Below are 461,373 nucleotides of genomic sequence, written 5' to 3'. Positions count from 1 at the left end.
AAGCATCATCTGAACGAACATTACCAAACGGCCATAAACTGTAAGGAGAATCGTAATGATCATTGCCTAACTGTGCATAAGCCGCATTCATAAATCCTTCAACCGACTGCGGTGTTACAATATCTTCTTCAGACAACACACCACGCGGATCATTTTCTAAAAAATCGGAACAGGAAGCGAATAAACCCATCACTGCAAATCCTGCTATATATAATATTTTTTTCATTTTTAAATCTTTTATTATAAAGTAAAATTAAGACCTGCCGTAAAAGTTGTTGGCTGTGGATATCCAAAACCTGCATTTTCAGGATCAACTCCTGTGAAGCTTTTCGCATCAAAAATCAATAAATTTTGACCGCTGATATAAAACCTGAAACTTTCCATGCTTAGTTTTTTCAATAAATCTTTTGGCAGACTGTAGCCAAACTGTAAAACTCTAAGTTTAAGATAACTTCCGTTTTCTACATAATATATTGAAAATCTAGATTCCGCATTTCTGTCAACTGTTGTCAGTGCCGGAATAGTTGAATTTGGATTATCCAAAGACCAGGCATTCAGTAAACGAGTTCCTTTATTTGATCCTACGTCATCAACACTCCAAAAATCAGTCTGATATTTTGTGTTGTTAATCACATCAACGTCAGTTGCACCTTCCCAAAAAGTAGTAAAATCAAAGTTTTTATAAGACAAGTTTAAATTGATTCCGTACAACAATCCCGGATTTGGATTTCCGATCCACGTGCGGTCTTTATCTGTAATTGTTCCGTCGCCATTTAAGTCTTTGTAACGAATTCTTCCAAGGCCTTTTCCTTCCTGAATTGCAGAGTTGTCTACCTGATCCTGACTTGTAAACAATCCGTCAGTAACATAACCGTACATCGAATTAATTGGACGTCCTAAAATATTATCATCCAATCCGTCGCCTCCGTAGTTGTTTTTTACTTCATCCGGTAATTGTGTAATCTTATTTTTGTTTGCCGAAATGTTTCCGGAAATATCATATTTCAATCCAAATGAAGTTTCATCATGATAGCCTAAAGAAAACTCCCAACCTTTGTTTTCCATAGAAGCACCGTTTACCCAACGGTTTCCTCCTTCGCCAATAACTCCTAAATAAGGTGGTAATACCAAAATATCATCTGTTTTCTTGATATAATAATCTATAGAGCCGCTTAATTTTTGTTTGAATAAACCAAAGTCCAAACCAATGTTGGTCTGCGTCGTAGTTTCCCATTTCAAATCATCATTTCCGGATTGCGTTGCAATAAAACCAGAAGGAAGCAATCCGTTCCCGTTTCCTGCAATATCGTAAGCTGTTCCAAAAGACGTTGCCCAAGTTGGACTTCCGCCTGCATAACTTGCCAGATAAAGCGAATAAACAGCCGTATTACTGATTTCCTGATTTCCGGTTTGTCCCCATCCTGCCCTTAATTTCAAGTCTGAAAAAACAGGAGCATTATTTTTAATGAAATTTTCGTTGCTGATTCTCCATCCCGCTGAAACTGCCGGGAATGTTCCGAATTGATTGTTTTTTCCAAAACGAGAAGAACCATCACGACGAATTGTAGCCGAAACCAAATAGCGATTATCAAACTCGTAATCTGCTTTTCCAAAATAAGAAAGCAAAGAATATACGGTCGAAGTTCCGCTTGTAAAAGATTCTCCCGTTCCTGCATCCGGATACATATAATCTGGCGTTTCGATCAAAAAGTCATTTTTACGTAATGTATTTGTATCGTAAGTATCTTTATACATCTCCGTTCCCGCCATTAAATTCAGATTGCTTTTTCCAAAGTTTAAGCTGTAAATTGCTGTATTCGTCCAAGTCCATTTATCGCTGATCGATTGGTCGATTGTAACAGACGTTTGATCATTTTGCAGATAACCTGATTTATAGCTTCTTTGTAACGTGCGTTTTTTGTAAAAACCATAATCCATTCCGAAACTGGTTTTGATATGCAGATTTTTAATGATTTCCAAATCCGCGTAAGCGTTACCAAAAAGGCGCAAATAATCGTATTTGTTGTCTTTATTATATTCTAAGAGACGAACTGGATTTTGTCTGTCGTTCATTCCTCCAACCGGTCCTCCCCAACCAATTCCGTCAACAGTATGAACCGGAATAATTGGTAAAGCTCTAAGAGCAGGATCTAACACGCCCGGATCTGTTACTTCGTTCGTACGGTTTAAACTGAAGTTTTCTCCGATAACTAATTTGCCATCAAAATATTTATAAGAACTGTTCATTCTCGCAGAAATTCTTTCGAAATCTGTTGTTTTTACAACACCTTCATTTCCATAATAACCTAACGAGAAAACATAATTTCCTTTATCAGAAGCATTCGATACAGACAAATCATAAGAATTGGCAACTCCAGTTTGAGAAATTGCATCATACCAATCTGTATTTGAAGCTTTAATGGTTTGTTGCGCATCAAGATATTCCGGAACCAAAACTTTGTTCAATTGCGGTTTGTTGTTATTAACCGACCAGTCAAATTGATAACGCAAATTGTTATTATTCGGATTTAAACCGTCGTTAATATTTGCCTGCCAAAGTGCCTGCCCAAACTGGTTTGCATTTAACACATCTAACTTTCTTGAATAATCAGAAAAGGAAGCATAGGTACTGAAATTGATTCTCATTTTACCTTCTTTTCCTTTTTTGGTTGTAATGATAATGACACCGTTTGAAGCTCGGGAACCGTAAATACTTGCCGAAGAAGCATCTTTCAAAACCTGAATGGTTTCAATATCATTAGGGTTTAATTCATGCATTCCGGATTTTGTCGGCATTCCGTCAATTACATAAAGCGGATCTGTATTGTTCAGCGTCCCCACGCCACGAATCACCACTTTTGTATTTCCTCCACTTGGCGAACCATCCGACGATACTTTTACTCCTGCAATTCTTCCTTGTAAAGCTTTGATCGGGTTTGGCTCTGGCTGTTTCATGACTTCCTTCATGTTTACAACGGCAACCGCTCCCGTAATATCCGTTTTCTTTTGTTTTGAATATCCTGTTACAACAACTTCATTCAATTGATTGTTGTCGACTTTTAGCGTTATATTGATTGTTTTTTGCCCTTTAACAGAAATCGATTGCGGGGCATATCCTATAAAAGAAACTACAATTACAGCATCTGAAGCGACATTTGGAAAGGAAAAATTCCCGTCAAAATCGGTTACCGAACTGGTATTTGTTCCTGAAATAATTACTGTCGCTCCAGGAAGCGGCATTCCGTCATCAGACGAAATTACCGTTCCTTTAATTCCGTTTTCCTGCGCCGTCATCATCAGCATTGGAAAAAAGAAAAATAGAAAATAAAAAATCTTATTTCTCATAAATTTTGGTTTGATTAAGGTTATTTTAATAGTTAGTTATCTTTTACTGCCATTCCCTAGCAGTTTTTTATTTTGCAAATAGATGCAACTAGACTGAAAGAGATTATCCTTCTTACGGTTGTACGATATGTTTTTGGATTGAATTAGAAAAATTCTATTCGATTTTCTTATTGCTTTTTATTGATGTCCAATACTTGAATAATCCCATTTTTTATTTCTATTTTCTGCTTTGAAGAAATAGTAAGGGCTGAAAATGGTTTGTTTAGGAAAAAGATTTCCGTCATTACTTTTTCGCCATTATTGTAGAATATTTCGATTGACGTTTTATCCAGAATAATTTTAAAAGCGGCACTTTTTTGGCTTCCTTCCAAAAATGCTTTGCTTACTGGTAAAGCAAACTTATCTGAGAAATCAGTTATACCAGCTTTAGAACGATCAATAAATAAGTAATTTTCTTTATTGTTTAAACCAAAACTTAAAGATTCTCCATTTGCATTAGAAAGTGTAAAAGTGTAATCTTCCTGCTTTAAGTTTTTTAAGTCTAAACTAACAATTGCCTGAGTAAGGTCAATTTTACCATTTTCTATTAAACTTAAAGTTCCCTTACCGTTTGCACTTTTTGTTTTAATTGTTTTAGAAACATAATTATTGATTTCATTTACGGGTGTGCTAACCAAATTATAATGGTTTCCTTTTTTAACCAGCTTCAACTCACGCGGAATCGTCGTACTGCTTCTCCATGTCGTTGTCGGAACCTGTTGTGCATATTCCCAGTTTGACATCCATCCGATGAACAATCTTCTTCCGTCTGAAGTTGGAACATTATTCCACGTCACTCCGGCATAATTATCTTTTCCATAATCTGCCCAGACTGCTTTTTCATTATTTACTCTTTCAGCAAAAGTAGTGTCCATTGTAAATGTTTTTCCGTCAAAATCTCCAACAAAATATTGAACTCCGGAACCTCCGTTTGGCCCACCTGGATTAAGGTTTACAATTAAAACCCATTTTGTTTCTTTTGTTCCTTCTACTTTTATTTCGAAGAAATCAGGACATTCCCAAACACCACCATGAGCACCAATATTTTTTCCAAATTCAGATGCAAATTCCCAGTCTTTCAGATTCGATGATTTGTAAAAATGAATTCGATCCTGTGCTGCCAAAGCCATAATCCATTGCTTATGAGTTTCATCCCAAGATACTTTTGGATCTCTAAAATCTCTAATTCCAGGGTTTTTCACGACAGGATTTCCTTCCTCAAATTTCTGCCATGTAAAACCGTTATCATTAGAAAAAGCAATATCCTGCTGTTCCACATCAATTTTGCCTGCTTTTTCCTTTGTCATATCATGCAACGTGTAAATTGCAACAATTGGTGCGGTTTTTCCAGTTCCTAAACCAGATGTATTGTGTGTGTCGACAACAGCACTTCCTGAAAAAATATATTTGTCTTTATCTGGGTAAAGCGCAATAGGCAGTTCTTCCCATTTAATTAAATCTTTAGAGATGGCATGTCCCCAATGCATTGGTCCCCATGTATTTCCATCAGGATAATGCTGATAAAACAAATGATAATAGCCATTGGCGAAGAACATTCCGTTAGGATCGTTCATCCAGCCTTTTTTTGGCGTAAAATGAAAATGTGGGCGATACATTTGTTCTTCCACTGTGTTCGATACAGTTACGGCAGCAGTTTGTGCAGTTGCAGAAGACGGTTTTAATCCTACTATCGACAGTAAGGCAGCACTATAAAGAGCTAACGGCAGATGTTTCTTTGATTTCATTTTTGTGGTTATTTTTTTTAGTTAGTGTTTCGCTTAAAGCTTCTAAAGAGATTCCTTTTGTTTCCGGCATCAGAAAAATCACAAACAACAGTTGCAACACCATCATCAATGTAAAAATAAGGAATACAACTTCGGGTCCGATTTCTGAAAATAACATTGGAATTAAAGACGGAATAATTGCCGCTAGAACCCAATGTACTGAACTTCCAAATGCCTGTCCGGATGCTCGAATATGATTTGGGAATATTTCTGAAATAAAAACCCAAATGACCGCGCCCTGACCAATTGCATGAGAAGCAATAAAAAGGAAAAGGAAAATAGGAACCGACAAACCTCCCCAATTGTAATAAAAAGAAGCCGATACTAGTCCGAGTGAAATAATATATCCAACAGAACCAATGTACATTAACAACTTTCTTCCTAATTTGTCAATTAATGCCACACCAATTAAGGTGAAAATAAGATTTGTAACTCCAATTCCGATACTGCTTAACAATGCTGTATTTTGTCCTAAGCCAGCTTCTTCAAAAATTCTTGGCGCATAATAAAGAAATGCATTGATTCCCGAAAACTGATTAAAAAAGGCAATTAAAAAAGCCAAAATCAATGGGAAACGATATTTCTTCATGAAAATATTCTCGTGTTTAGTAACACCGTTTTCACGCGAATCGTCGAATAAATCAGAAATATTTGCAGACGGATCAATTGTATACAAAACTTTACGGGCTTCTTCGTCACGATTTTTAGACAAAAGCCATCTTGGACTTTCAGGAATTGTCAAAATAAAAAGAATGTAAATCAGAGAAGGAATTGCCTGAACACCAATCATCCATCTCCAGGCATTTTCGCCAATGTCTTTTAAAAAGTAATTAGAGATAAAAGCAATTAAAATTCCTAATACAATATTGAACTGATACAAAGCTACCAATCTTCCTCTTTTGTCTGCCGGAGCAATTTCTGATACATAGGCCGGAGCAGCAATAGTAGAAGCGCCAACCCCTAAACCACCAACAAATCTGAAGGCAGCAAAAACAAACGGATCATTTGCAAAAGCGGCACCAATTGCCGAAACAAAGTATAAAATACCAATCCAGAACAACGTTTTTTTACGTCCTATTTTATTAGTTGGAATTCCTCCAAAGATTGCACCAACTACAGTTCCCCATAATGCCATTGCCATAACAACTGAACCATGAAAGGCATCTGACGAGTGCCACAGAAGCTGTAATTGTTTATCAGCTCCAGAAATAACTACGGTATCAAAACCGAAAAGAAAACCTGCCAGTGCAGCAGTAACAGACCAAATCAATATCTTATTCATTGTACATGTATTAAAAACTTGTTGCTAAGATATCTGCAAAAAAAACAACTTATTTTTAATGATGTTACAATTTATTTCTATAAATATTGACAGTTTAGCATTTTAAACTCAAAACCTTTATTTACAAGGTTTTACGCAAATTAAAAAACTTTTACGAAAACCTTGTAGTTTCGATTTTGTTACATAACCTTCAAAATTGATACTTTAAAAGAAACAATTTTAAAGACAAATTAGCTGGACGTTTTATATTCTTTAGGAGAAATTCCAAATTTATTCTTAAAAGCTGTAGAAAAATAGTTTGGAGAAGAGAAACCTAACGAGTAGGCAATTTCAGAAATATTCATTTCATTTGACTTCAAAAGCTCTGCTGCTTTCTCTAATTTGACATTATTAATATGATCGCTAATATTAATTCCGATAATTGCTTTCACTTTTCTATACAGCTGAACTCTCGAAACGCCCAATTTATCCGCCAAATCTTCAACTGAAAACTTTGGATTCTCGACATTCTTTTTAATAATATCATTCATTTTAGTAATAAAACTCTGTTCCTGATTTCCAAATTTAGATTCAGGTTCAACTCTGTAAATATTGTTGGTGTAATAATAGCGTAGTTTTTCTCTGTTGAAAAGCAAACTCGATAAAGATTGTTTTAGAATTGAAAGGCTAAAAGGTTTTGTCAAATACTGGTCTACTCCACTCTGAAGCCCTTTTAAAACAGATTCTTTATTACTTTGCGCCGTTAGAATTATAATTGGAATGTGTGAAGAACGAAGGTCTTTCTTTAGTTCTTTGCTGATTTCGTAACCATCTTTGTCTACCAAATTAATATCGCAGATAATAACATCCGGAATAATTTCCAACGCTTTTTCAATAGCATCGCTTCCGTCAGAATTATAAACTACATATTCATTAGAAAGTTTTGCTTTTAGAAAATTAACTAAATCTACATTGTCTTCTATAATTAGCAACGAATGTTTTTCAGCATCTGAAATCGTATTGGATTCTTTTAAATCGGGTTCTATGTTTAAATTATCTGTAATTAAATTCGGAATACTGGTTAGGCTTTCTACTTTCTGAATAATTTCACCAGGCTGCAAATGACTATTTCCTTTTAATAAAGTAATCACAAATTCGCTGCCTTGTTTAGATTTTAACTCGATAGTTCCCTGATGCAAAAGCACAAACTCTTTGGATAAATGCAAACCAATTCCGGAGCTGTTTTTATTATTATTTGAAGCCCTGAAAAATGGATCAAAAACATTTGAAAGCTCATCGTCAGGAATTCCTATTCCGGAATCTTTAAAATGAATCTTTACCGTATTGTCCTGATTTTCGACAATTGAAATACTAATTTTACCATTATCCGGCGTAAATTTAAAAGCATTTGATAATAGATTGAAATACACTTTGTCCATTAATCCGCGGTCAATAAACAATTCCAGATTTTTGTTTTTACAGCTTAACTGAAAATCAATATTTCTTCGAGCGGCTTCACCTTTAAAGTTTGCCATGACTTCATTTGTGAAATCGTAAATTTTTGTATTCGAAGTTCTCAGCGTAAATTTTTGCTCTTCAATTTTCCTGAAATCCAATAATTGATTGATCAAACGAAGTAATCTGTTTGAGTTTTTATGAATCAATTTTACTTCATCTATTAATGCAGTTCCTTTAATTTTATCATTTTCGATTAAAGACTCCACGTAACTCATTATTAGAGTAATAGGCGTTTTAAACTCGTGCGAAAGTCCGGTGAAGAAATTCAGTTTTGCTTCATTGCTTTTAGCTGCAATCTGAGCCATTTCCTGAATTTCATTATTCTGGTCAATTACCGTTTGATTGATTCTTTCCAGTTGTTTTTTCTTTCTTGAAATAGAAATAGTCGAATAAATACTGTAAATCGTTAAGCTCAAAATAATTACAAGAAAAAAACTAAGCAATCTTACCAAATTATTCTGCGAAGCATATTCTCTTTCCTGAACTTTAATAGCCCCTTGCTGCGACTCGATTACCAACTGCTGCTGATCGACTTTATCCATTTGGTTTTCGATAATTTCAGCATTGTTTTTATCAATAACAATCGTATTTAGGATGTTGTTTCTGGAAATCGATTCTTTGTTGTACATTTTTAATGCCAGTTTTAAAGCTTCGTTTCCTCCGGTTGGATATAAAATTGTTCCATCAAGCACACCACTTTTTACCAGCTCAATTCCCCCATTTACTGAGTTTAAAGCATCAACACCAATAAACTTTATTTTCTTTTCAAGCCCCAGGGTTTTAGCAGTTTCCCAAGCACTTAAAGCCATTCTGTCGTTATGAGCGAAAATATATTCAACATTCGGATTTTGCAGAAGAATTGCTTTCAAAGGCGCTTTAACGGATTCTTTTTCCCAGTCACCCTGAATGGTGTTGACAATCTTAAAACGCTTATTCTCGTTGATAATCTGATTGAAACCAAGTGTTCTTTCGTAAGCCGGAGATGATCCGCTGGCACCTGTAATTTCTATAACATTACCAGAACCTTTACTGTGCGAGATAATGTAACGGCCGGCGATTCGTCCAATTTCAATATTATCAGCTCCGAGATAAGCTGTGTAGCTTTCTCCTTCAATTTTTCGATCAACAACAAGAACGGGAATTCCAGCTTTAATGGATTTTTCGACAACTGCCGTTAAAGGTTTTGATTGAATTGGCGATACAATAATAACATCTACTCTATTAGAAATAAAACGCTCGATATCTTCGATTTGTTTATCGACATTATTATTGGCGTCTTTGATTGTCAAATCGACTTCAGGTCGCAAAGAAGCTTCAATTTTTATTGAACTGTTCATTTGCTTGCGCCAATCGTCGGTCGTCATCGCCTGTGAGAAACCAACTCTAATTTTGTCTCCCTGTTTTTGTTTACAGGATATTAAACTTAAAGATGCCAAAATGAGCATCAAAATATATTTTACAAATTGATACATGAAATTTTGAGTTATGTAAATAAAAAATAAGCATTTAAAATGCATTCTTTAATCGCGTTTGTCTAAATAATTAGGAAGGATTATTTTTTAAATGACAAACAGGAAAAGGTGTATAGTTTAAAAAGTAAAATTAAACTTTTATTTCACGTACACAAATGAGCAAACAATATATCTGATGCGAAATAATAAAAATACTAATATTCATTTAATCAATTTAGAAATCAAATAGATTTTCCCATGAATCCCGACGGAACATCTAAACCAAATTTACAAAGCCAATGGAAGACAGACATTACATATAGTACGCCAATTTCTTCAAATCATCCAAAAAAGATGTTGTAATTTGTTCTGTCCTTGTCACTACTAAAAAACGCTAAAACTGAAGTTTGTTAGGAATTTTTATTTGTAATCTTTTATTATACATTTACGCAACTGTCACAAAGTGCAAACCGTTAGTTAGAATCCAATAAAAAATCAAAAAAATATGAAATCCATTCAATCAATCACTTTTATTTTATTATTTATAACACAATTAGGCTTTGCACAAAGTAAGAAAGAAAAATTAGAACAACTTTTTGAATTTTACAATCAACAGAATCTATTTAACGGTTCTGTTTTTATTTCTGAAAAAGGAGAAACTTTATTAAGTAAAGGTTATGGATTATCAAATGTAGATTTAAAAAAGGAAAATAACGCTAACAGCATTTTTCAAATATATTCCATTACAAAAACTTTTACAGCAACGGTAATTTTAAAATTAGTAGAAGAAAACAAACTTTCATTACAGGATAAACTTTCAAAGTTCTATCCAGATTATCCCGATGCAAGTACTATTTCAATTGAAAGTTTATTAACCCATACCTCTGGAGTTTATGACTATACCAGAGGAAATGACATGAAAGACCAAACGGAAAAATCATTTATTGAATTTCAAAAAACAAAACCTTTGGATTTTCCAGCTGGAACTGATTGGAGTTATTCTAACTCGGGATATTATTTTCTAGGCTATGTAATTCAAAAAGTTACTGGAATAAGTTACGAAAAAGCAGTTGAAAAATACATATTTAAACCATTGAAAATGAAGCAAAGTGGTTTTGCTTTTAAAAATCTAAAAAGTGAAAATAAAACCATTGGCTATGAGATTTTTTCTGAAAAAGAACAAAAACCATCGATTGTTTATGATCCACCTATGCCTTTTGCAGCTGGTGGAATATACTCAACTGTTGAAGATTTAAACAAATATTATAATGGACTAAAAAATTACAAAATTATCTCCAAACAAAGTTTAGAAAAAGCATACACACCTTTCAAAAAAAATTATGGTTATGGTTGGATTACAATGCCAATGTTTAAAAAAATGACAGTTGGTCATAGTGGTTATGGAGCCGGTTTTTGTAGCAATTTTGTTCAAATTCCCGAAGATGATATCTGCATTATACTGCTTACAAATACAGAAAGAGGTTTAAACACTGCCACTTATGCTATTATGAAAACTTTGTATAATTTATATGATAAAGATTACAAAATTCCAGTTGTAGCCAACGTAAGCTCAGAAACTTTAAAGCAATATGTGGGAGCTTATCAAGTAGAAGACAATTTTGTAGTTTACCTTACAGTTGAAAACAATAAATTAAAATTGCAAAGTGGAAACGGGCCCACAACTATTCTATATCCTGTAAAAGAAAATTTATTTTTTGCTGAAGAATTAATGGGCGATGTAATTTTTGAAAGAAACGAGGCTTCACAAATAGAGTCATTAAGTTTTCATGCAGGAAATCAACTAAAAAAAGCAACAAAAATATTTCCTTCTTGGGGAATTGTAGGAACTGCCACAGAAAAAGGCTGGGATGGTCCTGATACAAAACTTTTTGAAACTGAAACAAAAGGAATTTGGACAATTAAAAATGTGACTTTAAAAACAGGAGAGCTTAAATTTCGTTTTAATGACGATTGGACTTTAAATTTTGGAAAAGATATGAGCGACGGAATAATGCCAAAAGGAGATAGTATGGAAATTTTAACAGGCGTTTATGATATTATTTTGGACATAACTGATTACGAAAAACCAAAATACAAAATTTTAAGGAAAAGTTAAAAAACAGCCTACAACAACTAAGAATAATTATCTTATAAATTCACTTAAAAACAAGCCAATTTCTTTAAATTTTGCATAAAATGATTTGGCTTTTGTAACGTAGACGTCACAAAATTTAAAATCCCATATCTATCGAAATGGGATTTTTTTATGTCTTTTTTTATACTATTAACGTACGTAAAGCTCCTAAAACTCCAACTTCGTCTGGTGTTCCTGCTCTTCCGACAGGTGAAATCTCCAGCATTTTGCGATAGCTTTCACCTCTTGGCCCATTTAATTCATCATTAGCAAGAGGCGTCATAATAATACCCGGACTTATAGTATTTATTCTAGCTCCTCTTTTCCCCCAGCGTACTGCCTCCGCTTTTACTCGCAGTGAATTTCCTCTTTTTGATAATTGATAAGCATACAACGAACCATCTACAGCATCGGACTGTAAAAAAGGAAGAGCTAATAATTCCTCTGTAGGCGTAATTGCCAATGCTTTATCTTGCTCGGGCGTTAAAGACGGAAGACGATGCCCAGATTGTGATGCGATTACTGGAGGCGTTGCAATTGGTCTTTTAATAGGATGGCTTTTTATGAAGGCACATAAATATTTACCCACAAATGCCAATGTTGATATTGTCTTATCGCTTCTTACGCCTTACATCATATACATTGCAGCTGAAGAAGTACATAGTTCTGGTGTTTTAGCGGTGGTAAAGCGGTGGTTTGCTTTTATCCAATAACAGACATCGATTTTTGAGCAGCAGATCCCGAATTCAAGGAGTAAATGTATGGGAAAGTCTTTGCTTTATTTTAAACGGATTGGTCTTTATGCTCATTGGATTAGATTTACCTCAAATTACTTCAGGACTAGAAGGTATCAGTATCACAGCAGCAGTTGGATATGGCGTTTTAATTACTTTTGTTTTAATAATAAGCAGGTTATTATCTGCCTACGGCGCTGTCGTCGTCACATTAATTGCCCGTAATTTTATCACGGTTGCTGATACAAGAAATCCCGGATATAAAACTCCTTTTATCCTTGGATGGACTGGCATGAGAGGTGTTGTTTCTCTGGCCGCAGCTTTGTCTATTCCAGTATATTTAGACAATGGGAATGGTTTTCCGCAGCGAAATCTCATCTTGTTTATCACTTTTATAGTGATCCTTTTGACTTTACTGATTCAAGGGTTAACTCTTCCATATTTTATAAAAAAAATAAATCTGCCTGCAATCTACGATCCTCTTTCTCGTGAAGAAGCTAGCATTATTTTGCGAAAAGACCTTTCTGAATATGCCTTGAATTATTTAAGAACCACTTATCAGGATCAGCTAGAAAGTAATATTTCATTGCAGCAGCTCATTCAAAAATGGGAACACCACAGCAAAGGAATTGATGATGAATCGATTGGAAATGAACTCAAAAGCATTTATCTTGATTTAATAAATCTGCAGAGACAATGGCTTATTGATAAAAACAAAGAAGATCAAAGTATAGATGAATCTATCATTAGAAAACAAATGTATTATTTAGATCTTGAAGAAGAAAAAGTAATTCATTTTTAAGATCATATTACACGCGAATATCATACATTAGATCAATAAGCTTTTCTTTAACATATAGCCTATCCGTAAAGATTTTTTATCTCCGACATAACAAAGGTACTTTGGGTACTCCCTATGCTTTCAACTGATCCCAATTTATTAAACACAAAATCTTGATAATGCTTCATGTCTTTGGCGGAAACTTTCATTAAAAAATCATAATCTCCAGAGATATTATAGCATTCCACAACTTCTTCTATTTTCATAATATCACTTACAAACTGATTCCCAATATTACGATCGTGCTGTTTTAGTTTGATATTACAGAAAACGATAAAACCTCTGTTTAGTTTTTCTGCATCCAACAGTGCTATATATTTCTTAATATAACCGCTGTTTTCTAATCTTTTAATACGCTCAAAAACAGGTGATGCCGAAAGATTTACCATCTTTGCCAGTTCTTTCACAGTATATTTAGAATTATCGTGAAGTATATTTAGTAACTGAAGATCAATATCGTCTATTTGTTCCATAGAATATTTTGGTTTAATTTATTTCTAATACAGAATAAAATTCTTCAAATATAACCAAAAACAATACAAAAATCTTATTTTACACAAGTTAAAAACATTACATACTGCAACGTTTATCTTCACAGTTATAAAAATCTAAAAAAATTATTTTATAGCAGGGGCTTTATTTTATTGCCCTTTATCAAAATAAATAAAGGGCAAAGTCATAAAAAAATTACACTTCTTTTCGTCGAGCCATACCCTGAGCGATGATACTAGCGGCAATTAATTGCAAGGCATGGTAAAGCATGAGCGGCAGCAATACGATGCCAGTGATGGTACTGTGCTGAAAAAGTACTTTTGACATTACGGTGCCGTGTACCAATGACTTTTTAGACCCGCAGAACAAGACAGTAATACGGTCTTCATCTGAAAAGCCAAGCAGACGGCTGAGTAGTCCGACACAAAAGAATACCGCAAAAAACAACGCCATCATCCCTGCAGCGAGTCCAGCAAGTTCAAGGGCGGTGAAGCCTTCAAAAAGATGTTCGGAAAATGACTTACAAAACGACGTGTAAATAATCGTTAGAATAACTGCCTGATCGAAATATTTGAGCTGCTTTTTGTATTTTTCGGCAATGGCTCCTAAACGGGAATTGAGGCTTATACCAATGATGACAGGCAGCAAGACTTGAAGAATCAACTTTATGACGATTTGAGTAACATCAAAATCGCCTGTTGCAGAAGCTATAAACAGCCCAACCCAGAGCGGCGTAACCACTACTCCGATCAAACTGGAAATACTCGCATTGAAAATGGCTGCGGGAATGTTTCCCTTAGCGATGGAAACCATGACCACCGAAGAGGAAACTGTGGACGGCAATGCTGCCAGAAAAAATACACCCAGCCAAAGCAATTCGTAGCCGTTATTGACAAACAACGGACGAAATGCCAAAACAATGAGCGGAAAAAATAAAAAGGTGGTCAACTGAACGACAATGTGCATTTTCCAGTTGGAAAGTCCGGCTTTTAGTTTCTCAACACTTAGCCGTAAGCCATAAAACAAAAAAATCAAGGAAACCCCTGCATTGGCAATCTCCTCAAGCGAAACAGGTTCTTTGACCATTCCTGGCTTTGGCAAAAAATAAGCCATCAGAATCATGGCGGCTATCATTAACAGGAAACCGTCGAAACCTGCTTTTTTTAATACTTCTAATAATTTCTTCAATGTGTTTTAAATATTATTTCTCCGTAGAGGCACGGACTCCATTATTAATATATTGAGACTAAATCCCAAGTTCTTTACGTATAATTTCTGCTCCTGCGCTTAAGGCACTTAACTTACCTCTGGCTACGTTTCGAGATAGCGGGGCCATACCGCAGTTTGTAGAAGGGTAAAGATTTTCAGCATCTACAAACTCAAGAGCTTTACGCAGGGTATCAGCGACTTCTTCTGGTGTTTCGATAGTGTTTTTTGCAACATCAATAGCACCAACCATTACTTTTTTACCGCGAACAAGTTCCATTAAATTTAAAGGCACATTGGAGTTGTGACATTCTAAAGACACCACATCAATTTTAGATTTTTGAATTTTCGGAAAAATTTCTTCGTATTGTCGCCACTCAGAACCTAATGTCTTTTTCCAATCAGTATTGGCCTGTATTCCATAACCATAGCAAATATGAACCGCAGTTTGACAGTGTAAACCTTCAATGGCTCTTTCTAATGCTGCCATTCCCCAATCGTTTACTTCATCAAAGAACACATTAAATGCAGGTTCATCAAACTGGATAATATCTACCCCTGCTTCTTGAAGTTCTCTTGCTTCTTCATTGAGTGCTATCGCAAATTCCCACGCCAATTTTTCCCGGCTTTTATAATGGTCGTCGTACAAGGTATCTACCATTGTCAGCGGGCCTGGCAATGCCCATTTTATAGGCTTATTAGTCTGTTTACGTAAAAATTTAGCATCTTCAACAAAAACTGCTTTTTGACGTGCAACCTCTCCTACAACCACTGGAACACTCGCGTCATAACGGTTACGGATTTTTACTGTTTTACGATTTTCAAAATCTACACCGCTTAAATGCTCGATAAAAGTCGTTACAAAATGCTGGCGTGTCTGCTCGCCATCACAAATGATATCGAGATCTGCCAATTGCTGTTCCTGTAGCGAAATACGCAAAGCATCCTGTTTCCCTTCAATTAACTGATCTCCTTCTAATTTCCATGGTGACCAAAGTTTTTCGGGTGGTGCAAGCCAGGCAGGTTTGGGTAAACTTCCAACAATAGAGGTAGGTAATAATAATTTCTTCATAATAGTATAATTTTAAGGCGTTGTAATCAATTAAAGGGTAAAATTAGCAGACCATTGTTCCAAGAGACTTTTGTAAGGCTTAATGAAATGCTCTTCTGCATATTTACCCTGTTCAACAGCCAAACGGCTGCGCTCTTCGCGGTCATAATCCACGCGGGTAAGTGAATAATCTTCGTGTTTAAGACTAGGTTGATAGATTTTCCCAGCCACTGAATTTGCATTGTAAATTTCAGGGCGATAAATCTTCTGAAAAGTCTCCATCGTGCTGATTGAGCTGATTAATCCAAGATCAGTATAATCAGCAAGTAGATCTCCGGAATGATAAAAAGCCATCGGTGCCACACTATTTGCAGGCATGAAAAAACGAACTTTTAAGCCCATTTTAGAGAAATATTCATCAGTGATAGAATACTGATCCTGCAGATACTCAAAACCCAGAACCGGATGCTGATACTCAGTGCGAGTATAAGTTTTGTTGCTCGATACACTCAGGCAAATGATCGGTGACATCTTAAAGTGCTCTTTATAAGTGGCTGAATTGACAAAGCATTTATAAAGTTTTCCGTGCAAATCACCAAAATTTTCAGGAATACAAAAATTAGATTTATTTTTATTGTGCTCGATCAATAAAATACTGAAATCATAATCACGAACATACGAGGAATAATTATTTCCGGCAACTCCTTCGATTTGCTGGCCAGTCTTACGGTCAATAATATTTGTTTTTAAAACTTCAATCATCGGTAGATCGTTACTACCATTCTTATCATCAATATTCATTGTTACTGTAAGGATTTCAAGTTCCACATGGTAACGATCCGCTTTTGGATTATCCAAATGAGCCAATGCATTGAATCGATTGTTAATCATATTTAAGGCATTGCGTAAGTTTTGCTGGCGATTAGCTCCTCTGGCCAAGTTGGCAAAATTGGTTGTCAAACGCGTTTTACTTGAGGGGTGATAATTTTCATCTAAACACGTGCTTTTTAGCGTGAACACAAAATCATTTTGGATTGTATTCTCGTTATTTTCAATATCCTGCTTTTCGCTTATTCTTAAATCTTCTTTTATGTTCGCTTTCATCTGATGACAAGGTTTAGTTTTTTTACCCTGCAAATTTTAAAACAAAAGATTTAATATCCTATTAAACAAAAAAATACAGTTAATTATTCTTTTTTGATACATTTTTAAAGATTATTAATCTTTTTATAAATAAAATATTGAAAGAAAACAGATAATTATTCTTTAGAGAACTAGGATATGACTGATTTGAAGTTTCCCATAGCAATTCAAGCCTCGAAAAACAAAACAAATAAATTTATATTTGCCAAAAATTAAGATAGACATAGCAATGAATTTGATAGAAAATTTAAAATGGCGCTACGCCACAAAAGCTTACAATAACATTAAAGTAACAGAAGAGAAGATCGATCAGATCTTAGAGGCTATAAATCTTTCAGCATCTTCTTGTGGTCTGCAATCTTACCGTGTTTTTGTTGTAAGCAACCCAGAAATCCAAAAAAAATTAGGTGCTGATTCGTATAATAAACAGATTAGCTCTTGCTCTCATTTGTTGGTTTTTGCTGCATTCAATGACATGACTCCGACTTACATTGACAATTACATGGAAATGACAGAAAAGCAAAGAGGTCTTGATGCTGGTGCCTTATCAGGATTTAGAAATGGATTACATTCCTATTTTAGCTCTATTAACGCAGAGCAAAAAGCACTTTGGGCGGCCAAACAGGCTTATATTGCACTAGGAACAGCACTTATTGCCGCGGCAGAATTGAAAGTGGATGCCACTCCTATCGAAGGATTTAATGCTTCTATTATCGATGAGGTTTTGGGTTTGAAAGAGAAAGGGCTACATTCCGCAGTTATCCTTGCTTTAGGATACCGTGATTCGGAAAAAGACTATATGGTAGCTACGAAAAAAGTTCGTTTGCCTATAGATGAAATGATAACGAAAGTCTATTAATATTATTTAGTTTGCTGCCCATAATTTAATTTTTCATTTCATATAATTTATAATTAAATATCTTCCAAATATCAAAAATTAAACTATCCGATTTTTAGAAGATATTTAATGATTTCTTACTGGCTCAATTGTAAAATGTTAAGCGAATGATAATTCTTAAATAAAGAAAACCACTACTAGGTCTCTACGCCAAAAAAGCTTATTTCAACAATATTCTTTCAGTAATAGCTTTATTTGATGAAGCATCAATTCCGGTAACTTCGGCATACTTTACATTTGGCAACCAAAATGAACCTCCTTCAATGCGCACAAATATTTTTTCTACCTGTATTTTTTTCTGATTTACATTTACAAAAACATGATATTTTTGATCTGAATCTATCTTTTTCAAGATTAAGGGCAATTTTTTATACGATACAAATTGAAGTTCAAACTCCTCATTATTCAGGGTTTTACTTTCTATTCCGTATGCAAATTTGCGTTGTATATAATTAAAATCTTTCTTCTCTCCTTTCTCAGCATATCGAATCCAATATGCTTTTATAGGATTGCTTTTGTCTATCCTTCCATTTTCCTGGTAGTTTATGGCATAAATAGCAGTTTGTATTTGGGTCTCGCTGAATGTAAAACAGCATATTATCTATGTTTTTAGGTGTTGGAAAATTTAATGGCGATGGATTTTTGGATTGTGCCGATAGATTTTCAGAAACTATATTTACTAAGATCGTTATAACGATTAGTGATTTTGTAAAATGTTTAAATGATAAGTTATTCATGACGAAATATTTATGCACCCGTTGGGTACAATTATTTTAACACACTTCGACTCCGCTCAGTGCAGGCTAGAAACATAGATTTAGAATGCTTAAAAAAGGCGTTTCACTTGTTTAAATAAACATAGCTATGTGTTAAGGAAACTAGTTTCTTTTTTATATTCTTTTTACGCAACTAAAAACTATCCCGAGGCTTCGGGACTATGTGGTAAAAAAATTATATCAACAAGTTTATTTATATTCTAATTTGATTCGATTGCTTTCTGTTCTTTCTTTATTTTAAAAACCCAATATTTTATCAATGGGTAATTAAATCCATAAGAAACAAAACTATCCGTGATTAATCTTCCGATTCTGTAATCGATTTGAAATACCTTTTGCAAAATAAGTGTACCAAATGATTTTAAGGAAATGCTTCCCAACACGACCAACGCAAATTTAAAAAGCTGACTATTGATGCGGCTGCTATATCCCGATTGATTTTTAAATACCCAAAATCTATTGATGCTAAAATTGATAATGGCGCCAATGGTTCCTGAGATGAGAATAGAGAAACTAAAATGCAGTTTAAATATTTCTGTGAATAAAATCATTAAACCATAATCGGTTAAGCCTCCTACAAATGCCGCAACTTGTGCTCTTAGAAAAGTAAAAATAGCTTTTTTCTTGAACATTTCAGCCTTGGTTTTTATCTTTTAGATCGCCCAGCTTTAAAAGTTTCAAGCTGTCTATGGTATTGATTATAAGTAACACAATCGTGATTAAGCCAGTCAAATAGGCAATTGATCCGTGAAATAAAACTTCTAGAATTAAAATTAAAGCAATAATAAATCGAAGCTCTGTTGGACCAACAAAGCCAGAATCTATACTGTATTCATTAGTGATTTTGTAGCGCAACTGACTGATAATAATAGACCAGCCATACAATGCGACAAAAGCAAAGGCTACTATTTGTGTGCCATTTTTAGCATAAATGTAGTAGCCAAAGCCTATAAATACAATACCGATCCAATCGGCAATAATATCGAGTGCAAAACCATACCAGCGGCGCGGAATATTTCTATAATAAGCCAATCTTCCGTCTAAAGAATCACCTAACCAATTTATACCTAACCCGATAATACCCAAAAGTAAATACCAAGTTTCTACATAAGTTCCTAAAACAAAAGCTAAAAAAACGAATCCCGAACCAAGCGTGCCAATTAAAGTCAGTAAGTTTGGTGAAATGAATTTAGGCACTTTTGGAAGCAAAAATACAATCGTTAACTGTTCTGCTCTTTTTAAAATATTAGTTCGCTTACGGTCAGAAAATGTTCTTTGCGCAATTGCACTATAATCTTCGACCTGTGATTCTTTTCCCATTAGTCCAATATTTGTAAGCCTGATAGTATAGCCAATTCTAGTTTTGCGATTTTTAGTTTGATTTTTCTTTGCTTATTTTTAAAAAAATCTGTGGTACTTTTTAGCTTACCTGATCTAACCAGATAACTAAATGCAATAACAATTAGCATAATTATTTAACAATACCCGCAAAACGTTGATAGAAAACCGTTGGACTGTTTTCATTTTTAGGTGCATATTTTCCTGCTATGATTGGAATATAAATAACCCTTCTTCTGCTTTCTTCGCCACGAACAGATGATTGTGCAACTCTGTGCCACAAACGTCCATCGTGAATGGTTAAATCTCCAGCTTCTGGAATGATAGAAACTTCCTCTGGATCAGCTTGATGATCTAAAAAGTATTTTTTACGGAAAAGCATTTGATAAATACTTTGCTTGTGAGTACCTGGAATAATTTTAAGACCTCCGTTTTCTGGTTTTAAAGTACTTAAGTGAATACCAACATTTAACATTGGGTTTAATTTTCCACCATAAAAAATATCTCTCAAACCATCTGTATGCCAGCCCATTTTAGTAAACTTACTTTCTGGTCCATTGATATAATGATTGAAAACCATTCCGTCTTTTTCTTCAGTTCCTAATCTTGCGCCATCGCCTGCCAATGGCAATAAACCATTAAATCTTGGATCAAGTAAAAGTCCGCTTAAGGCTTGATGATGCTGATTGATAAAAGCAAAACGCTGTACAATAGGAGAACCATCTAAATCTTTTCCGAATTTAATAGGAACACCATTTACTTTTTGAAGATTGTTTTCAATCCAATTTTGCTCCACTTGTTTCGAGGCATCAATGATGGATGAAACTGTTTCTGGATTTATAAATTTTTTGAAATGAATGAAGCCATGTTCGTTAAAAAATGCAATTTGCTCATTAGTTAATTGCTCAGTAAGGGTAAAGGTTTTATAAGAAGATCCCATGATAATATAGATTTAATAAATGAAATAATAGTGTTCGTAATTTTATCTAAAAGACTGCAACAACAGCAACAACAATACATTAGCATGTTTTTGTGCATTCGACCTTTAGGAAAATTAAACATATTTTTTCTTTTATCTGACATACTCTATAGAATTAGTAGAATTTAATACAAACATAATATATATTTTCTCTTTTGCAAAAAATATTTTTTATTTTTTTCGAAAAAAAATTAAATTTTGTAAATCCCAGCTGCGGTTTTTTCGATAAAAGCCTTTGGTAGTATACGATTGGCGTACACCGAAATGATATTTGTAAAACCCGGAATAACTTCCGATTTTTTGCTGAACATGGCTTTTACTGCCATTTTTGCCACTTCATCTGGCTGCATATTAAACTTTTCAGCCATTTTGTTTAAAGCACTTAAACCAGCTCTTGCAGCAAAACCAGTATCAACTGGACCTGGACTAAAACAAGTTACTGAAATAGAAGTTTGGGCAAGTTCGAAACGCAACGCACGGGTAAACGATAAAACAAAAGCCTTTGTAGCCGAATAAACAGCTAGCGTAGGTACAGCTTGGTAAGCAGCAGTACTCGATATATTTAAAATGTAAGCTTGTTTTTCTTGTGAAAGTATAGGCGCCAATAAATGGGAAAGTTCTACCACTACATTCATGTTAAGCTGCATCATGCCAAGCTGATCGTTTAGAGCAGACTTACTAAAATCGCCCCATATACCATAACCCGCATTATTAACTAGAATTCCAACTGGATAGTTATTGATTTTTACCCAATCGGTTACTTTTTGCGATGCGCCATTTGTCGAAAGATCAATCGATAAAATAAAAGCATTGATGCCGTATTTATCTTGAAGATCATTAGATAATGCTTTTAATTCCTCCTCACTTCTTGCAACAAGCAATAATGAATAGCCTTGTTTAGCCAATTCATAAGTAATAGATTTTCCAATGCCTTTGCTAGCGCCAGTTATTAACGCATACGGTTTCGTTTTTTCGCTCATTTTATCCATTTAAATTACCCAAATATAAAAATTAATTGTAAACTGTTGGATAGACAATGTACATAATGGCTACCCCTAACCCTATCCGCTCGGACTTATTGCACCAAGTATGCCAACAAGATATACAAACCGATTTCGAATAAATTCAAAAAATCAATCGTACTTAAATCATTGAAAACATTATAGTTAAAAAATATACTATTTTTATAGTAACATATAATTGAAGTTTATGAAATTGGAAGAAGAAAAAAATCAAGAAAAAAATACACTCCAGAAAGCTCAAATAAAGCCTTTTCTCACAGTGAATAACGGATTAAAAGCGGTTAAATTTTACACTGACGCTTTTGGTGCTGTTGAATCTAAAAGATTTGAAGTTGATAATAACAAAATATCTTCTGTATTGCAAATTGAAGGCGCTGAATTTTATCTTAGTGACGAAACACCTTGTGATGGCAGTGAAAATCGAGCTTTTAGCAACCTAATCAGAATAATTTTGGAAACTAAAAATGCAGACAAAATATTTGAAAATGCACTTAAATTTGGTGCAATCCAGATTTGCCCCATGGTAACCGAAGAAGACTGGAGAATTGGAAAGCTAAAAGATCCATTTGGACATATCTGGGAGATTGGCTATGAATTATGAGAAAATAATAGCAATTGAAAAAACTACCGAAAATGAGTTAAAGAAAAGTTATAATTCAAACAACTGCATTTAAATGAATGTTTTTTCATTTAACTTTACTATATGAGACCTTTAGACCCAGATAAAAGAGAGAAAATTTTGAATTCTGCATATGTGCTTACAGGCAGACAGGGATTAGCAAGCGTGACTATCTCTGGCATAAGCAAAACGGCCGGAGTTGCTGCAGGAACCCTATATATCTACTTTAAAAACAAAGAAGAGGTGGTACAATTGGCCTATGCCGCTGTAGAGGATAAAATGACACAGGCCATGTATCGTGACTTTGACATTAATTTACCTGTAAGGCAATCACTTAAGCAGATTTACATTAATATGCTTAACTACAGGCTAAACCATTATGATGAAACCGTATTTATCGACCAGTATCAACAGTCTGGCTACATACAGCTCAATTTCTCCAAACAACTGGCCGAGTATGAAAAACAGAACAAACCTCTTTATGATCTTTTAGAAAAAGGACAGCGGGAAGGAATTATAAAAGCACTAGATGCAATTATACTTATCAGCTTTTTTGATGGCGCGGTACGCTCCTGCTCTACAGGCATCATACAAAAGTTATTTCCATTAAGCCAGCAGCTTATCGATGACTGCTTTGATTTGGTATGGAGAGGCATAAGCTAATAATTTTAAATGAATAATTTTTCAATTAACCTATTTTAATAATATATATCATGAGCATTTTTAAAGACAAAACGATTATCATTACTGGAGCAGCTATGGGGCTCGGACTAGCAGCAAGTAAAGCAGTAGCATTAAAAGGAGCCAATCTATCAATTGTAGATTACAATGCCGAAGCACTAGAAAAAGCAAAAGCAGAAATCCATTCTGTTGCTCCAACTGCAAAAATTATAACTATAGTCGCTGACGTTTCAGACGAACAGGCTGTCAAAAATTATGTAGACAAAACAGTTGAAGAGTTTGGCCGTATCGATGGATTCTACAATAATGCCGGTATCGAAGGAAAACAGGCATCAATAGTGGATTATGACATCAATATATTTAAAAAAGTAATTGACATCAATCTTATGGGGGTCTATTACGGACTAAAATACGTGATCCCGGTAATGCAGAAACACGGCGGAGGAAAAATTGTAAACGTAGCTTCTGTAGGAGGAATCAGAGGGGTTATTAATCAGATGCCTTATGTAGCAAGTAAACATGCCGTTTCAGGTATGACCAAAAATGCAGCAATAGAATATGGTAAAGATGGAATTTACACCAATGCAATCGCGCCTGGCGCTATCCTTACCCCAATGGTGGCAGAAGCTTTCAAACAGGTAAACCCATCCGACCCTAAAGCTGCTGAAACAACATACGCACAAAGAAACCCTACAAGGAGGTTGGGCAAACCTGAAGATGTAGGTAACCTTGTTGCATTTCTCCTTAGCGATGAATGCCAATATGTAAATGGACAGACCATTGCTATTGATGGAGGGGAATCAAACCTGTATGGTAATTCTTAAATCAAGACATTTTTATTTAGAAACGGATTACGGCATAGCCTGTAATCCGTTTTACACCATTCTTATTTAACTCCATTCTGGGAACTGGGTTTTATTTAAATCCAATTTTTCAATCGCTTTCATGTCGGCATCATCAAGCTTGAAATCAAATATATTAAGGTTTTCTACAATATGTGCTTTTTGCGAAGATCTCGGAATACTAACAATACCGCGCTGATAATGCCATCTCAAACTTACTTGTGCTGTAGTCTTGCCGTGCTTCTTGGCAATCTGGGTTAATACTTCATTTGTAAAAAGACCATTACGGCCTTCCGCAAAAGGCGCCCACGCCTCCATCTGGATATTATGCTGTTTTAACACATTATAATCATTGGACTGTTGAAAATAGGCATGAGTTTCAATCTGATTCACTGCAGGTTTTACCTCAGCATAAGATAAAAGATCTTTCAGTTGCTCTGGGCTAAAGTTACTTATGCCAATAGCTTTGATTTTTCCAGCTTTGTAAAGCTCTTCCATTGCTTTCCACGATCCTTTTACATCACCTCTTGGACGGTGTATTAAGTAAAGATCAAGATATTCAAGCCCTAGTTTTGTTAGCGTTTCTTCAAATCCTTTTTTAGCATTTTCATAACCAGCATCATCAACCCAAAGTTTTGAAGTAACAAAAAGCTGCTTTCTATCAATTCCGCTTTGTTTTATTGCTTTCCCTACTTCTACTTCATTTCCGTATACTTTTGCGGTGTCAATAAGGCGGTAACCTGCAGCTATTGCCTCAACTACAGATTTCTGGCATACATCACCGCTGAGTCCGTAGGTTCCAAATCCGAGTATGGGCATTTTTAAACCGTTATTCAGCTTAACATCTGGAATGCCTTTAGCAACTTTATCTGTCAAGACATTTCCAAATAGATCAGGCATGCCAAACATACCAAGATAAATTCCTGCTGCGGCAAGTTTTACGCTACTTTGCAAAAATCTGCGTCGGTTTATTTCATTTTTCTGGTTTTGAGAATTCATGCTTTTTGGTCAAATTAATTAGTAATAGTATATTGTTTTTTGATTATTCTAATTTTACAAATGCTTCATTATCAAATTTTAATGTTAACATTCTAAAAATCCAAGAATAATTTTGGCTGTTAAATATACTAAATTATCAATATCAAATTGCTTTCACTTTATTCGGTTAAAGAATCAACCAGAATCTTTTTCTTGATTTTCTCCACTCCCCTTTCTCTTATTAATTCTACTGCATCGAGCATTTTGGTTAAATGAATATAAGGCGTCATCAAGTCAGGATCTGGATCTGCGGCATGAGGCGACAATGAAAACTCTAGAACTTGATATAGAAATAATTCAAATTCTTGGAGCGTTTTTTCATTAAATGCGTTTTGAAATACTATACAAGGATTATCGTATTCTTCTTTAGTTAGAGAAGAAAGTTGAAAAGCCTTTTCTTGTGGCAAAGATTCTTTTACTTTCCATTTTTTACTTTTCTCTTTTAAACAGTAACAAACTCTAAGGAATGATTTGAGAACCGAATACAAAATAAAAACATCTGAAGGATTCTCCTGTTTGTAGACTTTTGTTTTATAGCAGTAAATTACGGCTTCGCTTAAAATTTGTTTGTAATAATCGAGATGTGCATAGGCAAAAAAGGCATTAATTACCTTAAATGGATTTCCTTCAATATTTCCTGCCCAAAAGCTGGTTTCGAAGGACATTTTATTCTTTTTCATAGTCCAGTAGATTTAATTCATGTAGCGAAATTCTTCCATTTAAAAAGAATAAACTATTCCAAATACAGATATAATATTCTGACAAAAAAGACTCTTTTTTGCAATGTTTTTTTATCTTTGAAACTCATGATTTTTAGCCAAATGGCTTTATCTTTGATCTTTTAGAAAACCAATATTCATTATGGAAAAGAAAATACATCAGGGAAGAAACGTAAAACGTTTTAGAGAAATGCTTAACATAAAGCAGGAAGCTTTAGCTTATGATCTGGGAGAAGACTGGAACCAAAAGAAAATTTCTATGCTGGAGCAGAAAGATGTAATTGAAGACAGTTTGCTAAAACAAATCTCAGCTGTATTGAAAATTCCTGTTGAAGCTTTTCAGAATTTTGATGAAGAGCAAGCGATAAATATTATTTCTAATACTTTTCATGATACTCAAGGCTTAATAAATTATAGCCCAACTTTCAATAATAATCCTATTGATAAATTGATTCAACTTCATGAAGAAAAAATTGCTTTGTATGAAAGGATGCTGAAGGAGAAAGATGAAATGATGGTGAGGTTGGAGAAGTTGATTAATAAGTAAATCATTTAAATATATTTTACAAAAAAAGAGACTTTAAAGTCTCTTTTTTTGTAAAATATTATGAGTACGAAGTCTAGAGATATTTATATTGCTTACCAAAAAAATCTTTGTAAATCACAATACAATATATTAAAATGACTGTTGAGAATTGTTTCTAAACGTTAGAGTACATTCTATTAAATCTATCTCTACTTTCATAATTTTCTTTAAGTTCTACTAGGAAATTATCAAAATCTACTATAATATCTTCTAGCATTTTTTTTGGATTAATTTTAATATCCATTGTACCTTCAAAGTTTATGCTTTCTGGATAAGTATAATTTATAATAATTTTTCCTTGAACCATTCCATTATGAAATAACCCACATCTAGCTTCCGAGTATAAACTTCCTAAATTAATATCTGAAAATTGATTAGGATAAATTCTGTTAAGTGCTGATATAAAAAAAACTCTGCTTTGATGATTACTACTTTCACCTCTTCTGTACTGCTCAACACCTTCTAAGTAAGACATACAAATCATAAGAACTATAAATCCATTGTTTTCCTGAGATATTAAATTTTCAGCACGATTTAAGAACCAATCTTTTACTTGACGTTCATAGATTAATATTTTATCAAATACATCATTTGCGTCTAAATCATTATTTAATCTTTCATCTTTAACAATAGGATTGTATTTTTCATCTAACCATCCCACAATGTCTGGTGCAATTTTAATTGGATCCAGATATCTTAATTTTTTTGACATATGTTCTTCTAATGTTATGTTTTCTGAAATAGTAAATAATACTTTGGTTTACTATGGGTTTGCAACTAAATTAGAATTATTTTCTGATTTGACAAAAAACATCTTTTCATTATTCCGATTGCCCTAATTCATTGTAATAGGTTTTATAGTAAGTTATTTTTTAATCTCTAAGCTTGGAAATTCAAAAAATACATTTCCTTTTTCCTTTTCATATATTTCGATTGTCATTTCACCAATCCTTAATTTTAAATTAGCTAATTTATTATCAAAAAAAACATTTTCTTTTTTTATGGTATCTTGTATACTAGTAATCCAATTCAGAATATCAATACTTTGTTTAACAACCATAATATTATAACCACTTGTGACTTTCCCAAATCCTGGACATAAATATGTTTTCCCATTAATATTCATAAAACCAGATGATAGACCACTTTCCCACATTTTCTCTCTATCCGAAGTCGAGAAATTTTCTTCCACTGGTGGCAAGTCTGGTGCTAAAAATTTTTTCATTATGTGAGAATAATTTTTCTCTAAAATTTCAAGCCACTTTATATCGCTGAATGAATCTTTATGTTTATCAAGTCCAAGAAATACAATATCATTTTCATCAACATAAGCAAATAATAAAAGATTACCTCTTTTTACAAATTTAGTCTTCTTGTCAGGCTCCAATGATAGATGAAAATGAAAAATATTCCACTCATTACTTAAATGATCAATTTGCTTAGATTGAATAATCCTATTTGTTTGGAAACAATTTAGATTTCCTCCATCTTGAGCCAATTGAATAATTGTTTGGATTTCTAATTTCTTGTGGTGTAAACTAATTTGCTTTTCAAAGTCAGGAACTATAAAAACATTTCTCTTTTTTGGTTCTAAAATCTTTGAACTTAAATTAAAAAAATCAATTAATATTTTATTAATATTCTGATCTAAAGAAATCTTTAATCCAGAATCATTCAATATCTTGAAAATTTCGTTTTTTAAATCATTGTAAAAGTCAAAGTCTATCATTTTCTTTGTAATTAGATGGAGAAAAGTCAGAGACATTTGCGCTGCTTTTCAGTTTAACATTTTTGAGAGCTGGGCACACAGAAAGAATTTCCACGCTATCAACAAGCATATCAAAGCTATCACATAAAAGAAAATATTATCACAATATAAACTCTCTTCCAAAATCGGTGAATTCTGCTATTTGACCATCATATTTATTTTGTGTACTTCCTCCTTTTACTATTTCTTCTGTATGAACTACAGATCCAACGCTAATATAAATTGAAAATCCTATATCAGGCATTTCCATGTAATCTTTTTTATTCTCTTGATTAAGTATATAATTATTATAAAAAAGACCTGGATCTTTGTTAATAACAGCTTTACTATACACAGTTATAGACTGACCTTGGCTTTGGGTATTGAAAATGAAATTTTCCAAATAATTGATTGTATAGTCTAGTTCGCCTATAAATTGATTAATGTAAAAGCCCATAAAAATCGGTTTTTCAATTTTATCGTAATATCTGATTTTAAATGCCTTTTCTAATATGTCTAAAAAAACAGGATCAAAATCTTTAGTTACATCACTATTAAGTTTCTCCAGCAAATTTTTAAGCTTCTCGAATTTGTCAAAATGATAATTATACCATTCTTTTTCCTGAAGATTAAAAACAATTACAGCTTTCAAATATTTCTCTACAGCTGTACTTGCAAGAGTTATCCCTTGCACTATGAAATGGTTATTCAGTAAAAATCGCGCTGCAATATAATCTCGATATCCAAGGTCAGCAAATGAATATCCAGTAGTTAGTTTTTCCATGTAATTAATAGCTCTTCCCATAATATTATGTTTTTAAAATTTATAAAATCAATTATGCTTATTAATACCCCAAAACTATTTAAGTAGTACGCAGTGATTCTGCGTAGTTTAAAAATAAATAGTATCATATAATAAAGGCATTGAAAATCAACTACAAGTTGACAATCAATGCCTAAATAATAATATAAAAAGTTATCTATTCTTTCTTTTTAAAAACCTTATAAAACACAAAAAGAATCCCCAACCAAATCGGAATTAATTCTACAGATATTTTCATATTCGTCATCCACATGATGGATAAAATACCCAATAAAAATATGAAACAAATGTAATTGCTTACGGGATAAAATATAGAAGCAAACTTCGTTTTTGTGTTTTCTCTGTCTTTGGCAAGTCTAAATTGTAGATGCGTGTACGAAATCATAACCCAGTTAATCACTAAGCAAGACACTACTAAAGACATTAAAATACTAAAAGCTTCTTCTGGAATTACTTTATTGATTAAAATACAGATCGCAGCAAAACAGGAAGAAATTAAAATGGCATTAACTGGCACTGATTGTTTGTTTAGCTTCTTTAAAAATTGAGGAGCACTTCCTTGATCTGCTAAACCAAATAACATTCGCGAGTTGCTGTAAACACTACTGTTGTATACTGATAAAGCGGCAGTTAATACAATTAAATTAAGTACATTAGCGATAAGGCTTGTAAAAAATATTTTGCGTCCAAAAAGCTCAAATTCCATTCCGTTCAAGTTCTGAAAAACCATCACAAACGGACTGCTGTCTGTCGTAATTTGTCTCCAAGGCGACAAAGCAAATAAAATGACCAATGCGCCAACATAAAATATAAGGATTCTATAAATAACCTGATTGGTTGCTTTTGGAATGTTTTTTTCTGGATTTTCTGCTTCAGCAGCGGTAATTCCAATTAGTTCCAAACCGCCAAAAGAGAACATAATCAAAGCCATTGCAGATAATAAACCTTGAAAATCTCCAGTTGCCGTTTTTTCGAAGAAACCTTTTGGAAAGAAACCTCCATCGTTATACAAATTATGAATTGTAGCGTGCTCTCCTCCTGTTCCGCTTATTAGCAAATAAGCACCAAAAAGAATCATGGCAATAATAGCCACAACTTTTATAATTGAAAACCAAAATTCGGTTTCTCCGTACACTTTTACAGAGGCAAAATTCAAGGCATTAATAACCAGAAAGAAAAATAAACTGGATGCCCAAAGCGGAATTTCGGGCCACCAAAACTGCACATAAACCCCAATGGCTGTAAGTTCGGCCATACTAACGAGAATATACAAAATCCAATAATTCCAGCCTGATGCAAAACCTGCAAATGAACCGCAATATTTATAAGCAAAATAGCTGAAGCTTCCTGAAACAGGTTCTTCAACAACCATTTCGCCAAGTTGCCTCATAATAAAAAAAGCGATAATTCCGGCAATAGCATATCCTAAAATAACAGATGGCCCTGCTAATACGGCCGCTGGACCAATGCCAAGGAAAAGACCTGTTCCTATAGATCCGCCTAAGGCAATTAACTGAATGTGTCGGTTAGTTAGTCCACGTTTAAGCTGATTCTCTTCTACAGCATCATGATTATTTTTCACAGATTATGTTTTAAGGTATTTAAATGTATTCAGAAATGTATAAAAAGCGAAGATAAGTTAAAAAAGGAATCGTACAAAGCTTCTTTCTGTAGCATCTTTCAGAATTAGCTATAAATAGTTAAGTTTTGCCCATTTGCAGCACAATTTTAAAACAGAAAAGTCCATCCGCATGCGAATGAACTTTCCAATAATTTATTAAAACAATAATCTATTTATTATCTCCCTGGGCCTGTACTGCCTCCTATTTTTGTTACCATAGAAGTCAAGGTAAAACTTGAGGATAATGTAGGATTGCTAAAAGTTCCTCCTAAATATAATCCATTAAACTCCGTTGCATTACTAACGCTAGAAACCGTTACCAATTTATAAGTTTTGCCCGAACTGAATGCGCTGCCAGACAATAGTAAAGTCGTAAAACTAGCAGGTGATTTAAATGTCATTACCTCTGCATTATCACTATTGAGTACGCTATATATAGTACCAGAATTTCCACCGTCTAGTATAGCAGAAGCCTGTGTAGATACGCTTGCCGTTGGCGAGCTGGTTGCTCCTCCGGCACCAATTAGCAATCCGCCTGTAATTTTAAATGTATTACTATCGCAATCAAAACCTTCTTCAGGGCTTTTAGCTCCTATTGCAAAGATTTTTCCGCCCGTTACAGTAAGTGTACCATTAGAATCAATTCCGTCATTTGTTGTACTGTATGCAACAATAGTTCCTCCATTAATGTAAATTGCATCTCCAGCATTGATTGCGTCATCAACCGCTTTGATATAGATTTCTCCGTCATTGATTGTCAAGGTACTTTTACTTTCTATTCCTTCTCCTCCTTCACCTGTTGTGGTAACATTAATAGTACCTCCATTAATTACAACATAAGGATCAATTGTATCATCGGTATCGTATGAAGCAACTATTCCGTCATCAGCAACAGTAGCAGTGATTGTTCCAGCATTGATGATAATATGTCCTTCTTCTGCTTCGATACCATCGCTAGACGCATTAATATTCAAAGTACCTCCGTCAATATAAACCGCATCGTTTGCATGAATACCATCTGAAGAAGTTTTTGTTATATTAATCGTACCGCTTTGCACACGTATGTAGTCATCTGATGCAATAGCGTGTTTATTGTTCCCTGCAATATTCAGAGTTCCGCTTCCTGAAAAAATAAGCTGGCCTTCGCTAAAAAAAGTTCCCTTTTGGTCTTCTGTAGAGGTAGCATAAGTTGTTCCATCTTCTAATGTATTTGTTCCGCTAACAACAATAAAAGCGCGTTTACCAGACTGAATATTTATTGCTGGTCCGTCATTATTCTTGATAGAAACGTCACTTAGCGTAAGCTTATATTTTTTATCGCTGTAGATTTTAAGCATTCCATCTGTAGTGCTTCCAATTACTTCATAAGCTACTTCAGCAACTGTAGAAGTAACGGTAACATCTGCACCAGAAATGGCAATTGTAACTCCAGCAACTTCATTTTCTGCCGTTGCACTTGTACCATTAAATATTATTTTTACTGTAGATGAAAACGTAGAATTAGCAAGTATATCGTCCTCGTTTGCTCCAGTTTCTGACGAGCCTTCGGCAGTTCCCTTTGCAGCAGTTGCACTTATTGTAATTGGATCATCTGTTGCAACAGTATCATCATCTGAATCGTTATCTTTTGAACAGGATATAGTAAAAACTCCTAAAAATAGACAGAAATAGAAATAGGTTTTGGCTTTCATGTTATTGGGTATTTATAAAATTAATAATTGTGAAATGAAAATCTAAACAAGAATTATGGTAAAAATTTCCAATGCAGTTTAAGAATCGACAACAATAATAAAGTCTAATATGCTTATTTAGTTATCAGTAACAAAAATCTAAATTAGATTAAATTGGAAATAGGGCGAAATAAAATATATCAATGGAAGTATTCTCTAGACAGATTTAGCAACTATGTCGACTTTAGCTTTATATTCTTTTTAAAAAACAGCAAGACACGTCACTAAATAAAGGCTTTAGAGAAATCTAGAGCTTTTTTCTTTTATAATTTTCTTGGTTTTAAAAGACTAAAAACAAACAACAACTATTTAAAAACCAGTATTTTAACTAGATAAAAAAGGGGAAAATCACCCTTTTCTGGTACCCTTACATTTATCTAATTTAGTCAAATCTTAAAGCCTTGTTTTAAGCATCAGTTTAAAGCACAGTCAGAAGCCCTATTTCAAATTACAATCTTCGCCCTACACCTTATTCCTTTCCATAAAATTTCATTTAGTATTTATAATAAATTTTGTCAAAAGATGATTTTTGAAGTAATACAAATAATTTCAGAACAAGTAAATAACTATCTCGAGGAAGTTGGGTTAGAAAAATCTGTTGTACCAGAAAATATCGCTTTTCTAGAGTCTCGCAATGAAGATTCAGATTCAACCTCTATAAAAGATTCTGTTGTACTTACACTAATCAATTTAGCCGAAGAAGCTACTTTAAAAAACTTCCCAAACCATACTATTGATAATGCAAAAACAATTTATAAAAACGGCATTATCAATTTAAATCTGTATATCCTTTTTAGTGCCAATAGAGATATATACGTAAACTCCCTTATGGACATTTCAAAAATTATTGAATTTTTTCAGGGAAAAAAACTTTTTACCCAAGCTAATACTATTTATAACCGAAACAGCAGTGCTATGAGCAATGTAGACAACTTTAGATTTACAGTTGAACTCTACACGCCCACTTTTGAAGAATTAAATTATATCTGGGGAACACTCGGCGGAAAACAGCTTCCATCGGCTTTATACAAATTAAGCATGATCCAAATTGAACGCAATATTACACAGGCAGAAGGACAGCTTATTGGCGAATTTACAGGAGTAACTAAACGAAAAGAACAGTCATGAGTTATTCTTCTACATACGGATTGTTGTTTCAAGTAACGCTTCTTCATAATTATTTTTTGAATAACGGAGAAGAAACTTTTGCAAGTATGCCAGATGATAAAAAAGAAAAAATGCTGCAACAATTCAGTACAGATGCATTTATAGCCGTAACACCAACTTTAGAAACCAACACTGTACTTAAAAACTACAAAATGGTATTCAAAAAGACCAAAACAGGTTTCGGCGTATATATTAAATTAAAAGATGAATCAGATCCTTTTATAAAAGTCCCTGCCGATTTAAACCTAACGTTTTTAATTAAAATTAATGATTATCAATTTGAAAATTATACTAATCTTGATTTTGCTCTTACTCGAGTATATCTTTTCAGTAATGTAAAACCATTAACTGAACCCGTTTCATTCAAATATCTTCCAAAAATAAACGACAACAAACTTATTTCAAACGCTTATTTAGTATCTGAAAAAACTACTGCCGATTTAATTTCAACGCTGCAGCCGTCGGAACAGCAAAATGTTTTTGGAGTTATTTCGCTTACCGTTAAAGGTGACAACAGCTCAGAAAATATTATAGACGATTCGGATAAAATGTTAAGTCCAAATTTTAAAATTCATTTTGATAATCGAAAAACACTTTGGAAATACATCAACCGTAAAGCAGGAACCGAAATTAAAACCAAAACCGCAAAACCATTAACCCGATCTGGTTTTATAGAGATTGACCCTGTTAACGATTTGGACCCTTCTCAACCTGCAGAAAGTCAATATCCAAATCCATCTGTAAAATCAATAACAAAAATCAATAGTGATTACTATTCAGAAATATTTATTTAATAATTAAAAAACAAATCAATTATGGCAACAACTTACAAAACGCCTGGAGTATATGTTGAGGAAATCGTAAAGTTCCCTCCTTCTGTTGCCCAGGTAGAAACAGCGATTCCAGCTTTTATTGGCTATACTGAAAAAGCCACGAATAAGATTAATGGTGATTTGAAATTGAAACCGACAAGAATAACATCTCTTTTGGAATATGAGCGTTTTTTTGGCTTTGCAAAACCAGAAACAACAATTAGTGTTACCATTAATGATGTAGTTGATAATGGTACGACAACAAGATCTCTTATTGTAAACCAACCGTCTAGCAGACAGCCTTTCTTGATGTATTATTCAATGCAATTGTTCTTTGCAAATGGTGGCGGACCCTGTTACATTATATCCGTAGGCCGTTATGGCGATGATTTAGATGATGCTGATACAAAAGTAACCTCTATAAATGATAGTGGCGAATTAAAAAAAGGTTTGCTAGAATTAGAGAAAGTAGATGAACCTACACTTATTCTTTTTCCAGATGCTACTCAAGTAACTGGCATTAATGCAACTGATTTTTATGGTTTGTATAATGATGCCTTGAACCAATGTAGAAAACTGCAAGATCGATTTACACTCATTGACACACTTAGCTACGATGCTTCTAGCCCAACAGATACAAACATTGATGATTTGAGAGGAGTTATTAGTTCAGAGAAAGATACTTTAAAGTATGGAGCTGCTTATTATCCACATTTAGAGACTATTCTAGATTACAGATACAATGCAAGTGAAATCATGATTAAGCATTTTACCTCACCTACGCCTAATGCAATGTCAACTGTATTGAGCGATTTAGCAGGTTCAAAAAATGCAATTGTGCCATTAATCAACAAATTAAAAACAGTTCCGGGAACAAATGATAATCTAACAGGAAGTATAGCTGAAGTTTTGAAATTTATTGAATCAGCAGCCGGCTTTAATAATGCCGCAGCAACTGCCGCAGCAGAAGCAGTCATTACTGGAGGAGGAACACAAGCAGATGCAGATGCCGCAGCTGCAGCTGCAGGAACTTTTACGGTGGCAAAAAACAATGAGTTTATACTCTTATTCGAAACTTTGAATAAAGATCTCGCCAATCTTATAGGAGAAAAAGAAAAAATTAAAAAAGCAGCATTAGCCGCAATAGCTTCTGATGAAGAAGACCAACCAACCAGAGACGCTATTACGGCAGCTTTAAAAACTCTCACTGATCCTTTTGAATTGGACGATAAAATTGAAAGCGTCAAAACCAATTTGGCTGATTTATTAGCGAAAGCAAAAACAGCAAATAACAAAGTAAAAATAACCGCAAATATTAAAGGAGCGCCAGGTGTTCCGACGGTACTATCTGAAATTTCAAAAATTTTGAATTTCACATCGCCAGCTTCTATTCTTGATTTGCCGGCAGCTATCACTTTTGATGTTGATCTTTTTGCATCTATTGTAGCTAATATTGATACAATTACTGCTGCTGTAACAACCGCAAAACCAAATGATACAAATAACGGTGCCATGAATGGTCGCTTTTTAGCAGATATTACAGAGCTTGATAATGTTACTTACAATAAAATACTTTCCGAAATCTCTAATCTATCCATAACGCTGCCACCAAGTTCTGCCATAGCAGGAATTTATGCAAGAGTTGATAGTGATCGCGGTGTATGGAAAGCACCAGCAAATGTTAGTTTAAACTATGTTATTGCTCCTACGGTAAAAATCACTAATAATATACAAGACGGATTGAATATTGATACAGTTGCAGGTAAATCTATCAACGCTATCAGAACATTTACCGGCAAAGGTACTTTGGTTTGGGGATCAAGAACCTTAGCCGGTAATGATAGCGAATGGCGTTATGTGCCGGTTCGCCGCTTCTTTAACATGGCCGAAGAATCTATCAAAAAAGCAACCGAGCAGTTTGTTTTTGAACCTAACGATGCCAATACTTGGATAAGAGTAAGAGCTATGATTGAGAATTTCTTAATTCTTCAATGGAGAGCTGGAGCTTTGGCAGGAGCCAAACCAGAACAAGCATTCTACGTAAGAATTGGATTGGGACAAACCATGTCTGCTATGGATATTTTAGACGGTAAAATGATAATCGAAATCGGTATGGCAGTAGTTCGTCCAGCTGAGTTTATCATCCTACGTTTCTCTCACAAAATGCAGGAATCTTAATTAAATCATCATTAAAAAATATAGATCATGAGTTATCCGTTACCAAAGTTTCATTTCTCAGTTGACTGGGGAGGAACAAAAATAGGTTTTACAGAAGTTTCCGGATTAGATGTAGAAACCGAAGTTATTGAGTACCGTCAGGGTGCAAGTCCGGAATACAGCAAAATCAAGATGCCCGGTATGCAGAAGTTCTCTAACATTACCATGAAAAGAGGCACTTTTAAAAGCGATAATGAATATTATGCATGGTGGAATACAGTAAAACTAAACACCATCGAAAGAAGGGATATTACCATCAAATTGCTTAACGAGGAACACGAACCCGTGATTACCTGGAAAGTAAAAAATGCATGGCCGACAAAAGTGCAATCAACTGATTTAAAAGCCGATGGAAACGAAGTAGCTATCGAGTCAATAGAATTGGTTCATGAAGGTTTATCTATTCAAAATGATTAGTCATGTCTAACTATTATCCACCCGTAGGCTTTCATTTTCTGGTTGAATTTAATAAACTGGGCACAAAAGAAAAAGACCATCAATTTCAATCCGTATCAGGACTTTCAGTAGATCTTGAAACGGAAGAAATTGTTGAGGGTGGAGAAAACAGATTCAAACACAAACTTCCTGTAAAAACCAAGTATCCAAATTTGGTTTTAAAAAGAGGGATATTGATTGATTCTGATGTAATTGAATGGTGCCGAAAAGCATTAGAAAATTTCGAATTTAAGCCCGTTGATTTAACTGTAAAACTCTTGAATCAAGATCGCCAACCCTTAATGCACTGGAAAGTTATACATGCCTATCCCGTAAAATGGGCAGTGGAAGATTTTAGTGCTTTAGAAAGCAAAATTGTTGTTGAAAGCTTTGAGCTCGCTTATAATTATTTCACGCTTCATAAAAAATAATTTTATCATGCCAATTGAAATCAAAGAGCTTCACATTAAAATAAACGTGAACGAAAGCTCAAATTCGGGTGAGAAACCAGCTTCTTCATCATCTGCTACTGAAAAAGATACTGTGGCTGAATGTGTCGAGCAAGTAATGAAGATTATTGAACGAAAAAAAGAACGTTAATATGGCAGCAATTAAAGGTGAATTAAAAAAACTGAAGATCATTGCCTATAGCGATCCTCAATTCAACAATCCCATTTCGGGTATTGAAAAGTTTATTATTTTGATGAATCCTGAAAAATATACTTTTCATTACAAAATAGAGCAAGATACAACCCATGCCGCTGGAACAAGCAGTCCTGCGCCGAGATTTTCAGCAATTGCTCCAGAAGAATTAGAACTGGATTTTGTTTTTGACCGAACTGGGGTTATTGCGGGCAAAGAAAGTACCGAAAATGGTGTTATTGACGACATTGAACATTTTAGAAAAGTAATTTTAGAATATAACGGTACACAGCATAAACCAAACTATTTAAAAATTGCTTGGGGAAGTCTTTTATTTAAAGGATCTCTCACCGAAATGACCATTGAGTATAAACTTTTCAGGCCAGATGGAACGCCCATTAGAGCCATTGCAAAAGGAAAATTCAAGGGAGTTGTTGAAGATGAATTGAGAGCAAAACAGCAAAACAATCAATCTCCAGATTTAACGCATACCAGAATTGTAAAAGCTGGCGATACGCTTCCTTTAATGTCTTTTAGAATCTATGGCGATTCAAAATATTATCTCGAAGTGGCAAAAGCTAACAAGCTTATCAATTTCAGAAAATTAAAAATTGGTCAAAAAATATTCTTCCCTCCTCTACAAAAACAACAATAGATGAACAATAGCGATGTCATACAAACCAGTAAAAGTGCCGATTTAGTAACGCACAAATTGCTTATTGAGGGAACTGAGCTTTCTGGTGTTTACCAAGTAATGAGCATTGTAGTTCATAACGAGGTGAACAGAATACCTATGGCACAGATTATTTTGACCGATGGAGATGCTGCAGCACGAGATTTTAAATTAAGTAACGAAGATTTGCTTGTTCCGGGCAAAAAGATAGAAATTAAAGCTGGTTATCACAGTGACGAAGAAACTATTTACAAAGGAATAGTGGTAAAACATTCCATAAAAATAAAAGACAAATCGTCCCTGCTGATTGTAGAATGCAAAGACGAAGCTGTAAAACTGACTATTGGCAGAAAAAGCAAATATTTTTATGACGTAAAAGATAGTAATGCTTTTGAAGACATTATTGGCACTTACGGATTACAGAAAGATGTAGAAAGCACTAATTATAGCCACAAAGAGTTAGTACAATACAATACTTCCGATTGGGATTTTATTGTCTCTCGTGCACAAGCCAACGGAAAATTATGTTTTGTTGAAAATGGCAAAATCTCGATAAAAAAACCAGACTTAGCTTCTGAATCAGTTGAAACGGTTGCTTTTGGTGCGACTATGCTAGATTTTGATGCCGAAATTGATGCTCGAAATCAGTTTGCCAAAGTTTCATCCTACAGCTGGAATGCATCGAATCAGGAATTATTAGAAATTGAAGCCAAAGATCCCAGCGTAAGCTTAAACGGAAATTTATCCGCTTCTGATTTATCTGATATTGTAAAACTGGAAAATCTAGAATTGCGTCACGGCGGTAATGTAACCGATACCGAATTGCAAGATTGGGCCGATGCAAAATTATTATTTCAACAGCTGTCAAAAGTCCGCGGAAGAGTAAAATTTCAAGGTATTCCTGCCGTAAAACCCAATACCATTATTACACTTGAAGGTGTTGGAGATCGTTTTAACGGCAAAGCATACATTACGGGAGTTTTCCATGAAATTGCAAATGGTAACTGGACTGTAAACGTGCAGTTTGGATTAAATCCTGAATGGTTTTCTGAAACGTATGATGTCAATACGCCATCAGCTTCAGGAATAATTCCATCCATAAAAGGATTGCATATTGGTATTGTAACCCAGCTTCAAGACGATCCCGACGGTGAAGACAGAATTTTGGTAAAAATCCCAATCATCAATAATGAAGAACAAGGTATTTGGTGCAGAGTAGCAGCATTAGATGCGGGTGACAACAGAGGTACTTTTTTTATGCCCGAAATTGAAGACGAAGTAATTATCGGCTTTATCAACGAAGATCCTAATGATGCCATTGTTTTAGGAATGCTCCACAGCAGCGCAAAACCCGCTCCTCTAAAAGCATCGGACGATAATCATCAAAAAGGAATTTTTACAAGAAGCGAAATGAAAGTGCTCTTTGATGATGATAAAAAATCAATAGCCATCGAAACTCCAGCAGGAAAAAAAATAACACTCGACGAAGACAAAGGATCTATCGTTGTTGAAGATGAAAATTCGAATGTGATTACGATTGACAGCGCAGGAATAAAAATGGAAAGTGCAGGCGATATTTCAATAAAAGCAACAGGCGATGTAAAAATTGAAGGTACAAATGTAAATCTAAAAGCAACTGCTCAATTTAAAGCCGAAGGAAGTGCTGGCGCAGAAATGTCATCGGCAGCGGTGGCGATTGTAAAAGGTAGCATAGTACAGATAAACTAACTCATCCTCTGATTTCTATCCTTCAACACTTAAATAAAAAAGTTAACTATAAAAATAAGTAATTATGGGAGCACCAGCCGCAAGAATTAACGATATGCATGTTTGCCCAATGGTAACAGGAACTGTCCCTCATGTTGGCGGACCAATATTACCGCCAGGTTCGCCTACAGTATTAATAGGCGGCCAGCCTGCTGCCTGTTTAGGAGACATGATTGTTTGTACAGGTCCACCGGATAGCATTATTGCGGGATCAGCTACTGTGCTGATTGGAGGAAAACCAGCCGCAAGAATGGGAGATTCAACTGCGCATGGCGGCACCATAATATTAGGATGCCCAACGGTTTTAATAGGTTAATTATGGAAAATAAAGAAGCTTTTTTAGGTACTGGATGGAGTTTTCCGCCCGAGTTCAAAAAGAACAGTAAAGCAGTCGTAATGACGTCTGATGAGGCAGATATTAAAAGCAGTCTGGAGATATTGCTTTCTACCAAAATCGGCGAACGCATTATGCTGCCGAAATATGGTTGTAATATGGACGAATTGCTTTTTGAATCATTAGACAGAACACTAAAAACGTATGTTACTGAACTCATAAAAACAGCGATTTTATATTACGAACCCCGAATTGATGTTGAAAAAATTGACATAACACAAGGCGATGATTTAGAAGGGGAATTATTGGTCATAATCGATTACAGAATAAGAAGTACAAACTCAAGAAGCAATCTTGTTTATCCTTTTTACAAAGAAGAAGGCACTAATGTTTAAAAGTTTATAAGCTATGAGCACCAACGGCAGCCAAATAGACAATGTTATTTTTAAAAGAAATGGAGTTAATCAGGAAGAACGCTTTAGTGACGCATTAGAGCCTAGCAACCTGAAACTTCATGATTTTACTATTGAAGACTGGCTGTTATTTGCTTATAATTTTGCCAAAGAAGTCAACTTTTTCGACACGAATAATGATAAAAAACCAGAAGGTAACTGGCAGGAATTTTTCAACTATTTTGGCTTTACAAAAGATAGTATTCCAAAAAGAACAGAGCAAGAATATGCCACTTCAAAAGAAGACATCGCCAGAACATTATTGGCCGCCAATATCAATCAAGACCTTACTCCTCACCTAACTTTGTTTGTTTGTTTCTTGAAATTATTGGAATTATCTCAAAACAAACTGAATCTCATTACCAAAAAGCATTTAGATTTTTTCTATAAAGACATACTTCAAATCGAAAAACTGCCTGCAAAAGCAGATAAAGTCAATATCATTTTTGAATTGGCAAAAAAAATAGCCGAAGAAAAAATCGATGCCAATACAGAACTTGACGCAGGAAAAGATCCCGATGGCAAAAAGTTAATTTACAAAACTACAGAAGAATTTATTGCCAATAAAGCCAATATAGCGTACCTAAAAAGTGTGTATAATGACGTTGATTTGGGTGAAATTAAATGCAGCGAAATCGCCAATTCTCTAGATGGAAAAGGCGAACCGCTAAAAGAAGACGCTCCCTATTGGTTTCCTTTTGGATATAATTCAGATGAAAAAAAGTACCCAAAATTAAGCGATGCAAAATTAGGTTTTGCCATAGCATCTGAATTATTTAATCTTAAAGAAGGTGACAGAAGTATTGACATCACAATAACTTTTAATGAGCCTTTAGCTTTTCTTCATCTAATCAATACAGATGATCTTTTGGAAAATATCAGCATCCTTTATAGTGGAAAAAAAGGATGGATTGGAAATTTTAAACTGGACACAGCGATTGCTTTTAAAAATGTAAATCAATCTTCAAGCATTGACAGCAATCAATTAAGATTGGTTTTTCAGATACCAAAAGATAATCCGGCAATTGTTAACTACGATCAGAAAGTTTTAGGCGAATTTTTCTCAACAGAACTTCCTGTAATTCGATTCTTAATTAATACGCAAGATAAAAAAGGACATACTCTTTTTAGAAGTCTAGTTACAAAACCAATAAAAAACATTAAAGCAAAAGTTGAGGTTAAGGACGTAAAATCTTTAATATTAGAAAGTGACACTGGCTTGCTCAATGCTACGAAACCCTTTTATCCTTTTACAACTCAACCTGAAAAAAACAGCGCATTTATCATAAATTATCCTGAAATTTTTTCTAAAAATTGGACAGATGCAGCTATTAACATAAAATGGAAAAATACTCCCTCATCATTTGTAACTCATTATGCCGCTTATAAAAAAAGTTTTCTTGAGACCATAAGTCAAAATATTTTTGACAGCGCAATATTCCACGATATTAGTCGTGAAGCCAAAATGAAGGCCAATCAGCCTGAAGATGAAAAAGTCGTTCCAGAAATAAAGGCTGTTTCAGAAACTAAAAATTTAAGAGTTTTAAATAAAAAAAATGCCATTGTTACAAAGGACTATTTTAAAGCAACATTATCTGTTTTAAACAAAGAAGTTTGGGATGAACAAAATAACGCTGTCAATTTATTTGATGATCCGGATAATGATAAAGTATTTGAAACTAATGTCAATGTAAAAGGCACTTATGAGCTTGGCAAAAGCGGCCCAATTCGATTGACTTTAAATCAATCCTTTTTGCATTCGTTATTTCCAAAAATATATACTTTGGCTATAATGAATGTGGCGAAAGATGTATTAACACCCATTCCAAATGAGCCTTACACTCCAATTGTAGAAAGTATAAGTCTGAATTATTCTGCTGAAGAAACTACTGAATTTGATGCTTCAACCTACGAATCTAACCGAATAAAATTGTTTCATGAAGCTCCTTTTGGTCAGCAGGAAGAGCATTCTTATTTGAAACAGCAAGCTATTGATAAAGAAATTTTGGATCCTTCTACTCCAATTACTAATTGTTTGGTTCCAGATTATTGCAATGGAGGCGAATTTTATGTAGGCCTTCAAAATGCCGAAATATCTCAGCAAATTTCATTATTATTTCAAATATTGGAAGGGAGCGAAAATATTAACGTTCCCACTTTTACAGCAAAGCAAAAAGTAGAATGGTATATACTATGCGATAATTACTGGAAAAATCTTGATAAGGATATTTTGGCAAATGGCATCGATAACTTTTTAAAATCGGGCATTGTAAAATTTAGCATTCCAAAGCAGGCAACTAATGACAATACGCTGTTTCCAGCCAATACCATTTGGATAAAAGCAAAAATGCACAAAAAATACGATGCCGTTTGCAAAGTGATCGATGTGAAAACTCAGGTTGTTACAGCCCAATTTTTTGATAACAACAATAATTTAGCGCATTTAGACAGCACATTACCTGCGAAAACAATATCTAAATTAATTACCAGAGTTCCGCAGATTAAAAGCATTGAACAGCCATTTAATTCGTTTGATGGAAAACCATTAGAATCTGACCCCTCCTATTATCTGCGTGTAAGCGAACGCTTGCGCCACAAAAACAGAGCTATAACGCTTTGGGATTATGAGCATCTTATTTTACAGGAATTTCCATCTGTTTTTAGAGTAAAATGCCTTAACCATACTTTTATATCGGGTACAAACACCTCGTTTTTAGCTCCGGGAAAAGTAACGCTGGTCGTAATTCCAGATATCGTAGACAAAAATGTATTTGATATTTATGAGCCAAGAGTGAGCACAGCTACATTAAATAGCATTGAGAGTTTTATTAATTCTAAAAACTCCATGCTAGTGTCTGCAAAAGTGATCAATCCTGATTATGAAAAAGTTATAATAAAACTGAATGTAAAGTTTTATGCAGAATATGATGAGAATTTTTATAAAAAACAGCTCAACGAAGATCTTATAAAATTTTTATCTCCTTGGGCATTTGACACCTCAAAGCAAATCATATTCGGAGTGGAATTACAACGCAGTATTGTTATCGAATATATCGAAAATTTATATTACGTAGATTTTCTATCTACGCTAGAAATGGCAATCTATATCAATAAAAAAACAGATAAAGAACATCCTGAAACATTAAAAGATACAGAAAAGAATGATGCCAATATACCTCTTTTAGATTTTCAAACCACGTTGTCACCATCAAGTCCAAAAAACATTTTAGTCTCTGTTAAAAACCATATTATCAGTACCAAAATAGACACTTGCAAAGAAATAACCCCACAAGAACCTGAAAAATGTCGCTACTAAACCCACATATCACCATTCCTAAAAAATCAGCATCAGAAGACGATTTGGATTTCTTTTATTTAAGAAAAAAAGGAATCGAGTATATCGAGTCTTTTGGCAGTAAATTTTGGACAGATTTTAACGAGCATGATCCAGGTATAACCATGCTAGAAATGATTTCCTATGCCATTTCAGATCTTGGTATGAGACTCAATCTTCCAATAGAAAATATATTAGCGTCTAATGACATTAACAAAGACATTCCAAAACAGTTTTTTAAAGCTTCAGAAGTATTGTCTTCTAGTCCTGTCACACAAAATGATTACCGAAAACTTTTTATAGACATAGAAGGAGTTCGAAACTGCTGGCTCGCCAAACACGAGAAAAAAGCGTATGTGGACTGCAAGAAAAATCAGCTTTCTTATGATTTTAAGGATTATAAAGATCTACCAGAAAACTTAAGAAAATCGTTTGATCTCAACGGTTTATATGATCTTTATGTAGATTTTGATAGCTCAAAACCTTCAGATATAGAGATGGTTAAAGAAAAGATAAGAAAGCAGTATCATGCAAACAGAAATCTTTGCGAAGATCTTGTCGATATCAAAAAAGTGGTAGACTATCCTATCAAAATATGCGCAGATATTGAAGTAAATACGGAAGCCGATGAAGAACTGGTTCATGCCAATGTCATGGATGCTCTAGAAAGTTACTTATCTACAACAGTCAATTTTTATTCGCTAAAACAAATGATTGGCAAAGGATATTCAACTCTTGAAATTTTTGATGGCCCTTCTTTAAAGAACGGTTTTATTGACACAAAAGAATTACTTAAAGCCGATTTGAGAAATGAAGTGCGTCTTTCAGACATCATGAGAATAATAATGTCGGTGCCAGATGTTGTGCTAATTAAAGATATTTCTTTAGGGAATTGCGGTGGTGACGACTTGGAAAACAAATGGCTTATCTGCCTTAAACCTTACCAAAAACCAGTTATTTGTGCCAAAAGTGTTTTCAATTACAACAAAGGATTACTGCCTCTGAATATCAATCAAGCCCTGGTAAAAAAATATTCAGATGCTATAAAACTTGAAAAAGATAAAGCTACAACCAACGCCAGTCAGGATAAGGAATTAGAAATACCAAATGGCGAATATCTTAACACTGATTTTTATACCACCATACAAAATGATTTTCCTGAAACCTATGGTATTGGTGAAGTTGGTCTTCCTACCCTAGCGTCTGTTGAACGTAAATCTAAAGCAAAACAATTAAAAGGATATCTTTTGTTTTTTGATCAGATATTAGGAAGTTATTTTAAACAATTAGGTCAGGTGAGCGAATTACTTTCAGTAAGCGGTAATTTAACCAGAACCCTTTTTACTCAAGTCGTTAAAGATATTGATGGCGCTAATGACATTGTAGATGGATATGAAAATTACACTGATGATAGTATTACAGAACTTCTTTTTGACCAGCAGGACAATAATATTGAACGCAGAAATAAAATTTTAGACCACCTATTGTCTCGTTTTGCCGAGAATTTCTCTGAATATGTTTTTGTCAATAAAACCATTTACGGCAATACAACTGACCAAGTCGTATTGCGCGATAAAGAAAACTTTCTGAAAGATTATAAAGTCGTAAGTAAAGAACGTGGCAATGCTTTTGATTACTACAAACAGCCTATTGCCAATTTATGGAATACGAATAATGTTTCGGGAGCCGAAAAGAGAATTTCCAGACTTATTGGTATTAAAGATTATAGCCGTAGAAACCTTTCTAATTCGTTTGTCCAGATGTACAATTTTATTGACACAGACAATCAATCGGTGTATAGATGGCGCATTGTCGACACGAATAATGAGATTGTGCTTTCTTCAACAGCAGAATACTTTGACACTTCTGCTGCAAATAAAGAGCTTTATTTTGCTGTATTACAGATTATTCAGACTCGAGAATATAAAATAAAAGAGGCTTTTAAAAACGGCACAGTAAAAGACTTAGCTATTATAGACAATATTCTGATTCAGCAGTCAGATGCTGGAAAATATTCTTATGATATTATCAATCCAGCCATCCCAGACAAGAAAAATTCAGACCGCATTATTGCCCGAAGATTTGAATATTATACTAATCTGCAAGATTTAGAAAAATCGATTCTGGATTTAATTCAATTCATGAAAGAAGATTTTACCGAAGAAGGAATGTTTTTGGTAGAACACATGATGTTGCGCCCAGATGTAAACCAGACAACAGTAAATCCAGATACTTTCATGCCAATCTGCGCCGAAGAGTGCGGTGATTGCGAACCAATAGATCCTTACTCCTATCGCGTGAGCGTAGTGTTGCCAGGATATACATTGCGATTTGCCAATACCGATTTTAGAAATTATATAGAAAAAATAATCAAAGAAGAATTGCCTGCTCACGTTCTAGCAAAAGTATGTTGGATTGGATATCGAGAAAAAGATGTAAAAGACCCCGCAGAAAACCAGCTTGTTCAATTTGAAAAAACATACAAAGAATACTTAATCGCCAAAACCGATTTAAATCAAGAACAGCTAGAACCACAATTAATCAGCTTTATTAAGGCTTTAACCACTCTAGACAATGTTTACCCAACAGGACGACTATTTGACTGCAGTGATGAAAACGAGCGATTGTCAGATAAAATTATACTAGGAAAAACGAATTTAGGATCACTATAAAAACTATTGCCATGTCAGCAAAACTTTCAACAATAACAACACAATACCGACGATTTACAAAGAATCAGGTACTTACAGAAGGAAACCTTAATGAGGTTGTAGATTTTTTTGACGACCAGGATCGCCTATCGCGCATTTACCTGAGTGGCGTTGGTATAGTTTGTGGACTTTATCCAAGTTATGATGAGTCTCAAAAAACCATTTCAATAACTCAGGGAACTGGTGTAACTACAGATGGTGATCTTTTTAAGTTATATCAGGCAGATGTATTGGGAAACAAAAAAATCGATTTTGATTCCAAAACCTATACGCACTGCAAAGTTTATGATAATACAAAAGCGGCTTATAAACCTTTTTTCTATGATGGATCAAATAAGCAATTACCACTTTTTGAACTCTTGACAGAAGAACAGCAAAAAAAAGAAAAAGATCTTAATTTTCCTTTAACTCAATTTACAGCAAATACAGAATTTGATTTCAAAGATGCTGTAATTCTTTTGTATCTGGAGTCTTATGAAAAAGAATCTGACCTTTGCGTAAGCCTTTCGTGTGACAATCAGGGATTAGAAATTGTCGGCAATTATAAAGTTTTAATTGTCAGCAAAGCCGTTGCCATACAAATAATGAATTATGACAGCATGATTGGTAAAATCAATTTTGTCAATTTATACCATACATTACCAGATCTAAAATCAAACAGAATTGTACTAAAAAAAGAAGATTTCGCTCATCTTGAGGCAATAAAACAAACTTTCACGAAAGGAATTTTCAAAAACAATGCTGTTAAAAATTTGCAGGAAGGCTACAGCCAGCTTCTAACAGGCTTAAATATGCCAATTGTTTTAGATGCTATTCAAAAAAAGATAACCGAACTATTTAATTTTGAAGGAGATCCTGTACTTCCGTCAGATTTTCAATATCGATATGATCTGCTTAACGATCTTGTGGATACTTACAACGAAATCAGAGCGCTTTTACTCGATATAGAGGATAGTTATTGTTATCCTGATATTAATGCATTTCCCAAACATTTAATGCTGGGCGAATTAATAAAAACAGAACCTTGTTTTGAATTTCGTCATGCCTTTTACAAATCGCCTTTACTTACGGGAGAAAGTCTTAACACTTGTAATGATTGCCTTGTAGATGATACAGATTCTGAAGAAAAAGACTTAACATCAAATGAACTAAAAATATGCTATGGCGAAGACAGAGCCAAACAAAGAATCTACAGTCTTATTCTGAGAAGTGCAGAATTATTAGAAAATTACAATGCATTATATGATGTTATAAAAATCACACCCTCTTTACAAATGGGCAAATTAGGCAAAAAAGCCATTCCTTTTTACAACAACATAAACGATTCGCTTATTAAGTCTTGGGATTTTGATAAAACCATTTTAGGGTTAGAAAAAAACAATGTGAGTTACCATGATGACTTATTAAATACTAAAAATCCGCTCGAAATACATCTGGATAGTGATTTTTATAGAATTGAAGGACATCAGGGACGCAATTACAAAGAAGCACTTAAAGCTATACAGCAAATTAGGTTAGAAAATGGCTTAGGATTCAATATAATGATTCTAGCTGTAAACGCTAATGAACTGGATAAAACCATCCAGTATTTCACCAAATATTACCTTAACAAAAATCATGGCTACGAGCATAAAGCAGGTGTAATTCCCGGAGGAACTTTTATAATGATCTATCTGGAAGAAAAGGTGCCTTATTATAAAAACCGCAGATTATCTTTAACCGGTGACTTTGAAAAATTTACTGAAGGCATACCCATTTTAAACCCAATTGTTGCTGATTTTTCGATACCATATTTATGTTGTGACGAAAACAATATAGGGCTTAGTTTACCTGTAGATAAAATTTGTTTTGACAGCAAAACACCTCCTCTACCGTTTAAAGTCTCTCCTGCGGGAGGATTTGTAAAAGCCAATGTTAGATCTGATCAAAACGGAGGAATAAAAGTAAATGAATTTGGCGCTCTTGTTTTTGATCCAAACGCAGTCAGTAAAGAGCTGATTGGTCAGCCTATAACCTTTACAGTCAATAATTTTGATACTGATTGTAAGATAACCATTTTTGAAAAACCAAAATTTGATTTTGTTGCAGTTCCTTCAAAACCTTCTGGAGTTGACGAAACTGAAGTTACTTTTACCATAACTGGAGAAAATATCGAAGGCAATAAATATACTTGGGACTTTGGAGACAAAACCGATTTGGTTACAGATGATAAAACTGAAATAAAACATATCTACAAGTATAATAGTGAATCGCAAAAGAAATTCACGTTTGAAGTTATACTTTATGCAGACAATGGCAATTGCGACTTTAAAGTCACTCATCCTGTTAGTTTTGAAATTGAAGATCCAAAAGTACTGGTAGATGGCAAATTAGTAAACGAAATATCCTTTTGCCGAAACGATAAACCTGTGTCACTTACTCTGCAACCCGATGTAAAAGGGGCCGAAATTTCCGGAGAAGGAGTTCAAGTAACATTCGGAGAAAAATATATGTTTGCTCCAGGCGAGGTATCTAAAGATGTCAAAAACGTAACCATTTTTATAGACGACAAACCATCCAATCTTACCATTACACTTTTAGAGCTTCCTACTGCTAGTTTTAGCTTTAATATAGATGGAGCGGGAATTCTGACCTTAACCAACGATTCTTTAAATGCCAAAACATATACTTGGAAAATTGATAAGGAAATAATAGTAACAGATAAAAAAGATCCAATAACAAGACAAACTTCGATGTATAATGAATCTTCTATTTCTGTTTTATTAACTGCTGAAGGAAACTGCGGTTCAGTAAACGATGGTCCAAGATTTATTGAGATTAGAAAACCCGTTGAAGTCAATACATGTCTTGACAATGCTGATTTATTTGTAAAAAACTCACTTGAAACGATTTCCAAATTAAAAGAAATTTCGATTTCTAATAAATTCAATAGAGAAACTAATCGCTTAATTTCTGAAACAGAAAACAGATTGGTCGAAGTTCAAAAAGACATTGAGAGTTACATCAATGGTAAGTCAAATGCTAAATTATCTGAATTATTCACACAGGAAAATTTCAATTTAATATCTGAAGTTGTTGCCGCCGCCATCAAACTGGAAAATCCAGATCTGATTGCTGCAGTACAAACACTTATATCGCTAAATACCACATTGTTTTATACCATTTTAAGATGTCAGGATACAGAAATACTTAAAGCATCAGAAAAACAAATTATCCCAATAGAATTACTTTTCACTAATTTATTTAAAAGTTTTGTTGAAATAAAATTCAACACAGATACTGACGGATCCTTGAAAAAATTCTTATCCAGCATGCTAAAAATATTTCAAAAAATCGATTTTATACTGTCCAATTTAAACACACAAATAGAAGCCCTTACAGCCAGTGCAAAACTTAAATAGACATATTGTCAATAAAGTTTTCCTTGAGATAAATACCAATTCTAAAGAAAAAGGATATTATCTCAAGGACAATATTGATGCGTTTTTGCAAAAGGAAGTATTCGCAATTTTAGAAAATTATTTTAATGAAGTAGATTCAAAAAATCCTTTACACAGCATACAACTGGACAAACTCAACCTTGACATTTCTATAAATCAAAATTTAGATTTCGAAAATTTCAAAGAGCAGATCCTAAAAAAAATCACTAAACAAGTTGAAGAAGTTTTTGAAATGGAAGATGCAAATGTCGAAGGTTACAAACTTGTCAAACCGCAAGAAAAGGAAATAGAACGTTTTTTTCATTTTCTGGAAACAGGTACAAATACTTGGTGGACAACTTTAGATAATGACTTTAAAATAATTGATAATAAAATATTTATAAAAATAATAAATGATAAAACTTTTTCTCTTAAATGGATCAATGCTGTCCAAAAACCAATTGTAAGAACACGATTTATCAAACAATTTAGTGACAGCCAAATTGTAACCATTATCAAAAAAGGAATATTGCTTAAAAAAAATAGTACCGACAGCAGTGCTAAAATAATAGGTATCGAAGCCATAAAAAAACACATTAAAGCTAGTATTGCCAAAAATCAATTGATTCCGAATCAAAGATTTTTAATGTGGGAAATAGTCATTTTAAATCTTTTGGAGACAAGCGATTCAATTTTGAAACAAAAGCTTTTCAGATTGATTTGCAATGTATTTGAATTTCGTAAAAAGAACGTCTTTTTAGAACACAAAGAACTTTTTCTAAAGGAAATTGAAAATCAGATAGAAAGCCAAAATCAACTGGAATTACTAGCTAATCTTAATGCAATTATTTCAATTATCGAAAAAAAAATAAATTATGTTATTTCAAAAGAAAAAGAAATAAAAACTGTTCCAAACAATCAGGTGACGATAAAAACTGAAACAGAGACAAAAAATACACCAGAAGTAGAAAATGCGGCGAAAGTAGAAAATGAAACAGGGATAGAAAATGCAAAAGAATTAGAAAATCTGACAGAAGCAAAAAACGAAGCGAAAATAGAAACAGAAAGAATTCAAGAAAACAATGAAAATCCATTGCCCGACTCGAATTTAATTTTGTTTAAAAACAAAAATGCGACTATTAGCAACGATGATAAAAATACCGAAACCCTATCAAACCACTCAAAAGAAGAAACTCCAAATAATAACGAAGAAGTAATCGATAAAAAAGAGCCTTCTTTTAAAATAAAAGAAAAAGAGATATTAGGTACAGTTATTAGCGAATCTTATGTTGACAATGCGGGTTTAGTATTGATTCATCCCTTTTTGAAATCTCTTTTTGAGAATTGCAAACTGCTCAATAAAGACAATACTATACATAACCCTGAAGTTGCTGCGCACCTCTTGCATTATATAGCCACAGGAAAAGAACAGGATTATGAAAACGCTATGCTCTTAGAAAAATTTTTGTGCAATATTCCGATAGCAGAACCCATTGAAAGAAACATTACACTTTCTGAAGAAATGAAAAAAGAAGCGTCCGCAATGTTGCAGGCAGTATTGAGCAATTGGGATATAATGAAAACATCATCGACAGAATTGCTTCAAAATGAATTCTTGCAGCGGCCTGGAAAACTGAACATTAATGGAGACGAAAGTCCTGTAATTACAATGGAGCGAAAAACACAAGATGTTTTATTAGATAAACTAAGCTGGAATTTGAGCATCGTAAAATTGGCGTGGAAAAAACGAATCATATATGTTAACTGGTAAAATTAAAAGTATGAATGCTGATAACACTTCTTTTTTAGAATACGATAAAAAAAATATTCTTATAGAACAGCAAAAAGCACTTGGATTTGTATTCGATAATCTTGATTTGTCGAAAATCGCCTTTTGCGGAGGAGTCGCAGATTATTTGAACCTTCGTCAATACTATCAAATGCGGGTAAATGATTTGGATATATTGTATGAAAACGAAGAAGATTTAAATCCAATTAAGAATAAAGTTGACATAAAGAGATATACCTCTAAATTTTACAAAACCAGAAACGGAGAAACATTGGTTTATAAATTCAAAATTAATGGCAAGGAAATAAATGTAGATAATTTTCCAAATGATTTTTCGAGACTAACTCTTACCCAATCACCTCTTTTAGGTAAAATGGTATGGCATTCCTCATTTAATGAAATGAAAAAATATCACAACAGTGAGATACATCTAAAAACCTCAGAAATAGCAGGAGTAAATTACGAATGGAAACGATTATACAAGCACAGCCGAAAAGCTTCTTTGTACAACAATGTGACTTTCTTAGAAGAGAAAAACTTAATTCATACCATTAAAAAGAACATTTTATGAGGGAAGAGCCTAGAATAATTTACAGTTTAGATGCATTTCCTGTTAGTAATAATCGGTGGAATCAAGGTAATAAATTTAAAGAAACAATTTATTCGACTGCATTAAGCATACTATACAGCCATTTATGGTATCAGGATATCGAGCTTTATGCTGATGACACTGCCTATAAGTTTCTTTATATGCTTCCTATCAGAGTTACTGAAATTAGCAGCAATAAAGACACAGTTATTTGGATGAAATCGAAAATTGATGTTATCGAAAAACAAACTAAACCTTTTGTGCATCTTGACAATGATGTCTTTATAAAGAAAAAAATATTTTTTGATTTTGAGAAGGTAATTGTTGAGCAAAATGATTACGAATTGTACGGTATGTACCAATATCGTTTAGATTTTTTTAATCAATACACTCAAAATTTAGACTATTGGAAACCAGATTTGGGATATGCATATAATTGTGGAGTATTAGGTTTTAGAGACTTTCAACTTCGAAATCAGTTTTTAAAAGCTTTTTATGATTTAGAAGAAATCTTTATAAAAAATCATAATCCCAAAATAGCAAAAGTAGAACCTTGCATTGTTTTAGAACAATATAATCTTGCGGCATTATTGCATCATCATAATATTAAACCAACATTATTACTGTGGAAAAAAAACTTATTCGAAAATTTCCAACTAGCAGATAGAATTGGTTATTCACACATTGTAGGTCAAAAAAAATACAGAATTGACATAGTTGAAGAAATAGAAAACAGGCTTTCTAAACTCTTTCCGTATTGGTACAAAGAAGTAAAGAATGCCTTAGATAAAGAAGGCATCGCTTAAAACAAAACGATATGAAACAACAACACAAGATGATTTACAGCCTTGATGTGCTTCCCATAATACATAACAGATGGAATATGGGAGACAAACTAAAGGAAACGATCTACATGACCGCTCTAAGTGTATTATATAGTCATATGTGGTATAATGACATTGAGCTTTATGTAGACGAAATAGGCTTTAAATTCCTGAATATGCTTCCTTGTGCCGTTACCAAAGTGCAAAATGACAATAGAATTGACCTTTGGATGAAATCGAAAATTAATGCTATGGAACTTCAAACAGAACCTTTTGTTCACATAGATACCGACATATTCATTAAGAAAAAAATAGATTTTCTTTTTGATGATGTTATAGTAGAACGCAAAGAAGATACTTATGAAATCCATTATAAAAAACAAGTAGAGTTTTTTAATAAATACACCAAGAATCTGCCTTACTGGCATACCAATTTGGGCTATTCTTATAACTGTGGCATATTTGGTTTTAACGATCTCAAGCTCCGCGATGAATTCATAAAAAGCTATTATGACTTGGAGAATATATATATCGAAAACCAAGAAAACTTTACTGAATTAAAACAAGAAGGTTATGAAACCTGCATTTTAATCGAACAATATACTCTTGCATCGCTGTTGAATTATAAAAACAATAATCCGACAGTGCTTTTGAAAGGAGACAACATTACAGAGCATGGAAAATATGCCGATGCGATTGGGTATTCTCATTTTTTTGGAATGAAAAAATATGACAAATATGTTGTTGATGAAATTGAACTTCGGCTCTCTAAAATATTTCCGTATTGGTACAAGCAAATAAAAAATGCATTAGAGAAAGAAGGTGTTATCGCAAATAATCTGCAGTTTGTTTAGTGAAACAAATTAGTATTTCAAAATGGTAAAATACATAGATCATGAGAGAATTTGAACAAAAGAAAATAGCTAATCACTCCCCTTCTACTTTTTTTGGACCAAAAGTCCAAAAGAAACTAACTACGGGCGCTGTAGGAGATAAATATGAAGTAGAAGCCGATAATGTTGCTGATAAAGTAGTAAACAAACGTAAAACTGGAGGTTTACTGCAATCCAGAAGCGAAGAAGCTGTACAGCAAAAACCTATTGCAGAAACCGTTTCAACAGTTCAAAAACAAGACTTGGCACAAGAACAGCCTCTGCAAAAAAAGGGAGAAAAAGAAGAAGACAAAAAAGTTCAAAAGAAATCGGATAAGGAAGAGGACAAAAAAGTACAGAAAAAAGGAGAAAAAGAAGAAGACAAGAAAGTGCAAAAGAAATCGGATAAGGAAGAAGATAAAAAAGTACAGAAAAAGGGAGAAAAAGAAGAAGACAAAAAGGTACAAAAGAAATCAGATAAGGAAGAAGACAAAAAAGTACAGAAAAAATGTGCCAATTGCGAGAACGAAGACAAAAAGACTCAGAAAAAAGAAGAAAAATCAGTTCAAGCAAAACTAAAGGAATCGAACTCGGTAGATGAAAACGTCGAAAGTAATCTCAACAGCTCTAAAGGCGGTGGCAATGCCATGGATAAAAACACAAAGCGTGAAATGGAATCAGGTTTTGGAGCCGATTTTAGCAGTGTAAACATCCATACAGACAGTAAAGCTGTTAAAATGAGCGAAGAGCTAGGCGCACAAGCTTTTACGCATGGCAATGATGTCTATTTTAATAAAGGAAAATACAATCCAGACTCCAAAGAAGGCAAACATTTGCTGGCACATGAGCTCACGCATACGATTCAGCAGACTGGAGCCAAACAAAAGTCAGGAACAATACAAAAATCATCTGTAGAAAACCATTCTGAAGATTTACAAGCTGGAAACAATTTGAATAAAACTGATAGTAAAGTCAGACCAGAAACTACGGCAGCTCTGAACAACAAGTTACAAAAACAAAAGCAAAAAGAAAAAGAAAAAGGAAAAGGCGGTCGCGATTGTTGTTCAGGTGAATATGGATTACCTAAAGAGAATTTCCCTTTTAACATAGATGATTCTGTTATGACTGGGGCAACTTTTTGTGCAAAGGGCAATTTTAAAATATCCTCAACTGCAAAATGGGCTAAAAAGCATACTGAAAAACATTACCATATACGATTAACAGCTATACAGTTCGGAGAAATAAAAAAAACTACAAGAAGATATAATGTTGGCGAAACAGAAACACAATCATTTGAAGTAACAACCAAAGACTGTATCTACTTTAAAGTAGTGGTCGAAGTAATTAATCCTAAGAATAGCCCAAATTTGAAAGGAAGTTTTAGCGTAACTTATTAGAGAGAGATGCCGGCATTAAAGCAAATATCAAAATCAAATTCTCCGCACTCCGCGTCACATCATGACAAGGGGAAGGAATCTTTTTTTGGTGTTCAGGCAAAATTGAATATAGGAAAATCTAACGATAAATTTGAAGTAGAAGCCGATAGAGTCGCAGACCAAGTAGTAGCGAATAAACAAACGGCAAAAACAGACTCTTTCTTTTCGCCATCGCCAGTAATGCAAAAGAAACTGGCTCGCGATGTTCAAAAACAAGAAGAGAAAAATAAAGAAGTACAGCGAAAAACTGCTGCCCAAACCATAACACCTGTTGTACAGCTTAAAGAAGAATTAATCCAAAACAAACTCGATTCTAGAATACCAGAAAAACGAGAAATCAATCCAGCTTTTTCTTCAAAAACCTTAATTCAGCATAAGCTGGAAGAGAAAACTCAGAAAAAAGAAGAGACAGTTCCGAATAAAAAAGAAATCAAAAAACCTGAAACTGTTTCAAAAAGTACCCTATCAATCAAACCTTTAATTCAAAATAAAGGAGAAGAAGAAAACGTACAGCAGAAAAAAGAGGAAGAGAAACAAAACTCAGACGAAGAAAAAGCACTGCAAAAAAGTGCTGCTAGCGATGCCAATCCTAGCGATAACTCTAATATCGAGTCCAAGTTAAACAGCAGTAAAGGCGGTGGTTCTCCTCTATCTGGAAAAGTAAAAACCGAAATGGAATCTGGTATTGGAGCCGATTTCAGTAATGTGCGCATACATAATGACTCTAATGCTGTTCAAATGAATAAGCAATTGGGCGCGCAGGCTTTTGCTACTGGAAACAATATTTATTTTAACGAAGGAAAATACAATCCGAATTCCAAAGATGGCAAACATTTACTCGCCCACGAATTAACACATACTGTACAACAAGGAGCGGCGATTAGAAAAAAACCAGAACCAATCTCCCCTGCTCCCGAAATGATTCAGGGTTCATTACTATCCAGCCTGATTCCTGGTTATATCAAAAATAATGTCAGACATATTCCCGGTTATACACTGCTTACGGTCGTAGCAGGTTACGACCCTCTAAATGATGTAAATGTTGAGAGAAATGCTATCAATCTTATAGAAGGATTTATGGGACTAGTTCCTTTTGGGACCGCAATATTCGATAAATTACAAGAATATGGCATCATAGACCGTGTATTTAATTGGGTCAAAGGACGATTGAGCGAATTGGGCTTAACGTTGGATTCATTGCTTAAATTAGTAAAAGATGCCTGGGATGAATCCTCACTTACCACTTTTATCGATGTAGTTACTTCCAAATTTAATACAGTTGTTGCTAATGTCCGTACGTTTGCCACTTCTCTTGTCGATCAGGTTATTACCTGGATAAAAGAAGCCTTGATTGGTGTTGCTGAACCTCTATTGGCAGAAAACAAAGCATGGTCATTAATCAAAAAAATAATCAAATTCGATCCGTTACGCAATGTAGCTGTGAATTCAACAACGGTCGAAATATTAGAAGATTTCTTAATACTGATAGACAAGCAGACAGAGCTTGAACAAATGCGTGAAAAAGGCACGCTCAAAAAAACTGCCGACTGGCTTGATACTCAGGTTGGAACTTTCAATTCGTTGTTGGGCCTACTTCGCGGACTTATAACTGCAGCCTGGAATGCTATTCAACCTGCAAATCTGGCAAACATTGCTGATAATCTCTCTGCACTTGCCTCTCAGGCGGGAACATTCCTGCAAAAGGTTTGGGATTTTGCCTCAGGAGTAGCAAGAAAAGTATTAGAACTTGTTAAAGATTCACTTTTAGGATGGCTATCTTCTCAGGCCGCTACGGTAAGAGGTTATTCGCTTGTGAAAGTAATTATCGGAAAAGATCCTTTTACAAAAGAAGTTGTACCTCGCACAATTCCAAATCTAATACGAGGTTTTATGAGCCTCATGGATGGCGGAGAAGAACAATATAAACAAATGGTTGAATCTGGTGCAATAGCCAGAATCGCAGGCGAAGTTGAAGCTGCAGTAACAGCGCTCAACATGACGCCACAGTCTATAATTCAGCTCTTTACTGATATTTGGGATTCTATGACGATCAATGATCTTATTCATCCTTTAGATGCTTTCACGAGAATCATTGCTAAGTTTGGAGAACCTATTGGCCGACTAATCGCTTTTGTGGCAGAAATTGTCAGAATTGTAATTATTGCCATTCTCGAAATCATGAATTTCCCATTCGATCTCATCGGAAATATTATTACAAGAGCATTAGAAGCGATTGAAGACATCAAGAAAGATCCAATTGGCTTCTTAAAAAATATACTAAAAGCGCTTAAACAAGGATTCATACAGTTTTTTGACAATATTGTAACCCATTTAATAAACGGTGTAACCGGCTGGCTGATGAGCGAGCTCAAAGATGCCAATATTCCGGTACTTACTGATTTCTCTTTACGCGGAGTTATTACTTGGGTATTACAAGTGCTGAATATCTCGATGGAAAAAATCTGGGAAAAACTTGCCGCACATCCTAGAATTGGACCTGCAAGAGTTGCCAGAATCCGTAGTGTGATAAATACGCTTGAAGGGATCTGGACATTTATTAAAGACGTTCAAGAACGTGGTATGGCTGCTATTTGGGACAAAATACAAGAACAGCTTAGCAATTTATGGAATACCGTTCTCGATGCCGTGAAAAACTTTGTCATGGAACGTATTGTCAATAGAATTACAGCCAAACTTCTAAGTATGTTAGACCCGACTGGAATCATGGCAGTAATAAACGGTGCTATGGCATTTTTTAATGCGATACAAAGTTTTATCAAATACTTGCGAGAAATGCTCGAAGTTGTCAATTCATTTGTCAATGGTGTAGCAGATCTTGCTCGAGGCAATGTCGCCACAGCAGCCAATTATCTAGAAAGAACTATGGGACAAGCAATGCCTGTCGTGATTGGTTTCTTAGCAAATCAAGTTGGTTTAACTGGTATTGGCGCAAGAATTGGCGAAATGATTATTTCCGTACAACAAATGGTTGATGAGGCGCTGACTTGGTTAGTGAATAAAGCTGTTGACACGGGAATGAATATGCTGGACAGACTTATGGGAAGAAGTCAACCAGAAGCAGCAACACCTTCTGGAGCTGTGGCAGGAGCATTAGCAGAAATTGATACTGAAAGTGAAAAAGAAATCGACGAAGGAGAAATAACCCTAGAAGAAGCAGAAGGAATTAAAAATAAAGTTAATACAGATCATTCTTCTGTAATTAATATTTCCTCCGTTACCGATGGAGGAGAAAATTGGGATTTCAACTATATTCAAATGAATAAAAAAAGTGAACCAAAGAAACCTGCTCCAAAAACGGAGATTAAGCCTACCGTTATGGATCAAGGAAGACCAAAAAAAGTTGTTGCAAATCCATTAACAAAAAAACAACCTGATGGTGGAGCTGGAGAAAGTAGAGTAGATAGAACTGTTATGACAGGAAATAACTTTATAGATGCCTTTGTAGATAAAAATTCAGGTAATCAATCTGAAACAAAAGGCGTTCATATTTTATCTGCTGCTTTGTTTGGAAAAGCAACTAACGAAAATTTAGCTTTTGGTACACAATCTTTAAACACAAAAATGGCTAATGGCCCAGAGCAATTTGCAAAGAATAATAAATCAAAAACTTTAAAATATTCTATGACTGTTAATTATTATCAAAGTTCTAAAAATGATTCAACTTTTGCGTTACCATCCCCTAGTAATGCACAGTTAACTTTAGCACTTGGTTTTTATATAGCGCAATCTATAACTGCCAAAATTGATGAGATAGACGGAACTAAAACTAAATCAGTCTATTCGCAAATTTTAACAGGTAATTTTCCAAATATTGTAGGAACAGCGGCTACTCCACCAGAGCAATTAATAACAGATTTATTAAAAAGTAATAAAGTTTCAGGACAGTTTAGAGAAAATGGAAAAGTTTATAAAAAAACACGCTTTACAGGATATAGAGAAATAGCTAGAGAGCTTTCCAGAACAGATAGAGTAATAAGAGATGCAATCAATAATTTAACAGATGATGTAATTATTAAACCAGATAATAACTATTATGTAAGATGAAAAAGAAATATTCAGAAGAAGTAGAAAAATTATTCAAATTTGGAAAAACTAATTTGTCTAAGGATTGGCCAGATTATGCTCAAGTATTGAACATTGGAAAAAAAAATGCAGACGAGCTAATCGACATTGTAAAAACTCATAATTTAAGTCATGCAGTTTCAGGATTTAAAATAGAAGATTTTGCTCCGAGGCATGCATGGAGAGCTTTAGGTCAATTAAAAATTACAGAATCAGTCCCTGTTTTATTGGATGCATTACTTGACGAAAAAAATGAAGAGGCTTTTGAATTTCATTCTGAATTGCCAAAAGTTCTTGTACTGATGGGATTCGAAATAATTCCAGATTTAGAAAAATTTATTAAAAACCCAAAAATTGATTGGGATTTCAAAGTTATTATATTTAAGGTATTGGTTCAATTTGCTTTACAGAGTTCGAAATATAGAGATTACGTTGTAATCATTTTTAACGAATTATTTATTAAATATCACAAGGAACCCATTTTTATTTCAAGACTTTTAAATGAGTTATTTAAACTTGATCCCATTGAGTATGAAGTAATAAAAGAAATAATTAAAAAAGACCAATATGATTATGGCAGTATTGATAAGGAAAGTCTAATACATTTTATAAAACTATCTAAATTATATTAAAGAGAGTATCATTTTTTTCTTTTCACTAATGCTAATTTATAACTCAAAAAACATCTAAAACACTAAAGTCATGCAAAAAACATTCTACCAAAAAGAGCTGCTTATTAAAGCAACACAACAAAGAAATGGAGCAAATAACAACAAGAAAGACGTCGAAAAAATTCAATCTTGGCTTAATTTATTTGCTATGCAGAATCCTGGTTCGGGAACGGCAACAGGTATTGATGGAGATTTTGGTCCTGCAACTGAAAAGGCTGTTTTGAATTATCAAAAATTCAATGGTTTGCCTCAAAACGGAAATGTAGATCAAAGCTTGTTTGATAAACTTGTATCGCCGCTCAAAAAAGCTTTTGAAAGTCCAATATCGGGAAGTAATCTGAGAGAATTAATTCTGAATGCAGCCAAAAATCATCTTAAAAATCAACCTCTGGAGCTTGTCATAAATAACCAAAGCAATACTGGTCCGTGGGTTCGAAGCTATATGGATGCACACGAAGGAACCGAATGGTTTTGGTGTATGGGGTTTGTTCAGGCTATTATTGATCAGGCGGCTTCTATTCAGGGAAAAAACTTTAAAACCCTAATGCCACTTACTTACAGCTGTGATACTGTGGGTACAACTGGTCTTCAGAAAAATATATTGACACGTTATCAAAAAGCCAGAACTAATTCAGATTTGATAAAACCAGGCGATATATTTCTTCTTCAAAAAACACCAAACGACTGGATTCATACTGGAATTGTAACTGCTGTTCATGCCGATACCATAGAAACGATTGAAGGCAACACTAATTCTGGCGGTTCTAATAACGGAAACGCTGTGATGGACAAAATCAGAAATTATAAACAGTCTAAACTTGATTTTTTCTCAATCGAATCTTTAGTATAGAAAATGGAAAATGTATTTACATATCTCAAAAACCAATTCGCATTTCAGCTTGATACTCTTTTTCAGGTCGAAAATCCAACGGAAAAACCTGTCTTGAATCAGCTTGATGCGAATGGTTTTATTGATGAATTTATTATCGAAAATAATCTCTCAGAAATTGATATTCTTATTTTGGTACTCGCTCTTGTCCCTCATGTGAAACCAGATTTTTTGAGTTCGATTATTGCGGAATATTTACCCAATGGCGGTGAACTGCCAGAATTTGGCGGAATGAAAACAAAAAATCATCGCGGAATTCTACCAACGGGCGAAACAGCTCAGTTTTTAATTGCGGGAAATGATCTCGAAAACCGAATTTCATTCTATAATTATCTGCACAATCAATCTTTTTTATATAAAAAGGGAATTGTCAAAGTAGAATCTGTTCCAAATGGCGAACCTAAATTGAGTGGTTTATTAATTTTAGAAGATGAATACATCGAAAAATTTATAACTGGAAAAATTCTAAAACCACAGCTGAGCAGTATTTTCCCTGCGCAATTAATAGAAACGGAATTAGATTGGGACGATTTGGTATTGAATTCCAATACTTTAAATCAGATAAAAGAAATAGAAACTTGGCTTAAATTCAACGATATTTTACTTCATGAATGGAATATGAAAGCCAAAATAAAACCCGGTTTTAGAGTTATGTTTTACGGCGCGCCAGGAACAGGAAAAACGCTTACGGCTTCACTTTTAGGAAAATATACTCAAAGAGATGTTTATAGAATTGACTTATCTATGGTGATTTCGAAATACATTGGCGAAACCGAAAAAAACCTTTCTTCTCTTTTTGACAAAGCAACAGACAAAGACTGGATTCTATTTTTTGATGAAGCTGATGCTGTTTTCGGAAAAAGAACCAATGTTAGAGATGCACACGATAAATATGCCAATCAGGAAGTTTCGTATTTGCTGCAGCGCATAGAAAATCATACTGGATTAGTGATTCTGGCCTCCAATTTTAAAACCAATATTGATGCTGCTTTTACCCGCAGATTTCAATCTATAATTGAGTTTGAAGTACCTTCTTATGGTGAACGTTTAAGATTGTGGCAAAATAATCTGCCAAAAGGAATCAAAATTGCTGAAGACGTAAACCTTCAAGAACTTTCAAAAAAATACGACATTACGGGCGCTAATATTGTCAATATCATTCAATATGCTTGCTTGAGAACCTTAGAAGATCAAAATAAAAGCATCAACCTAAATCATTTGCTTCAGGGAATTAAAAAAGAATATGCAAAAGAAGGAAAAATGATGTAGTTGTCATTCCATAGTAGTGTACTCTTTAGCCATAACTACTTTGCCATTGACTACTTTTTCATAATTATTCTTATAATGTGAAGTCGAATCGTCTTCGCTAAGGTCGATTCTGGTTATGATTTCAGAGTATTTTAAGGTGCCGTTTTTATTAAAATAATGCTTTTTTCTAATCTCATTATCAATAGTAAATGAACTTGTAGAGAGTATTCTATTAATGCTATCCTTTTCTTCTATCGCATTGTCTGACAGCTCTTCTGAAAATTCAAATGATTTTGTCTTTTTATTAAACACGAATATATTTATCATATCAGTCATTGCAGAACTTCCGCTGCTTGTGATCAGAAAATCTTTAAAACCATCAAAATTTAAGTCCTGAAAATGTTCATTAAAATAATCTTGTTCATTAAAATCATTTTCAGATTTAAAATAATCTGAATGCGTTAATAAAATTCGCTGTGTTTTATAATCTCTTAATTCTAATGTTGTTGCACCCGAAATAGAATCAATTTGTTTCCAGATACATTTTATATCATTGAGAAGAAAAGGCTGACTTATTTTTACAGGGATAATTATCTTAGTTTGAGAAACTTCTTTTCCAGAAACCCTATCTTTAAGGTCTTTTTTTACAGAAACATTATCTGTTGCATTTCTACAATTCGTTAAAAGTAGAATAATAAATATCGAAATAAGATTTTTCATTTATCTATCAAAACCAATTGTTCCCCTTTTTGGGACATATAACAATTTTAAATCTGAATAATATTGATCAAATTCATCTTTTGAAATTACTTCCACATTTAGCAACCATCTCAAATCATTTACCTGAGTTGCATAATCTAAATTTGGATCTAAACTTAAATATCGTTCACGCAAATAATTATCTCTCTCTAAAAACAAAGTTGTTATGAATTCGTCTACTAAATTTTTATTAGGGTGCTTTTTAAATAAAAGAAGCTGTCCGTTATTATAAGTTCTAATTTTCCATGAATTTTCATTCATAAAAAAATAAATAGTAAATAAAACAATAGCTATAAATGCAAAAGCAATCCAGGCATCGGGATCAGAATCTTTATCATTACGGAAATAAAAAGAAATTCCTGTTATTCCAAAAATAAAAAGTGAAAGTAGTAATATAATATTATTAGAAGTTTTATACGTCGTTTTCTCTTTTGACAAATTTTCAAAGGCAATCATTCCTTCACTTTCACCTCCTACATAAGATGTTTTATAATTCACTTTATTATCAAGAATATTATATTCTCTTTTTGTAAATAATCTTCTCTGCTTTATCGTCTGCATTTATTTTCTTTAAAAAATTAGGCCTTAAGCGTGCTAGATCGAGAATGCGAAAGACTTGAAATCAATTCTAAAGGTTCTACATAATGTGGATTTTTGCTGATCTTTCCATCCTTGATCACATAAGGATGTGTAAGCAATATATCTGTAAGTGTATTTTGGCTGAAACTGCTAATATCATACATACAAATTAGTGAAACGGAATGTTGTGGAGTAAGAAGATTCAGTCTAGCTTCATACTCTAAAAGTTCATCAGTTCCTGGCAGGTTCTTAAGAGCCCAAACCATATCTCCGCAAGCTCTGACACTTTCATAACCAGCTCTTGAAGCCGATAATAAAGTCTGTTCGAGCATTTTGTACATTTTTTCGGCAGCAAACTCGCCATCCTTGATATAAGTGTTTTCAGAAGCTAGCACTTCCAATTGACCACTCGAAAGTTTTTCGGTAATAGAGATTCCATTATCAGCCAGACAGCGACAATGTTCACCATGACGACTTCCTTCAAGAATGTTGATTACTTTATCATTGGCTTCCAAACCCTCTAAAATATAGGGAATAATTACCTCATATTGCTGTTCTCTCGAATCGAAAAAACCGCAAATGTGCATTGGAGCCGATAATGATTCTCCGCATACCGAAAATGGAGTTTGTTTATTCATACATCAAATATACGCATTTAGTTTCTTCACACACTTGCTGTATAAAAAAATCAGGTTTCATCAACTTTTCTTTAAATAAACAATTTTGGTTTTTCCTATTTTTCCATTAAATGAAAATGGAGCTTGATCAAAATAGTCTAAAGAAACGGGAGAATTTAAATCAGTTATCAAAAACAAAAACTCCTTCTGCTTAGGAGTTTTTGTTTTTCATGAAAGGTTTTAAGAATCATATTTTTAATTCACAATTCACCATTTACAATTAATAATTATTTTAAGTCAATCTCGACCTTATCAATAATTCCAGTAAACTTAAATGGAGCTTTATAGGATTTTGCAACAGGAGATCCTGAATCTTCACCAATTCCGAAAGTATCGATTCCGAAACGAGCAGCGACGGTTTTATCAATTCGTCCTTCGCCAACTAATTTATCATTGATATAAAGTTTTCCTGTTCCGCCTTTTCCAGTTCCTCCTCCATCATAAGCAAAATCAAATCGTACGGTACTTTTTCCAATCGGAAGTGATTCTTTTGAAGTAATGACGTAACGAGCATCATCAAAATAATTATAATGATAAACCGGTTTTCCATTCTGTACATACAGTGCAAATCCAGCCGAACTTCCTCCAGAAGCTACAATAATACCGCTGTCTGATTTTGATTTCAGCTCAATTTCGGCTGTAATACTGTGTGATTTATTTTTAGTATTTGGGGAAGCTGTTTCTGCCAGTCTTGTTGCTCCTGCATAAAAAGTAAAGTGTTTGCGTTTAGGATCTGATGGAGTTGGTTTTGGCGAAATTAAACGACCTGTACCTCTGTCATCTAATGGATAAACATTATACTTTTTCGCTTCTTCATCAAAAATCGCTTGCAGTTCCTTAAGCTTTTCAGGATATTTTTTAGCCAAATCAACCGATTCGCTATAATCTTCATCAATATTATAAAGCTCCCATTTGTCTTTATCCCAGTTTCCTGGTGCAAAATCCTGTCTCCACGGGAAAGTATGCTGTGTCGCGGCAACCCAGCCATTATCATAAATTGCACGATTACTAAAAATTTCAAAATATTGTCTTGTTCTTACAGGTTTTGCATTTTTATCTGTAAAAGTGGACAAGAATGAAACTCCATCCATAGGTTTCTGTTCAACACCATCAACCGTTTTTGGCGCTGGCAAATGAGATGCATCTAAAACTGTTGGAAGCACATCGATCAAATGCACAAATTGGCTGCGCATACCGCCTTTATCTTTTATTACTTTTGGCCAGCTAACCACCATAGGATTTCGGCTTCCGCCAAAGTGAGAAGCGACTTGTTTCACCCATTGGAAAGGAGCATTTCCAGCCCAAGCCCAACCAACAGGATAATGCGGTTCTGTATTAGGACCTCCAATTTCATCAAGATGTTTTAAATTATCAGCCAAGGGAGTCGAAATTCCGCTTAATGCTTTTATTTCATTTACTGTTCCTTCCATTCCTCCTTCAGAACTTGCTCCATTATCTCCAACAATATAAAATATCAAAGTATTATCTGCATCTGGCAATTTACTGATGGCTTCTAAAAGTCGTCCTGTTTCATGATCGGCAAACGAAAGATATCCAGCATAGTTTTCCATCAAACGAGCAAAAAGCTTTTTCTGATCTGCTGAAAGCTTATCCCAAGGTGTAACCCAATCAGGTCGTGGAGTTAGTTTTGTTCCTTTTGGAATAATTCCCATTTTCAGCTGACGCTCGTAGGTTTCTTGTCTTACTACATCCCAGCCTTTATCAAACTGTCCTTTAAATTTATCACGCCATTCTTTTGGTGCATGATGGGGTGCGTGCGCTGCTCCAGGAGCAAAATACATCATTACTGGTTTTTGAGGCGCTACCGATTTACTATATTCCAACCAATTGATTGCTCTATCAGTCATATCAGTCATAAAATGGTAGCCTTGTTCTGGAGATTTGTCTGGCTCTACGGCTTTTGTATTTTCAAAAAGAACTGGATAATATTGATGAGTTTCTCCAGCATTAAATCCATAAAAGTAATCAAACCCTAAACCCGTAGGCCAGCGATCAAAAGGACCAGTAACAGACGTTTCCCAGTCTGGCGTATTATGATTTTTCCAAACCAACTTGTACTGTATCCGTTTCCTTTTAAAATCCTACCTGATGTTGCGGTAGTTTTTGGAATCATACAGTTGTAACTCGGATATCCTGTTGCCCATTCGGCCAAAAAGCCAGAACCTGCATTGTGATGATTTCTTCCTGTTAACAAAGCAGCACGCGAAGGCCCGCAGATTGCCGTCGTATGAAATCGGTTATATTTTAAGCCGTTTGCAGCAAGTTTATCTAACTCTGGTGTAGGTACAGGTCCTCCGAAAGTGCTAACCTGCCCAAAACCAACATCATCTAAAAGAATAATAATTACGTTTGGCGCTCCTTGTGGAGGCGTAACCAGTTTGGGCCATTCTTCTTTTGAATCTTTGTATGTTTTTCCAATTTTTCCGCCAAATGGAGGTTCTGGAATTGGAAGTGTGGTTCGGTCTAGTTCTCCAGAATCTGTTTTTTCGGTTACAGTATTAGTTTTCTGAGATTGATTGCAGCTAAATAGAAATACAGCTAAAAATAAGAGCAGTTTTGGGCTAATAAACGGTTTCATATTACGAGATTTTGTTATTTGTAATAAATTTACAAACATGGGTTTTACAAAATCTTTTAATGATGTTGCAGATTATAATTTGCAACAAACTTTTAGTAAAATCTATAACTGTTTAATTGAAAAATCGTCAATATAAATTCACGTGAAATATTTTCTTCTCGTTTTTTAGAATATCTACTTCATTACCCTAACAAATTAGCAATAACCGATATTCTCCTTCATTTTCTACAGGTGCTCTATGAATACAAGGCAATACTTCTTGTTTTGGATGATCTACAGCCAATCGCCAAAGATGTCCTAAACCTAAATTAACAGGTTCTGCATCTGCATGTAGCTGATAGTGCAAATCAAAATAATTTTCCTTTAAAAAGTTTTCAAACTCCTCTTCTGCTCCATCGTGAAGCTCGTTTAGTTTTGCTCGGATTTCTGGAATTAGAATTTTTTGCTCTGCTTGCGAATTAGAAACAATATCACTTGCCGCTCCGTGATAGGTACATAAAAATGTATCGGTTGCAATGGGCGAACGATCAACATGAAACGAATACACATCAGTCGATATGAAATCAAATTCGTCATCACGTTCGTAACACTTCAATAAATTTAGAGATGGCGAAGCTCCAAAATCGGTTAATAATTGTAAATCATTTAAGATTATTTCTCTTGCTATATTTCCTTTTTCTGAGAGTTGGAGTGCGATTAAATCTTTAGAAGAGACTTCTGTTATATTTTCTTTTAGAGATAGCTTTTCTACGATTTCCTTAAAATCTCCATCCAAACTTCTGTGCCAGCATAGCGCATTTGTTTCTCCTTGGAAATTGGTATTAACAAGCTCGAAGAAAGTAGATACTACACCAATTTGGTTGTTGGCAGAAAATGTATTATTCATATAATATTTTAGAAGCTAGTTACTTCTTGCTTTACAAAATTATATAATAGTAGCCAGTTGGAATAAATTTATTACTATAAACTTTTGGAGCTACCAACTGTAAATAATTACAAATATCTACTTCTATCTTATTAAAAAAATAATTAACTAAGTAAAAATTTTTATATAATTCCTAATAAGTCTTTTACTTTTTTCTTGTAAGTTTCACCAATTGGCAGTCTTTGCTTGCCAATAACAATTTTACCTTTTTCAAGATAATCAATACAATTAAAGTTTACAATAAACGACCTATGAATACGTAAAAAATGCTCTTCAGGTAATAATATTTCCATATTTTTCATTCTCTCAAGCGTTATAACTTTTCCAGATGTAGAAAAAAAGATTAAATAATCACCTAAAGCTTCAATATACAGTATAGAAGAAAGATCCATTTTATGAAGTCTGTGTTCTGTTTTTAACATTAGATGACCTGAACAAATATTTGAATCAGTACGAATTCTTTCTTTAGCCTTGTCTACCGCTATAAGAAAACGGTCAAAAGTAATTGGTTTAAGCAAATAATCAATTACATCATGATTAAAACCGTCTAAAGCATACTCTGAATAAGCAGAAGTTATAATTATCTTTGTTGGCAACTGCTTTTCTTTTATGAATTCCATTATTTCTATTCCTTTAATTTCCGGCATTTGAATATCAAGAAAAAGAAGATAAGCATTTCCATCCGAAATAATTTTTATTACTTCAGCTGGTGTTGTGGTCTTTAAAACAAGTATAAGATTTGAATTACCAGCTATATAAGATGCTAGCAAACGTATTGCAGGGTGTTCATCATCAAGAACAATGCATTTTATAAGTCTACTATTTATCATTTTTAATCATCATTTTTACAACAAACCATTCATCTTTTCTTTCAGTTATTAATGTATGCTTATTTGGATAAATCAAATCAAGCCTTTTTTTTACATTTTCTATTCCAATTCCTCCTGTTTCATCTTTATTTTTTATTGCTATCAGGTTTGAACATTCAAAAGACAATTGTTTACTATCGCTTTGCAACATTATTTTTAACCATACCTCTGTTGATTTCACCATTCCATGTTTAAATGCATTTTCAATAAAAGGGACCAATATTAAAGGAGGCAGTAAAAATTGTTCATTCTTCATGTCTATTTTAAAATCAACAGCAAAAGGGTCTTCAAATCGCAGCTGCTGTAAGTAAATAAACTTGTTTAAATATTCAACTTCTTTCTCCAATGCAATTTCTTCTTCTGCACTATACAACATATATCGCAACAAGTCTGCAAGATTTGCAATTGCAGGAAGCGCATGGCTATTGTTTTCATGAACAAGTGAATAGATATTGTTCAGGTTATTAAACAAAAAATGAGGATTGATCTGCGAACGTAAGAATGATAATTCCGTTTGTCTGCTCTGTAACTGTAATCTCATGTTCTGTATATCGCGAAACTGTGAATATTGTATGAAATAAAATACGGCCCCGAATGCAATATTAATAACTGCAGTAAACGAAATAAGGTGAAAATGGTTGCGAATTCTTAAAACTGAATTTTCTGCAAACGATGTCCAAAAGAAGCTAAGGAAAAAAAAAGAAACAGAAAGTAATAGTAAGAAGAAAAAAATAGCCCATATTTTCTTTAGAGGATAGAATTGGTACAAAATTAAGTATGAACCATACGATAAAGCATAATACAGCAGCATATCAACCAAAAAACGAATCCAGGTTTTTAAAGATTGGCTTCCAACTGGAAAGCTAAAATGACCATGAACAAGATCTGGTAACTGACGCATTCCAAACGACAGCATATAAAAAGCAAAAAATGCAAGGATAAATAAAAAAAATCTTATTTTCATAACACAAATTTATACTATTATGAGCTCCATTTTTTGATTTTATAAACCTGTCTATCGATGTTTTTTCCGTGTTCAACGAAAAATAAAAAACAATGCTGCTTTAAAATGTTTCTTTGATACTTAATCAATTAAACAAAAATATGAAAACTATTATTATTTATTTCATGGTTGCCTTAGCTTCTCTTATTATGAATTGTTATGGGCAAAGTAAAACTGATAATTTCAAAAACTATTTTGATTTAATATCAAGTCAGCACAACGGAAACATTCTTGTTTCGCAAAACGGAAAAACTATTGCGCAACTTTCTTCTGGATATTCCAATATTCCCAAAAAGCAAACCTGCAATATAAATTCTAGTTTTAATTTAGCATCAATTTCAAAAGTAATTACATCAACCGCAGTTTTACAACTTAGAGACAAAGGAAAATTCAAGCTCGATGATCCTTTAACGAACTATCTTAAAGAATTTCCTTTTAAAGATGTTACAATCAGACATCTCTTAACCCATACATCTGGTTTACCTGACTTAGAGTTGTTTGAAGAATTGGTTAAACATTTTCCAGACACAATTATAACTAATCGGAATATAATCCCTGAACTTCAAAAATGGAAACATGGACTATACTTCAAGCCTGGTGATGAATTCAGGTATTGTAATACAGAATACAACTTATTGGCGCTTCTTATTGAAAAAACTAGTGGTCTCAAATTCAATACTTATCTAGAGAAAAATATATTCCGTAAAGCTGGAATGCATCATACTTATTTAAGTATTTATCCTGATTTTGATTCAAAAGACAAACTAGCAGTAATACCGCATGGCAAGGAGCATCCAGGTTATGATAGCACTTATACTGCAGCAGATTCTATACCAAGATATAAATATCTAAATTACAATAACAAAGGTACTGTTGGACAAGGCGGTGTAATGTCAACAACTACAGATCTTTTACTATTCGATCGTGCATTTTTTAATGGCAAATTATTAAAAATGACCTCTTTACAAGAAGCATTGACGCCGTTAACACTCAACAACGGAAGCACTTATTATCAAGATAGAATGGACACTCTTGACGGTGAAGGAAAAATGACATACGGATTGGGTTGGGAAATTTTTGAACAACCCGATTATGGAAAATCAGTAGGACATGGAGGCTATAAAATTGGTCTCGCTACATTTTATTGGCACAATATTGCTAAAGATCAGGTTCTCATTGGTTTTGATAATACTGCTAGCAGTGAATTTGGTCGGTTTCTAACATCTTCTATAGCAATTCTAAACGATAAATCACCATTAGCCATACGCACCTCAAAATCACTTGTCACATTATATGGAACTGCTTTAGTTAATAGGGGAATCGATTATGCTGCTTCAGTTTTAAATTCAAATAATAGCAAAGAAACATACTATTTAAGTGAATGGGAAATGAATGAATTGGGATATAACCTTTATTATATGTCAAAATTTAAAGGTCATGAAGAACTAGCACTTGAAACTTTTAAGCTTGCAACTTTATTATTTCAAGACAGTTTTAATACGTACGACAGTTATGCACAATTGCTTATGGAGTCAGGTAAAAATGAAGAAGCTGTCATGATGTACTCAAAATCGATTATTATGAATCCAGACAATGAGCAAGGAAAACAAAAACTTGCACAATTGCTTAATGAAAAATAAATTATACATTTCGTTGAATCATAAAATTAAAAACTCTAAATCATTGATTTAGAGTTTTTTTTCATTCTTTAATCAGGCGAAAAAGGTTTTCCTTTTTAGGTCCTATTGCATTAAACAATCCTATCAATAGCATTCGAACAAATCAAGTTTCAATAGAGCGCAAAATCATTGGCAAAAGTCTAACAATAAATTGTTATATTTAATCACTTTAATTATTTCGGTACATGAAATTAATACAGTGTATTTTAAAAAGTAGTTTAAAAATAACTCATTTTGCACTTTTAATGAGTTTTATCAATTTTGTATTCTTTCATTATCCTTTCTTCAAATTTGTAGTTAATAACCTTGATTATAGTAGCTTTAACGGAATAATCATTATCATCAGTTTAGTTATTGCTATGCTTGTAGCAAACTTTTTTGCTTTTTACTTGATCTTGTTTTTATCACGCTATTTTGGAAAATTTCTGCTAGTACTCTTTTTCAATATTAATGCATTGGCTATTTACTTTATTAATACGTACAGCATTATAATTGACGAAAGTATGGTGGGTAATATTCTCAATACTAATTATGGTGAGTCCAGCAGTTTTTTCTCTTTTAGATTAATCGTTTATATCATTTTTCTAGGCATTTTGCCTAGTATTTATATTATCAAAACTAAAATTATAAGTGTATCGCTAAAGAAGTTTTTAACGACTTTTTCGCTTACGCTTTTGTTTCTTATTGTTTTAATATTTGTAAATGCTGGAAACTGGCTGTGGATTGATAAAAATTCAAAAACTTTAGGAGGACTTGCAATGCCTTGGTCCTATTCCGTAAATACTTCGCTTTTTTATATTCACAAATACAAAAAAAACGAGAAAGAAATTCTGCTTCCCAAAGCTGTCATTAAAGACAACAAAAAGTCTGTTGTTGTTTTGGTAATTGGCGAATCAGCAAGAAGCCAAAATTTCTCTTTGTATGGCTACAAAAAAAATACAAATCCCTATCTTTCAAAAACAGACAACCTTTACCATTTCAACGCTATAGCCTCCGCAACTTATACTACAGGAGGAGTAAAATCGATTTTAGATTATAAAAAAACAGATGCTTTGTATGAAATTCTGCCCAATTATTTGTATCGAAATCATGTAGAAGTTATCTGGAGAACGTCCAACTGGGGAGAGCCTCCTGTTCATATCAAAAATTATCAAAAAAAAGATGCTTTGCTGCCATATTGCAAAGGTGAACAATGCAATTATGACGAAATTCTTTTGACCAGATTAAAAGAACAGATATTGTCTAGCAAGAAAAATAAAATATTGATAATCTTGCACACGAGCACCAGTCACGGACCGACATATAGCAAAAAATATCCTCCAAAATTTGAAGTGTTCAAACCGGTTTGCAATAGTGTTGAATTAGGAAATTGTTCTCAAACTGAATTAATAAATGCCTACGACAATACAATCGTATATACAGATTACATTTTACACAATATTATTGAAGACTTAAAGCAATTAAAAAACTACAACAGTGCAATGATATTTGTCTCAGATCACGGAGAATCCTTGGGTGAGAAAAACCTCTATATGCATGGTTTACCATTAAGTATTGCTCCCAAAGAGCAGTATGAAATTCCTTTTATTGTCTGGGTATCTGACCCAAAAAAACAAATTAAACCAAATAACATAGTATCTCAGAATTATGTATTTCATAGTGTTTTAAAATTTTTAAATATTGAAAGTCCGATCTATAATGAAGATCTGAATATTTTTAAATAAATATATGTTTTTTTCTTTTGAAAAGTTTTTATCTAATTGATTTACCTTCTAGTTTTAGCTTTCTTTAAAACTATAAATCAACTACTTATAATTTATTCTTCATACTCCTTTTACGTTTTGCTAAAATTTTCAGCTAAAAACAGACAATTTAACGTAAGCTGGATTTTTGTGTACGTAAAAACGCACTTTATTACCCCTCGTACAGTTTAATATTAATCAATTTTACATTGTTTTTATTTTCTGATCAATTGATTTTTGATTGAGAGAAAAATTCTCAGTTTCAATATCAAATGATATAACCACTATCAATTATTTACTAACTATTTATTCACTAACCTTAACACTTTAAAAAATGAAGAAAATCTTAAAATTAACTAGTTTACTGTTTGTTACAGTATTAGTATTTAATTCCTGTGAAAAAGAGCAAGACTTAAATACGCAGCAGGAATCTACAACAAAAGATGAGTTGAAAATCGTTGATAACGACATCTCGGCTAAAACCTTGGCTACAGAAGGAATTGCCGCATTAGCTGCTGGTAGTGCTGGCGCAAGAACTATCACATTACAAACCAATACATTATCGTGTCCTGGAGGTCTTTGTACATCGTATGGTGTTTGGTCAACTGGACTTTACACTGTTTGGTTTACAATGAAATTTAATTCAGGGTTTTATTGGAGCCGAGGTGGCAAATGCGGATATGGTATCCTAATTGGCGACCAGAATACGGGTGGCGATCCAGGTTGGGACGGAAATGGCGGTAGTGCCAGATTTATGTGGTATTGCCCAAATGGGTCAAATACTGCCAAAGGAAGCGGAGCTTATCTTCAGCCTTATGTTTATTATAAAGATCAGCCTGGACAATATGGTAATGACTTTGGAAAAAAATATTATATCCAAGAGGGAGTAACATACAACTGTCAAATATCTGTTAAGCTTAATACCGGATCAAATACCGACGGATATGTAAAATATTATGTAAATGGCACAGAGATATTGAATCAAAAAATACGTTGGGTAACAAACGATTCTAAGCGAAATGTAAATGCAGTAAGTCTTCACACTTTCCGCGGTGGCAGCCAAGATTATTGGACAGCTCCAGTAACAAGTTCTATTTATTATCCAAGTGCATCTTGGGATGCTTTATAATTTATAAACTTTAAATAAAATTGATCAAAAAAATAAAAACCAAAACTTCGATGCTGTTTATTAAAAAAACAGCATTGAAGTTAATAGTGAATTAAAGTTTCGCGGATATTAATTTTTATGGTTTTCCAATTCCTTTTTAAAACAAATGCTACTTTCTATTCCTGCATATTGTCCATAGTTTTCAATAATGATGTAATCACTTTTAGCATACAATGCTACTGCTTCTACCTGCACATTACTGGTTTCTAAAACAGTCGATACATAATCTAATTCCGAAGCCCACTTTTCAAGCTCCTTCAAAATTTTATGTGCGATTCCTCTTCCCCTATACTCTTCCAATACAAACATGCGTTTTACTTCTGCAGATTCGCTATCAAATTGTTTTATCGCACCACAACCCACTGCTGTACCATTAATATAAGCAATAACAACATGCTTAATCGCATCGACCTTATTAAATTGATTGAAGTATTCTTGCATGTCACCATTTCGGCTTGCTAAGTTCTCGTCTAGTTTTACAATTAAATTTGAAAAATCTGCATTTTGAGAAGTTGTTCTTACGAGTTCAAGATTTTCGGTATATCCGTATATTTTCATATCAATTAAGTCTTGTTCTCTCTTTCTATAATCTTTCTTCAAAAGTCCTTCATATACAAATCCAGAACGTTCGGCGACTTTAATACTGGCGGTGTTTTCTTCAGCGATTTTCATAAAAAGTCTATTAAACTTCTTATTTGCAAAACACCAATTTTTGAATGCAGATAATGCTTCAGAGGCGTAATTATTACCGTTATGTTTCTTGAAAATAAAATAGGCAAGTTCGCCTTTAGGAATTCTCCAATCAATTTCTCTAACAGATATATGCCCAATAAACTCATTATTTTCTTTTGAAAATATACCGCAAGCATAGCTTTTATTTTCCTGCCATTCTAGATCTTTCTGCTCCAGATATTTTTTTGTTGACTCCACGCTATCATTGATTTTTATCATGTTAGCAAAGTAATCATACAAATATTCACGATTGTCAGTTATACCCTTAGAAAAGCATTCTGAGTCTTCGAGTTTATAAGGTCTTATTACAAGGTTCTTGGTCGTTATCATTTTGCAGTAGTTTGTAGTTGTGTTTTTCAAGAGATAAAACTATATAAAAAACTTATGCGTAAAAATGCTATTTTTTTATTAGTTAATGCGTTTTTTGCATTATGATTCTTTTTGGGTTATCTGCTTAAATTTATTGAAAAATAAATACAAAAAATTAACTACATTCGCGAATCTGTTTTACGAAATGCCACTAAACAACCATATTCACGAGATAAAACAAAAGAATTAACATAAATTGACAAAATATTAAAATCAACCAATGACCAGTAACTGTTTAAATTGTAATGAAGAAATAGCAGGGAAATTTTGCAGCAATTGTAGCCAAGCAGCATCAACACATAGATTCTCTTTATCTCACGTAATAAAACACGATTTTATTCATGGAATATTTCACTTTGACAAAGGCTTTTTCTATACTATAAAAGAACTATTTTCAAGGCCTGGACACAGTATTAGAGAATATGTTCAAGGCAAAAGAACAAAACATTTCAATTATTTTGCAACCATAATTCTTTTACTTACAATAAGTTATTTTCTACAGAAATGGGGAAAAATTGAAGTAGCATCTTTGTTTAATCAGACAGCATCTTCTGGCCTTTTTAAAATATTAAAGAACTACTCAAAATTTACGGTCTTCTTACACATTCCCATTATCGCTTTTGCTAGTTATTTATTCTTTAGAAAAAGCAAACAAAATTATACAGAGAATCTAGTTCTAAATTTGTATTTGCAATGCGGAGTCTTAACAATAAGTCTTATTTTTCCAATATTCATGCTTTTTACTGAAAACAAAGAGTTTCTTCTTGCTGTAAACGTTTTTCTAAGTGTATTGACTTTTTTCTATTTAATAATTTTCAATTATCAATACTTTTCAGTTTTTGATATAAAAAAGTATAAATTAATTATTCGAGTTGTTGTTATTGCTATCTTATTTTTAGTGACAAAACAACTGATAAACAATTTTTTAAATTTTGTTGGACTTAAATACTTACATTAATTACAAACAATATTTTGTAAAAGCGTCTCGCCATATAAAGCTCATTTTCGAAGAAATGGGCTTTTTTTTATATCTATCATTTAGAAAACAAAGCCAAATCTCCCATAATCATTGAACTGTGTGTTAAGAAAACTATTTTTTTTTCATAAAAATAATAATCCTAAAAAACAGTTATAACTACTAATAAACAAGCCTTTACATATTTTAATCAAAATATGCAACATTAAATATTCCTCAACAAATGTTAAATATCAGGAAATTCAGTGTTTACTTGAATTAATTTTGTTAAATTTGTTAAGACACTACAGGAAATAGACTTCTGAATATTTTTAATTGTTAAAATTATCCAAGTCGATTCTCGAAGATCAAAATCAGCTGTTTTGAATAATTCTTCGTTCCAAAGGTGTCAAAAAATGTATAATAATTTAATAGCCCCCAAGACTATGAAAAAAATTACTCTACTAATTTGTTTACTGCTGACAGCTGCCGGCGTAAACGCGCAACAAGAAAAAGGAATTATTGGATACACTAACTGGTTAGACAACTGGACAGAATTCAAACCTCAAAAAGCTGATTCGAAAGAACCGAATCAAATTTTAGCTGGAAACATCAAAGAAAATACTAAACTTTTGAAAAGAAATGTATACGTTCTTCAAGGAAATGTATATGTAACTAATAATGCTGTTCTAACTATTGAACCTGGTACAGTAATTATTGGAGATGCTGAATCAAAAGGAACACTAGTTATTACAAAAGGAGCTCAGATTATAGCACAAGGTCTAGAAACTGATCCTATTGTATTTACTTCAAATCGCAGCATGAAAAAAGCTGGTGACTGGGGAGGTGTAGTAGTTCTTGGAGATGCTCCTATCAATAAATTTGGAAGCGTTGGTTCTTACAACATGGATCTTGATCCTGCTCTTACTGTATACGGAGGAAACAATGCGGCAGGAAATTCAGGAATTTTAAAGTTCGTTAGAATTGAATTTGCTGGTAAAAAAGTAAAAGGTGCAGATACTTTTAATGGATTAACTATTGCAGGAGTTGGAAACAAAACAATTTTAGAGAATGTAATGGTAAGCTACTCTGGAGGTGATTCATTTGCTTTCTACGGTGGAGACGTGAATGCTTCTCAATTGGTTTCATACAAATCAATTAACGATGACTTTAAATTCACTCAAGGCGTACAATGTCGTTTATATAACTCTTTAGCTGTTAGATCTTCTTACTTATCAAGTAATAAAGATGGTTCTAGATGTTTAGAGGTTAAATCATTCGAAAAGAAAAGTGATACTGACTTTACTAAAAAATCTACTTTAGTTGCAGCTACAAATATTACTATGCTAAATGATAGTGAAAATATTAAAGCTGACATGCAAGCTGGTTTAGTAAAAGAAGCTATCTATGTTGCAGAAAGTGCTTCTTTAGAATTAAAAAGAAGTGTAGTTTCAGGTTTTAATCCTGCTGTATTAATAGACAGTCAAACTGAAATCAATTCAGAAAATTTAAAGAAAATTAAATTTGAAGAAATGTTTTTCAACCAATGCAGCGGTAACATTTTTACAGAAAATATAACCGACAATTCAGATTTAGAAAACTGGTATGGAAACAGCGTTTTCTTCAACGTTTATTCAAATACTGATAACAAAGAAACTTTTGTTGACGTTTACAATCAAAGAAGACCTGACTTCAGACTTCAATTAGGAAAAATCACTGCTTCTAGCGGTAAATAGATAAAAGTCTTTTTATAAAAGACAATGAAAAAAGGAAACAGATATCAACTGTTTCCTTTTTTTATTTCCAAATTTCAGATTTAAGAAGATAAAAAACTATAACGTTTAAACTTCTGTAATTTAAATACAACCTTCCGTAATCTGCAAACTTACAACCATCCCCTTTCTTTCGAAATTTGTATTTCAAATAAAACTATTAAAAATGAAACAAATTAAATTAGGAAATCAAGGGTTAATCATTCCTCCAATTGGCTTGGGATGTATGGGAATGACAGGTTTTGAAGAAGCAAATATGTATGGAGAAGCAGATGAAAAGGAAGCAATCTATACAATTCATCGCTCGCTTGAAATGGGAGGCAATTTTCTGGACACAGCAGATTTATATGGTCCTTTAAAAAACGAACAGCTAATAGCTAAAGCTATTGGAAATGAACGCGACAAATATATTTTAGCTACAAAATTTGGCTGGGAAATCGACGACAGCGGAAAAGTAACTTGGGCTATCAATGGAAGCAAAAAGTATATCAAAAAAGCAGTTGAACGTTCTCTTAAAAATTTGAATACGGATTATATTGATCTTTATTATATGCATCGTCTGGATAAAAATACTCCGATAGAAGAAACAGTTGATGCTATGAGCGATCTTGTTAAGGAAGGAAAAGTGAAATATATTGGATTATCTGAAGTATCTTCTGAAACTATAAAAAAAGCCCACAATATTCATCCTATAACGGCTATTCAAAGTGAGTATTCTTTGTTTGAAAGAAGTGTGGAAGAAAGAGGCATATTAAAAACGCTGAAAGAACTTGAAATCGGTTTTGTTGCTTATTCTCCTTTAGGTCGCGGTTTTTTATCAGGTCAAATCCGTTCAATTGATGATCTTCCCGAAAATGATTTCCGCAGAGGTATTCCACGCTTTCAAGAAAATTATTTCCATAAAAATATTGAGCTTGTAAAAGCGGTTGAAAAAATGGCTGAAGAGAAAAACGCAACCTCATCTCAGCTGGCTCTCGCGTGGATTATGAGTAAAGGAATTATTCCTATTCCAGGAACTAAACGCAGAAAATATCTTGAACAAAATATAGCTTCTGCGAATATCGAATTGAGTTCGAATGATATTCTAAAACTAGAAAGTATTGTACCTTTGGGAACAGATACTGGCGCTCCGTATGATGAATTTAGCATGGGACTTCTGGACTAAACTTTAAAAAACACTGTTATGAACACTATAGCATCTGTATCAGCTTTTCATCGTTTACTTTCTCTACCAGAACCTAAACATCCAATGGTAAGCGTTATAAATCTATCTGAAAGTATTTTTTTGGAAGATGAAATCTGGAAAGGATTCGTTAATAAATTTTACTGCGTTGCTTTAAAAAGAGATGTTAAAGGAAAAATTAGATACGGTCAAGGCCATTATGATTATGACAAAGGCGTTTTAAGTTTTACTGCACCTAATCAGGTGCAGTATTTGGATTTTCATCAAATGGAATGCGGAGCAGGTTATTTGCTAATATTTCACGAAGATTTTATCTTAAAACATCCTCTAGCGCAAAGAATATTTGATTTTGGTTTTTTCTCGTACGCTGCAAATGAAGCACTCCATTTATCATCACAGGAAGAAAAATATCTAATTGAGATAATGGAGCGAATTGACAAAGAATGCCAGCATATCGATAGACATACGCAGGAAATCATATTATCACAGATTGATTTGTTATTAAACTATTCAAGCCGTTTCTATGAAAGACAGTTTATAACACGTAAAAACAATAGCCATACACTACTTGCAAAATTCGAAAAGTTTATCAATGATTATTATGCTGATAGTGCTGCAGAAAAAGGTCTTTTAACTGTTGGCCTAATTGCCGAAGCTATGAATCTTTCACCAAATTACCTCAGTGATTTTCTGAAAATACATACGGGTAGAAACACCAAACAGCATATCTATGAAAAACTAATCAATAAAGCCAAAGAAAAACTATCAGCAACTGAACTTTCTGTAAGCGAAATTGCTTATGATCTTGGTTTTGAACATCCTCAATCATTTAGTACATTGTTTAAAAAAAGAACCCAAATGGCTCCTTTAGAATTTCGTGAAAAAATCAGAAATAATTGAGATTTAACTGCTAAATATATCATTCTTTAAATCAACAGCTTAATACTTCCTTTTATAAATTTCAGTTAAAATTTGGTCTAAAACTTATTTTTTGTTTATTTTTGTACCAATCATTACAAAATTAAAAATGCGAGGAAGACCAACCATCTACGAAGATTCTAATATTATAAAAAAAGCTCAGGAAGTTTTTTGGCAGAAAGGTTACAGCGCAACCTCATTAAGCGATTTACAAAAAGCAACTGGCGCAGGCGCTGGAAGTTTTTACAACACTTTTAAAGGTGGTAAAAAAGAAGTTTTCCAGAAAGCGGTTCAAGAACGCAGACTGGCATTTGATGAATTTAAAAATGAACTTAATAAAAGTAATTCACCTTTAGAATTAATCAAAGATTTTTTTAGAAGTATTGCAGAAGCAAATTCAAACGAGCATTTAAAAGGTTGCATCATTGCCAATACTGTCGTTGAAATGACTTTTATTGATGAAGATCTTGAAAATAGTGCTGTCCAAATTTTGAAGGAAGTGGAGCAAATGTTCACAGAAGTTATAAAAAAGGAACAGCAAAAAGGAAATATAAAAACACAGACTTCTCCCGAAATTTTAGGTAAATACCTCATCACATTTTGGTGCGGACTCAATACATTACGAAGAATGTATCCTGATAAAAATGTCTTAAAAGATCAAATTGAAATGCAATTAGCTGTTATCAGCTAATTTTTTTGATTATTTATGTATCGATCATTACAAAAATAAATATAATAAAAAATGGATTTAAAATTAGAAGGAAAAAAAGCTTTTATAAGCGGTTCAACACAGGGAATTGGTTTTGCAATTGCACAACAATTATTGGCTGAAAAAGCAGAAGTTGTTATTAATGGAAGAAATGAAGAAAAAACAAAAACAGCAGTTCAAAAATTACAAGCTGAATTTCCTAACGCCAAAGTTTCCGGAATTAATGCTGATTTTGGAAAGAAAGATGAAATAGATGCGTTCCTAAATAAATTAACTAACATTGATATTTTGATCAATAATGTTGGCGTTTTTGATTTGAAAAACTTTGAAGATCTGGCTGATGAAGATTGGTACAAAATTTTTGAAATCAATGTCATGAGTGCGATCCGACTTTCGAAGAAACTTTTGCCACAAATGCTAGAGAAAAAAACAGGGCGAATCATTTTTATAAGCAGTGAATCAGGAGTAAACATTCCAGGAAATATGATTCATTACGGAATGACTAAAGCTGCGATGACAGCTGTAAGCAATGGTTTATCTAAACTAACAATTGGAACTGAAGTTACGGTAAATACAATCTTAGGCGGGCCAACGTATTCTGATGGTGTCGCATCTGCAATCGAACAGATTGCTACAATGCAAAATTTAGAAGTTGAACAAATGAAAAGCATAATTGTACAACAAACAAATCCGCATTCTTTGCTGCAGCGCTTTATCGAACCATCTGAGATTGCTTCATTGGCAACTTATCTTTCAAGCCCTCTTTCTATAGCTACAAATGGAGCTTCACTAAGAGCAGACGGAGGTGTTTTAAAAACTATTTAATACAATTTAAAAAGCCAGAAATTATTTCTGGCTTTTTAAAACTTTTGAAGTCGCTCAAAACTTATTCTTTTTGATCCACAAAAACATATAGTTTCTGTACTTTTCCATTTTCAATTACAAACAAATCCATTCCGCTTACTACAGAAGGTTTTTCTTTTGAACCAAACTGCCAGTACAATCGAACTATATTATGATTGGTTTCAACTGATTTTGGAGTAAACTTAAAATCAGGGTTTTTAGTCTGTAATTCTACAATAAACTTACTAATATCTTCAATTCCTTCAGCAATAAAATGACGATCGACCATTTCAACATTAGACGCATAAACTTGATTTAATAAAACTTTACGTTTTGTTTCGTCTTTTTCATTCCAAATTTTAAGATGATTTTCAACTATTAAAGTATTCTTTTTAGCATCGAAATCATCAGCAGAAACTTTTTTCACTTCTGTATTTTTTGGAGACCATAATATTGTTTTGGGATGTGATTTTTCATATCCTTTCCCGTTTGGATAAGAAACCAATTCCATTTTAGAACCCCAAGGTGTTTCAAAATAAACCCATGATTCACCCGCTGTATCTCCAGAAGGCATTGTAAAAGGTTCTCCTATTATTTTGACATCTTTACTTTTTAAATATTTTACCGCTGCATGAATATCATTCACATAAAAAGCAATATGTGATGCTCCAATATCATCGGTATTTGGATGTGTTTTACTTCCTTTATTGTCTGCATATTCAAATACTTCTATACTTGCTCCGTTTCCTGCGTTTATCATTTTGATAGTAACGGCTCCTGTTTCAGGATTAATATGATTCAATTTTTTCCATTCGACGTCAAGCGGAATTGGCCCTAATTGTGTTACTGGCGTAAAACCGAGTACATCATTAAAAAATGTAACTGCTTTTTTTAGATCTGGAACATTAATTCCAACATGATCGATTCCAACAATTCCCGCACTAGTTTGTGCGACTGTTTTTTCTGAAGCAGAAAAAAGTATTAATACGTTAAGCATTGCTGCTGCTGAAGTCTGTAATTTTTTGTTTGATTTTTTATGAGTTGTTTTCATGATTATATAAATGTTTAATAGATTCTTTAACACATAGAAACATAGATTTTGTAAACTTAAAAAAGGCGTTTTACTAGTTTAAATGCACATAGCACACTATGTGGGAGAAAAATTTTTCTCTTTGCCTTCTTTTTTTAGATAAAGTACCTATGTTTCTATGTATTAAAACTTAAATTTTGTTCAATTACGAATGTGTTTAAAAAAGAAAATTAATTTGTGTAAGCAGCTACCCATTTTGCTTTAATATTAGCACGCGCTTCTATAAATTCCTTATCAGTTCCTTGAGCAATGGCGTCAAGCGGAAAACGAAGCGGTCTCTCCCCTTTCTTCATACTTACCAATTCCAAAATACCATCAGCAATAGTTTGCGGATTCATATCAAACTGAGCCATTTTCCCGAATAATGCTGTTCCTAATGCATTGAATTTTTCTGTTGCTGATTCTCCATATTCCTCTATAATTTCTGTTTTATCAGCATGAATACCAGCTTTAGATCCGTTGTTCATTTCTGTTGGATAAACTCCCGGCTGAATACTTACGTTTTCAATTCCGTAATCTGCAAGTTCATCTTGCAATCCTTCTGTAAAACTTTCAACTACTAATTTTGATGCTATATATGGAACCATAAAAGGAAGTGTATGTCCGCTTGCTCCTGTTGTAATGTTAATAACAAGTCCGTTTCTTTCTTTTCTCATAGAAGGAAGTACTGCCTGATACATACGTAATACACTGTATACGTTTACATCGAACATTTTGCGAACCTGATCGATAGAATAACCTTCAAGAAGACCAAAACCGCTTACAGCTGCATTGTTAATCAATACATCAATTTTTCCGTATTTAGTGATTACTTTTTCGATTGCTTTATTAACTGATGCATCATCTGTAACATCGATATCTACTACTTCAATGTTTTCTATTGCTTCTAGTTCTTTCGCTGCTGCGGCATTTTTATCATTTGTGTTGCGCATTCCTGCGATTACTGAATGACCTGCGTTAGCTAATGTTACAGCTGTTAGTTTTCCAAAGCCTGTACTTGTTCCTGTAATAAAAATTGTTTTTGACATGATTTCTAAATTTTAAATGTTTATAATGTTTGTTTCTTTTGAACATTACAAAGTTGCGACGAATGCAAAACCTGTACATTGATTAGAAATAAGTAAAAACTTGATATAGATCAAGAGTTTGAAGAAGGCATAAAAAAAGGAGCTTTAAAAGCTCCTAGTATATTTATTTCTTTGCCGTTTGTTTTCGAATACGGCTTAGTGTTTCTGGTGTCATGCCTAAATATGAGGCAATCATAGCCTGAGGAATTCGAGAAGCAAATCCTGGATATTTATTTACAAAGTTCAAATACTTTTCTTCTGCGGTTAAAGTTAATGAAGCTTGAATTCTATTTTGCGCAGCTATAAAGCTTCTTTGCAAAATAGTATTAACCATATTATTGAAAGCTGGAATTTCTTTGCAAAGCAATTCAAAATTTTCATGGGTAAAAAGTACAAGCTCTGTATCTTCAATAGCATCGATATTAAAACGCGACGGCTGTTGCATCATCAAGCTTTCGCGATCTCCCGTCCACCAATTTTCAATACTGAAACTGTTTACATGCTCACTTCCCTTTTCATCGACAGTATAGGTGCGAACACAGCCTTGTGTGATAAAAGCATCGTATTTCCAAACATCTCCTTCTTGAAGAAGATATTGTCTTTTACGAAGCTTTTTAATAATAGCAAATGATTGTATACGTTCTGATTCTGCTTGGGTCAGTTCCGTTTTTTCTTCTAGATACTTTTGGAATATTTCATACATAGAATGTAAAATTATATAAAAGGTATTTGATCGACAAATAAATATTAAGCAGTCGTTCGTTAAAGAATATTATAAGAGTTTGTCTTTTATTTCCTTGTATTTACTTCGGCCAATTGGTAGTAACTCTCCGCTTTTTAGTTGTATGCTATATTTTCCTCCTGCTTCCACAACAATTTTATCTGCGCGATCCCAACAAAGAATATATGATTTATGTATTCTTTCAAATGTTTCTGGAAGCAGTTTTTCTAATGCTTCAAGTGATTTATCATGCAATTCTATTTTACCATTTGACAAATGCAATTCTGTATAAATTCCTGCTCCTTTTATATATATAATTTCATTAATTGGCACGAGTCTGAAAGTCTTTGCTTTCCTTACTGCTAAAAACCGTAAATTATTTCCAGATTGTTTTCCAGATGTGGCATAACGTGTAAAAGCCTGCGCCAATCTGTTTTGATCGAAAGGCTTTGGCACAAAATCCAGAACGCCATAATTAAACGCTGTAATAGCTTTATCTGTATAAGCAGAAATAATAATGGTCTGGAATGGGCCAGCTACAAAAGTTTGCAGAATCTCAAAACCATCTTCTCCGTTTAGATTTAGATCTAAGAGCAGGAGATCAATTGAATTCTGTTCGATAGCCAAAAGTCCATTTTCAAGTGAATCACAAAGCAGAATCTGAACCTCTTTATCAAAGAAATCACGAGTCATTCTTTCAATTCTTTTGGCAATACGCGCTTCGTCTTCAATTATTAGTATCTTCATCAATCAAAAATTTTAATGGTTGTCTCCCACCCTTTTTCTACAGAATGAGAATCGAAAGACCAATTTGTTCCATAACTTTCGGTTAATCTGGCTTCAATATATTTAAAACCTGTTCCTATTCGCTTTTCTTTTTTGGCTTGTCTGTTTTTGGCAAAAGTCAGTAAGGTATATTCCTTAAACTGTTTTTCTTTGGTAAATTTTAAATAGAAAATAATACAACCCTCATTTGGAGGAAAACTGTGCGTAATTCCATTTTCTATAATTGTATGAAAAATTGCTGGCGGAATTGTTTCATTTTCATCAATCCCTTCTTCTTGCCATTCATAACAAATCTCTTTACGAAAAGACATCACTTCCAAATGTCTTCGGCATAAATCAATTTCTTGTCTGATTGGGATAAGCGTATCTTCTGCAATATCATTCATTATATCAAATTCTTCGGCAAGAGCCCGAATAAAAACAACGCCTTCTTTTGGGGATTCTTCAATCCAATCTATTAATGAAGTTAAAGTATTTCGAAGAAAATGCGGTTGAATATTTTTTTTGATTAATTCCAATTGCAACCTTGAAGAAAGCAGCAATGATGCATTATGAGCTTCTTCCATTGCTTTTGCTCGAATGGTATGAAGATAAAGCATACAAAGCACTAAAATGGTAAAAGCAATAAACAATCCGAAATCATAAAACATAAAATAATTAACAACCACGCCTGCCAGCAAACCCGCTGCGACAATAAGTCCGCCTTTTGTTTTCCTGATTGCGGCATCAATAGCAATTACGATAGAAAAAAAACGGGCTGTAATAGTGAAATAAGCTGCAGAAATATCAAAATGCCCATAATACCCAATATAAACTGCTAAAAGAACAATAAACAAAAGAGCTAGAAACAGTTTCTTTCTTTTAAATTCAAACTGCAGCATAAAATACCACGGCACAAGCATTGAAATAGCAAAAGTGAGCCAGCCAATAATCTTTAAACGGGTATAAAACTGATTATAAGGAATATCTAAATAATACTTGACATATTCGATAATTAGCAGAAAGAAGAAAAGAAGACAAATGATTCCGAAAAGGAAAACTGCTAGTTCTTTTCGAGCACTATTTATATACAAAAAGAAATAATAAATAGCTGCGATCAAGAAAGCGCCAGCCATAAGATTCATAAAAGATACTACGATAAGTGGCGAACGATGAAGCTGAAGATAACTTTTAAGTTTTACATCAATACCGCGTTTTGCTTCTTTGTTGTAAGTCTGTGTACCAATTAAAGTAACATTATGTTTTCCGAGATTAGATAATTTCTTTGGTATTTGGTAGTATGATGTTTCTGTTCCAGGTATTTCAGACTGACCCGATTTTGCCATTTGACCATTCTTTCCAACTAAAACTCCGTCCCAATACACATCAAAAGCACCAAAAGCATTAATCTGAAGCCCTAAAGATTCAGAATGATTTTTACGTTTCTGTATCACAACTTCTGTTTGAAATTTAAAACTGGAACTATCGGGCATATGCCAATCATTCAGTTCATGATCATAGTCAACATCGTAGGTCACATCAGTTGTAACGTATTCTTTGTAATACTTACACGAGGTAAACATTAGAAGAAACAAAACTGCAAAAAAGTAGGATTTATACATGAGATAAAGATAAAATAAATATCTAATCGAAAAATGCATTTGAGAAGCTTATAGAGCCGTTTGAATGTTTTCAAGAATGGCATTTTGTTTTATCTGTTAATCTTGTACTACAAAATCAATCAACATGAAACGCTTAATAATCAGTTTTTTACTTTTATTTATTCCTTTTCTAGGAATTGCTCAGCAAACCATAATTTCAGGCAAGGTTCAGGATAATATAACAAAAGAAGCATTGCAATATGTAACCGTCGCAATACAAGATAGTACCTCAAAAATAGTAATGACAGGTGTGACCAATGAGCATGGTGTTTTTACTTTGGAAGGCGTTTTAACAGGGAAACTGAATATTTCATTTAGTTATATTGGCTATCAAAATTATACACATGCATTAGAAATTATATCTGGAAAACCTAGAATTGAATTAGGAACAATTGGTTTAAATGCCGATGCTGTTCAATTAAAATCGGTTGAAATAAATGGGCAAAAATCCAATATTAGTTTAAAGCTCGATAAAAAGGTTTTTGAAGTTGGGAAAGATGTCTTGTCGCAAAATGGCTCTGCTCATGATGTACTTAATGGCGTTCCATCAGTCGCTGTCGATCCATCTGGAACAATAAGCCTTAGAGGAAATAGCAATGTTTTGATACTAATTAATGGGAGACAATCTGGTCTTACCCAAAGTAATGCACTTGACCAAATTGCAGCCGATCAAATTGAAAGAATAGAAGTTATTACCAATCCTTCGTCAAGATATGATGCTGCGGGTTCTGCGGGAATTATTAATATCATATTAAAAAAGAATAAAAAAAGCGGTTTTAGCGGTCAAGTCCGATTGGTAGGTGGTTCGCCAAATGATAGTCGTCTTAATCCGAGCATTAATTATAAATCAAATAAAATCAATGTTTTTTCCAATTTTAGCATACGTTCTAGCGATTATGAAGGTTTATACACTACAAATCAGTTAACTAATAGTACAACTTCTCCAAATTACATGAATCGTGTACAAAATGAAGACCGTCACGACGATGGAAAATTGCTTTATATAGGCGCTGATTATTTTATTAATGAACATCAGACTATAACAACTGCTTTTTTAAAGAATGCAACACATGATAATGATAAAACCAATTTGCAATACAATTATGATAACGATTTAGGAAATACAACGCCTGACAGCCTTTTGACAAGACATGGAAAATCATTGGAAAAACGTGATTATAGTCAGTTTGAATTTAATTATACTCGGACATTCAAACAGAAAGCAAAAAAATGGACGATTGATATACAATACGATTGGTGGAACAGTGATAAAAAATGGGATCTTTCGACACAAAAGCTGCTTCCTGAAGCAATGGCTCTTCCTGGCATTAGAACAAGCTCAGTAGGAAACAGCAAAGATTTCCTTGCTAAAACTGATTTTATACAGCCTATTGACAGTATTTCGGTTTTAGAATTCGGAATAAAAACTGAAATTCGGACTGTTTCTAGTGATTATCTTGCAGAAGAACAAAAGGACAATAATTGGGTCATTTATCAGAATATTGATAATGACTTAAATTATGATGAAACCATAACAGGCGCTTACACGCAATTTAGCAGCAAAATCAAGAAATTTAGCTATATGCTTGGACTGAGAACAGAGTTTACAGCTATTTCGATTAAAGATTTCGAAAACACTTATAACGATAAAAAAAACTATAATAAACTCTTTCCGACTGTCAATCTAAATTATAAGTTTGATGCTTCGACTTTACAATTAAACTACAGCAAACGCATTAGACGTCCGTCTTTATATGCTTTATATCCATTCAATGAAGTCACAGATTTAAATGCACAATATATTGGAAATCCTGACTTAAACCCTTCTTATACAGATGCATTTGAAATGGCGTTTCTTAAAACATGGAAAACATTCACTTTAAATCCTTCAATTTATTATCAATATGAAAAAGGTTATATTCAGGATTTTACTTATCGCCAAGATGATATTTTTATAACAACGCCCATAAATATTGATTACGAAATAAGGAGCGGAATTGAATTATCGATATTATATAATCCTTTAAAATGGCTTCAGATTAATGCTGAAATGAATTACTATCACTTCAAGCAAAAAGGAAATTATATGCAGGAGAATCTTGATTACGACAGTGATAACTTTACTGCACGTTTAAGTACACAAATCAAACTTCCATCTAAATTTAGTTTTCAAGGACGTTATAATTTTCGTAGCGAAAAGCGCAATGCACAAACTACAAACGAAGCATTACAATCCATTGATTTCGGATTAAGTAAATTACTGCTGAAAGATAAAGCTACTATTGTTTTTGATGTAACAAATGCTTTTAATCTTCGCCAGAACAAAAGCGTCACAACTGGAACTGATTATATTGTTAAAGAAAATAGTATTCCAAATGCCGCAAGATATCGCTTGAGTTTTGTCTATCGTTTTAATTTAACCGACCCAAAAGTAATTAGACAGGCAAATGATGCTAATAGAAATTGAGATGTTAATTCTCTTATTATGAAAAAGCATTGCATTAATACATTTTATTGATTTCCTTTTTTGGTTTTTGCAGTTAAATACTTTATTGTATTTTTGACAATAAGCTACTTATCAATCTATTGCAGATTTAAAAAGTAAAATTCCATAATTAATCAACAAAGTATCATATTATGAATTATACGCTTTTTCAACCATTTACAATAGGCCGAAAATTACTTTTCCTCTTACTATTTTGTAGCTTAAACTTCTACGCACAGTATAATAAAAGTGGTTACACTGATATTGCAAAACAAAGGCTATTAGTTCATATTACTTCAGATTATCTCCATACAATTAGCCAAGGACAAATTGACAAAGACAGCGCTGTTAGAGCTTCATGCCGACTTTATAATTTGAGTATTTTAATTCCCAATAATGAAAGTTATAGCAATGGCACAAGTATTCCTGCAATTAAACTTCTTGAAGAAGATAAAGTAAATCAAGCCAAAAATTTACTTCCAAAACTAAAAGGAGAAAACCGTTTTTTAATGCTTCTTGAACTGAGCAATTATTTCATTTTTAAATCTGGTGCGCAAAAAACAGATCTTGACAAAGCCGAAAAATATCTAGAAGAAATTTTACAGCAGAAAAAATGGGATAAATGGAAAATTGGAGCCTTGATGTTAAAAGCCAATTTGCTTAATCAAAGAGGAAATACAGATGCAAGTCAAAAATTATATGCAGAAATTGAAAAACACTGCAAACAATCTGAAAATAATCTGGATCTAGCCAGAGCACTTTTAGAAGCTGGAAAAACTTTACAATATGGCAATCCAAAGAGACTGGTTTATTTTCAAAAAGCACTTTCTATATTTCAGAATCTGAAGGAAAAAGAAAAGGAAATCGAAACCTTGTCTCAAATAAACATCGAATATTTTATTGCCAGACGTTATGATGACTCGCAGAAACTGATTTATAAAATATTACAACTTCAAAAAGAAATAAAATACTATCACAATCAATATGCTTTTGATGTACTCTCCTATTTATCTTATCGAAAAGGAGATTTGGTTAAGGCCTTGTATTATTCCAACAAAAGCATTGAAAGCATGCATTCCAAAGAAGATTCTATTTTCAAAGGTCTGTTTTTCTTGAGAAGAGGACAACTATATCAGCACAACGGAAAGAGCCAGGAAGCGCTCTTTTGGTACACTAAAGCTTCGGAAAATAAAACCCGAGAAACCAAACTTTATTGGTACAAAGCATTTCTTTCTAAAGCTTGGGTCTTCAATAAACTGCATCGAAGTAATGAGGCCTTGACTCTACTTAAAAAAACAGAAAGCGAATTCCCTCCTGTTACTGATTTTGAGAAAATGCACTTTGCCTTCATATTAGGAGAAACCTATGCAAGTTTAAAAAAGATGGACTTAGCAGAAAAAAACTATTCTATCTTTCAAAATATAGCCAAGAATTATCCACTTCAATATGTTCATGATGAATTTCCTGCCGCCTTTTTTCAAATCGCTTCTTTTTACCAAAATATAGGAAAAACCTATAAAGCCAGACAACTTTTAAAAAATGGAATTTCGCATACTTTTGAAATAGGTGTTGCAGAAAAAAGCGAGTATTACTACAACCTTTTTAAAATTGATTCTGTTGAAAAAAAATACAATGATGCCATTAAAAATCTGCTTTTAAGCCAGAAATATAAAGACTCCTCTTTTAATGAAGAACAGAAAAAAAAGTTTGCCGAATTATTAATTAAATATGAAACTGATAAGAAAGACAAAAACATTAAATTATTAAATACCCAAAATCAGTTGCAGCTTGTTCAATCTCGGGAAACTGAAAGAGAAAAGAACATTCTTTTAGTTGGCGCCTTATTATTAATTGTGATTGTCTGTCTTCTCCTTTACAGCTATATCATCAAACAAAAAAACAATCGCAAGCTCAAAGCTAATCAACTTGAATTAGATCAAAAAAATAGCTTTTTAGAAAACCTAAATGATGAACAGCAAAAGTTATTAAAAGAAAAAGAATGGCTTATTAAAGAAGTGCATCATCGAGTTAAAAATAACCTGCAAATGGTTACAAGTCTGCTGAATTCACAATCTGCTTATCTGAAAGACAGCGATGCTAAAATGGCCGTTAAAGATAGTCTTCGAAGAATGCAAGCCGTGTCCATGATTCATCAGAAATTGTATCATGACGATAATATTTCGACTATTGCCATGCCTCAGTACATTGACGAACTCGTTCATTATTTACATGAAAGTTTTGACAATGAAAATCAGATCACTTTTAAAAAGAACATCCAAGCAATCAATCTTCACGTTTCACAAGCGATTCCACTGGGATTGATCATTACCGAAAGTGTCGTAAATGCTATAAAATATGCCTTTTTAGAAAAGCAAAATGGAATTATAGAAATCAGTTTGTTTCAAGAAGATAATGATTCTATTGTCCTTAAAATATCAGACAACGGAATAGGTCTGCCTGCTTTTACGAATAAAAATGACACTAATTCTCTGGGAATTAACCTTATAAAAGGTCTTACCAAACAATTAAAAGGCAGTTTTAGCATCGAAAATAATAACGGCGTACATATAATAATTAAATTTATATATCTAAATACTTGATTTACAATGGGCAGCAAAGTTTTAATTGTAGAAGATGAATTTATAGTCGCAAATGACTTGCAGCTTATATTAAAACAAGCGGGTTATATTGTGACTGGAATTGCTGTTTCGGCTGAGGAAGCTAATGAACATATTGCAAAAAACAAACCTGATCTTGTGTTATTAGATATTTATTTGGAAGGAAAACAATCAGGAATTGATCTAGCAAAAAAATTAAAAGCCGAAAACATTGCTTTTGTTTATCTTTCTGCCAACTCCAATCAAACCATACTTGAAGAAGCAAAACGAACAGATCCTTATGGTTTTCTTGTAAAACCATTCAGAGAAAAAGATTTACTTATTACTTTAGAAATTGCTTCTTACAGACATAAAAACAGTATAGAATCTCGTTTGAGACAAGAAGAGCTTTTGCAAAAGAAGTTAAATTCGATAAGTCTTCAAACGCTTCAATTTGAAGAGTATCTTCAAGAAACTGCTCGTATTTTACAAGCATTTATTCCATACGATTTGATTGTATTCGAAATAAAAAAAACAGATCTAAACAAACGCAAAAGCGCTGCTTATATGCGTATAGGTTTTGACGAGTATCAATACATTGGTGAAAAAGAATTGAGAAACATTATCAATTCAAAAAGTAATTCTTCTTTTACTGAAATCAATTATTTAGAAAATGAAACTGTTATTTATGAAAATAACACTGAACATTTTAATCCAAATTTATCATTTATAAAAGATCATTTTAGAGCAGAATCTTTTCTTGTATTTCCTTTTTCATTAGATAATGAATTAACCATTCAATATATATTCTGCAGTCAAAAGAAAAACAATTATTCGCAACATCACATTGATTTATTGACGAGTGCAAAAAAGGATTTTACAAATCTTATGAATGGAGTTACAAATCAGCAAAAGTTGGTTGACTCAAAAAAGAATGAAAACTTTAAAGAAACTATTTCTCCTCAATTTATTGATATTATTGGAAAACATCCTCTTTTATTAAATACTCTTGATCTTATTGTACAAGTTGCGCCTTACAATACATCGGTTCTTATACTTGGAGAAAGTGGAACTGGAAAAGAAAAAGCAGCTCAGTCTATTCATAATTTATCCATGCGAAAAAATGGTCCTTTTGTAAAAGTGAACTGCGCTGCCATATCGCCAACTTTAATAGAATCTGAATTATTTGGTTATGAAAAAGGCGCATTTACGGGCGCTATAGAAAGTAGAAAAGGAAAATTTGAACTGGCCGATGGAGGAACTATTTTTCTGGATGAAATTGGCGAATTATCGAATGAAATGCAGATTCGATTACTACGCGTTTTACAAGAAAAAGAAATTGATTCCGTCGGCGGAAATACAGCACGAAAAGTTGATATACGAATTGTAGCGGCAACAAACCGAAATCTCGAAAAAGAAGTTGCTCTAGGGAATTTCAGAATGGATCTTTACTACCGTCTAAATGTGTTTCCTATAACTATGCCTACCTTGCGAGAACGCAAATCCGATATTCCAGAATTAGCCAATTATTTCGCAGAAAAATTCTGTAAGGAAGTCAACAAAAATTTTAATGGCATAAATCCAAAAATGTTGCAACAAATGAATGAATACTACTGGCCGGGAAATATTCGTGAATTAGAAAATTTTATCGAAAGGTCGGTTATATTAAATAACGGAAAATCTGAATTAGATTTTAAGCTGAGTTCTTCTCATTCGGAATCATTTAGTACAGAAAATGTTCAGACTTTAGAAGATGTAAAAAATGCGCAGCAGCAAATTGAACGCGATTACATCATTTCAATTTTAAAAAAAGCAAATGGCAGAATACGCGGAACAGCTGGTGCCGCTTCTATATTAAATATCAAGCCTACAACATTAGAATCTAAAATGAACAAACTTGCCATTAAAAAAGACGATTACGCAAAGTCGTAATCTATTTTAGATTACTCCATTTTTTTCGTAACTATTTTTCTTTTCTCCGAAATTTTAGTAGAAATATAAAGTTTTGATTTTCTGATATTTAAAAAACTAAAACTAAAAACAACAGTAATAACAGTAGTTAAGATTCTATTTCTGCACATTTTTCTGTTTCATAAAATTATTGGCATGTTCTTAGTCTTTTTTCACAGCATATTGATATCTAAATACTTATTCACAAAAATGATGTATTATCTATGGATCAGCTGCGAAATCATATTGAAGAAATCACTCCTGTAAGCGATGAAGAATTTGCTTATATCAAAACTTTCTTTACCAAAAAGAAAATAAAAAAGCATCAGTATTTAATTCAAAGCGGAGACAAAGTTCAATGCGAATATTGGATTTTAAAAGGTACTCTCAGAGCGTTTTACATTAATAAAGACGGCAAAGAACATATTCTTCAGTTTGCCATAAAAAATTGGTGGATTTCAGATTATAACGCCTATTTCAATCAAACAGAATCTACTATAAATATTGTCTGCATGGAAGATGCCGAAATATTATGTCTGACACTTTACGCAAGAGAAAAACTAGCTTCTGAACTTCATAAAATGGAGCATTTTTTTAGAATGAAATTAACCCTGCTCTATTCTTCCCAACAAAAAAGAATTATTTCTTTACTATCAGACAATCCAAAAGAGCGTTATGAAAAATTTGCAAGTTATTACCCAAGCATCTTGCAGAAAATACCCAAAAAATACATCGCAGAATATCTCGGAGTCTGTCGAGAAACGCTTAGCAGACTTTATCTCAATAACTAGCTCTGGAAGAGCGTAAGATTTATAGATACAAATTAATCCTCGAAATTAAAAGCTTCGGAGAAGCGACATATTTATAGACACAAATAAATCACGTAGACTAAAAAGCTCCAGCGGAGCGACATATTTCGCTCCGCTGGAGCTCTTCTCCAAATCACGGATTATTTCTATAAATATTTCGTCCCGCTGGGACTTCGTAACAATATTAAGAAGTTAATCAATTTCACAATTCACAATTCACAATTCACAATTCACAATTCACAATTCATAATTCATAATTCATAATTAAAAAAATCCATTCTTAACCAAAGTCAATGATTTGGAAAGAATGACCGATATACTTTTGTCCTGTTTTTAAATACAATGTGATCATAATCACTCTTTTAAAGTGATTTAAATCAACTTCTAACGAATATTCAAAATGGAAATTTGTCTAAGAGATAACTGAAAATTTAAAATGAAAAAATATGAAAACAATACCATATAATTCAATTACCCAAAAAGTCTTAATAGTCGCATTCTGTATGTCTATGACTGTTATAGCCAGTGTTAAAGCTAAAAATTCTGAAAACATGAAAAAGAAAATTTTGTTCGTGGTCACCAATCATGAAAAAAAGGGAAATACGGGAGAGAAAACAGGATTTTATCTTTCTGAAGTAACACATCCTTGGGATGTACTAACAAGTGCCGGATACGAAGTTGATTTTGTCAGTCCAAAAGGAGGCAAAGCACCCGTGGAAGGATTCAATTTAAGTGATTCGACAAACAAGAAATTTTGGCTAGATACAAAATACAGACAAAAAATAGAAAACACGCTGAACCCCGAAAGCATTAATCCTGAAGAATATGCTGCTATACATTTTGCTGGCGGTCACGGCGCGATGTGGGATTTGCCAAATAATAAACAGCTGATTGCAATAGCGTCTAAAATATATGAAAATAACGGAATCATCAGTGCGGTATCACATGGTTCTGCTGGACTTTTAAATATTAAGCTTGATGATAAATATCTTGTAGATGGCAAAAAAATTAATGCCTTTACAAATGAAGAAGAAACTGCTGTAAAACTGGATAAAGCCGCGCCTTTTTTATTAGAATCTAAACTAATAGAAAGAGGAGCCATTTTTGAAAAATCAGGTTTATGGCAGATACATGTTACGGTTGACCAGCGATTGGTTACGGGACAGAATCCACAATCGGCAAAGGCAGTTGGCGAAGCACTTTTGCAACAGTTAACGGCTTCTGAAACCATTGCGAAATTAACGATGTATGAAGTTCCAGAGAATGTTTCAGAATCATTTAGAAAAGCATTAAAAGATTATGTAACCGCTTCTCTTTCATCCAAAGAAAATATTATGGCTGAAGCTTTTTACGAACAAGACAAAACCAATATTTTATGGCTGATTGAAAGATGGAACGGAAAAAAACAATTAGATGATTTCAGTAAAAAAACACAGGCAAAAGCCTTACAATCTTTAACTGAAAAATCCTTAAAAACTTCGCCCAAAATCTATTACGTAAAAGATCTGGAACCTTTAACCAAAGAACAGTGGCGAAAAACTTCCAAAAAAGAAGACAATCAGCTTGTGATTATGCTGTTTGTTGACGGAAAAAAAGGAACAGAACAGCAGTTTAAAGATACTTATCATATCGCGATGCCACAATTTCGCAGTGAGCCTGGAGTCGTAACGTATCAGCTTTCTGAAATTGAAGGAGATGAAACACAGTTTGTAACCTACGAGAAATTTAGAAGCAACGATGCTTTTCAGTATCACCTAAACTTCCCTCCAATTAAACCCGTAATCGAATATTTGGAAACCAGCATTAAAAAACCTCCTTTTCAAAACGGACTGCACAATCTAATAGAATTTGCTCCGCTGACAAGAGAATAAAATACTTTGAGTAAAATTATTTTTAAACACATAGAAACATAGTTTTTGCAGACGCAAAAAAGGCGTTTCACTTGTTTAAATGCACATAGTAAACTATGTGGAAGAAATATTTTTCTCTTTGCCGCCTTTATTAGACATAGAATCTATGTTTCTATGTGTTGGTAAAATTTCATTAACAACTTAAGAAAATCAGTAGTAATAGTTAAAATAAAAAATCATGAAAAAATTAAGACAAATTATGACAGCAAGTTTATTAAGCGCCGTTGCATTATCAGATGCACAAGCACAAGATATCGATCATAAATTAGATGTGATCAACCAATTGACAACACCGTCTCATGTTTCTGTAATGCCTGTTTCTTCGCTGTTAAATGCGCCTGGAAACGAAGCTTTAAGAGCTTTCTTTTTTAATCCTGTAAAAGACAAAACAGTTTTAAAAGGAAAAAAAATCGCAGTACTTGCTGCAGACGGTTTTGAAGAAATAGAATTGACAGGCCCTGTGTGGTATTTTAGAGAATTGGGCGCACAAGTTGATATTGTGTCGCCAAAATACAATCCTGCTCCAGCAAGATACGGATTAAGCAGTCCAGAAATGGCAAAAACGCACGTTATGGCCATTCAATATTTACAGCCTGTTGGATGGATAAAATTTGACCGAACAGCAGATCAGATTAAAGTAAGCGATTACGATGCTGTATTTATTCCGGGAGGCGCGTGGAATCCTGATAATCTTCGTTACGACAAAGACGTTATAAAATTCATTCAGGATTTTAATAAATCGGGGAAATTGATTGCTGCCATTTGTCACGCACCGGTTGTATTGGCTTCGGCTGATATTTTAAAAGGAAGAAAATTGACGGGATATTGGAACATTCAAATCGATCTTAAAAATGCAGGCGGAATTGTTTCTGATCAGCCCGTGGTAGTTGATGCCAACATTATAACAAGCAGACATCCGATTGATGTAGCTGATTTTTCGAAAGCAGTTGAAAGCTGGTTAGTTAAGAAAAAGTAATTCGATACATTACTGCTGAATTAAATATAACGGGAGATAAAATTTTGTCTTCCGTTATCATTTATTTTAACGAATCACTTGCCAATCATTCGTTTACGAAGTCTGCTTAGAGATTCTGGTTTTATGCCAATGTAAGATGAAAGCTGATTCTGCGAAACCATCTGAAAAAGATAAGGTTCTTTTTTTAAAATGGTTTTATATCGTTCTTCGGGAGTTTGAAAATGAAGCATTTCCTCTCTTTCTATAATGATTAAATAAGCATATTCGGCTATTAGCCTTCCAAATTTTGACCAGTTAGGAGAACTATGATATAAGTTTTCTACCTGTTCATATTCTAAAGCAATTACTTTCGAATCTTCCATCGCTCTGCAATAGTATTGAGCTGTTCTTTGCGTAATGAAACTAGCGAAATCTACCAGAAAATCATCTGGTTTTGCAAATCGGCAATTGATTTCGTTTCCTTTATAATCTACATAAAACATTCTAAAAAAACCACTTTCTATAAAGTATATATGACGGCAGATTTCTCCCTGCTGTAAAAGGTCGGTATCTTTTGCCACTTCCCTCCTTTCGATAATCGGAAGCATCAAATTATACTCTTCATCAGACATCGGAACAAATGATGTTATAACAGTTTTAAGTGCATCCATAGCATTAAGTTAAGAGAAATAACTTCTCTAAAATTAGATTTTATTCTGCTAAATACAAAATGCTTTCTTTTTAAAATCTAAATGATTAGTTCTTAACCAAAGTCAACGATGTTCCTCAAGTACCCGCTCTACCTTTGTCATGTAAATAAATTGAAAATCAAATAATTAAAAAACATTTCATTTAAAATAATCTATTACTAATCATTAAAAAAACTTAATCATGAAAACTAAATTTAACATCGACGCTAAAGCACACAATCCAAAATTAGGATTCAAAATTCACTTTCTTGTTTTCCTATTGGCAACTCCAATAATCTTCCTTATTTGGTATTTAACAGATACTACTTATCCTTGGCCACTTTGGTCTACTTCTGCATGGGCAGTTGGAGTTCTTTTTCATTATTTGGGTGTATTTGTGTTCAGAAAAAATAAAATCTAATCTCAATAATCATGGAAACAAACAACACAACATTCAGACGTATCGTAACAGGACATAATGCAGAAGGAAAAGCAATTATAGTTTCTGACGAAGTTCCAACGAGAACTTTTATGATTGGCGGACCAAATGGAGCCAAATTTCATGAGGTTTGGAATACGAAACAAACTCCTGCGCTAATCGACAGCATTTCTAAAGATCCTGAAGAAAACGGACTTATTCTTGGTCCTCCAAAACAAGGAACAAGAATACGAGTGATCGATTTTCCGCCAGAAGGTGATGAAATACGCAATCTTACTCAAGAACAAGCTTTTGAACATTTTAAAACGATGAGCGGAGAACATGCTTCAAAAGCTGGTGGAAATGCGCCTCATCCTTTAATGCATAAAACCGAAACTATTGATTACGGAATTGTTCTGACTGGCGAATTGACCTTGATTGTTGACGAAGGCGAAACAACGGCAAAAGCAGGAGATATTATTGTACAACGAGGCACTAATCATGCTTGGAGCAATCGATCTGGAAAAATCTGTCGTGTTGTTTTCATTTTAATCGATGGACAATTTGAAGAAAATCTTCGCTAAATCTAAATAACTACTAACATGCGAGTAAATCCTATACATCCAGAAACAATGAACGCAGAAGTTCGCTATGTACACGACGAAGTTGTAAAACTCATTACAACAAGCCAAGGGCCAGTTTCAATGCTGAATAACCAAGGTGCTTTAACAGGCCCGTTTCCGCCAATGCTTGGATTTCCTCAGTTTGGAATTCCTGCTTTGAGTTTTGTCCGTTCATTAGACAATCATGCGACACTTCCTAAAAAAGTACGAGAAGTGGCTATTCTCACTGTTGGTGCAGCATTTGGTTCGCGTTTCGAACTTTATGCCCACGAAATTATGGCTAAACATTTTGGCTTTTCAGCCGAAGCAGTTGCATCGTTGGCATCGGGAATTCGTCCAAATGAATTAAATCAAGAAGAAGCTATGGCGTATGAAATTGCTTCTGTTTTAGCCAAAGGAAGAATTGTTCCTGACTCATCTTATAATCTTGCCAAAGAAATCTTAGGACAAAATGGAGTTGCCGAACTTATCTTTTTAATTGGCGCTTACACCCTACTAGCAACAATTTTAAATGGTTTTGATGTTCTTTCCTAACTAAAAAAGACATCCAATTTTAATAAAAAAAATACAATGAAAATCTTAAAAACAATGAAAAAATCGAAAATGAATTCGCAACCCTTAAAAACAATATCAAAACTTTTTCTGCTGTTGTTTACTACAATTTCAAGTGCATCATGTACAAATGATGATAATGCAAATATTAAAAAATCTCCAGTTGTATTGGTACACGGCGCGTGGCAGGCATCATACGTATGGGATCAAACCGAGAAAGACTTAAAAGCTGCTGGTTATAATGTTACTGTGGTAAAATTACCTGGACACGGAGACGATACAACTCCTGCCTATCAAGTTTCGTTTCAGGCTTATGTTGATAAAGTGAAGAAAGCGGTTAATGCTTATAACGAGCCTGTAATTTTAATTGGTCATAGTTTAGGAGGAGCTGTAATTACTCAAACTGCTGCAGAAGTTCCTCAAAAAATCAAAAAACTGATTTATGTTGCGGGTTTTATTCCACAAAGCGGAAAAAGTGTTTTAGATTATTCTCAAATGGATACGGCTTCACTTTTACCTCCATCATTAAAATTGTCTGATGATCAAACTTTGGCCGGAATCGTTAATCCAGAAGTTAATCTTACTAAAATATTTGCTCAAGATGCAACAGATGCCCAAAAACAATTTCTTGTTTCTAAGTACAAAGCAGAGCCGACAATTCCGCTTGGAACACCTTTAACTTATAAAACAGAAGATTATAATTTGGGAGGGAAAAAATATTACATCTTCACAACAGCTGATAATACTATTACTTACAATTTTCAGCAAAAAATGGCAAAAGAAGCAGGAATTACAAATACTTATACGATAAATTCTGGGCATAGTCCGTTTATATCAAAATCGGCTGAGCTGACTAAACTTATAAAAGAAATTATAACAAAGTAATTTTTTGGTAAACTTTTAAGCAATAAGAATTTATAATTTCAAAACTCTAAATCAATGATTTAGAGTTTTTTTTTATTCGTTTTTATTAACTCACTCGGATATTTTTTTCTGTAAAAACTCTATATGTAAATTCATCCGGACCACCCATAATATAAAAAGTGGTTTATTTTGAATATACCGCAAGATAGTACATTTGGCTATAGCTAATGTATATCAACGATTTTACAAGATTAAAAATGAACAAACAAATACGACACGATTGGAGCAAAGAAGAAATTCAGGCTATTTATGATCAGCCTTTATTAGAATTGGTTTATCAGGCTGCGACTGTACACCGTGAATGGCATAAAGCATCAGAAATACAGGTCTGCACGTTACTTTCTGTAAAAACAGGCGGTTGTCCCGAAGACTGTTCTTATTGCGGGCAAGCGGCACGTTATCATACCAATATTAAAGTTCAGGCTCTCTTACCAACTGAAACAGTAATTGAACATGCCCAAAAAGCAAAAGAAAATGGTTCTTCTCGTTTCTGTATGGCTGCTGCTTGGCGAGAAGTCCGAAATAACAAAGATTTTGATCGTGTTATCGAAATGGTAAAAGGTGTTAACGATCTCGGATTGGAAGTTTGCTGCACGCTAGGAATGCTAACCGAAGAACAGGCGCTGCGTCTTCAAGAAGCAGGTTTGTATGCTTATAATCATAATTTAGATACTTCTGAGAGCTATTACGATGAGATAATCAGTACGCGTAAATTTGATCAGCGTTTAGACACGATTAATAACGTTAGAAAAGCCGGAATCACGGTATGCTCTGGCGGTATCATAGGTTTGGGAGAAAGCAATGCGGATCGTGTTTCTATGCTGTTAACTTTAGCGACTATGCCTATTCATCCTGAATCTGTTCCAGTAAATGCATTGGCTCGAGTAAAAGGAACACCTTTAGAAAACAATCCAAAAGTACCTATTTGGGATATGGTTCGAATGATTGCTACAGCGCGTATTATTATGCCAGCTTCTATTGTCCGCTTAAGCGCAGGGCGTATTGAAATGACCGAAGAAGAACAAGCGTGGTGCTTTATGGCTGGAGCCAATTCTATTTTTACTGGCGAACGCGAAACTTTATTAGTAACGCCAAATCCAGGAGTATCTGAAGATATGCAGATGTTTCAAAATCTCGGACTTAAACCTTTAAAGAAAGAAAATAAAAGCAGTTGTTCTGTTATCTAAAAAACATAAAAAAGCCCTCATTTTCAAATCAGAGGGCTTTTATTTATTGCTTATTTCCAGCCTAATGCAGGAGCAACATGTTCCAGAATAGCTGATAATACATGTACGTTATAGTCAACGCCCAAAGTATTTGGGATAGTGAGTAATATCGTATCTGCTTCCTGAAGAGCTTCATCCTGAGCCAATTCTTCAATTAATTTATCAGGTTCGGCTGCATAACTTTTTCCAAAGATGGCTCTTTTATCTTGTTCGATATAACCAAAACTATCATTGGCTTTAGCTTGTCCGCCAAAATAATATCTGTCTTGATCGTTGACAATTGCAAAAATCGAACGGCTTACAGAAACTCTTGCTTCACGCTGATGTCCAGCTTTTTTCCAAGCTTCTTTGTACAATCTTATTTGTTCTGCCTGCTGAACATGGAAAGGTTTGCCATTTTCGTCATATTTAAGAGTCGAACTTTGCAGGTGCATTCCATTTTCTGCTGCCCAAATAGCAGTAGCATTAGATGCAGCTCCCCACCAGATACGTTCTCTCAATCCTTCTGAATGTGGCTCAACACGCAATAAGCCTGGCGGATTTGGAAACATTGGATACGGATTTGGTTCTGCAAATCCTTCGCCTTTTAATCCTTCCAAAAAATCCAATGCTTTTTTGCGGCCCATATCAGCATCTGTTTCACCATTTTCAGGTTCGTAACCAAAGTAACTCCAGCCATCAATAACTTGTTCTGGTGATCCTCTGCTTATTCCTAATTGCAATCTTCCTCCAGATATTAGGTCAGCTGATCCAGCATCTTCCAGCATATATAGCGGATTTTCGTATCGCATATCGATTACTCCAGTTCCAATCTCAATTTTGCTTGTCTTAGCACCAATTGCCGAAAGCAAAGGAAAAGGAGATGCTAATTGCTGTGCAAAATGATGTACACGAAAATAAGCTCCATCTAAACCAATTTCTTCTGAAGCTACCGCTAAATCAATAGATTGAAGCAGAGTATCTGCTGCATTACGAGTCTTATATGCCGGATTATTAGACCAATGTCCAAAAGATAAAAATCCTATTTTCTTCATAAATGACTCCTTTTTTTAGTATTTCAAATATACGCATCAAAAGTGAGTAGGCTATTACTTTCTAAGTAAATTAACTGTAATTTATATCTGATTATATATTTTTCATTTTAACTTCTTCTATGATAAGCTCCAATTGCCTAAATCCATAAAATAAAGTCTTATTTTCTTTATGTTCCTCCAATCTCTTTTTCAGAATTATGGAACAAATAACATTAACATATTGAGTTTTTTCTTTCAAAAGTTAATTTTATTATTATATTAGTAGCAAAAATCTTATAACTATGAAAAAAAACTATTTCTTAAAAGGCATATGCCTTTTTGTACTATTCTTTATTATTTCCTGTTCAAAGGACAGCGAATCGGATGTCACGAGCATCAATAGTAAAAATGAAAATTTTATTCAGTTGGCAATGGCCAAAGAAATTGCGGGATCAGTTTCTTTCGATAAAAACAATGGTGCTGCCTCAAAAAGCACTGGTTTTGTTGAACAAATAAAAAAAACTATCAAGACCATCAATGAAGTAAAAAACGAAAGTGGTAACACCTCATTTTACGTAATAAACTACAATGAAGGTGGATTTATCATCCTTTCTGCAGATAATAGAACAGAACCTATCTTAGCATTTTCTGAAGAAGATCAATTTACCGTTGATGAAGCTGCTTATCCGTTAGGCCTTAAATATTGGATGACCGATGCTAAAAAGCAAATCAACGATATTCAGCATTCAAATTCTAAACAAACCGCATTAACTAAACAAATGTGGAAAAAAATAAAGCTGACATCTAGAGCAACAGATCAAAATGCAACAAATCAAAATAAACCCGCAAGCGTCCCAATTGAAGAATGCTATGAACATACAGAAACTACTACCGTTGGCCCTTTATTAAATACAACATGGTATCAGACTGGCGGTTTCAACTCTGCACTAGGATATATAAACTGTAGCGGAAGCAATTTTCAGGTTTATGCAGGATGTGTTCCTATCGCTATGGCACAAGTAATGAAATACTACAGCTACCCTACTAGATATAATTGGTCAGCAATGCCAACAAATTATGCAACTACTACGACAGCAAATTTTATTTTAGACATTCATAATTCTATAAATTCGGCATTTCCTCCTGGAAGAGGTATAACTTATAATTGTGATGGAACTGGTGTTAGTTCTGATTACAATATGGGTTTTGTATTAAAAAATTACTTTGGTTATACTCGTGCAGACTGGGCAAATTATGATCAAGAAACAGTTAAAAACAATCTTAATTATGGAAGACCAGTAATATTAAGCGGAAGCGGTGCAAGTGGCCATATGTGGGTTTGTGATGGTTATCTGGCATCTAATTTTTACTTTGATGATTGTACAGGAGTTGGAAGACTGATGCTTAGAATGAACTGGGGCTGGGGAGGATCTAATAACGGATGGTACGCATTCGATAATTTTAATCCAGGCAGTTCGACTTACAATAACAACAGAAAAATGATCTATAATATTACTCCTTAAAGTATAAAAAGTATAAAAATCATAAAAACCTAAAAGCTCATTTCTTTGTAAATGGGCTTTTTTTATAGGACATTTAAAAAACAACAAACCCGCTTGACAATTCAAACGGGTTTTCATTTTATTTCTGTATTGAATTTCTCAAATCTATTATGAGTATTTCACAAAATTAATAATATGTTTTGAAGTCAATTCTGGAAATTGATGTTGAGGCGCGTGTCCAGTTGCGGCATAAACAACCATCTGCGCATTTGTCATCTGATTAAAAATAGTGTACCAATTTTCGACAGCAAAACTTATATCATGATCTCCTGAAATAATCAAAATTGGTGTTTTTGTTTTTTTAATCTGCTCTCTAAAATTTAAATCATCTTCTCTAAAACCATCTCCTCCTCCAAAATATAATTGAAAAACATCCATTGTAGAAGGAATTTTTTCCACTTCAATTTTTTTATGGATTCTGTCGTGTGAAGCTTTTGCAGCCAATTTGCTAGATTCTGATTTTGGTTCGAAAAACAAAACTATCTCGTCTTCAAAATCATTTAATGGTTTCAAAGCTGCATCATAAAAAGCTTGCTCAATCGGAACCTCATTTTTTCCTGGCGGATTTGTTCCAACCAATATTGCATGCGTTACAAGATTAGGATATAGCAAAGTAGCAGCCTGCGCCACTAATCCGCCATAAGACCAGCCTAAAACTGCGATAGAATCTAATTTCAAAATATCAGCAAGATCTTTAATGTCCTTTGCAACAACAGTTATATCTGGTGTCAAAGTACCTGTAGAAGAGCCAATTCCTGTATAATCAAATACAATAACATTAAATTTTTTAGCCAACAATGCAATAAATAGCGGATCCCAAGTATCGAGAATTCCCCTAAAACGGTTCACAAAAAATATCGCTTTCCCTTTACCATAAGAGCGATAGGCAATTTTACGATCGCCAGCATCGGCATAACGTGTCTCTGCATCATAAATTTTTTTCATAATTATAATTTAAAGATTGGTTTCAAAATAATTCTTTTGCATTTGCGATAGTCAAAGATTAAACCAAAACACAAAACCTATTGAATACAAAGGTTTTATGTTTTTATACTGTATTAGAAATCATGATATTTCAATACTTAAAACTTCTTTTTAACGATATATAATAATTCTAAAATTGTCTTCAGTTAAGAATACTCTTATAATCAACACTTTACTAAAAAAGGCATTGCTTTTGTTCCTGTAAATCAAATTGTTCTGCATTCAAAAAAATAATCTAATTAAGCTGATATGTATTTATCTAATAAAAAAACGATTATGTTTATTACAGGAGCATTTGTAAATCATTCCTGCTGGAAAGAATGGATTATTTTTTTTGAAAGTAAAGGTTATAAAACCGTAGCGCCGCCTTGGCCACACAAAAATGAATCTTCAGGTGTTTTAAGACAAATACATCCGCATTCAAAAATTGCCACAATTTGTCTCAACAATTTATTGGATTATTACACCGAAATCATTGAAAAATTGCCTGAAAAACCAATTCTAATTGGGCATTCTTATGGAGGTCTTTTGACACAATTATTAATTCAGAAAGATTTAGGATATGCCGGAATTTGCATACATCCTTTTCCTCCTGGCAAAATGCTATATTTCAATTTTTCCTTTTATAAAATCATTCCGCGTTTTTCAGATTGTTTTATTTCGAAACAAAAAACCTATTTATTGTCTTTAAAAAATTGGAAGCATTTTTTCAGCAATCAAATGTCTATTGAAGAACAAAAAGACAGTTATGAAAAATTAGCAATTCCAGAATCCAAATTAGTTTTGGGCGATATATTTTCTAAATCGGCAAATATAAATTTCAAAAACAGACACAATCCTATTTTATTTTTGGCAAGTTCTGAAGACCATTTTATTCCGCCTTCCATTATTTATTCCAATTTCAAAAAATACAAAAACATACATTCTATAACCTGTTACAAAGAATTTCGAGATACCGATCATCTAGTTTTAGTCAATCAAAATTGGGAAACTGTTGCTGAATTTATCGCAAATTGGCTAGAAAAAATTGCTTAGCTAATTTCTTTTTTAATTTCCAGTTTCTTTATTTTAGAATTTAAAGTTGAAGGATGAATATCTAGAATTTCTGCTGCACCGCCAGCTCCGGAAATTTTTCCATTGCATTTTTTCAGAATATATAAAATATAATCTCTTTCGTTTTCTAAAATAGTCTTTATCGAAAATGGCTCAGAAACCTGTTCTGGATGCATTTTAGAAGACATTGAAAGCTCAATTTCTTTTATCGTATTTCCTTCTGTCAATAAAATGGCGCGTTGCATTACGTGTTCAAGCTCTCTGATATTTCCTGGCCAATTGTAATTCATAATTTGCTGCAAAGCAAAATCGGAAAGATTTGGAGCTTTTCTACCCATTTTTTCACTGTAGACTTTTATAAAATGATTGGCAAGATCTGGAATATCTTCTTTTCGCTTTTTTAAAGAAGGAACAATAATCGGGAAAACGTGCAGACGATAATACAGGTCCATTCTAAATCTTCCTGCTGCAACTTCTTCTTCAAGATTTTTATTTGTGGCTGCAATAATTCTAACATCAATTTTTAAAGATGACGTTCCGCCAACGCGTTCAATTTCTCTTTCTTGCAAAACACGCAATAATTTCACCTGAAGTTCCAGCGACATCTCTCCTATTTCATCAAGAAAAACTGTTCCACCATCTGCCAGTTCAAATTTTCCAATTCTTCGATCTACAGCTCCCGTAAAAGCACCTTTTTCGTGTCCAAAAAGCAAAGATTCTGCAAGGTTTTCAGGAATCGCTCCACAATTGATTATAACTAGCGGCTTCTCTTTTCTATCAGATAAAGCATGAATACTTTGTGCAATTTTCTCTTTTCCAGTACCGCTTTCGCCTAAAACTAAAACGGAAGTGTCTGAAGGAGCCACTTTTCGGATATAATTAAAAACGGAAATCATTTGCGAACTATTACCAATAATTCCTTCAAAACCGACAGCCGTTGTCTCTGGTTTTTCTTTTTTTATTTCCTTTTTTTGAAGTGGTAAACTCGTTTCTTGCGTCGAATAAATTTTAGCAATAAACTGAGAAAAAGTATGCTCGAGTGCTTTTAAAAGCTTTAAACTTTCCTGAGAATAAACATTTAAGTTTCTGCTGTAAAAAGTGAAATGATAGCTCTGGATCGCGGCAATTGAGATAGGAAAAATCAAATACGATTTTATTCTAAAATTATGAGTTATAAGAGCTTTTATTGGCGCTTCCTGCAAATTATTAATTAATGATTCTTCACTATAAATAATGGCTTCTTTATCAATTTTTGACTTTTTGTAAGTCTCATCAATTTCTTTCAGAGATAAATCTGTTATTTGCGAAAGCTTTTTAGAATCGACAATTTGATAGAGATCAATATTTTTGCGAATGATTCCTAGATTATCGTAATGTGTTGTTGTGACAAATCCTGTTTCTAAATAATCAAACGGAATAAAAGTCTGGATAATTTTAGCGAAAGCCAGAAGCGCGTCGTCTTTCTTTACATTTGAATTTATAATTTCAGTAATTTCTTTTTGAAGCTGAAACTGCTGCATTAACTGCGATTCTAAACTATATTGCTGACGAAAAAATGCAATTTCTAAAGTTGTCAAAACATCCTGATCTCGAAAAGGTTTTACAATAAATCCGTAAGGATGAGTAGTTTTTGCCTGATCTAAAATGCCTTTACTCGAATTCGCCGAAATAAATATAAATCCTATGTATTTTTCTTTAAGATAATGAGCCAGTTCTATTCCGTTTCTACTCCCTTTTAACATGATATCCAGAATAACTAAATCTGGTTTTTCGATCTGAATCTGATCCAAAGCCTGTTCAACCGATCGTGCAATTCCTGTTACTTCGTAATTTGCTTTTTCGAGAATTAATTGCAAATCGTGCGCTTCAATAAATTGATCTTCTACAATTAAAATTCGTTTTTTCAAACCTGAAGAAACAGCTTCATATCCGTTATCGGGAGACTTTTTCATAAGTGAGTAAATTTTGTCTTATATTGCACTTAATTAATTGATACAAAAATAGTTAATTATACTAATTAAAATTAGTCGTTTCCAAATTTAGATAAATAAAAATCACAATTAACCGTAATTTTCATATTATTTTTTAAAAAATCAGAAATTGTTTCTGTTTATATTTGTTAATCAAAAACTTACTAAAATTTAATTTTAATAAATCATGAAGCTACTTTACTCGTTTTGTCTGCTGTTTTTTATTGCAATTAATTCTGACGCGCAAAACCATCCTGCAACAGCAAATTATGACTTAAAAAAGAAGCGTTTATTAATACAGACTTGTTCTATTTATTTATACAATTCCAATCAAGGATCAATCGATGCTGACAGTTCTGTAGTTTTAACGTGCAAAGCCTACAAACTCCCTGTTTCTTTAGCTTATGACGAAGGTTTTAATGACGGTTCTTATTTAATTGGAAATGATTTAATTGGAAAAGGAAATATTGACGCTGCCAAAAAACTTTTTTTTAAATCAAAAAACGTAGACAAAATAAAACTGGCTTTACAATTGGGGAATTATTATTTGTTCCTGCCTTTTACAAAACCAGATGATTTAAAAAATGCTAATTTTTATATAACTGAAGCATTAAAAATCAGTAATCAGTTAAAAATCCAAAAATGGCAGCATCAGAGTTTAATGCTGCAAGGAAAGTTCTATTTTCAAGTTAATAATTATACTGAAAGCAAAAAATGCTTTTTGCAAGTCGTAGACGAATGCCAAAAGCAAAATGATAAAGCCGTTCTGGCAGATGCATTGTTTAATCAGGCAACCTATCAATACGATTTAGATCCTGAAAAAGAGAAAATCTTAAAAGAAGCCGAAACTTTGTATAAATCTTTAGGTTTTGAAGAAAAAGTAATTGAAACAAAAATAAAACTCTGTACGATTTATTTCTGGCACGGAAAAATTAATGATGCTAAGAAAATCCTGTATCAAAATATTGCTGCAATGCGAAAAATTGGCTTTAAGCAACAGCAATACGGAGAAACGACAATTGCCTATATAGAAAGTGTTCAATATAACATGAAAGCCGCTTTATATTATGCTCAAAAAAGCGTAGAAACAATGGAATCTACAAAAGATTACACTTTTGCAGACATTTTTTATATGCGTCTCGGGTTAGTGTATTTGCAGATGGGACATAACGATGAAGCCATAAAAATGTCTGAGAAAAGTATTAAGTACGGACAAAATGTTTATAGCAGTGGTAGCTGGTATAAAAGCTTCATCACAGCCACTGCATCACTCTCTATGAAAGGAAAAAACAAAGAGGCGATTGAATACATGAATTCTATTACGAACAATTATCCGCCTCCAAATGACATTGACAATATGCTGATGAATTTTGCCTACGCAAATTGCTATTGGCGAATTAAAAATTATGGCACTGCCGAAAAGTATTTTATAAAGTCTGGAGAAGCAGCAGATCGTTTAAATTCACCACAAACTTATAGAGATGTTTGCAATACTTATGCGTCTATTGCTTTGTTTTATGGAAATCGAAACAATCTTCAGAAAACAAAATTATATGTTGATAAAATTGAAGCTATTTCAAAGAAGTACAGCAAGAACTACAATTCAGAAGCATTACAAATGTCTTTATACAAAATAGATTCGCTAAATGGTGATTTTAAAGCGGCTTTAGTGCATCATAAATTGTATAAAAAAATGAGTGATTCTCTTTTAGATTATTCGAAAAACAAACAAATTGAAGAACTTAAAATTCAGTATGAAACGGAAAATAAAGAACAAAAAATCAAGCAATTAGATAAAGAAACGAATCTGCAGGAAGCGGCATTAAAAAAATCCAAATTATTAAATACGCTTTCTATTTGGAGTTTGGTTTTATTGCTTCTTACTGTCGTTTTGCTGTACAACCGATATCGTCTGAAGCAAAAAAGCAACGCCGAATTAGCGCTTAAAGAAAAAGAAATCAATCTAAAAAACATTAATCTTAGACATTTGTTGGATGAAAAAGAATGGCTTTTAAAAGAAATTCATCATCGTGTAAAAAACAATCTTCAAACTGTAATTAGTCTGCTTAATTCGCAATCGGCCTATTTGGAAAATGATATGGCATTGTCAGCAATTAAAAACAGCCAGCATCGTATTCATTCCATGTCTTTGATTCACCAGAAATTGTATAATTCAGAGAATATTTCGACGATAAATATGCCCAATTATATCAGAGAATTGGTCGAATATCTTAGAGAATCTTTTTCGCTAGGACAGCGCGTTCGTTTTGAACTAAAAATTGATCCGCTGGAATTAGATGTTGCGCAGGCAGTTCCGTTGGGACTTATTTTAAATGAATCCATTACAAACTCAATTAAATACGCTTTTCCAGATAGTCAAACCGGAATGATTTATGTCACGCTCGAAGCTACTTCCGAAGAGAAATATCTGCTTACAATTGCAGATAATGGAGTTGGTTTTGATGCGAATATGAGCTTTACAAAAATCAATTCTTTTGGTTTGAGTTTGATAAAAGGCCTAAGCGACGATTTGGATGCAGTTTTTTCTATGGAAAATAATAACGGAACGATTCTTAAAATTGAGTTTTTAAAAGAATTCCCAATTAATGAAAAAAGAAGATAATTTGACCAATTAAACTTTAATTTCTCTTATAGCGAAATCTCACTAATCTAAATTTGTTTAACGAAATATAGCATTTTTTAATCTTATAAAAAGTACTAAAACCTCCTATTTACGGGTGTTTTATTGGCATGGCATGTAAATTGGTTTTTCTGGGAAAATTAACCCTTAAAACCATTTATTATGAAAAGATTAATATTGCTAATAATCATTCTATTTCTAAATTTTAGCAGTGCAAAAGCCTGCGATAAATGCAGTACTTACAATAACAGTGATTTTAAAATAAAATCGGCTACAATTACCCATAAAGCAGATTTAGGTCTTACTGTTTGGGATATTAAAGTAGAAGGAACTGCAGGAAAAACAATGCCTAAACCAGTTGGCCAGCTAAATGGCGCTCCAGTTTTAGCTTATGTTTTCCCGACTACATTAAAATCTTCAGATATTGGTTTCGGTCAAGCCGAAGGAATTGTAGCACTTGCTCTTACCTCCCATCCTGATTTTGAAGACACTCCGCTTTGGGATGAAAATCTGGACGGAAATTATCTAAATGATGGATTAGTCTGGCACGCACACTGGGTTTTATTAGTTGAAGACAAACGCATTGCTGGAGGACTTTCGGTTAAAGAATTTACAAAAGGAGATCCAAATGTGGTGCTGCCTCCAACAAACCCTGGAATGGCAATGTATATGGATAGTCCAGGCTTTAATATTGTAGCAAAAGGAAATTCCATAAAAGTAATTGTTCCCAATTTTAGAATCAACAACAAAACCAATTTCAAATTTGATGCGGTCAGCTGTTATATGGAAGTCAGCACAGGCGCTGGCGGTTCTCATGATTCCGAAGGTTCAAAACCAATGCTTGGAGTATACAAAGTCTACACTGTTGCCAGCGGAAACCTTTCATTACCTTATTCTGTAAAATAAAAAGTAAATCTAAAGTTTAAACATTATGAAAAAATCAAGCATCTTAAAAATGATATTTATTCCTTATATAATTCTAACAACTATGACAACAAAAAGCAATGCCCAAGTAGATTATGCGTCAGATCCGCATTTAACTCCTGCAGTTAAAGCATTTTTAAAACCTTTAAATTCTGGAGGAGCACCTTTAGAATCACTTCCTGTTGCCGATGCACGAAATGTATTGGTTGGCGCTCAAAATGCTTTCAAAGTTGATTTATCTGGAATCGAAGAATCTGAAAAAGAAATCACTGCAGACGGTTACAAAATCAAATTAAATATTGTTCGTCCTGCTGGGGCAAAAGGAAAATTGCCTGTTTTTATGTTCATTCACGGCGGCGGCTGGGTTTTGGGCGACTATCCAACTCACAAAAGAATGGTTAGAGATTTGAGTGTTCTAACAGGTTATGCTGGTGTTTTTGTCAATTATTCGCTTTCTCCAGAACATAAATATCCGCAACCTGTAAATGAGGTTTATGCCGTCGCAAAATGGATTGCAGCGCATGGAAATGACATCAATGTTGACGGAAGCAAATTAGGAATTGTTGGCAATAGCGCTGGCGGAAATCTTGCTACAGCGAGCGCGTTAATGGCAAAAGAAAAAGGAACTCCGCTGTATAAAGTACAAATTCTTTTCTGGCCAGTTGCAGATGCCAATTTTGAAACAGAATCTTATAAACTTTATGGAAAACAGCGTTTTTTAACTTCTTCTCTAATGCAATGGATGTGGGATCAGTATGTTGATCCTTCTAAGAGAAAAGAAATTTATGCATCGCCATTGCAAGCGAGTCTTGATCAGTTGAAAGGTCTGCCTCCAACTTTAATTCAAGTAGCTGAAAATGACATTTTAAGAGACGAGGGCGAGGCTTACGGACGTAAATTAAGTGATGCTGGAGTTGTAGTTACAACAGTTCGTTACAACGACGTAATCCATGATTTTGGCTTATTAAATGGTCTTGCTGAGATTCCGCAAACTAAAGCTTTATTTCTTCAGGCTGCCACAGAGCTTAAAAAATATCTGAAATAAGAGTTTTTTAGATAAAAAAAACACATAACAATCTGTATTTAAATATTTTACATACATAAAATTTGTAAATTTAATTTCTTAAATAATCAAAGAGTTATGCTTGTGAAAGAAAACACTGGATTGCTGTTAATTGATGTTCAAGGAAAACTGGCTAGAATTGTGCACAACAATGAAAAGCTTACATCAAACCTAGAAAAACTTATTCGAGGCTGTCAAATACTTTCTATTCCGATAATTTGGGCAGAACAAAACCCAAAAGGACTTGGTTCTACGATACCTGAATTGGAAAAATTATTGCATCATCAAAAACCAATTGAAAAATATACTTTTAATGCTTTTGATAATGACGTTTTCAAACAGGCAATTATCGATTCTGGAAGAAAACAATGGTTGGTTTGCGGTATAGAAGCTCATATTTGCGTTTATCAAACGGCGATGGGATTATTATCAAACAATTTTGAAGTAGAAATTGTAGCAGATTGTGTTTCTTCTAGATCTCAAGAAAGTATTGAAATGGCTTTGAAAAAACTGGAAAGTAAAGGAGCATCATTAACCAATATTGAAATGTGTCTTTATGAGCTTGTTAAAGACTCTCGAAGAGAATTCTTCAAAGAAATTCTAACATTAATCAAATAAAAAAATCATGTCAAAATCAAAAACTATTGTACTTATTCATGGAAATTTTGTTAACGACAAAACTTGGACGGAATGGAAACAGTACTATGAACAAAAAGGATATACAGTTTACGCACCAGCAAATCCAGGGCATGAAGGAAATCCTACTGAATTAAGAGCAAAAGTTCATCCAGATCTCACTAAAACTGGATTTATAGATGTTGTTACTAATATTAGTAAATTGATAGATACTTTGCCTGAAAAGCCTTTAATAATAGGACATTCAATGGCTGGTATGGCAGTATTGAAACTAATAGAACTAGGAAAAGCAGTGGCTGGTGCCAATATTGATGGAGCACCACCAAAGAATGTTTTTCCGCCATTTCAAACTTTAAAAACAGTAATACCTGCTTTTGGTTTCTTTTCTTCTAAAAAATATTTTATGGGAAGCCGAGAATGGTACGATTATGCTTTTTTTAATACTATAACGGAAAATGAAAAAAAGAAAGCATTTGAGAAATTCGCAGTGCCTGAAAGTTATAAAGTGAGTCGCGAATTGGTTTTAAATTCGTATTCAAATATTAATTTCAAAAAACCACATGAACCTATTCTCTTTATTGGCGGCGGAAGTGATCATATCTTTCCGCCTAGTTTAACACAAACAATTGCAAGCAGATATAAAGAAAATGCTGGTCGTGTAGATCTCAAAATATTTGATGGAAAAAGCCATTTTATCTGTGGAGAACCTGGCTGGGAAAGTGTCGCCGATTATATTATAAATTGGTATGAAGCACTATAGAAATTGTATATTTTAGAACTTAAAGAATATATAAAAATGCTAAACCTAAAAGATTTAGCATTTTTTATTTTTCTTTCAAAATAATCGTTTCATGAAGAATATTGTTCTCTTTTTATTTCTTCAATTCCATTTCTATAGCTTGTAACAACAAAATCTGGAAAATGCTTTCTAAATTTTGAATCATCAAAAACGTTGGCGTGCTCATATCTTGGAAGAAGCTCTTGCAGTTCTTTTGCTTGTTTATTGAAAAGTGCTCCTATTGTAAATACAAACTTTGGCATAACCTTATATTTTAAATCTCTGCCATATATTTCAGAAGCCAACATTATGAATTCTTTATAATTAAGATGGCTTTCATCGACAGGCAAATGCCACGTTTGTCCAAAAGCATCTGGAGTATTCCCTATTAATGCTGTGGCACGACTTGCATCTGGTGTCCAGATCAGGCTTCGCTTTTTAGCATCGCTCAAAGGCACTTTTAATTTTTTATTTCCTTTTATTGCATTAAAAATTAAAGTATTGGTAATACTCTGTGTTTTAGCGGGACCATAAAATTCTGGTGCGCGACATATTACAGCTTCCAATTGTCCTGATTTTATTTCATTTAAAACCATTTCAGCCATTTCTTTCCTGATTTTTCCCTTTCTTCCCACGGGTTCAAAAGCGGTTTCCTCTGTAAGAACTCTGCTGTCTTGTGGATACATATACGTATTATCAAAAAATACAAGTTTGGTTTTGTTGATTTTACAGGCTTCAATAACATTTCTTGTTATTAGCAGAAATTGTTTTTCCCATAAATCAGAGTCCATAGGAAGTCCTAAAGTAAAATAGGCAATTTCACTTCCTTTCACCGCTTCTATTGCTTTTTCTTTATTGGTCAAATCTGCAGAAAAAACAGTATCTGTATCGTTTATTTTTTGCGCTTTACGGCTTACAATTCTTATATCTGAAGTATAATTTCTTTTCAGTTCTCTTGCCAATTCTTCTCCTATCTGTCCATTAGCCCCTAATATCGTCTGCATCTTATTTTTATTTTATTTGACATTCTGTCTAAATTATAGAAAATTTGCAATACATTCTAAAATTAAATTATAATGTTCTCTTAATAAAAAAAGCCGTACCAAGTTGGTACGGCTTCTATTAAAATTTAATGATTGTTAAGAATTTTTCTTATTTCACATCAAACCAAAGTTTTGTTGTCAATAAATCTTTTCCTTGATCTGCAACTGCAGCTTGGTAGCTTACTCCATTCAACGATTGTTCTGTACCTGGATAGAAGAAACGTGAAGGAATCTGTCCGTCCAAAACTGTCGCAGGACCTGCTGTCAATACTGGATAATCAAGTCTTCTCCATTCTGTAAAAGCATCTAAACCTTGTCCGAAGAACGCAATCCATTTTTGTGTACCAATCGATTTAGCGTAATTTGATGAATCATATTTCACGCTTGTCTGATTCAGATAATCTGAAATAGCAGTTGCATTGGTAATTCCAAATTGATTGAACGATGCCGTAATTGCATTTTTATAATACTGTTCTGCATCTCCAGAAATATATCCGCGCGCTGCAGCTTCAGCAAGATTAAATAATGTTTCTGAATAAGAAGCAATTACAGCTGGTGATGCCGAAGTCAAGAAATAAGTTCCAGGTTTTGATGTTTTAGCAAAACCTTGGCTGTTAGCATCACTATTTGATAATCCGTTAGCACCTCCAACATATTTACCTACACTTGCATCTGATGGCAATTGTGCAAAAACTGGCAAACGCGGATCTGACAATTCATATAATTTATCAACCATAGTTTTTGAAATACGGAAATCATCACGAGTTTCAAACCATGCCGAAGCTGGGTTTTGCTGAGGCGAACTAGTATAAGTAAACTTAAATGTTTCGCTTTCGCTGCTAATTACTCCAGCAGCATCGCTTGTTGCGTCAATTGCTGCTTGTTTTGCTAATGTAGGTTCTTTATCAGAAATTCTCAATGCGATTCTCAGACGAAGCGAATTCACAAATTTTTTCCATTTCGATATATCTCCTTTATAAACCAAATCTCCAGTTACAGAACCGTTTGTTGCGTTAAGCAAAGATTGAGCTTGTTTCAAATCTTCAAGTAATCCTGTATAAACTTCTTTTTGAGTATTGTATGCTGGCGTTACATTTAAACCTGCTTCTTTGTACGGAATGCTTCCGTAAGCATCGGTTAACAATAAAAATGTCCAAGAGCGTAAAGTCAATGCGATACCTTTATAATTTGAATTTGCCTGTGCATCTGGAAAGTTCAAAATCGTATTCAAATCTGTAATTAGAGTGGCATAACCTGTATTCCACAATGTTGTGAAAGAAGTATTAGAAACATCGTATCGATCTGGTTCTGTATATTGGATTTTAGCCCAATGCTGAACAAACAATAAAGATGAATTAAAGTTATTTACATCTCCCCAATACAAATCTGCACCTTGTTTTAAGGTTCCTGTTAATAGGTACGGTGCCAATGGAGTTTCAGTTGCATTTGGATTTTTATTAATATCGTCCAAAGTGTCACTGCAAGAGCTCAGTGTCAATGCAAACAGTATTGTATATGATAGTTTTTTTAGCATGATTCCGAGTTTTTAAAATTTAACATTAAGATTAAGACTGAAATTTCTTGTTGTTGGCAATGCCAAACTTTCCAATCCTTGTGCATTTCCAGTATTAAAAGCGGTTTCAGGGTCAACATTTGGAACCTCTTTGTAAATAAAGAATAGGTTACGTCCTGCAGCAGTAATACTTGCTCCTTCAAGACCTAGTTTTTTAACTAGTTTCTTATCAAAGTTGTAACTAAGTTTTATCTCTCTCATTTTCACAAAAGTTGAACTATAGATATAAGCTTCACTAATATTGTATGATGCTTTGTAATATTCCTGCGCACTAATCACTTTATTATTAGCAGTTCCATCTGCATAAACACCATTAAAGATCATTCCATCATCATAAACTGTTACACCGCTTGGAGCAGCTCCGCCTACTACCAAAGTTTTCGGATTAGCAGTATTATCTCCTGGGTAATAGTAGCTTAATCCTCCATGTTCTGCATCACGACCTGTCATAGTTTGAGCTAAAACCCCTGTATAATTTCCTGTTCTGTTTGTTCCTGAGAAAAGTTCCCCTCCTACACTAGCATCAACTAAGAATGATAATTCAAGATTTTTATAAGTCAAAGTATTTGTAATACCTGCCAAATAATCTGGAGTATAATGTCCTAAAACTCTTTTTGTTGGATCTGCTTTAGGAAGACCATTCGCTCCCACTACAATATTTCCACTTGCATCACGCTCATACGCAGTTCCATAAAGTGCTCCATAAGCTTGTCCTACAGATGCTAATACATCTACACCTCCAGAAGTACCAATTGTGTAATTTTTAATATCTCCCGCATAATCCAAAATTTCTACTTTACTCTTATTTTTTGAATAATTTAAAGCCACATTCCATTTGAAGTTCTCAGTTTGAATAGGATTTCCATCCAATTGAACCTCTATACCTTGGTTATTAATTTTACCTGCATTGATTAACTGTGAATTATAACCGCTTGATGCTGTAGTTTTTATCTCCAAAATCTGATCGAAACTATTTGTGTTATAATAAGCAACATCAAAATGAAGTCTGTTTTTCCAGAAAGAAGCTTCAAGACCTACTTCAGTAGAACGTGTTGTTTCTGGTTTCAAATTTTCATTAAGTTTTCTTTGTGAAGAAGTTTGAATTGGATTTCCGTCAAATGCCGTTTGGAAATTGTAAACCGTAGACAATTGATATGGATCTGCATCGTTACCTACTTCAGACCATCCACCGCGAACTTTTAAGAAATCTAAAGTACTACTCTTAATATTTAATGCGTCTGTTAAAACTACACTACCATTAATCGATGGATAAAAGTAAGAACGGTTACTGCTTGGTAATGTTGATGACCAGTCATTACGAGCCGTAACGTTTAAGAAAGCATAGTTTCTAAACCCTAGCTGAGCCGAAGCATAAGCGCTGTAAACTCTTAATCTAGACAATGAATTTGAAGACGTTAAAGGATCTCTCGAATTCGTTAATGTATATAAATCTGGTACAGCCAAACGTGGCGCTTTTTGATAATTGTTTGCGTCGCTATGGTTACGGATATTAAATCCGGCAAGTGCATCTAAACTAAAATCATCATTAAGCTTTTTTGTATATTGGAAAATACCTTCTGTATTTTGCTCATTTACAGTGTAAGCATCTTCGGCATAAGAACCATAAGGCGTTCCGTTTGTACCGTATTTAATGGTGTATTTTCTACGGTCGTTATAGTAATCAACTCCTGTACGGAATCTAAAATTAAGTCCGTCTGCAAGCTTCGCTTCTAAATGGACATCTCCAATAAAACGATTACGCTGTTGACTAGTTGTATTGTAATATGCATTCCAGTATGGATTACTGTAGTAGCTGTTGTTCCAATTTGTGTTCCAATCTTTATTAAGCTGATTCACATCTACCTGACGTCCGAACCAAAGAAACTGCAACATAACACCCGCAGCACGACCTCCTGATGGTCCTCCAGGTAAAGCTGGAGCATTGGTAACAATATAATTTCCTGTTACTCCTACTTTTACGTTTTCAGAGATTTTGTAATTAGCATTAACAGAGAAGTTTGTTTTGTTTATTTCACTGTTAGGCACTGTTCCAAGCTGTTTCTGATTATTAGCTCCTAAACGGAAATCTGATTTTTCATCAGCTTTAGCAACAGAAATACTATTATCGTAAGTAATACCATTATTAAAAAAGTCTCTTACATTATTAGGATGAGCTACAAAAGGAACAGCTTCTCCATTTGAATAAAATTGAGGAATAAGACGTCCGTCCAATTTAGGTCCCCAGCTTTCATCAACTCCATCATTAACTCCGCCTCCTTTACCATCTACGTAGCTGAATTTTCCGTTTGATCCTTGTCCAAATGAATTTTGAAAAGAAGGTAAAGTTGCTACTTGAGAAATCGTGATACCTGTATTGAAAGTTACTCCAAATCCTTTTTGATTTCTACCTGATTTTGTAGTAATCAAAACCACACCATGCGCAGCGCGAGATCCGTAAAGAGCTGCGGCGTTAGGACCTTTTAAAACTGTTAATGTTTCAATATCCTGCGGATTTAAATCGGCAATTGCGTTTCTAAAATCACGAGTTGCACCACCAAAATTTAATTGTGAATTATCCACTGGAACACCATCAACTACGAACAGTGGCTGGTTGTTTCCTGCAATAGACGTTTCCCCACGAATAATAATACGTGACGATCCCATGTCACCTTGTGAATTCGTAATACGTACACCAGCTACTTTACCAGAAAGGCTGTTTAAAAAGTTAGTTTCTTTTGTTTCAGCCAACTCTTTTCCTTTAACTGCCTGAGTCGTATATCCTAAAGATTTCTTTTCTTTTGAAATTCCAAGAGCAGTTACAACTACTTCAGATAATGCATTCTGTTCTTCAGTAAGCTCGATTACGATTGCATTTTTATTGACTACAACTTCTTCTTTTTTATATCCCAAATAACTAACAATAAGTGTATAAGGGAATTTTTGGCCTGTCTGGAAATAAAAATTTCCGTCAGTATCTGTTACAACTCCATGTGTTGTTCCTTTAATGTTTATAGAAGCTCCAATAATAGGCTCTTTTGTAACAGCATCGACTACTGTTCCTTCCAGTTTAGACTGGATTAACGGCTTAGTCTCTTGTGATTTAACTCCTATGGAAATCAACAAAATACATAGCCAAGCATATCTTTCTAATTTTTTTTTCATTACTTTGTTTTAGTTTAATAAATTAGGTAAGCCAAGAACCGGTTAGTACATTCTAGCTTCCCTTTTAGAGATAATAATTTCTTTAAGCTTCACCATTTCTGTTCCCGCAGAGATGGTTTTTCTTTTTTTTATCTGCAACACATTCGTTTTTTCATTTTCACTGATTTTAGATTACTACTATTTAAATTGGCCTATACAATATTTCAACCCTATACAGGATTGTATTTATTAAAATTTACAATGAATTAAAAAGAGAGGAATTTTAACCGTGGTAACTCGTAAGACTTAAACTGCCTTTGTGGTTCTCGCTTGTTCAAAAATGAAAATGGAATATGGTCTTTAATCTCTGGCTTTTAACTTATTCTTTTAAACTCTACTAATTTGATAGAACAAAAGTATATTAAAAATTTTAGTTCCCAAATTTTAATTGAATTTTTTGCAAAAAAAATGTTAAGCAAATTAATTCTATCCATTTAAAGCATTAAAAACAAGAAAGTTAGCTTTTGAAGTAATTTTAACTATTTTATAAGAATTATACTAAAACCGTAAAGTTTAGAAGCGATTTTAGCCTTTTTAAAAGAATTGTACAAAAGAATGCACAACGGAAAGAAGTGTATGAATTTTGTTTGAAATGATTTGAGAATAGTCTCGAAAGTTTATTTCAAAAAAAAAACTCCAAAGTCTAAGACTTTGGAGTTTGTAATTTTTATGTTTGAGATTCTTATAAATCGTTGAATTCGTGTAAAGATTTCAAAGTGTTTTCGTAGAATAAAATTGCAGCGATAAGATTTCCTTTATCTGAATAAGGCATCATTTTTCTTTGGAAATCTACTGTAGTATCTAAGAAAATTGTTGTACCCTCTGCTTGTCCATCTAAAAACTTTTTGTTTTCACTAGTATCAGGAATACCTAAATCTGCCATTGTAACACCAGGTTTAGTAACCAAAGCAATATAAGGAAGTGTTTTTACTAAAACCTTAATACGCTCAATGTACAATTCTAAAAGCTCTCCTTTTTGCATACCACTTAATTCTTTTTGATCATGGTATTTACGGATTAACGCTGTTGTACTAATAATACTTCTTGGTGCATTTTTTGCCTGTGCAGAAACAGCAGCAGTCGTCAAGAAGAAAAGGACACTTAATAAAAAAATCTTACTCTTCATTTGTTATATAGATTTGGTTCTTGAATAAAAACAAAAATATATAAATTAACTTAAATTGCAACTTTTATAGTTTGTTTTTCCTAAAAATATGATAATCTCTTAATCTGAATAAGTAAAATAGTACAGCGAATGCCCAATAAATAAGTGTTTTCAGGGCTTTGCAAGCTTTTATTTGATCTTTCCTTAAGATTTAATTATTCTAAAACGTCCAGGATATTTGATCCAAATGCTTTTTTTGTTTCCATAATAATCCATAAAATCTTCGCAAACAAAAACGGCATGAGCTTTTGACCATGCTACAACGCCACAATATTCACTTCCAGATTGTCTTTTTAATTTTTGAATTTGCTTGCCTAATTTGAATCCTAAGTATTTATAGATTGTTGGAGTATATACGGTGCCTTCTTCCAATTCTTCTAAAGCTTTCTCAAAAGTTGGTTCCTTATCGATAATCTGCATGTATTTTGCCATTACAGCATAAGTCAACACGGCATAATCTCTAATTCTTTCACTGTCGCAATTATCTTTAATATAAACAAAACCTGCTGATTTTCTGGCCTTAACAATTTCAGTGCTATCCAAATTAAAGGTTGCATCATTTTTTAGCTTAATCTTATAAGAATCATTGTTTAATTTCTCGCTTTCAAAAAGATTATCTAATCCGTATACATTTAAAGAAGCTTTAATGAAAGCAATTGATGAACAGTTTGTGCGTTCTCCTTGTTTAAAACTTTCAAATATTTTATCTGAACTCAGCTGTGAGTAAGAATTGGAATAGACAAACAATAAAAGTAAAAAAAATGAGGTAACCGATTTCATGCCTTGTATTATATATTATTACTCAATTATTATTTGAGAAACTGTATTAGATTTTTACAAATCTATAAAAATCCAATCATATTTTTTACTTCTTCGCTTTCATCTCATAAAAAAAGTGGTTTTTGAAGAGAAAAAGCAAATAAAAAACGCCTCAAAAATTAACTTGAGACGTTTCGGTTTTATTTTTTTTCTTCATTATTTAATTGATCATCGAAATCGGGTTCTTTTCCTTTGAACTTTTTAGTGTCTGCATCGTAGTTTTCATCATTTGTTAAAACTTCGTCATGATCTTTATATTGATGTTTTCTGGTATCGCTTCGATGATCTCCCCCATTCTGATTGGAATTAGGGTTCTTCTGAGTTTGATTCTTTGATTCCATAATTTTAAGTTTTTAAATGTTTTATAAAATTAGTCCAAATCCTTTCTGCAGACTTACATAATCATTTTCGAAAATTATAAAATAAAACTGCTCTTCTCTATCTCGCTAATTTACTGTATTTCGAAAATTCGTTAAATATCGCAACTTTCTGGTTTTCAATACTTGCCAGATAGCAATCAATATAGTACAAAAACGTATTGGCATATTATTAGCATACAACAACTTAACTTAAAAATTAAAATCATGAGCTTATATCAACTTCAAAAAACCGCAATCGTCATTATTGATCCATTTAATGATTTTCTTTCTGAAGGAGGAAAATTATATCCTGTAACAAAAGAAACAGTTGAAGGAAATAAAGTGGTTGCTAACATCAAAAAACTATTAACTGCTGCAAGAGAAAAGAAAATTCAAATTATTTATGCACCGCATCGCCATACACAAATAAGAGATTATATAAACTGGAAGTTTATGGCTCCGTCGCATTTAGGAAGTAAAAATATTACTCTTTTTGAAAAAGGTTCTTGGGGTGCAGAATTTCATCCTGATCTTATTATGCAAGAAGGCGATCTTATTGCACAAAATCATTGGACTGCGAGCGGATTTGCTAATACCGATTTAGATTTTCTTTTGCGCCAGCATGATATTGACCAAATAGTTCTTGCGGGTATGAGAGCCAATACTTGTATCGATTCTACAGCAAGATTTGGTGTCGAACTAGGTTATCATGTCACATTAATTAAAGATGGAATAGGCGCTTTTAATTGGGAAGAAATCAAAGCTACAGTCGAAACTAATTTTCCGAATTATGGGCATGTTCTTTCTTCTACAGACGAATTCATAAATAATATCAATTCTTAAATTATGGATTCTTTTACAGAAAGCACTGCAACAGATATAATTAATGCGCCTTTGGAAACTATTAATTTGACTGAATGGCTTTTTACATTAAAAGATCAGGAATACCAAGAATGTTCTTCTTCTCATATCGCTGCTGGAAATTCATTAACAGAAGATGGTTTAAGAATGTCTATAAATGTGGAGCAGATTGCTGGAAATATGCTAATCCAACATTATATAGAAGATATTTCCAAAAGAGAACACTGCGCTGTCAATTCTATTTCTGATTCTCTATCTCCTCTTGGTCACACCACTTTGATAATTAAATGGGAATTGAAAGTTAAGAAACTATCCGATTCTTCTTGCGAACTTTCCAATCATGTCGTGATTTCGCTTACAGATCATTTTACTCAACTTCTTGCGGCAGCTGGCGTTTCAGACTTAGAGCCCATCCGTATTAGTATGAAAGATAATTTGGAAGCACATAATAAAGAAGAAACACCTTTGTTTGCCAAAAACATTCAGAAAAAAGCTTTGTCTGGTATTTGGAACTAAGGCAAACGGAATCAGAAACAATTATAAAAACTTTAATTTTAGTACAATGGAAAAAGAAAATACTTTGGTCAAGGCAGATCAATCTGAAACTAAATTTGCTTCAATTCAAGATTATAAAATAGCTTATAGATCAATTGGCAAAGGATTGCCTATTATTCTCTGTAACAGATTTCGTGGTAATCTAGACGATTGGGATCCCGCTTTTTTAGATGCATTAGCACAAAAATACCAAGTTATCATTTTTAATTACAAAGGATTAGCTACTTCTACTGGAACGCCTCATGAAACTATTTTAGGTTTTGGAAAAGATGCCATTGATCTAGCCGATGCTTTAAAAATTGACAAATTTATATTGGGCGGATGGTCATTAGGCGGCTGGGCGGCACAAGTAGCTACAACAGAATTCTCAAACCGAATTACCCATACAATCTTAATTGGAACCAAACCTCCCGGAAAAGTAAATCATCCTCTAGAAGAAATTTTCATTAAAACAGCTTATATTCCTGAATATACCCTAGAACATGAAACCATATTATTTTTTGAACCTGCGTCTGAAGCAAGCCGAAATGCAGCCGCAGAAAGCCACAAGAGAATAAATAAAAGAGAAAATAAAGACCAAAAAGTAAAACCTGAACTTTGGGAATATTACGGCAAATCACACGATGATTATTGGAATGATCCATATAATGCAAGAGAAAAATTAATGCAGATAAATATTCCAATATTAATTATTTCTGCTAATCATGAAGTTTGTTTTCCTCCAGAAAACTGGTTCGGACTTAACCAAAAACTCCCTACAGCAACTCTAATCACGATTGCTCAAACGGGACATGGTCCGCATCATCAATATCCTGAAATGGTTACTCGTTATATTGACAATTTCATAGAATCGAATTAAAAATCAAATAAATAAAACATAAATTATTGACTTTCAAAAACTTATAATTTTATCACAAAATATGCTTTAGCTTTGAAAATCAGTAGTTTAAATGCTATAGTTGACGTAACTTTGCAACCTCAATTCTATAAAGAAAGTTATACAGCAAAATATGTGGACTATATGCCATGAATGCCAGGGACAGGGCAAAATAAATCGCGGACTCAGTAAAAAAGCGCAACGTCTCTATAAGACGGAATTGGCTTTATATGAGAACAAGCAGAGCAATACTGCTCCGATACGTCCTAAGGCGCATCTGCATTTGTGCACAAATTGTTCTGGCTCTGGATTAATGCAATCTGAAAAATTTCTTGAACCCGATCTCACTAAACCGCATGTTGCCATTATTGGTGCCGGTATTGGTGGTGTCGCTTTAGCTGTTGCTTGTTTACACCGCGGAATTCCATTCACGATTTATGAACGCGATAACCACTTCGAAGCTAGATCACAAGGCTACGGACTTACTTTACAGCAAGCAAGCAAAGCAATGAAAGGTTTAGGAATTACATCTTTAGACGGCGTAATTTCGACAAAACATATAGTTCATAACACAGAAGGAAAAATATTGGGTGAATGGGGAACTAGAAAATGGTTGGATTCTGAAAATAAAACACTAGCAAAACGTACCAACATACATATTGCGCGGCAATCTCTTCGCTTAGCTCTTCTTGAACAACTTGGCGGAAATAATACAATACAATGGGGACATCAGCTTATAAATCTTGAAGAAACTGAAGAAGGTGCGGAATTAACTTTTCAGGTAAATGGAGAAACAAAAACTTCAAAAGCCGATCTTGTTGTAGGTGCTGATGGCATTCGAAGTGCTGTTCGAAAGCTAATAATTGGCGAAAACCAAACGCCTTTACGTTATTTAGACTGTATTGTCATATTAGGAATTTGTCCCTTAAGTGCTTTAGAAGGTCATGATAGTTCGCTTTTAGATTCTGCAACAGTTTTTCAAACTGCTAATGGAAACGAACGAATTTACATAATGCCTTATACTGCAGATTCTGTAATGTGGCAGTTGAGTTTTCCAATGTCTGAAGAAGAAGCTAAAGAATTAAGTTCCAAAGGACCAAAAGCACTAAAAGAAGAAGCTTGCCGAAGAACACAATGGCACAATCCAATTCCACAGATTTTAAGTGCTACAGACGAAAACTTAATTTCTGGATATCCAGTTTACGACCGTGAATTATTAAGTTTGAACTTACTGGCAAAAAATAAAAACATTACTTTAATTGGAGATGCGGCACACCCAATGAGTCCTTTTAAAGGTCAAGGTGCCAATCAAGCTTTACTTGATGCTTTAAAATTAGCTAGAAAAATTTCTAAAGGCTGTAATACTCGATCAAAATGGAGACAAATTGGATTGCGAGAAAGTGTTTTAAATGAATTTGAAGAAGAAATGATAGAACGCAGTGCAGTAAAAGTAAAAGGCTCTGCAGATGCTGTTCAATTTCTGCATTCCGAAATCATACTTCAAGAAGGTGATGAACCTCGAGGAAGATGTTTGAAGAGAAAAACAGACCAATCAGAAGTAAAATGCTAAACCTATTTTTGTTTAGCATTTTTTTTATAAAACTCAATTTCAATAACATACGTGTGAATTAAATAACATTTGGATCTTAAAATATAACAAAGTAAAGCTGCTCTTTTTTTAGATTTGTAGCCTCAAATCATTAAAATGATCACGCCATGAAAAATATAGATATAAATTTCAGCGAATTCCATGAAACTTTTACAAACCGAACTATGGCTTGTAACGAAGATAATGATGAATTAATTTTTCGTAAAACTTATGTCGGAGATTGGGGAGATTGGGACGAAAAACCAGAGGATATTGCAAAAGATCAGCATCTTTTTCTGGATCAAAATATAAGTTTTACAACTGCAGTTTAAGCTTCACTGCAATTTTAAGCATTACAATTCTATTATGCTAGAACGCTAATTGTATTGCTTAAATTTTCTTTGTTTATAAAATCCAGAATAAATTCTTTTACTTCATTACGTGCTTCATTTCTAGTTGCAAACGAGTTGATGTAAAATTCATCATCCTTGTCGCTAATATGGATAATTTCTGTATAACCTTTTGTTATTAAACTGCCTTTCAGTTTAATAATATTTACTTGTTGCTTCCCGTCTAGTTCTTTGCGAACCTGTAGTTTTATAGCTCTTTCCATATTCAAATATTTTTAAATAGTTAACTATCATATAATTATAAATTTAAAACATTTAATCTATCGAAATCAGATTTTAACACTACTCACAACGCATTATTTATCAACACTTTATAAACATTTTTGTCTTTACAAAAAGAAATGGAAAAGCTAGAAAAATCAAGCCTTTCCAAATTAATTGCCTATAAATTGCTGATCGCTTAAGGTTTTCATAAATGCAATCAAGTTCTCTTTTTCCTGCTCTGTAAGCGGAATTCTGTTACCATTATTCTTAAAAATAGGATCCAAATTCTCTGCTTTCAGGACGCCACTATCAAAATAATCCAAAACAGATTTTAGCGTCGCAAACTGACCAAAACTTCCATACGGAGCTGTATATTCAATATTTCTTAAAGTCGGAACTCGGAAACTCATAAAATCAGCAGCAATTCCAGTAACTCTTCCTCTACCCGCTTCATTGGTATTTGTATTTAAAGGAAAACCGATATTTCTAAAACTTTGATCCGTAAACAATTCTGTGCCATGACAACTTGCGCATTTTTGCTGAAACGTTGCATAACCGGCCGCTTCACTTTCTGTAAAAGATGGTCCTTCTTTACGTTTTACTTTATCATATTTGCTATTGGCCGAAATTAAGGTGTATTCAAATTGTGCAATACTTTTATAAATTCTGTCTGGCGTAATTTCCTCATCTCCAAATGTCTTTTTAAACAAATCTTTATAAGACGCATCATCTTTGATTTTTTCAATAACTTCCAAAATTGAAGAATCCATTTCTTCATGCGTAATAATAGGAACTAAAGGTTGCGTTTCTAACTGCAGTTTGCTTCCATCCCAATTAAAAAACTTTAAAAACATTAAATTTTGAAGTGATGGCGCATTTCTAAGACCAACTCTTCCTTCAATTCCAATAGCTTGCGGGTTATGATCTGCGAATGCATTCGCCTGAATATGACAGCTTGAACAAGAAATAGTATTGTCTGCACTAAATCTTTTTTCAGTAAAAAGCTTTTCACCCAGCTCAACACCATATTTAGTAGGTTTATTTAAACTCACATACGTATTCAGTTCCGGAAAATCGGCAGGAATATTTAAAGAAAGTTCAGGATTATCGTAAGAAATCATTTCAGAATCGTTATTACATGAAATGAATAACAATGCAATGAATATGAAACCAGCTATTTTTTTCATTCTAAATGAATTTTAAAATAGAGCCGTCTTTTTAAATTCAGACGGCTCTTAAATATATTTTTAGTTTTCTACACTCGTCACAGAAAACATTCCTGTAATATCGCTAGATCCGTTTCCGCCTAGATTATCAACAAATTTTACCATTTGCGCCGCAGTATGAACATTTGGAGTAGCATTATCGCTCATTCCAGTTCCAGTTGATAGCGTAATTGTATTGGTAGCTCCGCTCAAAAGCTTATCAAAATCTGCTTTAATTTTGATTTTTGGAGCTTTACTTCCAACAACTGCATTTGTAGTAAGATTTAAAGTGATATCTCTATAAGCATTTACACCTTGAGTATAAGCGCCTTCAGTTCCTTCAACAGTGCTTCCTGTATGAATAGACATTGCTTTATTATCAGTATCATAGAAACCTTCTACTTTTGTAAAACGGTATCCTGTTCCCCATTCCCACATCATAGCCGTATCATTAGCGCCTGCTGCTGCATAAAACTTAGGAAATCTTACCTGATCTAAAGTGTTTTGTTCTGTTTTGATACCTAAACCAAATTTAATCTGCTTGTAAGTCGCAGATGGCACATTGCTCAAAACATAACTTAAAGATTCTGCTTTTGCCTGATCAATTACAGTCGCGCCTTTATCTAAGTCATTTACATTGTAAGGCACTTCAGTTCCATCATCTTTAATAAGACGGATATTGCTGATTACATATTTTACTTCAGAAAAATGATGAACTTGTCCAGCTACTGAAGTATTTGTAGTAGCCGAAGCTGAAGCTGCATCTCCTAAAACAATTGTAGTGTTCTTAAATGTATTATTGAATTCTAACGTTACATTGTTTGCTGCTGGATTATCATCACTGTCTGAACATGATACAAATGCCAAAGCAACTGCTGATAATAAAAGGTATTTTTTTATAGTTTCCATTATATGATTTTAATTTTTGTATTGTATTCTATTTTAATTTATTGACAAGGAATAATTATAAAATAGGCGGCGGTACAAAAATTTCAAGACATGGTTCTAATAAACCTGATTCTTTATAAATTGAGGCTCTATTAGAGTTAATCTCTTTCGAAATAAAAACAGCAAATTCGATGTTTGAAATCAAGGCAATATCAATCTTTTTACCGATACTTCTTAATTCCAAATCAGAGTTTTTTTCATTCTCCTGCAGTTCTTTCTTTAAATGACATTTACCATGGCATTGCAGTTCTGGCTTGGCTTTATTTTCACAAAATTCTTTTTCTATGGCATTCTGATTCAGCTTAAAGTGCACAACGATAAGCGCCTGCTGGAAAGAAACCAGCAAGAACAAAATAGTCATCGCGATACTAAAAACTTTTCTCATTTTTCTTAGAAATTCAATTTTAAAGACATGAAAATATTACGTCCCATTCTTGGAATATTTCCCCAGTCTGCATAAGTGCTGTAATATTCATTTAATAAATTCTCTGCTCCAACTTGAATTGTACTTCTTACTTTATTTATTTTAAAAGAATAATCAGCAGAAATATTCCAAATGGTATAAGCTCCTGTTAGATCTTCACCATATTCTGGACTATAATTAATCTGTTCAAAATCACCATTTACAGAAGTCTGGATTCCAAAATTCTTATACATATAATGAAGTGAAGTCAAATAACTCAACGGACGAATAAAAGGCAGGTTTCCTCCTTTATCATCCATTCCACGTGCATAAGTTAGCGTTCCTTTCCAATGCAAATGTTCTAAAATATCGTAACTCACATTCGCCGACATATTTAAAAGCGTAGCATAATCTAATGAAGTATAACCTTTTACACCAACCGATTGATAATTCATCGGACTTCCCATGCTTAAGATTCTACCAATAATATAATTCTGAATGTAGAAATAGTTTATTTTTCCTTGAATACTAAATTTTTCGTTTTTAAAACCTGCACTTGCATTTCCTTCATACGAAATTTCATTTTTAAGATTCGGATCTCCAATGTAATCGTAACGATCAAAACTATTATAAATGTAATAACCGTAACCTTCAGAGACAGAAGGCGCTCTATGACCATAACCAGTTCCAACAGAAAAATTAAAATGATCAATATTTAAGTTATAGCCAGCATTAATACTTGGTAAAAATCTCGTTTTTTCCTGAGGCGCGCCAGGATGAAAAATCCAGTTGAATTCTACATATTTAGAATAATTGTAATTTACTCCCAAAGAACCACCCAAATTCAACTGACTTTTATCTGAAAGATCCCAAGAGTTATTCATAGAAAGTCCAGCAAAACGAGTCGTAACCCAAGGCCAGCTATAAGCAAACATGGTTCTTTCGCTACGATCTTGCGGATACATACGCATTTCTGCGATAGACAAATTATCGTAAGCATTTAATTGAATTTCAGACGAATAATTATTTCTTTTCAAATTCGCTTTCGAAACCAATCCGTAAGTTGTACTCCAGCCCGGCATATCCATGTGAACCAAATTTTCTGGACGAGTCGTATCGTCCATATAATGTTCAATTGCATTGAAGTAAATTTTAGTATCGACAACTCGAACCAAGCCTTCTTCAAACAATTGTTTGTATGAAGCCGAAGTAATTAGCGCTCTCGAAAGCCACAAATCCATTGGTAATGCAGGGAACCCAACATCTTTTGCCATATCAAAAATAGCATCTAATCTAACTGAAGATAAATCACTGGTTTTATAAGCTAAACCAAGCGAAGTATTGAATTTATTGTATTGAGAATGCTTTACTTCATCATTATTTCCGTCATGATAATTATCTGCTGTTCGATACGAAATACTTCCGTCTGCAACAAATTTAGTCCCCGAATAAGAAATATTTCCTAAGTTGAAAAATTGTTTATTATTGAATTCGAAACCTGTTTGATATGCACCATTCCATTTTTTCTGAAGACCAAACGGCGTGCTTTTTCTTCTCAAATCAATACTTCCCGCTACGGTCGCGCCATGAAGACTTCCTTCTTGCCCCGATTTAATATCAATTGCTGCAAGATTATTGCTTTCAACATAAGACGTAATTGGGTCCATTTTATCTGTACAAGCGCCAAAAACGTGCATTCCGTCAATTGTAACCGTCGAACGTTCTGTACTCATATTGTTTAATAAAGGTTCCCAAGCATAAGCGCCGCGTTTTATAAAACTGATATTTTCAGAAGATGATAAAAATTCATCAACAGAAACAGCCATTTTCATTTCTGTTTCAATTTTCTTTTTGGTTGCGTTTTTTACTGTAACTTCTTCTAAGTTTTTGATGCTGTCGTGATGTGCATGCGGATTTTGAGCCATTACAGACATTCCCAAAAAAAGCAGCATTATAATATATTTCATGCTATTAGAATAAAGTATCAATATAAAGTTCACTTTTCACGCCTTCAACTCCAGGCGTAAAATCCGTTGGAACAACTGTTCCTTTTAAGATTAACCCATTTTGATTCATCATAATTAAATTCAATGTCCAGTTTCCTGTCATTGTATAATTGACAACTCCATGATACAAACCATCATCTTGCTGCGTTAAATCTTTATTATTTGGCGAAGAATGATTTCCCATTGATGCTTCTGGCATTCTCGGATCTAACTTTAAAGTATATCCAGTAACTTCTGAATAAGAAAATTGAGTTGGATCTGGAAAAGTGCCGGCAGGAGTTGTTGGTTTATTGTATTTATAAACTCCCGCAACTAATGGATTTTCAGAAACCGTTGGCTTTTGAGGTGAAATCAAGGCAATAATATACTGTTCATCATCTTTTCCTGTAAAAGCAGTCATATTCAGATTTTTATTGCTTTGTTTTTCAACAGAAATATCTTTATTTATTTCGTATGCCTGATTATCAACTGTAAAACTGATATACAACTTCCAGCTCACAGTAGTAGTGCTTTCGCCAGTAAAAACCGAATATCCGCTATAATATTTATTGGCTGAATCATACGCAACATTATACTCATGCGGACATGAACTTTTACTTCCGTCAGCATTACTCATTATAGGTAAAAAAGTTACGGCAGAAGTACTTATTTCCTGATTGTTTTGTGTATTTACAATTTTTAGATGAAGCTCATTATATCCTTTATAAAATGTTCCGTTTAAGGCATCTATACTTATTTTATAATTACCGCTAGTAAACGAAACTGCTTCTTTAAATTCATAATTATCAGGAACTTCAGAACCAATTTCAGCGTTGTAATCTGTTTTATCAATTGTGCAGGAAGTAACCACAAACAATGCGATTATCCCATAAATAAGAGATTTCATTTTGATGAATGTTATAAGAAAAATTTAAAATTTAGCACTCAGTTATAATTTTTTGAATAACAAAAAAAGCTAAAGTACTGTGAAATAGCCAAGAAAATGGCAACGTAAATAAAGGTGCAATTTAATTTGCTCTTCAATTACAAAAGATGATTAAAATCAGTTTCAGAAAAAATTACGCAATTCTTTTTCAAACTTGGAATTTAAATCCAAGCTAAGACATCAAACAAAATCGTTTGGAATTTGAAATTTCAAACTTGGAATTTTGAATTTCAAAAAATTGAATTTTATAAAGAAATAGAATTTAACCTCTAAACTGCGTAGAGAGGAGGATGAAAAGTAAGATTAGAAGCCCCGATTGGTTTCTTTTCAAATAAAATAGAAGAATTATCTTTTGATTCGATAACAGGAATTACACTAAAATTAATTTCAGTAGCATTTTGAACATAAACAAGCTCTAATTTATCTTTTAAGCTGTCTTGCATTTTTCGTTCGTTATCAGAATATTTTTTGATGCTTTTTTGAAGTTCGCATCGACCATTACAACTGTTAAAAGCTTGTTTACGCTGAACGCAAATAGTTTTAGCAATTTCTTTCTGGTTGATTTTGAATGAAGCATAAACAAACAGACTGCCAAAAGAAGGTGACAGAATTAAAATAGAAAGCGCTATTATGATTAACCTTTTCAAGTGTTTGTTTAAATATTCGTCCACAAAAGTACATACAATTTTGTATTTATTTTAACGAAACAGAATTTTTTATTTAATAAAAGATAAAAATATCTTATTTATAAAAAACGAATCGATCATAAAATAACGATATATCGTAGATTTAAAAAACCTCAAAAATTAGCAATCCCTTTAAAACAAAGGCCTTAAAGATAAAGGCACGTTAATTGGCTAATGTTTGGCATCACATATTAATTTAAAATGCGAAACATGAAAACATTCCAAATATTTCAACTTGCACGTGCACCAGTAATCAAAATCCATAAAAAAATCACTTCTTAATCTAGATTAATCGATGCAGATTTCATTCCGTAATATATTTGCACCATAATCAAACAAAATAAAACACAAAACAAGTTATAAGTTTAAATTTTAAACTTAAAAGCCAATTTAAATTAAAAATATAAAACAAATTAATATTAAAAATCAAAAACCATGAGCACATTTACAGTAAAAGACGGAACACAGATTTATTACAAAGACTGGGGAACAGGACAACCAATCGTTTTCCACCACGGATGGCCTTTATCAAGCGATGATTGGGATGCACAAATGATGTTTTTTCTTCAAAAAGGATACAGAGTAATTGCACACGATCGCCGCGGACATGGTCGTTCTGGACAAGCTTCTGAAGGAAACAATATGGAAACTTACGCATCTGATATTGCTGAATTGACAGAAGCTTTAGACTTAAAAGATGCAATCCACGTTGGTCACTCAACTGGAGGTGGTGAAGTAATTCGCTACACAGCTAAATACGGAAAAGGACGTGTTGCAAAAGCAGTAATCATTAGCGCTGTAACGCCTATTATGATTCAAAACGAATCTAATCCAGAAGGTGTTCCATTGTCTGTTTTTGACGAAATCAGAAAAGGAACTGGATTCAACAGAGCGCAATACTTTTACGACTTCCCTATTCCATTCTACGGATGGAACCGCGAAGGACAAACTGTTCAAGAAGGCATCAAACAAAACTGGTGGCGTCAAGGAATGATGGGTTCTGTTTTATCTCATTACGAAGGAATTAAAGCTTTCTCTGAATCAGATTTTACAGAAGATTTGAAAAGTTTAGATATTCCGGTTTTGGTTTTACACGGAGAAGATGACCAAATCGTTCCTTATGCACAAGCGCCTAGAGCTGCAAAATTGTTGAAAAACGGGAAATTAATTTCTTATCCTGGTTTTCCTCACGGAATGCCTACTACAGAAGCAGAAACTATCAACAACGATATTTTAGATTTCATCAAATAAATCAATAATCACTGCCTGTAAAGGTTCATTTTACAGGCAGTTTAATCTTCTCAAATTATGAGTTTTTTTCAACAACCCTCTTTTGATACTGTTACAGAAGCTTTGCAATGGCTAAGCACACAAGGTTATACAGAAAACTTTAATCTGGATACCAATTGCATTCGCTATAATAATAACACACAAAGTATGTCGCCAGAAGAATTCAAGATTGAATATTTATTCCGATTTGAAGGCGATACCGATCCTGGAGACGAAGATATTGTGTATGGAATTAAATCTGAAATCTACAATTTAAAAGGTGTTTTAACCAGCGCCTTTGGAATTTATGCCGACTCTGTTTCTGCAGAAATGATTAAAAAGCTCTCAACGCATTAACATAAAAAGGCATATCGGTTTAACAAAATTACGATATATCGTAAAATATTTTTCCCTATTAAAAATACAATACCTTATTCAACAACAAATTAAGAGTTTGGCACCTCATTGGCTTAACTAATTATAAATCTAAACAAATAAATATCATGAAACCATCAGTTAACTTATTATCACCAGACAATCACGCTTTAGTATTAATCGATTTTGAAGGTCAAATGGCTTTCGCTACAAGTAATATTCCAGTAAGCGAATTACGCACCAATGTAGCAATCGTTGCTGGAGCATCTAAAATTTTTAATGTAGCAACAGTTGTAACAACAGTTGCAGAAGAAAGTTTTTCTGGGCCAGTTTTTCCAGAACTTGAAGAATTTTACCCAATTGCAACTTCTGGATATATTGACAGAACTACAATGAACACTTGGGAAGACGAAAACGCTTATAAAGCTATCGTAGCAAAAAACAAAAAGAAAATTGTACTTGCTGGACTATGGACAGGCGTTTGCATTGTAGGTCCTGCATTATCTGCGATCGAAGAAGGTTACGAAGTTTATGTTATTACAGATGCTTGTGGCGATGTAAGCAACGAAGCTCACGAACGTGCAGTACAGAGAATGGTACAAGCTGGAGTAATTCCTGTAACTTCTATCCAATATTTATTAGAACTTCAAAGAGACTGGGCTCGTGAAGAAACTTATGGTCCAGTAACAACATTAATGAAAAAATATGGCGGTTCTTATGGAATTGGAATTCACTACGCACATAATATGTTGAAACACTAATTCGACTAATTCAAATTTATTATAAATCTCTTACGCTTCATTATGTTGGAATCATCAAAATCCATATCGCCAAATAAATTCCTCTGGATCATTATTTTATCTTTTCTTTTAATGGGAAAAACCGCTTCTGCTCAAAGTTTTAAGCTTTTGCGTTACGATGAAAATTATGAATTCTTAAAAGATTCGAGCAGAAACTTTTATGAAAGATTAAAATTCATTCCGTTAAATCAGCAGAAAGATATTTATATGTCACTTGGAGGCGAAGCAAGATATGAATATGTTGATTTCAACAATGAAGATTGGGGAAGATTAAATATTGGCCACAATAATTTTTTGCTGCAGCGATACGATCTTCATGCCGATATTCATTTAGGAAAAAGCTTTAGAATATTTGCTCAATTAAGAAGTGCCTTGGAAGACGGCCGTGTAAATGGAGCACGAGGCATTGACGAAGATCAGTTAAATGTTCAGAATTTATTTTTGGATGTAAATGTCTGGCAGCAAAAAGACAAAAAAATAACCGTTCGCGCCGGAAGACAAGAATTAGATTATGGTTCTGGAAGATTGATTTCTGTTAGAGAAGGTCCAAATGCGAGACTTTATTTTACAGGAGGAAAAGTAATGTACACGTCTTCAAGAGTATCGGTTGACGCCTTTGCAATGATGGCAGATACCATTTACACAGGAGTTTTCGATAATAAAATGTCTAAGCAATTGAATCTCTGGGGAGCTTATTCTAAAATAATTTTTCCAAAAGCAGGAAATCTCGATGTTTATTATCTCGGAATAAGAAGAGATTTATCGCTTTTTGAAGAAGGAATTGCTCCAGAAAGAAGACATACTGTTGGAACAAGATTATGGAAATACGGCGGCGGATTTATTTACAATTTAGAAGCAGCTTATCAATTTGGAACTTTTGGATCTGGAGATATAAATGCTTGGACAGGATCTATTGATATTGGATATATGTTTGAAAACACAAAATTCAAACCCACGATAAATCTTCGAAATGATTATATATCAGGAGATAAAAATCAAGGAAATGGAAACCTTCAAACGTTTAATCCGCTTTATCCAAAAGGAGGTTATTTTGGTTTCAGTCCGCAAGTTGGACCAGTAAACCTTATCGATATTCATCCTTATGCAACGATGGATTTACTTTCGAATTTAAAGATGCAGGTCGATGTGGTTTTAAACTGGAGATATTCAACTCAAGACGGAGTTTACAGACCAAGCGGAATGCTTAACCTTCGCGGAAGCGATTCTGACGAAAGATATATTGGAACTGCTTATTTGGCCAATTTCACATACAACGTAAACAAATATATTTCGGTAGTCAGCGGTATTCAATACTTTAAAACGGGTGCTTTTATCAATGACATTATTCCGAATTCAAAAGACGGGGTTTTCTTTAACGCCCGACTTGGATTCAAATTTTAATTAAACATATAAATTAATTTTTAACACATAGAAACATAGCTTTTTGGAACGTATAAAAGGCTTTTCACTTATATAAATGCACATAACTGTGTCAACTTTTTCAAAGTTTAAAACTTTGACAAAGTTCTCGCAAAGAACTATACAAAGGACTATGTGTTAGAAACTAACTTCTTTTCTTTCTCCTTTTTTAAAGTAAAGAAAATCTATGTTTCTATGTGTTTAAAAACTATAAACCTAAACTATATAAACAATGAAAACAAACACTTCAAAATACAGATTTAGATATTCACATCTGATTCTTTTAATTCTAACATTTTCCTTTAATGGTTTTGCACAAACAGCTTCAATCGGTTCTACTACAACATGGGGAAAAGTGGATGGAGTTGCGATAAACGGATTGGTTCAAGGGCCATCTGCAGCAGAAGCTGATTTACAAGTTGCATGTGTATTTGAATATACAGAAGGTGATATTTTTAACCCTCCTGCCCTTCCAGCAAATCTAAACGGAATGGTACATTTAGATAATGCTTTAAAAGGCATTATTACAGAGTTACGCAAAAGCGGAAAATTTACAGGTCATGCTCTTGAAACTTTATTGATTACACCTCCAAAAGGTACTTTAGCATCCAAACAATTATTATTAATCGGATTGGGTGACCGCAACAAATTTACTCCCGATTTAATGATCAGCGTTGGAAGCACTGCCATGCGCGAGGCTTTACGTTTAGGCGTTTCTAACTACTCTTTTGCAAGTGATATTAAAGATGCAGGAATCGATTCTCCAACGGCTTTGGTTGCTACAAATGTAGTTTTAGGTTCGTTTGAAGCTTATAGAACGCAATCTTATTTAAAAGAAAAAAAATTAGCTGAATATAAACCTTTAACGAAAGTTATTCTGCTTGCTGGACCTGCATTTTATAATGTTGCTGGTGAAGGAATTAAAGATGCAATTACAAAGTTGAACTCTAAATAATCAAATCATGAAAGCAGATTTAATTTTATTCAACGGGAAAATTCATAGCTTCAATGCTGAAACACCAAACGTTACCGCAGTTGCTATTAAAGACGGAAAATTTATTGCCGTTGGAAATGACAGCGACATCATGACTTTTGCTTCTGAAGAAACCAAAATAATTGATCTTCAAAATAAAAGAGTTGTCCCAGGAATTAACGATTCGCATATTCATCTTATTCGTGGCGGTTTAAATTACAACTTAGAATTAAGATGGGATGGCGTTCCTTCTTTGGCAGATGCGCTTCGAATGTTGAAAGAACAAGTAGATCGTACGCCAAATCCGCAATGGGTTCGTGTAGTTGGCGGCTGGTCAGAATTTCAATTTGCTGAACGCAGAATGCCGACTTTAGAGGAAATCAACGCGATTGCACCAGATACTCCTGTTTTTATTTTGCATTTGTACGACAGAGCCATTATGAACAGAGCGGCGCTGAGAGCAGTTGGTTATAACAAAAATACGCCTGCGCCTCCTGGAGGACATATTGAACGTGATTCAAACGGAGAACCAACAGGACTTATTATTGCAACTCCAAATGCGATGATTTTGTATTCGACTTTGGCTAAAGGTCCGACACTTTCTTACGAACATCAAATCAATTCAACTCGCCATTTTATGAAAGAATTGAACCGTTTCGGAATTACGAGTGTTATTGATGCTGGCGGCGGTTTTCAGAACTTTCCAGATGATTATAAAGTCGTTAACGAATTGAATGAAAAGAAACAATTGACCGTAAGGATCGCTTACAATCTTTTTACTCAAAAACCAAAACACGAATTTGAAGATTTCTCAGATTGGATTGATAATGTAAAATTATATCAAGGAAACGATATGTACCGCCACAACGGAGCTGGTGAAATGCTAGTTTTTTCTGCTGCCGATTTTGAAGATTTCCTTCAGCCACGACCAGATCTTCCTGAAAACATGGAAGCGGAACTAGAAAAAGTAGTTCGTCTTTTGGTCGAAAATCGTTGGCCATTCAGACTTCATGCCACTTATAACGAAAGCATTACAAGATTTTTGAATGTTTTCGAAAAGATAAATCAAGATGTTCCTTTCAACGGGCTTCCGTGGATTTTTGATCACGCTGAAACTATTGACGAAAGAAACATTGAACGTGTAAAAGCTTTGGGAGGTGGTATTGCAGTTCAAAGCAGAATGGCGTATCAAGGGGAATATTTTACAGATCGTTACGGAGCAAAAGCTGCTGAAAACACGCCACCAATCAAAAAAATGATTGAAATGGAAGTTCCTGTTGGCGCAGGTTCAGACGCTACACGTGTGAGCAGTTACAATCCGTGGGTTTCTATGTATTGGATGACAGTTGGGAAAACCGTTGGAGGTTTGCAATTGTACACAGAAACAAGATTGAACAGACAAACTGCTTTAGAATTGTACACTAGAGGAAGCGCTTGGTTTTCGCAAGAACAAACTAAAAAAGGAGATATTAAAGTTGGAATGTTTGCCGATTTAGTGGTTTTAGATCGCGATTATTTTACAATTGACGATGAAGACATCAAAAAAATTGAAGCTGATTTAACCATTGTAGACGGAAAAATTGTGTATGCTAATGGAGATTTTTCTTCATTTTCACCGCCACATATTCCGATTTTGCCAGATTGGTCGCCAACGAATATTTACAACGGTTATCCAGTGAGAAGCGGTTTGCAAAGTGCGATTGAAAAAAATGCAAAAGCAGATGCAAAACCAAAACTAACAGCACAAATTCATAGCTGTGGCGGAAGTTGCGATGTTCACGCACATAATCACGATGTTGCCCGAATGAGCAATGTTCCTGTTAACAATTATAATGCATTCTGGGGCGCTTTGGGTTGCTCTTGTTTTGCTTTTTAAATTCTAAAGAAATGATTGAAATTATAAAACAAATCCTGTATTCCGATTTAGGAACAGCATTCAACAATGCAGCACTTTTAGTATTTAGAATTCTGCTTGCAGTTGAACTTTTCAGAGTACACGGAATGAAAAAATTCAGAGTTGAAAACGGACAGAAAGAACACGTTCCGAATCCGTTGCATTTGCCTGAAAAATTGAACGGATTGATGGCAACTTTTTCGGATACGATAATTCCGTTTTTCATCATTTTCGGACTCGGAACACGTCTTGCTGTTCTTCCAACAATTGGCGTAACAGCAATTGGATACTTTGTGGTTCATAAAAATGATTCACTCGAAGTGCGCGACGTTCCTTATATGTACACTTTATCTCTATTATTACTTCTTGCCTTAGGCGCAGGAACTTATTCACTTGATTATTATTTATTAGCACTCTTAAACAATTAATTTAAACACATAGAAACATAGCTTTTGTAGACGTATAGTGAGGCGTTTTCACTTGCATAAATGCACATAGCTTTGTCAAAGTTTTCGCAAATAACTATGTGTGAGAAACTAGTTTCTTTCTTTTTTCTTTTTCAAATGAAAGAAAATCTATGTTTCTATGTGTTTAATTTCTAAACATATTACTCATTAAACCCAATTTAAAATGAAAGCAAACATCGGAATTAAACAAGAAAGCATCTCAGCAGTTGTAGAAGTATTAACCAAAATTCTAGCTGACGAATTTGTACTTTATACCAAAACAAAAAGAGCACACTGGAACGTTGAAGGTCCAGATTTTTACAACAAACATCTTTTCTTCGAACAGCAATATGATGCCATTGACGAGATCGTAGATACTGTTGCGGAAAGAATCAGATCTTTAGGTCATTATACACCTGCAACGTTAAAAGACTTTTTAGCATTGACACATTTAACAGAAGAATTAAAAGAGAAAAACGATAGCAATGGTTTTATCAAAGAATTGCTTCTAGACCATGAGAGTATTATCATTTACTTACGCGAAAACATAAATAGTATTGCTAACGAATTGCAAGATGCTGGAACAAGCGATTTTATTACTGGACTTGTAGAAAATCACGAAAAAATGGCTTGGATGCTTCGTGCACATTTGAACTAAAAATTATGGAAATACAACAAAAAAATATTTGGTACGTAACCCTGCTTCTAACCATGATTGCAGGGTATTGCGATACCGTAACTTTTGTCGCTGCCGATTCGATTTTCTCGGCACACGTTACGGGAAACTTTATTGTCTTTGCTTATCAAATCATAAAAGGCTCAGACATACACGCTTGGGTTAAACTTCTAACCTTTCCTGTTTTTATTATTGCAGTAATTACAGGCGGAAGAATTGCTTTAAAAAGCACTAATCGTTATACAATTCTATTTTGGGAAGGCATAATATTAGTTTTAAGCGGAATTGCTTCTTACGTTTTTGGCTATTTACAAAATTTTGAAGAATGGACAATGTATGCTATAGCTATGACAACCGTATTTGCAATGGGACTTCAAAATGCTTTTGGAAAGCTTTACGCCAAAGAAACACACGGGCCAACTACGATGATGACTGGAAATGTAACTCAAGCTTCTCTTGACTTAGGAAACTTATTAAAAAACGGATTGAAAGATGTAGATGTAGTATTAAGTTTTAAGAAACAATTAGTTACCATAATCGGATTTCTGGCGGGCTGTTTCTTAGGGGCTGTAGCAGGAAAGTTTTTCGGATTAGGAACATTAATTCTTCCAGGAGCTTCTATGATAATTTGTTATTTATACCATCGAGAAAGCTAGACAAACAAGGTCTTTTGGATTGCAGATTTCTGATAATATAGTATCTTTAAAAAATGAATTTCAGCCCTATTATTTCTGTCAAAAACCACGTACACGCCTTACTTACAGTAATTTTATTTTTACTTGTAAATATTAGCATTAACGCGCAATCCAAAGAAGATCCTAATGTTCTAAAAAATAAAATTGCCAAAGCTGAAAGTAATCCGCAAAAAGTAGAATTACTTTTGGCTTTAAGCAATTATTATCTCACTAAAATTGGCGAAGAAAAATCAGATTTAGACAATGCAGATCTCATCAATACGCAAGCAAGATTGCTGAGTGATCGTTTAAGATACAAACTTGGAAAAGGAAAATCTATTCTTCTGGGAGCTCAGATTTATAGAGAAAAAGGCGATAGCGAAAATGCTTTAAAAAAGGCAAATGAAGCTCTCGTTTATTCTAAAAAAAACAATTTAACTGAACTGCAGGCAGACGCTTACTTAGAACTTTCTATGTATGGAGAATCTCTAGATGAGAGAATTAAATACAAAGAAATGGCTATTCCGCTTTTTATAAAATTAGGCGCAAAAGCTAAGCAGGCAAGTGTTTTAAAAGAAACCGGTGAATTAAACCTAATGAATGGAAATGAGGAAAAAGGTCTAGCGCTTTTAAAAGAATCGCTTCTTTTGTATCAATCTATAAAATTTACTCATTTACAAGGTGTCTATAATCTACTTTCTGAAGGCTATACTCAAACAGGAAATTTTGTAGAATCTCTAAAATATGCCCTTTTAGCAGAAAAAATAGCCCTGAAGGTACGTGATAGTTCATTACAGTTAAGCGCTATTTACAATCATGTGGGAATGGCATATCTCAATCTTCAGCAAAAAAATAATTCACAGGAATATTTTTATAAGGGATTGGAAATAGCAAAAAAATATAAGGATACAGAATATGTCAGAACAATTGGTGAAAATCTTTGCTCTGTACTTATTTTAAGCAATAAAGGAAAAGAGGCTCTCAAACTTGTAAAAGAAATGCAGGTTAACTTTCCCTCTTCTAGTACAGAAAGACAAATAAAAGAAAATTACATTTTACTTGGTGTATACAGAGTTCTAAAAGATAATGAAAAAGCCACGGTATACTATAATAAATTGGTAGCTTATTATGGTAAAAATGCTGAAAAAAAAGCCGAAAACAGAATGCAGATTCTGAGAATTTTTGCCCGTTACCATTATCAGTTAAAAAACTATACTGATTTATACCAAGTGCTTAACCGATTAGAATCTTTAGCGACAGCTTCAAACAATGGTATAATGCTGTCTGACAGTTATCTAATCTGGTTTAAAGCAGATTCATCAAGAGGAAAATATCTGGATGCTATAAAACACTATCAACTCTACAAAAACCTTTTGGATTCTATTTACAAAGGAGAAAAAAGTAAACAAATCAATAGTCTTCAAGTTGAATTTGAAACGGAGAAAAAAGACCGAAATATTGAATTACTGACACAACAAGCTAAAGTACAGCAAATTCAAATTCAAAAAGATACGGTTGTAAAATATGTTTTTATTGGAAGTGTTCTAGTTCTGATTCTTTTCTTGTTGGTTTTATACAACAGTTTTAGATTAAAAAAGAAAAAAAACGAAGAATTAGAAATTCAGCGTCAGCAGATTAATGAACAAAATGAACTGAACAAAAAAATGCTGATTGAAAAAGAATGGTTGCTGAAAGAAATTCACCATCGAGTGAAAAACAATCTTCAGATTGTCATTAGTTTATTAAATACACAATCGGCATATTTGGATAATGAAGATGCGCTGATAGCGATACAAAACAGCCAACACAGAATGCATGCCATGTCGCTGATTCATCAAAAATTGTATCAATCTGATAATCTGGCAAATATCGACATGTCGTGGTATATTCATGAATTGATCAATTATATGAAAGAATGTTTTGATACAGATAAAAACATCCATTTTGTTTTAGAAGTAGAAAAAACGTATCTTGATGTTGCTCAAGCTGTTCCGATGGGATTAATTATAAATGAAGCCATCAATAATGCCATAAAATATGCTTTCCCTGAAGACAGAAAAGGAGAAGTACGAATCGTTCTTAAAAATACTGGAGAAAATAATTATAAACTGCAAATTGCAGATAACGGAGTTGGACTTCCAGAAGATTTTGAAGAAACAGAAAGAGATTCGCTTGGTATGAATTTAATGATAGGATTAAGCGATCAGATTGACGGAGTTTTCGAAATGAAAAATGATAACGGATTAAAAATCACTATTACATTCACAAGAAATACAGAATTTGAAGTTACTGCCGAAAATTCTTAAATGATATAAACAGCATAAATGAAGGAGAAAATTCTAATTGTTGAAGATGAATTTATAGTAGCAAATGATTTAAAAATCATGCTACAAAAAGCAGGTTACCAAGTTGTTGGCATTGCTTCTTCTGTGGTTCAAGCCCGAAAATTAATCGACGATAAAAGTCCCGATTGGATTTTGCTTGACATCATGTTAAAAGGCACTCTAACTGGAATTGATCTGGCTTGGGAACTGCGCGAAATGAATCTGCCTTTTCTTTACATTTCTGCAAATACCAATCAAAGTACGCTTGAAGCCGTAAAAGCAACACATCCTTATGGATTTATGGTAAAACCTTTTCGTGAAAAAGATTTAATCGTGATGCTGGATATTGCGAGATATCGTTACGATCAGGAAAAAGGAACTTTAGTAGAGAATCCTATTCAAGCCGAAACTCCAGAAATTGAAGAAATCGTTGGTCAAAGTCCACTTTTACAAGAAGTTATTGAAAAAATAAAAATCGTAGCTCCAGCCGAAACTTCTGTTTTAATTTTGGGCGAAAGCGGTACAGGAAAAGAAAGAGTCGCGCATTCTATACACGCTCTTTCTTCAAACAAATCAAATCCGATTGTGATTGTGAATTGTGCAGCTTTACCCCAATCTTTAATTGAAAGTGAACTATTTGGTCATGAAAAAGGCGCTTTTACAGGAGCAAATGCTTTACGAATTGGAAAATTTGAACAAGCCAATAATGGTACTATTTTCTTAGATGAAATTGGAGAATTACCGCTTGATTCTCAGGTGAAATTGCTTCGCGTTTTACAGGAAAAAGAAATACAAAGACTGGGTAGCAATAAAACTATAAAAATCAATGTTCGTATTGTAGCGGCAACCAACAGATCTTTAGAAAAAGAAGTTGCAGAAGGCCGTTTCAGATTGGATTTGTACTATCGTTTGAATGTATTTCCGATCCAACTACCAACTTTAAAAGAACGCAAAGAAGATATCGAAGCATTGGCATATCATTTCTTGAAAAAGTACGCTACAAGTTCCAAAAGAAACATTGCAAGCATTAGTCAAACTGCTTTAGAACAATTAAAAAATTACGATTGGCCGGGAAATATTCGAGAATTAGAACATTTAATAGAACGAAATGTGTTGCTTGCCAAAACAACTGAAATTGAAAAATTTGATCTTCCATCCAATACTATTTCAGATCCTTTAGAGATCAATACAGGAAAAATAAAATCGATGGAAGAAATGGAAAAAGATCACATTATGAATGCATTACAACTTTGTGACGGAAAAGTTTCTGGTCCAGGTGGCGCGGCAGAATTATTGAAAATGCAACCGCAGACTTTGTATTCAAAAATGAAAAAATTAGGTATAAAACAAGGATATAATTAATCTACATTAAGCAGACTTAACTGCTAGTTTAACGAACTTTGTGGTTCTAAACCAAGACATAAAAAAATAAACATGGAAACAATAAAATTAGAATTAGACGAAAAAAAACACGGCGCTTTTAATCTCTATGTTGATGATAAAAAACTAGGAGAAATGACAGTAAGCTTAAAACCCGATTTACTGACAGTTTACCACACAGGAGTTGAACCAGAAGCAGAAGGAAAAGGCTATGCAAAGAAACTTTTAGAAGAAATGGTTTCTTATGTACGCGCCAATAATATGAAAGTTTTACCGCTTTGTCCTTATGTACACGCTCAATTCAAGAGACATCCAGATGAATATGAAGATATTTGGAAAAAGTAGTTTCAAGTTTTCAAATAAATAAAATTATTGCCACAGATTAAAAGATTAAAAATCTGCTTAAATCTGCGTGAAAAAACTTTATACAATATTCAAAAAAATCTATTATGAACACAAATATATTAACTGACGGCATTCCTTTAAACGAAGCTAAAAAAGCTTTAATCCTAATTCACGGCCGTGGCGCTGGAGCTCACGATATTCTTTCGATTGCGAGACATCTTAATGTTCAGGATTTTGCATTAATTGCGCCTGAAGCAGAAAACAGAACTTGGTATCCTTATTCGTTTTTAGCTCCTCTTGATCAAAACGAACCATCGTTTTCAAAATCATTAGAAGCGATTCATCAGGTTGTTGTGGCGATTCAGCAAAATGGAATCGAAAAAGAGAATATTTATTTCTTAGGTTTTTCTCAAGGAGCTTGTCTTGCTTTGGAATTTACAACAAGAAATGCAGCAAAATATGGTGGTGTCGTAGCTTTTACAGGCGGATTAATTGGCGATCAGGTTTATGAAAATCATTATTCAGGAAACTTTGAAAATACGCCAGTTTTTATCGGAACAAGCGATCCTGATTTTCACGTTCCTGTGGAAAGAGTAAATGATACTGAAGCACTTATGCTTAAAATGGGCGCAGATGTTACTAAAAAAATCTATCCTAACATGGGACACACCATCAGTCAGGACGAAATAAATTGTGCAAACGCATTGATTTTCAACAAAAAATAATGATCACGATAACGCGAGTTTACAGCGATGCCAACGGAGAAAGTCATTTTGAAGATTTTGAAGTTCCGTTGAAAAACAATGGCGATATCGGATTTTTATCTGATGATGAACCTGTCAAATCTATCGTTTTTAGAGAAGTCAGTCTTTCTTATGATTACGATTTTCATAATGCACCAGACCGTCAATATATTGTTTTACTGGAAGGTGGCGTAGAAATCGAAACTTCATTGGGAGAAAAAAGAATATTTAATACGGGCTCGATTCTATTGGTTGAAGACACGACCGGAAAAGGGCATAAAACAAAAAATATTGAACCAAAACTTCGAAAATCAATATTTATAAAATTAATCTAAACACATAGAAACATAGTCTTCTAAATCAGTAAAAATTTTAACGCAAAGTTCGCAAAGTTTTTTTTATTCGTTTTTTAAAAGGAAAAGACAAAGTTCGCAAAGAAAGCTTTTCCTAAAGCTTTCTTTGCGAACCTTGCGTAAATCCTTGCGAACTTTGCGGTTAAAATAATTATGTTACTCAAATAAAATTAGTAGATGGAAAAAGAAACCGTAAGAATAGAGGGCTTTAGTGATGCCGTATTTGCCATCGCGATTACGCTTTTGGTTTTAGATCTTCATGCGCCAGATGTTACTGTTGTAAAAAATGGTGCAGAATTATTGTCTTATCTAAAAAACGAATGGACTGCATATCTTGCATTTACGCTTTCTTTTTTCAGCATTTTTATCATGTGGGTCAATCATCACAAGATTTTTAAACAGATTTACAGCCGAAATACGGCAATCATGTTTTCAAACGGATTGATTCTTTTTTTAGTAACAGCGGTTTCTTATCCAACCGCTTTACTAGCTCGTTTTTTTGAAGGAGAAGCATCAAATATCGCTGTGGCGATTTATACTGGAATATTTGTATTAATCAACATTTCATACAATTTGCTGTGGTTTATTGCGAGTAACAATAAAAAGCTTTTACGTCCTGGAATTACTGATTTGGCCATTAAAAAAATCAGAAACAATTATTTATACGGATTTCCAACGTATTTAATCGCTTTCGGAATTTCATTTCAATATCCAGCCGCAGCATTGGCAATCAGTATGCTTTTATTGATTTATTGGGCTGTTTCTTCTGGAAAAATAAATATGATTGAAGAATAAATCAATCTAAAAAATGTTCTTTTTTAATGCCTAGCTTCTTCATTCTAGAACTCAATGTTGTAGACGGCAAACCTAGTAAAACCGCCGCGCCCTGCGGACCCGAAATTCGTCCGTTGCATTTTTTTATGACTTTTAGAATATGCTCCTTCTCTACTTCTTGAAGCGTTTTAGTATAAAATTCATTTACTAAAGCATTTGAACTAGCAATTGCAATTTCGGGAAAAATCATTTCTTTGATCTTTTCATCTTTGGCAAACAAAATGCTCCTTTCTACCATATTTTCTAGTTCGCGTACATTTCCTGGCCATGCATTAGCCATCATGCTATTGAGCACTTTTTTAGAAAAACGTTTTACGTTTCTGCCCATTTTTGCGGCATGCTTTTCTAAGAAAAAATGTCCTAAAATAGGAATATCTTCCTTACGATCGCGTAAAGCAGGAAGCTTGATAGGATAAACATTCAATCTAAAATATAAATCACTTCTAAAGCGCTCGCCATAAACTTCTTTTTCAAGTGATTTATTGGTTGCTGCAATAACTCTAGCATTTACTTTTATGCTTTTATTTCCGCCAACTCGTTCTATTTCTTTTTCTTGTAAAACACGAAGCAGCTTTCCCTGTAATTCTAAAGGCAACTCTCCTATTTCATCCAAAAAAATCGTGCTGTTTTCTGCTTGTTCGAATTTCCCAATTCTTTGTTCTGTAGCGCCTGTAAAAGCGCCTTTTTCATGTCCGAATAATTCGCTTTCAATCAAATTTTCAGGAATCGAAGCACAATTTACCTTAACTATTTTGTTGTTTGAAACTGACGATAAATCATGAATAGCACTTGCCACAAGTTCTTTTCCTGTTCCAGTTTCACCAAAAATTAAAACAGTCGTATTAGAAGCCGCAACTTGCGAAATCAATTCGTAAACTTCTTTCATCTTATCACTTTTTCCAATGATTCCATGAAAACCTTCATTTTTTTCAGAAATAATATCTCTTTTTTCAGAAACATTTCTTTTCAAAATTTCTAGTTCTACAAGATTATTTTCAAATTGTTCTGTCAAACTGATATTTCTAATCGTAATAGAAAGCTGCATGGCAATTCCGCGCAAAATACGATTTGATTCTCTGCTAAAAGTTTTAGCATTTTTAAAGAAAAGAAAAAGCACATTTCGTTTTCCTTTACTGTACGGAAGACAAATCCCTATTCCGTTTTTGAAACCTTTTTTATAATTGTTTTGAATGTAATCTGGATTTTTTTGATCTGATTCTAAGTCAAAAATAACAGTATCGGCAGAATCTGTGCAACGGTCAAAAAAGTCATCATTTAAAAGATAGCTTTTAACTTCTTGATTTTTATTCGAAAAGGAATAGAAAAGTTCATACTCTGTTTCATTTTCATTGGAAGAAGCCAAAATGAAATCATCAAACTGAAAGTTTTCTTTTAATATACCGTTTACAACATCATTAAATTCTTCTTTATTTAAAGCCCAAGAAAGCGAATTACAAATAGATAAAATCAGCATTTGTTCTTTTTCTCTTTCCTGCAGTCGGTTTATCAGGATTGCAGTTTTCTCTGTAGGCTTTTCCATGTGGTATTTCTTGGCGGTTAAAAGGTAAATTTAATAAATAGCCTTTATTAAATAACTATGGATTTTCTAAATATGCCTTTTTTACTTCATAAAATTACGATATATCGTATAACACAAAAACTGGAATTCTGTAAAAAAGCCTGTATTTCAACACCTTGTAATAATCGGAATGTTATTTGGTTATAAGAAGAAAGTTCGAAAAAACTATGGCTTTTTATTTCTTAATCTAGGTTAATCGATGCGCAGCCATAACAGACGTAAATTTGTAAAAGAAAATCAAACAACAATTTAATATTCAAATACCATGGAAAATAAAATTTTAGGCTTACACCATATTACTGCAATCGCAGGTGACGCTAAACGCAATTTTGACTTTTATTCAAAAGTTTTAGGATTAAGATTCATCAAAAAAACAGTGAATTTTGACGATCCAGGAACATATCACTTTTACTTTGGTGACGAAGTAGGAAGCGCTGGAACTATTTTGACTTTTTTCCCTTGGGGAGAAGGAATTCAGCAAGGAAGAAAAGGTTCTGGAATGGCAACTGAAATTGGTTATTCTGTTCCAAAAGGAAGTCTTGATTTCTGGCAAAAACGTTTTGATCAATACAATGTGATTTATAATAAACCAGCTGAAAAGTTTGGTGAAAAATATTTGACTTTCTTAGATCCAGACGGATTGAAATTAGAGTTAATCGAATCAAAAACAGACGATAACAGAAAAGCTTGGGAAACTGACGAAGTAAAAGCTGACGTAGCTACAAAAGGTTTTCATAACATTACTTTGACTTTAAATAGCATTAAAGCAACTGCTGCCGTTTTAACTGAAATATTTGGTTACAAATTGATTGATCAAGATGTAAACCGTTACCGTTATGCAACTGATGCCGTTGAAAATGCTGCTATTGTTGACTTGGTAGAATTGCCAGAAGAAAAACGCGGTTTAAATGCCAACGGAACTGTACACCACGTTGCTTTCCGTGTGCAAAACGATGAAATTTTAATGAAATTCAGAGAAAAAATCGAAGAATACGGTTTGCAGATTACGCCACAAATTGACAGACAATATTTCCATTCTCTTTATTTCAGAGAACCAGGTGGAGTTTTGTTCGAAATCGCTACTGACAATCCTGGATTTACAGTAGACGAAAGCTTAGAAGAATTAGGTCAAAACTTAAAACTTCCTGCACAATACGAACCACAAAGAGCAGCTATCGAAGCTCATTTGGTTAAAATTAATTAATTTAGAAGTTTAATTTTATATTTGAAAAACGCCTTAAAAACATTTTTGAGGCGTTTTTTCTTTTTTATTAAGTTTATTATTTTCTATCAAATCCACGTTAAAACCTAAGTCTTTTGCAGTTCTAACGGTTGGATCATTAGACATATCATTCATCATTCCAACAATAGTAAGATTCTCAATTTGATTGCTTTTTAAGTATTCTAGCAAACCTGTTTCAATAAAGCTATTAGGATTATTTTTTGTGATTATCATTTCTCCTTCAATTGGTGCAACTTCATCGTATATTTCAGCTCCTTTTGTACCGGCAATAAAATGAGAAGCGTTTTTGTTTATCGAGATATGCTGAATATGAACAACTATTTTTCTTTTCTTTCTAAAAGCATCCAAAGTACGTTTTGCAATCGAAGCAACTTCATAACTTTCTTCAAACTCCATTTTGCCTTTGTAGAAGTAATCATTTTGTATTTCAATAAGCAACAATGCTGATTTAGTATATTTTCTTTTCATACGCATTACAATTACATAAGTTGTTTTTATTGAAAACTACTGGTTTCAGTTGCTCAGTTCAATCCATTTTATCTATACCATAAATCAAATATACTCCGGACCCCTCTGGAGTATGCTTATTGCCCGATTGATAATCGCATAAAATGTATTAATGGATAAACTTTACAACTTCTTGGTGAAACCAGCAGTCCAACAAAAAATAGTCCTAAAAACAAAAATTAAACTTTTCTTTGCTAAAAATTCGAGCGCGAAACTAGTCATTTGAAAGAGGTAAAAATGGCCTGTTTCTTTACCAATTACGCAATAGATAAAACATTTACAATAAAGCAAAAAACATAAACAATTATTGATCAACAAATTACAAACAAAACATTATGATCAATAAATTTTTTAATTAAAGTCAACCAAATATCATTTTACCTTTGAGAAGTGTGTTTTTACACAATTAATGAACGTTATTGCACATATAAATTTAATGTTGTTAAGAAAGCGTAACATAAACCACATTTTGAAAAATATTAACTACATTACCCTCTTCTAAAAAACAAATCATAATCGGTTAAATTATAAATAGTACAGATCGATTTAATTTATAACCAATATTATATGCATTTTAAAACTACTCTGCTACTTTATATATTTTTCCTTTCTTCACATTTGAGCTATTCTCAAAAAACTTTTGATGCTATTTATGCTGAAACTTATCAGGTTTTGCTCAGTTCAAATCCTAAAAAAGCTTTAAAAAATACCGATTATCTTTATACTATTGCGAAGAATAATTTGGAACGAATAAATACGCGTATGCTAAGAGCGCATATTTTATATCAATACGGAGTTCATAATGAAGCAATCGCAACTTTAAAACAAGCTGATAGTTTAGCTACAGTAGATAAAAATTATGCCGCGCAGGCCAAAATTTATGGTTTTCTTGCTTCGGTTTATCGCGAAAATGAAATCTATAACTTAGGGAAAATATATCTTAATAAGGCGGTTAACGTTAGTAAAAAAATCAAAGATAAAGGCGAAATGTATCGCTTTCAAGGAAATTTATCCCAAGAATTGGCTTGTTATGAATTGCATGATTCTAATTATGCAAAAGCAATTTTACATCTTGAAAAAGGAATTCAGCTGTTTGAAAAAGCGGCTAAAACAAGCGATAAAAATTATCAAATTGCGATTAATGATGAGCTTATTGCCCAAAATTATTTGGAGATGAACAAAACAGATTCTGCTTTATTTCATTATGAAAAAGCTGAAAAAGAACTCAAAGAATCCTTGTCTTATGATAGTCCGCTGAGAGGTTTTATTTATAACGGTTTAGGAGATGTGTATACTTCTAAAAAAGACTATAAAAAAGCTTTATCAAATTATGGAAAAGCAGAAGAAATTGCCGATAAATCAGATTATTCGGCACTAAAACAAGAGGTTTACAACTCTTTGATGGAATTTTACAAGAAAACGGACAGCAAAAAATACATTGTTTACAATGAAAAGAATCTAAAATTAAGCCAAGCAGAAAACGCAAACAAAAAAGTCATTGCAGATGAACTGATAAAATCACTTCAGCAAAGTCATTTACAAAGCCAATCGCAATACAAAAAAAACAAACTGATTATTATTGGCATCTGCATTTTTGCTGTTCTAATTACAATTGCCCTTTATATTTTTAAAAGAAAACAAGACTATAAAAAAATTAGGGCTTTTATCAATAACAATAAACCAATTGAAAGTTCTGAAGTTCAAATAGAATATAAAAAAGACACATCAAAAGAATATATGTCTGAGGCTACTGAAAATAGTATCTTAGAAAGCATTAAAGAGTTTGAAAAGTCAAATTTATTTCTCAATAAAACATTGTCTATCAATTCGGTTGCGGCAGAATTAAATGTAAATCATCGCTATTTATCTTATGTAATCAACAAACACAAATCCAAAGATTTTGCTGGATACATCAATGAATTGCGAATAAACTATATTGTCGATCGTTTAAAAAATGATCCTTCTTATTTAAAATACAAAATCAGTTATCTAGCAGATCAAGCTGGCTTTGCATCGCACAGCCGATTTACAATTACTTTCAAAAAAGTAACGGGAGTTTCGCCTTTAAGTTTTATCACTTATCTTCAAAACAATAAAGAAGAAGAGCTGGTTTAAGGCAAAAGCAACGAAATATCGTTGGCAATCAATTTCGTTATATTTTGAACTTAGAGGCATAATTATCAATACCTTCGTATTGCCAGTTTAATTGTACTAAAGATGTTCTCTAACCAAGTTAAAATTTCGATTTTTCTCCTTGTATTATTTACAATCGGAGATATACATGCATTGGCTCCTTTTAAAAGCAAAAATCAAATAGAAAATGCAGAAAAAAAACTGCCTAATCCTGAAAATGATATTTACAGAGAGGCTATTTATACTGAAAAACTGGTAATAAAAGCCGAAAAGCTATTAGATGGTTTGCCTGAAAATATCGATAAAATCAAAATTTTATTGAAATTAAGCGATTGGTATCAAGAATCATTTAATAGTCCAAAAGCGTTAGAAATGGCTTTTATATATGCCGAAGAAGCCCTTTCTCTCAGCAAATCTCTTCATTCTAAAGTTTATGCGGGTAGATGTCTTCTCCAGCTTTCAATGCTCTATCAGTTGCGAAACGATAATACGATGATAGAAGTTTGTGCTAAAAAAGCAATAGATTTTTTATCCAAAACAAGTGAAGTAGATGATTTAGCAGAGTCTTGGGTAATGGTTTGGTCAGCAAAAATGCGTACCAGAGCCCCAATGAAAGAAATATTATATCCAATTTTCAAAGCTAAAGCCTTATTCCAAAAGTCAAAAAACAATGCAAGAATTGGTGACTGTTACAGAGAAATTAGTGAATTATATTTTTCATGTTCTGATTTTGAAAGCTCTTTATATTTTCTAAAAAAAGCTGCATTTTTTTATAAAGCTGCAAATATGAGACAGGAAGATACCTATCATTTATCAGCCAGATTGAATATCATTTACGAGACTGAAAGAAGAAACAAGGATATGATTCGCCTTAGAAATAAGACGCTTCTGCAGCAGGTTAAACTTAAAAATGAGATATTCTTACGCAATTCGATGGTCATTTTTGTCATACTATTGCTTATTATTCTTGGATTGCTTTACAAAAGTTTTATGTTTAAAAAGAAAACAAATAAAGTACTTGAAACACAACAAAATGAAATCAATAAAAAAAATAACACGCTACAAAATCTAGTAACCGAAAAAGAATGGCTGTTGCGAGAAATTCACCATAGAGTAAAAAATAATCTGCACATGGTTGTTGGTTTACTAGCGAGCCAAGCTGAATATTTAAAGAATGAAGAAGCCATTCAGGCCATTAATAATAGTCAGAATAGAATTCAGGCAATGACTTTAATTCATCAAAAACTATATCAATCTGAAAATTTATCGATAATTGATATGCCTTCATACATTTTTGAACTGACTGAATATTTAAAAGATTCTTTCGAAATACAGAACAATATCCGATTTATACTGGACATAGACAGCTTTAATCTCCCGTTATCTCATTCTATTCCAATTGGGCTCATTTTTAACGAAGCCGTTACGAATGCAATAAAATATGCTTTTCCAAATCATCAAAATGGCATCATTAATATCGCACTTAAAAAAGATGAAAATAACAACTATATCCTAATCATTCATGATAATGGCATCGGGCTTCCACCCGATTTTGATCCTTATAACAATCCTTCTTTAGGTATAAAATTAATGCACGGCTTAGCTGCAGATATCGAAGGAAAGTTTTTAATAACGAATACAAAAGGCACCAAAATAACTTTGGAATTTACTATTAACGAAAGTAATCTTGATTAATTTAATTCTATAAAATGGCAAAACCACTAAAGATTCTTATTGTTGAAGATCAGTTTGTAGAAGCAAATCATTTGCGATTAATGCTAAAAAAAGCAGGTCATTCTATTATTGGAATGGCACGATCAGTTTCTGACGCTAAATATTACATTGTTCAAGAAAGGCCCGAATTGGTTCTTTTAGATATTTTCCTTTCGGGAAAAGAAACTGGTATTGACCTTGCCGAAATACTCAAAGAAAATAATATTCCGTTTATTTATCTTTCTGCAAATTCTAACGAAGAAGTGCTCAATAAAGCAAAATTGACACATCCGTATGGATTTTTGGTTAAACCTTTTCGTGAAAAAGATTTATTGGTTACAATTGAAATCGCTGAATACCATCAGCAACACGGAATTGAATCTTCGATCAGAAAAGAACTTTTGTTTCAAAAACAACTCAAAACAATTGTCAAAAAAAGTGGTACTTGGGACGATCGTGTTTTGAACATTATTACTTCCTTACAATCTCTCATTTCTTTTGATCTTGTAATGGCTATTTTTTATATCGATAGTAAATTATCTAATCGTGTTCTGGGATACTCAAGAACAGGTTTGCACGAATATCAAAAAATAGGAATCGAGGAATTGCAGAATATTACGGCTTTAAAAGAATCTGAAATCAATGATTTGCGAAATAAAAGCAAAGTTGAAACGGACGCAACATTCTATAACGATCAGGATTTTGTGAAAATTTGCGATAAAACGCCAATAAAAAAAATGATTGCCAACTCGATGAACATGAAGTCAAATCTGATGCTTCCTGTTCCTTTATCACTTCATGAAAATGGCGGTCTCTATTTATCTTTTTTCAGCCGACAAGCTACGAATTACAATAAAAATCATCTTACGCTTTGTGAGAGACTTCAGGAACCTTTAATTTTTGCTATCGAAAATTTAATTCTTGCAGATAAAAAATTAGATCAAAAAAGTTCTTCTGTAAATCAGAAAACAGGAAAGAATGCAAAAGTATCAGGATTTGAAACCATTGTTGGGAAAAGTCCAATATTACTAAAATTGTTCGATCATATCATACAAGTTGCTCCAGCAGACACAACTGTTTTAATTACAGGCGAAAGCGGAACTGGAAAAGAAAGCATTGCAAATAGTATTCGGCAATTATCGGGCAGAAAAAATGGTCCGTTTGTAAAAATAAATTGCTCTGCTTTACCGCCAAGTTTAATAGAATCTGAATTATTTGGACATGAAAAAGGTTCTTTTACTGGCGCAACAGAAAAACGAATCGGTAAATTTGAACAAGCCCATAATGGAACGCTATTTTTAGATGAAATTGGTGATATGCCTCTGGAAATGCAGGCGAAATTGCTACGTGCAATTCAAGAAAAAGAAATTGAACGCGTGGGCGGAAGTAATTCTGTTAAAGTTAATGTCAGAATAATTGCTGCGACTAATTGCAATCTAGAAAAAGAAGTCGCAGATGGCCGTTTCAGACTTGATTTATATTATCGTTTAAATGTATTTCCAATTCAACTTCCGCCGTTACGGGAACGTAAAGAAGATATTGGACTTCTTGCCCGACATTTTATTGCTATTTATAGTGCCAAAATTGGAAAAAATGTAACTGAAATATCCGAAACGGCTTTAAAAAGTCTTTTAGCATATCAATGGCCAGGAAACATACGTGAACTCGAAAATCTTATCGAAAGAAGCATTCTTTTGGCTAAAACAGATACTATAGAACATATTCCGCTTCCATCTTTGGATGAAATTAAAATAAACAATACGTCCAATGAGTGGTATTTTAAAACCATTCAGGAAAACGAAAGAGAGCATATTATTAATGTTTTGGAAAAATGCAACGGAAGAATCAGAGGCACCGGCGGAGCATCAGAAATACTTGGCTTGCCTCCTACTACTTTAGCTTCGCGAATGCAAAAATTAGGCATAAAGAGAAATCACTTTTGATAATTTTAGATTGTAGATTGCAGATTTTAGATTGCTGATTTAGATTGGGTAACTACGAGAAAAATCTAAAATCTAAAATCTGCAATCTAAAATCTAAAATCTAAAATAAACTCCGACGATATTAAGTTGACTCTTTTTCGTTTTTTAACGAAATATAGTTTGGCACGATTTCTTAAAAACATTTAATTAACTAATAATCAATGAATTAAAAAATAGGATCGGTTTTAGGTTATAGTTTGGCATAACATTAAAACGTGTATTATGCTAACCGAAAACCCTACTACTATTCTATTTATTACTGGCGCTTTTGTCAGTAATAAATGTTGGGACGAATGGAAACTATTTTTTGAGAGCAAAGGATTTAAAACCCTCGCTCCGGCATGGCCTTACAAAGATGCTCCTGCTGCTGTTTTACGCGATCGTCATCCAGATCCGCAGATTGCTAGTTTACGATTATCTCAATTAATCGAATATTTTGAAAATATTGCTAAAAATCTGCCTCAAAAACCTATTCTCGTTGGGCACTCTATTGGCGGACTTATAGCACAAATATTACTGCAGCGCAATCTGGCAACAGCTGCAATTGCAATACATTCTGTTCCTCCTCAAGGAATAATGACGTTTAAATTTTCTTTCTTAAAAGCAGGTTGGGGACCTCTTGGCTTTTTCACTTCTACAAAGAAAACTTTCTTAATGAGTTTTCCGCAATGGCAATACGCTTTCACAAATGGAATGCCCGAAGAATGGCAAGACAAAGCTTATTGCGAATCGGCAATTCCTGAATCTAAATTAATTGTTCGCGATACGATAACTTCTGTTGCAAAAGTAGATTTTAAAGCACCACATAAACCGCTTTTGCTAATTGCAGGATCAATCGATCATACCATTCCCGAATCATTGAATTTTTCGAATTACAAAAAATACTCAGACAAAGATTCTATCACCGATTTTAAGGTTTTCCCAAATCGAAATCACTTTGTATTAAATCAGCCTGGATGGCAGGAAATTGCAGTTTACATACACGAATGGATTGCAAAACTGCCTCAGCAAAATTCATAATAACCCATTATTTAATAACCACTTCTAAAATTTTTTAATCATGAAAACAAATTTATTAAACACTACTTTTTTCAATTTTAAAACAAAAGCTGTGCAGTTTCTCACTGCCATTATTTTAATATTGACTTTAATCTCTTGCAATAAAAAAGCTGAAGAAACGCCTGTTACAGAGACAAAACCTGCTGCAACAGAAACAGCTGAAGTTGCTCCAGCAAATCCACCTGCAAATTTCAAACATGCAATAGCAACTGTAAACGGAATCAAAATTCACTACGTTATTGGCGGACAAGGAGATCCGTTAGTTTTAGTTCACGGTTTTGGGCAAAACTGGTACATGTGGAACCGACTTTTACCAGAACTTTCTAAACATTTTACTGTAATCGCACCAGATTTAAGAGGTGTGGGAGAATCAGACAAACCAGAAAGCGGTTACGACAAAAAAACGATGGCGTCTGACATTCATGAATTAGTGAATCAGCTTGGGTATAAAAAAATCAATTTGGCTGGACACGACATCGGACTTATGGTAGCTTATGCTTATGCTGCTCAATATGGTGATAATGTAACCAAAATAGCTTTGATGGACGCACTCTTACCTGGAGTTGAGCCAGTTTGGTCAAATGTAAAAGCATCTGCTTGGTGGTTTGGTTTCTTCGGATGGCCAGCTTCTGGAGATATTGTAAAAGGAAAAGAAAAAGAATTCTTAACTAATTTTTGGCCAGTTGTTGGACACGTAAAAGATCCATTTACGCCAGAAGAATCAGCTGAATTTATTAGAGCTTATGCTGTTGAAGGTGGTACAACTGCTGCTTTTAAATGGTTTGGAGCATTTGATCAAGACGGAAAAGACAATGTTATTTTCATGAAGAAAAAACTAAAAATGCCATTATTAGCTATGGGCGGAGAATATTTCGCAGCAGCTTTCCTTAAAGATCACTCAAAATTAGTTGCTGAAAATGTTACCGAATCTAAAATTGCTGGTTCAGGACATTGGTTAGTGCAAGAAAACACAGCGCAAGTACAAAAAGATTTACTAGCCTTCTTTTTGGCTAAATAAATAGCCCTTTGGGTGTAATTCATGCTTTTTATTCAACACATAGAAACATAGCTTTTATTTATAAAAAAGTTCTTAAAAAGAAACTAGTTTCTAACACATAGCCAACTATGTTTATTTTAAACAAGTGAAACGTCTTTTTTAACTTTCAAAAACTATGTCTCTATGTGTTGAAAATAATTACCCCGAACGAATTAAATAACAAAAATCATGAAAAAATTATTATTAATTCTATTGCTTTCTGCGGGCTTGTTAACTCAAGCCCAGCAAAAAGCTGATCTAATTATTTACAACGGAAAAATTGCAACGATGCAGAAACAAAACGAATTTGTTCAAGCAATTGCAATGAAAGACGGAATCATTTTAGACGTAGGAACTGAGAAAAACATTCTTTCTTCTTATAAATCTTCAACAACAAAATTAATTGATGCCAAAGGAAAAACGGTAATTCCTGGACTGAATGACAGCCACATGCACGTCATTCGTGAAGGTTTGAATTATAATTCAGAATTGCGTTGGGACGGTGTAAAAACCTTAAAACGCGCTATGGAAATGCTGAAAGAACAAGCTGCAAGAACTCCAGACGGCGTTTGGATTAAAGTTATTGGTGGCTGGAACGAATTTCAATTTGAAGAAAAAAGACAGCCCACAATTGAAGAAATCAATGCTGCCGTTCCTGATAAACCTGTATTTATCACTTATTTGTATGGAAAGGCTTTTCTAAACAAAAAAGGAATTGAAGTTTTGGGTTATAACAAAAACACTAAATACGAAGGAAGCCTTTTGGAACAAGACGCTAACGGAAATTTAACTGGTTTAATGTATGCTAAAGAAACTCCAAAAGCGATTTACATTACGATGGGATTGACTACAAAATTAAATCCTGAAGAACGAATTAATAGTTCCATTCAGTTTAATCATGAATTGAATCGTTTTGGATTAACAAGTGTAATTGACGCTGCTGGAGGAAGTCAAAACTTTCCTGCTGATTATGTCACTTCTTTGGATTTAGCCAAACAAAACAAGTTGAGTCTTCGCATTTCTTATTATTTGTTTGCACAGCAAAAAGGCAAAGAATTGCAAGATTATGAAAAATGGGTTGCAGAAACGCAAATCAATAAAAATGATAATTTGATTGTGGCAAATGGTTATGTTGAAGAAGGCGCTGGAGAAAATATTGTGGCTTCGGCTGCTGATTTTGAGAATTTCTTAGAACCAAGAATTGTTTTATCTGACGAAATGGAAACTGACCTAGAGCCAATTATAAGGCTTTTGGCAAAAAACAGATGGCCTTTTAGACTTCATGCCACTTATGGCGAATCTATTGACAGAATGCTGAATGTTTTCGAAAAAGTAAACAAAGAAATTCCCTTTAACGGCTTGCGTTGGTTTTTTGATCATGCTGAAACTATTACGCCTTCTGAATTAGACCGTGTTAAAAAATTAGGCGGTGGTATCGCGGTGCAATTTAGAATGTATTATCAAGGCGAATTGTATAACAAATTGTATGGCGCTCCAAAAACACAACTGCCTCCAATTAAAAAAATGCTTGAATTGGGTATTCCTGTTGGAATGGGAACAGATGCAACAAGAATTTCAACATACAATCCTTGGATGTCATTGCATTGGCTTTTGACAGGAAAAACAATTGGAGGAATGCAGTTCTGGCCTAAAGATCAGGTCTTGGATAAATTCATCGCTTTGCAATTGTACACTTCTGGAAGCGCTTGGTTTTCTGGCGAAGAAAAAGACAAAGGAAAACTTATTAAAGGAATGTATGCCGATATGGCGATTTTATCAGATGATTATTTTACTGCCAAAACGGATGATGTTCGAAAAATAGAATCGGTTTTGACGATTGTAAATGGTAAAATTGTTTACGCTTCCGCGGAATATAAAGCGTTGAATCCTGAAATTCCTGCAGTAATTCCAGATTGGTCGCCTGTGAAATATTTTGGAGGTTACCAAAAATAAAAACGTAACGAAATGAGAATTTCACGCAGATAATGCAGATTTGAGCAGATTTAAAAAGGATTTTATTTTATGAGATGATTCCAAAAAAGCGATTTCTCTCCCTTTAGCCCTGATCGAAGCGGCATCCTTTGCTTTTTTTCTTTAAAAAAGCAAAGATATAGCGGAGAGCAGGAACCATGAATCCAAAAATGCCAAATGTTTTGGCTTCTAATAAAAATTAAACATTGACAAAAATATTCAAAAATGAAAAATTATAAATCTATATTGATTACAGTACTTTTTGTGGTCGCATTTTTTTCGGCGCAAAATACGTATGCACAATTTCCATTGCCACCCGAAGTTCCAATTTGGGATGCGAATAAAGTGACATTGCAATTGCATAAAATCTCGGATAATGTTTATGCCGTTTCGCCATCAACAACAGAAACAGAAACTACAAAAGGGATTCCGCAAGCCACTTCTGCGGGATTTATTGTGGGCGAAAAAGGCGTTTTATTAATCGAAACCATGTTGAGCAAAAGATTATACGATCAATTATATAAATTGATTCGTTCTGTTACGCCAAAACCAATTATTTATGCCGTAAACACAAGTGATCACGGCGATCATTGTTTTGGGAATTATTTGCTTCCTAAGGAAACTATTTTGATACAAAATGAATTTTGCAAAGAAAACCTTTCTAAGAATTACGAAGGAATCAAAAGTTTTATGATCATGCTTTTTGGAAAAGATCGCGGGATCGAACAAAGTGTATATCGTCCCGCAGATCTTACAATTGCAGTAAATCAAAGCATAAAATTGGATTTGGGAGGAAATAAAATTGTAGAAATCATTAATGTCGGAACAGCTCAATCTCCAGCCGATTTGTTTGTTTTTTTGAAAGATTCGGACAAAAATGTTTTGTGGGCAGGAAATCCGTTTATTGCTGAAAGTCCGACGATTCCTTGGTTATTTGATGGTTATTTTCTGGAGCCTGTTCGCAATCTTCAAAAAATCTATGACATGATTGGAGATAATGATGTTGTTGTTCCTGGTCACGGCCGAATTACCAATAAAAATGGAATCAAATACACTATTGATTATGTAAATGCTTTGAAGAAGAATGTTGAAGATGCGGTGAAAAAAGGCGAAACTTTAGAACAGGTAAAAGCATCTGTAACGATGAAGGAATTTGATAAGGGATATGTACTTTTTAACTGGCTGCATTACAATTTCAATATTCCAAACGCTTATAACGATATTAAGAAAAACAGTTTAGGCAAATAAGCCATGAAAAAAATCATTCTATTATTTCTTATTTGTATACAACTTCATTCACAGTCTTATCCAGATTTTAAACCGTTGCGATTTGACGAAAATTATGAGGTTTTACAAAAAGATACCGTTAAAAAAAACTGGTACAAAACCATGAAATATCTGCCTCTCTCCTCTTCGGGGGAAACTTATCTGAGTTTTGGAGGAGAAGTCAGGTATCAATATTTCTATGCCAAAAATGAAAAATGGGGAGATGATCCTCAAGATCCTGATGGCTACATTTTAAACCGATTTTTGCTTCACGCCGATTTTCATTCGAGTAAATATTTCCGAGCTTTTATTCAGCTTCAAAGCAGTAATGCAAATGGAAGAATCGATCCGAGTCCAGTTGATAGCAATCCGCTTGAAGTACATCAGGGATTTGTTGATATTAATGTGATTTCAGAAAAAAATAAACAGTTGATTTTTCGAGCTGGAAGGCAGGAATTAAGTTATGGATCACAGCGTTTGGTTGCCGTTCGGGACGGACCAAATAATCGCCAGTCATTTGACGCAGCAAAAGCAATTTTTGGTTACCATAATTTTCGTTCTGATTTATTCTACAGCCATTATGTAGTGGCTCAAGATGGCATTTTTGATGATTATTCGAATAAAAAAAGACAATTCTGGGGAAGTTATTTTGTACTCAATAAAATTCCGGCAATCAAGAATATTGATCTTTATTATTTAGGTTATGAAAGAGCAAATGCCAATTTTGATGATGCTAGCGGAAAAGAATTACGTCATTCTGTTGGAACACGCATTTGGGGAAAATATGACGAATGGCGCTACGATGCCGAAGCTGTTTATCAGTTTGGAGATATTGATTCTAAAGACATAAAAGCTTGGACGGTTTCTTTGAATACTGGATATCAATTTACATCAGTTGTTTTAAAACCTGAATTTGGATTTAAAGTGGAGTTAATCAGCGGAGATAAAACCAATGGTGATAATGCCTTAAATACTTTTAATCCGTTGTTTCCAAGAGGCGCTTACTTTGGACTGGCTTCTGTTATTGGCCCATCAAATCTTGTTGATTTTCATCCATCTTTAAGCTTAGAATTGGCAAAAAATATCGATTGGGTTATTGATTATGATATGTTTTGGAGATATAGCAGCGAAGACGGAATTTATGGTCCGAATACGATTATGATTTATCCAGGAAATGCAACCGATGCTAAAGAAATTGGAAAGCAGTTAGAAAGTGAAATTATATACACTCCTAATCAATATTTATATTTCCGTGTTGAGGCAACTTGGTTTAAAGCTGGGGATTTTTTAAAAGCTGCTGGAACTGGAAAAAATATGTTTTTTACAGGCGTTACGATGCAGCTTAAATTTTAAGTTGTTTTATTGGCGGATTTCTTAACACATAGAAACATAGACTTTTGCATTTTAGTAAAGAATATTGAAAGAAACTAGTTTCTAACACATAGCTATGTGTTAGAAACTAAGTGAAACGCCTTTTTCGAAAAAGCATAACTATGTTTCTATGTGTAAAAAACTTACAGCTAAAGAAAATGATAATTTCTAAATATCAAAAAATGACAACAAGAAGAAATTTTATAAAAATGGCGGGTTTAACAGGCGCTGCAGTAATTACAAATCCTGTTGATACATTTTCAAACTCTATAAAACAAGAAAAAATGGATGCTGAGACACAAAATAAATGGTTAGACGGATCAAGATTGGTGGTTTCGGTTTCTATGCAATTTGAAGCTGGCGGACAGCCTGAAAATGCAGAAAGTCCATTTCCTCAAAACATGCAGAAAGGTTATCGTGATTTCCCTGCTGAAACTTGGTATCAATATGGTTATAAAGAGGGAATTCCGAGAATGCTGGACAATTGGGACAAACATGGAATAAAAGTTACTTCGCACATGGTTGGTTCTGCAGTTTTAAAAAATCCTGCGCTTGCTAAAGAAATTGTACAGCGCGGACATGAAGCTGCTGCGCATGGCATGAACTGGAGTTCAGAATATGCGATGTCTTACGACGAAGAAAAAAAGTTTATAAAAGACGGCGTTGATGCCATAAAAAATGTAACTGGTTTTACCGCTGTTGGATATAACGCTAATTGGCTCAGACGTGGTGAAAACACAATCAAAATTCTGCAAGAACTAGGTTTTATCTATCATATAGATGATTTAAGCCGAGATGAACCTTTTATAATTCAAGCGAATAAAAAGGATTTTGTGGTTGTTCCATACACCATTCGATGTAATGATATTGTTTTAATTGAAGGAAAAAACTTTTCATCTGACCAATTCTTCAATCAAGTAAAAGCCGAATTTGACCAGCTTTATGCGGAAAGCGAATTTAAACGCCGACAAATGTCTATTAGCTTTCATGACAGAATTGGGGGAACTCCGCAAATGGTTAAAACTGTTTCAGAATTAATCAATTATATGAAAAAACACAATGGCGTAACTTTTAAAAGAAAAGATGAAATTGCAAAAATGACTCTTGAAGATAAAACGTCAATTCGTGAGTTTTAAAATTTTAATTAAGCTTTAAAAGTCTATATTTTTAAAGCTTAATTAATAATGTTTAGTCTTTCCTTATATTTGGATAAACTAAATCTCCTAAAGTTTCTCAGAAATGAGCAAAATCAGCACTTACTCACTCGAACATCATAAAAGTCTGTTTACCAATATAAACGACCAAAAAGATTATTTCTATGTCCAGATTGAGGATCATCCGTATATTGATATTCCGTATCGTGCTGAAAGTTATGCGATAGAATTTCTCAAAAAGGGAAGCATTGTAATGCAGACGCGACTGGATAAAATTGTTATTGAAGCACCTGCAATTCTAGCGCTTGGTCCAAATGTAATTAGAAGTTTTACGAAAAACAGTGAAGAGATTTTAATGGATATTATCTTTTTCAAACCTGATTTTTTTCTGGAAAATCAAGCCAATATCTTCTTTCTTTCGCAATATGATTTTTTCGAAAACAGTGATTTACATGTATTTTCTTTAGAGAAAAATACAAAGCCAAAATTTGAACAGCTTTTTTCTTTAATTCAGGAAACGTTAAGTGCAGATCATTTTCATCAAGCTTCCATTCTGAGAAGTTATTTGTACATTTTGATATTCGAATTGGATTCAATCAAACAAAATCTTCCGAATAAAGAAATTCAAAATCCTTTGTTTGAAAAATTTAAAGAACTTTTGGTAAAAGATTTTATAAAACATCGCTCGCCATCTTATTATGCAGATAATTTGAATGTTACCAGAAAATATCTTTCGGAAGTAATAAAAAACAACAGCGGCAAAACAACCCGCGAATGGATTGATGAAATGGTAATTTTGGAAGCCAAAGTTTTACTTCAAAATAAATCTTTAACTATTAGTCAGATTAGCGATACTTTACACTTTTCGAACCAATCTGTTTTTGGAAAATTCTTTAAAAACTACACTGGATTTTCTCCGTTAGATTTTAGAAATCATCCATAAATAAAACCGCCTTTCTGACCAACATTTCAGACTTCTGTCCCTTTATTCTTTAAACAAATAAATAGAGTTTTGCTTTTGATAATTCAAATCTAAAAACATGTCAAAAGCAGCACAATTTGTCGTCATTATAATGGATACCGCAACTTGGATGGAAAATCAGGCGAAAAAATTCTATTCCAATTTATTTTCATCCGAAGCAATTGGAGAAAAATATGTTTCTGAAACACTTTCTATTTCAGAACTTTTTAAAGTGCAAAATGATTTTAATATTGAAGTTTTAATGGTTCATGAAAATGAAATTCCATCTTCTTTTCTCCAATTAAATTCTTCTCGAATTTTTAATGAAAAGATTGAAGCTTCAAAACCAATTTGCATTAACCACATCGTTTATTTTAATACTGAAGAAATTCAAGTACTTTTTAATCGTACGGAAGTAATTGCCAAACAAAGAAAACACGATTTGGTTTGGGTAAAACTCTTTGAATCTGATGCTATTTTGAAAGAGACTTTACTTTCTATGAATTATTCATTTTTTGATTTTGAAGAAAACGCAACAGAAAATCTTCCTGAAAAACAGATTTTTCTAAAAAAGGAAATCATTTAAAATTTGGTGAGACGTTAACAAGACCGAAATATAGTTTTGAAAAAGCTGTCTAGAATTTAGACAGCTTTTTTTATAATCGTTTCATCAGATAATTCTTTTTGGGAGCAATAAATTATCTTTAAAAATGTTTTCTAAACACTTTTAAATCCCTTAGTTTTACTCCTCCAAACATTCCTAAACATGAAAAAAGTAATTTTCTTACTTTTACTAATTTTCTTTACCACAACCACTTTTAGCCAAAATGAAACCAATAAACTTAAGCTTCAGAAAGATAGATTGATGCTGCATAATGTGGCTATTTATCTTCGCAATGTTAATCAAGGTTCTATAGATATTGACAGCGCGATGATTTTAGCTTGCAAAGCTCACAAGTTACCTTACACACTTGCCAACGATGAAGGTTTTAACGACGGATCAAACTTTCCGGGAAATAATTTAATTACCAATAATTATGCTCGCGGAGCAGAATTGTTATTGCCAAGACTAAATACAATCGATCAAATTAAACTGTCATTGCAAATTGGGAGTTTTTATCTTTTTAAAGCTGGTGCAAAAAAAAATGATCTGGAAAATGCGCTTTTGTATATTAATAAAGCTCAAAAACTGGCAGAAAAATCCCAAATTCAAAAATGGTTATTTCAATCTAAATCTCTTCTAGCAAAATATTATTATCAAGCAGGCAAACAGCAATTGAGCAGTACTATTTTTTCGCAATTAGTCAATGCGGCGAGAAAAACAAAAAACGATAAATTACTAGCCGAAGCCATTGATAACAGAGGCACTTTTATGCCAAATAGTAATAAGGAAAAAGCGGTTATTCTATCCGAAGCTTTGGCTATTTATAAAAAAACAGGCAACAAGGAAAAGGAAATTGAAACCTATATGAAAATAATTCCTGTGCATTTTTGGACAGGCGACATGAAATTGGCTAAAGAAGAACTTCTGACAAGTCTTAGTCTTCAGAAAAAAATAGGTTTTCTATATACGCAGTATACTGAAACGGCCATTTCATATATCGAATTATTCCATAACAATTATAAAGATGCACTTTATTATGCCTTGGAAAGTGTTAGCTCAATGGAAAGAACAAAAGATTATGCTTTTGCAGATAGCTTTTATATACGCTTAGGTAATGTTTATAACAACACAGGCTATTATGACGATGCTATTAAATTTTACCAGAAAGGAATTGAGTATAATCAAAGGGAACTTAATGCGGGAACTTGGTATAAAAGCTTTTTTGGAGCTTTACGATCGCTAATGGATGCTTCTAAATATACCGAAGCTTTACAATATCTAGAAAATACTTCCAAAAAATATCCGCCAAAAAACGATTTGGATAATATGATCCTAAATCAGCTTAAGGCTTGCTGTTATGACCAATTAGGAAGGCTAAAAGAAGCTGAGGCCTGTTATGAAAAAGTTGATTTTTATGCTAAAAAATTAAATTCAGCAGAAACACTCAAAGATGTCGCGACTTGTTCTTCAATTATGGCGCTGTTTTATATCAAAATTAACAAACCTCAAAAAGCAGAAGAAATTACCAATCGTATTCTTGCTATCCCTCATAACACAGAAGGTTTTAGCCGTCATGTTTTAGAACTTACCCTATATAAAATTGATTCCCTTAAAGGAAATTATCTTTCTGCGATCGAACACATGAAAAGCTATAACCGAATTCAGGATTCGATGAACAACATTAGTAAGAATCGGGATTATGAAAATTTAAAATTCAAATTTGAGACTAATGCCAAAGAATTAAATATAAAATCTTTAAAACAGCAGACCAAACTTCAAAAAAACGAACTGCATTCGTCCAGACTTCTAAACACAATTTCTACCAGCAGTTTATTTTTATTGCTGATAATCATTATTTTATTATACAACAGGGCAAAAATTAAACAGCGCAATACTAGCCGACTAGAATTAAAAGAAAAAGAAATCAAGCTCAAAAATGTAAAATTAGAACGTTTGCTTGAAGAAAAAGAATGGCTTTTGAAAGAAATTCATCATCGTGTAAAAAACAATCTTCAAACTGTAATTAGTCTGCTGAACTCTCAGTCTTCTTATTTAAAAGATGATTTGGCAATTTCTACAATAAAAAACAGTCAAAACAGAATTTATGCGATGTCACTAATCCATCAAAGATTGTATCGTGAAGACAATGTTTCTATGATTGATATGCCTGAATATTGCAACGAATTGGTCGAATATCTAAAAGAGTCTTTCAATGCAGAATACATTCATTTTGAAGTAAAAATTGATCCGATCGAATTAGATATTTCGCAAGCAATTGCATTAGGATTAATTATCAACGAAGTCATTACCAATTCAATAAAATACGCTTTTAAGGATAACGCAAACTGCATTATTAATCTATCACTGTCTGAGATTTCAGAAAACTGCTATAAGCTTCTTATTTCTGATAACGGAATTGGCATATTGGATATCACAGAACTGCAAAATAGTGATTCATTCGGAATGACGCTTATCAACGGTTTAAGCAATACTCTTGAGGGAGATTTATTTATTGAAAATGAAAATGGCGTTAGTTTTCAGTTAATATTTAAAAGGATTTTAGATAAAGATTAAAATACTGAAAAGGAATCTCGTAAAGACGTGGAGTCGCTAAGTTTTTTTGCTATGATTTTTTGCCACGAAGACGCTAAGACGCTAAGTTTTTAAAAGAATAAAGGAATTAAAAAAGGATATGTTATAAACGTTGCGATAAAACTTTAATTAAAAAAACTTCGCGCCCTAGCGCCTTTGTGGCAAAACAAAAAATCTTAGAGCCTTAGCAACTTTCTTATCTATCCATCCACTGTTTAAAGAAAGGCGTTTTTTCACGACTAATTATCACCTCTCGTTCAGGATCAAGTTTTAATTGGATTTTAAGTTTTGCGTTGAAGTAATTCGCAATAGCTTTGATGCTTTCTGCACGAATGAAAAACTGGCGATTAGCACGAAAAAAGATATTCGGATCTAATTCCTGCTCCAGTTCTTCCATAGTATGTGGAATAGAGACCATTACACCAGATTTAAGAAACAAATTACTGGTTTTGAATTCTGAATATATAAAGTCGATATCGGAAACATCTATACTTTTATAACCGTCGCGATAGGTTACTAAAAAGCGCATTCTAAACACAGGTTTTTCAATCAGTTCTTTTAGAATTCCAGCAATATTGGTAACGCTAGTTTCATTTTTATTTAAAGAGTTGAATTTGGTTAAAGCAAACTCCAATTCGTTTTTTTCGATAGGTTTCATCAAATAATCGATGCTGTTCACTTTAAAGGCACGAATCGCATATTCATCATAAGCTGTGGTAAAAATTACAGGACAAGTGATGTTGATTTCATCAAAAATAGCAAAACTCAATCCGTCTGCTAAACGAATGTCCATTGTAATTAAATCGGGAGTTGGATTCGATTTCAGCCATGCAACTGTATCCACAACAGTGTCAATAATGCCTAAAATTTCACAGTTGGGTTCTAGTTCTTCCAGCAATCTTTTCAATCGGCTGGCGTTGATGCTTTCATCTTCTACAATTAAAATTTTCATAACTCTTAAATTAATGGCAGACGTACTTCATAATAGCCGTTTGATTCACTGAAAGTTGGCATTCTCTGAGATAAAATTTTATAGCGGAATTCAATGTTTTTATTTCCAATTCCTGTTGAAGCCAAACTTTTCCCCGCAGTTCTCTGCAAGTTATTTCGAACAATAATATCGCCAGAATCAGAAAAAACAGTAATAGTAAGCGGATTAGCCAAAGTTGCCATGTTGTGTTTTACAGCATTTTCTACCAATAACTGCAAGGTTAATGGTGGTAAATGAAGTGCAAACGAAGCAGCATCAACTTCAATATTCAAATCAATTTTGTCTCCGAGTCTTTTCTTTAGTAAATAAAAATAGGCATTCAGGAATTCGATTTCCTCTTTTACCGTAATGGTATCTTTATTTGAATTTGAAATCATGTAACGATATACTCTCGTTATATTTTCTAAAAACGAAGCCGCTTCTTTCTGATCTTCATAAATCAATTCGGTCAAAGTGCTGAAATTATTGAACACAAAATGCGGATCTAATTGCATTTTTAAAGATTCTAATTTTGAACGTGTAACTGCTTCCTGAAGTTCTGAAGCTTTAACTTTTAATTCAGCCGTTTCGATTGCATTTAAACGCCATCTGTTCAGCAAAAATATTCCAGTATGAATGGCACTTATGAACAGCGAAATAATGGCTGCCATAATTTTTGACTGCCAAATGGTAACTAAGTCATTTTCTTGTAAAGCGGTACATGGATATAAATAATCCCAAAGACAAGAGAAAAAATAATTAAGAAGAATGTTTCCAGCAATAAGACAAATAAATTGTGCGATTGCCCGAAAAGCTGGATTTTGTTCCCAGCGAATATAATTATTTAATTTTCGACCAACAAACAAGGTCAGTTCTGTAAGTATGGCGCAATACAATAAAATAATGAAGATATCGAAGGTTTGATCTAAATCGAGCAAACCTTCTTCTTCAAAATTTCTATACGGATTCAGAAAATAATAAGATGAAAGATAAACCAGAAAAACGGCTGGAATTACTATAACCCTGTAGTATTTATAGAAAAAATTCTTGCCCGATTTTTTATTCTTATTCTTTCCCTTCATTTATTCCCTTAACTATTAAAATCGATATTTTAGTGTTCCACTAAAATATTCTCTTCTACATTATCTGCTTTTACCGATCGAAAGGTTTTCTTCTCGCGCATTACGCCCCATTTTAAGCACGTTGCACCCCAAGAAAATCCTGCTCCAAAAGTAGTAATCAATACATTTTGACCTTCTTTAAAATCAGCCGCAAAATCCCATAAACATAATGGAACTGTTGCAGAAGTTGTATTCCCGTAACGATCGATATTAACTTTTACTTTTTCAAAATCAATTCCTAAGCTTTCGCCTACAGCAGTAATAATTCTCAAATTAGCTTGGTGTGGAACCACCCAGTCAATTTGGTCTGCTTCTAATTCATTTTTTGCCAAAGCATCTTGCGAAACCTGGCTCATTGCAGCAACGGCTCTTTTAAATACAAAAGCTCCGTCTTGTTTTAAATAATGTGTTCTGTGTAAAAGACTTTGCATTGAAGTTGGATTTCTAGAACCTCCAGCCGGTACAGCCAAAGAAGAAACACCGCTTCCGTCTGTTTTAAGAATCGTTTTCATTAAACCTGCATCAGATTCTGTTTTTTCTAACAAAACCGCTCCTGCTCCATCTCCAAAAAGAATACAAGTATTACGATCTTCATAATCTACGATCGAGCTCATTTTATCTGCTCCAACGATGATTAATTTCTTGTAGCGTCCACTTTCGATCATGTTTGCACCCATTTCCAGCGCATACAAAAATCCGCTGCAAGCTGCATTCATATCAATTCCAAAAGCATTTGTAAGTCCGCTTTTATCGCAAACGATACTTGCTGTTGGAGCTAAAATGTGATCTGGAGTTGCTGTTGCTACAAGCAAAGCTTCAATTTCACTACGATCTACATTATAATTTTCGATAAGATTTTCAATCGCTGCTGCAGCAAGATCAGATGTTGCCGTATCGTCATCTGCGATTCTACGTTCTCTAATTCCAGTTCTTTTGATGATCCATTCCTCCGATGTATCAACTGTTTCTGAAATCTTTTTATTGGTAAGGATTGATGATGGTACGAAACCACCTATTGCTGTAATTACTGCGCCCATTGTTTTTGTTTTTGTTTTAAGCTTTGTACTCTTAGAACCCAATGCTTACTACTTTTTCTCTTCTTTTCAGCTCATTTAGAACTGACACAGGAAGCCAAACAGCATCCTTAAAAGCCGATTAAATCTGTTGACTACAGCTGTTTTGAGAAATTAGTGTTTTAAAAAAACCGAACAAACTAAAAACATTCTACAAAATCCAATTAAAATAAATTAAAAATCTACACCAAGTATTCTCTCGGTAGTGCTTGGTATAAAATCTTTAATTTATCTTATTTTTAAAATCATACAATGCTGTTTCAGTTTGTAGATCATTTCCAATTTTAGCTATTGCCAAACTGATAAAAAACCTATCTGCATTAAGTTTTTAGAGTGCTACAAAATTAATTTAAAAATATCTGAAACAAGCAGGTAATTAAGAATAATTAACAAAACTGCCTGAAATGTTAAAATATAATTTTGAAATTCGGCAACAAGCGCTAAAAATTATAAAATCCCTAAAATCAAAAAAAATCTGTTAAAATTTATTTTGATAAAATTTCTTCAAAAAAACCTCTTAATTTTTATATCATTATTTTTAAATCAAATTAATCTTTAATAATTTGGAAACGACAATAATGGGATATCAAGCCCCGCTGCCAAAATTCTAGTTTTGCTTCTGTGAACCAAAGAATCCCAAAAACCGTATTTTTGAGGCACCATAATCAACAAATCGGCCTCATAATTTTTAATTTCTTTTCTAATTTCGTTGATTACAGCGTTTGATCTTACGGTTTTATATAAATATTTTACGTCTTCAAATTCTTTTTCGATATTCGAATTCATCAAAATTCTGTGTTGTTCTTCTTTCAAATCATCCAACTTTTCATCTACGCTAAAAAATTCGATTTCTGCACCAAAATCTCCTAAAGTACTTTTAATCCAGCTGAACTTTTTAATAGCCGAAAAACTTAAACTGTCACAAGCATAAAGCACTTTTTTTATACTTTGAAAACGTGCATTTTCAGGAACTGCTAAAACTGGAATATGAAGATTCTTGATCGCTGTTGTAGTTGAATTTCCAAGTAATTCTTGTTCAAAAGAACGTTCTGCCATTCCCATAACAACAGCATCTGCATTAGTCTGCTCAATTATTCGTGGAAGTTCGTCTTCTAAAAAGGAATAAGTACAAATTGAATCAACTTCAATTTTAAACACATCGGCTGTTTCTTTAGCCAGATTTTCTAATCTTGAAATTGCTCTATCAATTTGCTTCTGCATCGCATCGGCCGTTATATGCGAATTGGCGCTGTGAACACTCAGAGAAAATGAATTAAATAAAACAAGCTTTGCGCCAGTTGCTTTTGCAAGTCCAGCTGCATAAGTAACAGCATTATTGGCAATCGTAGAAAAATTAGTAGCGGCGATTATAGTAAGAGGTGAAATCATAAAATAAAATTAGGCGTGATATTTTCTAGTAAAATTGCCTAATTATTTACTTCTGCATGAAATTTAGTAACCCAACTATCATTTTTTGAAGCTCAACCGTAAAATTTCATTCCTGAAAAAACAGACTTTCCTTTTTTGTTTCTTACTTTAAAAACGATAAAAAATAATAAGCTCTGACCGTTTTAATATTTATTACTTTTACTTTTATTAAAACTTCAGCGATGGATGCCAAATCTTTATTAAAAGACCATGTTTCTAAAATTGTCACCTTAACAGACGAACAGTTTGATTATTTCTTTTCGCATTTTAAAACAGAAACTTTTAAGAAAGGGCAAACTATTATTAGTGAAAGTCAGGACGTTGACAAAGAGTATTTTGTAATTTCAGGTTGTTTAAAGTCCTTTTATGTCAATGATGACGTAAAAATGTACATCCTACAGTTTGCTATGCCAACTTGGTGGGCTTCTGATTATGCGGCGCTTTACAACAAAACTAAAGCTACTATTAATGTAGATTGTGTGTCGGATGTTGAAATTCTTTCTCTTTCAAATCAGGATCGAGAGAAAATCTGTAGCGAAATACATGAAATAGAACATTTTTTTAGATGGAGAACCAATCGCGGTTACGTGGCTTCTCAGAAAAGATTGCTTTCTTTTATGAATAATGACACCAAAACGAGATACGAAGAATTGCTTTCGCTCTATCCTGCCTTATACAACACCGTACCTAAACATTTAATTGCCGCTTATCTTGGTGTATCCAGAGAAACTTTAAGCCGATTGTACAACGCTTCTAAACCACATTGACGAATGTGATCTACATCACGTAATCTATTTGGAATACCGCCATTACTTTGTACTATAAATTAATAACAATTTAAAATACAGAATAATGGAAACTAAAAATTTTAAAATTTCGAATACTGAAAGTCAAGTAAACTGGATAGGAAAAAAAGTTACTGGACAACACAATGGAACAATTAATATCGAGAATGGTAATTTTACTTTTTCTAATGATGAACTTACTGGCGGAAATGTCGTTATAGACACTACTTCTATCTTAATTCTTGATGTTACCGACTCTGCAACAAATCAGCAGTTTGCAGGACATTTGGCTTCTGACGATTTCTTTTCTACAGACAAATTCAAAACTGCATCTTTAGACATTACGGCTGTTTCTAAACAATCTTCTTCAGCTTATTTTATCGAAGGCAATCTTACTATTAAAGCCATTACACATCCAATTGGTTTCAATTTGGAAGTGAAAAAAAATGAAAACGATTTGAAAGCTTCTGGTAAAATCATCATTGACCGTACCAAATATGATATGAAATTCCGTTCTGGAAATTTCTTCACCAATCTTGGAGATACTTTGATTTACAACGAATTTGAATTGGATGTTAATCTAACAGCAAAACTTGCTTAATACTTAGAAATCATGCCATATGTAAAAATTGAAGTAACTCGTGAAGGTGTTACAAGAGAACAAAAACAGCAGCTCATTTCTGGCATTACCCAATTAATAACAGATGTTTTGGACAAAGATCCGAGCCTTACACACATCGTGATTCAAGAAATAGAATTAGACGATTGGGGATTTGCAGGCGAACAGGTTTCTGTCTTGCGCGAAAGAGGCATTACGGCTCAAAAGAAATAATCACTTAAAATCAGGAAAAAATGAAAACAATTATAGTAACCGGTGCCTCAACAGGTATCGGTAAATCAATAGCTCAATTATTTTTAGAAAAAGGCTACAATGTAGTGATCAATTCTGCCAATTTGCAGAATCTTAAAACTACTTTTAAAGAATTAGGACATGCGAATCAGCTGGCAATGGTACAAGGTGATGTAAGCCGTATTGCAACCGGAAAAGAATTAGTTGAAACTGCTTTAGAACGTTTCGGAAGTGTTGATGTATTGGTAAACAATGCAGGGATATTTCAGCCACAATCTTTCTTAGATGTTGAAGAACAAGACTTAGATCGTTTTTTAAACATTAATTTAAAAGGAACTTATTTTACAAGCCAAGCGGCCGTAAAACAAATGCTGCAACAAGGTGAAGGATCAATTATTAATATCGGAACCGTTTTGGTAGATCATGCCATCGATGGATTTCCTGCAACTGCGCCTATTTCTAGCAAAGGCGGCGTTCATGCCTTTACAAGACAACTTGCTGCAGAATTCGGAAAAAACAATATTAGAGTAAATGCGATTGCTCCAGGGATTATTAGAAGTCCGCTTCAAGCTAAAACTGGCGTAGACAATGCTGATAGTTTGGCTGGATTACATTTATTGAAACGCATTGGAGAAACCCATGATGTGGCGCAATTGGCTCTTTATTTAGCCGAAAGCAATTTTGTAACTGGCGAAATCATTAATTTAGATGGCGGTCACGTTGCTGGACACAGCATCTGATAACTTCAAAAATTAAAATCATGGAAAATTTTGGCACAAATGCAGCTCTAATTACAGCTGTGCTTATGAATTATTTTAACGGAATTTATACAGGCGATGTTCCTTTATTGCGAAGTGTTTTTCATCAAGAGGCAATTGTTGGTTTTGATATTAATGGGGAAACTCATTTTAAAACCGTAAATCAATATCTAGAAGGAGTAAAAAACCGTAAAAGTCCACAGGAATTGGGAGAAGAATTCAAAATGAAAATTCTATCTTTAGAAATCATCAATAATACCGCTGTCGCGAAAGTTCAAGTTCCGATATTCGAGTATAATTATTATGACCTTTTAAGCCTTATCGTTGTTGATGGCAAATGGGTTATCAGTAACAAATTAGCAACTAAAGTAAATTAAAATTCAATGTGGAATTCAACCAAAATAACACAATTACTAGGTATTGAGTATCCAATTTTACAAGGTCCGATGGGCGGTGTTTTTTCAACTACCGCTCTATTGGCTTCTGTAAGCAATGCTGGCGGATTAGGCAGTTATGGCGCCTATACACTTACACCAGAAGAAATACATGAAGTTGGAAAAGAAATCAAGCTTGTTACTTCTAAACCTTACAATATCAATTTGTGGGTTAATGATGTTGACAAAGAACTTCTAAATTACCCTCCAGAAAAACTGGAAAAGATAAAACAGAATTTTAAACCGTATTTTGATGAATTAGGGATTCCGCTTCCTGATTTATCTTCTGATATTCCTTCTAAATTTGAAAAACAAGTAGAAGTTGTATTCGAACTGAAACCCCCTGTTTTTAGCTTTATTTTTGGAATTCCGTCAAAAGAAATACTGAAAGAAAGCCAAAAACTAGGCATAAAAACCATTGGCGCGGCAACGACTTTAGAAGAAGCGCTTGCTCTAGAAGATGCAGAAGTAGATGCAATTATCGCTGCAGGATTTGAAGCAGGCGGACACAGACCTTCTTTCTTAAAACCGGCACAAGATTCTTTTACAGGATTATTCAGTCTTGTACAGCAATTAAAAGCAAAAACTAAAACACCAATCATTGCCGCAGGCGGAATCATAGATGCAAAAGGAATAAAAGCCGCAATGGCTTTAGGTGCCGATGCTGTACAATTAGGAACTGCTTTTATGGTCACAGATGAATCGGGTGCGACGCCTGTTCATAAAGAAATGCTTTTTACTAATCCGAATATTCCAACTACGGTTTCAAAATCGCTTACAGGAAGAATGGGCCGAATGATTAGCAATAAAATCTCCGATGCTATTCCTTTTGAAACTGAAGTACTTCCTTTTCCTCTTCAAACCAAATTAATCGCACCTTTAAAAGTAGCCGCACTCGCCCAAGGAAGAACCGACATGATTAGTTTTTGGTCAGGGCAAAATACAAGCAATTTAAAATACCATAAAGCAAGCGAATTGATGCAGTATTTAATTGCTGAAATGTCGGTGTAGTTTTTTAACGCAAAGTTCGCTAAGTTTTTTTTGCTTTAGATTGTGTTTTTAAGTTCGCAAAGCGTTGTCTTTTATAATCTCGCAAAGTCGCAAAGGATTTTATTTTTAAAGCCATTGATTATTAGGATTAAAAGGATTTTGTTTCACGCAGATTTTGCAGATTTAATTTTTATTTTTAAAAAATCTGCACAGATCTGCTTTAATCATTTCAAATCTGCGTGAAATAAAACTCCGCAACTCTGCGACTTTGCGAGATTAAAAACCACAATATTTGCACAACTTTGCGAACTTAAAACGCAATCTAGAGAAAAAACCTTAGCGCACTTTGCGGTAAAAAACACCAAGTCACTCCCTGTCCATTTCACCCTAAAGTTTGTCCGTTTCAACATAATTCCGATTTCATTTTTAAGGCTTTCAACGCACATTTGTACCGTTAAATAACTTTAAATATCAAAATCATGAACTCAAAAACAACAAAAATTATCTATTGGACAGGCGCAGTATTAACTTCTTTATGGTTTGGCGCAAGCGGTTTCTTCGAATTAACAAACAATCCATTGGTTTGGGGAATTACACAACAATTAGGTTATCCAGCGCATTTTATTTATATCCTTGGCGTTTTTAAAGTGGCTGGAGTCATTACACTTTTAATTCCAAACAAATTATTACGATTGAAAGAATGGGTTTTCGCAGGAGTCTTTTTCGATATCATTTTCGCCTTCTTTTCAAAAATAGCTGTTTTAGGTTTTGGCGCAGCAACTGATGCTATTATTGCCTTTGTAATGGTAAGCGTAACTTATGCAATGTACAGAAAATTATATACGGCTACTTATAGTGCGTCTATCGAAAACTTTTAATAGAGATAGTAAAAACAAGAGGCTTTCTCAAAAGGAAAGTTCTTTTGTGTTTGACTGAATATTAAAAACATTTTATAAATAGAAACCCCAGCGGGGTAAAATATTTATAGAATTTCAATTAGACACACGAAAAAAGCTCCAGCGGAGCGACATATATTATAGTTTAAAAAATATGTCACTCCTCTGGAGCTTTATATTGTAACCGTATACTTTTGTCTATAAACATTTCGCTTCTCCGAAGCTTACAGAAAGATGCTATCTTTTGTAATAGTCTACCTCTTACTAATTTTTAATTTAATTATTTCCAATGAAAAAGATTATTCTAATTCTCTGTTTTATACTTTCAGCTTTGTTTTTTATAAGCTGTTTTATGTTTCCAGGATTATAAAATCAAGCCAATTAGTTTATCTAAAAAACGATAAATTAATTGGTTTTATCGGTTTTCTAACCAGCTCAAAAATGCGGTGGCTTTTTCTTTTCCCACTAATATTTTTTCTTCTGTTGGAACACTTAATTTCACGATTATTTTACGCGAAAAATAATGTTCTGCTTCGCGAATGGCCGAAAAATTAACCAAATATTGTCTATTGATTCTAAAGAACTGAATTGGTGATAAAAGCTTATGAATTTCATCTAAAGACTGCGTTAACGGGTATTCGTTTTTGTCTAAAGTCATAATTGTTGGCGTTTCGTTTTTGATGAAGAAAAAAGCAATATTCTCGGTTAAAACTGTCTGATATTTATTGTTTTTGAAAACTAAAAAACTGCTTTTTCCTTTATTTTCGCCATTTCTGGTCAACAAATAATCGAAATCAGGCATTACTTTTTTATTTCTCTGAAAGAAGTTTTTCAATTCTCCCGCTTTCTTTAAAGCTTGCGAAATGCTTTCTCTTGAAAAAGGTTTTAGAACATAATCAATTCCGTTTGATTTGAAAGCTTCGATTGCATAATCATCAAAAGCAGTACAGAAAATTACAGGCGACAAAACTTCGACATTTTTAAAAATCTCAAAACACTGACCGTCTGCCAGTTGAATATCCATAAAAATAAGATCTGGTTGATCATTTTCCAAAAGATAATCTACTGCGCCGTCAATGCTTTGTATATAAGACAAAATCTGAAAATCGGGTCTGATGCTCAGAATTAATTGGCCAAGTGCCTTGGCTGTTTTTACTTCATCTTCAATTATTATGATAGTCATAATTTAGGGGTATTTTAACTTTAAAGGTAGTGTCGTCTTTATCAATTTCAATTTCTTTATGAATCAGGTGCATAAAGCGCTGGTTGATATTATCTAAACCAACACCAGTAGACACGGCGCCTCTTTTAAGCTGAATTTTATTTTCAACTACCAAAAACTCATTTTCTGTATAAAGCTTTATTTTGAGAGGTTTATCTAAAGAAACGACATTGTGTTTGATGCAATTTTCGATTAATAATTGCAAAGTAAAAGGTGGAATCGCCGAATCGTACTGCTTTGGATCAATTTCATTTTCTAAAACAAATCCGTCTTCAAAACGCGCTTTCAGCAGATACACGTACGAATCTAAAATCTGAAGCTCTTCGCTCAGCGGAATCAAATCCATTTTTCGGCTTTCTAGTGTAAATCGATAAAAATCGGATAATTTCAAGATGAAATCCGAACTCTGCGGATCTTGGATATCGACCATCGATTTTAGCGTATTCAAACTATTAAACAAAAAATGCGGATTTACCTGCTGTTTCAATAATTCGTATTGAGCGCCTAGATTTACTGCTTTTGTGCGTTCCAATTCTACTCCCATTTGCTGTGTCTGATAGTTTTGAAAAAGAAGATGCAGAAACATATACACAATCAAGTTGATTAAAACTCCGCGAAGCTCAAACATGATTGGAGCATCCATTTTTGAAACCTGAAACAGTTCCTGATGCGCAATTACCAAAATCACCATTAAAACAATCCCTAAAATAACACTGAGTAAAAGTTTCCAGTTAAAAAGACTTTTATTGGCATGATTAGCAGAAAATTTTGGTAAACTATAAATGTTGTAATACCATATAAAAAGAGAAAACAGGAGTGTAATCGAAGAATTTATAATAAGATCTCCAGGTGTAGAATCGGCATCAAATAATTTAGGAATCGAAGCCATAACTGCCAATGCAACTGAACTCCCCCAAATGACTTTGAGCGAAACCTGAAAACGTTTTGTTTTTTCCATATTGTAATTGGTTTGTTATCCTGATAATTCAAAGATAGGTTTATTTGAAAAAGATTTCACGCAGATTTAAAGTGATTTTAGCAGATCTATACAGATTTTTTTTATTACGGTTTCCTTACACGTTTTGTCATTTCGAGGAACGAGACTCGAGCGATAGCGAACAGGCGAAGCAAATCTCACTCAAGATTCGACAAAGATTGGCGAAAATCTGTGCGGAATTTCTAGTGAGATTTCTCGTTCCTCGAAATGACAAAAAATGAGAATAAAAAACTTTGCGTCTCTGTGACTTTGCGAGATTAAAAACAAACTGAAATTATCTGCTAAAATCACTTTAAATCTGCGTGAAATAAAAAACTAAGCCTTCTTAACTCCCAAAATAGCACCTGAATTCATATCCTGAATAAACCCAATAATTTCGAAATCTTGTGCATTATAATTTTTAGGAAGATGAATTGTCGCTGTTCCTTTTTTGTTTTTATTTAAATCTACAGATTGCAGATTACGAACGATCTGATAATGCGATAAAACCCTGTGGGCATTCTCGCCTCTTTTTACGTTGCTCTTAGCTTCTTTCTGAACAACTGCAAGCAATAAACGGCTATTTTTTGAAGTGCCTTCAACATTATAATTTACAGAAAGCGAATTAGCATTTTGACTTGCCTCTAAACTTAAACTCGCCGAAACTGGCTTTGAAATTGCCGATTTAATTCCGTTTCGAAGACTCGTTTCTTGAGAACCGATATAATCAGTTTTTCCGTTAATAATTACTTGAGGTGTGTAAATGGGTTCTTTTCCCATAAATTGAGCGTAGTCGTATTGTCTTTTTGTAAAATCAGCATTACTGAAAATATCTTTCCAACCCTGTTTGTCCCAATAATCTACGTGATAAGCCAATACATAAACGTTTTTATCACGGTATTCATTCTGAATTTTCCCAAGCAATTCATCAGCAGGCGGGCAGCTCGAACAGCCTTCTGAAGTATACAATTCTAAAAGTGCAAAACCTTTTTTATCTGAATTCTGACTGAAAACGCTGTTTCCAATTAAAAGAAACAACATTATAAATCCACTTAAAATTTTTATCTTTTTCATAATTAAATTTATTAAACCTGACAGGTTTTAAAATCCTGTCAGGTTTGTTGAGAACTGAGTTATCGCATCAACTTATAACTCATAATTCATAACTTAAAACTATTAAAGAATATTAATCTCAACGTTTATATTCCCTCTTGTCGCTTTAGAATACGGACAAGTCTGATGTGCTTGCGCGGCCAAAGCTTCTGCTGTTGAAGTGTCAATTCCTGGAAGGCTGATATTTAATCTTGCCTGAAGAGAATATTCTCCTTCTGTTACGCATAAATCTACTTCGGCGTCTACAGCGGTTTCGGTTGGAAGTCTAACTCCAAGTTTAGAAGCCGCAATTCCTAAAGCTCCAATAAAACAAGCCGACCATCCCGCAGCAAATAACTGCTCTGGATTTGTTCCCGGACGCGAAGATCCCGGTGCACTTAATTTGATATTCAATTGTTCATCTGAACTTTGAGAAGCTCCTTCTCTACCGCCTGTTGTGTGTGTTTTTCCTGTGTATAAAACTTTTATTTCCATGATTTTTTGTGTAAAATGTTATTTGTAAAAAGTGAAATGTTTTTTGTTTTTTTGCGAAATGTAAAAAGTAAAAGAATGATTCACCATTATTTAGATACGTCAATTATCGCTTGTGCAAAAGCTTTTGGATCTTCTTGCGGAACGTTATGTCCGATTCCTTTTAAAATTCGGTGTTCGTATTTTCCTGTGAATTTGTTTGCGTAGACTTTTCCATCCGCAAAAGCGCCGTCAAAATCACTTCCTATTGTAATGGTTGGAACTTTAATTTCTGGTTTTGTCGCCAAACGTTTCTCTAAAGAATCGTATTTAGCTTCACCTGCTTCCAGAGATTGTCTCCATCTGTAATTGTGAATCACAATCGCTACATGATCTGGATTATCAAAAGATTGAGCTGTTTGATCGTAAGTTGCTTTGTCGAAGTTCCATAACGGAGAAGCGATTTTCCAGATCAATTTATTGAAATCGTAAGTGTTTTGAGTATAACCTTGTTTTCCTCTTTCGGTTGCGAAATAATATTGGTACCACCATCCTAATTCGGCAGTTGGAGGAAGCGGTTTTAAGTTTGCTTCTAAGTTCACCACCAAGTAACCACTTACTGAAACCAAACCTTTTACACGTTCTGGCCAAAGTGCTGATACTACAACTGCTGTTCTAGCGCCCCAATCGAAACCGCCAATTACAGCTTTATCTATTTTTAGCGCATCCATAAAAGCGATAATATCACTTGCTAAAGCTGCCTGCTGACCGTTTCTGAAAGTGTCTTTCGAAAGGAAAGTCGTTGTTCCGAATCCGCGTAAATACGGTGTGAAAACGTGATATCCTTTTGCTACCAAAATCGGAACGACTTCGTTATAACTGTGAATATCGTATGGCCAACCGTGAAGTAATATTACTGGAGTTCCGTTTGACGGACCTGCTTCAGTATAACCTACGTTTAATAATCCGGCATTGATTTGTTTTAAAGTTCCAAGTGAACTGCTTACTTCAATTTCTTTTTGTTTTGAAGTTTGTGCTTGAGTGAAAGTTGCATTCATAAAAAGAATAGCGATTAGAATATTTGATAGTGTTTTCATAATTTTTATTTTTTCGATTAGTTGATTATCAGTTAATTTCTTTGTCAAAGGTATCTTGACGTTGTTTGTTTTAAAAGGCAAAAAAAGGTGAAGTAGACAAGGTTACGGTTGAAGTGGACAGGGAGAGATTTTGCCACAAAGACACGAAGGCACTAAGTTTTTTTTAAAAGAATAATTATTATTAAGGTATTTATAATAAAAATCTTTGTAGACTTTGTGGTAAAAAAAATCTTTGCGTCTTTGAGCCTTCGCGGCAAGAACCTTAAACTTGAAACTATTTTTTCATTACAAGTATCGGTTTTCCTTTTTCCACAATATAAGTCGCCAGTTCTGATGCTTTCGCATTTGTATTATTTTTAGCCGAATGCACTACGCCAGCTGGAATAAAAAGTACTTCTCCTGCTTTTAGTGTTACAGGCTTTTCATCTTCGATCTGATATTCTAGTGAACCTTCAACCACATAAATCACTTCTTCACCTGGATGAGAATGTTTCCCAAAAGCAGAATGTCCGTCAAAATCGATTCGTGCCTGAACCATTTCTTTTCCTGGAGTACTTAGATCATGTTTTTGTAAATCGATGCGTTTTACTCCCTGCGCCGCAATCTGATTTGGAACTAAAAAGGCAATAATTCCTAAAACAATAATTGCGATGATAACCCATGTTTTTTGTTTTTTCGTTTCCATAACTTCTGATTTAAATTATTTGTTTTTCGTTAATTTCTTCGTCAAAAGTATTTCGATAACCCTTCATACGAAATCAGAAAATAGGTGGAATGGACAAACTTCAGGGTGAAATGGACAGCGCGTGAGTTGTGATATGTGAGAGGTAAAATGTTTGAGGTTTAACCGCAAAAGACGCAAGGATTTACGCAATCCCGATAGCTATCGGGAGCTAAGTTTTTAATCTCGCAAAGTCGCGATCCCGAGGCTTCGGGAGCAAAGTTTTGCCTTTATTTTTTGCTACAGATTAAAAGGATTAAAAGGATTTTTGTTTCACGCAGATCCAGCAGATTTTAGAAAATAATTTGCCTTTATCTGCTTAAATTATTTAAAATCTGCGTGAAATAAACCTTTTCGATTAAAATAAGAATTCGCAAAACTTTAAAAGAAAACTTAGCGCCCTAGCGCCTTTGTGGCAAAAAAACGAGCACAAAAAAAATCAGGATTAGTATTTTACCACCATCCTGATTTCTTTGAATTAAAATTAACCTTTACTTTTTATCTTCTTCCTCTAAAGCCTCCTCCGCCTCTGAAACCGCCGCCGCCGAGGCCGCCTCCATTAAATCCGCCTCCGCTTCTTTGGATATTTTGGAAATTACGTGTTTGCATTTCACCACGATCTCTTGAAATAGCCGAGCGATCAAGATCGTTTGTTATATCTGAACGTCCAGCTTCTCCAAGCGGTTTATTAGGCTGTCCGAGCGTTTGGTTTGCTTTAGGAAAATTATCTCGCTGAATTCCATCTCCCATTCGAGTTTCGCCTCCTAGGTTCTGATTAGCTTTTGGCAAATTATCACGCTGAACTCTTTCGCCTGCACCATTTGCACCAAGTCCTTCATTAGGTCTGTCACGCTGAATCCTTTCTCCCGCTCCATTGGCTCCTAGTCCTTGGTTAGCCCTATTCTGAATGCCTTCACCCGCTTTTTTAGACGAACCCAAAGTTCCTGCTTGCGTCCAGCCACCGTTTCCATTATTATAATGGCTCCAATTTCCGTTAGCATCTCTTTTATAAACATGTCCGTCGTGACCAGCATAGAGATTATTATTGGTATGAATTGTAGTTCCTCCGCCTCTTCTGTGCGTAATGACACCTTTATTTCCTCCCGAAGTTTCATAACCAATTGCCGTCCCTCGTCGTGTAGTGATATGTCCCGTCTGCGCCCACTGATTTCCATTTGTTGCAGCCGAATGTCCCCATTGCGCATACGCATTATGTCCTTGATTCGTTCTCGCATAATTTCCCGTCCACGGATTATAAGTACTTGCAGCAGTGCGCCCGCCATACCATCCTTGTACACTTGCAGAACGCCCGTATCTTCCCGTTGCAGGATTATACCAAGCCGAAGTTCCAGCTGCGCCATAAGGTCCGTAAACGCGTCTTCCAGCTGCATAACCACCAGTCCACGGATTGTAAACCGCTCCTCCTCCATACGCATAAGGCCACGGACGATAGATTGGATACAGTCCACCGTAATATACATAAGGAGGATAATACCATCCTGTGCCATACGTCAAAATAGCCCCAAATGTTGCACCAATAATAAAAGCACCCAAATAACCCGCAGTAGAACTACTTTCAACCGTTGTATCAGTTGTAGTTTGCGTGACATACGTAACATTGTAAACTGGCGAACTTGGCGGAATCGTATAAATTTCTTTCGGCACAGAATCGCATGTTTTCCAAGGTCCGTTCGGACTTGTCGACATAAACCAAACTGCCTGAAAACACAAATAGTACAAATCGCCCACTTTTATAATCTTCTCTTGCGTGTTGCTTGCATATTGCATTTTAGTTCCATCAATTGGTTTAAACTGAGGTGTTCCGCCATCATACGATACTTTTACTTTTGCCTCAGCATCCGATTTCTTTAAAATAGCCGTTGTCGGAACTTGCGATAACATTACGGCATCATTCGCTTCCTGCGTTCCAGGCACAGATGACAATACATTGGCACGCGGAGAATCTTTCGGAATCTTAGCAAAATCAGCTGGAAGACTATTACTGGCATAACTCCACGGTCCAGTTAGTTCTTTAGACTTAAACCATCTTCCAGACAATAATACATAATACTGACCCTTGTTTTCATCGGCAAAAACATCATTCTCGGTATTGTCAATGTATAACAATTTAGTTCCTGGAATTTTAACGAATTTCGGACTTCCGTTTATCGCAATCAATTCTGCAGGTTTATTACTGTAGAAAACTTCAGGAGGTGCTCCAGAAGAAGGCGGCGGAATCATTTTCTTAACATCATCAAAATTCTGTCCCGAAGGCAGATTGCTCAAACCCGCAGGCAATTGGGTTGTTTTTGTCCATTTGCCCGCGACATTTTTCGAAGTCAGCCAGATATTCTCTACCAATAGATAATAATCTTTTGTGGTTTTATCAAAAAACAAATCCCAATTGGTATTTACCACATATTGAATATCCGATTTTTCTACAGGCACCAAAACCGGTTCGCCTTGCACAATAAGCAAAATCGACGGATTCGTACTGTAAAAAATGGCTGGAGGATCGTTTTTAGCCGCAATTCCCTTTGGCGGACTTTTGGTATGACTTAAATCTGCCAAAATACGATCTACCGAAATAGGATCTCCGCTCTGAGGTAGCGTTTCTTTAAACAGCTTTTCCATTTCAGGAACTTTCTTTTCGTCCAGAGCTGGAAACCGGATATCGGTTACCTGAAGTTTTTTAATAAAAGCGCTTCGGTTGTCTTTGTCTACCAATGTTTCCGCTTTCAAAGAGGCCACACCCAAAACCTGTTTTCCGTCTTTTGGAGTCAGCGAAAAAGCCACTCGGGCCGTAAGTTCTTTAAAATCTTTCCAGTCGTCTACCTGAGGCTGATAATAAACCAGTTTAGTCCCATTATTCTCCGCTTCACGAGGCCAACCACGATCTGCAATTAATGTAGAGTCGGCAGTATCAGGCTTTTCCGCTTCTGTACTTACTTGCTCTTTATCCTTATCTTTTTTGCAGGAGAACAAAATTGCGCTCAAACAAACTCCAAATATTAGAAAAGCATTTCTCATAAATTTAAAAGTTAGATTATTCATTGAAAACTTATTTTCTCGATCGTCTTATAAAATTGATTCCTATAAAATTAAATTCACCGCATAAATAAAACTACAAATCAGCCGCTTACTTTGTTTCACATTATAATTTGAAACCAAATAAATGCTTAAATAATCCTTATTTTCTCGAATCAAGAGTTTAATCTGTACCAATAAATTGAGCTAAAATGAAGCATTGATATTAATTAGAAGCTGTTTCCTGCTATCCGCTATATCTTTTCCTTGCTAAAGAAGCAAGAAAAAGGATGCCGCTACTATCAGGGCTAGGGCACTCATTTTCAAAAGACCGTTTTCGAAAAATTATTATTTAAAGTCTTTTGTGTTCTAACCTCCATCTAATCAATTATTATAAATTATTTTTATAACTATAAAAAATTATTAATTTGATTAATAAACACCTTCCCTATACCTTTGCTTCATCAAAATCAAAGAAATGATTTGAACATCTTAAAAAATAACTTTAAAAAATAGAAATCATGAAATTTACAAGAAGAGCAAACGCAAACTGGAAAGGTACAGGAATGGAAGGAAAAGGAACCATTAGTACACAAAGCACAACTTTAGATAATGCGCAATTATCATTCAAAACTCGTTTTGAGCAAGGTGTTGGAACCAATCCTGAAGAATTAATCGCAGCGGCACATTCTGGATGTTTTACTATGCAGTTAAGCTTTTTATTATCTGAAGCTGGTTTCGTTCCAGAAGATTTAGATACAACAGCGAAAGTAACTTTTGAAGACGGAACTATTACTTTAATTCAATTAGAATTGACTGGAAAAGTACCTGGAATTTCTGCAGAAGAGTTTCAGCAAACCGCTCAAAAAGCAAAAGAAATTTGTCCAATTTCTAAATTGCTGAATACTGAGATTACTTTATCAATCACTTTACTTTAAATAAATCCCAATACAAAAATCCCAAATTCCAAGTCTGAATGGAAAATTGGAATTTGGAATTTTTAAAATTGAAATTTCTATTCAAATTTAAAATCTAAATAAAATGAAAACAATATTTAAAAGCTTTTTAGCATTCGCAGTCCTTATTTTTAGTTTAGCATTCACAAACGTAAACGCACAAACTAATCCTAAAATTAAAAATGTCGTATTAGTTCACGGTGCATTTGCTGATGGCTCTGGATGGCAAGGTTTATACAAAGTTTTGACTAAAAAAGGCTATAATGTAACCATCGTTCAGAATCCGTTGAGTTCTTTGGAAGATGATGTTCAAGCCACAAATTTAGCTTTAGACAAACAAGACGGACCAACTATTTTGGTTGGACATTCTTGGGGAGGAACAGTAATTACAGAAGCTGGAAATCACCCTAAAGTAGCGGCTTTGGTTTATGTAGCGGCTTTACAGCCTGATAATGGCGAAAATTCTGTTCAATGGTTGCAAACTGCTCCTCCAGCTCCTGAAAATGGTGTATTGCCTCCAGATGAAAAAGGAATTGCGTATTATGACAAAGCTAAATTTCACGCTGGTTTTGCAGGAGATTTGAGCAAAGAACAAGCCGATTTTATGTATGCTTCGCAAGGTGCTTTTCATGCGCAAGGTTTTTTAACACCGATAACTAAAGCCGCTTGGAGAACTAAACCTTCTTACGGAATCGTAGCAACTGAAGATAAAAGTATTGTTCCGAGTATTCAGTACGCAATGTACAAACGTTCTAACACCAAAATCACTGAAATTAAAGGTAGCCACGTCGTATTTATTTCTCAACCACAGAAAGTGGCAAATGTGATTATTGAAGCATCTAAATAATTGTGAATGGTTAATTATAAATTCATACATAAGCTTGTCATTTCGAGGAACGAGACCCGAGCGATAGCGAACAGGCGAAGCAAATCACACTAGAAATTCTACAAAGATTGGCGACAAACATTGCGCAAACCCGCGTGTGATTTCTCCTTCGTCGAAATGACAAAAACATAACTAAATTCCAAATTCCAAGCTACACAGTAATTGGAATTTGGAATTTTTATTTTGTAATTTAAGTCAACTTACTTATTGCTTTAACAAAATAAGGCGAATCGTTCCAGCGGATTTTTTTATAATTGAAATCTTTTTTAAGCGATTCGGGAAGGCAGTTCCAGATTGCTTCATTCATTTTCTCCAGTAATAATTTCTTAGAGAAAGAATCAGAAACTACTAGACTTATTTCTCTTACGGGAACAGGTTCTTTGAAAGGTTTAAAAAGTCCGCCCGATTCGTTTAAAGTGGAAAGTTTAGGAATAATCGCAAATCCTAAATGGGCTCGAACTAGATTTTTTAAGGTTTCTATCGAATTAATATCGTACGTAAATTGTTCCTTTATTTTATCTGATGTTTTTAGTCCGCAGATGTCTAATAATTGTGCGTTGTAGCAATATTCGTGATGCAATAATAACAATTCGGTTTTGTCGCCGGGCTGCATTTCGTAAAATTCATCATTCGCCATCGGATGCGTCTGATTTAAATAGGCAACAAATGGTTCTTTAAAAACAACATGTTCTATTAAATTCGGGTTTCCCGTTGGCGTAGCCATAATCGCAACGTCTATTACACCTGTTTCTAAATCGCGCATTAAATGTCCCGTATAACCTTCTTTGATAATAAAATGTACTTTTGGCGCCACTTCTTTCATTGCCTGAATAAACAGCGGAATCAGATAAGGCGATAAAGTGGAAATAATGCCAAGTTTCAGCTCTCCTTCCAGCAGATTTTTTTCATTGATCACAAAATCACGAATTTCATCTACTTCACGAAGTATCTTTTTGGCTTTATTAATAATTTCAATTCCTAAAACAGTTGGTGTCAACGGCACTTTATTTCGATCAAAAATCTTAATTCCGATTTCTTCTTCTAGATTTTTTAACTGAATGGTAAGTCCGGGCTGCGTTACCATACAAACTTCGGCAGCTCTTGCAAAATGCCGTTCTTCGTCTAAAGCGACTATATATTTTAACTGCTGAATGGTCATGTCTTCTAGTTTCTAAGATACAGAGATGCTAAGGTACTGAGTTGCTCTTTTTTATTTTTAGTTTTTTAAGAAAACTTTGTGTTTGTTACATATAAATAAAATTTAAGAATTATACTACTTTTTATACTATTAAACCAACTTCTTTTTTAATATATTTGCGCTTCCTAAATTACAGAATTATGATACTTAAAAAACTTCTTGCCCATGTGGTATGGTGGCGGCATTGGAAACAACCGTAACGCTTCTGTAAGCGTAGGACACCTTAGCTACATGGGTTTTATATTTCCTAAATTACAGAGTTATGAGTACCAAAACCCTTTCAAAAGAAGCCGAAATCGGTCTAATGAATTTCTTCAACAACAGAATTGACCCACTCGATATGGCAAGAGCCATAAGACAGGTAAATCTAACCCTCGCTTTGGGCGTTCTAAACGATCAAGAAAACATTCAGTTGAATGCTGCCAAACTTGGAGATAGCTTCTATTGGCTCAATGAACTAGCCGAAATTTTAGATCCTTATCTGGATTTGGAGTAAGGTTTATTCTTTTTGAAAAAATTAAAACCCTTGGTCTTTGAAAGAAGATTGAGGGTTTGTTACAGAAAGAATACATGGATTAAATATTTAACTTAAGTCATTTGCATTATTTTTTGAATACCAGTTTTCTGGATGGATCCTATATAAGACAACCTCAAATTTACCACATGCTGGACATTCGATAAATCTTTCTCCTCCCTTATCTATTTCATTATCATCAAAAGCGACATCTTTAGTTATTAAATATCCTTTATCCCAATGTGGGCATTTTATACTAGTATTGATATCAATTCTAAATTTTTCAACTGCGTTTAACCATTTATTTCTTTCATCCATACTTATTCAAATAAATTAAATGTTTTTTCAGTAGAATTTAAAGTTTCTGAATTTTAATTCTTTTAAAATCAACCCGATAGTGCGGATTTGAAATCCGTGTCCACAATAGCAAGACATAAAACAAATCATTAAAACAAAAGTAACATAGATTAAAATGCCTTTATATATTTACTTTTTATTTAACTATAACCTTTATTGCGACAATATTCTTTAAATTTAATTTGATACTCTTCCATTTCTTCTTTTGTAGCTAATCGTAAATTATTAGTTAAGAGAGAAGTCATTTCAACTTCGTTATTCTCCTCAAATGTCCATAACTCAACTAGAAAATAATCCGGATAAAAATCTTCGATAATAATAGCAAACTGCCCATTCCATTCCTTCTTTAAGTGTTCTACAACAATACACAAATCATATAATTTCATAATATTTCTATTTAGCAAATCCAGCAAATGGGGTTGAAAGAATTAATTCCCCTCTGGTGAGCTTTTTTTATCTCAAGCCAAAAATTTACTACATTAACAAAACATTCAGTAGAAGACTAATAATTGCTTTCTTTTTTAACTATAACCTTAGCTACGATTACAATATTCTTTAAATTTAATTTGATATTCCTCAATTTCTTCTTTAGTTGCGAGGCGAAGATATACCTTATTTAAATAATTAATATCCGCCCCATCTAATTTCTCAAAATTCCATAATTCCAAATGATAATCATCTCCCTCGTCCATATCAAGAATGAAAGCATAGGTTCCTTCTTCATAAACTAGTACATTCTGTTTTAAAATACATAAATCAAATCTTTCCATAATTATTTAATTTCTTTTACAAAAGGAGAAGATAAAACTATTTCACTAATCTTACCCTATAGCGCTGATTTGCAATCCGTGCCTGCAACAGTGAACTACGAAACAAATCATTGAAACAAAAGTTATACTACTTAATGTGCTTTTAAGATTAACAAAGGGAACAAACCAATCTTTACGGGCACGGATTGCAAATCCGCGCAATCGGGTTTTACTTTTATTATATTGCCCCTATACTCATTTCGTTTATCAAGCTTGCCCAAGCTCCTTTTTCAGCAGCTTCTTTATCTATATCAAATATCATTTCCTTCAATAAACTAGCATATTTTTCGTAGTTACAATTTTCATAATATGCTCCAAATGATTCCGATAATATTAAACGACGAATAACAAAATCATAAATAAAAGAACATAATAATAACTTGTCTAAATTTGAATTAATAATAGAATAAAAGCTATTTTCTCTATATCCCCCGTATGTAATTATTCTATTAGTCCTTAGTTCAATCCCAAATTTCATATCTGATAGATGAGTAGCCTCACCAAAACAAAAAATTGATTCTTCAATAATTGGATCTATAAAATTAATTTTAGAATAAACTATTTTTTTTGGCAATCCAATATTTTCAATAATATAAATTAAACTTTTATCTAACTGATTTTTTATTTTTCCAGTTAGTTTTATTTTATGCGTTTCAACATTAAACTCATTCATAAGTAAATTATTTAAGTAAATTTATAAGAGCTTCAAATCTCTGATTTAATGATTCTCTTCTTTTCGCAATAATTTCTGCTGGAGCAGTGCTGTTCCCTGGATAATCATATGAAAATGATTTTTGCGCAGAAAAGAAATTCTTCTCTAACATTATTTTACAGTTTGATGTCTCAAGCGAACATGGTTCCAGTTCACTATAAATTCTTTTCACACTATTATTAGAAATACCATTTTTCTCAAACCAATTTTTAGCAATCTGTTCAGCATGAGTTCCTATTCCTATTTCAGTAGTAAAAGCTTTTTTTATTAAAACACCATTTGTATCTAAATATTCAAATACAGCAACATTCCCTCTATGGTTTGGCTCACTTAATGTTTTTCTAAATTGCACTGCAAATTGACTTAAATCTTCGCTACCTAAAGCAACTTTTTTTAACGTATTTGCGATCACATTCCCTTCAACCCCATACTTCTCAGGATGAGCCTGTAAATCTTCTAAAGCATCCTCAACCTGTTTTGCAGTATATTTTCCTCCCTCCTCGCAATAGGAAAAATTTACTTATACAAAAAACACATCTCTAATCTATACTTAATTTTAATTGCTTTTTACCTAATTCAGTTAGTTCATAATTGTTCCTTATATTAATAATTATATATTTTAGTTTAATAAACTCATTGATTTTTGACTTTAAATCAAATTCGTTATCGAACAGAATTTCATAATTCTTATCTCGCGCAATTATATTTAGAGATGAATTTATCATTTTCAAAGAAGCTCCTTCACCTTCATCAACATTTTTTATTATCAATAAAACTATTCTATCTACTTTGTTAATCATATTCTTTTAATAATTCTTCAATACTTGGTCCGCATTTGGAATACTTCTATTTCAAACCAAACATATAAAATATTTTAAGGATGTTTATTTTATCTTTTCTAAATACTTTTTTCCTATTATTGTAATCTCGTATGGAGAAGTCTTAGAAATCATTTCCAATTGCTTTAACTCTTGAAGCTTATCTCCAATTCTAAAATTTAATGAAATTCCAAAACTATACCCAAGTTCATCATAGAGCTTTCTATCCAACACTGAGATTCCCAATCCTTCTTGGTTTTCATTTAGTATTTTTAAAATACTTAAACAAACTACATCTATTTCTACTTTCATTTTTGAATATTTGGGTGATAAAGTGATCGTATTAATTTTCCATTATAATCCATAATCTCATACAATTGAAAATCTTCTAAAGTAGCCGCATGTGCATTATCCCATACATAATCTGGAATTTTTGAATAATGTGTGTTTTCGAAGCCCAATTCTTTATATCTTTTAAATTCTTGTATTTCATGAGTGTAATATCTCAAATCAAATTCAGTAGCTTTAAAATTTCCTTTTATTATATTATCGAGCCTTTGTAACATACCATCATTCCATCCATCATGTTCTAATCTTGATATATGCTTCCTAACAATAGTTATCCCTTCTTCACTGATTTGTACATTTTTCCAATCTAATTTTAAAATAATTCCACCTGCATTATTAGGATCAAACACTCTTTGTGAATATTTCCCTTTTACAAGTCCATTTTCTAATATTTCCCCAATATCGGAAAGCTTTTGACCATACTTACTTAATTTGATAGGAACTGCAGTATTATCAATATCATACTTCTCAGGATGAGCCTGCAAATCCTCTAAAGCATCTTCAACCTGTTTTGCCGTATATTTTCCTCGCCACGCAGAAAACTTACTTATACCAAAAGTAACTACTTTTTGAACTACAATATTTAAAATTCCCTGCTTTATTCCGTTTAAGGTGCTTTGGCTTACATCTACATCTGACAAGCTTTTTCCGCTTTTCATCTGCTTTAAAACATCATCGCTAAAGCCTACCGCAAAACCACTTGCGCCAGCACAGGCAGTTCCACATTTATTTACTAAAGCAGCAGTTGCACAGCTTGTCACGGCACTAGGTATAGAAACCTCTTTCATTAGCTGTTTTGCAGTGAAATTTTCATTCAGGAATCTTTTTACAATAGCATTAATTCCCATTTGAAAACCAACATCAAGCGTAAATCCTGAAATGCATTCTGTTGCTTTTATGCTTCCTAGAGCTTCAACCGATCCTAGTCCTAATGCTCCGTAAAATACCATTTGCTCCATTGCGTCTGCAAATTGGGCTTGCGTAGAAATACCTTTTGCAATACTTGCGTTTTGCTTGCAGTATTTTTCCGCCTGATCTGGTACAGGGTCTTTAAAGTATATAACCACATCAATTCCCGCAGCATTTCCATCTACATTGTTTGGAGCATAACTTAGCCAAAACTTTGTAATTTTCTGTTTATTTAATTCTGGGTCTTTAGTTTCAATCAAAAATAAATTCTGTACAGGATTGCTAATACTCCAGCCTTTATAATGTGTTATTTTTAAAGCTCCATTTCCTTCATCATAAATTGAAAGCGCGTATGTTTTATCTTTTCCGGTATTTTTTGAAACTTCGCTTGCTGCCAGCTTTAAATAATTCACTTTTTCAGTGGCTAAAAAGGCGACTATATTTTTTAAAGCATCATTGCATTCGTCGCTGAGCAGTTTATCTAGTTCATTGTACTTTTCATTTATTTTTGTTAGGTTTTCTTTGGTTTGATCGCCTGCTGTGGTATAATTATTAGAAGCCAGTTCGACAAAAACAGGGTTTAAATCTGCTAATTTTTTCTTAAGTTCATCTGAAACGTTATAAGATTCGACTATGGCTTTATACTGTTCATTTGCTTTTTCTAAATTTTCATAGATTTCTTTCCAGTCTTTATTGTATTTTTCTTCTTCAACTGCTCCCGAAATTTTTTGATTTTCTAATTCATTCGCTTTATCTAGCAGTCCAGTAATCTGATTTAACAACCCTTTGAAATCAGCTGCTAATTCTTTTGCATCAGCAACATTATCCCAATCTGATCTATAACTTGTTTCTACAACACCGCTTATTAGCTGATAGTCTGTATTAATTACAATGTCTTTAAACTCAACAGCTATTTTAGTGTCTGCCAGATATGGCACAATAATGTATCCTTTTCCTGTATAAGGACTATGCTCTTTTCCTAATTCCAAAACAGTAACCGGAAAATCGCCTGCTGTAAAGGTTTCGCTTTGTATTAGGTTATTGAGTGGGGTTTTATTGGTTATGCTCAGATTGGGTTTTATTCCGCAATTATAGCTTGCAATTGCATTTTCTTTTTTAGGTATTACAAACGTGTTGGTATTCGAGTAGGTAAAACTCTGAATTCCATCTGCTTCTGTCGTACAGCTGGAACCTACTCTAAACTCATATTCTGTTTCTGGCTCCATATTGGTCAATAAAACCTGATTGTTAAGGCTGTAAGAAGAAAACCATTCAAAAGTTTTTTCAGTTGTTTTTCCTCTTTTGTTGGTTTCCGCAATGGCTTTTTTTCTGTACTGAACCTGATATTTGGTATGGTCTGGAGTTCCCTGCCATGTTATTTTTACGGTGCTGGAACTAACAATTTCTGATAGAGCAAAAGTTGGCGCATTACACTTTTGGGTATATTTAAACCAATAGATTTCGCTATAGCCGTCATTTTTAAAAATTGCATTTTCTGAAAGTCCAGTTGTTGATACTGCACGAACGCGCCAGGCATAGCGCATTCCAGGCGTTAGGACTGGCATGCTTAAATTATAAAGCAGCGCTGTTCCAAAAAGTGTTTCTTCGTATAAAACAGGTGACATTTGAAACGCAAACTGTGGATCGAGTGTTGGATCTAAAAGCTGTTTTAATTCAAATTTATAGGAAACATTTGTTGCGTTTATCTGGCGCGGTGTCCAGGTAAACATAATATTTGGAAAATCGCTTTCTGCTATCTGTTCGTTTTTCTGCGGTGTATTTAAAAGTGGAGGATCGTTTAAAATTAAATACAGACTGGCACAGCTCTTCTGGGATATTCTTTGATTGGTAATGTAATCATACATTTCAAAACAAAAATTATACATTCCTTCTGGCAGTCCATTTGCATATTGTGAAGGGTTAATTCCCTGCAGGTTTTCTAATCTGAATAAGGCAGAAATATCGGTATTGGTGAGAGTTAGAAGTTCTCCGCCGTTTATAAAAATCGGTTTCTGTCCCTGTACATAATCGCTGGTTTGTATATTAAGTCCATTACCTTGTATGTAAAGTTTCAAACGAACCTGTCGGTTGTTGATCGAAATGTCGGTTGGATTAATCAGCAGCTGCATTTTAGTATCCATACTGCCAGCATAATCTGAGATTTTAACGCTATATGGACTTTTGAATACTGCTGTTAATTGAACAGGATAAAGTTGTGCATTACTATAAAAATTTGTAGTAATAAATAGAACTAACGCAATGTATCTTTTGATTTTATTTTTCATTCTCTACAGGTAATGGTTTTAGGTTAGCTTGTTTTACCTGATTAAAAAATCCTACAAAACAATCAACGAACATAATCCTGCAAAAAATTAAAAACCTCCTCAATAGGACATTAAAATAGCATAATAAGCCAATAATGAATTATTTCTAGAAAAAATGCAATTGGAAAATTCTGAAAACATCTTTCTATTTTCTTTTTAATGAGTTGTTTTAAATAACATAATTAAAATAAAAAGAGCTTGATATGAATTACACTCTATCAAGCTCTTGTCTTACATTAAAAAATTCACCCCAAACTCATCCCTCCATCCATAATAACATCCGCTCCAGTCATAAACACCGCAGCATCACTACTCAAATGCGAAACCATTTTAGCCACATCTTCTGCCTTTCCCATTTGTTTTAGCGGGACCTTTTCTACTACGACATCCATAATGCCTTTTACGGTGGTTTCGTCTAGGCCAACTTTGTTCATGACTTCGGTTTGAGTTGGTCCTGGGCTAACCGAATTGACACGAATCTTTCTTGGCGCTAATTCTAAAGCCGCCGATCTCATAAATGAATTCAAAGCGGTTTTACTCGCCGAATAAACCGAAGATCCCGGACCCGGCATACTCGCAGTATTCGAAGAAAGAAATACCACTGAAGCGCCATCTTTCAAGTTCGGGATAAATTTGCTTAAAGTAAAAAAAGCACCTTTTAGATTCACATTCATAATATTGTCGTACAATTCTTCTGTGGTTTGTTCGATCATTCCTAAACCCGCGATTCCTGCATTGATAAACAAAATATCAACCGAACCAAAATCAGCTTTTACTTGAGCTGCCAGTTTTTCGATATCCAAAATATTCGATTGGTCTGCTGTGATGGCGTTAACACCAAGTTCTAAAGCTGCTTTTTCTATGGCTTCTTTTCTTCTTCCTGTAATAATTACGTTTGCGCCTTGCTCTTTTAATTGTTTGGCTGTTGCGTAACCTATTCCGCTGTTTCCGCCTGTTATCACTGCCACTTTATTTTTTAAATTGTCCATTTTATATGTGTTTTAAATTAATGAGACAAAGGTAAATTCAAAATGGTATAACTTTGTAACCAGTATCACCGAGTATACCAGAAGTACATTTTAACATTAAAATAGTAATGAAAATAAGTTTAAGTGAAAAATCTAATTTTCATGTTAAATATTGAATCTACATTCTTTACTTTTTTGGTTAAAATTCTTCGATTTATTTATATTTTTAAATCAATTCTCTTAATTTTTTTTTAAAACTTCATTAAACGCCTGTTAAATCTTAACAAGAATTCATTGAAAATTCTGTAAAAAAAGGTATATTTGAGTAATACAGAAATTTATTATCGTGCAAGAAAAAACAAAATCACATAGTTTTATATTTCCAAAAACTCCTACTGGAGTCGATGGATTAGATGAGATTACAGAAGGAGGATTTCCGCAAGGACGACCAACTTTAATCTGCGGTGGTGCGGGATGCGGTAAGACTTTATTGTCTATGCAGTTCCTTATAAAAGGAATTACAGAGCATAACGAACCAGGAGTTTTCATGTCTTTTGAAGAACCTTCAGACGACTTGACTCTAAATGTTAAATCATTAGGCTTTGACCTTGAACAGCTTAAAAAAGATAAAAAGCTTGTTGTAGATCATGTTCGCGTTGAAAGATCAGAAATTGAGGAAGCAGGCGAATACGATCTTGACGGCTTATTTATTCGTTTAGGACACGCTATCGATTCTATAAAAGCCACTCGTGTTGTATTGGACACCATCGAATCGCTGTTTGCTGGTCTGGACAATCAAGCCATTTTACGAGCTGAATTACGAAGGTTGTTTCATTGGTTAAAAACAAAAGGCGTAACAGCAATCATCACTGGAGAGCGCGGTGAAGCGACTCTAACCCGTCAAGGTCTGGAAGAATACGTTTCAGACTGCGTAATTGTTCTTGATCATCGTGTAATTGAACAGGTTTCGACTAGAAGGCTTCGAATTGTAAAATACAGAGGTTCAACACATGGAACAAATGAATATCCGTTTTTAATTGATGAAGAAGGAATTTCGGTTCTTCCAATCACTTCTCTAAAATTGGATAACGAAGTTTCCTCAGATATTATTTCTACAGGTGTTCCTGGATTAAATGAAATGTTTCATGGTGGCGGTTTCTACAGAGGAAGCAATATTTTGGTTTCGGGAACTGCGGGAACAGCTAAAACGACAGTTGCCTGTTATTTTGCTAATGAACAATGCGAAAAGAACGAAAAAACGATTTACTTCGCCTTTGAGGAATCACCGCATCAATTGGTTCGCAACATGAAATCAATTGGAGTAGATCTGGAAAAACACATCAAAAAAGGCATTTTGCAAATACATTCTTCACGTCCGTCATTAAATGGTCTAGAACTGCATTTGCTTACGCTTAGAAAACTAATCAAAGAGTTTGAGCCGACTACAATTATTATTGACCCGATCAGTAATCTTATTTCGGTAGGAAGCGAACACGAAGTGCGTTCCATGCTCGTTCGATTGATTGATATGCTGAAAGCGAATAATATTACCGCCATGTTCACGTCATTAAACAAACAAAACGACACTTTTAGACCTGATCTGGCAGAAGAATCGGTTTCGTCATTGGTGGATACCTGGATTACAGTCCGCGATATGGAAGGTGTTGGCGAAAGAAACCGCGGTATTTTTATCATCAAAGCCCGCGGAATGGGACATTCTAACCAAGTTAGAGAATTTGTAATTACAAGTAAAGGAATTGAATTACTAGATGTCGAGTTAGGTCCGCAGGGAATTTTGACGGGAGCGGCAAGACAATCTTATCAATTCAAAAAAACCATGTCGGATATTAAGCTTCAAAACGAAATTAGCCGAAAAGACAGAGAAATTGCGCGTAAACGCAAAGTACTTGAAGCTAATATTGAAGCATTGAGAACAGAATTTGAATCGGCTGAAGAAGAACTAAGCATTCTTAAAGCAACAGAAGAATTGCAGGAAAAACTGTCTTCTAAGAAAAAATAAATCAAATGAAAAAAGAAGTAGCCGAATGGCAATTATTGCTTTATATAGCAGGGCAAACGCCAAAATCGATCAAGGCGCTGGAAAACATAAAGAAGTATGCCGAGGAACATTTAAAAGGAAAATACAGCATCGAGATTATCGATTTGCTGAAGAATCCGCAATTGGCAGAAGGCGATCAGATTTTGGCCGTACCTACTCTGGTGCGTAAATTTCCAGAGCCAATTCGTAAAATTATAGGTGACCTTTCTAATGAAGAAAGAGTGCTTGTAGGACTTAATATCAAACCTATAAACTCTTAATCATGGAAGATTCATCTGATGGCACTAGTACAACCAAACATAAGTTTACACTTTTTGTTTCAGGTATGTCTGTTAAATCAGGACATGCAATCGAAAATATACGCAAAATCTGCGACACCTATCTCACCAACAATTATGAATTAGAAATTGTTGATATCAGCCGTGATAAAGAACAGGCTGTGATTCATCAAATTGTAGCAATTCCTACCTTGATCAAAACACAGCCAGAACCTAAAAGAATCATTTTAGGAGATTTATCAGATAAAGAAAAAGTATTATACATACTTAATATAAGCGAATAGTTTGAAGGAAGATAAAAAAAATATAGCCGATTTATTAGCAGAAATTGAATCACTGAAGGAAGAGCTTTATGAATCAAATAGTATTATTAATGCTATAAAACAAGGAGATGTAGATGCGCTTGTAGTAAGCAGTAATGGAGTTCCAGAACTTTATTCTCTAGAAACTGCCGATTACACCTATCGTCTTCTTATAGAGAAATTCGGTCAGGGCGCGCTGAGTATTTCAAGAAATGGATTGATACTCTACTGCAATGAGCAATTTTCAAAATTAGTCGGTCTTCCATCAGAAAAAATAACGGGAACGTACATTTATGAATATTTTACAAACCAAACGCAGTTTATTTCTCTTATAGAAGCACTGAGATATGGAATTACTAAACATGAAATAATTCTAAAATCGGAGAATGAAAAGACTTTTCCAGCTTATATCGCTTTAACCGATCTGGAACCCGCTGTAGAAGCCATTGGAATTGTAATTACCGATTTGACCGAAAAGAAAAAGCATGAAGAAGCTTTAATTCGCCATCAGAAAGAATTAGAAGAAAAAATAAACGAACTGAATAAAATCAATCGTAATCTAGAAGAATTTATTCATGTAATATCACACGATTTAAAAGAACCGTTGCGGAAAATTGTCATGAATACCAGCAGAATTGACGGAAGTTACTTTAAAGACGCCGATACAAAAGCTGTAAATGTCATGAAATTATCGGCTTTAAGATTAAATTCGCTTGTAGATGATTTAGTGCAATATTCTTCGCATACCGCGCAGGAAGAACGAACAGAAATAGATTTAAGAACCATAATTTCGGAAGTTATTGAGGATTTTGAAATTATAATTTCTGATAAAAAAGCCATTATAAAAATAGGAAAACTTCCTATTATTAAAGCTTCTCGAGTGCAAATGAGACAGCTTTTCTCTAATCTTATTTCAAACGCCATTAAATATAGTAAAACAGATATCGCTCCTGTAATAGAAATTTCGCAGGAAGAAAATTTAGATACTGAAATACCAAATCAAAATGCTAAATTTGTAAAGGTTCAGATAAAAGACAACGGTATTGGAATGGAAGAAAGCCATTTGCTTAAAATATTTGTCATTTTTCAGCGCCTGCATGCCAGAAATGAATACTCAGGAAACGGTATTGGCCTCGCAATCTGTAAAAAGATAATGGAAAACCATTCTGGAAATATTACCGTTGAAAGCATATTGAACAAAGGAACAATATTTAACCTTTACTTCCCAATCTTATAAAATGCCGGAAAAATATAATTTACATATCGTAATTGCTGAAGATGACATGGATGATGCAGATGTTATTACAGAGACTTTTAACAATAATCCAAATTTTAGCAAAGTCAGTCTTGTTGCCAATGGCGAGGAACTGCTCAATTATCTAAAAAGCGATCAGAACGAAAATCCCGACGTTATTCTTACCGATATCAATATGCCTATTATTGACGGTATTGAAGCTTTGCAAGAAATCCTTAGCAATGATGAATTAAAAAATATTCCGTGTTTTGTTTATTCAACAAGCATTAATCCTTCTTACAAAGAAAAATGCGATGATATGGGCGTAAAAGCCTACTTAATTAAACCGTATTCTTTTGAAGCTTTCGCTGAAATTCCGAAAACTATTTTAAGCATTATTGAAGCTTAAATTTCGTTTAATCTTAAACTGTTTTTTTTTCATTATTTTAGATTTTTGGTATAACTTTGTAACCAATTAATTTTCTAAGCTAATGCTGTTTTGTTATGGAAAGAAATCAGAAAGAAGAAGTACAGGCGCTTCAAGATACTTTACATGTTTTGGGCGGTAAATGGCGTTTGCCGATCATCAATTCGATCTGCAACGGAAATCATCGTTTTAGGGAAATTGAACGCAGTATTCCAGGAATTACAACACGTATGCTTTCTAGAGAACTCAAAGAAATGGAGATCAATATGCTGATCAAAAGAACCGAAGACCGTGATGCCGAAATTCAGGTCAAATACGAATCGACGCCTTATTGCAAATCATTTGCTCCTGTAATCGAAGAAATGATTAAATGGGGAAAATCGCATCGAAAGGAAATCATTAGAAACTCTTAATTGGCATTGCCAGTATTACAACGATATAGTTGATAAACAGATATAATAAGCGTAATTTTTACACATAAAAAGTATCACAATAAAGCCTTAAAGACAATAATTTCTCGCATACTTTTTCAGCATTTTTGCCTAACTTAGCGCTCTGCATTTTGAAATGTAAAAATTAAAATAACCATTGTTTTTCTGCAAAACATTGAACGAAAAAACATTACTGTGCTTTTTCGTTCGTTTTTCTGCAAAAAACAGCTTTCTAATAATTTAGTTAATTGAAAACTATGAACAAATTTGATTTTGGAATTGTAGGACTTGGTGTAATGGGCCGTAACCTACTTTTAAATATCGCTAGCCACAACTTCGCGGCTGCAGGTTTAGACTTAGACACCGAAAAAGTCAATTCTCTTCAACAAGAAGCTGATTCTGATCATACAATCGAAGCTACTACAGATGTAAAACATTTTGTAGAACTTATTCAACAGCCAAGAGCGATTATGTTATTGGTTCCTGCGGGAAAACCAGTTGACAGCGCTATTGCTAGTTTACTTCCTCACTTAGATAAAGGAGATATCATCATCGACGGTGGAAACACTTATTTTACAGATACGGACAGAAGATTTATTGAATTATCTGAAAAAGGAATCCACTTCTTCGGAATGGGAATTTCGGGCGGTGAAAAAGGCGCTCGTTTCGGTCCTGCTATGATGCCTGGTGGAGATCAAAAAGCATACGAAAGATTACGTCCTATTTTTGAAGCGATTGCTGCTAAAGTAGATGGCGAACCTTGTGTAGAATATTTAGGAAACGGTTCTGCTGGAAACTATGTAAAAATGGTTCACAACGGAATTGAATACGGAATCATGCAGTTGATTTCTGAGATTTATGACTTAATGAAAAGAGGTTATAACTTGGATGATGAAACGATTCAGAAAACTTTTGCTGAATGGAATCAGACTGATGATTTAAGATCGTATTTGATTGAAATTACTGGAAACATCTTAAAACAAAAAGATGAAGACGGAACGCAATTAATCAACAAAATCTCAGATTGGGCAAGATCTAAAGGTACAGGAAAATGGACTTCGCAAAACGCAATGGATTTACAAGTTCCAGTTCCAACAATCGATGCAGCGGTTAACATGCGCGATATGTCTAAAACAAAACCAGAAAGAATTGAAGCGGCTAAAAAATTAGTTTGGAACGCCGATAAAACAAATGTTTCTCAAAGCGAAGCAATTGCAGCTTTAAAATCGGCTTTGTATTTTTCTATCGTGGTGACTTACGCTCAAGGTTTAGCACAGCTTCACACGGCTTCTAAAGAATACAACTACGGATTAAATCTAGAAACAGTTGCTAAAATCTGGCGTGGCGGATGTATCATTCGTGCTACAATTTTAGAAGATTTCAGAAAAGCATATGTTGCAAAATCAGATTTGCCAAACTTACTTTTAGATGGCGGAATTGCTTCAAAATTAGTAGAAAACCAATCAGGAATGAGAGCTGTGATTCAGTTTGCGGTTCAAAAAGGATTGCCTGTTTCAGGATTAATGAACTCATTGTCTTATTTTGATGCTTATAGATCTGCTAATCTTCCAACTAATTTAATTCAGGCACAGCGTGATTATTTTGGAGCGCATACTTACGAGCGTATCGATAAAGAAGGCGTTTTCCATACACAATGGGCTGAATAAACAATTAAAGCAACACAACTACACACAATGACTAAAAATAAACTAAAGAATCCAACAATCATTGTTATTTTTGGAGGAACTGGAGATCTAGCAAAGAGAAAGCTCTTCCCCGCTTTTCAAAATCTGTACCTTGACGGACGTATGTCTGAAAAGTTTCAGATTATTGCTCTTGGAAGAGCTGAAAAAACCAATGAAGATTTTCGCGCTTATGTAGCAGAAAATCTAAATTTATTCTCAAGAAAAAAAGGAATTGATGATCCAGAAACAGAAAAATTTCTTTCGCACATCACTTACCACAGTCTTGATATCGATAAAGAAGAATCGTATATTGGATTAAATGAAAAAATCAACAATTTTGATCTGACATTTGGCGAACGCGCTAATCGTCTTTTCTATCTTTCAATTACGCCTTCTTTCATTTCAACGATTTCTAACAATATCAAGAAAATTGGACTTGCTGCAAATCCGAAACAAGATCGTATTATTATCGAAAAACCTTTTGGTTATGATAAAGCTTCTGCAATCGAGTTGAATGAAATGCTTTCGCAGACTTTCAAAGAAGAGCAGATTTACAGAATAGATCATTATTTAGGAAAAGAAACCGTTCAGAATATTTTGGCTTTCCGTTTCGGAAATTCAATGTTTGAGCCATTATGGAGCCGTAATTTTATTGATTTCGTACAAATTACCGTTGCAGAAGAAGTTGGCGTTGAGGAACGAGGCGGGTTCTACGAGGGTGTTGGCGCATTGAAAGACATGATTCAGAACCACTTGTTTCAGATTTTGTGCATGACGGCAATGGAAGCGCCTGCTTCTTTAAATGCTGATGACATTCGTAATAGAAAAGCAGATGTTTTAAAATCTATCCGTCGTATTAAACCAGAAGAAGTTGATCATTATATCGTAAGAGGTCAATATGATGCTGGTGAAATAAAAGGAGTTCCAGTTTCGGGTTACCGTCAAGATAAAGGCATTGCACCAGATTCTAATACAGAAACTTACGTGGCAATGAAAATCTATTTGGACAACTGGAGATGGCAGGGAATTCCGTTCTACTTGCGTTCAGGAAAAAGAATGGAAGAAAAACAATCTTCGATCATTATTCAGTTCAAACCAGTTCCGCATTCTTCGTTTTCTTATGGAAAAGAAGGAATGACACCAAACAGATTGATTATCAATATTCAGCCTTCAATGGACATTAAACTGCAATTTATGACCAAAAAACCAGGCTTATCAATGTCTTTGAGACCTGCGGAAATGGTTTTTGATTATTTTGCTTGTTCAACAATGTCGCCAGAAGCTTATGAAACCTTAATTGCAGATGCATTATTGGGAGATCCTACCCTATTTATGCGTTGGGATCAGGTGGAAGAAGCTTGGGATGCAATTGAAACGATTCAGCAAGTTTGGAAAACAACGCCTCCAAAGAATTTCCCAAATTACAAAGCTGGAAGCTGGGGACCTGAAGAAGCTGATGAATTGTTAGCACGACAAGGCCACAAATGGATTCCGAATACACAAACAAAAAAAGAAGAAGAAGTTTTAAATGATACAGATTTACAATAACACAGAAGAAATCAATACAGTTGCTGCAGATTTATTCGTAGAATCGGCTCAGAAAGCAATTGCTGCAAATGGCAAATTTACTGCCGTACTTACTGGAGGTTCTTCTCCAGCAGGAATTTACAGATTATTAGCTTCTGATGCTTACAAAAACAAAATAGACTGGAGTAAAGTTTATATTTTTTGGGGAGATGAAAGATGGGTTCCATTAAACGATGATTTGAGTAATGCTAAAATGTCTTATTCAACTTTATTGAGCCACGTTCCTATTCCGCAAGAAAACATTTTTGAAATGTATAAAGATGGCGTAACTCCTGAAGAATATGCGGCTTTTTATGAGCAGTCTGTAAGAACAGTTTTAGGCGAAGAAGGAAAATTTGACCTGATTCTTTTAGGAATGGGCGATGACGGACACACCGCTTCTCTTTTCCCAGGTGAAGCAGTTTTAGAAGAGCAAACCAAATGGGTTGACGCTTATTATTTAGCTCCGCAAAAAATGTATCGCATCACGCTTACGGCTCCAATAATCAATAAAGCAGAAAAAATTGTAGTTGTGGCTTTTGGAGAAAAGAAAACACACGCTTTAAAAGAAGTTACAAGTGGAGAATACAATCCGACTCTTTATCCAATGCAATTGATTAAACCAGTTTCTGGTGAGTTATTGTTTTTGGTGGATAAAGCTGCTGCGGGAACGAATTAATTCGAACTTATATAAAATTAAAAAAGGTTTATACTTTCTATTTTAAAAGTATAAACCTTTTTTAATTTTATGCATTTTAAAGAACTCATTCCGTAGGAATGTCTAGTCGGCAGAATTAATTTTACCAACGAAATATTCCTACGGAATATTAAATTATAATTTCTATCTGTTTTTGTGATGAAATTTGGAGTGATTTTTAATACCCAATACAAAAAACAGTTTCCCCTTTATTCACTGGAGGAGTTCCAATTTTATATAAAATAAGCCCCGTTGCTGGAGATTTAATTTCAATTAGAACTTTTCCAAATTCATCAGAAACAGATCCAATTTTATCTCCTTTTTTAATGTAATCGCCACTTTTTAAAGTGCTATGGAAAATTCCGCTAAATTCTGCTTTTACATATTCCTGATTGTTCAAATAAACCGCCGAAGGATTTTTAATTGGAGAAGTTCCAACGGTATACATATTCATGTAATGAAGCATATTGTAAACGGCCTTTTTTATCAAAGCAACCGATTCTGTCTGAACATTTCCTAATTTCCCTGCTTCGATACTCAAAGCCGTTTTTCCGTCTTGAGAAGCCTGTTTAAAAGCATATTTTGCCGGTTCAGTTTTAGTAATCGTGTACGGATAAGAAACAATATGATTAATTCCTGAAATCTCCGAAAGCTTACTGCTTAATAGGGTTTTCTTTTCCTCTAATATATTATTGTAATAACAAACAAAAGGCAGTAAATCTTCATTAGCATCTCCCGCGTGAATATCCAGAAAAACATCTGAATTTGGAATAATCTGCTTTGTTATATAATTGGCAATCTGTTCTGTAATCGTTCCCGTTTCTGAACCTGGAAAGGCATTATTTAAATTTTTATTATCGAACGGATTTACAAATGGTGTTCTCTTGTAAAATGAACCAACATTGGCAATTGGAACAACAATCAAAGTCCCTTTCAACTTTTTCGGATCAATTTCTTTGATTAATTCCTGAACTGCCACAATTGGCGGATATTCAAAACCGTGTATTCCTGCAATGATGGTAAAAACAGGGCCTTTTTCTTTACCTGAAAATATCGTTACAGGCATATAATTATAAGGAGAATCGGTTTTGAATTGGATCAAAGTATCTATCCTTTTTCCGATGTTTTCTTTTATTGATTTTTCTAGATTTTGTCCATAACTAATTACAGTTATAATTAGCATTAATTTTGTTCCAAAAAGCTTTAAGTAATTCACGTGGTATTCTTTTTATTATAGGAAACAATGTTTGTCTCCTTATATTCTTATAACGCAAAGATAAAGAAGTTTACTCTTTTTCTAAATTCTCAAAATCCAATCGATACTAACTTATTAATAAGGAACGCAGTAAAAAATCAAAACCTTAAAAACGAACTTCAAATATTATCAAATTTTTAAATCTCACGGTTTTTAGAAAAATTTTAAGAAACCTTACTTTTCAAATTGCTATATTTGGCGCACTTTAAGCAAGTATACGCCTTCTTTTAAGAAACAAAAACAACTCCTGATTGCTGTAAATGAAACCTGTAAAGTTCATATATATCGTTTTACTTTCGTTGCTCTCTTTTTTTAGAGGCACCGAGACGTATCAGCCGATTTATAACATCAGCAGCTGTATTACCTTAGATAGCGTTGCGGCAGATGACACGCAGATTTTCTCTAGTGATTTTTCTTCTTCTAAAAATCTAGAAGTTCATTATAAGCTCAAAAAGAAAATGAAATGCAGAGCGACTACTTTAGAACAAAGTACGATCAAAGCTCCGTATCTCAGTAATTTATTTAACTTCAAGCTTTATAAAAAGAGTTTAATATATGGTATAGCTTCAATATACCACATTGAAAGACATCCTCATCTTCACTTATACCAACTTTTCTAGGCAGCAAAATTTCGTCGTTTTTATATTCTAGTATTCTGGAACAATACCTCATTTACATATGTAATTGAGCTGCTATTGCTATAAAAACATTTCTAAAATGGAACTTTTCTAAAAAGAAAAGCATCCTAAAGTATTTTCATTTTTAAAATCCAAATTCATCCTCCCTGCATCCAAATAGCAAGGGAGAGTATCTATTTATTCAAAAATTTAAACCTAATGATGAGCATTTATAAAAATCCATTCCTTTTATGCACCTTGGCTTTATTCGTTTTAGTCTCGTGCGGAGATAAATCAAAGAAAGATTCTAAAAACATTAAAACATTTCCTGTTTATAAAGTTTCCCTAAAAGACACCATAGTTTCGAGCAAATTTGTTGCCGATGTACATGCAAAAAACAATGTAGAAATCCACGTTCGTATTCCTGGTTTATTAGAAAAAGTGTACGTTAGCGAAGGGCAAAAAGTAAAAAAAGGGCAAATTCTTTTTAAAATAAGCGATGTTGAACTTCAGATTCAGCTTCTAAAAGCCGAAGCCGTTTATAAAAGTGCTAAAGCCGATTTAAGAATTGCAACTGTAGAATTGGAACAGGCTCAAACCCTTTTCAATAAAAAAGTAATTGCAGACAAAGAATTAGAATTATCTAAAGCAAAATATGAAGCCGCTTCCGCGAAATTGGCTCACGCTGCTGCAGAAAGAAAAGCAATCAATCAGCAGATTAGTTTTACCACAATCCGTGCGCCATTTGACGGAACAGTTGATCGTATTCCGTTTAAAGAAGGAAGTTTAGTAGAAAACGGTTCATTATTGACTACTGTTTCTCAATTGGATGATGTTTACGCCTATTTCTCAATTCCTGAGAATACCTATTTCCAAATGATGGAAGACAAAACTTTAAACACGCAGGGCGATATTAAATTGGTTTTGCCAAACGGACAGGTTTACGATCAAAAAGGAGAATTAAGAACTGCCGACGGAGAAATCGACAGACAGACTGGTTCTATTCAATACAAAGCAAAATTTCACAATCCGCAAGGATTTATCAAACACGGAACTTCTGGAAAACTGATTATTTCAGAGCCAAAAACCAATGCAATTTTAATTCCGCAGAAAGCTGTTTTTTCTATTCAGGACAAACAATACGTTTTCCGCGTGAACAAAGATGGTGTAGTTAAAATGACGAATGTTACAATCGAAACCACTCTAGATGATGTTTATATCTTGAACGAAGGTCTAAAAAGCGACGACCTAATTGTGCAAGAAGGTACGCAATCATTGAGAGACGGCGATAAAATCAACATGAAACAAATGTAGATTATCAACCTGTAAAACAGTTATTTAATTATTTATCTAAAACATTTAAAATGATAGAGTTATTTATCAGGAGGAAAATATTGTCATTAATCATCTCGGTTATGATAGTCCTTCTGGGATTGCTGGCATTGTTTCAGCTTCCTATTACCCAATTCCCAGATATTGTACCACCGTCTGTAACCGTTACAGCAAAATATACAGGAGCAAACGCAGAGGTTTCGGCCAATGCCGTCGCTCTTCCGTTAGAAAGAGCCATCAATGGTGTGCCTGGAATGACGTATATGTCGACCGTAACTTCCAACGATGGTTTGACTTTAATCCAAGTTTTCTTTGAAGTAGGAACCGATCCCGATCTAGCTGCCGTAAACGTTCAAAATAGGGTTACCACGATTCTAGATGAACTTCCAGAAGAGGTAATTCGTGCTGGGGTTACAACCGAAAAAGAGGTAAACAGTATGCTGATGTACTTGAACATTACAAGTACCGATAAAACTCAGGACGAGCAGTTTATCTTCAACTTTACCGATATTAATATTCTTCAGGAATTAAAACGTATTGATGGTGTCGGACGTGCCGAAATCATGGGTCAGAAAGAATATTCGATGCGTGTTTGGTTAGATCCAGAAAAGATGCTTTCGTATAATATTTCGGCAAATGAAGTTATTAATTCACTTCAAAAACAAAACATTTCTGCTGCACCGGGTAAAGTCGGTGAAGGTTCAGGACAAATGAACAATCAATTACAATATGTAATTAAGTATGGTGGAAAATTCTTCGAGCCAAAACAATATGAAGAAATTCCGCTAAGGGCCAATTCAGACGGAACTATCTTAAGATTAAAAGACATTTCGAAAATCGAATTTGGTGCGATGAGTTACGGAATGGTTTCTAAAACCGACGGAAAACCTTCGGCATCAATCATGCTAAAACAGCGTCCAGGTTCAAATGCTTCTGAAGTTATTGCGAGCGTAAAAGAAAAAATGGCAGAATTGAAAGTGTCGTCTTTCCCTCCTGGAATGGAATTCAATATTGCCTATGACGTATCTCGTTTCCTTGACGCTTCGATTCATGAAGTATTAAGAACTTTGGTTGAAGCTTTTATTTTGGTGGCATTTGTCGTTTTCCTTTTCCTTCAGGATTGGAGATCGACTTTGATTCCTGTATTAGCAGTTCCTGTGGCACTTATTGGTTCGTTTACTTTTATGTCTATGATGGGCTTCTCGATCAACTTATTAACGCTTTTCGCTTTAGTGCTTTCGATCGGAATTGTAGTCGATAATGCGATTGTCGTCGTCGAAGCCGTTCACGTAAAAATCTCCGAAGAACATATGTCGCCAATGGAAGCAACCATTAGCGCGATGAAAGAAATTACAGGTGCCGTTATTGCAATTACGATTGTAATGGCCGCGGTATTTATTCCCGTTGCTTTCTTGAGCGGTCCTGTTGGGGTTTTCTATAGGCAGTTCTCATTGACAATGGCCATTAGTATTGTGATTTCGGGTATTAATGCCCTAACCCTTACTCCTGCCCTTTGTGCAATTATGTTAAAAGCGCACGATCCAAATAAAGAGAAAAAATCGCTTTTAAATCGTTTCTTCCACAGATTCAACCATTGGTTTGATAATATTACTTCAAAATACATCAAAGTATTAGTAAAATTTGCTGATCGCAGCACTGTAACTATTGGGTTATTAGTATTGTTCTGCATATTAACATGGGGAACAACGAAGTTTTTAGCGTCAGGATTTATTCCAACTGAAGATCAGGGAATGGTTTACGTAAGTGTTACAACACCACAAGGAGCAACCGTAGAACGTACTGAAAAAGCTTTGGATGAAGTAACTAAAATTGCCCAAGGAATTAAAGGTGTCGACAACGTAACTACTCTTGCGGGATACAGTATTGTAACCGAAATCGCTGGAGCTTCATACGGAATGGGAATGATCAACTTAAAAGACTGGAGCGAACGTGATATTTCGGTAACAGAATTCATGGCAGAACTTACAGAAAAAACCAAAAACATTACCGATGCACAAATCGAGATTTTTGCACCGCCAACCGTTCCTGGTTTTGGTAACACGAGTGGTTTTGAGCTTCGTTTGCTGGATAAATCTGGAGGAAGTATCACCAATACCGATAAAGTAACCAAAGAATTCATCAAAGAACTAAATGCTTCGCCAGAAATCCAGAACTCATTTTCGAGTTTTGATGCCACTTTCCCGCAGTATTTAATTCATATTGATTATGATTTGGCGGCCAAAAAAGGAATTTCGGTAGACAATGCCATGTCGACTTTACAAACTATGTTAGGTTCATTTTATGCAACCAACTTTATCCGTTTTTCTCAAATGTATAAAGTAATGGTACAGGCAAGTCCGCAATTCCGTCAAAATCCAGAAAGTATTTTGGATATGTATCTGAAGAATGAAGCTGGCGAAATGGTTCCATTTTCTACTTTCATCAAATTAGAACGAGTTTACGGTCCAGAGGTTTTAACTCGTTACAATATGTATATGTCGGCTATGATTAACGGTGAACCTGCTGAAGGTTACAGCTCTGGAGATGCCATTGCTGCTGTTGAAAAAATTGCTGCAGAAAAATTGCCAAGCCGTTTCGAACTAGAATGGTCTGGTATGACGCGTGAAGAGATTTTATCAGGAAACCAGACAATCTATATTTTTGCGCTTTGTATACTATTTGTATACTTATTGCTTGCGGCACAATACGAAAGTTTATTGCTTCCGTTCCCTGTATTATTGAGTTTGCCTGTGGGAGTTTTCGGTTCTTACATCGCGCTTGTAATGGTGGGATTGGACAATAATATTTATGCTCAAGTAGCACTCGTCATGCTGATTGGTCTACTCGCCAAGAACGCCATTCTGATTGTAGAGTTTGCGATGGCGCAAAACAAACTCGGACGTGATATTGTCGAAGCAGCAATTGAAGGAGCAAGACTTCGTTTCAGACCAATTTTGATGACCTCTTTTGCTTTTATTTCAGGATTGATTCCGTTGTGTATCGCTTCTGGAGCGGGTGCAATTGGTAACCGTTCGATTGGTACGGCCGCTGCGGGCGGAATGTTAATTGGAACTGTGTTTGGTCTTTTAATTATTCCTGGACTTTACATACTGTTTGCAAAATTGGAAAAACGAATAAGCAAGTCAAACAATTAATTCGTTGATCAAAATAGATTAAATAAATCTATTTTGATCTGCAACAATCTTTTTAAAATCTGCGTGAAATATTTTTTTACGCATAGATTTTTTCACGCAGATTAATCTAAGCTAATGAATACGATTAAAAAATGCTTGGCAGATAGAACAAATAAAATTAAATAATGAAAGAGATATTAAATCAATATAAAAATACTGATGTGATAAGGACAACCAAAAGCGCCGTTGTAATAACTGGAGTTTTACTTTTAACGGCTTGTTCGGCACCAAAAGTCAGTAACAAACTAGACGCAGCAAAGCTTCCAGAAAATTTTGATGCACAAAGAAAAGAAGCATCAAGCGAGCCTTTTATTCCATTAAAAACAGAAACCTTTTTTAAAGACCCAAAATTAGAAGCTTTATTAAAGAAAGCCATTGCCAAGAATCCTGACTATTTAATCATGCAGGAAAGAATCCTGATTGCCAATTCGCATTTAAAAGTGGCAAAACTAGCACTTCTTCCCTCTTTAGATCTTGTGGCCGATGCTTCTGGAACACATTACGGAAAATATACAATGGATGGAGTTGGTAACTTTGATACCAATTTTTCTCAAAATATTAGCGACAAACAAAGAATCAACGAAGATGTTACTCCTAACCTATTTTTGGGAGCCAAAGTTTCTTGGGAAGCTGATATCTGGGGAAAATTAAGCAATCGAAAAAAAGCAGCTCAACAACGATTTTTTGCTTCTCAGCAAGGAATGCGTTTGCTGCAAACGCGTCTTTTAGGAGATGTTGCCGACTTGTATTTCAAACTGATCGCTTTAGACAAACAAGCCGCGATTTACGATAATAACTTGAAAACGCAGGAAAAAGCGCTTGATATTGTTTCGGCACAAAGATCGGTTGGAAAAGCTACAGAATTGGCCGTACAGCAGTTTAATGCACAAAACAATAACATTCACGCCGAAGCATCAGAATTAAAATTAAGCATTGATCAGACCGAAAAAGCGCTATTAACGCTTTTAGGCGAATATGGCGGAAAAATTGACAGAAGCAGCGATTTCTTATCTGGACATTTGGAGGTTTTAAACCAAAAAATCAGCGTGGATTCTATCATTCACAAAAGACCCGATGTATCAGAAGCTTACTTCGAATTATTAGCCAGTAATGCAGATGCCAAATCGGCTCGTGCCGCTTTTTTCCCAACTGTAAATTTGGGCGGATATGCAGGATTCAATTCGTTTTCGTTCAATACTTTCTTTGATGCAGGTTCTTTCGCTTGGCAGATATTGGGCGGACTGACAGCTCCCGTTTTCAACAAAGGACAGATCAAACAAGAGTTTTATGTTTCCAACAGAAGACAGGAAATTTCATTTCTGCAATATCAAAATACGGTTACAACAGCTTTCAACGAGTTAAGTGCTCTATTGCATAGAAATCAAGCTTATGAAGATGTTTTAAAATATAAATTAAACGAAATTGATCATCTCGAAATTGCCGTAAATGTCTCCAACGATTTGTATTTGAGCGGTTATGCTAATTATCTGGAAATCATCAATGCACAAAAAAACAAATTGCAGGCAGAATTGGATTTTGTCGATATCCAACTTCGAAATGCAAACTCACAAGTATTGCTTTATAAGGCTTTAGGCGGAGGAATAAATTAGTTTATATGTTGGTCAAAAATGGCTTCTGTTTATAATAGCTCATCGCAGAGGTTGTTTTATATCCCATTTCTTTTGAAATGGGATTTTTTTATTAAAGTAACTTATTTTGCCGTTTTACTTTTTACCTTTATTCTAAAATACTAAAATTCCGTTGATGGATATTTCTAAAATTCTCGATCACATACACCAACTTCCCGAGCAGTCTAAACTTGCTCTGCAAAACAATGTTACAGAAATAGCATCTTCTAAAGGGCACATTTTGCTAAAAGCTAATAAAGTAGAACCAAATATTTATTTTATAAAAAAAGGATTGGTGCGAGCTTATGTAGAAAGAGATAACGAAGTTACTTTTTGGTTTGGAAAAGAAGGCGAAACCATCATTTCAATGAAAAGTTATGTTGAAGATCAGCCGGGTTATGAAACCATTGAACTTTTGGAAGACTGCGAATTGTACGAACTTAAAACAGAAAACCTAAGAAAACTCTTTAATGAAGATGTTCACATAGCCAATTGGGGACGAAAATTTGCCGAAAAAGAATTGATAAAAACCGAAGAACGTTTGATTTCTAAACAATTCAAAAATGCTTCTGAACGCTATTTGGAATTAATGAAAGATCATCCTGAACTCCTTCAAAGAGTTCAACTAGGACATATTGCTTCTTATTTAGGAATTACACAAGTCAGTTTAAGCAGAATACGTGCAGAATTAAAATAACCTTTTAGGAGATTTTTTTTTAAACTCTTCATTTAAATCTGGACAAATCTGCTTTAATCTGTGTAAATCTGCGTGAAAAAATCATATGCAAAAGTATTTCACGCAGATTATAAAAGATTTTAGCAGATCAAATTAGATTTTAATTCTTGAGCAGAACAGATTAAAATAACTTCATTTTTTATCATTTGTTAATTTTTTTCTGATTTCGATAAAAGAACTTTGCATCACAAAATTTTAACTATATGAACTGGATTATTTTAATCATCGCGGGTCTATTTGAAGTAGCCTTCGCGTCATGTCTTGGAAAAGCAAAAGCAACTACTGGAACCGAAATGTACTATTGGTATATTGGCTTCTTTATATCTTTAACAATTAGTATGGTTTTATTAATGAAAGCTACCGAAACGCTTCCACTAGGAACTGCTTATGCTGTCTGGACAGGAATTGGTGCCGTGGGAACGGTTCTGGTTGGTATTTTTATTTTTAAAGAACCGGCAGCATTCTGGAGATTGTTTTTCTTGGCAACATTGGTTGGTTCTATTGTTGGTTTAAAGGCGGTTTCTCACTAAAAATATATTACACGAATTAGATACAACTTTGTCAAAGTTTGAGACTTTGACAAAGTTTTTTTGTTTTAAACACATAGGAATTCTCCAATCTTGTCATTCCGAGGAACGAGGAATCACACTAGAAACTCCGCACAGAATGTCTACTATCTTTGTCGAATCTCGAGTGTGATTCCTCGTTCCTCGGAATGACAAACTGTTGCCTGAACTTTGTCAAAGTTTAAAACTTTGACAAAGTTTTCATCTTGGAATTTTGGACCCGAGCGATAGCGAACAGGCGAAGCAATTTAAAACTTGGAATTTAAAAGAATTAATGCATTTCCAGCATCACATGATAAAAAAATAGCATTTTATATCATTACTCAGGCTTTTATCTTTGTCAAAAATTAAAGCTTAAAATAAAAAATGACATTCAGCCATTCCATTAAATCTTTTGACGAATTAACCAATCATGAATTGTATGATATGCTTCGGTTAAGAAGCGATGTTTTTGTAGTCGAACAAAACTGCCCTTATCTCGATTTGGATAATAAAGACCAGAAAGGTTTTCATTTATTGTATTATGTCGATAACGAATTGGCAGGTGTTACGCGCTTACTTCCAAAAGGAGTATCGTATGATGAAGTTTCGATCGGAAGAGTTGTCATTGCAAGATCGCATCGCGGATTAGGTTTAGGAGTAAAACTAATGGAAGCTTCGATTGCGGGCTGTGAAGAAAAGTTTGGAAAAGGTCCAATTAAAATCAGTGCGCAATACCATTTATCCAAGTTTTATCAATCTTTGGGATTTGTAGAACAAGGTGAAGTGTATGATGAAGACGGAATTCCGCATATCGGAATGCTAAGAGCTTAAAGGTTTACGGAATAATCAATTTTAAAACATTGGAAAGCACAGGATTATGATCTTCAGTTCTCCAATTGACATATAAATCGGTTTCTAACGGTAATTTGATAAATCGGATTCCTGGAATTTCATGAAAGACATACGAATCGGGTAAAATCGCGATTCCGAGTCCTTTTCGAACCAAAGCAATTATAGAAGAACCAAATTCAGACTGAAGATAAGCTTCTGGCGCGTTATCCAAAGAATTGAATAATCTCTGAATAAGGTCACTGTAACTGCTTCCTTCGTCGTTGGTTGGCAAAATAAACTTTTGAGACGCAAGAGTTTCTTTAGTAAAATCCTCAGGCGTTTGATATGGATGATCTTCTGGAACAACAACTGCTAAGTGATCGGTATAGATTTTTTGAGATTGAATATCTTTTGCATTATTAATATCTCTGGTAATCGCCAGATCAATTTTATAATTTCGCAGAAAATCCTGCTGATTCTCATAAAGAACCTGAACCAGTTTGATTTTTAGTTTTGGAAAAGCTTCTGAAATACGCGACAAAATTTCGGGCATAAGAGAAGCCGAAATAGAATCGGGATGAGAAATGGTAATCGTACCGCTCTCCCCTAACTGAATCTGGCGGGCAGATTGATGAATAAATTCCAGTTTACTCAATTCGACCTCCCATTTTTCTTTTAAGAACTGGCCAGCGGCAGTAAGTTTGACATTACGTTTGTTACGCTCAAACAGCTGCACACCAAGCTGATTCTCCAGAGACTGAATCTGGCGGCTAAGTGCTGATTGTGTAATATTCATTTTTCCGGCAGTATTCCAGAAATGAAGTTCGCGAGCCAAAGCCAAAAAATATTTAATTTGCTGTAAGTCCATTGATGCAATTTACGCATTTATTAAAAACAAAAAACAGCTTTTAACGCATTAAAGAAATAAAAATGAATACGCTAAAAATAACCAAAGCCACAACTGATGACATTTTAAAGCTTCAAGCAGTTGGCAGACAAACCTTTTCTGAAACCTTCGCCGATGTAAACAGCGAAGAAAACATGAAAAAATATCTGGGTGAAAGTTTCGCTACAGCAAAATTAACTGCTGAATTGAGCAACCCTTCATCTTATTTCTATTTAGCTGTTTTAGATGAAAAAATAGTCGGTTACTTAAAATTGAATACAGCCAATGCCCAAACCGAAAAAGAAGATCTAAACGCCTTAGAAATAGAACGTATTTATGTAGCAAAGGAATTTCATGGCAAAAAAGTCGCACAGGCATTATATGCTAAAGCAGAAGAAATTGCCGAAGAAATAAAAGCGACTTACATGTGGCTGGGCGTTTGGGAAAAGAATTTCAGAGCCGTAAGTTTCTATACTAAAAACGGTTTTGTGCAATTTGATACACACATTTTTAGATTAGGCGATGACGAACAAACAGATTTAATGATGAAAAAAATCTTGATTTAAAATACGATTTCAAAATGGAAAGAAGACAGCTTTTATTGTTTTTATTAATTCTTGGCACTGCCTTTTGGGGAGTTTCTTACTCCGTTACCAAAATGGCAATTGGCCACTATTCGCTAAACGTATTTTTATTTTATCGTTTCCTGTTGGCTGTTGTGGTATTGAGTATTATTTTTTGGAAATATGTTAAAGACATCAATCGAGAAGCTATTAAAACAGGTTTTATTTTAGCTGTTCCAATGTTTTTAGGCATTCAGTTGCAAACTGTCGGACTTAAATATACAGATGCTTCTCAATGCTCTTTTATTGCAGGATTAACCGTAATTATTATTCCGTTATTAAAACTAGCAATTTATAAAACCAACGCTTCACTAAAAATCTGGATTGCTGCTTTGACGGCTTTAACTGGGTTATTTATTATTGCCATTCAGGATAAGTTTACCATAAACTTTGGAGATTTATTTACAATTGCTGGAGCCTTTGCCTTTGCGGTTTATTTAATTGCTGTTGAAAAACATTCTGCCACCAAAAACCTCTTGTATTCTATTGTGCCAATGTTTGCATTTTGTGCGCTTTTTACTTTTTTAATAGCGTTAACAGACGGTTCATCAGAATGGCTTCCACAAAACAATACGTTCTGGATGGGCGTAATTTATTGTGCTTTGTTTTCTACCGCTTTTATGTATACGGTTTCAAACATTTCTCAACGTTATTTATCAGCAGAACGCGTAGCGGTTATTTATTTGTTTGAACCTGTTTTCGGGGCAATTGGTGCGTTTTTTATTTTAGGAGAAAATCTATCATGGCGTTTACTTTTAGGCGGTACTTTGATTTTTTCTGCGACCATTATTTCTGAAGTCAATTTTAAAAGTGAAAGATTAAAGGTGTTGATTAGACGAAATTAATCTTTTAAAATATTTCACGCAGATTTAAAAAGATTTAAGCAGATCAACGCAGATTTTTATTTTAATAAATCTTTTTAAATCTGTAAAAATCTGCTGAATCTGCGTGAAAAAATCTAAACTGTTTTTTAAGTAGATCAGCATAAACTTTGTCAAAGTTTCGTCATTGTTTGTCATTCCGAGGAACGAGGAATCTCCGTTAAAAGCTCGACAAAGATTGGAATTTCGGTACGGAGTTACTTGTGGAGATTTCTCCTTCGTCGAAATGACAAAAATGCGCAAACTAACTTTAGAGTATATCTATCAATCTTCAATCAAGCTAATCTCAAAAATTGTTTTGCCATTTTCGCTTTTATGCGAAATATAACCGCCATGTGCTTCAATAATATTTTTAGATAAAGTCAAACCAATTCCTGCGCCTTCGGTTCGGGTGGTGAAAAACGGCAGAAATATTTTGTCTTCAATTTCTTTTTCGATTCCTTTTCCTGGGTCTGAAACTTTTATAAAAATGCGATTGTTTTTGGCTTCCGCCGTAATCGAAATTTGCTTCGTATTGCTATTTTCTAAAGCATTAATCGAATTTGTCAATAAATTAATCAATACCTGTTCTAACTGCTGCGAATCGACATCGATTAGATAGTTTTGGATAACGGCATTTTTGACTTCAATATTACTTTTCCTAAACAACGGATTCATAACTTGAATACAGTTTTCAACGAGTTGCTGCAATGCTGCTTTTTCTTTTTTGGGTGAAGGAAGCATTGCCAGTTTTCGATACCCTTCAACAAATTTCTGCAAATGATCGCTTCGTCTCAGCATCGTCTGCACGCTGTTTTTTATGTCTTCTAAATCTTCTGTCGAAAGCGAATCTTGTTCTACTAAATCCTCCAAATTCTGGCAGATTGAGCGAATTGGCGTTATCGAGTTTAATAATTCATGCGATATCACTTTCATCAAATTAATCCATGCATCTTTTTCTTTTTTCTCAACCACATTTTGAATCGAATCCAACAGAACAATAAAATAATCCTGCCCAAAAATTTCGGTTCGTGAAGCCTGCAAAACAAACGTCTGTTTGCTTTGTTCGTTTATGCTAAGCTCAATTGAAGTTTTTATTTCATGAAAATCATCTTCTTCGATAATTTCACACAAAGATGGCAGCTGATTTTTAAGATATTTCCATTTTGAAACTTTCGGAACATTAAAATGGCTCGAAAAATAATCGTTCATCAAAAAAATACTCCAATCGCTTTCTTGCCTCTGCAAAATAATAACACCCGATTCTATATTGTTTAAAATCGAACGGTAAATAATATCTCTCGTAACTTGCTCATTTTGCTTACTTTTTAAGGTTTCATACAAAGTAAAAAGCTCATTATAAGTACTATTGAATTTATGTTTAGAAAAATCGGAACTAAAATCGTCCTGCAATATCGAAGAAATGGTTTTATTATAAATCAAGACCATATTTCTAACATAAAAATACATTTCTCTACCCAGCAGAAAAACCATGCAAAGGCCAAAAATTCCTGTAAAAAGTAAACCAATTCTAAAGAAATACAGCGACAATTCGATTCCGATCACGATAAAAATTAATCGCAGAAAAAGGAGTTTGTAAGTTTGTAAAGTCCTTAGCATAATTAGTCGATATTGATATTAAATTTCTCCAAACGTCGGTACAGCGCGCCTCTTGACAAACCCAGTTCTTCGGCAGTTTTACTGATATTATTGTTGTTTTTAAGAAGTGCTTTTTCAACTGTAGCTTTTTCAACCGAAGAAAGCTGAATATCATCTGAATTTTCCTCGTAAGGCGTTATCGTTTCTAAGTCCAGATCAGAAACCGTGATGGTATTATTCTCGCAAAGAATAACAGCACGTTCAATCTTATTTTCCATTTCGCGAATGTTTCCATTCCAAGCATGTTTTTCAATCTGTTCTAAGACTTTTTTATCAAAAGTGATTTCGTCTCGGTTATATTTTTCAATCATTTTATCCAAAAGATATTCGGCTAGCGGAATCTTATCTTCGTGACGTTCTCTTAGCGGAGGCAAAACAATTTCCATCGTATTTATGCGATAATACAAGTCTTCTCGGAAGTTTTTGTCGGTAACTTCTAGTTTTAAGTTCAAATTTGTTGCTGTGATAATTCGAACATTTAAAGGTCTTGCTTTGGTTTCGCCCAATCTTGTTACGGTTTTCGTCTGAATCACTTGAAGCAATTTAGATTGTAAATGAAGCGGTACATTTCCTATTTCATCCAAAAAAATGGTTCCGTTTTGCGCCATTTCAAAACGCCCTGCTGTGTCCGTTTTAGCATCGGTAAAAGCACCTTTGGCATAGCCGAACAATTCGCTTTCAAAAATATTCGAATTTAAAGAACCTAAGTCAACCGCAATAAACGGCTGATTTTTTCTTTCAGATTGTGTATGAATATGATGTGCCAGAACAAACTTTCCAGTTCCGTTTTCGCCTAGAATCAGAACATTCGCATCGGTTTTTGCGACTTTATCTGCTAGAGAATAAGCCTTTTTTATAATTTCAGAACTGCCAACAAAAAAATCCTGTTTTATCTCAACGTCTTTGTTTTTCTTCTGTTCTTTTCGGGCTTTATCTACAGCTTGTTTTACCGATTCTAAAAGCTTTTTATTTTCCCAAGGTTTTAGAATATAATCAAAAGCGCCCGATTTTAAGCCTTCAACGGCAGTTTCTACTTTTCCAAAAGCGGTCATTAAAATCACAACCGTTTTTGGCGAAAGCGTTTTTATTTCTTTTAGCAAATACAAACCTTCCCTTCCATCTTCAAAACCTAATCTATAATTCATATCTAATAAAACGACATCAATAGCATTTTTCGACAACAATTCGACAATATTTTTCGGATTATTGAGTGTAAAAATGTTCTCGAAATACTTTTTCAGATAAACTTTTGATGCAAAAAGGATGTCTTCTTGATCGTCGATGATTAAAATAGATGCGTTGGTCTTTTTCATTGTTGTTCAGTTTTGGACGAAAGGTGTCCACTAATGGACAGTTTGGTTTTTTATCAAAAAATAAAACATTAAAAATAAAGTAGTTACAAGGTTTAATTTCTTGGCATGAAAATCACATTAGAACTTGTAAATCATTAATTATTAACGCCTTTCAGGAGTACAAATAACAAATAAATAGTGATAATTTGAAAATAAATTATCTTATTTTTCAGACTTGTTTCTATCATTTCTGAAGGCATAAAATTTTAAAAGAAAATCAATCAAAATCCAAAACAGTCAATTATGATTAACATTACAAAACTTTCAAAAGTATTTAGAACTGAGGAATTAGAAACCAAAGCATTAAGCGAAATTTCGTTAACGATCAATCAAGGCGATTTTATTTCGATTATGGGACCATCAGGAAGCGGAAAATCAACTTTATTAAACATCATCGGACTTTTAGACAGTGCTTCAGACGGAAGTTATAAGCTTCTTGGTCAGGAAATGGTGGGTTTGAAGGAAAAACAAAAGTCGCAAGCAAGAAAAGAAAACATCGGATTCATTTTCCAGAACTTCAATTTAATTGATGAATTATCTGTTTTTGATAATATAGAATTGCCTTTAATTTATGCCAATGTTCCTTCTTCGGAAAGAAAATCTCGAGTAAATGAAATAGCAAAAATATTAGGAATCTCGCATCGTTTGAAACACTTTCCGCAGCAGCTTTCTGGCGGGCAACAGCAGCGTGTAGCCGTTGCAAGAGCTTTAATCAATAATCCGAAAATTATTTTGGCCGATGAGCCAACTGGAAACTTAGACAGTAAAAACGGAAATGAAGTAATGGAATTACTAACCGATCTCCATGCCAGCGGATCGACAATTCTAATGGTGACACACTCCGATTATGATGCATCTTTTTCGCAGAGAACTATTTTAATGAAAGATGGCGTAATCCTTTCGGAAAAAGTAAATCATAGAAATGTAGATGTTTTAGTAACTGCTAACAACTAGTTTATGCTTCAAAATTGGATCAATACATTTATTTATCATTTAAAGCATAACAAGCTTTTTACGGCTCTGAACATTCTTGATCTGAGTATTGGAATTGCGGGTTTGATTTTTTCGATTTTGTATTGGAATGAAGAACAAAGCTATAACGACTGGAATCCTAATAAAGAAGTGGTTTTTCAATCCATTAGTAAAGTTAGTCCAACCAATACGTGGGGAACTAATGTTCTAACCTTCGAAAGTTATTTTAAAAACGACTTTAAGGAAATTGAAAGTTATTGCTACTTAGACACTTGGTATGCCGAAAAAACAATTCAATACCATAACAAAAAAGGAGTTTTTAATACTATTAATGCCCAAAAAACTTTCTTTGAGATGTTTCCTTTTGCTTTTATAATGGGAAATAGTAAAACGGCTTTAAAAGACGAAAATTGTTTAGCAATTTCTAAGAAAACAGCTCTAAATCTATTTGGAAGTGTTAATGTACTTGGCAAAACTGTAAACTATTATGATAAAAAACTTGTTGTAACGGGAGTTTATACCATTCCTGGAAAATCTTCTTTGGAGCCAGATGCAATTACCAATTTTACAGCAGAAAGAATGCGGGAAAACAAGGACAACTGGGGGAGTTTTGATATGGGATTGCTCTTAAAATTAAAAAATCCTGCCGACAAAGACAAAGTGATTGCTAAAATGAACAATCTATTTTACAAAAATCGTTCATTAAAATGGGCAAAAGATGAAGGCATTTCAATTGCTGAATGGTCTAAAAAAAATAGTGAATTTGAAGTAAAAGTTTCTTTAGAATCTTTAAAAGATGCAAGATTGCACTCTCAAATTGATGGTTATGCAGAAGGTCAGGGTAATTTTCAATTCTTGCTGATTATGATGGCTTTATCATTCTTAATTTTGATTTTGTCATTGTTCAATTACATCAATTTTGCAACTGCAAATGCCATAAAAAGAGCAAAAGAAGTTGGTATTAGAAAAGTTCTTGGCGCATCTAAAGGTAATATTGTATTACAGTTTATTTTTGAAACTTTTATTATTACTACTTTTTCTATTCTATTATCTCTCGTTATTGTCGAACTGTCCTTGCCTTTTTATAATAACTTCTTAAACAAAAATTTATCAATTTCTGGATTTCAGTTTTCATTTGAACTTATCGTCATTTTTATTATAACTATAATTGCGGCTGGAATATTTCCCGCTATTTATATTTCAAATTTTGAAAGCCTAAAAGTATTGAAAGGAAATTTCAGCAGAAGTAAAAGTGGTGTCTGGCTTCGCAATGGAATACTGATTCTACAATTCGCAATTGCTTCTTTTTTCATGATTGGATCATATATTGTGTACCTGCAAGTCAATTTTTTAAACAAGCGAGATTTAGGTTTTAAAGGAAATCAGGTTTTAGAAATCAAATATGAAAAACCCTTTTTTGATCTCAATGACCCCAAAGTCGATGAAAAATTGTTTGCAAGATACGAGACTATTAAACAGGAAATTTCCAAAATTAAAGGCGTTTCACAAGTCAGTACTGGCGTTATCTCTTTTGCCTCAGGAAATAGTCTTTCATCAACTTTTAATTATAATGACAAAACCATTTTGGCACAAAATATAGGTGTTGATTACGGCATGCTTGAAATGATGAAAATTAAACTTAGTCAAGGGCGCTATTTAGACTCTTCAATTGCATCAGATAGTATTGATGCTATACTAATTAATGAAAAGGCTTTACAATTAATGAACGAAAAAAATCCGGTTGGGAAAGTTGTAACCTTGAATGATCAGAAACTTAAAATAATTGGAGTTGTAAAAGATTTTAATCTTTGGGGACCAAAAGCCGAAATTCCTCCAATGGTCTTTTTTCATCTCAAAACAATAGACTGGACGAATCTTAACGTAAATCATTTATTTGTGAAAGTGAATCAAAATGAGATCACCAATACGATTGCTGATCTTGAAACGTTTTGGAAGAAAAATGTAGATGTAGATTCTCCTTTTCATTACGATTTTGTGGATAAGGCTTATGCGAGAAATTATCAAGAATACATCAATCAAAGCAATCTTTTTTCACTCTTAAATTTCGTTGTTATTCTCATTGCTCTGTTTGGACTTTTTGCTTTAGCTTCTTATTCTGTTCAAAGCAGAATGAAAGAGATTGCTATTCGAAAAACGCTGGGCGCTGAAACCAATGTTTTGCTAAAAGAGCTTTCTAAACAATATATTATCTTTTGTTTTGTTGGATTTCTAATTGCCCTATTTCCAGCATATTATTTACTAAATAAATGGCTTGAAGATTTTGTCTTTAGAATTGAAATTTCTGCTTATCCATTTTTATTTGGATTCTTAGCATTATTATCCTTAACCTTAATTGTAGTGCTGTCTAGAACATATCAAGCTACAAAAGTAGATGTTTTAAAATACTTAAAATACGAGTAACATGCTGAAAAATTATATCAACATATTTATATACCACATCAAAAGCAACAAACTGTTTTCGATTCTGAATATTTTAGGATTATCCATAGGAATAGCAACTTTAATCTTTGCCATTCTTTTTTGGAATGATGAACATTCATATGATCAATGGAATCCTGAAAAAGGCAAAATATATTCTGTTTTAAATAATATTGGCAATAATAACATCTGGACGTCAAACCCTGCTACAAATGGGCCTATGCTAAAGTCTGTTTCTTCAGATTTAGAAAGTTATTGCTATTTCTATGCTGATTATGCAAGAGATATTATTTCGTACAATGGTAAAAAAGAAATGATCAACAAAATATTTACTGCTCAAAGTAATTTTTTCTCTTTTTTTCCTTTTCCGTTTGTTTATGGAAATGCAAAAACAGCACTTCAAGACAGAAACAGCATTGCTTTATCTGAGGAAACGGCAGAACGTTTGTTCGGGAACGAAAATCCGTTAGAAAAACTGGTAAAATACGAAGGACAGATTTTTACCGTGAGAGGCGTCTATAAACTATCACAGAAATCTTCAGTAATGCCTGAAGCCGTTACCACTATAATTGAAGATGATTTAAAAAGAACAAAAGATCAATGGACTTATCATTATGGGCTTATTCTTAAAATTAAAAAACCAAAAGCAGTTCCGAGAGTTGTAAAAACACTCGATCAGATTTTCTTTGATAATTGCACAAAAGTGTATGCAAAACAAGAAGGTTTGACCGTTGCTGAGTTTGTAAAAAAATATGGCGATCCCGTAAAATCAAGTTTATTACCGTTGCCCGAAGCGCGATTGTATAAAGGAAATTTTCCTTTTCCAGAAGAAGGCGGAAAGCTGCAATACATTTTAGTTTTAATGGGATTATCAATTTTAATTCTATTACTTTCTATTGTAAATTACGTTAATCTGGCAACTGCAAACGCTATTAAAAGAGCAAAAGAAATTGGTGTTAGAAAAATTACCGGCGCTACAAAAGGACAAATTGTTGCCCAATTCATTTTTGAAACTGCCATAACCACCATTTTCTCTGTTTTATTGGCTTTGGTGATTGTTGAAATTTCACTGCCTGTTTACAATTCATTTCTTGATAAAGATTTGGTTTTAATTGGTTCTCAATTCTATATACAGCTTATTTTAATCACTTTATTGGTTATTATTTTTTCTGGAGTTTTACCTGCTGTCTATGTTTCTAATTTTGAAGCTCTAAAAGTTTTAAAGGGTAATTTTTCTAGAAGTAAAAGAGGAATCTGGCTTAGAAACGGAATGCTGGTTTTACAATTTGCTGTTGCAGCATTTTTTATAATCGGATCTTTTATTGTGTATAAACAAGTCAACTTTATGGCTGAGAAAGATTTAGGTTTTAAAGGGGCTCAGGTTTTAGACATTGCTTTTAAACCTAAAACAGATAAAAGTCAGTATGAGCGTTATAAATTAATTAAGCAGGAAGCAAGCAAAATAAAAGGTGTTGAAGCAGTTTCTACTGCATTATTTTCAATGGGATCTTTAGAAAACTCTTGGTCAACGGCGAGTTACAAAGACAATACTCCTTTCATGATACAAGAAATGGGAATGGATTTTGAAATGCTCGACATACTAGATGTCAAACTTTTAAAAGGAAGAAAATTAGACACCAGATTCTCTTCTGATACTATTTCATCTGTTTTGTTGAATGAAAATGCTGCGAAATTAATTCCGGAAAAAGATGTTTTGAATAAAACACTTTCATGGAGAGATCAAAAGGTAAAAGTGGTTGGGATTGTAAACGATTTTAATTACTTTGGAATGGAAAGCCAAATTTCTCCAATGATGTTTTTTTACGTTACAAAAATCAACGGAGTTAAAGATGATATCCGCCATATCTTTATCAAAATTTCGCCTGATGATATGCAGGAAACTATTGCAGCAATTAATAAATTCTGGGTGCAAAAAGTAGATTCAGAATATCCGTTTGAATATAATTTTGTTGACAAAAACTATGCAAAAACGTACAAAAGATATGAAAATCAGAGAGATTTATTTGCTTTACTGAATATAATTGTAATCCTAATTGCTGTATTTGGATTGTTTTCTTTAGCCTCTTTTTCGATGGAAAGAAGACTTCGCGAAATTGCAATTAGAAAAACTCTTGGTGCAGATACTGATGTATTATTAAAAGAATTATCCAAACAATATATAGTTTTCTGTATAATTGGTTTTCTGATCGGAATTGCTCCTGCCTATTTCTTATTGGGAAAATGGCTCGAAAACTTCGCTTTCCGAATTGATATTCCCCTACTACCCTTTGTCCTAGCCTTTATATCGTTATTATTCTTAACCTTGACGATTGTTCTCGCAAAAGCCTATCAAGCAACAAAAGTGGATGTTTTACGCTATTTAAAATACGAATAAGATGCTAAGAAACTGGATCAATATATTTATATATCAAATAAAGAACAGTAAACTTTTTACTGCTCTCAATATTCTCGGATTATCAATTGGAATTTCGGGTCTAATTTTCGCGCTTTTGTATTGGAACGACGAACATAGTTACAATGCCTGGAATCCCGAAAAAGATAATGTCTATCAAGTTTTGGTTCAACTGGGCGATATGCCGGCTGTTGCCGAAAACTCGGTTCGATTAAAAGCCTATTTAGAAAATGATTCTAATGTCGAAACTATCGTTTATGCAGACGATTGGTATCAGAAAGACAAAATAATCTATAAAGGGAAAAAAGAATTTACAGATAAAATTATCAATGTCGAAAATGGCTTCTTTTCTCTTTTTCCGTTTAAAATAATTCAAGGCAATAGCTTTTCGGCTCTAAAAGATGGTTCGGGTGCAGCAATTTCACAAGATATTGCAAAAAGAGTATTTGGCTCAGAAAATCCCATTGGAAAACAGATAAATTTTCTGTCTCAAACCTTCACCGTTCAAGCGGTTTACAGCATTCCAGGAAATTCTTCTATCGCTCCGACCGTTATCGTTAACAAGATGAAAGATTTAGTCGATTTGAGCAAAAACCAAGGTTTATTTGTTTTAAAGATACTTTTAAAAGTAAAAGATCCTTCTAAAATTGATGCTACCAAGAGAATGCTCGAAAAAGTATATTATGACGAAATCATTATAAAAAGTTCCAAAGAAGCCGGAATGTCTCCTGCCGAAATGGAAAAAAAGATTGGCCATTTTAAAATCTTTATGGAACCGCTTTCAAAATCCAGACTGCATTCTATTTTAAACGGTTACCCAGAAGGAAGAGGCAACTATCAGTTTTTATTAATAATGACAGGATTGTCTATTTTAATCCTCATTTTATCTATTGTCAATTATATCAATATGGCAACAGCAAACGCCATTAAGCGAGCCAAAGAAGTCGGAATACGAAAAATTCTTGGAGCCTCAAAAAGCAAAATTGTGATGCAGTTTATTTTTGAAACGGCTTTAATTACTTGTTTTTCAATTTTATTAGCCTTGGTAATTGTAGAATTAACGCTTCCTTATTACAACAATTTTCTTGGCAAAAATCTAACAATAGCAAATGCAGAATTCTACTTGCAGCTTATTCTTATTTTTATTGTCACAATTTTGGCAGCGGGCTTATTTCCTGCACTTTATGTTTCTAATTTTGAAACTGTAAAAGTATTAAAAGGTAATTTTGAAAGAAGCAAAAATGGCATTTGGCTGCGTAACGGAATGCTAATTTTTCAGTTTTCGATTGCTGCGTTTTTTATCATTGGTTCCAATATCGTTTATGAACAAATAAAATATTTAAGCAATAAAGATTTAGGTTTTAAAGGAGATCAGGTAATTGCCGTTTCGTTAAATTTTCCATCTTCTTATTATGAAGGAGAACAAAGCACTCAGAAAATCTATGATCGATATAATACGATAAAGAAAGAATTATCAAAGCTAAACGGGATTTCTAAAGTTTCGACAGGATTGATTGCCTTTGACGGAAATGACGATTCTTTGTGGCCAATCTGGTACAAAGATGAACTCTTTAAACAAAAAGCAATTGGAGTAGATTATGGAATGCTGGATCTCATGAACATTAAAATTGAGCAAGGACGCGACTTTGATACAAAACTAGCTTCGGATACTGTAAATTCTGTTTTAATAAATGAAACAGCATTAAAACTGATGAATATTAAAAATCCGATTAACCGCGAAATTAGAATTGGAAATCAGCCCATGAAAATTATTGGGGTCGTAAAAGATTTTAATTTACTAAGTCCAGAATCCAGCATTGTGCCAATGACTTTCTATCATATAAAATCTTTGGATATGGCTGGCGATATGAATGTTATTTACATAAAACTAAAGCCTGAAAACATACAAAGCACAATTGCTGGCATAGAAACCTTTTGGAAAGCAAAAGTTGATTCCGAAAATCCTTTTCATTATGATTTTGTCGATAAACAATACGCCAGAACTTATGAATCGTATGTAAAACAAAACAACTTGTTTTCGCTACTAAACATTGTAGTAATTCTTATCGCTCTGTTTGGTTTGTTTGCTTTGGCATCTTATTCCATTCAAAGAAGAATGAAAGAAATTGCGATTCGAAAAACTTTGGGCGCAGAAACCAATATTTTATTGAAAGAACTTTCTAAACAATATGTCGTTTATTGTGCAATAGGTTTTCTTATTTCCGTATTTCCTGCCTATGTTTTATTGCAGAAATGGCTCAATAATTTTGCCTTTAGAATCGAAATTCCGATACTGCCTTTTCTGTTTTCATTTCTGTTTTTATTGTTTCTAACGCTATGCATAGTTTTAGCAAAAGCGTATCAGGCAACAAAAGTTGATGTTTTAAAATATTTAAAATACGAGTAATTAGTTTGAGTTTTTTTATTTCACGCAGATTCTGCAGATTTGAGCAGATTAAAACTTAAAAAAAACTTTGCGTCTAAGCGTCTTTGCGAGCAATTTTTCAAAGTATGGAAAAAATACTTAAAATAGAATCTCGCAGAGTCGCTAAGGCGTAAAGTTATTTATATTCATTCTTAAACCGATTTTGACATTCGTCAATGTTTTTTTCCTCGATTAACTTTACTTTTGATAATGATTAATTTTTGAGAAATGATGAGTGAACTTGAGGCTTTAATTGAGAGCAGATTACAACTGGAAAATGATGAACTTAACACCATTCTCTCTTGCTTTAAATTAATACAAGTAAAGAAAAATGAGCAATTGCTGCAAAGCGGAACGGTGGCTGATAAAATCTATTTTATAAAAAAAGGCTGTCTGCGCTTGTATTACAGTACCGAAGATCACAATATTACCACTCGTTTTATGGCTTTTGAAGGCACATTTTTAACTTCAATCGTTAGTTTTATTTCTAGAGAACCAAGCTCGGAATATATCGAAGCCGTAGAAAACTCAGATCTTTTTGCAATTTCTTACGAAGATTTTTTTCGTCTTCGCAACACAATTCCGCAATGGGATAAAATGTATATCTACATTCTCGAATATGGTTTAACTGTCATTACCTCAAAACTCAGCAGTTTATTGACCCAAAATGCTGCAGAAAGATATCGCAATCTTCTTAAAAACAACCCAGAACTTATTCAGAGATTGTCCAATGCCAATCTTGCATCATACCTTAATATTTCGCCAGAAACATTAAGCAGAATAAAATCACAGATCTAACTTTCTGTCAAAAAACAAAAAAACAACATTAAAAAACATTTTCTATCATGAGAAGTGATGAAGTAAAAAAAGGTGTTCAGCGAACTCCTCACAGATCCTTATTGCGAGCTACGGGCTTAAAAAACGAAGATTTCGGAAAACCATTTATTGGAGTTGCGAATTCATTTATTGAAATTATTCCGGGACACTTTTTCTTAAATAAAGTTTCTGAAATTATCAAAGAAGAAATTCGTGCTAATGGCTGTGTTCCGTTTGAATTCAATACAATCGGAATCGATGATGGAATAGCAATGGGACATGACGGAATGTTATATTCGCTTCCAAGCCGTGAAATTATCGCAAACTCCATAGAAAGTGTCATGAATGCTCATAAATTGGACGCCATGATTGCAATTCCAAACTGTGACAAAATTGTTCCAGGAATGATTATGGGAGCTTTGAGAGTGGATGTTCCAACCATTTTTGTAAGCGGTGGACCAATGTCTAAAGGTTACACCAAAAACGGAACTGCAATTGACTTAGCTTCTGCATTTGAAGCAGTTGGAAAACACGAAGCTGGAAAAATAACCGACGAAGAATTATATGATATCGAGTGTAACGCCTGTCCAAGCGGTGGAAGCTGTTCTGGAATGTTTACGGCTAATTCTATGAATACTTTAATGGAAGCGATGGGAATTGCTCTTTCTGGAAACGGAACAATTCTAGCGCAAACTCCTGAACGCGAACAGTTGTATCGTGAAGCTGCGAGACGAATTTGTGATATTGCGAAAGATCAGCAAGCTATTGAGAAATTCAAATTGAAAAATATTTTGAATGAAAATGCTGTTCGTAATGCTTTTGCTGTAGATATGGCAATGGGCGGAAGTACCAATACTGTTCTTCATATGCTCGCAATCGCAAATGAAGCTAATGTCGATTTTAAACTTCAGGATATTAATACCATTTCTGGAAATGTTGCGCATATTGCTAAGATTTCGCCGAGTTTGAGTACCGTTCACATGGAAGACATTAACAGAGCTGGCGGCGTAAATGCGGTTATGAAAGAAATAAACAAAAGAGGTTCTGGGGTTTTAATTGATAATCTTACCATTAGCGGTGAAACTTTATTGGAGAAAATCGCCAATGCTGAAATTAAAGACACAACAATTATTCATACCATTGATAATCCGTATAGTAAAGTTGGCGGATTGGCTATTTTATACGGAAATCTTGCAGAACAAGGCGCTGTAATTAAAACAGCTGGTTTAACTGGAGATCGTGTATTTACGGGTAGCGCAGTTTGTTTTGATGGCCAAGCCGAAGCAATTGCGGGAATTATGATGGGAAAAGTAAAAGCTGGAAATGTCGTAGTTATTCGTTACGAAGGACCAAAAGGCGGGCCTGGAATGCAAGAAATGCTTTCTCCAACCAGTTTAATTATGGGAATGGGACTTGGAAGTTCTGTAGCTTTAATTACCGACGGAAGATTCAGCGGTGCAACTAGAGGCGCTTCAATTGGTCACGTTTCTCCCGAAGCTGCTGAAGGCGGAATGATTGGTTTGGTTAAAGATGGCGACGAAATTCACATTGATGTTGATCAATATATTTTATCAGTTAATTTGAGTGATGAAGAAATTGCGGCAAGAAAAGCCGCTTTCAAACCTTTAAAAAAACCTTTAAATTCAAGATGGCTTTCTCAATATAGAGCGTTGGTTACAAATGCAAGTACGGGCGCTGTTCTAAAAACAGATCTAGATTAAAACATACTTTTTCAAACACTTACAAAAAAAAGCTAAATCAAAAATTGATTTAGCTTTTTTTATTTTATTTTAATATCTTTAATAAAAGTATACTCAAAACTATCAACCTAAAACTGTTACAAAATGGAAAAGATAACCAATAAAAAAACGTTATTTTTACTCTCGATTGGAATTTTCATTATCGCAGCATCTGTTATTCTTCCGAATTTTTTTAAAATTTCTGATTTTTCCAGAGGTTTGTTAGTCGGAACAGGAATTGGCTTTATAATAAAATCAGATCTCTTCTCTATTTTTTAGTAAATCCTTTTCTTGTCATTTCGCCCCAGCCTTTGGTTCCCATAACTTTTTCTTTATACCCAACTAAAGCGGCATAAACCGTAAGCGGATGAAAATAGAAAGGCTCAATAAACGCTGCCATTAACAATTTGAAAAAATCGGCCTGTTTGGGATATTTATGGTATGTTTTTTCTTCGCTGTACAAAGCAATGACCGAAAATAAAACGGCAAAAGAATACACAAAAAGCAATAGCAAGAAGAAAAAGTGCCAGTTCAGCAATCCAAAAATTATAAATACAGCTGTTATAACAAGTCCAATGAATTCTATCGCTGGAGCTAAGAATTCAAACAATGTCCAATATGGCACACTCAGTAATCCTAATAATTTATATCTCGGATTTAAGAACATTACTTTATGAAAACTTAAAGTTTCAATTGTTCCTCTCATCCATCGGCTGCGCTGTTTTTTAAATATTTTGAAATCTTCTGGAGCTTCGGTCCAGCAAAGCGGATCTGGAATATAACTTACTGAATAAGGCAGTTTATTTTCAAGCATATAACGGCGCATTCTCACGATTAACTCCATGTCTTCTCCGACCGTTTTAGTACTGTATCCTCCAGAAAGTATGGCAATTTCTTTATCAAATGCACCAAAAGCGCCACTAATTAGCAATAATCCGTCTAGTTTTCCCCAAGCCATTCTTCCTAAAAGAAATGCTCTCAGATATTCTAAAACCTGAATTCGAGACAACATCACATCTGGAATATTCACTTCAACCAAACGGCCGTTTTTAATCACACATTGATTGGCAATTCTCACCACACCTCCTGTTGCAATAATTCGCTTTCCGTGAGATTCCAAAAATGGTTTTGCTAGTTTTAAAAGCGAATCTTTATCTAAAATACAATCCACATCAATACAAACCACATACGGGTTTTGCGCAATGTTTAATCCAACATTCAAAGCATCAGCTTTACCTCCATTTTCTTTGTCAACCACAATTAGTTTTTTGAAAGCTGCATTTCTTGAAGTGTAAATTCCTTTTATTTTTTTAGTTTCAATTTTTGGATGAAAATCCAATTCTGTCAAAACCAAATCGTAAGTTTTGGTCAGGATTTCCATTGAATTATCTTTACTTCCGTCATTTACCACAATAACTTGATAATTATTGTAGTTTAACGAAAGAAGCGATTTTACATTTTCTTCAATAGTCATTCCTTCATTATAGGCAGGTGCAATCAGCGAAAGTTTAGGAGCAAATTCGCTGGTAAGCAACACTTCGTAATCAACAAAACTGTTTCTTTTAAGATACCTTCTAAGCTCTTTTGTCGAAATATAAGCCAGCATCAAATAAGAAGACATAATTAATATGGCGTAACCAAGAATCAGGAGTATATAAATATCCAAAAACCATTCTATTTCAGTATTAAAAAAAGTCATTTTCTTATAAAATTAAACGGTTAATGCCTGCAAAATGCTTTGCGCTTCGTATTTTATAACTGTATTTGAAGCTTGGGCCGCCAATTGCGCCACATGCGGAACTTTCTGCGTCAGCTTAAGTTCTTTTATAAGTTTCAGACCAAGCGTAACGACAGTTGTGTTTTGTGATTCTAACAAAAACTCAATTCCTTCTGTATCACCAACTTCGTGTTTCTTAAAAGCATTAATAATATTCAACTGCATCCAATCGTCTATCGGGTCTGAATGTTCTACTAAATAGGCTATACTTTGCGTACCTCCAAGTTTAATACAAGCATTTATCGCAGTAATTTTCAGTGTTTTATTTCTAGCTTTAGAGAAGGCAATAATCAAATCAAATGCTTCATTTATATTAAATTCTGCCAATTCTGTAATTGCTCTGCATTTTACTTCCCATTTTAGACTTTTCAGCCTTCTGTATGAATCTTTTATTAATCCAGAATCTTTATAAAATTGCTCCAGTTTCTTGGCATAAATCCCTTCATAATTTTTATGAAGATTGATAAGAGATTCTGTCAAAACTTCTCTAAAAAAAGAAGTGTCAAAAAGCACTAAAAAATTTTTATCTTCTTTTATTGTTGAAAATGATACATCTTCAAAAATAACAGATGCCATTATTTTTTCAATTAAGCTACTGTATTCGTTTCTAAGTCTTTCTTTTTTAATTTTATTGCTTCGGCTAGCCACAATAACAAGATACATAATGAACGAACCTAATACAAACAGATAGATCGAAAAAGTAAGGAAAGGCACTTCCCACTGACCGGCTTTATATAGTTCCCAGATTTCTGTCATATTAAAAGCGTTTTGTTACGATTAACTGAACATTGAACCTATTTCTATATTCTCCAGGTATGTATTCTTCACGCTCATAAAGGAAAATTGGACGCACAAAAAACGAATCGCCAAAACGATGCTGGTATTGAATTCCTGCACGATATGCCTTTAATGGCTGTGTAAAACTGTTGTAGAGATACAAATACGGAACGTTTCCATATTGCAATTCCAATCTTATGATACGCTCTTTTTCTTCGTTTACGCGCTGAACACTTAAAACATGAGAAAATAATTCGTTAGAAATATCATAATAAGGTCGGTAACCAAAACTGTAAATTCCTGCATTATACACTACTTGCCCTGTAAGCAAGGTAATATCGTCTGAATCAAAATGCATAAATCTTGCTCCAAGCGAAAAATCAAACTTTTTTTGCGGGGCAAAATAATATTCTAAACCTCCTTTAGCTACTGGAAATATAGTCTCGCCAGTTGAAACTCCAGCATTTGCATACAAATAACTTTTGTTTGAAAAAGTTTGGTAAAAATCGGTTTCAAATAACATTTGTGTATCACCGCTGATGTTTCCAATGTTCGCTCTTCCAACAATAGCTGATTTACTGAATTTATGCGAGTATTCCACATATCCATAATGAAATGGAGACTGTCCTGGCTCTGAAGTAGAGACATTTAAATAAGAAGCTGAAACTGCATTTTTTGCTTTTCGCCCAATAAGCGTTCTGATTCCTCTGAAAGCCTGAGTACTATTATCAATATAAGCTGATTTCTGTATTAAATCTAATGCTTCCTCATCTCGGTTTAATTTCTCCAGACAAGTTGCTTTGGTTTTTAATACATCTACTGATTTTGGATCAATAGCTAAATATTTATCGCAATACGAAATACATTTTTCATAATCTTCTGTCCAAAAGTAAACGTTTATAAGTGCTTGTAAAGCTTCTGGATTTGGATTATTTCTGTCTGCCAATGGAGACAAGACCTTTATAGCTGTTTTGTAGTCTTTTTTCCAGCTGTAAATTCGTCCTGTATAGGTTTGTATGTCTTCGTCGTTTGGAAATTTGGTGCGTAACGGATCCATAAGCGTTAATGCTTTGTCGTAGTTTTGTTTTTCAACTTCACGTTTCACATTCGCTAATGTCTCATCGACATTTATTTCTTGTCCAATTGCAATGGAAGAAATAAACAAAAGGCAGATAGAATAATATACAAATTTCATTAGGCACGTATGTTTAGTAATTTATTGATTCTCACTAAAAGCACAGCCGGACTGACTGGCTTGGCAATAAATTCATTAGCGCCAATATCAAAAGAATCCAATTCTGTTTGTTCGACACCCGAAGAAGTCAATATAATTACAGGAACATCTGATTTGAGGCTTTGTCTAATATATTGCGTAATCTCCATACCGCTTACGCCAGGCATGTTAATGTCTGTCAATACTAAATCATAATTTTCTTTTTGGATTGCTTCAAGTGCTTCTTTACCATCAGAAAATTGGTCAACACTAAATCCTTTAGACTCTAAGAAAAAAGATAATGATTTGCGTAGGATATCATTATCTTCGGCTAAAATAATTCTCATTTTTTTAATTTTTATCTTGGGGACACCTTTATTTTATAACATCAATATTGTAAAGCTATTGCATATTTCCCTTATTTCATAGCTCTTTTAAAATTTTTATAACTTCATCAATTCCACAGCTAAAAATATTTACTTTATCCAAAGTTTCAGCTGTAAATTCGCCAGTTGTGGCTTCTTCTTCAATAATCGAAAGGCAATTACTCAAATCCTGCAGCATAAAAATATCCATGCTTGACTTCATATTATGCGCCAATTTCTTTACGCTATCATGATCTGTATTATGAAACGATTCTTCCATCTCCTTGGCCTGACTCGGAATTTTTTCTACAAAAAGATTTATCATCTCTTTTTTAAATTCAGTATCGCCACAAGACATTTCGTCTAGGAAAGTCATATCTACAATTCTTCTATGATTCGCTTCACTGTCCTGATTCATTACTGTTTTTATTGCTTTTAAAAGAACAGGCTGTTTAAACGGTTTTGGCACATAAGCATTCATTCCTACTTTATAACATTTTTCTTGTTCTCCTACTAAAGAATGCGCAGTCATGGCAATAATTGGAATAGTAGAATTCATTTCTTTACGAATGTATTCTGTCGTTTGGTATCCGTCTTTAACAGGCATTTGCAAATCCATTAATACCAAATCATATTTGTTTTGAGAAAGAAGTTCGATACCTTCTTCGCCGTTTTGTGCAATATCCAAATCAAATCCAAAATTATTAATTACGCTTTTTGCGAGCTTTTGGTTTAAAACATTGTCTTCGCAAAGAAGAATTTTAAGATTTCCTAGATTATTTTTAGAAACAGATTTTTCTTTTATTTCAACAACATCTACTTTTTTATAAGTCAATTGAACCCAAAATTCTGAACCACGGTTTGGTGTACTTTTTACATCTACTTCCCCTTTTTGCAGCTCAACTAATTGTTTTACAATATTAAGTCCGAGTCCAGTACCGCCATAAGTTCTAGTTGTACTTTCTTCACCTTGCGTAAATCGTTCAAAAATAGTTTTAAGCTTATCTTTAGGAATTCCAATTCCAGTATCTTTCACAGAAAATTTAAGCAAATAATCATCCTCTGTTTCATCAATCTTTTTTACAGAAACTGTCACTTCGCCTTCATTGGTAAATTTAAGTGAGTTTCCTATAAGATTCACCAATATCTGATTAAGTCTTCCTTGATCGCCAATCACCATATCGGGCATTTCTGCATCAAGAAAAAGATTAAATTCGACATCTTTCTGCACTTTTACCTTCAATAAATTATAGACATGTTTCAGTGTCTTCTTTAAATTGAACGGTTCAGATTCGATTACTAAATTTCCAGATTCAATTTTAGAAATATCCAGTACGTCATTGACAATTAGCAATAAATTTTCTCCAGCAATTTGAACACTTTCAATATAATCACGCTGAACATCATTCAATTCAGTTTGCGCAAGAAGATCAGTAAAACCAATAATTGAGTTTAAAGGAGTTCTAATTTCATGGCTCATATTGGCCAAAAAAGTATCTCTTGCCAATACAGCACGTTCAGCAATTTTTCTCTGATGCTGTAATTGGATATTCTTGGTTCCTAATTCTAACTGCGCCATAACGTGCTTGGCAACAATTGAGAGCGCATTTCGCTGATTGTCATTCAGTTCTTTTACAACATGATCAACCGCGCACAAAGTTCCAATATTATAACCGTCTGGAGTTGTTAGCGGAATGCCGGCGTAAAATCTAACATTAAATCCGCCTGTAACATTTGGATCATCTTTGAATGTATCATTTACATGCGTATCATTGATTTCTACAATTTTTGTATCTAAAATAGTGTAATTGCAAAAAGAAATTTCTCGAGGAACTTCGGACACTCCTACTCCAATCTCAGATTTAAACCATTGTCTGTTTTCATCAATAAAAGAAATATGAGCAATTGGCACACCGCAGATATAAGAAACAAGCCTTGTCGCATCGTCAAAAGCATCATCTGGAAGTGTGTCGAGTATATTGTAACGTTTTAAAGCAGCTAAACGTTGTAGTTCGTTATCTGGAATGGGGTAATCTTTATTCATTTTATTATAGTGGTAAAGTGCATAAAGATAAGGGAATTTAATCTAAAAACCCTTGCATTAACTTGACTTTCTTAAAAAAAGCTGTTAGATATACGTCAAATTTTATCCGTCAAATCCTCCTTTTTTTATTTCATTACAAATTTTTTCTAGGTCATTACAAAATTGAATGTCACCTATTTCATGAACGCCAATTTTGTCATAAAATTGCTCAGATTTTATAAACTAATCTCTTCAAAAAGCCATTTTCCTTTCTTTTTTTAAGAAATAATGCGCTTGAATGAGTAAAATTTAAAGTAAATGAAAAATTTAAGAAACAGTATTTTTTACGTTGGAATTATTGGAGGCTTCTCTCTTCTGATGTATTGGATTATTCTATTAGGTGTAAAACTGGAAACAGGCCGAAATCTTAAAATCCCTACTTCAGATAAAAGTCAATGGGGCGAATTTCTTGATTCTCTTATTAAAAACTTGCATCATCCGTTAGCCCTATTATTGGCGCAGATCGTTACAATCATTTTTGTTGCCCGTATTTTTGGATGGATTTGCATCAAAATAAAACAACCCGCTGTAATTGGAGAAATGATCGCCGGGATTGTAATGGGACCTTCATTAATTGGAATGTATTTCCCCGAATTTTCAGCAGCATTATTCCCAGCTGAATCACTTGGAAATCTTCAATTCTTAAGCCAGATTGGTTTGATTCTTTTCATGTATATCGTGGGAATGGAAATCGACATGAAAATTCTAAGAAACAAAGCCCACGATGCTGTAGTTATTAGCCACGCAAGTATCATCATTCCGTTTGTTTTAGGAATGGGATTGGCGTACTTTATATATGACGAGTTTGCCCCTGCAGATGTACAATTTACATCTTTTGGTTTGTTTGCCGGAATTGCGATGAGCATCACAGCATTTCCGGTACTTGCCAGAATTGTGCAGGAACGCGGCATTCATAAAACTAAATTAGGAACAATCGTAATTACTTGTGCCGCAGCCGATGACATCACGGCTTGGTGTATTCTAGCAGTTGTAATTGCGATTGTAAAAGCAGGTTCTTTTGGAAGCGCTTTGTACACGGTTCTTTTAGCTTTAGGTTACGTCTTTTTAATGATCAGAGTAGTTCGTCCGTTCCTTAAAAGAATCGGAGATTTATATGCTACAAGCGACAAATTAAGCAAACCAATTGTTGCAATATTCTTTTTAACTCTTGTAGTTTCATCTTATTTGACAGAAGTTATCGGAATCCACGCTTTATTTGGAGCTTTTATTGCTGGTGCAATTATGCCTGAAAACATTAGATTTAGAAATCTTTTTATCGAAAAAGTCGAAGATGTTGCACTTGTACTTTTATTGCCATTATTCTTCGTATTTACTGGATTAAGAACACAAATTGGTTTATTGAATGAACCTTATTTATGGAAAATCGCTGGATTAATCTTCTCAGTAGCAGTTATAGGTAAGTTTGTCAGCAGTGCGCTTGCAGCAAAATTCGTAGGCCAGAACTGGAAAGACAGTTTGTCGATCGGAGCATTAATGAATACAAGAGGTTTAACCGAATTGGTTGCTTTAAATATTGGTTACGATCTTGGAGTTTTAAGTCCAGAGTTGTTCTCTATGTTCGTAATTATGGCGCTTGCCACTACATTTATGACAGGTCCAACTTTAGATTTTATTAATTGGATTTTCAAATCGAGTAAAACAGAAACTGAAGAAGATGTCAGTCTGAAAAATAAATACCGCATTTTATTATCTTTTGACAGACCAGAATCTGGAAGAGCTTTGCTTAAAGTAGCTGATGGATTAACGAATAAAAGAGCTGAAAGTTCTGAAATTACAGCAATGCATTTTCTACCAACTGAAGAATTGCACCATTACAATACAGAAGTTTACGAAACAGAAAAATTTAAAGGTGTTGTTGAAGAATCTGTAACGCTTAACAGAAATATCACAACGATGTTTAAAGCGTCTTCTGATATTGATAACGAAATTGTAAATGTTGCCAACAAAAGCAAACACGATTTACTATTAGTTGGAATTGGACAATCTATTTATGAAGGAAGTTTGTTAGGAAGAGTCCTTGGCTTTACAACCCGAATGATTAATCCTGAGAAAATATTAAACACCGTTACTGGAAAAGAAAACATCTTAGAATCAGCTCCTTTTGATGACGGAACGAGGCAGATTATTGCTAAATCTCATATTCCAGTCGGAATTTTAATTGATAAAGATTTAACTGAAATCGCACATATTTTTATTCCGCTATTCAATGCCAAAGATTGGGATTTGATACAAAATTATGTTCAAAAATTTATTCAGAATACTGATGCCAGAATTGAAATTTTGGATGTAGAAGGAAAAATCATGTCAGATTTAGACACAAAAGAAAAAATTAGATTAATGGAACAAGCTGCTTCAAGTCAGCTTTCGCTAAGAAAAGAGCATTCAATCGAGAAAGATTATTTAAATCAGCAAGATCTTATGCTCATCTCAATTGACGGATGGAAACATTTAGTAGAAACCAAGAGCCCGTGGTTAACTAATATTCCGTCAACATTAATTATCTCTGAAGATAAAAAATAGAATTTGTTTTGGATTTACAAAGAAAAAGCGCCTCTTTCAATAAGAAGGCGCTTTTTTGATTTAAATAATATTTACTGTGTGAAAAATATTTAAATTTGTAAGAAAAAACATTTATTTAACACGGAGAGCTATGAAAAAATATACTTATAATAGCAGTATAAATATGTACGAAATAGATCCAAGATTTTTGGAAGAAGGAATATTAAAAGCGCAGAAAAAATCTTTTGATTCAATTCGTATTAAAGCTTTTGCAGATGATTGTGATTTTAAATGCCATTTAGACCTATTGCCTTTAAAAGATAAAAAATTTATAAAAAAACTAATAATTGATGATTCTTTTAAACTTCAAAGCGTTAAGAATATTGAAGCCATATATTCTCTGCAAGAACTAATAGATTTTACAATCGCATTACCAATAAATATTGATTTTAAAGAATTAACTCAATTAGAAAAATTATATCTTAATAATGAAAGCTATCAAAACTTAAGCTCTCTAATAAATTTAAAAGAGCTTTATTTTTCAAGATATTCTAAAGAAAATTGTTGTGAGTTATCTAAATTAAAAGAATTAACTTTTTTAAGATTAGATAACTCTAAAAATTTAATTTCACTTGATGGCATTGAAGAATTAGCAAATTTAAAATGGATTTGGCTAATGAGAAATTCTAATCTATATAATGCCAATAATCTAGCACAATTAAAAAAATTAGAAAGATTAGACATTGAAGGAAGTAAGAAATTAATTGATTATTCCTTCTTGAATAATAATCAAAGCATAAAAAAAACATTAATCTCTGATTTAGATTCTTTAGATTTTGTTCGAAATATGAATGCGTTAGAAAATATTAATTTTTGGAATTGTGAAACTGGAGATTTATCACCATTGTTAGAGTGTCCTACTTTAAAAGAGGTTTCTTTTCATCCACAAAAAAAATATTATTCACATAAAAAAGATGAGATCAATAATATATTAATCGAAAGGAATAAAATTTAAATTTTCAAAATATTACCAAGCTCCAAAGTAAATTTTCCTGTAGAAAATTCTTTCGGTGCTTTTAATAATTTAGTAGCTAAGAATGCCGTTGTAATTGGTTTTAAATTCTTAAAAAGTCCAATTGCATTGAATACTTTAATAATATTTATCGAAATCTTTTCTCCCAAACGATCTGAATTTTCACGAATCAGCGGTCCTGGTCTAAAAATAAGATACTGAGAAAAATGAAGTTCATCTATATATTCTTCCAGTTTTCCTTTCATCATCGAGTAAAATACACTGCTTTTTGAAGAAGCTCCATAAGAAGAAACCAAAACCAAGGAATTAACATTATTTTGCTTTGCAGCAGAAGCAAATTCGGCTGGAATGTCAAAATCAATTTTCCATTGCTTTTCTTTTGAACCTGCAACTTTTAAAGTTGTTCCAAGACATGAAAACAGAACATCTCCAGTAATTAAACCCTGAAAAGAATTTACATTTGAAAAATCAACAATATGTTCTCTCAATTTTGAATGTGATTTTCCTGTAGCACGTCTCACAAAAATTGAAACCGATTCATAATCATTACTTTCCAAAAGCAAATTAACAAGTTCTTTTCCTGTTGCACCTGTCGCTCCAATTACCAATGCTTTCATAAATAAAGGGTTTAGAAAGTAAATATAATGTTTTATTCTATTTTAATCATGATTTACCATTTGACGAAAAAGCATTAATTTCCCCTTACTGTCTCTTTTCCAAATATTTATACTTTTTCCTTTTACATTTCCATTACTATCGCCGTCGCGCCAATCCACATTGTAAAAACCAAATTCTACAATTGCTTTTCCTGCATTTATAATTCCAGAAGTCTTGATTGAGATTTGCTCAATTTTCAATGTTCCAGGCTTTTCATGTTCTGTAAAATAAGCTGTAATGTCTTTTTCGCCAGAAAGAATTGGCGTATAATACGTTAAATACATCGCGTCGGGCATAAACATTTTGGCATGTTCCGCTCCTTGCCTATTCTGAACCAATCTTTTAATGGTATTATTTCTTTCTTTAACTTCTAAAGTCAACTTATCTGACGAAATATATTCTTGAGTTTGAGAAACATCCGAATCGTCTATTTGAGGAATATTTTTATCATCAAAATAACTCGCCGAACCCCAGATTTCTGCAACAATAGTGAGAAGCTGTTTCTTTTTCTGCCATAAAACAGCATATTTTCCAGAATAAGAATAAGGATCTTGTCCTTTTAAGATCAGATTTTCAGTAAAATTTCCAATTTCAAGAACATAATTTCCAAAATCCTGTAGTTCCAAAATTGCTCTTTGGTATGAAGTAATTTTCGCCTGAGAAAGCCATTGTTCGTAGAACGCAGAAATTGACTTTTTACCCGTTCTTTGCCTGCTGTGTTCGGGCATAAAAACAGATTGATCTGTATATGCTTTTATTAATGCACTTTGATTTCCTTTAGTAAAAGCGGTTTCAAAAGCAGTATTATGCGCTTCAATTTGTTTTCTAATTTCGGGATCAATTTTATTTTCTTGCGCAAAAAGACCAAATGCTAAGAAAAAAAAGGTAAAACTAAATTTAATCATAGCCGATAATTTTTAATTGAAAAACAAATATAACATATTAACAAACAGTATTTTATAATTAAAAACTTAAATATTCCTTTTTAGTTTTTTATACAAATTTTTCTATTTCTTCTATCAGATTTCTAATAATAATTTCGGTCGAAACATCACTGTAACTATTTATAGATTGCCCTGCCCAAATGCTTACAAAATCAGTGTTTTTCTCCAGTTTAGCTGTTTTTCTCAACTCTGCAGTTAGTTTATTTTGATACGGATACGGAAGAATAAATTCAGAATTTTCAATTTCTTCTATAAAAGCATTTCTAATTCCGCGAGCGTATCTTCCTGAATAACTTTTAGTTAAAACAATTTCATTTTCTTTTAAATTTCTAAGTCGGTGCTTTTCAAAATCATGTAAAGCACTTTCAACAGAACCCAAAAACAAACTTCCAATCTGAAAACCGTCTGCTCCTAAAGTTTTGGACGCCAATAAAGTCTTAGCATTATAAATTCCACCAGCATAAATAATTGGTACGTTTACATGTTCTGTTACTTGCGAAAGCAACGACAATCCACCAATTTGCGGAATTGTTTCTTCTAGAAAACTTCCGCGATGTCCTCCCGCTTCAATTCCTTGTACGCAAATAATATCAATACCACTTTGCTCCAAAACAATAGCTTCATGAACAGAAGTGCATGTTCCAATTAAAAGCACTTTATTTTCCTTTAAAGCGGCAATGCTTTCTGCATCTAAATTTCCAAAAGTAAAACTTACAATATTGCAATTTTCCAGCTGAATTGCCTCAATTTGATCGTGATAATCAGTAAGTTTAATTTCATTTATATTCGGAAAATCTACATCAATTCCTGATTTTTCTGCCAACTTTTGAAGATGTTTCCTTGTTTTTAAATATTCAGATTCCAATTTTGGCGTAATGGGATCTATTTTATGCACAAAAATATTTACTGCAAAAGGTTTATCAGTTAATTTTCTTGTTGCTCTTATCAATTCGATACATTTTTCAGCAGGAAGATCTCCTAATGCGAGCGATCCTAAAACTCCTGCATTGCTTGCCGATGCCGTCATTTCTGGGGTTGTAACGCAAGCATTGGCGCTTGTATGATGGGGTAATCAATTTTGAATAAGTCGGTTAAAACATTTTTCCATTCCATGATTTCTGTCTTTTAAATATTCAATGAAATTTCTTTAAAAAGTCTTCATTTTAGGGACTTCAAGTTAGCGAAAAGATGTAGTTCTTCCGTTTATTAAGAAGTTAATTTTTCTACAAATAATTATAACAAGACAATAATTGGTTTCATAAAATGTTTATATATAAAAGATTATGATGCATCTAATCTTTTCAAAATAATACCACACAAGATTAATATTTATAAAAACATGAAAAGAATATTTTTAATAATTGCCTTTGCTTCTTTTTCTCTGCACAGCTTTGCCCAAGAACTCAATAATAAATTCAAGACGATTCCGGCAAAAGATCCTGCCGTAAAAGAAGTTATTCCGCCCAAAGAAGTTGCTCCAAAAGAAAATCCGCCGTCGCCTGTAGAAAAACCTGCGCCATTACAGGTTAATCCAGACGAACTATTTAAAGACAGAAACGTTTACAAACAAGACGCAAATGTTGAAGGGATTTTTTATAGAAGAAATCAATTTTTAGGAAATATCAATACCACTTCAGCTACTTCTACAATTATGTACCGTGATGCAGCTTTTGTAGACGGCGATAAAGTAAAAGTATATTTGAACGATAAAGTAATTGAACCTGAAGTTTTCTTAAATGGCGAATTTAAAAGCGTAAAAATCGACTTGGTTAAAGGAATCAATAAAATTGATATTGAAGCACTTAACGAAGGTTTTGCTTCTCCAAACACAGCCGAATTTAAAGTTTATGACGATAAAGGTCAAGTTATTTCGTCAAGCGAATGGAATGTTGGCACAGGTTATAAAGCCGTTATTGTATTAGTTAAAGAATAAAATCTTATAAAAAGAAATCGTTTGAAATCATAAAAAACACTTAAAACTGCTGACTTCAGCAGTTTTTTTGTTGCATATATGTAGCTAACTACGTAGTTTTGTACATATATTTAATTTACAAGACAAATGCGCATTCAACCAATACAAAATAAGTACGAAAATGAAATCGTTGATTTGATTTTAAACATTCAGCAAAAAGAATTTAATGTTCCTGTTACTTTAGAAGATCAGCCAGATTTACTGGACATTGAAAACTTTTACTATAACCCAGGCGGAATATTTCTTGGCGCTTTTATAGACGAGAAATTAGTTGGAACAATCGCTTTGGTTAAATTTAATGCTGAAGCTGGAGCGATCAGAAAAATGTTCGTTAAGAAGGAATACAGAGGAAAAGAATTTCAAATTGCCCAACAATTATTAGAACAGTTAATTGCATACAGCAAAGAAAACGGAATTAAAGACTTATATTTAGGAACGGTTACGCTCTTGCAAGCTGCTTTACGTTTTTATGAAAAAAATAATTTTGTAACAATCCCAAAAGAAGCACTTCCAACTGATTTTCCGTTAATGAAACCTGATAATGTTTTTTGTCATTTAAATCTAAATCAATAGAAATGAATATCATTGATGAAATTGGTATTTTGGCCATATCTACTCGATTGCAACGTCTGAGCGAACAACTTCGCAAAGACGGGGCTTTAATTTATAAGTCTTTCGATATTGATTTTGAACCAAAATGGTTTCCTGTAATTTACACTTTGCACATCAAAGAAATGCTGAGTGTTGTTGAAATTGCTGCCGAAATTGGCTATAGCCACCCTTCTACTATAAGTTTATTGAAGGAATTGGAAAAGCAGAAAATCATCAGTTCTAAAAAAGATAAATTGGACGAACGCAAAAGATTGATTGTTCTTACAGCAAAAGGAAAAGATCTTGTTGTAAAAATGCAGCCCGTTTGGACCATTATGAAAAATGCTTTAAACGAAATCACTGACAATCAAAACAATCTTTTGAAAGCTATTGAAGAAACAGAACAAAAACTAGCTTCTCAGGGATTTTTTCAGAGAATTTCAGAACTCAAAAGCTGATTTACTCTTTCCCTGTGATCTTTTTTCTGTGATTATGACCCCATTTTGCTAAAGAATCGATTACTTCTTTTAATGTATGTCCGTATTCTGTAAGCTGATATTCTACAGTTATGGGCTGTGTATTCAAAACAGTTCTAGTAACTAATTGATTTTCTTCGAGATTTTTTAATTCTCTGCTTAACATTTTTCCTGAAATTCCTTCGACTTCGCGCAATAAATCGGTAAATCTTAAAGTATTAAAGCAAAGTGATGCAATAATAGAGATTTTCCATCTTCCGTTTAAAATATACATTGCGTCATGCACTGCCATAATATGTTGTGTGCATTTTTTAGGATCGTGTTTTAGTTCTTTCAGCATGTTCTATTGTATGTTACCTCGATGTTACAGTTACTTTTGGTAATCGGATGACAAAAATACACTTAAAGTGTTTACATTTGAATACAATTTTTAATTACTAAAGAAAAATGGCCTTAATAGATGCACTAAAGTGGCGTTACGCTACAAAAAAAATGAACGGACAAGCTGTTCCGCAAGAAAAAGTAGATTATATTCTTGAAGCTGCAAAACTTGCTCCATCTTCTTCTGGATTACAGCCTTACAAGATTTTTGTTATTACAAACAAAGAATTAAAAGACAAAATTAGAACTGTAAGTTTTGATCAAAGTCAAGTTACAGATGCTTCTCACGTTTTGGTTTGGGCTGCTTGGGATGGTTATAGTTTAGAAAAAATTTCTGCTGTTTTTGACAGAACAATTGCTGAAAGAGGAATTCCTGCTAATGCAATGGATGAGTACAAACAAAGACTTTGGGGAATGTATGAGCCTCTTGGACAAGAATGGCACGCTAACCACGCTGCAAAACAAGCTTACATTTCTTTTGGCGTAGCAATCGCTGCTGCTGCTGAACAGCAAGTAGATGCAACTCCAATGGAAGGTTTTATTCCTGCTGAAGTTGACAAACTTTTAGGTTTAAGCGAACTTGGACTAAAAAGCGTTTTGGTTTTACCTATAGGATATAGAGATGATGCAAACGACTGGTTGGTAAATTTGAAAAAAGTGAGAACTCCACAAGACGAATTTATAACAGAAATCAAGTAAAAAATTATTTTTTGCTTAAATAAAGAATGCTTCTGGAAAAGCCTCGCTGGCTTTTTTAGAAGCATTTTCAGTTTAAATATTTCATTTTCAAAACAAAATCAATTGTAATGTAAAACAGAAGAAAACACAATTTGCTTAAAAGAATGTTATTTTTAATGTTTATACAAAAAAAGGTATTCAAAGCGGATAAATAAATAATATCGTATAGCTAATTTTGCTTCATCCAAAACAATTCATTCTTATTACAACAAATTAAAATTCTAACATTATGTCTGATTTTTTAACGCAATTTGGGGAAGACCTAAAAAAGAACGTCCCAGGTTTCATTGCAGTTTCTGTAGCTGAAATCGCAAGCGGTATGTCATACTATTCACACTCTGCTGTTGCAGATTTTGATCCAGAATTGGCATCTGCTTACAACCTTGAAGTAGTTAAAGCAAAAATGAACGCTATTAAAGCTTTAAATTTACATGGTCAGGTTATTGATAATATTATGATTACGCTAAGTTCTCAAATTCACATTATCGACGTTTCTGACAATCAAGATTACTTTATTTACCTAGCTGTAGATTCTACAAAAGCTAATTTAGGTATGACAAAATCTATCTTAAATAAATACAAAAAAGAAATCGTAGCTAAATTATAACTCAATTTTGCCCCTTATAAAAAGGAATATTCTGCTAAGAGTATTCCTTTTTATTTTTTTAGTCGGAAACAAAACTCAAGATCTAATTTTAGTAAACACGTAAAAAAATTTCTTTGCGTTCAAATTAAATATGTCGCTCCGCTGGAGCTTTTTACTATCGGTATTGTTTTTTCTATAAATATTGAGCTCCTCTGGAGCTATTTAAAATTATTAAAAAATTCCCAGAGGAACTATTTAAAGTCATTAGAAAAGTCCCAGAGGGACGAAATATTTATAGAAAAAAAAATCGACAATCTTTAAAAAAAAGCTCCAGCGGAGCGACATATATTATTACACAAACCATCCTATTTAGCCCATAGTTCAAGGCTTCAAACTTGAAAAACGGGTAGAAAAATCCTCTATCTTTTCTATTTGTCAAAAGCATTGTTTATGCTTTTATAGTCCATAATATTAAAAAACAGTTTTTTTATACAAATTTCTTTTCATTTCTATAAATTATTCTATATTTCGAAAAGTAAATGAGGAATTATATAAATGGAATTACGTGCCTATTTTGAAAAATATCCTGACGAAGCAACTTGTATTGAAGAACTAAAAAACAAGCGCTTAGAAAATGGTCTTTTATGCAGGAAATGTGGGCATAATGCACACTCTTTCCGACAGAATGATTTTAAATTTCAATGTCGAAAATGTGGCAACCGAATCAGTCTTCGATCTGGAACCGTGATGGAGAATTCTAATCTTCCCGTTAGATATTGGATGATTTGCATCGAATTAATGACGCTTTCTCATCGAAAAATATCAATTCTTAAAATTCAATATCTTTTAGGTCATAAACGTTACGAACCAATTTGGTTAATGGTTCAAAAAATACGCTTGGTCATGAAAATTAGAGATGAAAAATACCGATTAAGGGCTTATTCTGAATTTGATCCTGAATTTCTTCAGAAGATTGATAAACTTGCTTTGCAAAAGAAAACAAAAGAAAACAAAAGATGAGAATGGTTGATTGTTAATGGTTGATTGTTAATGGTTAATGGTTAATGGTTAATGGTTAATGGTTAATTGTTGATGGTTAATTGTTGATGGTTAATTGTTGATGGTTGAGATTGAAAAGTCTATACGAATAAAAAAGCCACAGATTATAGAGTAAAATGATTTTAGAAATCAATACTAATCTATAATCTGTGGCTTTTTTATTCTATTGTTATGACTGCTTTGGAAAAATTCACAATTCACCATTAACCATTAACAATTAAAAACTATTTTTTCTTATTTTTCTTTGCTTTAGATCTTTTTGCTTTATTTTTTGCGATTTTTTTCGCTTTAGCTTTATCCTTTGCTTTTTTTGCTTTTGCTTTCTTTTTCGCTTGAGCTTTTAGTTTTGCTTTTTTAGCTTTTTCCTTCTTTTTGTCTTTCGCTTTTTCTTTTTTCTTAGCTACTTTTTTCTTTTTCTCTTTTTTCTTTTTCTCTTTTTTCTCTTTTTCTTTCATCTTTTTATTCTTTTTAGATTTCGATTCGTTTTCGTTTTCTTCTGATGTTTCTTCTTCAACTTCAGATGTAACTCCTTCTTGCTTTGGTTCTTCTGTAATCTCCTCTGCAATGGCAACTTCTTTTTCTGTTGCTTTTTTTGGAGCTCTTTTAGGTTTTGGTTTTACTTCTGTAGTTTCGTTTACCGATTCTGTTTCTGAAGTCGGAGCATCTTTCTGCTCGTTTTCATCACTTGAGATAACTGGAGCAACTTCTACTTCCTGATCGATTTCATTAGTAAGCACTTCTTTTGCCATTATTCTGTTAATTTTAAGAAATTGATTAAATTTATTTTGGTTTAAACTAATTTTCAATGTTATTAAATCATTAAATTAACATCAAAAAATAATAAACAAAGATAGATTGAAAAAGGTATTCGCCAATGTTAAGTTTTTCATAGCTAAAAAAACTCACTACAAACCATTTAAAACCAACAACTTACCCAATGTTAAGTTTTTCATGACGGTTTTTAGCGAATTAGAAACCTTAATATAAGCGTTCTAAGCATGATTTGATTTTATAGAAGTGAATTGTAATTTGCATAATTTCGCTTAAAAATTTGATCGATGTACAACGATTTAGAATACAAATCAATAAAACCCAGCAAAAACCTATCGGATTTTGTGGATAGTTTTTGGTGCATGGAGAATAAATCGGACCAAACGCTAGAAACAATTGGACTTCCCGATGGACGAATTGACTTATCATTAATAAAAACAACAGAAAATTCTTTTCAAATTAGACTTTTAGGTTTAGGAACTCAGCAATATGAAAAAGGTAAAATTCCAGCCAATAGTCTAACCTTTGTAATCAGCTTTAAACTTCCTGCCGCTGAATATGTTTTTAACGAAAGTATTGCAGACCTTATAAATTCAGGAAAAATACTCGAAAGCAACTTTTGGGATTTCAACGAAAATGATTTAAAAAATTTTGAATTGTTCTGTAAAAAAGCTTCGGCAAAAATTGATTCTTTACTAATAAAGGAAATCGATGTGCGAAAACAAAAACTCTTTAAACTCATCTATGAAAGCAACGGCGCAATGTCAGTCAAAGAATTATCCGAACAATCTCATTGGAGTAGCCGTCAAATAAATCGCTATTTTAATCAGTATTTTGGCCTTTCGCTGAAAGCATATTGTTCAATTCTTCGTTTTCGAGCTTCGTTGGAACATATTGCAAAAGGAAAACTTTTTCCTGAAGAGAATTTTTCAGATCAAACACATTTCATTAAAGAGATCAAGAAAATTTCGGGTTCACTTCCAAAAGAACTATTTCAAAACAAAAACAACCGATTTATACTATTATCTGCTCTTTCCTCTAAATAATTTTGCAACATAGATTTTAAACACAAAACTATGTTACTACAAAATAAACAAGTTGCCATTATTGGCGGCGGAATGGGCGGTTTAATCTTAGCGCGCCTTTTGCAACTTCAAAATGTAAATGTAAAAGTTTATGAAAGAGATTTAAATTCAGAAGTCCGCGTTCAAGGTTCTCCTTTAGATTTACATGAAGATTCTGGTTTAAAAGCCATGAAACAAGCAAATTTATTGACTGAGTTTTATGAAAATATTCGGCCAACTGCGAGTAAAGCTCGAATTGTCAATCAAAATTTTGAATTGAAATTTGATGAACATAACATTCAGAAAACTGCTTTTGAAGAAATTTCGAATAACCATACAAATTCTCTAGAGAACATTTCAAAACCTCGACCAGAAATAGATCGTTCGGAGCTTCGAGCTATTTTATTAGAATCGCTTTTGCCTGAAACTGTTGTTTGGAACAGTCAGTTTCTTTCGATGGAAAAAGAAAATCAAGGCTGGCGTTTGTATTTTAAAAACAGAAAAACTATTTATGCTGATTTGGTAATTGCTGCTGACGGTGCCAATTCGAAAGTCCGTTCTTATTTAAGTACAGAGAAACCCATTTATTCTGGAATTACTATGATTGAAGGAACGATTTATAACGCAAAAGAAAATGCTCCCAATCTTTTTGAGTTTTCGAAAGGCGGAAAAGTTCTTGCTTTAGGAAATGGACAAAACATTATGTACGGTACAAAAAGAGACGGTTCGCTGATGTTTTTGCTTAGTACTAAAATACCCGAAAATTGGCTTGTAGAAAGCGATTTGGATTTTAAAGACAATCAGAAAATTTTTGAATGGTTTAAAGAAGTTTATCAAGATTGGAGTTCTGAATGGCACGAACTTTTTCTGAGCAATGAATTGTATTTTATTCCGCGTCCGCAGTATTATTTCCCTTTAGATCAATCTTGGAAAACTCAGGAAAATCTAAGTCTAATTGGAGATGCAGCGCATAGAATGCCTCCGTTTGCTGGAAAAGGTGCTAATCTTGCTATGCTAGACGCTCTTGAACTTTCAGAATGTTTAACCAATAATCATTTTTCAGATTTGAAAACTGCTATTTCTTATTTTGAAAAACGAATGCTGGAACGAGCTGCTGAAGCGACAAAAGATACTTTAAGAAATGGAGAACAATTGCATTCAAAAGATGCTTTAGAAAATCTTCTTTCGATATTCAGCAAAACAAAATCATATTAATCATTTTAATTTCAATTAGTTATATTTTTTATTTAAATTTACAAATACCCAAAAAGCATTTCTTAAGTATCTACATTCCCATATAAGTTTCATTAAAATAAATTTATACTATGAGGCATTTTTTACTCCTATTCTTTTTTGCAGGTTTTATCTATTCTTCTTTTGGACAAAAAACTACTGATTCTATTTCGAAAAAAGAAAAGAAAATCGAATTGAGAGTAATGCCTTATCTAAGTTACAATCGAAATTTAGACTTTATGTTTGGAGTAATTCCGATGACGATGTACAAAGTCAATCAAGCTGATACTATTTCGCCAAAATCTTTATCAGGAATGTCGGCAATTTACACTACCAATAAATCCTATTTTATAGCGCTTTTTAATAAATGGTATTTGAATGAAGACAAATGGCGATTAAAACTTTTCTTTTTTACTGGAAATCAGAATTCACAATTTTATGTGGATGATATTGATCAGCCAGATTTTTATGATTATGGAACTAAAACAACTGTTTTAAGTGTTGGCGGTCAGCATAAAATTATTGGAAAGTTCTACGGCGGACTTTCTTATACGTATGCACATTACAATACAGTTTATGAAGATGATATTTCTCCTAAATCGGTTTCACATAGCAATGCTTTGGTTGTAAACTTATTATATGATACTAGAGATGCTGTCTATTATCCGACCAAAGGTTATAAAATCAGAATGGATTGGTCGACTTATCCAAAGTTTTTAGATAATGAATTAGCATCGAATCGAATATCTTTTCAAGCCAATAAATACTTTCCCTATCGAGAAGGAAAAGATGTTATTGCCGTTCGTTTTTACAGCAAGTTTGGTTTAGGAAATGTAGCATTTGAACAGCAGAGTACAATTGGAGGAACTGATATTCGAGGTTATTCCGAAGGGAAATATCGCGGTTCAGGATTAATGGATATTCAGGGAGAATATCGTTATAACTTTGCTAAGAAAATGGGATTAGTTGGCTTTTTTGGTATTGCCACTATTTATGGTTCTGATACTCCAAGCTTTGATTGGAAATTATATCCTGGCGGTGGAGTTGGCTATCGATACAATCCTTTCAAAAAATCAAAATTTAATGTAGGCATAGACGGTGCCGTTGGTAAAGGAGACTGGGGAATTTACTTTAGAATCGGCGAAGCTTTTTAATTAAGAAAAAACATATAATTAAACTTCAACTTATTACGACTTGAAGTTTTTTCGTATAAATAATACTACTTTTCAATTGTTGCAATACAGGTTTTCTTGTTTCATTTTATAATATGGAACATACAAAAAAATATCTCAAGGTGATCTTTTGCTAAATTTGATTATTCCCAAAAACACACACTTCACGACCTAATTACAAATTAATGCTCAACACAATTTATTAATTTAAGGTGGGCCTGACTTCTCTGTATCTGCCTTTAAATACTTTGATTGCTTATGGCACAATTTTACGTTCCCTCCATTTTTACTAATTATTCTAAAAAACTTTTACTAGTTTTTATTCTATTAGTATGTGCTACTATTAAGGTAAATTCACAAAATTGCACTGTAAATGCCGGAGTACTGAATGTTACTATTTGTGAAACCGATGCATTGGTTTTGACTGGAAATACTCCAACTCCAATTATTGGCACAGTCAAATGGACACAAATCTCGGGTCCTGCAGTAACGATCAATTCGCCAAATAGCTCAAGTACAACAGTTTCAGGCTATACTGGAGGCAATACTTATGTTTTTAGATATAGTGCAACCTGTAGTGACGGGATATTGTCTTATCAAGACAAAGTGATTAATGTTAAACCAATAACAAAAGCAAATGCTGGTGCAAATATTGCGAGCTGTCCTAATAATAACGGTACGTTGGCAATTATTGCAAATACTCCGCAAAACACAGGAGAAGCAGGATATTGGGAAATCGTAGGAGCCAATAATGCAGGAGTTGTAATTAATTTTCCAAATTTAGCCACCTCAACAATCAGTTTGCCTGAAACAAGCTGTGGTGTTACAACACTTCAGTGGGTTATCGAAGGACCAGAATATGCTCCTGGACAAAGATGTAGAACTACTTCTCAAATAACAGTTACTAATTATGGAGGCGTAAAACCTATTTCTGCAGGTCCAGATCAAACTTTAAGCAATTGTTACACTACTACACAGTCAACTAACTTAAATGGTACTTATGGTGGTTGCGGACTTAACGGACAAAATGGTCAATGGTCATTTGTCAGCGGACCAAATACTCCAACTATTAGCAATCCGAATTCTAATGGAACTGGTATTTCAAATCTGGTTGAAGGAACTTATACTTTTAGATGGACCGTTGCTGGGCCTTGTGCCTCAGGAAATGATACCGTTGTAATCACGGTGCCACCCGCAACTCAGGATGTAACGCAACTGCCAGGTGGAGACGAAAATATATTTTTTTGTGACAACACTATAAATCAGGTTACTCTTGTTGCGCAAACTCCTTTATACGCTGGTGAAACCGTAGCTTGGTCGCAAGTCTCTGGAGGTGCTGGTGCCGTAATTGTTTCACCAACAAATCCAACAACTTTGGTTACGAATATCTCCTCTGCAGGTGCTCCTTATAGATTTCGATATACTCTAACAAATAACAACACGGGATGTATTTTTACCAAAGATTACATCGTACAATACAATGGCCCTACCAGAACAATTGTCGCAAATAATGGAAATGATATTGTTGGAAGCTGTAATGCAACTGTATTTACAATTCCGCTGGCTGTAACAGGAACAGGTTCCAATCAATACCGAATTTTGAGTGGCCCTGCCCTCTCTCCTTTGGCTCCTTTTCCTACTGCTTTACAAGATGTTGGAAATTCGCTTACTTTAACTCTTACTGCGCCAGGAGATTATACAGTAGAATTTATCCGAAAACAAACGGGAGCTTTAACTGTAGAATGTGATTATGGTTTTGACACCTTAAACGTTTTGGTTTCTGGCGATCCTACTCCATCTAATGCTGGAACCGATGTGAGTTTGCCCTGTGGTGACACAACTACAGTTCTCTCTGGTGTAAGTACAGATGACGGAATGCATTTTTGGAGTCAGCTCAGCGGTCCAAACACTGCAACAATTGCCGACAATTTTGCAATTGACACACCTGTAAGTAATCTTATTTCGGGTACTTATGTTTTTCAGTATATTACAAAAGGCGGTGGCGCCACGTGCGGATTTTCAGTAGCAACAGTTACCGTTTATGTTTCAGACACAACAATAGACAATGTAGATGCTGGAATAGATCAGGTGGTTTGTGCAAGTTCGCAAGTACCTCTTAGTGCCGCGCCTCCCGAAGCTGGCGAAATGGGAACTTGGAGTCAAGTTTCGGGTCCTGATACTATCACTTTTTCTGATGCAAACAATCCCAACGCCATTGCAAGTGGTTTTTTGACACCAAATTCATCCTATGAATTGCAATGGACAGTTTCCTATTCGCATCCAGGCCCTTCCTGTGGTGCATCTATCTCTGATAATGTAGTTATTAATACGAATAACAGTATCGCACCCACCTCATCAAATGCAGGACCAAACGCCTGTTATACCTCGGGTACAACAACTTTTAACCTTAGCGGAAATACTCCTGCGATTGGCGAAATTGGCATTTGGACTGTAACGCCTTCAACTGGAGTCGTTTTTGCGGATGATACTGATCCAAATACAATGGTTACCGTTCCAGGAAACGGAACTTATGTTTTTACATGGTCTATTTCTCCAAGATTGAGAGTATGTTTTCCTAGCCAAAGCAGTGTATCAATTACGGTTGCAGAGACTCCGCCAGCCGCTGACGCAGGCCCAGATCAGCAAATTTGTGGCAATACTATAACAATGGCAGCAACACAAAGCGGAGGATCAATTGGAACATGGACTAGAATTTCGGGTGTTGGAAATTATACTATAAGCGATATTCATGATCCAAATGCGGTTTTTACATTTACGTATAGCGGTTACTACATTTTTAGATGGACAGTTGATGCTGATATCTGTGGGCAGGCATTTGATGATATCAACCTTACCATCGGGATTCCGCCTCATGCTGCAGCTGCTGGACCAGATCAAAATATCTGCAACAATAGCAGTGTAACAATGGCCGGAAGCACTTATGACAGCTTTTTCGAATTAGGACAATGGTCTGTTCTTACTGGCGCTCCTAATCAGCCATTAATAGTTGATCCTTCTAATCCAAACACAGTAATTACTGGACTTGTTGCTGGAACTTACACTTTTAGATGGACAATAACTGCAAAAAGTATCTTTTTATGCACAGGCAGTTTTGACGATATGGTAGTTGTAGTCGATCCTGCAGCAAATGCTGGCCCAGATCAAACACATTGCGATGTTACCAGTGTGCAGCTTATAGCCAATGAAAACTCAACAGGAACATGGACGCTGACCAGTACAACTGGAAATATAGCTGATGTTGTAATTATCCAGTCACCAACGAACAGTTATATTGCTAATGCAACTGTAGTTCCTGGAAACGATTATGTTTTTACATATACCACAAGCACAAATACATTTCCTAACGGTGATATCTGTGTTGGAACCTCAGATTCTGTAAATGTTACAATTTTTAATGGCGCGAGTATTGATCCAAATGCTGGGCCAGATCAAACTTTATGTATTAATGATGTTGCAGGTGTTGCCACAATGAGTGGAAATGTTCCGCCCCCAGATGTTACTGTATTCGAATGGAGGTTTGTTTATCAGCCATCAGGAAGTGTGGCAGTTATTGACACTCCTACTGCACCACTGACGACTGTTTCAAATTTAACCGTTCCTGGGCTTTATATCCTTGAATGGGTATTTCAAAGCAATAATTGCCGAACTCTTTCTGATATTGTTAGAATAGAAATGAATGCTCCCCCAAGCCCTGCCAACGCAGGACCTGATGATACTGTTGCCTGTCAAACGACTTACAAAACTGCTGCTGTTCCTCCCGCTGTTGGAATAGGAACATGGACATTTTTTTCGCAACCTCCTGGAGGAAATGCTGTAATTGACAATCCAAATAGTCCAGTAACTACTTTATCAAATATTAATGTTTTAGGCACTTACGTCTTAACATGGACTGTTACTAATGGTTCATTTACCAGTCCCTCATCATGTGCACCTACTTCAGATCAAGTTTCCATAACCTTTAATGATGTACCTCCATCTATTGCTGATGCAGGGCCAGATCAAGAACTCTGTAATTTAACAAGCGCTACAATGAATGCTGTAACAGTAACATCGGGCGTAGGAACATGGACACAGGTTTCTGGTCCAAATACTGCCAATATTGCATCATTAAACAATGAAAATTCTTTAATATTTGGATTGATACCCGGTGTTTACGAATTTAAATGGACTGTTACTACTGCTGCTTCAACTAGTTGTATTTCTGAAGATACAGTTGTTGTAACTATATATGCGAATCCTTCAACTGCCGATGCAGGACCAAATCAAATTGTGCCTCAATTTTCTGCTATCAATATGAATGCAGTTGTTCCAACAATTGGTACTGGAAGCTGGACGCAAATTTCTGGTCCAAGTACAATCGGTTTTACAGATGCTTCTAGTCCAACAACGGCTGTTACTGGAACTGTTCCAGGCGTCTATACACTCCAATGGAATGTGACCAATGGAAATTGTGCCGCTTCATCAGACACCATGACGCTTACAATACTTGCTATTGCTGATTTAGAATTGACTAAAACTGTTACTCCCACAACAGGAAGTGTTGGTGATGTAGTTACTTTCAATATAAATGTTTTTAACAATAACGCTCAAGGCGGATCTGCTACTGCTACCAATGTTGCCATACGCGATTATATTCCGCTTGGTTTTGCTATTGTTCCAGGATCTGTAACTTCATCGGGAGTATACAATGTTGGTGACAATACAATTACTTGGAGCGGTTTAACAATTTCGAGTGGCACTATTATACCGCTACAGTTTAAAGCTACTATCCTGTCAACACCTTCTTATGTAAATACAGCAGAGGTAATCCGTTCAGATCAATTCGATCCAGACAGTACGCCAGACAATAAAAACCCTGCCGAAGATGATCAAAGCAGCGCTTCAATAGTTCTTGATGTTGCCGATTTATCACTCAATAAATCTGTTTCGCCTGCCACTGTAAGCATAAATGACAATGTTATTTTTACTATTTCTATAAGCAATAGCGGCCCCAATAACGCAACTGGAATTACAGTTTCAGATCAATTACCATCCGGTTATACTTATGTAAGTGATAACGGTGGAGGAAAATACAACAGAACTACAGGAATATGGAATGTTGGAAATCTAAATAATGGAAATGCAATAACTCTTCAAATAACGGCAAAAGTAAATGTAGCCTCAGCAACAAATTATGTAAATGTAGCCGAAATACAAACAGCCAAACAATTTGATCCTGACAGCACACCTGGAAATGGCTTGCCAGAAGACGATATGAGCAGTGCTACGGTTAATTTAAAACAAGCCGATTTAGAACTGACTAAAACAGTTTCTCCAACTTCTGCCGCCGCAGGAGATCAAGTTTCATTTACCCTTCATCTTATTAATAATGGCCCTGGAAATGCTACAGGAGTTGCTGTAAAAGATGTTATTCCTGAAGGTTTTACAATAATTCCGGGTTCGGTTTCAAATAATGGATTTTATAATATTGCAAATGGGAATCTTACATGGCAGAATTTAACTCTCCAAACTGGCGCTTCCTTAGATTTAACCTTTAGAGCAACTGTAAATTCATCCGGTCCATACCTGAACATTGCCGAGGTAACGGCCAGTGATCTTCCTGATCCTGATTCAACTCCTAATAATGATGATGGAGACCAAAGTGAAGATGATGAAGCCAATGCTCCTTTTACATTTATAGCCCCAACAGCAGATCTTGAATTGACCAAAGAAGTAGTTGGCGGAAACACAAGCCCTGTAATAGGAAGCCAAGTTTCTTTTCAGCTTATTATTACAAACAAAGGACCAAATGATGCTGATGGCGTTTTAGTAAGGGATCTTCTTCCTAGTGGTTATGAATTTGTAAATTATAGTATTAGCGACGGACTCTATGATTATACTACAGGAATTTGGAATGTAGCTACTATTAATGCAGGAGCTTCAGAATCTCTTATTATAGATGCGAAAGTTCTTCCAACAGGAGATTATCTAAATATTACAGAAGTTATCGCGAGCAGTCTGCCGGATCCTGACAGTGCGCCTAACAATGATGATGGGGATCAAAGCGAAGATGATGAAGATAATGCTGTGATAACTCCTATACCTCCATCAGCAGATTTATCATTAACAAAAACGGTAAGTAACGCTACTCCTTTGGTAGGCTCTATCGTAACATTCACTATTATTACTACAAACAGCGGCCCACAAGATGCTGCTCAAGTTCAGGTAACCGATTTACTACCTTCTGGATATACTTTCGCTACTTTTAATGCAACAAGTGGAACTTATGACAGTGCAACTGGTTTATGGACGCTAGATATATTGGAAAGCAGTGAGTCTGAAACATTACAGATAAATGCAATAGTCAACCCAACGGGAGATTATACGAATATTGCAGAGGTTACAAATAGTGATACTCCTGATACAGATTCAACACCAAATAACGGAATACCAACAGAAGACGATTATGGAACGGCAACGACTACTCCTATTCAGCAGTCTTCAGATTTATCTTTGGTTAAAACTGTTAATAATACGACACCACTTGTAGGTTCACTAGTTACCTTTGAAGTGGTTGTAACCAATAACGGCCCTCAAGACAATTTTGGTGTACAAGTAACAGATGTACTTCCGTCTGGATATACTTTTACTGGATTTACAGTTTCTACCGGAACTTATGACACTACCACAGGAATATGGACAGTAGGTAATTTGGTTGCTGGTGATGCAGAAACGCTTCAACTTGTAGCAAGGGTAAATTCAACTGGCAATTACACTAATACTGCCGAAGTAACAGCAGCAAATCTTGCTGATCCTGATTCTACTCCAAATAACGGAATTACAACAGAAGATGATTATGCAGAAGCAACTACGGTTCCTGTTCCGACATCAGCAGATTTGTCATTAACTAAAACCGTAAGTAACGCTACACCGCTTGTTGGTTCGCAAGTAACCTTCAGTATTCAGATAACCAATTCTGGACCACAGGAAGCAAATTCTGTTGCTGTGACAGATTTACTGCCTTCTGGATATACCTACGTATCGTATAGTGCCACAACAGGAAGTTATAATCCTGTAACAGGAGTTTGGACAGTTGGAAACATGCCAATTTCAGATTCGTATACTTTACAAATAACTGCCACAGTGAATGCCACAGGAAATTATACTAACAGTGCAGAAATCACAGCAAGCAGCCAGCCTGATCCTGATTCTACACCAAATAATGGCATTACGACAGAAGATGATTATACAGAGGTAATAACGGTTCCGATTCCAATATCAGCCGATTTATCATTGAATAAAACAGTCAATAGCACAACTCCTCTTGTAGGTTCTCAAGTAACTTTCAATCTTCAGATAAACAATGCTGGACCACAAGCCGCCGATGGTGTTGTCGTTACCGATTTACTACCTTCTGGATATACTTATGCGTCATATAGTGCAACAGCTGGAAGTTATGATGCAACAACAGGTGTATGGACAGTTGGAAATATAGGAATTAGCGCTACTCATACGCTACAAATAACAGCGGTAGTGAATGCTACAGGAAATTATACCAATACTGCCGAAATCACAGCAAGCAATCAGCCTGATCCTGATTCTACTCCAAATAACGGAGTGACAACAGAAGATGATTATGCAACAGTAACAACTACACCAACAGCTCTTTCTTCTGATTTGTCTTTAACCAAAACTGTTAGTGATTCATCTCCAATTGTTGATACAGAAATTACATTTGAAATAATTGTTACCAATATTGGTCCACAGGATAATACAAGTGTTCGGGTAACTGATTTACTGCCTGCAGCATTTACGTTTACCAGATATACCGTTTCAAGAGGAACTTATGATCCTGCAACAGGTATATGGAATATTGGAAACTTACCAAAAAATCAATCCGAAACATTGCAAATTGCAGCAATGGCAAGTGCGATTGGAAATTTTGTTAATAGAGCAGAAATAACCGCGGCAGATCTTCCTGATCCCGATTCCACTCCAAATAATGGAGCAATATTGGAGGATGATTATGCATTTGCTCTCGTAGGAGTAAGAGCAGACACGCCACCACCTCCACCAGTTTCTGACTTATCATTGACTAAAACTGTAAATAACTCAACGCCATTAGTAGGTTCTCAAATTACTTTTGAAGTTATCATTACCAATAGCGGAAAAGATGCTAATGAAGGAGTTCAAGTTACAGATTTGCTTCCTTCCGGATATACGCTTACTGGATATACTATTTCTACGGGAACCTATACACCAGCAACAGGTTTATGGAATATTGGTAATATGATAAATGGAAAATCTGAAACTTTACAGATTACAGCAACCGTAAATGCAACTGGAAATTACACCAACATTGCAGAAATAACTGCCGCAGACGTTGATGACCCTGACTCAACTCCAAATAACGGAGTTACTACAGAAGATGATTATGCAACCGCTACAACAACTCCAAATGCACAATCAGCAGATTTATCTTTAACTAAAACCGTTAACAATACTGTTCCATTGGTAGGATCATCTGTTATTTTTGAAATAATTGCAACCAATAATGGCCCTCAGAATACGACCGGTGTTGAAGTTACCGATTTATTGCCCTCTGGTTATACTTTTGCCAATTATAACGCTACAAAAGGAACTTATAATCCTGCAACTGGAAAATGGACAATCGGTTCATTTTTAAGCGGAGATTCGCAAGTATTACGTATAACCGCTGTTGTAAATCCGACAGGAAATTATGTGAACATTGCAGAAGTAACCGCAAGTGACCTGTCTGATCCTAATTCTACTCCTGGCAACAGCGTTCCAACTGAAAATGATTATGGAACAGCAACTACTTCTCCTTTAGGACAAGCAGCAGATTTATCTTTAACTAAAACCGTTAACAATGCTACGCCATTAATTGGAACTCCAGTAACTTTTGAAATAGTCATAACCAATCAAGGACCGCAGGACGCTACAGGTGTCGAAGTAACCGATTTATTGCCTTCTGGTTATACTTTCAGCAATTTTACGGCAACAAAAGGAACATATACTAGCACAAACGGAAAATGGATTATTGGTTCTTTACCAAGAGGAGATGCACAAACATTGCAATTAACAGCTATTGTAAATGCAACGGGTAATTATTTAAATACAACAGAAGTTACTGCCAGCAGTCTTCCTGACCCAGATTCGACTCCGAATAACGGAATCACGGCAGAAGATGATTATGCTGAAATAGTAACTGTTCCTGTAGTTCCAATGGCCGATTTATCACTTACAAAATCTATAATTGGCGGTAATCTAAGTCCGATATTTGGTGCAACTGTTACTTTTGAAATAACGGTAAAAAACAGCGGGCCACAAACTGCAACTGGTGTTCAGGTAAAAGATATGCTGCCAAGCGGTTACGAATATGTAGTGTACAGTTCGACAGCTGGTCAATATTATAATACAACTGGAATTTGGGAAATTGGAAACATCTCAAACGGAGCTTCAGAAACTTTATTAATTGGAGCTAGAGTAAATACTACAGGCGTTTACCAAAACATTGCCGAAGTTTACGCTTCAAATGAACTGGATCCAGATTCAACTCCAAATAATGGAGTTACTACAGAAGACGACATCAACTCTGTATTATTAACCCCAGTTCCTGCTGTAGCCGATCTTTCTATTGAGAAAAAAGTAATCAATAACATACTTACCCCTCCAGTAGGATCGCAGATTTCATTCTCGATTACAGTAACCAATTCGGGCCCAAGCAATGCTACAGGCGTTACCATAAAAGATGTATTACCTTCTGGATACGATTATATTTTCTATAATTCGACTTCGGGAGCTTATAATCCTACAACTGGTGAATGGTCTCCTGGAATTATACTACCTGGAAATAGCCATACTTTGATTTTAAATGTTTTTGTAAAAAGTCCAACTGGCACTCCTGATGAATACTTAAATACAGCCGAAATTATGACCGCAGATCAGCATGATCCGGACAGTACGCCTGGCAATGGCGTTACGACTGAGGATGATTACGATAGTATTTCTGTTACGCCAGTAATTGTAATGGCAGATTTGTCCATAAAAAAAACAGCTCTTAATCAAGATGCATTCCACGAAGTAGGTTCAACGGTTATTTTCACTGTGACCGTTACCAACGATGGACCTGCAGATGCATCTGGTGTAAGAGTCAAAGATTTACTGCCTTCTGGATTTACCTATCAAACAAGTAGTCCTACAAGCGGTTTATACAACTATGTTACGGGTATTTGGAATGTCGGAAATATTCCAACCGGAACCGATCAGTCATTGGATATTTATACAACAGTGAATAAACCATCGGGTGTAGCAGGCGAATACACAAATACAACCGAGGTTATTGCCAGTAATCTTCCTGATCCTGATTCAACACCAAATAATGGGGTCACAACAGAAGACGATTATGACAGTTTACAAATCAAAGTTGCCGTTGCCGATTTAAGTCTAGAAAAAACAGCCAGCAACAAAAATGCAAATGTAGACGAAGTTGTAACATTCACTATCCAGCTTAATAATGAAGGTCCGAGTATTGCAACCGGAGTTGCTGTTGAAGACTTAATACCGCTTGGATTCAAAAATATTTCGAATATCAATAATGGAGGTATATTCAGCAAGGATATCATAAAATGGGTGAATCTAACCGTTCCTGTTGGAGGAATTACTTTGACTTATCAGGCTACAATTGCTAATCCGTTAGGCTTAGAAATTTCTGATTATGTGAATATAGCACAAGTTACAGCCAGCGATCAATTTGATCCTGACAGTACTCCAAATAACGATAACGGAGATCAAAGCGAAGACGATGAAGGTTCTGAATCCATTAACGTCCCTTCTACCGACATTGCAATCAACAAAGAAGTCGATAAAACAGATGTTCCTATGAATACTCAGGTAACCTTTACTATCACGGCTGAAAACTTAGGCAATTTAACCGCAACAAATGTGGAAGTTCAAGATGCATTGCCTAAAGGATATTCCTTAATAAATTCAACGGCAAGTTCAGGAACCTATGATCCAAAAACAGGTATTTGGAGCATCCCTTCAATTAGCACTGGAGCATTACAAACATTAACACTCACTGTTAAGGTTATCGATTTTAATGACTATTTAAACAATGCTCATTTGATTAAACTGGATCAGATAGATACCAATTCAGCAAACAACCAGGATAGCGCTACTGTTTCGCCAAACTGTCTGAAAATCTATAATGAGTTTTCACCAAATGATGATGGCCAAAACGATTTCTTTTATATCGATTGTATTGAAAGATATCCAGATAATCAGCTAGAGATTTTTAACCGCTGGGGGAATTTGGTTTACTACCAAAAAGGCTATAAAAACACTTGGGACGGAAAAGAAGAAGGCTCTGCCAAAACGCTTCCTGAAGGTACCTATTTCTATATTTTGGATTTAGGAGACGGATCTAAAAAAACCTCTGGATGGGTTTACCTCAAATAAGACCATTTAGAAAAGGCAATTTAAGAATAGGATTAACCAAAATAAAATTGGCTATGATTAAAAATATAAAAAAGGTTTTCGCGATAATAACTCTATTCTCGGCATATGGAGCCTTTGCACAGCAAGACCCACAATACACGCAATATATGTACAATACACTCACTGTAAACTCGGCTTATGCCGGTTCTCTGGGACATTTAGCTATAACAGGAATTTATCGAACACAATGGGTTGGTCTTGAAGGTGCTCCAAATACTCAAAGTTTTTCTCTGGATACACCTGTCGCAAAAAATGTAGGTCTCGGAATTTCAGTCGTAAATGAAGAAATCGGACCAACAGACGAGCAGTATTTGGATGCCAATTTCTCTTATACCATTAAATCTGGCGAATCACATAAACTCTCTTTTGGAATAAAAGGTGGTGGACGCGTAATTAATATCGATTGGTCTAAAGGAAGCTACAAAGATCCAGATGTACAATTTCGTGAAAACATTACCAATAAATTCCTGCCCGTTGTTGGAGCTGGATTGTATTGGCATGGAGAAAGAGATTATGTTGGAATTTCAATTCCGAATTTTATGACCAGAGAACGTTATACTTATGACGATATCAGCGAAGATTTAGTTAATCAGAGAATTCACCTGTATCTGATTGGAGGTATTGTTTTTGACCTTTCTGCTCATACCAAATTCAAACCAGCTGTTTTGGTCAAATATGTGGCTGGAGCACCTTTAATTGCAGATATATCAGCCAATTTTATGTTTAATAATGCTCTAACACTTGGTGTTTCTTATCGTACATCAGATTCTGTAAGCGGTCTAGTCGGAATCCAGATCACACCAATGATTATGGCAGGTTACGCCTACGATTATACTACAACCGCTTTGCAGAATTATAACAGCGGTACGCACGAAATTATGCTTCGCTTTGAACTGGTTTCACGCAAAAAAGGACTAAAATCACCAAGATTCTTTTAATACGGATAGTCTATGAAAAGAACAATTACTATACTCGCATTATTGGTTATACAGCTGATTTATTCGCAAACCAAAAACAAAACTGCCGATGCTCTTTTTGATAAGATGTATTATGTGGAAGCCGCAAAATCGTATGAACTTTCAATAAATAACGGTGATGCTTCTAAAGAAACGCTTCAGCGGCTTGGAGATGCTTATTATTTCAATACCAGAATGTCAAGCGCATCAAAATGGTACGGAAAACTGATTGCTGATTATCCTAATGAAGTTTCGGCCGAATATCTATTCCGTTATGCACAGTCGCTGCAAGGAATTCAGAATTATGATCTGGCAAAAAAATGGATGAAAAATTTCGCCGAAAAACAAAAATCAACCGATGCCAGAGCTAACAACTTTTCTCTTAAAAATGTCACACTAGAGGATATTGAAAATATAAAACCGTCTTTTATACTGGAGAATTTAGACATTAATTCCGCTTATTCAGACTTCGGACCAATGTATTACAAAGGCGATTTAGTTTATTCAACAACTGTCGATTCTTCGTATTGGAAAACAGACAAATACGGATGGAACGATCAACCGTATCTTAATATGCAGCTAGGAAAAATAAATGAAACACAATCTAATGTTACTTTCAAAGAACGATTCGGAAAAGACATCACAACCAAATATCATGAAGCCTGTATTGCTTTTTCTCCAGATGAAAAAACCATTTACTTTACCCGAAATAACTATAACGGAAAACTAAAACGTGACAGCAAAGGCATTAATAATTTAAAAATTTACTCCGCAACAGCTGTAGAAAACCAAAACGGAACTACACAATGGACCGATATTAAAGAGTTGCCTTTTAACAGCGACAATTATTCAGTCGGACATCCTTCCGTAAGCAAAGACGGGAAAAAGCTGTATTTCGTTTCAGATATGCCGGGAACAATTGGTTCTACAGATATTTTTGTCGTTGATATTTTAGGCAATAATAAATTTTCTGAACCCAAAAATTTAGGCGAAAAAATAAATACAACAGGACGCGAAATGTTTCCTTACATCACCGATCAGGCACTTTATTTTTCTTCTGATGGCTTCTTAGGTTTAGGAGGTTTAGACGTATTCGAAAGCAGAATAAACGACGGTGTTTTTGATACACCAGCCAATCTTGGTGCGCCATTAAACAGTAATCGAGACGATTTTGGCTATATCGTTAACGAAGCAACCAACAAAGGTTTTGTCTGTTCTAACAGAAAAACAGGAAAAGGAGATGATGATATTTACTCTTTTGAAAGATCATGCAATCAAGCTATAAGCGGATATATTTTTGATGCCATTTCAAACAACAGAATCGGCGGCGCGATGGTTACGCTTAAAAATACAAACGGAATAAAAGTGGCTGAAACCGTTTCTCAGCTTGACGGAAAATACGACTTTAATAACAATATAAATTGCAACACTTCGTATACTATTGAGGTCACAAAAGACAATTATAACACCAATAATAAAGCGATCGTTACAGCAAATAGTTCTGGAAAAACAGAAGTTCCAGTAGGTTTAGATCCAGCTTTAATTGTTCGCGAAAATGGCGTTTTAAAAATAAAAATCGGAATCATTTTCTTTGATTTAGACAAATCAGAAATTCGCTATGATGCTGCAATAGAATTAAATAAAATGGTTCTCTTAATGCATCAGTATAACTCAGTAGTAATAAAAATTGAATCGCATACCGATTCTCGTGCCGATGATCAATACAATCTTGAGCTCTCAGATCGAAGAGCAAAAGCCACAAGAGATTATCTCATTTCTCAAGGAGTTGCCCCCGAAAGAATAGAAAGCGCTATAGGCTACGGAGAAACTCAGTTAATCAACAATTGCTCCAACGGAGTTCCGTGTACAGAAGCTCAGCATCAAATCAATCGACGAAGCGAATTCATCATTACCAAAATGTAAAAAGCGTCCTAGACTATTCTAGGACGCTTTTATTTTCTATACAAATTCTAGCTTTTATTCTTTTACTGAAGCTTCACACACATCCATTCACCTTTCATAATCAATTTATCTTCATCAAAAGCTTCTCCATATTGTTTAATGATTTTTTCACTTGTGCGAATGTTTTTCACTACAAATTTAACCAGTTTATTAAACTCAACACCAGCAAAAAACTCAACATTATCCATACTTACTAACCCAAAAACGCCGTCTGCGATTCCTAAAAGCTTTATTCCTGCGCCTCCACATTGCGCCATTGCTTCGATTAAAATAGTTCCTGGAACAAAATTAAAATCTGGAAAACTACCCTGGAGCCAAGCATCTTTATCTGTAAATGTCTTTAAACCAATGATTGTTTCTGTAGTATAAGAAATAATTTCATCGACAAAAAGAAACGGTGCACGATGCGGAATTAAATCTTCTATTTTTTTAGTCATGTTTGTGTAATTTTTACCAATGTACGAATCTGGTATGAAATAACCAACGTTTTAAATTATATCTCTGTTAAATACTTATTTTATCGCTATATTTCTTAAACAAAAAAGAGATGCCAAAGCATCTCTTTTCCCGTTATCAACTCTAAAATCAATCGTTTTACTCTTGCAATAAGACAAAACTTTTAGCATTTGCTTTGATTTTATTTCCTTCAAAATCAATATCGATAATTCCTGCCTTTCTTGGCGAAACCCCGCTATTGCTTAAATGCGTATGCAGAACATATTTCATTTTTCCGTCTTTATCATAAAAAACATCTCCATGGCCAACTCCATTTATTCCAACGTCTTTACGGCTTATTATTGGACTTTCCGCAGCTTTTTTCCAAGGTCCATACGGACTTTTTGCTGTTGCATACCCTACAGCATAATCAGGATTTCTAAAATCATTTGCAGAATAAATCATATAATACAAACCGTTGTGTTTTAAGACCGTTGGACCTTCTGTGACTGGCCAAGATACATTTTGTGTATTTTCCCAAGGAAGAACCCCAGAAATGCATTCTTTCAGCGTTTCTTCTTTAATTCCCGACAGGTCTTCTTTTAATTCTGCAACAAAAATTCTGTTCCCGTTAGTCAAACGCACGTGATAAAGGTATTTTTTACCATCCTCATCAACAAAAACAAACGGATCGATCTGTTTGCCCAAATTAAACATTGGAGCCTTAGAATCGCTTTTAAATGGCCCAATCGGACTATCACTACTTGCGATAGCGATATTCTCATCGGCTGTGTAAATAATTTGATATTTTCCATTGAATTTAAAAATCTGAGGAGCCCAAAAACCTTTCGTTCCAAAAGCATCACCTTTTTTTAAAGCCAAACCATTTTGTGCGCCAGATGGACCATTCCATTTTTTTAAATCTGAAGAAGTGTACACTTGAAAACCTTCTCCGTTAGGAAAATCTCCAGTTGTTGTTCCGTACAAATAATAAACTCCATTTTCGTAAAAAATGGTCGGATCTGCCAGCAAGATTGATTTGTCTTTTGAAGCCGTTTTTTTAGCCGTTTCTTTCTCTTGAGAACAACAAATAAAGACACAAAACAAACTCAGCAGACTAAAATATCTCTTAACATTCATTATTAAACTTTTTATTTAGTTAAATATAATTTTAAATCTAAAAATCAAATAGTTAAATACTTAGTATAGAAAAAACCTATAGTAGAAATTGCGCCATTTTTTAAATAAATCACAACAAAATCTTGATTACTTTTTTGTTTTTAAAACTGTATTTTTAATTCGATTTTTAGGGTATCGAAATCGTGGAAATAATTGCGAAAAACATTATTTTGTGATCGAAAATTTATACAAAGAAACTGTATGATACTTCTCTCCTGCTTTTAAAGTAATCGGAGCAAACTTTGGCTGATTCGGAGCATCTGGAAAGTGCTGTGTTTCTAAAGCAAAAGCAGTTCTAAAATCATCTTTAGCACCTGATTTAAAGGTATTTTTACTTTGCATAAAGTTTCCGCTATAAAACTGTAGTCCAGGTTCTTTTGTATAAATATCTAAAGTAATACCTGAAACATCGCCTTTAATCGTTGCGGCTTGAACAAAACCATCTTTTTTGTCTGTATTCAGCACATAATTGTGGTCATAACCTTTTCCAAATTTCAGCTGTTCGTCTTTAGTTTCGATTCTTTCGCCAATAGTATGTTTAGAAGTAAAATCAAATGGTGTATTTTTTACTGATTTTAATTCGCCACTCGGAATTAAACCTTCATCAACAGGTGTAAATTTATCTCCGTAAATCTGTAATTCATGATTTAAAATCGTTCCGCTTCCCTCTCCATTTAAATTGAAAAAAGCATGATTGGTTAGATTTACAATTGTCGTTTTATCCGTTGTCGCTTCATATTCCATTTTCACTGAATTATCATCTGTAAGCGTATAAGTTACTTTTACATTCAGATTTCCTGGAAAACCTTGTTCGCCATCTGGAGAAACATAAGTAAAAACCAAAGTCTTTTCATCTGTTTTTTCCGCATTCCAAACTACATCTTGAAAGCCCTTTACACCACCGTGTAAAGCATTTTTTCCATTATTTAACGGAATCTGATATTGCTTGCCTTCAAGCGTAAACTTGCCTAATGCAACTCTGTTGCCAACTCTTCCAATCGTAGCCCCAAAATAAGGTTCAGTCGAGTTTTTAAAACCTTTTACGCTGTTCATTCCAACTACAACATCGGTTTGTTTTCCGTTTTTATCTGCAATCCACAAACCTACTAATCGCCCGCCATAATTGGTAAAAGCAGCTTTTATACCTTTGTTTTCGATCCAATACAAACTGACTTTTTTGCCATCGATTATCGTGTCGAAGTTTTTAGTTTCTAAAACCGTTTTTACGGAATCTAATTTGATTTCGGTATTTTCTTTTAAAGCCGAATCGTCTTTTTTGCTGTTTCTACAATTGAATTGAAAAAACGCAAGCAACAAAACTGCAGCTATTTGAATGTTTTTCATTTTTATGTCATTACGAGGAACGAAGCAATCTCATTCTCTGGTTTAAAATCTTTTCTAATTATTTTGATGGAATAGCTAATAGCGTTCCTTCACTCACAGGCTCGCCCAAAACTGGAAATCCGTTTGCATCCCAATTAATTTTCTGCATTCTTGGAGATCTTTTATTCCCACAGCCCTCACCCGGATTTGAATTGGCATGATATAGAATCCAATCTTCTTTTCCGTCAGGTGATTTAAAAAACGAATTATGCCCTGGAGCGTAAACTTTATCTTTCTCTGATTGCTTGAAAATTGGTTCTGGAGCTTTCTCCCAAGCCGAAGCATCTAACAAATTATCTCCGCCTTTGAATTTCAATAATCCTAAAGCATAGAAATCTGTCCAACAGCCACTGGCAGAAAAAACAATGAAGATTTTGCCATTTCTTTCCAAAAATTGCGGCCCTTCATTCACATTAACTTGCGGCGGATTTACATCGTCGTGTAACGCACCGTGCGTTTCCCAATCATTTGTTGGCGCAGAAATCATAACACGATCGCCGTCAATTTCTAGTGGATTTTTCATTTTAGCTATGTAAATATTCTGCTGACCGTTTTTGTCGCCTGCCCAGCCTGCCCAAATCATGTACAATTGCTTTTTATATTCGAAAACATTTCCATCAATTGCCCATTTATCGGTTTTTGCAGCGATTTTGCCTTTAAACTCAAAATTCCCTTTAAACGGATCTGATGATTTATTTTCTAAAACATACATTCTGTGATTGTTGTTATCTCCATTATCAGCCGCGAAATAGCAATACCATTTCCCATTGATGATATGAAACTCTGGCGCCCAGATTTCAGCTGAGTAATCAGTTCCTTTTGGTGGCATCCAAATGACTTTGCTTTTTGCATTTTTGATATCCGAAAGATCTTTTGTTTTCCACAAAACCAATTTGTTTCCAAGTGTGTTCGTGTAGTAATAATAGCCTTTGTAATACGTGCTATAAGGATCTGCTCCCGATGGCAGGATTGGATTTGTGAATGTTTTCTGTTGTGCAAAACTTATTGTTGTGAACAGAAAAAGGATTAGATATTTTTTCATTTTTTATTGATTTTAGGCTCTTAGAGTTTTTTAACGCAAAGGCGCAAAGGTTTTTCGCAAAGTTCACAAAGGTTTTTTCTTAGCTTTGTCACTTTAGAAGAAGACGAAGAACACAAAGCTGTTCGGCATCTTTTTGTCATTCCGAGGAACGAGGAATCACACTAGGGATTCGATAAAAATTGGTGACATACTGTGCGGAGTTTCTTGTGTGATCTCTCCTTCGTCGAGATGACAAACCAAACGCCTATGTGTTTAAAAATTATTTAACATTCAAAGCATTAATAACCTCCGTGTTTATCTTGTTGACAGCTTTAAAATCCATTTTATCCACTTTCCTGTCGTAAGTCATAAAACCGTTTACTTCACCTTCAACATCTGTTGTTTGAGTGTAGACTGCTGCAGAGAATCCCGTTTTAACGTATTTTCGAAGCATTTCAGCGTACTTTATGTATTCGGCGGTAACTTCACTTGCATTTTTAAATTTAATGTAACCCCAGTTGTCATTTGCTCTCCACAAATGTCCTTCAAGCGGAAGTCCTATTCCACCATATTCTCCTAAAACCGTAACTCGTCTTGCGTCATAAAGATACATTTCTGGACCAGGATAATTATGCAGATCTAAAATATCTCCCGTTTGAAAGTGATTTCCTCCACTTGCAGAGTTCGTTAAACGGCTCGAATCGTAGTTTTTCGTCCATTCTGTAATTTCAACGGTTTTAAATTGTCCCCAAGCTTCATTAAACGGAACCCAAACGACAATACTTGGATAAGAATACAAATGATCCATAATTTCTTTCCATTCTTTTCTGTAGATTTCTTCTGATTTTGCAGAACGTTGTAATTCTGTTCCTTCAAAGTATTTTCTATTTTGCCAAATCGGCTGATCGTCTCCACTTGGCATATCTTGCCAAACCAAAATTCCCATTTGGTCGCAATGCGTATACCAGCGCTCTGGTTCAACTTTTACATGTTTACGAATCATGTTGAAACCTAATTCTTTCGTTTTAATGATATCATATTTCAAAGCTTCATCAGTTGGCGCCGTATACAGTCCGTCTGGCCACCAGCCTTGATCTAAAGGTCCGAATTGGAAATAATCTTTGTTATTCAATTGCATTCTCATAATACCGTTTTCATCTCTTTTAGACGAGATTTTACGCATAGCAAAATAACTTTTCACCTCATCAACGACTTTATTTTTGCTGATTAAGCGAATTTTTGTCTGATACAAAAATGGACTTTCTGGTGACCATAATTTCAGATTATTCAAAACAATATCATTGCTTTCGCCCACAACCGACTTTTGATTGGCAATTTCTTTTCCATTGTCTAAAACTGAAATTTCTACTAAATCGCCTTTTTCTGCTCCATTTACCTCAGCTTTAATACTGATGGTATTTTGATCAATATTTGGCGTTGTTTTTAATTCTGTAATATTTTTAGCATTTACAGGTTCAATCCAAACGGTTTGCCAGATTCCTGTAACGGGAGTGTACCAAATTCCTTCAGGGTTTTTAACTTGTTTTCCTCTTGGCTGCGGCCCGTCATTTGAAGGATCCCAAACTTTTACAACCAATTTTTGATTTTTACCTTTTTGGATGAATGGCGTAATGTCAAATGAAAACGGCGTATATCCGCCAGTATGAGAACCCACTTTTATGTCGTTGATAAAAACTTCAGTTTTCCAATCGACAGCACCAAAATGCAACAGAATGTTTTTGCCATTCCAGCCAGATTCAATTGAAAAATTAGTTTCGTACCAAAGTTCATTTTTAGAACCAACTTCTTTCATTACGCCAGACAAACTAGATTCTGCCGCAAACGGAACCAGAATTTGTCCGTCGTATTTTGAAGGCGCTGCTTTTCCGAATTCTTGAATGCTGTAATTCCACAAGCCGTTTAAATTTTTCCATTGGCCACGCTCCATAATCGGACGCGGATATTCAGGCAATGGTTTCTTTGGATCGACTTGCTCTGCCCATTTTGTTTTAATTTTATCTCCTTGAGGTTTCCATTGTGCATTTGCTGCAAAGACCGAAAACAAGGCTAAAAAAAGGATACTTTTTCTCTTCATGCTTTATATTTATTAGGCATTAATTGTTGAATGAATGCCGTGATGTTTTTTCTAAATCAAAATGAATTACCGGGCTCATCTCCACATAAGCCCGATAATTACTGAACTAAACTAACTTAACTAACCAAGTTTTTAGTAGCATTAAGATTTTTGTATTAAGTATTAAGATTTTTTCCTAAGCACTCCTCACTTGCTCTTAATACTTAAAACTTCCATCTTAATTCTTCTTTCCGAATTTCTTCACTAAACTGTCGTATTCTTTTTTAGAGATTGTAATCATACAGCCGTGGCGCACTTTTTCTGGGAGACTGTATTTGTCCCAATCTGAGAAAAAAGTGTAGCCTGAGGCTTGAAACCAAGGTCCGTTTAGGTTATCTGCTATTGATAATCCGTACGAAACTCCTGGATATTGTTCGTAATACATGTACCATATTTTGTCATCTGGAGAAGGAATTAACATTGGCGCTTCCCTGAAGTTTGGACTGATAGATTGCTGAGGCAAAGAATAAGGTCCTAAAAGGGATTTTGATTTGGCAATTCGGATGGTTTTTCCGGTTGTCCAATACAAAGTTGGATACGTTTCATCTTTAATCACGGCGTAGTAGGAATCGCCAACTTTACGAATAAAAACATCAATTGTTCCCATATCCCAATCGAATAAGCGTTTTGGCGTTCCTTCGAAAGTTTTTAGATCTTTAGACAAAACATACAAAGTACGCTGACTTGCCCAATAACGTTCGCCATCTTCCTTTGTTCCTTCCAAATGCGGCGTATGCCACGTCATGATGAACTTTTCAGAAGGTGCATCGTAATATAATTTTGGCGCACCAATTCGCTGTAAAGCGTTTGAATAATCTGGTGTGCTTTTTAAATCTGGTGTATAATCGGAATGTTTTTTCCAAGTAATTAAATCATCTGAAACCCAAATATTGATACTTTTCGCATCATCTCCAGTATTTCCAGCGATATAATATTTTCCGTCCGGTCCTTTGCAGATATCTGGATGACCTTTGTAATCTTCAAAAACGCGTTTTCCGTTATTCAGGTTTTCCCAATGAAGTCCATCCAAACTAACAGAATAATATAATCTGCCGTAATCGTTATGCGTCATGTGCGCAAAAAGATAGGCTTCGTTTTTCGGTTTTTCATTTCCCTTCACTTGTCCAGGCGGATCTGGCTGTTGCGCTTTCGCTGAAAAGCCGACAATAATTACCATCGACAAAAGGAGCTGTTTTATTTTGTGTATTTTCATTGTCATTAGGTTTTATTTTTTTTGCCACGAATTCCACTAATTTTCACTAATTCTATTTTTTGCCACAGATTTCACAGATTAAAATGATTAAATCTGTTATTGAAAATTAAACACATAGAAACATAGATTTTTAATTACTCTTTGTTAAGATTAGAGAAAAAGCTAGCTTTCACACATAGCTATGTGCATTGAAATAAGTGAAACGCCTTTTTTAGACAAAGCAAAACTATGTTTCTATGTGTTTTAAAAATCTGTACAATCTGTAGCAAAAACAATTATCTAATCATCAAATTGACACATTGTCTAATTTTTCTTATTCGCCTCAGATGTCAGTTTCTTAATCAAATCAGTTTCTGCTTTTATGTATGGAGTTCCGTCTGTATGCAATACTTCGTGAAACCAGACTTTTGGTTCTGCTGTGTATGTTTTTGTCCAACTGTCCCAAGCGTATTTCGTTTGTGTTTTTCCGTCAACAAATCCCCAGTTGATCATACCAACATTGTATTTTCTCGCAATTGGCAAGAATCCTTCGAAAGTGCTTCCATTTGGTCTTGCCATATATTCTGTACACAATAATGGTTTTCCGTAACGTTGCAATTCTTTGATTACTTTTTCGAAATCCTGAGGCGTGTTGTAATTATGGAAAGAAACAATATCAGACTGCTCGATTTGCATTTTGTGCATTGGTTTCATTTTAGCTTCGTCGCTCCAATCTCCAACCCAAACTCCTGAAGTTAATGGCTGAGATGGATTGCTTGATCTCGCCCAAACAAAAATGTCTTTTAAAAGAGGCAGAATTAAATCGGCTTTGTTTTTAATTTCTACTTTTTCATAAGACGGTCCAGTCATATTATCTGGTTCGTTCCAAAGATCCCAACCCAAAATACGATTGTCATCTTTGAATTTTCCTACCGTTTCTTTTACGTATTTCTCTAAACGAGGATATTGTGTTTTATCCTGTAATGCTTTTTGCCCTGGAGCCTGAACCCAACCAGAATTATGCGTATGCGGTTTTGGCGCGCGTTGTTTTCCTAAAGCAGGAAACGGATCCCAGCAAGAATCAAACAAAACAAAAAGAATTTTGATGTGGTGTTTATCTGCAATTCCTAAAAAAGTGTCCATTCTTTTGTAAAGACCTTCGGCATCTTGCTGATGTAATAAATCGTGCAAATACACGCGCATTACATTCATTCCAAGACCTTCTGCCCAACCCAATTCTTGATCAATTCTTTTTGGATCAAAAGTATCTTCCTGCCACATCTCTAACTGATTTATAGCTGTGCTAGGAGAATAATTTGCTCCAACCAACCAAGGTTGCGCTGCGTACCATTTATTGGCCTGATCTTTTGTCCAGATTTCTCTTTTTTCTACTGAAGTGGTTTCGCTTTTCTTTTCTTCAGGATTACTTTTTTTGTTGTTGCAGCTAAGCAATACTAGTCCTGCTAACATAAATGTCAGACACAATTTTACTTTCTTCATTCTAAATGTTATTTATTTTGAACAATAGTTCTTTATGATAAGGGAATCAGATTTTGTATTTCTGATTCCCTCAAAAAATTCAGTTTTAATTCATTGAGTGATTTTTTCTATTCTTCAGGCTTAATTTAAATCTCTCTAAATCTGCTTTAATCTGTATAAATCTGCGTGAAAAATGGATGCAAAAAAGTATTTCACGCAGATTTTAAAAGATTTTAGCAGATCAAATTAGATTTTACTTGTTGAATGAAATTATCTTTGTTTCCATCCAATCCGTAATTTAATATCCAGAGTTTTGCTCCAGATTTGGATTATTATCTACATCTGATTGTGGAATTGGCAATCTGTGATTTTTTCCAACTGTAAAGTTTTTGAAATCAGGATCACGAACCGCAATCTTATCAACAGAAGCCTGAGTATCTAAATCTCCCCAACGTTTTAAATCTTCCCAACGAACACTCTCGCCAGCCAATTCTAAAACCCTTTCCATTTTTAGACGCTCTAAGAATTTATCATGATCGTTCCCAATTTCTGGATGCGCTGTTGCCAACGTATTCATGTTTGCACGAGCTCTTACTAAATCAACATATTGATATGCTTCAGCAGTACTTCCTAATTCGTTTAAAACTTCTGCATAACGCAATAAAACATCAGCATAACGAACCAATCTGTAGTTTACTTGGCTGTAATAATCTTCATTATTTCTGTAGTAATCACGGCTTCCTTTTCTGAACCAAGCTTCGTTATTATTCCATTCCCAGTCTTTTCCGTATGTTTTATCTCCAAAATCTGCTAATAATTGAGGATAATATAAAGTCCATCTTAATCTTTCGTCCAGTTTTCCGTCTTTGGTGTTTTCTTGCTTAAAAGCATCTACCAACCAAATACGAGCCTGACCATCTGACCATCCAATTCCTCTTGGAGCAAAAAATTGACTGCGATTGCTAGAAACAGCAGCATTTTGATCTTCTCCTGTTCCTCCTTTTCTCTGATCTCCAAATTGGATTTCAAAAACAGATTCGCTGTTATTTTCATTTACATCCGTAAAGTTGTCTCGGTAATTTGACACTAAACTATATTTAGCACCTGCACCAGAAATTAAATACTCTAAAGCGCCTTTTGCTTCAGTCCATTTGTGCTGCTGCATATATACTTTTGCTAGAAAAGCTTTTACAGCACCTTTATCAGGTCTACCTGTTTGATCATCTGCCCAATCATTTGGTAAATCTTCATAAGCTTCATTCAAATCTTTTTCGATTTGAGTCCACACTTCGGCTAGTTTTCTTTGCTGTGGCAAGTCTGATGGCAACGATGGCTCTAAAACCAATGGAATATCTTCCCAAAGAATTGCTGCATAGTAATAGTGTAATGCTCTAAAGAATTTAGCTTGCGCTAAAATTTTCTTTTTATCGTCTTCATTTTGAAACGTAATATTTGGAACATTTGCTAAAACCTGATTACATCTAAAAACCGCTTTGTAGGTATCTCTCCAAGTTACAGCGTTTCCTTCCCAGAAATTGTAATTGATATAATTGAATCTTGTCCAGTCTGCTAATTCTGTCCACGGACTAACGCTATAACCTTCGTCTGAAGTTAAATCTAAACGAAAATACATCCATCTTGCCCATAAACCATCTTTATAAAACATGGCATAAATAGAGTTAACACCAGCTTGTGCATCGCTCTCAGTTTTCCAATATTGACTTACTTGTATTTCATTAGGGCTGTCGAAATCAAGTTCTTTTTCACATGCAGTAAAAAAGAGACCTAGAGAAACTACGGCTATTATTGCTATTTTTTTCATTATGCTATTTTTTTAAAATTAAAAGCTAAACTCAACACCAAATGAATACGTCTGTAAATTTGGGAAAGCTCCGTTATCAACACCTCTTTCAAAAATATTTCCATTACTAAACTCAGGATCTAAACCTTTATATTTTGTAATTGTAATAACGTTTTGAGCTGATAATGTTAATCTTGCTCTTGTAATACCAGATTTATCTAAAACACTTTGCGGGATATTATATCCAAACCCAATGTACTTAAGACGGATAAAATCGCCGTTTTCTAAGAATCTGTCGCTATCTCCTCTTGAGTTTAATGTTGAACCTTTTGTAATTCTAGGAAAATCAGTATTTGGATTTTCAGGTGTCCAAGGCTGGATTCCTTTTCTATAGTTACTATTGTCATCAAAACGATCTACAACACTTCTAAATCCGTCATAAACAGTAGCTCCGTGAGAAGCAATCCAGTTCATAGAAAAATCAAAACCTTTATATTCTGCCCCAGCATTTAATCCCATTTCAAATTCTGGCCAAGGACTACCCACAACCGCTTTATCTTCGTTAGTAATTTGTCCGTCTCCGTTGTTATCTTTAAAACGAATATCACCAGGAACAGCATTTGGCATAATTACTTTTCCATCAGCATTTTTATAATTGTCAATTTCCTGTTGATTTTGGAACAATCCATCAGTTTCCAAAACATACCACATTCCTACTGGCATACCAGCTCTTGTAACCGTATTTCCAGAGTAGTTTTCGTTTTGTCCATTACCTAATGAAACCAGTTTGTTATTAACTTTGGTGAAATTTACAGAAGCATTGAAAGACAATTCATTGATTTTTTTGCTGTAAGCCAATTCAAATTCAAAACCTTTGTTTTCAACCGTTGCAGCATTAGAAATTGGATTTCCTCCATCGTTTCCTGTAGTTAATAAAATTGGGAAACCAAATAATACGTCTTCTGTACGAGCAATAAAGTAATCTGCCGTTAAACGTAAATCATTATTTAAAACACCAAGATCTAATCCCAAGTTGGTTTGTTTCAATTTTTCCCAACGAAGTTCAGGATTTGCTAATTTAACTTGTGTTGCTGAATTGTATGTGTTTTGTCCATTACCTAAAACAATCAATCCGTTTGTATTAACGAAGCTTTTGTATTCGTAATTTCCAATATTTCCTGAACCCAATTCTCCATAACTTCCTCTTAATTTTAAATCTTTAATAAAATCTGATTTAAAGAAAGATTCGTTGCTAATTCTCCATCCTGCAGAAACAGAAGGGAAATTTGACCATTTGTTTTCATCACTAAATCTTGATGATCCGTCACGTCTGATAACTGCATTAAATAAATAGCGATTATCATAGTTGTATTCTAATCTTCCTAAATATGACGCTAAAGCTGCTTCAGATATACTTCCTCCAACTACAGGATCAGTTCCTAAATCTAAAACTTCAAAATATTGCCCTGTTGCTGAATTTATTGGAAGGTTTCTCTTTTGACCATAAATAATATCATATTTATCTTTTTGGTAAGTCTGTCCTACTAAAACAGTTACATCATGTTTGCCAAATTCTTTTTTGAAAGTCAATGTATTTTCGAACAACATTGTTTCTGATCTCGCTTTATTTTGATCTGTCAAAGCAGGATCTTGCGGCTGATTTAAAGTCCAGCTTCCCACTTTTCTCAAAAATTTATAAGAGTCGAAACTAGTTTCATAACCAAAATTGAAACGGTATTTCAACCAAGGAGCAAATTTTAACTCTGACCAGATATTTCCTCTAATTCTAAAATTTTGATTAATAACATTTGCAAAATCAGCAATTGCTAAAGGGTTAGTACCAAAAGTATCTGCAACTCCTTGTTTTCCGTAGCCATATCCTCCCCAATTAGTAGGATCGTAAAGCGGAATTGTTGGTGTCATTCTATAAACATCAATAATTGGATTTCCAGACATTTCATCTGTTTTAGAATTACTGATTGCTAAGTTTTCTCCAATACTAAAAATTCCTTTTGTACCGCTTGAATTTACGCGGAATGAAATTCTATCAAAATCGGTTCCTATGACAGTTCCTTCATTTCCAAAATAATTTCCAGACATAAAAAATGTAGAGTTTTCATTTCCGCCAGAAAAACTCGCATTATAATCTTGCATCATTCCTGTTTGAAAAGTTGCATCTTGCCAGTCTGTATTTACAGCCATGTTAAGATTCTGTCTTGGCAATCCAGCATTATCATAAGCCATGTTGTTGTATTTTGCAAACTCATCAGTCTCCATCAAATCATAACGTGGCATAGTTGTAAAACTGGTTTTTGCAGATACTTCAACCTGAAGCGGACCTTTTTTACCTTTTTTAGTCGTAATAATGATTACACCATTTGCAGCACGAGAACCATAGATTGCTGCTGCCGATGCATCTTTTAAAACCTGAATGCTTTCAATATCATTAGGGTTAAAATCTCTGTTTGCAGAAGTTACTAAACCATCAATTACATATAATGGATTAGAACTTTGAAGATTTTTTAATCCACGGATTTCTACACTTGCTTCTTGTCCCGGACGTCCGCCACCGCGAACTTTAACTCCCGTAACTAAACCTTGTAATCCGTCAGCAACTGTAGTGATTTGTCGTTTCTGGATTTCTTCTGGCTTTACTAAAGCAACTGCTCCTGTAAGATCTTTTTTCTGTTGCGATCCATAACCTACTACAACTATTTCATCGAGTTTCATTGCATCTTCTTCTAAAATAATACTTATAGAAGTTCGGTTGTTGATCGCAATTTCTGTTGTTTTATAGCCTTGCGAACTAAAAACTAATGTTTGGTTTCCGCCGACAGCAATTTTATAACTCCCGTCAAAATCAGTCACGGCGCCATTTTGGGTTCCTTTTATTAAAACATTCGCAAAAGGAATCGATTCCCCATTGGCGGCTGTAACTTTTCCCGTCACAGTAATCTGTTGGGCAAAAGCGGACTGCAGTAATAAACTAAAGAAAACCAAGAGGTAATATCTCTTTGTTAAAAAGTGAGTGAACGTTGTTTTCATTGATTTTTGCATTTTAGATAGTTTTATTTCTTTTTGTGGTTTGGTTTAATGAAATATTGAATTGTTTAATCGTCCGGGATGCGAACAAAAAAAGAATCAATATTATCTGGTAATAATAAATTGTTCATTTTGTTTCAAAATTATTAATGGTTTAGTTTTTCAAACTTAATTTTATTGATAGCACATTTTTAGACTTAAAAAATTATCAATATCATTTATTTGATTTTTCAAAGTAGGCACTTTTTATTCAAAATAAAATGCTTCATTTGTGTCAATATCTATCTTAAATGATTCAAATTGTATTAAAAACAGTCCGTTTTCATTCAGCTGCAACATTTTGTAGAATATTGAGACGATTTGCAGAAAACTAGATTTTAGCTTAAAAAACAGCACTATGCGTAAATTCTTTCTTTTTTTATGTTTCAGCATTTTTTCGATAAATTTTTCGAATGCGCAAGAGTATTATTTTAAACATTTTCAGGTTGAAGAAGGACTTTCAAACAACACCGTTTTGACCTCAATACAAGATAATGACGGTTTTATGTGGTTTGGAACCAAAGATGGATTGAACCGTTTTGATGGTTATCGTTTTAAAACCTATAGAAGCAGCGGAGATCCTATTCATAGTTTAGGAAGCAATTATATTCAATCACTTCACGAACATAATGGCACTATTTGGGTTGGAACTGATAAAGGTTTGTATCATTATGATAAAAAACAGGATCGTTTCACCATTTTGAATGAAGCCATAAATGATCGTATAAATGACATCAATCACGACCAAAAAGACAACATTTGGTTTGTTTCCGGCAACATTTTGTATAAGTATGCACCAAAAAAGCAGCAAACAACCACTTTCAATCCAAACAAATATTTCATTACGACTTCGATTACGAAAGATTATAAAGGCGAAATCTGGGCTTCTTCTTTAAATAAAATCTATCATTATTCTGAAGAAAACCTTTCTTTTGAAAATATTCCGCTTAATCCGCCAGCGAATAAAGCTAATTTTAGAATTACAGTTATTTATGCCGTAGATCAGGAAAATATTGTAATTGGGACACAAGACAACGGCGTACTCCTATATAATAGAAAAGACAAAACGACAAGCGAGCTGAAATTTGGCATTAAAGAACCTGTTTTTGTGCGTCAGTTCAGAAAGAAAGGAAACGACGAACTCTGGATTGCGAGCGAATCTGGAGTTTATGTTTATAATTTGAAAACTAAAACCGCTATAAATCTTAAAAAAAATTACAACGATCCGTATGCGATTTCAGACAATGCGGCCTACTCTATTACTATTGATAAAGAAAACGGAATCTGGATTGGAACGTATTTTGGCGGTGTCAATTACCATCAAAAACAATACACACAGTTTAAAAAGTATTTTCCACAGAACAATCAAAACTCCATTAGCGGAAGCGCAGTAAGAGAAATTCATAAAGACGATCACGGCGATTTATGGATTGGAACGGAAGATGCGGGCGTAAATCGTTTTGATCCGAAGACGCAAAAATTTACTTCTTATAATGTTTCTTATTATAATATTCATGCTTTAATGCCAAGAAAGGACAAAATCTGGGTTGGAACTTTTGAGCATGGTTTGGATGTTTTAGACCGAAATTCAGGTGCGATTCTAAAGCATTACAGCGCAAATGACGGACGAAGCGGATTACATAGCAACTTTATTTTTTCTTTTTATGAAATGAAGAATAACGACCTGATTGTAGTGACTACATCGGGGCTTTACCGTTATAACGAACAAGCAGATAATTTTGAAATACTGAAATTCTTCCCAGAAACCTATCATTATACCAATATGAAGGAAGACAGTGACGGTAATCTCTGGGCAGGAAGTTACCGCGACGGATTGTTGTTTTATAATCCAAAAACGAAGAAAAAAGAGGTTTTTACGTATGATTATAAAAATCCAAAAGGAATTAGCAATAATACCATCAATGCCATTTTTGAAGATTCTTCGAGAAACTTATGGATTGCAACAGAAAATGGTTTAAATCTGGTAAACAGAACAAATCACACTTTTACCAAATTCACGACCAAAAATGGAATGCCAAGCAACGTTTTCTATTCTATTTTAGAAGATGATTCTAAAAATCTTTGGTTAACGACTTCTAAAGGTTTGGTGAAATTTGGTCCAGATCATAAAACGATCAAGATTTTTACCACCGCAAACGGATTACTGAGCGATCAGTTCAATTACAATTCGGCTTTTAAAGATGCAAACGGCGATATGTATTTTGGAAACTTGAACGGAATGATCAGTTTTAATCCGAAGCATTTCAGCAAAAACAAATACACGCCTTTTATTTACATTACCAATCTTCAGATTAATAATAAGGACATAGAAGTAAATAGCCCCGACTCGCCTATTTCGCAATCTATTTCTTTTCTTGACGAATTGGAATTAAATAACAGTCAGTCGTCTTTCAATCTCGAATTTGCGTCTTTAAATTACACTGCACCAGAATTGACCGAATATTGGTTTCAATTGGAGAATGTAAATAATGATTGGGTTTATTTAGGAAGAAACAATAAAGTTTTCTTTACCGAACTTGCTCCTGGCGATTATGTTTTTAAAGTAAAATCCTTGAATAGTTTTGGCGTTTGGAGCAAAGAAGTAAAACTTAAAATCCGAATTCTTCCGCCATTTTATGCGAGCATTTATGCTTATTTGCTTTATTTCTTATTAATCTGCGCTGGTTTTTATTATATCATTCGCTACTCTCAAAATCTTACACAGATTAAGAATAACCGTAAAATAAAGCATTTGAATGATGAAAAAGAAAAAGAAATCTATCAGGCAAAAATTGACTTTTTTACGAATGTAGCCCATGAAATCAGAACGCCTCTGACTTTGATTAAAGGGCCATTGGAAAAGCTTTTAGGAATGAAATACGAATCGGAAGAAGTGCCGCAGCATCTTTCGATTATGAAGAAAAACACTTCTCGTTTATTGAAATTGGTAAATGAATTGCTTGATTTTAGAAAATCGGAAATTGGCGGTTTGAAATTGACTTTCGTCGAAGCGAATATTTCTTCGATGGTTCGAAATTTTCATTTAAGATTCAGTCAGCTAATTGAAGAACGCGAACTTGAATTTGATTTGGAATTGGGAGAAAAAGACATTCATGCTTTTGTGGACAAAGAAGCTTTCAAGAAAATTCTCAGCAATTTGATCAATAATGCGATTAAATATTCGAACAAAAAAGTTTCCATTTCTTTATTTAGAGATGAAAAGAAACTGACTTTAATCGTAAAAAATGATGGAAGTGTGATTCCGATTCATTTAAAAGACAAAATTTTTGAGCCATTTTTTAGAGTTGACGACAGCAGTACGGCTTCAGGAACAGGAATTGGACTTTCGCTGGCACATTCGCTGGCACAATTGCACAATGGAAGTTTAGAATTGGTTGCAGATTCTCAATACAATATTTTCGAATTGGTCGTTCCATTGCATCAAGAAGAAGAATTTATGCTTTATGCTGATTCTGAAAAAGAGCAAACAGAAAACGAAACGCCAAAAGAACCAGTTGAAATTAAAAACGAAAAAGCGCAGATTTTAGTTGTAGAAGACAATGAAGATCTTTTGAGTTTTATTACAACGGAATTGGCAGGAACTTACGCTATTTTAAAAGCAGAAAATGGTGAAGAAGCATTGAAAATCATTCATAATGAAAACATTCAACTCGTAATTTCTGATGTCACAATGCCAATTATGGACGGAATTACGATGTGCAAAAAGATCAAAACAAATCTAGAAACGAGTCATATCCCTGTGATTTTATTGACGGCGAAAAACTCATTAAAATCACAAATCGACGGACTTGAAGTTGGTGCAGATGCTTACGTTGCAAAACCTTTTTCGATGGATTATTTGAAAGTTCAAGCCCATAATTTGATCGAAAACCGAAGACAGATCATGAATTATTATGCGAGTTCTCCGCTTTCGCACATTAAAAGCATTGCGCACAACAAAACAGACGAAAAATTCCTCAAAAAACTAGACGACGAAATCCTTAAAAACATCACCGATCAGGATTTAAGTGTAGAATCACTAGCCGAAATCATGAATATGAGCCGCTCGACTTTATACCGAAAAATCAAAGACATTACAAATCTGAGTCCGAACGAATTAATCAATATTGTCCGTCTCAAAAGAGCAGCAGAATTGTTATTGAATGAAAACTATAAAATGTACGAAATTGCAGAAATGGTAGGCTACAAATCGCAAACGAGTTTTGGTCGAAATTTCCAAAAACATTTTAATATGTCACCAACGGATTATATCAATGCGAATAGATAATTAGAAAATGTGTCAATTAGATAATGAGATAATGCAAGTAATTGACTAATCATCTAATTGGCACATTGCCTCATTTTTTAATTCCTAAAAGAGAATACAATTCATCCTTTTTATTTAGAGCGGCAGAAATAGTTTTTCCATCAATCAATTCAACGATATTTCCGTTTAAGCTTCTCACCGCTTCCAGATTTAGAATAAAAGAACGCTGAACACGAAAGAACATGGGGAGTTTCAGCACTTCTTCCATCGCTTTTAGAGTGCCTAGAGTGGTGTAAGATCCACCATTGATTACAAATTTCAAATAATCGCCTTGCGCTTCGACATAAAGAATTTCATTCAGCAGAATCTTAATCAGTTTTCCTTCTGATTTTATAAAAATACGATCCGAATTGATTTGGTGAACCGAAGTTGTTTTCTTTAGCGAAAGATACTCTTTGGCTCGATTTACGGCTTTCAGGAAACGATCAAAACGAACGGGTTTTAAAAGATAATCTGCGGCACCAGTATCAAATCCTTCCAAAGCAAAATTGCGATGCGCCGTGATGAAAATAATAACTGGAGCGTTGGTAAGCGATTGCGCTAATTCTAAACCATTAAATTTAGGCATTTCGATGTCGCTGAAAACAATATCTGCTTCATTTTCTTGCAGAAATAACAGCGCTTTAGAAGCTTCTCCAAATGAAGCTTGCAATTCCAAAAACGGTATTTCAGCAATAAAAGATTCGATAATATCTCTTGCAATTGGTTCGTCGTCAACGATTATGCATTTCAACTTTTCCATTATTTTCTTAAAACTATTTTTAAATCGACTTTAAACGAATTTTCAAGTCTTTTAATTTCTAATTCATATTGATTCGGATACAGCAATTCTAGACGTTTACGAGTGTTCTCTACTCCTATTCCGCTAAAATTAGAATCGTTTATTGTTTCCTCCGAATCGTTTTCTAAACTAAACCAAAAAGTATTCTTTTCGATCTTGATGTCAAGTTTTATAAAAGCGCTTTTGCTTTTCAAACCGTATTTAAAAGCATTTTCTATAAAAGTAAAAGTCAAAAGCGGTGCAAGAAAAAGTCCTGCGGTTTGTCCTTCAATAGTAACTTTAATATCCGTTTCATCGTCATAACGCATTTTTTCTAAAGCGATATAATTTTGGATGAAATCCAATTCTTTCTCCAAACGCACAATTTCAGTATTCGATTCATACAAAGTATAACTCATAATATCTGAAAGATTCAGTATTATTTCTGGAGCTAAATTGTCTTTTCGAACGGTCAAACCATATAGATTATTCAAAGTATTGAACAAAAAATGCGGATTCAGCTGTGCTTTCAAAAAGTCTTTTTCAATTTGAATATTCTGAATTTCTAAGGCTGTTTTTTCTCTTTCAATCTGGAATTTTTTGTTGTACAGTTTCGCGATTTCAACCAAGATTTTAGCAAAACAAAAGGGAGAAAGCAGTGAAATAATTATAATCGTCTGTGAAAGCATTCTTTTTGGAGAAACGGCTTCTAGAAAAGTCTGTTGCGCACTCATTTTAATTACACCTTTTAATTCTCCAAAAGTAATTTCAAGACCTAAATTGTAATATATCAATGAAATAAAGTACGTTGCGGCCATCCAAACAAAAATCAAAATTGGAAAAAGCAATAACAACAGGATTATAATTCTAGTTTTACTTCCTGAAAATATATTTGGCAACAAAAAATAGAATAGCATATAAAACACCATCATGTTGACCAAAGCCATTCTTATCGTTAGTAAAACGGCATCAAAATAGACTAATTTATAGCCAATTACATAGCTCAAAAACAGCAAAATAGAAAAGCTTAACCACATGAGAATGTGCAGTAAAATTCGATTTCTTGTGGTGAAAAAATGATCAAAATTTAGCGGTGTCATTTTATCTAAAAAATATCCCGAAGTAGATGTGGTATTTGGCATGTAGTTGAATTGTAAAGCAGTTTCAAATATAATTTATTTTTTTCCAGTGAATACGGAAATATATTAACACATAGAAACATAGATTTTCTTTGCGTTTAGAGACGTTTGAAAAAGTTTATATCTATGTGTGAGAAACTAGTTTCTTTCTCTTTTCTTTTTCGAAATAAAAAAATCTACGTTTCTATGTGTTTAAAAATCAATTGCAGATTGAGTTTATTTTTTATAAAATTCTAATAACCGCATTGATCAAATTAATCGTGTTATGCCCCAGAATAGAATAAATTAGATTTCCTGAAAAATTTCTCAAAATACCTACACTAAATGAAGAGATTACGGTCAGATAAACCATTGTTATAAGATCAAATTTCAGATGCAAATCTTGATCTAAAACAGCGCCATGAGAAACTCCAAATAAAACAGTTACAATGATAAATGCCCAGCCAAATTTTACTCCGTGATACTTCCGTGTTGGTGCAAAAGCTTTCTCTAAAAGCCATAAAGAGATTCCTCTAAAAAGGATTTCTTCTGTTAATCCGGGCATTGTAGCCTGAAAAAGAAAGGTTTCTAAATCGAAATTTCCTCCTTTTGGAAATAAAATCAGTTTGAAGATAATATCGAAAAAAGTAAATCCGAAGAAAACCATTAATCCGAATTTTAAATTGTTTTTGGAGTTGGTTTCAGAAGTAAATCCGATTTTAATTCTTTCTTCTTTTGAAACTGAAAAAATGATAATCAATCCTAAAATTAAACTCAAGATTTTTCCAGCCCAATTGAATTTTAAATCTAAATCAATTAATTGTTTTCCTGAAGCCTGCAAAAACACATCAGCAAAAAAATATAAAATGAAAAATACCAAATATTTCAAATTAGATTTTTCAGTTTTTAAATGTGCAATAACAATAAGCGGTGCAATTAATACTATCCAAAGAAGTGGCGTAAATAGTGACATAATTTTGATTTTTAAGGTTTTAATTTGAATCAAAAGTATTTACGCCATTTAAAGTTTTCAAGTGTATTCGGTAGAACACAGAGTTTAGTCCGTGAAAATGTCTTTTTATCCGATAAGACAATTCGGCAATGTGTCAATTAGATAATGAGGCAATGCAAGTAATTAACTAATTTTCTCAGGGTTATATAGCATTGCAGTACACAAACAGTTTTTTCTTTCTTTGCTTAATAAAATTGGGCAATTGATACAGCTTTTGCAGTTTTCCCAAAAAAGTTCATCGTTTGGCAATTCAGAATAAGTAACAGGTTCAAAACCGAGTTCGTGATTCATTTTCATAACGGCAAGACCTGTCGTCAGGCTAAATATTATTGCTTTTGGGTATTTTTGACGGCTAAGTTCAAAAATCTTTCTTTTAATTTTTTTGGCTAATCCCGTATTTCTAAACTCTGGCGCAACAATTAATCCAGAATTAGAAACATATTTTCCGTTTTCCCATGAAGATATAAAAGCAAAACCCGCCCATTTTCCTTTTGATGTAAAAGCGATAATAGCTTCACCTTCTATCATCTTTTTTGCAAGCAATTCGGGAGGTCGACCTGAAATACCAGTTCCGCGAGCTTTGGCCGATGATAGCGTTTCTTCACAAATCTGATTTATATAATGAATATGTTCTAGTTTAGCTTCTTCTATAATGAAATCATAAGGTTCAATATTTTCTTCATTAGAAGAAAAAATAGCTGTATCGCTTTTATACTGAATGGTTTTCATAATATGCACTAAACTATTTTAGCGATTAGCATAACAGTAATAAAAAGAACTACAGTAAACACCATCAAGTTGACGAATCGATCTTTATTTCGTCTAGATTTATTTGAAGTATATATTTTTGTGATTTCCTTACTTCTACTTCTATTTGTTTTCATGCTTTTTAATGTTTTTTAGGTTAAGAAAATGGAGTTGATAAAATAACCTCCATCGTTAACTGGAAAAAACAAAAGCTATGCCACGGCAACTCAAAACAACATAAACCACTAATTATAAATCAAATAACAAAAAATCAGCTTTGGTCAATTTATAAAAGCTTATCAAAATGATAAAATCTTATTCAAAATGAAAGGGATAAAAAACAAAAAAGCTCTAAATCGAAATTTAGAGCTTTCTATAATTATATAGACTTGTGAATTAGTCCCATTGATTGTTTTTAGAAACTGCAAATTTTCCAGCACCTGTAAAAAACAAAGCTACAGCACCAAAAAGGTAAAGCATTAATAATTCTAAAGCATAACCTCCATGTTCACTGATTGAGAAAATATCTTGAGCGTGAGCAGTTGCAATCGCTACTATACAAGTAAAAGCCAAAAGAACTGCAGCGATTCTAGTTCTGAATCCTAATAGAATAGCAATCGGAGCTAAAACTTCACCAATGTAAACCGCATATCCAAATGCACCCATGTTTTCTACAAGAAATGAAATTCCGTGAATCAGTTTAGAAACACCGTGAAAAAGCATTAATCCACCAGTACTGATACGCAATAGCAATAATCCAAGGTCTGTGTTTTTTGAAATCATAAATAATTTTGTTTAGGTTAAAATTTAAATACAAATTGGGCTTGTAAGCGACTAAAATACATAAATTTTATGATTCCAAAACTATATTATTTAAAATTATTCTAAATAACTATTTTAAGCTAACACAGACTAGATTTTTAACTCTTAAAACTTCACGGCAATCTTTCCGATTGTTCTTCCAGACTCTAAAAGTTCGTGGGCTTTTTTCAAATTTTCAGCTGTAAGTCCGTTTAAAGTCGTGTTTAAAGTAGTTTTCAAAATACCATCATCTAACAAGTCTGCTACAATATTTAAAATATTGTGCTGTTCTACCATGTCTTCTGTTTGGTACATAGAACGCGTGTACATCAATTCCCAAGAGAAAGAGACACTTTTGCTTTTCAATTTGGTTAATGCAACAGGATCGCTGCTTCCTGTAATCGATGCAATATGTCCTTGCGGTTTAATCAACTCGACCATTGTGTCCCAATAAGCATTCGTGTCAACGAAATCCAAAATAAAATCAACATACTCAAAACCTGCTTCACGAACAGTAGAAACCAAATCTTTATGATCTACTACAAAATCAGCTCCTTGTTTTTTACACCAATCAATTGTTTCAGGACGAGACGCTGTTGCAATAACAGTCAAACCTGCGATTTTCTTAGCCAATTGAATCGCAATTGAACCAACTCCTCCTGCTCCACCAATAATCAAAATTGATTTTCCTTTGTCTTTCTCAGCACTTATTCTTATTCTATCAAACAAAATTTCCCACGCTGTCAAAGCTGTTAACGGAATTACAGCAGCTTCTTCAATACTTAATGATTTTGGTTTTCTGCCAACAATTCTTTCGTCAATAATTTGATATTCAGCATTGCTTCCTTGTTTGGTAATATCTCCAGCATAATAAACGGGATCTCCTACTTCAAACAAAGTTACATCTTGACCAACGGCCTGAACGATTCCGACAGCATCCCAACCAATAATTTTTGGTGTTTCTAAAACAGTATCTTTCGCACTATTTTGGCGAATTTTAAAATCGACTGGATTTACTGAAATCGCATCAATTTTAACTAATAAATCGTGTGGCCCTGGAATTGGTTTTACTGCTTCAAATTCGATAAAACTTTCTGGGTTTTCTATGGCTAATGATGTTTTAAATCCTATTGCTTTCATTTCTTTTTAATGTTTAAATTAAAATATAGTACAAATATAAGCTGAGTTGAAATCTTGTAATTGGTATATATTGAGTGTATATTGGTACATATTAAGCAGATTTTATTTAAACACATAGAAGCATAGATTTTTTTGTTTCAAAAAAGAATAAAGAAAGAAACTAGTTTCTAACACATAGATATACTCAAAGATGAATCAGCTTTGTAAAAGTTTTAAACTTTGACAAAGCTCTGCGCTTAAAAATATGTGTATTTCAATAAGTGAAACGCCTTTCACCGCAATGAAAACTATGTTTCTATGTGTTTAAATAAAGCTTTAAATTTGCTTTAAAATCATTAAAAATGAATATCAGAAAAGCCGAAAAATCAGACTCAAAATATATCGCTCCTATATTATTATTAGCAATGGAAGATATCATTTATAAATTTATAGCAAAAAAAGATTACGCTTCCGCAAAAGGCTTTCTGCAATACTTCATTGAAAGAGAAAACAATCAATACTCTTATCAAAATTGTTTTGTTGCTGAAGAAAACAATGAAATCATTGGCGCTATCAATATATATAAAGGTGGAGACATTGAAGAATTAAGAAATCCAATAATTGAATACGTCAGAAAACACCATAATCCAGAATTTGATCCAGAATTTGAAACGCGTGAAGGAGAATATTATATTGACTCTTTAGGCGTGAATCCGAAATTTCAAGGAAAAGGAATTGGTTCGAAACTGCTTCGTTTTTTAATTGATCAATATGTTCACGAAAACAGCGAGACTTTAGGGTTATTGGTTGAAGAAGATAATCCGTTGGCAAAAAACCTCTATTTAAAATTAGGATTTAAGGTGGTTGGCGAAAAAACTCTGGTTGGAAAAAAACTGGAACATCTTCAAATACAACTTAAATAAACGCCTGTATTCTCATTTTTGTGCATTTTATCGCTTATTTCAAACAATTTGACGATCATTCTGTCGTTATTACAAAATAACCAGCTGACTTTTCTTTAATTATCAAAAAGAAAATAGTTCAATTACACTGAAATAAAAATTAATTTATAGAATGAAAAACATAACAATATTAGAAGCAGGTCTAATTTTAAGAATAGTTTTAGGAATCACAATGCTTTCAGCGGTTGCTGATCGATTTGGAATTTGGGGAGCGCCAGGCTCAAACGCAGTTGCTTGGGGAAATTGGGAAAACTTCGTTATTTATACACAAACTCTAAATCCTTATGCAAACAGAGATATTGCAGAAATTCTAGGCGGAATTGCCACTTTCTTTGAAGTTTTACTGAGTTTATTATTGTTATTTGGTTTCAAAACCAGAATTGCCGCTTTAGGAACTGCATTTTTAATGTTCTTTTTTGCATTTGCAATGTCAGTTTCGGTTTCCGTAAAAGCGCCACTTGATTATTCCGTTTGGACAAGCTGTGCTGCCGCTTTATTGTTGGCTAATATTGGCAAAACATCTTTTGCGGTAGACAATAGAATTTAAACAACTAAATCACTAACTATAAAAGCGTTACAGTTCTTAACTGTAGCGCTTTTTCATTTTTAAGGTTTTATTAAGCCCCTAATTTTTCCTTGAACAAATTTGTATTCGTAAATTAGCCAATACAAAAACACAATTTAAATGACAATACTTACCTTCACACTGATCATGATTCTGGGTGCTTTTCTAGCAGGTTTTATCGGTTCATTATCAGGTTTGGGAGGCGGCATCATTATTATTCCGCTTCTTACTATTATTCTTGGTGTCGATATTCATTATGCAATTGGAGCCGCTTTGGTTTCTGTTATCGCCACTTCTTCAGGCTCTGCCGCAGCTTATGTTAAAGAAGGAATTACCAATATGCGAATGGGAATTTTTCTCGAAATCGCTACCACAATCGGAGCTGTTTGCGGTGCATTACTTTCAACCGTTGCTCCTACTTCTTTTATTGCCGTTTTATTCGGCTTGACTTTGATTTTCTCTGCTATCAATTCGCTTCGAAAAAAAGAAGAACATATTGTATTAGAATCTAGTCCGATGGCTAAAAAGCTAAAATTAGACGGAACTTATCCTTCTCACGACGGCGAAGTCATCAAGTACGGAACTAAAAACGTTCTTGGCGGTTTCAGTATGATGGGAGTTGCTGGAATGATGTCTGGACTTCTCGGAATTGGTTCTGGTGCTTTTAAAGTAATCGCAATGGATAACATTATGCGTGTTCCTTTTAAAGTTTCAACAACAACGAGTAATTTTATGATGGGAGTTACAGCAATGGCGAGTTCTGTTATATACATTCAGAAAGGATATATCGAACCTGGAATTTGTATGCCAGTTGTAATTGGCGTTTTGTTTGGAGCAATGGCTGGAGCCAAAATATTAGTGCGAACAAATCCTAAGAAATTGAGAATCTTTTTTGCCTGCCTAATTTTTGTTTTGGCAATCAACATGATTTATAACGGACTAAATGGAAAAATCTAATATGGTACAAGAAGAAAAATTTGGAGAAAAAGATTTTCAAACAATTATAGGAAACTTACTTCGCTACGGGGTTTGGATTTCGTTATCAGTAGCTTTTATTGGCGGTATTGTGTATTTACTTCATAATGGAAATCAAATTGAAGATTATTCTGTTTTTAAAGAAAACGACCGAAATATATTTGAAGTAATCGCAGCTGTTTACAATGGAGCGATTCAAGGAAACGGAGAATCTCTAATATTTACAGGAATTATTTTGCTGTTTTTAACGCCAGTTTTACGTGTTTTGCTTTCGCTGTTTTCTTTTTTATTAGAGAAAGATTACTTGTACGTTGGCATTACTTTAATTGTAATTCTGATTATTATAATTAGTATTTCATTCGGTTTCTCACATTAAAAAAAATGTAGATTTTAGATTTAAGATTGTAGATTTTGGAATTTAATTATTGAATTTGAAATTTAAAAACATGGAAATAGGAATAGACAGTTTTGCTTCGGCAATGTATGGCGATAACAACACTTTGAGCAGTGTTGATGCAATGGAACAATTACTGCAAAGAATTGAATTTGCAGATCAGGTTGGTCTTGATGTTTTCGGAATTGGAGAACATCACAAAAAAGAGTTTTTAGATTCTGCTACGGCTGTAATTTTGAGTGCGGCGGCGGCAAGAACGAAAAATATACGTTTAGCAAGTGCCGTTTCGGTTTTGAGTGCGGCAGATCCTGTTCGAGTGTATCAAAGTTTTGCGACTTTAGATTTGATTTCGAAAGGAAGAGCTGAAATCGTCGTAGGTCGCGGTTCTTCTATTGAAGCTTATCCCCTTTTCGGATTTAATCTTAATGATTATGATAAGCTTTTCAGCGAAAAATTGGATTTGCTTTTGCAGATTCGTGACAATGAATTTGTAAGCTGGGAAGGAAAATTTCGTCCTGCAATAAATAATCTGCCTGTTTATCCAAGAGCTTTACAAGAAAAAATGCCAATTTGGCTTGGAGTTGGCGGAACACCAGAATCTTTTATAAGAGCAGGTTCGCTTGGACTTCCGTTAATGGTTGCTGTTATTGGCGGACAAACGCATCGTTTTAAACCTTTAATTGATTTATATCGTCAAGCAGGTCAAGCAGCAGGTTATAAACCAGAAGAACTAAAAGTTGGATTGCATTCACCTGGTTATGTTGGCACAACAACAGAAAATGCGGTTGCAGATTATTACCCAGGTTATTCCGAATTATGGACCAAATTAGGATACGAAAGAGGCTGGCCACCTGTAACAAAAGGCAAATTCGATGGTTTGATTGATGATTTAGGCGTTTTAATTGTTGGTAGTCCAGAAAGAGCTGCTGAGAAAATCCTTCGTCACAGCGAAGCTTTAGGAGGAGTTGACCGATTTACTTTTCAAATGGATAACGCTGGATTGACTCACAAACAATTAATGAATGCTATAGAATTGATTGGTACAAAATTGATTCCGTTGATTAAGAAAGGATAATTTTTTTGCCACTCCTGATAACTATCGAGATAAAAGATTAAAAGGATTTTTACCTGATTTTTGAATAGCGTCCAGCTTTAGCTGGATGAAAATTTAAAAGAAATACAAAAGGCTTTAGCCAAACTTCATTAGTTTGGCTAAAGCCTTTTTTCAATCCACAATTTGTAACCTCCATTTAAAACTAGAAGCAATTCATGAAACCTTTGAACCTAAGTACCTCTGAGCCTCTGCACCTTAAAAAGAAAAAAGCATCGCCAATTAAGACGATGCTTTTTGTTGTGATTTGTAATTTTTCAACGAAAACAAACCATTTTAGAATTTGTAGGTAACACCAACTCTAAAGTTTCTAGGTGCTTCTGTCTGCCAGTAATAAGCATTTAAGTAGCTGTAGAATGACCCACTATATAAATATTTATCTAAGATATTGAATACGTTTGCTGTAACTTTAAATTTACCTGTTTCATAAGATAAACCTCCGTCAAGTTTAAAATAAGACGGTAATCTTTCTAAACCTGCGCTCCAAGTATCTGTCTGACGTCCGTCAAGGAAAGTTCCTCCAATAGAAGCACCAAATCCTTTTAAGGTACCATGTTGAAGCGTGTAGTTTAACCATGCATTTGCTGTATGTTTAGCATAACCTGGCACAATATCCCCTTTTTTAATTCCAGTTGCAGCAGAAACTGCAGGATCAACTTCGTTTACGATAGACTCTGTGAAAGCATAATTTGCAATAAGATTAAACCCTTCAAAGATTCTTCCTCTCAAATCAAACTCCAAACCTTGTGCTCTTTTTTCTCCTAATACAACACTAAATTGCTGTCCAGGAGTATTTGCAGGATCTGATGTTAATTCGTTTTTCTTTAAAATGCTATAAGCAGACAAAGTAGTGCTCCAAGAACCATCAAACCAGTCTCTCTTAATACCAATTTCTGTATTATTTCCAGTAAGTGGTTTTACTTTATCTCCATTTTTAATTACACCCGACTGCGGAGTAAATGCCTGATCGTATAATCCGTAAACAGAAGTATTTTCGTCAATAGAAACACTTAAACCGGCACGAGGCGTAATGTGGCTGTCAGAAATTGGAGCTCCACCCCAGCTTGCTTGACTAATCCATGTATATCTTCCAGCAAGTGTCAATCTCACTTTATTTTCAAAGAAACCAATTTCATCCTGTACATATCCAGCAGCATATTCTGAACTCATTAAACCACCAATTGCTTTTGCTCTTACAGAAAGCGGTGTTGTGTGATCAAATTCAGGAAAACCATTTGATGGCGTACCATAATTTGGATTATTTACATTAAACGGATTATCAACTGTATCTAAATCATGTGATTGTCCCCAATCTGCCATATAATCTTTGCTTCCTAAATCTACTCCAGCCAATATTTTATGAGAAACATTTCCAGTATTGAATTTTCCGTTTACAAATATTTGTCCTAAGTACATATTGCTTTCTGCATCCCAAATACCTACATTTCTGATGATTTCTCCTTTCGCAAGAGTTCCATCAGTATTAGGACCAACTGCACTAGGCCAAGAGCTATATCCTTGTTGAATGTATTTAAAATAAGATGTCTGAGCAGAAAGCTTCCAGTTTTCATCAAATTTATGTTCAAACTGAAGATATCCGCTGTGATCCTGAATATTAGTATCTGGGAGCCCTGGCTGTGTCATTGTAAAATTACGAGGCAAAGTAGCATATCCATCAGATGCAGGTCCGAAAACGTAGTAAGAACCAACTTCCGTCATATTAGCATACTGAAAGTTGTATTCAGCTGTAATTTTTGTTTTATCGTCAATTTGGTACGAAAGTACTGGAGCAATTACATAACGGTCATTGTGCTCAAACGGACGGTGAGAACCTTTATTCTGCGCTGCTCCGTTAAATCTGTACAATAATTTTCCTTTTTTATCTAATTTTCCATCAAGGTCAACACTTACTCTGTAAAAATCGTAGCTTCCGCCAAGTACACTAACCTCTCCTTTTGTATTTCCTGTTGGCTTTTTAGTCACAACATTATATAATCCGCTTGGGTCTCCACTTGAAAGCATAAATCCAGCTGGTCCTTTTACAAACTCTATATGATCTACAAAACTCATATCTTCTGTTAAAGGCCCCCAGAAAGAAGAAACAACGTTAAATCCATTTCTAAAAGCCTGAATTTGAGAACCTCTCATTGTAATATTTGTATATAAATCTCCCCAATGCTCCAAACGAACCGCTCCACTCACATTACGAATTACTCCATCGCTCATACTGATAATCTGCTGATCTTTTAATGTTTGAGCACTTACGATTTGTATGTTTTGAGGAATTTCTAAAACTGGTGTTTGAAGACGCAATGATAACGAAGGCTTATCTTGCTTGTATTTATTCTTTGTAATGACAACTTCTTCAAGATCTTCCTGACTTTCTGAAAGAGTAAAATTCTTAGTCAAATTTTGTTTTGCGCTTATTACAATCTGATCTTCAACAGCCTTAATTCCTACACCTTTTAAGATAATTGTATAAGTTCCTGGTTTTATATTTTTAATTTCATAATGTCCTGAAACACTTGTAACATCTGAATATTTTGTTCCTTTTAAGACTACAGCAATATTTTCTGCAGGGTTATTTCCGCTCAAAGAAACTTTTCCATTTATATTTCCAAGCTGTTGTTGCGCGATCATATTTAATGAACCCAAAAGCAGCACAAAAAAATAAACTTTTACATTAAAAATTATTTTCATTGGTTTTGATTTTAAATTGAGCGACAAAAGTATATGCTAATCTTAACTTTTCCAAATTATTTTTACTCATTCTAAATAAATATAACTTTTTACGACGAATTTAAAGAAAAACTCGTTTTTACAGTCTTATTTTTAAGTTATTTCATCATAAATATTAATCTACATTAAGTCTGAAACCGAATTCTATTTTTATCTTTATACTTCCAAATTTCAAAAAGAACCTAATAAAAATAAAATCCTGATTATGAAATCAAACACAATAAGAAAAGTAGCCATTGTGGGTTATAACAGAATTCCTTTTGCAAGAGCAAACACAGCATATTCTAATGTTGGAAATAAAGAAATGATGATCGCAGCACTTGATGGTCTTATTGATAAATACAATTTAAAAGGAAAATTATTGGGTGAAGTTGCCGGAGGTGCAGTAATCAAACATACTTATGACAATAATCTGATTCGTGAATGTGTTATGAAAACCAGCCTCGACCCTGCAACTCCTGCCTGCGACTTACAGCAAGCTTGCGATACAGGAATTGAAAGCGCTGTTTATATTGCCAACAAAATTGCTCTTGGACAAATTGATTCTGGAATTGCTGGCGGTGTAGATTCTATCAGCGATATGCCAATTGCAGTAAGCGAAAAACTTCGAAAAATATTATTAGAAGCTAGACAAGCAAAATCATTGGGCGGAAAAATTAAAACTTTTCTAAAACTTCGTCCGAAAGATTTTAGTCCGTTAGTACCTCAAAATGAGGAATCTCAAACGGGACTTTCTATGGGAGGACATACCGAAATCACAGCAAAATATTATAAAATCTCAAGAGAAGAGCAAGATCAATTTGCTTTGAAAAGCCATTTAAACATGGCAAAAGCTTATGATGAAGGCTTTTTTGATGATATGATCACGCCTTTCAACGGATTAGAAAAAGACAATAACCTAAGAAGAGACAGTACAATTGAAAAATTAGCCAAATTAAAACCCGCTTTTGATAAAGCAAATGGTACTTTGACTGCAGGGAACTCGACTCCTTTAACAGATGGAGCTTCTTGTATTCTTTTGGCTAGCGAAGAATGGGCAAAAGAACAAGGGCTTCCAATTTTAGCTTACATTACTTTTGCTGAAATTGCGGCAATTGAATACGTTAAAAATCAGCAAAATCTTTTGTTAGCACCTTTATTTGCTGCTTCAAGAATGCTGGAAAAAGCCGAATTAAATCTTCAGGATTTTGATTATTATGAAATTCATGAAGCTTTTGCAGCTCAGACTTTGGCAACTTTGAAAATTTGGGAAAGTCCTGAACTAAGTGCCGAAATTGGTTTAAAAAAACCTCTTGGAGCAATTGACCGAAATAAGCTAAATGTAAAAGGAAGCAGTTTAGCAGCCGCTCACCCATTTGCCGCAACTGGCGGAAGAATTATTGGTGTAATGGCAAAATTATTGAACGAAAAAGGCTCAGGAAAAGGATTAATTTCTATTTGTGCCGCAGGCGGACAAGGGGTTACAATGATAATCGAGAAATAATATTCTCTTTCACTTATAAAAAATACTCAGCTGCATTATAAATAAGATTTGCATTCTGCTGAAGTGTAAAGCAATATATTCGAAATAGCTTTATATAAACCAAACCCGACAGGTTTTAAAAATCTGTCGGGTTTCATTATATGCAATAAAAAAGAATTTCTTATTTCTTAAAAAGCAAATTCTTCAACCGAAGACAACGCTTTTGGCAACGCATTTTCTGCAAAATCAGGAATTGCAGTTCCTTCTACTCGAAATGTTGTTACATCGGTCATTCCTAAAAAGGCAAAAACCGTTCGTAAATACGATTCAGAGAAGTCATAACTTTTGTACGGACCTTCAGAAAATATTGCTCCTGATGCTATCGATAAATACACTTTTTTATTATTTACCAATCCTTTTGGCGATCCGTCAGCATAACTGAAAGTCTTCCCTGCTCTAGCAACCTGATCAATCCATCCTTTCAAAACAGCTGGAATCCCAAAATTATATAAAGGAACTCCAATCACAATAACATCAGAATCCAATAAGTTTTCGATTGCATCATCTGAATATTTTAAGGCTGATTTTTGTTCTTCCGAATGTGTTTCAGCAGGCGCATAAACGGCACTAATATGAGATCCTGTTAAATATGGCAAAGGTGTTTTAGAAAGATCAAGTGTTTGTACTGTACTATTTGGATTTACTGCTTTCAGCTTTTCGATAACAGCATTAGATAATTGGTTACTAAATGAATTTTCTCCATTAGTACTTGTTAGTATTTGTAGAATTTTTTGGCTCATAATTGTATATCATTTGTTTTACAATACAAACTTATTTACATTTACTATCTCTTTTATAGTACTATCCTTGAGGATAGCGCTATCCTCGAAGATAGTAAAGCAAAAAACATGGAAACAACAACAGATATCATTAGCGAAATAGTAGAAAAAGACTGTAAACCACAAGAATGCATGGCGGCATTACTTCCTGTAAGAGATGCATTAGAAGTCTTGAGCGGCAGATGGAAACTTCCTATTTTAATTGCACTTTCTGATCGTCCAAAACGATTTAAAGAAATTTCAAAAGACATTAACGGAATCACCGATAAAATGCTTTCTAAAGAATTGAAAGACTTGGAAATTAATAAACTTGTTATAAGAACGGTTTATGATACTTTCCCGCCAACTGTAGAATACTCGAGAACGGAACACAGCAAATCGCTTACAAATGTGATTATGGCATTAAAAGACTGGGGAACTTTGCATCGAAAAGAGATTATCGGAAATCGAAATGAGTAATCGCATTTCTATCCAAATCATAAAAAACAATATAAAATACTTACTTTCTTAAACTGTAAATCAATAATTTATAGTAAATTAGGACTTCCTTACAATTTAGTTTCTTTTTAAAATTTTGTTGCACTTTATTTTAAACCACTAAAATTATGGAGTCAAAAATACCCGAAGGTCCTCTTGCTGATAAATGGAGTCTTTACAAGGCTAAAGCCAAATTGGTTAATCCAGCAAACCGAAAAAAACTAAATATTATAGTAGTCGGAACCGGTCTTGCGGGCGCTTCTTGTGCTGCTTCTCTTGCTGAACAAGGCTATAATATAAAATCTTTTTGCTTTCAGGATTCTCCAAGACGTGCGCATTCTGTTGCCGCTCAAGGCGGAGTAAATGCTGCCAAAAACTACAAAAACGATGGCGACAGTACTTTCAGAATGTTTTATGACACCATTAAAGGTGGTGATTTTAGATCTCGAGAAGCCAATGTTTATCGTTTAGCCGAATGTTCTGCTCATCTTATTGATCATGCAGTTGCTCAAGGCGTTCCTTTCGCTAGAGAGTATGCGGGTTACCTTAATAATAGATCTTTTGGAGGTGTTCAAGTTTCTCGAACTTTCTACGCTAGAGGGCAAACTGGCCAACAGCTTTTATTAGGTGCTTATCAAGCTCTTGAACGTCAGTCAGCTTTGGGAAAAGTCGATTTGTACACACGCCACGAAATGCTTGAACTTGTTGTTATTGATGGCAAAGCCAAAGGAATAATTGCACGAAATCTCGAAACTGGAATTTTAGAGCGTCATGCAGCTGATGCCGTTGTACTAGCGTCAGGCGGTTACGGAAAAGTATATTATTTGTCTACTTTGGCAATGGGCTGTAACAGTTCTGCAATTTGGCGCGCACATAAAAAAGGCGCTTTTATGGCTGGTGTAAGTTGGATTCAGTTTCACCCTACTTCACTTCCGCAACATGGCGAAAACCAATCTAAACTGACTTTAATGTCTGAATCTCTTCGAAATGATGGTCGAATCTGGGTTCCTAAAAAAGCAGAAGACGCTCGAAATGCAAATGCCATTCCTGAAGAAGAACGCGATTATTACTTAGAACGCCGATATCCATCTTTTGGAAATCTCGCGCCAAGGGATATTTCATCACGAGCTGCAAAAGAAAGAATCGATGCTGGTCATGGCGTTGGGCCAATGAAAAATGCTATTTATCTCGATTTCTCGGATGCCATAAAAGCCCAAGGAAAAGATAAAATCGAAGCTAAATACAGCAATCTTTTTGCTATGTATGAAAAGATTACGGGCATAAACGCTTATAAAGAACCTATGTTAATTTCGCCTTCAGCGCATTTTACAATGGGTGGACTTTGGGTCGATTATGAACTTATGACTACAATTCCTGGTTTATTTGCTTTAGGAGAAGCTAATTTTGCCGATCATGGCGCAAACCGTCTTGGAGCCAATTCGTTGCTTCAGGCTTGCGTTGACGGCTATTTTATTGCGCCTTATACTATTCCGAATTATTTGGCAGGCGAATTAAATTTACCTAAAACAGATATTTCACATCCTGCATTTGAAGAAGCAGAAAAAGCCGTCAGAAGGCAGTTGGATCGTTTTTTACACACCAACGGAACACTTTCAGCTGATTATTTTCATAAGAAAATCGGACGTCTTCTTTATGAAAAATGTGGTCTTTCGCGAAGCAGAAAAAAACTGGAAGAAGCGATTATCGAAATTCGGGAACTTAAAACTTCTTTCGAAAAAGATCTCAGAATTACCGGCGATAATACTTTAAATAGCGAATTAGAAAAAGCGGGCAGAATTTCCGATTATATTGAATTAGCTGAATTAATGTGTTATGATGCCTTACAGCGCGAAGAATCCTGCGGTGCACATTTTAGAGAAGAATATCAAACCGCTGATGGTGAAGCTGTTCGTAATGACAATGAATTCTGTTATGTCTCAGCTTGGGAATGGAAAGGACCAAATAACGAACCTGAATTACATAAAGAACCCTTAACCTTTGAATCTGTAGAACTTGCTGTTAGAAGCTATAAATAAATGGTGAATTGTTAATGGTTGATTGTTAATTATTAATTATGAGTGAAGAAGTGAAATTGAACTTAATTTTCGACTTACTATTTATAGTAAAACTATTAAACATAAACTCAATATAGTAAAGCAAATAATTAATAATTAGCATTAAATATTTCACAATCAGCATTCACAATCAACAATCAACAATCAACCATTAACCATTAACCATTAACCATCAACCATCAACCATCAACAATTAACAATTAACAATCAACAATCAACAATCAACAATTAACCATCAACAATTAACAATTATCATGAAACTTTATCTTAAAATATGGAGGCAATTTAATTCTTCTACAAAAGGAGAAATGACAGATTATGAAATTGATGAAGTATCAGAGCATATGTCGTTTCTGGAAATGTTGGATCTTTTGAATGAATCGCTTATTCAGAAAGGAGAACGTGTTATCGAATTTGATCATGACTGTCGAGAGGGAATCTGCGGTCAATGCGGTGTAATGATCAACGGACGAGCTCATGGGCCTTTAAAAAATACTACAACTTGTCAACTTCATATGAGAAGTTTTAAAGATGGCGACACCATATATATAGAACCATTTCGTGCAAAGGCTTTTCCCGTTTTAAGAGATTTAAAAATTGATCGAAAAGCATTTGATTCGATAATAGCCGCAGGAGGTTTTATTGGAGCTTCAACAGGTCAAGCGCCTGAAGCAAATAGCATTCCCATTTCGTACGAAACCGCTGAAGCTGCTTTTGATGCGGCTGCCTGCATTGGATGCGGAGCTTGTGTTGCTTCCTGCAAAAATGCCAGCGCAGCTTTGTTTGTTGGTGCCAAAATAACGCATTTGGCTTTGCTTCCTCAAGGAAAAATTGAAGCTTCTAAAAGAGCGATTTCGATGGTAAAACAAATGGATGAAGAGGGTTTTGGAAATTGCTCTGATACTAGAGCTTGTGAAATCGAATGTCCGCAGGGAATTTCTGTGCTTTCGATTGCTAAGATGAATTTAGAATATATGAAGGCATTGACTTTTAGAAAGTAATCTGAAAGTTTGCGATACGTTGATAATTTCTCGCAAAGACGCAGAGTCGCAAAGTTTTTCTTTTTTTTAAGTTTTTAAGTTTTAAGACTTCGCGACTCTGCGACTCTGCGAGATTAAAAAAATACTTCAAATACAGTACGCTTATCTTTCTCCCGAAGTTTCGGGATCGCTCAGGAAGACAAACGGCAGAAACCTTTTTTCAATAAAAAAACTTAGCGACTCTACGACTTTGCGAGATTAAAAAATATTTTGTGCCTTCGAGTCTTTGTGGCAAAAAAAACTTAAACCGTAAAATACGGCGTCAAGATATCTTCAAAATTATAAAGCCCCTTTTCTTTCTCTTTCAAATTTTCGGCAACAAAAATAACTCCGTTTCCAAATGCTTCCCTAGAAATCGATTCATGGATTAAACGTACAGTTTGAAAAGGAAAACCAAAAATTACTTCGTGTTTTCCAACTATTCCTCCTGCCCTAACTACATTAATATTTTCTTTATCAACATCAAGAGCTTCTGCAATTTTTACCGCTGTTCCAGAAGTTCCTTCTTTTGCTTTAAAGTGTTCTTCATTTACTTCAATATCAACCCACGGTGCAATTTTCTTTAAAAATTTAGCGGCAAACAATAAATAATTCACTCCCAAAGTAATATTTGGCGACCAAAAAACAGTTGTTTTATCTGCCAGTTTCTTCAATAATTTTAGTTCTTTTTCCTTGTAATGTGAAATTGCTGAAATGATTTTCACTTTGTATTTCGCAGCTGTTTCTCCATACGTGTAAATTCCTTCGCTAGAAGAAAAATCGATAATAGCATCTACTGGATGTTTTTCTAACAATTCTTCTACAGAAGTATGAGAACTTGAATAGATTAAGCCGGGTTCATCTGACTGGATTCCAAAAAACTCGGGAACTGATCTGTGTTCCAAAACATTACTTTGTCTTAAAACCCACTCAAGGCTGAATTTTTTATTTTCTAATAGTATTGAAGCTACTGATTTTCCAGTTTTTCCGAATCCGATTAATCCTATTTTCATAAGCATTTGTTTTTTTGTGGACGAAGCTTTGTCCGATTGAAAAATATTGATATTGTAAAGCGTTCAATATCAATCCTAATTTAAATTTTTAAAACAGTTTTAGAACTGCTTGTTCATAAAAATAGAAAAATCATAACAGAATTACTAAGTAAAAGTGAATTTTATAACAACAAACAAACTTCTTAATACGATTTTTTCTGTTAATACAATTTTCTTTTGTCAAAATTTTAAAGCAGATTGATTTTATAAACTATTCCATTTATAATGTTAAAAAATGTCTTTAAAAAAAGGATTTCATAATATACAAGTAAACATATTTTGACTAGATTTATCACCTGATACCCCAAATAAATATCAGTAAGTAATGGCCTACAACAACAATGAACTGCTTCGTTTTTTAGATGCTCAGAATAAATTGTATTTAACAGCTCTGGACGAAATTAAAAATGGTAAAAAAGAATCTCCTTGGATGTGGTTTATATTTCCTCAAATAAAAGGAATGGGTTCTAGTGATACTTCTAAATTTTATGAAATCAAAAATGCCGATGAAGCAATTGCTTTTTTAGAGCATCCAATCTTAGGGAAACATCTTTTAGAAATTACTTCTGAATTAATAAAAAAAGAAGAAACTGTAAGCGATATTTTTGGAAGTCCCGATATAGAAAAACTAAAATCGTGTATGACGTTGTTTGCTAGTGTTCAAAACAGCGAACCTATTTTTCAGGAAGTCCTTCATAAATATTTCGATGGCTCATCTGATTTTCATACTATTCAGCTCCTTTACAGCAATCTTTAGAGTTTTAAAACTATATACTTATATAGTTCTGTAATAAAATTATATTAAGTCCGTGAAGTCTTTTTGTAATAACATAAGGCTTTACGGACTTTGTTCTTTTATGAAATTCATGAAAAAAAACTTAACAAACTTTAATGCAAAATAAACTCTCATTTTACTATTTTTGGCGAAATCTTTGAAGAAATCTCAACAAAATAATATTTGCACAAATTAAAATTAATGAAAAAACTACTTTTAATAAGCATATTAGCAGTCTTGGTAATTTATGTCTTTAGAGAAACGGTTTATAAACCCTATCTCTGGAAGAAAACAATGGAAACGCCTGAACACAAACTACAGCTTGGAAGTTATATTTTTAGCAAACAAAGAGGAGTAAATGGCAGCCAGAGCACAGAAAAAAAATACTTCGTTTTTAAAGTAACTGAAATAAATGGAGATTATGTGCGTCTTTCTGTAATTCGACAATTATCGAAAAAAGGAAATCCAAAATCTTCAGATTTTTCGATGACAAGAGAAACGTATAGAAGTTTAAAACGCAATATTAAAAAAACTAAGATAACAGGAATTCTTCGCGAAGATTTAACTAAAGAAGGAGAAGCTTATACTGTAAACGATTATCTTTTAAACAAATACCCTTCATTAAAAGAATCGCAATTCTATTACGAAGAAATTCCAAAAGCTGAGATAAATATCAATACTCCAAAAGATTATTTTAATCTTATTTACTCCAAAGAGAAAATTATTGAGAAGCGAAAACTCATTCCGTATACGATTTTAGACAACGATGTACCTCAATTAGCAAGGCAATTGTCTCAGAGAGTGTGTCTAATTCTAAATTAAAATCTAAACTCCCAATTTAATTATTGGGAGTTTTTTTATTGAAAATTTCTTTAAAAGAACATCTTTCTAAACCTATTCTGAATAATTTTTTTTGAAAACATTCAATAATTCTATTTTATTTAGAATTAATATAAATAAACTTTTATATTTGCCGCTTTCTGAGCAAAACGGAGTAGTTTTTAAAATTTACTTAATATTGCTTTTCCAAAACATAAACTTATTAAATGAACAATAATGCCAGTTTCGAATTAGATCTTTTCCATTCTTTTAAGGATGGCGACGAAACTGCCTTTAAGTTTTTTTATGATAAGTATTTTAGAAGAATCCAATCTTTCAGCGTTCAGTTTATTTATGACCAAGATGAAGCTGAAAATCTTGCTCAGGAAGCCTTACTACACCTATGGCAAAACAGAGAAAATGTAGAATCTCTTAACGGAATTCAAGCTTTCTTGTTTACTTATGCCAAATCAAAATGCTTGAATTTAATTCGACACAATAAAGTGAAGGATAAATTCAAAAATGACCTCTTAAACCATAAGGAAAGAGAATTGGATATCGAAGTTTTAAACTCGATTCAGTTCGACACTTTAGAATTAACCGAATTAGAACGAATTATTCAGGAATCGATCAGCGATCTGCCGCCAAAAACCAGAGAAATTTTTATTAAAAAACGCTTTGAGAATAAAAAAAATGCAGAAATCGCCGAAGAATTAGGAATTTCTTTAAAAGCCGTTGAAGCCCATATGACAAAGGCTTTGAAGATTTTAAAAACGAAATTATCTGATTATTTGTTCTTAATTTTTATCCTTATTTATAATAATTAAGAATAAAAGATAGGGTATTTTAATTCTGAGGTGTACTAACTATAGCGAGAAGTTTTAAAACGCAGATATGACATCGGAAATAATAAATAAATACCTTTCTAACGAAGCTTCAGAACAAGAAGTTCAGGCACTTTTTGATTGGATCGAAGCATCGGAAGAAAATAAAAAACAATTCATAAACGCTAAGAAAATTTGGGTATTAACCACACTTTCTACTGATTTATCAATTGAAACTGTACCTGTAATTCAAATGAAGCCAAAAAACAGCGTTAGACAATATTTACAATATGCGGCGGTGTTTTTAGTGTCTTTGGGTTTAGGAACTTCTGTTTACTTATTTAATAATACATCTGAAACTCCAAAAGAGATTGTTCTGGAATTGGGCGACGGCCGTTTAGAATATCTTTCAGGAAAAAATCAGACTACATTATTAAATGACAAAGGCGATTTGGTTGCCAAAAAATTCCCGAATGAAATTATCTACTTTGGCAAAGTTCAAAATCACGAAGTTATTTATAATACGCTTAATGTTCCGTACGGAAAACGTTTCAAACTTAGACTTTCAGATGGTACTGTTGTGAGTTTAAATTCGGGAACTATTTTGCGTTATCCAGAGCAATTTAGTGTAAACGGAAATCGAAATGTATATTTAACTGGTGAGGCATTTTTTGAAGTTGCCAAAGACAAAACACATCCGTTTATTGTACACGCGAATCAGACTGATATTGAAGTTCTTGGGACTAAGTTTAATGTGAGCGCTTATCCTGAAAACCCTACTGTTAATAGCACATTAATTGAAGGTAGCATTCAAATGTCTGAAGCTGTTAATCCATCTAATGTTATTCTGTTAGAGCCAAACCAAATGGCGACTTGGCAGAATAATTCTAAAAAAATTATCTTAAAAGAAGTTGATCCTGCCTTTTATATTGCCTGGACAAAAGGCGAACTTGCTTTTAAAGATACTCCATTTTCTATTATCGCTAAGATTATTCAGCGTACGTATGACGTTGAAATTGTCAATGAAAATTCTGATTTGGCCAAACAGAATTTTACAGGAACAATTAAAATCAGCGATTCTAGTGTCGAAAACATCTTAGATCTGCTAAAACGCGACACGCCTTTTAATTATTCTATTAAACAAAAAACCATTACCATTACCAATCCTCGATAAATAAACAAACATGACATTTACGATACAACCCGTTTTAAGAAAAATTCTGTTTTTCTTAGCCATACTCATATCTGGTTTTAAAGGATTTTCACAGAATAAATTGATTACAATACATACTAAGAATAAACCTATAAGCTTAATTATCAAAACGATTGAAGAACAAAGCGATTTTAGGATTATTTATAACGCAAGAAAAATAGATGCCGAACAATTAGCCGATTTAAATGTAGATAATGTCTCTTTAGAAACCGCTTTAACGCAGTTATTAAAAGACAAAAAGATATCCTTTTACATTCAGAAAAAACAGGTTTTATTGACAAGCTCTGCTCCTACTGATTCTTCGACTGGAACTGCACAGGAGACGGAAAGATTTATTAGCGGAACTGTTTATAATGCAAAAGACAAACAGCCACTTCCAGGAGCTACAATTCGTATAAAAGGAACTGGAATGGGCGCTATAACTGATTTTAACGGAAAATTTGTTTATCAGTTAAAAGGAAATAATATTCCGAATCTTGTGCTTGAAGCTGGCTTTTTAGGAATGGAATCACAATCTCAAAAAGCAGATCAGAAAAAAGATTTTGTTTTTTATCTTCAAGAAGCTGCAGACGAATTAAATCCGGTTATTATAACTTCATCTTACGGAACTACAAAATTAAAAGAAGAAATTGTTGGTAGTATTTCGACTTTAAATGCTAAAGATATTGCTGTAGAACAAGCTTCTGAATCTATTGATAAAATGATTACAGGTCAGATCGCCGGAGTTATGGTAGAAAATACTTCTGGAGTTGGAGGTCCTGTAAAAATCAATATTCGCGGTCAGGGAACTTTACCATCTTTGACGGGAGCAAAAACTGGAACTTCGACACAACCTCTTATTATTATCGACGGAGTTATTATGGGTGAAGAATATGGAATTGATAGTTCATATTTTAGTGGAAATGGCGATTTTACAGAAAGTTTCGGAAATCCGTTAATGAAAATTGCGCCCGAAAATATTGAAACGATTTCTGTTCTTAAAGACGCTGCAGCTGTTGGTATTTATGGTGCTGACGGAGCAAATGGTGTAATTTTGATTACTACCAAAAAAGGAAAAAAGGGAAAAACTCAATTTGGTTTCTCTAATCAGCTTGGGGTTTCGTCTGCTATTAATCAGATTAAATATTTGAACGGAGAACAATATACTGAACTTCGAAATGAATATTTAAAAAATACTTCTCCAGGATCTGCGCTTCTTGAATACAACGGAGTTAACACTGACTGGTTTAAACTATTAAATAGAACTGGAGTTTACAATAAATATAATTTTAATGTTTCTGGTTCTACTACAAAATTCACTTATCGAACAAATATCAGTTATTTAAAAATTGATGAACCACAATTAGGCAATTCAACCAAACAATTAAATGCTGGAATTAATTTGGGCTATAGTTCTAATAAACTGGATATTAACTTAATGCTTAATCCAAGTTTTATTCAGAAAGATGCGCCAAATATCTTTTATTCTTTTGCTTACTTGCCTACTCTTTCTCCTTATAACGAAGACGGCTCTTACTCTACGCTTGGCGTGAGCGGTATGACGCGAGGAAATCCGCTAGCCGCAATCGAGCAAAATAAAAACGAAGCACAGACTTATGGCCTTTTAGGAAGTTTAAGCCTTTCTTATAAACTAAGTAATGCTATCAAATTTTCTACGCTTTTTGGTATGGATTATACGGATAAAGACCAAGATCGCTATTTCTCAGCTCAGAACGAAAGCGGACAATTTGCTGGGACTTTCACTTTAGATAATATAACATATCCAAGATGGGGACGCCGACTTATCAATGAAAGAAATGCTAAAAAATGGAACTGGCAAGGACAAGCTTTATTTGATAAACAGCTTACAGAAAATCATGCAGTTGATGGTGTTGTTGGTTTCGAACTTTCTCAAGATAAAACGGATTTCCGTTATCAATCTGGTGTCGGATTTGTTAATCCGTATGTTATTAATCCTGTTTCTAATGCCATAAGAGATGACAATCCAGCAACTGAAGCAGACGAAACTAATAGCAATCAGACCATTGGAAGTGAGATTAGTTATAATTCAAGAGTTTCATTGTTTTCTCAGGTAAATTACAATTATAAAAAGCGTTATTACTTTTTGGCCAATTTCCGTCGTGACCAAAGTTCTGTTTTTGGCGACGATTCTGATGTTGCTAATAATGGCGGCGCTGGAGCAAGCTGGATCATTAGTAATGAATCCTTTTTTAATCGTAATTCTTGGGTCAATTTCTTAAAACTGAAAACAAGTTATGGTACAACAGGAAATTCTAGAATTGGTTCTTACAGATCAAAAGGCTTATACAATATAGCTCAAAACAATTATAACGGAGGATCTGGCGCAACTACAGGAACAGCTCCAAACGGAGATCTAAGCTGGGAAAAAAACACAAAATTTAACGCAGGAATTGACTTCAATATTTTTGATCGTGTTGAATTGAGCTTAGAATATTACTATGATAACAAAAGTGATTTAATCACGACACGAGATATTCCTACTGAAACAGGTTATTCTTCAATGCAGCTGAACGCCGCAAGTATGTACAACAAAGGTTTTGAGCTTTCTACAAGAATTAAATGGATAAAAAGCAATGCTTTTAAATGGACAACGGCATTTAATATTTCTACAGTAGACAGTAAAGTAACTGATTTAAAAGGTTTAGGAAGCGATTATTCTTTAGCAGAACTTGCATTGGCTCAAAAAATCGGTTACAGCACCACTACAATATGGGGAATAAAATGGGTTGGAGTTGATCCTGCAACAGGAAGAGATTTGGTTACTAAAAACGGTCAGATTTACGATCTTGTTACCTACAGAACTTTATTTAGTGCTGCAGACTGGGAACCAATTGGAGACACACAAGCAAAAGCATATGGAGGTTTTTACAACAATTTTACTTTCTATAATAATTTGGTTTTATCAGTTAGAGGAGATTTTCAAGTAGGTGGTGATTTCTTTGCTTCAGACGTTCTGATCGACAAATATTCAAATACGTCTAACCGAAATCTTTCTGTAAATGCAGATGACCATTGGAGAAATCCTGGAGATATTGTTTCTCAATCGGCAGTTGCTGGATCGCCAGTTACTTCAAATTTAAGCAAATACGTTTATGATGCTACTTATTTGAGAATAAGCAACATCAATCTTAGCTATAATGTTCCTATCAAAAATATTTTCTTGGATACACTTTCTGTTTTTGCAGATGCAACAAATGTACTGTATTGGTACAAAGAGAAAAGTCCGAAAGGAATGAACGGAATTCGTGAGTTTAGTTTTACCTATCCTCAGGCAAGAACAATTTCACTTGGTGTTAATGCAAAATTTTAAAACGATGAATTATTTAAAATATATAACAATAGTAATCCTGATTTTTTCATTGCAAGGCTGCAGTGATTTTCTGGAACAAGAACCTGGAACGCAAACCTCTATAGACGAACTTCTTCAAGATAAAGCTGGGGTTTTAATAGCTTTAAAAGGTCTTTACAAAGAAGTCGAAGCTAATGTGAGAGGAGAACGTTTTGCGGTATATGCAGATTTACAAGGCGGAAATATTAAGTTTACGCCAGCTTCTTCAGGAAATAGCAAAGGGCAAATTACTGCAGCAACCAATATTAAAGAAGTATATTCTTTTGAAGATGCAGCCGAATCTAGTAATTTTAAATCTTTCTACGATGACAGTTACGACATTATCAATCAAGCCAATTTAATATTAGAATACACTCCTGCTCTAACTGATGCAACCGATGTAGAGAAAAAACAAATAATGGCAGAAGCTTTAACCATTAGAGCTTACACTCATTTTCTTTTATCTCAGGTTTACAGTCAAGATTATGGTTATACTCCAGATGCATCACATTTAGGCGTTGTATATAATACCGAATCTATAAAATCAGGACTTAAATATCCTAAAAGAGAAACTTTGGCTGTTACTTATTCTTTAATTATAAATGATTTAAAAACGGCAATTGAGAGTTATTCAGATCAACCCGCAATGGAAGGTTCTGTGTTATCTTATTTTGGAAAAAATAGCACAAAAGCTTTACTAGCAAGAGTATATCTTTTTCAAAAAGACTGGACAAATGCTTATGCAATAGCAAATGATGTAATTACAAATTCAGGAGTTGCATTAGTAAATTCATCTGATTTAATAGCACAATGGGCTCAACCAGATTTGCCAATTTCTGAGGCTTTATTAGAATTTTCAATTCCTAAAGATTCCGAAGGAAACGTTTCTTCTTCAATGGCTTCTTATTTTGGATATAACGAAACTAGTTATGCAAATTATGTTGCATCTAATGATTTAATTGATCTTTACGAAAATAATGATTTAAGAAAACAGCTGTTTCTTAATGTTGATCTTTCGACTTTAGTCAACGGAGTATTAACGCCAGTTCAATACAGTTTTACTCGAAAATTTCAAGATAATGCAGGTTATGTCGCTTTCAGATTAAGTGAAATGTATTTAATACGTGCCGAAGCTGCTTTAGAAAACAATCAATCTGATGTTGCTATGGCCGATGTTAATATTATTCGTGCTCGCGCCAATGCAACTTTGCTGACTTCAACAGATAATTTAAAAGAAGAGATTCTTTTAGAAAGAAGAAAAGAACTTTGTTTTGAAGGACAATTATTCTTTGATCTTGCCCGTAATCACAAAGGAGTTTCAAGAATTGACGGATGTATTTCGACCAATTGCACTATGTCATATCCATCATTAAAATACGTGTTACCAATACCGACTTATAATATTAATCTTAATGCAAACTTACAACAAAATGAATCCTATTAAGATATTCCGCATATTAGCTCTAGCCTTGCTTTTGGCTTCTTGTTCCAAAGACGATTATAAATTAGGTTCTGAAATAGATCCTTATTTAAGGTTTAATTTTCAAGTTAGTAGCAGCAATGTACCTTTGGAATACCCAACGGTTAACGGAAATTTAGTTCCTATTTCTACTTACACAAACAGCTCTTTAAAAACATTGAAAGTTCCAGTTGCTTTAACAACACGCTCGTTAAAAAGTGCTGTTACTGCAAATTTTAGCGCTGTTTCATCAACTGACGATAGCGAAAGTTTTACGGTAAATCCAATCAATGAATTGGTTTTTCAAGGCAGTAAATTGACTGATACTATTTTTGTTTCTTTTGATAAAAGATGGAAAGAAAATCAAAGCATCAGTTTAAAATTAGAAACGGTTTCTGATCCTGAAATTCACATTGGAAGCCTAAATTCTGAATATCCAAACGATACTTTCAAAATTGATTTAGGAGCAATAACAACCAATTATACTTTTCCTGTAACACAATATATAGTTAAAGGAGAAGCTGGTGAAACAATTGATTTCAAAGTGAATTTTCCAAACGGATTTTTCCCTTCAGAAGTAGAAAATCTACAAATATTCAAGTTCTTAAACGGATTTAGTTATTCCCTGACTCACGATGATTTTGGAGATAACCGAAATTCAATTACGTATCATTTAACTCTTTTGGATGATATTCAGAATGATGATGTTTATTATGAATCTTCGCTTACTTTAATTAATGCCGGCGATTATACTGCAACTGGAAATACAATTCTACAGATTGTAAAACCAATAAAATCGACAAGAGATATCAATGCAAATCCAGCTTCTAATTTTTACGATTTGAGCAATCAGTATTATTTAACTTATGGCGAAACTTGGTTTGACAAAAGCGGTGTTTGTGCATGGCAAACCTACAATGCATTTACATATCCTGTTGTCGTAACAAAAGATAATCAAAATGCTATTTTATACAGTGATAAAGGCACTGCAAATCCAGATGACGATGTTTACCACGATGCATTCAAAATTGGATTTAATGTTGCAACTGGAACAAACACAACCAATTCATTCAATTTAAAAAGATGGTTTTCTAACGAAAGTACAACTGCAGCAAACTCGCCTGGATTTAATATCACGTCTGCACTAGAATTTTTCCCAGCAGACGGAAATAGCAAAACAGAAGGAAATGTATTGGTAATTCCGCAATATATTACCATTACAGGATCCAACAAAAATAGCTACAGCATTGCGATTTCGGGAGAAGGAACATACAAAGAAATAAGTACAGGTTTATTCGAAATTTCTTTTGAGTTGAAACTAACTAACGATGAACTGTTTGGAGGAACAGTTTCTACACAATATAGAATGTACAACAATAAAACGTATCCAAAACCAGCAGCATTAAGCATTGACTGTCCTAAAGAAGTTACGCTTTAATTTAGTGTTCAGTCGCAGTCGCAGTTTACAGTCTTTAAGAACAAGCTTTGACAAAGCTTTTGGAGGCTAAAAACGTTTCAAGTTTCAGGTTTCAAGTTTCGCAACAACTTGAAACCTGAAACTTGAAACGTAAAACAAATCAAAAAAAAACGAAAACAAAATTGAAAAAACTAATCTTCCCTATTCTTTTCCTTGTTGGCTTAACGGCTTACAAAGGCGTCGAAAATCCTGATTATATTGATATTCAAGAATTACGAAAATTGTATTCCAGCGGAGATTCTTCGAAATGGCCCGCAGCAGAATTACATGAAATCGTAGATAAATCTAAATTTAAGGATATTGGCGTTTTGCCTGCTGTTCCTTATCCTGCTTATAATCCATATTCTAAGGAAAAAGAAAGTTTGGGAAAGATTTTGTTTTTTGATCCAAGATTATCAAAAAGCGGTCAAATTGCTTGCGCTTCCTGCCATAATCCAGAATTGGGCTGGACAGATAACTTGACACGTTCTTTTGGTCACGATCGCCAAACTGGAAAGCGCAATTCGATGACGATTTTAAATTCGGCGTATGCCACATCTCTATTTTGGGACGGAAGAGCGAAAAGCTTGGAAGATCAAGCACAATTTCCCGTTCAAGATCCTTTGGAAATGAACGAAAAGCTGACAATTGCAGTTGATAGAATTGCTAAAATTAAAGGCTATAATTCTTTATTTACGGAGGCTTTTGGAGATAAAAAAGTGACTTTAGAAAGAATTCAATATGCAATTGCCACTTTCGAAAGATCGATCAATAGTCCGAAAAGTAAATTTGATCAGTTTGTAAGCGGAAAATCAGATATTTATACCGATCAGCAAGTAAAAGGAATGCATTTATTTAGAACCAAAGCACAATGCATCAACTGTCATAATACGCCTTATTTCAGCGACAATCAGTTTCATAATGACGGACAGACTTTATTTGGAACAAAAAATGAAGATTTCGGACGTTATAATGTTACGAAAGATGTAAAAGACATTGGCAAATTTAGAACGCCAACACTTCGCGAAGTCGTAAATACTAGACCGTGGATGCATCACGGACATTTTCCAACTTTATTAGATGTTGTAGAATTATACAATTTAGGAAATCCGTCTCCAGTACAGAAAAAATATTTGGGAACAGCGAGAGATTCTCTGATTCCAAAAGTAGATCCAATGCTTAGAAAATTGGATTTAAAAAAAGAAGAAATCGCTGATTTATTGGCTTTTATTGAAACTTTGAGTACGCCAACAAGAAGAATTATAATTCCTGAAATGCCAAAATAAGTTAGTTGATGATTTGCTTTTTGCCCCACAATCTGCAAATTTACAAGCCCATTTCTTTAGGAAATGGGCTTTTATTTTATATCGCTCTCAACTTCATCTAAAACATCATTTAAAGTTTGTAAATCTAGCTTATCAATTCTTGCTATGTCATTCAAACCTTCTCGTATCAAATTAAAAACGATTCTTTTCTTTTCTGTTTCATTTTTTGTCCCATAACCAACATAATCCTTTAATACTGCAATACCATAAATATACCAATTTTCTTCTTTTTCAGTATGGTATAAGGCATTTTCGAAAGAATCAGAAACTTCAATGTATAAGTGGGTATAATCAGGTAACTTAAATTTTTTCTCTCGAAGTTTAGCTCGTATCTTTTCACAGAATTTATAGCTGTAAGGAGCAAAATAAAGTTTATCTATGCCTTCAAAATGATAATAAAATCTTAGATCTCGAATAGCTTTTTTATTTTCGATAATTCTATTTTCTCTTTCTTTTCTTTCATCAATTCTTCGAGTTAATGCTTCTTGATAAAAAAGTGATTCGTATTGTTCGTTTAATTTGATCAGATCAGTATTTTGCAATTCTGTTTCTAAAAGAGATAATATTTGTTTTATCCTTTCGGTGTCATAAAGGTCATCTTTCTTTTTTTTGCTAAAAATAATTTCAAAACCACGATAAATTATTTCAAAAACATCATCTAAATTTTGTTCAGTTTCAAATACAGGCAAAGTGACTCTAACGATATTTTTACCCCTATAATAATTTGGCAATTTATTAAACCAACCGTTGTAAATTTCCTTATCCTTACCTTTTGGTTTATTTGAAAAACGAGCCAATTGAATCTCAATCTCTTTAAAAGGAAATTCTATTCCCTGTGCTTGAAATCTATCTGAAATTATTCTTCCAAAATACCTAAATGGCTGATTAAATGTACCTCCGTAGGTTCCATAGCCACTTTTTATAAAATAAATTTGCATGTTTTTAAATCATTAAAATTTAATTGCAAATATATTTTAATCAAACAGGCTAAAAGACCTCTATAAGTTGCAATTATATCAACTTAAGATAATCAATGAGGCTTTTTTGAAAAAAATCCAACAATGCCAACCTAAATATATGTCGCTCCTCTGGAGCTTTATGTTGTAAACATTTATCCTTTGCTATAAATATTTCGCTTCTCCGAAGCTTACAAAAAAAGGACTATCCATTTGATACAACCTGTTTTTATTTAAATGGAAAGATTACAAGATGAAAATTTTTCGATAATCTTGCTACAATGACAGTTTGTCTTTTTGTAACTTTAATAAAATATTTAAAGATGCAATTTAACTTCAACCAATAATTATTTATTATCCTTTCATTGACGCATAAAATAGCGCTGCATCCCTGATATCATGGGCATTTTTTAAATTTGTCTGTCACCCAAAAGAAGCTTTTTCTTTTATAAAAAAATTACAGCCATGAGAATAGATCAGATACAAATTAAAACAAACGATATTCAAAAAACGAAAGCATTTTATCAGAACCTTTTTGGGCTTTTTATTCTGGAAAATGACCAAAAATCAATAACATATCAGGCTGGAACTTCTATTTTAAAATTTATTGAAGATCCAGAATTTAATTCCATATATCATTTTGCTTTTAATATTCCTGAAAATCAGCTTGAAGAAGCCATTCAATGGTGTGAAAACAAAATTGATTTAATTGTTTTGGATGATAAAAGTGTAGTTACTCATTTTGAAAACTGGAATGCGCATTCTATTTATTTCTTTGATCACAATGGAAATTTATTGGAATTCATTGCTAGACATGATCTTAATAATGAACAAGTTGGTGAATTCAACTCTGCTTCTATTTTAAGCATAAGCGAAATCGGAATTGTTACGGAAAGTCCATTAAAATTAGGAAATCAATTAATAGAAGAACACGGACTTCATTTTTTTTCTCAAAATACAAATACTGAAAAATTTGCTGCAATTGGCGATCATGAAGGTTTATTGATTCTGGTGCAACCCAATCGAAATTGGTATCCAACTCAAATTCCTTCTGAAAGTAATCCAGTGAAAATATCCCTAGAAAACAATGAGAATTTAATTGAATTACATTTATAAATTATTTTATAACAAATAGATAAAAATATAATTTGTATTTTCATCACAGCAAAAAAATATTTATAATATAGTTTTTAAAGTGTATGAAAAGATACTTCTTCCTCACCTTATTATTTTGGAGCTTTAACGTTTCTAACGCGCAAACCAATCTCGCATATGAAAAATTAATCGCAGAAGCTTCTTTACTTCATCTTCAAAAAGATTATAAAAATGCTATTTTAAAACTGGAAAAAGCTTTTTTGCTTAAAGAACCTGATGCATTAAATGCTTATAAAGCTGGGGGAATGTATTCGTTAGCTCAAAATGAAGCAAAAGCTTTTAAATATCTAACTATAGCTCTAAATAAAGGATGGACTGAAGCAGAGCAACTTTCCATAGATCCGTATTTTGATTTTTTACGTGCTAAATATCCATATAAGTGGGAAACGATTAAACAAAAAGCACAATTGAAAGAGCAGGAATATGAAAAAAAATTAAAACTTCCAGAATTGCGTAAACAAATCAATGCAATGGGAATTGCAGATCAGAAAATTAGATATTGGAAAATACAAACTTCAGATCCTGCTCTATTGAATGAATTACAGCAGAAAATTAACGACTTAGATTTTAAAAACCTTTCAACAGCAAAAGAGATTCTAAAAACCAATGGTTGGCCAAAAATATCAGAAATAGGAAAAGATGGTGCCCATAATTTCTGGCTAATTGTACAGCACGCAGATCAGGATATTTTATTCCAAAAAGCAGCTTTACATGAAATGGATAAATTAAAAGGGACGAAAGAATTGGATATGGAAAACTATGCTTTTTTGTATGACCGAGTGCAATGCAATCTCAATTATAAGCAAGTTTACGGAACGCAAGTAAATTGGACACAAAATGGTGAAGCTTCAAGTTTTAGAGGTATAATTAAAGAAAATGAAGCTGATAAAAGAAGAAATGAATTTGGACTTCTTCCTTTAAAAATTTATGCTTTAAATTATGGTTTTAAATACACAATTCCAACAGCTGAAGAAGCTTCAAAAAAAGATAAAGAAGATACTGAAAGTACATTAAAGCTAATAAACGAAGCTAAAAAGTATTACGAGACAAAAGAGTTTCAGAAAGTGTATGATAATTATAATAATGCGTCCATGATTTTGGGCGGAATGACAAGTGAGCAAAATTTTGAAGCTTCTGAACTGTTTGCAAAAATTTACAATCAAACTCATGACGAACAGTACAGAAGCATTTCTTTAGATTTTTTAAGTTTGAATTATCTAAGAGGAGATTTAGACAAAAAAATACTCTTATCAAATAAAGAATTTGAAACGTTTTATTCTGAAAATAGATGGAAAGATATTGTTGATTCTTTATGATACTCTAAAACTTCATTCTCTGAATCCTCACGGCATTCAAAATCGCTAAAAGTGCCACTCCAACATCTGCAAAAACTGCTTCCCACATTGTTGCTAGTCCGCCCGCGCCGAGAATTAACACAAAAGCTTTTACAGCAAAAGCCAGTGTAATATTCTGCCAGACAATCTTTTTAGTTTGTTTCCCAATATTGATTGCCATTGCGATTTTACTTGGTTTATCATCTTGAATTACAATATCGGCAGTTTCAATTGAGGCGTCGCTTCCTAAACCCCCCATTGCAATTCCAACAGTACTTAAAGCGATTACAGGCGCATCGTTTACTCCATCGCCCACAAAAGCAACAGTTTCGTTTTTATCTTTAATTTTGTTGACTTTATTGACTTTATCTTCTGGCAACAAATCACCAAAGGCTTTTGCAATTCCGACCTTATGTGCCACAAATTGCACCACATTCGATTTATCTCCGCTCAGCATTGTTAGTTTTACTCCTAAAGATTTTAGTTTCGAAACGGTTTCTTTCGCATCTTCCTTAATTTCATCAGCAATGGTTAAATAGCCCGCAAATTTATTTTCGTATGCAATTGCAATCGTGGTATAAACGATTGAAGATGGATCAATATCATACGAAATAGAATATTTGTCTAACATTTTAAAATTTCCAACATACAATTCTTTTCCATTGTGAGTTGCTTTTAATCCATGTCCAGAAATTTCTTCAATATCTTTTAATTCAATCGAAGAATCAATTGGGCCAACATGATTATGGATAGCCGTTGCAACAGGATGCGAACTTTTATTTTCTAAAACATTGACCAGTTTTAAGATTTCATCTTTATTAAATTCGGGTTTTATAATGACTTCCTGGACTTTAAAAACACCTTCAGTCATAGTTCCTGTTTTGTCTACCACAACGTTTTGAATCTTTGAAATACTGTCGAGAAAATTACTTCCTTTAAACAGAATTCCGTTTTTACTTGCAGCGCCAATTCCACCAAAATATCCCAACGGAATACTGATAACCAATGCACAAGGACAAGAGATAACCAAAAATACTAAAGCGCGATACAGCCAATCAGTAAAAACATAATTATCTACAAAAAGCATTGGAAGCAAACAAATTGCAATTGCCAAATACACTACAATTGGCGTATAGATTTTAGCAAACTTTCTGATAAACAATTCCGCAGGTGCTTTTTTTGCCGTAGCATTTTGCACCAATTCTAAAATTTTAGACAATTTACTGTCGCTATAAGCTGTTGTAACTTTTACTTCGACAATGGTGTTTCCGTTTATCATTCCTGCTAAAACAGTATCTCCTTTCTTTTTAGTCGCTGGTTTGCTTTCGCCTGTCAAAGCAGCCGTATTTACGAAAGCAGAATCTGATAATAATTCGCCATCCAAGCCTAATTTTTCCCCTGCTTTTAGTTGAATAATCGCTCCAATTTGAACGTCTTTGGCTTTGACTTTTACTGCAATATTATTTTCTAAAACATGCACCTCATCTGGACGCTGATCCAGCAGACTTTTAATGCTCGTTTTTGCTCTTTTAACTGCCATTCCTTGGAAAGTTTCTCCAATGGTATAAAAAAGCATTACAGCAACACCCTCAGGATATTCACCAATTGCAAAAGCGCCGATTGTGGCAATACACATTAAGAAAAACTCTGAGAAAACATCTCCTTTTACAATGCTTTCGTAAGCTTCTCGTAAAACAGGAATTCCAACTGGAAGATAGGCAATTGCATACCAAACGATTCTAACATATCCTGTAAACCATTCTTGCGGAAAATAGTTGTCAAAACCAATTCCGATTAGCAGTAAAACAAAGGATATAATTGATGGCAAAAACAATTGAAAAAGACTGCCGTTTGCACTATGTTCATGATCATGACCTTCGTGATCGTGCCCATTATTTTCGGAATGCACAGGCTCGTCATGTGAACAGCAGCAGGAAGGTTTAACTTTATTTTTTGCGGTTTTTACTTCTTTATCTTGATGTATCATTTTTTGAGTTTCAGGTTTCAGGTTTCGTGTTTTAAATGCCTGAAATTTTTGTTTAAAATAATGTCCTAAATTTAAGCAATTTGTGGTAAAGTTTATTGCCACAAAGGCACTAAGGCACAAAGTTTTTTTTTTAAGTCTGATTGAGTTAATCTCGCAAAGACGCCAAGTCCAATTGAGTTGCCTCCAGCTTTAGCTGGAGGTTATTTGAATCTAGTTTGAAGGCTTTAGCCTAAAATCGTAAGTTTGGCTAAAGCCCATTACAATCTTATTAATCACCTCCAGCTAAAGCTGGAGGCAACTCAAATTGATCTCTTAAATCTGCTTAAAAATCTCCGCTAGAAACTCTACAAAGATTGAATTCTAGGAACGGAGCTACTTGTGGAGATTTCTCCTTCGTCGAAATGACAAATAATACGTTTATTCTCCATGTAAAAAACTTTGCGGCTCTGCAACTTTGCGAGCAAATTCTACTCCAACAAAAAAACTTAGTCCCTTAGTATCTTAGCAACTTAGCATCTTTAAAAAAAACTAGTGCGTATGCTCTCCTCCGCCCTTCATTGCAGAAAGCAGATAAAAAGCGCCTTTCGTTACAATCTTAGCATTGGAAGGAATATCATTCACAAACTTAACTTCTGTAAAACCTAAATCGGTTGTTCCTGGAATTACTTCTATCGCTTTAAAATGAATTTCTTCTTCATGAGCTTCTTCTTTTTCATCTGCTGCGTGTTCGTGTTTTTCTTCAGCATGATTTTCTTCTTGAATGAAAACATAGAATTTATCTGCATTTTTCACCACTGCATCTTTTGGCAAGGCTGGAACTGTAGCATTCGTAATATTAATGTTTGCCGAAACATACATTCCTGGAATCAAACCTTTTGCATCAGCGGGATCAATTTTAGCGTGGACGGCAACGGTTTTACTTTCGTTAGAAAAAGATTTATTGATTCCGAAAATCTTTCCTTTAATCGATTTATTCGACTGATTTGTTAATACGAAATCAATTACCTGACCAACCGAAATTGAACCTAAATCTTTTTCATACACATTCAAATCCAAATGCATCTGACTATTGTCAACGACTTCAAAAAGCGAAACTCCTGTATTCGCAAAAGCGCCTTTAGCAATATTGATTTTTCCAACATAGCCATTTATCGGAGAAACAATTGGCACGACTGATGTTGTTCCTTTTGTATTCACATGTAAAGCATCTAATTTGTTTTTTGCTGCCTGTGCGCGAGCCCTTTCAGCTGCTAATTTGGCTTTTACTTCCTGAAAAGTTTTTCTCGGATTCACATTTTCATCACTCAACGTTTTCTGGCGATTGTATTCTAATTGCAGATATTCCACATTCGCCACAGCCGACTGGTAATCTTCCTGCATTCCTATAACTTCCAGATTTTGAATTGTTGCCAAAACTTTTCCTTTGTTTACGAATGTTCCTTCCAAAACAAAAATATCTTTTATCGTTCCGCCAATCAAAGTCGAAACCTCAGCAGAATTTTGCGGTGGAACTGTTGTATAACCATTTGCTTTGATGACTTTATTAAGATTGCGGTCTTCGACAAATCCCGTTTCAATTCCAACTGTTTTGTATTGAGAAGCTGTTAAAGCTACTTCTGTACTTGATTTTTCTTCTTCCTGTGGTTCTTCAGCTTTCTTTTCATTGCAGGAATTTAACATTCCGCTATAAGCAATAAGCAGTAAGCTATAGGCAACCCATCTTTGCGAACTTTGCGAGAAAATCTTTGTGACCTTTGCGGTTAAATAATTCAATATATTTTTCATTTTAATTGTTTTTGATAGTTGGAAATTGAAGTTCGATAGCACTTTGATTATAACTGTGCGTTGCCTCAGCAAATTGTTTTTTAATATCAATTGCCTGATTTAAAAAGCTGATATAAGACCAATAACTCATATCGCCATTTGCATAGCTTTTCTGGGCAGTTTCAATAATTTGATTGGCATATAACAATCCTTCATTTTGGAAATACGCTAAGTTTTTCTGCTGTTTTTGAAAGTTATTTTGCAATTCTTCCCTTTGCAGATTCAGCATCATTTTGTTTTTGTCTAAAGCCAATTGCGACTGCGAAATACTGATTTCTGCCGCTTTTACTTTGGTTGTATTGACGCCTCCAAACAATGGAATCTGCAATCCTGCCGTAAAACCCTGAAACAAAGATTCTGTATTAATAGTTTGTGCAAAATATCCTAATCCAACTTTTGGCGTACGCAAAGCTTTAAAAGTTCCGGCTTCTTTTTGATAAACGGAAATCTGCTGTTGGTAAAAATCGGTCATCAAAGTCTCGGCTTTTGTGTTTTGCTGATTTTCGATAAAAGTGTATTGCAAAGCTGTATTTTGGTCAGGAACAATATTTTCATCTGTCTGAATAAAAAATTGCAATTGCTTCTGATAAATTGCCAAATCGTATTCTAACTGCTCTTTCTGCGTTTCAATTTCTTTTACTTTCGCTTTGGCGCTGATTACTTCGATATTCCCGCTTTCTCCTGTTTTAAAACGCAATTCGGCGTTCTTTAGAAACTTCGTATAAATATCATTTAATTCTGAATTAAGCTTCTGAATCGAAATTCCATACAAATATTGATAATACGCCAAAGTCACGGCTTTTTCCAATTCATAAGACGATAATGCTTTTCGTTTTTCAGCCAGTTTGGCGAGTTCTTCCTGTAATTGTCTATTGGCTTTTGTAACATTTCCCAGTGGAAAAAACTGCTGTACCGAAACATTATGATCAAAATCAACGCTGTTAAACTGTCCGCCCTGATACTGCACCTGCAATGGATCCGGCTGAAAAGCAGTTTTCTTTAAAATGTTTTGTCGTTCGATTTCTTTATCAGCAATTTTTAAATCGATGTTGTTTGATTTGGCCAGTTCTATTGCTTTTTCTAAAGAAATTTTAGTTTGTGCGTGCGATAAGATTGTGAAAAATAGAAACGCACTTAACCGCAAAGTTCGCAAAGGAATTTTCGCAAAGTTCGCGGAGATTTTTCTATAAGTATATTGTGTCTTTTTCATTTTAAAAATTTTCTTTGTGTTCTTTGCGTAAATCTTAGCGCTCTTTGCGGTTAAACCCACACTCCAATAATAAATACAAAATCGGTAAAACGATTAAGGTTAATAAAGTAGCTGAGATTAATCCGCCGATTACTACGGTTGCTAATGGTTTTTGGACTTCTGCCCCGCCGCTTGTGGATAATGCCATTGGCAAAAATCCTAATGAAGCTACGGCCGCAGTCATTAAAACAGGACGCAAACGCGTTTTGGTTCCGATAAGGATTCGTTGAAACGGATCTGTAATACCTTCTGATTTTAATTGATTGAAATACGAAATCAATACAATTCCGTTTAAAACAGCAATTCCGAATAAGGCGATAAAACCAATTCCAGCAGAAATACTAAACGGCATTCCTCTCAGCGAAAGCGCAAAAACTCCTCCGATAGCCGATAACGGAATTGCACTAAAAATCAGCAACGCTTGTTTGACACTTTTGAAAGTGAAATACAGCAAGACTAAAATTAGTCCCAAAGCAATTGGCAAAGCAACCGAAAGTCTTTGTGAGGCTTCGATTAAATTTTGAAATTGTCCGCCATAAGTTATGTAATAACCAGCAGGAAGTTTGAAGCTTTTATCCAGTTTCTCCTGAATTTCTTCGACTACACTTTGAATATCTCTTCCGCGGACATTTAATCCAACCGTAATTCTTCGTTTTCCGTCTTCGCGGATTACTTGCACAGGTCCTTGTTCGTACTCAACAGAAGCAACCTGAGAAAGCGGTACTTGCTGGCCATTTGGAAGCGGAATAAACAAATTGCTTACATCAGTAATATCGCCTCGATTGTTTTCGTCCATTCTCACCACAACATCAAATCTTTTGCTTTCGTCATAAATCTTTCCGGCAACTTCTCCAGCAAAAGAAGAACGGATGATTTGGTTGATATCTGAAATATTCAATCCGTAAAGGGCAATTTTATCGTAATCGTATTTGATAGTAATCTGAGGCAATCCAGTAACTTTATCAGCTTTTAAATCGCCGATTCCTTCAATTCCTTTTATTTTCGAAATCAATTCTGTTGCTTTAGCATCAAGAATCTCCAAATCATCACCAAAAATTTTAATAGCAATATCAGATCGGCTTCCTGTCATTAACTCGTTAAAACGCATCTGAATGGGTTGCGAAATCTCGATATTGGTTCCAGGAATAATTTCCATTTCTTTTTTCATGGCATTGGCAATTTCTTCCCAATTACGGTATTTGCCTTTCCATTCTTTTTTGTCTTTTAAAACAATAATCAAATCCCCGCTTTCAATCGGCATTGGGTCAGTCGGAATTTCTCCGCTTCCAATTTTGGTCACGATAGTCTTAATTTCGGGGAATTTGGCTTTCAGAATCTGTTCGTATTTAGTCGCTGTTTCAACCATCTGCGTAAGCGAACTTCCTGTCATAATAGTAGCATTGATCGCCAAATCGCCTTCTTCGATTGTCGGGATAAATTCTCCACCCATATTTTGAAAAACGATAAAGGCAAAAGCGAATAATCCAACCGCAACAGAAAGCACTACTTTTTTAAATTCTAAAGCTTTTTTCAATAATGGCGTATAACGGTTTTCTAACCAAGCAATCATGCGGTCGCTGAAATTCTCTTTGTGTTCTGTTTTTTTCGAAAGAAACAAAGCACTCATCATTGGAATATAAGTAAGCGAAAGAATAAATGCTCCAATAATCGCAAAACCAACTGTCATAGCCATCGGTTTAAACATTTTTCCTTCGGTTCCAATTAAAGCCAGAATGGGCAAATAAACGATTAAGATGATAATTTCTCCAAAAGCAGCACTGTTCCTAATTTTTGACGCCGAATTATAGACTTCTTCGTCCATTTCTTCCTGCGTTAATTCTTTTTTATTTTTGAATTTCTGGAGATGATGCATCGTAGCTTCGACAATAATCACGGCACCGTCGACTATAATTCCGAAATCTATGGCTCCGAGACTCATTAAATTTCCGCTTACGCCAAAGGCATTCATCAAAATCACAGCGAATAACATCGCTAACGGAATAACGGAAGCAACAATTAATCCTGCACGTAGGTTTCCTAAGAACAAAATCAAGACGAAAATCACGATTAAAGCTCCTTCTAATAAATTCTTAGCAACTGTTTTAATGGAATTATCCACAAGCTTTCCTCTATCAATAAAGGCTTCGGCAACAACTCCCTCGGGAAGACTTTTGTTAATCTGCGCCATTTTTTCGTGAACACGATTTACAACTGCACTCGAATTTTCTCCTTTTAGCATCAAAACTAATCCTGAAACGATTTCTCCTTTTCCGTCTTTTGTGGATGCTCCGTAACGTAACGCAATACCCTCACGAACCTGCGCTACATTTCGAACCAAAACTGGAGAACCATTTCGGTTTTTTACAACAACATTTTCGAGATCTTTTATCCCTTTTGCCATTCCGACACCACGGATGAAATATGTGTATTGATCTTTTTCAATATAAGCGCCTCCCGTGTTTTGATTGTTTTTTTCTAAAGCATCAAAAATTTCGGTAATTGTAACGCCCAAACTATTGAGCATGTTTGGGTTTACTGCAATTTCGAATTGTTTTAGTTTTCCGCCCCAAGAACTAACTTCGGCAACACCTTTAATTCCCTGCAATTGCGGAATAATAATCCAATCTTGAATGGTTCTTAGCTCAACTGCGCTGTATTTGTTTTCATACCCTTTTTTGGCATAAACATCATATTGGTAAATTTCTCCCAAGCCTGTAGAAATTGGCGCTAATTCTGGAGAATTTACATAATCTGGAATGTTTTCTTCGGCTTGTTTTAAGCGTTGAAATATTTGTTCTCGTGCCCAGTAAATATCTACGTCGTCTTCAAAAACAACGGTTACAACCGATAATCCGAAACGCGAAATACTGCGAAGTTCTATCACATGTGGAACTGTTTTTACAGCTCTTTCTAATGGATAAGTAATTAATTGTTCGACTTCTTGACTTGCCAATGTTGGCGCTGTGGTAATAATCTGAACCTGATTATTGGTTACATCTGGCAGGGCATCGAGCGGTAAATTTTTAAGCGAATAGCTTCCCCAAGCAATAAGCACAAGGGTAAATAATAGTATTACGAATTTGTTTCGTATACTAAATTGAATGATTTTATCTAACATTTGAATATATAATGACGTGAGAAATTAGACAATTAAATTGCCTGTAAACGTGTGGAAAGACCACAGCTCTCTCGCCCATTTTCAAAACATTGAAATGGGCATAATCATTATGCTATTTGAGGGGGTTGCCAAATACTTCCGTAGAAATCGGAAATAAAAACAGAATTATAACTAGGTAAAGAAATTGAAATTTGAGTAAAAGTCTTTGGAAACTCAAAACTTTCTGTAGAATGGTAGCTTAAAACCTGTGCACCGCAGCAGTTGCAGGCGCAAAACGGAGAACATAAATCATTGCTTTTATCATGTGAATGATTTTCTTCTGAAGCAAATTGTGCCGTTTTATGCATAGCGCTATTTATTTCCATATCAGCACATGGCATATTAGAAAGTGCCAGTAGGTAAACTGATAATATAATTGCTATCCATTTCACAGTTGTAAAAATACCACTTTTTTTTAAATTATTCAGAACTACATAATAATGCTGATTATAAAAGAGAAAGACACACTAATCATCTGAAAATTATTTTAATAGCTTTTTTTATTTTCTGCAAAAATTTTGTCGGAGGTAAGAAAATTTCGTTAACTTTAACAATAATTAACAATTTTTTAGTCCCAAATTTTAAGCCAAAAAAACTTTTTCTATAAGCCAAAAAAATAAACAGAGATTTCTTTAAGCACAAATTAGTACAATTTATTTTTCACAGTTTAATTAATTTTAAATACTCTAATCAATGAAATGTAAGACACTAATATCAGCCTCTTTATTATTTTTCAGCATCCAAATTTTCGGTCAAGTTTATACCGATAAAATCGTAGGAGAAAAAAATCAAACGTTAAAAGACAGTCTTAAAACAGAAGAATACCCGTATGCCCTTCCTATTTGGGGAGAAAAAGTAGCGCAGAAAGGATATAAACTTCCCTATTCTGCAGGAGTTTCAGTTAATTATTTCTGGCAAGAATCTGAAATTGTTATTAATGATTTAAATATTGGTTTTAATCATGGGCCTCAATATAACCTAGATGAAATTGTACGATTTGACAAATCAACAGTTGAAGCTGGTGCGCTCACTATCAGACCTGATATATGGCTGCTTCCCTTTTTAAATATTTATGGAATTTTCGGAAAAGCCAAAACGGCAACTAAAATTAATGCTGGTATTTGGGTTCCAGACGCAGATAACAATTGGTCTGAAGTTGCAAATTTTAGTACCAAAGCAAATTTTGACGCTACGACTTTTGGTCTTGGTATGACACCAACAATTGGTATTGGCGGAGGCTGGCTAGCTCTGGATATGAACATGGCTTGGACTGATATTAGTTCGCTGGATAAACCTGCTTTTTCATATGTTTTTGGTCCGAGATTAGGAAAAACATTTAAATTCAATAAACCAGACACAAATATAGCGGTTTGGGTTGGAGGTTTCAGAGTTCATATTTCTGGAGATACTAATGGAGATTTGCCTTTATCTGATTTTATTGATCTAAGCAGCGCTCAGGCTAAGGTAGACAGCGGTCTTCAAAAAATATCTGACAATCAGATAAAAGTAGATAATTGGTGGGATGGCTTAACACCTGCTGAACAAAAAAATCCAGTTAATATAGCCAAACATAATACTGCCGACAGAGCACTAGAAAGAGCAGGAACATTCCTCGCGACTCTGGACGGAGCATTGAGCACAGCCTCAGATTCATCTGTTCAATATTCCCTTCAAAAAAGACCAAAGGATATGTGGAACTTTATCATTGGGTCGCAATATCAATTCAGTAAACATGTAATGTTTCGTGCAGAATGTGGTTTCTTAGGCACTCGTACACAAGTATTAGGCAGTCTTCAGTACCGTTTTGGACTTTAATTTAGAAATCGTATGAAAAAAGGTTTTCTAATCCTTATCTCTTTCTTTTGTATTACCTCTGCACAATCCCAAGTCTTGATTTCCTTAATATTTGGAGACAAACTCAATTCGGAGTTTTTAGAATTTGGTCTAGAAGGCGGTGTTAATTTTTCGACCATTTCAAATATGGGATCTTCTGCCACAAATCCTGGATTCAATCTTGGGTTTTATTTCGACATTAGATCTAAGAAAAATCCAGCCTGGATGATCAATACTGGTGTTATTGTAAAATCGCCAATGGGGGCTCAGGATATTCCTGTTTATTCTCTAAACGATGAAAATTTGGATAATACTTTTGCGGGCGGAAGTGTAAATCGTGAAATTCGTTATTTTAATGTTCCTATATTGATTAAATACCAATTCAAAAATAATATTTATCTCAAAACAGGACCTCAATTTGGTCTTCTTGCTAAGGCTTTTGATGAGTTTAAAAACGAAATCAATAAAGATGATGTTATTTACAAAAAAAATATTCGAGATCAGATTCACGTAATTGATGCCGGACTTGCATTTGGAGCCGGATATCATCTAAATGTTGGAAATGGCTTAAATTTTACGGTTCAATATTACTACGGATTAGTAACTGTCATGAAAGGCGATGGTCCAAATAACCAATACAACAGATCTTGGTACATTACTGCGGGGATTCCTATTGGTAAAGGAAAAGCAGCGCAAAAAAGAGCCGAAAAAGAAGCTGAATTGAATAAAGTGGTTCTTCCAGAAGATGAGAAATAATAGTTTTTTTTGCAAAAAATATATTTTGCTCCGCTGGAGCTTTTGATTGTGCGTATAATTATTTGCTATAAATATTTCGTCCCTCCGGGACTGATTCTCAATTATTTTACAAAAAGCTTCGGAGAAGCTAAATATTTATAGCATAATTTATCGACATCTAAATAGCCCCAGAGGGGCGACATTCCATATCAACAAACCGCTTATTCCTGATTTATTTCTTTTATAAATTCAAGAATCTCCTCTGTTTTTAAAACAAAATCAGGAGTTGTGTGCAGAATAGCATTATTAGGCATATAGGGCATATCTGCAGAAAGCGGGTTCTGTACCACACTTATTCCGCCAGCTGCTTGAATCGCCTTTAATCCAACTGTTCCGTCCGAATTGGAACCAGAAAGCAGAATTCCGATCAAATGATTTGTATATATTTCAGCAGCAGACTCAAATGAGACGTCAATACTGGGTCTGCTATAATTTATTTTTTCTGAGGTGTCTAAAGATAAAGTTTCATTTTTTTCAAACAATAAATGATAATTGGAAGGCGCAATGTAAATGAATCCAGCTTCGAGTTTTACTTTATCTTCTACTTCTTTTACTTTTAATTTCGCTTTTAAAGCAATCAAATCTTCTAAGGTTTGTTCGTCTGTGTTTTTTCTGTGAACGACAATTACAATAGCAAAAGAAATTGTTTTTTCTACAAATGGCAAAATCTGTAATAATGCCTGCAAACTTCCTGCAGAACCTCCAATTATAACTACTTTACAATCTTTTATTCTTTTATTTTCCTCCATATTTTCTCTTTAGCAAATTGTTTGTATTTGGTTTGAGATATAGAATACTTTATAGTTTCTTTTGTTCCGAGAGCTAAAAATCCTAGAACAGCCAAGCTATCATCAAATAAATTAATCACTCTTTTTTGCAAATTATTATCAAAATAAATTAAAACGTTTCGGCATAAAATCAGGTCAAACTCATTGAAAGAAGTATCTGAAACCAGATTATGCTGTGAGAAAACCATTTTCTCTGAAAGATTGTCATTAAACTTTGCAAAACCATAATTCGCAATATAATAATCTGAAAAATCTTGCTGTCCGCCCGAATCGCGATAATTATCTGCGTAATCTTTTATCATTCGCAACGGAAAAATACCGCTTTTTGCTGTTTCTAAAACCGATGCATTTATATCAGTTGCATATAATATTGATTTATGAAGCAAACCCGCTTCTTTGAGCATAATTGCCATAGAATATACCTCTTCTCCAGTAGAACATCCTGCGTGCCAAATTCTTATAAAAGGTTTTGTTCCTAATAGCGGAAGGATTTCTTTTCGTAGCGTAAGATAAAAAGAGGGATCACGAAACATCTCGGTTACATTTACTGTAATTTCGTCAATCATTCTCTTGCAATATTCTGGATCTGTGCGGACTTTAGACAAAAAATCATGAAAATGCTTAAATCCATCTAAATAAAAAACCCTGCTTACGCGTCTTTTAAGTGAAGCTCTGGAATAACTTCCAAAATCAAAACCATAATATTCGTAAACATCATTTATAAGAGTTTCTAATTCAATATCTTCAATCATAATTCATTTAAATTTCTTCCAGAATCTGAAGTAATTTGTCCACATCTACTGGTTTTGAGATGTAGGCATCTGCTCCAGCTTCTAAACATTTTTCTTTATCTCCCGCCATCGCCTGCGCAGTCACAGCAACCACCAAAGTAGATTGTTGCGACGGAATCTCTTTTATAAGCGGAATCGCCTCATAACCATCCATTTCAGGCATCATCATATCTATTAAAACGGCATCGATTGATGCGTCTTCTTTCAATATTCCTAAGGCTTCTTCGGCACTTAAACAAGATACACAATCGTACGATTTTGCTTTTAATGTATTAACTAAAGCAAAAATATTTCTGGAATCATCATCTACAATCAAAACGCGTTTCTTTCCCATTTACAGCAATTTAAAAGGTTAGATTTTATCATAAAGCCAAACTCGCAGTAACGATAACAGCTGGTCAACATCGACAGGTTTTGTGATATAGTCTGAAGCCCCTGCTTTAATACATTTTTCTCGATCTCCAGTCATGGCTTTTGCTGTGACAGCTATTACAGCTAAGTTAAGAAATTTAGGGTTACTTCTTATCTTTTCTGCCGTTTCGTAACCATCCATATTTGGCATCATCATATCTAATAATACAACATCTGTGTCTGGATTTTCATCTAAAATCTTAATCGCTTCTTTTCCGTCAAAAGCTGTAATCACAGTCATTCTAAAGGCTTCTAAAGCTTTAGAAAGCGAATAAATATTACGAACATCATCATCTACAATTAGTACTTTTTTCTCAAACAAAATATTGTTTAACGAATTCAGTTTCTTATGGGTTTCTTTTTTATTGTCTCCATTCTTCTTTTCTTCAACTAAATGAAGGAAAAGCGAAACCTCATCGAGCATTCTTTGGTAAGAATGTGCCGTTTTTACAATAATAGAATCAGCATATTTTCTAATTTTTAATTCTTCTTTTATAGACAAACTTTTTCCTGTAAAGACAATAACTGGCAGATTTTCTAATCCTGGACTTTTTTTCACGCCGTCCAGAATTTCATATGCCTGTTTGTCTGGAATTCCCATATCTAGAATCACACAGTCTACTTCTTCTTTACCTAAAGCTGATAAACCTGCCGAAACCTCACTTTTAATCTCAGAATTGATATTGTACGATTCTAAGAAATAAGCAAGCGCCTTAGCGTGTTTCGGGTTATCTTCGATAATTAAAACCTTTTGCGATTCTTTATTGATAATATGCTCAATTCTTGTAAAAACTTCTGGAATTTTGTCGAAAGCAACTGGTTTGTCTAAGAAATCTACTGCTCCTTTCAGCAAACTTTCTTGTTTTAATTTGTGCGAAGACATGATATGAACCGAAATATGTTTGGTTTGAGAATTATTTTTTAATTCCTCCAAAACTTCCCAGCCACTTTTAATAGGAAGTTCGATATCCAATAAAATTCCGATTGGTTTATAGATCAAAGCAAAATTTAAAGCATAATCTCCTCTCACCGCAACTATTCCTTTGTATCCTTTTTTCTGCGTAAAAGCCAATAATGATTTAGCAAAACTAATATCGTCTTCAACAATCAAGATCACTTTATCACCTTCAACGATTGAATCTCTATCATCTTCAATTTCTGCAGGAATAACATCGCTGATGTATCTTGGTCTTGCATCTGTTTTTTCTGTTTCTTCTTCAACAGTTTCTTCTTCATCAATTCTATTAACTGAAATTTTATTCAAAGCGATTCCTAGAACTGGAAGGCATAAAGTAAAACTACTTCCTTCATTTACTTTACTATGCAAAATGATTTCTCCTCTAAGTAATTTTGCCAATTCACGACTGATCGACAATCCTAACCCAGTTCCTCCATATTTACGTTTCGTCGAACCGTCTGCTTGCTGGAAAGCTTCAAAAATTAATGGCTGTTTTGCCAAAGGAATTCCAATTCCGGTATCTTTTACAATAAAACAGATCTCTTTATCATCGTCATCATTTATTTTAATTTCAAGGCTTACCGTTCCTTTTTCAGTAAATTTAATGGCATTCGAAATCAGATTTTTTAAGATTTGCTCCAAACGCATTTTATCAGTTTTGATTACGATTGGTGCTTCTTTAGTGATAATTTCAAATTTAATGTTCTTTTCTTTCGCAACAATATGGAATAAATTGTACATATTATCGGTGATTTCTTTTGTAGAAACATCCAAGAATTCCAACTCCATTTTTCCTGCTTCAATCTTAGATAAATCAAGGATTTCATCAATTAATCCTAACAAACTGTTTCCAGAACTTTGAATTACTTTTGCAAATTCAATTTCTTCATTATTCATCGTTTGATTATTGTTTTCAGACAATAAACGGCTTAATAATAAAATGGAATTCAGCGGAGTTCTTAATTCGTGAGACATATTAGCCAAAAACTCTGATTTATAGCGAGTACTCAGCTCTAAAGCTTCCGATTTCTTCTGAATTTCTGTGTTTTTTTCTTCCAATAAAACACTTCTTTCCGATAATTCTTCATTGGTTTGTTCCAATTCTTCCTGCTGTACGCGAAGTTCTTCTTCCGAAGCTTGGAGTTTTTCGGTTTGTGCTTCTAATTCTGCATTTATTGCTTCTAATTCGCTATGCTGAATTTGTAATTCTTCCGACTGAGATTTTGTTTCTTCCAATAATTCTAAAACTCTTTTACGGTTTTGAGTCGCTTTTAAAGCAATTCCGATATTATTAGCAACGATGTTCAAAAATTCCAACTGAAGCATTGAGAAACCATAAATACTGGCTAATTCTACCGCACCTTCTACTTTATAATCCATCAGCGGAAGCGCCACAATATGTGTTGGTTTAATTTCGCCTAAAGCATAATTGATCTGAATATCATCTGGCGAAAGTGTTTTCAGTTCCAGCATTTTACCCGAAACAATTGCTTGACCTATTAAGCCTTCCCCTTTTTTAATTCTTTCTCTATTTTTACTTGGAATATAGCTGTAACCTCCAGAAATTGTCATTTCTTCTCCATCTAAAACATACAAAACTCCAGCGCTACTGTTGGTGTATTGGCACAAAAATTCAATCACATCTTTAGATAATTTCTGAATGGTTTTCTCACCCAGCATTTTATCATTTAGAGTTGCAACTCCTGACTGCAACCATTCTTTTTGAGATAATAATTCGAAAGAACTTTTTAAAGAATCTTTCATTTCATGAATAGATGCTCCAAGATCTCCCAAAGTATCTGCTTTTCTATCATCGATCTGAACATCATAATTTCCTTTAGCAATTTGGGTCGCAATTCCGCTAATTACTATCAATCTTTCGGCAATTTCTTTATCTTTTTTCTCTAATTCCTTCTGTAATAAAGACCTTTCATTGTAATCTTTTAGAACTCTCATCATAAAAACAATAGAAATAAGGGCTGCTATAAAGAAAGCAATAACAATTAAAGCCAAACTATAATTGCCATAACGCTCTGAATTTGAGTTGCGCTCTTCTAAAAGTTTTTGCTCCGTATTTTCAACTTTTTTGATGATCGCCCGAATCTCGTTCATCATATTTCTTCCCTCATTCAAATCGAAAATTAGGGTTTGCTTGCTCAAGCGTTTTTTTACAATTTGATTGTTTAGATATTTGAAGAAACCAGAACGTTTGTCAGCAAGTTCTTCCAGTAATTTTTTCTGTGAAGGATTATCAGCTGTTAATCCTTCCAATTTTTCAAAATAAGCATTTGCTTTGTTTTCAGAATCATTAAATCGATCTACAAACTGTTCGTCTCCTGTAAGCAAATATCCTCTCATGCTTGTTTGGGCTTCAGTAATAATCGATGAACCTTCGTTTAGGTTATAGATTACGTCCTGAGTGTGATTTACCCAAAAGTTACTGTTTAAAAGACTTTTGATACTTATAAACGAAGCAACCGAACTTATTGTAAGTACAAACAATGAAACTAGCGAACCAATTAATAAATTCCTTTTAAAATTGCCATTCATATATTTCTAAGTTATTTTAATTCGTATTTCAAAGGAAGCACAATAATAAAACTTGCACCCTCACCTGGTTTACTTTTAGCAGTAATTAATCCGTTGTGTTTTTCTATGATTTTTTTTGCAATTGCCAGCCCAATTCCTGTTCCTTCGTAGGTTTGACGGTCATTTAAACTTTGAAAGATAATAAAAATTCGATCCAGATAAATCTCGTCAAAACCAATTCCGTTATCTTTTACCATAATTCTGCAAAAATTACCTTCTGGAGAAGTTGGACTTTCGATTGATTTTTCTAAAATGATTTCTGAAGTAATTTCTATTGCTGGTTTTCCTTCATGTCCAGAAAATTTCAATGCATTTCCAATTAGATTTTGGAAAACCTGACGCATCTGACTCGGAATACTATCAATAGTAGGAAGTTCGTTGGTTTTAATAATGGCATTTTTTCGTTCAATCAAATAATCAAAATCACCTAAAACCTCTTGCAAAACAACATTTAAGTCTGTTCTTTCAGGCTTAACCTGCGCCGAAAGTCTAGAATAAGCCAAAAGATCAGTAATTAAAGTCTGCATTCTTTCAGCCGATTTTATCGTTCGATCTACATAATCGATAGCTTTATCATCGGCTTTTAAATAAAGATCTTTTATAATTTTTATGAAAATTTGAATCTTTCTGATGGGTTCATTTAAATCATGAGAAACCACCCATGAAAATTGCTGTAATTCATGATTTCGCAGTTCCAATTCTTCGTTTTTGTGAACTAATTCTTTTGTTCTTTCCGCGATTTTGATTTCAAGATTATCCTGCGCTTCTTTTCTAATTTTAATTTCTTTAGAAAGAAGATCTTTTATGGCTTTAAGTTCATTTTGCTGTTCGTAGATTTTAATGAAAGTTTTTACTTTCAGTATCAGCAAATCGCTATCGACAGGTTTTGTAATATATTCAACAGCACCTGTTTCGTAGCCTTTAAAAATATATTTTTTCTCTGTATTAAGTGCAGAAAGAAAGATAACGGGAATATCTTTAGTGCGTTTATTTCCTGATAGAATTTTCACTACTTCAAAGCCGTCGAGCCCTGGCATTTGAACGTCCATAATAATCAGACAGTAATCTGTTTTTAAGATTTTTTTGAGAGCTTCTTCTCCAGATTCGGCACTATCAACATCAATATTATGTAGTTCCAATGTTTTCTTTAGGGCAATAATATTGGCCCTTATATCGTCTACAATTAATACCATGTCGGGAAGCTAAATCGTTTGTAAATCAAAACACTTGAATTTAAATAAATATAAAAATTTTCTTATTTTTTTAATGAAATGCAAAATGCGTCTCGATAAAATGATGCGGAAATTCTCAAATGTATAAAAAAAATAACGGGCAGGTTTTTTATTTAAATCGGAAATAGTTACAAAATTCCCATCTTTAGTTATATCTTCTACATTTCTGTATAATTTCTAACTTTTTAGAAATCACTTCTTTTCTAAACCTTTTTAAAAAATTGAATGTATTTTCATACATAAAAAAGTATTTTATTTTGATTGAGGCAAACAAAATTTCTTTTAAGACAAGCAAAATTTGATCGAAAAGCTAATTTTAAGCAGCATACAAATGCTTCAAAAAAGAAAAAAATCATGAAAAAGAAACAAACATTTCCTGAGCAAAAACAAAATCTTCCTGGCAATGAATACATGATGAATCCTGAACCAGAAATTATAAGAGAAAATTATGTTGGAAGCGGAAAACTGTTAGGCAAAACAGCTTTTATCACAGGCGGTGACAGTGGTATCGGTCGAAGCGTTGCCGTGCATTTTGCCAGAGAAGGCGCAAATATTGCTATTGTTTATTTAAAAGAAGACAAAGATGCTTTAGAAACTAAAGCAATGATTGAAAAAGAAGGTCAGCAATGTCTTCTCATAAGTGGTGATTTAAAGGACGAGAAATTCTGTCGAACGGCCATAAAAAAATGCCATACCACTTTTAAAAACATTAATATTGTGGTAAATAATGCTGCTGTGCATTTTCCTCAAAATGAATTGGAAAACATAACAAATACTCAGCTGCATAAAACTTTTGAAACAAATATTTATCCTTTCTTTTATATCACGAAAGCTGCGTTAGCTTTTCTAACAGAAGGCGATGTTATCATCAATACGACTTCAGTAACTGCTTTTCGCGGAAGCGAACATTTAGCTGATTATGCAAGTACAAAAGGTGCGATTGTTAGTTTTACCAGATCGCTTTCTAGTATGTTGGCCAAAAAGAAAATACGTGTCAATGGCGTTGCGCCCGGCCCAATCTGGACGCCTTTAATCGTAGCGAGTTTCGATAATTTATCTGATTTCGGAAAAGATAATCCGATGGAAAGAGCTGGACAGCCTTCTGAAGTAGCGCCAGCTTATGTGTTTTTAGCTTCTGAAGATAGTAGTTATATTACAGGGCAGTTTATTCATGTAAATGGAGGGGAATTGGTAGGTTAAAAAAAGATTCTAAGATGCTGAGATACTAAGGTTCTAAGTTTTTTTTGTAATCTACTTAATGAGCATAATAACAAAACCAACAAATACCTTAGAACCTTTGCATCTCTGTACCTTAAAAAAAACAAAATGAATTATATAGACATCATCGGACTTTTTGCGGGAGCGTGTATAACAATATCTACAATTCCGCAAATTATAAAGGTTTGGAAAACCAAAAAAGTGAAGCAGATTTCCCTTAAAATGTTCGGCATTCTAACTTTCGGAATTGCAGTTTGGATTGTTTATGGAATTTTGAAAAATGATTTGCCAATTATAATTACCAACAGTATTTCGCTGATTTTAAATCTTACAATGGTTTATTTTATTCTTTCTTATGAAAAGGAATAAATTATAAACGAAAAAAAAACAGCTCTATCAAAGCTGTTTTTTTTGAAAGTGAAGAATATGGTATGCTTACTAGCTAGCTAATTTTTGATTGAAAGGTTTTAATTCCAATTGGTATTTTCGAGGTTGCAAGTTTCGTTTTAAAAACTGTACAGGCGCTGTCAAGTTTAAATAAGAAAGCTTTTTAATTTCGCTTAATTGTTTAACTGCAAAATTCAAAATTGGAACAAATGGAGTTAAATAATTATAACTATGCTGCGCTATCTCTAGTTCTAAAACTTCGCGAAGAATACTTTTCATTAATATATAACGAATTGCTCCTTGATTTGGAATTCTTTTAAGCTCCTGAAATTTCTCTCCAATTTTGTCATTTTCATCGCCTATATAAATGTAATTTCCAGAATTGTTTGTAAATATTTTTCTGACTTGAGAAACAAAGTCATTTTCTTTATTTTCGATTGTTGTTGGCATTCCGATTATTGAGAATTGAATCTGCTGATGGCTTTGAAAATACAATACGCTATTAATAGTAGAAGAATTACTCATAATACCTGATTGTTGTTTTTTAAGACAATTAGTAGCGCCATCGGCACCAAAACTATGCAAAACATTTCCCTTCTCGCAATAAGCAAAAAATACAGGCGTAAAAGGATTAGATTCGATACTTAAACTAATTTCTTGATTAAAAATTAAATCAAAATTGAGATATGACATTTCTTTTTCAAAACGAACTCCAGAAATGGTTCCATTTGCCCATTTTGATTTAATTGTCAATTTATATTCTTTGGCTGTAACTGATAATTCGCCACCAAAACTATCTTTAAGGTTATTAAAAACAGCATCAAATCCTCCAGTATTTATGTAAAGTTTTTTCATTATTATGGTTTGGTTTTAATAAAAGCGGTTAGTTCTTATTTACGAACAAAAACTAACCTTAGTTTTTACTTCATTTCTATAATCCAAATTTCGTTTATATTAACCTTCAATTATTTATACAATTTTTGGAAGATATTTCATAATTATTATTTTAAGGTTCTGAGATGCTAAGAGACTAAGATTCTAAGTTTCTGAAACTCTAAGCGAAAAGAGCAAAAAACCTTAGTATTTCAGAAACTTAGTCCCTTAGAATCTCGTTAAAAAAAAAAAGCAGCTGCTCCAAATAAATTTGGAACAACTGCTCATCAGCAAAATAAAAATACCAATCTATTTTTATTCTTTTAAGTCAGTTCGTTTATGTCAGCATTTTTAGAATAGTTCGCTTTCGGAATATCTTTAAAAAATTCAGCTTCTTCCAAATCGGCCATTGGGCCATATCCTAACAAATGGGTTCCTTTTCCACCGTCTTTAGTTTCAATTATATATAAAATCGACATATCATCAGGATCGCTCATTCCTTCATATCGATGATGTGCGACAATAAAAACATCTTCTGGTTTATAGGCAACTTTGCTTTCTGAATCTATTAAATGGTCATTTTCGAATAAATAATTTACTGTATATCCTTCTTCTTGATATCTTTTTATATTGTCAGTTTCGTGTTTTGAATCTTCTCTTTTCATGGCTTCAGTTTTAATCTGTTTATCAAATTTCCGTATTGAAACCAGATAAAATTAACTCAATTGATTTTAATCTTACCTCATTCAAAAATCGGCCTCAATAGAATATTTATTTTTCACTAAATTTAACAAAGCCAATATTTAGCATAAAAAAAACAGCTTGAAATTAGCTGTTTATAATTACAATAATACACCTAATCTTAATGAATAAAAACCGTGATTTTCTAGCAAATGGAGGAGAAATGGGGCAACTTACCCGTGACAAGGATTGGAGCAAAACGTCTGTTGGATCTATAGAATTTTGGCCTCAAAGCCTTCGTACCACTTTAGGAATTGTTTTAAACTCCAAATTCCCCATGTTTCTATTTTGGGGACCAGATCATATTTGTTTTTATAATGATGCTTATCGTCCGAGTTTAGGAAATAACGGCAAACATCCGTCGATTTTGGGAGAAAAAGGTGCAGAATATTGGTCTGAAATCTGGGATTTTATTAAACCTTTAATCGATCAAGTTCTTCAAAAAGGCGAAGCTACATGGCACGAAGATCAACTGTTGCCGATTTATAGAAACGGACAAATGGAAGATGTTTACTGGACTTTTAGCTATAGTCCCGTAAATGATGAAAACGGAAAACCAAACGGTGTTTTAGTGGTTTGCAATGAAACTACAGACCAAATAATTACTCGTAAAAAATTAGAAGAAAGCGAGAAACGTTTTAGAAACACAATCAAACAATTACCACTAGGAATTTGTGTTTTAAAAGGAGCCGATCTAATTGTTGAAACGGCTAACACAACTTATCTCCATATCATTGACAAAGAAGAAAATGCTATTTTAGATAAGCCTATTTTTGACTCTGTTCCCGAAACAAGAGAAACAGCGTATCCTATTTTAAAAAATGTTTTTGAAACTGGTATCTCCTATTATGCTGATGAATTTGCTGTTACTTTAAATCGCTACAACAAGCAAGATTTAGCCTATTTTAATCTCGTTTTTTATCCTATAAAAGAAGAAAATGATGTTATAACTGGCGTTATTGTAGTGGCGTACGAAGTTACAGAAGAAGTAAAAGCTAGACATTTGTTGGCAGAGCGCGAAAAAGCCTTTAGAAATATTGTAATGGAATCTCCAATTGCAATGGCGATCTTTAGAGGAAAAGACTTCATCATCGAAATGGCAAATTTAACGATGATGCATAATATCTGGCAAAAGAAAGAAAAAGATTGTATTGGTAAGCCTCTATTAGAAGTTTTTCCAGAATTAGAAAATCAAAAATATCCTGGATTATTGCATGAAGTTTTGAATAATGGAAAAACAATTCGGGAGAATGAAGCAGTTGCTTATGTAGACATTCACGGAAAACTCAAAAAATTCTACCTTGATTTCGAGTACACGCCACTCTACGAAAAAAATGGAAATGCATCTGGAATTATGTGTACTGTTTTTGATGTAACTTCTAAAGTTAAAGCTCGAAAAAAAGTCGAAACTGCCGAAGAAAGAGTTCGATTAGCTGCTGAAATTGGAGAAATTGCGATGTGGGATTTAAATCTTAAAAATAAAGAATTAGTCTACAGCGACACTATTCTAGATATTTTCGGTTTTGATAAAAACAGAAAAATTATCCATCAGGATATTCGAAGCCGTATTCTTCCAGAAGATGAACATATTGTAGTAGACGCATTCGCGAAAGCACTAAAAACGGGAATTTATAAATATGAAGCACGAATTTTAAAATTAGATAATTCGATTGCATGGATTAAAGTACACGGAAAAATCTTTTTTGATGATGATCAGAATCCTTCAAAAATGATTGGAACTGTAATGGATTTTACAATTGAAAAAGAAAGTCAGCAGGTATTGATGAAGAGTGAAAAAAAATTCAGACTCCTCGCCGACTCTATGCCTCAGCTTATTTGGACAAGTGATGCTTTGGGAAATCTAAATTATTTTAATCAAACCGTTTACAATTATTCTGGCATATCTGCAGAAGAAATTGAAAAAAATGGCTGGCTTCAAATTGTTCATCCAGATGATCGCGAAGAAAACTTAAAACTCTGGATGGAAGCTGTAAAAACGGGTAACGATTTCCTATTCATTCATCGATTCAAACGCTATGATGGCGAATACAGATGGCAGCTTAGTCGTGCAATTGCGCAACTAGACGAATTTGGAAAAGTGCAAATGTGGGTCGGTACAAGTACAGATATTGAAGACCAAAAGAATTTTACTAATCAACTCGAAGACCAAATTTTTGAACGGACAACACAGCTTGAGCTCAAAAATAGAGATTTGGTCAATATGAATATTGAACTGCAGTCGTTTGCTTATATCTCAAGTCACGATCTTCAGGAACCTTTACGAAAAATTCAAACCTTTGCTAGCCGATTGTCCGATTTAGATGAACAGAACATTTCTGCTGCTGCCAAAATATATTTAACTAGAATTGAGTTTTCTGCCAAAAAAATGCAGGATCTCATACAAGATTTATTAGCCTATTCGCGTGCCAACTCTGCAGATCGAATTTTTACAACAGTTAAAATTGATGAAATTGTTGAAGAAGTTATAAGTGATTTTTCAGATCGGATTGAAGAAAAAAAAGCGGTTGTGGAATACGATAATTTAGGAGAAGCAATACTTATTCAATTTCAGTTCAGACAATTGCTTCATAATTTAGTCGAAAATGCTTTGAAATTTTCTCGACCTGGAATTCCTCCAATTGTAAAAATCGCTGTAACGCAAGTTGACGGAAAATCGCTTCAAAATGCCGAATTTAAAGATAAAACCTATTATCATCTTCAAGTTTCAGATAACGGAATTGGTTTTGAGCTTGTTTATAAAGAAAAAATCTTCGAAGTTTTTCAGCGTTTAAATACTGAAAGTGAATATCGAGGAACTGGAATTGGTCTTGCGATTGTGAAAAAAATCGTCGAAAACCACAAAGGATTTATTGATGTTACAAGTGAAAAAGGCAAAGGGTCTGTTTTTAATATTTACTTTCCCGATTTATCTGAAATCAGTATCTAAAAACAAAATTTGCTTGCGTTGGAATAAATTTATTCCAGTCAATTTGAATGGCGTGTTCGATTGATTTTATTATATCGCTCATTAAAACGGGTTTTGTAATAAAACAATTGGCACCAAGATTACGGCATTTTTCAATAATACCAGGTTCGCTCGAAGTAGAATAAATCACAACTGGTATATCTTTTTTATAGTCTGAAGTACGAAGTTCTTCTAAAACATCAAATCCATTTTTTCCAGGCATATTTAAATCTAAAAAAACCACATAAGGTGTTGCTGGCAGATCCGAAATCGCATTTAAGAAATTTTGACCTCCTGAATATGTCTGAAGTTTGATATTCTGCGGTATAGATTCTACGGCGTCAGCAAAAATACTTAAATCATCTTCGTCATCATCGGTATAGAAAATAGTAAAATCTGTCATCGTATTTTTTGGCTGAGAATTATAATATTTCAAAGATAATGTAATTTTATGTAACAAATAAATATTGAATCGATTTCTCTTAAATACAGCAAATTGAAATCTCATAATTTCTAAGTTTAATTATATAATCTAAAAAAGAACAAAAAACGCCAACTTTACTTTAAGCTTTTTACAAGCGATATTAGTTTGTTTGTCAAACAGTTGAATTAGATATATAACTTTAAAATATAGTATTATGGGCGATCATAAAGACCTTACAGATGAATTTGCAGTAGATAAAATAAAAGATCTAGCTGAACATATTAAAACTTGCATGTTTTGTACATATAACGAATACAGACTGCAATCACGACCAATGTCTGTTCAAAAAATTGACGATTTAGGTCAGCTTTGGTTTTTATCTGACCGAAACAGTGGTCAGAATGCTGAAATTACTTTAAATCCGATGGTAGAAATTTTCTTTTCCGAACCACATGATAAGTTTTTAACGCTTCATGGAACGGCGAGTATTTCGTACGATCGAGAAACAATTGAAAAATTATGGAATCCAGTCGTAAAAATTTGGATGCCAGGTGGTATCGATGATCCGAATTTGAGTGTGATTAAAGTAATTCCGGAAGATGGTTATTATTGGAACAACAAAAACGGAAAAATGGTCGCGATTGCAAAAATGACGGCTGCTTTCGTTACAGGAAAAACAATGGATGACGGAATTGAAGGAAGTTTGAAATTGTAGTTTTCTGTTTAACCGCAAAGTTTTTTTTAAACCGCAAAGAGCGCAAAGTAAACGCAAAGTTCACAAAGAAAATTATCTTTTACACTTTGCGTTTACTTTGCTCTTTGTGGTTATTTTTTTTGCCATAGATTAAAAGATTAGCAGGATTAAAATCTGCTTAAATCTGTAAAATCTACAAAAAAAAAATATTCAGCAAGTAAATTATGCTCAAAGCTTTGCGATCTCTCTCAAGGCTTCAATTAAAGCTTCAAAATAAAAAACCTTAGCGTACTTTGCGTTTAAAAAACACGCACGAAAAAATTAAACAGTCATTCTTTTTAACTCTAAAGCATTCAGAATTCCTGCTTCGCTTGCAGTATTATTGAAATATACAAATCCTTTTTGGGAATCAATCTGGTTGTTTACATGTTTTAATTCTTCTGTAGAATAACTGGAATGAAATAATTTCGGAATTCCATGAAACCGAATATAAAGCAATGGAAAATCCTTAAAAATAGTTTGCGGAAGATTTGGGTGACTTACACTGCAAAACGTAATGTTATTGTCTTTAAAAACATTCCAAACCTCATCATTCCACCAGCTTTCGTGACGAAATTCGATCACATTTTTAAAATTATAATCCAGAATATTGATTATAGTTTCTAACTTTTCTTGGCTAAAAGTGTAACTCGGCGGAAATTGAAATAAAACTGCCGCAAGTTTTTCTTTCATTCCTTCATTACAAATTTCATAAAAGTCATTTAATAGACTTTCACAATCCTTCAGTTTTTTGATATGCGTGATTTCTTTCGGCACTTTGACTGAAAACAAAAAAGATTCAGGCGCTTTATTGTACCAGTTTTGAAAAACACGCACAGTCGGAAATTTATAAAAACTTCCATTGAACTCATAAGTATCAAAATGATGGCAATAAAACTCGAACCATTGCTTTGAAGGCAGATTTTGAGGATAAAAAATATTTTTCCAGAAACTGTTATAAAAGCTTGAACATCCTATTATTATTTGATTTTTCATTTGTATAGTTGTTGACAATTCGGGCAGAAAAAACTTCTGCGTTTTCGTTCTCCGGTCTGTTTTTTTTGAAACGGAAGATTGCATCTCAAACAAACATTTTTAGTATAAGCTTCCCAATGCTGTTTCAATTCAAATTTCTTTTTCCAATATAAAAACTCAAAGCTGTAAATAGAACATTCTGCTATTAACTGACTTGTTATGTGAAACGGAATTTTTCCCACAATCGATTCTGGATGAACATAACATCGATACAAAACTTCATTTTTAATGATATTACCCACTCCCGAAAAAATATCTTGATCTAAAATGACGTCACAAATCATTTTTTCTGGTATTTTTTCTAATCTTAAATGTGCTTTCTTCGGATTCCAATTTTCGTTCATAACATCAACACTCCAATCATAATGAGAATTGATATCCCCTTCAAGAATTTTAACTGAACAAGTATAAAAGTTAAGTTCGCCGTTTTCAAAAACCAAACTTAGTCGAGGTTTAGAAACCTTGCGTTCATTTATTCGGTAGGTTCCAAACATAAGCAAGTGAATTTTTACTGTAAAAGAATCAAAACAGATTAAAAAATGTTTTCCCCAGGTTTTAAACGCAAGTATGGTTTTATCCTTTAGACGTGAAATATCAATATTGGCACTTCCAGAAACAGAAATCACTTTCTTTCCTGCAAATTGCTGTACTTCTTCTTTTAAGATTACTATTGACGGACCTTCGGGCATATACTATATTTTTATTTAATTAAAAAGTGCAGTCCGAAAACTGCACTTTAATTACATTTCTAAATGTTTTATTCTATTTCTGCAGCTTCAAGATTAACTGCATTAACAGCAACTTCAGTGAGTGTTTTATCGGCACCTTTTTCTTCATCAAGTGTTTGTTCCAATAAAGTGGCCGCTTCTGGCAAACCAAGAGTCTCTGCAAATTGTCTTAAGGTACCGTAAGTAGCAATTTCATAATGCTCAATTTTCTGACTCGCTGCAATAATTCCAGCATCTCGCACTACTCCTATTTCAGTTTCTTCCAGCATTCCTTTCGCTTCTTCAATCAAACCTTCCATCGCATCGCATTTTTTGGCTGTTGGTTTTTGTCCAATAATTTTAAAAACTTGCTCTAGACGAGTGATTTGCTGTTCCGTTTCTGTTAAATGGTTGTCAATTGCGTCTTTCAATTCAACCGAAGTTGCATTTTTAACCATTACTGGCAGTGCTTTGGTCAAAGCTTTTTCTGCCCAATAAATATCTTTCAAGGCTTCTTCAAATAATTCAGTTAATCCTGATGCCGCGTTCGATTTTGGCTTTGTAACTCCTCTTGGAATAGTCTCTTTTGCAGACGTTTTAGTTTTACTATCAGTAGTTTTCATGGTAATAATTTTTTATAATTAATATGATTGTAAAATTACAGTCTCACCAAATAGACTGGTTATATGATTCCAACTTAAAATTCCATTCTAAACACCTGTTAATTATACAATTAGACTTTGTTATTCTATAATAGATTCCTATCTCTTCATGCTAGCTTTGTATATATAATTATAAAAAATAGCGATCATGAATACTATAGATAAAAACAACAGCACAAATAAGGATTTTAAAAATCACTTTTCTGATGACAGAAATCTGGCAGAAGATCTTAAAGATGATGCTAGAAAACCCGACAATGATAATCGTGAAATTGCTGAACGAGGATACACGGTCAGAAATGGCCACAATCCCAATCGACCTAATCCAGATCAGGAAGATTTTTCGGATGATGATTTGGACGATTTAAATGATGATTTTCATAAGGACAGGGATTTAGAAGACAATAACGATGATATTTATGAAGTTGAATTGGAAGACGATTTCGAAGAAAACGACGAGTTTGATAATCCTTCAGATTTAACCGAAGAGGAATACGATTTTAATGAAACAGAAGATGTATTGGAAGATCTTGATGAAGATGAAGATGAAGATGAAGACGATGAAGAAGATGATGAAGACGATGAAGACGATGAAGATGAGTACATAGAAGAAGATATTGACGACGACGATAATGATTACATCGAAGATGATGTACAAGAAGATAACGATGATGAAGAATATCCTGAAAATGATCCTCGCCGATTCTAAATTTCTTATTTCAAAAATAAAAAACCGTCTCGTTATTTACCGAGACGGTTTTTTTGAGTTTAAAATTCAACTATTTAATCTATAATAATTCTTAACAGAAATATCAATTTCGAATTATTAAAACCAGAAACGACACATTACAAATGAATGTGCCGTTTTATTTGTTGTTTATTTAACTGATATTCTTATACTCTCGATCTTCCGCTGATTAAGGAAATAACGAATAAAACTAAAAATATAAAGAATAAAATTTTTGCAATACTAGCAGCTCCAGCGGCAATTCCGCCAAAACCAAATATTCCCGCCACAATGGCTAGAATAATAAAAGTGACTGTCCAACGTAACATAATAATAGTTTTTTAGTTAATACTGATTTTGTTTGTATTCAAACTTTATGCTTTTGGAGAGATGCATTAACTCTTTTATGAACATGATGAATCTAAATTGATTTCATAATTCTGAATCAACTCAGAAAATGCGATTTCTGATTTTGTAAAATATTTTCTTGTGCTTCGGCTTTTTTGCGCCAAATCAAAATATTTTTGAATGGAACCATCTTCATAAGTCGAAATCAAAAGCGGATGAACGTAATAGTCTTTGCAGACTTTTCTTGTGTTTCCGAGCGCTTCTGCTGTTAAATCAAAAGCTGCAATTATATTCTGCTTGATTTCTTTTTCGTCTGAAGTGATTCCCATTTCCATTAAACTTTCAAAGAAAATAATTGAAGCTGCCCAAGTTCTAAAATCTTTCGCACTGAAATATTCGCCAGAAATATTATGGAGATATTCATTTACAGCGTGACTATCTAAAACTTTTTTTTCGCCGTTTTTATCATAATATTTAAAAACTTCATAACCTGGAATTTCTTCGCAGCGGCTTACCAATTTTATTAGTTGTTTGTTTCGGGTGGTAATGGTATGCTGTTTTCCTTTTTTACCAATAAATTCAAATCGAAGCGAATTTCTATTGATATTAATATGACGTTTTCTAAGAGTCGAAAGTCCGTACGATTTGTTGTCTTTGGCGTACTTCTCATTTCCAATTCTGATATGCGTTTCTTCCATCAATCGAATGACTAAAGCGGTTACTTTTTCTTTAGACCATTCTTCCTGTTCCAAATCAAGATCTACTTGTTTTCTTATGGATGGGAGTTTTGCACCAAATTCTGCTATTTTATAAAACTTGGTTTGGTTCCGAATCAAATTCCATTTTGGGTGATAACGGTATTGTTTTCTATTTTTTACATCTGTTCCAACCGCTTGTAAATGTCCGTTTGTAATAGCTGTTATTCGAACATTTTCCCATGCTGGCGGAAGTACTAAACTATTAATGCGTTTAATTTCATGTTTGCTTTTTACATTTTTTCCGTTCTTTTTATAAACGAAATTTTCTCCTTCGCGGCAGCGTATAATTGTCAATTGATGATCATTGATGTATTCCAAATCTAGTTTTTCAATTACTAAATGTGGCGCTTTAATCAGCTGATTCATTAGGATTTCCTTTTTGGCTGCGGCATTCATGTTATTTAAATTTTTATCACATTAATAGTTTGTTTTAAATTTTAGTTATTTCTTAAAGAATCAATTAAGGCTTTTTTATTCATATAAGATCTTCCTTTTATACCCACTCTACTGGCTTGTTTTAGAAGTTCTTCTTTTGTCCATTCATCGTAAGGCTTAGCTTTTCCGCCCTTCTTTCCTGCATCTGGCGTGTTGGCAATACGAGCCGATTTTTCTTTGCTGTATCCTTTTTTTACCAATGCTTCATATTGCGCTTCATTCTTAATTCTTGGATCTGGCATGACTTTTATTTTTAATTATTTCTAAAAATCTATAAGCCAAAGTTCTTCAAAAAGTTAAGTGAGTCTGTTATAGAATTTTGGTTTGAAATTTCAAATTTGTAGGATGGGAATTGTGAAAGTCGAAATGTAAGTTTGTCTTTTTGTGAAATGTGAAATGTTAGATGCAAAAAAAATCCCAACTCTAAAAGAGTTGGGATTTTACAAGTAAAGAAGTTTTAACTAATCACATTTTATCTTCTTATAATCCTGTGTTTTTTCGTCATATTCTAAACAAGTCTTTTTAACTAAGACCATTTTATTATTGACTACTTTATATTCGGCTCTTTCAATGCTTCTTCCTGCACAGCATTGATTGTGCTCGTAAATTCTTTTGGTTTTACTATCAAATTCTAGAGAAGTTCCGCTGAAACTGCTTTCAAAGTATTTTCCCGTTTTCGGATTGTACAGAAAATATATTCTTGAAGTATTTGGTCCAGCATAACTAGATTCAAAAACGGAGAATTCTTCAAATCCATCAAAATTGTAATCACCAATATTTACATTATACAATCCCCAAAGTTGACATGCGACATCGACTTTCTGAATTAATTTATCGGTCTTTTTTTCAATGATTTTTATTCCCGAAACCCCAGAAGAACCGCCTTTTTCTTTCGAAACAATCAATTTAAAATACTTGTCTTTTAAAGAAACTGGCTGTAAAATCTCTCTTTCTGACCATTCTTCGCCATTATTATTAAGATCAAATTCTTTCTCCAAACTGATTTTAAGTTCTTTTCCTGAAATCAAATCTTTCCAAATTCCGTTTAATTGATCACTTTCTGCGTTATAATTTTCGAAACTTAATTTGGCAGTTTCTTTATCATTTTTATCTTTTTCAATGAATACCAAAGTAGTTCCTTTCAGCTTTGCATTTAAAACAATCGGAGTATCATAATTAGAATAAGCATAAATTGCCGTTCCTTGCCCGTCAGAATAAACGTCAGTTACAAACTCGATTGGATATTTGTCAATGAAACCTTTATAATTTATTTGGGCTGATGCAAAAGCTGTGGCTAAAAGAAATAGGAAGGTGATTTTTTGTTTCATGAATAATCTTTCTGATTACAAGTTTTAAATTAAAAATTGTTTTGATAAATCATTTAAATGATCCGTCATCATTAATGAATTGAAATGAATAATTATTATCTAAAATTTTACCTCCTATTCTAATAAATGTTCCAAATTGACCACGCCAATCTTCAGTGTCATTTTCTATTGCAGTATCCCAACGAATCACTCCACAAAAATTAGGTTTATCTAATTCATCTTTTATAACAACTCCTAATTCGTTATTTAAAGAGACTTTCATTCCATAATTAAAATCATTTTCCATAAAATAGATTTTGAGCTAATATAGAAATTTAACTACATCTTAATCCTATAACAATCCATAAAAATCCTGTAAAATTTTCTTACAGCTTCTCTATAATTTTACATCATAACATTTAAACTATTAAAATCATGAAAAAGTTATTATTAGCCGGAAAAGCCATTTTAGGAGCAGGACTTATCATTATATTTCTTCAATCTTGTAAAAACGAAACCAAACAAGAAGATCCAAAAGAAGTTGCAGAAGATGCAAACGAAGCAAAATTCGATTCTATTGACAGTAAAGAAGATGATTCTGAATTTTTAGTAGATCAAGCCGAAATTAATTTAGCTGAAATCGAAATTGGTAAACTGGCTCAAACAAAAAGTACAAACGCTGAAGTGAAAAAATTTGGTAAAATGCTTGTTGATGAGCACACTAAATCGGCTTCTGAAGTGAGTGCTTTAGCAAAAGCGAAAAACTTTACTCTACCAACTTCTCTAACTGAAGAAGGTCAAGAGGAATACAATAAATTAAACGAAAAATCGGGTGTTGATTTTGATAAAAAATTCGCCGATATGATGATTGACGGTCACGAAAAAGCGATCAAAAAACTTCAAGACGCAACAAAAGATGCCGTTGACGAGGATGTAAAAACTTGGGCATCTAATAATATTGCTGGTTTAACAGCACATTTAGAACACGCTAAATTGCTGAAACAAAACCTAGACAAAAAGTAAAATAAATTTAATTGGTTATTATTTATTTTTAGACGCTAAGATTCTGAGATTCTAAGGTTCTAAGTAATGGAGCATCTAAGAACCTCAAATCTTTGCTAAAAACCCCTCAAGAGTTGAATTGCTTGAGGGGTTTGTTTTTTTTAGATGCTGAGATTCTAAGTTACTAAGATTCTAAGTTTTCTCTTAGTTGCTTAGTAACTTAGAATCTCAGAGACTTAGAAACTTATTTCCCCGCTATCTTTTGCAGATGCTCAGGATATCTTGAACCTTCTATTGTTATTTTTGATGCGGCATCGTTGATTTCTGAAAGATCGTTAGCGGAAAGCACTAAATCTAATGCGCCAAGGTTTTCTTCTAAACGATGTAATTTTGTAGTTCCTGGAATTGGTGCAATCCAAGGTTTTTGGGCTAGAATCCACGCGAGAGCAATTTGAGCATTTGTTGCTCCTTTTTCAGAAGCGATTTTTGTCAATAAATCTACTAAAGCTTGATTTACTTTTCTGGCTTCTGGTGTGAAACGCGGTAATGTATTTCTAAAATCAGTACTATCAAATTGCGTGTTTTCATCAATTTTAGCGGTTAAAAAACCTCTTCCCAACGGACTAAAAGGCACGAAACCAATTCCTAATTCTTCTAATACTGGAAAAATTTCTTCTTCTGGAGTTCTCCACCAAAGTGAATATTCACTTTGCAATGCCGTTACAGGCTGAACTGCGTGCGCACGACGAATGCTTTCTACGCCTGCTTCTGAAAGTCCAAAATGTTTTACTTTTCCTTCCTGAATTAAATCTTTTATAGTTCCTGCAACGTCTTCCATAGGAACATTTGGATCAACGCGATGCTGATAATACAAATCGATTATATCTGTTTTTAATCTTTTTAATGAACCTTCAACGCTTTTTCTAATCCATTCTGGACGGCTATCTAGTCCTTTTTTAGAATCGCCTTCCAAAAAGCCAAATTTTGTTGCAATTACAACTTTATCGCGAAAAGGCGATAATGCCTCTCCCAATAACCCTTCATTCAAAAATGGTCCGTAACATTCTGCCGTATCAAAAAAAGTAATTCCTTTTTCGTAAGCAGAACGCAACAAACTGATCATTTCTTTTTTATCATGAGCTGGCCCGTAACCAAAACTCATTCCCATGCAGCCAAGTCCCAATGCTGAGACTTCTAAACCGCTATTTCCTAGTTTACGTGTATGCATTTTTTTTAAGTTTCTAAGATGCTAAGATTCTGAGATTCTAAGTTTTTTTCTTGATTTCCCTCGTCTGAATATCTTAAATTTTTATTTAATTAATAGTTGCTAAGATTTTAAGTGTTTCGCAGAGAAACTTAGAATCTTAGCAACTCCTTAGAATCTTATTTCAAAGAAGCCATATCAATCACAAAACGATATTTGATATCTCCTTTTAATAATCTTTCGTAAGCATTATTTACGTCGTTTACGCCAATTAATTCGATGTCTGCTGTAATGTTGTGTTCTGCACAAAAATCAAGCATTTCTTGAGTTTCTGCGATTCCGCCAATTGCAGATCCTGCAAAGCTTCTTCTTCCTAATAAAAGGCTGAAAGAAGTTACGGGAAGTGGTTCCATTGGAGCTCCAACAAGCGTTAAAGTTCCGTCTACTTTAAGTAGATTTAAGTACGAATCGATATTGTGTTCAGCAGAAACGCAGTCTAAAATAAAGTTCAAGCTTTTAGCATGTTTTGCCATTTGCTCTTGATCTGTAGATAAAACTACTTCGTCAGCTCCAAGACTTTTTGCTGCATCAAATTTAGATACCGATGTAGTAAAAACTACCACATGAGCTCCCATAGCTTTTGCTAATTTGATTCCCATGTGTCCTAAACCGCCAATTCCTACGATTCCTACTTTTTGCCCAGGGCCAACTTTCCAATGTTTTAACGGTGAATAAGTTGTAATTCCAGCACAAAGTAATGGTGCAACTCCAGCAAGATCTAGTTTATCAGAAATATGTAATACATAATTTTCATCTACAACAATACTTTGAGAATATCCTCCAAAAGTATGTCCTCCTAAATGTTTATCTGGAGAATTGAATGTCAATATGTTCCCTTCGTCACAGTATTGTTCTAAATCATTTTTGCAATGCTCACATTCTCTGCAAGAATCGACCATACAACCAACTCCTGCTAGTTCTCCAACTTTAAAGTTTTTTACATGATCACCAATTTTTACAATTCTTCCCACGATTTCGTGACCAGGAACAATTGGATACATTGTTCCATGCCATTCATTTCTAGCTGAGTGCAAATCTGAGTGACAGATTCCGCAATACAAAATTTCGATTTCTACATCGTGTGCCTGTACTGCTCTTCTTTTAATATCTAGGGTCTTCAATGGTGCTTCGGCAGCTTCAGTACCAAAGGCTTTAATGCTTTTTGTTTCCATAATTTATTGTTGTTTTTTGTTTCAAGTTTAAAGTTTCAGGTTTCAAACCGTTCTGAAATTGCAATAGAAATCTAGCTGATTCATACTGATTTACAAATAGTTATATAAATTTCGATTATTTTTACCTAATCAAAAAATATAATCTGCTATAAATCAGTAAAATCTGCGCAAAAACTTAGAATCTCAGAACCTTAGTATCTTAGAACCTTAGCATCTTTCAAAAGAATAATATTCTTCATCAGTAACGTTTTCCAGCCAAGTTCCATGACCTTTGTCTATTTCTGTAACAATGGTAATATGAGAATATTTTGTCGTTGGTGTTGCTCCGTACCAATGCTCAATTCCAGGTAAAACTGTAATTACTTTCCCTTTTTCGATAAGATTAATTTGTCCGCCTCTTTCTTGGTAATATCCAACTCCATCCGTTACAATGATTAGTTGCAAACTTGCATTACTGTGCCAATTACTTCTTGCTCCGGGTTCAAAAGAAATATCTTTGATAACAGTATTTTCAGGATGAATTTCGCTTGTTTGCTTTTTATATGACACTTCGCCTGTCATATAAGTATTTGGGATTTTACCTTCTTCGATTACAGCAGTGAAATGTGTCGACATAATTTCGTTGTTTTTAGGTTAATAATTAATTTAAAAGTCGTTATAAGCTTATTTAAGTGAAATAATCAGTACATCGAACCTCTTTCTAGAAAGAGATTTTGATTTTAGCAATGTTTTAAAAATGTATATATTTTTCTATTATCAAAAATTTAAAACTAAATATAAAGCTGGACATCGCTTTTGTGAAGTGTTATTTAGCCGTTTAAAAACTGATACAAAGATTCGTTGTTTATTTCAGGGCAAATGTAGAACAATACTACAATGCTGAAATAACAATATTCAAACAAAAAATTAAGAATTTGAAACAATTTACATTCGAAGCGATTTCGGAACCGTTCCTGTAAGTCTTTTGAAGTAATTATTAAAATAACTCGGATATTCAAATCCAAGCGAGTAACCAATATCCGAAATGCTCCAATCTGTGTGCTGCAATAAAGCTTTTGCTTCGTTGATGACTCTTTCTGTAATATGTGCCGTAGTTGGTTTTCCTGTAACTTCTTTCACAGAACGGTTTAAATGATTTACGTGTACAGAAAGACTTTGCGCATAATCTTGAGGCGTTTTTAAAGCTAAAGGCTGGTTTTTGGTCTCGATTGGAAATTGTCTTTCTAATAATTCTAAAAACAAAGAAGTAATTCTTGAAGAAGCATTTTTATGTTTAAAGAAATTCTCCGATGGCTGCATTTTCATCGATTCATGAATAATCAAATTGACATAACTACGCATCAAATCGTCTTTGAATGCATAATCGGTTTCATATTCTTCAATCATTTTCTGGAATAACGAATCAATAAACACCTTTTGTTCAGGAGTTAAAGAAAAAATTGGAGTTCCCCCTATTTTAAACAAAGGAGATTCATGAAGAGTTTCTGATCTGTCTTTGGTTTTAAAAAACTCTTCAGTAAAAACGCAAGCATAACCTTCATATCCTTCAGAAAGCGTTTCCCAAGAATATGGAATAATCGGATTACCGAAAAACAAAATCGTTCCATCGGTTTCTATTCCGCGGTCAGCATACTGTATAATGCTTTTGCTCGTGTTTATACAGATTTTATAAAAGTCTCTTCGGCTATAAACGGGAACTTTACTGAAATCTCCATTTATAGGATAGACTTTAAAACCTTTCATCTTCAAATCTGAAGTGAAATCGCAATTCTGTGTTTCTGTTTGATTATTCATTTTGCAAAGTTATGAAAATCAAACATTATTCTTTTGTTAATTTTTTGTTTCAGGTTTCACGTTTGCGAGGTTAACCGCAAAGAGCGCGAAGAATTACGCAAAGTTCGCTAAGTTTTTTTTTGAGATAGAAATGCTCGCAAATTCGCTAAGACGCAAAGTTTTTTCTCAATTTATGTCCTCCTGAGCGAAGTCGAAGGACACGCAAGTAGCTCCGCATAGGATATAAAATGCGCATATCCTTCGACTTCGCTCAAGAAGACAAATGTGAATCTCTAAATTTAACTGAAAATTCCTTTGCGAACCTTGCGTAATTCTTCGCGTTCTTTGCGGTTAAAAAAACTACTTCACCACAATTAAATTATTCTTTAATCCTTTCCCTGAAGCAGATAAAACAACTTCCTTCGCATTTTCATCTTTCTGAATAATGATTTGAGCATAACCATTAAACAGCTTTCTTTTCCAAGATTCTGCTGGTGTTATTACTTGAATAATTCCTGGATCTGTATTCATAACATCCCAGTCTTTTATTTTTTGTAAAGGTGTTGCTGCAATGTGAATGGTATTTTTTCCTTGTTTTAAAATAGCCGAATTCAAAACATATTTTTGAAAATCTTCTTTGCTTGGTTCAACTTTATTTCCGTTCACAAAAACTACTGTTTCAACTCCTATTTTTTTGTAAAAGAAGCTTACCACATTTGAAGTTGAGTTGTTCTTTAAATCAAATTCTCCTTTATAAATGTATGACGGAGCTTGTTTTTTGTAATCACGATTTTTAAAAGCTTCTGTCCATTCGTTTTCTGAATAATTGCGTAATTGCTGAGGCAGAGATGCAGTTGTTTCTTTTTGTTCCATAAAATTACTTATAGCAACTAAAGCAATATCATCAATAAACTGATCGCTTTCTAACGAAGTTGGATCACCGTTTCCTACTCCCAAAATTTTACCGCCTTTTATAGAAAACATAATTTCATCATTTGCTGTCGGAATGTGTAAGCCATTTTTATCTGTAGTTTCAACCGTTACAACAGAAACATTTCCTTTCAATACATTTTCTTTATCTAAAGAAAGTTTAATATTTTCTGGTTTTCCAGTAGTTTTCCGAATGTCTGATAAAACTTTTTTACCGTTTTTATATCCAACAGCTTCCAAAGTTCCTGGAGTATAATTTACTTTCCATTCTAAATGGCTGTTTTGCTCCATTTTCTTTTTTCCGAGGCTTTTTTTGTTGAGAAAAAGTTCTACTTCATCACAGTTTGAATACGCCCAAACATCAATTTCTTTGCCTTCCATTCCACTCCAATTCCAATGTGGCAGTAAATGCAAAACGGGTTCTTTTCCCCACCAAGATTTTAAATAGAAAACATTGTCTTTCGGAAAACCGCAAACGTCCATCATTCCGAAATAAGAAGTTACAGAAGGCCAGCCATAAGGAGTTGGTTCTCCACGATAATCAAAGCCCGTCCAAATGAACATTCCTGCTAAATAAGGCCTTTCGGCGTAGAATTTCCAGCCTTCTTCAATACTATAAAAAGTTGGTCTCGGTTTTTTATCATAAGCACTTTGGTAATGTTTCGCATCATCTGTAAAATAGATGCCTCGGGTTGCAAATGTAGAACCTTCTTCGGTTCCCATTCCTGGCTGTTGCTTAAACTGATTTCTGTGTGCATCAATATCTCCGTTTCCTAAATAATTATATCCCATAATTTCCACAACAGAAGAAATTCCGCTTTTAAATCCGCTACTGATTCCTACTGTTACAGGTCTTGTCGGGTCGATACTTTTGCTGAAATCCTGCATTGTATTGGTAATTCTTTCGCCAGTAATTCCGCCTTCAATCTGCCATTCTTCATTTCCAACCGACCAGCAAAAAATACTTGGATGATTGCGATCTCGTTCCATCATTCGTTGTAAATCATTCAAATGATAATCGTTGATTCCCATTAAGCGCGTTTCATCAATAACCAACATTCCAAGTTTATCGCAAGCATCCAATAATTCTGGTGTTGGAGGATGATGTGAACAACGATAGGCATTTGAGCCCATTGCTTTCAGTTTTGCAATTCTATAATACTGAATTTCATCTGGAAGCGCTGTTCCAATTCCTGCGTGATCCTGATGATTATTTGTTCCTTTTAGCTTTACATGTTTTCCGTTAAGGAAAAAACCATTTTCTGAATCAAACTTTATGGTTCTGATTCCAAATGGGGTTTTATACTGATCAATTATTTTTCCCTCGCTTTTAATTTCGGTAACTAACTGATATAAATTAGGCGAATCAATATCCCATAAAAGCGGATTTTTGACACTTAATTTTGATGAAAAGGCATTTGTTTTATAAAATTCTGGTGCTGTAACATTTTCAGAATTTGTTGCGACTTGCTTTCCTGAAGCATCTAAAACAGTTTGGTTTATTTCGACATTTCCTTTAAAATGCCCTTTGTTCTCCAATTTTACTTCTGCAGTAATTAAAGCATTATCATTTGTAATTTCTGATGTAACGTAAGTTCCGTTTTGTACCACATGAAGCGGATTGGTTTTCTGAAGATAAACATGTCTATAAATTCCTGCTCCTTCATAAAACCAGCCTTCTTCCATCGAAGCATCAACACGGACAACTATTGTATTTTCGCCTCCATAATTTACGTAAGCCGTTACATCATATTCAAAACCATTATAACCGCTTTCTTCGGTTCCTAAATAGAATCCGTTGAAAAAGACTTTTGAGTTTCTAAAAACTCCATCAAATTTTAGAGAAATAGTTTTCCCTAAATCTTCATTCGGAATATTTATCTTTTTTCTATACCAGCCAATACTTTTCTTTGGGAAATTTTTCCCTGCTGATTTGAATCCGTGGCTGAAACTTGCGCTTTCGCTAAAAGGCTGTTCAACTGCCCAGTCGTGTGGCAAATCCAATTTTCTCCAAGCACGATCGTCAAACCCTGAAGCTGCTGGTCCATCAGCAAATCCGGTTTTAGTTAAATAGGAAAAATAACCTTCTGCATGGCCAAAATCCTTTTTTGTATCGTATAAATGCCCGAATGAAAACCGCCAATCTTTATCAATTAAAATAAGTTCTCTTCCTGATTTATTTTGTGCTAATAAATGGAATGAACATAGAAGAAAAAAGTAAAAAATCGATTTTTGGGTAAAAGTGGTTTTCATGAGTTTGGTTGTTAGTAAATCAAATAGCGATAAAAATAAGGCTTTTAGTAAAGAAACATTAATAGTATTTTATCAAAATGTGATAATCCATTCATACAATGCTTTAGAATGCATTTCAAAATTTAGAATGAATCTAATGGCTTCAGATTCAAAAATGATTTTCTTTTGATGTAATTTTATATTCAAATCTTAAAAAGCAATTATACGATGAGTACTATTATTAACGAAAATAGACTTCAAAGTACTTTTAAAAACCTTGATCATAAGATTAATAAACTTAATGATCAAAAGATTATGGCTTTTTTCGAATCTTTAGGATTATTAGAAAGAAAAGATGTTCCGAGAGACTTTTTGAATTGGGAAAACATATTAATTGTTGTTCCAAATCGACATGTATCGCACGAGCTGAAATACTATAAATATGCGATTTCACGAATTTCATTTTTAACAAATCCTTACGCAGATCAAATTCATATTTATGATCTCAAAGATTGGAAAAGCGCATCGGGAAACAAAACACAGTTTCAGATCAGAGAAATGCTGAAAACGAGTTTTGGAGGTGTAAAGAAAGTTATTAAAGAGTCTTAAGAAAAGAATTAAAAATTAAAAGCCCAATATTATCGATTGGGCTTTTTGGTTTTTAACGCCTATCTAGCGAAAGTAAAATTTGACTCATTTTATGTCTTCCTGAGCGAAGTCGAAGAACACGTTTGTTATTCCACAACAATACTTTACGCATATCCTTCGACTTCGCTCAGGAGGACAAACTGAAGTCATTAATGAGGTAGAAGAAAATCTTACTGAACCTCTAAAAGTTCTTTAATTTTAGCTTCTAAAGCCTGTCCGTGAATGTTTTTTGCTAAAATAATTCCGTTTTTATCAATCAAAAAGTTTAATGGAACAGATTGTAGCATATAATCTCCTACAACTGGAGATTGCCAGTATTTTAAATCACTAACATTTGTCCAAGGCAATTTTGCTTTTGCGATTGCTCCCGTCCATAATGGCTTTTTTGTATCCATCGAAACTCCGTAAATCGATAATTTATCTGGATAAGCATTATTCAGTTTTATTAATAATGGCTGTTCTTTAATGCAAGGCCCGCACCAAGAAGCCCAAAAGTCAACTAAAACTAAAGTTCCTCTTAAAGAAGAAAGTGCAACTTTTTCTCCTTTTGTATCTGGCAGATCGATTTCTGGAGCAATATCTCCAACATCTACGCCTACAACTTGAGCTTTAGAACTGGTAATTACACAACATAAAAATGCTGCAATAAGTAAAGTTTTTTTCATAATGGATTAAGTTTAATTTGGATTTGGGTTGTTTTTTAATCATGTTATTGCCTCAACATTTGTCATTTCGACGAAGGAGAAATCTCCACAAGTAACTCCGCAACGAGAATCCAATCTTTGTCGAGCTTCTCGCGGAGATTTCTCCTTCGTCGAAATGACATACAATGAGAGTGAAAATATTGTGTATTCCTAAGAAACATTAAACAACAAATATAAATTTTCTTTACCAAATTCTCCATCATTTCCTCTCCTCCATCATAAAATTATCCTAAATATTTTTCTTCAAATCCATATATCGGGAAAAGTCGATATATTTGCATCATGGAAACGATAGAAATTTTTAAAGCATTATCCAACAAGTCCAGATTACAAATGCTGGAATGGCTAAAAGAACCAGAAATTAACTTTCCGGGACAGCTTGAACATGCCGGATTTGAGCATGGTGTCTGCGTTGGACAGATTCAAGCCAAAGCTGGTTTGACTCAATCCACAGTATCCGAATACCTGTCTATTTTACAGCGTGCTGGTTTTATTGAAGCCAAGCGTGTTGGACAATGGACTTATTATAAACGTAACGAAGGTGCCTTTGAAGCACTTAGTAAATTAATTCAATCTAATTTGTAAAATTACTATGAGTACAAACAACCTCTTTTCTGAATTTAACTTAAAGTCGTTAAATCTGAAAAACCGAATCGTAATGGCGCCAATGACGCGCTCTTTTTCTCCGAACGGAGTTCCAACTGATGAAGTCGCAGCTTATTACCAAAAAAGAGCTGAAGGCGAAGTTGGATTAATTTTATCTGAAGGAACTGTTATTGACAGAAAATCTTCTTCTAATGATGCTAATGTTCCTCACTTTTATGGCGATGTAGCTTTAAATGGATGGAAAAAAGTTATTGACGAAGTTCATGCTGCGGGTGGAAAAATGGCACCGCAAATCTGGCATATGGGAATTATGGACAACCACCATTCTGGATGGGTTCCGCCAGTTCCATTTGAAGGTCCGTCTGGATTAAACCGTCCTGATTTTAGAAATGGTGTTGCCATGTCTGAAAAAGACATTGAAGAAACTATTCTTGCTTTTGGTAAAGCAGCTGCTGATGCTAAAAGATTAGGTTTTGACACTGTTGAAATTCACGGTGCACACGGTTATTTAATTGACCAATTCTTTAGAGCAGAAACAAATTTACGTGAAGATATCTACGGAGGAAAAACACTTCCTGAACGTAATCGTTTTGCTGTTGAAGTAGTAAAAGAAGTGAGAAAGCAAGTTGGAAATGACTTTGCTGTAATTATGCGTTTTTCTCAATTCAAACCTTCTGACTACAACTATAAATTGGCTAAAAATCCGCAAGAATTAGAAGCTTGGCTTACTCCACTTGTTGATGCAGGTGTTGATATTATTCACGCTTCACAACGTCGTTTCTGGGAACCAGAATTTGAAGGTTCTGATTTGAATTTTGCTGGATGGGCTAAAAAAGTAACTGGAGCTCCAACTATTACCGTAGGTTCTGTGGGACTTTCTGGTGATTTCTTTGGTGCATTTGCAGGAGAAAGTTCGCAACCGACTTCTTTAGAAGAATTAAACAGACGTTTCGACAGAGGCGATTTTGATTTGGTTGCCGTTGGAAGACCTCTTTTATCAGATCCAAATTGGGTTGCTAAAATCAAAGCAGGAAAAACTGATGAGTTAAAAGGTTTTAGTAAAGATGCTTTAGGACAATTGGTTTTAGAATAAGTTTTAAAGATGCTAAGGTTCTGAGATTCTAAGATGCTAAGTTTTTTCTTTTGTTGCTTCTTACTGAAAATCGAACAATACTCAAATAAGAAAGGGATGAAGTTTAAAACTTCATCCCTTTTTGAATATCTATAACTAACAAAATTTAGAAATTCAATTTTTTAAAAGACGCTAAGAAACTAAGATCCTAAGTGACTAAGTTTTATCTTAGAATCCTTTTTGACCAATCTTTATTATCTTAGAACCTTAGCTACTTAGAACCTCAGAACCTTTTTTTCTCTGAAATTTATTTACAAGCCAATTTCTTACTGGTTCATCGTATAGTTTTAAACATACAAAAGCTAGAATGATACTTACGATTAATACGCCGATTCCTTCCAAATAGCCATTTTCCATCGAAACTTTATTATCTACAACCCATGCTGTAAACCAATAAATTAAGGGATAATGTGTAATATAAATTGGGTATGAAATATCTCCGAGAAGTTTGCAAATCTTAAGTGAAAACTCATTTTTAATTTCTCCTCCCGCTCCAATTGCCACAATAATTGGGAAAATAAAAATAATACAGATTGATTCGTATAATCCATTGATCCAAAGACTGTTTTCGTCTCCAAATCTTGGCAATGCTAAAACAATTGTGATTAAAATGCTGCAAACCCAAAAAGCATTTTTTACATGAATTAATTTTCCTAAACGGCACAATAAAACTCCAGCAAAAAACGGATACAATAATCTTGTAAAGCCAACATTCATTTGTTCTAAATTCAGCGACCATCCTCCGATTACATCACCTTTTGGACCAAAAACAGTATAATTAATTAACAGTCCGGCAAATATCAGTACAAAAACTGATAGCACTTTATTCGAAAACTTACGAAAGATTAGGGCGTACAAGATATTTGCAATATATTCAAAAAAAAGTGACCATGCCGGACCGTTTAAAGGATGCATTTCTCCCCAACCTCTAATTTCTAATGAAGGTGGAATTGGCAATAATGTAAATCCTATTACCATCGTCAAAATAACTTTCCAAGCTTCCATTCCTCCGATCATTGGAAACAATATATTTGAAGCTTGAAAATAGTAAAATATAGCACCAATAATCATTCCTAAAATAACCATTGGCTGCAAACGAATTAATCGGCGTTTGTAAAATTCCCATTGTCCCATTTTTCCCCAGCGATCGTCATACGCGTAAGCGACAACAAATCCAGACAAAAGGAAAAAGAAATCTACTGCAAGATATCCGTGATTTATAATTTGTACAAAACGATTTCCTCCAGCAAAAGCTTCAAAAATATGAAAGGCAACCACTAAAATGGCAGCAACTCCACGCAATCCGTCCAGAATTTCGTAATGTTTTTTTGGTTTTATATCATTCATAATAATGGTTAATTATAATTGTAAATTGTGAATGGTTAATTGTGAATTGTTGGTTAGCGATGAATTAAAATTTATAATTCACAATTAACCATTCACAATTATTATTGATGGTTTTTAAGCCATTCTGCTCTTCTTTGATCTGGTGAATGTTTTACAGAAAAGTTTTCGAATTTCGCTTCAAAACCTTTTCCGTCTGGAGAAGCGGCCATTAAACCAACCATAACTGGCGTGTTGTCTTGTAAAGGCGCATTTCTGGTCATGATGTAGTTTTTGTCGTCAAAAGAATAGAATATCTCAACGGCATCTAATCTTCTAACGGCTTTAATCCAAATAAAAGGCGGTACTTTATCTAGAGTCGTTACACTCCAATCGCTTTTATCGTGTGTGACAACTGTACTAACATTGAATTTTCCATCTACAAACTCTACACCTGTTTTGATATAGTTTTTTTCGTCAATACGAATCATTAATCCCATTTGGTCAAAACGAGCAATGTAATTTCCGGTCAATTTAACTTTTGCCTCAAATTCACCACCATAATTAGCATAATAAAAAGGCGCGTCATCAACCGTAAATCCGTAATGCGAAATTCTCCAATAATCGCTATTCGCGGTTACATTCATAATTAAAGCATTGTTTTTAATTTCCCATTTTTCAGGTTCATTAAACCATTGCATTTTATTCAGTGTCTGTGCTGAAATATTTTGGCACAAAACAAGTCCAATTGTAAAAAATAATATTCGTTTCATTTTATTTGATTCTTAATTTTTCAAAAGGTAAAACTTCTAACGTTTTACTTTTAACCTCTAACTTTTTAAGACAAAAGCAAAGCTGCAAATTTTGACACTTGCAGCTTTACAAACCAACCAATTTTTAGAAATAAAAAAACTTATTTAAGTGAGAAGTTCACTTTAGATTTTATATCTGTAGATGAAGCGCCAATAATCGCTTCAAAATCACCAGGTTCAGCAACCCAGTCATGTTTTTTATCGTCGAAGAAACTTAAAGCCGTTTTATCAATTGTAAACGTTACTGTTTTTTCTTCTCCTGCTTTCAGAGCCACTTTCTCAAAACCTTTTAATTCTTTGATCGGACGAACTAAAGAAGATTTCACATCGGTAATGTACAATTGCACCACTTCAGATCCTTCTCTGCTTCCTGTATTTTTTACATTAACTGAAAATGTGATTTTATCTCCAGTGTTAATTTGTTTTTTATCAGCAGTTACTTTTCCGTAAGCAAAAGTCGTGTAGCTTAAACCATGTCCAAAAGGGAACAATGGTTTGATTTTGTTTTTGTCAACCCAACGGTATCCAACAAAAATTCCTTCGTTGTATTTTACTTCATCTCCACCTGGGAATTCACCTAAAGCGTGAGCTCCGTTATCAGACAATTTTACTGGGAAAGTGAAAGATAATTTTCCAGAAGGATTCACATCTCCAACTAAAACATTAGCTAAAGCATTTCCGGCTTCAGTTCCTAAAAACCATCCTTGAACAACTCCTGGAACTTCTTTAATCCAAGGCATTGCAACAGCATTTCCAGAAATATTTACGAAAACAATGTTTTTGTTTACTTTCGCTAATTCACTGATTAATTTATCTTGGCCATAAGGCAATTCTAATTGTTTACGATCGTGACCTTCGTCATCTTGATTTTCACTTTTATTTAAACCTCCAATGAAAAGAACGATATCTGCATCTTTAGCAACTTTTAAAGCCTCAGCAGTTAGTTCAGGTTGAGGACGTTTTTCTTCTAAACTTACTTTAGCGATAACTCCGTTATAGTTACTTGTAGGATCTCCTACGTAACCTCTTGCGTATACAATTTCAGCTTGATTTCCGATTCTTTTCTTTAAACCTTCAAGTGGCGTAATTTCGTATCTTGCTTTAAGCGAAGAACTTCCTCCACCAACTGTCATCATTTTGATAGCGTTTTCTCCAATTACAGCAATCTTTTTAGTTTTAGAAAGATTAATTGGAAGAATATTATTGTTGTTTTGCAATAAAACAATTCCTTCTTCAGCAATTTTACGACCCGCTAAAGCGTGTTCTTCAGTTCCGAAAGATCCAAAAGGACGATTTCTATCCATTGTAGTCAAGAAAGACAAACGTAGAACACGACGTACTTTTTCGTCTAATTCTTTTGTTCCAATTTCTCCTTTTCTGATCATTTCAGAATATGGTTTTGCTAAATAATAATTGTCATAAGCATTACTTGTTCCCCAAGAAAGGCCATTTGTCCAAGAACCAAATTCCATATCCAAACCATTGTGGATTGCTTGTTTAGTGTCGTTAACTCCACCCCAATCTGAAACTACAACTCCTTTGAAACCCCATTCTCCACGAAGAATATCGTTTAATAAATATTCGTTGTGGCAGCATTGCTGTCCTTTATATTTGTTGTAAGATCCCATAATCGACCAAACATCACCTTCTTGAACTGCAGCTTTAAAAGCAGGAAGATAAATTTCGTATAACGCACGATCGTCAACGATTACGTTAACTGAGTTACGATTTGTTTCTTGATTATTTAAAGCGAAGTGTTTAACGCAAGCAGCAACTCCATTTGACTGAACTCCTTTAATATAAGGAACAACCATTTTAGCAGCTAAAAACGGGTCTTCTCCCATATATTCGAAGTTACGACCGTTTAATGGGCTTCTGTAAATGTTTACACCAGGTCCTAATAATACGTTTTTGTTGCGGTAACGTGCTTCTTCTCCAATAGATTTACCATATAAAGAAGCCAATTCTTTGTTCCAAGTTGATGAAAGTGCAGTAAGTGCAGGGAAAGCAATACAAGAATCATTTGTCCATCCTGCTTGATCCCATTCGTCCCATTTTACCTCTGTACGAATTCCGTGTGGTCCATCAGTCATCCAGTTTTCTGGAATTCCAAGTCGTTTTACACCTGGAGAACTAAATTTAGACTGCGCATGAATTATGGCAATTTTCTCCTCGGTAGTCATTCGCTTAAGCGCATCTTCTACACGCTCTTCAATAGGTTTTTTATCGTCTAGATAAACTGGAACTTTGTTCTGGGCATTCACCCCAAAAGAACTTAGTAAAAGTAAAACAACAATTGTTTTAACGTTTTTCAACATAACAGTAATTATTAAAGCATTAGTTTATAAGTGGGAATGTCTTCCTAAGAAAACACTTTTTTATCATATTGTAAAACTAAAACGTTATAGTACAAGTTACATTTTTAAACCAAAAAAAGTAGTGAATTAAAAAATTAAAATATTGATTTACAATTGTTTAACACTTTTAAAACCTTGAAAAAAGTAGTAGATTTAAAATAAATATTTATACTTTCAAAGCCATTGAACCAATTTTCATGACCATTTCTTCGAAATCATTTCGCGAAACTGCAGCCTTATTTCGCGCTCTTGTACGATAGTTGTAAATTGTGCTTAAAGAATAACGTAAAAATGCTGCTATTTTAACACTGTCAGTAATTCCTAGTCTGATTAAAGCGAAAATTCGAAGTTCAGTATTTAGCAATTCGTTTTGCTTTAAAACAATCTGTTCTTCTGGAATTAATAAAGCATTAAAATCTTTAACGAATGTTGGATATAAATTCAGAAAAATAATATCGAAATTCTTGTATAATTCTTCTAACTCATTATCAACCAAAGTAGTTGACTTTAATATTTTATAAATTTCGTCGAATTGCTTTGCCGTAGCTTTTTTGTTTAAGATAATACGGTAATTTTCCAGCTTATTGATATAAGTTGAACAAAGATTGAAGAAATGGGCAATATATTCTTCTTTAACTAAATTAGATTCAGACAATTGCAAATTACTTTCCTGAAGTTGACTATTTGTTTCGGTAATATCTTTGTTTAATTCTGCTAATTTCTGACTGGTTTCATAAAGTTCTGTTCGAATTCTCGACACTTTTTTCATTTGCTTGTAAACGTATATTATTGCAACAAGCAAAAACAGAGAAAGCAAACTAATACAAAGCAAATAAATCTGTAATTCGCTTTTTCGCTGTGCTTCGCGTTCTTGATAAACCGTATTAATGATCGAATATACTTCTGACATTAATAAAGTTCTAAATTGAACATTACAATACAAAGCATCTTCAATTGCCGATTGTGTCAATTTATACGCCATATCTACATCTCCAATTTCGTAAAAAACCAAAGCCAATTCTTGCAATGAAGCATTGTCTTTATTGGCATTTTTAATATCCGAAGTGGCAGAAAGTGCGTAATACTTTTTTCTGGATTCTAAATCATGAGTAACTTCTGCAATTTTCCCAAGCAAATAAGTAATCATCGCATATTGCGGACTTTCTTCATTCGTTTTATTTAATAAAGCTAATAATTGATTTTTGGGATCATTATACTTCTTATCAATAAAAATATCTTGCTGAATTCTATTAATTTTAAAATCTAACGTATTCGGATTTAAAATACTTAATAATGAATCTCGGTATTTACCAATTTGTTTTCTGTATTCTGGACTATAACTATTAGCCGCATAATGTTCAAAAAACTCACGATACGAAATATAATAGTTTGGGAGTAATGAAGTGGCTAAACTTTTTTTATCAATGCTTTTTAAAAGAGCTTCAGATTCACGGTATTTTCCTGACGAAGAATAAAGTGTTACCAATTGTAATTGCGCTAAATTAAAAAGCTCTTTATTCTGAAGTTCTTCGGCAATTTTGAGATTCTTTTTTACATATTGAATAGCCGAATCTGAATTTAGTTTTTGATATTCGAGATATAAGGTTTTATTGTAATTGTACTCCTGCTCTTTTGTAAGATTCTCCGATTTTATCTTCTTGAAGTTTTGAATTCGCTCTTCTTTAATCTTTACGTAATGCTGCTTATTTTTAATCGCCTCATTTAATTTTTTTAGAATAACATCTGTACCTTCCGATGCAAAAACTGGAAAGTGTACTATGATAAGAAACAGAAATAGGCAATATTTTTTCAAGTCGATTTAATATAAAGGAATTACAAATATAACAAAGCGAAAATATAAAAAACGAATTATTTAACTATGGTTAAAATGTACTAAAAAAATGATGATTCTTCTATTATTGATATAAATAATACAATCACAAAGAGCTTTATGTATAAATAAAATGATTCCGTTTTGATTTTATCAAACTCGAAATCATTTATTTACGAATATGTTTTCAAAGCTAAATGTGCGCCGCAATTGGTGCAGATAAACAGCTTTCTGGAATATCAAAAGCATTTACAAGAGCCACAGCATCTGGGCGAATATCCCAACAAAGCTGATTTACGATTTTACGAACTGCTTTGGTTTTAACCGCTTCCATATAACCATCTTCTAAATACCAAGCTTTATTTTTTTCGATTTGAGAAAGTGCATACAATTGATTCAATTTCGTCAAAATTGCTTTTGATGATTCATCTTCAACCGCTTTTATTGCAAGTTGAAATTGCTCTAAAACTATTCTTTCTAAATACGCTTGCGCCACATCAATCATTTGGTGCTGAACCACATTAAAAGCATCATAAGGTTCTAATCCGCCATCGATTAATTTCTTGATACGTCGCGCTGCAGAAGCCAAAATTGTTTTTTCTCTGTGAACAAATGCCTGAAGATGAAATTCCCCGTCTAATAAATGTTCGTCATCTGTCCTTCTCGTTGCAATTGGATTCTTTTCTGCAATCGCTGTTTTGGCATTTTCATAAACATAATTAATAATACCCAGCGAACCCATTTCTCCAAATGATTTTCTGAATTCTGCTAAACGGTTTTTAGCCACTAATTGCATCAAAACTGTATTATCTCCTTCAAAAGTCGTATAGATTTCTGTATCATTTTTCAATGCATCGATTCGGTTTTCAGATAAATAACCTTTTCCGCCGCACGCTTCTCTGCATTCTTGCAAAATATCTCTTGTGCTCCAAGTTGAATACGATTTCATTCCCGCCGCCAAAGCTTCAATTTCCTGCATTTCGGTTTCGGTTCTATTTAAAAATCTACTCGTTAAGTATTGAAGAGCAAAATGAACGGCATACGTTTTAGCCAAATGTGGTAACAATCTGCGTTGATGCATTCTATAGTTTAAAATAGGAACTTCAGATCCGCCTTCTGGTCCAAATTGTCTTCTTTGATCGCTGTAGCGAATGGCAATTGTTAATCCAGATTTTGCTGCCGCCAAAGCCGAACGCGGAATTCCGATTCTTCCTCCAACCAAAGTGCCTAACATGGTGAAAAATCGTCTGTTATCACTTGGAATCGGACTTTCGAATTCGCCTTTATCATTTACAGAAGCAAAACGATCCAACATATTTTCTTTTGGAATTACGACGTTGTCAAAACTAATTGTTCCGTTATCAACTCCGTTTAATCCCATTTTATGACCGCAATCTCCAATTGTTACTCCGTTTAACACATTTCCATTTGGATCACGTAACGGAACCACAAAAGCATTTACGCCATAATCATGATCGTCAATGATTAATTTAGCAAAAACAGTTGCCATTTGTCCATGAACAGCAGCATTTCCGATATACTCTTTTTGAGCATTTTTATTTGGCGTATGAATCGTAAAAGTTTGATTGTTATGATTGTAAGTCGCTGTAGTTTCTAGACCTTTTACATTCGATCCGTGATGTGTTTCAGTCATGGCAAAACAACCTGGAAGTTTCAGCGAACCAATATCTTTTAAATATTTAGCATAATGTTTTTCTGTTCCTAACGATTGAACGCTCATTCCCCAAAGTCCAAACTGAACACCAAATTTAATTACCAAGCTCAAATCATGATAACTCAACGTTTCCATAATGGCAAAATAATCTTCTACATTCCCTCCTCCTCCGTATTCCTTTGGGTATGCCATACTTCCAAGGTTTTCATCGGCTAGAATTTTGCACCATTTGTAAACTGTTTGTCTAAAAACGTTAATATCGGTAGAAGTTTCATAAGCAAATTCAGGTCTTGAAATCACCGATTTTACTCTTTTGATTATTGCTGCTTCTTTTCCATCTAAAATTTGAGTAATTTTTTGAATATCAAAACTAGCATTGGTATGAGAATCTGCCGTAAAAGAACCTGCTTTGGTTTTGAAGTTCTGAAGTGCTTCTTCTCCCAAAATTCCTAAATCATTTTCTAGTTTTTTAAAATCAGGTTCAATTAGCGTTAAATCTAAATCTTGGTCTGAAAGTGCTTTTGCAATATCAAAAATCGACTTGATCGAAGATTTATCCTGAATACTTTTTTCAATATCCAATTTCCATTGTGTGAGTTCATTTCGCGAAGGCGGATTTGAAATATCTACTTTAGAAAGCAAATACTCTTTTTCTTCTTCAGATAAAACATTTAAGGAATTTATAAAATCTTTTAAAGTAGCAAATTCTTTTTGTGTCAATAAATCATCTGACCACACTAAATAAAATAACGGAGTAAAGGCTTGAAGTTTGGTATTTTTCATATCAATAGGTTCGGTTTGTATTAGATTTTTTATAGCCACGAATTCACGAATTATTTAAAAAAATTAAATTCAAAAAATTCGTGAATTCGTGGCTATCCTTTTTTCGCATTATCGCATAAAAAAACAGGAATGAAAAATAGTCATTCCTGTTTAAACATCCTGTTAAGATTCTGGTAATTTTCGATTTTAAACCAATAAAAAATATGAAAACTAAGAATTAAGAACCTTTGGATATTGAGGTCATTTTTTGCTTCATCGCAAAAATATGATGTGAATTAAAAACTAACACTGCGGCAAAAATAATTCCGTATGCTGTTATTTGTAAAGGTGAAATATTTTCTTTAAAAACAAAGGCTGCCAACCCAAACGCAATCATCGGATTGATGTTTAATAACATTCCAACTGTTGAAGAATTGATTCCGGAAAGTGCGTACAAATTCAGGAAAAGCGGTACAATTGTAAATAAGATTGCAATTGTTTCAATACAGAAATAGAATTTAAATTCCGTTGGAACTGGTCCTCCATAACTTGGATAAAATGGCAATAAACACAATGCAGCCAATGTGATATGAAAAGTCAGAACAATAAACTTGTCAAAACCTTTATTGGCACGCTGACTCACTAAATAAGCAGCATAAGTTAAACCAATTATGACACTAAAAAACATATCCTTTATATCGCTGTATGAAAGCAACATACAGCCCGAAATACTTAGTCCGACAGAAAGCCATTGTGTTTTTAGCAGTTTTTCTTTCAGTATAAAATAAGCCAACAAAGTCGTTAAAATTGGGCAAACCAAGTATGCCAAAGAAGCTGCTTTTACGCTAACGTGATTCACTACATAAATAAAAGTAAACCAATTTGCCATCAAAAATGCGCTTCCGCCAATATTCAGCAGAATTGATTTTCTTTTTTCTGATTTTGGTAAAGCTTTGAAAATTTCAATGGTTTCTTTTATTTGTTTTCTTTTGAATAAAAAAGCAATCAAAAGCATTAAAATACCACAGCTGAAAACACGAAAAAACAAAATATCCAATGACGGATATTCATGAATTGGCTTTAAAACCAAACTGAAAAGTCCCCATGTAATAAAGGCTGAAATCGCCGCGATATAATACTTTGTTGTTTTCACAAAATTGCTTTTTTGAATTGTTTTCTTTTGATGAGGCAAATTTCTTAAAAATAAAACAGCAATACAGATACAGTTTTTGTAAATTGCAGCATAACAGTTTTATTTTTTATGAAAAATTCAAATTACTTATATCTTCAATTTGCTGACCTAATCGAGAAACAGATTAAATCGGGCGTTTTAAATGTTGGCGATAAATTGCCTTCTATAAGAGAAGTCTGCGCCGAAACGGGTTACAGCATGAGCACCGTAAGTAAAGCTTATTATGAAATTGAAAGCCGTTCACTAATTGAAGCGCGACCGCAATCTGGTTATTATGTGAGTAATATTTCTGCACGAGTTATTCCAGAACCGTCGGCAAGTAAACCGCTTTTAACTCTAGAAAATATTGAACGCGAGGATTTAGTAGATTTGGTTTATGGCGATATGCGAAAAAAAGATATTACAATGCTTTCGCTTGGTTTCCCGTCCAATGAATTGCTTCCAATTGCAAAACTCAATAAAGGAATGGTTCAGGCAATGCGCCAATTACCCAACAGCGGAACGAGTTATGAGGAAATTGAAGGAAATAGTAATTTAAGAAAAGAAATTGCACGCTGGTCTTTTACTTGGGGCGGTTCTCTTACTGAAGATGATATTATAACAACTCCAGGCTGTATTTCGGCAATTTCAGATTGTTTGTTAACGCTGACAAAGCCGGGAGATACTATTATTACGGAAAGTCCGGTTTACTTTGGAATTCTGCAATTGGCCAGATCATTAGGTTTGTATGTAATGGAACTTCCTACCAATATGACAACAGGAATTGAATTGGAAGCGGTCAAAAAAACACTTGCTACAAATAAGGTAAAAGCTTGCGTTTTGATGAGCAATTTTAGTAATCCGTCTGGAAGTATGCTGCCGAACGAGCATAAAAAAGAGATTGTGAGATTAATGGATTTCTATAATGTTCCGTTAATTGAAGACGATATTCACGGCGATTTGTACTTTGGCACAAGCCGACCAACTAATTGCAAAACCTATGACGAAAGCGGAATTGTTTTATGCTGCAGTTCTGTTTCTAAAACTTTGGCACCTGGTTATCGTGTAGGTTGGGTTTCGCCAGGAAAATTTAAGAAAGAAGTTTTGAGAACGAAATTATATCACACCATTTCCAATACCACTATTACACATGAAGTGGTTGGAGATTTCTTGAAAAATGGCCGTTATGAAAACCATCTTAGAAAAATTCGTCAGATTTTGAATCGAAATTGTACTAATTACATCAATACCGTTTTGGAATCTTTTCCTGCAGGAACAAAAGTGAGCCAGCCTCAAGGTGGATTTTTCCTTTGGGTAGAATTGGATAAAAAAATTGATACAGCGGCTTTTTATCATTTAGCACTCAAACATAATATTAGTATTGCGCCAGGGAGGATTTTCTCATTTCAAAATCAATTTTCAAACTGTATGCGATTGAGTTTTGGATTGCCTTGGTCTAATGAGTTGAGAACTGCTATTCAGACATTGGGGAGATTGGCGAAACAGTTGTAATCGCTTTTTTTTTGTCATTGCGAGGAACGAAGCAATCCCATTTGCTAAATCAAACTTTGCGCATTATTGTTAGTGTGATTGCTTCGTTCCTCGCAATGACAAAAAAAGTTGGACAGCGCAACTACTCACTGTCCAACCAACAATTAAAAGAAGACCAAAATTAAATAGTTATAAGACAAAATAAGCGTTCTTTTCGACTTTCTTAGGTTCGTCTTTTAAGTCAAATTCATTCAGAATATCAAATTCACTTTGATATTCGTTAAGCATTTGCTTGATATTTTTTTCAATTGTATTTGCAATTGTTGTGACTGGTGTATCTGTAGGTCTGTTTTCAAACGGATCTTGCAAATGAATTGCCATTCTTTCAATCAAAAAGAAAGCTGCACCAATTGCAGTAATCAGCGGAATTGCAAACCAGCTTAAGACACTTGTTAATCCGAAAGGCAATACAAAAATGAACAGACACAAAGTCAATCTGATATACATACTGTATGTTGTTGGAAAAATGGTGTTTTTAATACGTTCACATTTTCCCATTTCATCACATAATCTTGACAATGTATTATCAATTTCAACTTGCTGATAAACGTTAAGCCTTTTTTCGTTTTTTGCATTTCGTAAATCTCTTGCATGCAACATTAAAATCGCGTTTGGAACGTTTTGATGGTTCTTGATGTATTTAATTTCTTCTTCATTCATTAAACCTTCAAGCGGTTTTATTGCATCTCTATTTCTAAGCGACTGTCCAAGGCTATAACACCATGCTATTTGTCTTTTCGCAAAATTTTCTTTGAACTCACTGGCTTCGACAGAAAAATCTGGATCTTCGTAAAATGTCAAAACCTGACGAATCAATGTTCTGGAATCGTTTACAACAGCGCCCCAAACAATTCGTGCTTCCCACCATCTGTCATACGCCTGATTCGATTTAAAGGCTAATAATAAGGAAATAATAGTTCCAATCATGGTTGGAATGGCAATTGGAATATCTACGGGAAGATTGATGAAATAATGATGAAAAATTTCAAATAGTATCGTATACGCCAATACTAGAGCGATTTCTACTTTAATTTTCCCGAGAACGTACTTCATTGGTATTCTTTTCTTTAATAACATATTTTCGGTTTTAAATTAATTTTTTTTTTAAGAGGCTAAGATTCTAAGCTTCTAAGATGCTAAGAATTAAAATTAAAAAGCTTAGAGGCTTAGAAACTTAGAATCTCAGACTCTTAAACCATCTCTTCGTACAATGAAAGAACTGGAAGTCCTAGTTTTTCATTGACATTTTCTTTTTTGGCTTTTTTAAATTTGATTTTTTCGCCTTTTCTGGTTTCTACCAACATATCGATGTTGTGTTTTGAAATGGCTTCTGATAAAAATGGAGCAACATTTTCGTAGTTATCTTCAAAACTAGCTGTTTGGCTTACAATTTCGAACGAGAAATTAGCGCTCAAAAATTCTTGTACATCTTTTACATGAATATTTCGGCTTGAATTTTCTACATAAAGTGCTTTATTAAAGACTTCTTTATTAATTTCTGTACTTAAATGCAGAATTGGACATTTTTGATTTCCAGCCAATTGAATCAGATATTGATGAATTCTTTTGGTTTCCTGTTTATAAGAATGTGTAAGAATGACCAATTTTACTGAGAAAGCCTCAATAAGACGTTTAAAAAGAGGCGCTGAAAGTCCGTATTGATTGTGGACTTTTAGTTTCGTATTTGGAGTGTGGTCGATAATATAACGGCAGGTTTCTAGAACTTCTTCCTGACTTTTTGTAAGTCCAGATCTCATTTCACGCAAAAAACTAGAAGATGAAAATGTATCTGGCGCTTCTGAAACTAATACTAAAATAATTTCTGATTCAGTATTTTTTGACTGATTCACCGCAGATTTTACAGCCGAAATTGTATCATCTTTTAAAGTCGTTGGTATAAGAAAGTTTTTCATAAGTATAATCGTTTAGTTTATACTTACAAATTAACTATCAACAACTTAGAAAGACATTAATCTAAAATTAGAATTTTCTAAAATTAAACATTAGATTTTTTAATGTTGAGTTTTTTGAAGATTATGGTAACGATTGTACCTTTATTTTGCTCAGATTGCACTTGTAGTTCACCATCGTGCATTCTAATGATTTTAGATGCTAAAGGAAGTCCTAAACCATAACCAATATATTTGGCCGCAATTTTTCCTCTAAAAAAAGGTTCATACAAATGCGGAATATCTTCTGGTGGAATTCCGATTCCAATATCATTAATCGAGATTTTGATCATTTCGCGATTAGCAGAAAGATTCACAAACACTTCGTTGTTATCAGAATACTTTACTCCGTTGGTAATAATATTATTGATTGCCAATTCTAAAAGCGGTTTATTACATGGCAACAACAGTAAATTAGAATCTTCTGGAGCAAAATTAAGTTTAATGCTCACACGATTATCTGGATAAATTTTATCTAAATCTGATTTTACATCCAAAAGCAATTCGTCCATTCGCGCAATATCAGATACTTGTTTTTGTCCGTCATAACCAGTTTGAGTTAATTTCAGCAAACTTTCTGTTAGATTTCCTAATCTTGAAGCCTGACTGTAAATATTCTGTAGAGATTCTACATATTCATGTTGCTGTCTTTCTTTAAGCAGCATGATTTCTGCTTCGGCAATAATGGTTGTAATTGGCGTTTTTAATTCGTGAGAAGCATTATTAATAAAGTTTGCTTGAATCTCGAATGAAGTTTCCAAACGATCCAGCATATTATTAAAAGTATTGGTCAAATCTGAAATTTCATCAGAATTTTTAACTTCAGGCAGACGATTATGAAGATTTGAAGCGCTAATTCTCTTCACTTCTTTTGTAATTCTTGCTACAGGATCGATAACGCGTTTTGCCAAAAATCTTCCCAATAGAAATGCCAGAATCACAAAACCGATTCCGCCAAAAAGCATGATTTTTACAATATAAACGGTCGTATCTTTTCCTTTGCGATCTCTCGCGCCAACAATTACAATATATCTTTGGCTATTTTCCTGAAAAATTTGCCCTAAATAATATTTATTATCTCTTTCGTAAGAATCTTTTCCAGTACTTAAAATATTGGTGTAGAATGAATTCGGGAGGTTTAAATTCGTATTATAATCAAAACTATTGTGGCTGTTGATTTTCAATACATATTCTTCTTCTTCGATCAATTCTTCAAGACCATTTTTTTTAAGTTTTTGGTAGTATTTAATCTTTTCTGGATCTTTTTGAAAATGAATAGAAGAAACAATTTTTGCTCTATCATCCAGACGCTTTAAAAAATGATATCGATTGTTTTCTCTAAATAAGAAAAACACGATGATACACAATAGAGAAGTACTAAAGGTAGAAAGGGCAACGTAATTAAAAGTAATTTTTTTTCTAATATCCATTTTATAGCTTAATAACATAGCCCAAACCTTTCATGGTATGAATAAGTTTGGTTGAATAAGGCTTATCTATCTTTCTTCTTAAGTACGTAATATATACATCGACAACGTTGGTATTCATATCAAAATTAATATCCCAAACATTATCTAAAATTTGATCTCGAGAAACAATTCGGCCTGTATTTTTTGCCAAATAATATAAAAGTTTAAATTCTTTTGCCGTTAAAATGATGTTTTCTCCCTCTCTTTTAACCGTTTTTGCGCGTCCGTTTATTTCTAAATCACCAATTGTAATTGCGTCAATTTTCTCTGTTTCCTGTTGCGATCTTCTGTACAAAGCATTTACCCTGGCATCTAATTCGCCAAATTTAAAAGGCTTAACCAAATAATCATCGGCACCAGCATTAAGTCCAGTGACAATGTTTTCTGATGTTCCTAAAGCCGTTAAAAGCAAAATTGGCACAAAATTTTTAGCTGCGCGAAGTCTTCTGCAAATTTCGATTCCGTTAACATCAGGAAGCATTACATCTAAAATTACTACATCGAAAGTATAATTATGAATCATCTCCATGGCAGTTTTACCGTCCATTGCAACGCTTACTTCATTATTATTTTCTGCAAATCCTTTTCTTAATATCGATAATAGATTTGGTTCGTCTTCAACTATCAGTAATTTCATCTTAAGAAGTTTGTATATACAACAAAAATAAGAATTGAAATTAACATAATTCAGTACATTTTTACAAATTATGATTTAATTATGAAGAATAAAAAAAGCAGACCTAATAGCCTGCTTTTTAATATTATTTTTAACTCTAATCTTTTTATTTTTAATTAATACAAATTTTGAAACTAGAAAGTCTCCCCTGCATTCAGGTAAAAACCTTTAGAATTATTACCCCACGCATAATCTAAAATTAGATTTGTTTTGGAAGCTTTGTCAATTAAAATTCTTAAACCAGCACCAATAGAAGGCTGAATCGATTTGAATAATTTAAGATCGGTATCTGAATTACTAGCCGTTACAAAATTGGTAAAGACAGTACCGCTCAACAATTGATTGCAGGTAATAGGAAAACGAAATTCTGTAGATAAATAAACTAAACCGTTTCCTCTAAACAATCCCTGCGTATAACCTTCTCCACTCCTACTGCGCTGATCCCAGCCAATTGCAGGCAGATTTAAATAAGGTACTTTTCCTCTAGTTACAAATTGTCCGTAAGTCCAAATCGCTAAAACATAACGTGGATTTTTAGGAGAAACAGGTATAAAATGGCGATATTCTGCAAAGAGCACATTACTATAATCCTGATTATTAAACAGAACTGGATTAAATCTGTAGTTAATATTGGCAAACCACCCTTTTGATGCATTAACCTGATTATCTCGCGAATCATGAACCAGATTCAAACTTACTCCATTTAAGAAATATTCATAATTATCAAACCCGTATTTCTGGCTGTAATTGTAGTGATATGTATATTTTCCATTTGCGATATCCAATTCTTTATCCTGAATACTAGAGTACCAGTCAATATTAATTCCTCCTCCAACATAATAGTTCTCCTTAACCTCAAAAGAAATTGTCTGATGGAATTTCAAATAATTATAATCCATATCCTGAGCAAGAGAATCAACACTAAAGCTATCAGGTTGGTCACGTCTAGGCGGAATTATATCGGTTCCTAAACCATAATTAGGCTGTGAAAACAAATACAAACGATAATCGCCACTCAAAAAGATTTTATTATTATTCAGTAGAATATTGTTTTTGATATTAACCAGCCATTGATTTTTTAGCGTATAGGTAATCCCAACATTGGCAATCGAATATTTATCTTTTTCTTCTTTTCCTTTAAAAGTATATTGAGCAACGGCACCAAAAAAGAATCCTGTAGCGGGCTGAGATCCAATAGCAGGAATTAATAAAAAGAAATTGTTTTTTGTTGGTTTAACCACTAAAGCATCGTCTTCTTTTTTAAAAAGATCAAATACTGTTTTGGGAGGACAAATTTTTGGAGATTCAATTTCAGAGTTTTTAATTTCCTCTTGAGCGAATAGATTAAAAGAAAAAAGAAGTAATAATCCTAAGATTTTAGACTTGTACTTATAGGCATTATTTTTAAAAAAAATCACCATTTGCAAAGTTTAGTTTTGGAGATAAGAATCAATCCCTATGTAAATATAGTTCTTATTTTCAACATCTTACGAACTAAACAGAAATAAAATTAAAATTATTTTAACAAAAAAGCCGTCAAAATAAAATTGACGGCTTTCAGTTATATCATGGAAAAATTATTTAGTGATAAACTTCGGATGGATTAAGTTTTCTAAAGAATAAATTTCGTCCCATTTTTCCTGTGTGATCAATTTTCTTTCTAAAACCGCAATTTGATGAACGCTTTTTCCCGTTTTTAAAGCCTCTCCCGCAATACTAGCGCTTTCTTCATAACCAATAATTGGATTCAATTGTGTCACGATTCCAATGCTATTCATAACCATATTATAGCAATGATCTACGTTTGCTGTAATTCCGTTAATACATTTATCGATTAAAGTCTGAATAGCATTTGAAAGATAATCTAATGAAGTAAACATAGCAAAAGCAATAACAGGCTCCATTACGTTTAACTGTAATTGTCCTGCTTCTGCCGCCATTGTAACGGTTAAATCCTGACCGATAACATAAAAACAAGTCTGATTTACCACTTCTGGAATTACCGGATTTACTTTCCCTGGCATAATAGATGAACCTGGCTGACGTGCAGGAAGATTGATTTCATTTAAACCTGTTCTTGGCCCAGAACTTAATAAACGTAAATCGTTGCAGATTTTAGAAATTTTAACCGCAGAACGTTTTAAAGTTCCCATAATCTGAACATAAGCTCCTGTATCTACAGTGGCTTCAATTAAATCTGGAGAAAGCGTTAACGGAATTCCAACCTCATCTGCCAAATATTTTACGCAAATTTCTGGATAACCTTCAGGTGCATTTACTTTTGTTCCAATGGCTGTTGCGCCCATATTGATTTCCAACAATAATTCCTGCGCATTTTTCAAACGCTGGATATCTTCGCCAATTGTCGTCGCATAAGCTTTAAATTCCTGTCCTAAAGTCATTGGCACAGCATCTTGTAATTGCGTTCTTCCCATTTTCAAAACTTCTTTAAACTCCTCTCCTTTTTTAGCAAAAGCAACTTCTAAACCAGCGAAAGTTTTAATAAAGCTTTCCATTTTTAAATACAAAGCAATTCTAAATGCTGATGGATAAGCATCATTTGTAGACTGAGAACAGTTTACATGATTATTTGGATGAAGAAAATTGTATTCGCCTTTTTTGTGACCTAAATATTCCAATCCGATATTGGCAATAACTTCGTTTGCATTCATGTTTACAGAAGTTCCTGCACCGCCTTGAATTAAATCGCTCACAAATTCTTGATCAAATTTACCAGCAATTACCTGATCGCTTCCGTAACAGATCGCTTCGGCAATTTTTGGATCGATTGCATTACAATCTTTATTGGCTAAAGCGGCAGCCTTTTTTACATAACCTAACGCTTTGATAAACAAAGGCTCTTTTGAAATCGGAATTCCTGTAATATTAAAATTTTCTACCGCTCTAAAAGTCTGGATTCCGTAGTATAAATGGTTTGGAATTTCTAATTCTCCTAGAAAATCATGTTCTTTTCTTGTTGATTCCATATCGTAAAATTGATAAATTTTGACTTAAAAAATAAGTGTAAAGCTACAGCATTTTATGGATTAAAAATGTGAATGAAATCAAAATCATTTATAATTTGTTCCCATTATTTTATGGTAAATTATTACCTTTTCACCTTAAAATAATTATAGAAAAGAGTTGAAAAAGGAAAGCGAATATTTTCTTGATAAAGAATACAATACGATTATTTATGCCAAAGATGACTTAAATTTTAAGGACTTCGAATGTTGTGTTTTTAATAATTGTAACTTTTCTGCCTGCACTTTTCTCGCTGTTACTTTTATCGATTGCGTTTTTAATGACTGTGTTTTTTCTGAAGCTAAAATTAATTATGTAGCATTTAGAACCGCTACTTTTAATCGCTGCGAAATTAAAGAAGTGAATTTTGCAATGTGTGACAAACTAATTTTTGAAGTTCATTTTAACGATTGCATTCTAGACTTTTCAAAATTTTACACTTTAAAATTAAAAGGAACTCCATTTACCAATTGCAGTTTAATCGCCGTAGATTTTATGGCTGCAGATTTAACAAGCGTTGTTTTTGACAACTGCGATTTGTATCGATCAGAATTCAACAAAGCCATTGCCAATAAAGCCGATTTTAAAACAAGCTACAATTATACTATTGATCCGTCTAAAACTAAATTGAAGAAAGCTATTTTTTCTTTAAAAGAAGTGAAAGGGTTATTATTTAAACATGATTTGATTGTGAGCTAAAAAGTAACTTTTAACTTATTATGTTATTTTTCTGTCTTTTTGTTGCTATTTGCAATTAGGTATTCAAAATACCTTTGCAAAAATATTTAAGTATTATTATTCAACTGATTACTAAAAACTTAAAAAAGAAAAAAGCAATAAAATCATGAAAAACAATTTTAAATTTACATTACCTGATTTTCCAAACAATAATTTCGAATTTGAAAACAATATCTTTTCTGGAAAATCAACATTAAAACAAAATGGAGTACTTGTTGAGCAAAGTAAAGAAAAAGGAAAACCATTTTTAATTAAAAGAGCTAATGACGAAATAGTTAAGGCTTTTCCAAAGGCTAACATACCAGATATATCTTCACAAGCCTTAAACATTGATGGCAAAAAATATCCAATGGCAAATAAATTAAAATGGTATGAATATATCGTTGGTGCATTACCAATTGGGCTCGTATTTAGTGGTGGAGCAGTTGGTGGAGCAATCGGTGGAGCGGCAACAGTAATTAATTATACTTTTTTTAGAGAAGAAACTTCTAATGCTAATAAATATCTTAAAGTTTTAGGTATTAATGCATTATGTGTCTTTATTTATCTTTTTGCAGCAAGTTTTATTTATAATTTAATTCGTTAATTATCTGCATTATAAAAAAAAGCAGGTCTTTGAAAATCAAGTTTCAAAGACCTGCTTTTTTTTTTATAATGTAAGAGAACTATATCTTCTTCCCCATAACATAATCTTCCATCAAATATCCATTTCCAATTTCAATATCAACTGTTTCTTTAATTTCGAAACCAAGTTTTTTGTAGAAATTTAAAGCGGTATTAAAGCGATTTACGTTTAATAAAAGTTCCTTTGACTTATTTTCTAAAGCCAATTCCTCAATTGAATTAAAAACTATTTTACCATAACCCTTTCCCTGAGTTTCTGGCAAAAGGTAAATTTTATGGATTTTGGTAATCGCTTCGTTTTTATAATTGTGTTCGATTCCGATAAAACCAATTACAGATTCTAAATCTGAAACCAAATAAAACAACTGTTCTTTATTCTGAATTTGTTTAGAAAGCGCTTCATCAGAATAAATGAGATCCAACATATAATCTAACTGCGCTGCCGTTAGAATTTCACCATAGGTTATTGGCCAAGTTATGTGTGCGATTTCTTGAATTTTAGCAATATCTTCAACAAATGCTTCGGTAATTTTAATCATATTTATTTTGTAAAAACCTGATTTTCTTGTTCGCTTACGCGGATGAAAGTCGTTCGTTTAGTCAATTCTTTTAATCTTGAAGCTCCTACATAAGTACAAGTGCTTCTAATTCCGCCTAATATATCTAAAACAGTGTGAATCACGTCTCCTTTAAACGGAACCTGAACTGTTTTTCCTTCGCTTGCTCTGTATTCTGCAACGCCTCCAGAATGTTTGTCCATTGCAGTTTTAGAACTCATTCCGTAAAATTGTTTGAATTTTTCTCCTTTTAGTTCTATTAGTTCTCCACCGCTTTCTGTGTGTCCTGCAAGCATTCCGCCTAACATTACAAAATCGGCTCCGGCGCCAAAAGCTTTGGCAACATCGCCTGGAGTTGTGCAACCGCCGTCGCTGATAATATGTCCACCTAATCCATGCGCGGCATCGGCACATTCGATAATTGCAGATAATTGCGGATAACCAACGCCTGTTTTAACACGAGTTGTACAAACAGAACCAGGACCAATTCCGACTTTTACGATATCAGCACCAGCTAATAATAGTTCTTCGGTCATTTCGCCTGTAACGACGTTTCCAGCAATAATGATTTTGTCTGGATATTGTTTTCTGGTTTTCTTTAAAAACTGAACAAAATGTTCCGAATAACCATTAGCAACATCAATGCAGATAAATTTCAGTAATGGATTTGCAGTGATTATTTTTTCAATCTTCTCAAAATCTTCTTTTCCTGTTCCTGTACTTACAGCAATATAATCGTAAAAATCTGGAGATACGTTCTTAAGAAATGCGTTCCATTCTTCTAGAGTATAATGTTTATGAATCGCTGTAAACAACTTTTCTTTTGCCAAGACCTGAGCCATTTCAAAAGTCCCAACCGTATCCATATTAGCACCCATAATCGGAATTCCTGTCCAACTTGAAGTACTGTGCAAAAACTTGAAATTTTGTTCTAGGGAAACTTCAGATCTGCTTTTAAGTGTTGATCTTTTAGGTCTAAACATTACATCTTTAAATCCTAGTTTCAGGTCCATTTCTATTCTCATAGTTCGAGATTTTGGTTACTCTCAAATGTAAGGAATTTTAGAATTTAGATTGTAGATTTTAGATTAACAAAAACTTGAACTTGTGAACAATTACTAACATGCGTTTACAAAAGCGCTTTTTAATTCCACTAAGATTCACAAAGTTTCTAATTGGAGAGCGTTTCGACTTCGCTCAACGTGACAAACGTAAAAACTGAAAACTGCGACTGCGACTGAAAACTCAAAAAACTGAACACTGAACACTAAAATAAACTACCCATGAATCGTTTCTCCTTTTCCGTAATTGGTAATGATAGATTCTTCAAATTCTAACCATTCTCTCCAGCGTTTTTCTACGTCAATTCCTGTTCCATATTTACGAGCATAAGTGATGAATGTTGTGTAATGTCCGGCTTCACTTTCCATCAATTCTCTGTAGAAAATAGCTAATTCTTCGTCTTTAATATTTTCAGAAAGGACTTTGAAACGTTCACAGCTTCTAGCTTCAATCATGGCTGAAAATAACAATCTTTCAACAAGACCAGAAACACGGCTTCCGTCTCCGCTTCTTTTCATATATTGGTAAAGTTCGTTTACGTAATCATCTTTACGTTCACGTCCTAATTTTAATCCTCTTTTGATGATGATATTGTGAACTTGTTCAAAGTGATCGATTTCTTCTTTGGCTAAAGCCAATAAATCTTTTACTAAATCCTGATGTTCAGAATTATTTGTAATGATTGTAATCGCATTTGTTGCTGCTTTCTGCTCGCACCAAGCGTGATCCGTTAGAATTTCTTCTATGTTTTTCTCAACAATATTTACCCATCTTGGGTCAGTTGGCAATTGTAATCTTAATACGCCCATGTCTTTTAATTTGTTTCAGGTTTATTTTGTTTCAGGTTTCAAGTTTCTTTTCTAAACGAAAAAAAGTTTAAAGTTCCATAATACGCTTATTTACGCATTACAAAACTTTAAACTTGAAACCTTAAACTTTAAACTAATTAATACGCAAAAATCGGTCTTTCGCTCATTAATTCGTTTACTTCTTCAGCAACTTCTTCGATAAGATCTTCATTTGTATGATCTGTAAGTACTTTATCGATTAAAGCTACGATAGTTTCCATATCTTTTTCAACTAAACCACGAGTTGTGATTGCAGCTGTTCCAACACGGATTCCAGAAGTGATAAATGGCGATTTATCGTCAAAAGGAACCATGTTTTTGTTTACTGTAATTTCAGCTTTTACTAATGCGTTTTCAGCTTCTTTACCAGAAATATTTTTATTTCTTAAGTCAATAAGCATCATGTGATTGTCAGTTCCGCCAGAGATAATGTTGTAACCTCTTTTTACGAAAGCATCAGCCATTGCATTTGCATTTTTTTGCAATTGCATTGCATAAGTAAAGAATTCATCTTTTAATGCTTCACCAAAAGCAACCGCTTTAGCTGCAATAATATGCATTAATGGTCCACCTTGATTTCCTGGGAAAACCGCTAAATCCAATAATGAAGACATCATTCTGATTTCTCCTTTAGGAGTTGTTAATCCTTGTGGATTTGGAAAATCTTTCCCCATTAAAATAAGACCTCCACGTGGCCCTCTTAATGTTTTATGAGTTGTTGTAGAAACAATATGACAATGTGGAATTGGATCGTTTAATAATCCTTTTGCAATTAGACCTGCTGGGTGAGAAATATCAGCAAATAAGATTGCTCCTACGCTGTCAGCAATTTGTCTGAAACGAGCAAAATCCATATCACGAGAATAAGCCGAAGCTCCAGCGATAATTAATTTTGGCTGTTCTTTAGTTGCAATTTCTTGAATTTTATCATAATCTAAACGACCAGTTTCAGCATCTACACCGTAAAAAACTGGACGGTATAAACGTCCTGAGAAGTTTACTGGAGAACCGTGAGTTAAGTGACCTCCGTGAGATAAATCGAAACCTAAAATAGTATCGCCAGGATTTAAACACGCATGGTAAACTGCAGTATTTGCTTGAGAACCTGAGTGAGGCTGTACGTTTGCATATTCAGCACCAAATAATTCTTTAGCTCTGTCAATCGCAATTTGCTCAATAACGTCAACTACTTCACAACCGCCGTAGTATCTTTTACCAGGATAACCCTCTGCATATTTATTAGTTAAAACAGACCCTGCTGCTGCCATTACTTCATCACTTACAAAATTCTCTGAAGCGATAAGCTCTAGTCCGTGAATTTGTCTTTCTTTCTCCTCTTGGATAAGATCAAAAATTTGTTCGTCGCGTTGCATTTTTTTGTTTTTCGTTAATTTCACGCAAAAATACAAAAAAACGTTTGTCAAACTGCTAGATTATGATATATTTGACAAGTAATTTTTCAACAAATAATTAACATTAAACATGCCAATAACTGCCAACGATACCAGTAGAAAATCATGGTTAGAAGTGCCAGAAAATAGCGACTTCCCCATCCAGAATATTCCTTTCGGTGTATTTCTTACTATAGAAAATGTCGTTACCGTAGGAACGCGAATTGGCGATTATGCCATAGATTTAGGGGCTTTACAGCAATTGAACTATTTTGAAGGAATCGAATTAACCGATGATATGTTTATGCAGGATACGCTAAATGATTTTATTTCTGACGGAAAAAAAACATGGCGTCTGGTTCGAAATCGTATCGCAGATATTTTTGACGAGAACAACCCGCAATTAAGAGATTCAACAAAACACCGAGATATTGTTATATTTAAAATCGAAGATGTAGAGATGCAATTGCCAGTTTTAATTGGTGATTATACTGATTTCTATTCGAGTAGAGAACACGCTACAAACGTAGGTAAAATGTTCCGTGATCCAGAAAATGCTTTATTGCCAAACTGGCTTCATATTCCAGTTGGATATCACGGAAGAAGTTCGACAATTGTGCCTTCAGGAATTCCAGTTCACAGACCAATGGGACAGACTTTACCTGCTGGACACGATACGCCTGTTTTCGGAGCTTCTCGTTTAGTAGATTTTGAATTAGAAACTGCTTTTATTACAACAGATGTTAACGTAATGGGTGAAAATATTCCAACTTACGAAGCAGAAGACTATATTTTCGGAATGGTTTTATTGAATGACTGGAGCGCGCGTGATATTCAGAAATGGGAATATGTGCCTCTTGGACCATTCTTAGCTAAAAACTTTGCAACTTCAATTTCTCCGTGGATTGTGACTATGGATGCTTTGGAGCCTTTTAGAACTAAAGGACCTAAACAAGATCCGTCTCCGCTTCCTTATTTACAAACTAAAGGAAAAAAAGCTTTTGACATTCATTTAGAAGTTTCAATACAACCTGAAAATCAAGAGGAAACTGTTGTTTCGAAATCAAACTTTAAATATTTATATTGGTCAATGTGTCAGCAATTGGCTCATCATACTTCAAACGGATGTCGTGTAAATTCTGGTGACATGATGGGTTCTGGAACTATTTCTGGTCCAACGCCTGATAGTTTTGGTTCAATGCTTGAATTAACTTGGGGCGGAAAAAATCCGTTAACATTAAAAGATGGAAGCGAACGTAAATTTATTGAAGATAATGATACGGTTATTATTCGTGGATTCTGTGAAAATACTGAAGTAAGAATTGGTTTTGGAGAAGTTTCTAGCCAATTGTTACCTCCTTTCATTAAACAATGAAGAACGGATCCAGAATCTGAATAAATATAGAAATAGAAAAACCTTGGCTGTCACCAAGGTTTTTTTATGCTTTTTATTTTGCCACAGATTAAGAAGATTAGAAATGATTTTTGTCATTTCACTTTTAAGTTTGGCTTATTCTAAATGTTTTGAATCTCACAAAGTCGCTAAGAAGCAAAGTTTTCTTCTCATTTTTGTCATTTCGACGTAAGGAGAAATCTCCACGAGTAGCTCTACAAAGATTGGCTTACTGTTGCGGAGTTGCTTGCGGAGATTTCTCCTTACGTCGAAATGACAAATAGTATTTTTATTACTATAATAAACTTTGCGAGATTAATCTTTACACAATACTTTTACGAAAAACTTTGTGGGTCTTCGACTTCGCTCAGCCTGACAAAGGCAACCCTAAAAAAACTAGAGCCTTTGTGTCTTCGTGGCAAAAACTTAAGCAGGAATCTGCTGGCTTAAGCAGTGTAATGTTCCGAATCCCCAAATGAAATCAATACAGCTTATTCCGATTACCTCACGATCAGGGAAACATTCAGAAAGTATATTTAAAGCTACGCGATCGTTACTATCATTAAAAGTTGGCACTAAAACACAATTATTCAAAATCAAGAAATTAGCATAACTTGCTGGTAAACGTAAATCTTCAAAATCAACTCGTTTTGGCATTGGCAATGCTACAATAACTGGCGATTTTCCGTTTTCTAGTTTTGCGTTTTGCAAACGTTTCAAATTATCTTGCAAAGGCTTGTAATTTGAATCATTTTTATCTGTTTCAACAATCGTTACAATAGTATCTTCATTTACAAATCGGCACAAATCGTCGATATGACCGTGAGTATCGTCCCCTTCTATTCCATCTCCTAACCAAATTACGTTTGTAACTCCAAGATATTCTTTAAAAACTGCTTCGTAATCTTCTTTTGTAAAACCAGCGTTACGAACCTGAATTGTAGGATGCATTAAACATTCTTCAGATGTCAATAAAGTTCCTTTTCCGTTTACGTCAATCGCTCCTCCCTCAACAATTACTGGTTTTCCTTTATACATTACCTGAGTCAGAGGAACATCAATAAAATCAGCTACTTTCCCAGGAACGAATTTGTCTAATTGATAGTTTTTATATTTTGCCCAGCCGTTGAAATTAAAATTCAACGCTTCTCTTTTCGAACCATTTTTTACAATAATAGGTCCTGAATCACGCATCCAGCTTCTGTTGGTTTTATGAATAATATAGGAAATATTTTCAAGGTTTACACGAGCTCTTTCAAGCATATCGGCAACTTTCTCTTTTAGTTTTTCATCGGCTACAACCAAAAAAACAGTTTCAAAAGTGGCTACTTTTTTAATAAATTCTACAAAAGCCCATTGAACGGCCTCATATTTTCCAGGCCAATCGTTACCGTTATGCGGAAAACACAATACAATTCCTTGCTGTTTTTCCCATTCTGCTGGAAATCTTCTATTATTTGTTGACATAAAGAGGTTCTAATTTAGAAAGTGCAAAGATAAGCATTCGTTAGGATTATAAAACATTTGATTGAAATTCATCTATATTTTCACAATAAATATCCTGCAAAAATTAAGTTAAAGATTAAATAATACCTACTTAATATTCAACAGAAAGCTCAGAATTACTTTTGCAAAAACTAAAAACTAACACATGAAAAATTTATCTATCTCTTTATTTGCAGCGCTTTTTATTATGGCGAGCTGTAATAATGACGAAAACTCAAACAACGAACCTGAAGTTGTTGTAAACGAGAACCCAGCAACTTTTAAAGAAATTGGTTCTATTACGATTGGCGGAGAAGCTGCAGCTGAAATTTCTGCTTATTGCGAAAAAACAAAAAGACTTTTTACAGTAAATAACAGCGGAGTTAATCAAATTGATGTTATTGATATTACTGACCCGACAAAACCAACTAAAATTGGAAAAATTGATTTAGCAACTTACGAAGGTGCTGCAAACAGTGTTTCTGTATTTGACGGAAAATTAGCTGTTGCTTTAGAATCTACCGCAAACAAACAAGGAAACGGAAAAGTAGTTGTTTTCAATACTTCAGATTATAGTTTAATCAAACAAGTTACGGTTGGTGCATTACCAGATATGATTACTTTTTCTCCTGACGGAAAATTCATTATGACTGCTAACGAAGGAGAACCAAATACAGATTATTCACAAGATCCAAACGGAACGGTTTCTATTATTGAAACTAGCACTTACTCGGTTACTACTTTAGATTTCAGTTCTTTCAGTAGTCAAGCTACAACATTGGCAAAAGACGGATTCAGAATTTCTAAATTTGCTGATAGCTTTGCTCAGGATATTGAACCAGAATACATTACTATTTCTGATGATTCAAAAACGGCTTGGGTAACTTTACAAGAAAATAACGGGGTGGCAAAAGTTGATTTAACTTCTAAAACAATCACTGCAATTTATCCTTTAGGTTTAAAAGACTACAATACTGCAGAAAATGCAATTGATGTGAGTGATAAAGACGATAAAGACGATAAAGTAGCTTTTAATCCTTGGAAAGTAAAAGGACTTTATATGCCAGATGCAATTAGTCATTTTACAGTAAATAATACTCCTTATTTTGTTACTGCAAATGAAGGAGATGCTAGAGAATATGATGCTTATTCTGATGTTAAGCGTATGAAAGACATGACATTGGACGCAACTGCTTTTCCTGATGCAACAACTTTAAAATTAGAAACAAACTTAGGAAGACTTAATCTTATTACTGACATGGGAGATACTGACGGTGACGGAGATTTAGACCAAATGGTAAGTTTTGGAGGAAGATCTTTTTCAATCTGGAACGGAAATACTGGAAAAATAGTTTTTGACAGTAAAAATGATGTTGACAAAAAAACTAACGAATTAGGAACTTACGACGATAAAAGAAGTGATGATAAAGGTTCTGAGCCAGAAGCTGTAGTAGCTGCTAAAATGGGAGATCAAAACATTTTATTCGTTGGTTTAGAAAGATCTGATGCATTTATGGTTTATGATGCTACAAACCCAACTTCGCCACAATATTTACAAACAGTAAAAACTGGCGACGCTCCAGAAGGAATTTTGTTTATTCCAGCTTCAAAAAGTCCTACTAAAAGAAGCTTATTAGTAGTAAGCAGCGAAGGAGATGGATCTGTTAAAATTTATCAGCCAGATTTGAAATAATAAATATATTTTCAGGATAGAAAAGGACAAAATGTGAATTTTGTCCTTTTTTTTATGCTTTCTATTAGGCTAATTTTAACGGATTTACATAATTAAAAGCCAAAATATGGAAATTATGTAAGTGTATATACAACACATTCTAAAATTCGACCTCTAATTTTGTTCATGAGTTTAATAATAAAAACAATTTAATTTTTGATATCATGAAAAAGAAATTAGTATCAGCCTCTCTATTATTACTATCATTCGCCGCAGGCGCACAAAATATGGCTACCACTTCTACAAAACCTATTGTAGATCAAGAATACAACAAATGGTCATTAGAACTTAATGGCGGAGTTAATAAACCTACCAGAGCAATGACTCCAGGTTATACAACAGAATCTTTAAACTTTTTTCACGGAGATTTAGGTGTAAGATATATGTTTAATCCAAAGTTTGGTGTAAAATTAGATGTTGGTTACGACCAATTTAAAGAGAAAAAAGACACACCAGATTTTGAAAGTCGATATGTTAGAGCAAGTTTGCAAGGGGTTGTCAACGTAGGACGTGCTTTAAATTTCGAAACTTGGACAAATACAATTGGACTTTTAGCTCACGGAGGTTTTGGAGTTTCGCAAATTAGTACTGAAACTGGTTTTGGAGGGCAAGATTACATGGCTCACGGAATCGCTGGTTTGACAGGTCAAATCAAATTGAGCAATAGAGTTGCATTGACTGGAGATCTTACGGGAATTATTAACGGAAGACAAAACTGGAACTTTGATGGAATGGGCAACACAACTACAGATTCTTTTGATGGAATTCTATTAAACGCTTCTGTTGGTTTAACTTTTTACTTAGGTAAAAACGAAAGACACGCTGACTGGGTTGGTGAAGAAGATAGAATTGGTGAATTGGAAAAAAGAGTTGACTTGATCGAAACTGGTCTTTTGGACACAGACAAAGATGGAGTTGCCGATTTATATGATTTAGAACCAAATAGTATCGCTGGAGTTGCTGTTAACACAAAAGGGCAATCTATTGACAACAATCAAAATGGTGTGCCTGATGAGTTAGAAAGCTATTTAGACAAAACTTACGAAAAGAAAGGCGCTGGAACTGCTACAAACAATACTGTTGAAGAATTAATCAATGGAGGTTATGTAAATGTTTATTTCGATTTCAATTCGTCTAAACCAACAAACGCTTCTTTATCTGGCGTAGATTTCTTAGTGAAATACTTGAAAAACAATCCAGGAAAATCAGCTGATATTATTGGATATGCTGACGAAATTGGAAACACTAACTACAACACAGAATTGTCTAGAAAAAGAGCTGAAGCTGTGAAAAAAGTAGCTATAAATGCAGGAATTGATGCATCAAGATTGAATGTAATTGCTAACGGAGAAGATACTTCTGTTAACAAAAATTCTAAAGAGGCACGTCAAATCGTGAGAAGAGTTACTTTCCAAGTGAAGTAATACATATAAAGCTAAAAACAAGAAAAGGAGCTATTCAAATGAATAGCTCCTTTTTGTTATAAAAATAGAGTTAAAAAAAACTAGATTTTGAATCCTTATTTAAAGCTTCGGAGAAGCTAAATATTTATAGTACTTCGATAAGACAAATGAAAAGCTCCAGCGGAGCGACATATATAGATTGTGAAAAAAATATGTCGCTCCGCTGGAGCTTTATCTTGTAAAACATTTATTCTTTGCTATAAATATTTCGCTTCTCCGAAGCTTACAAAAAAAGGACAAAATATACATTTTGTCCTTTTTTTATATTTGAGATAAATCTAATTATTTATCGATTGCTCTTTTTACAATATCTCCAAAAGCATCAATTCTTCTATCTCTGAAGAATGGCCAGTTTTGACGAACATTTTCTTGTAAATCTAAATCAACTTCAGCAATTAAGATCTCTTCTTTATCGTGAGACGCTTGAGCTAAAATTTCTCCCTGTGGTCCAGCGATGAAAGAAGCTCCCCAGAATTGAATTCCTTCTGTTCCTTCGATATATTTTTCTAAACCAATTCTATTTGCCGCCGCAACGAAAACACCATTAGCAACTGCGTGGCCTTTCATTACGTTCATCCAAGCACCATACTGATTTTCTCCATATTGTTCTTTTTCTTTAGGATGCCATCCAATAGCTGTTGGATAAAATAAAACCTCAGCACCTTTAAGGGCTGTAATACGAGCCGCTTCTGGGTACCATTGATCCCAGCAGATCAAAGTTCCAACAGTTCCTTTTTTAGTTTCGATAGCTTGGAAACCTAAATCACCTGGCGTGAAATAGAATTTTTCATAGAAATGAGGGTCGTCTGGAATATGCATTTTACGATACAAACCAGCTTCTGTTCCATCTGTATCAATGATGTAAGCACTGTTATGATAAATTCCAGCCATTCTTTTTTCGAAGAAAGGAACAATAATAACTACTCCTAATTCTTTAGCCAATTCGCTGAATGCAATAAAAGAAGTGCTGTAAAGTGGTTCTGCTAATGCAAAATTTTCTACATCTTCGCTTTGGCAGAAATAATGACTGCTATATAATTCAGGAAGTAAGATTACCTCTGCTCCTTGGCTTGCAGCATCTCTTACCCAGCTGATACATTTCTTAAGATTATTTTCGGCAACATCATTCAGATTTAACTGAATAACCGATATTTTATATTTTCTTTTCGGCATGACATAAAATTTAGAGTGCAAAAATAGTAAATTTTAGAGGAATGGCAAAGTGATGAATTTCATCTTGCAACCAAAAAAGTTTACTTAAAACTACTAAATTCTTCTAATTGCAAATTAACTTTTTCAATAAGCTCTTGAATATTATAAAATTCTGTTTTAAAAATAAAACTCAAATGATAAACCACATTTTCCTGATCAAGCTGGTATTGAAAATTGATTTTAGAAAATTCATTATTTTGAGTATTTCTGTACCATTTATCAAATAATTTTTGTCTAAAATCTTGTTTAAAATCGACGCTATCACAAACATAATTTAACATTATCTCTGGATTGCTTTTAAAATAGTCATTTATAATGTTAGTAATTGTAATTTCTATTAAAGGATCATTAAAGAACTTTTGATTATTAGCTTCATAAAAATCAACTGAATGTAATTTTTGAAAAAAAATATTATCAAAATCCATTTTCTGAAAACTAACAAAATATTCTAACCCATGCTTGGTTTTAAAATAAAAAAGAGGGTACAAACCCTCTTCTAAAATATATTGATACATAAAGAAATACTATTTTTTCTTTAATCTTGCTATAACTTCTTTTCGATGTTCTTCTTTTAAATCGACCATTTTTTTAAGAACAGAAACTGTCTTAGCATTTGGCTTTATGATTATTGTTTTTTCCATAATTGTTTCTGAATTATGATACAAATGTAAGAAAAAAAAAATCATATCTCTTTCAAATCAATTAAATTACCTCTCTATTTACGAATTGATAATTCTTACATTTTATCAAAAATCAAAAAACCATCTTACATCAGCTTAAAAATAAACTTCTGTAAAATGGCTTTCAACCTAAAAAAATATCAACTAAACTAGTTGTTATTCAATCACAACTTTTTGAGTAAGGAATTCAGTTTCTGATTTTTTGAATTTGATCTCTACAGTTCCTTTTGCAGTTGGTTTAATTTTGTAAACTGTTTTCTTTGGTTCTGGAACTTGTTGTGTACAAACTGCTGCTGGGTATTTAGCAATTACTTGTAATCCTTTTACTGATCCGATTGTAACTTCAGAGATTTTATCGAATTCTGCGCAAGAATTATCTACTACATAAGTTACTTCATAACTTAATTCGTCATTTACTTTTCCAGTTGCTGGTCCTTTGATTTCTGTTACTAAAGCAGCCTTTGTAGTTGGAACTGGTGTTTTATCGTTATCATCATCGTTACTGCATGAAACAAATGCAATTGATAAAAATAATACTACTAAAACAGATTTTAATCTAAAACTTTTCATATAAAATAATAATTAATTGTTAATTACTATGAAGATGTGGCATAATTAAAAAGGTTGCTTTGATGAAATGTTATTTTTTTTCAGAAAACGATTAATCATTTGTAAATCAAAAACTTATTCATCAAAAAAAATTAATGAATTTGTCTCATTTTCTTATAAAAAAGCAAAAAATCTCGCTTGGTACCGATAGAATTTGAGCTGAAAATGTTTTATTTCTACACCAAAAAAAACACCAATCTTTCGACTGGTGTTTCTTTTAAATATATGCTTACAGCTAAATTATGCTGCTTTCTTTTGGAATATTTTTTTGAAAAGATTTACAATTCCTAAAATAATAAAGCCAATTATCAGCCCGATTGCGAACTCTTTTATGATTGAAGGAAAGTTTGGCAACAAATGGTGAAAGAATTCAATATTATGGACAAATAATCCTCCAGCCACTAAAATCAAAGCAATTGTTCCAATTACGGTTAATGCTTTAATTACTTTTGGAAGCGCTTGAACTAATATATTCCCAACACTTTTTAAAAGACTTTTTTCTTTTTTACTATGCTGAATCATTTTGAAACCAACTTCATCCATACGAACAATAAGCGCTACGATTCCGTAAACTCCAACCGTAGCAATAATTGCAATAATAGAAACAGTAATGATTTGTGATAATAATGGTTTTCCGATCACCGTTCCTAAAGCGATAATCACAATTTCGACTGAAAGAATAAAATCGGTTACAATTGCCGATTTAACTTTGTCTTTTTCAATTACTAAAATTTCTTCTTCCGTAAGTACTTCATCAGTTATTCCTTCCGATTCTTCGTGTGCGTGAGGAACTATAAATTCGTAGATTTTCTCAGCTCCTTCATAAGCTAAAAATAATCCTCCCAATACTAAAATTACTATAATAGCAATTGGAAAAAATGCGCTTAATAAAAATGCAATTGGAAGAATGATGATTTTGTTTAATAACGAACCTTTACTAATTGCCCACAAAACAGGAAGTTCTCTTGATGAAGCAAATCCAGAAGCTTTTTCGGCATTTACTGCTAAATCATCACCAAGAATTCCGGCTGTTTTTTTTGCTGCAACTTTGCTCATTACTGCAACGTCATCCATAATTGCTGCGATATCATCTAATAGTGCGAAAAAACCTGAACCCATTTTTTAATTTATTTTTAGTGATGCGAATCTAGACATTTTGGCTTAATCTGCCCAATAATATTACATCTAAATTTGTATTTTTTATTCCTAATTTTCTGTATTGCGGTTTTAGTTACATTGCCCTAATAAGACCCACAGAATAATAAAAACTATAATAGTTCCAAAGCACCCTCCGCCTAGTTTTTTAGCGCCGTATCCTGCTAATAATCCTCTAAATAAATTGTTCATAATCTTCTGTTTTTAAATTAATAATTTGCTGATTTTATATCATTTAAATTTGAACATTTTTCAAAAATGAACTGTTATAAGAATTGCGTAAAAAGTTTCAGAATTAAGGGCAAAAAAAAAGCATCAGTAAAACTGATGCTTTTTAAGAGTAACAAAAATGAAAAAAAATTAGTTAGCTGTCTGGTTTCTAAAAACCAATTTGCCATCGAAAGCATCTAATAAAATAATGCTGTCTGTTGTTATATTTCCTGCCAAAATCTCTTTTGACAATTGATTTAAAACTTCTCTTTGCACTACACGTTTAACAGGTCTCGCTCCAAATTGCGGATCATATCCTTTGTCTGACAAGTAAGCGATAGCTTCTGGAGTTGCATCCATTGTAATGCCCTGCTGAGCCAGCATTTTTGTAACCCCTTTCAATTGTAAGCTTACAATTCTTGAAATATTATCTACTGTAAGAGGCGTAAACATTACAATTTCGTCTATACGGTTAATAAACTCTGGACGCACAGTTTGTTTCAATAATCCTAAAACTTCGTTTTTAGCAGCTTCTGTTGCTGCTTCTACTCCGCCTTTTAGATTTTCGAATTTTTCCTGAATAATCTGGCTTCCCATATTAGAAGTCATGATGATAATTGTGTTTTTAAAATCGGCCAAACGTCCTTTGTTATCTGTCAATCGACCTTCATCTAAAACTTGCAATAAAATATTGAAAGTATCTGGATGGGCTTTTTCGATCTCGTCTAACAAAATTACAGAATAGGGTTTTCTACGAACCGCTTCTGTCAATTGTCCACCTTCATCATAACCTACATATCCTGGAGGCGCACCAACTAAACGGCTCACACTGTGACGTTCTTGATACTCACTCATATCAATACGCGTCATCGCATTTTCGTCATCAAAAAGATATTCTGCTAAAGCTTTTGCTAATTCGGTTTTACCCACTCCGGTTGTTCCTAAGAATAAGAATGTTCCAACAGGTTTCTTCATATCCTGTAAACCAGCACGGCTTCTACGAACTGCATCACTCACCGCTTCTATCGCTTCTTCCTGACCTACTACACGTTTGTGCAATTCGTCTTCCAAATGCAATAGTTTTTCTCTTTCTGTTTGAAGCATTTTTGTAACTGGAATTCCAGTCCATTTTGCTACAACCTCTGCAATATCTTCTCTGGTAACTTCTTCTTTAATTAAAGAATTTCCAGATTGGAATTCTTGCAGTTGTTTTTGCAATGTTTCTTGGCGTTCCTGAGCTTCTTTAATTTTTCCGTAACGAATTTCAGCTACTTTTCCGTAATCACCTTCACGTTCTGCACGCTCTGCTTCATATTTAAAGTCTTCGATTTCGTGTTTTACAGCCTGAATTCCGTCAACGATATCTTTTTCTTGTTTCCATTTTGCATAGATTTCGTTGCGTTCTTCTTTCAGGTTGGCTAATTCCATACCTAAAATCTTCAGTTTGCTTTCTTCTTTTTCACGTTTAATGGCTTCAATCTCAATCTCTAATTGCATGATTTTACGATCCAAAACGTCTAATTCTTCAGGTTTTGAATTGATTTCCATACGCAGTTTAGAAGCTGCCTCGTCCATTAAATCGATCGCTTTATCTGGTAAAAAACGATTCGTAATATATCTTTGCGAAAGTTCAACTGCTGCAATAATTGCTTCATCTTTAATTTGAACTTTATGATGCGTTTCATATTTTTCTTTGATTCCACGAAGAATTGAAACCGCACTTTCAGTATCTGGTTCATCAATTAATACCTTTTGGAAACGTCTTTCAAGCGCTTTATCTTTCTCAAAATATTTTTGATATTCATCTAAAGTCGTTGCTCCAATTGCTCTCAATTCTCCACGAGCCAAAGCTGGTTTCAATATGTTCGCCGCGTCCATTGCGCCTTCGCCTCCACCCGCGCCTACAAGTGTATGAATCTCATCAATAAATAAAACGATATCACCTTCTGCGGCTGTAACTTCTTTTACCACCGATTTTAAACGTTCTTCGAATTCTCCTTTATATTTCGCCCCAGCGATCAAAGCCCCCATATCTAATGAGAAAACGATCTTTTCTTTTAAGTTTTCTGGAACATCACCATCCACAATTCTATGCGCTAGACCTTCTGCAATAGCCGTTTTACCAACTCCAGGTTCTCCAATAAGCATTGGGTTGTTTTTAGTTCTACGAGTCAGAATCTGCAATACGCGGCGAATTTCTTCGTCACGTCCTATTACTGGATCCAGCTTTCCTGTACGGGCTAATTCGTTTAAGTTTTTAGCATATTTATTTAACGAATTATAGGTTTCTTCAGCTGAAGCAGAAGTTACTCTTTCGCCTTTACGTAATTCTTCAATCGCCGCTTTCAGACCTTTACCAGTAACTCCTTGATCTTTTAAAATCTGAGAAACTCTACTTTTAGAGTCAAAAATGGCTAAAATTAAATGCTCGATCGAAACGTATTCGTCGTTCATTTTTTGTGCAATGATTTCAGCTTCATTCAAAGCCTTATTAGCATCTCTTGAAAGCATAATTTCGCCTCCAGAAACTTTTGGAAAACTCTGAATTGTACTGTCTAAAATTTGTAAAAACAACGGCACATTTACATTTAGTTTTTTCAAAATAAATGGCGCCACGTTTTCATCAACTTCAAAAATAGCTTTGAAAATGTGTTCATTTTCAATTTGCTGTTGGCCATTTCGTTGCGCTAATTGCTGAGACAACTGAATGGCTTCCTGCGATTTAATAGTAAACTTATTTATATTCATATTTTTACGATTTGATTGATTTTAAATGTTTGAAATTTATAAGATTAAAGTTACGATTTATTGAGGTATGTTATTAACTCAAAATAATTTAACTTTGTAATCCAATAGACAAATTATATTCCACAGTAAAAAAACAGACAAAATGACGTTAAAAATCATATTTTACCGATTTTAACGCGTCAAAAAGTCATAAAACAAGCCAAATATGAGTTTTTTTAATTCAATCTTCGGAAGTTCAGAGAACTCAGAAGCTTCAAAAAGTAAAGTAAACTGGACAGAATTAACAGATATGCTTCAATTAATGGAAATCGAAGCCATTTCTAACGAAAAACCAGTTGTCATTTTTAAACATAGTACAAGATGCAGTATCAGCCGAATGGCTTTAAAACAATTTGAAAGAGAATTTGATCTTGAAGAGACAGTTGATCCGTACTTTTTAGATTTGATTGCCAATAGAGATATTTCAAACGAAATTGCAAGCCGATTTGGCGTTTATCACGAATCTCCTCAATTGATTTTAATTAAAAACGGAAAAGCAATTTACAATGTTTCTCACAGCGATATTGACGCTGAAGCATTGAAAAGCAAGATCTAAGTTTTGAATTATGAATTATGAATTATGAGTTGAGCGTTCAAATTGAATTCAAATTAGAGTTAAAGTAAAGAAAGAAAAATCCTGAAATTGCATTTGACAATTTCAGGATTTCTTATTTTTATATTTCTCTATAGTCTAAGCTGAGTGATTAATTACAAAATTCATAATTCATAATTCATAATTCATAATTCATAATTCATAATTCATAATTCATAACTCACAATTAACTTAAAAGCTTCCTCCCGCTCCGCCTCCGCTGAAACCTCCATCTCCAAATTCCATAGGAGAAACTGTTTTTACTTCTGGCTTCATTCCGAAAGTTGAAGCTACTACTAAAGCTTCTGCATTTAAAAGAGAATCTGAATGATTGATTCTATCTGGCTTGAACGTTAATCCGCTTTCTTTTTCTTTTAATTTTTTAATTGAAAAATAAGCTATTGCGAATAAAACTACTCCGCCCAGAGTTAGTGCCACTTCAATTGGCAAAAGAGAGTGATAAAATCGAATGGTATAAATTGAAAATGCAATAGCTAAAAAGCTCATCCAGAGCATTATTCGATCTTTTCTTTTTAATGCCTGTACTAAATAAACTATCGGAACAATGAAAGTAAATGCGTAGAAGAAAAAAGCAAACGGAATATCTGTTCCAGGCTTAACTTCGACACCTAAAAGCTCTGCAGAAAGCTCTCTTACAACTAAGTAATTACAAGAAAGATAAAACAAAACCAAACAAAAGCTATTTGCTAATAAAAGTCCGTTGTAATAATAACTTTCCTTTAAATCATTAATTAGTTTTTTAGTTAAGAAATAAAAAGCTCCTGCAAAAATCATTGCTGTAAATGGTAAAATAGCTTTTCCAATATCTCCAAACTCAAACATTCCGAAAAACAAAAAAGCAGTTACAGCCAAACAAAACACCAACATTGAAAGTACATGCAAATACCTTAAAAACATATACAACGCGGCAATTGAAACAAAAAGTGCAACGATTATTTCGTAACCATCTGTTGTAATTCCCAAAGCACAGCCAACATTTAAAATTGTTCCTAACATAAACGCATCATCTAAACCATGTGAATGAAAATGCTGTCTTCCCAATAATTCAGATCCTCCAAAACCAATAGTCGCAAAAATGTAAAAACAAATTTGGAAATAAATATGCTCAGAATTTATGCCAAACAAAGAAACCATTCCACAAATAGAACCATACAGCATGCTTCCCAATAAAAAAAAACCAATTCTAACTAAAATATTATTTTGACTCTTTAAAACTGGCAATTCTTTTTCTATAAACTTCTTTTGGTCTTTACTAATAAAACCTCCTTTGAATAAAGCATCTGCTTCATCTACTAAAGCTTCATTTTGCAATACTTGTTTATCGTATACTATCATTCTGTTATTTCTTTATGGAAGTTTTTAATTAGCTTAATAAATATTACAATTGAACCAACAAAATAAGCTGGAAGTAAGAAAACAAACAATTCCCAAATACCAGAAAAGTCAACATCTTCAAAAATTCTAAACAAAAATATGTTTCCGCCGATATAGGCATAAACAATCATAAATACATACAAAGACATTGCTTTATAATCATAACTCTCTTTATAAAAATAATAAGTCGAACCAGCTAAAACAAGCGCAAATATTAACCATGTAATTGTATCAAAATTCGTTAAGTTAGCAATTGAAGCAATACTGATAATATGCAAAGCAAAAGTTAGAAAAACCAAACCAAAGTGTGTTTTAAGAGAAATTCGACGGCTGTAAATTGTCCACAAAATCAGTAACACACCAAGCATTACTGCTGAATAACTCAAATTTTGACTGGCATAAAAATCATTATTACTTAGCAAATCCTGTGGTGTTACTGAAAGACCAACATAAGCTGCCAAACCTGTAATCGCGATTGTCAAGACACTCCTGTTATCAAAATAATAAGCACAGAAGAAACTCACTATTGTTGGGACTAAAGTTGCCAATCCGTAATGTTCTCCAAAAGGTTTATATTGAAATTGAAGATATCCAATAAAAATACAAGTCAATATGTTACCCGCTAAAACAAGATATTCTAAAACAGGATGCTCAAAAGTGGTTTCTTCTTTTTGAAATCCTTTAGAATGTTTGAAACAGTAGAAAAAGCAAACCAAAATAACAATTAAAAGTATCGCAAGAATCGCAATATGACCTATTGAATCAATGTTTTCATAAATCAAAATTCCTATTCCTGAAGTAAATAGCAGTACTGATAAATACAGAAAAAGCTTTAATTCTGCGTTTAACGAAAACATACCTAAATTTCGGTAAGCTTTAATTTCTTCAAACTGATTTTCTGTAATTAATCCTTTCTCAAAAAGATCAAGAGTTGACTTTTCTTTAAATTTTTCCATCGTACAATTTAAACTGATGTATCAAATATATATAATTAGCATGAATTTTCTTCTTTAGGTTCAAAAAACCTTTTATTATCTGGAAGCACAAAGTATTATTACTCTTGTAATCAAAATCTTAAAACATAAAATATTTGACAATTTAATTCAAAATTATTTTTATTCTTTTAAATTTGTGCAATCGATTACATCAAACATAAAACCACAAAAAAACCACGCTTAAAATGAAAACAAAACTTATTTTATTGGCATTGCTTCTGCCTTGCTCCTTTCTGTTTGCTCAAAACTATTATATGAGTGCTCCAGAAGGATTTGGAGCTTCTGCAACTGGAGGCGGAAGTGCTACTCCTGTAACAGTGTCTACTTTAACCGATTTAACAGCTAAATTAAAATTAACTACTCCACAAGTTATTTTAGTTTCAGGAACCATCAATTGCACCTATACAAGTCTTCAAGTAAATGACAAAACCATAATTGGTCTTCCAGGCGCTCGTTTAGTCAATTTGGATCAAACCGCCACAGGTTCAGGAATTTTAAGTTTAAAACCAGGATCTAACAATATCATTATTAGAAATTTAATTTTTGAAGGACCTGGCGCGTACGATGTTGACGGACGTGATAATCTGACTTCAGAAGCTACTAATCTTTGGGTTGATCATTGCGAATTTCAAGACGGAATGGATGGGAACTTCGATAATAAAGGTACTGCTGATAACGTAACTGTTTCTTGGTGCAAATTTATTTATTTGAAAGCTCCAAAAGCTGGAGGTTCTGGCGGAACTGATGATCACCGTTTTTCTGACTTGGTAGGCTCTTCTAAAACAGATGCTCCTTCAGACGGACATTATAGCATTACTTTTAAAAATTGTTATTGGGCTGAAGGCTGTAGAGAGAGAATGCCAAGAGCTAGAAATGCGGAACTACATATTTTAAACTGCTATTACAACACTTCTGTTTCGAGCTCATTAGCCATTGGTTTAGGAGGCGGAAGCAACAATACAACTTGTTATGTTGAAGGAACTGATTTTGCTAAAATTGGAACTGCTTTTAAAAGTTATGTAAGCACTGACGGCGGTACAATTGGAATTAGTTTTAACAATTGTCTAAATGCACCTGCAAATTCAGGAACTACTGTAACAAAGCCTTCTTATAATTACACTGTTTTATCAACTTCAAATGTTGCAGAATATATTTCGAACGCGACTTGCGGAGCTGGAGCAACGCTACAAGTTAACGAACAAGGCGCTATGTCTACAAGCTGTAACAATTTAGGATTAAACGATAATGTCAATAACTTGGATTTGAAATATTATCCTTCAGTTATCAATCGTCTTTTAAATATTGATTTTTCAAGTTCTGATAATGGTTTAGCTGAAATTAATTTATTTGCATCAAATGGATCAAAAGTATATTCTCAGTCAAAAAATATTTCTCCAGATGAAAGACTTGAACTAAATGTTGGGAATCTTTCTAAAGGGATTTACATCTGCAAAGTTCAAATCGAAAACCGAAGCAAAACTTTTAAACTGGTAAAAAACTAAAAATTACTCCATAAAAAAAGGTCATTGATTTGTTTCAATGACCTTTTTTACTTTTTACTGCTTACTTTTCACATCTAACAAGATATTAAAAAGCTACTTTCATTTTATCTTTAATCGCATCAAGACATAAATTATTAATACTGCCTTCGTGCGTGTGTTTCGTCTCTTTTGGAGATTTGTACGTTCCCGCTTCTAATTGTTCGGCAACAGCTTTATAAGCATCTCTAAATGGCATTCCTGCTACAACCATTTCATTTAAAGTATCAACCGTAAATAAATAATCGTATTTTTTATCTTCTAAAATATGATCTTTAACCGTAATATCTTTAATTGAAAATATAGCAATATCCAAACAAGATTTTAAAGTTTGGATTGCTGGAAACAAACCTTCTTTTAAAAGTTGTAAATCTCTGTGATATCCGCTTGGAAGATTATTGGTAATTAAAGTGATTTCGTATGGAAGCGCCTGAATCTTATTGCATTTTCCTCTAATTAATTCAAAAACATCCGGATTCTTTTTATGAGGCATAATGCTCGAACCCGTTGTAAGATGCGCTGGCAACCCGATAAAATCGAAATTTTGGCTCATGTACAAACAAACGTCCATAGCAAATTTTGATAATGTTCCTGCAACGCTTGTCATCGCAAAAGCAACTGTTTTTTCAGCTTTTCCACGGCTCATTTGCGCAGCAACGGCATTAAATTTTAAAGTTTCGAAACCTAATTCTTTTGTTGTAAAAGTTCTATTGATTGGAAACGAACTTCCGTAACCTGCAGCTGAACCTAACGGATTCTGATCTACAATTTTAGAAGCGGCGTTCAACATTGTAATATCATCAATCAAACTTTCGGCATAAGCAGAAAACCACATTCCGAATGATGATGGCATGGCGATTTGTAAATGCGTATAACCTGGCAATAATACATTTTGATGTTTTTCTGCCGATTCCATCAGCAAATCAAACAAGGTTTTTACCTGTTCTTTTATAGCTTTTAATTCGTCTTTTAAATACAAATGAACGTCTACCAAAACCTGATCATTACGAGAACGCGCGGTGTGTATTTTCTTTCCTGCATCGCCTAGTTTTACGGTTAGAAGATATTCGATTTTAGAATGTACGTCTTCGAAACTGTCTTCGATTTCGAAATTTCCAACTACAATATCAGCGATGATTTCATTTAATGCATCAACTAAAGAAGTTGTTTCTACTTCAGTTAACAAACCAATCTGACCCAACATTTTCGCATGTGCGATTGAACCTAAAGCATCGTATTTTGCTAAAACCAAATCCAGTTCACGATCGTTTCCAACGGTGAATTGCTCGATTTGTTTATCTGTTGGTATTCCTTTTTCCCAAAGTTTCATAGGTTATGTTTTTTTTCGCCACGAATTCACGAATTATTTTTTTCAAATCTTTACGATTAATTCTTTCGAATTAATTCGCATTAATATCTCGTTTAGATAGTAAAAAATTAATTCGTGAATTCGTGGCGGTTTTTCTTTTTCTTATAATTTAAAGAAATCGGTTAGTATTTTGATATACAAGTCGACTCCTTCTTCAATTTCATTTACAAAAATAAATTCGTCTGCTGAATGCGAACGCAACGTTTCTCCTGGCCCTAATTTTAAAGACTGACAGCTTAAAACCGATTGATCTGAAAGTGTTGGCGAACCATAAGTTGTTCTTCCTAAAGCAATTCCTGCTTGAACCAAACCATGCCCAACTGGAATTGAAGATGCATTTAAATGCATAGATCTTGGCGTTACTTCGGCATTTACATTTGCTTTCACAACTTCTAAGATTTCTGCGTTTGTATAACGGTCTGTTACACGAATATCTACAACCAAATCACATTCTGAAGGCACAACATTATGCTGTTTTCCTGCATTAATCTGCGTTACGGTCATTTTTACTGGCCCTAAAACGTCTGAGATTTTATCGAATTTATAGTTTTTAAACCATTCCATCACTGGAATTGATTTGTATAAAGCATTATCGTCGTTTTGATGCGCGGCGTGGCTTGCGGTTCCTTTTACTTTTACGTCTAAAACTAATAAACCTTTTTCCGCAACTGCTAATTGCATTAAAGTTGGTTCTCCAACAATAGCGCAATCTAATTCTGGTAAACTTTTTAAAACACTATTTAAACCATTTTTCCCACTGCTTTCTTCTTCAGCGGAAGCCACAATTACAATATTATGTGATAGGTTTTGGTTTTCGTAGAAATGAACAAAAGTTGCTAATAATGAAACCAGACATCCTCCTGCATCATTACTTCCTAAACCAAATAATTTTCCGTCTTTTTCTATTGCCTTAAACGGATCGTTTGTATATGCCTGATTGGGACGTACCGTATCGTGATGTGAGTTAAGTAAAAGTGTTGGTTTGTTTTCGTCGAAATATTTGTTGAAAGCCCACACATTGTTGTTTTCTCTTTTGAAAGGAATTTCATTCTGATTGAACCAATTTTCTATTAAAAGTGCCGTCTGGTCTTCTTCACTGGAAAATGAAGGGGTTTCGATTAGGCTTTTTAATAAACTAATTGCTTCTTGGGTAAGCGTATCTATACTTTTCATAAGTTTGGTTTCTTTGCCACAAAGGCGCGAAGTCACAAAGTTTTTTAATTTAAATCTGTGACATTTTTGATTGGCGCAAATTTCTAAAATTAAATTCTAAAAGCACTGCCCAGCTCCGTTTTTTTGCCACTAAATGCATGAATTTTCACAAATTATTTTTTTGTCACAGAATTAAAATCAAAATAAACTTTTTCATGTACGTCTAAAATTATTTTCTCTTCAAACAGAAAAAATTAGAGTCAATTCGTGGCAACATCTTTTATAATGTAATCGTTGTATGCGGAACATCTGAATTTTGAAGCATTTTGTGATGCCCAATTTTGATTTTCTGCACGCCTCTTGATAAACTATTGAAGCAGTTATCCAATTTTGGAATCATACCAGAATGGATTACTTTTTCTTCTTTTAGTTTATTATATAATGCTTCGTTGATTTCTGTTATTACAGAGGAATCATCTTCTGAATCCATTAAAACGCCTTGTTTTTCAAAACAGTAAGTCAGCGTAACATCAAAAACTTCAGATAATGCAATTGATAATTCGCTTGCAATGGTATCTGCATTTGTGTTTAATAATTGTCCGTTTTTATCGTGTGTGATGGCACAGAAAACAGGAACAACGCCAGCTTCTAATAAAGTTGCCAGTAATTTGGTGTTGACTTGTTTTACATCGCCTACAAATCCGTAATCGATTGTTGGATGATTTCTTTTTGTTGATTGAATTAAATTTCCGTCAGCACCCGAAAAACCAATCGCATTATTGTCTTTGGCTTGTAATTGCGCTACAATATGTTTGTTGATTTGTCCGGCGTAAATCATTACCACAACATCAAGCATTGGAGCATCTGTAATTCGGCGTCCCTCAATCATTTGCGGAACTAATCCAATACTTTGCGCCATTTTCGTAGCCGATTTTCCACCGCCGTGAACTAAAACTTTATAGCCTTCAATTTTAGAAAAATCAATTAAAAATTGTTCTAACTCTGCTGGATTATCAATGATGTTTCCACCTATTTTGATTACGGTAACTTTATTCATAAGATTCTAAGGTTCTGAGATTCTAAGATACTAAGTTTTTTTGTGCGCAAAGTTTCTTAGCATCTTAGTAGCTTAGAATCTTAGCAACTCTAAAAAAATTACAATTTCTTCAAAATCTTCTGTAAAACTAATTGTGCTGAATACGTTCTGTTATTTGCCTGTTCAATTACGATTGAATTTTCTCCGTCTAAAACTTCGTCGCTTACAATTACGTTACGACGAACCGGAAGACAGTGCATGAATTTTCCGTTGTTGGTTAAAGCCATTTTTTCAGCCGTTACTGTCCAATTTGGATCGCTGTTGGTTACTTTTCCGTAATCGTTGAAATTACTCCAGTTTTTTACGTAAACGAAATCAGCATTTTCGAAAGCTTTGTTTTGATCGTATTCGATTGTACAGTCTTTTGTGATTTCTGGACTTAATTCGTAACCTTCTGGGTGCGTGATTACAAAATCCATATCTTTTTGCATTTGCATCATTTCTACAAATGAATTCGCAACTGCCTGAGGCAAAGCTTTTGGATGCGGTGCCCAAGAAAGTACTACTTTTGGTTTGTGTTTTGTTTTGAATTCTTCCATTGTAATCGCATCTGCCAAAGATTGTAACGGGTGACGAACAGCACTTTCCATATTTACAATTGGCACTGTAGCATATTTCAAAAATCCTGAAATTACAGTTTCCTGATAATCTTTTTCTTTGTCAACTAAACCTGCAAAAGCACGAATTGCGATAATATCACAATATTGAGAAACCACTTCTGCTGCTTCTTTGATATGTTCTGAAGCGCCAGAATTCATAACGGCTCCGTCTTCGAATTCTAATGTCCAGCCTTCGTTGGTAAAATTCATTACCATAACGTTCATTCCTAAGTTCATTGCCGCTTTTTGAGTACTCAAACGTGTTCTTAAACTCGGATTGAAGAATAACATTCCAAGAGTTTTATTCTTTCCTAAACTTTGATTTTTAAGCGGATTCTTTTTGATTTTTATCGCTTGTTTTACCCATTTTGCTAATGAGTTGATGTCTTTTATTGAGATATAGTTCATTTGTTTTTTTAATTTAGATAATGTAATAATTAGAAAATTGGATAATTGTGCTTTATCTAATTAACTAATTTTCTAATTAATTCATTAGATTATTTTAGTAAACGGAATTTCGTCTTTTAATGCCTTTAAAATAAAATTATCATTTAACCCATTGACAATCCAGGTTTCGATATTCGCTGCTTTTGAAATTGCAGCCGCTTCTATTTTGGACTGCATTCCTCCTGTTCCGTGTGATGATTTCGATTCTCCGATTTCCTTTTCTAACGACTTCAAATCATTTACCAATTTGATTGTTTCTGGATTTTCATCGTGAATAGAATCTTTCGTATAAATTCCATTTGTATTAGTGGCAATTATCAGAATATCAACATTTAAAAGAACAGCTGTTAAAGCTGCTAATTTGTCATTATCCCCAAACCGAATCTCATCTGTGGCAACGGTATCATTTTCATTGATAATCGGAATGTAATTGTTTTTAACCAATACATTAATCGTATTTACAATATTCTTTTTGGTCTGTTCTTTTTCGAAATCAGAATAAGAAAGTAAACACTGCGAGGTATTTAATCCTAGATCTTTGAAATTTTCATTGTAAATCCGCATTAAATGAGGCTGTCCTATGGAAGCTAAAGCTTGTTTTACAAAAACATCTTTATCTTGATTGTCAAGCTTTACAAACTGCTTTGCCGCCGCAATTGCTCCCGAACTCACTATGATAAATTCATACTCGTCGTTTAAAGCTGCAATCTGTATTCCGAGGTCTTCAATCTTTCCCCGCGAAATATGATTGGTTTCCTTAGTTAAAGTATTACTTCCTATTTTTAATAAAATCCGTTTTTTTGCCATGTTTTTTGTTTTTGCCACGAAGGCGCTAAAGCACTAAGTTATTTTAACGCAAAGGGCGCAAGGTTTTTTGCATTCTTTGTGTTTACAAACGCTAAGTTCGCAAAGCTTTATCTATAGTTAAATTCCAATTTTTATCCCGAAGCCTCGGGACCAAATTCCAATAAATCTGAAATTAAAAATCGTTAATCATCAATCTAAAATCTGAACTCTAAAATCTACAATTATCGTATTTGTCCTTCTCCGTAAACGTACCATTTATTGGTTACTAAATGCTGTAAACCAATTGGTCCTCTTTGATGCAGTTTATCAGTACTTATTGCTAATTCGCCACCAAGTCCAAATTGTCCGCCGTCTGTAAAACGGGTTGAGGCATTTTGGTATACTGCTGCAGCATCTATTGCTTCCATAAATTGTTGTGCCGTTTCGTCGTCTCTTGTAATAATTGCTGCAGAATGTCCTCCACAGTATTTATTAATCATATCGATTGCATGATCCTGAGAATCGATGGTTCCAATTACAATTTTATAATCTAAAAACTCTTCGTACCAAATATCTTCGTTTTGAAGTGTTTTCGTATTTTCGAAATTCTCTAATGATTTATCTACAATAACTTCCACTTTTGCTTCTATTAAAGCCTCAATCAGCATTGCTGTGAAACCTTCAAAATTAGGCAGTTTAGAATCTATTAAAACTTTATCTAAAGCATTACAAGCTGAAATTTTAGCAGTTTTAGCGTTTAAAATTACTTTCAAAGCCAAATCAGTATCTGCTTTTTCATGAACGTAAACAAAATTATTCCCGCGTCCGCTTACAATAACAGGACAAGTTGCATGTGCTTTTACAAACTCAATTAGTTTTTCTCCTCCTCTTGGAACAATTAAATCAACTTTTTGAGTTGGCTTTTCTAAGAATGCCTGAGTTTCTGTTCTGTTATAATTCAGATATTCCACCCAATCTTTTGAAACTCCGTTTTCTTCTAAGGCTTTATGCCAAAGACTTACAATTTTCAGATTTGATTTTAAAGACTCTTTTCCTCCTTTTAATAAAATCTTATTTCCAGATTTAAAAGCAATTCCACCTGCTTCGATTGTAACGTCTGGGCGAGATTCATAAATGATTAAAATCGTTCCGAAAGCTGCGGTTTTATTCACCACTTTTATTCCATTATCATGAGTAAAATGAAAACGCTCAACGCCAACTGGATCTTCTTGAGATGCTAATTGGTTTAATGATAAAATCATTTCGTCAACTTTTTTATCATCTACTTTTAAGCGTTCTTCCATCGCTAAATCTGAGCCGTCGTAATCAGCAAGATCTTCTTGATTGGTCAAGATAATCTGATTCCGTTCCTGCTCGACCAGCTTTGCCATAGTCCGCAAAACCGCATTACGTTTTTCAATTGATAATGGATTCATAATTTCTAGTTGCTTGGTTGTTTTTTGGTTGTTTCTTTTTACGAAACTTTATTCATCCTAACAGGTTTTAAAAACCTGTTAGGTTTGCTCCTTGAATATTTCCAAGTTTAGTTTTTACATACCTAACAGGTTTTGGAAACCTGTTAGGATATCGTGAGTTTTAGCTTTTTAATTCTTCTAAACTTTCTTTTAAAGCTTTTACAAACGTATCGATATCAGATTTTTTTACTGTTAATGGCGGTAAAATTCTTAATAGATTTTTATTGTTCGCACTTCCTGTAAAAATGTGTTTTTCAATGATTAATTTCTTTCTTAAAGCTGCAACATCAAAATCAAACTCTACTCCAAGCATTAAGCCTTTTCCTTTTACTTGTTTGATTCCGTCAACTTCTTTGATTTTTTCTAGGAAATATTCATAAACTTCGTTTACATTTTTTTGCAAATCTAGTTTTTCGATTACATCTAAAACTGCAATTCCAGCTGCACAAGATAAATGGCTTCCACCGAAAGTTGTTCCTAATAATCCGAAACTTGCTTCAAATTTTGGAGAAATTAAAATGGCTCCAACTGGAAATCCGTTCCCCATTCCTTTTGCAACGGAGATAATATCTGCGTTGATTCCGTGATGCTGGAAAGCGAAGAATTTTCCGCTTCTACCGTATCCTGATTGCACTTCATCTAAAATTAAAACAACATCGTGTTTTTTACATGCTTTTTCTAAAGCCTGAAAAAACTCAGTTGTTCCTTGATCTAAACCTCCAACTCCTTGAATTCCTTCAATAATTACTGCTGTAACATCACCTTTAGCCAATTCAGCTTCAACCAATTCAATTTGGTTTAGAGGTAAAAAAGTAACAACTTGCTGTGCGTTAATCGGCGCAACAATTTTCTTATTATCAGTAACAGCAACCGCTGCAGAAGTTCTGCCATGGAAAGAATTATCAAAAGCGACAACTCTAGATTTTCCGTTATGGAAAGAAGCTAATTTTAAAGCATTTTCATTGGCTTCAGCTCCAGAACTGCATAAAAACAATTCGTAATCTTCAAGACCAGAAAGTTTTCCTAATTTCTGAGCCAGTTCCACCTGTAAAGGATTCTGAATGGCATTCGAATAAAATCCTAAATGATCTAATTGATTCTTCAATTTTGCTACATAATCTGGCTGTGTGTGTCCGATAGAAATCACACCGTGTCCGCTGTATAAATCTAAATATTCTACTCCTTTGTCGTCAATAATTGTACAATCTACTGCTTTTACTGGAGTTATGTCGTATAATGGGTAAACGTTGAATAAGTTCATGTGTTTTTTGTTTATTTTGTTTCAGGTTTCATGTTTCAAGTTAACTTGCAACATGAAACTTTAAACTTGAAACTATTATTAAAATCCGCTTGGTTTCAAATGTAAACCTGTGGTTTCTTCTAAACCGAACATTAAATTCATGTTTTGAATCGCTTGTCCTGAAGCACCTTTGGTTAAGTTATCTATAATCGATGTTATTAAAACCCGGTTTCCTTTTTTCAATAAACTGATGATACATTTATTCGTTTGCACCACTTGCTTCATGTTGATGTTTGTTGTGGTAACGGTTACAAAAGGTTCATCTTTATAGAAATCTTCGTATTTCGCAACTAATTGTTCCAAACTATCATCACATAATGTATAAAGCGTGGCAAAAATTCCTCTTGGAAAATCTCCTCTATTCGGAATAAAAAGCAATTCACTGTCAAAATCGTCTTGTAACTGTACTAAACTTTCTCCGATTTCTCCTAAATGTTGATGTTCAAAAGCTTTATAATGCGACATATTGTTGTTTCTCCAACTGAAATGAGAAGTTTCTGAAAGACTTACTCCTGCTCCTGTACTTCCAGTTGTTGCATTAATATGAACATCATTATTCAATAAATTATGTTCAGCTAAAGGCAATAAAGCCAATTGAATAGCTGTTGCAAAACAACCTGGATTTGCGATATAATTTGCTTTTTTGATTTCGGCTTTATTGATTTCAGGCAATCCGTAAATAAAATCTTTTCCTTCAAAATGAGCGTCTTTATTTAATCTGAAATCATTTCCTAAATCGATGATTTTAGTATGACTTGCAAACTGATTTTCTTTCAAAAATGAAATCGATTTTCCGTGACCTAAACACAAGAAAACAACATTCACATTTGGATTGATTTCAGCTGTGAAATTCATTTCAATATCGCCCATCAAATCGTGGTGCGCCACAGAAAGCGGTTTTCCAGCGTTTGTTGTACTGTAAACAAAATCGATGTTTACGTTGGGGTGATACATTAAAATTCTGATGAGTTCTCCAGCCGTGTAGCCTGAACCACCAATTATTCCGACATTAATCATAGTTTTATTTTTTTTAAGATTCTGTAAAAAATCTTTGATTTTTATAAATCCGCAAGAACGAATTCAGCGGATAAAAATTTTATTGATTTAATAGTTCCTAATGTTGGATTTAATGCAGTTTCAACATCATAACTAGCGGTATAAAAGGAATTTGCTCCAATTTTATCATAAGGGTCGTCGTTAGGTGCTCTTCTGATAGGAGTTAAAATAAGTCCATCAGCGTTATATGTTATCTTATAATTTCCTTTTACAGCAACATTATTAGGATTAGTAAACTTTATCTCATAGCGTAGCCTAGATGTATTGTTACCAGTATCTGGTGTATATTCAAATAATAAAACTTCATAAGTAATTGCCTTCAAAGTTTCTTTTTCTGGCTTCGCATCATTATCATTTGAACATCCAAAAAACATTAAGAAAAATGGAAGTAAAAAAAATACCTTTGTTTTCAAATTAATTTTATTTTTGAATAATTCATCACAATTAATCATGATCTAATTGATTTACAGATGAGAATATGTTTTGTGCATTTCCAAGAATTTTAATAAATCCTTTTGCATCGTCAGATGTCCAAGCATTGTTCATTTCTCCGTATTGACCAAAACCTGTGTTCATCAAATCGTTTTCAGATTCGATTCCGTCAAGTGAGAAATGGTATGGTTTTAATGAAACTGTAACCGTTCCGTTTACTGTTTTTTGTGTGTCTTGCAAGAAAGTTTCAATGTTTCTCATAACTGGATCTAAGAATTGACCTTCGTGAAATAACATTCCGTACCAGTTTCCTAATTGTTCTTTCCAGTATTGTTGCCATTTTCCAAGAGTGTGTTTCTCTAACAAATGGTGTGCTTTGATGATAATTAATGGTGCAGCAGCTTCAAAACCAACTCTTCCCTTAATTCCAATAATAGTATCTCCAACGTGAATATCTCTACCAATTGCGTAAGCACTTGCCAGTTTTTCAAGAGCTACAATATTGTTTGATGGTTTATCCGTTTTTCCGTTTAAACCAACTAATTCTCCTTGCTCAAAATGAAGTGTTACTTTTTCTTCACCTTCTTTTTGCAATTGTGAAGGATAAGCTTCACTTGGCAATGGCTGACTTGAAGTTAAAGTTTCTTTTCCTCCAACACTTGTTCCCCAAAGTCCTTTATTGATAGAATATTGTGCTTTTTCCCAAGAATAGTGAACTCCGTTTTGAGCTAAATAATCAACTTCTTCTTGTCTTGATAATTTTAAATCTCTAATTGGAGTAATGATTTCGATTTCAGGAGCAATAGTCTGGAAAATTAAATCGAAACGAATTTGGTCGTTTCCTGCACCAGTACTTCCGTGAGCGATTGCTGTTGCTCCTACTTTTTTTGCATATTTTATAGCTTCAATTGCCTGAAAAACACGCTCTGCACTTACTGATAATGGGTAAGTATTATTTTTTAATACGTTTCCGAAAATCAAGTATTTGATAGCTTTATCGTAATATTTATCTAAAATTGTTAAGTTAGCGTGTTGTGCACTTCCTAATTCGTAAGCTCTTTTTTCAATAGCTGTTAATTCTTCAGCAGAAAATCCTCCTGTGTCAACAAGAACAGTGTGAACTTCGTATCCTTTTTCATTTTTTAAATATTTCAAACAATACGAGGTATCTAATCCTCCGCTATAAGCTAATACTACTTTTTTCATTTTTTATAATTTTGGCTAATACTTTCGTATTTAGCAGTTTGAGATTTTTTCTAATTAATTTGACTTAGACAAATAATGACAAGATTTTATTTAAGAATAAAGCTTGTTTAATTTTTTTAAGTCTGTTTAAAACAGCCTCGTTAAAAGGATGTCTTGGTGGTGTTTTTTGTTTTTCTTTTGGATCGTATAACATTCCTGTACAAAGGCACATTTTGTTTTCTTTGCTTTGTAAAATCGGGAAGTTCGTACAGGTTTTACAGCCTGCCCAAAAACTTGGATCGGTTGTTAATTCTGAGAACGGAACTGGTTTATAACCTAATTCAGAGTTAATTTTCATAACTGCCAAACCAGTTGTAATACCAAAGATTTTAGCATCTGGAAATCTCTTCAAAGAATAATCAAAAACTTTCGATTTTATTTTTTTTGCCAAACCATGACTTCTATAATCTGGATGTACAATTAATCCAGAATGAGCAACAAATTTTCCGTGCTGCCAGCTTTCTATATAGCAAAAACCTGCAAATTTTCCGTCTGCCAAAGCAATCATTGCATCACCATTTGCCATTTTTTTCTGAATGTACTCAGTAGTTCTTTTAGCAATCCCCGTACCTCTTAATAAGGCAGATGATTCTATGGTATCGCAGATTTCCTGCGCATACTTAAAATGTTCTTCTTGAGTTACAACAATAGAGATCTTCATTTCAATTATTGAAGTTAGAGTTAAAAATTAAAGCATATTGATTCGCTTGAAATCCAGAATTGAATCCAATAAAATTAAGCATAAAAGAAGTAACATTCTCAAAATCAAAACATTGATTAAGAAAATCTACAAAATAATAAATACTTTTAGGATGTGTTTGTCCAGTGGACAAATTATGTGATTTCAAAATGAAAAATGGATATGAATAAATATACGGCTATAAAACTCAGTGAACACTATAGAGATAGTGTCCGTACTTCGGGAGAAGTAATCGGTGAGTTTGTCCGTGACAAAGAAGTTATATGTAAACTTATTTTATTCATCGGTGCAAAAGTACATTATTTTTTTATTTACAAAACAAAAAATTAAAATTCTAACATTTTTTTTACGTTTTGTGAATATACAGAAAAACAAAACCCGATAATTATTTCTAATTATCGGGTTTTAAATATATTATGTTTTTAAAATTTTACTTTTTCGTAAACGGAATTACTTGTCCATTATCTATAAGTATCATATCGAAACCAGTTTTTGCTTCGTTAAACTTAAATTTTAATCCAGCTCTAGCCGATTCGAATGTATCTTTTTCGTTTGCAACAGGACTTAAAGTAAATTTTGGATAATTTGGAAGTTCTGCATTTAAAGTGCTATTTTTTTCTGTCAATTCAACCGTTAAAGGAGATCTTGCATTAATATAACTACCTAAATACGCATCTAAAACAAGATCTTTTTCAACCTTTCCTTTTCCCGCTGTCCAAACATTATTTGACTCATTATTATCAGGGAAAACATGATCTGGATCTAAAGTGATACTTTCAATTTCTTCAGTAGAATTGTGTTTGAAAGACCAAAAATTATTTCTTTGCCAGATTTCTACAGGTAAATTAACTCTTGATACTTTTCCGCTTTTTGTTTTAACATCTAAAACAATCGGCATTGGCATTTTATCAAAATTTTCAACTGTGATTACCACTCCTTTTGCAGGATCATTTTTCACATATTTAATTGAATTAATTCCTTGATCAAAACGCCAGTTGTTTACGTACCAGCTTCTCCAGAACCAGCTTAAATCTTCTCCCGCAACGTTTTCTATAGTTCTGAAGAAATCGTCTGGCTGTGGATGTTTGTAAGCCCAACGCTCAATGTAAGTTCTAAAAGCAATATCAAAACGCTCTTTCCCTAAAATCTGTTCTCTTAAGATTACTAAACCTGCACTTGGTTTGAAATAACACAACATACCAATGTTGGCTTCTTTCATATTATCAGGCGAGCTCATAATAGTTTCTAAATCAGGTCGTGTAAATGCTTCAGCTTGATGATGCAAATCTGTTGGATCTTCTTTGTATTCGCCATTATTGAATGCTGCTGTGCTTAATGAGTTGATAAAAGTGTTAAAACCTTCATCCATCCATCCAAATAATCTTTCATTAGAACCAACAATCATTGGGAACCAAATGTGCCCAAATTCGTGATCTGTAACACCCCATAAATCTTGTCCTTTAGATTCCCATCCGCAGAAAACAATTCCTGGATATTCCATACCTCCTTCATTTCCTGCAACGTTTGTAGCTGCTGGGTAAGGATATTCAAACCATTGTTTAGAATAATGCTCAATTGATGCTTTTACATATTCTGTCGAACGTCCGTAACCATCACGACCATCACTTTCAACTGGATAAGCAGATAATGCTAAAGATTTTTTACCGCTTGGAAGATTAATTTTTGCTCCATCTAAGATGAAAGCTGAAGATGATGCCCAAGAGAAATCACGTGCATTTTTGATTTTATAATGCCATGTTTTTTCAGTTCCTGCATTAGCACTTGCTGTTGCTGCAACTTCAGAAGCTGTACGAATCATAACTGTTTTATCACTGTTAGATGCTTCTTTATATCTTTTTAATTGTTCAGCAGAAAATACTTCCTGACCGTTTAATAATTCTCCAGAAGCTACAACATAATGATTTCCTGGCACTGTAAGTTTAACATCAAAATCTCCATATTCTAAATAAAACTCAGAAGCACCTAAATAAGGAGGAGTATTCCAACCTCTCACGTCATCATACACACACATACGCGGATACCATTGTGCAATAGTAAAGATTTTTCCGTTTTTAGTTTCCAGAACTCCCATTCTGTCAGATCCTTCAAAAGGTGCAGTGAAAGAGAATTCGATTTTTACTTTTACTGAACCTCCTTTTGCAGCCAATTCCTGAGGAAGGAAAATCTGCATTCTAGTATCTGTAACAATATATTTTGCATTAACTTCTGTTTTGCCAGAAACTACTTTTACAGATTTTATTTTGTTACCGCCATCAAAAACCTGTCCTTGAGCTCCATTACGGCTTCCTGTTAAAGGTACAAGAGCATTTCCTCTAGAATCGTCTTTAAATAAGTTCTGGTCTAAATTCAGCCAAAGGAATGATAATTTATCTGGACTATTATTAGTATAGGTAATTTCGTCTGTACCAACAATTTCATTTGTAGTTCCATTTAATTTTGCCGTAATTTGATAATCGGCTCTGTTCTGCCAGTATTCTACTCCTGGCTGACCACTTGCAGTACGAGTTGAAGTTCCGTTTTTTGTGTAAAAATGAGGACCAAAGGCGTCATGGTAATTATAGTTATTTACTGGATTAGTTGCTGTTGCTGACGGAGTTTGCTGCGCCCAAACAGAAGAAATCCCAAAAAATAAAGCCGCGGTTAAAAAGGCTTTTGCAGATTGCTTTTTCATATTTTTTAGCTGTTTATGTAGCAAATTAATGAAAAAAAAAGCTATTCGCAGAGAAATTTCAAAACATAAATTCAATTTTAGCAAAATTTTATCAATAAAATAATTTCAGTCTTTTTCTTAAAAAACTAAATTTTATAAAATATATTTACATCTCTATAAAAGACATCCACTTTACATTTTACAACTGTGACGACAACAATCTCAAATTCAACATTAAAAGCTTCCATAAAACATGCTGGAGCAGAATTATTTTCTATAAAAGACAATCAAAACAATGAATATATCTGGGAAGGAAATCCTGATTTTTGGGGCAAACACTCCCCTGTTCTTTTTCCAATTGTAGGAACTTTGAAAAACAATACTTATAGAATTAATGGAAAAGAATATCATTTGCCACGTCACGGTTTTGCTCGTGATATGGAATTTGATTTGATTGAAAAAACAGAAAACAAAGCGATTTTCTCTCTTAAATCTTCTGAAGAAACATTGCAGAAATATCCTTTTGAATTTGAATTACAGCTTATTTATACTCTAAATGAAAGTTCATTAGACTTAGAATATAAAGTGATTAATAAAGGAAAAGAGAAAATGCCTTTTTCAATTGGTGCACATCCGGCAATTGCAGTTCCAGGTAATTTTGAAGATTATGCTTTTAAATTCGAAAAAGAAGAAAATTTAAAGTATTATCTTCTTGAAAATGATTTGATTTCGTCTAAGACTAAAATCTTAGAGACAAAAGATAATTTAGTTCCTTTAAATTATGAGTTATTTAAAAATGATGCTTTGATTTTTAAAGCTTTAGAATCAAAATCTTTGACAATTCTTAAAGATTTAAAACCTTATGTAAAAGTTGATTATAAAGATTTTCCAAGTTTAGGAATCTGGACAAAAGAAAACGCACCGTTTGTCTGTATAGAGCCTTGGCTAGGTTATTCCGATACTGATGAAAATTCAGGTGATTTATATGAAAAAGAAGGGATTTTAACTTTAGAAGAAAATAAAGACTTTCAAGCAAAATTTAGTATTACTATATTATAAATTTAAGACATAATGTTGGATTTCAATTTTTCTCCGTTTCCGATAATAGAAACAGAACGCTTAATTTTAGACAGAATTTCAGAAAAAGATGTAAATGAAGTTTTTGAACTTCGTTCTAATCCTGAAACGATGAAATATATTCCGAGGCCTTTAGTAAAAAATTACGAAGATGCTTTGGAACATATTAATATGATTAATGAAAAAATTGAAAACAATACTGGTATAAATTGGGGAGTTAGACTTAAAGGCAATCCCAAATTACTAGGAATTATGGGTTTTTATAGAATGCAACCTGAAAATTATCGTGCTGAAATAGGCTATATGCTTTCTCCTGATTTTCATGGAAAAGGAATTATTCCAGAAGCTGTAAAGGAACTTATCAAATATGGCTTTGGAGATCTAAAATTGCATTCGATTGAGGCTGTAATTGATCCAGAAAATTATGCCTCAGAAAAAGTATTACAAAAATGCGGATTTGTAAAAGAAGCTCATTTAAGAGAAGCAGAATTTTGGGAAGGAAAATTTCTTGACAAGGTAATTTATTCATTATTAGAAAAGTAAGATTTTATTCCTGTTAAATAATCTTACAGGCAATAGATATAAAGCATTATACGTTATATTTGCGCTCAAAATCAGCTAAAAAGCTGTTTTGAATCCAAAACATTTTTATGAAAAAAATACCCGCCTTAATTGTTCTTTTATTCTGTCTACAATTACAAAGTCAGACTTTTGTAAAATTTAATGGTGCTACAGCCTTATTTTTAGTTCCAAATATCGGAATTGAAACAAGCATTGGAGAAAAAACTACCTTTAGCGCCGATGTGATGGCTTCTTTCTGGGAATCTTTCAATGGTCATAGTCCTATGAAATTTGTTACTGTAACTCCAGAAGTTCGTTACCATTTTAAAGAAAAATATAATGGTTTTTATGCTGGAGCACATGTAGGTGCAGATAAGTACGAATTACAAAAATGGAATTATTGGGACAGCAACCGCTATGAAGATGGTTTCGGTTACAGAATTGGAGCTACAGTTGGTTACAACTTAAAATTAAACGATAAATTTTTACTTGACTTTTTTGTAGGTGGCGGATGGCATCAAGGATTTTATCACGGATATTATAATGACGGAACTCCAGGCAGATATGAAAAAGCAGTTCACTGGAACAAAAGTGGTGAATGGCTTCCTTATCGTGGAGGCGTTATGATATCTTATAAATTATAAGATCAATTAAGCTTAGGAAGTGTTTTAATATAAAGTTCTTCTACTTTTTTACGAGCCCAATCTGTTTTTCTTAAAAAAGTAAGACTTGATTTCACACTCGGATTTGAAATAAAACATTTAACTGGAATTAATTCTCCTAAAGTATCAAAGCCATAATAATCGACTAAAATTTCGACAATTTTTTGAAGTGTGATTCCGTGAAGAGGATCTTTAGATTGATTTTGCATTTTATACTTTTTAAATAATAATCAAAAAGACCGTACTATGAAAAGTACGGTCTTTTCTTTTTGTAAAATTACTAAATTGAATTTTACGATAATCAAATCAAAGAATAAATTAGAATACGAATTTAAATCCAATAGAAATAGGAGAAGTCAAATTTGGGTTACTTCCCGCTAAAGCGGTATTATAAAACGGATCTACATTTGCAACGTGTGCTAAACCAAAATTGGTAACTGTAGTTTTGTCTCCAGTTTTAGGATCGATAGTTGTTGATGTAAAGTTTGCCAAATCATAAGAGAACTCTACAGAGAAATTTTTTGTTACAAAATAGTCCAATCCACCAGATAAAGACACCCCAACTTGGTTTACTTTTAATTCACTTTCTTTCTCCTTACCTGTAATAATTGGCACAGCTACTTGTCCAAAGAAATAAAGCGAACTTGCAATATTCCAATATTTTCTCACTAAAGGCTGAGCAACAATTAAATCTGTTTTAGCCGCCGTTCCTGCATCAGAATCAGCTTTAATATTAATATACCCAACTGCTGCACCTACTGCAACTGAAGGCGTAACAAACGTTCCAACAATTGGCAATACTGATAAAGTGGTGTTTTTAGCGTCTGCTGTTTTAGTCTGCTGATATCCAAATTGAGATGTTACAAACCAAGCTCCTTTTAGTCCTTGAGTTGAATCCTGGGCTTTAGCGGTTAAGCCCATAATTACAACGCCGACTAGCGTTACAATTTTTTTCATTATTAAATTTGTTTTTGAAATTATGAGACAAACTTAGAAGTAAGCTTTTCTGTTGGAACTGATTAAAATCATAGATTAAAAAAAAACTTTAATTATCTTAGCCATCATAAAATTTTTCAATTTTGTCTTACATTTGCAGCTATGATAAAATCAGTCAATATACTTAACAAAAGAGCGCGATTCGATTACGAAATAATCGATACATACACTGCTGGAATTGTTTTAGCAGGCACCGAAATAAAATCTATACGTTTAGGAAAAGCGAATATCACAGAAAGCTTTTGTGAATTTAGCGGCATGGAACTTTTTGCCATCAACACTTACATTGAAGAATATTCATTTGGAAATCAGTTCAATCATAAATCTAGAAGCGAACGAAAACTTCTTCTTAATAAGAAAGAATTAAAAACACTTCATAAAAGTGTTCAAGCTAAAGGATTGACTATTATTCCTTTGAAATTGTTTACAAATGAGAAAGGATTAGCCAAATTACAGATTGGTCTTTGTAAAGGAAAGAAAAACTACGATAAGCGCGAATCTCTAAAAGAACAAGATACTAAACGAGATTTAGACCGTATTAAAAAAGCTTTTAATTAAAAAAGCTTTTTTAATTTTTACCTAAACCTCTATTTATTAATATTTTATAGTTATTTTTACTTGTAACCAATTTAACTGTAAAATATGAAAAAGTACTTCGTTTTGTTTTTCGCTATTGCAGCGTTATCAAGTTGTGGCAGTAATACTTCTATTGTAAACAGCTGGAGAGATCCTGACGTTACTATTACTCAGGAACATTTTAAAAAAGTTTTGGTTGTTGCTTTAGTCAAAGATGAAGCCTCGAGAAGAATTACCGAGAACAGAATTGCTGCGAGTAATCCAGTATTCAAAACTTCTTATCAATATCTTAATGCAACTTCACAATTAACACAAGAACAAAAACTAAAAATTTTACAAGACGAGAACTTTGACGGCGTTGTTAGTATGCGCTTAGTCAGCAAAGAAAAAGAAGTTAATTACGTACCTGGTACCTATACAGGAATGTACTACGGCGGATTTGACGGAATGTATACAGGAATGTACGGATATGGATTTGGAAACTGGTACGGAATGTACTCTCCTGCTTTCTATGATCCGGGATATTACCAAGAAACTACGTCCTATATGGTAGAAACCAATGTATTTTCATTAAAACAAAACAAATTAATCTGGACAGGAACAACAGAATCTCAATACGTTACCGATTTAGGCCAAACTGTCGATGCAATTATGCAGGCGGTTGTAAAAGAAATGAGAAAAGACGGTTCGCTTCCGCCAAACTAAAATATCAAAAAAGCAGTATTCTAAAATGCTGCTTTTCTTTTGTTTAAAAAATGACTAATTTTGTCAAGACTAAATTATTCATAAAATGAAATCGCTTTTAAAAAATGCTAGAGAACAAAAAGGATTAAAAACTCGTGAGTTAGCTCAGCTTGCTGGTATCGATCAAGCTTTGATTAGCAAATTTGAATCTGGCACTCGAAAACCAACAAAAGATCAGATAATCAAACTTTCTCAACTACTAGAAATTGATTACGAAACTTTAATGATTGCATGGCTTAAAGAAAAGATTCTTTATGAAATTGGTGATGATGATCTTGCTTTGAAAGCATTAAAAGTTGCGGAAGACGAAATCAAATACAACAAAACGGTTTCGAATCTTAAACTATCTACTTCGTTAGAGAAAATCCTAAAAGAAATTGATTTTTTAAAAGAAAAACTAGACTCTTTTCGCCAGTTTGACAGCTTTAAAATTAAACAAGCTCTCGAATTAGAATATACTTTTGAAAGTAATAGAATTGAAGGAAATACAATGACTCTTCGTGAAACGGATATGGTTATCAATGAAGGTTTGACAATTTCTGGAAAAAGTATGCGGGAACATTTGGAAGCCATTAATCATCAAGAAGCTATTGGTTTTATAAAAGAATTAATGAGTAAAAGCAACTCGTTAAATGAACGTGATCTTTTATCTATTCATAATTTAATACTTCGAGGAATCATTCCGGAAGATGCTGGACGTTACAGAAAAGTTCAGGTCATGATACAAGGGAGTACGCATATGCCTCCCCAAGCTTTAATGGTTCCACAAGAAATGGAGGAATACTTTATTTGGTACGAAATCAATAAAAATAAATTGCATCCTGTTATCCTTGCTGCCGAAATGCATGAACGTTTAGTTACAATTCATCCTTTTATTGATGGAAATGGCAGAACTTCAAGATTAATAATGAATTTAATTCTAATGCAAAAAGGTTATCCGATAGCCAACATTAAAGGAGATTATGAAAACCGAATGCAGTATTATCAAGCTTTAGAAATAGCACAAACTAAAAAAGACAAAGAAGATTTTTTTCTGTTTATAGCTCAAAAAGAAAAAGAAAGTCTAGAAAGATACATTTCAATTCTTACGCAATAAAAAAGCCCGTTTAAAACGGGCTTTCTCATTAATTTTTATCTTCTAATAAAGGAACAAATCTAAATTCTCCAAATTCATGTTTTTCGAATTGAGTTTCATTTTTCCTGATTAATAAAGTCATAATCTGAACATCTTCTCCAAGCGGAATAACAAGTCTTCCTCCTATTTTTAATTGAGCCATTAACGGCTGAGGAATAAATGGTGCACCCGCCGTAACTATAATACTGTCAAACGGAGCAAAATTTGGTAATCCTTTGTAGCCATCTCCAAAAGAAACGTGCTTTGGACGGATATTTAATTTTGGAAACAAATTAGATGTTGTTTTAAATAATTCACTTTGTCTTTCGACCGTAAATACTTTAGCGCCTAGCATAAATAAAACAGCTGTCTGATAACCAGAACCTGTCCCAATTTCTAAAACTTTGTGATCTTTCTTAATTTCAAGTAATTGTGACTGAAAAGCCACTGTATAAGGCTGAGAAATGGTTTGTCCCGCACCAATAGGAAATGCTTTATCTTGATAGGCAAAATCTTCAAAACTTGAATTCAAAAAAAGGTGTCTTGGAATTTTTTTTATCGCATCCAAAACCGCTCTATCAGTAATTCCTTTTTGCTCTAAAGTCGTTACTAATTGATTACGAAGTCCTTGATGTTTAGCTGTATCTTTCAAAATGGGTAGGTTTTATTTTCGCAAAAATAAGAAAACAAATTATCAAAAGTCAACTACTTTTTTATGATTTAATTTCTATTTTTGATTTATGCACTAACCCAAATGAAATCTAATCTTTTATGAAAAAAGCTTTACTCGTTTTATCTTTCTTTTTCTCCCTAATTGGAATTTTATCCACTTTTTTTCTTGTGTTTTTTAAGATCGAATACCTTAATGAATTTACCGGAATTATTTTAAGTTTAAAACCTCATTATTTTTCCGGACTCAATACTTATTTGGAAACAGAACGCTTTAGCAATAATTCATCTAGAGGAATGATTTTCTCGCTTTTAAATTTATTTTTTTATCTCACTTTCCTTTCAGGTTCCATAATTTATTATGTTTCAAAATATAAAGAAACAAGATTATTGAGTTTTAATTATAGCATAGCAATCATTAGTGGACTTATAGGTTTATCGTATTTTGTTTTTGTAGATGCTAATAAAACATCTCCATATTTACTTTATAAAATAGTCAGTGTAGTAATTAACGTTATAATACTTTTCATATCTTATTATATTATCATAAAACCTTTAAATGAAGCCGTTGGAGACATTAGCACCACCGAAATTGCAGATGATATTACTTTAGAAAATTCGTCAAAATCTAAACGCTTCCTAAATTTAATTATTGATACAATATTAATACTTAGCATTGCTTACGGCTTTTTTGAGTTCTCAGAAAGAAGTACTATTCTAACAGCCTTTTATGAAAAATTATATACCGCTTTTGGAACAGAGTTTTCTATTTTATTTTATATATACATAATCAAATTTATATATTACCTATTTTATGAATCTCTGTTTAAATCAACGCCTGCAAAATTTTTAACAGGATGTTATATTACAGATGAAAATGGAAATCAGCCAGATTTTTCAATGATTTTAAAAAGGACACTATGTCGATTTATTCCTTTCGAAAGTTTTTCTTTTCTAATGGGCAAAAACCTACATGATGATTACTCAGATACTTATGTTGTAAACAAAAAAGCAGATGCAAATATTGAAAAACGCTATTTATTAGTTTTAGGAATCAGCTTCTGCATCATGTTGATATACTATTATTTTAATAGATATTAATACTTTTTTTTCTTTAGCAAATCTAAATTAAAACTCAAAATATTGACTTTAAATTGAGATCTCGCTAAATCTTTACTGCATACATTTTCACGTTCAACAAATAAATTATATTTTTGTTTAAAATACATTCTCATGTTAAAAGTAGGAGTTTTAGGTGCTGGTCATCTTGGTAAAATACATTTACGCTTATTACAACAATCTGACAAATACGAATTAGTTGGATTTTACGACGAAAATCAAGAAAATGCCGAAAGAATCTCAAAAGAGTTTGGCTATAAAAACTTCAGCACAATTGCAAAACTTATTCACGCTGTCGACGTGATTGATATTGTAACTCCAACACTTTCACACTACAAATGTGCAAAGGTTGCGATCAAATCTGGAAAACATATCTTTATCGAAAAACCAATTGCCAATACTGTAGAAGAAGCTGAAGAAATTATTGCTTTAGCAAAAGAATACAATGTAAAAGGACAAGTTGGTCACGTAGAGCGCTTTAATCCCGCTTTTATTGCTACAAAAAACATGATCGAAAACCCGATGTTTATAGAAACACATCGTTTAGCCGAATTTAACCCGCGTGGTACAGATGTTCCTGTGGTTTTAGATTTAATGATTCATGATATTGATGCTATTTTAAGTGTCGTTAACTCAAAAGTAAAAGATATTCACGCTAGTGGTGTATCTGTAATTAGTGATACTCCAGATATTGCCAACGCTAGAATCGAATTCGAAAATGGCTGTGTTGCCAATTTAACGGCAAGCAGAATTTCGTTGAAAAATATGCGTAAATCACGTTTCTTTCAAAAAGATGCTTACATTTCTGTTGACTTTTTAGAAAAGAAATGTGAAGTGGTCCGTATGAAAGATGCGCCAGAAGTTCCTGGAGATTTTGATATGATTCTTCAAAATGCTGAAGGTGTAAAAAAACAAATCTATTTCACTAATCCAGATGTTGAGCAAAACAATGCTATTTTGGACGAACTAGAATCTTTTGCAAATGCAATTAATACAGATACTACGCCAGTTGTAACACTTGAGCAAGCTACAGATGCTTTGCGTGTGGCTTATCAAATTATTGATTGTTTCGATAAATAATTTAAAGAATTTTAAAAATAAAATTAGCCACGAAATTCGCGATAAAATTGTGAATTCGTGGCTAAATTGTAAAATATAATATACTAAAAGTAATATGAAAACAATAGCTGTAATTGGAGCAGGAACAATGGGGAACGGAATTGCACATACTTTTGCGCAAAGCGGATTTACTGTAAAATTAATCGATGTTTCTGAAAAATCATTAGATAAAGGAATGGCAACTATTGCGGCAAACTTAGATCGTATGTTGTCTAAAGGAACAATTACTCAGGAAGATGTTGCTAAAACAATCACGAATATTATCACGTATACAGACTTAAAAGACGGAGTTGTTGGCGTAGATTTAGTAGTTGAAGCTGCAACTGAAAATGTTGAATTAAAACTAAATATCTTCAAACAATTAAACGAATATTGCTCACATAATACCATTTTAGCAACCAATACTTCTTCAATTTCAATTACACAAATTGGAGCTGTTGTAGCACATCCAGAACGCGTTATCGGAATGCACTTTATGAATCCGGTGCCGATTATGAAATTGGTCGAAATCATTCGCGGATACAATACAAGCGATGAAGTAACTAAAATCATCATGACTTTATCTGAAAAATTAGGTAAAGTTCCTGTTGAAGTAAATGATTATCCTGGTTTCGTAGCAAACAGAATTTTAATGCCAATGCTAAACGAAGCAATCGAAACGTTATACAACAAAGTTGCTGGAGTTTACGAAATTGACACCGTAATGAAATTAGGAATGGGACACCCAATGGGACCTCTTCAATTAGCTGATTTTATTGGCCTTGATGTTTGTCTAGCAATCTTAAATGTAATGTACGACGGATTTAAAAATCCAAAATATGCTCCTTGCCCACTTTTAGTAAATATGGTTAGAGCTGGAAAACTTGGAGTTAAATCTGGTGAAGGTTTTTACGATTACAGCGAAAGCAAAAAAGCAGAGAAAATCTCGAAGCAGTTTATTTAGTATTTCCATTTCCTAAAATAAGAATACTTTTCGTCTAAGATATGATTACATTTGAGGGAGAACATAAAAATTTAAAAGCTCGAATTTTTAGTGAAAGACCTTTTGCTTACTTATTTATATTTATAATTTATTCATTCGTAATTTCTCGATTTTTTGAAGACAAAAATCTAAAATATTACGCATATTTTCTTGAATTAGCTCTTTTAATATTATGCATTACATTAGCTATAAATTCATTCAAAAGTATTATCAATTTAGTTACAATTGATGAAAACAAGATAATATTAGAAGGTGAAGATTTCAATGCAAAATGGGAAAAGTCAATTTCCTTAAAAGAAACAAAAATTGAAGCAAAATGCAAGTCTACTCGGGGAGGTTTGTGTAGTACTACCTTTTATTTAAAATTAAAAAACGGAAAAAATAGCTACACTATAAATTCATTTCAAACGTTTTCAGATGAACAAATTCTCAAAATATTTAATGATTTTAAAACATACAAGGGAGAAAAAATTATAATTGACGAAAAGTTAGATATAATGAGAATCCAAGAAAAAATAGAAAAATGTCAATAGCATCAAACTTAAATACAATCAAAGCAAGTTTACCTGAACACGTAACCCTTGTTGCTGTTTCAAAAACAAAACCTGTTTCAGACTTGATGCAGGTTTACGAAGCAGGTCAGCGCATTTTTGGAGAAAACAAAATTCAGGAAATGACTGAAAAATGGGAAGAAATGCCAAAAGATATTCAATGGCATATGATTGGTCATGTTCAGTCGAATAAAGTCAAATTTATGGCACCGTATGTCACTTTGATTCATGGTGTTGACAGTTTGAAATTATTACAAGAAATAAATAAACAGGCTTTAAAAAACAATAGAATTATAGATTGTCTTCTTCAAATATACATTGCAGAAGAAGAATCTAAATTTGGTTTGGACGAAAATGAACTAAACGAACTTTTAACTTCTACAGAGTTCGCAGAATTGAAAAATATTCGTATCTTAGGTTTGATGGGAATGGCTACTTTTACCGAAGACCAAAACCAAATAAAGAAAGAATTCACACATTTAAAATCTATTTTTGATTCTATCCAAAAACTGCAAATTGTTGATTTAAAAACAATTTCAATGGGAATGTCTGGTGATTATCAATTGGCCATAGAATGCGGAAGCACAATGGTTAGAATTGGAAGCAGCATTTTTGGCGGAAGATAATTACCATAGATTTTAACTGATTACTAAAAACTGAGACTGAATACTGAATTTGTACGCAATACTAGACATAGAAACCACTGGGGGACAATTTAATGAAGAGGGAATTACCGAAATTGCTATCTACAAATTTGATGGGCATGAAGTAGTTGATCAATTCATCAGCCTTGTTAATCCTGAAATTCCGATTCAGCCCTTTGTAGTAAAACTGACTGGAATAAATAATGCAATGTTGCGTTCTGCTCCAAAGTTTTACGAAATCGCCAAACGCATTATAGAAATTACTTCAGACTGCGTAATTGTGGCCCATAATGCTTCTTTTGATTACAGAATCCTTAGAACAGAATTTCGCCGTTTAGGCTACGATTTCGAAGCTAAAACACTTTGTACTGTAGAATTAGCAAAAAAATTAATTCCAGAACAACCTTCATACAGTTTAGGAAAACTAGTTCGTGCACTCGGAATTCCAATGGCAGACAGACATCGTGCGAGCGGAGACGCTATGGCAACGACAAAGCTGTTTAAAATGCTTTTGGAGAAAGACACAGAGAAAACGATCGTAAAAGATTTTATAAAACTCGAAGTCGAAAAAGGAATTTCTCCAAAATTCTTGGACATTTTAAGCCAAATGCCAACCAAAACTGGCGTTTATTATATTTACAATGAAGGTGGAACTTTGATTTATATTGGCAAAAGCCAAAATATCAAAAAAAGAGTCAATCAGCATTTTACTGGAATTACAACCAAAAGCAAAAGAATTCAGGCTGAAGTTTTCACCATAACATACGATGAAACTGGAAGCGAACTAATTGCGCTTTTAAAAGAAAGTCAAGAGGTAAAAATCAATCGTCCTAGATATAATCGTTCGCAAAAGAAAACCGTTTTTCCTTTCGCATTATATGCTGAAAAAGATACAAACGGATATATCAATTTAAAACTTGAAAAAGCAGACGGACGTAAAAAAGAAATTACATCTTTTGCTTCTTTACAGGAAGGCAAAAATGCACTTTTTAGATTTACAACAAAGTATCATTTGTGCCAAAAATTAACCGGTTTATATCAAACCAAAAAAGAGTGCTTTCAATATAAAATCAAAGAATGCGACGGCGCTTGTATTGGCGAAGTTACATCAGAAGTTTACAATTTAAGAGTACAGCAGTTTATCTCAGAAAACAGTTTCGAAAATAAAAGCATGATCTTAATCGACAGAGGCCGAAATATAAATGAAAGAAGTGCGATTTTAATCGAAAACGGAACTTACAAAGGTTATGCTTATTACGATTTAAATTATCAAATCACAAATATTGATATACTCAAAAACATTCTGATCCCAATGCAGCACAACAGAGATGTAAAGAACATTATTCAAAGCTACATCCGCAAAAGCAAGTCATTAAAGATTCTTAATTTTTAAAATATAATCTTTCATCATCTTATTAGATATGAAAAACAAAAAATCAAAATACGAGCACTTCAGAGAAAAAATCAAAATCATCCTTTATGGCACTGACACCATCTTAGGACGAATGTTCGATTTAATTCTTTTGGGCTTGATTTTGCTGAGTGTTCTGTTAATAATGCTCGATACTGTTCAAGGAATCAGTTCTAAATATCACGACCAATTACTGATTTGCGAATGGATAATTACGATATTTTTCACCATTGAATATATTCTGAGAATTATCTCCATTCAAAAACCAATAAAATACATATTCAGCTTCTACGGAATCATCGATTTATTAGCCGTATTACCAATGTATTTATCGATTTTTTTTCCTGGTGCCAGTATTTTATCAATCGTAAGAGCATTGCGTTTTCTTCGATTGTTCAAAATTTTACATATTCCGCAAATCAATCATCAATCCTTACAGTTAAAAGAAGCCATTGACGCAAGTAAAGAAAAAATTCTAGTTTTTATTTACTTCGTTTTAATCAGCACCATAATTATAGGCTCGATAATGTATTTGGTTGAAGGAAAAGAATCAGGATTTACAAGTATTCCAATGGGAATTTATTGGACAATTGTTACTTTGACAACAGTTGGTTATGGCGACATTTCTCCGCAAACTCCTTTAGGACAATTTATTGCAGCATTTGTAATGATTTTAGGTTACGGAATAATTGCTGTTCCAACAGGAATTGTTACAGCCGAATTTGCAAAAAGCAGTCTAAAAAACAATGCTGTAAACAGTAAAAAAACATGCAGAAAATGCCAGTCTCAAGTCCATTTTGATAACGCAAAATATTGTTATCAATGCGGAACAGAATTGCCAAATAATTAAAATAAGAAGCTAATCCAGCTGTACATTGCAACTCCTCCTTATCTTTGTTGTTTTTTTAAAGTCATAAAAGGAGCTTCCGCTGGTCGCTCTTTTATTCCAAAAAAACAAACAAATATAAGTCCGGGGTTTCCATTTCCATCTGGGCTAAAAAATATGAAGTACCTAATCACCATTGTCGGACCAACAGCTATCGGTAAAACCGCCTTAAGCATTGCTTTGGCACAACATTTTAAATGCGAAATTATTTCTTGCGACAGCCGTCAGTTTTTTAAAGAAATGACTATTGGAACCGCCGTTCCAAGTCAGGAAGAATTAAACGCAGCGAAACATCATTTTATTCAAAACAAATCCATTTTTGAAAATTATACCGTTGGCGATTACGAAAAAGAAGCACTTTCAAAACTCGAAGAATTATATCAAAATGATGATTTTGCAATTTTAATTGGTGGTTCTGGTTTATATGTTGACGCTATTTTAAAAGGCTTTGATGAATTTCCAGAAATAAATCCAGAAGTTCGATCTGAAGTAAATTCAAATTACGAAAAACTTGGAATCGAATATCTTCAAGAGCAATTACAAAATTTAGATCCAGATTATTATCAAAAAATAACAATAGAAAATCCGCAGACATTACAAAACCCTCAACGAATGATGCGTTTTGTAGAAGTTTGCATAGGATCACAAAAACCATATTCTTCATTTCTAAATTTGAAGAAAAACAACAGAAACTTCACTCCTATTTTAATTGGCTTAGACGCCGACAGAGAAATTATTTATAGCAGAATCAACCAACGCGTCGATATCATGATCAATATGGGATTACTGGAAGAAGCCAAATCACTTTATCCCAACAAAGAGTTAAATGCTTTACAAACGGTCGGTTATAGAGAATTATTTAGTTATTTTGACGGAGAATTCACTTTGCCATTCGCAATTGAAGAAATAAAAAAGAACACACGCCGATTTTCTAAAAGACAGTTAACGTGGTTCAAACGAAATGAAAACACCAAATGGTTTGATTATTCGACCGACAGAAATGAGATTATTCATTGCATCGAAGAAAATCTAAAATCATCAATCTAAAATCTAAAATTAGCAATGCCTATATCACCAAATTTCACATCAGTTTTGAGTAAAGACTGGGAAATTAATTTTACACAATGTACGCCAAACGGCTACTTAAAATACACCGATTTATGCAATCTTTTACAGCTTACCGCTGCTGCGCATTCAGAAGTTGGCGGAATCAGCTTTACAGACATGCAGGAATTTGATCAGGCTTGGGTTTTAAGCAGAATGCGTGTAGAAATAACTGCTTTACCAAAATGGCAGGATGTTGTAACGGTAAAAACTTGGATTAATAGTCTTGAAAATTCACGTTCGGTTCGTGCGCTTGAAATGTATGTAAACGGAAAAAAGATTGTTGGTAGTGAAACTTATTGGGCTGTTTTTAATACCAAAGCACGACGTCCAGAAGCTTTAGCTTTGCCTTATGAACATTTCGAACTTTACCCAGATAACAGAGCAACTGTTGAAGGTTTTTCTAGAATTAACATTAATCCTGATAAAGAATCAGTTTTTGAAAAAACGGTTTATTTATCTGATTTAGATATTGTAAATCATGCGAATAATGTAAAATATCTGGAATGGTGTTTAGATCATGTCGATGCCAAAAGAATTCTAAAACAAGAAGTTAAAAGCTTCGAAATGAATTTCCTAAAAGAACTTTCTCTAAACGATCAGGTTGTAATCCACGAAAATGAAAATGAAGATCATTCAGCAACAACATTCAGCATTACAAAAGGTGATAAAAATTGTTTTGCATTAGAATTACACTGGAAATAAAATTTCTTTAATCTAACAATATCCCCACAGTCTTGTCATTTCGACGAAGGAGAAATCTTCGCAAGTGACTCCATAAAGATTGGACTCTCATTGCGGAGCTACTCGTGGAGATTTCTCCTTCGTCGAAATGACAAACTTTGCGTACACCCAATCAAAATAAACAAAAAACGATGCGAAGTTGCATCGTTTTTCGTTAATCAAAATCATTTCGCTTTCTTTTTAGCACTTTTCTTTTTTTCTTTAGGTTTCTTCTTTTCCAACAAATCTACTTTATCTTTAATTCGCTTTTCTACTTCACTAATTCCAGAATCATAATCATGCTGAATAGAATATAATTTTGCTTGCTTAATTTCTTTCAAAGCTTCTTTAAATTTATGCTGCACTTCTAACAAAACAGCTTTCTTTACAAAAATCATTGATTTATTTATTCCTTTAATAGTCAAAGCAAAGTCAATCAATTTTTGAGCTTCTTCGAAATCTTCATTCACAATTAAAGTCTGCAAATAATACGGATAAACTTCAAGAGCATGAATATTAATCGCTAAAGCTTCCTGAAAATAAGATTTCGCTTCTTCATAATTCATTAATTGCTCTGCCTGAATTCTTCCGTATAAACACAAAACCATTGTATTTTTATTATCATAAGAAAAAGCATAATCCAAAGATTCTATAGTTTCTTCAAGTGAATAAGGGTAATTATCCAATGCTTGAAAAAGGTATTTATCAATTGTTTTCATTTTATGTGTCGATATTTATTGTTTTTTTTGGTCACATATAATTCGCATATCATCATCGTTTATTGCGACCAACTTTTAATTATGCTCATTCCGCAAATCGTTCTTCAATTTTTGACGAGTTCCTTTGTAACTTTTCTCCACTTTATTCTTTTTAAAATCACTTCCAGTAAAAACTCTCACAGGATTTCCTCGCTGTATATTAAGCTGATTTTCCCATTGTTTTCCCACATGATTTTTAAGCTGAAGTAATTTCTCGTCTTCTAGTTTTTTAATTAATCTTTCTGTTGCCAGTTTTTTGTTTTGATGCTGTGAACGGCTGTCCATTGAAACTACTGCAATTCCTGTCGGAATATGAGTTGCCCGAATCGCAGAACTTACTTTATTTACATGCTGTCCTCCTGCTCCCGAGCTTCGCATTGCCTGATATTGAATATCGTTTTCAGAAAACAAGTTATTTTTCTGTTGTTCGATTTCAAAAATTCCAATAAACCAGTTTTTGCGCTTGTGCATTTTCCTAAACTGACTATGACCAATCCATTGAACTGTTCCTATCCAAGAATTCACAAACTGATCTGCATTTTTTCCTCTTATAGCGATCGAAGCAGTTTCTACAGTTCCATTTTCAATTCCAGCTTCTCTTTGCAGTAAAACCGTTTCCAATTGCTGTTCTTGTGCTTCTTCCAAAACTTTTTTAAGCACTTGGGCAACCACCCAAGTGCATTCTGCAGGTCCGCGACCCGCTGTTATCTGAATTATTCTTTCCATTTCTTTAAAATTTTGAGCAGCTTTTCTCTATTTTTTGCTGCTTTTACAAATTGCGGTAAACGAGCCACCAAACTTGATGTGTAATTTGCTTTTGAATTGCGTTCTCTTAAATCAGCACCAATATATTTTTCCAAATAATCAATATGATCAAGGTTATACGCCCAAAAGATTTTCCCATCAAATTCTTTTTGAAACCAAAGCGGTAAATCATACCACATTTCTCTCACTAAACCATTGTCGAGTTTTGATTCTTCTCTAACTCTATATGTTTTCGTTTTCCATTCCTCTTGAAAATTGCAATGAGGACATTTCGTTTTGTACGTTAAAGGTTTCTCTTTTAATGGTTGTGAATGATATTCAAATTTTTCGTAGCAATTATTACAATATTCTTTGCCAAAAGCGATGTATTGATACACAGCTTCTTTTATTTTATAAAAGCATTTTTTGCATTCAAAAACCATGCTGTGGCATTTTCCACATTCACATTTTTCCTTTAATTCTTCTTTGACAGCTGCTTTCGATTCGCATTTTGGACACTTAACCAAAATCTCATTATAAAAGCTTCCCAGCCATTTATTTTCGTCTTGAAATCTTTCCATAATTTTTTAATTTTTAGCGATCCATTCTAACAATTTTAGGCGTAAATGTTCCTAAAACTTCAACTAAATCTGTTTGGTTTGCCATCACTTTTGTAATGTCTTTGTATGCCATTGGAGCTTCGTCAATATTACCGCCAATCAAAGTCACATCGTGTTTCTTCAATTCTTTATTAATCTGACTTTGCGTAAAACTGCTTTTACATTTAGCCCTAGAAAACAAACGTCCAGCGCCATGCGAAGCTGAGTTCAAACTCTCCAGATTTCCTTTTCCTTTCACAATAAAACCTGGTGCTGTCATCGAACCAGGAATAATTCCCAACTGACCTTCACCTGCAGGTGTCGCTCCTTTTCTATGCACAATACATTCCTGACCGTTTACCATTTCTTTCCAAGCAAAATTGTGGTGATTTTCTATAGTTACCACTACTCTTTTCCCGATCGCTTTGGCAATTCTTCTATGAATATCATCGTGACAAGCTTTTGCATACTCTCCAGCTAAATTCATAGCCAGCCAATATTCCTGACCGTCATGTGTATTCAAATCCAGCCAAGCTAAATGCTGCACATTTTTCGGCAACGGACATTGCTTAGTCGCTAAATACGTGTAATGTTTTGCAATATTAGCCCCCAATCCGCGAGAACCACTGTGGGATAAAACAGCAAAATATTCTCCTTTTTCCAATTTCCATTCATTCTCCGGATTATCAATTTTTGCAATTCCGAACTCTACGAAATGGTTTCCTCCACCTGAGCTTCCCAATTGTTTGTAAGCTTTTGGCAAAAGATTTTTTAACAACGGAATATCTTGAAATTCGCTCTTATGAAAAACTTCATGATCGACTCTTGAAGATTGCACTTCATTCATTCCGAACTTGGTATTATCTCTTAAAATTGCTTCTAATTGATGTTCTCTTCCTTTGAAATGAGAAGCTGGCAAATCAAAAATCGAAAGACTCATTCTGCATCCGATATCAACTCCAACACCGTACGGAATAACCGCATTATCAGTCGCCAACACTCCCCCAATTGGTAATCCGTAACCCGAATGCGCATCTGGCATTAAAGCTCCAGCAACCGAAATTGGCAGTTTCAATGAATCATACAATTGAAATTTAGCTTGCTGATCAATTTCGTTTTCGCCAAAAATCGAAAAAGGTGCTCTCGTTGTTTTTAACTGATGCATTCTTACTTGAACAGGCTTGATTAAACCTTCAGCAACTTTTCCCCACGTTCCGTTTCCTTCATATTTTTCAGGATTTAACAATACGTCTTTTGCTTCTGTTAGAATAGATTCCTTTTTTTCTCTTTTTCTATATCTGTTTATTTGCCCTAAAGCTATATTTATTGAATTGTTCTTTGGAAAACCTAATTTAATCAGGTCTTTTCCAGATAATTTATTTCCCATGATTTTATATCATTTCATCTACATATTGCTGATACAATAGGTGTAGACTTTTATTTTTTATTGGACTTATCTCTCTTGGGTTTTCACTTTGAAAATACCCCCAATTATAAGACAGCCCCTTTACTAATCTGTTTATTTTTCCTCTAAGATTATAATTTGAAGTATAATTTAAAATAAGCTGAATTTCACTTTCTAAATCAGAATCCAACATTCTTTTGTGCGTAATCATGTAAGGTTTTACCTGAAGTACATAGCGCCAAGGCTCGTTAAACACATAATGAATTCTATATCTCTCAAAAACTTTACTCCAACGTTCTTGCTTGCTAAAATGTACTTTTTCTCTTTCTGACAATTCCAATTTCGGGCTGTTCCATTCACTTTCAGTAAATTCTTTTAGCTTTTGAATTTGCACAGAAGAAGCATTTTTTCTCTTTTTACTTTTCCTTTTTTTAAAGGTTTTATCCGAAGAAAATTGCCAAGTATTTATCTTTTCCAACAGAGTTTTGTAAAATTCTGCTTCACTTGATCTTACAACATCATCTCTTAATTTAAAATGACGTTGCCATCCTTTTTGATAAGGCTCATCAAGCAGGATCCAAGGCAAGTTATTACGCTGTTTCCAAAGTTTTTTTTCAAGATTGTCCAGTTGGATTAATTGTCTTTCAAAATCTTCTTTTACTAATCTTTTCTTTCTTCTTTTACTTTTAAAACGAGTACATAAAGCATACTCATCTACCGTATAATTTTCCATAAAAAAATTATCGTGCATTAAATTAACAGCCAAAAAGGCTTAACCTTTTATCCTCAAGGATAAATTCTAAAAATCGATTTTCGGGAAAATTTTGAAGTGTCTAGAATAAAAAAAGCCCGAAACTTATAGTCTTCGGGCTTTTTTATATATCTAAAAATGTATTTCTAAGATTGAAATAAGCCACGAAGAATCACTTCACCAAAACCATTTGGTGTAAAGCTCTGAGATGTCGATGTAAGTACAAACACTATTTCTTCGTTTTAAAGGGTTATTATTTTTTTCGTTTGCAAATATTCAGAATTGTTTTTTGATTTTCCAAATTTATTTTAAAGAAAATTCGTGTCAAAAATAAATCACACATTTTATTCACTTTAAAAACACACATTATCTATTTGAAAATCAAAATTATAAACACAATAAATTCAACTTAAAATATTCAATAAAAAAATCCAAATTCTAATTATTTTTAGCTTTGTCTGTCAATTCGACGAAGGAAGTTACACAATCGTAATTCGATAAAGATGATGATTCACTTTGTGTAGACGCAATACAGTGCATCTCTACGATTTACATTATCTATAAACTAATGGCAATTGGTGACATTGGATGCTAAATTTCATTCCTAAACACAAAAAAAGCCCTGATTTCTCAGGGCTTATACTATTTATAGTGAATTTGTTATTCAGTAACTTTGCTTTTTACAACTAATCTGAATCCTTCTCCGTGAATGTTTAAGATTTCAACATCTTCATCTGCTTTTAGATATTTTCTCAATTTCGCGATGTAAACATCCATACTTCTTGAAGTAAAGTAGTTGTCGTCTCTCCAGATTTTAGTTAAAGCTAATTCTCTCGGCATTAAATCATTTTCGTGAAGAATCAACATTTTAAGCAATTCATTTTCTTTTGGAGATAATTTGATTGGCTCTTCATCTTGGTAAGTCAAGAATCTAAGTTTTGAATTTAAATGGAATTTACCAATATTAAATTCAAACTGCACTTGTTCAGCTTTTGTATCAGCAGATTTTCTTTGAATGATTGCTTTAATTTTCATTAAAAGAACTTCTGAATCAAAAGGTTTATTTAAATAGTCATCAGCACCAGCTTTGTAACCTTTTAACACATCTTCTTTCATAGATTTTGCTGTTAAAAAGATAATTGGCACTTCACTGTTCTTTTCTCTAATTTCTTTGGCTAAAGTATAACCATCTTTATAAGGCATCATGACATCAAGAATACATAAATCATATACATCTTTCTTGAATTTTTCGAAACCTTCCATACCGTTTTTAGCTAAAGTAACTTCAAAGTCATTTAACATTAGATAATCTTTAAGAACCGCCCCAAAATTTAGGTCATCTTCTACTAAAAGTATTCTTTTGTTAGTATTTTCCATATTTTAATTTATTAATGGTATTTTTATTATAAAGGTGCTACCCTTTCCTTTTTCGCTTTCTACATATACTTGACCATTGTGATCCTCTACTATTCTCTTTACGTAAGCAAGTCCTAACCCATGTCCTTTCACATTATGAAGATCTCCAGTATGTTCTCTGTAAAACTTCTCAAATACTCGTTTTTGAGCTATCTTACTCATTCCTAATCCATGATCTCTCACTTTTATCAAAATCATATCTTTAATGTTCTCAGTAAAGATTTCGATTTCTGGTTCATCAGGTGAATATTTAATGGCATTTTCCAAAATATTAACCAACACATTTGTAAAGTGAACTTCATTTATTAAACAGGTTGTTCTTGCTGCATTATAATGCTTTACTACAGTACCTTTTCTGTCTTCTAGAATTAAGTTTACGTGTTCTATCGCATCGTCAATTACATCTGTAACCACAGTTGGTTCTTTTGTAATATCCAACTCTCTCTTTTCTAGTTTAGAAATACGCAGTACATTTTCAACCTGAGCGTGCATTCTTTTATTCTCATCCCTAATCATTTGAAGATAACGATAAACCTTTTCTTTATCTTCAATAACTTTTGGACTTCTGATAGCATCTAATGCTAAATTTATGGTTGCAATTGGAGTTTTAAACTCATGCGTCATATTATTAATAAAATCGGTTTTGATTTCAGAAATATGTTTTTGACGCAATAATTGATTTAACGCACTTGTGTATGCAACTATTATAATTAATGTAAAAACTATCGATAAAATAGTTATACTTAACAATTCAGATAATAAAAATTTCTTTTTATGCGGGAAAGTAACCGATAATTCATACCTACTATTTCCTTCATTATCCGTATAAATAGGAATACTATAAGTTGCCTCTTTATCTAAAGAATGAAATCCATCAGATTTAATCTTTGTTGGAATTCCACTACTATATATCCCGAATTCGAACTTCGTTTTAACCTCATATTCTTCAAGTTCTTTCTTCAATAATTTATAAAGCTTGTCTTTTGTAATCCTCCCTTCGATTGGAGTTAAAGCGGCAATGTCTTTATATTGAATTTGCTGTTGAACTTTATTTAAAATATCTAAACTTCCAGATTTTTCTGTTCTAATATCCGGAATAATACTTTGCCCTAAATTATTATTATCAATACCGTTGTTGTTGTTATAAACTTCAGTTACTCTTCTTGAACTAAAATTTTTAAAACGCTCACTACTGAATTTTTTATCAAAAACCGATCCATTAATATCATAATCTTCCGATGTTAAAGTACTCGAATAGACAATTGTTTTATTTGTTTTTGGGTTTCTTTGCACATAAAGTACTTCCAGTAAATCTTCTTTTTTTGGAATTTTCCCCGTACTGTCTTTTATACGGTTGTATTTGTCGTAGAAACTGTACTCTTCTTGTTGTTCCAGTTTGTCTGCAACATTTCCAATTACTTGAGTAACGTGGTATTTAAATTGCTCTTCATTATTTTTGAACGAAGAATTGAACCAAAACACTTGCACTAGAATTATCCCTATCAAGGACAGACTCATCAGTAAAACAAGTATTCTAAAAAATAATTTATTCATCGAAACAAAATTAATATTTTAACAATATACTAAATAATACATTAACCAAATATTAACATTTAAGACTGTTTTTGTTTTATATTTAAAATTTTAAGAATTTTAACAACTTCTTCTTTAGCTTTTTTAAGATTATTGTTATTAATCACGAAATTGCTCTCAGAAATTCGTTTTTCGTCATTCCACTGCATTTTCATTCTGCTTAAAACTTGTTCCCTAGTAGTTTTATCTCTCTTTATAACACGTTCTATCCTTACTTCTTCTGGAGCTGTAACGGTTATAATTACATCACAATCTTTATAACGTCCGCTTTCAAATAAAATGGCTGCTTCGTACATAACATAATCATGATTTTCATGCTTTTTCATCCAAGACTCAAAATCACTTTTTACAGCTGGATGCACAATTGCATTTAATTTTGCTAATTGTTCTTTATCATTAAAAACGATCTGAGCTAATTTTGCTCTATCTAAAACTTCTCCATCAAAAATACTGCCGCCAAAAACAGATTTCACTTCTGCTAGAATATTTTTTGATTGCATTACTCTTTTGGCACCATCATCAGCGATATAAACAGGAACGCCCATTTCTTCAAAATAGTTTGCAATAGTTGTTTTACCACTGCCAATTCCTCCTGTAAGACCAATAACTTTTGTCATTCTTATAATTTAAAAAACATACGCGGAAAAGCTTCTTGTGGTTTTTTCTTTAACAAAATCACTTTAATATATGATTTAAGAAATCCTGTTCCATAACCAAAAAATTGTTTCCACACTGCAATTACAGATAGATATCCAATCTTAATACTTTTATTTTGAATACTAGCTGTAAGAAAAATTATAACGAAATATACGAAATATAATTGTAATAAAATATCAATATTGAAAATTAACAATAAAAAAGCTAATAATAATCCTAGAATAAACAAGGTAGGAAAGAAAAAAGTTAGTTTATTATGTTCTGGATACCAGCTATTTAAAATTGGTCTAGCAATTCCAAATTTATTAACCTGAATAGAAAATTTTTCCCAATCAATTCTTCTTTTGTGGTACACATAAGCTTCTTTAAACAGTCTTGTTTCAAAACCTAAATTCCATAAACGAATCGATAAATCAGGATCTTCTCCTGGATGAATGTTTCCGAAACCTTTTGATGCTTCAAAAGCTTTTTTAGAAATTCCCATATTGAAACTACGCGGCTGAAATTTGTTTATCTTCTCAGAACCACCTCTAATTCCACCAGTTGTCAAAAAGGAAGTCATAGCAAAATTGATGGCTTTCTGAATATCAGAAAAGCTATCTAGAGCTTTATCTGGACCTCCAAAACAATCTACATAATTGCTGTCTAATTCATTTCGAACTTCTGTCAAATATTGCGACGGAATAATACAATCTGAATCAAAAATGATAAAATAATCGCCTCTTGCTCTCTCCATCCCAAAATTTCTGGAATCTCCCGGTCCTGAATTTTCTTTAAAATAATATGATATATTTAATTTTCCTTGATAATTCATCACCACATCTCGACATGGAATTGAAGATCCATCTTCGACAAGAACAATTTCAAAAGCTTCATTATAATCAGATTTTGAGAGACTTTCTAAAAGCTCATCAACTTCATCCGGACGATTATACACGGGTATAATTAAAGAAAAAATCATAGCAGAATGCGCGTTATTAAAGGGTATATTTTTAATGTTGTAAAATTTTAACAAAGATATGGTATATTAACAAAAAAACCATCAACTTTTGGCTGATGGTTTTTCGTTTTACTTAGTAAAATATTGTTATTTGATACTTTCAATCTCAACAACTTCGTTTGTGTCTGCATTATAATCAACACCAGGCACTTCAAATCCGAATAGATTTAAGAAATCACTTCTATAACCAGCTAAATCACCAATTTCTGGCAATGTTTCTGTAGTTGCTTCTAACCATAATTTAGCCACTTTTTCCTGAACGTCCTCACGCATTTCCCAGTCATCAATTCTGATTCTTCCCTTTTCATCAACAGGAACTTCAGAACCATTGTATAATCTGTCTTGGAATAAACGCTGAATTTGCTCAATACAACCTTCGTGAATTCCTTCTTCTTTCATGATTTTATATAAAAGAGAAATATATAATGGAATTACTGGAATTGCAGAACTTGCTTGAGTAACTAAAGCTTTATTTACAGAAACATAAGCTTTTCCTCCAATAGATTTTAAAGAATCTTCGATAGTAAATGCAGTAGCTTCTAAGTGATCTTTTGCACGACCGATTGTTCCTTTTCTGTAAACTGCTTCAGTTAATGATGGTCCAATATAAGAATAAGCAACTGTTACAGCTCCTTCAGCCAATAAATTTTCAGCTTTCAAAGCATCAATCCACATTGCCCAGTCTTCACCTCCCATAACTGCTACAGTATTTTCAATATCTTCCTCGTTTGCAGGAGCGATAGAAACATCTGAAACTTTTCCTGTATGGAAATCAACAGTTTTATTTGTAAATGTTTGTCCGATAGGTTTTAAAACTGAACGGTGCGTAACACCTGTATTTGGATTTGTACGTACTGGTGAAGCTAAACTATAAATAACAAGATCAACTTGTCCTAAATCAGCTTTGATTAAATCTAGCGTTTCTCTTTTAATTTCGTTTGAGAAAGCATCCCCGTTAATACTTTTTGCATATAAACCTGCTTTATTAGCTTCTTTTTCGAATGCTGCAGAATTATACCATCCTGGAGAAGCTGTTTTTCCTTCAACTGGTGGTTTTTCAAAAAACACTCCAATTGTTGATGCACCAGAACCAAAAGCACTAGTAATTCTTGAAGCCAATCCGAAACCTGTAGAAGCACCAATAACTAAAACTTTTTTAGCACCAGCGATTTCTCCTTTAGATTTTACGTATTCGATTTGATTTTTTACATTTTGCTCAGCTCCCGTTGGGTGGGCAGTCAAACAAATAAATCCTCTCATTCTAGGTTCTATAATCATCTTGCAATTATTTTTTTTGTATTATTTCAATTTCAGTTTTAATTTTTCAAAAATAGACATTTTATCCTTAACCCTTTTCATATTAGCGCTCATATTGTCAATAAAATTTGGGTTTAATGCATTTTTCTTCGCTTCTTTATAAAAGTTGTAAGCGTCGGTATATTGGTTTTCATATTCCGCCATTCTACCTAATTCACTGTTATAAGAAGAGTTATCAGCGTTTTCTAAATTTGCTTTAGTAAAATCAATATGCTTTTTTGCTTCTTCATATCTTCCAATATCAATTAGCAAATAAGTATAATTTAAATATGGCGCAGGATATTTAGGATCAAATTTCATGGCCAATTTATAGTGGTAAATTCCTTTTTCGAAATCGCTTAGCTTATTGTAATAAATCCATCCTAAATGATTGTGTGCTTTTCCAAAATCAGGATACTGAGATAGTATTTCTTCTAGCAATTCTTTGGCATCTGCTGAGTTTCCCTCAGAAATTAACGAATCTGCTTTTATAAACTGATTTTCGTAAAAACTTAGACTTTCCATTGTGGTATTTTAATTCAATAATTGTTTTGCGTGATTTAATGCCGAATCTGAAATATTTGCTCCAGATAACATTTGAGCAATTTCGATAATTCGATCTTCTTGTGATAAAAGTTTCAGCTCTGACTGCGTATCGTCTCCAATAGTAGATTTAGAAACTTTGAAGTGAGAATCTCCTTTTGCTGCAATCTGCGGTAAATGTGTGATAGCAAATATCTGCATTGTTGAGCTCATTTCTTTCATAATCTCACCCATTCTGATTGCAATTTCTCCAGAAACTCCAGTATCAATTTCGTCAAAAATCAATGTTGGCAATTTGGAATATTTAGCCAAAATTGCTTTGACAGCCAACATAATACGAGACATTTCTCCGCCAGAGGCTACTTTTTTCAATAAACCGAAATCGGTTCCTTTATTGGCAGAAAATAAGAATTGCAATTCATCTTTTCCATTTTGGAAATAAGCTTCTGAAGGAAGGAGCTCCATATTAAAACGAGCATTCGGCATTCCTAATGTTTCTAAAATTGAAATTAACTGTTCTGATAATTTCGGAATTGCATTTACTCTATTTGAATGTATTTTAGATGCATAATCATCTAGTTCAGAAGCTTTTTCTTCGATAATTTTAGATAAAGAAGCTATTTCTTCGTCCATATTATCCAGCTCCAATAAAGAATTTCCTAAATCAGACTGAATTTGAAGCAAATCATCTACAGAATTTGCCTGATGTTTTTTCTGCAAATTATAAATCAATTGTAATTTTTGACTTACCAACTCCAATTGTACTGGATCATTCAATAATTTTTCTGAACAGTTTACTAATTCCTTAGAAACATCATCAAATTCAATAGTTAAACTTGTTATTCTTTCAAACAAATTCTGATATTCTACAGAAAAAGGAGCTATTTTTTGCAATGCATTTTTAATTTCATTTAAATTATGAAAAACACCAAACTGCTCTTCATTTGCAATTGCTAAAGATCTATCTAGAGATTCTTTAATTATCTCAACGTTATTTAGCTTTTCGTAGTCAGCTTCTAATTCTTCTTGCTCACCAGATTTCAATTGAGCCGCAACCAATTCATTCAATAAAAATGTATGGTATTCTTGCTCTTTTCCAGCATCGCTTTGTTTTTTAAGCAAAGCGTTCAATTTCGATTTATCTGATTTATAAGATTTAAGCAGTTTTTGATATTCAGCGATTATTTCTACATTATTTGCAATCGCATCAATAATTTTAAACTGAACATTTTCTTCTGATAATTCCTGAGTTTGCTGCTGCGAATGAATATCAATTAAATACAGACTCAAATCTTGCAATTCCTGAAGGTTTACAGGACTGTCATTTATAAAAGCGCGGGATTTACCTGAAGGCAGAATTTCTCTTCTAATGATTGTTTCATCTTCATAATCTAAATCATTAGCTTCAAAAAACTCTTTTAAATTATATTTTCCGATTTCAAATTGTGCTTCAATGACACATTTTTCTTCTTTATTTTTTAAAGAAGTAAGATCAGCTCTCTTTCCTAAAACAAGACCGATAGCTCCCAAAATAATAGATTTCCCTGCTCCTGTCTCACCTGTAATTATAGAAAAACCTTTAGAAAAATCTATAGCTAGCTTTTCAATAAGAGCATAATTTTTAATTGACAGTGAAGTAATCATAGGGCAATTTTATAAAAATAAAGGTTAAGGAAGATTATAAATTTGAAAACAGATTTTAATATTTAATCTGTGACCATTTGGTAGAATTTAACGGAGACACTTTATTTAAAACATCTGTTAAATCGGTAATTGTAATACTTGGCCCGCCAGAAAAAATAGAAACAATTTCATCTGATTTTGCATCAAAGAAAACACGGGTTATAAAAGCATTTGGCTTAACCGAATTCAATTTACCAATAAGCATTAATGAAGATTTTATTTTTTCTTTAGAAGCTTTTAAATCAACAGTCATTCCGTCTAAACCATTATGATAAGCAAACATTACCTGACGTAAGTCACTGTACGTTGGCGCAATCATATCGTTAATTAGGTAATAACGATTCTGAATTCCGTCTGCCTGACTCCAGCCTTTAAATCCGCCTTGTTGTGCTACATTGGCAATATTTTGCGCTGTTTGAAGATACTGATTTCCTGCTCCCATCTGGAAAGTATCAGCATCCATTCCTAAAATTAAATAGCAATAATAAGATACAACAGAAACCAAATTTGACTCATAAGTAGTTGGATTAAACAAGAGTGGTTCGTACTCAGTATATCTAAAATTGAAATCTTTATCGTTGTAATTTAAAACTGGAGAAGAATAAGTAGAATTAAAGATCAATCTTGAAGATTGAACTTGAATTGTTCCTGTAAATTGATCTGAACTGTTTGATGACAAAGTAATATACATCGAACAGTTAATTCTTTCATTCTGTTTAAGAGTTGCTCCAGTCCAATCTGTTTTATTTACAAATTCAGACAAAGAAGTCTGAAGCGTCTTAAAAACCTGATTGTTTGGATTTGTTAGACGTTCTGTATTAATAGTTACTGTACAGTTTAGCTGTTGAGCCTGTACAAAACCAAAGCTTAAAAATACTAATAGTGTAACTATTTTATTCATAATCGTCTATATATTTAATTTTACAAACATAAGTTGTTTCCAAATTATGCTTTCGGCGTGTATTTTAAATTTATGATTTTGAAAAATGCAGAATAACTTTATTCAAAATATCAGCCGCAACAGATTCTTTTGATTTTAATTCCATTGGTTCAATTTCAAAATTTTTGTCAATAAACGTTACTTTATTGGTTTCTTTTTTAAAACCGGCACCTTTATCTTGTAAGGAATTTAAAACAATCAAATCTAAGTTTTTTTTCTGAATTTTCAACTTAGCATTTTCAATTTCATTTTCAGTTTCTAATGCAAACCCAATCAAAAACTGATTCTTTTTGATCGCCCCTAAAGAAGATAAAATATCTTTTGTCTTTTCAAGTTCAATCGAAAATTCCTCTGTGTTTTTCTTAATCTTTTGATCTGCAACAAATTTTGGTCTATAATCTGCAACAGCCGCAGCCGCAATCGTAACATCAACTTCATTAAAATATAGATGACAAGCATCATACATTTCTTGAGCAGAAACCACATCAACGACTTTTATCAAACTGCTTTTAGCCTTATAATGTGTAGGGCCAGCAATTAAAAATACTTCTGCACCTAAACTTGCCGCTTCATTGGCAATATCAAATCCCATTTTTCCTGAAGAATGATTTCCAATAAAACGTACAGGATCTATTGCTTCGTATGTTGGACCTGCAGTAATCAGTATTTTTTTTCCTTTTAAAGGCAATTTACTTTCTAAATCAGCCTCTAAAAAGGCGATAATATTTTCAGGTTCAGCCATTCGTCCTTCACCAGACAAACCACTTGCCAATTCTCCACTTTCAGCAGGAATCATAACATTTCCGTACTGTTTTAATGCAGCAAAGCTCGATAAAGTTGAGGGATGTTTGTACATATCCAAATCCATTGCAGGCGCAAAATAAACTGGACATTTTGCCGATAAATAGGCAGCAATTAAAAGATTGTCACAGTTTCCTGTAGCCATTTTAGATAATGTATTTGCAGTAGCAGGCGCAACCAGCATTAAATCGGCCCAAAGACCTAATTCAACATGGTTGTTCCAAACTTCATCTTCATCATCCTGATTAAAGAAACTTGAATGTACTGGATTTTTTGATAAAGTAGATAATGTAAGTGGGGTTACAAAATCCTTAGAAGCAGGTGTCATGATCACTTGGACATGTGCACCTGCTTTTATAAAAAGTCGTACTAAAGTGGCTGTTTTATACGCTGCAATTCCACCGGAAACACCCAGTAAAATCTTTTTCCCGTTTAAAACTGACATTGTACTATTATTTATTTGAACTTCTGTGGTAAGTTTTACCGTCTAACCATTCTTGAACAGCTAAAGCGTGTGGTTTTGGTAATTTTTCGTAAAATTTAGAAACTTCAATTTGTTCTTTATTTTCAAAAACTTCTTCTAGACTATCATTATAAGTTGCAAACTCTTCTAATTTTTCAGTCAATTCTTTTTTAATCTCTGAATTAATTTGATTTGCTCTTTTAGCCATAATGGTAATTGCCTCATACACATTTCCTGTTGGCTCTTCAATAACTGTTTTATTGTAAGTTATTGTGTTTACAGGAGCATTCGTCTTTTTTAAATCCATGACTTTATTTTATTTAGTAAATTTTTGTAAATCTGTTTCAACTCTGGCATTCATTTCGTCTGCCTGTTTTTTGTATTTTGTATCGCTTTTAAACTTCATCAAATTAGCATAAGCAGCCTGCGCTACATGTAAACGTTCTTCCATTTTTTGAGGAATACTGTTTATTGCTAATTGGTATGCAGAATCATATTTATAAAACAATGCATCTTCTTTAAAAGGTGTTCCAGGGAAATCAGCAATAAAATTATCAAAAGCTACTAATGCTGATTTATAATCTGAAATTGTATTATAACCTTTAGCATTTTCGTATGCTTTTTTCTCCAGTTTTCCATTTAGTTTCTGTACCGTTTCGTTTGCCTGCGCAACATATTCTGAATTTGGGTAATTATCAATAAAAGCTTGTAATTTCTCTAATGCTTTTACAGTATCTGTCTGATCTAAACTATAAACTGGAGCCAATTTTGAATAGCTATATGCGCCTAAAAACGCAGCTTCCTGTACTTTTTCACTTCGTGGATAACCTGAAACAAATGCTTCAAACTGATATCCAGCTAAATAATATTGTTTTGTTTTATAATACGATTGTGAAAACATGTAAAATAGCTTTTCCGCCTGAGGTTTTCCTCGGTAAGAACTGGCCAGCTGTTCAAAAAGGCGAATTGCCTTTGAATATTTACCAGCATCATACATTTTTGTTGCCATGTCAAATTTTGCTGCAACATCTTCATTTTTCAAAGCTTTTTGATACTCACTACAAGAACAAAAAAGGGCAACAACAATTAATAGCGATACTATTTTTTTCATTTTCTTACTGTTATTATGATTTCTTAGGACAATTATGCCAAAACAAAATCACACCGAAGTTTCGGTGGCAAATTTAGTTATTAATTTAGCGACTGCAAAATAATTTTTTAGTATCTTAAAATACTAATACTTTAACAATTATTTAATGCTGTTTTTTACAAACTCATTCAGTCTTGTGGCAAGAGAATCATCTACTGAAACCAATGGAAGACGAACTGTATTATCAGCAATTCCTAAGGCTTGGAAGATTTGTTTGATTCCTGCTGGATTTCCCTGTTCAAAAATCATATCAATACTATCAGACAAAAAGTAATGCGTTTTGAATGCATCTGCAGCTTTTTTATTCAATCCTAAACGAATCATTTCTGAAAATTCTTTAGGAAAACCTTGACCAATCACAGAAATAACTCCTGCTCCACCCGCTAAAACGATTGGTAGCGCAAGCATATCATCTCCAGAAATCACTAAGAAATCTTTTGGAGCATTTTTAATAATCTGCATTGCTTGAGCCATATCTCCTGCAGCTTCTTTTATTGCAACTACATTTTTAAAATCATTAGCCAAACGAACAACTGTTGCAGGCAACATATTACTTGCAGTTCTTCCTGGAACATTATATAAGATTACTGGAACTGGAGAAGCTTCAGCAATTGCTTTAAAATGCTGATAAATTCCTTCTTGAGTAGGTTTATTATAATATGGTGAAACAGATAATATCGCTTCAAAAGCAGAAAAATCTCGTGTTTTTAATTCTTCAACAATCTGCATAGTATTATTTCCTCCAACTCCTAAAACTAGAGGCAATCTTCCTTTATTCACATCGATTACAGTCTTTATAACCAATTCTTTCTCTTCCGCTGTAAGGGTTGCATTTTCTGCAGTTGTTCCCATCACAACAAGATACTCTACTCCACCATCTATAGAAAAGTTTACAATTCGTTGTAAAGCTTCAATGTCAACTGAAAAATCTTTTTTAAATGGCGTTACAAGCGCAACACCAGTTCCTATTAATGATTGCATATTTTAATTATAATTTATTTTATATTTTTTAAATACCTAAACAATTCTGAAACGAACAGTTTATAATTTCCTAATTCTGTATTAATCATCCAACGGTTTAAACTTTGATCTGCTGCAGAAAATCCGACTTTAAATTTAGCTTTCGATTCGCTTGTTATGAGTTTCAAAATAATGTTTTCCACATCATAATAACTCAACAAAAGATCAAACTCTGAATTCATAAATTCATTCAAAAAATCTTCCGTAATTTTCCCCCTCCAATTGACATGGTTTTTACCAAAAGTTGGTCGAGAATAGGTCTCTTTTTCTTTGAATTTTTCTCTGTATGCAAGAACTTTTACGTTTTCTAAAGCAATTCCGTGAAGCGTTAGCTCTTTTATCAATTCATCTGAATGTTCGAAATTGCTTTCATCTATCAATAAACCAATAGATTGAATGTTTTTAGTAAATACTTCGCTTTTTTCTTTATTTAAATTAATATTTAATGATTTTTTTACAAAAAATTCCTTTGTATAATTTAAAAACATAGTACTTTTACTAGATTACAAAATTAATTATTTAAGTTGCATTTAAAATGGTAAAACTAAAAAAGTATAACGGATTTTTAAAACTTTTTGTTATATTCTTAACACTTTTTTTTATATTTTCCTGTAGTCCGAAAAACTACAATTTAACTAAGATCGAAGGAAAGCAGATTCCTGTTACTGAAAAGACTGCTGAAACTCCTGAAATCGAAAACTTCATTAAACCTTATCGCGATCATATTAATCAAGATTTAGATAATGTTTTGGCTTATTGCCCTGAAACACTTGACAAAAGCACTGGAAAATGGCAAACAAGTATTGGAAGCTTACTGGCTGATGTTTGTTTACAGAGAGGCAATGTTGTTTTTAAAACCCGTGAAAATAAAAGCATCGATTTATGCCTTTTAAATCATGGCGGTATTCGTGCCATTCTTCCTAAGGGAAATGTTACAACAAGAACAGCTTTTGAAATTATGCCTTTCGAGAATAATCTTGTTGTGATTGGCTTAAAGGGAGAGCAAATTCAAGATATTGCCGCTTATATTATAAAGGAGAAGAAACCACAGCCTTTGTCTGGAATGACGTTTACGATCACGAAAGAGAATACTGCTAAAAATATTATGATTCAAGGAAAACCACTTGATCTGAATAAGATTTATTATGTTGCCACAAATGATTATTTAGCAAATGGTGGCGACAGCATGACTTTCTTTGCAAAAGGTGTTCAAACATTTGACTTAAATTATAAGCTTAGAAATGTGCTGATTGATTATTTTAAAGAAGTAGATACTGTTCTGGCTCCAAAAGATATCAGAATTACCGAAGAATAAAAATTAAAGAAAAACACAAGCATTTCTGCAAAAAAATATAAAATGAAAAGAAGAGAGTTTATCGAAAAAACAGCAGCAAGTACTGCCCTATTAAGTTTAGGATTGTCTTTGAGCAGTTTTGAAACTAACGATATTAAGCATTTAACAGTTTTACATACTAATGATGTGCACAGTCACATTGATCCTTTTCCTGCTGATGATCCGCGTAATCCTAACAAAGGTGGTGTGTCTCGTCGTGCTGCATTGATTGAAACGATTCGTAAAGAAAACCCGAATGTACTTTTATTGGATGCTGGAGATATTTTTCAGGGAACGCCATACTTTAATTATTATGGTGGAGAATTAGAATTCAAATTGATGAGCATGATGAAGTATGATGCTTCAACAATTGGTAATCATGATTTTGATAATGGTCTTGACGGATTATACGCGCAACTTCCTCACGCAACTTTCGACTTTATCAATTCTAATTATGATTTTAAAAACACGGTTATGGACGGTCATGTGAAACCGTACAAAATCTTCAATAAAAACGGAATTAAAGTTGGTGTTTTTGGTGTTGGAATTGAACTTCAAGGTTTAGTAGATAAAAAATTATATCTAGAAACAGTTTACAACAATCCTGTTGAAGTTGCTCAGGATATGACAAAACTTTTAAAACAAGAACAAAAATGTGATTTGGTAATTTGCCTTTCGCATTTAGGTTACAAATATAAAGACGATCCAACTAAAATTAGCGATTTGACATTTGCTGAACAAACTCAAGATATTGACTTAATTATTGGCGGGCATACTCATACTTTCTTAGACAAACCGACAATTGTAAAAAATAAAGCTGGTAAAGATGTGCTGGTAAATCAAGTTGGATGTTACGGAATTAATTTAGGCCGAATTGATTTCTATTTAGACAAAGACAAACCGCATACTAATCAAAGTGCAACTATTGTTGTATAGGTTTTTGAATTCTAGCTTTTTCTAAAAAGTATTCTACCATAAAGAAATAAGCTAGAATTTGAGTTATATCTCGTATTAAGACTAAAACGACTGAATACGAGAAATACTCATTAAAAATATAAAAGATATCTGAAAAGATATAGCTTATTGCCATTAACGACATCAGTAAAGCAATATGTGTTCCTTTTGTGATGTAACTTACAAAACAGAAATAGCTTAATACACTCAAAACGATTCCGTAAACGGTGTAAATCATATTGAATTTTTTCATGTTGTCGAGCTGTAAACTTAAAACAGAAATTAGGAGATAAACAATAAAAACGACCACAATCGAAATAGGAAGAATATCACGTTTGGTTAGTTTTATTCTTTCGTGTTCCCTAATAAATATGGATACAATTAAAAGGTAAACAATTAAAAAACTGATTACCCCTCCAATTTCAGAACTTTCAATATCCATCAGATCGTAAACTTGTCCAACGAAACAAAAAAAGAAAATCAATCCTTCTGTTTTTCTGATCCTAAACTCACTGCTAATTAAATAATAAATAAAAATAGCAGGAAGAACAATTGCTTTGGCGTAAGTCCCAAAAAAATCCTGCTCTGTCCAATCAAAAATGATTGTACACAACAGTGCCATAAAAAACAAAATTAATGATGGTTTATTCGGTTTCATTCAATTTGTTTATAAAATCGTCTTCTGACAATATTGGGATATTTAATTTAGTTGCTTTTTCTAATTTTGCTGGCCCCATATTATCTCCTGCAACAACAAAATCTGTTTTTGCAGAAATTGAGCTTCCTACTTTTCCTCCATTGTCTTCAATGGTTTTCTTCAATTCGTCTCTTGAAAATTGACTGAATACTCCAGAAACTACAAATGTTTTACCAACAAATTTTTCTGTAGCATTTGGGTTAATCCTTTCTTCAATTTCAAATTGTATTCCGTAACTTTTTAAGCGTTCGATAATTTTTTGGTTTTCTTCGTTTTCGAAAAATTCAATTACACTTTTTGCAATTCTTTCTCCAATTTCATCAACCAAAACCAAATCCATTAATGAGGCCTTACTTAAAGCATCAATATTTTTATAATGTTTTGCTAGTTTTTTTGCTACAGTTTCTCCCACAAAACGGATTCCAAGCGCAAACAAAACACTTTCAAAAGGAATTTCTTTTGATTTCTGAACTCCGTTTACCAAGTTTTCTGCCGATTTTTGTGCCATCCTTTCCAAATGCAGAATGTCTTCGACTTTCAATTCATACAAATCGGCATAATTATGCACTAAATCATTCTTGAAAAGCAGCGCCACTGTTTCGCCTCCAAGTCCTTCAATATCCATTGCTTTTCTTGAAATGTAGTGCTGAATTCTTCCTATAATTTGTGGAGGACATCCGTAGAAATTTGGACAATAATGATTGGCTTCTCCTTCGTTTCTAACCAATTCTGTTTCACATTCAGGACAATGTGTGATGTAATTTGTTTTTTCTGAATTCTCAGGACGCTTCTCTAAATCTACTGCAATAATTTTTGGGATAATTTCTCCTCCTTTTTCAACAAAAACAGTATCGTTTATTCTAATATCTAATTTTTCAATTTGATCTGCATTGTGAAGAGAAGCTCTTTTAACAATAGTTCCCGCAAGCTGTACAGGCTCTAAATTAGCAACTGGCGTAATTGCACCAGTTCGTCCAACTTGATAAGAAATTGATTTTAATTTGGTAGAAACCTGTTCTGACTTGAATTTGTAAGCAATTGCCCAGCGAGGAGATTTTGCAGTATAGCCTAATTCTTCTTGATGCTGAATGCTGTTAACTTTTACTACAACTCCATCTGTTTCGTAAGGTAAATTATGGCGGTGAACATCCCAATAATCAATAAAATCGAAAACTTCGTTCATGCTGTTCACCAGTTTTGCTTCTTTTGGCACTTTGAATCCCCAGCTTCTAGCCGATTCTAAACCTTCATATTGAGAAGCAAACGGCAGATTATTTCCTGTAACAAAATACAAAAGACATTCTAATGGACGTTTTGCAACCTCAGCACTATCTTGTAATTTTAAACTTCCCGAAGCCGTATTTCTTGGGTTTGAATATGGCGTTTCTCCAATTTCAATTAATTCCTGGTTCATTTTTTCAAAACCAGCAAATGGCAGAATAATTTCACCTCGAATATCAAATTTATCCGGATAATTCCCTTTTAAGTGTAAAGGAATTGATTTTATTGTTTTAATATTGTTTGTTACCTCATCACCTTGAAAACCGTCTCCACGCGTTAATGCCTGAACTAATTTTCCGTTTTCGTAAGTAATGCTGATTGAAGCTCCATCGTATTTTAATTCGCAGGTATATTGCAAATCAACATTTCCTAAAACTCTCTGAATACGATTTTCCCAGTCTAAAAGATCTTCTTTAGAATAAGAATTATCCAAAGAATACATTCTATATTGGTGCGCTATAGTTTTGAAATTTTTGGTAACAGTTCCTCCCACTCTTTGTGTTGGCGAGTTTTCATCAAAAAATTCTGGATGTTTATTTTCTAAATCTTGAAGTTCTTTGAGCTTAATATCAAAATCATAATCTGAAATCGTAGCATTGTCTAACACATAATAGTTGTAATTGTGTTGATTAAGTTCATTTCGTAGTGTTTGAATGGTCTCTTGAATGCTCATAGATAATTTTAAAATATTGTAGATTATGGTAATAAATAACTTATTATCAAAATTAGAATTTATTTTTGTTCAAATGCATAAAAAATGAAAGTTTTAAAAAATCAAAAATCAGACTGCAAGTTCATGCAGTCTGATTTTCTCCTTGTCCATTATTCTTAAAAAAGAATTAAAAAAACCAACTTCCAAATGGTTTTGACGTTTTATATTTCTCACTGATAATCAACATTTTACAGTACAAATATAGAACTATTTTTGAATAATGATAAAGTCTGAACGTCTATTTAATAAATGCTCTTCTTCGGTGCATTTTACACCATTTTTACATTTGTTAATTAGTCGCGTTTCACCGTAGCCAATTGCGCTTTCAATTCGAGAAGCTTCTATGCCTTGCGAAAGGATATAATCTCTTGTTGATTTTGCTCTATTGTCTGAAAGTTTTAAGTTATAAGCATCTTTTCCGCGTGAATCAGTGTGAGATTCAATCTTGATTCTGATGTTTGGAAATTTCTGCATAATGAACACAACTTTTGTCAACTCTTCTACAGCTTTTGGTGTAATGTCGTATTTGTCATAATCGAAATAAATTGGATTTACGTCAACTTTTTCAACACCTTGCTTCTTTACAACTAAGTCATCGTAATTGCTTAATTCGAAGTTTACATTTGTGATTTCGCCACCATTTTCCTTCGTTGTTTCTACCGTTTTATCATCACTGCTATAATTTGGTTTTGCAGCAATCATTTTAACGATTTTGTTGCAAGGAACTTCAATAGCATATTTCCCATCAAAATTGGTTTTGGTTTCGCCCAAGACTTCACTAAAAGAGTTGTAAGCCATTATCGTAACATCAGATAATGGTGCTTTAGTTTTACGATCTACAGCTATTCCTGAAATACTTTGATTGCAAACTGGTTTTCCTTTTTCAAAAGAGTAAATGTCGTCATCTCCTTTTCCTTCCGCTCTATTTGATGAAAAATAACCGTAAGAATCAGTTTTATCAATTATAAAAGAAAAATCATCTTTGTTACTGTTGATTGGCGCGCCAAGATTTTTTGGTGTAGTAAAACTTCCGTCTGCTAAAAATTTACTTTCGTAAACATCTAAATCTCCCCAGCCATAATGTCCATCAGATGAAAAGTATAAAACTCCGTTTTGATAAAATGGAAACACTTCATTACCAATAGTATTAATACTTGGTCCTAAATTTTGAGGTGAACTCATCGTACCATCAGCAGCAATTTTTACGACATACAAATCTGTTTCGCCATATCCGCCTGGCATATCTGAAGCAAAGAAAAGCCATTGTCCATCTTCACTTAATGCTGGATGTCCTACAGAATAATCATCGCTGTCAAAAAATACTTTCTGCGGATTCTCTAACTTATTATTGACGATTGACCCTTTAATTATTTGAAAATTATTGACTTTTGCGTCATCAATAACCAATTTGTTTTTCTTTACAATATTGGTTGAATAATAAATCGTTTTTCCTTGGCTATCAAAACTTGCAGTTGCTTCATGATATTTGGTCATTACATTTGGAAGAAATACAGTTTCGTTGAATAAACTTCCATCTGCTGGATTTCTTTCTGCAAAATAAAGATTTAGAAAAGGCTGATTATTCCAAGTATATAATTTCTCACTGAACTTGGTTGTATCACGAGCCGAAGTAAACACTATGTTATCATTAAAAAACGTAGCTCCAAAATCTGATTTACTAGTATTGATATCTAAATTTTTAATGGTATAAAGAGGTTTTGCTTTTGCTACGCTATCCATATATTTCTTTTGGGCAACATAACGATTAGCTTCTACTTTATCTCCTTTTTTATCTAGATATTCCTTCGTGATTTTATCTGCTTCATCATAATCCATAACTGCTTTCATAGATTGAATGTAACGCAGATAGTAAATATCAGTAAGATTGTTTCCTTGAACTTCATACAATTTTCTATACCATTTAAGCGCATTTCTAGAATCAGAAATAAAATAGTATGAATCTGCAGCGTTTTTCAAAGTCTGTGCCGATGGATTTTTTATGTTTTGCAAACATTCTTCATAAGCTTTAGAAGCATCCAAATAAGAATAGTTTTTAAACAAAGCATCAGCTTTCTTCAAATTGGTTTTTTGAGCGAAACTAAACGTAACGCTCAAAATTAAACATAGGATATATAGTTTTCTCATAAGTTTTATTTTTAGAAGAATCGAGGAGATTTAATTTTGCTTTGGTTTTTCACAAATTGATAACGCAAGATGATTTCGTGTGAACCATCGTTGTATTTGTTCAATTGGCTTACAGTGTAATCAAAGGCATATCCAAGATAAAAACTTGGTGATATTTGAAAACCTGCTAGTATACTCACAGAATCATCTGTTCGATACGCTCCTCCTATGACAAACTTTTCCTGAATCATGAAATTTGCTGACACGTCTGCTGTAAGTGGTGCTCCGCTTACCGCTTTTACTAAAAATGCAGGTTTAAATTTCAAATTTGGATTTAAATCAAAAACATAACCTCCCATTAAATAGTAGTGCAGACGATCATAATCTACAGATTCTCTAACATCGTCATAGTAATCATTCTGAATAAAACTTGGAATTGAGAATCCTAAATACCATTTATTGGTATAATAATAAACCCCTGCTCCAACTGCTAGTTTCATCTGATTGTTGATGTTCTGATTTAACAAAACATCGTCATCATCGTAATATCTTCCTTTAGACCAATCGACGTTTAACATTCTCGTACCTGCTTTCAAACCAAAAGCAAGTCTTTTTTCATACCCAAGAGGTATTGAATAAGAGAAATTTCCATCAAGATATAGTTCATTAGAAGGGCCAATTTTATCATTTACAATACTTAAACCTAGACCTAATTTTTCATTTCGTAAAGGAGAATGAATTGAAAAGGACTGTGTTTCTGGTGCTCCGGAAATTCCGACCCATTGAGAACGATATAAAAGTGCTGCTTCTATGGTTCCGGTAGATCCAGCATAAGCTGGATTTACCGCCATAGTATTATACATATACTGTGTATATTCGGGATCTTGCTGCGCTGTGGCGCAAACCGTGATAAAAGAACATATTAAAATGAAATACGTTTCTAATGATTTTATATATAGTTTCATAACGATACTTATTTAGTTTAATTAATTAGATGATTAATAGAAGTGGATTATCTCATAATAGACAACCAGCCTTTTTTAACCGTTCCATCTCCAATGGTTATCACATAAAAATAAGTACCTGTTGGCAACATATCTCCTCTATTAACAACTCCGGAAACATTTGCTGTTCCGTTCCAATCATTTTCATAATGTGCTTTACTATACACTAACGCTCCATATCTGTTAAATACTTTCAACTCGTTGTTTGGATAAGATTCGATACAGTCAATTCTGAACAAATCATTTTTACCATCATTATTTGGTGTAAACTCATTGTAAACAGTCAAACAAATTGGTTCTATTGTAACCGAAGCTGAGTTATTTGAAGCATCAACATCTAACGGTGTTGAGATTTCAACCGTTGCAACACTTGTGTAATTACCGCTTGGCAATACTTCTGCAACAATTGTCAATGTTACACTTTGCCCTGCGTTTAGTGCTGGTATTGTCCAAATCTGAGTTGCTGGATCGAATGTTCCTGTCGATGCAGATGAACTTACTAATTGTAAACCACTAGGAAGCAAATCACTAACAATCGTATTTATGAAATCACCCTCGCCCACATTGTTTACTGTTACTGTAAATGTTACTTGGTCACCAAAATTAGGCGTTGGATTATCAACAGTATTAGTAATTGTTATATCTGAACAACTTGCTATAGTAACATTTAAAGTTTTAACTGTTCTTTCGTTACAATTGTTAGTATAAGCAACTGTTACTGTTCCAGGACCAATGTCTGACCAAGAAACTGTTACAGAACCATCATTTGATGTACCTCCAGAAACGATTGTTCCTCCAGTAATTGTCCATACATAATCAGATTTTCCGTTTGCAATTGAATAGGTTACTCCTTTGAAGACACATGGAGTATCATCTGTGGTTGTAAGCTGAACTGCTGCATCATCTTCAAATGCAATTGTAATTCCTAATCTTGGTCCGTTATTACAACCATTTGTTGTATTACTCAAAGCAGCTGCATAATAAGTTGTTGCAGTAAGTGGAGTATTTGCAGCTAATGGTGTTCCTCCTGTAGCACTAGTATAGAAAACTACATTTGCTTCGTTTACTAAAATATTAGCTAAAGTTGGTAAAGCTGATAAACAGAATGTCTGATTTGTTCTTGGCGTTGTAATTACACCTGGTGAATTAACACTTACCGTTACTGCCAATCTAGCTGGATTTTCGCAACCAACTGCGCTAGAAACTGCTCCATAATATACTCCTGTTGCAAGAGCTGTTGTTGCAGGAAGCGCCGTTCCTCCTGTAGCTGTACTATACCACACAACATTTGCTTCATTTACTTGAATGTCGGCAACTGTTGGTGAATTTAATGTACAGAAGTCTTGAGTTGTATCGTTAGTAGTTGGTGTCGCACTTGGATCAACTACTGTAACAGTAACTTGTAATCGAGTTGAACTTTCACATCCAGTAGCAGCATCAACAATGTTTCCGAAATAAATTCCAGAAGTTAATGGTGTTCCAGATGGAATTGCTGTTCCGCCTGTAGCAGATGCAAACCATGTTACATTGCTTTCATTCACCTGAATACTTGCAAGTGTTGGTGCACTTGTTGAACAGAAACTTTGAGAGGCATTGTTAGTAGTTGGATTTATTGTATTTCCAACTGTAACCGCTACTTGTAATCTTGTACTGCTTTCGCATCCTGTTGCTGGATCTTTTATAGCTCCAAAATAAGTTGTTCCAGTTGTCAAAGCAGTTGTAGAAGCTAAAGCTGTTCCGCCTGTTTGCGCTGTGTACCAAACTACATTGCTTTCATTTACTTGAATATTAGCAACTGTTGGATTTGTTCCTGAACAGAAAGTTTGTGTTGCATCATTAGTTGTTGGTGTAGCTGGATCAGTCACACTGATTGTTACTGCCAATCTAATTGAACTTTCACAGCCTGTAGCTGCATCAGCTAATACTGCATAATAAGTTCCACTTGTTAATGCTGTTGCCGCTGGAATTGCTGTTCCGCCTGTTGAAGCGCTATACCACACTACATTTGCTTCATTTGTCTGAATGCTTGCAAATGTCGGTGCATTTACCAGACAGAAATCCTGTGTTGTATCTGTAGTAGTTGGTGTTGCAAGATCTGTAACTGTAATTACTACAGCCAATCTTACTGCGCTTTCACAGCCTGTAGCTGCATCAGCTAAAGCTGCATAATAGGTGCCGCTTGTTAAAGCTGTCGCTGCTGGAATTGCTGTTCCGCCAGTTGAAGCATTATACCATACTACATTTGTTTCGTTTGTCTGAATGCTCGCAAATGTCGGTGCGTTTACCAGACAGAAATCCTGTGTTGTGTCTGTAGTCGTAGGCGTTCCTGGATCAGTTACGCTGATCGTTACAGCCAATCTCACTGAACTTTCACAGCCTGTAGCTGCATCAGCTAAAGC

Annotated in this window: 392 protein-coding genes and 2 pseudogenes (1 of these 394 only partly in view); 196 read left to right on the top strand and 198 right to left on the bottom strand. The window is 33.7% G+C overall.

Features of this window, described 5'->3' with window-relative positions; genetic code table 11:
* The 5 genes from DM444_RS22520 to DM444_RS22500 form a co-directional block, all read right to left on the bottom strand.
* Nucleotides 1–226: the 5' end (the start) of a RagB/SusD family nutrient uptake outer membrane protein gene (locus DM444_RS22520; protein WP_111290838.1), read on the bottom strand. It extends 1,466 nt beyond the left edge of the window; 226 of the gene's 1,692 nt are visible here — the first part of the coding sequence; the start codon lies at nt 224–226; its stop codon lies off the left edge, out of view.
* Between the two features lie 14 nt (nt 227–240).
* Nucleotides 241–3,345 carry a SusC/RagA family TonB-linked outer membrane protein gene (locus DM444_RS22515; RefSeq protein ID WP_111290837.1) on the bottom strand — a complete coding sequence of 1,035 codons (3,105 nt, stop codon included), beginning with the start codon at nt 3,343–3,345 and terminating at the stop codon, nt 241–243.
* Nucleotides 3,346–3,512: 167 nt separating this feature from the next.
* The gene (locus tag DM444_RS22510; RefSeq protein WP_111290835.1) at nt 3,513–5,129 is read right to left on the bottom strand and encodes a glycoside hydrolase family 32 protein; all 1,617 of its coding nucleotides are present in this window, start codon (nt 5,127–5,129) and stop codon (nt 3,513–3,515) included.
* Complete coding sequence (locus DM444_RS22505; RefSeq protein WP_111290833.1) at nt 5,092–6,450, bottom strand: sugar porter family MFS transporter; 1,359 nt, start codon at nt 6,448–6,450, stop codon at nt 5,092–5,094. The genes DM444_RS22510 and DM444_RS22505 overlap by 38 nt, the downstream gene beginning before the upstream one ends.
* 230 nt (nt 6,451–6,680) lie before the next feature.
* Nucleotides 6,681–9,419: a substrate-binding domain-containing protein gene (locus DM444_RS22500; RefSeq protein ID WP_111290831.1), complete on the bottom strand. Its 2,739-nt coding sequence runs from the start codon at nt 9,417–9,419 to the stop codon at nt 6,681–6,683.
* A 484-nt stretch (nt 9,420–9,903) separates the two neighbouring features.
* Here DM444_RS22500 and DM444_RS22495 point away from each other — a divergent pair, with 484 nt between their 5' ends.
* Complete coding sequence (locus DM444_RS22495) at nt 9,904–11,514, top strand: serine hydrolase (protein WP_111290829.1); 1,611 nt, start codon at nt 9,904–9,906, stop codon at nt 11,512–11,514.
* A 160-nt stretch (nt 11,515–11,674) separates the two neighbouring features.
* Here the strand turns inward: DM444_RS22495 and DM444_RS22490 are convergent, their stop codons facing one another.
* Complete coding sequence (locus DM444_RS22490; RefSeq protein WP_204251711.1) at nt 11,675–12,121, bottom strand: SDR family oxidoreductase; 447 nt, start codon at nt 12,119–12,121, stop codon at nt 11,675–11,677.
* On the opposite strand from DM444_RS22490, the gene DM444_RS24010 reads away from it, so the two are divergent.
* Entirely contained in the window at nt 12,096–12,245 is a 150-nt protein-coding gene (locus DM444_RS24010) for a hypothetical protein (RefSeq protein WP_262510517.1), read from the top strand. The two genes, DM444_RS22490 and DM444_RS24010, sit on opposite strands and share 26 nt — an antisense overlap.
* Nucleotides 12,246–12,333: 88 nt before the next feature.
* Nucleotides 12,334–13,068, top strand: a complete 735-nt coding sequence (locus DM444_RS22485) for a cation:proton antiporter domain-containing protein (protein ID WP_394364532.1) — start codon at nt 12,334–12,336, stop codon at nt 13,066–13,068.
* Between the two features lie 59 nt (nt 13,069–13,127).
* Here the strand turns inward: DM444_RS22485 and DM444_RS22480 are convergent, their stop codons facing one another.
* The 4 genes from DM444_RS22480 to DM444_RS22465 all read right to left on the bottom strand — a co-directional run bounded on the left by DM444_RS22480 (nt 13,128) and on the right by DM444_RS22465 (nt 16,960).
* Entirely contained in the window at nt 13,128–13,580 is a 453-nt protein-coding gene (locus tag DM444_RS22480; RefSeq protein WP_095929232.1) for an Lrp/AsnC family transcriptional regulator, read from the bottom strand.
* 214 nt (nt 13,581–13,794) lie between these two features.
* Entirely contained in the window at nt 13,795–14,787 is a 993-nt protein-coding gene (locus DM444_RS22475) for a bile acid:sodium symporter family protein (protein WP_111290826.1), read from the bottom strand.
* 58 nt (nt 14,788–14,845) lie between these two features.
* Nucleotides 14,846–15,877, bottom strand: a complete 1,032-nt coding sequence (locus DM444_RS22470) for a methionine synthase (RefSeq protein WP_111290824.1) — start codon at nt 15,875–15,877, stop codon at nt 14,846–14,848.
* A gap of 30 nt (nt 15,878–15,907) precedes the next feature.
* On the bottom strand, nt 15,908–16,960 hold the full coding sequence (locus DM444_RS22465; protein ID WP_204251710.1) for a DUF1852 domain-containing protein: 1,053 nt from the start codon (nt 16,958–16,960) through the stop codon (nt 15,908–15,910).
* 268 nt (nt 16,961–17,228) lie between these two features.
* Here DM444_RS22465 and DM444_RS22460 point away from each other — a divergent pair, with 268 nt between their 5' ends.
* Entirely contained in the window at nt 17,229–17,858 is a 630-nt protein-coding gene (locus DM444_RS22460; protein ID WP_111290822.1) for a nitroreductase family protein, read from the top strand.
* 199 nt (nt 17,859–18,057) lie between these two features.
* Here the strand turns inward: DM444_RS22460 and DM444_RS23945 are convergent, their stop codons facing one another.
* The 5 genes from DM444_RS23945 to DM444_RS22435 all read right to left on the bottom strand — a co-directional run bounded on the left by DM444_RS23945 (nt 18,058) and on the right by DM444_RS22435 (nt 21,970).
* Nucleotides 18,058–18,402, bottom strand: coding sequence for a DUF4833 domain-containing protein (locus tag DM444_RS23945; protein WP_239455783.1), 345 nt, complete (start codon nt 18,400–18,402; stop codon nt 18,058–18,060).
* 471 nt (nt 18,403–18,873) lie between these two features.
* Entirely contained in the window at nt 18,874–19,305 is a 432-nt protein-coding gene (locus tag DM444_RS22450; RefSeq protein WP_111290820.1) for a GtrA family protein, read from the bottom strand.
* A gap of 1 nt (nt 19,306) precedes the next feature.
* A complete protein-coding gene (locus DM444_RS22445; RefSeq protein ID WP_111290818.1) occupies nt 19,307–19,993 on the bottom strand; it encodes a CDP-alcohol phosphatidyltransferase family protein in 687 nt (228 codons plus the stop codon).
* Nucleotides 19,994–20,144: 151 nt separating this feature from the next.
* Complete coding sequence (locus tag DM444_RS22440; protein ID WP_111290816.1) at nt 20,145–20,951, bottom strand: phytanoyl-CoA dioxygenase family protein; 807 nt, start codon at nt 20,949–20,951, stop codon at nt 20,145–20,147.
* Nucleotides 20,952–21,181: 230 nt separating this feature from the next.
* Nucleotides 21,182–21,970: an SDR family NAD(P)-dependent oxidoreductase gene (locus DM444_RS22435; protein ID WP_111291214.1), complete on the bottom strand. Its 789-nt coding sequence runs from the start codon at nt 21,968–21,970 to the stop codon at nt 21,182–21,184.
* A 229-nt stretch (nt 21,971–22,199) separates the two neighbouring features.
* Between DM444_RS22435 and DM444_RS22430 the strand changes: the two genes are divergently transcribed.
* From DM444_RS22430 to DM444_RS22420, 3 genes are all read left to right on the top strand, one after another.
* Nucleotides 22,200–22,613 carry a VOC family protein gene (locus DM444_RS22430; RefSeq protein ID WP_111290814.1) on the top strand — a complete coding sequence of 138 codons (414 nt, stop codon included), beginning with the start codon at nt 22,200–22,202 and terminating at the stop codon, nt 22,611–22,613.
* A 102-nt stretch (nt 22,614–22,715) separates the two neighbouring features.
* Entirely contained in the window at nt 22,716–23,294 is a 579-nt protein-coding gene (locus tag DM444_RS22425; protein ID WP_111290813.1) for a TetR/AcrR family transcriptional regulator, read from the top strand.
* A gap of 50 nt (nt 23,295–23,344) precedes the next feature.
* Nucleotides 23,345–24,136: a glucose 1-dehydrogenase gene (locus DM444_RS22420; RefSeq protein WP_111290811.1), complete on the top strand. Its 792-nt coding sequence runs from the start codon at nt 23,345–23,347 to the stop codon at nt 24,134–24,136.
* A gap of 66 nt (nt 24,137–24,202) precedes the next feature.
* On the opposite strand, the gene DM444_RS22415 is transcribed toward DM444_RS22420, so the two are convergent.
* On the bottom strand, nt 24,203–25,153 hold the full coding sequence (locus DM444_RS22415) for an aldo/keto reductase (protein WP_204251709.1): 951 nt from the start codon (nt 25,151–25,153) through the stop codon (nt 24,203–24,205).
* A gap of 158 nt (nt 25,154–25,311) precedes the next feature.
* Nucleotides 25,312–25,872 carry a hypothetical protein gene (locus DM444_RS22410; RefSeq protein ID WP_111290809.1) on the bottom strand — a complete coding sequence of 187 codons (561 nt, stop codon included), beginning with the start codon at nt 25,870–25,872 and terminating at the stop codon, nt 25,312–25,314.
* A gap of 181 nt (nt 25,873–26,053) precedes the next feature.
* Between DM444_RS22410 and DM444_RS22405 the strand changes: the two genes are divergently transcribed.
* Nucleotides 26,054–26,458 (top strand): helix-turn-helix domain-containing protein, encoded by a 405-nt coding sequence (locus DM444_RS22405; RefSeq protein ID WP_111290807.1) that lies wholly within the window; start codon nt 26,054–26,056, stop codon nt 26,456–26,458.
* Nucleotides 26,459–26,612: 154 nt separating this feature from the next.
* Here DM444_RS22405 and DM444_RS22400 read toward each other — a convergent pair whose 3' ends face one another.
* The 5 genes from DM444_RS22400 to DM444_RS22380 form a co-directional block, all read right to left on the bottom strand.
* Entirely contained in the window at nt 26,613–27,209 is a 597-nt protein-coding gene (locus DM444_RS22400; RefSeq protein ID WP_111290805.1) for a hypothetical protein, read from the bottom strand.
* 153 nt (nt 27,210–27,362) lie between these two features.
* The gene (locus DM444_RS22395; protein WP_111290803.1) at nt 27,363–28,226 is read right to left on the bottom strand and encodes a hypothetical protein; all 864 of its coding nucleotides are present in this window, start codon (nt 28,224–28,226) and stop codon (nt 27,363–27,365) included.
* Between the two features lie 139 nt (nt 28,227–28,365).
* A complete protein-coding gene (locus DM444_RS22390; RefSeq protein WP_111290801.1) occupies nt 28,366–29,049 on the bottom strand; it encodes a HEPN domain-containing protein in 684 nt (227 codons plus the stop codon).
* A 175-nt stretch (nt 29,050–29,224) separates the two neighbouring features.
* Nucleotides 29,225–30,649, bottom strand: a complete 1,425-nt coding sequence (locus DM444_RS22385) for an amino acid permease (protein WP_111290799.1) — start codon at nt 30,647–30,649, stop codon at nt 29,225–29,227.
* Nucleotides 30,650–30,864: 215 nt separating this feature from the next.
* Nucleotides 30,865–32,379 carry a carbohydrate-binding domain-containing protein gene (locus DM444_RS22380; RefSeq protein WP_111290797.1) on the bottom strand — a complete coding sequence of 505 codons (1,515 nt, stop codon included), beginning with the start codon at nt 32,377–32,379 and terminating at the stop codon, nt 30,865–30,867.
* Between the two features lie 561 nt (nt 32,380–32,940).
* On the opposite strand from DM444_RS22380, the gene DM444_RS22375 reads away from it, so the two are divergent.
* The 22 genes from DM444_RS22375 to DM444_RS22275 all read left to right on the top strand — a co-directional run bounded on the left by DM444_RS22375 (nt 32,941) and on the right by DM444_RS22275 (nt 62,803).
* Nucleotides 32,941–33,546 carry a DUF4255 domain-containing protein gene (locus DM444_RS22375; RefSeq protein WP_111290795.1) on the top strand — a complete coding sequence of 202 codons (606 nt, stop codon included), beginning with the start codon at nt 32,941–32,943 and terminating at the stop codon, nt 33,544–33,546.
* Entirely contained in the window at nt 33,543–34,379 is an 837-nt protein-coding gene (locus DM444_RS22370) for a hypothetical protein (protein WP_111290793.1), read from the top strand. The genes DM444_RS22375 and DM444_RS22370 overlap by 4 nt, the downstream gene beginning before the upstream one ends.
* Before the next feature lie 21 nt (nt 34,380–34,400).
* Nucleotides 34,401–36,575 (top strand): phage tail sheath C-terminal domain-containing protein, encoded by a 2,175-nt coding sequence (locus DM444_RS22365; protein ID WP_111290791.1) that lies wholly within the window; start codon nt 34,401–34,403, stop codon nt 36,573–36,575.
* 27 nt (nt 36,576–36,602) lie between these two features.
* Nucleotides 36,603–37,031, top strand: a complete 429-nt coding sequence (locus DM444_RS22360) for a phage tail protein (RefSeq protein WP_111290789.1) — start codon at nt 36,603–36,605, stop codon at nt 37,029–37,031.
* 2 nt (nt 37,032–37,033) lie between these two features.
* A complete protein-coding gene (locus DM444_RS22355) occupies nt 37,034–37,480 on the top strand; it encodes a phage tail protein (protein ID WP_111290787.1) in 447 nt (148 codons plus the stop codon).
* 7 nt (nt 37,481–37,487) lie between these two features.
* Complete coding sequence (locus DM444_RS23805) at nt 37,488–37,649, top strand: DUF5908 family protein (protein WP_204251708.1); 162 nt, start codon at nt 37,488–37,490, stop codon at nt 37,647–37,649.
* A 1-nt stretch (nt 37,650) separates the two neighbouring features.
* Nucleotides 37,651–38,346 carry a CIS tube protein gene (locus DM444_RS22350; protein ID WP_111290785.1) on the top strand — a complete coding sequence of 232 codons (696 nt, stop codon included), beginning with the start codon at nt 37,651–37,653 and terminating at the stop codon, nt 38,344–38,346.
* Nucleotides 38,347–40,092 carry a type VI secretion system tip protein VgrG gene (vgrG, locus tag DM444_RS22345; RefSeq protein ID WP_111290783.1) on the top strand — a complete coding sequence of 582 codons (1,746 nt, stop codon included), beginning with the start codon at nt 38,347–38,349 and terminating at the stop codon, nt 40,090–40,092.
* 64 nt (nt 40,093–40,156) lie between these two features.
* The gene (locus tag DM444_RS22340; RefSeq protein WP_111290781.1) at nt 40,157–40,447 is read left to right on the top strand and encodes a PAAR domain-containing protein; all 291 of its coding nucleotides are present in this window, start codon (nt 40,157–40,159) and stop codon (nt 40,445–40,447) included.
* A 2-nt stretch (nt 40,448–40,449) separates the two neighbouring features.
* On the top strand, nt 40,450–40,860 hold the full coding sequence (locus DM444_RS22335; protein ID WP_111290779.1) for a GPW/gp25 family protein: 411 nt from the start codon (nt 40,450–40,452) through the stop codon (nt 40,858–40,860).
* A 13-nt stretch (nt 40,861–40,873) separates the two neighbouring features.
* Nucleotides 40,874–44,233 (top strand): baseplate J/gp47 family protein, encoded by a 3,360-nt coding sequence (locus DM444_RS22330; protein WP_111290777.1) that lies wholly within the window; start codon nt 40,874–40,876, stop codon nt 44,231–44,233.
* Entirely contained in the window at nt 44,221–46,923 is a 2,703-nt protein-coding gene (locus DM444_RS22325; RefSeq protein WP_111290775.1) for a hypothetical protein, read from the top strand. The genes DM444_RS22330 and DM444_RS22325 overlap by 13 nt, the downstream gene beginning before the upstream one ends.
* 11 nt (nt 46,924–46,934) lie before the next feature.
* The gene (locus DM444_RS22320) at nt 46,935–50,363 is read left to right on the top strand and encodes a hypothetical protein (RefSeq protein WP_111290773.1); all 3,429 of its coding nucleotides are present in this window, start codon (nt 46,935–46,937) and stop codon (nt 50,361–50,363) included.
* On the top strand, nt 50,347–52,152 hold the full coding sequence (locus DM444_RS22315) for a contractile injection system tape measure protein (RefSeq protein ID WP_111290771.1): 1,806 nt from the start codon (nt 50,347–50,349) through the stop codon (nt 52,150–52,152). The genes DM444_RS22320 and DM444_RS22315 overlap by 17 nt, the downstream gene beginning before the upstream one ends.
* Before the next feature lie 10 nt (nt 52,153–52,162).
* Nucleotides 52,163–52,741, top strand: coding sequence for a hypothetical protein (locus tag DM444_RS22310; RefSeq protein ID WP_111291210.1), 579 nt, complete (start codon nt 52,163–52,165; stop codon nt 52,739–52,741).
* The gene (locus tag DM444_RS22305) at nt 52,738–53,565 is read left to right on the top strand and encodes a DUF6734 family protein (protein WP_111290769.1); all 828 of its coding nucleotides are present in this window, start codon (nt 52,738–52,740) and stop codon (nt 53,563–53,565) included. The genes DM444_RS22310 and DM444_RS22305 overlap by 4 nt, the downstream gene beginning before the upstream one ends.
* Before the next feature lie 11 nt (nt 53,566–53,576).
* Complete coding sequence (locus tag DM444_RS22300) at nt 53,577–54,437, top strand: DUF6734 family protein (protein ID WP_111290767.1); 861 nt, start codon at nt 53,577–53,579, stop codon at nt 54,435–54,437.
* 41 nt (nt 54,438–54,478) lie between these two features.
* Nucleotides 54,479–55,852, top strand: coding sequence for an eCIS core domain-containing protein (locus DM444_RS22295; protein ID WP_239455773.1), 1,374 nt, complete (start codon nt 54,479–54,481; stop codon nt 55,850–55,852).
* Between the two features lie 6 nt (nt 55,853–55,858).
* Complete coding sequence (locus DM444_RS22290; RefSeq protein WP_239455772.1) at nt 55,859–59,956, top strand: eCIS core domain-containing protein; 4,098 nt, start codon at nt 55,859–55,861, stop codon at nt 59,954–59,956.
* A complete protein-coding gene (locus DM444_RS22285; protein WP_111290765.1) occupies nt 59,953–60,606 on the top strand; it encodes a hypothetical protein in 654 nt (217 codons plus the stop codon). The genes DM444_RS22290 and DM444_RS22285 overlap by 4 nt, the downstream gene beginning before the upstream one ends.
* A gap of 70 nt (nt 60,607–60,676) precedes the next feature.
* Nucleotides 60,677–61,495 carry a peptidoglycan-binding protein gene (locus tag DM444_RS22280; RefSeq protein ID WP_111290763.1) on the top strand — a complete coding sequence of 273 codons (819 nt, stop codon included), beginning with the start codon at nt 60,677–60,679 and terminating at the stop codon, nt 61,493–61,495.
* 3 nt (nt 61,496–61,498) lie between these two features.
* Complete coding sequence (locus tag DM444_RS22275; RefSeq protein WP_111290761.1) at nt 61,499–62,803, top strand: ATP-binding protein; 1,305 nt, start codon at nt 61,499–61,501, stop codon at nt 62,801–62,803.
* Between the two features lie 3 nt (nt 62,804–62,806).
* Here DM444_RS22275 and DM444_RS22270 read toward each other — a convergent pair whose 3' ends face one another.
* From DM444_RS22270 to DM444_RS22240, 8 genes and pseudogenes are all read right to left on the bottom strand, one after another.
* Nucleotides 62,807–63,502 carry an XAC2610-related protein gene (locus tag DM444_RS22270; RefSeq protein ID WP_111290759.1) on the bottom strand — a complete coding sequence of 232 codons (696 nt, stop codon included), beginning with the start codon at nt 63,500–63,502 and terminating at the stop codon, nt 62,807–62,809.
* The gene (locus DM444_RS22265) at nt 63,503–64,102 is read right to left on the bottom strand and encodes a hypothetical protein (RefSeq protein ID WP_111290757.1); all 600 of its coding nucleotides are present in this window, start codon (nt 64,100–64,102) and stop codon (nt 63,503–63,505) included.
* Nucleotides 64,103–64,119: 17 nt separating this feature from the next.
* Nucleotides 64,120–64,758, bottom strand: a complete 639-nt coding sequence (locus tag DM444_RS22260; protein ID WP_111290755.1) for an MEDS domain-containing protein — start codon at nt 64,756–64,758, stop codon at nt 64,120–64,122.
* Nucleotides 64,759–65,024: 266 nt separating this feature from the next.
* Nucleotides 65,025–65,990, bottom strand: a complete 966-nt coding sequence (locus DM444_RS24125; protein ID WP_394364533.1) for a hypothetical protein — start codon at nt 65,988–65,990, stop codon at nt 65,025–65,027.
* Between the two features lie 6 nt (nt 65,991–65,996).
* A pseudogene (locus DM444_RS24120) lies at nt 65,997–67,396 on the bottom strand (sulfatase-like hydrolase/transferase); the annotation flags it as partial.
* A gap of 187 nt (nt 67,397–67,583) precedes the next feature.
* A complete protein-coding gene (locus DM444_RS22250; protein WP_111290754.1) occupies nt 67,584–68,282 on the bottom strand; it encodes a DUF1826 domain-containing protein in 699 nt (232 codons plus the stop codon).
* Between the two features lie 161 nt (nt 68,283–68,443).
* Complete coding sequence (locus DM444_RS22245; protein WP_111290753.1) at nt 68,444–69,151, bottom strand: LytR/AlgR family response regulator transcription factor; 708 nt, start codon at nt 69,149–69,151, stop codon at nt 68,444–68,446.
* A complete protein-coding gene (locus DM444_RS22240; RefSeq protein ID WP_111290751.1) occupies nt 69,141–70,154 on the bottom strand; it encodes a sensor histidine kinase in 1,014 nt (337 codons plus the stop codon). The genes DM444_RS22245 and DM444_RS22240 overlap by 11 nt, the downstream gene beginning before the upstream one ends.
* Before the next feature lie 140 nt (nt 70,155–70,294).
* Here DM444_RS22240 and DM444_RS22235 point away from each other — a divergent pair, with 140 nt between their 5' ends.
* The 3 genes from DM444_RS22235 to DM444_RS22225 all read left to right on the top strand — a co-directional run bounded on the left by DM444_RS22235 (nt 70,295) and on the right by DM444_RS22225 (nt 74,743).
* Nucleotides 70,295–71,833, top strand: a complete 1,539-nt coding sequence (locus DM444_RS22235; RefSeq protein ID WP_111290749.1) for a serine hydrolase domain-containing protein — start codon at nt 70,295–70,297, stop codon at nt 71,831–71,833.
* A gap of 242 nt (nt 71,834–72,075) precedes the next feature.
* On the top strand, nt 72,076–73,596 hold the full coding sequence (eptA, locus tag DM444_RS22230; RefSeq protein ID WP_111291208.1) for a phosphoethanolamine--lipid A transferase EptA: 1,521 nt from the start codon (nt 72,076–72,078) through the stop codon (nt 73,594–73,596).
* A gap of 352 nt (nt 73,597–73,948) precedes the next feature.
* Nucleotides 73,949–74,743: a polysaccharide lyase gene (locus tag DM444_RS22225; protein WP_111290747.1), complete on the top strand. Its 795-nt coding sequence runs from the start codon at nt 73,949–73,951 to the stop codon at nt 74,741–74,743.
* A gap of 108 nt (nt 74,744–74,851) precedes the next feature.
* Here the strand turns inward: DM444_RS22225 and DM444_RS24050 are convergent, their stop codons facing one another.
* Nucleotides 74,852–75,844, bottom strand: a complete 993-nt coding sequence (locus DM444_RS24050; RefSeq protein ID WP_111290745.1) for a GNAT family N-acetyltransferase — start codon at nt 75,842–75,844, stop codon at nt 74,852–74,854.
* A 259-nt stretch (nt 75,845–76,103) separates the two neighbouring features.
* On the opposite strand from DM444_RS24050, the gene DM444_RS22215 reads away from it, so the two are divergent.
* The 6 genes from DM444_RS22215 to DM444_RS22190 all read left to right on the top strand — a co-directional run bounded on the left by DM444_RS22215 (nt 76,104) and on the right by DM444_RS22190 (nt 82,245).
* Nucleotides 76,104–76,841: a DUF3667 domain-containing protein gene (locus tag DM444_RS22215; protein ID WP_111290743.1), complete on the top strand. Its 738-nt coding sequence runs from the start codon at nt 76,104–76,106 to the stop codon at nt 76,839–76,841.
* A 443-nt stretch (nt 76,842–77,284) separates the two neighbouring features.
* The gene (locus DM444_RS22210) at nt 77,285–78,574 is read left to right on the top strand and encodes a hypothetical protein (protein WP_111291206.1); all 1,290 of its coding nucleotides are present in this window, start codon (nt 77,285–77,287) and stop codon (nt 78,572–78,574) included.
* Nucleotides 78,575–78,776: 202 nt separating this feature from the next.
* Complete coding sequence (locus DM444_RS22205; RefSeq protein WP_111290741.1) at nt 78,777–79,775, top strand: aldo/keto reductase; 999 nt, start codon at nt 78,777–78,779, stop codon at nt 79,773–79,775.
* Nucleotides 79,776–79,793: 18 nt separating this feature from the next.
* A complete protein-coding gene (locus DM444_RS22200; protein ID WP_111290739.1) occupies nt 79,794–80,693 on the top strand; it encodes a helix-turn-helix domain-containing protein in 900 nt (299 codons plus the stop codon).
* Nucleotides 80,694–80,820: 127 nt separating this feature from the next.
* Nucleotides 80,821–81,402, top strand: a complete 582-nt coding sequence (locus DM444_RS22195; protein WP_111290737.1) for a TetR/AcrR family transcriptional regulator — start codon at nt 80,821–80,823, stop codon at nt 81,400–81,402.
* A gap of 51 nt (nt 81,403–81,453) precedes the next feature.
* Complete coding sequence (locus DM444_RS22190; RefSeq protein WP_111290735.1) at nt 81,454–82,245, top strand: SDR family NAD(P)-dependent oxidoreductase; 792 nt, start codon at nt 81,454–81,456, stop codon at nt 82,243–82,245.
* Nucleotides 82,246–82,306: 61 nt separating this feature from the next.
* On the opposite strand, the gene DM444_RS22185 is transcribed toward DM444_RS22190, so the two are convergent.
* From DM444_RS22185 to DM444_RS22165, 5 genes are all read right to left on the bottom strand, one after another.
* Nucleotides 82,307–83,314, bottom strand: coding sequence for a VOC family protein (locus DM444_RS22185; RefSeq protein ID WP_111290733.1), 1,008 nt, complete (start codon nt 83,312–83,314; stop codon nt 82,307–82,309).
* A 209-nt stretch (nt 83,315–83,523) separates the two neighbouring features.
* Nucleotides 83,524–84,381 (bottom strand): SDR family oxidoreductase, encoded by an 858-nt coding sequence (locus tag DM444_RS22180; RefSeq protein WP_111290731.1) that lies wholly within the window; start codon nt 84,379–84,381, stop codon nt 83,524–83,526.
* Between the two features lie 163 nt (nt 84,382–84,544).
* Nucleotides 84,545–85,123 (bottom strand): Crp/Fnr family transcriptional regulator, encoded by a 579-nt coding sequence (locus tag DM444_RS22175; RefSeq protein WP_111290729.1) that lies wholly within the window; start codon nt 85,121–85,123, stop codon nt 84,545–84,547.
* Nucleotides 85,124–85,192: 69 nt separating this feature from the next.
* Nucleotides 85,193–85,888 carry a LytR/AlgR family response regulator transcription factor gene (locus DM444_RS22170; RefSeq protein WP_111290727.1) on the bottom strand — a complete coding sequence of 232 codons (696 nt, stop codon included), beginning with the start codon at nt 85,886–85,888 and terminating at the stop codon, nt 85,193–85,195.
* Nucleotides 85,888–87,528: a histidine kinase gene (locus tag DM444_RS22165; RefSeq protein ID WP_239455771.1), complete on the bottom strand. Its 1,641-nt coding sequence runs from the start codon at nt 87,526–87,528 to the stop codon at nt 85,888–85,890. Before DM444_RS22165 ends, DM444_RS22170 begins: the two co-directional genes overlap by 1 nt.
* A 124-nt stretch (nt 87,529–87,652) precedes the next feature.
* Between DM444_RS22165 and DM444_RS22160 the strand changes: the two genes are divergently transcribed.
* From DM444_RS22160 to DM444_RS22135, 6 genes are all read left to right on the top strand, one after another.
* The gene (locus DM444_RS22160) at nt 87,653–90,034 is read left to right on the top strand and encodes an outer membrane beta-barrel family protein (protein ID WP_111290723.1); all 2,382 of its coding nucleotides are present in this window, start codon (nt 87,653–87,655) and stop codon (nt 90,032–90,034) included.
* 170 nt (nt 90,035–90,204) lie between these two features.
* The gene (locus tag DM444_RS22155) at nt 90,205–92,652 is read left to right on the top strand and encodes a tetratricopeptide repeat-containing sensor histidine kinase (RefSeq protein WP_111290721.1); all 2,448 of its coding nucleotides are present in this window, start codon (nt 90,205–90,207) and stop codon (nt 92,650–92,652) included.
* A gap of 6 nt (nt 92,653–92,658) precedes the next feature.
* Entirely contained in the window at nt 92,659–94,581 is a 1,923-nt protein-coding gene (locus tag DM444_RS22150) for a sigma 54-interacting transcriptional regulator (protein WP_111290719.1), read from the top strand.
* Nucleotides 94,582–94,823: 242 nt separating this feature from the next.
* Nucleotides 94,824–95,390 (top strand): Crp/Fnr family transcriptional regulator, encoded by a 567-nt coding sequence (locus DM444_RS22145; protein WP_111290717.1) that lies wholly within the window; start codon nt 94,824–94,826, stop codon nt 95,388–95,390.
* A gap of 464 nt (nt 95,391–95,854) precedes the next feature.
* A complete protein-coding gene (locus tag DM444_RS22140) occupies nt 95,855–97,279 on the top strand; it encodes an antibiotic biosynthesis monooxygenase (protein ID WP_162615030.1) in 1,425 nt (474 codons plus the stop codon).
* 217 nt (nt 97,280–97,496) lie between these two features.
* Nucleotides 97,497–98,294, top strand: a complete 798-nt coding sequence (locus DM444_RS22135; protein WP_111290713.1) for a DJ-1/PfpI/YhbO family deglycase/protease — start codon at nt 97,497–97,499, stop codon at nt 98,292–98,294.
* A gap of 74 nt (nt 98,295–98,368) precedes the next feature.
* Here the strand turns inward: DM444_RS22135 and DM444_RS22130 are convergent, their stop codons facing one another.
* The gene (locus DM444_RS22130; RefSeq protein ID WP_111290711.1) at nt 98,369–98,944 is read right to left on the bottom strand and encodes a Crp/Fnr family transcriptional regulator; all 576 of its coding nucleotides are present in this window, start codon (nt 98,942–98,944) and stop codon (nt 98,369–98,371) included.
* 220 nt (nt 98,945–99,164) lie between these two features.
* On the opposite strand from DM444_RS22130, the gene DM444_RS22125 reads away from it, so the two are divergent.
* The 5 genes from DM444_RS22125 to bioB all read left to right on the top strand — a co-directional run bounded on the left by DM444_RS22125 (nt 99,165) and on the right by bioB (nt 102,666).
* Nucleotides 99,165–99,383, top strand: a complete 219-nt coding sequence (locus DM444_RS22125) for a 2TM domain-containing protein (RefSeq protein ID WP_111290709.1) — start codon at nt 99,165–99,167, stop codon at nt 99,381–99,383.
* A gap of 11 nt (nt 99,384–99,394) precedes the next feature.
* Complete coding sequence (locus tag DM444_RS22120; RefSeq protein WP_111290707.1) at nt 99,395–99,964, top strand: cupin domain-containing protein; 570 nt, start codon at nt 99,395–99,397, stop codon at nt 99,962–99,964.
* An 18-nt stretch (nt 99,965–99,982) separates the two neighbouring features.
* Nucleotides 99,983–100,537, top strand: coding sequence for a carboxymuconolactone decarboxylase family protein (locus DM444_RS22115; protein ID WP_111290705.1), 555 nt, complete (start codon nt 99,983–99,985; stop codon nt 100,535–100,537).
* A 54-nt stretch (nt 100,538–100,591) separates the two neighbouring features.
* The gene (locus DM444_RS22110; protein WP_162615029.1) at nt 100,592–101,440 is read left to right on the top strand and encodes an alpha/beta hydrolase; all 849 of its coding nucleotides are present in this window, start codon (nt 100,592–100,594) and stop codon (nt 101,438–101,440) included.
* A gap of 236 nt (nt 101,441–101,676) precedes the next feature.
* The gene (gene bioB / locus DM444_RS22105; protein ID WP_111291204.1) at nt 101,677–102,666 is read left to right on the top strand and encodes a biotin synthase BioB; all 990 of its coding nucleotides are present in this window, start codon (nt 101,677–101,679) and stop codon (nt 102,664–102,666) included.
* A gap of 50 nt (nt 102,667–102,716) precedes the next feature.
* Here bioB and DM444_RS22100 read toward each other — a convergent pair whose 3' ends face one another.
* Nucleotides 102,717–103,739 carry an LLM class flavin-dependent oxidoreductase gene (locus tag DM444_RS22100; protein WP_111290701.1) on the bottom strand — a complete coding sequence of 341 codons (1,023 nt, stop codon included), beginning with the start codon at nt 103,737–103,739 and terminating at the stop codon, nt 102,717–102,719.
* Between the two features lie 281 nt (nt 103,740–104,020).
* Between DM444_RS22100 and DM444_RS22095 the strand changes: the two genes are divergently transcribed.
* Nucleotides 104,021–105,241: a C10 family peptidase gene (locus DM444_RS22095; RefSeq protein WP_111290699.1), complete on the top strand. Its 1,221-nt coding sequence runs from the start codon at nt 104,021–104,023 to the stop codon at nt 105,239–105,241.
* Nucleotides 105,242–105,388: 147 nt separating this feature from the next.
* On the opposite strand, the gene DM444_RS22090 is transcribed toward DM444_RS22095, so the two are convergent.
* Nucleotides 105,389–106,225 carry an alpha/beta fold hydrolase gene (locus DM444_RS22090; RefSeq protein WP_111290697.1) on the bottom strand — a complete coding sequence of 279 codons (837 nt, stop codon included), beginning with the start codon at nt 106,223–106,225 and terminating at the stop codon, nt 105,389–105,391.
* 288 nt (nt 106,226–106,513) lie between these two features.
* Between DM444_RS22090 and DM444_RS22085 the strand changes: the two genes are divergently transcribed.
* Nucleotides 106,514–107,299, top strand: coding sequence for an alpha/beta hydrolase (locus DM444_RS22085; RefSeq protein ID WP_239455770.1), 786 nt, complete (start codon nt 106,514–106,516; stop codon nt 107,297–107,299).
* Here the strand turns inward: DM444_RS22085 and DM444_RS22080 are convergent.
* Nucleotides 107,296–109,269: a sigma 54-interacting response regulator gene (locus DM444_RS22080; protein ID WP_204251707.1), complete on the bottom strand. Its 1,974-nt coding sequence runs from the start codon at nt 109,267–109,269 to the stop codon at nt 107,296–107,298. The two genes, DM444_RS22085 and DM444_RS22080, sit on opposite strands and share 4 nt — an antisense overlap.
* A gap of 205 nt (nt 109,270–109,474) precedes the next feature.
* On the opposite strand from DM444_RS22080, the gene DM444_RS22075 reads away from it, so the two are divergent.
* From DM444_RS22075 to DM444_RS22055, 5 genes are all read left to right on the top strand, one after another.
* Nucleotides 109,475–111,910 (top strand): sensor histidine kinase, encoded by a 2,436-nt coding sequence (locus DM444_RS22075; protein WP_111290695.1) that lies wholly within the window; start codon nt 109,475–109,477, stop codon nt 111,908–111,910.
* Between the two features lie 180 nt (nt 111,911–112,090).
* Nucleotides 112,091–112,834, top strand: coding sequence for a hypothetical protein (locus tag DM444_RS22070; protein WP_111290693.1), 744 nt, complete (start codon nt 112,091–112,093; stop codon nt 112,832–112,834).
* A 25-nt stretch (nt 112,835–112,859) separates the two neighbouring features.
* Entirely contained in the window at nt 112,860–113,897 is a 1,038-nt protein-coding gene (locus DM444_RS22065; protein ID WP_204251706.1) for an alpha/beta hydrolase, read from the top strand.
* Between the two features lie 96 nt (nt 113,898–113,993).
* On the top strand, nt 113,994–114,533 hold the full coding sequence (locus tag DM444_RS22060; RefSeq protein WP_111290691.1) for a hydrolase: 540 nt from the start codon (nt 113,994–113,996) through the stop codon (nt 114,531–114,533).
* A gap of 7 nt (nt 114,534–114,540) precedes the next feature.
* Nucleotides 114,541–115,311, top strand: a complete 771-nt coding sequence (locus DM444_RS22055) for an alpha/beta hydrolase (protein ID WP_111290689.1) — start codon at nt 114,541–114,543, stop codon at nt 115,309–115,311.
* An 89-nt stretch (nt 115,312–115,400) separates the two neighbouring features.
* On the opposite strand, the gene DM444_RS22050 is transcribed toward DM444_RS22055, so the two are convergent.
* The 6 genes from DM444_RS22050 to DM444_RS22025 all read right to left on the bottom strand — a co-directional run bounded on the left by DM444_RS22050 (nt 115,401) and on the right by DM444_RS22025 (nt 123,471).
* Nucleotides 115,401–116,333, bottom strand: a complete 933-nt coding sequence (locus DM444_RS22050; protein WP_111290687.1) for an NAD-dependent epimerase/dehydratase family protein — start codon at nt 116,331–116,333, stop codon at nt 115,401–115,403.
* 148 nt (nt 116,334–116,481) lie between these two features.
* A complete protein-coding gene (locus tag DM444_RS22045; protein ID WP_111290684.1) occupies nt 116,482–117,906 on the bottom strand; it encodes a SusD/RagB family nutrient-binding outer membrane lipoprotein in 1,425 nt (474 codons plus the stop codon).
* Between the two features lie 12 nt (nt 117,907–117,918).
* Nucleotides 117,919–121,107, bottom strand: coding sequence for a SusC/RagA family TonB-linked outer membrane protein (locus DM444_RS22040; protein WP_111290682.1), 3,189 nt, complete (start codon nt 121,105–121,107; stop codon nt 117,919–117,921).
* 721 nt (nt 121,108–121,828) lie between these two features.
* Nucleotides 121,829–122,272: a hypothetical protein gene (locus tag DM444_RS22035; protein WP_111290680.1), complete on the bottom strand. Its 444-nt coding sequence runs from the start codon at nt 122,270–122,272 to the stop codon at nt 121,829–121,831.
* Nucleotides 122,273–122,455: 183 nt separating this feature from the next.
* Nucleotides 122,456–123,091 (bottom strand): hypothetical protein, encoded by a 636-nt coding sequence (locus DM444_RS22030; protein WP_111290678.1) that lies wholly within the window; start codon nt 123,089–123,091, stop codon nt 122,456–122,458.
* A gap of 179 nt (nt 123,092–123,270) precedes the next feature.
* Complete coding sequence (locus DM444_RS22025; RefSeq protein WP_111290676.1) at nt 123,271–123,471, bottom strand: hypothetical protein; 201 nt, start codon at nt 123,469–123,471, stop codon at nt 123,271–123,273.
* Between the two features lie 243 nt (nt 123,472–123,714).
* Here DM444_RS22025 and DM444_RS22020 point away from each other — a divergent pair, with 243 nt between their 5' ends.
* The 5 genes from DM444_RS22020 (at nt 123,715) to DM444_RS22000 (ending at nt 127,702) form a co-directional block, all read left to right on the top strand.
* Entirely contained in the window at nt 123,715–124,332 is a 618-nt protein-coding gene (locus tag DM444_RS22020; protein WP_111290674.1) for a cysteine hydrolase family protein, read from the top strand.
* A 3-nt stretch (nt 124,333–124,335) separates the two neighbouring features.
* A complete protein-coding gene (locus DM444_RS22015) occupies nt 124,336–124,866 on the top strand; it encodes a hypothetical protein (RefSeq protein WP_111290672.1) in 531 nt (176 codons plus the stop codon).
* 46 nt (nt 124,867–124,912) lie between these two features.
* On the top strand, nt 124,913–125,764 hold the full coding sequence (locus tag DM444_RS22010) for an alpha/beta fold hydrolase (protein WP_162615028.1): 852 nt from the start codon (nt 124,913–124,915) through the stop codon (nt 125,762–125,764).
* Between the two features lie 151 nt (nt 125,765–125,915).
* Nucleotides 125,916–127,352, top strand: coding sequence for an FAD-dependent oxidoreductase (locus DM444_RS22005; protein WP_111290668.1), 1,437 nt, complete (start codon nt 125,916–125,918; stop codon nt 127,350–127,352).
* Nucleotides 127,353–127,498: 146 nt separating this feature from the next.
* Nucleotides 127,499–127,702: a hypothetical protein gene (locus tag DM444_RS22000; RefSeq protein ID WP_111290666.1), complete on the top strand. Its 204-nt coding sequence runs from the start codon at nt 127,499–127,501 to the stop codon at nt 127,700–127,702.
* A gap of 32 nt (nt 127,703–127,734) precedes the next feature.
* On the opposite strand, the gene DM444_RS21995 is transcribed toward DM444_RS22000, so the two are convergent.
* From DM444_RS21995 to DM444_RS21965, 7 genes are all read right to left on the bottom strand, one after another.
* Nucleotides 127,735–127,983, bottom strand: coding sequence for a hypothetical protein (locus DM444_RS21995; protein WP_111290664.1), 249 nt, complete (start codon nt 127,981–127,983; stop codon nt 127,735–127,737).
* A gap of 171 nt (nt 127,984–128,154) precedes the next feature.
* Nucleotides 128,155–129,171, bottom strand: coding sequence for a cytochrome-c peroxidase (locus DM444_RS21990; protein WP_111290662.1), 1,017 nt, complete (start codon nt 129,169–129,171; stop codon nt 128,155–128,157).
* Nucleotides 129,172–129,231: 60 nt separating this feature from the next.
* Entirely contained in the window at nt 129,232–130,098 is an 867-nt protein-coding gene (locus tag DM444_RS21985; RefSeq protein ID WP_111290660.1) for an MbnP family protein, read from the bottom strand.
* A gap of 55 nt (nt 130,099–130,153) precedes the next feature.
* Nucleotides 130,154–130,522, bottom strand: coding sequence for a hypothetical protein (locus DM444_RS21980; protein WP_111290658.1), 369 nt, complete (start codon nt 130,520–130,522; stop codon nt 130,154–130,156).
* Between the two features lie 5 nt (nt 130,523–130,527).
* The gene (locus tag DM444_RS21975; RefSeq protein ID WP_111290656.1) at nt 130,528–132,507 is read right to left on the bottom strand and encodes a TonB-dependent receptor plug domain-containing protein; all 1,980 of its coding nucleotides are present in this window, start codon (nt 132,505–132,507) and stop codon (nt 130,528–130,530) included.
* A gap of 4 nt (nt 132,508–132,511) precedes the next feature.
* The gene (locus tag DM444_RS21970) at nt 132,512–133,432 is read right to left on the bottom strand and encodes a hypothetical protein (protein ID WP_111290654.1); all 921 of its coding nucleotides are present in this window, start codon (nt 133,430–133,432) and stop codon (nt 132,512–132,514) included.
* A 308-nt stretch (nt 133,433–133,740) separates the two neighbouring features.
* Nucleotides 133,741–134,118, bottom strand: coding sequence for a hypothetical protein (locus DM444_RS21965; RefSeq protein WP_239455769.1), 378 nt, complete (start codon nt 134,116–134,118; stop codon nt 133,741–133,743).
* Between the two features lie 474 nt (nt 134,119–134,592).
* Between DM444_RS21965 and DM444_RS21960 the strand changes: the two genes are divergently transcribed.
* The 15 genes from DM444_RS21960 to DM444_RS21890 all read left to right on the top strand — a co-directional run bounded on the left by DM444_RS21960 (nt 134,593) and on the right by DM444_RS21890 (nt 148,623).
* Entirely contained in the window at nt 134,593–135,408 is an 816-nt protein-coding gene (locus tag DM444_RS21960) for an alpha/beta fold hydrolase (protein WP_111290650.1), read from the top strand.
* A 57-nt stretch (nt 135,409–135,465) separates the two neighbouring features.
* Nucleotides 135,466–135,783 (top strand): phosphoribosylpyrophosphate synthetase, encoded by a 318-nt coding sequence (locus DM444_RS21955; protein WP_111290648.1) that lies wholly within the window; start codon nt 135,466–135,468, stop codon nt 135,781–135,783.
* Between the two features lie 146 nt (nt 135,784–135,929).
* Nucleotides 135,930–136,562, top strand: a complete 633-nt coding sequence (locus tag DM444_RS21950; protein WP_111290646.1) for a hydrolase — start codon at nt 135,930–135,932, stop codon at nt 136,560–136,562.
* 111 nt (nt 136,563–136,673) lie between these two features.
* The gene (locus DM444_RS21945; protein WP_239455768.1) at nt 136,674–138,002 is read left to right on the top strand and encodes an alginate export family protein; all 1,329 of its coding nucleotides are present in this window, start codon (nt 136,674–136,676) and stop codon (nt 138,000–138,002) included.
* 250 nt (nt 138,003–138,252) lie between these two features.
* Nucleotides 138,253–138,975, top strand: a complete 723-nt coding sequence (locus DM444_RS21940) for a M17 family peptidase N-terminal domain-containing protein (RefSeq protein ID WP_111290642.1) — start codon at nt 138,253–138,255, stop codon at nt 138,973–138,975.
* A 7-nt stretch (nt 138,976–138,982) separates the two neighbouring features.
* The gene (locus tag DM444_RS21935) at nt 138,983–140,869 is read left to right on the top strand and encodes an amidohydrolase (RefSeq protein WP_111290640.1); all 1,887 of its coding nucleotides are present in this window, start codon (nt 138,983–138,985) and stop codon (nt 140,867–140,869) included.
* A gap of 11 nt (nt 140,870–140,880) precedes the next feature.
* Complete coding sequence (locus tag DM444_RS21930) at nt 140,881–141,315, top strand: DoxX family protein (RefSeq protein ID WP_111290638.1); 435 nt, start codon at nt 140,881–140,883, stop codon at nt 141,313–141,315.
* A gap of 202 nt (nt 141,316–141,517) precedes the next feature.
* Nucleotides 141,518–141,991, top strand: coding sequence for a Dps family protein (locus DM444_RS21925; RefSeq protein ID WP_111290636.1), 474 nt, complete (start codon nt 141,518–141,520; stop codon nt 141,989–141,991).
* Between the two features lie 5 nt (nt 141,992–141,996).
* A complete protein-coding gene (locus DM444_RS21920) occupies nt 141,997–142,665 on the top strand; it encodes a YoaK family protein (protein WP_111290634.1) in 669 nt (222 codons plus the stop codon).
* Nucleotides 142,666–142,718: 53 nt separating this feature from the next.
* Complete coding sequence (locus DM444_RS21915) at nt 142,719–144,989, top strand: sensor histidine kinase (protein ID WP_111290632.1); 2,271 nt, start codon at nt 142,719–142,721, stop codon at nt 144,987–144,989.
* 18 nt (nt 144,990–145,007) lie between these two features.
* Nucleotides 145,008–146,369 (top strand): sigma-54-dependent transcriptional regulator, encoded by a 1,362-nt coding sequence (locus DM444_RS21910; RefSeq protein ID WP_111290630.1) that lies wholly within the window; start codon nt 145,008–145,010, stop codon nt 146,367–146,369.
* Nucleotides 146,370–146,441: 72 nt separating this feature from the next.
* On the top strand, nt 146,442–146,732 hold the full coding sequence (locus DM444_RS21905) for a GNAT family N-acetyltransferase (protein ID WP_111290628.1): 291 nt from the start codon (nt 146,442–146,444) through the stop codon (nt 146,730–146,732).
* A 104-nt stretch (nt 146,733–146,836) separates the two neighbouring features.
* A complete protein-coding gene (locus DM444_RS21900; protein ID WP_111290626.1) occupies nt 146,837–147,457 on the top strand; it encodes an alpha/beta hydrolase in 621 nt (206 codons plus the stop codon).
* Nucleotides 147,457–147,810: a cupin domain-containing protein gene (locus DM444_RS21895; RefSeq protein WP_111290624.1), complete on the top strand. Its 354-nt coding sequence runs from the start codon at nt 147,457–147,459 to the stop codon at nt 147,808–147,810. The genes DM444_RS21900 and DM444_RS21895 overlap by 1 nt, the downstream gene beginning before the upstream one ends.
* 195 nt (nt 147,811–148,005) lie before the next feature.
* The gene (locus DM444_RS21890) at nt 148,006–148,623 is read left to right on the top strand and encodes a TMEM175 family protein (RefSeq protein WP_111290622.1); all 618 of its coding nucleotides are present in this window, start codon (nt 148,006–148,008) and stop codon (nt 148,621–148,623) included.
* Nucleotide 148,624: 1 nt separating this feature from the next.
* Here the strand turns inward: DM444_RS21890 and DM444_RS21885 are convergent, their stop codons facing one another.
* A complete protein-coding gene (locus DM444_RS21885; RefSeq protein WP_111290620.1) occupies nt 148,625–150,202 on the bottom strand; it encodes a sigma-54-dependent transcriptional regulator in 1,578 nt (525 codons plus the stop codon).
* 304 nt (nt 150,203–150,506) lie between these two features.
* On the opposite strand from DM444_RS21885, the gene DM444_RS21880 reads away from it, so the two are divergent.
* Nucleotides 150,507–151,445 carry a ring-cleaving dioxygenase gene (locus DM444_RS21880; RefSeq protein WP_111290618.1) on the top strand — a complete coding sequence of 313 codons (939 nt, stop codon included), beginning with the start codon at nt 150,507–150,509 and terminating at the stop codon, nt 151,443–151,445.
* A gap of 33 nt (nt 151,446–151,478) precedes the next feature.
* On the opposite strand, the gene DM444_RS21875 is transcribed toward DM444_RS21880, so the two are convergent.
* Nucleotides 151,479–151,952, bottom strand: coding sequence for an isochorismatase family protein (locus DM444_RS21875; protein WP_162615027.1), 474 nt, complete (start codon nt 151,950–151,952; stop codon nt 151,479–151,481).
* 606 nt (nt 151,953–152,558) lie between these two features.
* On the opposite strand from DM444_RS21875, the gene DM444_RS21870 reads away from it, so the two are divergent.
* From DM444_RS21870 to DM444_RS21815, 12 genes are all read left to right on the top strand, one after another.
* The gene (locus DM444_RS21870; protein ID WP_111290614.1) at nt 152,559–154,106 is read left to right on the top strand and encodes an AraC family transcriptional regulator; all 1,548 of its coding nucleotides are present in this window, start codon (nt 152,559–152,561) and stop codon (nt 154,104–154,106) included.
* Nucleotides 154,107–154,208: 102 nt separating this feature from the next.
* Nucleotides 154,209–155,819: a sensor histidine kinase gene (locus tag DM444_RS21865; protein WP_111290612.1), complete on the top strand. Its 1,611-nt coding sequence runs from the start codon at nt 154,209–154,211 to the stop codon at nt 155,817–155,819.
* Nucleotides 155,820–155,833: 14 nt separating this feature from the next.
* A complete protein-coding gene (locus DM444_RS21860; protein ID WP_111290610.1) occupies nt 155,834–157,780 on the top strand; it encodes a sigma 54-interacting response regulator in 1,947 nt (648 codons plus the stop codon).
* Between the two features lie 261 nt (nt 157,781–158,041).
* A complete protein-coding gene (locus DM444_RS21855; RefSeq protein WP_111290608.1) occupies nt 158,042–158,839 on the top strand; it encodes an alpha/beta hydrolase in 798 nt (265 codons plus the stop codon).
* Between the two features lie 40 nt (nt 158,840–158,879).
* Nucleotides 158,880–159,896: an alpha/beta fold hydrolase gene (locus DM444_RS21850; protein WP_111290606.1), complete on the top strand. Its 1,017-nt coding sequence runs from the start codon at nt 158,880–158,882 to the stop codon at nt 159,894–159,896.
* Between the two features lie 207 nt (nt 159,897–160,103).
* Nucleotides 160,104–161,867 carry an amidohydrolase gene (locus tag DM444_RS21845; RefSeq protein WP_111290604.1) on the top strand — a complete coding sequence of 588 codons (1,764 nt, stop codon included), beginning with the start codon at nt 160,104–160,106 and terminating at the stop codon, nt 161,865–161,867.
* Nucleotides 161,868–162,110: 243 nt separating this feature from the next.
* The gene (locus tag DM444_RS21840) at nt 162,111–163,133 is read left to right on the top strand and encodes an MBL fold metallo-hydrolase (protein ID WP_111290602.1); all 1,023 of its coding nucleotides are present in this window, start codon (nt 162,111–162,113) and stop codon (nt 163,131–163,133) included.
* Between the two features lie 3 nt (nt 163,134–163,136).
* Complete coding sequence (locus tag DM444_RS21835) at nt 163,137–164,504, top strand: alginate export family protein (protein WP_111290601.1); 1,368 nt, start codon at nt 163,137–163,139, stop codon at nt 164,502–164,504.
* A gap of 200 nt (nt 164,505–164,704) precedes the next feature.
* Nucleotides 164,705–165,658, top strand: coding sequence for a polysaccharide deacetylase family protein (locus DM444_RS21830; RefSeq protein ID WP_111291196.1), 954 nt, complete (start codon nt 164,705–164,707; stop codon nt 165,656–165,658).
* Nucleotides 165,659–165,761: 103 nt separating this feature from the next.
* Nucleotides 165,762–166,619, top strand: coding sequence for a helix-turn-helix domain-containing protein (locus DM444_RS21825; protein ID WP_111290599.1), 858 nt, complete (start codon nt 165,762–165,764; stop codon nt 166,617–166,619).
* 97 nt (nt 166,620–166,716) lie between these two features.
* Nucleotides 166,717–167,223: a hypothetical protein gene (locus DM444_RS21820; RefSeq protein WP_111290597.1), complete on the top strand. Its 507-nt coding sequence runs from the start codon at nt 166,717–166,719 to the stop codon at nt 167,221–167,223.
* A gap of 180 nt (nt 167,224–167,403) precedes the next feature.
* Nucleotides 167,404–169,815 (top strand): sensor histidine kinase, encoded by a 2,412-nt coding sequence (locus DM444_RS21815; protein ID WP_111290595.1) that lies wholly within the window; start codon nt 167,404–167,406, stop codon nt 169,813–169,815.
* Nucleotides 169,816–170,029: 214 nt separating this feature from the next.
* Here the strand turns inward: DM444_RS21815 and DM444_RS21810 are convergent, their stop codons facing one another.
* From DM444_RS21810 to DM444_RS21795, 4 genes are all read right to left on the bottom strand, one after another.
* The gene (locus DM444_RS21810; RefSeq protein ID WP_111290593.1) at nt 170,030–170,785 is read right to left on the bottom strand and encodes a LytR/AlgR family response regulator transcription factor; all 756 of its coding nucleotides are present in this window, start codon (nt 170,783–170,785) and stop codon (nt 170,030–170,032) included.
* Between the two features lie 5 nt (nt 170,786–170,790).
* Entirely contained in the window at nt 170,791–171,885 is a 1,095-nt protein-coding gene (locus tag DM444_RS21805) for a sensor histidine kinase (protein WP_111290591.1), read from the bottom strand.
* A gap of 29 nt (nt 171,886–171,914) precedes the next feature.
* Nucleotides 171,915–172,961, bottom strand: a complete 1,047-nt coding sequence (locus DM444_RS21800; RefSeq protein ID WP_111290589.1) for a beta-ketoacyl-ACP synthase III — start codon at nt 172,959–172,961, stop codon at nt 171,915–171,917.
* Nucleotides 172,962–173,552: 591 nt separating this feature from the next.
* Complete coding sequence (locus DM444_RS21795) at nt 173,553–174,386, bottom strand: universal stress protein (protein WP_111290587.1); 834 nt, start codon at nt 174,384–174,386, stop codon at nt 173,553–173,555.
* Between the two features lie 221 nt (nt 174,387–174,607).
* Here DM444_RS21795 and DM444_RS21790 point away from each other — a divergent pair, with 221 nt between their 5' ends.
* The 7 genes from DM444_RS21790 (at nt 174,608) to DM444_RS21755 (ending at nt 179,120) form a co-directional block, all read left to right on the top strand.
* A complete protein-coding gene (locus DM444_RS21790) occupies nt 174,608–175,192 on the top strand; it encodes a Crp/Fnr family transcriptional regulator (protein ID WP_111290585.1) in 585 nt (194 codons plus the stop codon).
* Nucleotides 175,193–175,277: 85 nt separating this feature from the next.
* Nucleotides 175,278–175,811, top strand: a complete 534-nt coding sequence (locus DM444_RS21785; RefSeq protein WP_111290583.1) for a YceI family protein — start codon at nt 175,278–175,280, stop codon at nt 175,809–175,811.
* A gap of 12 nt (nt 175,812–175,823) precedes the next feature.
* On the top strand, nt 175,824–176,042 hold the full coding sequence (locus tag DM444_RS21780) for a tautomerase family protein (protein WP_095929127.1): 219 nt from the start codon (nt 175,824–175,826) through the stop codon (nt 176,040–176,042).
* A gap of 20 nt (nt 176,043–176,062) precedes the next feature.
* Nucleotides 176,063–176,800, top strand: a complete 738-nt coding sequence (locus tag DM444_RS21775) for an SDR family NAD(P)-dependent oxidoreductase (RefSeq protein WP_111290581.1) — start codon at nt 176,063–176,065, stop codon at nt 176,798–176,800.
* Nucleotides 176,801–176,820: 20 nt separating this feature from the next.
* A complete protein-coding gene (locus DM444_RS21770) occupies nt 176,821–177,195 on the top strand; it encodes a nuclear transport factor 2 family protein (RefSeq protein ID WP_111290579.1) in 375 nt (124 codons plus the stop codon).
* A 6-nt stretch (nt 177,196–177,201) separates the two neighbouring features.
* Nucleotides 177,202–178,263, top strand: a complete 1,062-nt coding sequence (locus DM444_RS21765) for an NAD(P)H-dependent flavin oxidoreductase (RefSeq protein WP_111290577.1) — start codon at nt 177,202–177,204, stop codon at nt 178,261–178,263.
* Nucleotides 178,264–178,721: 458 nt separating this feature from the next.
* Nucleotides 178,722–179,120 carry a DoxX family protein gene (locus DM444_RS21755; RefSeq protein WP_111290573.1) on the top strand — a complete coding sequence of 133 codons (399 nt, stop codon included), beginning with the start codon at nt 178,722–178,724 and terminating at the stop codon, nt 179,118–179,120.
* Between the two features lie 433 nt (nt 179,121–179,553).
* On the opposite strand, the gene DM444_RS21750 is transcribed toward DM444_RS21755, so the two are convergent.
* From DM444_RS21750 to DM444_RS21720, 7 genes are all read right to left on the bottom strand, one after another.
* A complete protein-coding gene (locus DM444_RS21750; protein ID WP_111290572.1) occupies nt 179,554–180,321 on the bottom strand; it encodes a LytR/AlgR family response regulator transcription factor in 768 nt (255 codons plus the stop codon).
* A complete protein-coding gene (locus DM444_RS21745) occupies nt 180,302–181,318 on the bottom strand; it encodes a sensor histidine kinase (RefSeq protein WP_111290570.1) in 1,017 nt (338 codons plus the stop codon). Before DM444_RS21745 ends, DM444_RS21750 begins: the two co-directional genes overlap by 20 nt.
* Nucleotides 181,319–181,672: 354 nt before the next feature.
* Entirely contained in the window at nt 181,673–182,410 is a 738-nt protein-coding gene (locus tag DM444_RS21740) for a DUF1223 domain-containing protein (protein ID WP_111290568.1), read from the bottom strand.
* Nucleotides 182,411–182,512: 102 nt separating this feature from the next.
* Nucleotides 182,513–182,923, bottom strand: a complete 411-nt coding sequence (locus DM444_RS21735) for an organic hydroperoxide resistance protein (RefSeq protein WP_204251705.1) — start codon at nt 182,921–182,923, stop codon at nt 182,513–182,515.
* 86 nt (nt 182,924–183,009) lie between these two features.
* On the bottom strand, nt 183,010–183,996 hold the full coding sequence (locus DM444_RS21730) for an alpha/beta fold hydrolase (protein WP_111291194.1): 987 nt from the start codon (nt 183,994–183,996) through the stop codon (nt 183,010–183,012).
* A gap of 274 nt (nt 183,997–184,270) precedes the next feature.
* A complete protein-coding gene (locus DM444_RS21725; protein ID WP_111290565.1) occupies nt 184,271–184,681 on the bottom strand; it encodes a cupin domain-containing protein in 411 nt (136 codons plus the stop codon).
* A 534-nt stretch (nt 184,682–185,215) separates the two neighbouring features.
* Nucleotides 185,216–187,747 carry a hypothetical protein gene (locus tag DM444_RS21720; protein ID WP_239455767.1) on the bottom strand — a complete coding sequence of 844 codons (2,532 nt, stop codon included), beginning with the start codon at nt 187,745–187,747 and terminating at the stop codon, nt 185,216–185,218.
* A 518-nt stretch (nt 187,748–188,265) separates the two neighbouring features.
* On the opposite strand from DM444_RS21720, the gene DM444_RS21715 reads away from it, so the two are divergent.
* Complete coding sequence (locus DM444_RS21715; RefSeq protein ID WP_095929114.1) at nt 188,266–188,682, top strand: OsmC family protein; 417 nt, start codon at nt 188,266–188,268, stop codon at nt 188,680–188,682.
* 103 nt (nt 188,683–188,785) lie between these two features.
* Nucleotides 188,786–189,547: an alpha/beta hydrolase gene (locus DM444_RS21710; protein ID WP_111290560.1), complete on the top strand. Its 762-nt coding sequence runs from the start codon at nt 188,786–188,788 to the stop codon at nt 189,545–189,547.
* Between the two features lie 229 nt (nt 189,548–189,776).
* Here the strand turns inward: DM444_RS21710 and DM444_RS21705 are convergent, their stop codons facing one another.
* Nucleotides 189,777–190,745, bottom strand: a complete 969-nt coding sequence (locus DM444_RS21705; protein ID WP_111290558.1) for a hydrogen peroxide-inducible genes activator — start codon at nt 190,743–190,745, stop codon at nt 189,777–189,779.
* A gap of 301 nt (nt 190,746–191,046) precedes the next feature.
* Here DM444_RS21705 and DM444_RS21700 point away from each other — a divergent pair, with 301 nt between their 5' ends.
* Nucleotides 191,047–191,280: a hypothetical protein gene (locus DM444_RS21700; RefSeq protein WP_111290556.1), complete on the top strand. Its 234-nt coding sequence runs from the start codon at nt 191,047–191,049 to the stop codon at nt 191,278–191,280.
* An 87-nt stretch (nt 191,281–191,367) separates the two neighbouring features.
* On the opposite strand, the gene DM444_RS21695 is transcribed toward DM444_RS21700, so the two are convergent.
* From DM444_RS21695 to DM444_RS21655, 9 genes are all read right to left on the bottom strand, one after another.
* Complete coding sequence (locus DM444_RS21695) at nt 191,368–191,616, bottom strand: hypothetical protein (protein WP_111290554.1); 249 nt, start codon at nt 191,614–191,616, stop codon at nt 191,368–191,370.
* A gap of 179 nt (nt 191,617–191,795) precedes the next feature.
* A complete protein-coding gene (locus DM444_RS21690; protein ID WP_111290552.1) occupies nt 191,796–192,041 on the bottom strand; it encodes a hypothetical protein in 246 nt (81 codons plus the stop codon).
* 147 nt (nt 192,042–192,188) lie between these two features.
* Nucleotides 192,189–192,425, bottom strand: a complete 237-nt coding sequence (locus tag DM444_RS21685; RefSeq protein ID WP_111290550.1) for a hypothetical protein — start codon at nt 192,423–192,425, stop codon at nt 192,189–192,191.
* 217 nt (nt 192,426–192,642) lie between these two features.
* Nucleotides 192,643–193,137: a hypothetical protein gene (locus DM444_RS21680; protein WP_111290548.1), complete on the bottom strand. Its 495-nt coding sequence runs from the start codon at nt 193,135–193,137 to the stop codon at nt 192,643–192,645.
* A 7-nt stretch (nt 193,138–193,144) separates the two neighbouring features.
* Nucleotides 193,145–193,588, bottom strand: a complete 444-nt coding sequence (locus DM444_RS21675) for a nucleic acid/nucleotide deaminase domain-containing protein (RefSeq protein WP_111290546.1) — start codon at nt 193,586–193,588, stop codon at nt 193,145–193,147.
* Nucleotides 193,589–193,715: 127 nt separating this feature from the next.
* Complete coding sequence (locus DM444_RS21670; protein WP_111290544.1) at nt 193,716–193,976, bottom strand: hypothetical protein; 261 nt, start codon at nt 193,974–193,976, stop codon at nt 193,716–193,718.
* Nucleotides 193,977–194,060: 84 nt separating this feature from the next.
* Complete coding sequence (locus DM444_RS21665; RefSeq protein WP_111290542.1) at nt 194,061–194,306, bottom strand: hypothetical protein; 246 nt, start codon at nt 194,304–194,306, stop codon at nt 194,061–194,063.
* A complete protein-coding gene (locus tag DM444_RS21660; RefSeq protein WP_111290540.1) occupies nt 194,303–197,536 on the bottom strand; it encodes a fibronectin type III domain-containing protein in 3,234 nt (1,077 codons plus the stop codon). Before DM444_RS21660 ends, DM444_RS21665 begins: the two co-directional genes overlap by 4 nt.
* A 284-nt stretch (nt 197,537–197,820) precedes the next feature.
* Nucleotides 197,821–198,564, bottom strand: a complete 744-nt coding sequence (locus DM444_RS21655) for an SDR family oxidoreductase (protein WP_111290538.1) — start codon at nt 198,562–198,564, stop codon at nt 197,821–197,823.
* A gap of 325 nt (nt 198,565–198,889) precedes the next feature.
* On the opposite strand from DM444_RS21655, the gene kaiC reads away from it, so the two are divergent.
* From kaiC to pgl, 9 genes are all read left to right on the top strand, one after another.
* Entirely contained in the window at nt 198,890–200,563 is a 1,674-nt protein-coding gene (kaiC, locus tag DM444_RS21650; protein ID WP_111290536.1) for a circadian clock protein KaiC, read from the top strand.
* A 5-nt stretch (nt 200,564–200,568) separates the two neighbouring features.
* Entirely contained in the window at nt 200,569–200,862 is a 294-nt protein-coding gene (locus DM444_RS21645; RefSeq protein WP_095927489.1) for a circadian clock KaiB family protein, read from the top strand.
* 2 nt (nt 200,863–200,864) lie between these two features.
* Nucleotides 200,865–201,164 carry a circadian clock KaiB family protein gene (locus tag DM444_RS21640; protein WP_111290534.1) on the top strand — a complete coding sequence of 100 codons (300 nt, stop codon included), beginning with the start codon at nt 200,865–200,867 and terminating at the stop codon, nt 201,162–201,164.
* Between the two features lies 1 nt (nt 201,165).
* Nucleotides 201,166–202,419, top strand: coding sequence for a sensor histidine kinase (locus DM444_RS21635; RefSeq protein WP_111290532.1), 1,254 nt, complete (start codon nt 201,166–201,168; stop codon nt 202,417–202,419).
* Between the two features lies 1 nt (nt 202,420).
* Entirely contained in the window at nt 202,421–202,825 is a 405-nt protein-coding gene (locus DM444_RS21630; protein ID WP_111290530.1) for a response regulator, read from the top strand.
* A gap of 95 nt (nt 202,826–202,920) precedes the next feature.
* Nucleotides 202,921–203,256, top strand: a complete 336-nt coding sequence (locus tag DM444_RS21625; RefSeq protein WP_111290528.1) for a winged helix-turn-helix transcriptional regulator — start codon at nt 202,921–202,923, stop codon at nt 203,254–203,256.
* Nucleotides 203,257–203,531: 275 nt separating this feature from the next.
* Nucleotides 203,532–204,941, top strand: a complete 1,410-nt coding sequence (gene gndA / locus DM444_RS21620) for an NADP-dependent phosphogluconate dehydrogenase (protein WP_111291193.1) — start codon at nt 203,532–203,534, stop codon at nt 204,939–204,941.
* 27 nt (nt 204,942–204,968) lie between these two features.
* On the top strand, nt 204,969–206,507 hold the full coding sequence (zwf, locus tag DM444_RS21615; RefSeq protein ID WP_111290526.1) for a glucose-6-phosphate dehydrogenase: 1,539 nt from the start codon (nt 204,969–204,971) through the stop codon (nt 206,505–206,507).
* The gene (pgl, locus tag DM444_RS21610; protein WP_111290524.1) at nt 206,488–207,204 is read left to right on the top strand and encodes a 6-phosphogluconolactonase; all 717 of its coding nucleotides are present in this window, start codon (nt 206,488–206,490) and stop codon (nt 207,202–207,204) included. The genes zwf and pgl overlap by 20 nt, the downstream gene beginning before the upstream one ends.
* Before the next feature lie 196 nt (nt 207,205–207,400).
* On the opposite strand, the gene DM444_RS21605 is transcribed toward pgl, so the two are convergent.
* A complete protein-coding gene (locus DM444_RS21605) occupies nt 207,401–208,438 on the bottom strand; it encodes a succinylglutamate desuccinylase/aspartoacylase family protein (RefSeq protein ID WP_239455766.1) in 1,038 nt (345 codons plus the stop codon).
* A gap of 299 nt (nt 208,439–208,737) precedes the next feature.
* Here DM444_RS21605 and DM444_RS21600 point away from each other — a divergent pair, with 299 nt between their 5' ends.
* From DM444_RS21600 to DM444_RS21570, 7 genes are all read left to right on the top strand, one after another.
* Nucleotides 208,738–209,097 carry a hypothetical protein gene (locus tag DM444_RS21600; RefSeq protein ID WP_111290520.1) on the top strand — a complete coding sequence of 120 codons (360 nt, stop codon included), beginning with the start codon at nt 208,738–208,740 and terminating at the stop codon, nt 209,095–209,097.
* 216 nt (nt 209,098–209,313) lie between these two features.
* Nucleotides 209,314–210,408, top strand: a complete 1,095-nt coding sequence (locus DM444_RS21595) for an efflux RND transporter periplasmic adaptor subunit (RefSeq protein WP_239455765.1) — start codon at nt 209,314–209,316, stop codon at nt 210,406–210,408.
* A gap of 50 nt (nt 210,409–210,458) precedes the next feature.
* On the top strand, nt 210,459–213,581 hold the full coding sequence (locus DM444_RS21590) for an efflux RND transporter permease subunit (RefSeq protein ID WP_111290518.1): 3,123 nt from the start codon (nt 210,459–210,461) through the stop codon (nt 213,579–213,581).
* Nucleotides 213,582–213,745: 164 nt separating this feature from the next.
* Nucleotides 213,746–215,230, top strand: a complete 1,485-nt coding sequence (locus DM444_RS21585) for an efflux transporter outer membrane subunit (protein WP_111290516.1) — start codon at nt 213,746–213,748, stop codon at nt 215,228–215,230.
* A gap of 154 nt (nt 215,231–215,384) precedes the next feature.
* Nucleotides 215,385–215,945 (top strand): Crp/Fnr family transcriptional regulator, encoded by a 561-nt coding sequence (locus tag DM444_RS21580; RefSeq protein WP_111290514.1) that lies wholly within the window; start codon nt 215,385–215,387, stop codon nt 215,943–215,945.
* A gap of 242 nt (nt 215,946–216,187) precedes the next feature.
* Entirely contained in the window at nt 216,188–216,514 is a 327-nt protein-coding gene (locus tag DM444_RS21575) for a DMT family transporter (RefSeq protein WP_111290512.1), read from the top strand.
* A 402-nt stretch (nt 216,515–216,916) separates the two neighbouring features.
* Entirely contained in the window at nt 216,917–217,363 is a 447-nt protein-coding gene (locus tag DM444_RS21570) for a GNAT family N-acetyltransferase (RefSeq protein ID WP_111290510.1), read from the top strand.
* Nucleotides 217,364–217,367: 4 nt separating this feature from the next.
* Here DM444_RS21570 and DM444_RS21565 read toward each other — a convergent pair whose 3' ends face one another.
* Complete coding sequence (locus DM444_RS21565) at nt 217,368–218,231, bottom strand: LysR family transcriptional regulator (RefSeq protein WP_111290508.1); 864 nt, start codon at nt 218,229–218,231, stop codon at nt 217,368–217,370.
* A 62-nt stretch (nt 218,232–218,293) separates the two neighbouring features.
* Here DM444_RS21565 and DM444_RS21560 point away from each other — a divergent pair, with 62 nt between their 5' ends.
* Both DM444_RS21560 and DM444_RS21555 read left to right on the top strand, forming a co-directional pair.
* Nucleotides 218,294–218,815 carry a GNAT family N-acetyltransferase gene (locus tag DM444_RS21560; RefSeq protein WP_111290506.1) on the top strand — a complete coding sequence of 174 codons (522 nt, stop codon included), beginning with the start codon at nt 218,294–218,296 and terminating at the stop codon, nt 218,813–218,815.
* Nucleotides 218,816–218,829: 14 nt separating this feature from the next.
* Nucleotides 218,830–219,717: a DMT family transporter gene (locus DM444_RS21555; protein WP_111290504.1), complete on the top strand. Its 888-nt coding sequence runs from the start codon at nt 218,830–218,832 to the stop codon at nt 219,715–219,717.
* Between the two features lie 300 nt (nt 219,718–220,017).
* On the opposite strand, the gene DM444_RS21550 is transcribed toward DM444_RS21555, so the two are convergent.
* Together DM444_RS21550 and DM444_RS21545 are read right to left on the bottom strand one after the other, a co-directional pair.
* A complete protein-coding gene (locus DM444_RS21550) occupies nt 220,018–221,352 on the bottom strand; it encodes a sensor histidine kinase (protein WP_111290502.1) in 1,335 nt (444 codons plus the stop codon).
* Nucleotides 221,353–221,354: 2 nt separating this feature from the next.
* A complete protein-coding gene (locus tag DM444_RS21545; RefSeq protein ID WP_111290500.1) occupies nt 221,355–222,704 on the bottom strand; it encodes a sigma-54-dependent transcriptional regulator in 1,350 nt (449 codons plus the stop codon).
* Between the two features lie 282 nt (nt 222,705–222,986).
* On the opposite strand from DM444_RS21545, the gene DM444_RS21540 reads away from it, so the two are divergent.
* From DM444_RS21540 to DM444_RS23700, 7 genes are all read left to right on the top strand, one after another.
* Nucleotides 222,987–223,697 carry an ABC transporter ATP-binding protein gene (locus tag DM444_RS21540; RefSeq protein ID WP_111290498.1) on the top strand — a complete coding sequence of 237 codons (711 nt, stop codon included), beginning with the start codon at nt 222,987–222,989 and terminating at the stop codon, nt 223,695–223,697.
* Between the two features lie 3 nt (nt 223,698–223,700).
* Nucleotides 223,701–226,136 carry an ABC transporter permease gene (locus DM444_RS21535; RefSeq protein WP_111290496.1) on the top strand — a complete coding sequence of 812 codons (2,436 nt, stop codon included), beginning with the start codon at nt 223,701–223,703 and terminating at the stop codon, nt 226,134–226,136.
* A gap of 1 nt (nt 226,137) precedes the next feature.
* On the top strand, nt 226,138–228,549 hold the full coding sequence (locus DM444_RS21530) for an ABC transporter permease (protein WP_111290494.1): 2,412 nt from the start codon (nt 226,138–226,140) through the stop codon (nt 228,547–228,549).
* A 1-nt stretch (nt 228,550) separates the two neighbouring features.
* Nucleotides 228,551–230,974: an ABC transporter permease gene (locus DM444_RS21525; RefSeq protein WP_111290492.1), complete on the top strand. Its 2,424-nt coding sequence runs from the start codon at nt 228,551–228,553 to the stop codon at nt 230,972–230,974.
* Between the two features lie 246 nt (nt 230,975–231,220).
* Entirely contained in the window at nt 231,221–231,790 is a 570-nt protein-coding gene (locus tag DM444_RS21520) for a Crp/Fnr family transcriptional regulator (RefSeq protein ID WP_111290490.1), read from the top strand.
* Between the two features lie 47 nt (nt 231,791–231,837).
* Complete coding sequence (gene ilvD / locus DM444_RS21515; protein WP_111290488.1) at nt 231,838–233,529, top strand: dihydroxy-acid dehydratase; 1,692 nt, start codon at nt 231,838–231,840, stop codon at nt 233,527–233,529.
* A 123-nt stretch (nt 233,530–233,652) separates the two neighbouring features.
* Nucleotides 233,653–233,826 carry a hypothetical protein gene (locus DM444_RS23700; protein WP_162615026.1) on the top strand — a complete coding sequence of 58 codons (174 nt, stop codon included), beginning with the start codon at nt 233,653–233,655 and terminating at the stop codon, nt 233,824–233,826.
* Here DM444_RS23700 and DM444_RS21510 read toward each other — a convergent pair.
* The 5 genes from DM444_RS21510 to DM444_RS21490 all read right to left on the bottom strand — a co-directional run bounded on the left by DM444_RS21510 (nt 233,816) and on the right by DM444_RS21490 (nt 239,723).
* On the bottom strand, nt 233,816–235,246 hold the full coding sequence (locus DM444_RS21510) for a glycosyltransferase family 2 protein (RefSeq protein ID WP_111290487.1): 1,431 nt from the start codon (nt 235,244–235,246) through the stop codon (nt 233,816–233,818). The genes DM444_RS23700 and DM444_RS21510 overlap by 11 nt on opposite strands.
* 12 nt (nt 235,247–235,258) lie before the next feature.
* Nucleotides 235,259–236,080, bottom strand: coding sequence for a HEAT repeat domain-containing protein (locus tag DM444_RS21505; RefSeq protein WP_111290486.1), 822 nt, complete (start codon nt 236,078–236,080; stop codon nt 235,259–235,261).
* Nucleotide 236,081: 1 nt separating this feature from the next.
* Nucleotides 236,082–237,296, bottom strand: coding sequence for a YaiO family outer membrane beta-barrel protein (locus tag DM444_RS21500; RefSeq protein ID WP_111290485.1), 1,215 nt, complete (start codon nt 237,294–237,296; stop codon nt 236,082–236,084).
* Nucleotides 237,296–237,661 (bottom strand): response regulator transcription factor, encoded by a 366-nt coding sequence (locus tag DM444_RS21495; RefSeq protein WP_111290484.1) that lies wholly within the window; start codon nt 237,659–237,661, stop codon nt 237,296–237,298. Before DM444_RS21495 ends, DM444_RS21500 begins: the two co-directional genes overlap by 1 nt.
* A gap of 76 nt (nt 237,662–237,737) precedes the next feature.
* On the bottom strand, nt 237,738–239,723 hold the full coding sequence (locus DM444_RS21490; protein ID WP_111290483.1) for a GAF domain-containing hybrid sensor histidine kinase/response regulator: 1,986 nt from the start codon (nt 239,721–239,723) through the stop codon (nt 237,738–237,740).
* A gap of 297 nt (nt 239,724–240,020) precedes the next feature.
* Between DM444_RS21490 and DM444_RS21485 the strand changes: the two genes are divergently transcribed.
* Together DM444_RS21485 and DM444_RS21480 are read left to right on the top strand one after the other, a co-directional pair.
* The gene (locus DM444_RS21485; RefSeq protein WP_111290482.1) at nt 240,021–242,303 is read left to right on the top strand and encodes a cation:proton antiporter domain-containing protein; all 2,283 of its coding nucleotides are present in this window, start codon (nt 240,021–240,023) and stop codon (nt 242,301–242,303) included.
* Between the two features lie 130 nt (nt 242,304–242,433).
* Nucleotides 242,434–243,297, top strand: a complete 864-nt coding sequence (locus DM444_RS21480; protein WP_111290481.1) for a leucine-rich repeat domain-containing protein — start codon at nt 242,434–242,436, stop codon at nt 243,295–243,297.
* Here DM444_RS21480 and DM444_RS21475 read toward each other — a convergent pair.
* The 3 genes from DM444_RS21475 to DM444_RS21465 form a co-directional block, all read right to left on the bottom strand.
* Complete coding sequence (locus tag DM444_RS21475) at nt 243,294–243,932, bottom strand: NAD(P)H-binding protein (RefSeq protein ID WP_111290480.1); 639 nt, start codon at nt 243,930–243,932, stop codon at nt 243,294–243,296. The genes DM444_RS21480 and DM444_RS21475 overlap by 4 nt on opposite strands.
* Nucleotides 243,933–243,974: 42 nt before the next feature.
* Nucleotides 243,975–244,877, bottom strand: a complete 903-nt coding sequence (locus DM444_RS21470) for a YybH family protein (protein WP_111290479.1) — start codon at nt 244,875–244,877, stop codon at nt 243,975–243,977.
* Between the two features lie 88 nt (nt 244,878–244,965).
* Nucleotides 244,966–245,943 carry an NAD(P)H-dependent flavin oxidoreductase gene (locus DM444_RS21465; RefSeq protein WP_239455764.1) on the bottom strand — a complete coding sequence of 326 codons (978 nt, stop codon included), beginning with the start codon at nt 245,941–245,943 and terminating at the stop codon, nt 244,966–244,968.
* A gap of 312 nt (nt 245,944–246,255) precedes the next feature.
* Between DM444_RS21465 and DM444_RS21460 the strand changes: the two genes are divergently transcribed.
* From DM444_RS21460 to DM444_RS21450, 3 genes are all read left to right on the top strand, one after another.
* A complete protein-coding gene (locus DM444_RS21460) occupies nt 246,256–246,849 on the top strand; it encodes a hypothetical protein (protein WP_111290478.1) in 594 nt (197 codons plus the stop codon).
* Nucleotides 246,850–246,975: 126 nt separating this feature from the next.
* The gene (locus DM444_RS21455; protein WP_111290477.1) at nt 246,976–247,461 is read left to right on the top strand and encodes a GNAT family N-acetyltransferase; all 486 of its coding nucleotides are present in this window, start codon (nt 246,976–246,978) and stop codon (nt 247,459–247,461) included.
* Between the two features lie 2 nt (nt 247,462–247,463).
* On the top strand, nt 247,464–247,937 hold the full coding sequence (locus DM444_RS21450) for a MarR family winged helix-turn-helix transcriptional regulator (protein ID WP_111290476.1): 474 nt from the start codon (nt 247,464–247,466) through the stop codon (nt 247,935–247,937).
* Between the two features lies 1 nt (nt 247,938).
* On the opposite strand, the gene DM444_RS21445 is transcribed toward DM444_RS21450, so the two are convergent.
* Nucleotides 247,939–248,295: a winged helix-turn-helix transcriptional regulator gene (locus DM444_RS21445; protein ID WP_239455763.1), complete on the bottom strand. Its 357-nt coding sequence runs from the start codon at nt 248,293–248,295 to the stop codon at nt 247,939–247,941.
* Nucleotides 248,296–248,402: 107 nt separating this feature from the next.
* Between DM444_RS21445 and DM444_RS21440 the strand changes: the two genes are divergently transcribed.
* The 3 genes and pseudogenes from DM444_RS21440 to DM444_RS21430 form a co-directional block, all read left to right on the top strand.
* Nucleotides 248,403–249,035, top strand: coding sequence for a nitroreductase family protein (locus DM444_RS21440; protein ID WP_111290475.1), 633 nt, complete (start codon nt 248,403–248,405; stop codon nt 249,033–249,035).
* A 268-nt stretch (nt 249,036–249,303) separates the two neighbouring features.
* On the top strand, nt 249,304–249,681 hold the full coding sequence (locus DM444_RS21435; protein ID WP_111290474.1) for a hypothetical protein: 378 nt from the start codon (nt 249,304–249,306) through the stop codon (nt 249,679–249,681).
* Between the two features lie 534 nt (nt 249,682–250,215).
* Nucleotides 250,216–250,677, top strand: a pseudogene (locus tag DM444_RS21430) (transposase); the annotation flags it as partial.
* A 266-nt stretch (nt 250,678–250,943) separates the two neighbouring features.
* Here DM444_RS21430 and DM444_RS23800 read toward each other — a convergent pair.
* Nucleotides 250,944–251,468, bottom strand: a complete 525-nt coding sequence (locus DM444_RS23800) for a hypothetical protein (RefSeq protein WP_204251704.1) — start codon at nt 251,466–251,468, stop codon at nt 250,944–250,946.
* Nucleotides 251,469–251,777: 309 nt separating this feature from the next.
* Between DM444_RS23800 and DM444_RS21420 the strand changes: the two genes are divergently transcribed.
* The 6 genes from DM444_RS21420 to DM444_RS21395 all read left to right on the top strand — a co-directional run bounded on the left by DM444_RS21420 (nt 251,778) and on the right by DM444_RS21395 (nt 269,358).
* Entirely contained in the window at nt 251,778–252,536 is a 759-nt protein-coding gene (locus DM444_RS21420; protein WP_111290472.1) for a helix-turn-helix domain-containing protein, read from the top strand.
* A gap of 30 nt (nt 252,537–252,566) precedes the next feature.
* Nucleotides 252,567–253,769 carry an FAD-dependent oxidoreductase gene (locus tag DM444_RS21415; protein ID WP_111290471.1) on the top strand — a complete coding sequence of 401 codons (1,203 nt, stop codon included), beginning with the start codon at nt 252,567–252,569 and terminating at the stop codon, nt 253,767–253,769.
* Between the two features lie 110 nt (nt 253,770–253,879).
* A complete protein-coding gene (locus tag DM444_RS21410) occupies nt 253,880–254,941 on the top strand; it encodes a BamA/TamA family outer membrane protein (protein ID WP_111290470.1) in 1,062 nt (353 codons plus the stop codon).
* Nucleotides 254,942–255,217: 276 nt separating this feature from the next.
* Nucleotides 255,218–266,440 carry a PKD domain-containing protein gene (locus DM444_RS21405; protein WP_111290469.1) on the top strand — a complete coding sequence of 3,741 codons (11,223 nt, stop codon included), beginning with the start codon at nt 255,218–255,220 and terminating at the stop codon, nt 266,438–266,440.
* Nucleotides 266,441–266,493: 53 nt separating this feature from the next.
* Complete coding sequence (locus DM444_RS21400; protein WP_111291189.1) at nt 266,494–267,417, top strand: PorP/SprF family type IX secretion system membrane protein; 924 nt, start codon at nt 266,494–266,496, stop codon at nt 267,415–267,417.
* Between the two features lie 12 nt (nt 267,418–267,429).
* Nucleotides 267,430–269,358: an OmpA family protein gene (locus DM444_RS21395; RefSeq protein WP_111290468.1), complete on the top strand. Its 1,929-nt coding sequence runs from the start codon at nt 267,430–267,432 to the stop codon at nt 269,356–269,358.
* 62 nt (nt 269,359–269,420) lie between these two features.
* Here the strand turns inward: DM444_RS21395 and DM444_RS21390 are convergent, their stop codons facing one another.
* The 9 genes from DM444_RS21390 to DM444_RS21350 form a co-directional block, all read right to left on the bottom strand.
* On the bottom strand, nt 269,421–269,834 hold the full coding sequence (locus DM444_RS21390) for a 3-hydroxyacyl-ACP dehydratase FabZ family protein (RefSeq protein ID WP_111290467.1): 414 nt from the start codon (nt 269,832–269,834) through the stop codon (nt 269,421–269,423).
* 157 nt (nt 269,835–269,991) lie between these two features.
* Nucleotides 269,992–270,972: a glycoside hydrolase family 43 protein gene (locus tag DM444_RS21385; RefSeq protein ID WP_111290466.1), complete on the bottom strand. Its 981-nt coding sequence runs from the start codon at nt 270,970–270,972 to the stop codon at nt 269,992–269,994.
* 204 nt (nt 270,973–271,176) lie between these two features.
* Nucleotides 271,177–272,355, bottom strand: coding sequence for an aldose epimerase family protein (locus DM444_RS21380; protein ID WP_111290465.1), 1,179 nt, complete (start codon nt 272,353–272,355; stop codon nt 271,177–271,179).
* Between the two features lie 58 nt (nt 272,356–272,413).
* On the bottom strand, nt 272,414–273,436 hold the full coding sequence (locus DM444_RS21375) for a glycoside hydrolase family 43 protein (RefSeq protein ID WP_111290464.1): 1,023 nt from the start codon (nt 273,434–273,436) through the stop codon (nt 272,414–272,416).
* Between the two features lie 259 nt (nt 273,437–273,695).
* Complete coding sequence (locus DM444_RS21370; RefSeq protein WP_111290463.1) at nt 273,696–275,510, bottom strand: glycoside hydrolase family 2 protein; 1,815 nt, start codon at nt 275,508–275,510, stop codon at nt 273,696–273,698.
* A gap of 217 nt (nt 275,511–275,727) precedes the next feature.
* Nucleotides 275,728–276,762 (bottom strand): glycoside hydrolase family 43 protein, encoded by a 1,035-nt coding sequence (locus DM444_RS21365; RefSeq protein WP_111290462.1) that lies wholly within the window; start codon nt 276,760–276,762, stop codon nt 275,728–275,730.
* Between the two features lie 303 nt (nt 276,763–277,065).
* Nucleotides 277,066–278,241: a cellulase family glycosylhydrolase gene (locus tag DM444_RS21360; RefSeq protein ID WP_111290461.1), complete on the bottom strand. Its 1,176-nt coding sequence runs from the start codon at nt 278,239–278,241 to the stop codon at nt 277,066–277,068.
* A 277-nt stretch (nt 278,242–278,518) separates the two neighbouring features.
* Nucleotides 278,519–280,042 carry a RagB/SusD family nutrient uptake outer membrane protein gene (locus DM444_RS21355; RefSeq protein WP_111290460.1) on the bottom strand — a complete coding sequence of 508 codons (1,524 nt, stop codon included), beginning with the start codon at nt 280,040–280,042 and terminating at the stop codon, nt 278,519–278,521.
* 18 nt (nt 280,043–280,060) lie between these two features.
* On the bottom strand, nt 280,061–283,066 hold the full coding sequence (locus DM444_RS21350) for a SusC/RagA family TonB-linked outer membrane protein (protein WP_239455762.1): 3,006 nt from the start codon (nt 283,064–283,066) through the stop codon (nt 280,061–280,063).
* 394 nt (nt 283,067–283,460) lie between these two features.
* On the opposite strand from DM444_RS21350, the gene DM444_RS21340 reads away from it, so the two are divergent.
* On the top strand, nt 283,461–287,390 hold the full coding sequence (locus DM444_RS21340; protein ID WP_111290457.1) for a hybrid sensor histidine kinase/response regulator transcription factor: 3,930 nt from the start codon (nt 283,461–283,463) through the stop codon (nt 287,388–287,390).
* A gap of 70 nt (nt 287,391–287,460) precedes the next feature.
* On the opposite strand, the gene DM444_RS21335 is transcribed toward DM444_RS21340, so the two are convergent.
* The 6 genes from DM444_RS21335 to DM444_RS21310 all read right to left on the bottom strand — a co-directional run bounded on the left by DM444_RS21335 (nt 287,461) and on the right by DM444_RS21310 (nt 293,007).
* Nucleotides 287,461–288,171, bottom strand: coding sequence for a LytR/AlgR family response regulator transcription factor (locus DM444_RS21335; RefSeq protein WP_111290456.1), 711 nt, complete (start codon nt 288,169–288,171; stop codon nt 287,461–287,463).
* Nucleotides 288,171–289,331 carry a sensor histidine kinase gene (locus DM444_RS21330; protein WP_111290455.1) on the bottom strand — a complete coding sequence of 387 codons (1,161 nt, stop codon included), beginning with the start codon at nt 289,329–289,331 and terminating at the stop codon, nt 288,171–288,173. The genes DM444_RS21335 and DM444_RS21330 overlap by 1 nt, the downstream gene beginning before the upstream one ends.
* Nucleotides 289,332–289,551: 220 nt before the next feature.
* Nucleotides 289,552–290,280, bottom strand: coding sequence for a CPBP family intramembrane glutamic endopeptidase (locus DM444_RS21325; RefSeq protein WP_111290454.1), 729 nt, complete (start codon nt 290,278–290,280; stop codon nt 289,552–289,554).
* Nucleotides 290,281–290,442: 162 nt separating this feature from the next.
* Nucleotides 290,443–291,048, bottom strand: coding sequence for a GNAT family N-acetyltransferase (locus DM444_RS21320; protein WP_111290453.1), 606 nt, complete (start codon nt 291,046–291,048; stop codon nt 290,443–290,445).
* A gap of 414 nt (nt 291,049–291,462) precedes the next feature.
* Nucleotides 291,463–291,849, bottom strand: a complete 387-nt coding sequence (locus tag DM444_RS21315) for a DoxX family protein (RefSeq protein WP_111290452.1) — start codon at nt 291,847–291,849, stop codon at nt 291,463–291,465.
* A gap of 144 nt (nt 291,850–291,993) precedes the next feature.
* Nucleotides 291,994–293,007 (bottom strand): zinc-binding alcohol dehydrogenase family protein, encoded by a 1,014-nt coding sequence (locus DM444_RS21310; protein WP_111290451.1) that lies wholly within the window; start codon nt 293,005–293,007, stop codon nt 291,994–291,996.
* Between the two features lie 341 nt (nt 293,008–293,348).
* Between DM444_RS21310 and DM444_RS21305 the strand changes: the two genes are divergently transcribed.
* The 5 genes from DM444_RS21305 to DM444_RS21285 all read left to right on the top strand — a co-directional run bounded on the left by DM444_RS21305 (nt 293,349) and on the right by DM444_RS21285 (nt 296,957).
* Nucleotides 293,349–293,909 (top strand): GNAT family N-acetyltransferase, encoded by a 561-nt coding sequence (locus DM444_RS21305; protein ID WP_111290450.1) that lies wholly within the window; start codon nt 293,349–293,351, stop codon nt 293,907–293,909.
* Between the two features lie 151 nt (nt 293,910–294,060).
* On the top strand, nt 294,061–294,495 hold the full coding sequence (locus DM444_RS21300) for a DoxX family membrane protein (RefSeq protein WP_111290449.1): 435 nt from the start codon (nt 294,061–294,063) through the stop codon (nt 294,493–294,495).
* A 138-nt stretch (nt 294,496–294,633) separates the two neighbouring features.
* Complete coding sequence (locus DM444_RS21295; protein WP_111290447.1) at nt 294,634–295,470, top strand: sulfite exporter TauE/SafE family protein; 837 nt, start codon at nt 294,634–294,636, stop codon at nt 295,468–295,470.
* The gene (locus DM444_RS21290; RefSeq protein ID WP_111290445.1) at nt 295,457–295,864 is read left to right on the top strand and encodes a DUF1634 domain-containing protein; all 408 of its coding nucleotides are present in this window, start codon (nt 295,457–295,459) and stop codon (nt 295,862–295,864) included. Before DM444_RS21295 ends, DM444_RS21290 begins: the two co-directional genes overlap by 14 nt.
* A gap of 70 nt (nt 295,865–295,934) precedes the next feature.
* Nucleotides 295,935–296,957: an LLM class flavin-dependent oxidoreductase gene (locus tag DM444_RS21285; protein ID WP_111290443.1), complete on the top strand. Its 1,023-nt coding sequence runs from the start codon at nt 295,935–295,937 to the stop codon at nt 296,955–296,957.
* A 312-nt stretch (nt 296,958–297,269) separates the two neighbouring features.
* Here DM444_RS21285 and DM444_RS21280 read toward each other — a convergent pair whose 3' ends face one another.
* Entirely contained in the window at nt 297,270–299,693 is a 2,424-nt protein-coding gene (locus DM444_RS21280) for a TonB-dependent receptor (protein ID WP_111290441.1), read from the bottom strand.
* A 244-nt stretch (nt 299,694–299,937) separates the two neighbouring features.
* Here DM444_RS21280 and DM444_RS21275 point away from each other — a divergent pair, with 244 nt between their 5' ends.
* Nucleotides 299,938–301,215, top strand: coding sequence for an acetyl-CoA C-acetyltransferase (locus tag DM444_RS21275; protein ID WP_111290439.1), 1,278 nt, complete (start codon nt 299,938–299,940; stop codon nt 301,213–301,215).
* 167 nt (nt 301,216–301,382) lie between these two features.
* Here DM444_RS21275 and DM444_RS21270 read toward each other — a convergent pair whose 3' ends face one another.
* A complete protein-coding gene (locus DM444_RS21270) occupies nt 301,383–301,994 on the bottom strand; it encodes an FMN-dependent NADH-azoreductase (RefSeq protein WP_111290437.1) in 612 nt (203 codons plus the stop codon).
* Between the two features lie 108 nt (nt 301,995–302,102).
* Between DM444_RS21270 and DM444_RS21265 the strand changes: the two genes are divergently transcribed.
* From DM444_RS21265 to DM444_RS21255, 3 genes are all read left to right on the top strand, one after another.
* A complete protein-coding gene (locus tag DM444_RS21265; protein WP_111290435.1) occupies nt 302,103–302,492 on the top strand; it encodes a winged helix-turn-helix transcriptional regulator in 390 nt (129 codons plus the stop codon).
* A 146-nt stretch (nt 302,493–302,638) separates the two neighbouring features.
* The gene (locus DM444_RS21260) at nt 302,639–304,546 is read left to right on the top strand and encodes a fumarate reductase/succinate dehydrogenase flavoprotein subunit (protein ID WP_111290433.1); all 1,908 of its coding nucleotides are present in this window, start codon (nt 302,639–302,641) and stop codon (nt 304,544–304,546) included.
* Nucleotides 304,547–304,839: 293 nt separating this feature from the next.
* Nucleotides 304,840–305,586, top strand: a complete 747-nt coding sequence (locus DM444_RS21255) for a succinate dehydrogenase/fumarate reductase iron-sulfur subunit (RefSeq protein WP_111290432.1) — start codon at nt 304,840–304,842, stop codon at nt 305,584–305,586.
* Between the two features lie 281 nt (nt 305,587–305,867).
* On the opposite strand, the gene DM444_RS21250 is transcribed toward DM444_RS21255, so the two are convergent.
* Complete coding sequence (locus tag DM444_RS21250) at nt 305,868–306,617, bottom strand: dihydrodipicolinate reductase C-terminal domain-containing protein (RefSeq protein ID WP_111291187.1); 750 nt, start codon at nt 306,615–306,617, stop codon at nt 305,868–305,870.
* A gap of 364 nt (nt 306,618–306,981) precedes the next feature.
* Here DM444_RS21250 and DM444_RS21245 point away from each other — a divergent pair, with 364 nt between their 5' ends.
* The 8 genes from DM444_RS21245 to DM444_RS21210 all read left to right on the top strand — a co-directional run bounded on the left by DM444_RS21245 (nt 306,982) and on the right by DM444_RS21210 (nt 317,837).
* Nucleotides 306,982–307,413 carry a DUF1810 domain-containing protein gene (locus DM444_RS21245; RefSeq protein ID WP_111290430.1) on the top strand — a complete coding sequence of 144 codons (432 nt, stop codon included), beginning with the start codon at nt 306,982–306,984 and terminating at the stop codon, nt 307,411–307,413.
* Nucleotides 307,414–307,632: 219 nt separating this feature from the next.
* On the top strand, nt 307,633–308,253 hold the full coding sequence (locus tag DM444_RS21240; protein ID WP_162615025.1) for a hypothetical protein: 621 nt from the start codon (nt 307,633–307,635) through the stop codon (nt 308,251–308,253).
* Between the two features lie 224 nt (nt 308,254–308,477).
* Nucleotides 308,478–309,077: an RNA polymerase sigma-70 factor gene (locus DM444_RS21235; protein ID WP_111290426.1), complete on the top strand. Its 600-nt coding sequence runs from the start codon at nt 308,478–308,480 to the stop codon at nt 309,075–309,077.
* Between the two features lie 67 nt (nt 309,078–309,144).
* Nucleotides 309,145–310,248 (top strand): FecR family protein, encoded by a 1,104-nt coding sequence (locus DM444_RS21230; protein WP_111290424.1) that lies wholly within the window; start codon nt 309,145–309,147, stop codon nt 310,246–310,248.
* A gap of 10 nt (nt 310,249–310,258) precedes the next feature.
* Complete coding sequence (locus DM444_RS21225) at nt 310,259–313,618, top strand: SusC/RagA family TonB-linked outer membrane protein (protein ID WP_111290422.1); 3,360 nt, start codon at nt 310,259–310,261, stop codon at nt 313,616–313,618.
* A gap of 4 nt (nt 313,619–313,622) precedes the next feature.
* Nucleotides 313,623–315,080 (top strand): RagB/SusD family nutrient uptake outer membrane protein, encoded by a 1,458-nt coding sequence (locus DM444_RS21220; RefSeq protein ID WP_239455761.1) that lies wholly within the window; start codon nt 313,623–313,625, stop codon nt 315,078–315,080.
* Nucleotides 315,067–316,533, top strand: a complete 1,467-nt coding sequence (locus DM444_RS21215; protein ID WP_162615024.1) for a hypothetical protein — start codon at nt 315,067–315,069, stop codon at nt 316,531–316,533. The genes DM444_RS21220 and DM444_RS21215 overlap by 14 nt, the downstream gene beginning before the upstream one ends.
* 161 nt (nt 316,534–316,694) lie before the next feature.
* Nucleotides 316,695–317,837: a cytochrome-c peroxidase gene (locus tag DM444_RS21210; protein WP_239455760.1), complete on the top strand. Its 1,143-nt coding sequence runs from the start codon at nt 316,695–316,697 to the stop codon at nt 317,835–317,837.
* Between the two features lie 71 nt (nt 317,838–317,908).
* Here the strand turns inward: DM444_RS21210 and DM444_RS21205 are convergent, their stop codons facing one another.
* Nucleotides 317,909–318,814: a hypothetical protein gene (locus DM444_RS21205; RefSeq protein ID WP_111290416.1), complete on the bottom strand. Its 906-nt coding sequence runs from the start codon at nt 318,812–318,814 to the stop codon at nt 317,909–317,911.
* A gap of 483 nt (nt 318,815–319,297) precedes the next feature.
* Here DM444_RS21205 and DM444_RS21200 point away from each other — a divergent pair, with 483 nt between their 5' ends.
* On the top strand, nt 319,298–319,948 hold the full coding sequence (locus tag DM444_RS21200) for a VOC family protein (RefSeq protein ID WP_111290414.1): 651 nt from the start codon (nt 319,298–319,300) through the stop codon (nt 319,946–319,948).
* Nucleotides 319,949–320,031: 83 nt separating this feature from the next.
* Nucleotides 320,032–321,303 carry a DUF6624 domain-containing protein gene (locus tag DM444_RS21195; protein WP_111290412.1) on the top strand — a complete coding sequence of 424 codons (1,272 nt, stop codon included), beginning with the start codon at nt 320,032–320,034 and terminating at the stop codon, nt 321,301–321,303.
* 4 nt (nt 321,304–321,307) lie between these two features.
* Here the strand turns inward: DM444_RS21195 and DM444_RS21190 are convergent, their stop codons facing one another.
* The 5 genes from DM444_RS21190 to DM444_RS21170 all read right to left on the bottom strand — a co-directional run bounded on the left by DM444_RS21190 (nt 321,308) and on the right by DM444_RS21170 (nt 329,930).
* Nucleotides 321,308–323,308: a heavy metal translocating P-type ATPase gene (locus DM444_RS21190; protein WP_111291183.1), complete on the bottom strand. Its 2,001-nt coding sequence runs from the start codon at nt 323,306–323,308 to the stop codon at nt 321,308–321,310.
* A 528-nt stretch (nt 323,309–323,836) separates the two neighbouring features.
* A complete protein-coding gene (locus DM444_RS21185; RefSeq protein WP_111290410.1) occupies nt 323,837–325,093 on the bottom strand; it encodes an efflux RND transporter periplasmic adaptor subunit in 1,257 nt (418 codons plus the stop codon).
* 1 nt (nt 325,094) lies between these two features.
* Complete coding sequence (locus tag DM444_RS24115; RefSeq protein ID WP_111290408.1) at nt 325,095–326,342, bottom strand: TolC family protein; 1,248 nt, start codon at nt 326,340–326,342, stop codon at nt 325,095–325,097.
* Nucleotides 326,343–326,376: 34 nt separating this feature from the next.
* Nucleotides 326,377–329,499 carry an efflux RND transporter permease subunit gene (locus tag DM444_RS21175; RefSeq protein ID WP_111290406.1) on the bottom strand — a complete coding sequence of 1,041 codons (3,123 nt, stop codon included), beginning with the start codon at nt 329,497–329,499 and terminating at the stop codon, nt 326,377–326,379.
* Nucleotides 329,500–329,606: 107 nt separating this feature from the next.
* A complete protein-coding gene (locus DM444_RS21170) occupies nt 329,607–329,930 on the bottom strand; it encodes a DUF6660 family protein (protein WP_239455759.1) in 324 nt (107 codons plus the stop codon).
* A 301-nt stretch (nt 329,931–330,231) separates the two neighbouring features.
* Between DM444_RS21170 and DM444_RS21165 the strand changes: the two genes are divergently transcribed.
* Both DM444_RS21165 and DM444_RS21160 read left to right on the top strand, forming a co-directional pair.
* Nucleotides 330,232–331,353, top strand: a complete 1,122-nt coding sequence (locus DM444_RS21165; RefSeq protein ID WP_111290402.1) for a hypothetical protein — start codon at nt 330,232–330,234, stop codon at nt 331,351–331,353.
* A gap of 12 nt (nt 331,354–331,365) precedes the next feature.
* Nucleotides 331,366–332,127, top strand: coding sequence for a porin family protein (locus tag DM444_RS21160; RefSeq protein ID WP_111290400.1), 762 nt, complete (start codon nt 331,366–331,368; stop codon nt 332,125–332,127).
* Between the two features lie 200 nt (nt 332,128–332,327).
* Here DM444_RS21160 and DM444_RS21155 read toward each other — a convergent pair whose 3' ends face one another.
* Genes DM444_RS21155 through DM444_RS21135 form a run of 5 tightly spaced genes read right to left on the bottom strand, consistent with a single transcriptional unit; the run spans nt 332,328 to nt 338,896 of the window.
* Nucleotides 332,328–332,915, bottom strand: coding sequence for a chemotaxis protein CheB (locus tag DM444_RS21155; protein ID WP_111290398.1), 588 nt, complete (start codon nt 332,913–332,915; stop codon nt 332,328–332,330).
* Nucleotides 332,894–333,706, bottom strand: coding sequence for a CheR family methyltransferase (locus tag DM444_RS21150; RefSeq protein ID WP_111290396.1), 813 nt, complete (start codon nt 333,704–333,706; stop codon nt 332,894–332,896). Before DM444_RS21150 ends, DM444_RS21155 begins: the two co-directional genes overlap by 22 nt.
* A 7-nt stretch (nt 333,707–333,713) precedes the next feature.
* Nucleotides 333,714–334,079: a response regulator gene (locus tag DM444_RS21145; protein ID WP_111290394.1), complete on the bottom strand. Its 366-nt coding sequence runs from the start codon at nt 334,077–334,079 to the stop codon at nt 333,714–333,716.
* A gap of 18 nt (nt 334,080–334,097) precedes the next feature.
* Nucleotides 334,098–337,664 (bottom strand): response regulator, encoded by a 3,567-nt coding sequence (locus tag DM444_RS21140; protein WP_111290392.1) that lies wholly within the window; start codon nt 337,662–337,664, stop codon nt 334,098–334,100.
* Nucleotides 337,665–337,675: 11 nt separating this feature from the next.
* Entirely contained in the window at nt 337,676–338,896 is a 1,221-nt protein-coding gene (locus tag DM444_RS21135) for a hybrid sensor histidine kinase/response regulator (RefSeq protein ID WP_111290390.1), read from the bottom strand.
* Between the two features lie 390 nt (nt 338,897–339,286).
* Between DM444_RS21135 and DM444_RS21130 the strand changes: the two genes are divergently transcribed.
* Both DM444_RS21130 and DM444_RS21125 read left to right on the top strand, forming a co-directional pair.
* Nucleotides 339,287–340,135 carry an SDR family oxidoreductase gene (locus DM444_RS21130; RefSeq protein WP_262510518.1) on the top strand — a complete coding sequence of 283 codons (849 nt, stop codon included), beginning with the start codon at nt 339,287–339,289 and terminating at the stop codon, nt 340,133–340,135.
* A 126-nt stretch (nt 340,136–340,261) separates the two neighbouring features.
* Complete coding sequence (locus DM444_RS21125; RefSeq protein ID WP_111290389.1) at nt 340,262–340,522, top strand: SemiSWEET family sugar transporter; 261 nt, start codon at nt 340,262–340,264, stop codon at nt 340,520–340,522.
* A gap of 69 nt (nt 340,523–340,591) precedes the next feature.
* On the opposite strand, the gene DM444_RS21120 is transcribed toward DM444_RS21125, so the two are convergent.
* Together DM444_RS21120 and DM444_RS21115 are read right to left on the bottom strand one after the other, a co-directional pair.
* The gene (locus DM444_RS21120) at nt 340,592–341,395 is read right to left on the bottom strand and encodes a hypothetical protein (RefSeq protein ID WP_111290387.1); all 804 of its coding nucleotides are present in this window, start codon (nt 341,393–341,395) and stop codon (nt 340,592–340,594) included.
* Between the two features lie 341 nt (nt 341,396–341,736).
* A complete protein-coding gene (locus DM444_RS21115; RefSeq protein WP_111290385.1) occupies nt 341,737–342,078 on the bottom strand; it encodes a hypothetical protein in 342 nt (113 codons plus the stop codon).
* A gap of 200 nt (nt 342,079–342,278) precedes the next feature.
* Here DM444_RS21115 and DM444_RS21110 point away from each other — a divergent pair, with 200 nt between their 5' ends.
* Nucleotides 342,279–345,101 (top strand): PAS domain-containing sensor histidine kinase, encoded by a 2,823-nt coding sequence (locus DM444_RS21110; protein ID WP_111290383.1) that lies wholly within the window; start codon nt 342,279–342,281, stop codon nt 345,099–345,101.
* Here the strand turns inward: DM444_RS21110 and DM444_RS21105 are convergent.
* A complete protein-coding gene (locus DM444_RS21105) occupies nt 345,091–345,627 on the bottom strand; it encodes a response regulator (protein WP_239455758.1) in 537 nt (178 codons plus the stop codon). The two genes, DM444_RS21110 and DM444_RS21105, sit on opposite strands and share 11 nt — an antisense overlap.
* A gap of 130 nt (nt 345,628–345,757) precedes the next feature.
* Between DM444_RS21105 and DM444_RS21100 the strand changes: the two genes are divergently transcribed.
* Nucleotides 345,758–346,258 carry a pyridoxamine 5'-phosphate oxidase family protein gene (locus DM444_RS21100; protein ID WP_111290381.1) on the top strand — a complete coding sequence of 167 codons (501 nt, stop codon included), beginning with the start codon at nt 345,758–345,760 and terminating at the stop codon, nt 346,256–346,258.
* Between the two features lie 300 nt (nt 346,259–346,558).
* Here DM444_RS21100 and DM444_RS21095 read toward each other — a convergent pair whose 3' ends face one another.
* From DM444_RS21095 to DM444_RS21085, 3 genes are all read right to left on the bottom strand, one after another.
* The gene (locus DM444_RS21095; protein WP_111290379.1) at nt 346,559–347,272 is read right to left on the bottom strand and encodes a DUF72 domain-containing protein; all 714 of its coding nucleotides are present in this window, start codon (nt 347,270–347,272) and stop codon (nt 346,559–346,561) included.
* Nucleotides 347,269–348,000, bottom strand: coding sequence for a DNA-formamidopyrimidine glycosylase family protein (locus DM444_RS21090; protein ID WP_111290377.1), 732 nt, complete (start codon nt 347,998–348,000; stop codon nt 347,269–347,271). Before DM444_RS21090 ends, DM444_RS21095 begins: the two co-directional genes overlap by 4 nt.
* 68 nt (nt 348,001–348,068) lie before the next feature.
* Nucleotides 348,069–348,641 carry a YciE/YciF ferroxidase family protein gene (locus DM444_RS21085; RefSeq protein WP_111290375.1) on the bottom strand — a complete coding sequence of 191 codons (573 nt, stop codon included), beginning with the start codon at nt 348,639–348,641 and terminating at the stop codon, nt 348,069–348,071.
* 187 nt (nt 348,642–348,828) lie between these two features.
* Between DM444_RS21085 and DM444_RS23695 the strand changes: the two genes are divergently transcribed.
* Nucleotides 348,829–349,389, top strand: a complete 561-nt coding sequence (locus DM444_RS23695) for a hypothetical protein (protein ID WP_162615023.1) — start codon at nt 348,829–348,831, stop codon at nt 349,387–349,389.
* A 185-nt stretch (nt 349,390–349,574) separates the two neighbouring features.
* Here DM444_RS23695 and DM444_RS21075 read toward each other — a convergent pair whose 3' ends face one another.
* From DM444_RS21075 to DM444_RS21055, 5 genes are all read right to left on the bottom strand, one after another.
* Nucleotides 349,575–349,736: a DUF1328 domain-containing protein gene (locus DM444_RS21075; protein ID WP_012026284.1), complete on the bottom strand. Its 162-nt coding sequence runs from the start codon at nt 349,734–349,736 to the stop codon at nt 349,575–349,577.
* A 75-nt stretch (nt 349,737–349,811) separates the two neighbouring features.
* Nucleotides 349,812–350,909, bottom strand: coding sequence for a DNA topoisomerase IB (locus tag DM444_RS21070; protein WP_111290373.1), 1,098 nt, complete (start codon nt 350,907–350,909; stop codon nt 349,812–349,814).
* A 41-nt stretch (nt 350,910–350,950) separates the two neighbouring features.
* A complete protein-coding gene (locus DM444_RS21065) occupies nt 350,951–351,190 on the bottom strand; it encodes a DUF7218 family protein (RefSeq protein WP_111290371.1) in 240 nt (79 codons plus the stop codon).
* A gap of 219 nt (nt 351,191–351,409) precedes the next feature.
* Nucleotides 351,410–352,276, bottom strand: coding sequence for an XAC2610-related protein (locus DM444_RS21060; protein ID WP_111290369.1), 867 nt, complete (start codon nt 352,274–352,276; stop codon nt 351,410–351,412).
* 49 nt (nt 352,277–352,325) lie between these two features.
* A complete protein-coding gene (locus tag DM444_RS21055; RefSeq protein WP_111290366.1) occupies nt 352,326–352,562 on the bottom strand; it encodes a hypothetical protein in 237 nt (78 codons plus the stop codon).
* 128 nt (nt 352,563–352,690) lie between these two features.
* Here DM444_RS21055 and DM444_RS21050 point away from each other — a divergent pair, with 128 nt between their 5' ends.
* Entirely contained in the window at nt 352,691–353,278 is a 588-nt protein-coding gene (locus DM444_RS21050) for a DUF4142 domain-containing protein (protein WP_111290364.1), read from the top strand.
* 223 nt (nt 353,279–353,501) lie between these two features.
* On the opposite strand, the gene DM444_RS21045 is transcribed toward DM444_RS21050, so the two are convergent.
* The 5 genes from DM444_RS21045 to galA all read right to left on the bottom strand — a co-directional run bounded on the left by DM444_RS21045 (nt 353,502) and on the right by galA (nt 360,649).
* The gene (locus tag DM444_RS21045; RefSeq protein ID WP_111290362.1) at nt 353,502–354,485 is read right to left on the bottom strand and encodes an aldo/keto reductase; all 984 of its coding nucleotides are present in this window, start codon (nt 354,483–354,485) and stop codon (nt 353,502–353,504) included.
* A gap of 155 nt (nt 354,486–354,640) precedes the next feature.
* Nucleotides 354,641–355,693 (bottom strand): NAD(P)-dependent alcohol dehydrogenase, encoded by a 1,053-nt coding sequence (locus tag DM444_RS21040; RefSeq protein WP_111290360.1) that lies wholly within the window; start codon nt 355,691–355,693, stop codon nt 354,641–354,643.
* Nucleotides 355,694–355,900: 207 nt separating this feature from the next.
* The gene (locus DM444_RS21035; RefSeq protein ID WP_111290358.1) at nt 355,901–356,308 is read right to left on the bottom strand and encodes a cupin domain-containing protein; all 408 of its coding nucleotides are present in this window, start codon (nt 356,306–356,308) and stop codon (nt 355,901–355,903) included.
* Nucleotides 356,309–356,617: 309 nt separating this feature from the next.
* Nucleotides 356,618–357,487, bottom strand: coding sequence for a helix-turn-helix domain-containing protein (locus tag DM444_RS21030; RefSeq protein WP_111290356.1), 870 nt, complete (start codon nt 357,485–357,487; stop codon nt 356,618–356,620).
* 339 nt (nt 357,488–357,826) lie between these two features.
* Complete coding sequence (galA, locus tag DM444_RS21025) at nt 357,827–360,649, bottom strand: beta-galactosidase GalA (protein ID WP_111290354.1); 2,823 nt, start codon at nt 360,647–360,649, stop codon at nt 357,827–357,829.
* A gap of 207 nt (nt 360,650–360,856) precedes the next feature.
* On the opposite strand from galA, the gene DM444_RS21020 reads away from it, so the two are divergent.
* Nucleotides 360,857–361,237 (top strand): hypothetical protein, encoded by a 381-nt coding sequence (locus DM444_RS21020; RefSeq protein ID WP_111290352.1) that lies wholly within the window; start codon nt 360,857–360,859, stop codon nt 361,235–361,237.
* A 209-nt stretch (nt 361,238–361,446) separates the two neighbouring features.
* Here DM444_RS21020 and DM444_RS21015 read toward each other — a convergent pair whose 3' ends face one another.
* Nucleotides 361,447–361,941, bottom strand: a complete 495-nt coding sequence (locus DM444_RS21015) for a TlpA family protein disulfide reductase (protein WP_111290351.1) — start codon at nt 361,939–361,941, stop codon at nt 361,447–361,449.
* A 321-nt stretch (nt 361,942–362,262) separates the two neighbouring features.
* Between DM444_RS21015 and DM444_RS21010 the strand changes: the two genes are divergently transcribed.
* Both DM444_RS21010 and DM444_RS21005 read left to right on the top strand, forming a co-directional pair.
* Nucleotides 362,263–362,565 (top strand): ArsR/SmtB family transcription factor, encoded by a 303-nt coding sequence (locus tag DM444_RS21010; protein ID WP_091496855.1) that lies wholly within the window; start codon nt 362,263–362,265, stop codon nt 362,563–362,565.
* A gap of 7 nt (nt 362,566–362,572) precedes the next feature.
* Nucleotides 362,573–363,679 carry an NADH:flavin oxidoreductase gene (locus DM444_RS21005; protein WP_111290349.1) on the top strand — a complete coding sequence of 369 codons (1,107 nt, stop codon included), beginning with the start codon at nt 362,573–362,575 and terminating at the stop codon, nt 363,677–363,679.
* Between the two features lie 246 nt (nt 363,680–363,925).
* Here the strand turns inward: DM444_RS21005 and DM444_RS21000 are convergent, their stop codons facing one another.
* The 6 genes from DM444_RS21000 to DM444_RS20975 all read right to left on the bottom strand — a co-directional run bounded on the left by DM444_RS21000 (nt 363,926) and on the right by DM444_RS20975 (nt 373,631).
* A complete protein-coding gene (locus DM444_RS21000) occupies nt 363,926–365,065 on the bottom strand; it encodes an acyltransferase family protein (protein WP_111290347.1) in 1,140 nt (379 codons plus the stop codon).
* 101 nt (nt 365,066–365,166) lie between these two features.
* Nucleotides 365,167–365,814: a DUF1349 domain-containing protein gene (locus DM444_RS20995; protein WP_111290345.1), complete on the bottom strand. Its 648-nt coding sequence runs from the start codon at nt 365,812–365,814 to the stop codon at nt 365,167–365,169.
* 140 nt (nt 365,815–365,954) lie between these two features.
* Nucleotides 365,955–368,171, bottom strand: a complete 2,217-nt coding sequence (locus tag DM444_RS20990; protein ID WP_111290343.1) for a glycoside hydrolase family 3 C-terminal domain-containing protein — start codon at nt 368,169–368,171, stop codon at nt 365,955–365,957.
* A gap of 205 nt (nt 368,172–368,376) precedes the next feature.
* A complete protein-coding gene (locus DM444_RS20985; protein ID WP_111290341.1) occupies nt 368,377–370,023 on the bottom strand; it encodes a DUF6377 domain-containing protein in 1,647 nt (548 codons plus the stop codon).
* 211 nt (nt 370,024–370,234) lie between these two features.
* Nucleotides 370,235–372,499: an acyl-CoA dehydrogenase family protein gene (locus DM444_RS20980; RefSeq protein ID WP_111291177.1), complete on the bottom strand. Its 2,265-nt coding sequence runs from the start codon at nt 372,497–372,499 to the stop codon at nt 370,235–370,237.
* 217 nt (nt 372,500–372,716) lie between these two features.
* Nucleotides 372,717–373,631: an EamA family transporter gene (locus DM444_RS20975; protein WP_111291175.1), complete on the bottom strand. Its 915-nt coding sequence runs from the start codon at nt 373,629–373,631 to the stop codon at nt 372,717–372,719.
* Nucleotides 373,632–373,739: 108 nt separating this feature from the next.
* On the opposite strand from DM444_RS20975, the gene DM444_RS20970 reads away from it, so the two are divergent.
* Nucleotides 373,740–375,161, top strand: coding sequence for an aminotransferase-like domain-containing protein (locus tag DM444_RS20970; protein ID WP_111290339.1), 1,422 nt, complete (start codon nt 373,740–373,742; stop codon nt 375,159–375,161).
* A gap of 168 nt (nt 375,162–375,329) precedes the next feature.
* On the opposite strand, the gene DM444_RS20965 is transcribed toward DM444_RS20970, so the two are convergent.
* The 6 genes from DM444_RS20965 to aspA form a co-directional block, all read right to left on the bottom strand.
* On the bottom strand, nt 375,330–376,277 hold the full coding sequence (locus tag DM444_RS20965; protein ID WP_111290337.1) for a bestrophin family protein: 948 nt from the start codon (nt 376,275–376,277) through the stop codon (nt 375,330–375,332).
* Between the two features lie 113 nt (nt 376,278–376,390).
* Entirely contained in the window at nt 376,391–377,113 is a 723-nt protein-coding gene (locus tag DM444_RS20960; RefSeq protein WP_111290335.1) for a hypothetical protein, read from the bottom strand.
* Nucleotides 377,114–377,196: 83 nt separating this feature from the next.
* Nucleotides 377,197–378,579 (bottom strand): HAMP domain-containing sensor histidine kinase, encoded by a 1,383-nt coding sequence (locus tag DM444_RS20955; RefSeq protein WP_111291173.1) that lies wholly within the window; start codon nt 378,577–378,579, stop codon nt 377,197–377,199.
* A 1-nt stretch (nt 378,580) separates the two neighbouring features.
* Entirely contained in the window at nt 378,581–379,255 is a 675-nt protein-coding gene (locus DM444_RS20950) for a response regulator transcription factor (protein WP_111290328.1), read from the bottom strand.
* A 173-nt stretch (nt 379,256–379,428) separates the two neighbouring features.
* On the bottom strand, nt 379,429–380,715 hold the full coding sequence (locus tag DM444_RS20945) for a BamA/TamA family outer membrane protein (RefSeq protein ID WP_111290326.1): 1,287 nt from the start codon (nt 380,713–380,715) through the stop codon (nt 379,429–379,431).
* 156 nt (nt 380,716–380,871) lie between these two features.
* Nucleotides 380,872–382,281, bottom strand: a complete 1,410-nt coding sequence (gene aspA, locus DM444_RS20940; RefSeq protein WP_111290324.1) for an aspartate ammonia-lyase — start codon at nt 382,279–382,281, stop codon at nt 380,872–380,874.
* Nucleotides 382,282–382,438: 157 nt separating this feature from the next.
* Here aspA and DM444_RS20935 point away from each other — a divergent pair, with 157 nt between their 5' ends.
* Together DM444_RS20935 and DM444_RS20930 are read left to right on the top strand one after the other, a co-directional pair.
* On the top strand, nt 382,439–383,017 hold the full coding sequence (locus DM444_RS20935) for a pentapeptide repeat-containing protein (protein WP_111290322.1): 579 nt from the start codon (nt 382,439–382,441) through the stop codon (nt 383,015–383,017).
* A gap of 145 nt (nt 383,018–383,162) precedes the next feature.
* Entirely contained in the window at nt 383,163–383,642 is a 480-nt protein-coding gene (locus DM444_RS20930) for a hypothetical protein (protein ID WP_111290320.1), read from the top strand.
* Between the two features lie 79 nt (nt 383,643–383,721).
* Here the strand turns inward: DM444_RS20930 and DM444_RS20925 are convergent, their stop codons facing one another.
* From DM444_RS20925 to glyA, 4 genes are all read right to left on the bottom strand, one after another.
* The gene (locus DM444_RS20925) at nt 383,722–384,219 is read right to left on the bottom strand and encodes a GNAT family N-acetyltransferase (protein ID WP_111290318.1); all 498 of its coding nucleotides are present in this window, start codon (nt 384,217–384,219) and stop codon (nt 383,722–383,724) included.
* Between the two features lie 2 nt (nt 384,220–384,221).
* On the bottom strand, nt 384,222–385,262 hold the full coding sequence (locus DM444_RS20920; protein ID WP_111290316.1) for a GMP reductase: 1,041 nt from the start codon (nt 385,260–385,262) through the stop codon (nt 384,222–384,224).
* 252 nt (nt 385,263–385,514) lie between these two features.
* Nucleotides 385,515–386,108: a tRNA-(ms[2]io[6]A)-hydroxylase gene (gene miaE / locus DM444_RS20915; RefSeq protein WP_111290314.1), complete on the bottom strand. Its 594-nt coding sequence runs from the start codon at nt 386,106–386,108 to the stop codon at nt 385,515–385,517.
* A 137-nt stretch (nt 386,109–386,245) separates the two neighbouring features.
* Complete coding sequence (gene glyA, locus DM444_RS20910) at nt 386,246–387,520, bottom strand: serine hydroxymethyltransferase (RefSeq protein ID WP_111290312.1); 1,275 nt, start codon at nt 387,518–387,520, stop codon at nt 386,246–386,248.
* Between the two features lie 109 nt (nt 387,521–387,629).
* Between glyA and fahA the strand changes: the two genes are divergently transcribed.
* The gene (gene fahA / locus DM444_RS20905; RefSeq protein ID WP_111290310.1) at nt 387,630–388,913 is read left to right on the top strand and encodes a fumarylacetoacetase; all 1,284 of its coding nucleotides are present in this window, start codon (nt 387,630–387,632) and stop codon (nt 388,911–388,913) included.
* Between the two features lie 444 nt (nt 388,914–389,357).
* On the opposite strand, the gene DM444_RS20900 is transcribed toward fahA, so the two are convergent.
* Nucleotides 389,358–390,398, bottom strand: coding sequence for an agmatine deiminase family protein (locus DM444_RS20900; RefSeq protein WP_111290308.1), 1,041 nt, complete (start codon nt 390,396–390,398; stop codon nt 389,358–389,360).
* A gap of 184 nt (nt 390,399–390,582) precedes the next feature.
* Between DM444_RS20900 and DM444_RS20895 the strand changes: the two genes are divergently transcribed.
* Together DM444_RS20895 and DM444_RS20890 are read left to right on the top strand one after the other, a co-directional pair.
* Nucleotides 390,583–392,109, top strand: coding sequence for a choice-of-anchor I family protein (locus tag DM444_RS20895; RefSeq protein ID WP_111290306.1), 1,527 nt, complete (start codon nt 390,583–390,585; stop codon nt 392,107–392,109).
* A 203-nt stretch (nt 392,110–392,312) separates the two neighbouring features.
* A complete protein-coding gene (locus DM444_RS20890) occupies nt 392,313–393,572 on the top strand; it encodes an OmpA family protein (protein ID WP_111290304.1) in 1,260 nt (419 codons plus the stop codon).
* A gap of 321 nt (nt 393,573–393,893) precedes the next feature.
* Here the strand turns inward: DM444_RS20890 and DM444_RS20885 are convergent, their stop codons facing one another.
* The 5 genes from DM444_RS20885 to clpB form a co-directional block, all read right to left on the bottom strand.
* Entirely contained in the window at nt 393,894–394,784 is an 891-nt protein-coding gene (locus tag DM444_RS20885) for a carbon-nitrogen hydrolase (protein WP_111290302.1), read from the bottom strand.
* Between the two features lie 80 nt (nt 394,785–394,864).
* The gene (locus tag DM444_RS20880) at nt 394,865–395,338 is read right to left on the bottom strand and encodes a DUF6169 family protein (RefSeq protein WP_111290300.1); all 474 of its coding nucleotides are present in this window, start codon (nt 395,336–395,338) and stop codon (nt 394,865–394,867) included.
* Between the two features lie 321 nt (nt 395,339–395,659).
* Nucleotides 395,660–396,073 (bottom strand): hypothetical protein, encoded by a 414-nt coding sequence (locus tag DM444_RS20875; protein ID WP_111290298.1) that lies wholly within the window; start codon nt 396,071–396,073, stop codon nt 395,660–395,662.
* Between the two features lie 279 nt (nt 396,074–396,352).
* Nucleotides 396,353–397,231 (bottom strand): DUF808 domain-containing protein, encoded by an 879-nt coding sequence (locus DM444_RS20870; protein ID WP_111290296.1) that lies wholly within the window; start codon nt 397,229–397,231, stop codon nt 396,353–396,355.
* Between the two features lie 396 nt (nt 397,232–397,627).
* Complete coding sequence (clpB, locus tag DM444_RS20865; protein WP_111290294.1) at nt 397,628–400,225, bottom strand: ATP-dependent chaperone ClpB; 2,598 nt, start codon at nt 400,223–400,225, stop codon at nt 397,628–397,630.
* Nucleotides 400,226–400,430: 205 nt separating this feature from the next.
* On the opposite strand from clpB, the gene ytxJ reads away from it, so the two are divergent.
* Nucleotides 400,431–400,820, top strand: a complete 390-nt coding sequence (gene ytxJ, locus DM444_RS20860) for a bacillithiol system redox-active protein YtxJ (RefSeq protein WP_111290292.1) — start codon at nt 400,431–400,433, stop codon at nt 400,818–400,820.
* A gap of 228 nt (nt 400,821–401,048) precedes the next feature.
* On the opposite strand, the gene DM444_RS20855 is transcribed toward ytxJ, so the two are convergent.
* Together DM444_RS20855 and DM444_RS20850 are read right to left on the bottom strand one after the other, a co-directional pair.
* Complete coding sequence (locus DM444_RS20855) at nt 401,049–402,212, bottom strand: hypothetical protein (protein ID WP_111290290.1); 1,164 nt, start codon at nt 402,210–402,212, stop codon at nt 401,049–401,051.
* Nucleotides 402,209–403,207 carry a DUF2157 domain-containing protein gene (locus DM444_RS20850; protein ID WP_111290287.1) on the bottom strand — a complete coding sequence of 333 codons (999 nt, stop codon included), beginning with the start codon at nt 403,205–403,207 and terminating at the stop codon, nt 402,209–402,211. Before DM444_RS20850 ends, DM444_RS20855 begins: the two co-directional genes overlap by 4 nt.
* 224 nt (nt 403,208–403,431) lie before the next feature.
* On the opposite strand from DM444_RS20850, the gene DM444_RS20845 reads away from it, so the two are divergent.
* Entirely contained in the window at nt 403,432–404,748 is a 1,317-nt protein-coding gene (locus DM444_RS20845) for a pectate lyase family protein (RefSeq protein WP_111290285.1), read from the top strand.
* 85 nt (nt 404,749–404,833) lie between these two features.
* On the opposite strand, the gene argH is transcribed toward DM444_RS20845, so the two are convergent.
* From argH to DM444_RS20790, 11 genes are all read right to left on the bottom strand, one after another.
* Entirely contained in the window at nt 404,834–406,114 is a 1,281-nt protein-coding gene (gene argH / locus DM444_RS20840; protein ID WP_111290283.1) for an argininosuccinate lyase, read from the bottom strand.
* A gap of 141 nt (nt 406,115–406,255) precedes the next feature.
* Entirely contained in the window at nt 406,256–407,326 is a 1,071-nt protein-coding gene (locus tag DM444_RS20835; protein ID WP_111290281.1) for a M20 family metallo-hydrolase, read from the bottom strand.
* A gap of 259 nt (nt 407,327–407,585) precedes the next feature.
* Nucleotides 407,586–408,362 (bottom strand): acetylglutamate kinase, encoded by a 777-nt coding sequence (argB, locus tag DM444_RS20830; protein ID WP_111290279.1) that lies wholly within the window; start codon nt 408,360–408,362, stop codon nt 407,586–407,588.
* Nucleotides 408,363–408,460: 98 nt separating this feature from the next.
* Nucleotides 408,461–409,408, bottom strand: a complete 948-nt coding sequence (locus tag DM444_RS20825) for an N-acetylornithine carbamoyltransferase (protein ID WP_111290277.1) — start codon at nt 409,406–409,408, stop codon at nt 408,461–408,463.
* An 84-nt stretch (nt 409,409–409,492) separates the two neighbouring features.
* Nucleotides 409,493–410,254: a glutamate 5-kinase gene (gene proB, locus DM444_RS20820; protein WP_111291171.1), complete on the bottom strand. Its 762-nt coding sequence runs from the start codon at nt 410,252–410,254 to the stop codon at nt 409,493–409,495.
* A gap of 221 nt (nt 410,255–410,475) precedes the next feature.
* Entirely contained in the window at nt 410,476–411,669 is a 1,194-nt protein-coding gene (locus DM444_RS20815) for a glutamate-5-semialdehyde dehydrogenase (protein WP_239455756.1), read from the bottom strand.
* Nucleotides 411,670–411,829: 160 nt separating this feature from the next.
* Nucleotides 411,830–412,969: an aspartate aminotransferase family protein gene (locus DM444_RS20810; RefSeq protein WP_111290273.1), complete on the bottom strand. Its 1,140-nt coding sequence runs from the start codon at nt 412,967–412,969 to the stop codon at nt 411,830–411,832.
* Nucleotides 412,970–413,047: 78 nt separating this feature from the next.
* Nucleotides 413,048–414,025, bottom strand: a complete 978-nt coding sequence (argC, locus tag DM444_RS20805) for an N-acetyl-gamma-glutamyl-phosphate reductase (RefSeq protein WP_111290271.1) — start codon at nt 414,023–414,025, stop codon at nt 413,048–413,050.
* A 41-nt stretch (nt 414,026–414,066) separates the two neighbouring features.
* Nucleotides 414,067–414,477, bottom strand: a complete 411-nt coding sequence (locus DM444_RS20800; protein ID WP_162615022.1) for a hypothetical protein — start codon at nt 414,475–414,477, stop codon at nt 414,067–414,069.
* Nucleotides 414,478–414,508: 31 nt separating this feature from the next.
* Complete coding sequence (locus tag DM444_RS20795; RefSeq protein ID WP_111290267.1) at nt 414,509–415,702, bottom strand: argininosuccinate synthase; 1,194 nt, start codon at nt 415,700–415,702, stop codon at nt 414,509–414,511.
* 64 nt (nt 415,703–415,766) lie between these two features.
* A complete protein-coding gene (locus tag DM444_RS20790; protein ID WP_111290265.1) occupies nt 415,767–416,402 on the bottom strand; it encodes a GNAT family N-acetyltransferase in 636 nt (211 codons plus the stop codon).
* Between the two features lie 201 nt (nt 416,403–416,603).
* Between DM444_RS20790 and DM444_RS23690 the strand changes: the two genes are divergently transcribed.
* Complete coding sequence (locus DM444_RS23690; protein WP_162615021.1) at nt 416,604–416,771, top strand: hypothetical protein; 168 nt, start codon at nt 416,604–416,606, stop codon at nt 416,769–416,771.
* A gap of 100 nt (nt 416,772–416,871) precedes the next feature.
* On the opposite strand, the gene DM444_RS20785 is transcribed toward DM444_RS23690, so the two are convergent.
* On the bottom strand, nt 416,872–419,133 hold the full coding sequence (locus DM444_RS20785) for a M1 family metallopeptidase (RefSeq protein ID WP_111290263.1): 2,262 nt from the start codon (nt 419,131–419,133) through the stop codon (nt 416,872–416,874).
* Nucleotides 419,134–419,319: 186 nt separating this feature from the next.
* Between DM444_RS20785 and DM444_RS20780 the strand changes: the two genes are divergently transcribed.
* The 3 genes from DM444_RS20780 to DM444_RS20770 all read left to right on the top strand — a co-directional run bounded on the left by DM444_RS20780 (nt 419,320) and on the right by DM444_RS20770 (nt 421,394).
* Complete coding sequence (locus tag DM444_RS20780) at nt 419,320–420,171, top strand: aldose 1-epimerase family protein (RefSeq protein ID WP_111290260.1); 852 nt, start codon at nt 419,320–419,322, stop codon at nt 420,169–420,171.
* Between the two features lie 12 nt (nt 420,172–420,183).
* Nucleotides 420,184–420,732: a GNAT family N-acetyltransferase gene (locus tag DM444_RS20775; RefSeq protein WP_111290258.1), complete on the top strand. Its 549-nt coding sequence runs from the start codon at nt 420,184–420,186 to the stop codon at nt 420,730–420,732.
* 107 nt (nt 420,733–420,839) lie between these two features.
* Nucleotides 420,840–421,394 (top strand): DUF3575 domain-containing protein, encoded by a 555-nt coding sequence (locus tag DM444_RS20770; protein ID WP_111290256.1) that lies wholly within the window; start codon nt 420,840–420,842, stop codon nt 421,392–421,394.
* 2 nt (nt 421,395–421,396) lie between these two features.
* Here DM444_RS20770 and DM444_RS20765 read toward each other — a convergent pair whose 3' ends face one another.
* Together DM444_RS20765 and DM444_RS20760 are read right to left on the bottom strand one after the other, a co-directional pair.
* Nucleotides 421,397–421,621 (bottom strand): VF530 family protein, encoded by a 225-nt coding sequence (locus tag DM444_RS20765; protein ID WP_111290254.1) that lies wholly within the window; start codon nt 421,619–421,621, stop codon nt 421,397–421,399.
* A 109-nt stretch (nt 421,622–421,730) separates the two neighbouring features.
* Nucleotides 421,731–422,369 (bottom strand): outer membrane beta-barrel protein, encoded by a 639-nt coding sequence (locus DM444_RS20760; protein ID WP_111290252.1) that lies wholly within the window; start codon nt 422,367–422,369, stop codon nt 421,731–421,733.
* 141 nt (nt 422,370–422,510) lie between these two features.
* Here DM444_RS20760 and smpB point away from each other — a divergent pair, with 141 nt between their 5' ends.
* From smpB to DM444_RS20745, 3 genes are all read left to right on the top strand, one after another.
* Nucleotides 422,511–422,966, top strand: coding sequence for an SsrA-binding protein SmpB (gene smpB / locus DM444_RS20755; protein WP_111290250.1), 456 nt, complete (start codon nt 422,511–422,513; stop codon nt 422,964–422,966).
* An 84-nt stretch (nt 422,967–423,050) separates the two neighbouring features.
* Nucleotides 423,051–423,689 carry a putative periplasmic lipoprotein gene (locus tag DM444_RS20750; protein WP_111290248.1) on the top strand — a complete coding sequence of 213 codons (639 nt, stop codon included), beginning with the start codon at nt 423,051–423,053 and terminating at the stop codon, nt 423,687–423,689.
* 85 nt (nt 423,690–423,774) lie between these two features.
* Nucleotides 423,775–424,824 (top strand): Fic family protein, encoded by a 1,050-nt coding sequence (locus tag DM444_RS20745; protein WP_111290246.1) that lies wholly within the window; start codon nt 423,775–423,777, stop codon nt 424,822–424,824.
* Nucleotides 424,825–424,852: 28 nt separating this feature from the next.
* On the opposite strand, the gene DM444_RS20740 is transcribed toward DM444_RS20745, so the two are convergent.
* Nucleotides 424,853–425,494 (bottom strand): protein-L-isoaspartate(D-aspartate) O-methyltransferase, encoded by a 642-nt coding sequence (locus tag DM444_RS20740; protein WP_111290244.1) that lies wholly within the window; start codon nt 425,492–425,494, stop codon nt 424,853–424,855.
* A gap of 119 nt (nt 425,495–425,613) precedes the next feature.
* On the opposite strand from DM444_RS20740, the gene DM444_RS20735 reads away from it, so the two are divergent.
* From DM444_RS20735 to DM444_RS20695, 9 genes are all read left to right on the top strand, one after another.
* Nucleotides 425,614–426,612 carry an RDD family protein gene (locus DM444_RS20735; protein ID WP_111290242.1) on the top strand — a complete coding sequence of 333 codons (999 nt, stop codon included), beginning with the start codon at nt 425,614–425,616 and terminating at the stop codon, nt 426,610–426,612.
* A 132-nt stretch (nt 426,613–426,744) separates the two neighbouring features.
* Nucleotides 426,745–427,710: a Gfo/Idh/MocA family protein gene (locus DM444_RS20730; RefSeq protein ID WP_095927680.1), complete on the top strand. Its 966-nt coding sequence runs from the start codon at nt 426,745–426,747 to the stop codon at nt 427,708–427,710.
* Nucleotides 427,711–427,804: 94 nt separating this feature from the next.
* Entirely contained in the window at nt 427,805–428,692 is an 888-nt protein-coding gene (locus tag DM444_RS20725; RefSeq protein ID WP_111290240.1) for a 3-hydroxyacyl-CoA dehydrogenase family protein, read from the top strand.
* 41 nt (nt 428,693–428,733) lie between these two features.
* Nucleotides 428,734–429,264: a hypothetical protein gene (locus DM444_RS20720; RefSeq protein ID WP_111290238.1), complete on the top strand. Its 531-nt coding sequence runs from the start codon at nt 428,734–428,736 to the stop codon at nt 429,262–429,264.
* Nucleotides 429,255–429,908, top strand: a complete 654-nt coding sequence (locus DM444_RS20715) for a YggS family pyridoxal phosphate-dependent enzyme (RefSeq protein WP_111290236.1) — start codon at nt 429,255–429,257, stop codon at nt 429,906–429,908. Before DM444_RS20720 ends, DM444_RS20715 begins: the two co-directional genes overlap by 10 nt.
* A gap of 49 nt (nt 429,909–429,957) precedes the next feature.
* Entirely contained in the window at nt 429,958–431,319 is a 1,362-nt protein-coding gene (locus tag DM444_RS20710) for an exonuclease domain-containing protein (RefSeq protein WP_111290234.1), read from the top strand.
* 28 nt (nt 431,320–431,347) lie between these two features.
* Nucleotides 431,348–432,187 carry an ion transporter gene (locus tag DM444_RS20705; protein WP_111290232.1) on the top strand — a complete coding sequence of 280 codons (840 nt, stop codon included), beginning with the start codon at nt 431,348–431,350 and terminating at the stop codon, nt 432,185–432,187.
* 153 nt (nt 432,188–432,340) lie between these two features.
* Nucleotides 432,341–433,270, top strand: coding sequence for a tRNA (adenosine(37)-N6)-dimethylallyltransferase MiaA (gene miaA / locus DM444_RS20700; protein WP_111290230.1), 930 nt, complete (start codon nt 432,341–432,343; stop codon nt 433,268–433,270).
* A gap of 15 nt (nt 433,271–433,285) precedes the next feature.
* Nucleotides 433,286–434,032 carry an acyl-[acyl-carrier-protein] thioesterase gene (locus DM444_RS20695; RefSeq protein WP_111290228.1) on the top strand — a complete coding sequence of 249 codons (747 nt, stop codon included), beginning with the start codon at nt 433,286–433,288 and terminating at the stop codon, nt 434,030–434,032.
* Between the two features lie 203 nt (nt 434,033–434,235).
* Here the strand turns inward: DM444_RS20695 and DM444_RS20690 are convergent, their stop codons facing one another.
* The 18 genes from DM444_RS20690 to DM444_RS20605 all read right to left on the bottom strand — a co-directional run bounded on the left by DM444_RS20690 (nt 434,236) and on the right by DM444_RS20605 (nt 451,357).
* On the bottom strand, nt 434,236–434,769 hold the full coding sequence (locus DM444_RS20690; protein ID WP_111290226.1) for a hypothetical protein: 534 nt from the start codon (nt 434,767–434,769) through the stop codon (nt 434,236–434,238).
* Nucleotides 434,770–434,844: 75 nt separating this feature from the next.
* Complete coding sequence (prfH, locus tag DM444_RS20685) at nt 434,845–435,534, bottom strand: peptide chain release factor H (protein WP_111290224.1); 690 nt, start codon at nt 435,532–435,534, stop codon at nt 434,845–434,847.
* Nucleotides 435,522–436,133 carry a hypothetical protein gene (locus DM444_RS20680; RefSeq protein ID WP_111290222.1) on the bottom strand — a complete coding sequence of 204 codons (612 nt, stop codon included), beginning with the start codon at nt 436,131–436,133 and terminating at the stop codon, nt 435,522–435,524. Before DM444_RS20680 ends, prfH begins: the two co-directional genes overlap by 13 nt.
* Before the next feature lie 13 nt (nt 436,134–436,146).
* Complete coding sequence (locus DM444_RS20675; protein ID WP_111290220.1) at nt 436,147–437,538, bottom strand: RtcB family protein; 1,392 nt, start codon at nt 437,536–437,538, stop codon at nt 436,147–436,149.
* A gap of 4 nt (nt 437,539–437,542) precedes the next feature.
* Nucleotides 437,543–438,322, bottom strand: a complete 780-nt coding sequence (locus DM444_RS20670; RefSeq protein WP_111290218.1) for a hypothetical protein — start codon at nt 438,320–438,322, stop codon at nt 437,543–437,545.
* Between the two features lie 645 nt (nt 438,323–438,967).
* Nucleotides 438,968–439,684, bottom strand: coding sequence for a response regulator transcription factor (locus tag DM444_RS20665; RefSeq protein ID WP_111290216.1), 717 nt, complete (start codon nt 439,682–439,684; stop codon nt 438,968–438,970).
* A gap of 3 nt (nt 439,685–439,687) precedes the next feature.
* Nucleotides 439,688–441,277 carry a sensor histidine kinase gene (locus DM444_RS20660; protein WP_111290214.1) on the bottom strand — a complete coding sequence of 530 codons (1,590 nt, stop codon included), beginning with the start codon at nt 441,275–441,277 and terminating at the stop codon, nt 439,688–439,690.
* 59 nt (nt 441,278–441,336) lie between these two features.
* The gene (coaE, locus tag DM444_RS20655) at nt 441,337–441,933 is read right to left on the bottom strand and encodes a dephospho-CoA kinase (protein WP_111290212.1); all 597 of its coding nucleotides are present in this window, start codon (nt 441,931–441,933) and stop codon (nt 441,337–441,339) included.
* A 2-nt stretch (nt 441,934–441,935) separates the two neighbouring features.
* On the bottom strand, nt 441,936–442,934 hold the full coding sequence (locus tag DM444_RS20650) for a glycosyltransferase (protein WP_111290210.1): 999 nt from the start codon (nt 442,932–442,934) through the stop codon (nt 441,936–441,938).
* Between the two features lie 126 nt (nt 442,935–443,060).
* Complete coding sequence (gene fabV, locus DM444_RS20645) at nt 443,061–444,251, bottom strand: enoyl-ACP reductase FabV (RefSeq protein ID WP_111290208.1); 1,191 nt, start codon at nt 444,249–444,251, stop codon at nt 443,061–443,063.
* Between the two features lie 21 nt (nt 444,252–444,272).
* Nucleotides 444,273–444,794 (bottom strand): tetratricopeptide repeat protein, encoded by a 522-nt coding sequence (locus DM444_RS20640; RefSeq protein WP_111290206.1) that lies wholly within the window; start codon nt 444,792–444,794, stop codon nt 444,273–444,275.
* Between the two features lie 9 nt (nt 444,795–444,803).
* Nucleotides 444,804–446,456, bottom strand: coding sequence for a DNA repair protein RecN (recN, locus tag DM444_RS20635; RefSeq protein ID WP_111290204.1), 1,653 nt, complete (start codon nt 446,454–446,456; stop codon nt 444,804–444,806).
* Nucleotides 446,457–446,511: 55 nt separating this feature from the next.
* The gene (gene porD / locus DM444_RS20630) at nt 446,512–447,396 is read right to left on the bottom strand and encodes a type IX secretion system protein PorD (RefSeq protein ID WP_111290202.1); all 885 of its coding nucleotides are present in this window, start codon (nt 447,394–447,396) and stop codon (nt 446,512–446,514) included.
* Between the two features lie 70 nt (nt 447,397–447,466).
* Nucleotides 447,467–448,681 (bottom strand): bifunctional phosphopantothenoylcysteine decarboxylase/phosphopantothenate--cysteine ligase CoaBC, encoded by a 1,215-nt coding sequence (gene coaBC / locus DM444_RS20625; RefSeq protein ID WP_111290200.1) that lies wholly within the window; start codon nt 448,679–448,681, stop codon nt 447,467–447,469.
* 7 nt (nt 448,682–448,688) lie between these two features.
* Complete coding sequence (locus tag DM444_RS20620; RefSeq protein ID WP_008463064.1) at nt 448,689–449,006, bottom strand: DNA-directed RNA polymerase subunit omega; 318 nt, start codon at nt 449,004–449,006, stop codon at nt 448,689–448,691.
* 9 nt (nt 449,007–449,015) lie between these two features.
* Nucleotides 449,016–449,810, bottom strand: coding sequence for an outer membrane protein assembly factor BamD (locus DM444_RS20615; RefSeq protein WP_111290198.1), 795 nt, complete (start codon nt 449,808–449,810; stop codon nt 449,016–449,018).
* A 138-nt stretch (nt 449,811–449,948) separates the two neighbouring features.
* Complete coding sequence (gene dapA / locus DM444_RS20610) at nt 449,949–450,830, bottom strand: 4-hydroxy-tetrahydrodipicolinate synthase (protein WP_111290196.1); 882 nt, start codon at nt 450,828–450,830, stop codon at nt 449,949–449,951.
* A 14-nt stretch (nt 450,831–450,844) separates the two neighbouring features.
* Nucleotides 450,845–451,357, bottom strand: a complete 513-nt coding sequence (locus DM444_RS20605) for a DUF6913 domain-containing protein (RefSeq protein WP_111290194.1) — start codon at nt 451,355–451,357, stop codon at nt 450,845–450,847.
* A gap of 47 nt (nt 451,358–451,404) precedes the next feature.
* On the opposite strand from DM444_RS20605, the gene DM444_RS20600 reads away from it, so the two are divergent.
* Nucleotides 451,405–452,184, top strand: coding sequence for a 5'-nucleotidase C-terminal domain-containing protein (locus DM444_RS20600; RefSeq protein WP_111290192.1), 780 nt, complete (start codon nt 451,405–451,407; stop codon nt 452,182–452,184).
* Nucleotides 452,185–452,226: 42 nt separating this feature from the next.
* Nucleotides 452,227–453,138, top strand: coding sequence for a bifunctional metallophosphatase/5'-nucleotidase (locus DM444_RS20595; protein WP_111290190.1), 912 nt, complete (start codon nt 452,227–452,229; stop codon nt 453,136–453,138).
* Here DM444_RS20595 and DM444_RS20590 read toward each other — a convergent pair.
* From DM444_RS20590 to DM444_RS20570, 5 genes are all read right to left on the bottom strand, one after another.
* Entirely contained in the window at nt 453,125–453,814 is a 690-nt protein-coding gene (locus DM444_RS20590) for a lysoplasmalogenase family protein (protein WP_111290188.1), read from the bottom strand. The genes DM444_RS20595 and DM444_RS20590 overlap by 14 nt on opposite strands.
* Complete coding sequence (gene ligA, locus DM444_RS20585; RefSeq protein WP_111290186.1) at nt 453,801–455,807, bottom strand: NAD-dependent DNA ligase LigA; 2,007 nt, start codon at nt 455,805–455,807, stop codon at nt 453,801–453,803. Before ligA ends, DM444_RS20590 begins: the two co-directional genes overlap by 14 nt.
* A gap of 246 nt (nt 455,808–456,053) precedes the next feature.
* A complete protein-coding gene (locus DM444_RS20580; RefSeq protein ID WP_111290184.1) occupies nt 456,054–457,991 on the bottom strand; it encodes an OmpA family protein in 1,938 nt (645 codons plus the stop codon).
* Between the two features lie 11 nt (nt 457,992–458,002).
* A complete protein-coding gene (locus DM444_RS20575) occupies nt 458,003–458,935 on the bottom strand; it encodes a PorP/SprF family type IX secretion system membrane protein (protein WP_111290182.1) in 933 nt (310 codons plus the stop codon).
* A 47-nt stretch (nt 458,936–458,982) separates the two neighbouring features.
* A partial coding sequence (locus DM444_RS20570) for an Ig-like domain-containing protein (RefSeq protein ID WP_162615020.1) occupies nt 458,983–461,373 on the bottom strand: 2,391 nt, incomplete at its 5' end.

Origin of the sequence: Flavobacterium ginsenosidimutans, assembly GCF_003254625.1 — a bacterium.
Taxonomy (GTDB): Bacteria; Bacteroidota; Bacteroidia; order Flavobacteriales; family Flavobacteriaceae; genus Flavobacterium; species Flavobacterium ginsenosidimutans.
Note: the sequence above shows the minus strand (reverse complement) of the source record. Positions and strands in the feature narration are given on the sequence as shown.

Excerpts from the sequence above, each read along its gene's own strand:
- DM444_RS22515 (WP_111290837.1), bottom strand. The coding sequence starts at position 3,345 with ATGAGAAATAAGATTTTTTATTTTCTATTTTTCTTTTTTCCAATGCTG.
- DM444_RS22510 (WP_111290835.1), bottom strand. The coding sequence starts at position 5,129 with ATGAAATCAAAGAAACATCTGCCGTTAGCTCTTTATAGTGCTGCCTTA.
- DM444_RS22505 (WP_111290833.1), bottom strand. The coding sequence starts at position 6,450 with ATGAATAAGATATTGATTTGGTCTGTTACTGCTGCACTGGCAGGTTTT.
- DM444_RS22500 (WP_111290831.1), bottom strand. The coding sequence starts at position 9,419 with ATGTATCAATTTGTAAAATATATTTTGATGCTCATTTTGGCATCTTTA.
- DM444_RS22495 (WP_111290829.1), top strand. The coding sequence starts at position 9,904 with ATGAAATCCATTCAATCAATCACTTTTATTTTATTATTTATAACACAA.
- DM444_RS24010 (WP_262510517.1), top strand. The coding sequence starts at position 12,096 with ATGAAGGCACATAAATATTTACCCACAAATGCCAATGTTGATATTGTC.
- DM444_RS22485 (WP_394364532.1), top strand. The coding sequence starts at position 12,334 with ATGCTCATTGGATTAGATTTACCTCAAATTACTTCAGGACTAGAAGGT.
- DM444_RS22480 (WP_095929232.1), bottom strand. The coding sequence starts at position 13,580 with ATGGAACAAATAGACGATATTGATCTTCAGTTACTAAATATACTTCAC.
- DM444_RS22470 (WP_111290824.1), bottom strand. The coding sequence starts at position 15,877 with ATGAAGAAATTATTATTACCTACCTCTATTGTTGGAAGTTTACCCAAA.
- DM444_RS22465 (WP_204251710.1), bottom strand. The coding sequence starts at position 16,960 with ATGAAAGCGAACATAAAAGAAGATTTAAGAATAAGCGAAAAGCAGGAT.
- DM444_RS22460 (WP_111290822.1), top strand. The coding sequence starts at position 17,229 with ATGAATTTGATAGAAAATTTAAAATGGCGCTACGCCACAAAAGCTTAC.
- DM444_RS22450 (WP_111290820.1), bottom strand. The coding sequence starts at position 19,305 with ATGTTCAAGAAAAAAGCTATTTTTACTTTTCTAAGAGCACAAGTTGCG.
- DM444_RS22445 (WP_111290818.1), bottom strand. The coding sequence starts at position 19,993 with ATGGGAAAAGAATCACAGGTCGAAGATTATAGTGCAATTGCGCAAAGA.
- DM444_RS22440 (WP_111290816.1), bottom strand. The coding sequence starts at position 20,951 with ATGGGATCTTCTTATAAAACCTTTACCCTTACTGAGCAATTAACTAAT.
- DM444_RS22435 (WP_111291214.1), bottom strand. The coding sequence starts at position 21,970 with ATGAGCGAAAAAACGAAACCGTATGCGTTAATAACTGGCGCTAGCAAA.
- DM444_RS22430 (WP_111290814.1), top strand. The coding sequence starts at position 22,200 with ATGAAATTGGAAGAAGAAAAAAATCAAGAAAAAAATACACTCCAGAAA.
- DM444_RS22425 (WP_111290813.1), top strand. The coding sequence starts at position 22,716 with ATGAGACCTTTAGACCCAGATAAAAGAGAGAAAATTTTGAATTCTGCA.
- DM444_RS22420 (WP_111290811.1), top strand. The coding sequence starts at position 23,345 with ATGAGCATTTTTAAAGACAAAACGATTATCATTACTGGAGCAGCTATG.
- DM444_RS22415 (WP_204251709.1), bottom strand. The coding sequence starts at position 25,153 with ATGAATTCTCAAAACCAGAAAAATGAAATAAACCGACGCAGATTTTTG.
- DM444_RS22410 (WP_111290809.1), bottom strand. The coding sequence starts at position 25,872 with ATGAAAAAGAATAAAATGTCCTTCGAAACCAGCTTTTGGGCAGGAAAT.
- DM444_RS22405 (WP_111290807.1), top strand. The coding sequence starts at position 26,054 with ATGGAAAAGAAAATACATCAGGGAAGAAACGTAAAACGTTTTAGAGAA.
- DM444_RS22400 (WP_111290805.1), bottom strand. The coding sequence starts at position 27,209 with ATGTCAAAAAAATTAAGATATCTGGATCCAATTAAAATTGCACCAGAC.
- DM444_RS22395 (WP_111290803.1), bottom strand. The coding sequence starts at position 28,226 with ATGATAGACTTTGACTTTTACAATGATTTAAAAAACGAAATTTTCAAG.
- DM444_RS22390 (WP_111290801.1), bottom strand. The coding sequence starts at position 29,049 with ATGGGAAGAGCTATTAATTACATGGAAAAACTAACTACTGGATATTCA.
- DM444_RS22380 (WP_111290797.1), bottom strand. The coding sequence starts at position 32,379 with ATGAAAGCCAAAACCTATTTCTATTTCTGTCTATTTTTAGGAGTTTTT.
- DM444_RS22375 (WP_111290795.1), top strand. The coding sequence starts at position 32,941 with ATGATTTTTGAAGTAATACAAATAATTTCAGAACAAGTAAATAACTAT.
- DM444_RS22370 (WP_111290793.1), top strand. The coding sequence starts at position 33,543 with ATGAGTTATTCTTCTACATACGGATTGTTGTTTCAAGTAACGCTTCTT.
- DM444_RS22365 (WP_111290791.1), top strand. The coding sequence starts at position 34,401 with ATGGCAACAACTTACAAAACGCCTGGAGTATATGTTGAGGAAATCGTA.
- DM444_RS22360 (WP_111290789.1), top strand. The coding sequence starts at position 36,603 with ATGAGTTATCCGTTACCAAAGTTTCATTTCTCAGTTGACTGGGGAGGA.
- DM444_RS22355 (WP_111290787.1), top strand. The coding sequence starts at position 37,034 with ATGTCTAACTATTATCCACCCGTAGGCTTTCATTTTCTGGTTGAATTT.
- DM444_RS23805 (WP_204251708.1), top strand. The coding sequence starts at position 37,488 with ATGCCAATTGAAATCAAAGAGCTTCACATTAAAATAAACGTGAACGAA.
- DM444_RS22350 (WP_111290785.1), top strand. The coding sequence starts at position 37,651 with ATGGCAGCAATTAAAGGTGAATTAAAAAAACTGAAGATCATTGCCTAT.
- vgrG (WP_111290783.1), top strand. The coding sequence starts at position 38,347 with ATGAACAATAGCGATGTCATACAAACCAGTAAAAGTGCCGATTTAGTA.
- DM444_RS22340 (WP_111290781.1), top strand. The coding sequence starts at position 40,157 with ATGGGAGCACCAGCCGCAAGAATTAACGATATGCATGTTTGCCCAATG.
- DM444_RS22335 (WP_111290779.1), top strand. The coding sequence starts at position 40,450 with ATGGAAAATAAAGAAGCTTTTTTAGGTACTGGATGGAGTTTTCCGCCC.
- DM444_RS22330 (WP_111290777.1), top strand. The coding sequence starts at position 40,874 with ATGAGCACCAACGGCAGCCAAATAGACAATGTTATTTTTAAAAGAAAT.
- DM444_RS22325 (WP_111290775.1), top strand. The coding sequence starts at position 44,221 with ATGTCGCTACTAAACCCACATATCACCATTCCTAAAAAATCAGCATCA.
- DM444_RS22320 (WP_111290773.1), top strand. The coding sequence starts at position 46,935 with ATGTCAGCAAAACTTTCAACAATAACAACACAATACCGACGATTTACA.
- DM444_RS22310 (WP_111291210.1), top strand. The coding sequence starts at position 52,163 with ATGAATGCTGATAACACTTCTTTTTTAGAATACGATAAAAAAAATATT.
- DM444_RS22305 (WP_111290769.1), top strand. The coding sequence starts at position 52,738 with ATGAGGGAAGAGCCTAGAATAATTTACAGTTTAGATGCATTTCCTGTT.
- DM444_RS22300 (WP_111290767.1), top strand. The coding sequence starts at position 53,577 with ATGAAACAACAACACAAGATGATTTACAGCCTTGATGTGCTTCCCATA.
- DM444_RS22295 (WP_239455773.1), top strand. The coding sequence starts at position 54,479 with ATGAGAGAATTTGAACAAAAGAAAATAGCTAATCACTCCCCTTCTACT.
- DM444_RS22290 (WP_239455772.1), top strand. The coding sequence starts at position 55,859 with ATGCCGGCATTAAAGCAAATATCAAAATCAAATTCTCCGCACTCCGCG.
- DM444_RS22285 (WP_111290765.1), top strand. The coding sequence starts at position 59,953 with ATGAAAAAGAAATATTCAGAAGAAGTAGAAAAATTATTCAAATTTGGA.
- DM444_RS22280 (WP_111290763.1), top strand. The coding sequence starts at position 60,677 with ATGCAAAAAACATTCTACCAAAAAGAGCTGCTTATTAAAGCAACACAA.
- DM444_RS22275 (WP_111290761.1), top strand. The coding sequence starts at position 61,499 with ATGGAAAATGTATTTACATATCTCAAAAACCAATTCGCATTTCAGCTT.
- DM444_RS22270 (WP_111290759.1), bottom strand. The coding sequence starts at position 63,502 with ATGAAAAATCTTATTTCGATATTTATTATTCTACTTTTAACGAATTGT.
- DM444_RS22265 (WP_111290757.1), bottom strand. The coding sequence starts at position 64,102 with ATGCAGACGATAAAGCAGAGAAGATTATTTACAAAAAGAGAATATAAT.
- DM444_RS22260 (WP_111290755.1), bottom strand. The coding sequence starts at position 64,758 with ATGAATAAACAAACTCCATTTTCGGTATGCGGAGAATCATTATCGGCT.
- DM444_RS24125 (WP_394364533.1), bottom strand. The coding sequence starts at position 65,990 with ATGCGCAGCCAATTTGTGCATTTGATCGATGTGCTTCCAACAGTTTTA.
- DM444_RS22250 (WP_111290754.1), bottom strand. The coding sequence starts at position 68,282 with ATGAATAATACATTTTCTGCCAACAACCAAATTGGTGTAGTATCTACT.
- DM444_RS22245 (WP_111290753.1), bottom strand. The coding sequence starts at position 69,151 with ATGATAAATAGTAGACTTATAAAATGCATTGTTCTTGATGATGAACAC.
- DM444_RS22240 (WP_111290751.1), bottom strand. The coding sequence starts at position 70,154 with ATGAAAATAAGATTTTTTTTATTTATCCTTGCATTTTTTGCTTTTTAT.
- DM444_RS22235 (WP_111290749.1), top strand. The coding sequence starts at position 70,295 with ATGAAAACTATTATTATTTATTTCATGGTTGCCTTAGCTTCTCTTATT.
- DM444_RS22225 (WP_111290747.1), top strand. The coding sequence starts at position 73,949 with ATGAAGAAAATCTTAAAATTAACTAGTTTACTGTTTGTTACAGTATTA.
- DM444_RS24050 (WP_111290745.1), bottom strand. The coding sequence starts at position 75,844 with ATGATAACGACCAAGAACCTTGTAATAAGACCTTATAAACTCGAAGAC.
- DM444_RS22215 (WP_111290743.1), top strand. The coding sequence starts at position 76,104 with ATGACCAGTAACTGTTTAAATTGTAATGAAGAAATAGCAGGGAAATTT.
- DM444_RS22210 (WP_111291206.1), top strand. The coding sequence starts at position 77,285 with ATGAAAAAAATTACTCTACTAATTTGTTTACTGCTGACAGCTGCCGGC.
- DM444_RS22205 (WP_111290741.1), top strand. The coding sequence starts at position 78,777 with ATGAAACAAATTAAATTAGGAAATCAAGGGTTAATCATTCCTCCAATT.
- DM444_RS22200 (WP_111290739.1), top strand. The coding sequence starts at position 79,794 with ATGAACACTATAGCATCTGTATCAGCTTTTCATCGTTTACTTTCTCTA.
- DM444_RS22195 (WP_111290737.1), top strand. The coding sequence starts at position 80,821 with ATGCGAGGAAGACCAACCATCTACGAAGATTCTAATATTATAAAAAAA.
- DM444_RS22190 (WP_111290735.1), top strand. The coding sequence starts at position 81,454 with ATGGATTTAAAATTAGAAGGAAAAAAAGCTTTTATAAGCGGTTCAACA.
- DM444_RS22185 (WP_111290733.1), bottom strand. The coding sequence starts at position 83,314 with ATGAAAACAACTCATAAAAAATCAAACAAAAAATTACAGACTTCAGCA.
- DM444_RS22180 (WP_111290731.1), bottom strand. The coding sequence starts at position 84,381 with ATGTCAAAAACAATTTTTATTACAGGAACAAGTACAGGCTTTGGAAAA.
- DM444_RS22175 (WP_111290729.1), bottom strand. The coding sequence starts at position 85,123 with ATGTATGAAATATTCCAAAAGTATCTAGAAGAAAAAACGGAACTGACC.
- DM444_RS22170 (WP_111290727.1), bottom strand. The coding sequence starts at position 85,888 with ATGAAGATACTAATAATTGAAGACGAAGCGCGTATTGCCAAAAGAATT.
- DM444_RS22165 (WP_239455771.1), bottom strand. The coding sequence starts at position 87,528 with ATGTATAAATCCTACTTTTTTGCAGTTTTGTTTCTTCTAATGTTTACC.
- DM444_RS22160 (WP_111290723.1), top strand. The coding sequence starts at position 87,653 with ATGAAACGCTTAATAATCAGTTTTTTACTTTTATTTATTCCTTTTCTA.
- DM444_RS22155 (WP_111290721.1), top strand. The coding sequence starts at position 90,205 with ATGAATTATACGCTTTTTCAACCATTTACAATAGGCCGAAAATTACTT.
- DM444_RS22150 (WP_111290719.1), top strand. The coding sequence starts at position 92,659 with ATGGGCAGCAAAGTTTTAATTGTAGAAGATGAATTTATAGTCGCAAAT.
- DM444_RS22145 (WP_111290717.1), top strand. The coding sequence starts at position 94,824 with ATGGATCAGCTGCGAAATCATATTGAAGAAATCACTCCTGTAAGCGAT.
- DM444_RS22140 (WP_162615030.1), top strand. The coding sequence starts at position 95,855 with ATGAAAACAATACCATATAATTCAATTACCCAAAAAGTCTTAATAGTC.
- DM444_RS22135 (WP_111290713.1), top strand. The coding sequence starts at position 97,497 with ATGAAAAAATTAAGACAAATTATGACAGCAAGTTTATTAAGCGCCGTT.
- DM444_RS22130 (WP_111290711.1), bottom strand. The coding sequence starts at position 98,944 with ATGGATGCACTTAAAACTGTTATAACATCATTTGTTCCGATGTCTGAT.
- DM444_RS22125 (WP_111290709.1), top strand. The coding sequence starts at position 99,165 with ATGAAAACTAAATTTAACATCGACGCTAAAGCACACAATCCAAAATTA.
- DM444_RS22120 (WP_111290707.1), top strand. The coding sequence starts at position 99,395 with ATGGAAACAAACAACACAACATTCAGACGTATCGTAACAGGACATAAT.
- DM444_RS22115 (WP_111290705.1), top strand. The coding sequence starts at position 99,983 with ATGCGAGTAAATCCTATACATCCAGAAACAATGAACGCAGAAGTTCGC.
- DM444_RS22110 (WP_162615029.1), top strand. The coding sequence starts at position 100,592 with ATGAAAAAATCGAAAATGAATTCGCAACCCTTAAAAACAATATCAAAA.
- bioB (WP_111291204.1), top strand. The coding sequence starts at position 101,677 with ATGAACAAACAAATACGACACGATTGGAGCAAAGAAGAAATTCAGGCT.
- DM444_RS22100 (WP_111290701.1), bottom strand. The coding sequence starts at position 103,739 with ATGAAGAAAATAGGATTTTTATCTTTTGGACATTGGTCTAATAATCCG.
- DM444_RS22095 (WP_111290699.1), top strand. The coding sequence starts at position 104,021 with ATGAAAAAAAACTATTTCTTAAAAGGCATATGCCTTTTTGTACTATTC.
- DM444_RS22090 (WP_111290697.1), bottom strand. The coding sequence starts at position 106,225 with ATGAAAAAAATTTATGATGCAGAGACACGTTATGCCGATGCTGGCGAT.
- DM444_RS22085 (WP_239455770.1), top strand. The coding sequence starts at position 106,514 with ATGTATTTATCTAATAAAAAAACGATTATGTTTATTACAGGAGCATTT.
- DM444_RS22080 (WP_204251707.1), bottom strand. The coding sequence starts at position 109,269 with ATGAAAAAGTCTCCCGATAACGGATATGAAGCTGTTTCTTCAGGTTTG.
- DM444_RS22075 (WP_111290695.1), top strand. The coding sequence starts at position 109,475 with ATGAAGCTACTTTACTCGTTTTGTCTGCTGTTTTTTATTGCAATTAAT.
- DM444_RS22070 (WP_111290693.1), top strand. The coding sequence starts at position 112,091 with ATGAAAAGATTAATATTGCTAATAATCATTCTATTTCTAAATTTTAGC.
- DM444_RS22065 (WP_204251706.1), top strand. The coding sequence starts at position 112,860 with ATGAAAAAATCAAGCATCTTAAAAATGATATTTATTCCTTATATAATT.
- DM444_RS22060 (WP_111290691.1), top strand. The coding sequence starts at position 113,994 with ATGCTTGTGAAAGAAAACACTGGATTGCTGTTAATTGATGTTCAAGGA.
- DM444_RS22055 (WP_111290689.1), top strand. The coding sequence starts at position 114,541 with ATGTCAAAATCAAAAACTATTGTACTTATTCATGGAAATTTTGTTAAC.
- DM444_RS22050 (WP_111290687.1), bottom strand. The coding sequence starts at position 116,333 with ATGCAGACGATATTAGGGGCTAATGGACAGATAGGAGAAGAATTGGCA.
- DM444_RS22045 (WP_111290684.1), bottom strand. The coding sequence starts at position 117,906 with ATGCTAAAAAAACTATCATATACAATACTGTTTGCATTGACACTGAGC.
- DM444_RS22040 (WP_111290682.1), bottom strand. The coding sequence starts at position 121,107 with ATGAAAAAAAAATTAGAAAGATATGCTTGGCTATGTATTTTGTTGATT.
- DM444_RS22035 (WP_111290680.1), bottom strand. The coding sequence starts at position 122,272 with ATGAAGAGTAAGATTTTTTTATTAAGTGTCCTTTTCTTCTTGACGACT.
- DM444_RS22030 (WP_111290678.1), bottom strand. The coding sequence starts at position 123,091 with ATGAAATCGGTTACCTCATTTTTTTTACTTTTATTGTTTGTCTATTCC.
- DM444_RS22025 (WP_111290676.1), bottom strand. The coding sequence starts at position 123,471 with ATGGAATCAAAGAATCAAACTCAGAAGAACCCTAATTCCAATCAGAAT.
- DM444_RS22020 (WP_111290674.1), top strand. The coding sequence starts at position 123,715 with ATGAGCTTATATCAACTTCAAAAAACCGCAATCGTCATTATTGATCCA.
- DM444_RS22015 (WP_111290672.1), top strand. The coding sequence starts at position 124,336 with ATGGATTCTTTTACAGAAAGCACTGCAACAGATATAATTAATGCGCCT.
- DM444_RS22010 (WP_162615028.1), top strand. The coding sequence starts at position 124,913 with ATGGAAAAAGAAAATACTTTGGTCAAGGCAGATCAATCTGAAACTAAA.
- DM444_RS22005 (WP_111290668.1), top strand. The coding sequence starts at position 125,916 with ATGTGGACTATATGCCATGAATGCCAGGGACAGGGCAAAATAAATCGC.
- DM444_RS22000 (WP_111290666.1), top strand. The coding sequence starts at position 127,499 with ATGAAAAATATAGATATAAATTTCAGCGAATTCCATGAAACTTTTACA.
- DM444_RS21995 (WP_111290664.1), bottom strand. The coding sequence starts at position 127,983 with ATGGAAAGAGCTATAAAACTACAGGTTCGCAAAGAACTAGACGGGAAG.
- DM444_RS21990 (WP_111290662.1), bottom strand. The coding sequence starts at position 129,171 with ATGAAAAAAATAGCTGGTTTCATATTCATTGCATTGTTATTCATTTCA.
- DM444_RS21985 (WP_111290660.1), bottom strand. The coding sequence starts at position 130,098 with ATGGAAACTATAAAAAAATACCTTTTATTATCAGCAGTTGCTTTGGCA.
- DM444_RS21980 (WP_111290658.1), bottom strand. The coding sequence starts at position 130,522 with ATGAGAAAAGTTTTTAGTATCGCGATGACTATTTTGTTCTTGCTGGTT.
- DM444_RS21975 (WP_111290656.1), bottom strand. The coding sequence starts at position 132,507 with ATGAAATATATTATAATGCTGCTTTTTTTGGGAATGTCTGTAATGGCT.
- DM444_RS21970 (WP_111290654.1), bottom strand. The coding sequence starts at position 133,432 with ATGAAATCTCTTATTTATGGGATAATCGCATTGTTTGTGGTTACTTCC.
- DM444_RS21960 (WP_111290650.1), top strand. The coding sequence starts at position 134,593 with ATGAGCACATTTACAGTAAAAGACGGAACACAGATTTATTACAAAGAC.
- DM444_RS21955 (WP_111290648.1), top strand. The coding sequence starts at position 135,466 with ATGAGTTTTTTTCAACAACCCTCTTTTGATACTGTTACAGAAGCTTTG.
- DM444_RS21950 (WP_111290646.1), top strand. The coding sequence starts at position 135,930 with ATGAAACCATCAGTTAACTTATTATCACCAGACAATCACGCTTTAGTA.
- DM444_RS21945 (WP_239455768.1), top strand. The coding sequence starts at position 136,674 with ATGGGAAAAACCGCTTCTGCTCAAAGTTTTAAGCTTTTGCGTTACGAT.
- DM444_RS21940 (WP_111290642.1), top strand. The coding sequence starts at position 138,253 with ATGAAAACAAACACTTCAAAATACAGATTTAGATATTCACATCTGATT.
- DM444_RS21935 (WP_111290640.1), top strand. The coding sequence starts at position 138,983 with ATGAAAGCAGATTTAATTTTATTCAACGGGAAAATTCATAGCTTCAAT.
- DM444_RS21930 (WP_111290638.1), top strand. The coding sequence starts at position 140,881 with ATGATTGAAATTATAAAACAAATCCTGTATTCCGATTTAGGAACAGCA.
- DM444_RS21925 (WP_111290636.1), top strand. The coding sequence starts at position 141,518 with ATGAAAGCAAACATCGGAATTAAACAAGAAAGCATCTCAGCAGTTGTA.
- DM444_RS21920 (WP_111290634.1), top strand. The coding sequence starts at position 141,997 with ATGGAAATACAACAAAAAAATATTTGGTACGTAACCCTGCTTCTAACC.
- DM444_RS21915 (WP_111290632.1), top strand. The coding sequence starts at position 142,719 with ATGAATTTCAGCCCTATTATTTCTGTCAAAAACCACGTACACGCCTTA.
- DM444_RS21910 (WP_111290630.1), top strand. The coding sequence starts at position 145,008 with ATGAAGGAGAAAATTCTAATTGTTGAAGATGAATTTATAGTAGCAAAT.
- DM444_RS21905 (WP_111290628.1), top strand. The coding sequence starts at position 146,442 with ATGGAAACAATAAAATTAGAATTAGACGAAAAAAAACACGGCGCTTTT.
- DM444_RS21900 (WP_111290626.1), top strand. The coding sequence starts at position 146,837 with ATGAACACAAATATATTAACTGACGGCATTCCTTTAAACGAAGCTAAA.
- DM444_RS21895 (WP_111290624.1), top strand. The coding sequence starts at position 147,457 with ATGATCACGATAACGCGAGTTTACAGCGATGCCAACGGAGAAAGTCAT.
- DM444_RS21890 (WP_111290622.1), top strand. The coding sequence starts at position 148,006 with ATGGAAAAAGAAACCGTAAGAATAGAGGGCTTTAGTGATGCCGTATTT.
- DM444_RS21885 (WP_111290620.1), bottom strand. The coding sequence starts at position 150,202 with ATGGAAAAGCCTACAGAGAAAACTGCAATCCTGATAAACCGACTGCAG.
- DM444_RS21880 (WP_111290618.1), top strand. The coding sequence starts at position 150,507 with ATGGAAAATAAAATTTTAGGCTTACACCATATTACTGCAATCGCAGGT.
- DM444_RS21875 (WP_162615027.1), bottom strand. The coding sequence starts at position 151,952 with ATGAAAAGAAAATATACTAAATCAGCATTGTTGCTTATTGAAATACAA.
- DM444_RS21870 (WP_111290614.1), top strand. The coding sequence starts at position 152,559 with ATGCATTTTAAAACTACTCTGCTACTTTATATATTTTTCCTTTCTTCA.
- DM444_RS21865 (WP_111290612.1), top strand. The coding sequence starts at position 154,209 with ATGTTCTCTAACCAAGTTAAAATTTCGATTTTTCTCCTTGTATTATTT.
- DM444_RS21860 (WP_111290610.1), top strand. The coding sequence starts at position 155,834 with ATGGCAAAACCACTAAAGATTCTTATTGTTGAAGATCAGTTTGTAGAA.
- DM444_RS21855 (WP_111290608.1), top strand. The coding sequence starts at position 158,042 with ATGCTAACCGAAAACCCTACTACTATTCTATTTATTACTGGCGCTTTT.
- DM444_RS21850 (WP_111290606.1), top strand. The coding sequence starts at position 158,880 with ATGAAAACAAATTTATTAAACACTACTTTTTTCAATTTTAAAACAAAA.
- DM444_RS21845 (WP_111290604.1), top strand. The coding sequence starts at position 160,104 with ATGAAAAAATTATTATTAATTCTATTGCTTTCTGCGGGCTTGTTAACT.
- DM444_RS21840 (WP_111290602.1), top strand. The coding sequence starts at position 162,111 with ATGAAAAATTATAAATCTATATTGATTACAGTACTTTTTGTGGTCGCA.
- DM444_RS21835 (WP_111290601.1), top strand. The coding sequence starts at position 163,137 with ATGAAAAAAATCATTCTATTATTTCTTATTTGTATACAACTTCATTCA.
- DM444_RS21830 (WP_111291196.1), top strand. The coding sequence starts at position 164,705 with ATGACAACAAGAAGAAATTTTATAAAAATGGCGGGTTTAACAGGCGCT.
- DM444_RS21825 (WP_111290599.1), top strand. The coding sequence starts at position 165,762 with ATGAGCAAAATCAGCACTTACTCACTCGAACATCATAAAAGTCTGTTT.
- DM444_RS21820 (WP_111290597.1), top strand. The coding sequence starts at position 166,717 with ATGTCAAAAGCAGCACAATTTGTCGTCATTATAATGGATACCGCAACT.
- DM444_RS21815 (WP_111290595.1), top strand. The coding sequence starts at position 167,404 with ATGAAAAAAGTAATTTTCTTACTTTTACTAATTTTCTTTACCACAACC.
- DM444_RS21810 (WP_111290593.1), bottom strand. The coding sequence starts at position 170,785 with ATGAAAATTTTAATTGTAGAAGATGAAAGCATCAACGCCAGCCGATTG.
- DM444_RS21805 (WP_111290591.1), bottom strand. The coding sequence starts at position 171,885 with ATGAAGGGAAAGAATAAGAATAAAAAATCGGGCAAGAATTTTTTCTAT.
- DM444_RS21800 (WP_111290589.1), bottom strand. The coding sequence starts at position 172,961 with ATGGGCGCAGTAATTACAGCAATAGGTGGTTTCGTACCATCATCAATC.
- DM444_RS21795 (WP_111290587.1), bottom strand. The coding sequence starts at position 174,386 with ATGATTTCACCTCTTACTATAATCGCCGCTACTAATTTTTCTACGATT.
- DM444_RS21790 (WP_111290585.1), top strand. The coding sequence starts at position 174,608 with ATGGATGCCAAATCTTTATTAAAAGACCATGTTTCTAAAATTGTCACC.
- DM444_RS21785 (WP_111290583.1), top strand. The coding sequence starts at position 175,278 with ATGGAAACTAAAAATTTTAAAATTTCGAATACTGAAAGTCAAGTAAAC.
- DM444_RS21780 (WP_095929127.1), top strand. The coding sequence starts at position 175,824 with ATGCCATATGTAAAAATTGAAGTAACTCGTGAAGGTGTTACAAGAGAA.
- DM444_RS21775 (WP_111290581.1), top strand. The coding sequence starts at position 176,063 with ATGAAAACAATTATAGTAACCGGTGCCTCAACAGGTATCGGTAAATCA.
- DM444_RS21770 (WP_111290579.1), top strand. The coding sequence starts at position 176,821 with ATGGAAAATTTTGGCACAAATGCAGCTCTAATTACAGCTGTGCTTATG.
- DM444_RS21765 (WP_111290577.1), top strand. The coding sequence starts at position 177,202 with ATGTGGAATTCAACCAAAATAACACAATTACTAGGTATTGAGTATCCA.
- DM444_RS21755 (WP_111290573.1), top strand. The coding sequence starts at position 178,722 with ATGAACTCAAAAACAACAAAAATTATCTATTGGACAGGCGCAGTATTA.
- DM444_RS21750 (WP_111290572.1), bottom strand. The coding sequence starts at position 180,321 with ATGACTATCATAATAATTGAAGATGAAGTAAAAACAGCCAAGGCACTT.
- DM444_RS21745 (WP_111290570.1), bottom strand. The coding sequence starts at position 181,318 with ATGGAAAAAACAAAACGTTTTCAGGTTTCGCTCAAAGTCATTTGGGGG.
- DM444_RS21740 (WP_111290568.1), bottom strand. The coding sequence starts at position 182,410 with ATGAAAAAGATAAAAATTTTAAGTGGATTTATAATGTTGTTTCTTTTA.
- DM444_RS21735 (WP_204251705.1), bottom strand. The coding sequence starts at position 182,923 with ATGGAAATAAAAGTTTTATACACAGGAAAAACACACACAACAGGCGGT.
- DM444_RS21730 (WP_111291194.1), bottom strand. The coding sequence starts at position 183,996 with ATGAAAACACTATCAAATATTCTAATCGCTATTCTTTTTATGAATGCA.
- DM444_RS21725 (WP_111290565.1), bottom strand. The coding sequence starts at position 184,681 with ATGGAAACGAAAAAACAAAAAACATGGGTTATCATCGCAATTATTGTT.
- DM444_RS21720 (WP_239455767.1), bottom strand. The coding sequence starts at position 187,747 with ATGAGAAATGCTTTTCTAATATTTGGAGTTTGTTTGAGCGCAATTTTG.
- DM444_RS21715 (WP_095929114.1), top strand. The coding sequence starts at position 188,266 with ATGAAATTTACAAGAAGAGCAAACGCAAACTGGAAAGGTACAGGAATG.
- DM444_RS21710 (WP_111290560.1), top strand. The coding sequence starts at position 188,786 with ATGAAAACAATATTTAAAAGCTTTTTAGCATTCGCAGTCCTTATTTTT.
- DM444_RS21705 (WP_111290558.1), bottom strand. The coding sequence starts at position 190,745 with ATGACCATTCAGCAGTTAAAATATATAGTCGCTTTAGACGAAGAACGG.
- DM444_RS21700 (WP_111290556.1), top strand. The coding sequence starts at position 191,047 with ATGAGTACCAAAACCCTTTCAAAAGAAGCCGAAATCGGTCTAATGAAT.
- DM444_RS21695 (WP_111290554.1), bottom strand. The coding sequence starts at position 191,616 with ATGGATGAAAGAAATAAATGGTTAAACGCAGTTGAAAAATTTAGAATT.
- DM444_RS21690 (WP_111290552.1), bottom strand. The coding sequence starts at position 192,041 with ATGAAATTATATGATTTGTGTATTGTTGTAGAACACTTAAAGAAGGAA.
- DM444_RS21685 (WP_111290550.1), bottom strand. The coding sequence starts at position 192,425 with ATGGAAAGATTTGATTTATGTATTTTAAAACAGAATGTACTAGTTTAT.
- DM444_RS21680 (WP_111290548.1), bottom strand. The coding sequence starts at position 193,137 with ATGAATGAGTTTAATGTTGAAACGCATAAAATAAAACTAACTGGAAAA.
- DM444_RS21670 (WP_111290544.1), bottom strand. The coding sequence starts at position 193,976 with ATGATTAACAAAGTAGATAGAATAGTTTTATTGATAATAAAAAATGTT.
- DM444_RS21665 (WP_111290542.1), bottom strand. The coding sequence starts at position 194,306 with ATGAAAGTAGAAATAGATGTAGTTTGTTTAAGTATTTTAAAAATACTA.
- DM444_RS21660 (WP_111290540.1), bottom strand. The coding sequence starts at position 197,536 with ATGAAAAATAAAATCAAAAGATACATTGCGTTAGTTCTATTTATTACT.
- DM444_RS21655 (WP_111290538.1), bottom strand. The coding sequence starts at position 198,564 with ATGGACAATTTAAAAAATAAAGTGGCAGTGATAACAGGCGGAAACAGC.
- DM444_RS21645 (WP_095927489.1), top strand. The coding sequence starts at position 200,569 with ATGAAAAAAGAAGTAGCCGAATGGCAATTATTGCTTTATATAGCAGGG.
- DM444_RS21640 (WP_111290534.1), top strand. The coding sequence starts at position 200,865 with ATGGAAGATTCATCTGATGGCACTAGTACAACCAAACATAAGTTTACA.
- DM444_RS21630 (WP_111290530.1), top strand. The coding sequence starts at position 202,421 with ATGCCGGAAAAATATAATTTACATATCGTAATTGCTGAAGATGACATG.
- DM444_RS21625 (WP_111290528.1), top strand. The coding sequence starts at position 202,921 with ATGGAAAGAAATCAGAAAGAAGAAGTACAGGCGCTTCAAGATACTTTA.
- gndA (WP_111291193.1), top strand. The coding sequence starts at position 203,532 with ATGAACAAATTTGATTTTGGAATTGTAGGACTTGGTGTAATGGGCCGT.
- zwf (WP_111290526.1), top strand. The coding sequence starts at position 204,969 with ATGACTAAAAATAAACTAAAGAATCCAACAATCATTGTTATTTTTGGA.
- pgl (WP_111290524.1), top strand. The coding sequence starts at position 206,488 with ATGATACAGATTTACAATAACACAGAAGAAATCAATACAGTTGCTGCA.
- DM444_RS21600 (WP_111290520.1), top strand. The coding sequence starts at position 208,738 with ATGAAACCTGTAAAGTTCATATATATCGTTTTACTTTCGTTGCTCTCT.
- DM444_RS21595 (WP_239455765.1), top strand. The coding sequence starts at position 209,314 with ATGATGAGCATTTATAAAAATCCATTCCTTTTATGCACCTTGGCTTTA.
- DM444_RS21590 (WP_111290518.1), top strand. The coding sequence starts at position 210,459 with ATGATAGAGTTATTTATCAGGAGGAAAATATTGTCATTAATCATCTCG.
- DM444_RS21585 (WP_111290516.1), top strand. The coding sequence starts at position 213,746 with ATGAAAGAGATATTAAATCAATATAAAAATACTGATGTGATAAGGACA.
- DM444_RS21580 (WP_111290514.1), top strand. The coding sequence starts at position 215,385 with ATGGATATTTCTAAAATTCTCGATCACATACACCAACTTCCCGAGCAG.
- DM444_RS21575 (WP_111290512.1), top strand. The coding sequence starts at position 216,188 with ATGAACTGGATTATTTTAATCATCGCGGGTCTATTTGAAGTAGCCTTC.
- DM444_RS21570 (WP_111290510.1), top strand. The coding sequence starts at position 216,917 with ATGACATTCAGCCATTCCATTAAATCTTTTGACGAATTAACCAATCAT.
- DM444_RS21565 (WP_111290508.1), bottom strand. The coding sequence starts at position 218,231 with ATGGACTTACAGCAAATTAAATATTTTTTGGCTTTGGCTCGCGAACTT.
- DM444_RS21560 (WP_111290506.1), top strand. The coding sequence starts at position 218,294 with ATGAATACGCTAAAAATAACCAAAGCCACAACTGATGACATTTTAAAG.
- DM444_RS21555 (WP_111290504.1), top strand. The coding sequence starts at position 218,830 with ATGGAAAGAAGACAGCTTTTATTGTTTTTATTAATTCTTGGCACTGCC.
- DM444_RS21550 (WP_111290502.1), bottom strand. The coding sequence starts at position 221,352 with ATGCTAAGGACTTTACAAACTTACAAACTCCTTTTTCTGCGATTAATT.
- DM444_RS21545 (WP_111290500.1), bottom strand. The coding sequence starts at position 222,704 with ATGAAAAAGACCAACGCATCTATTTTAATCATCGACGATCAAGAAGAC.
- DM444_RS21540 (WP_111290498.1), top strand. The coding sequence starts at position 222,987 with ATGATTAACATTACAAAACTTTCAAAAGTATTTAGAACTGAGGAATTA.
- DM444_RS21535 (WP_111290496.1), top strand. The coding sequence starts at position 223,701 with ATGCTTCAAAATTGGATCAATACATTTATTTATCATTTAAAGCATAAC.
- DM444_RS21530 (WP_111290494.1), top strand. The coding sequence starts at position 226,138 with ATGCTGAAAAATTATATCAACATATTTATATACCACATCAAAAGCAAC.
- DM444_RS21525 (WP_111290492.1), top strand. The coding sequence starts at position 228,551 with ATGCTAAGAAACTGGATCAATATATTTATATATCAAATAAAGAACAGT.
- DM444_RS21520 (WP_111290490.1), top strand. The coding sequence starts at position 231,221 with ATGATGAGTGAACTTGAGGCTTTAATTGAGAGCAGATTACAACTGGAA.
- ilvD (WP_111290488.1), top strand. The coding sequence starts at position 231,838 with ATGAGAAGTGATGAAGTAAAAAAAGGTGTTCAGCGAACTCCTCACAGA.
- DM444_RS23700 (WP_162615026.1), top strand. The coding sequence starts at position 233,653 with ATGGAAAAGATAACCAATAAAAAAACGTTATTTTTACTCTCGATTGGA.
- DM444_RS21510 (WP_111290487.1), bottom strand. The coding sequence starts at position 235,246 with ATGACTTTTTTTAATACTGAAATAGAATGGTTTTTGGATATTTATATA.
- DM444_RS21505 (WP_111290486.1), bottom strand. The coding sequence starts at position 236,080 with ATGACAGAAATCTGGGAACTATATAAAGCCGGTCAGTGGGAAGTGCCT.
- DM444_RS21500 (WP_111290485.1), bottom strand. The coding sequence starts at position 237,296 with ATGAAATTTGTATATTATTCTATCTGCCTTTTGTTTATTTCTTCCATT.
- DM444_RS21495 (WP_111290484.1), bottom strand. The coding sequence starts at position 237,661 with ATGAGAATTATTTTAGCCGAAGATAATGATATCCTACGCAAATCATTA.
- DM444_RS21490 (WP_111290483.1), bottom strand. The coding sequence starts at position 239,723 with ATGAATAAAGATTACCCCATTCCAGATAACGAACTACAACGTTTAGCT.
- DM444_RS21485 (WP_111290482.1), top strand. The coding sequence starts at position 240,021 with ATGAAAAATTTAAGAAACAGTATTTTTTACGTTGGAATTATTGGAGGC.
- DM444_RS21480 (WP_111290481.1), top strand. The coding sequence starts at position 242,434 with ATGAAAAAATATACTTATAATAGCAGTATAAATATGTACGAAATAGAT.
- DM444_RS21475 (WP_111290480.1), bottom strand. The coding sequence starts at position 243,932 with ATGAAAGCATTGGTAATTGGAGCGACAGGTGCAACAGGAAAAGAACTT.
- DM444_RS21470 (WP_111290479.1), bottom strand. The coding sequence starts at position 244,877 with ATGATTAAATTTAGTTTTACCTTTTTTTTCTTAGCATTTGGTCTTTTT.
- DM444_RS21465 (WP_239455764.1), bottom strand. The coding sequence starts at position 245,943 with ATGACGGCATCGGCAAGCAATGCAGGAGTTTTAGGATCGCTCGCATTA.
- DM444_RS21460 (WP_111290478.1), top strand. The coding sequence starts at position 246,256 with ATGAAAAGAATATTTTTAATAATTGCCTTTGCTTCTTTTTCTCTGCAC.
- DM444_RS21455 (WP_111290477.1), top strand. The coding sequence starts at position 246,976 with ATGCGCATTCAACCAATACAAAATAAGTACGAAAATGAAATCGTTGAT.
- DM444_RS21450 (WP_111290476.1), top strand. The coding sequence starts at position 247,464 with ATGAATATCATTGATGAAATTGGTATTTTGGCCATATCTACTCGATTG.
- DM444_RS21445 (WP_239455763.1), bottom strand. The coding sequence starts at position 248,295 with ATGCTGAAAGAACTAAAACACGATCCTAAAAAATGCACACAACATATT.
- DM444_RS21440 (WP_111290475.1), top strand. The coding sequence starts at position 248,403 with ATGGCCTTAATAGATGCACTAAAGTGGCGTTACGCTACAAAAAAAATG.
- DM444_RS21435 (WP_111290474.1), top strand. The coding sequence starts at position 249,304 with ATGTCTGATTTTTTAACGCAATTTGGGGAAGACCTAAAAAAGAACGTC.
- DM444_RS23800 (WP_204251704.1), bottom strand. The coding sequence starts at position 251,468 with ATGGCAAAAGAAGTGCTTACTAATGAAATCGATCAGGAAGTAGAAGTT.
- DM444_RS21420 (WP_111290472.1), top strand. The coding sequence starts at position 251,778 with ATGTACAACGATTTAGAATACAAATCAATAAAACCCAGCAAAAACCTA.
- DM444_RS21415 (WP_111290471.1), top strand. The coding sequence starts at position 252,567 with ATGTTACTACAAAATAAACAAGTTGCCATTATTGGCGGCGGAATGGGC.
- DM444_RS21410 (WP_111290470.1), top strand. The coding sequence starts at position 253,880 with ATGAGGCATTTTTTACTCCTATTCTTTTTTGCAGGTTTTATCTATTCT.
- DM444_RS21405 (WP_111290469.1), top strand. The coding sequence starts at position 255,218 with ATGGCACAATTTTACGTTCCCTCCATTTTTACTAATTATTCTAAAAAA.
- DM444_RS21400 (WP_111291189.1), top strand. The coding sequence starts at position 266,494 with ATGATTAAAAATATAAAAAAGGTTTTCGCGATAATAACTCTATTCTCG.
- DM444_RS21395 (WP_111290468.1), top strand. The coding sequence starts at position 267,430 with ATGAAAAGAACAATTACTATACTCGCATTATTGGTTATACAGCTGATT.
- DM444_RS21390 (WP_111290467.1), bottom strand. The coding sequence starts at position 269,834 with ATGACTAAAAAAATAGAAGATTTAATTCCGCATCGTGCACCGTTTCTT.
- DM444_RS21385 (WP_111290466.1), bottom strand. The coding sequence starts at position 270,972 with ATGAATGTTAAGAGATATTTTAGTCTGCTGAGTTTGTTTTGTGTCTTT.
- DM444_RS21380 (WP_111290465.1), bottom strand. The coding sequence starts at position 272,355 with ATGAAAAACATTCAAATAGCTGCAGTTTTGTTGCTTGCGTTTTTTCAA.
- DM444_RS21375 (WP_111290464.1), bottom strand. The coding sequence starts at position 273,436 with ATGAAAAAATATCTAATCCTTTTTCTGTTCACAACAATAAGTTTTGCA.
- DM444_RS21370 (WP_111290463.1), bottom strand. The coding sequence starts at position 275,510 with ATGAAGAGAAAAAGTATCCTTTTTTTAGCCTTGTTTTCGGTCTTTGCA.
- DM444_RS21365 (WP_111290462.1), bottom strand. The coding sequence starts at position 276,762 with ATGAAAATACACAAAATAAAACAGCTCCTTTTGTCGATGGTAATTATT.
- DM444_RS21360 (WP_111290461.1), bottom strand. The coding sequence starts at position 278,241 with ATGAAGAAAGTAAAATTGTGTCTGACATTTATGTTAGCAGGACTAGTA.
- DM444_RS21355 (WP_111290460.1), bottom strand. The coding sequence starts at position 280,042 with ATGAAAAAAATAGCAATAATAGCCGTAGTTTCTCTAGGTCTCTTTTTT.
- DM444_RS21350 (WP_239455762.1), bottom strand. The coding sequence starts at position 283,066 with ATGAAAACAACGTTCACTCACTTTTTAACAAAGAGATATTACCTCTTG.
- DM444_RS21340 (WP_111290457.1), top strand. The coding sequence starts at position 283,461 with ATGCGTAAATTCTTTCTTTTTTTATGTTTCAGCATTTTTTCGATAAAT.
- DM444_RS21335 (WP_111290456.1), bottom strand. The coding sequence starts at position 288,171 with ATGGAAAAGTTGAAATGCATAATCGTTGACGACGAACCAATTGCAAGA.
- DM444_RS21330 (WP_111290455.1), bottom strand. The coding sequence starts at position 289,331 with ATGCCAAATACCACATCTACTTCGGGATATTTTTTAGATAAAATGACA.
- DM444_RS21325 (WP_111290454.1), bottom strand. The coding sequence starts at position 290,280 with ATGTCACTATTTACGCCACTTCTTTGGATAGTATTAATTGCACCGCTT.
- DM444_RS21320 (WP_111290453.1), bottom strand. The coding sequence starts at position 291,048 with ATGAAAACCATTCAGTATAAAAGCGATACAGCTATTTTTTCTTCTAAT.
- DM444_RS21315 (WP_111290452.1), bottom strand. The coding sequence starts at position 291,849 with ATGATTTCAAAAAACACAGACCTTGGATTATTGCTATTGCGTATCAGT.
- DM444_RS21310 (WP_111290451.1), bottom strand. The coding sequence starts at position 293,007 with ATGAAAGCAATAGGATTTAAAACATCATTAGCCATAGAAAACCCAGAA.
- DM444_RS21305 (WP_111290450.1), top strand. The coding sequence starts at position 293,349 with ATGAATATCAGAAAAGCCGAAAAATCAGACTCAAAATATATCGCTCCT.
- DM444_RS21300 (WP_111290449.1), top strand. The coding sequence starts at position 294,061 with ATGAAAAACATAACAATATTAGAAGCAGGTCTAATTTTAAGAATAGTT.
- DM444_RS21295 (WP_111290447.1), top strand. The coding sequence starts at position 294,634 with ATGACAATACTTACCTTCACACTGATCATGATTCTGGGTGCTTTTCTA.
- DM444_RS21290 (WP_111290445.1), top strand. The coding sequence starts at position 295,457 with ATGGAAAAATCTAATATGGTACAAGAAGAAAAATTTGGAGAAAAAGAT.
- DM444_RS21285 (WP_111290443.1), top strand. The coding sequence starts at position 295,935 with ATGGAAATAGGAATAGACAGTTTTGCTTCGGCAATGTATGGCGATAAC.
- DM444_RS21280 (WP_111290441.1), bottom strand. The coding sequence starts at position 299,693 with ATGAAAATAATTTTTAATGTAAAAGTTTATTTTTTTGTGCTGCTTTTG.
- DM444_RS21275 (WP_111290439.1), top strand. The coding sequence starts at position 299,938 with ATGAAATCAAACACAATAAGAAAAGTAGCCATTGTGGGTTATAACAGA.
- DM444_RS21270 (WP_111290437.1), bottom strand. The coding sequence starts at position 301,994 with ATGAGCCAAAAAATTCTACAAATACTAACAAGTACTAATGGAGAAAAT.
- DM444_RS21265 (WP_111290435.1), top strand. The coding sequence starts at position 302,103 with ATGGAAACAACAACAGATATCATTAGCGAAATAGTAGAAAAAGACTGT.
- DM444_RS21260 (WP_111290433.1), top strand. The coding sequence starts at position 302,639 with ATGGAGTCAAAAATACCCGAAGGTCCTCTTGCTGATAAATGGAGTCTT.
- DM444_RS21255 (WP_111290432.1), top strand. The coding sequence starts at position 304,840 with ATGAAACTTTATCTTAAAATATGGAGGCAATTTAATTCTTCTACAAAA.
- DM444_RS21250 (WP_111291187.1), bottom strand. The coding sequence starts at position 306,617 with ATGAAAATAGGATTAATCGGATTCGGAAAAACTGGAAAATCAGTAGCT.
- DM444_RS21245 (WP_111290430.1), top strand. The coding sequence starts at position 306,982 with ATGGCCTACAACAACAATGAACTGCTTCGTTTTTTAGATGCTCAGAAT.
- DM444_RS21240 (WP_162615025.1), top strand. The coding sequence starts at position 307,633 with ATGAAAAAACTACTTTTAATAAGCATATTAGCAGTCTTGGTAATTTAT.
- DM444_RS21235 (WP_111290426.1), top strand. The coding sequence starts at position 308,478 with ATGAACAATAATGCCAGTTTCGAATTAGATCTTTTCCATTCTTTTAAG.
- DM444_RS21230 (WP_111290424.1), top strand. The coding sequence starts at position 309,145 with ATGACATCGGAAATAATAAATAAATACCTTTCTAACGAAGCTTCAGAA.
- DM444_RS21225 (WP_111290422.1), top strand. The coding sequence starts at position 310,259 with ATGACATTTACGATACAACCCGTTTTAAGAAAAATTCTGTTTTTCTTA.
- DM444_RS21220 (WP_239455761.1), top strand. The coding sequence starts at position 313,623 with ATGAATTATTTAAAATATATAACAATAGTAATCCTGATTTTTTCATTG.
- DM444_RS21215 (WP_162615024.1), top strand. The coding sequence starts at position 315,067 with ATGAATCCTATTAAGATATTCCGCATATTAGCTCTAGCCTTGCTTTTG.
- DM444_RS21205 (WP_111290416.1), bottom strand. The coding sequence starts at position 318,814 with ATGCAAATTTATTTTATAAAAAGTGGCTATGGAACCTACGGAGGTACA.
- DM444_RS21200 (WP_111290414.1), top strand. The coding sequence starts at position 319,298 with ATGAGAATAGATCAGATACAAATTAAAACAAACGATATTCAAAAAACG.
- DM444_RS21195 (WP_111290412.1), top strand. The coding sequence starts at position 320,032 with ATGAAAAGATACTTCTTCCTCACCTTATTATTTTGGAGCTTTAACGTT.
- DM444_RS21190 (WP_111291183.1), bottom strand. The coding sequence starts at position 323,308 with ATGATACATCAAGATAAAGAAGTAAAAACCGCAAAAAATAAAGTTAAA.
- DM444_RS21185 (WP_111290410.1), bottom strand. The coding sequence starts at position 325,093 with ATGAAAAATATATTGAATTATTTAACCGCAAAGGTCACAAAGATTTTC.
- DM444_RS24115 (WP_111290408.1), bottom strand. The coding sequence starts at position 326,342 with ATGAAAAAGACACAATATACTTATAGAAAAATCTCCGCGAACTTTGCG.
- DM444_RS21175 (WP_111290406.1), bottom strand. The coding sequence starts at position 329,499 with ATGTTAGATAAAATCATTCAATTTAGTATACGAAACAAATTCGTAATA.
- DM444_RS21165 (WP_111290402.1), top strand. The coding sequence starts at position 330,232 with ATGAAATGTAAGACACTAATATCAGCCTCTTTATTATTTTTCAGCATC.
- DM444_RS21160 (WP_111290400.1), top strand. The coding sequence starts at position 331,366 with ATGAAAAAAGGTTTTCTAATCCTTATCTCTTTCTTTTGTATTACCTCT.
- DM444_RS21155 (WP_111290398.1), bottom strand. The coding sequence starts at position 332,915 with ATGGAGGAAAATAAAAGAATAAAAGATTGTAAAGTAGTTATAATTGGA.
- DM444_RS21150 (WP_111290396.1), bottom strand. The coding sequence starts at position 333,706 with ATGATTGAAGATATTGAATTAGAAACTCTTATAAATGATGTTTACGAA.
- DM444_RS21145 (WP_111290394.1), bottom strand. The coding sequence starts at position 334,079 with ATGGGAAAGAAACGCGTTTTGATTGTAGATGATGATTCCAGAAATATT.
- DM444_RS21140 (WP_111290392.1), bottom strand. The coding sequence starts at position 337,664 with ATGAATGGCAATTTTAAAAGGAATTTATTAATTGGTTCGCTAGTTTCA.
- DM444_RS21135 (WP_111290390.1), bottom strand. The coding sequence starts at position 338,896 with ATGGTATTAATTGTAGACGATATAAGGGCCAATATTATTGCCCTAAAG.
- DM444_RS21125 (WP_111290389.1), top strand. The coding sequence starts at position 340,262 with ATGAATTATATAGACATCATCGGACTTTTTGCGGGAGCGTGTATAACA.
- DM444_RS21120 (WP_111290387.1), bottom strand. The coding sequence starts at position 341,395 with ATGAAAAAACTTTACATAAATACTGGAGGATTTGATGCTGTTTTTAAT.
- DM444_RS21115 (WP_111290385.1), bottom strand. The coding sequence starts at position 342,078 with ATGAAAAGAGAAGATTCAAAACACGAAACTGACAATATAAAAAGATAT.
- DM444_RS21110 (WP_111290383.1), top strand. The coding sequence starts at position 342,279 with ATGAATAAAAACCGTGATTTTCTAGCAAATGGAGGAGAAATGGGGCAA.
- DM444_RS21105 (WP_239455758.1), bottom strand. The coding sequence starts at position 345,627 with ATGAGATTTCAATTTGCTGTATTTAAGAGAAATCGATTCAATATTTAT.
- DM444_RS21100 (WP_111290381.1), top strand. The coding sequence starts at position 345,758 with ATGGGCGATCATAAAGACCTTACAGATGAATTTGCAGTAGATAAAATA.
- DM444_RS21095 (WP_111290379.1), bottom strand. The coding sequence starts at position 347,272 with ATGAAAAATCAAATAATAATAGGATGTTCAAGCTTTTATAACAGTTTC.
- DM444_RS21090 (WP_111290377.1), bottom strand. The coding sequence starts at position 348,000 with ATGCCCGAAGGTCCGTCAATAGTAATCTTAAAAGAAGAAGTACAGCAA.
- DM444_RS21085 (WP_111290375.1), bottom strand. The coding sequence starts at position 348,641 with ATGAAAACTACTGATAGTAAAACTAAAACGTCTGCAAAAGAGACTATT.
- DM444_RS23695 (WP_162615023.1), top strand. The coding sequence starts at position 348,829 with ATGAATACTATAGATAAAAACAACAGCACAAATAAGGATTTTAAAAAT.
- DM444_RS21075 (WP_012026284.1), bottom strand. The coding sequence starts at position 349,736 with ATGTTACGTTGGACAGTCACTTTTATTATTCTAGCCATTGTGGCGGGA.
- DM444_RS21070 (WP_111290373.1), bottom strand. The coding sequence starts at position 350,909 with ATGAATGCCGCAGCCAAAAAGGAAATCCTAATGAATCAGCTGATTAAA.
- DM444_RS21065 (WP_111290371.1), bottom strand. The coding sequence starts at position 351,190 with ATGCCAGATCCAAGAATTAAGAATGAAGCGCAATATGAAGCATTGGTA.
- DM444_RS21060 (WP_111290369.1), bottom strand. The coding sequence starts at position 352,276 with ATGAAACAAAAAATCACCTTCCTATTTCTTTTAGCCACAGCTTTTGCA.
- DM444_RS21055 (WP_111290366.1), bottom strand. The coding sequence starts at position 352,562 with ATGGAAAATGATTTTAATTATGGAATGAAAGTCTCTTTAAATAACGAA.
- DM444_RS21050 (WP_111290364.1), top strand. The coding sequence starts at position 352,691 with ATGAAAAAGTTATTATTAGCCGGAAAAGCCATTTTAGGAGCAGGACTT.
- DM444_RS21045 (WP_111290362.1), bottom strand. The coding sequence starts at position 354,485 with ATGCATACACGTAAACTAGGAAATAGCGGTTTAGAAGTCTCAGCATTG.
- DM444_RS21040 (WP_111290360.1), bottom strand. The coding sequence starts at position 355,693 with ATGGAAACAAAAAGCATTAAAGCCTTTGGTACTGAAGCTGCCGAAGCA.
- DM444_RS21035 (WP_111290358.1), bottom strand. The coding sequence starts at position 356,308 with ATGTCGACACATTTCACTGCTGTAATCGAAGAAGGTAAAATCCCAAAT.
- DM444_RS21030 (WP_111290356.1), bottom strand. The coding sequence starts at position 357,487 with ATGAATAATCAAACAGAAACACAGAATTGCGATTTCACTTCAGATTTG.
- galA (WP_111290354.1), bottom strand. The coding sequence starts at position 360,649 with ATGAAAACCACTTTTACCCAAAAATCGATTTTTTACTTTTTTCTTCTA.
- DM444_RS21020 (WP_111290352.1), top strand. The coding sequence starts at position 360,857 with ATGAGTACTATTATTAACGAAAATAGACTTCAAAGTACTTTTAAAAAC.
- DM444_RS21015 (WP_111290351.1), bottom strand. The coding sequence starts at position 361,941 with ATGAAAAAAACTTTACTTATTGCAGCATTTTTATGTTGTGTAATTACC.
- DM444_RS21010 (WP_091496855.1), top strand. The coding sequence starts at position 362,263 with ATGGAAACGATAGAAATTTTTAAAGCATTATCCAACAAGTCCAGATTA.
- DM444_RS21005 (WP_111290349.1), top strand. The coding sequence starts at position 362,573 with ATGAGTACAAACAACCTCTTTTCTGAATTTAACTTAAAGTCGTTAAAT.
- DM444_RS21000 (WP_111290347.1), bottom strand. The coding sequence starts at position 365,065 with ATGAATGATATAAAACCAAAAAAACATTACGAAATTCTGGACGGATTG.
- DM444_RS20995 (WP_111290345.1), bottom strand. The coding sequence starts at position 365,814 with ATGAAACGAATATTATTTTTTACAATTGGACTTGTTTTGTGCCAAAAT.
- DM444_RS20990 (WP_111290343.1), bottom strand. The coding sequence starts at position 368,171 with ATGTTGAAAAACGTTAAAACAATTGTTGTTTTACTTTTACTAAGTTCT.
- DM444_RS20980 (WP_111291177.1), bottom strand. The coding sequence starts at position 372,499 with ATGAAAAATACCAAACTTCAAGCCTTTACTCCGTTATTTTATTTAGTG.
- DM444_RS20970 (WP_111290339.1), top strand. The coding sequence starts at position 373,740 with ATGAAAAATTCAAATTACTTATATCTTCAATTTGCTGACCTAATCGAG.
- DM444_RS20965 (WP_111290337.1), bottom strand. The coding sequence starts at position 376,277 with ATGTTATTAAAGAAAAGAATACCAATGAAGTACGTTCTCGGGAAAATT.
- DM444_RS20960 (WP_111290335.1), bottom strand. The coding sequence starts at position 377,113 with ATGAAAAACTTTCTTATACCAACGACTTTAAAAGATGATACAATTTCG.
- DM444_RS20955 (WP_111291173.1), bottom strand. The coding sequence starts at position 378,579 with ATGGATATTAGAAAAAAAATTACTTTTAATTACGTTGCCCTTTCTACC.
- DM444_RS20950 (WP_111290328.1), bottom strand. The coding sequence starts at position 379,255 with ATGAAATTACTGATAGTTGAAGACGAACCAAATCTATTATCGATATTA.
- DM444_RS20945 (WP_111290326.1), bottom strand. The coding sequence starts at position 380,715 with ATGGTGATTTTTTTTAAAAATAATGCCTATAAGTACAAGTCTAAAATC.
- aspA (WP_111290324.1), bottom strand. The coding sequence starts at position 382,281 with ATGGAATCAACAAGAAAAGAACATGATTTTCTAGGAGAATTAGAAATT.
- DM444_RS20930 (WP_111290320.1), top strand. The coding sequence starts at position 383,163 with ATGAAAAACAATTTTAAATTTACATTACCTGATTTTCCAAACAATAAT.
- DM444_RS20925 (WP_111290318.1), bottom strand. The coding sequence starts at position 384,219 with ATGATTAAAATTACCGAAGCATTTGTTGAAGATATTGCTAAAATTCAA.
- DM444_RS20920 (WP_111290316.1), bottom strand. The coding sequence starts at position 385,262 with ATGAGAATAGAAATGGACCTGAAACTAGGATTTAAAGATGTAATGTTT.
- miaE (WP_111290314.1), bottom strand. The coding sequence starts at position 386,108 with ATGGGCGTATTAAGATTACAATTGCCAACTGACCCAAGATGGGTAAAT.
- glyA (WP_111290312.1), bottom strand. The coding sequence starts at position 387,520 with ATGCAACGCGACGAACAAATTTTTGATCTTATCCAAGAGGAGAAAGAA.
- fahA (WP_111290310.1), top strand. The coding sequence starts at position 387,630 with ATGCCAATAACTGCCAACGATACCAGTAGAAAATCATGGTTAGAAGTG.
- DM444_RS20900 (WP_111290308.1), bottom strand. The coding sequence starts at position 390,398 with ATGTCAACAAATAATAGAAGATTTCCAGCAGAATGGGAAAAACAGCAA.
- DM444_RS20895 (WP_111290306.1), top strand. The coding sequence starts at position 390,583 with ATGAAAAATTTATCTATCTCTTTATTTGCAGCGCTTTTTATTATGGCG.
- DM444_RS20890 (WP_111290304.1), top strand. The coding sequence starts at position 392,313 with ATGAAAAAGAAATTAGTATCAGCCTCTCTATTATTACTATCATTCGCC.
- DM444_RS20885 (WP_111290302.1), bottom strand. The coding sequence starts at position 394,784 with ATGCCGAAAAGAAAATATAAAATATCGGTTATTCAGTTAAATCTGAAT.
- DM444_RS20880 (WP_111290300.1), bottom strand. The coding sequence starts at position 395,338 with ATGTATCAATATATTTTAGAAGAGGGTTTGTACCCTCTTTTTTATTTT.
- DM444_RS20875 (WP_111290298.1), bottom strand. The coding sequence starts at position 396,073 with ATGAAAAGTTTTAGATTAAAATCTGTTTTAGTAGTATTATTTTTATCA.
- DM444_RS20870 (WP_111290296.1), bottom strand. The coding sequence starts at position 397,231 with ATGGGTTCAGGTTTTTTCGCACTATTAGATGATATCGCAGCAATTATG.
- clpB (WP_111290294.1), bottom strand. The coding sequence starts at position 400,225 with ATGAATATAAATAAGTTTACTATTAAATCGCAGGAAGCCATTCAGTTG.
- ytxJ (WP_111290292.1), top strand. The coding sequence starts at position 400,431 with ATGAGTTTTTTTAATTCAATCTTCGGAAGTTCAGAGAACTCAGAAGCT.
- DM444_RS20855 (WP_111290290.1), bottom strand. The coding sequence starts at position 402,212 with ATGATAGTATACGATAAACAAGTATTGCAAAATGAAGCTTTAGTAGAT.
- DM444_RS20850 (WP_111290287.1), bottom strand. The coding sequence starts at position 403,207 with ATGGAAAAATTTAAAGAAAAGTCAACTCTTGATCTTTTTGAGAAAGGA.
- DM444_RS20845 (WP_111290285.1), top strand. The coding sequence starts at position 403,432 with ATGAAAACAAAACTTATTTTATTGGCATTGCTTCTGCCTTGCTCCTTT.
- argH (WP_111290283.1), bottom strand. The coding sequence starts at position 406,114 with ATGAAACTTTGGGAAAAAGGAATACCAACAGATAAACAAATCGAGCAA.
- DM444_RS20835 (WP_111290281.1), bottom strand. The coding sequence starts at position 407,326 with ATGAAAAGTATAGATACGCTTACCCAAGAAGCAATTAGTTTATTAAAA.
- argB (WP_111290279.1), bottom strand. The coding sequence starts at position 408,362 with ATGAATAAAGTTACCGTAATCAAAATAGGTGGAAACATCATTGATAAT.
- DM444_RS20825 (WP_111290277.1), bottom strand. The coding sequence starts at position 409,408 with ATGAACTATATCTCAATAAAAGACATCAACTCATTAGCAAAATGGGTA.
- proB (WP_111291171.1), bottom strand. The coding sequence starts at position 410,254 with ATGGCAAAAAAACGGATTTTATTAAAAATAGGAAGTAATACTTTAACT.
- DM444_RS20815 (WP_239455756.1), bottom strand. The coding sequence starts at position 411,669 with ATGAATCCATTATCAATTGAAAAACGTAATGCGGTTTTGCGGACTATG.
- DM444_RS20810 (WP_111290273.1), bottom strand. The coding sequence starts at position 412,969 with ATGAACTTATTCAACGTTTACCCATTATACGACATAACTCCAGTAAAA.
- argC (WP_111290271.1), bottom strand. The coding sequence starts at position 414,025 with ATGATTAATGTCGGAATAATTGGTGGTTCAGGCTACACGGCTGGAGAA.
- DM444_RS20795 (WP_111290267.1), bottom strand. The coding sequence starts at position 415,702 with ATGAAAAAAGTAGTATTAGCTTATAGCGGAGGATTAGATACCTCGTAT.
- DM444_RS20790 (WP_111290265.1), bottom strand. The coding sequence starts at position 416,402 with ATGAAGATCTCTATTGTTGTAACTCAAGAAGAACATTTTAAGTATGCG.
- DM444_RS23690 (WP_162615021.1), top strand. The coding sequence starts at position 416,604 with ATGAATAAATATACGGCTATAAAACTCAGTGAACACTATAGAGATAGT.
- DM444_RS20785 (WP_111290263.1), bottom strand. The coding sequence starts at position 419,133 with ATGAAAAAGCAATCTGCAAAAGCCTTTTTAACCGCGGCTTTATTTTTT.
- DM444_RS20775 (WP_111290258.1), top strand. The coding sequence starts at position 420,184 with ATGTTGGATTTCAATTTTTCTCCGTTTCCGATAATAGAAACAGAACGC.
- DM444_RS20770 (WP_111290256.1), top strand. The coding sequence starts at position 420,840 with ATGAAAAAAATACCCGCCTTAATTGTTCTTTTATTCTGTCTACAATTA.
- DM444_RS20765 (WP_111290254.1), bottom strand. The coding sequence starts at position 421,621 with ATGCAAAATCAATCTAAAGATCCTCTTCACGGAATCACACTTCAAAAA.
- DM444_RS20760 (WP_111290252.1), bottom strand. The coding sequence starts at position 422,369 with ATGAAAAAAATTGTAACGCTAGTCGGCGTTGTAATTATGGGCTTAACC.
- smpB (WP_111290250.1), top strand. The coding sequence starts at position 422,511 with ATGATAAAATCAGTCAATATACTTAACAAAAGAGCGCGATTCGATTAC.
- DM444_RS20750 (WP_111290248.1), top strand. The coding sequence starts at position 423,051 with ATGAAAAAGTACTTCGTTTTGTTTTTCGCTATTGCAGCGTTATCAAGT.
- DM444_RS20745 (WP_111290246.1), top strand. The coding sequence starts at position 423,775 with ATGAAATCGCTTTTAAAAAATGCTAGAGAACAAAAAGGATTAAAAACT.
- DM444_RS20735 (WP_111290242.1), top strand. The coding sequence starts at position 425,614 with ATGAAAAAAGCTTTACTCGTTTTATCTTTCTTTTTCTCCCTAATTGGA.
- DM444_RS20730 (WP_095927680.1), top strand. The coding sequence starts at position 426,745 with ATGTTAAAAGTAGGAGTTTTAGGTGCTGGTCATCTTGGTAAAATACAT.
- DM444_RS20725 (WP_111290240.1), top strand. The coding sequence starts at position 427,805 with ATGAAAACAATAGCTGTAATTGGAGCAGGAACAATGGGGAACGGAATT.
- DM444_RS20720 (WP_111290238.1), top strand. The coding sequence starts at position 428,734 with ATGATTACATTTGAGGGAGAACATAAAAATTTAAAAGCTCGAATTTTT.
- DM444_RS20715 (WP_111290236.1), top strand. The coding sequence starts at position 429,255 with ATGTCAATAGCATCAAACTTAAATACAATCAAAGCAAGTTTACCTGAA.
- DM444_RS20705 (WP_111290232.1), top strand. The coding sequence starts at position 431,348 with ATGAAAAACAAAAAATCAAAATACGAGCACTTCAGAGAAAAAATCAAA.
- miaA (WP_111290230.1), top strand. The coding sequence starts at position 432,341 with ATGAAGTACCTAATCACCATTGTCGGACCAACAGCTATCGGTAAAACC.
- DM444_RS20695 (WP_111290228.1), top strand. The coding sequence starts at position 433,286 with ATGCCTATATCACCAAATTTCACATCAGTTTTGAGTAAAGACTGGGAA.
- DM444_RS20690 (WP_111290226.1), bottom strand. The coding sequence starts at position 434,769 with ATGAAAACAATTGATAAATACCTTTTTCAAGCATTGGATAATTACCCT.
- prfH (WP_111290224.1), bottom strand. The coding sequence starts at position 435,534 with ATGGAAAGAATAATTCAGATAACAGCGGGTCGCGGACCTGCAGAATGC.
- DM444_RS20680 (WP_111290222.1), bottom strand. The coding sequence starts at position 436,133 with ATGGAAAGATTTCAAGACGAAAATAAATGGCTGGGAAGCTTTTATAAT.
- DM444_RS20675 (WP_111290220.1), bottom strand. The coding sequence starts at position 437,538 with ATGGGAAATAAATTATCTGGAAAAGACCTGATTAAATTAGGTTTTCCA.
- DM444_RS20665 (WP_111290216.1), bottom strand. The coding sequence starts at position 439,684 with ATGGAAAATACTAACAAAAGAATACTTTTAGTAGAAGATGACCTAAAT.
- DM444_RS20660 (WP_111290214.1), bottom strand. The coding sequence starts at position 441,277 with ATGAATAAATTATTTTTTAGAATACTTGTTTTACTGATGAGTCTGTCC.
- coaE (WP_111290212.1), bottom strand. The coding sequence starts at position 441,933 with ATGACAAAAGTTATTGGTCTTACAGGAGGAATTGGCAGTGGTAAAACA.
- DM444_RS20650 (WP_111290210.1), bottom strand. The coding sequence starts at position 442,934 with ATGATTTTTTCTTTAATTATACCCGTGTATAATCGTCCGGATGAAGTT.
- fabV (WP_111290208.1), bottom strand. The coding sequence starts at position 444,251 with ATGATTATAGAACCTAGAATGAGAGGATTTATTTGTTTGACTGCCCAC.
- DM444_RS20640 (WP_111290206.1), bottom strand. The coding sequence starts at position 444,794 with ATGGAAAGTCTAAGTTTTTACGAAAATCAGTTTATAAAAGCAGATTCG.
- recN (WP_111290204.1), bottom strand. The coding sequence starts at position 446,456 with ATGATTACTTCACTGTCAATTAAAAATTATGCTCTTATTGAAAAGCTA.
- porD (WP_111290202.1), bottom strand. The coding sequence starts at position 447,396 with ATGAATAAAATAGTTACACTATTAGTATTTTTAAGCTTTGGTTTTGTA.
- coaBC (WP_111290200.1), bottom strand. The coding sequence starts at position 448,681 with ATGTCAGTTTTAAACGGGAAAAAGATTTTACTGGGTGTTTCCGGTGGA.
- DM444_RS20620 (WP_008463064.1), bottom strand. The coding sequence starts at position 449,006 with ATGGATTTAAAAAAGACGAATGCTCCTGTAAACACAATAACTTACAAT.
- DM444_RS20615 (WP_111290198.1), bottom strand. The coding sequence starts at position 449,810 with ATGAAAAAAATAGTATCGCTATTAATTGTTGTTGCCCTTTTTTGTTCT.
- dapA (WP_111290196.1), bottom strand. The coding sequence starts at position 450,830 with ATGCAATCATTAATAGGAACTGGTGTTGCGCTTGTAACGCCATTTAAA.
- DM444_RS20605 (WP_111290194.1), bottom strand. The coding sequence starts at position 451,357 with ATGTTTTTAAATTATACAAAGGAATTTTTTGTAAAAAAATCATTAAAT.
- DM444_RS20600 (WP_111290192.1), top strand. The coding sequence starts at position 451,405 with ATGGTAAAACTAAAAAAGTATAACGGATTTTTAAAACTTTTTGTTATA.
- DM444_RS20595 (WP_111290190.1), top strand. The coding sequence starts at position 452,227 with ATGAAAAGAAGAGAGTTTATCGAAAAAACAGCAGCAAGTACTGCCCTA.
- DM444_RS20590 (WP_111290188.1), bottom strand. The coding sequence starts at position 453,814 with ATGAAACCGAATAAACCATCATTAATTTTGTTTTTTATGGCACTGTTG.
- ligA (WP_111290186.1), bottom strand. The coding sequence starts at position 455,807 with ATGAGCATTCAAGAGACCATTCAAACACTACGAAATGAACTTAATCAA.
- DM444_RS20580 (WP_111290184.1), bottom strand. The coding sequence starts at position 457,991 with ATGAGAAAACTATATATCCTATGTTTAATTTTGAGCGTTACGTTTAGT.
- DM444_RS20575 (WP_111290182.1), bottom strand. The coding sequence starts at position 458,935 with ATGAAACTATATATAAAATCATTAGAAACGTATTTCATTTTAATATGT.